Origin of the sequence: Niastella sp. OAS944, from assembly GCA_024809215.1 — a bacterium.
Classification (GTDB): Bacteria; Bacteroidota; Bacteroidia; order Chitinophagales; family Chitinophagaceae; genus Niastella.
The window spans coordinates 173,015-509,222 of record JANUBW010000005.1; the positions used below are offsets into that span (position 1 = coordinate 173,015).

Annotated in this window: 250 protein-coding genes and 1 pseudogene (1 of these 251 only partly in view); 108 read left to right on the plus strand and 143 right to left on the minus strand. The window is 43.4% G+C overall.

Going from position 1 to position 336,208, the window contains the following annotated elements; all coding sequences use genetic code 11:
* A protein-coding gene (locus tag GGD38_RS21505; RefSeq protein ID WP_375301259.1) for a hypothetical protein crosses the window boundary here: on the plus strand, window positions 1–56 show its final stretch. The gene continues 199 nt to the left of window position 1, outside the view; the window shows 56 of its 255 coding nt (coding positions 200–255); the start codon falls outside the window, past its left edge; its stop codon occupies window positions 54–56.
* A 74-nt stretch (window positions 57–130) separates the two neighbouring features.
* Here the strand turns inward: GGD38_RS21505 and GGD38_RS21510 are convergent, their stop codons facing one another.
* Window positions 131–991 carry a hypothetical protein gene (locus tag GGD38_RS21510; RefSeq protein ID WP_375301260.1) on the minus strand — a complete coding sequence of 287 codons (861 nt, stop codon included), beginning with the start codon at window positions 989–991 and terminating at the stop codon, window positions 131–133.
* A gap of 96 nt (window positions 992–1,087) precedes the next feature.
* On the opposite strand from GGD38_RS21510, the gene GGD38_RS21515 reads away from it, so the two are divergent.
* Window positions 1,088–1,477, plus strand: coding sequence for a putative quinol monooxygenase (locus tag GGD38_RS21515; RefSeq protein WP_375301261.1), 390 nt, complete (start codon window positions 1,088–1,090; stop codon window positions 1,475–1,477).
* Window positions 1,478–1,551: 74 nt separating this feature from the next.
* Window positions 1,552–2,679 carry a 23S rRNA pseudouridine(2604) synthase RluF gene (rluF, locus tag GGD38_RS21520; RefSeq protein ID WP_375301262.1) on the plus strand — a complete coding sequence of 376 codons (1,128 nt, stop codon included), beginning with the start codon at window positions 1,552–1,554 and terminating at the stop codon, window positions 2,677–2,679.
* A gap of 9 nt (window positions 2,680–2,688) precedes the next feature.
* On the opposite strand, the gene GGD38_RS21525 is transcribed toward rluF, so the two are convergent.
* Both GGD38_RS21525 and GGD38_RS21530 read right to left on the minus strand, forming a co-directional pair.
* Window positions 2,689–3,549, minus strand: a complete 861-nt coding sequence (locus GGD38_RS21525; protein WP_375301263.1) for a helix-turn-helix domain-containing protein — start codon at window positions 3,547–3,549, stop codon at window positions 2,689–2,691.
* Between the two features lie 90 nt (window positions 3,550–3,639).
* Complete coding sequence (locus GGD38_RS21530) at window positions 3,640–4,113, minus strand: DUF4822 domain-containing protein (protein WP_375301264.1); 474 nt, start codon at window positions 4,111–4,113, stop codon at window positions 3,640–3,642.
* Between the two features lie 210 nt (window positions 4,114–4,323).
* Here GGD38_RS21530 and GGD38_RS21535 point away from each other — a divergent pair, with 210 nt between their 5' ends.
* On the plus strand, window positions 4,324–6,315 hold the full coding sequence (locus GGD38_RS21535) for a T9SS type A sorting domain-containing protein (protein ID WP_375301265.1): 1,992 nt from the start codon (window positions 4,324–4,326) through the stop codon (window positions 6,313–6,315).
* Window positions 6,316–6,370: 55 nt separating this feature from the next.
* Here GGD38_RS21535 and GGD38_RS21540 read toward each other — a convergent pair whose 3' ends face one another.
* A complete protein-coding gene (locus tag GGD38_RS21540) occupies window positions 6,371–6,934 on the minus strand; it encodes a DUF5565 family protein (RefSeq protein ID WP_375301266.1) in 564 nt (187 codons plus the stop codon).
* Between the two features lie 614 nt (window positions 6,935–7,548).
* Between GGD38_RS21540 and GGD38_RS21545 the strand changes: the two genes are divergently transcribed.
* From GGD38_RS21545 to GGD38_RS21570, 6 genes are all read left to right on the plus strand, one after another.
* Window positions 7,549–9,639: a hypothetical protein gene (locus GGD38_RS21545; protein ID WP_375301267.1), complete on the plus strand. Its 2,091-nt coding sequence runs from the start codon at window positions 7,549–7,551 to the stop codon at window positions 9,637–9,639.
* A gap of 15 nt (window positions 9,640–9,654) precedes the next feature.
* Complete coding sequence (locus tag GGD38_RS21550) at window positions 9,655–10,623, plus strand: T9SS type A sorting domain-containing protein (protein WP_375301268.1); 969 nt, start codon at window positions 9,655–9,657, stop codon at window positions 10,621–10,623.
* Between the two features lie 87 nt (window positions 10,624–10,710).
* A complete protein-coding gene (locus tag GGD38_RS21555; protein WP_375301269.1) occupies window positions 10,711–15,915 on the plus strand; it encodes a PKD domain-containing protein in 5,205 nt (1,734 codons plus the stop codon).
* Window positions 15,916–16,003: 88 nt separating this feature from the next.
* On the plus strand, window positions 16,004–16,459 hold the full coding sequence (locus tag GGD38_RS21560; protein WP_375301270.1) for a hypothetical protein: 456 nt from the start codon (window positions 16,004–16,006) through the stop codon (window positions 16,457–16,459).
* An 82-nt stretch (window positions 16,460–16,541) separates the two neighbouring features.
* Window positions 16,542–21,119 (plus strand): DUF3883 domain-containing protein, encoded by a 4,578-nt coding sequence (locus GGD38_RS21565; protein ID WP_375301271.1) that lies wholly within the window; start codon window positions 16,542–16,544, stop codon window positions 21,117–21,119.
* A gap of 783 nt (window positions 21,120–21,902) precedes the next feature.
* The gene (locus GGD38_RS21570; RefSeq protein ID WP_375301272.1) at window positions 21,903–22,259 is read left to right on the plus strand and encodes a hypothetical protein; all 357 of its coding nucleotides are present in this window, start codon (window positions 21,903–21,905) and stop codon (window positions 22,257–22,259) included.
* 145 nt (window positions 22,260–22,404) lie between these two features.
* On the opposite strand, the gene GGD38_RS21575 is transcribed toward GGD38_RS21570, so the two are convergent.
* Together GGD38_RS21575 and GGD38_RS21580 are read right to left on the minus strand one after the other, a co-directional pair.
* Window positions 22,405–22,698, minus strand: a complete 294-nt coding sequence (locus tag GGD38_RS21575; protein ID WP_375301273.1) for an NIPSNAP family protein — start codon at window positions 22,696–22,698, stop codon at window positions 22,405–22,407.
* A gap of 70 nt (window positions 22,699–22,768) precedes the next feature.
* Window positions 22,769–23,890, minus strand: coding sequence for a TIGR03118 family protein (locus tag GGD38_RS21580; RefSeq protein WP_375301274.1), 1,122 nt, complete (start codon window positions 23,888–23,890; stop codon window positions 22,769–22,771).
* 168 nt (window positions 23,891–24,058) lie between these two features.
* On the opposite strand from GGD38_RS21580, the gene GGD38_RS21585 reads away from it, so the two are divergent.
* Together GGD38_RS21585 and GGD38_RS21590 are read left to right on the plus strand one after the other, a co-directional pair.
* Window positions 24,059–26,392, plus strand: coding sequence for a DUF1963 domain-containing protein (locus GGD38_RS21585; RefSeq protein WP_375301275.1), 2,334 nt, complete (start codon window positions 24,059–24,061; stop codon window positions 26,390–26,392).
* A 69-nt stretch (window positions 26,393–26,461) separates the two neighbouring features.
* Window positions 26,462–26,812, plus strand: a complete 351-nt coding sequence (locus tag GGD38_RS21590; protein ID WP_375301276.1) for a hypothetical protein — start codon at window positions 26,462–26,464, stop codon at window positions 26,810–26,812.
* A 38-nt stretch (window positions 26,813–26,850) separates the two neighbouring features.
* Here the strand turns inward: GGD38_RS21590 and GGD38_RS21595 are convergent, their stop codons facing one another.
* A complete protein-coding gene (locus GGD38_RS21595; protein WP_375301277.1) occupies window positions 26,851–29,049 on the minus strand; it encodes a B12-binding domain-containing radical SAM protein in 2,199 nt (732 codons plus the stop codon).
* Window positions 29,050–29,155: 106 nt separating this feature from the next.
* On the opposite strand from GGD38_RS21595, the gene GGD38_RS21600 reads away from it, so the two are divergent.
* Together GGD38_RS21600 and GGD38_RS21605 are read left to right on the plus strand one after the other, a co-directional pair.
* Window positions 29,156–29,914, plus strand: coding sequence for a DUF6597 domain-containing transcriptional factor (locus GGD38_RS21600; protein WP_375301278.1), 759 nt, complete (start codon window positions 29,156–29,158; stop codon window positions 29,912–29,914).
* 9 nt (window positions 29,915–29,923) lie between these two features.
* Window positions 29,924–31,087 carry an FAD-dependent oxidoreductase gene (locus GGD38_RS21605; protein WP_375301279.1) on the plus strand — a complete coding sequence of 388 codons (1,164 nt, stop codon included), beginning with the start codon at window positions 29,924–29,926 and terminating at the stop codon, window positions 31,085–31,087.
* Here the strand turns inward: GGD38_RS21605 and GGD38_RS21610 are convergent.
* Complete coding sequence (locus tag GGD38_RS21610) at window positions 31,082–31,711, minus strand: hypothetical protein (protein ID WP_375301280.1); 630 nt, start codon at window positions 31,709–31,711, stop codon at window positions 31,082–31,084. The genes GGD38_RS21605 and GGD38_RS21610 overlap by 6 nt on opposite strands.
* A gap of 50 nt (window positions 31,712–31,761) precedes the next feature.
* The gene (locus GGD38_RS21615; RefSeq protein WP_375301281.1) at window positions 31,762–33,030 is read right to left on the minus strand and encodes a glycoside hydrolase family 28 protein; all 1,269 of its coding nucleotides are present in this window, start codon (window positions 33,028–33,030) and stop codon (window positions 31,762–31,764) included.
* Between the two features lie 111 nt (window positions 33,031–33,141).
* On the opposite strand from GGD38_RS21615, the gene GGD38_RS21620 reads away from it, so the two are divergent.
* The 3 genes from GGD38_RS21620 (at window position 33,142) to GGD38_RS21630 (ending at window position 35,546) form a co-directional block, all read left to right on the plus strand.
* Window positions 33,142–33,969 carry a hypothetical protein gene (locus tag GGD38_RS21620; protein ID WP_375301282.1) on the plus strand — a complete coding sequence of 276 codons (828 nt, stop codon included), beginning with the start codon at window positions 33,142–33,144 and terminating at the stop codon, window positions 33,967–33,969.
* Between the two features lie 72 nt (window positions 33,970–34,041).
* A complete protein-coding gene (locus GGD38_RS21625) occupies window positions 34,042–34,887 on the plus strand; it encodes a hypothetical protein (protein WP_375301283.1) in 846 nt (281 codons plus the stop codon).
* 155 nt (window positions 34,888–35,042) lie between these two features.
* On the plus strand, window positions 35,043–35,546 hold the full coding sequence (locus GGD38_RS21630; protein WP_375301284.1) for an endonuclease V: 504 nt from the start codon (window positions 35,043–35,045) through the stop codon (window positions 35,544–35,546).
* An 11-nt stretch (window positions 35,547–35,557) separates the two neighbouring features.
* Here GGD38_RS21630 and GGD38_RS21635 read toward each other — a convergent pair whose 3' ends face one another.
* From GGD38_RS21635 to GGD38_RS21660, 6 genes are all read right to left on the minus strand, one after another.
* Window positions 35,558–36,484 (minus strand): DUF4249 family protein, encoded by a 927-nt coding sequence (locus tag GGD38_RS21635; protein WP_375301285.1) that lies wholly within the window; start codon window positions 36,482–36,484, stop codon window positions 35,558–35,560.
* Between the two features lie 3 nt (window positions 36,485–36,487).
* Complete coding sequence (locus GGD38_RS21640) at window positions 36,488–38,875, minus strand: TonB-dependent receptor domain-containing protein (RefSeq protein WP_375301286.1); 2,388 nt, start codon at window positions 38,873–38,875, stop codon at window positions 36,488–36,490.
* 174 nt (window positions 38,876–39,049) lie between these two features.
* The gene (locus tag GGD38_RS21645; RefSeq protein ID WP_375301287.1) at window positions 39,050–41,782 is read right to left on the minus strand and encodes a family 78 glycoside hydrolase catalytic domain; all 2,733 of its coding nucleotides are present in this window, start codon (window positions 41,780–41,782) and stop codon (window positions 39,050–39,052) included.
* A gap of 206 nt (window positions 41,783–41,988) precedes the next feature.
* On the minus strand, window positions 41,989–44,391 hold the full coding sequence (locus GGD38_RS21650) for an ABC transporter permease (protein ID WP_375301288.1): 2,403 nt from the start codon (window positions 44,389–44,391) through the stop codon (window positions 41,989–41,991).
* A 148-nt stretch (window positions 44,392–44,539) separates the two neighbouring features.
* Entirely contained in the window at window positions 44,540–45,238 is a 699-nt protein-coding gene (locus tag GGD38_RS21655) for a DUF2461 domain-containing protein (RefSeq protein ID WP_375301289.1), read from the minus strand.
* 5 nt (window positions 45,239–45,243) lie between these two features.
* Window positions 45,244–45,603 carry a winged helix-turn-helix transcriptional regulator gene (locus GGD38_RS21660; protein ID WP_375301290.1) on the minus strand — a complete coding sequence of 120 codons (360 nt, stop codon included), beginning with the start codon at window positions 45,601–45,603 and terminating at the stop codon, window positions 45,244–45,246.
* 155 nt (window positions 45,604–45,758) lie between these two features.
* Here GGD38_RS21660 and GGD38_RS21665 point away from each other — a divergent pair, with 155 nt between their 5' ends.
* From GGD38_RS21665 to GGD38_RS21700, 8 genes are all read left to right on the plus strand, one after another.
* Entirely contained in the window at window positions 45,759–46,367 is a 609-nt protein-coding gene (locus GGD38_RS21665; RefSeq protein ID WP_375301291.1) for an FMN-dependent NADH-azoreductase, read from the plus strand.
* 301 nt (window positions 46,368–46,668) lie between these two features.
* Complete coding sequence (locus GGD38_RS21670; RefSeq protein WP_375301292.1) at window positions 46,669–48,816, plus strand: T9SS type A sorting domain-containing protein; 2,148 nt, start codon at window positions 46,669–46,671, stop codon at window positions 48,814–48,816.
* Window positions 48,817–49,029: 213 nt separating this feature from the next.
* Entirely contained in the window at window positions 49,030–49,596 is a 567-nt protein-coding gene (locus GGD38_RS21675; RefSeq protein ID WP_375301293.1) for an RNA polymerase sigma factor, read from the plus strand.
* A 360-nt stretch (window positions 49,597–49,956) separates the two neighbouring features.
* Entirely contained in the window at window positions 49,957–50,805 is an 849-nt protein-coding gene (locus GGD38_RS21680; protein WP_375301294.1) for a FecR family protein, read from the plus strand.
* 76 nt (window positions 50,806–50,881) lie between these two features.
* Window positions 50,882–54,331 (plus strand): SusC/RagA family TonB-linked outer membrane protein, encoded by a 3,450-nt coding sequence (locus tag GGD38_RS21685; protein ID WP_375301295.1) that lies wholly within the window; start codon window positions 50,882–50,884, stop codon window positions 54,329–54,331.
* Window positions 54,332–54,342: 11 nt separating this feature from the next.
* Window positions 54,343–55,890: a SusD/RagB family nutrient-binding outer membrane lipoprotein gene (locus tag GGD38_RS21690; RefSeq protein WP_375301296.1), complete on the plus strand. Its 1,548-nt coding sequence runs from the start codon at window positions 54,343–54,345 to the stop codon at window positions 55,888–55,890.
* Window positions 55,891–55,952: 62 nt separating this feature from the next.
* Window positions 55,953–57,470: a DUF5689 domain-containing protein gene (locus GGD38_RS21695; RefSeq protein WP_375301297.1), complete on the plus strand. Its 1,518-nt coding sequence runs from the start codon at window positions 55,953–55,955 to the stop codon at window positions 57,468–57,470.
* A 78-nt stretch (window positions 57,471–57,548) separates the two neighbouring features.
* Complete coding sequence (locus GGD38_RS21700; protein WP_375301298.1) at window positions 57,549–57,875, plus strand: hypothetical protein; 327 nt, start codon at window positions 57,549–57,551, stop codon at window positions 57,873–57,875.
* Window positions 57,876–57,938: 63 nt separating this feature from the next.
* Here the strand turns inward: GGD38_RS21700 and GGD38_RS21705 are convergent, their stop codons facing one another.
* From GGD38_RS21705 to GGD38_RS21720, 4 genes are all read right to left on the minus strand, one after another.
* On the minus strand, window positions 57,939–58,310 hold the full coding sequence (locus GGD38_RS21705) for a cupin domain-containing protein (RefSeq protein ID WP_375301299.1): 372 nt from the start codon (window positions 58,308–58,310) through the stop codon (window positions 57,939–57,941).
* A gap of 31 nt (window positions 58,311–58,341) precedes the next feature.
* Window positions 58,342–61,197, minus strand: coding sequence for an endopygalactorunase (locus tag GGD38_RS21710; RefSeq protein ID WP_375301300.1), 2,856 nt, complete (start codon window positions 61,195–61,197; stop codon window positions 58,342–58,344).
* A gap of 225 nt (window positions 61,198–61,422) precedes the next feature.
* Window positions 61,423–62,403 (minus strand): NAD-dependent epimerase/dehydratase family protein, encoded by a 981-nt coding sequence (locus tag GGD38_RS21715; RefSeq protein ID WP_375301301.1) that lies wholly within the window; start codon window positions 62,401–62,403, stop codon window positions 61,423–61,425.
* A 1-nt stretch (window position 62,404) separates the two neighbouring features.
* Entirely contained in the window at window positions 62,405–62,638 is a 234-nt protein-coding gene (locus GGD38_RS21720; RefSeq protein ID WP_375301302.1) for a hypothetical protein, read from the minus strand.
* 162 nt (window positions 62,639–62,800) lie between these two features.
* On the opposite strand from GGD38_RS21720, the gene GGD38_RS21725 reads away from it, so the two are divergent.
* The 11 genes from GGD38_RS21725 to GGD38_RS21775 all read left to right on the plus strand — a co-directional run bounded on the left by GGD38_RS21725 (window position 62,801) and on the right by GGD38_RS21775 (window position 72,725).
* Window positions 62,801–63,751, plus strand: coding sequence for a D-2-hydroxyacid dehydrogenase (locus GGD38_RS21725; RefSeq protein ID WP_375301303.1), 951 nt, complete (start codon window positions 62,801–62,803; stop codon window positions 63,749–63,751).
* 55 nt (window positions 63,752–63,806) lie between these two features.
* Complete coding sequence (locus tag GGD38_RS21730) at window positions 63,807–64,223, plus strand: hypothetical protein (RefSeq protein WP_375301304.1); 417 nt, start codon at window positions 63,807–63,809, stop codon at window positions 64,221–64,223.
* A gap of 72 nt (window positions 64,224–64,295) precedes the next feature.
* Window positions 64,296–65,558, plus strand: coding sequence for a dihydroorotase (locus tag GGD38_RS21735; RefSeq protein WP_375301305.1), 1,263 nt, complete (start codon window positions 64,296–64,298; stop codon window positions 65,556–65,558).
* 12 nt (window positions 65,559–65,570) lie between these two features.
* Window positions 65,571–66,122, plus strand: coding sequence for a DUF4199 domain-containing protein (locus tag GGD38_RS21740; RefSeq protein WP_375301306.1), 552 nt, complete (start codon window positions 65,571–65,573; stop codon window positions 66,120–66,122).
* 3 nt (window positions 66,123–66,125) lie between these two features.
* A complete protein-coding gene (locus GGD38_RS21745; RefSeq protein ID WP_375301307.1) occupies window positions 66,126–67,082 on the plus strand; it encodes a glycosyltransferase family 2 protein in 957 nt (318 codons plus the stop codon).
* Window positions 67,072–68,211, plus strand: coding sequence for a glycosyltransferase (locus tag GGD38_RS21750; RefSeq protein WP_375301308.1), 1,140 nt, complete (start codon window positions 67,072–67,074; stop codon window positions 68,209–68,211). Before GGD38_RS21745 ends, GGD38_RS21750 begins: the two co-directional genes overlap by 11 nt.
* Window positions 68,212–68,289: 78 nt before the next feature.
* Window positions 68,290–69,318, plus strand: coding sequence for a dehydrogenase (locus tag GGD38_RS21755; protein ID WP_375301309.1), 1,029 nt, complete (start codon window positions 68,290–68,292; stop codon window positions 69,316–69,318).
* 315 nt (window positions 69,319–69,633) lie between these two features.
* Window positions 69,634–70,245, plus strand: a complete 612-nt coding sequence (locus tag GGD38_RS21760; protein WP_375301310.1) for an SIS domain-containing protein — start codon at window positions 69,634–69,636, stop codon at window positions 70,243–70,245.
* An 88-nt stretch (window positions 70,246–70,333) separates the two neighbouring features.
* On the plus strand, window positions 70,334–71,038 hold the full coding sequence (locus GGD38_RS21765; RefSeq protein WP_375301311.1) for a nucleotidyltransferase family protein: 705 nt from the start codon (window positions 70,334–70,336) through the stop codon (window positions 71,036–71,038).
* A gap of 14 nt (window positions 71,039–71,052) precedes the next feature.
* A complete protein-coding gene (locus GGD38_RS21770; protein WP_375301312.1) occupies window positions 71,053–71,610 on the plus strand; it encodes a D-glycero-alpha-D-manno-heptose-1,7-bisphosphate 7-phosphatase in 558 nt (185 codons plus the stop codon).
* 80 nt (window positions 71,611–71,690) lie between these two features.
* A complete protein-coding gene (locus tag GGD38_RS21775; protein ID WP_375301313.1) occupies window positions 71,691–72,725 on the plus strand; it encodes a hypothetical protein in 1,035 nt (344 codons plus the stop codon).
* 240 nt (window positions 72,726–72,965) lie between these two features.
* Here GGD38_RS21775 and GGD38_RS21780 read toward each other — a convergent pair whose 3' ends face one another.
* The 5 genes from GGD38_RS21780 to GGD38_RS21800 all read right to left on the minus strand — a co-directional run bounded on the left by GGD38_RS21780 (window position 72,966) and on the right by GGD38_RS21800 (window position 78,714).
* Window positions 72,966–73,595, minus strand: coding sequence for a PH domain-containing protein (locus tag GGD38_RS21780; RefSeq protein ID WP_375301314.1), 630 nt, complete (start codon window positions 73,593–73,595; stop codon window positions 72,966–72,968).
* A 151-nt stretch (window positions 73,596–73,746) separates the two neighbouring features.
* Window positions 73,747–74,268, minus strand: a complete 522-nt coding sequence (locus GGD38_RS21785) for a hypothetical protein (RefSeq protein ID WP_375301315.1) — start codon at window positions 74,266–74,268, stop codon at window positions 73,747–73,749.
* A 123-nt stretch (window positions 74,269–74,391) separates the two neighbouring features.
* Window positions 74,392–76,047: a WG repeat-containing protein gene (locus GGD38_RS21790; protein WP_375301316.1), complete on the minus strand. Its 1,656-nt coding sequence runs from the start codon at window positions 76,045–76,047 to the stop codon at window positions 74,392–74,394.
* A 114-nt stretch (window positions 76,048–76,161) separates the two neighbouring features.
* Window positions 76,162–77,955 (minus strand): translation elongation factor 4, encoded by a 1,794-nt coding sequence (lepA, locus tag GGD38_RS21795; RefSeq protein WP_375301317.1) that lies wholly within the window; start codon window positions 77,953–77,955, stop codon window positions 76,162–76,164.
* A 63-nt stretch (window positions 77,956–78,018) separates the two neighbouring features.
* Window positions 78,019–78,714 (minus strand): LuxR C-terminal-related transcriptional regulator, encoded by a 696-nt coding sequence (locus GGD38_RS21800; RefSeq protein ID WP_375301318.1) that lies wholly within the window; start codon window positions 78,712–78,714, stop codon window positions 78,019–78,021.
* Between the two features lie 239 nt (window positions 78,715–78,953).
* Between GGD38_RS21800 and GGD38_RS21805 the strand changes: the two genes are divergently transcribed.
* A complete protein-coding gene (locus GGD38_RS21805) occupies window positions 78,954–79,901 on the plus strand; it encodes a matrixin family metalloprotease (RefSeq protein WP_375301319.1) in 948 nt (315 codons plus the stop codon).
* 24 nt (window positions 79,902–79,925) lie between these two features.
* A complete protein-coding gene (locus tag GGD38_RS21810) occupies window positions 79,926–81,650 on the plus strand; it encodes a hypothetical protein (protein WP_375301320.1) in 1,725 nt (574 codons plus the stop codon).
* Between the two features lie 276 nt (window positions 81,651–81,926).
* Here GGD38_RS21810 and GGD38_RS21815 read toward each other — a convergent pair whose 3' ends face one another.
* Window positions 81,927–82,541: a hypothetical protein gene (locus GGD38_RS21815; protein ID WP_375301321.1), complete on the minus strand. Its 615-nt coding sequence runs from the start codon at window positions 82,539–82,541 to the stop codon at window positions 81,927–81,929.
* Window positions 82,542–83,451: 910 nt separating this feature from the next.
* Between GGD38_RS21815 and GGD38_RS21820 the strand changes: the two genes are divergently transcribed.
* Window positions 83,452–84,279 carry a sigma-70 family RNA polymerase sigma factor gene (locus tag GGD38_RS21820; protein WP_375301322.1) on the plus strand — a complete coding sequence of 276 codons (828 nt, stop codon included), beginning with the start codon at window positions 83,452–83,454 and terminating at the stop codon, window positions 84,277–84,279.
* 166 nt (window positions 84,280–84,445) lie between these two features.
* On the plus strand, window positions 84,446–84,910 hold the full coding sequence (locus tag GGD38_RS21825) for a carboxymuconolactone decarboxylase family protein (protein WP_375301323.1): 465 nt from the start codon (window positions 84,446–84,448) through the stop codon (window positions 84,908–84,910).
* Window positions 84,911–84,996: 86 nt separating this feature from the next.
* On the opposite strand, the gene GGD38_RS21830 is transcribed toward GGD38_RS21825, so the two are convergent.
* Window positions 84,997–86,088 (minus strand): cell division protein ZipA C-terminal FtsZ-binding domain-containing protein, encoded by a 1,092-nt coding sequence (locus GGD38_RS21830; RefSeq protein ID WP_375301324.1) that lies wholly within the window; start codon window positions 86,086–86,088, stop codon window positions 84,997–84,999.
* Window positions 86,089–86,301: 213 nt separating this feature from the next.
* Between GGD38_RS21830 and GGD38_RS21835 the strand changes: the two genes are divergently transcribed.
* On the plus strand, window positions 86,302–88,398 hold the full coding sequence (locus tag GGD38_RS21835; protein WP_375303877.1) for an NACHT domain-containing protein: 2,097 nt from the start codon (window positions 86,302–86,304) through the stop codon (window positions 88,396–88,398).
* Window positions 88,399–88,490: 92 nt separating this feature from the next.
* Here the strand turns inward: GGD38_RS21835 and GGD38_RS21840 are convergent, their stop codons facing one another.
* Entirely contained in the window at window positions 88,491–89,795 is a 1,305-nt protein-coding gene (locus tag GGD38_RS21840; RefSeq protein ID WP_375301326.1) for a hypothetical protein, read from the minus strand.
* 271 nt (window positions 89,796–90,066) lie between these two features.
* Between GGD38_RS21840 and GGD38_RS21845 the strand changes: the two genes are divergently transcribed.
* From GGD38_RS21845 to GGD38_RS21855, 3 genes are all read left to right on the plus strand, one after another.
* The gene (locus GGD38_RS21845; protein WP_375301327.1) at window positions 90,067–90,402 is read left to right on the plus strand and encodes a DUF6686 family protein; all 336 of its coding nucleotides are present in this window, start codon (window positions 90,067–90,069) and stop codon (window positions 90,400–90,402) included.
* Window positions 90,403–90,441: 39 nt separating this feature from the next.
* Window positions 90,442–92,895: a TonB-dependent receptor domain-containing protein gene (locus tag GGD38_RS21850; RefSeq protein ID WP_375301328.1), complete on the plus strand. Its 2,454-nt coding sequence runs from the start codon at window positions 90,442–90,444 to the stop codon at window positions 92,893–92,895.
* 1,459 nt (window positions 92,896–94,354) lie between these two features.
* Complete coding sequence (locus GGD38_RS21855) at window positions 94,355–94,759, plus strand: hypothetical protein (RefSeq protein ID WP_375301329.1); 405 nt, start codon at window positions 94,355–94,357, stop codon at window positions 94,757–94,759.
* Between the two features lie 44 nt (window positions 94,760–94,803).
* Here GGD38_RS21855 and GGD38_RS21860 read toward each other — a convergent pair whose 3' ends face one another.
* The 13 genes from GGD38_RS21860 to GGD38_RS21920 all read right to left on the minus strand — a co-directional run bounded on the left by GGD38_RS21860 (window position 94,804) and on the right by GGD38_RS21920 (window position 119,350).
* Entirely contained in the window at window positions 94,804–95,265 is a 462-nt protein-coding gene (locus GGD38_RS21860) for an SMI1/KNR4 family protein (protein WP_375301330.1), read from the minus strand.
* Between the two features lie 146 nt (window positions 95,266–95,411).
* Complete coding sequence (locus tag GGD38_RS21865; protein WP_375301331.1) at window positions 95,412–95,693, minus strand: hypothetical protein; 282 nt, start codon at window positions 95,691–95,693, stop codon at window positions 95,412–95,414.
* Window positions 95,694–95,781: 88 nt separating this feature from the next.
* Window positions 95,782–96,066: a hypothetical protein gene (locus tag GGD38_RS21870; RefSeq protein ID WP_375301332.1), complete on the minus strand. Its 285-nt coding sequence runs from the start codon at window positions 96,064–96,066 to the stop codon at window positions 95,782–95,784.
* Window positions 96,053–100,876 carry a deaminase domain-containing protein gene (locus GGD38_RS21875; protein ID WP_375301333.1) on the minus strand — a complete coding sequence of 1,608 codons (4,824 nt, stop codon included), beginning with the start codon at window positions 100,874–100,876 and terminating at the stop codon, window positions 96,053–96,055. The genes GGD38_RS21870 and GGD38_RS21875 overlap by 14 nt, the downstream gene beginning before the upstream one ends.
* Before the next feature lie 57 nt (window positions 100,877–100,933).
* Entirely contained in the window at window positions 100,934–102,703 is a 1,770-nt protein-coding gene (locus GGD38_RS21880; protein ID WP_375301334.1) for a hypothetical protein, read from the minus strand.
* Window positions 102,704–102,731: 28 nt separating this feature from the next.
* Complete coding sequence (locus GGD38_RS21885; RefSeq protein WP_375301335.1) at window positions 102,732–106,940, minus strand: hypothetical protein; 4,209 nt, start codon at window positions 106,938–106,940, stop codon at window positions 102,732–102,734.
* Window positions 106,941–106,962: 22 nt separating this feature from the next.
* Window positions 106,963–109,032, minus strand: coding sequence for a fibronectin type III domain-containing protein (locus tag GGD38_RS21890; protein WP_375301336.1), 2,070 nt, complete (start codon window positions 109,030–109,032; stop codon window positions 106,963–106,965).
* A 26-nt stretch (window positions 109,033–109,058) separates the two neighbouring features.
* Window positions 109,059–113,447 carry a hypothetical protein gene (locus tag GGD38_RS21895; RefSeq protein ID WP_375301337.1) on the minus strand — a complete coding sequence of 1,463 codons (4,389 nt, stop codon included), beginning with the start codon at window positions 113,445–113,447 and terminating at the stop codon, window positions 109,059–109,061.
* A gap of 264 nt (window positions 113,448–113,711) precedes the next feature.
* On the minus strand, window positions 113,712–114,062 hold the full coding sequence (locus GGD38_RS21900; protein ID WP_375301338.1) for a hypothetical protein: 351 nt from the start codon (window positions 114,060–114,062) through the stop codon (window positions 113,712–113,714).
* A gap of 170 nt (window positions 114,063–114,232) precedes the next feature.
* A complete protein-coding gene (locus GGD38_RS21905; RefSeq protein WP_375301339.1) occupies window positions 114,233–114,823 on the minus strand; it encodes a hypothetical protein in 591 nt (196 codons plus the stop codon).
* Window positions 114,817–115,440 (minus strand): hypothetical protein, encoded by a 624-nt coding sequence (locus GGD38_RS21910; protein WP_375301340.1) that lies wholly within the window; start codon window positions 115,438–115,440, stop codon window positions 114,817–114,819. The genes GGD38_RS21905 and GGD38_RS21910 overlap by 7 nt, the downstream gene beginning before the upstream one ends.
* 50 nt (window positions 115,441–115,490) lie before the next feature.
* Entirely contained in the window at window positions 115,491–116,519 is a 1,029-nt protein-coding gene (locus GGD38_RS21915) for a dipeptide epimerase (RefSeq protein WP_375301341.1), read from the minus strand.
* A 143-nt stretch (window positions 116,520–116,662) separates the two neighbouring features.
* On the minus strand, window positions 116,663–119,350 hold the full coding sequence (locus tag GGD38_RS21920; protein ID WP_375301342.1) for a 4-alpha-glucanotransferase: 2,688 nt from the start codon (window positions 119,348–119,350) through the stop codon (window positions 116,663–116,665).
* A 254-nt stretch (window positions 119,351–119,604) separates the two neighbouring features.
* Between GGD38_RS21920 and GGD38_RS21925 the strand changes: the two genes are divergently transcribed.
* Window positions 119,605–119,757 (plus strand): hypothetical protein, encoded by a 153-nt coding sequence (locus tag GGD38_RS21925; protein ID WP_375301343.1) that lies wholly within the window; start codon window positions 119,605–119,607, stop codon window positions 119,755–119,757.
* Between the two features lie 225 nt (window positions 119,758–119,982).
* Here GGD38_RS21925 and GGD38_RS21930 read toward each other — a convergent pair whose 3' ends face one another.
* Window positions 119,983–121,173 carry a L,D-transpeptidase family protein gene (locus GGD38_RS21930; protein WP_375301344.1) on the minus strand — a complete coding sequence of 397 codons (1,191 nt, stop codon included), beginning with the start codon at window positions 121,171–121,173 and terminating at the stop codon, window positions 119,983–119,985.
* 681 nt (window positions 121,174–121,854) lie between these two features.
* A complete protein-coding gene (gene hppD / locus GGD38_RS21935) occupies window positions 121,855–122,982 on the minus strand; it encodes a 4-hydroxyphenylpyruvate dioxygenase (protein WP_375301345.1) in 1,128 nt (375 codons plus the stop codon).
* A 408-nt stretch (window positions 122,983–123,390) separates the two neighbouring features.
* Between hppD and GGD38_RS21940 the strand changes: the two genes are divergently transcribed.
* The 8 genes from GGD38_RS21940 to GGD38_RS21975 all read left to right on the plus strand — a co-directional run bounded on the left by GGD38_RS21940 (window position 123,391) and on the right by GGD38_RS21975 (window position 133,617).
* The gene (locus GGD38_RS21940) at window positions 123,391–124,725 is read left to right on the plus strand and encodes a TlpA family protein disulfide reductase (RefSeq protein ID WP_375301346.1); all 1,335 of its coding nucleotides are present in this window, start codon (window positions 123,391–123,393) and stop codon (window positions 124,723–124,725) included.
* A 125-nt stretch (window positions 124,726–124,850) separates the two neighbouring features.
* Window positions 124,851–125,972, plus strand: a complete 1,122-nt coding sequence (locus tag GGD38_RS21945; protein ID WP_375301347.1) for a 5-(carboxyamino)imidazole ribonucleotide synthase — start codon at window positions 124,851–124,853, stop codon at window positions 125,970–125,972.
* Window positions 125,973–126,168: 196 nt separating this feature from the next.
* Window positions 126,169–127,224, plus strand: coding sequence for an efflux RND transporter periplasmic adaptor subunit (locus GGD38_RS21950; RefSeq protein WP_375301348.1), 1,056 nt, complete (start codon window positions 126,169–126,171; stop codon window positions 127,222–127,224).
* 9 nt (window positions 127,225–127,233) lie between these two features.
* The gene (locus GGD38_RS21955) at window positions 127,234–130,326 is read left to right on the plus strand and encodes an efflux RND transporter permease subunit (RefSeq protein ID WP_375301349.1); all 3,093 of its coding nucleotides are present in this window, start codon (window positions 127,234–127,236) and stop codon (window positions 130,324–130,326) included.
* 102 nt (window positions 130,327–130,428) lie between these two features.
* Window positions 130,429–131,757, plus strand: a complete 1,329-nt coding sequence (locus tag GGD38_RS21960; RefSeq protein ID WP_375301350.1) for a TolC family protein — start codon at window positions 130,429–130,431, stop codon at window positions 131,755–131,757.
* 121 nt (window positions 131,758–131,878) lie between these two features.
* A complete protein-coding gene (locus GGD38_RS21965) occupies window positions 131,879–132,124 on the plus strand; it encodes a four helix bundle protein (RefSeq protein WP_375301351.1) in 246 nt (81 codons plus the stop codon).
* A 45-nt stretch (window positions 132,125–132,169) separates the two neighbouring features.
* Window positions 132,170–132,715 carry a 5-(carboxyamino)imidazole ribonucleotide mutase gene (gene purE / locus GGD38_RS21970; protein WP_375301352.1) on the plus strand — a complete coding sequence of 182 codons (546 nt, stop codon included), beginning with the start codon at window positions 132,170–132,172 and terminating at the stop codon, window positions 132,713–132,715.
* A gap of 35 nt (window positions 132,716–132,750) precedes the next feature.
* Window positions 132,751–133,617: a hypothetical protein gene (locus GGD38_RS21975; protein ID WP_375301353.1), complete on the plus strand. Its 867-nt coding sequence runs from the start codon at window positions 132,751–132,753 to the stop codon at window positions 133,615–133,617.
* A 267-nt stretch (window positions 133,618–133,884) separates the two neighbouring features.
* Here GGD38_RS21975 and bshC read toward each other — a convergent pair whose 3' ends face one another.
* The 6 genes from bshC to rimO form a co-directional block, all read right to left on the minus strand.
* Window positions 133,885–135,480 carry a bacillithiol biosynthesis cysteine-adding enzyme BshC gene (gene bshC / locus GGD38_RS21980; protein WP_375301354.1) on the minus strand — a complete coding sequence of 532 codons (1,596 nt, stop codon included), beginning with the start codon at window positions 135,478–135,480 and terminating at the stop codon, window positions 133,885–133,887.
* Between the two features lie 78 nt (window positions 135,481–135,558).
* A complete protein-coding gene (locus tag GGD38_RS21985; RefSeq protein WP_375301355.1) occupies window positions 135,559–136,386 on the minus strand; it encodes an SMP-30/gluconolactonase/LRE family protein in 828 nt (275 codons plus the stop codon).
* Window positions 136,387–136,550: 164 nt separating this feature from the next.
* On the minus strand, window positions 136,551–137,798 hold the full coding sequence (locus GGD38_RS21990; protein ID WP_375301356.1) for an NAD(P)/FAD-dependent oxidoreductase: 1,248 nt from the start codon (window positions 137,796–137,798) through the stop codon (window positions 136,551–136,553).
* A gap of 167 nt (window positions 137,799–137,965) precedes the next feature.
* On the minus strand, window positions 137,966–138,979 hold the full coding sequence (locus GGD38_RS21995; protein WP_375301357.1) for a 4-hydroxyproline epimerase: 1,014 nt from the start codon (window positions 138,977–138,979) through the stop codon (window positions 137,966–137,968).
* A gap of 176 nt (window positions 138,980–139,155) precedes the next feature.
* Complete coding sequence (locus tag GGD38_RS22000; protein ID WP_375301358.1) at window positions 139,156–140,637, minus strand: aldehyde dehydrogenase (NADP(+)); 1,482 nt, start codon at window positions 140,635–140,637, stop codon at window positions 139,156–139,158.
* A 787-nt stretch (window positions 140,638–141,424) separates the two neighbouring features.
* Complete coding sequence (gene rimO, locus GGD38_RS22005) at window positions 141,425–142,735, minus strand: 30S ribosomal protein S12 methylthiotransferase RimO (protein ID WP_375301359.1); 1,311 nt, start codon at window positions 142,733–142,735, stop codon at window positions 141,425–141,427.
* A gap of 353 nt (window positions 142,736–143,088) precedes the next feature.
* Here rimO and GGD38_RS22010 point away from each other — a divergent pair, with 353 nt between their 5' ends.
* Window positions 143,089–143,571 (plus strand): hypothetical protein, encoded by a 483-nt coding sequence (locus GGD38_RS22010; protein WP_375301360.1) that lies wholly within the window; start codon window positions 143,089–143,091, stop codon window positions 143,569–143,571.
* A gap of 110 nt (window positions 143,572–143,681) precedes the next feature.
* Here GGD38_RS22010 and ftsY read toward each other — a convergent pair whose 3' ends face one another.
* From ftsY to GGD38_RS22035, 5 genes are all read right to left on the minus strand, one after another.
* Window positions 143,682–144,644: a signal recognition particle-docking protein FtsY gene (gene ftsY / locus GGD38_RS22015; protein ID WP_375301361.1), complete on the minus strand. Its 963-nt coding sequence runs from the start codon at window positions 144,642–144,644 to the stop codon at window positions 143,682–143,684.
* A gap of 260 nt (window positions 144,645–144,904) precedes the next feature.
* On the minus strand, window positions 144,905–145,078 hold the full coding sequence (locus GGD38_RS22020) for a DUF4295 domain-containing protein (RefSeq protein WP_375301362.1): 174 nt from the start codon (window positions 145,076–145,078) through the stop codon (window positions 144,905–144,907).
* A gap of 50 nt (window positions 145,079–145,128) precedes the next feature.
* Window positions 145,129–145,311 (minus strand): 50S ribosomal protein L33, encoded by a 183-nt coding sequence (rpmG, locus tag GGD38_RS22025; protein ID WP_081168648.1) that lies wholly within the window; start codon window positions 145,309–145,311, stop codon window positions 145,129–145,131.
* A gap of 23 nt (window positions 145,312–145,334) precedes the next feature.
* Entirely contained in the window at window positions 145,335–145,571 is a 237-nt protein-coding gene (gene rpmB, locus GGD38_RS22030; RefSeq protein WP_132562835.1) for a 50S ribosomal protein L28, read from the minus strand.
* Between the two features lie 210 nt (window positions 145,572–145,781).
* Entirely contained in the window at window positions 145,782–145,919 is a 138-nt protein-coding gene (locus GGD38_RS22035; protein WP_375301363.1) for a hypothetical protein, read from the minus strand.
* Between the two features lie 395 nt (window positions 145,920–146,314).
* On the opposite strand from GGD38_RS22035, the gene ppk1 reads away from it, so the two are divergent.
* The 3 genes from ppk1 (at window position 146,315) to panB (ending at window position 150,421) form a co-directional block, all read left to right on the plus strand.
* Window positions 146,315–148,435, plus strand: coding sequence for a polyphosphate kinase 1 (gene ppk1 / locus GGD38_RS22040; RefSeq protein ID WP_375301364.1), 2,121 nt, complete (start codon window positions 146,315–146,317; stop codon window positions 148,433–148,435).
* A gap of 8 nt (window positions 148,436–148,443) precedes the next feature.
* The gene (locus GGD38_RS22045; RefSeq protein WP_375301365.1) at window positions 148,444–149,349 is read left to right on the plus strand and encodes an exopolyphosphatase; all 906 of its coding nucleotides are present in this window, start codon (window positions 148,444–148,446) and stop codon (window positions 149,347–149,349) included.
* A gap of 250 nt (window positions 149,350–149,599) precedes the next feature.
* Complete coding sequence (gene panB, locus GGD38_RS22050; RefSeq protein ID WP_375301366.1) at window positions 149,600–150,421, plus strand: 3-methyl-2-oxobutanoate hydroxymethyltransferase; 822 nt, start codon at window positions 149,600–149,602, stop codon at window positions 150,419–150,421.
* Between the two features lie 78 nt (window positions 150,422–150,499).
* Here panB and GGD38_RS22055 read toward each other — a convergent pair whose 3' ends face one another.
* Complete coding sequence (locus GGD38_RS22055; RefSeq protein ID WP_375301367.1) at window positions 150,500–150,955, minus strand: hypothetical protein; 456 nt, start codon at window positions 150,953–150,955, stop codon at window positions 150,500–150,502.
* Window positions 150,956–151,722: 767 nt separating this feature from the next.
* Window positions 151,723–152,103, minus strand: a complete 381-nt coding sequence (locus GGD38_RS22060) for a hypothetical protein (protein WP_375301368.1) — start codon at window positions 152,101–152,103, stop codon at window positions 151,723–151,725.
* A 636-nt stretch (window positions 152,104–152,739) separates the two neighbouring features.
* Here GGD38_RS22060 and GGD38_RS22065 point away from each other — a divergent pair.
* From GGD38_RS22065 to GGD38_RS22075, 3 genes are all read left to right on the plus strand, one after another.
* Window positions 152,740–153,042, plus strand: a complete 303-nt coding sequence (locus GGD38_RS22065) for a DUF1330 domain-containing protein (protein ID WP_375301369.1) — start codon at window positions 152,740–152,742, stop codon at window positions 153,040–153,042.
* A gap of 249 nt (window positions 153,043–153,291) precedes the next feature.
* Window positions 153,292–153,768 (plus strand): hypothetical protein, encoded by a 477-nt coding sequence (locus GGD38_RS22070; protein ID WP_375301370.1) that lies wholly within the window; start codon window positions 153,292–153,294, stop codon window positions 153,766–153,768.
* 162 nt (window positions 153,769–153,930) lie between these two features.
* Window positions 153,931–154,389, plus strand: coding sequence for a DoxX family protein (locus GGD38_RS22075; RefSeq protein WP_375301371.1), 459 nt, complete (start codon window positions 153,931–153,933; stop codon window positions 154,387–154,389).
* 77 nt (window positions 154,390–154,466) lie between these two features.
* Here the strand turns inward: GGD38_RS22075 and GGD38_RS22080 are convergent, their stop codons facing one another.
* The 15 genes from GGD38_RS22080 to GGD38_RS22150 all read right to left on the minus strand — a co-directional run bounded on the left by GGD38_RS22080 (window position 154,467) and on the right by GGD38_RS22150 (window position 176,208).
* Window positions 154,467–154,925, minus strand: a complete 459-nt coding sequence (locus tag GGD38_RS22080; protein WP_375301372.1) for a hypothetical protein — start codon at window positions 154,923–154,925, stop codon at window positions 154,467–154,469.
* Window positions 154,926–154,929: 4 nt separating this feature from the next.
* The gene (locus GGD38_RS22085) at window positions 154,930–155,277 is read right to left on the minus strand and encodes a hypothetical protein (protein WP_375301373.1); all 348 of its coding nucleotides are present in this window, start codon (window positions 155,275–155,277) and stop codon (window positions 154,930–154,932) included.
* Window positions 155,278–155,307: 30 nt separating this feature from the next.
* Window positions 155,308–159,405, minus strand: a complete 4,098-nt coding sequence (locus tag GGD38_RS22090; protein ID WP_375301374.1) for a DUF6531 domain-containing protein — start codon at window positions 159,403–159,405, stop codon at window positions 155,308–155,310.
* A 105-nt stretch (window positions 159,406–159,510) separates the two neighbouring features.
* Window positions 159,511–160,098 (minus strand): SUKH-4 family immunity protein, encoded by a 588-nt coding sequence (locus GGD38_RS22095; RefSeq protein ID WP_375301375.1) that lies wholly within the window; start codon window positions 160,096–160,098, stop codon window positions 159,511–159,513.
* 3 nt (window positions 160,099–160,101) lie between these two features.
* The gene (locus GGD38_RS22100) at window positions 160,102–160,707 is read right to left on the minus strand and encodes an SMI1/KNR4 family protein (protein ID WP_375301376.1); all 606 of its coding nucleotides are present in this window, start codon (window positions 160,705–160,707) and stop codon (window positions 160,102–160,104) included.
* Window positions 160,708–160,716: 9 nt separating this feature from the next.
* Window positions 160,717–164,742, minus strand: coding sequence for an RHS repeat-associated core domain-containing protein (locus GGD38_RS22105; protein ID WP_375301377.1), 4,026 nt, complete (start codon window positions 164,740–164,742; stop codon window positions 160,717–160,719).
* Window positions 164,743–164,833: 91 nt separating this feature from the next.
* Window positions 164,834–165,403 carry a hypothetical protein gene (locus GGD38_RS22110; protein ID WP_375301378.1) on the minus strand — a complete coding sequence of 190 codons (570 nt, stop codon included), beginning with the start codon at window positions 165,401–165,403 and terminating at the stop codon, window positions 164,834–164,836.
* A gap of 27 nt (window positions 165,404–165,430) precedes the next feature.
* Complete coding sequence (locus tag GGD38_RS22115) at window positions 165,431–166,792, minus strand: hypothetical protein (RefSeq protein ID WP_375301379.1); 1,362 nt, start codon at window positions 166,790–166,792, stop codon at window positions 165,431–165,433.
* Between the two features lie 345 nt (window positions 166,793–167,137).
* Window positions 167,138–168,955, minus strand: coding sequence for a type VI secretion system Vgr family protein (locus GGD38_RS22120; protein WP_375301380.1), 1,818 nt, complete (start codon window positions 168,953–168,955; stop codon window positions 167,138–167,140).
* Between the two features lie 107 nt (window positions 168,956–169,062).
* Window positions 169,063–169,452, minus strand: coding sequence for a type VI secretion system tube protein TssD (tssD, locus tag GGD38_RS22125; RefSeq protein WP_375301381.1), 390 nt, complete (start codon window positions 169,450–169,452; stop codon window positions 169,063–169,065).
* A 111-nt stretch (window positions 169,453–169,563) separates the two neighbouring features.
* Window positions 169,564–169,950, minus strand: a complete 387-nt coding sequence (gene tssD, locus GGD38_RS22130; RefSeq protein WP_375301382.1) for a type VI secretion system tube protein TssD — start codon at window positions 169,948–169,950, stop codon at window positions 169,564–169,566.
* Between the two features lie 276 nt (window positions 169,951–170,226).
* Window positions 170,227–171,603, minus strand: coding sequence for a DUF5458 family protein (locus tag GGD38_RS22135; RefSeq protein WP_375301383.1), 1,377 nt, complete (start codon window positions 171,601–171,603; stop codon window positions 170,227–170,229).
* Between the two features lie 34 nt (window positions 171,604–171,637).
* Window positions 171,638–172,090 carry a hypothetical protein gene (locus GGD38_RS22140; RefSeq protein ID WP_375301384.1) on the minus strand — a complete coding sequence of 151 codons (453 nt, stop codon included), beginning with the start codon at window positions 172,088–172,090 and terminating at the stop codon, window positions 171,638–171,640.
* 306 nt (window positions 172,091–172,396) lie between these two features.
* Window positions 172,397–174,874 carry an ATP-dependent Clp protease ATP-binding subunit gene (locus GGD38_RS22145; protein ID WP_375301385.1) on the minus strand — a complete coding sequence of 826 codons (2,478 nt, stop codon included), beginning with the start codon at window positions 174,872–174,874 and terminating at the stop codon, window positions 172,397–172,399.
* A 290-nt stretch (window positions 174,875–175,164) separates the two neighbouring features.
* Window positions 175,165–176,208, minus strand: a complete 1,044-nt coding sequence (locus tag GGD38_RS22150; protein ID WP_375301386.1) for a PKD domain-containing protein — start codon at window positions 176,206–176,208, stop codon at window positions 175,165–175,167.
* A gap of 37 nt (window positions 176,209–176,245) precedes the next feature.
* Here GGD38_RS22150 and GGD38_RS22155 point away from each other — a divergent pair, with 37 nt between their 5' ends.
* Window positions 176,246–176,845 (plus strand): C40 family peptidase, encoded by a 600-nt coding sequence (locus GGD38_RS22155; RefSeq protein ID WP_375301387.1) that lies wholly within the window; start codon window positions 176,246–176,248, stop codon window positions 176,843–176,845.
* On the opposite strand, the gene tssO is transcribed toward GGD38_RS22155, so the two are convergent.
* From tssO to GGD38_RS22185, 6 genes are all read right to left on the minus strand, one after another.
* Complete coding sequence (tssO, locus tag GGD38_RS22160) at window positions 176,842–177,363, minus strand: type VI secretion system TssO (RefSeq protein WP_375301388.1); 522 nt, start codon at window positions 177,361–177,363, stop codon at window positions 176,842–176,844. The two genes, GGD38_RS22155 and tssO, sit on opposite strands and share 4 nt — an antisense overlap.
* Window positions 177,364–177,391: 28 nt before the next feature.
* Window positions 177,392–178,573 (minus strand): hypothetical protein, encoded by a 1,182-nt coding sequence (locus GGD38_RS22165; RefSeq protein WP_375301389.1) that lies wholly within the window; start codon window positions 178,571–178,573, stop codon window positions 177,392–177,394.
* A 28-nt stretch (window positions 178,574–178,601) separates the two neighbouring features.
* Complete coding sequence (locus GGD38_RS22170) at window positions 178,602–179,471, minus strand: TssN family type VI secretion system protein (RefSeq protein ID WP_375301390.1); 870 nt, start codon at window positions 179,469–179,471, stop codon at window positions 178,602–178,604.
* Between the two features lie 61 nt (window positions 179,472–179,532).
* Window positions 179,533–180,465: a hypothetical protein gene (locus GGD38_RS22175; RefSeq protein ID WP_375301391.1), complete on the minus strand. Its 933-nt coding sequence runs from the start codon at window positions 180,463–180,465 to the stop codon at window positions 179,533–179,535.
* 237 nt (window positions 180,466–180,702) lie between these two features.
* Window positions 180,703–182,568: a hypothetical protein gene (locus GGD38_RS22180; RefSeq protein ID WP_375301392.1), complete on the minus strand. Its 1,866-nt coding sequence runs from the start codon at window positions 182,566–182,568 to the stop codon at window positions 180,703–180,705.
* A gap of 69 nt (window positions 182,569–182,637) precedes the next feature.
* A complete protein-coding gene (locus GGD38_RS22185) occupies window positions 182,638–183,072 on the minus strand; it encodes a GPW/gp25 family protein (protein WP_375301393.1) in 435 nt (144 codons plus the stop codon).
* Between the two features lie 304 nt (window positions 183,073–183,376).
* On the opposite strand from GGD38_RS22185, the gene GGD38_RS22190 reads away from it, so the two are divergent.
* From GGD38_RS22190 to GGD38_RS22210, 5 genes are all read left to right on the plus strand, one after another.
* Entirely contained in the window at window positions 183,377–184,309 is a 933-nt protein-coding gene (locus GGD38_RS22190) for an alpha/beta fold hydrolase (RefSeq protein ID WP_375301394.1), read from the plus strand.
* A gap of 631 nt (window positions 184,310–184,940) precedes the next feature.
* Window positions 184,941–185,588 (plus strand): LysE family translocator, encoded by a 648-nt coding sequence (locus tag GGD38_RS22195; RefSeq protein ID WP_375301395.1) that lies wholly within the window; start codon window positions 184,941–184,943, stop codon window positions 185,586–185,588.
* A gap of 121 nt (window positions 185,589–185,709) precedes the next feature.
* Window positions 185,710–188,184, plus strand: a complete 2,475-nt coding sequence (locus GGD38_RS22200) for a DUF5686 and carboxypeptidase regulatory-like domain-containing protein (protein WP_375301396.1) — start codon at window positions 185,710–185,712, stop codon at window positions 188,182–188,184.
* A gap of 216 nt (window positions 188,185–188,400) precedes the next feature.
* Complete coding sequence (locus GGD38_RS22205) at window positions 188,401–189,354, plus strand: ion channel (protein ID WP_375301397.1); 954 nt, start codon at window positions 188,401–188,403, stop codon at window positions 189,352–189,354.
* A 156-nt stretch (window positions 189,355–189,510) separates the two neighbouring features.
* Window positions 189,511–190,167 (plus strand): YdcF family protein, encoded by a 657-nt coding sequence (locus GGD38_RS22210; protein WP_375301398.1) that lies wholly within the window; start codon window positions 189,511–189,513, stop codon window positions 190,165–190,167.
* A 227-nt stretch (window positions 190,168–190,394) separates the two neighbouring features.
* Here the strand turns inward: GGD38_RS22210 and purU are convergent, their stop codons facing one another.
* The 6 genes from purU to GGD38_RS22240 all read right to left on the minus strand — a co-directional run bounded on the left by purU (window position 190,395) and on the right by GGD38_RS22240 (window position 198,585).
* Entirely contained in the window at window positions 190,395–191,222 is an 828-nt protein-coding gene (gene purU, locus GGD38_RS22215) for a formyltetrahydrofolate deformylase (RefSeq protein ID WP_375301399.1), read from the minus strand.
* Window positions 191,223–191,350: 128 nt separating this feature from the next.
* Window positions 191,351–194,341: a TonB-dependent receptor domain-containing protein gene (locus GGD38_RS22220; RefSeq protein ID WP_375301400.1), complete on the minus strand. Its 2,991-nt coding sequence runs from the start codon at window positions 194,339–194,341 to the stop codon at window positions 191,351–191,353.
* Between the two features lie 25 nt (window positions 194,342–194,366).
* The gene (locus GGD38_RS22225; RefSeq protein ID WP_375301401.1) at window positions 194,367–195,410 is read right to left on the minus strand and encodes a FecR family protein; all 1,044 of its coding nucleotides are present in this window, start codon (window positions 195,408–195,410) and stop codon (window positions 194,367–194,369) included.
* A 69-nt stretch (window positions 195,411–195,479) separates the two neighbouring features.
* Window positions 195,480–196,040, minus strand: coding sequence for an RNA polymerase sigma-70 factor (locus tag GGD38_RS22230; RefSeq protein WP_375301402.1), 561 nt, complete (start codon window positions 196,038–196,040; stop codon window positions 195,480–195,482).
* Window positions 196,041–196,912: 872 nt separating this feature from the next.
* Entirely contained in the window at window positions 196,913–197,254 is a 342-nt protein-coding gene (locus tag GGD38_RS22235; RefSeq protein ID WP_375301403.1) for a helix-turn-helix domain-containing protein, read from the minus strand.
* Window positions 197,255–198,330: 1,076 nt separating this feature from the next.
* Window positions 198,331–198,585, minus strand: coding sequence for a hypothetical protein (locus GGD38_RS22240; protein ID WP_132562919.1), 255 nt, complete (start codon window positions 198,583–198,585; stop codon window positions 198,331–198,333).
* A gap of 640 nt (window positions 198,586–199,225) precedes the next feature.
* On the opposite strand from GGD38_RS22240, the gene GGD38_RS22245 reads away from it, so the two are divergent.
* Both GGD38_RS22245 and GGD38_RS22250 read left to right on the plus strand, forming a co-directional pair.
* On the plus strand, window positions 199,226–200,971 hold the full coding sequence (locus GGD38_RS22245; protein ID WP_375301404.1) for a GMC family oxidoreductase: 1,746 nt from the start codon (window positions 199,226–199,228) through the stop codon (window positions 200,969–200,971).
* A gap of 85 nt (window positions 200,972–201,056) precedes the next feature.
* Entirely contained in the window at window positions 201,057–201,764 is a 708-nt protein-coding gene (locus GGD38_RS22250) for a gluconate 2-dehydrogenase subunit 3 family protein (RefSeq protein WP_375301405.1), read from the plus strand.
* Between the two features lie 91 nt (window positions 201,765–201,855).
* Here the strand turns inward: GGD38_RS22250 and GGD38_RS22255 are convergent, their stop codons facing one another.
* The 4 genes from GGD38_RS22255 to GGD38_RS22270 all read right to left on the minus strand — a co-directional run bounded on the left by GGD38_RS22255 (window position 201,856) and on the right by GGD38_RS22270 (window position 209,185).
* A complete protein-coding gene (locus tag GGD38_RS22255; protein WP_375301406.1) occupies window positions 201,856–205,128 on the minus strand; it encodes a PAS domain S-box protein in 3,273 nt (1,090 codons plus the stop codon).
* A gap of 410 nt (window positions 205,129–205,538) precedes the next feature.
* The gene (locus GGD38_RS22260) at window positions 205,539–207,674 is read right to left on the minus strand and encodes an elongation factor G (RefSeq protein ID WP_375301407.1); all 2,136 of its coding nucleotides are present in this window, start codon (window positions 207,672–207,674) and stop codon (window positions 205,539–205,541) included.
* 301 nt (window positions 207,675–207,975) lie between these two features.
* Window positions 207,976–208,359, minus strand: coding sequence for a hypothetical protein (locus GGD38_RS22265; protein ID WP_375301408.1), 384 nt, complete (start codon window positions 208,357–208,359; stop codon window positions 207,976–207,978).
* 271 nt (window positions 208,360–208,630) lie between these two features.
* On the minus strand, window positions 208,631–209,185 hold the full coding sequence (locus GGD38_RS22270; RefSeq protein WP_375301409.1) for a hypothetical protein: 555 nt from the start codon (window positions 209,183–209,185) through the stop codon (window positions 208,631–208,633).
* 348 nt (window positions 209,186–209,533) lie between these two features.
* Here GGD38_RS22270 and dnaG point away from each other — a divergent pair, with 348 nt between their 5' ends.
* Window positions 209,534–211,540, plus strand: a complete 2,007-nt coding sequence (gene dnaG / locus GGD38_RS22275) for a DNA primase (protein ID WP_375301410.1) — start codon at window positions 209,534–209,536, stop codon at window positions 211,538–211,540.
* Between the two features lie 328 nt (window positions 211,541–211,868).
* Here dnaG and GGD38_RS22280 read toward each other — a convergent pair whose 3' ends face one another.
* The 7 genes from GGD38_RS22280 to rpsO all read right to left on the minus strand — a co-directional run bounded on the left by GGD38_RS22280 (window position 211,869) and on the right by rpsO (window position 220,353).
* A complete protein-coding gene (locus GGD38_RS22280; protein WP_375301411.1) occupies window positions 211,869–212,324 on the minus strand; it encodes a hypothetical protein in 456 nt (151 codons plus the stop codon).
* A 337-nt stretch (window positions 212,325–212,661) separates the two neighbouring features.
* Window positions 212,662–214,473, minus strand: a complete 1,812-nt coding sequence (locus tag GGD38_RS22285; RefSeq protein ID WP_375301412.1) for an RICIN domain-containing protein — start codon at window positions 214,471–214,473, stop codon at window positions 212,662–212,664.
* Between the two features lie 500 nt (window positions 214,474–214,973).
* On the minus strand, window positions 214,974–215,795 hold the full coding sequence (locus GGD38_RS22290; protein ID WP_375301413.1) for a M48 family metallopeptidase: 822 nt from the start codon (window positions 215,793–215,795) through the stop codon (window positions 214,974–214,976).
* 339 nt (window positions 215,796–216,134) lie between these two features.
* Complete coding sequence (gene plsY, locus GGD38_RS22295) at window positions 216,135–216,791, minus strand: glycerol-3-phosphate 1-O-acyltransferase PlsY (protein ID WP_375301414.1); 657 nt, start codon at window positions 216,789–216,791, stop codon at window positions 216,135–216,137.
* Between the two features lie 80 nt (window positions 216,792–216,871).
* Window positions 216,872–217,687, minus strand: a complete 816-nt coding sequence (gene prmA, locus GGD38_RS22300; protein ID WP_375301415.1) for a 50S ribosomal protein L11 methyltransferase — start codon at window positions 217,685–217,687, stop codon at window positions 216,872–216,874.
* Window positions 217,688–217,762: 75 nt separating this feature from the next.
* Window positions 217,763–219,910: a polyribonucleotide nucleotidyltransferase gene (gene pnp, locus GGD38_RS22305; protein ID WP_375301416.1), complete on the minus strand. Its 2,148-nt coding sequence runs from the start codon at window positions 219,908–219,910 to the stop codon at window positions 217,763–217,765.
* A 170-nt stretch (window positions 219,911–220,080) separates the two neighbouring features.
* On the minus strand, window positions 220,081–220,353 hold the full coding sequence (gene rpsO / locus GGD38_RS22310) for a 30S ribosomal protein S15 (protein ID WP_375301417.1): 273 nt from the start codon (window positions 220,351–220,353) through the stop codon (window positions 220,081–220,083).
* Window positions 220,354–220,673: 320 nt separating this feature from the next.
* Here rpsO and GGD38_RS22315 point away from each other — a divergent pair, with 320 nt between their 5' ends.
* Both GGD38_RS22315 and GGD38_RS22320 read left to right on the plus strand, forming a co-directional pair.
* The gene (locus tag GGD38_RS22315; RefSeq protein WP_375301418.1) at window positions 220,674–221,759 is read left to right on the plus strand and encodes a glycosyltransferase; all 1,086 of its coding nucleotides are present in this window, start codon (window positions 220,674–220,676) and stop codon (window positions 221,757–221,759) included.
* A 3-nt stretch (window positions 221,760–221,762) separates the two neighbouring features.
* Window positions 221,763–222,884 (plus strand): glycosyltransferase, encoded by a 1,122-nt coding sequence (locus tag GGD38_RS22320; protein WP_375301419.1) that lies wholly within the window; start codon window positions 221,763–221,765, stop codon window positions 222,882–222,884.
* On the opposite strand, the gene GGD38_RS22325 is transcribed toward GGD38_RS22320, so the two are convergent.
* Window positions 222,865–223,554 (minus strand): ATP-binding cassette domain-containing protein, encoded by a 690-nt coding sequence (locus tag GGD38_RS22325; protein ID WP_132562949.1) that lies wholly within the window; start codon window positions 223,552–223,554, stop codon window positions 222,865–222,867. The genes GGD38_RS22320 and GGD38_RS22325 overlap by 20 nt on opposite strands.
* A gap of 491 nt (window positions 223,555–224,045) precedes the next feature.
* On the opposite strand from GGD38_RS22325, the gene GGD38_RS22330 reads away from it, so the two are divergent.
* Entirely contained in the window at window positions 224,046–224,828 is a 783-nt protein-coding gene (locus GGD38_RS22330) for a hypothetical protein (RefSeq protein ID WP_375301420.1), read from the plus strand.
* 56 nt (window positions 224,829–224,884) lie between these two features.
* On the opposite strand, the gene GGD38_RS22335 is transcribed toward GGD38_RS22330, so the two are convergent.
* Window positions 224,885–226,048: an alpha-hydroxy-acid oxidizing protein gene (locus tag GGD38_RS22335; RefSeq protein ID WP_375301421.1), complete on the minus strand. Its 1,164-nt coding sequence runs from the start codon at window positions 226,046–226,048 to the stop codon at window positions 224,885–224,887.
* Between the two features lie 117 nt (window positions 226,049–226,165).
* On the opposite strand from GGD38_RS22335, the gene GGD38_RS22340 reads away from it, so the two are divergent.
* The 4 genes from GGD38_RS22340 (at window position 226,166) to GGD38_RS22355 (ending at window position 229,241) form a co-directional block, all read left to right on the plus strand.
* On the plus strand, window positions 226,166–227,062 hold the full coding sequence (locus GGD38_RS22340; protein ID WP_375301422.1) for a LysR family transcriptional regulator: 897 nt from the start codon (window positions 226,166–226,168) through the stop codon (window positions 227,060–227,062).
* 53 nt (window positions 227,063–227,115) lie between these two features.
* The gene (locus GGD38_RS22345; protein WP_375301423.1) at window positions 227,116–228,087 is read left to right on the plus strand and encodes a YeiH family protein; all 972 of its coding nucleotides are present in this window, start codon (window positions 227,116–227,118) and stop codon (window positions 228,085–228,087) included.
* 64 nt (window positions 228,088–228,151) lie between these two features.
* Window positions 228,152–228,757 (plus strand): hypothetical protein, encoded by a 606-nt coding sequence (locus tag GGD38_RS22350; RefSeq protein WP_375301424.1) that lies wholly within the window; start codon window positions 228,152–228,154, stop codon window positions 228,755–228,757.
* Window positions 228,758–228,803: 46 nt separating this feature from the next.
* A complete protein-coding gene (locus tag GGD38_RS22355; protein ID WP_375301425.1) occupies window positions 228,804–229,241 on the plus strand; it encodes a hypothetical protein in 438 nt (145 codons plus the stop codon).
* A 55-nt stretch (window positions 229,242–229,296) separates the two neighbouring features.
* Here the strand turns inward: GGD38_RS22355 and GGD38_RS22360 are convergent, their stop codons facing one another.
* From GGD38_RS22360 to GGD38_RS22420, 13 genes are all read right to left on the minus strand, one after another.
* Window positions 229,297–230,037 (minus strand): ThuA domain-containing protein, encoded by a 741-nt coding sequence (locus GGD38_RS22360; protein ID WP_375301426.1) that lies wholly within the window; start codon window positions 230,035–230,037, stop codon window positions 229,297–229,299.
* Between the two features lie 168 nt (window positions 230,038–230,205).
* Window positions 230,206–231,099: a DUF1338 domain-containing protein gene (locus GGD38_RS22365; RefSeq protein ID WP_375301427.1), complete on the minus strand. Its 894-nt coding sequence runs from the start codon at window positions 231,097–231,099 to the stop codon at window positions 230,206–230,208.
* 116 nt (window positions 231,100–231,215) lie between these two features.
* Window positions 231,216–232,274: a saccharopine dehydrogenase family protein gene (locus GGD38_RS22370; RefSeq protein WP_375301428.1), complete on the minus strand. Its 1,059-nt coding sequence runs from the start codon at window positions 232,272–232,274 to the stop codon at window positions 231,216–231,218.
* Between the two features lie 312 nt (window positions 232,275–232,586).
* Complete coding sequence (locus GGD38_RS22375; RefSeq protein ID WP_375303878.1) at window positions 232,587–234,266, minus strand: amidohydrolase family protein; 1,680 nt, start codon at window positions 234,264–234,266, stop codon at window positions 232,587–232,589.
* A 1-nt stretch (window position 234,267) separates the two neighbouring features.
* On the minus strand, window positions 234,268–235,053 hold the full coding sequence (locus GGD38_RS22380) for a uracil-DNA glycosylase family protein (protein WP_375301431.1): 786 nt from the start codon (window positions 235,051–235,053) through the stop codon (window positions 234,268–234,270).
* A gap of 268 nt (window positions 235,054–235,321) precedes the next feature.
* Window positions 235,322–236,986, minus strand: a complete 1,665-nt coding sequence (locus tag GGD38_RS22385; protein WP_375301432.1) for a glycoside hydrolase family 43 protein — start codon at window positions 236,984–236,986, stop codon at window positions 235,322–235,324.
* Window positions 236,987–237,247: 261 nt separating this feature from the next.
* On the minus strand, window positions 237,248–238,909 hold the full coding sequence (locus GGD38_RS22390; RefSeq protein ID WP_375301433.1) for an endo-1,4-beta-xylanase: 1,662 nt from the start codon (window positions 238,907–238,909) through the stop codon (window positions 237,248–237,250).
* A gap of 20 nt (window positions 238,910–238,929) precedes the next feature.
* A complete protein-coding gene (locus GGD38_RS22395) occupies window positions 238,930–240,042 on the minus strand; it encodes a glycan-binding surface protein (RefSeq protein WP_375301434.1) in 1,113 nt (370 codons plus the stop codon).
* 18 nt (window positions 240,043–240,060) lie between these two features.
* Window positions 240,061–241,632, minus strand: a complete 1,572-nt coding sequence (locus GGD38_RS22400) for a RagB/SusD family nutrient uptake outer membrane protein (protein WP_375303879.1) — start codon at window positions 241,630–241,632, stop codon at window positions 240,061–240,063.
* A 13-nt stretch (window positions 241,633–241,645) separates the two neighbouring features.
* The gene (locus tag GGD38_RS22405; RefSeq protein WP_375301437.1) at window positions 241,646–245,158 is read right to left on the minus strand and encodes a TonB-dependent receptor; all 3,513 of its coding nucleotides are present in this window, start codon (window positions 245,156–245,158) and stop codon (window positions 241,646–241,648) included.
* Window positions 245,159–245,511: 353 nt separating this feature from the next.
* Window positions 245,512–246,675: a FecR family protein gene (locus tag GGD38_RS22410; RefSeq protein ID WP_375301438.1), complete on the minus strand. Its 1,164-nt coding sequence runs from the start codon at window positions 246,673–246,675 to the stop codon at window positions 245,512–245,514.
* A gap of 272 nt (window positions 246,676–246,947) precedes the next feature.
* A complete protein-coding gene (locus tag GGD38_RS22415; protein WP_375301439.1) occupies window positions 246,948–247,550 on the minus strand; it encodes an RNA polymerase sigma factor in 603 nt (200 codons plus the stop codon).
* Between the two features lie 130 nt (window positions 247,551–247,680).
* Entirely contained in the window at window positions 247,681–248,148 is a 468-nt protein-coding gene (locus tag GGD38_RS22420; protein WP_375301440.1) for a DUF5991 domain-containing protein, read from the minus strand.
* Between the two features lie 399 nt (window positions 248,149–248,547).
* On the opposite strand from GGD38_RS22420, the gene GGD38_RS22425 reads away from it, so the two are divergent.
* Both GGD38_RS22425 and GGD38_RS22430 read left to right on the plus strand, forming a co-directional pair.
* Window positions 248,548–251,577 (plus strand): SusC/RagA family TonB-linked outer membrane protein, encoded by a 3,030-nt coding sequence (locus tag GGD38_RS22425; RefSeq protein WP_375301441.1) that lies wholly within the window; start codon window positions 248,548–248,550, stop codon window positions 251,575–251,577.
* 11 nt (window positions 251,578–251,588) lie between these two features.
* Window positions 251,589–253,058 (plus strand): RagB/SusD family nutrient uptake outer membrane protein, encoded by a 1,470-nt coding sequence (locus tag GGD38_RS22430; protein ID WP_375301442.1) that lies wholly within the window; start codon window positions 251,589–251,591, stop codon window positions 253,056–253,058.
* A gap of 80 nt (window positions 253,059–253,138) precedes the next feature.
* On the opposite strand, the gene GGD38_RS22435 is transcribed toward GGD38_RS22430, so the two are convergent.
* From GGD38_RS22435 to GGD38_RS22445, 3 genes are read right to left on the minus strand one after another with little or no spacing between them, the layout of a single operon-like run.
* The gene (locus GGD38_RS22435) at window positions 253,139–253,837 is read right to left on the minus strand and encodes a pirin family protein (protein WP_375301443.1); all 699 of its coding nucleotides are present in this window, start codon (window positions 253,835–253,837) and stop codon (window positions 253,139–253,141) included.
* Window positions 253,797–254,345 (minus strand): hypothetical protein, encoded by a 549-nt coding sequence (locus GGD38_RS22440; RefSeq protein WP_375301444.1) that lies wholly within the window; start codon window positions 254,343–254,345, stop codon window positions 253,797–253,799. The genes GGD38_RS22435 and GGD38_RS22440 overlap by 41 nt, the downstream gene beginning before the upstream one ends.
* Before the next feature lie 33 nt (window positions 254,346–254,378).
* Window positions 254,379–255,119 (minus strand): intradiol ring-cleavage dioxygenase, encoded by a 741-nt coding sequence (locus tag GGD38_RS22445; RefSeq protein WP_375301445.1) that lies wholly within the window; start codon window positions 255,117–255,119, stop codon window positions 254,379–254,381.
* A gap of 147 nt (window positions 255,120–255,266) precedes the next feature.
* On the opposite strand from GGD38_RS22445, the gene GGD38_RS22450 reads away from it, so the two are divergent.
* The 6 genes from GGD38_RS22450 to GGD38_RS22475 all read left to right on the plus strand — a co-directional run bounded on the left by GGD38_RS22450 (window position 255,267) and on the right by GGD38_RS22475 (window position 261,696).
* Entirely contained in the window at window positions 255,267–256,121 is an 855-nt protein-coding gene (locus GGD38_RS22450) for an MBL fold metallo-hydrolase (RefSeq protein ID WP_375301446.1), read from the plus strand.
* A 353-nt stretch (window positions 256,122–256,474) separates the two neighbouring features.
* Window positions 256,475–257,011: a T9SS type A sorting domain-containing protein gene (locus GGD38_RS22455; RefSeq protein WP_375301447.1), complete on the plus strand. Its 537-nt coding sequence runs from the start codon at window positions 256,475–256,477 to the stop codon at window positions 257,009–257,011.
* Between the two features lie 42 nt (window positions 257,012–257,053).
* Window positions 257,054–259,882: a beta strand repeat-containing protein gene (locus GGD38_RS22460; RefSeq protein WP_375301448.1), complete on the plus strand. Its 2,829-nt coding sequence runs from the start codon at window positions 257,054–257,056 to the stop codon at window positions 259,880–259,882.
* 6 nt (window positions 259,883–259,888) lie between these two features.
* Complete coding sequence (locus GGD38_RS22465) at window positions 259,889–260,272, plus strand: hypothetical protein (RefSeq protein ID WP_375301449.1); 384 nt, start codon at window positions 259,889–259,891, stop codon at window positions 260,270–260,272.
* A gap of 335 nt (window positions 260,273–260,607) precedes the next feature.
* A complete protein-coding gene (locus tag GGD38_RS22470) occupies window positions 260,608–260,982 on the plus strand; it encodes a hypothetical protein (protein ID WP_375301450.1) in 375 nt (124 codons plus the stop codon).
* A gap of 141 nt (window positions 260,983–261,123) precedes the next feature.
* Window positions 261,124–261,696, plus strand: coding sequence for a hypothetical protein (locus GGD38_RS22475; RefSeq protein ID WP_375301451.1), 573 nt, complete (start codon window positions 261,124–261,126; stop codon window positions 261,694–261,696).
* Window positions 261,697–261,888: 192 nt separating this feature from the next.
* Here the strand turns inward: GGD38_RS22475 and GGD38_RS22480 are convergent, their stop codons facing one another.
* From GGD38_RS22480 to GGD38_RS22490, 3 genes are all read right to left on the minus strand, one after another.
* Complete coding sequence (locus tag GGD38_RS22480) at window positions 261,889–262,383, minus strand: hypothetical protein (RefSeq protein WP_375301452.1); 495 nt, start codon at window positions 262,381–262,383, stop codon at window positions 261,889–261,891.
* A 580-nt stretch (window positions 262,384–262,963) separates the two neighbouring features.
* Window positions 262,964–263,341: a VOC family protein gene (locus GGD38_RS22485; protein WP_375301453.1), complete on the minus strand. Its 378-nt coding sequence runs from the start codon at window positions 263,339–263,341 to the stop codon at window positions 262,964–262,966.
* A gap of 532 nt (window positions 263,342–263,873) precedes the next feature.
* Window positions 263,874–264,476 carry a DinB family protein gene (locus tag GGD38_RS22490; RefSeq protein WP_375301454.1) on the minus strand — a complete coding sequence of 201 codons (603 nt, stop codon included), beginning with the start codon at window positions 264,474–264,476 and terminating at the stop codon, window positions 263,874–263,876.
* Between the two features lie 268 nt (window positions 264,477–264,744).
* On the opposite strand from GGD38_RS22490, the gene GGD38_RS22495 reads away from it, so the two are divergent.
* From GGD38_RS22495 to GGD38_RS22525, 7 genes are all read left to right on the plus strand, one after another.
* Window positions 264,745–265,320: a sigma-70 family RNA polymerase sigma factor gene (locus GGD38_RS22495; RefSeq protein ID WP_375301455.1), complete on the plus strand. Its 576-nt coding sequence runs from the start codon at window positions 264,745–264,747 to the stop codon at window positions 265,318–265,320.
* Window positions 265,321–265,353: 33 nt separating this feature from the next.
* Complete coding sequence (locus GGD38_RS22500; protein ID WP_375301456.1) at window positions 265,354–266,229, plus strand: hypothetical protein; 876 nt, start codon at window positions 265,354–265,356, stop codon at window positions 266,227–266,229.
* A 77-nt stretch (window positions 266,230–266,306) separates the two neighbouring features.
* The gene (locus tag GGD38_RS22505; RefSeq protein ID WP_375301457.1) at window positions 266,307–267,368 is read left to right on the plus strand and encodes a FecR family protein; all 1,062 of its coding nucleotides are present in this window, start codon (window positions 266,307–266,309) and stop codon (window positions 267,366–267,368) included.
* A 225-nt stretch (window positions 267,369–267,593) separates the two neighbouring features.
* Window positions 267,594–271,127 carry a TonB-dependent receptor gene (locus GGD38_RS22510; RefSeq protein WP_375301458.1) on the plus strand — a complete coding sequence of 1,178 codons (3,534 nt, stop codon included), beginning with the start codon at window positions 267,594–267,596 and terminating at the stop codon, window positions 271,125–271,127.
* Window positions 271,128–271,147: 20 nt separating this feature from the next.
* Window positions 271,148–273,028 carry a RagB/SusD family nutrient uptake outer membrane protein gene (locus tag GGD38_RS22515; RefSeq protein WP_375301459.1) on the plus strand — a complete coding sequence of 627 codons (1,881 nt, stop codon included), beginning with the start codon at window positions 271,148–271,150 and terminating at the stop codon, window positions 273,026–273,028.
* Between the two features lie 155 nt (window positions 273,029–273,183).
* Window positions 273,184–276,531: a VCBS repeat-containing protein gene (locus GGD38_RS22520; protein WP_375301460.1), complete on the plus strand. Its 3,348-nt coding sequence runs from the start codon at window positions 273,184–273,186 to the stop codon at window positions 276,529–276,531.
* On the plus strand, window positions 276,528–277,841 hold the full coding sequence (locus GGD38_RS22525) for a vanadium-dependent haloperoxidase (RefSeq protein WP_375301461.1): 1,314 nt from the start codon (window positions 276,528–276,530) through the stop codon (window positions 277,839–277,841). Before GGD38_RS22520 ends, GGD38_RS22525 begins: the two co-directional genes overlap by 4 nt.
* A gap of 91 nt (window positions 277,842–277,932) precedes the next feature.
* Here GGD38_RS22525 and GGD38_RS22530 read toward each other — a convergent pair whose 3' ends face one another.
* The 4 genes from GGD38_RS22530 to GGD38_RS22545 all read right to left on the minus strand — a co-directional run bounded on the left by GGD38_RS22530 (window position 277,933) and on the right by GGD38_RS22545 (window position 282,909).
* Window positions 277,933–278,388: a YhcH/YjgK/YiaL family protein gene (locus GGD38_RS22530; protein WP_375301462.1), complete on the minus strand. Its 456-nt coding sequence runs from the start codon at window positions 278,386–278,388 to the stop codon at window positions 277,933–277,935.
* A gap of 146 nt (window positions 278,389–278,534) precedes the next feature.
* On the minus strand, window positions 278,535–279,917 hold the full coding sequence (locus tag GGD38_RS22535) for a porin (RefSeq protein ID WP_375301463.1): 1,383 nt from the start codon (window positions 279,915–279,917) through the stop codon (window positions 278,535–278,537).
* 614 nt (window positions 279,918–280,531) lie between these two features.
* Window positions 280,532–282,595, minus strand: a complete 2,064-nt coding sequence (locus GGD38_RS22540; protein ID WP_375301464.1) for a glycoside hydrolase family 3 N-terminal domain-containing protein — start codon at window positions 282,593–282,595, stop codon at window positions 280,532–280,534.
* On the minus strand, window positions 282,589–282,909 hold the full coding sequence (locus tag GGD38_RS22545; protein ID WP_375301465.1) for a hypothetical protein: 321 nt from the start codon (window positions 282,907–282,909) through the stop codon (window positions 282,589–282,591). Before GGD38_RS22545 ends, GGD38_RS22540 begins: the two co-directional genes overlap by 7 nt.
* A gap of 347 nt (window positions 282,910–283,256) precedes the next feature.
* On the opposite strand from GGD38_RS22545, the gene leuC reads away from it, so the two are divergent.
* The 4 genes from leuC to leuB all read left to right on the plus strand — a co-directional run bounded on the left by leuC (window position 283,257) and on the right by leuB (window position 288,259).
* Window positions 283,257–284,660 (plus strand): 3-isopropylmalate dehydratase large subunit, encoded by a 1,404-nt coding sequence (leuC, locus tag GGD38_RS22550; protein ID WP_375301466.1) that lies wholly within the window; start codon window positions 283,257–283,259, stop codon window positions 284,658–284,660.
* Window positions 284,661–284,779: 119 nt separating this feature from the next.
* On the plus strand, window positions 284,780–285,376 hold the full coding sequence (gene leuD, locus GGD38_RS22555; RefSeq protein ID WP_375301467.1) for a 3-isopropylmalate dehydratase small subunit: 597 nt from the start codon (window positions 284,780–284,782) through the stop codon (window positions 285,374–285,376).
* Window positions 285,377–285,571: 195 nt separating this feature from the next.
* Entirely contained in the window at window positions 285,572–287,065 is a 1,494-nt protein-coding gene (locus tag GGD38_RS22560) for an alpha-isopropylmalate synthase regulatory domain-containing protein (protein WP_375301468.1), read from the plus strand.
* 120 nt (window positions 287,066–287,185) lie between these two features.
* On the plus strand, window positions 287,186–288,259 hold the full coding sequence (gene leuB / locus GGD38_RS22565) for a 3-isopropylmalate dehydrogenase (RefSeq protein WP_375301469.1): 1,074 nt from the start codon (window positions 287,186–287,188) through the stop codon (window positions 288,257–288,259).
* A gap of 56 nt (window positions 288,260–288,315) precedes the next feature.
* On the opposite strand, the gene GGD38_RS22570 is transcribed toward leuB, so the two are convergent.
* The 10 genes from GGD38_RS22570 to GGD38_RS22615 form a co-directional block, all read right to left on the minus strand.
* On the minus strand, window positions 288,316–289,620 hold the full coding sequence (locus GGD38_RS22570) for a S41 family peptidase (RefSeq protein ID WP_375303880.1): 1,305 nt from the start codon (window positions 289,618–289,620) through the stop codon (window positions 288,316–288,318).
* 213 nt (window positions 289,621–289,833) lie between these two features.
* Complete coding sequence (locus tag GGD38_RS22575; RefSeq protein ID WP_375301472.1) at window positions 289,834–291,252, minus strand: T9SS type A sorting domain-containing protein; 1,419 nt, start codon at window positions 291,250–291,252, stop codon at window positions 289,834–289,836.
* Between the two features lie 110 nt (window positions 291,253–291,362).
* The gene (locus GGD38_RS22580) at window positions 291,363–292,718 is read right to left on the minus strand and encodes a hypothetical protein (RefSeq protein ID WP_375303881.1); all 1,356 of its coding nucleotides are present in this window, start codon (window positions 292,716–292,718) and stop codon (window positions 291,363–291,365) included.
* Between the two features lie 448 nt (window positions 292,719–293,166).
* Complete coding sequence (porV, locus tag GGD38_RS22585; protein ID WP_375301474.1) at window positions 293,167–294,264, minus strand: type IX secretion system outer membrane channel protein PorV; 1,098 nt, start codon at window positions 294,262–294,264, stop codon at window positions 293,167–293,169.
* Window positions 294,265–294,296: 32 nt separating this feature from the next.
* Window positions 294,297–296,942: an MBG domain-containing protein gene (locus GGD38_RS22590; RefSeq protein ID WP_375301475.1), complete on the minus strand. Its 2,646-nt coding sequence runs from the start codon at window positions 296,940–296,942 to the stop codon at window positions 294,297–294,299.
* An 18-nt stretch (window positions 296,943–296,960) separates the two neighbouring features.
* A complete protein-coding gene (locus GGD38_RS22595) occupies window positions 296,961–297,716 on the minus strand; it encodes a hypothetical protein (protein WP_375301476.1) in 756 nt (251 codons plus the stop codon).
* Window positions 297,717–297,743: 27 nt separating this feature from the next.
* A complete protein-coding gene (locus GGD38_RS22600; RefSeq protein WP_375301477.1) occupies window positions 297,744–300,905 on the minus strand; it encodes a TonB-dependent receptor domain-containing protein in 3,162 nt (1,053 codons plus the stop codon).
* Window positions 300,906–300,958: 53 nt separating this feature from the next.
* Window positions 300,959–301,954 (minus strand): FecR family protein, encoded by a 996-nt coding sequence (locus GGD38_RS22605; protein ID WP_375301478.1) that lies wholly within the window; start codon window positions 301,952–301,954, stop codon window positions 300,959–300,961.
* A gap of 58 nt (window positions 301,955–302,012) precedes the next feature.
* Window positions 302,013–302,519, minus strand: coding sequence for a DinB family protein (locus tag GGD38_RS22610; RefSeq protein ID WP_375301479.1), 507 nt, complete (start codon window positions 302,517–302,519; stop codon window positions 302,013–302,015).
* A gap of 37 nt (window positions 302,520–302,556) precedes the next feature.
* Window positions 302,557–303,162 carry an RNA polymerase sigma factor gene (locus GGD38_RS22615; RefSeq protein WP_375301480.1) on the minus strand — a complete coding sequence of 202 codons (606 nt, stop codon included), beginning with the start codon at window positions 303,160–303,162 and terminating at the stop codon, window positions 302,557–302,559.
* 524 nt (window positions 303,163–303,686) lie between these two features.
* Between GGD38_RS22615 and GGD38_RS22620 the strand changes: the two genes are divergently transcribed.
* From GGD38_RS22620 to GGD38_RS22630, 3 genes are all read left to right on the plus strand, one after another.
* Entirely contained in the window at window positions 303,687–304,001 is a 315-nt protein-coding gene (locus GGD38_RS22620) for a MauE/DoxX family redox-associated membrane protein (RefSeq protein WP_375301481.1), read from the plus strand.
* Window positions 303,998–304,783 (plus strand): hypothetical protein, encoded by a 786-nt coding sequence (locus GGD38_RS22625; protein WP_375301482.1) that lies wholly within the window; start codon window positions 303,998–304,000, stop codon window positions 304,781–304,783. Before GGD38_RS22620 ends, GGD38_RS22625 begins: the two co-directional genes overlap by 4 nt.
* A gap of 205 nt (window positions 304,784–304,988) precedes the next feature.
* Window positions 304,989–305,324: a hypothetical protein gene (locus GGD38_RS22630; protein ID WP_375301483.1), complete on the plus strand. Its 336-nt coding sequence runs from the start codon at window positions 304,989–304,991 to the stop codon at window positions 305,322–305,324.
* A 110-nt stretch (window positions 305,325–305,434) separates the two neighbouring features.
* Here the strand turns inward: GGD38_RS22630 and GGD38_RS22635 are convergent, their stop codons facing one another.
* The 6 genes and pseudogenes from GGD38_RS22635 to GGD38_RS22660 all read right to left on the minus strand — a co-directional run.
* Window positions 305,435–305,713: an HD domain-containing protein gene (locus GGD38_RS22635; RefSeq protein WP_375301484.1), complete on the minus strand. Its 279-nt coding sequence runs from the start codon at window positions 305,711–305,713 to the stop codon at window positions 305,435–305,437.
* An 8-nt stretch (window positions 305,714–305,721) separates the two neighbouring features.
* Window positions 305,722–307,302, minus strand: a complete 1,581-nt coding sequence (locus tag GGD38_RS22640; RefSeq protein ID WP_375301485.1) for a SusD/RagB family nutrient-binding outer membrane lipoprotein — start codon at window positions 307,300–307,302, stop codon at window positions 305,722–305,724.
* Between the two features lie 93 nt (window positions 307,303–307,395).
* Complete coding sequence (locus GGD38_RS22645) at window positions 307,396–310,713, minus strand: SusC/RagA family TonB-linked outer membrane protein (protein WP_375301486.1); 3,318 nt, start codon at window positions 310,711–310,713, stop codon at window positions 307,396–307,398.
* Window positions 310,714–310,867: 154 nt separating this feature from the next.
* The gene (locus GGD38_RS22650; protein ID WP_375301487.1) at window positions 310,868–311,437 is read right to left on the minus strand and encodes a helix-turn-helix domain-containing protein; all 570 of its coding nucleotides are present in this window, start codon (window positions 311,435–311,437) and stop codon (window positions 310,868–310,870) included.
* 119 nt (window positions 311,438–311,556) lie between these two features.
* Complete coding sequence (locus GGD38_RS22655) at window positions 311,557–312,393, minus strand: endonuclease/exonuclease/phosphatase family protein (RefSeq protein WP_375301488.1); 837 nt, start codon at window positions 312,391–312,393, stop codon at window positions 311,557–311,559.
* A gap of 23 nt (window positions 312,394–312,416) precedes the next feature.
* Window positions 312,417–312,521, minus strand: a pseudogene (locus GGD38_RS22660) (RagB/SusD family nutrient uptake outer membrane protein); the annotation flags it as partial.
* A gap of 189 nt (window positions 312,522–312,710) precedes the next feature.
* On the opposite strand from GGD38_RS22660, the gene GGD38_RS22665 reads away from it, so the two are divergent.
* Both GGD38_RS22665 and GGD38_RS22670 read left to right on the plus strand, forming a co-directional pair.
* Complete coding sequence (locus tag GGD38_RS22665; protein ID WP_375301489.1) at window positions 312,711–313,334, plus strand: phosphatase PAP2 family protein; 624 nt, start codon at window positions 312,711–312,713, stop codon at window positions 313,332–313,334.
* Between the two features lie 111 nt (window positions 313,335–313,445).
* Complete coding sequence (locus tag GGD38_RS22670; RefSeq protein ID WP_375301490.1) at window positions 313,446–315,149, plus strand: ArnT family glycosyltransferase; 1,704 nt, start codon at window positions 313,446–313,448, stop codon at window positions 315,147–315,149.
* 6 nt (window positions 315,150–315,155) lie between these two features.
* Here GGD38_RS22670 and GGD38_RS22675 read toward each other — a convergent pair whose 3' ends face one another.
* Both GGD38_RS22675 and GGD38_RS22680 read right to left on the minus strand, forming a co-directional pair.
* A complete protein-coding gene (locus GGD38_RS22675) occupies window positions 315,156–315,881 on the minus strand; it encodes an esterase family protein (protein ID WP_375301491.1) in 726 nt (241 codons plus the stop codon).
* A 45-nt stretch (window positions 315,882–315,926) separates the two neighbouring features.
* A complete protein-coding gene (locus GGD38_RS22680; RefSeq protein WP_375301492.1) occupies window positions 315,927–316,532 on the minus strand; it encodes a GDSL-type esterase/lipase family protein in 606 nt (201 codons plus the stop codon).
* A gap of 218 nt (window positions 316,533–316,750) precedes the next feature.
* Between GGD38_RS22680 and GGD38_RS22685 the strand changes: the two genes are divergently transcribed.
* The 7 genes from GGD38_RS22685 to GGD38_RS22715 all read left to right on the plus strand — a co-directional run bounded on the left by GGD38_RS22685 (window position 316,751) and on the right by GGD38_RS22715 (window position 325,076).
* Entirely contained in the window at window positions 316,751–317,023 is a 273-nt protein-coding gene (locus GGD38_RS22685) for a hypothetical protein (protein WP_375301493.1), read from the plus strand.
* Window positions 317,024–317,079: 56 nt separating this feature from the next.
* Window positions 317,080–317,691, plus strand: coding sequence for a hypothetical protein (locus tag GGD38_RS22690; protein ID WP_375301494.1), 612 nt, complete (start codon window positions 317,080–317,082; stop codon window positions 317,689–317,691).
* Window positions 317,692–317,976: 285 nt separating this feature from the next.
* Window positions 317,977–318,588: an RNA polymerase sigma factor gene (locus GGD38_RS22695; RefSeq protein WP_375301495.1), complete on the plus strand. Its 612-nt coding sequence runs from the start codon at window positions 317,977–317,979 to the stop codon at window positions 318,586–318,588.
* Window positions 318,589–318,730: 142 nt separating this feature from the next.
* Entirely contained in the window at window positions 318,731–319,975 is a 1,245-nt protein-coding gene (locus GGD38_RS22700) for a FecR family protein (protein WP_375301496.1), read from the plus strand.
* Window positions 319,976–320,386: 411 nt separating this feature from the next.
* A complete protein-coding gene (locus GGD38_RS22705) occupies window positions 320,387–321,487 on the plus strand; it encodes a TonB-dependent receptor plug domain-containing protein (RefSeq protein WP_375301497.1) in 1,101 nt (366 codons plus the stop codon).
* Window positions 321,488–321,490: 3 nt separating this feature from the next.
* Window positions 321,491–323,635: a hypothetical protein gene (locus GGD38_RS22710; protein WP_375301498.1), complete on the plus strand. Its 2,145-nt coding sequence runs from the start codon at window positions 321,491–321,493 to the stop codon at window positions 323,633–323,635.
* Window positions 323,636–323,645: 10 nt separating this feature from the next.
* Window positions 323,646–325,076, plus strand: coding sequence for a RagB/SusD family nutrient uptake outer membrane protein (locus tag GGD38_RS22715; protein WP_375301499.1), 1,431 nt, complete (start codon window positions 323,646–323,648; stop codon window positions 325,074–325,076).
* Between the two features lie 10 nt (window positions 325,077–325,086).
* Here the strand turns inward: GGD38_RS22715 and GGD38_RS22720 are convergent, their stop codons facing one another.
* Complete coding sequence (locus GGD38_RS22720; RefSeq protein ID WP_375301500.1) at window positions 325,087–325,410, minus strand: hypothetical protein; 324 nt, start codon at window positions 325,408–325,410, stop codon at window positions 325,087–325,089.
* Between the two features lie 532 nt (window positions 325,411–325,942).
* Here GGD38_RS22720 and GGD38_RS22725 point away from each other — a divergent pair.
* Window positions 325,943–326,638 carry an alpha/beta fold hydrolase gene (locus GGD38_RS22725; RefSeq protein WP_375301501.1) on the plus strand — a complete coding sequence of 232 codons (696 nt, stop codon included), beginning with the start codon at window positions 325,943–325,945 and terminating at the stop codon, window positions 326,636–326,638.
* Between the two features lie 170 nt (window positions 326,639–326,808).
* Here the strand turns inward: GGD38_RS22725 and GGD38_RS22730 are convergent, their stop codons facing one another.
* From GGD38_RS22730 to GGD38_RS22755, 6 genes are all read right to left on the minus strand, one after another.
* Window positions 326,809–328,284 (minus strand): ATP-binding protein, encoded by a 1,476-nt coding sequence (locus GGD38_RS22730; RefSeq protein WP_375301502.1) that lies wholly within the window; start codon window positions 328,282–328,284, stop codon window positions 326,809–326,811.
* Between the two features lie 3 nt (window positions 328,285–328,287).
* A complete protein-coding gene (locus tag GGD38_RS22735) occupies window positions 328,288–328,743 on the minus strand; it encodes a response regulator (RefSeq protein WP_375301503.1) in 456 nt (151 codons plus the stop codon).
* A complete protein-coding gene (locus tag GGD38_RS22740; protein ID WP_375301504.1) occupies window positions 328,740–330,239 on the minus strand; it encodes an ATP-binding protein in 1,500 nt (499 codons plus the stop codon). Before GGD38_RS22740 ends, GGD38_RS22735 begins: the two co-directional genes overlap by 4 nt.
* An 11-nt stretch (window positions 330,240–330,250) precedes the next feature.
* Window positions 330,251–330,823, minus strand: a complete 573-nt coding sequence (locus tag GGD38_RS22745; RefSeq protein WP_375301505.1) for a chemotaxis protein CheB — start codon at window positions 330,821–330,823, stop codon at window positions 330,251–330,253.
* 14 nt (window positions 330,824–330,837) lie between these two features.
* The gene (locus GGD38_RS22750) at window positions 330,838–331,650 is read right to left on the minus strand and encodes a CheR family methyltransferase (RefSeq protein ID WP_375301506.1); all 813 of its coding nucleotides are present in this window, start codon (window positions 331,648–331,650) and stop codon (window positions 330,838–330,840) included.
* A gap of 198 nt (window positions 331,651–331,848) precedes the next feature.
* Complete coding sequence (locus GGD38_RS22755) at window positions 331,849–335,895, minus strand: response regulator (protein ID WP_375301507.1); 4,047 nt, start codon at window positions 335,893–335,895, stop codon at window positions 331,849–331,851.
* Between the last annotated feature and the right edge of the window lie 313 nt (window positions 335,896–336,208).

The window sequence follows — 336,208 nt, forward strand, 5'->3', positions numbered from 1 at the left end:
TCAGCAAGGACGGTGAAAGGGTTTACTCGCCGGTTGTTATCAAGGTGATTCAGTAAATAGTGCATTAAAGCACATATTGTCCTTACAAAGGATTGCACGGGTCCCGATTAAGTCGGGACCCGTTATTGTATTAGCTTTCCCAGTCTGTTTCTATCGGCATTCCTTCCTTTCCGGTCTTTATCACCAGCACCTGGTTGCACGGTTGTCCATCAATGTCAACTGAATAATCGAAAGCGGCGAAATAGCCGCCGTCATATTTATCATCGGGATATAAGCCCACACGAACCAGTCGCAGTTTTTGCAGCAGTTGTTTTTCATTTAACTCCATTTCCTCCAGTTCTTCGAGAAGAAATTGAATGTAGCCAAAAGTTTCGCCAACCTGATCTGCAAAATCTTTTTCAATAGCAAGATGATTCCGTTTGTCAAATTCCTCCAGGTTTGACAGGAAGTTGGCAATATCATTGGCCATTCCGGCTTCGATTTGTTTGTTCTTAAAATTTAAGTCGAGCCCTATTACATAATCGTGGTCGGGAAATGCAATTTGGGTATGATAATACCAATTGAGGTTTGCGGGGTCTATGGGACCAAAATATGGTAGCATGTATTCTTGGATCGTCTTTACCTGGTTTGGCCATTCCTGCACTCTTATCCCAATTTGCCCATCAATGATCGCAAATTCTTTGGCACCCCATGGCCTTAGGGTTACTTCCTTTAAATTAGGATGCAACAACCCGGGGAATTTCGACGCCACCTTTTCATAAACTTCGTTGATATTGTTGGTTACCAGCCTGATCTCGGGATGATCGTTTTCGGCGTATTCTGCGTTTTCAAAAAGCATAATGCTGAGGTCGTCTTTACCTACTACACAAAAGGGATTACTGGTATGTAATTCGTTGTGGCCAATAGTAAATTCAAGGCAATGAATAAAGGTTTTTAGCGCTATTTGAATATCGGCGTAGAAGAGACTTGGAACCAGTTTAGTGAAATGCATGCTTTGTTATTTAAGTTATTGAGGCCTGTTCAAACAAAAATAACCTATTCCTTTACCTTTGATCTGAATTATTCAAGGGTCATCAAAACAAACACCATGAATCGAATTATTCTTGCTCTTATTTTAACGCTTAACATATCTGCAGTTAACGCACAACAGGATATGATGGTACGCGTAGCCGAAATAGAAGTACACCCGGAGTATCTGAGTGAGTACAGGGATATTCTTAAAGTGGAGGCAGCAGCTTCCATACAAAAAGAAACCGGCGTAATTGCCATCTTTCCTATGTTTGAACAAAAACAACATCATCAGATCCGTATTGTCGAGATCTATGCAAACAGGGATGCTTACGAAGCCCACCTCAAAACTGCCCATTTTCTGCATTATAAAACTGCTACCGCTAAAATGGTGAAGGCATTAAAACTGGTTGAAATGGAAGCTTTGGATAAACAAACCATGTCTCAGATCTTCAAAAAGCTGCAGTAAGCGGGTAATTTGATCTCAATTACAGACATTTGCACCTGGAAGGCAGGTGCCAACCACTCTAAAAAGATATATTCTTGGAAAATTCGATCAGTTTAAACAAGTTTATCAGCGATACGGGTTATTGTTCACGCCGCGAAGCAGATAACCTCATTACCCAGGGACGGGTATTTTTGAACAACCGGCCGGCCGTTTTGGGCAACCGGTATAAACCCGGCGACACTGTGGAGGTGGATGGCAGCATCATTACGGCCGCTAAAAAAGAAAAACGGGTATACCTGGCGCTCAACAAACCTACAGGTATCACCACTACTACCGAATTACACATCAAAGATAATATCATCAGTTTTGTGGGGTATCCCAAGCGGATCTTTCCCATAGGCCGTCTCGATAAAGATTCCGAAGGTCTTATCCTGCTCACCAATGACGGCGATATCATCAATAAGATCCTGCGGGCCGATAACAATCACGAAAAAGAATACATCGTACGGGTTAATAAACCCATCGATAGTTCTTTCATTCACCAGATGTCGCACGGAGTGCCCATTTTAGACACTGTTACCCTGCCCTGTAAGGTACAGCCAATGGGCCGGCAAACGTTCCGTATTACGCTTACACAAGGCCTCAACCGGCAAATCAGACGCATGTGCGAGCATCTTGGCTATGCGGTGGTAAGTTTACAGCGGGTTCGCATCATGAACATAAAGCTCGACAAACTGGCCGTAGGCAAATGGCGTTACCTCAGCGATGCAGAATTATCGATCCTGATGGAAAGCATATCCGACTCAAGCAAAGAACAAAGCGCTGCCAAACCAAAACCGGCTGCGCGCAGCAATAAAGGCAATTCATATATGCCCCCACCGCATAAACGCGAGTTTGCTCCCAATGCTAAAGAGGAAAAGGCTGATAAAGGGAAAACGACAAAACCTGTGACGTCCCTTAAAGGCGACAAAGAGCAGCCTGGTAAATTCAAAAGCACAAAGCCAGCCACAAAAGAAGGCCGACCTCAAAAAGGCAAAAAAGAGGAGAAACCCTGGAAAAGGGAAAATGCAACGCAAAAGCCTACACAGGCCCGGAACGGAAAACCCAACCGTCCTGAAAAGAACAAGGGCAAAGAGAAAGAGAACCACATGAGTAAAAAGGAAAAGCGGCAGGGCGCCGAAGGTTCTTTTAAGAATTATAGAAATAAGGGAAGGCGTTCTTAATTGAATGCTTTACTTCCCCTCCCTGAAATCCCTGGGTGTAAACCCTGTTTGATCCCTGAAATAGTTTGAAAAATAGGCATGATCAACAAAGCCAAGCTCATAGGCTATTGCCTTTACCGACATATCGGTTGATTGCAGCAGCCGTTTGGCTTCGAGGGTAATTCTTTGCTGTATAAGTTCAGTGGCCGATATCTTTAAATTCTTTTTACAAAGTATATTAAGATAGTTGGCAGAGATGTGCAGTTGTTTGGCGTAAAAAGAAACCGATTTCTGCTCTCTGAAATGCTGATCAATAAGCATGTTGAACGTCGCAAGCCTGGGATTCGATTGAAAAACTTTGAAGTCGGTAAAACCGGCCTCCGCTTCTTTGCTTACGATAGCGGCAATAACACCGGCCCGCGCACAAATGATACCCGGAAGCGAGTCAGGCGCTTTTAGTTCGTTCCTGATCTCATTAAACTCATACAGCAATAGTTTAAAAGCCGCATCGGTTAAAGGGATCACCGGGTTGTTTCGATAATTGGTATAAGAAAAGCGAAAATACGAAGCAAACTGCTCAAGGAAATTGGGCTCTATCATAAGCTGATACCCCGTTGTATTTGATTGTATATCCCACTTATGCACCTGCCCGGGGAACAACACATGTATTTGCCGGTTCTCAATTTGATAATCGCGAAAATCTATATTGTGTACGCCCTGTGCACGTTCGAACAATACAATGATAAAAAAATCGTGCTGATGTGGTTTGGCAATATGCCGTGCTCCATGCAGCTCGTTAAACAATAGCTCTTCCCGCCCTGCCAATTGCCCTTTTCTGAACTCATGAATGCCCACTATTGGGAATTGACTATTCTTTTCTAATACACGCATGTATTTCCTTTGTATAGGAAATATAATAAAAAAGCATGAATTGATCAGGCGATCCTGACCAATGCATGCTTTTACCAAAGTTTGAGCTGGTTACTTAGGTTCTTTATGTGTTGTGGGTGTATGCACAATATCGAAATAAACGGTTTTGTCGTTCGCATTTGTATAAACCCGGTATGTAAATTCCTGTTGGGTGAGTGTAAGTATATCCACTACGCGGGTAAACAATACCTGGCCGGCGGCATTCTTTGCTACGATCGTACGTGTTTTACCATCGGCAGAAACAGACCAGTCGCCTTGTGATTTTGGTGAATCGTCGAGGTTGTAAATACTGAATGTGCCATCTGTTCTAAAGTAAGCGAAGCCAACAAAGTTAACTACGTTAGCATCTGTTAATGCCACATTTTCTCCTTTGTTATTTTTTGCATTGGTAGTTTCCCAGGCTGTACTGGCCAGTGTTTCACCGGGTATCATTGGGGTTTTGTCATCGTCTTTGCTGCAGCTGAAAAGCAATACGGTACTTAGTACAGTTAAAAGAGCGAGGGTCAGTTTTTTCAATGGTTTCATTTTAAAAATTTTGATGGATCAAAGATAAATTCACCCGGCCCTCTTACCCTTGTAGCGATCATGCTGATGCTTGAAAGATTTATAACTGGTTATCCCTGACGCTCATAAAAAATAGATAAATGTGAGTTAATATGAATTCCTGTTTATTGCCTGAAGATAATATATACTATTTTGGCAGCGCGTTAATAACGTTAATCCCTAAATACCTATATGATTACCAGAAATTCAATTATCCCTGCCCTGCTATTCGTGTTTTTACTAAGTGCATTTAATATCGTAAAAGCGCAACCTGCGTACAGTTGGGCAAAGTATTTCGACAACGCTGATCCGATCGGAGTAGATGTAGATGCTGCAGGAAATGTATATACAACAGGTACGTTTTCCGGCACCGCCGATTTTGATCCCGGCACAGGCGCCCGGCTCCTTACATCAAAAGGTTTCGGCGATATTTATATTACGAAGTCTGATGCTTCGGGTAACCTGCTTTGGGCAAAAAGCGTGGGAGGAAAGGCTGCAGATTTTATCAGGGGCATAAAAGTAGACGCCGCCGGTAATGTGTATTTAACCGGCACTTTTAAGGACACGGTTGATTTTGATCCTGGCGCCGGTGAACATGTAATGATAGGCTCTACTACACCGCTTAACTACTATATATACATTTTAAAGTTAGATGCTGACGGCAACTTTGTATGGGCTAAAAGCCTTACCAGTAGCAAATCAGGTTTTGCCTGTGCCATAACTGTAGACGGCGCAGGCAACGTGTATACTACCGGCAGTTTTTATGAAATTATGGATTTTGACCCCGGTCCGGGAACTTATAACCTCGATGCCGGTACCGAATACAGTCAAGATATCTTCATTTTGAAATTAGATGCTTCAGGCAACTTAGCATGGGCAAAAAACATAGGGAGCAGTGGTGGCACCAACCAGGGGATAGGCATAGCCGTAGATGCAGTTGGCAATGTGTATACTACAGGTTACTTTACCCGAACCGCCGATTTTGACCCTGGTACAGGAATACAAAACCTTTATGGAGCGTCTGATAATGATATTTTCATTTTAAAATTAAATGCTGCCGGCGATTATGTATGGGCTAAAAAAATGGGCGACAACGGTGTGCAGAGGGGAGGCAGCATTGCAGTGGATGCCAGCCAAAATGTATATACCACGGGTTATTTTGAAGGCACAGTCAATTTTGATCCGGGCTCAGGGGTACATCAACTGATGTCAAATGGTAACGCCGACGTGTATGTTTCAAAACTTGATGCTGCCGGCGACTATGTATGGGCCGTTAGCGTAGGTAGTACCGGCACCGATGAGGGGCAAAGCCTGGCATTGGATAACCTGAACAACGTGTATCTCACCGGTAGGTTTATAAATGACGTTGATTTTGATCCGGGCACAGGAACCCATAACCTTACTTCAGCTGCAGGTTCGTCTGATATCTTCCTTTTAAAATTAGATGCTTCGGGCGCCTGGCAATGGGCTGCCAATTTAGGAAGCAGCGGCGAGGATAATGGTGTAGCCATTGCTGTTACGGCTAATGATAACGTTTACACGACAGGATCTTTTGAAGGCACCGTTGATTTTGATTTTGGCTCAGGCACACAGGAGCTTACCACTGTTGCTACGGGTGCTTATATTTTGCACCTGGTTCCCTCGCCTTTACCACTCACCTTATTAAACTTTTCTGCCATAGACAAAGAAACGGAGGTGCAGTTGCAATGGCAAACCAGCCAGGAAGAAAATACCGCTTCATTTACCATTGAAAGAAGTGCAGATGGTAAGAAGTATGAGAACATTGGCTCAGTAGCGGCTGCCAGTAATAACCTCGTAAACAATTATACTTATAAGGATGCTCAGCCTGTAACAGGCACTGCTTTTTATCGCTTAAAGATGATAGATAAAGATGGACGGTTCACCAATAGCCGCATGGTTTCGGTAACAAGAAATGGCCGTGCACAACCCTTACAGGTATCGCCCAGCCCCGCAAAAGAGTTGCTGAATGTACAGGCTACCGGTACGGAAACTGTGCAGCTTCAGATCACTGATGCAACCGGCCGCATATGGCAACAACAACACATAAACCTGAACGGTAAAACGTCTGCCTCTATAAATATTCAGGCGCTGCCCGCGGGCGTTTATTACTTATTAGTGAAAGGAAAACAAATACAACAGGTACAACAGTTCGTAAAACAGTAACAACTAAATAAGAGGCCCTCCCGATACATCCGGAGGGCCTTTTGATTTATAATAATTACCATTTGAATCCAAAATCACGCCGCTTGATCTTGCACATACGGCCATCGGGATGATGGAACACCACCCCTTCTCCCTTGAAGGTTTCCAGGAATTCTTTTATCGCTTCGAAAGTCCGTGGAAATTCGGGGTAGTTGATGTCGCCATGGGGCACCAGTATATGATCGGCTACATCGTCTTTATTGCTATTCACCTTGGGGCCTATTAATTCGTATGTACCATCGGGTACGGGGTTGCCTAATGTGGCAAAACTATTGTGCCACCCTTGCATAAAATATTTATCTTCTTTTGCAGCAGTAACTTTTAACCATCCGGGCCAGTGACCTGTAATGGGATCAGGGTCCTGAGCAGGAATAAATCCATCGGGTGGTGTTTTACCTTGTTTTGCATCGTACCTTTTAAAGAGTATTCCATCTTTTACGAGGCAACAGGTACCATCCCATTTATGGGTAGCAATACCTTCCCCTTCTAACACCCATTCACAACCGGGTGTTACTTCGTTTTTTGCAGGGTTGTTCGGCAGGCTATTCTCTCTTTTGAATAGCGTTGGGATCTTCTTCATGTTTCATTGATTGTTATATGCATAAAAAAAAGCACCGACGGTACCGCCGGTGCTTCACAATGTTATATAGTTAACATCATACCATAACACACCGGGTACCCGAAGGATAGCCACAGAGGAAGTTTTGATATGATGTCATAAATTTCATGGGTGCAAAATTAGAAAGTTTTTAAAAGGATCAAAATTTATTTTTAGAAAGAAAAAGTCTCATTATCAACTTTATCATCTCTATTAACCTATTCAACTTTTTCTTCGCGCAGCGCCAGCGTAGCAAGGGGCCCTTGTCAACTTGTTAACTTGTCAACCAACTCCTCAAACCAAGGTAACTAGGTATTTTCCTTCGTGAATAACTTTTCCTTATCATGATATTGATTACCAATGCAAACTTCTCTACATTTGCGGCACCATAACCTAAATCCTTTATGAAACACATAACTACCGCCCTACAACCGACATACGCACTATTTATCTACTGTTGTAATTCCTTTAATTTATAAGTCTTCCCCTTCTTCAATCATCTTATGAAACCCAACCGTTTTAAAATACTGCTTTAACCCGGGCAGATCCTGGAAACCTACGCTTGCTAATCATTATTCGTTAATTAATATTAAACCATGAAGAAGTGTTTACTTTTTTTGTGGCTGGCACCCTTGTGTTTGCACGCGCAAATGCAAATGAACAGCTACAACCCTGGAACCTCCTTTACCTGTATTGCCGTTGACTCCAATTACAACATTTGGGCAGGAAGAAGTAACGGGGTTTATCAACTCAACAAATCGGCCAATGCCACAACGTTTACAGCGCTGGCGGGCACCTCTAACTTTAACGTACAGGCCCTGGCAGCCGACCATTGGGGTTATATTTGGGCCGGTCACAATGGTCGGGGCGGCAGCACCGCCGCCGGTGGTGGCATTGAACAAATTCCCATTAACAACCCGGCGGGATTGACGCATTATTCGCCCGATAGAAATGCCCAATGTTTTACCTATCTGGCGCGTAATGGTATTGCCACCCTCAATTGCGCCGGTTTGGCGGTAGATTCCAATGGTTCTGTATGGAGTGCACATAAGTATCACGATCTCACTTCAAGCCCGGACTATATTGTAACACCGGGTACTTTTTCTTTCAACAATATGGCCACGCTTGGTTTTGTTTCGCGTGGCACCTGGCAGGATTATATTAACGGAGCAGAACCCGGCGAGCTTCCTTATCCCGCATATACCTGTAACCCCACGGTATCACAAACGCCGCAAACCCGCAACGTATATTGCGTGGCAGCAGGTAAAAACGAAGCGTGGATCAGCGTAGGTCCTTATACCAGTAAATCAGGTATTTCTTTCCCGGCCCGTGTGCTGAAATACAACCTTGATGCCACTTACACCGGCGTTTCCGCAGATTTTGCTACACTCGGTATTCCGGCCGGCGGCATATTCAACGGCTTGTGGCTTACGGCTACCGGTGATCTGTGGGTTACCATGAGCGCAGGTAAAGGTTTTGCGGTTCGCCGTAAAGGCAACTGGACGTATGTTAACACCGCCAATCTTTCCTGTATCTTTCCTGCGGGCGCCAGCATCAACGCCAACGCTATCTGGGGCAATCGCCTGGGGCAGGTATTTATAGGTACCAATAAAGGCCTGATCGTTTACCACGGCAGCGGTTCTGTAAACAGCAAAAGTTCTTACACATTTTACACAGCGGCTACCCATGGCCTTATCAGTGATAATATCCTGGGCGGTGTTTCTGAAAAAGATTCCATTCAGTGGATCGCTACCAGCAATGGTATTATGAGCAGCACATTAGGCAGGAATTATCCGCTTATTAAAGACACAGCCGATTATCACGTATGTAACCTTCATGCGATAAACGATATTGAGGCCCAGAGCGAGCAGGATGTTACCGGCCGCAAGGATTACCACATCTATCACGTGGAAACAGAAGTTTGTACTACCACCGGCCCCAATGGCGGCAACTGTAATGCAGAATATGTGTACAAGCTGATGAAGGGCAACGTTAGCCTTACCGCCCCCACTCCTTTCGACTTTCCCTATGATGTGCTGGGAGTCGTTATGCTGAAAGCTGCCAATAAGAATACGGTGGCAGATATGGTGTACCGGCATGTGAGTGCGTTTGACCCGGCCACTATGGAAACCAACAGCAACGGCGGCATCAAATACATATCGCAGGTGCTTGATGGAACCTATCTCGCGCTGCACAATACCGCGCCCTCCAATAAAAAAGTTCCCTGGTTAAGCGATCGTGTAGACAAAGATTTTCGGGCTTTCTGGATGCTAAAACAAAAAGCGGATAACCCGGATTCCGTGGTAGCCTGTCACACCTACAATTTGTACAATAGCCAGCTATTTATCAATGACCGCGTTCTTTACGACCGCACGTTAGATAATTGGGTTTGTGGTAACCAACTGCGCGATACCCGTTACGACCAGGTATGGATCTATCCGAATGATAAGGACCTCACGTTTACAAACTATACACAGCCCGGCCACTTCCTGTCGCCCGGCAAAGTATTCCGCAGTGTGGTGGAAGAATGCGGTAAAGTAAAGATCGTAACGGTGGGTACCGGTTTAAGTTATTGCGGCAGCGTTGGCACCGGAGAAAATAATGCCATCGGCAATATCATCGTTGGTTCCATCCTGTTTAAAAATATCGATCTGCGGTTAAAGAAAACATTTGAGGCCGGTCACTAATAAAACACTATTATCATGAAACAACTATTCATTACCATACTGGCGCTGTTTACCATCGCTATTGCCGGACACGCGCAACCAGCGGAATTATTTTCCAGGACATGGAAGGTAGAAAAACAGGTGGATGTACTGCGCGGTTCAGAAGTTGCCACCATATTCCACAAGGATTCTGTAAACAATGTAGCTAACTATGCAAGTCTGAAATACAACTTCTTTAACAACGGAACTTATACGATCACGTCAGACAGCACCTCTTACCAGGGAACCTGGGCTATCAATGCAACGGGCGATTCAACGATCATCGATACGGTCCCATTTTTGTTGACCGAGCTTTCTGCCGCCCGTTTCACTACCCGCGGCTTTACGCTTACCGAGGCAGACGCTAGCGGCACCCTTGACAGCCTGTTTTCATACGTTACCTTATACCCCATGGCTGCCTTGCCCGTAAGCCTGTTGTCTTTTAACGGCCAGTATAACAACAACCAGGTAAAGCTAACCTGGTCAACAGCACAGGAGCAACAAAACAAAGTGTTCGAGGTGCAGTACAGCGCCAGTGGTTACGATTTTGAGACCATTGGCACTGTGGCTGGTAATATGAACAGCAACCAGGTAAACAGTTATCAGTTCAATACCACGCATTACCAGTTGGGTAAGAATTTTTACCGGTTGAAACAGGTTGATGTTGATGGTCGTTCAACTATTTCTTCTATTGCAACCATTTTAATAGACCAGCAAACGGTTATCAGTTTGGCGCCCAACCCGGCATCAACCAAATTGAACCTGTCGGTTGCCCAGCCGGTAAATGGCAGGTTGCAATTAACGATAACTACCATTGCCGGCCAGCAGGTATGGGCAACCACACTTACTGGAAATACAAGCATTACTGTTATAAATTTGCCTGCTTTAACAAGAGGGGTGTATGTTGCTACTATTATGAATAGCAAAGGTGAGAAGCTGTTTGTTAATAAGCTGGTGATCCAATAAAATATATGTTACCGGTTACCAGGTACCGGTTGCCAGGCTAAGCCCGGTAACTGGAAACCGGAAACCGGTAACTCTTTACTAAGGTTTATGAGAAAGTATCTAGGTACCCTGTTTATAGTCCTGATTAGTTGCTGTTCCCTAATGGCACAAACCGCCGATTTTTCTATAAACAAAAGAGAAGGCTGCGTTCCGCTTGGTGGCGTAAACTTTACCGATCTTTCAACCGGAGGTACGGTGGTGCGCCGCGACTGGAACCTGGGCAATGGGACGATCATCAACAATGGCGCCGCTACAGTAGGCACCAACTATTTAACAGCCGGTACTTATACCGTTATCCTTACCGTTACTTTTTCAAATGGTGATGTAAGGGTGAAACAGGATATTGTAACGGTACATCCAAAACCGGTGGCCGCTTTTACCGGCGATGACCTCGCAGGCTGTTCACCCCACACAGTAAACTTTACAAACCAGGCCACCACGGCAACCGGTTCCATTACCAATTATCTGTGGGACTTTGGCGCCGGCGGCAGTTCTATCCCAAACCCTTTGTTTACTTACACCAACAATGGCAATTATAATGTATCGCTGATAGTAACCAACAACTGGGGCTGTAGCAGCGATGCCGCTATTAAAACCCAATACATTCAGGTATACCAGAAGGTTACTGCCTCTTTTAACATTCCCGCTAATTCCAGTTGTGATATACCTTTTACCACCAGTTTTGTAAACACCAGTACAGGCGGCGGAACAATAACGTATTTATGGGATTTTGGCGACGGTCAAACCTCAACCGATGCCAACCCAACCCATACTTATGCCAGTACAGGCGCTTATACCGTTACGCTTACTGCAAAGAACGGCACTAATTGCACCAATACCACTGTTCGTAGTAATGGCGTGCTGGTTGGTAAACCAACCGTTTCTATTACCGCGCCCGACACCGTATGTTCAGGCGCAACCACAACCTTATATGGAAATATTACACCAGCAGCTTTTATCAGTACGGTAAAATGGTTATTCCCCGATAACAATGCCATACAATACGGACAAAACGTTTCGCATACATTTGCCACCCCCGGCGATTACGACATTATGATGATCGCATATAATGCTGCCGGGTGTAACGATACTGCCCACCACATTATTAATGTTCGGCCCAAATTGCAGGCCGACTTTTCTATGGATAAAACCGTTGGCTGTAGTATACCTTTTACAGTTCAGTTCACTAACCTAAGCAATCCACCTGATCATTTAAAATACGACTGGAATTTTGGCGATGGCATACACGATGCCACTGAAAGTCCCACGCATACCTACACCAATTTTGCAAATTATACAGTAACGCTTACTATCACCGATACCCTCACTGGTTGCACTACTTACATGCAAAAGCCCGGTATTATAAAAATTCAGCAACCGCAGGTTGACTTTACCTATACCCCGCACGATGGGTGTAAGCCATTGCCTGTAAAAGCCACGGCACGAATAACCAACCTGCTTGACCCTATTGTTAGCTATGAATGGGATTTTGGCGATGGTTATACCACAAGCACAACGGTTGACAATGCCACGCATGTTTACACGGGTGCCGGTGGTTATTTCATTACACTAAAGATCATTACCGCCCAAGGTTGTACGGTTAGTTCAACTGCCAAACCGGTAACCATAGCCGATCTCTGCGACGACGATGGTTCAGGTGGCGGCGGAGGCGGTGGAGGTGGTGGTGGCGGCTTCACCATTGGCAAAACCTGTAGTGATAAATATACCCTCACTCTCACCGATACAGTAGCCAACTCAGTTCCGCTTAGCTGGGATTTTGGCGACGGTTCGCCATTGTATACTACACCGCCGTTGAATCCTGTTGTTCATGCTTACCCCAATACAGCCACCAAATATGTAGTGGAGGTTACCCGCAGGGATCTGCTCACCGGTAACGTTTCTACAGGCCGTGTACGGGTGGTGATCATAGATGAACATCCCAATTTTGTTCCCGATGTTACCGACATCTGTAACAACAAAACCGTGAATTTCCGTACCATCGGCATCGATAGTTCGCTTATTGCCAAATACACCTGGGATTTTGGCGATAGTACCGTGCGCCAGGTTATCAATAACAGAAATTATTACAACACATACGGTCTGTATCTCAATGGCAATACCTCTCACCAATACACAGATACAGGCGTGTTTTATGTAAAGCTCATCATTGAAGATAAACTGGGATGTGTTGATTCATTTCAATATGCAGTGCCCATAACGGTGAAAGGGCCGGCCGCTGGTTTTACAGGCACACCGCTCACTACCTGCGACCCTACCCTGCTTGTAAACTTTACCGATACCAGCAAACAAAACGGCAGTACGCCCATTATAGAATGGAGCTGGAATTTTGGCGATGGTTCGCCGGTATATACCACCACACAGGATACCGCGCTTTCGCATACGTACAGCAATAACAGTTATGTACGATTTTACACCGTATCGCTAACGATAAAAGACGCCATTGGTTGTACGGCGCAGGCCAGCTATACCAATTATGTAAAAGCGTATAGACCCAAGGCATCTTTCTTTAGTTACGACACGCTGAAGTGCGGCAGTACCAGTGTATATATGTACAACTATTCAAATGCTTATAATGCCACTTATAAATGGGATTTTGGCGATGGCGCCAGCGCTACCAGCTATAATGCTTCACATACATACAGCACAACCGGTCAATATGATATTAAGCTGGTGGTGAAAGATGAGAATGGTTGTATGGATAGTATTACCACACCTGCCTATATAAAACTGGTAAAACCTAAAGCCGAATTCAGCGCAAAAGATACCAGCAACTGTGCGCCTGTGGGTGTGTTGTTTGCCGATAGTTCAACCTATGCCAATAAATATGTATGGGATTTTGGCGATGGCGGAACCGGCTCTACCGATAAAGATCCGGCACGCCATATTTACCCACTGCCCGGCTATTACCCGGTAACGTTACACATTACCGGTGTAAGCGGCTGTCTTGATTCCATAACAAAGATCATTCACATAAAAGGACCTATCGCCCAGTTGCATACCGGCGCTGCTATAGGATGTGCACCTTATACCCTACCCTTACAGGTAACCGGCAGTAACATCAGCACCTATGCATGGGATTATGGCGATGGCACACCGGTAAGTCCTTCCATAGCCGACTCTATAGTGAACCATGTGTACCCGCTGGCTGGGAAGTATCTGCCCAATATTGTTTTGATCAGTCCGGAGGGTTGTCCGTTTACATTAAAAGCAACGGATAGTATTATTGTTGATTCGGCGTTTGCAGCATTCTCTATTGACCGCCCCCTGCGTTGTTTTAATGACCGGGCTGTACAATTTACCGGCCAGTCAACCACTGCATTTGGGGCCGTATCGTACCAATGGTCGTTTGGTGATGGACAAACATCCACCCAGGAACATCCTTTACATACCTATGGTACCGATGGTGAATATGATGTAAGGCTTATTGTGAACAGCTTTTATGGCTGTGCCGATACGCTTACTTTGCCCAAAAGCGTACAGGTACATCAGCAACCTGTTGTTGCTTTTAAAGCCGATAGCCTGTATTGTTCGCCGGCCTTGCGCATATATAACAACAATAGCACAAGCGCCGATCCGGTGGCTAAATATGCCTGGTATGTGAATGATCAGCCCACCACTTCAACACCAGATCTGTCTTATGCTTTACCAGCTGGTATTCACCAGCTGGCCCTGGTGGTAACTACCGATGCCGGTTGTATCGATTCGCTGGCAGCCCGGGTTACAGTAGATTCTATAGTGGCCGGCTTTACCATAGACCGCGCTATTCGTTGTGGTGACGACCGCACCATAACATTTACCAATACATCACAAGGTCATTTTGGTGTAGCTTCTTATAACTGGGACTTTGGCGATGCCAATGGCGCTACCGATGTAGATCCTGTTCATACCTACGCTACTGCAGGTTTGTATCCCGTTAAAGTGCAGGCGATAAGTACAACAGGTTGTACGGCCGATTTTACGGCAGCTACGCCCATAAAGATCTTTACAAAACCGGTGATCCAAATAAATGGAGATGTTGAGAAATGTGCTGAACAATCAATCAACTTCCAGTCAGCCATAAGTTCAGAAGATCAGATCATTCAATATAGCTGGACGCTCGATGGCAACGCCATTAGCAGTACAGATGCCGCTACTTATTATTTTAATAATGCCGGCTTATACAAACTGGCATTTACGGTAGATACCAAATACGGCTGCCAGGTAACCGACGACACGGCCATTACCATACATGCATTGCCGGTGCCTGCCGCTTCACCAAAAGATACAACGGTTTGTATTGGCAGCCTGGTGCCCCTACAGGCGCATGATGGGGCGCAATATAGCTGGCAGCCGGTTGTTGATATGCAGCATGCAACTACTGCAACGCCTGTTGTAACTGCGTTACAGGCAATGAAATATTATGTTACCGTTACCAATACTTTTGGCTGTGTGCAAAAAGACAGTGTGCGCATTACGGTAGATGAAAAAGTATTGCTGCAACACAGCAATGATGTGTTGATCTGCCGTGGTGATGAAACCCGGCTCACCGCCAGTGGTAATACCAATCGCTGGGAATGGACGCCGTTGTCAGGTTTGAACAATGCAACCAGCGCTTCAACAAAAGCATCGCCCCAACAAACAACCAATTACCAGGTGGTAGGCTTTAGTCGAAATACTTGCAAGAACGACACCGGCTTTGTGCTGGTAACCGTGGCCGATCTTCCCATAGTTGACCTTGGCCCCGATCGTACATTAGACGCCGGACAGGTTATTACCTTAGCACCAACGGTGAGCACAGATGTTGTGAATTATAGTTGGTGGCCGGCTACCGGTTTAAACTGCACTACCTGTAAAACGCCACAGTTTGTTGCAGATAAAGATATAGCATATCGCCTGCGCGTTACCACACAATACGGTTGTACCTCGGAAGACGAAGTGCGCTTTACTGTTGCCTGTGGCAAAGGCGCCGTGTATATACCCAATGCGTTTACACCCAATGGCGATGGGAAGAACGAACGGTTCAACGTAAAAGGCTACGGTATACAACGAGTGAAAAGCTTCCGCATCTTCAACCGCTGGGGACAGGTTGTTTTCAACCGGGAAAACTTTTTACCCAATGATCGTTACACCGGTTGGGATGGCACAATTAATGGCCGCATTGCCGAGCCGGGCGCTTATGTATATATTGTTGAAGTGACCTGTAATGAAGGTAAGCCGGTGGTGGTAAAGGGAACGGTAATGTTGATACGGTAAAGGTTTTGAGTGTGACAAACAGCGCGAAATACAATAATTAATGTGTTGATACGTTCACTCTGCCAATACTAATGAATACCTCACCAAATTGGCCGATGATTCATATATAGGAGTTTTTTCCTGTTATGAAAGGCCCGATGAGCTTTCAGCACAACATGTAAGAAAATTAAAGATCAGGAGTAAAGTAAGCGACGAAGAATTTGAGTATACACTAACTCATAATTCGGTAATGTTGTTTTCGGTGACAACCAATACAAAGTGGCTTCATAAAATTGTACTGGATGCTGCCCCGGATCCCAATTCTTTGGTTGCAGATAATAAATGGTTAGGCATAACCTTTCGAATGTCAAAAACGTATGTTCAGTTTAAAGATGGCGAACCTTATTTCGCTAATGGGAAACCATTGGAGCTGGCAAACAAGGAGCAGGAAATGGAATTTTTTAAACTGCGCGGTCAGGAGAACAGAAGTATGGATTTTGTTTATCCTGAGCTTGCGTATACATTGAATGTGGCCGATAGGTTGATGCCGGAGGGTAGTCGTTGATTAGAATCAATATTAGCAGCAGATATGAGAACTTAAAGCGCAAAATATTGAAACGTTCAGATATTTTTATATTTTTCACTTTATGAGTTTTAAATCTGAAATACAAAAGCTGATAAATGATAACCTCCAAACCTACCAGCAAAGCCATGATCGCTTTATTGCAGATTATAAACATGAATTAGAGCTTACAAAAGAATATAATGGAAGACAACTGTTAGAGTTACTGCAAAATGCCGATGATGTTGGATCTGATAGAGTTCGCATTGAATGGAATAAGGTTACTCAAAAGCTTATTATTAGCAACAAAGGCAACCCCTTTCAGGTTGGTGGAATTAAATCGTTAATGTTGGCCAATCTAAGCACAAAGATTAGCGCAGGCTATATAGGTAATAAAGGATTAGGCTTCCGTTCGATTTTAAATTGGGCCAAAAAAGTTGAAATCCGCAGCAATGGGTGCCTCATTACTTTTTCACCAGAGATAGCAACAGATGTTTTCGAGAACCAATTAAAACTCTCTGAACAGGAAAAACAAGATATCCGAAAAAAATATGGTCTTACTCAACAAACAATTCCATTACCGATATTGGCAGTCCCGTCTATAGAGGAAATTGAACTAACAAATGAATGGACCACCTCAATTGAGATCAAATATTATAAGGATTTTGAAGAGGATATTCACAGTCAATTGAAGGAATTAAAGGAAGAGATTCTTTTATTCTTGAATAATATTCAAAGTATAAATATTCAAGAAAACGAAGGCTCAATTGTGCTTGGCAGCCAAAAAGAATTGACTGCCGATTATGAAATTATTCAAATAAAAGAAAAAAAGTGGAGGGTGTTTTCATTATCCAATGTTTTGCCAGATATTTATCAGGACAAAAGCAAGGAGGAAAAACAGTCCTATAATTTAAAAGTAGCATTCCAGGAGAATCTTTCAGATAATTACAAAAAATTATTCAACTTCTTTCCAACGCAAGTGTCCATCTCCTTACCTGCAATCATACACGGCACATTTGAATTAAACAGTTCAAGGAATCATTTAAATGATTCGAAAAAAAATGAATACATTTTAAAGGAACTTGTAGAGTTATTAAGACATTGTGCTATATTTCTTACAAAAGAGAAAGTCGATTGGAGGCCGTATAAATTACTTACTCCTGTTTCAAAATCTTCCGATTCCAAGCTCATTGAAGACTTTTATACCAGGCTAGAGGATATCAAAAAAACAGAATCTATTTATCCTTGTATATATAATCATTACAATGATCTTATTAATGTTGTCTATTATAGTGAAGAGTTTAACGGCTTCATGCAGCAGCATTTCGGCCAATATTTCCCTGAAATGTTAATACCGACAGGTAACCAAATTGACGACACATTTAATGGCAAAGTATATGAACATTATTCTTTCGTAGAAAGAATAAATGACCTGTCAGGCTGTATAGCAGATTTACATTTAAGGGCAGAACTCATTGTTCAAATGGCCAATAATAACAACATTAGTGAAGATCAGGGCAAATTCTCATTGTTGGTTAATGAAGCATCTGAGATTATATCTAAAGACAGTTTGGCTTTCACTCCAGCTGTAAGATCTGATGAAATGTTTAGCATACCTAAGTCTGTGAAGATTGATTTTATGAAGTTGGAACTTTACGACTTACTTATTGGGAAACTTGAATCGCGGTTTGATAAAAGCGAGCTTCGTTCCAGAGAGTTACAACGAATTATAAAAAGAATTGTAAACATTCAGCCATATGACAGCAATAATGTTATTGAAAAAATAATTACGGGCACAAAAGATGCATTAAAGGTGCGAAAGCAGCCTGAACAACTAAGTATAATCCAGGAGATGGTTTCGGCCCTTTACGCTAATTATAAGACATTAGACAACAAAAAAGAAAAGATAAATTTAGTTGCCCCTCCGCTAATTTCAAAATCAAGGGCTGTGGTAGACTCAGATGAATTATTTCTTAGCGAAACATATCCAGCAGGGGAAATTATAACTTTAATTTACGAAAATCATTTGAGTGATGATGAATACCTTGCGGAAGTCAATTACTGGAATTTAAACCCGGAAGAAGATTCGTTGATAGAGAATTTTTTTATATGGTTGGGGGTAAATAAGTTTTCCCAAACTTACTCAATTGCTTATAAAGATGATCAGAAATTGCAATCTTATGTGGATTTTCTATTTGATCGGGATGTTGATTATTCAGAAGATTTTAGAGTAAGCAGGATTTCAAAAGATTTAAGTTTAACCGGTATTTTGAATTTTGAAACGATCAGAAAGCTCAAATTGAGTCACATCATATTACTTGCATTAAAAGATAGCGTTATTCGGCTATATCTTGAGCAGAATGAGCAGACAATCGATTGGCAATATAATTATTGGCGAAAATTGTATTCCCAATTTTCCTATATACGATACCAGTTTATATCTTCTGGTCTTTTTGTAAATTATATTCTTGAGGAAGGTAGTGAGCAATTAAACAAATTGATAAATAACGATTTTCTTTTAGATTATTCATTCTTCGAAAATTTAGGTTTCAATAAGGCTGAGGTCAAAGCAATACTTATAAAACTTGGAGCAAAAGAATCATTTGATGAGCTTAAACCAGAAAGTATTTACAATATTTTACATGTCATACCTCAAAAGGACGAATCAAAGAGTGGCAGATTAACTCAAACAATCTATAAAGCAGCTTTAGATAGCCTCGTAAAACAAAACTCGAATATTTCTGTTCCCCAAAAATTATTGCTATACGCCAAAAAGGGGGATAATGGAGCATACCTTCCCAATAATGAAATATTTTATTCCGACAACCCCATGTTGCCGCAAAAAATATTAAATACGTTGCCTATATTAAATCTGCAGAAACGGGCAGGAGAAGATCATGTTGAACAATATTTAGGGGTGAAAAGTTTGCGAGGGTTTAAAGTAACACTTAACGAAAGTAAATTGCAATTAAGCGCCATCAATGACGATATAAATATAATGATCGAAGATATTAAGCCTTTTCTTTTGGCTTATCGATTCAGTTCGCCCAATGTTAAAAAGAGCATTTCAGATGTGGATACCAAAAAAAGAGAAGCAAAACTATTAAAGCAATTTAAGATTAATATCGTAGTACAATGCTATTTTAAATTTGGTGACTCTGAGGAAATTACTGTTGAAGAGAAAGAATTTATTAATATAGATGATACATTCTACTATAAAACTACAGCCGTAACAACTGCGGAAAGCCTAAAAAAGAATTCCTTATTCTGCGATGCTTTTGCCGAGATGATGTGCATAATATTTAAAGTAAATGACTTAAAAAACGATTTTAGGCAGCTTTTCAGAAATGACTTGCATGATACCATCCATGTGGCAAATCAGGATTTGGGAAAAGATAAAATAGATGAAGCATATAATTTGCTGGGAATTTCAAGAACAGAAATAAACTTTTGGAAAAACATATTCAGATTAAAGCAAAAGCATCTAGAAGATTTTGTTGATAATTTCGAGACGCTTAAGCAAAAAGTGAGGAACTCCTTGGGCATTAACCTATCTGCTAATTACTCAAAAGCCGACATGGAGAACTTCAGTAACAAAGAATCATTTGACTTGATATGTCAGCTTTGTCGAGAATTAAATTTACAGGTTAATCAGATACTTTTGAACGGGCTTTTACAATGGCACCGTGCTCAATATGTTGCGGGGATCAAAGATCTTGAATTTGTATTTAATCAGTTGTTGTGGGAAAAGTTAAGGGATAATGTAACGGAGCAAAAATATTACATCGCTATTTTAAATAAGTATAAAAACGGGCTTATTAATGAAATGAAAGAAATTATTGACGAGGGAAAATACCAATTGACGATTGAATATCAAAAAAATCTGAAGACCGAAATATTATCTCGCTTTCATATAAATCTAGATCAAGAATCTTTAGAAAAGAAAACAATCTCCAATTTATACAACAAGTTATTACAACAATACAAAATTGAGGAAATTGATCTGCCAGAAGAAATAAGAAGTTTGTTATACTTTGAAGGCAATAGTTCAGTAATTGAAGAATGTTTAAAACAACAGTTATCTTCCGACGGAAACAAAGATGATTCAACAGAAAGGGATGAATTGATTGGTGAGCTCTTTAATGCATCCATAACAAAAAATACAACAAAAGTTCCATGGCCAAGTAGCCCGTCAGGAAGTAACTGGGTTCACTCATCATTGAATGATAAAGGTAAAAAACGTGCGGGTAAAAATGCAGAAAGACTTGTATATAATACATTGAAAAGTAAATACGGAGAGGAAAACGTTAAATGGGTTTCAGGAAATTCAACAACTCCCCATAAGAGCGATCAACTTCATTACGACATTGAATATAAAAATGAAGACGGTAATTGGAAATATGTAGAGGTTAAATCATTTAAAGAAGATAGGTTTATAATTTCAGGCCCGGAAAAGGAAAAGGGATTGGCTGAGCCTGATAAATATGAAATAGCCCTTGTAATGGATAAGACGATTTATATGGTGAATGATATATTTCAATTTAAAAAAGGGGAATCATTTGACAATAACTCAAATTTTGTAGCATATCCCAAGGATTTTTTCTTTGTGTTCAATGTGGCGGGTATCCAATCTACTGATCCATTTTCACCAAACCAAGAGTAGAATGTTAGAATTACAGGTATAACCGTAGGTATTTCACGCCTGCCGCGGTCAATAGTTATCTTGCAATACAGCACTGCCGAACTAAACCGACGCATTGCTTGTATGATCCTTCATCATGCAGCACCGGGCGCACACTTTGTTGCGTTGCAATGACGCGTTTCCGGCGCGTTTCCTCGCATTGCAGATTACATAAACCTGACCGCCGAAATGGAATGTCACTTTGCAGCGCCGAAATGTGACGTTGCAGCGCTGCACGGAGTAACAAACGCGCCGTTGCCTCACATTGCAGGCGCGCTACGCGCTCCCTCTGCGCTGCAAAGAGCTCTTGCTGTTCTGCAACGCCACGTCGCAGTCACACTTCCACACGTTGCAGTACAGCAATGACGTATAGTTGCACTGTAACGAGTCATTGCAGTACAGTTTATTGCTATAACAAACGTGTTTACTCTTTCTGCGCAGCCTACAACATGAGGCATCAACACTGAACATACTTAGAACGTAGCGTTTACGCCAGGTAGCGTGCCTGCAAGCTCAGCAAACACGTTGACATGCCCTTCTGGCAAGCCTGCAGCCTCACGTAACGCGCCATCACCGTCACCCTTCAACACAACAACGTCTTCCTGCAGCACTGCAATGACCAGAAAACAACCAACAACGTTCCGCACCAATTATACCGATTGGTATATTGGCTCAGACTGTGTACAAACAACCGGTTAAACAGTTGATTTGCATTTATTTGCGTGAAATATTGCCATCACCCCTCTATTTGCTTATTTTTGACCCATGACTGAAGAACAACATGTATTCAAAAAGATAGGGCTAATGGGCGACCGCGTATTGCGGCTGGCCGCAGTAGAGCTTTGTAATGAAATTATAGATAACAGGTATAAAGCTCCTGAAATTATCGATTACCTGTGTAGCAACCGGGTATTTGGCCTTATAGCCAGAATGAAGAAACTGCAGGCGCATAAGGATGATCCTGAGGTGAAGGGAAAATCAAGACAATTGGCAAATGCTTATGAGTATTCAATAGGTAAACTTTATTATGAAGATAAAGTAAAAGCAATAGCCACTGCGAGAGAAGACCTGGCTCATTTTTATGAGAACCAGGACCAGTATTATGTGAAGAAGGAGGCGTAAGCTGTTTCCATAAAGAATGAACCCTTCAGGTCTGGTGATCTGAAGGGTTTTATATTACTAAGCTAACTAACACACACAAACAAATACCCTCGCCATAAGTAACAGCGAAATGAAGTGTAATAATTGAATATTTATTAAATACAGATTACCAGACCTGGTATATTTCCCTTGAGCCGGTCAAATACATTTCATGGTACCCCGCCATTTTTTCTTTCATTTTTTTCATCAGCTCTTCGTTGTTCTTCTGTTCTTCCCAACTTCTTTCATAAGCAGTAAGGTTATCATACTGGCTTACCATTATTACCCGGTTGTACTGACCCGTCATATCGGTCATAACACTTACAAATTCCTTGCTTTCTGTCATTACTTCTTTAAACAGTTTCGCCAGTTTAGACGCATTACCTGGTTTGCAAATAAAAATGTCGTGTACTACGATCATGATTAAAAAGTTTAATATAAAGTTAAGCCGGAAGTTAATATCCCCAACTTCCGGCTTATAACTATAAATTTTACTTTGTTATGTATCCGAATAATCCTTCTTTTTCATCATCGGGTCCGGCAGCAAAATAAAGCCTGTTAGGGTCAATGGTTGAAGTGGCAGGAGGAAACATAATAGCCCATAACCCTTCTATTTCTATTGGTTGGCCTTGGCCCCTGAGTTGTCCCAGGAATTTTCCCTTTAAACTATAGGCATTGATATGGCCATCGCCAAAATTACCAACCAATATGGCAGGTTGGTTTTGGCCGTCTTCATCACTAAAGAATGTATCTGGCGCCTGAGCCACGCCCCATGGGGCATTTAATTGCTCGCGCGAAGCAAAACGTTGTTCAAGCATGCCATCGGCATTGTATATATCAACAAAGCCCTTGCCGGGGCCTTTTTCTTCTTCCCCATCGCTGCCAACTTTGGCGTATAGTACATATAATTTGCCGCCTACATTCTGAATATTGAACGGAGCGTAACCTGCAGGAAGATTGGGATCGCTAAAAGGCAAATTCACTGATGCGAAATCTTTATCCCATACATCAATTTTACCAGTAGCAAAATTGGCCGCATACAGGCGCCAGGCTTTTGCATCGTTTTGCGCCATGGTAACGCCGGTGTATACTGAACCTGCATTGTTTTTTATCACCAATGCGTTATTGCCTGCAGCGCCGTTCCAGCCCGAAAGAATACCATCAACGCCAACGAAAAAGAAACGGCCTGCTGCGTTGTTCGATAATTTGAAGTCGGCAGCGCTTGTGTCCATGTTAGCCACCTGACCTGTTGGATTGCCGCCTGTAGCGCCACCCGGCGAAGGAATGGCCACTTCGGGACGGGCAGCAAGCATGTTACCATCGCGATCGTAAACTGCCGATACATGTCCCTCCTGCGAAGAAACCCAGGCAATACCACTTGCGCTGAATGCAATACCCCAGGCATTGAGAAGGTGGGCGTCAATATGGGCCGGCTTGTATTCATCATTATTGCCCACAAGATTTACCTGGTTGTAATCTTTTAACCCTTGGGGATTTTTTCCACCAAATGGGTGGTCCATAAATTTATTGCAACCGGCATTTAGAATAATCATGCAAAAGATGGCTGCGCCCGTCAAGCCCAATTGACGGTATTTGTGCAATGTTACTTTCATACTAAACAGATTTAGTAGTGATCAATAACGGCCGGTAATTAGGGCAGAAGAAAAAGGTGCGGTGGAATATTATAATTACTACGATTGAAAGCAGCAAAGGTTGCCGTATTGGTGAATATCTAAATAAAAAATAGTATACTTGGCGCAAGTTTACACAAACCTGTTCTTATGTACCCAACAGCAACGAAAACATTCAGCGTTCAATTTCCTTCTGTATACGAGCACGTTCAACCATTGAATGAAAGTATAATGGCGGAACACAGGCAGAACGATAAATGCCTGTCGTATATAAACATCAGCTTACAGGAACTCAATACTTTTGATGATTACGAAGGCGATGACCTCCCTACCCGTTTCCAGGCGTTTTGTTTAGATGAACGCGGCACAGTTGAAGTAATTGCCGATAAAACACTGGAGGTGGCCGGTTCTATTTCTACTATAAGAACAGCACAAGCGCCTAACGGATCTTTTTATTATTTCGGCCTGCTGCCCATCAACAGTGAATATGGTTACCTCTTTATTGGTGATTGCCATAGCAACTTAGAATATTATGAACCGCTGTTTGATGACATATGGCAAAGCCTTAAGTATTTTGACAAAGCAGAGCCTGAACCTATATCATTTCCGGCCAATGGGGAAGAATTTTGGCAAATAGAGCATCATGTGTTTACACTAAATAAGGAGTCCCAATGTTATATTTCCGATGGCGATGGCGCGCTTAACGTTAAAATAGAAGCACAGGCGCCACACCGGTTGATGGATAAAGAGAACGATATCATCACCAGCTATGATAATGGTAAAGTATACCTGCAATTTTATTTTAAAGGCATTTATAATGCCGGTATCCCTACGGGTACATTTCATTTCGAAGATGAAAGTGATAACTCGTATTTAACTTATCTATGGAAAGGTGGTTTTCAATATTCACTACGCCTTACTGCCGATGTGATCTTACAAAATGGCTGGCTCACTATCAATGGTAATTTCAACGAATTCCCATTTAAGCTGGCGGTGAAATTACCTATACATAACCTTGACTGGAAAAATTACCGCTTCCTAAGTACAGAAGAAGTAAGTTCTGCGTCGCCCGATCTTGTTCGCCATCTCTGGTTGACCGACGTAAATCCTGACATACTACAGGAAACCATTCAACCGCTAACCCAGCTGCAGGTATTGTCTATTGATTATCGCGATAAAAAACTGGCGGCTGGTCTTACAGCGCTACCTACAGCAGTACAACACCTCACCGAATTAAAAGACCTCTCACTAACAGGTGTAGTTGCATTAGAAAGCCTGCCCCAATGGCTGGGTGATCTGAAAAAGCTGGAGACCTTCAGGCTTCAGGATAGTAAAGTTGAAGATCTCAATGAATATATATTCCAACTGCCTGTTCTGAAGAAATTATATTTGGGTAGAAATGAACTGCAATCCATTCCTGCAGTGCTGCCCGAGAACCTTGAACACCTGGTTCTTTCAAATAATAAATTAACAACGTTGCCTGCGTCTGTATCGGGATTAAAGTATTTGGGTATTGAAAACAACCCGCTGCAGCAATTGCCTGCCGGTTTGGAAAACATTCCCGACCTGGACCTGGAACTGGAAAAGAAAATAGCGTTACTTAATTATACCTATAAAGGCGCCGATGGCCAGGGAACCATTGCTTATGACGATACCCGTTTCTTTGCTAAATATGATCCTGAGCTGTTGTCTTTGTTGGAAGAACAGATAAATGCAACCGAACTGAATGAGTTCAAAGAAGGATTGACCAACCGTACACTGAGATCAATAGCGCTGGAAACAACAGAAGAAGACACCTATACTGTAAAAGGAAATCACCGTTTCGGCGGCCTGCCCGATCTGCCACCCGGCGTACCCTATCCTACTTTTATAGATTGGGAAAAACAGGAAAGAGGATTGCAGTTCATTGCCCAGATCAATTGTACAGCCATTGCACATTTACAGGATTATCTTCCCCGCACCGGAATGCTTTATTTTTTTATAACTGATCAGGAAGAAATGGGGCCGAAGGTTTTGTATTACGATGGTGATAGTAACAACCTGCAATCAGCGAAAGAGCTAAAGATCGACAATGATTTCATCTACGAGCAAAATGGTATCTATACCCCCTTCCGTGCCGAAGCCGGGAAATATGCCAGTATACCTTTTACATACAATGCGCACAGTTTATATCCCGAACTGGCTGAGATGAATGAGCTGTATAAAGAAACTGAGCAATTACAAGCAGGATTAGTTGTTGGTACGGTTAAACCTGAACATGGTATAAATTCATATGTATTCAAACAGCATGGTACCCCCGAAATAGAAGCTGTAAATAAGATGATGGGAAAACCTGAAGAATGGATGGTACTGTTGCGTGTAAGTTCTGATAATAACCCCGGCTTTTGTTTTTGGGATGCAGGTGAAATTTATTTTGTGATCCATAAAAGCGATCTTGATAAGAAAAATTTTTCGAACGTGTATTGCGGACTGGAAAGCAGCTAACGCTACAACTATTTGGCCCTGTATGCAACGTTCTGTACGCCTAACGGTGTCAACATAAAAAACAGAACCATGTCAATTAAAAAGTTATTGTATGTTTTAACAATGGGTGTATGCCTGTTGGCCGCCTGCAGAAAGAACAAATCGAATAGTGTAGAAGATGAGTTAATTAATAAAGCTAAAACGGAGAATCCGAATTGCATTTGCGATCCTTATATTAAAAAATATGAGTGGAAAGGCCGGATTGTATATCTGCAGGCTGTTGCCGGCCCTGCCTGTAGTTCTATCCCATGGTTTTACAACAGCAGCGGCGAACGAATTGAATTACCCGGTGGAACTACCTTTGATGAATTCTTTGCAGAAGCAACATTTTTAGCGGATGTATGGTCGTGTAAAGAAAAGCCCGGCGCTGTTCATCAATAAATTTCGTAAATGTGCCCCGAAGTTTCGGGGCACATTTATTATAACTTAAGTAACCCAACCTTGTGTAACGTATTCACCGGTTTGTTGTCCCAAAATAATTCAAAGTCTTCCAATCCGGCAGCTTTATAGCTGTCCATTACATCCTGTAGTGTCAGCATTTTGGCATTGGTGATAGACAAAGTTTTTAACATCTCCCCTAACCATATTCCCTGTTCGCGTGATACGCTGATGCTATATTTTTCGCGTTTATCCTGGAAGGTAAGCGAGGTTACTTCCCAGCTATTGCCTTTTTTACTTTTTGTAAATTGTTCTACAATGGGTGACCGGCCCAGATATACAACCCTGGTAGTAGGTTTGGCCGTAGTGTAAATGTCATGCTCCAGCGCCTTTTGAATATAGTCGGGCGGTACTTTGGTTTTAGGCACTTTAAAATCGAACCATTTTGACAGCGGATCTTCCAACCCAATGCCATGCATATAATTGAATAGTGACTTCTTCAAACCAAATGCAAATTCTTCATGATCGGCGCCCGTTTCGTCAATGTGCACCAGGTCGTTATTGGCAAAAGCGCCTACCAGGGCCGATTCTCTTTTTACCTGGAATTTCTCTGGTTGCATACCGACAGGGCTGTGCACCGTCATGGTAAACAAATGCCAGAAGGCCGACTGTAATACACCGGCTGCAAACATTTGTCGTACCATCTCCAATGAATCAATAGTTTCCTGTTCGGTTTGGGTGGGAAAACCATACATAAGGTAGGCATGCACCATAATACCTGCCTCGGTAAAATGTTTGTTTACCTGTGCTACCTGGCTTACGGTAATACCTTTTTGTATAAGCGCTAACAGGCGGTCGCTGGCCACTTCCAGTCCACCCGAAATAGCTATACAACCAGAGCGTTTCAGCAACAGGCAAAGATCGCGGGTAAAGCTTTTTTCAAAACGCACATTGGCCCACCAGCTCACAATCAGTTTGCGCCTTATGATCTCCAGCGCCAGTGCACGCATCATAGCCGGTGGTGCAGCTTCATCAACAAAGTGAAAACCGTTCTGTCCCGTTTGTTTTATCATTTCCTCCATACGGTCAATCAGCAACGAGGCGGCTATGGGTTCATATAGTTTGATATAATCGAGCGAGATATCGCAAAAAGTACATTTACCCCAATAGCAGCCATGCGCCATGGTTAGTTTATTCCAGCGGCCATCGCTCCACATGCGGTGCATGGGGTTTACCACTTCAATTGCTGAAATGTATTTATCGAGCAAAAAATCGCTGTAATCGGGTGTGCCTACCTGTGCCTGTTTGTAATCGGTACAGCTTTGGTTGTTGATGTATTGTACCGATCCATTCTGCAGGGTAAACGTTCTTTTCAGTTCTTCGGTTGACCGGTGGCCTTCTACCAATTGCACCAGTTGTTCAAGCGGCGCCTCGCCATCATCGAGCGAAATGTAATCGTAGAACTCAAATACACGCGGGTCGCTGAGGGATCGCAATTCAGTATTGGCAAAACCGCCGCCCATAGCCACTTTTACCTGGGGAAAGTGTTGTTTTATCCACTGCCCGCAACGCAGCGAGGCATACAGGTTACCGGGGAAAGGCACGGAAATGGCAACCAACTTTGGTTGTAACCTTTCCATATGAGCTTTCAGCAGCCTGATCAGCAGTTCATCAATAAACGTGTATTCCTGTTGCAGCGCATTATACAGTTCGTCGAAGCTGTTGGCCGAACGGCCCAGTTTTTCGGCATACCGGCTAAAGCCAAAATGCTCATCTATGCACTCGCTAATGAGGTCTGAAAGGTCCTCGAGGTACATGGTAGCAAAGTGTTTGCCTTTATCCTGTGTACCCATGGAGCCAAAAGCCCAGTCGAGGTCCTGCAGCTGTGCAAACCGGCTGGCCTCAGGCAACAACTCGCGTTTACAAATGCGGTGCGCCATGGTAGGGCTTTGTCCCTGTAAAAAAAGCACCACATCATCGATGGTGTCAATGTAATCGTCTTGCAGGGCCACCATGCGGGCGGCATTGTCGCTCAATGGTTTGTTAAGCTGATTAATACGGGAGAACAGTTCCTGGAGCCCCTCCCGGCAAAACAGGGCAAGCGTTACCTCTATGCCCAGATCGCTTTGGAACGAACGGATATTTTTAGTATTCAGAAAGCCCTTCAGGTAAGCCGTAGCCGGATATGGCGTATTAAGCTGCGTAAAAGGCGGAGTAATCAAAAACACAGGAACACTCAAGATCAAATAATTTGGTGCAAAATTAAGCTAAAAACAGGGTTCCCCCATGCGTTTAGGCAAGGGATACAGGCCGTGAGAAAATATCTAATTTTACGCCACTAAATATATGCAGACAACAGGAATTAAATGGAGAACGTTGGCCCCCGCCGCCCCGCTTTCCGACTTTGTGGAGAGCTTTTGGATGATCGCCAATAATACAAACCATGACCACCAGGTAGTGCTCATTCCCGACGGCAGGTTCGATATTATTTTTTCCCTGAAAAACAAGGACGGGCTTGCAGCAGTGCTTAGGGGTTTAGACACGCAGCCCGGCCCGGCCACTATTTCCGCCAATACCGCCTTTTTTGCCATTAGTTTTAAACTGCTGGCCGTTGAATACCTGTTACATGAAAAAGTTGATTCACTGCTTAATGAAGGCGCCGTTTTACCGGCCGGCTTTTGGAATGTTAGCAAACATGATCTGACAGATCTGGAAGTATTCGCTGAAAAGGTGTCGGCACAAATGATGTCAATGATAAAACCCGGTATTGACGACAGGAAAAAGCAATTGTTCCAATTGATCTATTCATCCAATGGAACATTAACTGTAAAAGAACTTTCTGAAAAAGTATTCTGGAGCAGCCGGCAGATAAACAGGTATTTTAACGATCAGTTTGGAATTTCCTTAAAAGCGTATTGCAGTATCATGCGCTTCAGGGCATCGCTCCATCACATTAAAGCCGGTAAACTATTCCCCGAACTTAATTATACCGACCAGACCCATTTTATAAAAGAAGTAAAAAAGATGACCGGGGTTACACCCAAAGAGCTGGCTAAAAATCAAAACGACCGATTTATACTATTATCGGCCCTGCCTAAGAAATAGCTTTGTGTTATGTTAATACACAACAAGAAAATAGCTATCATCGGCGGCGGCCCCGGCGGGTTAACCTTAGCCCGCTTACTACAACTAAAAGGCATCAACGTAACCGTATACGAACGCGATAAAGATAACAATGCGCGTATACAGGGCGGGGCCCTGGATTTACATACCGGATCGGGCCTGGCAGCCCTTGACAAAGCAGGTTTACTAAACGAATTTAAATTGCATTACCGGCCCGGGGCCGAACTTATGCGGGTAGTAGATAGCCACGCCAACATACATTTTGACGATCATCTTGAAGGGAAATACGAAACTTTTGGTGATGAGCATCACCGGCCCGAGATCGATCGCGGCCCATTACGCGATCTACTTTTGAACTCATTGCAGGCCGGCACTGTAGTTTGGGACAGTCATATTTTATCAATTGAAAAAGTACAGGATAGCTGGCAAATAAACTTTCAAAACGGTAACACCGCCATTGCTGATGTCGTAATTGGCGCCGATGGCGCAAACTCGAAAATAAGGCCATTTGTTACTGACATTAAACCTGTATGGGCAGGTGTAACTATGATAGAAGGCTCAATAAAAGATGCAGAAAGAACGGCGCCTCGTATTCATGCGCTGTTGAAGGGTGGAAAGATCTTTGCTTATGGAAACGCACAAACGCTGATCGTAAGTTCAAAAGGCGATGGCAGTTTAGGCTTTACAACAAGCTGGAAAACCGACGAGCACTGGTACAAAACGAGTGGTATTGATTTTAAAGAAAATAAACAGTTACTGAAATGGTTCAAAAAAGAATTTTCAACATGGAGCCCGGTGTGGCACGAATTATTTGAAAGCGAAACCACGTTATTTATTCCGCGGCCGCAGTATTGTATGCCGTTAGATCAGCATTGGGAAGCACAACCCAACATCACACTCATTGGTGATGCCGCACACTGGATGCCGCCATTTGCCGGTGAAGGTGTGAACATGGCTATGTTAGATGCGTTGCAATTGAGTGAAAGCCTAACCAATGGAAGATTTACAAGTATAAAAGCCGCCATTGCCAATTATGAAAGACAAATGTTTGCGCGGTTTGCCGAAATAGGTGCGGGCACTATGTTCAACACCAACTGGATGCACGAGCCCAATGCGTTGAACGATATGTTGGCGATGTTTGGAAAGGTATTATAACTTTTTATCCTGTTTTGCAAAGTCAATTATTTGCTGACATGCTTTCGTGAATGTTGAGGTGTTGGGTGGGCAGCCGTGTACAATAACAATTTTATACCTGTCCCTTGTATTAGCTTCCAGCCAGAACCCATAGCCATCTGTTCCTATTTGGCTGCATGTTATTTTGTGCGACAACGACCAAAAGCCAGACGAGTTAATGTCATGTATTAAAGAATTGTATTGACTTTTGGTTATGGGAACCAGGGTTGTAATAGAAGAGAATTTTTCAACTTTACGATCATAAAGAATTAACGGGTTGCCTCTTTTAACAACCATGGAATCTTTATTAAATGTGATGATCATGCCATTGCCAAACGCATCAAAGTATGATAGTCTGAAGGTTTCTTTGGGCTGTTGTTGTATACTAAGGTTGGGTTCGTTAAATGGTTTATAATAACGCCAGGCGGTCCTATACAACAACGCATCCTCTTTAGAAGAAATATCTTTCAATTGATAAAAGTATAAGTTACTATCGCCGGCAGCAATTGTTTTGGGATAGGCATAACCGCCTTCGGGATATGTTGAGGATTCTCTGCAACAGACAATAAAGATTGAAAATATGAGGATTACATATTTGGCAGGCATTGGGCATCGTTTCGGTTATACGTAAGATGCCCAATGGGTATATTTCCATATTATTTTTTTGCCGGCTGCCAGGCTTTTCCGTTCACCTTCACATTTTTGAAGTTCAGGTTTTCTACTTTACCAACTTTGAAATCGGTGCTTTTTAATTGTACATCAACATTTGAAACCTGTATGTTATCAATGGTAGTTTGGTCATGACCGGTGAGCTCGCCAAAGGAATCAGCGGTACCTTTTATATTGGATATTTTAATATTACGTACCACAGCTTTGGGTGGCGCCTCACCTTTCAGGTCGAAATACTGGGTCCAGGGCGACACTTTAAAAATTACACCACCATCTACCAGGGTAATATCGCTCATGGTTACATCTTCATATTGTTGCGGTGTATCGGGACGAAGCTTTAGTCTTAACACCGTTGGGCCAAGCGTGGTACAACGTTTAACATCTACATGGCGAACAATGGTGGCCTCACTGCCAAAGGTTACAATACCACCGCCTGCTTCGAATATGCAATCACTGATCTGGATGTTCTCAACAGGCGGACTATCCTGATCTTGTAAGGCAAAGGGGCCTTTAGAGCCCTTTAACGCGATACAATCGTCGCCAACGGAGAAAAAGCAATAGCGAATGGCAATGTCTTTTCCACTGTCGATATCGATACCATCAGAGCTTGGTGCATGATGGTAAGGTTTGGGGCCATCCGGCGCCTGAAACCGGCAATACTCTACGATCACATTCTGGCACCGGTAAAGATGCAGGTTCCAGAAACCTGAATTTAAAAAGGTAACACCGCTTATTTGTACATCCTTTGAATTTTGAATAAAGGCCAGTCGCGGACGTTCAACGTTTAAGTTGGTCGTTTTTTTATCAGCATTCCGCCTGTTATAGAATTCTTTCCAAAAAGGTTCACCACTGCCATCGATGGTGCCTGAGCCGCTGATGCGTAAATGGTGAACACCATCACCATTGATCAATGCCGTGCGCCAAGGTTCAAAATGGCCTTCAATACGGGTGTTTAATTTGGGATAGTCGTTTATGTCGGTAGAACCTTTAAGCACGGCGCCACTCTCAAGTTCAATATTAACACCGGGTTTTAGAAAAAGGGCCCCGCTTATGAAAATACCTTTGGGAATAACAAGGGCGCCGCCGCCATTTTTTGCGCATTCATCAATGACAGCCTGAATGGCTTTTGTATTGAGGGTTTTGCCATCACCTAAAGCGCCATGATCGGCTATATTGTAACGACGTCCAAGGTTCTTTGCTTCGACATTTGATAATAACAAGAAGCCGAATACGGCAAGCAAAAGAGAATGATTCATTGTCAAATTTACAAATATTTAAATTGGTAATTTTAGCAGACTGGTTTGTTGATCTTTAAGTTGCAGGCGCTGACATTTTTTTATATTTTACCCCCGATAATTGAAAAAACAATGAACCTGTATTGTAGAAGTATTCTCCTGGCGGCTATACTTTTTTCCGTGTTTACGGGCGTAGCGCAAAAAAGATCTGCTGTCAACCATGATAGACCACAGAAGATTGTAAGATCGGAATTTGATAAACTTGTTGATACCTCTATCGTTTTACTCAAAAACAAAAAGCTTTCAGATATTTCAGACACTGAACATATCAATATCATGATGTGCCTTAATACCATGTTTTTGGCTCATGATCATTTTAGCGGTAAACCAATTTATAAGGGCGGACGATATGACAGGCTTGTAGATGTTATACGGGAAAAAGATTATACAGGTGGTATTACCAGGGTATATCAGTATTCATACAACAGGGGAATGGGATATTATTTTCCAAAACTCGATATCGAACTTTATGGCACCCCACACTTGTATGCCTGTTTTTCAGTTGAGGAAGACTTTATACCCCGACAGAATGCAGTGGAGCTTTTCAATAAATACAAGCAGGTTATTGAATGGAAAAAAGAGGTTATTGTAGATAACCCCACTCCTATCTTTGGTGATATAAATGGAGATGGTAAGGAAGATTGTATTATTTCTTATGTTATGACATCCAAAGCCGGTGGAAATGCGATCGTAGGGCACGATGCCATCATTTACGTGAATACCGGAACGTCTATGAAAATGACAGGCAGCTTTCCTTCATTTAATTTTTGCTATACGCTACATCACATCAAAAACCAGGTGATCTACGCAACAGAATATGAATGCCAGCCGCCCTATAATACGGTTTCACAGGAAAGGAAATTCAGCTATGCCGAGGGAGAGATCAAACTTATTAATTAGCATTTAAAAAAGCAACGTTATTGATCTTTTATCTGTCAGATAGTTTTTCATTTTGTGTTAAATCCTGTAGCCATGTTAAAGCGGATACCCATTTTCTTTTTATCGTTAATTATTGCATTTAATACCTACGCCCAAAGATCATCTAAATGGGGTATTGAAATACGGCCTTTCTTTTACACTGACAATTATGGAATAGAAACGTATAACTGGCCACATTTGTTTGCCGACGGATATGCACCGCTTGTAGATAAAAATAACCTGGAATTTGGTAACGGGCCCAAAGGAGGTTCATTTAGCATAGGCATCGACGGTGCCGGCGCAAGGCTTGATGTAGTAAGGCATCTGTTTCCGATTGCAGGCAGTGATAATAATCGGGTAGACTTGTCGCTGGGAGTAGGATATAAAAGTTATAAAACTAAAAAGTATTTTTCTCCGCAATACTACTACCCAAAAGATACAACCATCAGGTATCAGTATAATGACCTAAGGTTGCGGTATAACCAGCGGTATGCCGATTTGCAAACCAGGGCTATTTATAAAATAATGGGCGCCAAAAGCAATACCGGATTTTATTTTGGTTTTGCGCTTCAAATGTCTTTGGCATTGGGAGGAAACATACATGAAGAGTTTCGCAACGTGGAAGAGTGGTGGAACCCGCCCCCGGCCAGTGTTGGCTGGTCATCTACCGATCATGGGTTCAGTTATAATAATGCACCGGCAAAGAAGATCAATTATTTTTCCTGGAGCATTCCTGTTGGGGTTATTACAAAGGTTTCTGATCATATATCGCTGTTGCCAGAATTCAGTTACACGCATAATACCAATAGAAAGTATTATTACCCTGATAACTACGAGGGCAAAAGAAAATCCTTTTCACAAGGCTGTTATATATCTTTTGCGGTGAGGTATGATTTTTAAGATAGTTAGCTAATTAAATCCTTTTCTTTCAGAAAATCGAATATTTGCTTATGTAATAAAAAGGAAAGTAAAAAACAATATGGCGGAGGCATAAAGACCTTTTTTCATAATGATGGTGCATAACACAATATACGGTTTTAATGTATTTTCGCCGTATGATCGTAGCAATTGATGTACACTACAAGGAAAACACGGCCAAAGCGGTAGGCGCGCTTATACAAAACTGGGGCGATGCTGCAGCTGTTCAACATGTGATCAAATACATTGATTCTGTTGCAGAATACGAACCCGGCGCTTTTTACAAACGGGAATTGCCCTGTATACTGGAAGTGTTACATCAGATTGACCTCTCCTCTGTAACCTATATTGTTGTTGATGGGTTTGTGGTGCTCGATGATTTGGGTAAACCCGGATTAGGCGCTTATGTTTATGAGAGTATAAACCACAAGGTGCCGGTTATTGGGGTGGCGAAAAGCAATTTTCACCAGAACCTCAAAAATGTGATACCTGTTTTGCGTGGCGAAAGTAACAACCCTTTATACGTAACTGCTGTTGGCGTTGACCTGCAACAGGCTGCCGAATTTGTTAAAAATATGCATGGTGAATTCAGGCTGCCAACTGTGTTAAAGGAGATGGATAGAATTACTAAAGAAGAATGATCTCGCGTCCTTTATTTTATTACAATTGATCTTACACTTAAACTAAACCCACTAAAGCAACCGATAACATTCTCCCCTTCTATTGTATTCAAAAGTTTAACGGGTGTTGAAAAGGGGCCGCCGTTCGATCTTGCTTTATTGAAACTGTCCCAGAAATTATACACTTTTCTTTCAACGCCGGCCATAAAATAGCTTACGGAGTCTGTTAACAGAAACCCATAGGAATGGGTAAGGTGAATATACTCACCGTTCACCAGTTCATCACTACCGGTAATAAACCTGTTTGAGCCTAGTCCACCCCAGCCAAAGTTATCTTTGTCGTATCCATGGCGCCAGTAATGTAATATTGTATTTCCAATGGTGTCCGGGTCTTTATAATGGACCGTAATGCGTGCTTTCTCTAAAGTAGAGTCGCCATCATCATCCAAATAATGAAAGCCACTTGTAAGGCTGTCTACCGGCACTACGGGCAATAACTGCGTAATGGCCGAGTAGTGTTTGCCCTCTGCATCGATCTCAAGCAGGTAATGTTTTCCCGGTGTGCCTATTAACGCTCTGTTTAATTGGTTGCGCGATATCATGCTATCGAAGTAAACACCGGGCAACATGGCATTGCCAAATTGTGGCAGCTTGCCTTCAATTAACCGTTTCTTTGTAGCCGTGTTCCAGTTATATACATTATTAGCCTCCAACGTGCCTTCTGTAATAGTAACTGTGGCGCCGGTTACCGGAATATTTTCAAACCCATTATCATAATACCCCTGGCTGCGGCCAAGTATAACGTAATTATACAGCGGCAATTCGTTGTTGATGTATGCCTCCACTATAAGTTGCGGCACATTATCTTCCAGCTTTATATCAAAGTTCCGTTCACACGACATAAACATCACTATCAGTGCTGTTATAAAAGTGAAACGATATATATTGACTGTTCTCATAGTTTAAAATTTGAAATTCCACGTTACTCCAGGCAGCACCGGAAAAAGAAATACCTGTTTTCCCTGTACCTTTCGTTCGTCCTCATCAACATCTATATATATGAAGTATGGGTTTCGCCGGTTATAAACATTATACAAACTAAAAACCCAATTGCTCTTAAACCGTTTGTTGCTATTGGGTTTATGCGTATAGGTAAACGCAAGGTCCATGCGATGATAGGCAGGCATGCGATAGTCGTTGATCTTGTTGTATTGACTGATATTGGTAAAGATGGGTTGTTTTTTATCACTATCGTAACCCAGGTTATACAAGAACCGGCCGGTGGGCATGGTTAGGGCATTACCGGTGCCATATACAAAAACGGCTGCCGCTTCCCATTTTTGACTTAAACGATAATTGGCCACAACGCTTACATCGTGCGTACGATCGTACCGGTAAGGAAATGACTTGCCTTCATTCATCTGGGGGAATGTTCTTTCGGCCCTGCTCAGGGTATAACCGATCCAGCCATTGAGCCTGCCGGTTTTCTTTTGGAAGAATAGTTCCAGTCCATAAGCTTTACCGGTGCCAAAGATCATTTCACCTTCAAGGTTCTGGTTCAATAACAGCCTGGCCCCGGGTTTAAATTCCAGTTGGTTGCTCATGGTTTTGTAATAAGCCTCGGCGCTTATTTCGTATTGGCTATTGCGAAAGCTTTTGAAATAGCCGGCGGCTATTTGATCTGCTTTGCCAGGTTGTATCAACCGGCTTGCAGGCACCCACAGGTCGCTGGGAAAAGTAGCCGCACTGGTGGTTGCCAGGTGCAGATACTGTATAGTACGCGTATACGATAGTTTAACGCTGGCTGCATTGGGCAGTTTATACAGCAGGTTTACCCTGGGTTCCGGGTATTTAAAACGGGCAATACTCTGGCCTCTTTTGTAATATTCTGTTTCACCGGTTGGTGAACCATCGGCGCCATATATAACCCGCTCTGTGGGGCCAATCTGATTAAAATAACTATACCGCAATCCTGCAACCAGGTTCAGTTTAGTAGTTATGTCGATATCTGTGCTTATATAACCTGCCGCTTCGCGTGCATACTGATCATGGATCTGGGTCTGAAATTCCTGTACACCTGCGGTGGAACTTCCGGCTCCGGGTCTGAAGATGTGCCAGGTATACTGAAAACCGGTTTTCCATTTTACCCAGTTAGTTGGGGTATAGGTCCAGTCGTTTTTAATGGAGTGGTCGGTAAGGCCCGAAGAGAAAACAAATCCATTGGTGCCAAATATTACGCGGCTGTTCAAATTGAAATCATTGCGCACGAGTGATAATTCCTGTTTCCATTTTTTATCTACCTGTTGTTTCCAGGTAAGTCCCAAAATGGTATTTCCCCAAATGGCATTGAATTCGCGGGCCGGGCCGTCATTGTCATCATCGGCAAATGTGAAATTGTCTTTACCGGTATAAAAAGTGAGATAAAGCGTGTTGTTATTATTGATGATAAAGTCGGCCTTGGCGTTTATGTCGTAGAAGTAATAGCCGTTTTTACCAATACTATCGGGCGCAATTAATTTGGCTACCTGGTCAATATAGGTACGGCGCGCGCTTATAACAAATGATGATCTTTTTTTTATCAACGGCCCTTCAACCGAAAGCCGGGAAGAAATAAGCCCTACACCGCCGCCAATTTTGAGTGAGTCTTTATTGCCCTCACGGCTATTGACGGAAATGACGCTGCTTAAACGGCCGCCATATTCAGCGGGCATACCACCTTTTATTACTTCGATGTTTTTTACTGCATCGCCATTAAATACGCTAAAGAAACCGAGCAGGTGATTGGGATTGTACACCGGAATACCGTCGAGCAAAACGAGGTTCTGATCGGGCCCGCCGCCGCGAACATAGATGCCGGCGCTTGCTTCGCCCCCATTTTTTATACCAGGTAATAATGTGATCGTTTTTATGGGGTCCACTTCACCTAGGATCATTGGTAATTTCTGTATTTGGGACATTTCCAAACTGTGGACGCTCATCTGATTCCGTAAAACATTGCGATTGGCGGTAACAAAAACATTCTGTAATAAACTTTCCCGCCCTTTTAGTAGAATTTGAAAAGTAGTATCATGATTGATGGTAACCTGCTGTGTGGTAGAGTAATGTCCTACAGCGCTTGCCACAATGCGATATTTTCCTTTTGGCAAAGTTGTAAAAAAGGAGCCGGCAGAATCGGCCAGTTTTTCTTTTGTATTTATCCTAATGGTGGCATTTGCAACCGGAAGTTGCACACTATCAAGTACTTTAATTGTTACAACGTGATCCTGGGCATGTATGGTACAGATTGATAACGCAAGAAACACCAACACCAAAACCAATTTTTTAATGCTATTTTCATTTGCCACTTTCATCACCGGTAAATTAATATATATACTGTTAACTAGTTATTTTTTCCGCAGGAAAAAGCTTAACAGGTTTACGGTATTTCAAAGAAAAATGGATGGGTGGCCCATGAAAAAATCAACCCTGTCCATCCCGGTTTAACCTGGGACAGGACAGGGTTGCAAATCGTTGCATTTGTGCTATTATTTTGCTGCTGTATTAAGTGTTGCCGGTACTGTTGTAACAAACCGGTATTTACCCGATCCCACCTTTACCACTACGTATTTATCAGCGGTAGTGGTTGCCTGCATTTCTTTTTGGCTGGAAATGGTTTTGCCATTTTCGGAAATGGCGTCGGCACTGGTGCCGGGAATATGAATATCGGCAGTGGTGTTGGCTGGTATTTCCACTTCCAGCGTCAGTTCATTTCCATTGATCGTCCAGCCGCTGCTGGCGATTCCGTAATTGGTTTGCAGCGTGGCTGCGGCTTTGGTTAACCCTCCGCCAGGATGTGGTTCTATCTTAATATGCTTATAACCAGGTTTGTCCTCATAAGTATCCAATCCTGCCATTACCCGGTACATCCAGTCGCCAATGGCGCCATATGCGTAATGGTTAAAGGAGTTCATGCTGGGTGTTTGAAATGAGCTGTCGGGTTTTTGTCCATCCCAGCGTTCCCAAATGGTAGTAGCACCCATTTTAACCGGGTATAACCACGATGGGTATGTTTCCTGTAACAATAATTGATATGCGAGATCAGTATAACCAAACCGGCTCAACACATGGCACAAATACGGCGTACCCAAAAACCCTGTAGTAAGGTGGTTTCTGTAGGCTTTTACGTTTTCTACCAGCCGTGCCGCCGCCTGTTCACGTAACTGTTCGGGCAGCATATCAAAATTCAAGGCCAGCACATAGGCGGTTTGGGTGCTCGAAACCAACCGTCCATTAGGCGTAAGGTATTCTTTTACAAAGGCCTCTTTTACTTTATTAAGCAGGCTTTCGTAAGTAGCAACGTCCTCTGTTTTACCCAATAGTTTAGCGGTGTTTATCACTATCTGAACGGAATTGGCGTAAAAGCACTGGGCAATAAGGAATTTGTCGGTAACGGCGGCTTTGCCGTCATTGTCGTCGAACGGACGGTAGAAAAGCCAGTCGCCATAGTGTGGTCCGCTTTGCCACAGGTTGTTCTTACTTTGGCCCTGAATATAACCCACCCAGGCTTTCATGGTCTTGTATTCGTCTTCGAGGATCTTCTTATCACCATAGGCCAGGTAGGTGTTCCAGGGAAGAATGGTCACCACATCGGCCCAGCCGCTTGAGCCGCCCGATTTGGGGCCAAGTACATTGGGAACCACACTTGGTATAAGGCCATCTTCGCGTTGATCGGCTGTAACATCATGCATCCATTTGGCAAAGAAATTATACACGCCAAAATTGAAGGCTGCGGTACGGGAAAATGCCTGTGCATCGCCCGTCCAGCCCAGGCGTTCATCACGTTGCGGACAATCTGTTGGTACATCGAGAAAATTGCCCCGTTGCCCCCATTGTATATTATGTTGTAACTGGTTTAGCAAGGGATGCGAGCTGGTAAAAGAGCCTGTTGGTTGCATGGCAGAATACAGGGCCACCGCTGTGAAGTTCTCGGGTTTTATTTCACCGGGATAACCTTCTACCTGTATATAACGGAAACCAAAGAAAGTAAAATGCGGTTCAAAAACGTTTTCTTTTCCATCAAGTACATAGGTGGCTGTTGCTTTGGCGGCACGCAGGTTTTCGGTATAGAAGTTTCCGTGCTTGTCCAATACTTCAGCATGTTTTATTATTATGCTGTCGCCGCTATTGCCTTTTGCTTTTACTTCAACCCAGCCTACCAGGTTTTGACCGAAGTCGAGCACCGTTTTGCCACCAGGTGTTTTTAGCACTTTAATGGGTTTGAACGTTTCATGTTTTTTTATCGGCTCATTATAGGTGGCAATGAGCACATCTTTTGAATAATTCTCCGTTTTTACATTGCTCCAGCCGGCGTCATTATACCCCACATTGGCCCAGCCGGCTTTGTCCTGACGCATATCTACGGTTTCGCCATGATAGATCTCGGTATAACGGATAGCCCCGGTAGAAGATCTCCAGCTGTCGTCAGATACTACCAGTTCGCTTGTGCCATCGGTATAGGTAATAGCCAGTTGAAACAACAGGCCGGCATCACTGCCAAAAGTATTTTTGTTGCCATTCCAGGCCAGGTCGCTGCGGTACCAACCGTTACCAACGGATACGCCTATGGCATTTTGTCCGGTTGCCAGCAGGCTGGTAACATCGTACACCTGGTATTGCAGGCGTTTTTTATAGCTCGTCCAGCCTGGGGTAAGATAGTAGTCCCCTACCCGCTTGCCATTGATCTGCGCTTCGTACAAACCATGGGCCGTTATATAGGCGGTGGCCGTCTTTATTTTTTTACTTGTATTAAATGCTTTTCTGAAAAGAATGGCCGGGCGAGTCTTCAGGTCTTCGGCAAAGCCAGGGTTTATCCATTGCGCTTTCCAGTCTTCAGTTGATAATAAAGCTGTTTGAAAAGATGCAGGTGTGCTCCAGGGCGTGCTGCGGCCGTTATTGTCCCATACTCTTACCTGCCACTGGTATTTGGTGGCGGCTTGCAGGGGTTTACCGGCATACGGCACTTGTACCGATTGATCGCTGCTAACTTTTCCGCTATTCCATACGGCACTATTGCCGGCTGTTACTTTTATTGCAAATGCGGTTTGCATAATGCCGCGCTGATTGCCCGCCAGCTGCCAACTGAAACGGGGCGTTGTAACGTCGATGCCGATGGGGTTCACTAAATTTTCTGTACGTAATTGTTGTAAGGTAACCTGGGCCGCAGCTTGTTGCAGGCATAATAAGCTAAAACATCCGGCTATTAGCAATTCTTTGTTCATTGGCAGGCAATTTTGTTTTTTGAGATCAGGAAGGTAAGAAAAAGCCATAACGGGCCATCCTGTAAAGTCCTGTACTATTATATTTTTTCAATTCTCATTTATGCATACGATTGCAATGCCTGCTACCACCAGTTGTATTAATAAAAAAGCTGCTTCCGATCAAAGAAGCAGCTATAACTGTTAGCTAATTTTATAAAACAGACGCTTTATTCCGTTCTTAAATTCTTTACCGGGTTGGCCTGGGTTGCTTTAAGGCAAAGTATAGCAACGAACAGAAAGGTTGCCACCGCTACCGTTACAAATACGCTTGCATATGGCATTATATTCTGTTGCATTCTATAGGCATAATTTTGCAGCCACTGGTTGGTTGCCCAATATGCCAGCGGCCAGGCTATTATATTTGCGATCAGGATAAGGATGGCATAATCTTTAAAAAATAACAGCACAATATTCAGCGATTCTGCACCCAGTACCTTTCTTACTGCAATTTCTTTGTTCCTGCGGGCAAGGGTGAAGGCCATTACACCAAATATGCCCATAAATACAATAACAAGATTTAATATGGTAGCCAGGTGGGTGGCCTTTTTTAACTGCACTTCCGATTGATATAACGCTTTAAAACGTTCGTCCATGAAGTTGTATTCAAATGGCGCATTGGGTAATAACGATCGCCATTTTGCCTTTAATGCGCTGACAGTATTCTCCATATTGTCGCCGGCAATTTTAAAGGTCATATACCGGTATTGCGGACTATCCTTTATATGAATAAAAGCCATGGGGCCAATGCTTTGCTGGAAGGAAGAATAATTAAAATCATTTACGATGCCTGTTACTGTTAAGGTTTGTCCGCCTGGCGTACGTATTATTGTGTTTACAGCGGTTACGCCAAGTAGTTTAGCGGCGGTTTTATTCAGGATTATTTCATTACGTGCAGTGCCGTTGCGGTAATTGTCGAAAAAATTACCCTGGCTAATGTGCAGGCCAAAAGTACGGGCAAAGTTCTCATCGGCTACTGTAGAAGATACAACTGTTCTATGATCACTGCCTTCCGGTAACAGATCAATGCCGCCTGGCGGCATGCGGTCGGGCACTTCAAACGAAAGTGAAGCGCTTTGAACACCAGGCACGCTTTCCATTTCATTCCTGATTGCCTGCATACGCATAATACCGGCAGAATCCCACTGTTTGGGAAAGGTGGAAAGCACCAGCAGTTGATCTTTATTATAGCCTATGTCTTTATTGAAAAAATAAGTGACCTGCCGTGAAACGTTCAAGGCACTAATGAAAATGATAATGGCCAGGCTGAACTGAACTATCAGCAGCGTTCTACGCAGGGTAAGTCCGCCTTTTGCCGCGTTGATCTTCCCTTTTACCGAATGAATAATATTGGTTGAGCTTAAAACAAAGGCGGGATAGAAGCCCGAGATGCAGCCTACAACAATTATAAGCGACAATAACATCAGCCAGGTTTCATAACCAAGTTCTGTTATAGGGGTAATGGTCGTATTTAAGACCTGGTTGAAATATGGCCGCACCACTTCATACAAACCGAGTGATAACAAACCTGCTATGGTGGTAAGCAGCAGCGATTCGGTAAGGTGCTGTACAATTAATTGCCTTCTGGCGCTGCCAAATACTTTTCGTAAACCTATTTCTTTCAACCGGTACGATGCGGTGCCAATACTGATGTTTACAAAATTGATAATAGCCATCAGTAAAATGAACAGCGCTACCAACGACAGCGTGTTGATCATCTTTTGAACGGCGCCGTTATTGTTCTGCAGGTAGTAGTCTTTTAGCGGAGCGAATTCAGGGGTGAGCATTCCTTTGAGGTTATTGGGCAGGTTTTGCGCCAGCAGCTGGTTGGTGGCCCGCTTTACTTCTGCTATAGAAACGCCGGGCTGTAATTCTATCATGTTGACCATAAAGATCAGGTTCCAGTTTTTATCACCGGCGCCATCGGTACCAGGATAATAATGACTGCCCTCAAACGGAAGGAACACATTATAACCATCGGCGTCTAAATACCTGTTCACCGAATTGTAAGGCATTTCTTTCAATACAGCCGATACCAGGTAATCCTGCTTTCCATTACCAATGGTAGAGATGGTGATGGTTTTATTGAGCGCATTGGTTGTTCCGAATAGTTTTATGGCCATTGCTTCGGTGATAACGGCGCCGCTGCTATTGCCGAATGCATTATGCTTATCACCGGCTACAAGTGGAAAGCCATACATGGATACCAGGCTTGTATCGCAAATGGCCATATCCTCTTTGAAATTTTTATCACCGGCCGATACCACGTTTGTAACCGGGTTAAATCGAAAACAATTAGCCACCAGGTTGGGGAACTGATCTTTTAGTGATTGCGCCAGGGGGCCCATTGTTGTTTCAACCATGCCCATGCCCTTTGCCTTCCACGTACTTTTGATAACATATTGCCTGTCGATATTACGCAGGCCATGGTTAATGCTTTTCTGGTTCAGGATATAAACACCAATAAGCAGGGAAAACGTAATGCCAATTGCAATACACAAAATATTGATGATGGAAAACAGTTTGTGTTTGGCCAGATGCCGGAGCGCAATAGTGATATAATTTTTAAGCATATGTTATCAATTACAGGGGCGGAACGCCCTGTATGCTTAATAATAAACCATGCCGGTTTCAATTGGAGCTGAAAGAGAATGATTTACAACGGAATATTTATTCAGGAACGTCCGGTTATGATACAGTAACTGTTTCGATTGTATACAGTTATAATTCCAGTCCGTTTGTGTCGGTAGTAAGTACCACGCTCATATAATCAAAGAAGGGGCGCATGTTCTTAAACGTACTGCTGGCTTCGTTTAAAAAACGGTCGCTTAAAACCTCTTTGTCGGCAAAGCGCCTGATAAGCAGGAATTGTTTATAACGCAACAGGTCAATGGCTTCGTGACCGGCCTCAAAACCTTTGGGTGCCGTTTTCAGTTGTTCGCCCTGCAGGGTGCCAAATGTATTGATGAAGGTCTTGCTCTTTAATATTTTTCGCAGGGGTGCCGCATCAAAGGCAATTTCGTCGCGTATGCGTTTTATATCTGGTGCATTGGGCGCCCAGAAACCGCCGGCGAGGTAGCTGTTACCGGGTTCCAAATGAAAATAATAACCACCCCGGCGGTATTTGGTAGCGCGTTTAAAGTTGCCGCTCCAGTTTGTTTTATAAGGCGTTTTATCGTTTGAAAAACGAATGTCGCGATAAATGCGATGCAGGCTTTTTTTGCCTGAAGGCGTTTCAATTTCGTCGTGTTTATTTAACTCGCGCAATAAAGCTTCTGCAAACTGCTCTACCAGTTCCAGTTCCTTTTGATAAGTTGCCTTATTGTCATTGAACCAATCGCGGTGATTGTTCTTTTTTAATTTTTGTAAGTAATCGAAACCCGATCTGTATATCATTGGTTGTTCCTGCAGCTTTGCCATTTGTATTATACTTTGTTCATGATCTTTTTCCGGTGTTTACTGCCCCATTTGTGCAATTCATTTATGACAGGATCGAGTGAAGTGCCATATTCCGTTTTTGAATACTCAACGGTTACCGGAACGGTATCGTAAACCCTCCGCTCTATCAGGAAGTTCATTTCCAGCTCCCTTAATTCTTTCGACAGCATACGGTCGGTTATTTTGGGTATGTCTTTCGCAATTTCCCCAAACCGTTTATTGCCAAATCCTAATGAAATGAGGATGGGCAGTTTCCATTTGCCGCTCAATACCTGTAAGGCGTCCTGTACCGGCATCATCTGCCCCATACATGTTTTTGTGTCTCTGTGTTCAGGTTTAGTACTCATGATTTATCGTTTTAGATCACTATACTCCTGTATAGCGCTATATCGTAGTATAGTGCTATACAGGAGTATAGTACTTACTAAAGTATAGTAAAGGTAGGTAGCTTTGTGATGAAATCAAAAAAGTAATAAATACTCAAGCTACAAATCAAACTACAATGAAAAAGATATTGAATATAGTGTCAAGTGCAAAAGGTGATATGTCGTTCAGCAACAAGCTGTCAGGCGCTATCATTGACAAATTGTTAACAGTTTACCCCGGTAGTAAAGTGCAAACCCGCGATCTGGCAAAAGAGCCCCTGCCCCATTTAGAAGGCAATCAGATAGCCGCTTTTTTTACGCCGGCCGACCTGCGTACTGAAGATCATAAAGACGCCATAAGAAATTCAGAAGAGGCTGTTAAAGAATTAATGGCTGCGGATATCATAGTGATCGGCGTGCCACTGTACAACTTTGGTATTCCTTCCGTTTTAAAAGCATGGGTTGATCATATTGCGCGCGCCGGCGTTACTTTTAGCTATGCCGATGGGGCACCAAAAGGACTGGTGGTCAATAAAAAAGTTTACCTCGCCGTCGCTTCTGGTGGTATTTATTCTGAAGGACCTATGCAATCGCTTGATTTTGCCGAGCCGTTCTTAAGAGGTTCACTTGGTTTTTTAGGTATGAAAGATATTACCACATTCCGCGTTGAAGGCGTCAGCATGCCTCAATTCAGTGACAGCGCTTTACCAAAAGCTGTTGGGCAGGTGAATGAATTTGCGTTCTAATTAATTCCATACAATTATCAGGTCGCTTTGGTTTGCTAGGGCGACCTTTTTATTTTTAGAATTTTCTTCAAAAAAATCGTAAGAATTTACCGGCGACTTGATTAAAAGTAATAAAAACAGTTAAAAAATTAATGGCAAATGGGTAATTCAACATTAAATATATGGTGAATGGGTAAATCAATATTAAATGTATCAAATACGGGTATTCCTTTAGAAATGATTAAGGTTTAGTGTTACATTTGCATATTTTTAATTTATCCATAAAGATCCAACACCCAACCAGTAATCAATATAAAGTGTAATGAAACCAAATTTTACCCGAGTATTCCCGTTACTCCTTCTGCTCTTTTGTTTTTCGAAAAGCTCTTTTAGTCAATGTGGTGCTGTATTACCAAGCACCGGCAACAATCTTACTGTTAACACCGACAATACGGTGCTTAACACCTATTACCCTGGTACAGGCAGTCCTGTTAAAGGAAGTACTACCCTAACCGTACTCGCTCCTATAGGTAATGCCACCAATATCGCTAATGGCGACATGGTATTGATCATTCAAATGCAAGGCGCCGAATACAACAGCGCCAATGGTGATAATTATGGCGACGGCGTTGCCGGCGGTGATGCCAGTGGTTATTTAACTTCAAACCTGGTGGCAGGTACATTTGAATATAATATTGTATCTGCTTACAACTCAGGTACGGGTTTAGTTACATTGTCCTATCCGCTGGCAAATAACTATTTTACCCGGGCTTATTCTGCTTCAACCGGCGCTCAAAATTACCAGCTCATAAGAGTGCCCCGCTATTATGACATCACTATTAATAACAATCGCTCTGTAACCGGAACTGCGTGGAATGGCCAGGCCGGTGGTGTTATTGTACTGGAAGCAACCAATACATTTAGCTTCGGTAACAGCAGTTCAACAATAAATGCGAATGCATTAGGCTACAGAGGCGGTGGCGGAAAAAATTTCACCGGCGCTTCAACCAGTTTAACAAATACTGATTATCGCTGGAATTCCCCTGTTACCACCAGTGGTAACAGTACAGGTGGCGCCAAAGGCGAAGGTATTGCCGGCACGCCTATGTATGTTTACAACAGCGGCACCAATTCAACCACTACAAATATTGAAGGTTATATAGACGGTTCATTGGGCAGAGGTGCACCGGGTAATGCCGGTGGCGGTGGTACCGATGGCCAAACCAACTCGAATCAATACAACACCGGTGGCGGTGGTGGTGGTAATGGCGGCGCAGGCGGACGTGGCGGCAGCGGCTGGGATGGTGGTCCGGGTAATCCCGCTACTTATAATACCGGCGGATTTGGCGGTTCTGCATATGCCCAGGCTTCTGAACAGAGAATAGTAATGGGCGGCGGCGGCGGCGCCGGTACAGCCAACAACGCAGCTGCTGCCGGAACTGAATATTTGTGCAGTGGCGGCGCCGGCGGTGGTATTGTTATTATACGTGCCAAATCATTTGTTGGCAATGGATCAATTACAGCAAATGGCGCAGCATCGAACGATCCGTCAACCACCGATGCTGCAGGCGGCGGTGGCGCCGGTGGTAGCATAATTGTATTTGCAAATACCTCTACCATTACAACCAACGGCACCATTACTGCCACAGCTATTGGTGGTAAAGGTGGTAATAGTACAATTCACTACGCACATGGCCCCGGCGGCGGTGGCGGCGGAGGTGTTGTAATTACCAACATTTTATCAAACGCCAATATAACTGTTACCGGTGGCGTAAATGGTCTTACCCGTTCAACTTCAGCCAGCGGACCTATTGATAACGTTTATAATGCAGCACCCGGATCGGCCGGTGTGAAAAGGATCTTAACTACCGCCCCACTGTTGGTTAGTCCGGGTAATGCCGCTTCACCATGTGGTATCTTACCTGTTAAACTTACATTGTGGAACGGCGTTTATAGAAATGAGAAAACGTATCTTAACTGGGAAACAGATAAAGGTGTTAACTTCTCTCATTTCATAGTAGAACGCAGCGCCGATGGCGTTCATTATTCATCATTAGGCCAGGTGCAGGCTTCAACATCAGATGCGCTTACCTTACAATATTCATTTATTGATATTGCACCTGCTGCAGGCAATAACTATTACCGGTTAAAAATGGTTGATATCAACGGCCGTTATGAGTACAGCGGCATCATTACCATTCGTACCAATGTACAGGGGTTTGAAGTTACAGCATCTCCCAACCCATTCACCAATAATGTACTGATCACCATTGAAAGCAAAACCGATGAAATCGTAAATCTTCGGGTGTTCAATAGTGATGGCAAGCTGGTTTGGCGCAAGTCGACCAGGGTGTATGCAGGAACCAATGCCCAGTACTTTAATGAATTGCAATCGTTGCCAACAGGCATTTACTATATTAAAGTGAATAAGCTGAACTCAGAAGCAAGTTTAAAGCTGATAAAGCAATAATTGCATTTCGAAGTGATTCGAAAAAGACCGTTTCCAGTTTCGGAAACGGTCTTTTAGTTTCACATTTGCATGTTTATGCGGCCAATATATTAAATAACGAAACCATGCAATCGTTTGCGTAAGCAAAATGCCTCAAAACAGGTTAAAAAAACTTAAAAATAATTCAGACACTTTCATTTTGTTTGTTACATTTGGTTGCTAAGCTTCCGCCATATGAATTTTCAACCAATTGTTCCCGACGATGGTGAATTACTGTTGCGCCTGACAAAAGGGGACCGAATTGCATTTGATGAGATTTTTAACCGGTTTGCCGATCCCATTCACTCGTACATCCGTGTGCGGTTGAACGGGTCGCAAGAGGCCGATGATGTTTTGCAGGAAGTGTTCATTCGCCTGTGGAACAAGCGTCAAACGATCGTTATACACTCCTCTTTCCGCAATTACTTATATACCATTGTTCAGCACTGTATTAGTGATCACCTTAGAAGCGCTAAAAGAAAAAGGTATACACTTACCGAAGAAATGCCTGAGCGCACCGAAGGAAGGCCTGCGCCCGACGAGCAGTACCAATATAAACAGGCCTATCATATTTGGAAGAATGCCACCAGTAAACTGCCCGGACAAATGCGCCGTATTTACTCCATGAAGAATGAAGAACAGTTATCGGTGAAAGAGATCGCATCTGAACTACAGCTCAGCGAGCAAACGGTAAAGAACCAATTGCATACTGCCGGCCAGCGTATACTCAAAATGTTGCGGCAGGTACAAATATTTTTTTAAAAAATTCCAAATCCCAAGCTCCAAATAATAAATCACAAATCCCAAGCTCCAAGCTCCAAAAAAATTCCAAAATACAAAATTCAAATTCCAAAAGAATACAGTCGTTTCATCACCCTTTGCCCTTTGGGGGTTCTTATTGGGTTCTTGCATTTGGGAACTTCTTTTTGGTTCTCCGCTATAGCGGGGAGGCTTTGCAATTTGGGGTTTTGTATTTTTTCTTTGGACCTTGTGATTTGGAATTTGGTATTTCTTCTTTGGATCTTGGAATTTGAGATTTGGAATTTAATATCAAGATTTTTCTTATTTTCCTATAGTACCATTATCAATAAACCTCCGTCTATCAATTAAAGCAGTTTTTGCATGCCCCGTAAATCAAGGCACGATAAGAAAGATAATGAACAGTCAGATGAGCAATGGCTCAAGGCATGGGATTCACCCGAAGCTATAGGCATGCAAAAGAAGCAGATTCTGCTGAACAGCATTAACGACCGCATCGACAACCGGCGGAAACAGAGAAAGCAGTTTTTCTTTATTGGTTTAAGCGCTGCCGCGGCCATACTGGTGGCCATCTTTATTAAGGTGCCTGGTAATGAGTCGCCGGCCCGGGCGAATGCCTGGCAGGAGCTTGCTACTACCGATAGCGCAAAGAAGATCATGCTTGCAGATGGTTCCGTTGTTTGGCTGGCGCCGTGGTCGGCAATGAAAGTACACGCCGATTTTCAAAAACAGCGTAGTACCGTGTTATCAAAAGGCACGGCCTTCTTCAGCGTAGCAAAAGATGCGCAACACCCGTTTACCATCGATGTAAACAGGCAACAGATCACAGTTGTAGGCACCGCATTTACCATTCGTAAGCTCGATTCGGTAGATCTGCAGCTTACCGTAAAAGAAGGCAAAGTAGCATTGAAGAACACGGGTGGTAACCAAATTCTGACCGCAGGCCAACAGGTAAGTACAACAAAAGCCATTACCGGTATAGTACAAACCATTGACCCAGCCTCGGCCGACTGGTGGTTACAACAACAGGTAAGGTTACAGAACATTTCATTGGAGGAGTTGCTTAACCGCATTGAAACCTATTACCAGGTTAAACTTATGCATGGCGCTATCGACAAAAAAAAGAAAGTAACGCTTACCTGGAACATGTCTGTTTCATTGCAGGAAAACTTATCGGTGCTGAACACATTGACTGGCTTTAACATTCACTAAGAATCATTAACAACATCCTTTTTTTGATCTGCTGAAAAGCGGACAGCTAACGTATTGCTTATAATGTAACGAACATATGGAATACTTAAAACTAACCAGAACATTCACTGCGCTATTATTACTGCTTACGACAGGTTTTATAAACCTGCAGGCACAACAGGGCCAGGTACATTACCGGCATGGCGCCGGTGATTTGGCGGCTATAGCCGAAGACTTTGGCCGGGTATTTAAAGTACAGCTTGCTTATGCCAATGATGAACTGGCCGCAGTTAAAGTACCCACTGCTTCTTATGAAGCAGGTAATGTGGGTGACTTATTAAACAAAGTATTAGCCCCCGGCGGTTTTAATGCAACATTGACCGGCTCCAACTACGTGATCAAAAAGGCTAACATTCCTCAGAAGCTGCCTACGATCGTATTAAAAGGAACTGTACAGGAAGGAACCACACCTGTACCCGGCGCTTCGGTGATCATTAAACAACCCAATCAAAAAAATGTGATCGCCATTGCCGATGAAAATGGAAAATTCTCTAAAACCGTTGCGGCGGTTGATGGCTCAATTGAGATCACGGCTGTAGGGTTTCAACCTGCAAAAAAGAATTTCACCGTATCATCGCCAACGGGTATTATTATTTCACTGGTAAAGGATGAGCAACAAATGCAAAATGTGGTTGTAACAGCGCTTGGTATTAAACGCGCTGAAAAATCATTGGGTTATGCTACCACTACCATCAATAATGAACAACTCACCGATGCAGTATCGAGCAACTGGACAGATGCCTTATCGGGTAAAGTTGCCGGTTTGAACCTGGTGCGCTCAAACAGCGGCCCCACCGGAAGTAATAAGATCATCTTACGTGGAGAGAACAACCTTACCGGTGATAACGAAGCCCTGATCGTAGTAGATGGGGTGGTTATCAATTCGGGTAGTAACCGCAGAACCGCCATAGGCGGCGAAACAACGTATGGCACAGGTTCCGATAATATGCCGGCCGACTATGGCGGCAGCTTAAATGACCTGAACCCCGAAGATATTGAATCGGTAACCGTGTTGAAAGGACCCGGCGCCTCGGCCCTGTATGGTTTACGTGCGGCCAATGGAGCCATTATCATTACTACCAAATCGGGTGGCAATAAAGGTAAGAAGCTTGGTATTACGCTCAATTCAAATGCCTCTATTGAGCAGCCAAACCGCTGGCCCGATATGCAATTTGAATATGGAATGGGGTTAGATGGCCAGGCTGATTATGATTATGGCAGATCGCCCAACTCAACCAGTAGCTCTGCTTACGGCCCACGTTTCGACGGACAAATGTTCAATCAATTTGATACTGAAACACAAGGCCGCTCAAATACACCCACCGAGTGGAGGGGCTATAAGAATAAATTATTCAACTACTTCAATACCGGTAATACCATTACCAATTCAATAAGTGTAGATGGTGGTTCTGAAAAGACCACTGCCCGTTTTTCATTAACGAATGTTCAAAACAAATGGATCATACCCAATACCGGTTATAAACGTAATACGGTAGCGTTATCGGTTAATTCAAAAGTAAGCGACAAACTTACCATTTCTTCAAAGATCAACTATACCAATAAATGGAGCGATAACCTGCCCGGCGCCGGTTATGGCAACCAGAGTATCATGTACTGGTTCATCTTCTGGCAACCCAATGCCGACATTGACTGGTTAAAGAATTACTGGAAGAAAGACCAGGAGAACCGCGGGATCTTCTACCCATACAGCTCATTCCCCGAAAACCCTTATGCTATTGCTTATGAATTCCTGAATGCCAGTAACCGCCATGTGGTAACAGGTAACATTTCGGCCTCATATAACTTCACCAAAGAGTTGAGTTTAACCCTCCGTACGTCGCTCGATCTTAGTACAGAACAACGTTCGCAGCGCAGGCCATATGATGCCGGTTCAAAATTCCCGAAAGGAAGTTACCGTACCCAAAGTTTAGCTGGTCAGGAAAGCACTACCGACTTCCTGTTGAAGTATAGTAAAAAGGTACATAAGGATTTTGATTTCTCTGCTACCTTAGGTGGAAGTGCATTGCGTAACAACTATAATAAAGATGAAGTACGCGCCGACTCGCTTATTTACCCCGGCGTATATACGCTGGCCAATACAGCTGGTCCGCTGGTAACGGTTCCATACAGAAGCAAGTATTCGATCAACAGTTTTTATGGATTGTTTACTGCTGCTTATAAAGAGTTCCTGTTCTTAGATCTTACCGGCCGGCAGGACTGGGCCAGCCCCCTGGCCACCCCTACCCGTACCGATAATGTAGGTTTCTTTTATCCTTCGGCCAACCTGAGCTTTATAGCTTCGGAAGTGTTTCATTTGCCCGCACAAATTAATTATGGTAAGCTGCGCTTCTCTGCATCGAGTGTAGGTAGCAGTGGTGTTATCCCCTACCTTACCGGAAACAATGTGTATGTTTCTCCCGGCAGCTTATGGAGCGGCGGCCTAACAAACCCAGGCACTTTGAACAATGCCAACCTGCGCCCGCTTCGCACCACTACTTTTGAAGTAGGTTTAAATGCAAAAATGTTCAAGAACCGCGTAGGTATCGATCTTACCCTGTATTCGGGTACAACCAAAGACCAGATCATGCAACGGATACTCGATCGCTCATCGGGGTTCGCCAAGCAGGTGGTTAACTTTGGTAAAGTAAGTAACCGTGGTATTGAGATAGCGTTGAATGGAACACCTGTTATAACAAGAAGCGGCTTTAAATGGAATACCAATATCGTATTCTCTTCAAATAGAAACACCATTAAAGAATTGCCCGACAGTTCGGTGGTACTGCAAACCGGTCCTGTTGGCGGCGGACAGATCGTTGCCAAAGTTGGTGGCAGAATGGGCGACTTGTATGGCAAAGGCTATGTGCGCTCGCCCGACGGACAAATAGTATATGATGCCAATACCGGTTTTGCTTTGCTTTCACCAGAAGTGCAATACCTGGGCAATACCGCGCCCAAATGGCGCTTAGGTTTTGGTAACGATTTCAGTTATAAGAATTTCCGTCTGAATTTACTTTTCGATGTACAGTATGGCGCTGTTGCACACTCGCTGATGCACTACAAAATGGCAGAGCAGGGTAAATTAACCAAAACCTTACCTGGCCGTTACAACGGTATCATTGGTAATGGGGTTATTCAGGAGCCTGATGGTAAATACCGCCAAAATGATGTATTAGCTACCGACATAGATGAATACTACCGTTCACACTGGGGTATTGATAATGCCGAAGGAAGCACCTTCCGCACCGACTTTATCAAATTCAGAGAAGCGCGTTTGGATTATTCCCTTGGTCCGAAAACAATAAAAAAGCTGGGATTGCAAAAAGCAACGTTCGGAGTATATGGCCGCAACCTGTTCATTTGGTCGCCCTGGCCTATGTTCGATCCTGAGTTCGGTACGTTGAGCGGCACTGATATCATTCAGGGTTTCGAGATCGGTCAGTTCCCATCTACCCGTACCATCGGCTGTAACTTAGTTATTGGACTTTAATTCTTAAAAACATGAAGCTGATCATAAATAAAATAGCAGGTGCTGCCGTATTGTTTAGTTTAACAGTAGCATCCTGTACAAAAGATTTCACAGAAACAAATACCGATCCTAATACCACGCCTTATGTTCTGCCCCGCCAGTTACTGGCGCCGGCCCTGGTGAATACCGTTACCTATAACATGATGCGTAACCGCAACTTTAATAACGAGCTAATGCAGGTTACTGTTGATATGGGCGATGGTGAAGGAAAGGTGTTCCGTTATGATTATCGTAATAACTGGGCCGATTACCTGTACAATGGCTGGTTTACCGAGCTCACTAACTATAAAGACATTTACAAACTGGCCAACCAGGAAGGAAGCCTGAACAACAAATCCTACATGGGCATTTCGCTTATCTGCCAGTCGTGGGTGTATTCATTGCTTACCGATACCTATGGCGATGTGCCCTATTTTGAATCGAATAAAGCAAAACCCGATTCAGGGCAAACGGCTGGTACTGTTGAGCCGGCCTTCGATCGTCAGAAAGAAATTTATCTCGATATTTTCAAAAAGCTCGATACCGCCAATACGCTGCTTGCAGCAAACGTAGGTATAGATGGCGCCAGTGATCCTATATACGCCGGTAACGTATCGAGATGGCGCAAGTTTGGTAATTCATTGTATTTACGGTTGCTGTTACGATTGTCGGGTAAAGCAGAAGTGGCCGACCAGTGTATTGCCAAGATAAAAGAGATTGCTGAGACCAATAAAGCCAATTATCCCATTATTGCCACAAATGATGAATCGGCTATCTTAAAGTGGACGGATAAGGCTCCATACACCTCGCCTTATCTCACCGTACGCGAACAGGATTTTAGACAACCGGGCATTGCCAGCTTTTTTCTTGATAACCTGGTTGAATGGGCCGATCCGCGGATCGATATCTCCCTGGGATCAAATGGGGTTAACAGATGGCGCATAGCTCCTGCTTCCGGTGCTTTTGTAGGTGTGCCCAGTGGTTATTCGCCGGGTGATGTTACAACCAAGAAAGCCTATTTTTACTCCAATGCACAAACGGTGAATGGTGTTACGGCAGCAAACTTAATGACGGAACCAATGACCGGTATGATCTTGAATTATCCTGAAGTGCAATTCATTCTTGCCGAAGCGGCAACAAAGGGATATATCACCGGTGCCCCTGAAAGTTTTTATAACGAAGGCGCCAAAGCAAGCATTACTCAGTGGATCAGTACCTGGAATGTAACCATCACTACTTACTTAAGCAACATTGGCATGAACTGGATCAACTCGGAGACCCTTGACCAAAAGATGGAAAAGATCCATTTGCAAAAATACTATGCCCTGTTCTTAACCGATCTGCAACAATGGTTCGAGTATCGCCGTACCGGCCACCCCATATTGCCTAAAGGCGCCGGGTTACGTAATAACGGGGTAATGCCTGCGCGTATGACCTACCCTATTTATGTGCAGTCGACCAACCCTACCAATTACAAACTGGCGCTTGATGCACAGGGGCCCGATCTTATTTCAACAGAGGTTTGGTGGCAGAAGAAGTGAGATCAATAGACAATTTACAATAGGCAATTGGCAATGAAATTATAAGTAACAATTGTAGTACAATGAAAAATATAGCAACATATACATTCTATTTATTGATAACGGTCTTTTTATGGGCCTGTAAAAAAGATGAGTATCGTGGCGGTGTGGTAGGTGATTATATCGGTCTTTTCGATGTGCGTAACATTTATAAAGATCAGGATGTTGTTCTTTCAAAAGACAATATGTTCGGTGCCACAAAAATTGCCGGGGTAGTTGTATCTGACCATTCCGGTAACAACCTGCCCAAAGGATTACTGATGCTTGAAGATGCCCGCCGGCTGTCGACAGTACGCGGAATATCAGTGGCCATTGGCGATGCGGCTGCCAGTTATGTGCCGGGCGATTCGGTAGAGATCTATGTAGAAGGCAGTACACTTACAAGAGTAGATGGCATATTGCAGATCACCAATATTACCAACGATGCAGTTCAAAAAGTAGCCAGCGGCCGGCCAATACCTGTAACCTGGTTATACCTGAATAAAGCTTTAGCTAAACCCGATGATTATGAAAGTAGCTTAAGTGTCATTGTAAAAGCCAACCTGTTTCCATTGGCTCAACCCGGCGATGTGTTGAGTGGCGATAAAGTGGCCGATGATACTTATGGCAGAATAACCATACATACAGACCCCAAAGCGCAGTTTGCCAATAATGAAGCGCCGTTCTACTCAAATTACGTGGGAATATTATTAAATAGCATAAGCAATGGTGAGCGTGTGCCGCATTTCAGGCTGCGTACAGCAAGTGATGTAAGAAAGAAAAATCCCATTATCAAAGGTGCGGCTGCTATTATTACCGGTTTTATGAGCGATGTTGTTGCAGGTGCCGAAAGTGATGCCAATTATGAGTATATACAGTTTATGGCAACAAAGGACATTGATTTTACTGTAACGCCATTCTCTGTGGTAACTACCAATAATGCCGGCACCTCAACCCCCATTGGTTTCCCGGCAAACAACTGGGCTACCGGTGGTGTTCGCACTTATAAAATGAACATAACTACCGGGAAAGCTAAAAAGGGCACCTTCTTTTATGTAGGAGGAATTAAAAAATTGATCAATGGAATAAATTCAACCGACATTAGTTCTGCCAATTGGGTAAAAGCAATGTCATATGGTTCTGCCGGCGATGGGTTTGGATCGGGCACCACCAACCTGCTTGCTAATAGTGGAAATGCTTTCGGTATGGCGCTGTTCGAAGGTACAAACGTAACTGCCGCTTCAGTGCCTATTGATGTAGTATTCGTTGGTACCGGTGGCACCATTAATGGAGATAATAAAGGATACCCAATTGGGGATAATGATTATTACGATTCAAAGCACCCTTTTTACGATAACGACCAGCCTTTTTACCGCAGTGGCACCAATACATTTGCGTTTGCCTATCAAACAGCCGACCTTGGTATATTCAACAGGTTAGTTGGCGAGTACAGCAGCTCGTTAAACAGATGGACGAAAGTTCGTCAGCAACAGCTTGATACATTGACAAAGACTTCACCATTAAGTGTGCTTGAGACCAACACTACTAAGCTGAAGGATTAATCAGAATAATACTAACTTACAAATGAAAGGCCGTCAAAATTAAAAGACGGTCTTTTCTTTTATAACCAACCTTATCTAATGAAAAAAAGTCTCCTGGTAGTAGCAATATTTATATTCGTTGCGGTATTGCTTTTTTTTATCGCAAGGGAAATAGATGAATGTATTTATCTTCGATTTGCTCCTGAAGGTGACATCATTCCGCTAATTAATTATGGCATTCGCTTGCGTTTGACAGTTTATGGATTTTATACTTTGCTGCTGGTGATACTATCATTGGGCGGGCTCCTGTTGTCGAAAAGGAAAAAAGCTATTGAGTACAAGAAAGGATTTCTTTTAGTTAGTATACTCAGTGGTTTATTGTTTTTAACATCTTTAACTGCAATACTGGTCGCAGTATTTTGGTAATATTAAAATGCCGGGTAGCACTACATATCTTACATGCAGACGCTACCCGGTATTTCCTACTTCTTAATCCCCCGTTGGAATAATCTCACTCGTCTCTACCATCAACATCACGGTTTTAACCTGCGCCCGTGTTCTGTGTACAACACCTTTTGGTATGGTGAACCCTTCCCAGGGATTCAATGCAATTGTTTTATCTTCCAGGTCGATGAGCAATTGGCCTTCCAGCACAAAAAAGAACTCATCATCATTATCGTGTTTGTGCCAATGGTACTCCCCTTCTATGATGGCCACCCGTACCACACTATCGTTTACTTTGGTTAGGGTTTGGTTAAACCACTTATGTGTATTGGCCTTAACAATAGCAGGCACATCAACCAGTTCGAGGTAATCATACTTAACATCGAGCCGGGTTTCGTAAGGATAGTTATTTTCCATATGTAGTTTTCAGTAAATATACTGAATACCTTTAAGGCAAATGGTATGAGATATTACTCATATGCACCTGCGGCGAATTCCTGAGTTCTATCACTTCCCTATTGCCGCCGGGTTGAGCGGTTTTTATTTCAGACAATTGCGCACCCACTACATCATCTAAATACACGGCATAGCGGCCATCTTTCTTTTCATAATTAAAAGAACAGGCCTTAACAGTGAGGTCCATTACATGCCGGGCCCAAAGGCCATATGCTGGCTGCACTTTTAAATTGGAAGCATTGTATTGCCCTACGCCCAGTTCGGGCGGTGTGGCGGCGGTATCGGTTTCGGGGTTACCGCCTTTTACCAGTACATGCACATCGTTGAAAACAATATTCTTTATATAGCCTGTATGTTTACCATTGGGTAATGTAAAGTCGAGCCCATTGGCTGGCAAACTATAACCGGCAATTATGGGTGTGGCGCGGCGCTGTTTGCCATCGTAGGGCGACCATCTTTTTTCGCGGAAGGAACTGCCGGCATATACTTCATAAATATCAATTCCATTTATGACAATGTTCTCTACCTGGCCTATGTTCACATTCTTTACCAGCAATTCATTATGCTTTTCGCCATTATCGGTAAATGCATATTTGCCAACTTCAGCACCAAGTACGCGGCCGCGGTTTGAAATAGAAATAAAGAAAGGCGTGAACGTGCGGAACATTTTTGAGCGGGCGTGTAGCGAGCCTGTATGTCCGCAGTTAAGATGTATGTTCTTTACATGGCCGCCATCGTTGGTTGATATGGAAAACCCGGCTTTATTGGAGCCAAGCACATAAATATTATCAACGCAAATGTCCATGATGTCATCAGCCGTTTCGGACCCTATCTGAAATAAGTTGCAATTGGTATCGCCGATCACATTTCGCACTTTATAATCACGCGCCGGTCGCGTAAAGCCCAGTGCGCAATCGGAACCGGGTTTTACAATATCATCGGAACTTACTTTTGAATAGATATTGGTAACGGTAACATCATTGCAGGCCATGAAGTCATAAATGTCCCGTACGTTGGTTGTGTAGTCCTTGCTGAAATAAGTATTGTGAACGTTTATGTGATCGGTGCCGGTTGCCAATAATGCAAAATGACCGCTGCGGTCAATGTGCAGCATGTTATCTGTATTAAAGTCTTTCGAACCGTCTTTGTTTATATAGTAAGGTTCATCTTTACTGCTATCGTACCACAGATCGGCCTCGCGGTAAATACCGCCTATTTCAATATTTGTACATAGTTTAAAAGTGAACATTTTATCGGCCCGGTTATCGGGTGCGTTGTTCATTACATTATCGCCGGTAACCAGGTGGCCATTACCGGTAATGGTGCCATTGCCAATGATCTTTACATTATCTATTCGTTCACCAAAGAACATCGAGTTCCTGAAATAGTGATGGCCTACATCCTGTTTGGTTAAATAGTTTTCAGGGTCGGCATACGGCCCCACATCTGTTGGCGATAAACCCGAGCGGTATTTTTTATCGCTGAACCAGGTGGCTTCCGGTGCATCGGCGCCTTTTAATGCTTTTATGGTTGCCTCTTTATCGATGTACAGGTACACGTTGCTTTTTAATTGAATAGTGCGTACGCCATAAATGCCTTTGCTGAAAAGCAGGGTGCCGCCACCTAACTCACTTAAATACTCGATGGCCTGGTTAACAGGTTGCGTATAATCCTGCGTGCTGTCGCCGGTAATGCCAAACTGTTTAATATCAAGTTTGCCAGAATAATGTCTAATAATATTTGATACACCTTTGTGTTGTCCATCATTTACCTGTAAACGGAACGTGTATAGTTTATTTGGTTGTAATGCGGTGATTGTGGCGCTGGCGGTTTTGACGTCAATGACGGCTTTTGCCGGTTGATAGCTTTTTCCCGAATCGAGCGATTGCATCAGCGTGATCGATCTGGCGGCTATATGGCTCCAGGTAAAATGCACCTGGGTGTAACTGTTGGCATTTGTTCGGGTAAGGTCTGCAATGGTTTGTACTGCCTGTAGCGTAGCTGTTTCGCCTGCACTGGTAAGCGCTTCGGGTTTTGTGGTGGTATACGTAGCTTTAAAAGTATAGTTACCGGCGCGAGGAAGTGTTACGTCATGAATAACGATCTTCAGGTCGGCGCCATTGGCCGGTCGAAGATCGAGTTTACTAAACTGCAATACAGAGCCGCCGTTTGCCAATGGCATTATAGCCACCTCTCCTACTTTGGAATATGAATAGAGCGAACCGGTACGCCCTATAGATTGTTGGGCAAGCGTTGCCAGGGTAACATCGCCGCGGCCAATAACATTCACTGTTGTGTTTTGCATGGACGCTTTAACACCTGCGGGCAGAACTATTTTTACAGTAGCGTTTGGACTGCGTTGCCCGGCCGTATAAAACAGCGTGAGGTCTTTTTTTGTATTGACGGTTATTTGCTGTTGTTGTAATTGCAGCCGGCCGCTTAATGCCATTGCTTTAACAGTTAGCAAATAAGTTTGGGTGGCCTTACCGTTTTGCGAGGTTGCCGCCAGGCGGTCGTTTGGCTCAATAACCCCTTCCATTTTTGGGTTGCCTGCTTTATCAATGATCTTATATTGTTGAATGGAACCATCGGTAGAGGTGATCTGATCGAGGAATTGTTTTACCGTTGGGCGGGTTGAGCACAAGCCCTGGTCTTCGGGTGTATCAACGGTAAAACGAATGGTGCTTCCGGTAACTACAACAATGGTGTTTTTTGTAATGGCGGCAATATGAGTAGCGAAAGCTATAGGTTTAATACTTGTGGTATTGGGCGATGGTGATTTTGCAAATACAGGGTGTAACATGCAACATGCAGCAAGCAATAACAGGTTCTTTTTAAATGCGATCATATAAAGAAATAACTTAAATGTAGTTTCTTTATATAGGACGCTATTAAAGCTGATTGGCAATTAATGCATTATAATATGCAAAATTCCAAGCTCCAAATCTCAAGATCCAAATAATAAATTCCAAAATCCAAATCCCAAGTTCCAAATAAATCCCAATACCTCTTAACAGACCTTGAGATTTGAGATTTTGTATTTCCTTTTTTGAATCTTGTGATTTGAGATTTTTCACACCGGATAAGGCCCTTCATTGAATTTTTCGGCATGGTAACCTTTAACGCCTATTTGTGCCGCCAGCCGGCTGCGCAGGTCGTTTGAGGAACGAATCTGCTCAATAATGTATTTGAAGTCGTATTTAGGTTGCCAGCCCAGTTCATTTCGGGCGCGTTCGTTCACATATACCCTGTCGAGCGAGGGAAACATCTTCCAGCCCAATTGTTCATATAATTCAACATATTCGGGAAACAGGTGTTTCACTACATCTGTGGCATGCAGCCGCAGGTTCAACAGATCGGCTTTGGTAAAAGGTGTAGTAGCGCTAATGATGTACGTGCCAAAACCAATACGCCGTGCATGTTGCATAGCCAACAGGTGGGCGCTTACCACATCTTCTATTTCTACCCGGCGGTACAGGAATTCATTGGCTTTTATATTTGAATCGGCATATATTCCGCGCATTTTTTTGTTATCGTCTTCTTCCGGAAAGAAACGCGAAGTGCGTAATACAATACAGGGCAGTCCGAAATTGCGGTAATACAGCTGGCACAAATTCTCAGCGGCGGTTTTGGTAACACCATAAATGTTTTTAGGAACAGGCGTTACCTCTTCTGTGATCCAGGCGGCAGGGGCACCAGGTGGTGGCACCAGTGCATCGCCAAATGTGCTGGTGGTGCTGGTAAATATGAATGATTCAACACCTGCAGCTACTGTTTCCTGTAATAAATTTAATGTACCGGTAATATTGGTATCAATAAATTGGCGGGGTGTATGGGTGGCCACATGGGGTTTGTGCAAAGTGGCTGTATGTAATACCACGCTCACGCCCTGCATACATTGCTTTACAAAGTCGCGATCGGCTATTGTTCCGGTATAGTTGGTAAATGGTGAGGCCAGTATATCTATGCCAACCACCTCATATTTCATTTCCTGCAGTGTGCGCACCAGGGCTTCGCCCAAATGGCCGGCACTGCCTGTGACAAGGATTCTCATGTTATTCTTCTTTTACATACTTGTATACATTCTTCTTATATACATTTAGATCTTCGAGGGTTGAGATCTCTTCAAACCTATATTGTTGTCCGTTGGCGTTTTGCCTAACCAGCGCCACTACTTCACCTCCAACTACGGCGCTTTGCGCTTTGCGAAAAATGGCATCGAGCGATCGTGTATCGTTCAGCATCTGGTATTCTTCTATCTGGTTTACTATTATTACGTATTCTGCCATATTACGCGATTGAAAATTTGTGCTAAGATATGCAGTTACCGGTTACCAGTTTCCGGTTACCGGGAATACAATTGTATTACCTGGCAACTGGTGCCCGGTAACTGGCAACACAAACTTTATTCCTGTATTTTTGTCGCTTACACATACTTTAATTATTGGCTGATGACTAAAATAGTAGTAACCGACGGTTATACCCTTAACCCCGGCGATTTGAGTTGGAAACAAATAGAAACGTTGGGCGAACTTACCGTATACGACAGAACGAAGCCCGATGAGTTAATTGACCGATGCAAAGATGCCGCAATTGTTCTAACCAATAAAGTGCCGTTCAATGCCGCCGCTATTGACCAGTTGCCTAATTTAAAACTCATTGGGGTTACAGCCACGGGTTATAATATCATAGATGTACAGGCCGCCGCCCAAAAAGGTATTGTGGTAAGCAATGTTCCGGCATACGGAACCGATTCTGTAGCCCAGCACAGTTTTGCACTTTTGCTTGAACTCACCAATCAGGTTGGCAAACATGCCGCGTCGGTTGCCGCCGGCGGCTGGGTGAAGTCGCCCGACTTTAGCTATCAGTTATCGCCATTAACCGAGCTGGCAGGCAAAACCATGGGCATCGTTGGCTGGGGAAATATCGGCCAGCAAACTGCCCGCATTGCCCAGGCCTTTGGCATGAAGGTGCTCTACTACACTCCTTCCAAAAAAGAAAATGCATTTGCGCCCTGGGCTTCCCTGCCCGATCTGTTTGCCAAAAGCGATTTTATTTCGCTGCACTGTCCGCTAAAGCCAGAAAATACCGGCTTTGTAAATAATGAATTAATTGGGGTTATGAAACCTTCGGCCTGTATAATAAATACTTCCCGCGGACCGCTCATCAACGAGCAGCACCTGGCCGATGCCCTGAACAGCAACCGTATTGCCGGCGCGGCGCTGGATGTGTTGTCGACCGAACCACCGCCAGCTGATAATCCCTTGCTTTCGGCCAAAAATTGCATTATTACCCCACACATTGCGTGGATCAGTAAGGAAGCGCGGCAGCGGGTTATGGAGGTGACGGTTGAAAATGTTGCTGCATTTTTAAAGGGAGCGCCGGTGAATAAAGTGAGTTAAAGTTTCCGGTTACCGGTTCCCTGTTGCCGGGGAAATACAAAATACAGGTTACAGGTTGCAGGTTTCAAGTTTCAGGGAATACAAAATACAGGTTACAGGTTGCCGGTTACCAGTTGCCGGGGAAATACAAAATACAGGTTACAGGTTGCAGGTTGCAGGTTTCAGGGAATACAAAATACAGGTTACAGGTTGCCGGTTACAGGTTGCCGGGGAATACAAAATACAGGTTGCCGGTTACCGGTTGCCGGGGAATACAAATACAGGTTCCAGGTTGCAGGTTACAGGTTGCAGGGAATACAAAATACAGGTTGCAGGTTGCAGGGAATACAAATACAGGTTACAGGTTGCAGGTTGCCGGTTTCCGGTTACCAGGCTTGAATGCTCGGTATGCTGCCTGTTAGCGGAGGCTCCGAAATTTGGGCCCGGTATCCGGCAACTGGTAACCGGTAACCCCGGATTTTTTAAACGTTAAGAACTAATGAACTGAGAACTAAGAACTAAGAACTTAAAGCAGAAAACCGTATCTTCGCTCAACTTTTTGATAATGAAGATTCTAATTCAACAGGTTACAATTACAGACCCATCATCACCATTTAACGGAACAAAGCAGGATGTCCTTATTGAATCAGGTATTATCAGGGATATTCAACCTGCTATATCAGCAGAAGCAGATCAGGTAATTTCGGGCAGCCAGCTGCATTTATCGCCAGGCTGGGTAGATGTTTTTGCCCATTTTGCCGACCCCGGCTACGAGTTCAAGGAAACACTGGAAACCGGTTCCCGCGCAGCAGCCGCTGGTGGTTATACCGACGTTTTCGTGATCCCCAATACCAAACCGGTGATCGATAGCAAAACCCAGGCAGAATACATTAGTCAGAAATCGAAATCGCTGCCGGTGAACATTCACCCCATAGGCGCCATTTCGAAAGGAGCGGAAGGTAAAGACCTGGCCGAAATGTACGACATGCGCGCCAGCGGCGCCGTAGCGTTCAGCGATGGCCTGAACCCCATTCAGTCGGCCGGTTTGCTATTGAAAGCGCTGCAATACGTAAAAGCTTTTGATGGTACAGTTATACAAATACCCGACGACAAAAGCGTAGGCGCCAATGGCCTTATGCACGAAGGTATTGTTTCAACCCGCCTGGGATTGCCCGGTAAACCCATGATGGCAGAAGAGTTACAGGTGGCCAGAGATATAAAACTGGTTCGCTATGCCGATTCAAAATTGCATTTCACCGGGGTTAGCTCGCCCAAATCACTCGAATATATTCGCCGCGCAAAAGAAGCCGGTTTGGCGGTAACATGTTCTGTTACGCCTTATCACCTTTTCTTTACCGACGAAGACCTGACAGACTACGACACAAATTTGAAAGTATTTCCCCCGTTGCGTACCAAAAGCGACGTTGAATTGCTCCGCCAGGCAGTTCTTGACGGAACAATAGATTGTATTGCTACGCACCACCTGCCGCATGAGTACGATAGCAAGGTACTTGAGTTTGAGTATGCCAAATATGGTATGACCGGACTGGAAACCTCCTACAGCGCTGTCAAAACCGTGCTGCCCGGGCTTACCGAAAGCCGCTGGGTTGAACTGGTGAGCATTAATCCCCGAAAGATCTTCGGACTTGAAATACCGGTGATCAAAAAAGATGCACCTGCCTGTTTCACTTTGTTTGAACCAGGTGCTGCGGTTACCATTTCAGCCGCATCTTTCAGGTCAAAGTCGAAAAACTCTGCTTTCACCGGAAAAACACTCAATGGTTCAGTAAAAGGGATCATCAATAAAGACGCCTTAATTCTAAATTAATACCATTATTTTATGACAACTGCATCCGCCGGCAAAAGTCCCATCTTGCTGTATGGTTTGCTTTTTGGAGTTATCAGCATTGTATATACCGTAATCCTGTATTTGGGCGGTGTAAATGCCTATATGCACCCGAGCAATAAATACCTTGGCGTAGTAATTGCCGTAGGCTTTGCTTTTTTAACAGCCTGGCAATTGAGAAAACAACAGGGTGGTTATCTTGAATTTGCCGATGCATTAAAAGGGATCTTCAAAGTAATGGTCATTGGCATTTTGTTATCAACCATATTCGACTATGTGCTGTTTAATTATATAGATACGGCGTTTAGAGAAGCCCTTCGTCAGGCTTCTATTGACGCAATGATCTATGAAATGGAGAAAAGCAATATGCCGCAGTCGAAAATTGACCAAACACTGGAATGGATGGAAAAATTCAACAGTTTCGGTTTGGCTGCACAGGCCCTGGCATTCGCCGTAAGATGTATTCTTCATTTCATAATAGCCCTTATTGTTGCGGGCATCATGAAAAAGAAGCGGCCCTTTTTTGAAAATTCATTTAACCAATAAACTATGGATATATCCATTGTAGTGCCGTTGTTGAATGAAGAGGAGTCCCTGCCCGAATTGTGTGCATGGATTGAGCGGGTGGTTACGGCCAACAACTACTCCTATGAGATCATTATGATCGATGACGGCAGTACCGATGAGTCTTGGACCGTTATTGAACAATTACGATTAAAGAATGCGAACATAAAAGGCATTCGCTTTCAACGGAACTACGGTAAATCTGCTGCCCTGAACGAAGGCTTTAAAGCCGCACAGGGTAAAGTGGTTATTACTATGGATGCCGATATGCAGGATAGTCCCGATGAAATACCCGGGCTGTACCAAATGATCGTGCAGGAAGGCTTTGACCTGGTTAGCGGCTGGAAAAAAGTGCGTTACGATAATACGCTTACCAAGAATATTCCAAGCAAATTCTTCAACTGGGCTACACGCCGCATGTCGAAGATCCAATTGCATGATTTCAACTGCGGATTGAAAGCTTACCGCAATAAGGTTGTTAAATGTATTGAAGTATATGGCGAAATGCATCGCTATATACCGGTGCTGGCAAAATGGGCCGGTTTTAAAAAGATCGGCGAAAAAGTAGTGGAACACCGCAAGCGCAAATACGGTACTACCAAGTTTGGCTGGGAACGTTTTGTGAACGGCTTTCTCGATCTGGCTTCCATTACTTTCGTGGGCAAGTATAGCAAACGACCCATGCACTTCTTTGGTTTGTGGGGCTCTGCGTTCCTGATATCGGGCTTTTTAATGGTGCTGTACCTGGTTATTTCTAAGTTCATTCAACCGGAATACGCCCTTACCAACCGGCCGGTATTCTATATATCATTAACTGCCATGGTTATGGGTACCCTGCTGTTTATAGCAGGTTTCCTTGGCGAACTGATATCGCGTAACTCACCCGGGCGCAATTTTTATTTGATTGAGAAGAAAATAGGTATCGATAAGAATGGCGCATAAAAATATAGTGATCATAGGGCCCGCACATCCGTTGCGGGGTGGTTTGGCAACTTTCGATCAGCGGCTGTGCAAACAGTTCAATGATGAAGGCCATACCTGCTGCATCTATTCTTTTTCATTGCAGTATCCTTCGTTTTTATTTCCTGGCACCACACAGTATTCTTCGGAACCGGCGCCAACTGATATTGAAATATATTCTGTAATTAATTCCTGCTGGCCGCTCAACTGGTTACAAATAGGAAATGCATTACAGCGAATACGTCCCGATATTATAGTTGTACGCTACTGGCTGCCGTTTATGGGCCCGGCACTGGGCACCATTTTACGCAGGGCAAAGAAGAACAGGCATACAAAGGTGATTGCCATTACCGATAATGTTATTCCCCACGAAAAACGTCCTGGCGACGTGCCTTTCACGAAATATTTCCTCAAGAGTTGCGATGCCTTTATTACCATGAGTGATAAGGTGATGAAAGACCTGCGCCTGTTTGAGAAAGACAAACCGGCAAAAGAGGTTATACATCCCTTGTATGATAATTTTGGACCGGCTGTGCCCAAAGAAGAAGCCAGAAAAAAGCTGGGCATCGATGTAAATGAAAAGATCATCCTTTTCTTTGGGTTCATTCGCCGTTACAAAGGCCTCGATATAGCATTTGATGCCATGAAACTGCTGCAACCTTCCCCGGGTTCGGCCAGTACACCAAAACTATTGGTGGCCGGTGAATTTTATGAAGATGAAAAACCTTTCCGGGACCAAATAAAACGGCTTGGGATTGAAGATCGTCTCATATTAAGGACCGATTTTATTCCAGATAGCGAAGTAAGATATTATCTAAGTGCAGCTGATGTAGTTGTTCAACCTTATCGCAATGCTACCCAAAGCGGGGTTACGCCCCTGGCATATCATTTTGAGAAGCCAATGATCGTTACCAATGTGGGCAATTTGCCTGTAATGGTACCGCATGAAAAAGTGGGACTGGTATGTGAATCTGAAAACCCGGCTTCGCTGGCGGCCGCCATCGGCAGGTATTTTGAGCTTGGAGAACAGTATTTTATACCGCATCTTCGCAGCGAAAAGGAAAAGTACAGCTGGAATAAATTGGTAGAAACAATACTAACCATAATGTGATAATGTGCTGATGTGCTAATTTGATAATGGAAATACAAATATCAGGCATCACATCGCATATAATATACTTACTTATAAATGACTAAAAGCATCTATAGAAGTAAAGCGCCATTACGTATAGGTTTGGCTGGTGGTGGTACCGATGTTAGTCCATACAGCGACTTGTATGGCGGAGCAATTTTGAATGCTACGGTATCGCTATACGCCTATGCCAATATTGAACCTGTTGAAGAGAAAACGATCCTGCTGCAAACGATGGACAGGCAGGAAGAGCAGCAATTTGACTGGAGCAGGGAGCTGCCAATAGATGGTAAACTCGATCTGTTAAAGGGCGTATATAACCGTATTCAAAAACAATACGGCATGCCCGAAACCGGGTTTAAGCTGAGCACCTTTGTAGATGCACCTGCGGGTTCGGGCCTGGGTACCTCTTCTACGCTGGTGGTTGCCATTGTAGGCGCTTTTGCAGAGATGTTGCGGCTGCCACTGGGTGAATATGATGTTGCCCAGCTTGCTTATGAAATAGAGCGTAGCGACCTGGCTATGGCCGGTGGCAAGCAAGACCAATACGCTGCTACTTTTGGCGGCGTTAACTATATGGAGTTTCATGGCGATAATGTAGTGGTGAATCCGTTGCGAATAAAACAGCAGTATTTGTTTGAACTGGAAAACAATCTTGTTCTGTATTATACAGCTACCAGTCGCGAATCGGCTAAGATCATTGAAAAGCAAAGTGCGAATGTGGTTGGCAAAAAAGAAAAACCCATCGACGCCATGCACCAGTTAAAACGCCAGGCGCAACTGATGAAAGAAGCGTTGCTGAAAGGGCGTTTACACGAAATTGGGGAGATCCTCGATTTTGGGTTCCAACAGAAAAAACAAATGGCCGAAGGCATTTCAAATAATTTGATGGATGAAATTTATGAAGCAGCTAAAAAAGCAGGCGCCACGGGTGGTAAAATATCCGGTGCCGGTGGTGGTGGCTTTATGACCTTCTATTGCCCGGCCAATACAAAATATAAAGTAATTGAACGGCTGAATGCGTTTGGTGGTTTTGTTAAGAACTATCAGTTTGTTGACCATGGGCTTACGTCGTGGTCGATATAGATAGTAGCGGACATTTTGATAAGGGAATGGCCGTTGAATTTAGGCAGAGAAGTAAGATGTAAGAAGTAAAAGGTTGACAAGTTAACAAGTTGACGAGTTAACAAGGAAGTTGAAAAGATGATAGAGGTGATATAGTTGATAAAGGAAACACGAACAGACTTCTGCTGTAAGATAAACAGGGCTGAAAATTGTTTTGAGGCTCGATAATAGGTCTTTCACGTTTGCCGTTTCACGTTTTACGAGTTCGCGAGTCCTTAAATTTCGGAGACTATTGCCGATTCACGATTGCCGATTGCCGAAATATGCTTGTACAAAATGAAAAACAATCAAATTAGTAAAGAATATTCTATGATGAATAAGATCACCGACATTATCAAAGCCTCTATAAGTACCAAAGAACTTATCTTAAAAGATGCTGTATTGTTGGGTACTATTGAAAAACTGGCAAACATAATTACCGAAGCGCTGCGCAATGGTAATCGTGTTTATTTTGCCGGTAATGGTGGCAGTGCCGCCGATGCACAACACCTGGCGGCAGAGTTCAGCGGCCGTTTTTATACCGATCGCGATGCATTGCCTGCCGAAGCATTACACTGTAACACTTCCTACTTAACCGCCGTAGCCAACGATTACAGCTACGATGTGGTATATGCCCGTTTAATAAAAGGTATTGGTTTGAAAGGCGATGTACTGGTAGGTTTATCTACATCCGGCAACTCGGCCAATATTGTAAAAGCATTTGAGACCGCCCGCGAAAAAGGGATCGTTACGGTTGGCTTTACCGGCGACGCCGGTGGTAAAATGAAACCACTGAGCGATTACCTGGTAAACGTTCCTTCAAAAGATACACCGCGCATTCAGGAAAGCCATATTATGTTAGGGCACATTATATGTCAGTTGGTAGAAGAACAATATTTCAATAAGTAGTTGCAAGTTACAGGGTTCAGGTTACAGGGGAAAAGCGAATTGTATTTCCCTGCAACCTGAAACTTGCAACCTGTAACAGGTAATTTATATGATCAAAGAATGTATTATTCTCGCAGGTGGATTAGGGACCAGGTTACGCTCAGCCGTACCTGATCTTCCCAAGTGTATGGCACCGGTAGCAGGACGGCCATTTGTGTCGTATGTGATCGACCATTTCAAAAAACAGGGCGTTGAGAAATTCATTTTTTCGCTGGGTTATAAACACGAAGCTATTGAAGCATTTCTCGATACTGCTTATGCCGGTTGCAACAAACAATATGTAATTGAAAAGGAGCCGCTGGGTACCGGTGGCGCTATTCAATTGGCCTGCAAACAGGCTACCGAAGAAAATGTGCTCATCCTTAACGGCGACACTTTATTCTCTATACAACTGCCGGCATTGACCGCCGTTCATCAGCAAAACCAAAGTCATTGCACGCTGGCGCTAAAACCCATGCAACGTTTCGACAGGTATGGTGTAGTTGAATTGAAAGAGAACGGCGCCATTAAAAGCTTTAAGGAAAAACAGTTTTACGAAAGCGGCCTTATCAATGGCGGCATCTATGCCGTACAGGTAGCCGCCTTGTTGAACGAAGGGCTTCCTGAAAAGTTCTCTTTTGAAAAAGATTACCTGGAGAAATTATATACCGAACGCCCTATGTTTGGCGTAGTGCAGGATGAGTATTTTATTGACATCGGAATACCTGAAGATTTCGAAAAAGCAAACCGCGACCTTGCCGGCATGGCTGGCTAAAATGATGACTATTTATGTTAGATCTGAAACAGATTGATAAAAGCTGGACATTATTCCTCGATCGTGATGGTGTTATAAATCATGAGAAGTACCAGGACTATGTATACAATTACGATGAGTTTGTTTTTTACGACGGGGTGCCCGAAGCAATGAAGACACTCACCGATTTGTTCGGACTGGTAATTCTTACCACCAACCAACGAGGTGTTGGGCGCGGGTTAATGACAGAAGCCGATCTGAACGATATTCATACCAAAATGACCGCTGACATTGAAAAAGCCGGCGGCCGCATCGATCGTATTTATTACTGTACCGCCAATGATTCAAGTGATCCGTTCCGTAAGCCCAATCCGGGTATGATCTTCCAGGCGAAAAAAGATTTTCCCGCCATTGACCTGCAAAGGTCCCTGATCGTAGGGAACAACATCAGCGATATGGATTTTGGGCGTAATGGTGGTATTCATACTGTTTTTGTTAAAACAACCCACCCCGATGTGGCACTTCCCCACCCTGCTATTGACCTGGCATTTAATACTTTACCCGATTTTGCAAAAGCTTTGCAAACGAAATAAAATTTTATCAGGTCTTTCACGTTCCTGTTTCGCAACCCGGGCGGCATCGTTGTAACTTTGCCACACGGTTAAAAAATACCATGAATTACCTATATAAATATTATCTGACCTGCTGTTTGTTATTGATCGGCTTATTTGGCGTGGCGCCTGTTTTTGCGCAGCCCATTTCAGCTGCCGATAAAAAGGAATTGCAGAAGAAAGAAGACTCTTTAAAGAGATTGTCGGCCAATATGGTGTTTAGTGAACAACCCGCCGACCGTTTCAGAAGCGATAGTGTGTTTACCCGCACTTTTGTAAGGGCATTAAAAGTAAAGAATTCATTTTACCATCCATTCGATTCTTTGAATATTTCGAAGTTGTATTCGCCCGATAGCACATTCCGCATATTCACCTGGCAATTAAAGAAAGATGAATATGTGTACCTGCAAAAAGGAGCTATTCAAATGAATACGCCCGATGGATCGCTTAAACTGTTCCCCCTGTTCGATTATTCGATGTTCACCGCAAAACCGCTCGATTCGGTACGTTCTCGTAATAACTGGATCGGCGCTATTTATTATCGCATTATTCCCAAAGAGTTTAATGGACAGAAGTACTATACCTTGTTGGGATTTGACGATTACAGTGTAAGCAGCAACAGAAAGTGGTTAGAAGTAATGCATTTTAACGAACGCGGCGAACCTATGTTTGGCGGCGCCATTTCATTCAAAGAAGATTCAGTTAAAAAGCCATCACAGGCGCGCTTCAATATTGAATATAAGAAAGAGGCAAAAACCTTCTTTAATTACGATCCCGAGAAAGATATCATTGTGTTCGATCACCTGATCTCAGAAAGCAATGAACCTACAAGAAAATCGACATACATACCCGATGGCGATTTTGAAGCTTTTAAATGGAAGAACGGCCAATGGGTGCATGTGGAGCGCCTTGAGTTTGAACTGAAGTTAAAAGATGGCGACTTCCCCCGTGAATCGGCTATTTTAGATGATGCCGGTAACGCCAATGAGCAGCGGTTAGAAGAGGCCTCACGCCGCAATATGGAGAAAGAAGCAGGTATACCAGAGAAAGAGCCTGCCAGGCCAAAGAAGGCTACAGCGCCTAAGAAGAAAGGATAAACTTACTATCATAGGAAAACCCCGAGTAAAATCGGGGTTTTTCGTATATAATAAGCTGTTTGCCAGTTACCGGTTGCCGGTTTCCGGTTCTTAACTTTCGGAGCTCGCTATTATTGGGTTACAGGTTTCAGGTTACACGTTACAGGTCCTTTTTTGCGAATTCGCTACAAAACAATGCCTTTCCGAAATTCGGGAATTGTATTTCCCTGCAACCTGGAACTTGTAACCTGTAACTCATTGCTATCCCAACAACTTATTCTTCGCTTTATTAAACTCCTCTTCGGTTATTATTCCCTGTTGTTTCAGCTGATGTAATTTCTCCAGTTCAGAAGCAATGGCAACAGAGCCGGATGAAGTATATTTAACATCGCCTTGTTGTATACCCATGGCGGTGGCCATGTGCTGGGCCTGACTGGCCAGTTGCATATTTTTATATTCAGCCTGGGCCAGTGTAATGGTATCTTTGAGGCGTTTAGGACCATGAACATTGTAATAATCGGTAGCGCCTACTTCGGCCGCGGTTTGAATTTCAACATGGCCAAAATTGAGGATACGGCCCCACAGCGTTTGATCGTACGATACATTATTTATCTTTTCGAGCGGACTTTCCTTGGCGAAATGATTGAACAAACCGGCTTCATCAATAACGCGGTAATTGGTAACTACCCATATGTTTACCTTCCAGGAGAAATAAACGATCACAAAATACAGCGAACCTACAACGGCAGCTATCCAGCCCCATTCTAAAAAGCCAATAAAAACAGACGCCACCCAACCTGCCAGCCCAATCAATACCGGAACAATTAATTTAACCCAGCTGGTATGGGTAACCAATAAGATCTGTTCGCCTTTTTGTAGTGGAGTACGCATGTGTGTAATTTAAGACACGATAAATAATGAATAAATCTAAATCCTTTGTTTGGGGGTAAGAAAAATATTTTGAATACATGAGAAAAGTCGTATATTCGTAATGGATCAGGCTGCGGCTTGGACCAACCCGGTAGTTAGCGCTACCGGTTATTTATTTTATACAGGTTCCCACCCGGATTGAGTTTACCCATATTTCTGCTTTTCGAAAGGTCTTATGCATCTTAAACCGGCCTTTTATTATCCTTTCTACCATTTTTATATTAACCGGTTTTCGGAAATAAATTATTAAAGCGTCTGCCTGCTCCTGCCCTTTTCTAATCCTGTTGTTTATATTAATGTCTTTATATGGCCACTCAGGTGATTCTACCTCCCAATATTCTTCATTAATTCTTAAGTCAGGGTTTTTATTCATTTTGGCACCAGGCAATACTTTACGTCTGAAATCTATATCTCTTTCCTGAAGCTTTGGAAGAAGCTCCACTTTCTCGCCATCGTTTGCCAATACAATTCCAATGGCAACGAGTAATTCAAAGTCGCTGTCGTCGCTATCAACCAGCTTATGAATTAATACAATGCCTCCATTAGTATTTGAGTAATGAAGGATATACTGTTGATGTAAAGGTTGCTGCAGGATCAGTATTCGTTGATCCTTGCTGATATTTTTGGTTAACATAGTATTCCAATAATTTTTCAACTACTGGAATCCCCCTACGTCGCATTTAATTGATATTCGATATTACTAAATATTTTGGGAATAAAAAAGCCCTGACGATGCTGGGCTAACCCGGTGGATCAACTAATAACCACTACTCTTTTTAAGTTCGTTTTCTTTTACATAATATTCCTCCGTTGCCCAGTCTTTCTGAACAATGATCTTACCACCAGCAAAGTCACTGTAGCTTATGGACTTGTATTCAAAAGGCAGCAATGGGGTTGTAGGATTATCAATATCTAAAACACCATACTTGCCATTTTTAGCAGCAATAACACATTTATTATTGACGTATTGCATGTCGCTGTATTCAAAGGGCAATAAGGTTTTACCGCCTATATTGACCAAACCATATTTACTATGCTGTGCTACAATAATGCGATTAGCAAAGACGTCAACCTCATAGGGATCTCTACGAAAAGTGCGCACATCATCATAAATAAAATCAACACATGGTTTAGCGGTTTCCATATCTGCTATGCCTTTTTTACCCGCTTTAGTGCCCAGATAATAAACACCATTCAGGTTGTTATTATTGACAACCCTCGCCAGGGTAGTGTATTCCACTGGCAGCACAAGGCTTCCCTTGGGGGAACATAAGCCGTATTGATCATTCTTTTTTACAAGGTAATAATGATATGAGAAAACGACTTCATCATACAAAACAGGCAACAATTCTTTTCCGTCAAAACCCAACAAACCCATTTGGTCTTTCTTTTTTACGATCAACACATCAGCGTAACGGGCAAGGAAATCTATCTTGTCATACTCCATAGACAACACCACTTTACCATCGGTTCCAAACAAACCATATTTACCTGCTTTTTCAGCAATCAAAGCCAGGGGCTTGCTCACCGTATTGCTTTTTAACCTGGTCAATTGATCATATACAATGGGTATCACTTCTTTTCCCGTCATTGTAATCAGGCCTTTTTTACCGTTCAGTTCAACAAGGGCAGTGTCAGGAGGTGCAGGCCTGCCAAAGAGGCTATATGAAGGATCAGGTTCAGTAACGCTGAACCGGGTATACCAGTTGCTCAACAATTTGTTTCCATTGAGGTCCAACAAAGTGTATTGACCGTCTTTTTTTACAATTGCAGCTTTGCCGGCTCTAACACCAACGCTATCATATTCAACAGGCATGGTCAGTTTGCGCGTGGTAAAGTTCATCAAACCCTGCTTTTTATCTTTTGTAACTACCAGGTAGGTAGTACCTTTATCCACAGAAAGCTCATCGTATTCCATTGGCAGCACCTGTTGTCCCTGTTCATTGATAACACCGTAACGTCCGTCCTTTTGAACAGTGTAGTATGAAGCGTTATCAACAATCAATCGATCCATGTTATCATAAATACAGGGCACTACCAGCTTGCCTTTTACATTGATAAGACCATATTTTCCATTCAGAACTACCGCCGTTATATCAGAATTTACAAATTGGCCAATGCCATCATATATAAAAGGAGTAATCTTTTTCTTGGTGTGATATTCCAGCAGCGCGTAATACCTGGGCCCAAAAGCTTCCCCTATCCTTGCTGTTACCAGGTCCTTCTCTTTGTAGACACGCACAGTATAAAAAGTTTTTCCATCTATTACATTGGTGTTGTTAACAGGTCTATTGTCTTCCGGCGCTTTTGTTGTATTTTCTTTAGGCAGGGGCTCTGCCAGCTTACCAGGAGTTGTTTGAGCATGGGCAATCAGACTGCTTAACAGTAATAAAGTAGGTACAATTTGCTTCATATAGGTATAAAATTCTAGAAACAATATTAATAATTTGCCTGTTCGGGAGCAAGCTATGGCAACAAAAAAGCCCCAACAATGCTGTCGGGGCCAGTACATATTTTTGAAATGTTCTTAATCGTCGAGTTTCAATACAGCGAGGAATGCTTCCTGCGGTACTTCTACGTTACCGATCTGGCGCATACGCTTTTTACCTTCTTTCTGTTTCTCTAACAGTTTACGCTTACGGCTGATGTCACCACCATAACATTTGGCGGTAACGTCTTTGCGCATTGCGCTGATGGTTTCGCGGGCCAGTACTTTGGCGCCAACGGCTGCCTGTATGGCTATCTGGAACTGCTGGCGGGGTAATAACTCTTTCAGCTTTTCGCAAAGTTTACGGCCAAAATCCTGCGAGCGTGCACGGTGAATGAGGGCGCTTAATGCATCCACTTTATCGCCGTTCAGCAGTATATCCATCTTTACGATATCGCTTTCACGGTAGCCTATCGGGTGGTAATCGAACGATGCATAACCGCGGGTCTGGCTCTTTAATTTATCGTAGAAGTCGAATACGATCTCTGTCAATGGCATCTCGAACTGCAGCTCCACACGGGTGGTGGTCAAATAGCTTTGGTTCAACAAAATGCCGCGTTTACCCAGGCAAAGCGTCATGATATTACCGATATACTCGGGCTTTGTAATGATCTGCGCCTTGATGTATGGTTCTTCAATTCTGTCGGTCTTTACCGGATCGGGGAACTGGGTAGGGTTATTAACGATGATCTTTTCACCTTTGGTAGTATAGGCTATAAAGCTCACGTTCGGAACGGTAGTGATAACGGTTTGGTTAAACTCGCGTTCAAGCCTTTCCTGAATGATCTCCATGTGCAGCATACCCAGAAATCCACATCGGAAACCAAAGCCAAGGGCCTGAGAGGTTTCCAGTTCGTAAGTAAGAGAGGCATCGTTCAGCTGGAGTTTATCCATACAGTCGCGTAACTCTTCAAACTCATCGGTATTTACCGGGAAGATACCTGCGAATACCATCGGTTTCACTTCCTGGAAACCTTTGATCATTTCCTGTGTAGGATTATTCTTGAGGGTGATGGTATCACCCACTTTTACTTCTTTGGCATTTTTGATACCGGTAATAAGATAACCTACGTCGCCTGCGCCTACTTCCTTCTTCTCGGTCATCTTTAGTTTAAGGATACCAACTTCTGCAGCCTCATAATCCATGTCGGTTGACACGAATTTTACAATATCACCTTTGCGGATGACACCGTTCAGTACCCGGAAGTACACGATAATACCACGGAAACTATTGAACACGCTGTCGAAGATCAGCGCCTGCAATGGTTTTTGCGTATCGCCCTCGGGTGCAGGTATACGTTCTACAATGGCTTGCAAAATGCCTTCGATACCGATACCGGTACGGCCGCTGGCCAGCAATATTTCTTCGGGTTTGCAGCCAATAAGTTCAATGATCTGGTCTTTTACCTCTTCTATCATGGCGCCATCCATATCAATTTTATTGATAACCGGGATGATCTCCAGATCGTTCTCTATGGCGAGATAAAGATTGCTAATGGTTTGGGCCTGAATACCCTGGGTAGCGTCTACCAGCAACAGGGCGCCTTCGCAGGCGGCCAGGGCGCGGCTCACTTCATAGCTGAAGTCAACGTGACCGGGCGTATCGATCAGGTTCAGGATGTACTCCTGACCGTCGGAATGTTTATAGTTGATCTGAATGGCATGGCTCTTGATGGTGATCCCTTTTTCCCTTTCCAGGTCCATATCGTCCAGCACCTGGTCCATCATTTCGCGTTCGCTGATGGTATTGGTAGATTGTAACAGTCTGTCTGCCAGGGTACTTTTACCATGGTCGATATGGGCAATAATGCAAAAATTGCGGATATTCTTCATTAAGTCGATTGTCCTTTAAATAGCGGCAAAAGTAACTGATTTTGGTGGCATTATGGAGAGAAATCAGATCAAATCGAAAGACTGCGCAAATTTCACAATATCATAATTGCTTTCGGCATTCAGCTTTGCTTTGATGTTCCGTCGATGGGTATTTACGGTTTGTTCAGAAATGAACAGATTTGCGGCCATTTCAGCTGTACTATTGCCTAGTGCCATGAATTTCAATATTTCCTTTTCCCGTTTGCCCAGGGAGCCAAAAACCTTTTGATTGCGACGGAGAAAGTTATTTTCCTCCAGCAGCCGGTTCACTTTGCTGGTAACATGGTGCTGTGGATCAATGGGCGATGCTGCTGCTATTAAATGGGTTGGGGTTCCGGTTTCATCGCGCATAAACACTTTGTGCGTGGTGAGGTACCACTTCCAGTCGTGATCATGGGAAGGGCGAACCTGCTGAAAATTGCTCACCATTTTATCATCTTCCGAAGAATTAAGCAGAGAAAAAACCTTAGGCGCATAATCGGCCAGGTCTTCTTTATTAAAAAACAGGTCGTGATAAGCCGGTCCTAATTCTTTTATTTCCTCAAGGGTACATCCCAGGATCTTTAAACCGTTGGGCGACATATATATTACTCCCTGAGATTGCAGGTCGTGTACAATGATCACAATGGGCAAACTTTCAGCAATAGCCGATAATGCATTGATCTTATCCTGCAGGGTTGAATGTGTAAGTATGACGTTGGTTATACGGTCTGTTATCATAATGGCTTAGGGCATTCAATTTCGCCGGTGCTTCGGCGATGGGTGTTTACAAAATTACCTAAAAGTGGGTATTGCACAGAAAAAAAGCAAGCACCACTTTTGCATTGCCAGGTGGCAAGGGTTGCCACTAACGCAACTTCAATATTCCATCCCTCCTATTTAAACCTGGGATTACTGCCCGTTAGCTAATGGCATATATCCCTAACGCTATACTTTATCCCCTAAATAAAAGACACCAAATGAAACGTATTGCGTATGTCACAGTTACAATAATGGTAATTGTTATTTTTCAATATTGCTCAATTACAAAGAAGAAAAGCCTTGCCCCTGCTGTACCCAAGAGCTCAGCCTACTTTACAGTCCTGGAATATCAAAAGCCGGATAACGTTAGTAGTGATACCTTCTGGTTATCTGACCTTCCCCAGTACTATATAAACGGGAAGGATACGGTAAAGTACAAACACGACACAATCCGGCTGAAAAGACGGCTATATTACCTGGTAGAAGGCGATGTTCGTTTAACACCAGCTGAATATTTTGAATACAGATTTCCGCATATCAGTCTTGACTTACAGCCTGACTACCGTAAGCTATTTGGCCGCAAAGACCATGATACCCTGATTCGATGGCGAGCCGGCACTATTTTAACTTATGCTGTGGTTCGCAGCTCTTTCAGTACACAAGAGCATTATGAAATGGTAGTTAAAAACATGGCATTGGCAACTGCGGAGTGGACTAAACTTACAAACATAAAATTCATTCACGTCACTAAAAAGGATAACCAGGATAAGGAAATTCCTACAGACGGCTTGTCCTTTGTCGTTGTAGGGATTAAAACTTACGGCGCTTTTTTTGCAAATGCATTCTACCCCAACCAAAAGGACCCGGAGCAACGAGTGGTATTTATCGATTCCACATATTTTACAAACAATTATGACAAACTAGGAATGTGTCGTCACGAAGTTGGCCATATTTTAGGTTTTTTACACGAACAAATCCGCTCCGGCCAGCCTCTTTTATGCGGTCACGAGATCATTCAGGGAAGGTACGATTTAACAACTTATGACCCTAAATCTGTAATGCATTACCCATGCGCAAATGCAGGAAGTAGAAATTTTACCTTTTCAGATACAGATAAAGTTGGCGCTGCGGTCGCCTATGAGTTAACTCCCGTCCCAATACGATAACCCTAACCAATTAAGCATAATTAAATGAATAGACAATTCTACAGACTTTGCATTTTTATAATAGTATTAGTTGCATCGACACCACTACTGGCCCAGAACAGCGTTGCTGATACCGACGCAATAAACGACAAACCTACTGACTCCGGCGGCTCGAAAGATTCATCACGGGGACATGGCTCGCGAAAAACGAAAAAAGCCCCGCCTGTTGGTCGAATTTCATTGGCGTTTTGCAAAGAATGCCATAACAGCAACGTACTTATTTATGATTTTTCCTGTAAAAAGCTTTACTATAGCTGTGACGGCAAGGTTGCCGACCCTGTTGATGATCTAAAAAATATGAAGGTGCGGTATGGGAAAGAGTTGAAATTTATTGCCATCAATGTAAACCGTTATGTATACGACGTCATATTTTCCATCGACGATGTGAGTTTCGGAAGTGAGCCACCTGCACTTTTTACAAACCTTTTCCTTGGGCAGGGTGACTTTATGGATGGACTGGCGAAGCTTGCAAAACCCGGAGAAGCGGCTGTTGGTGAATATCCATGGAAAGCTCTTGAAACTGCACTGATCGTCTTCAAACAAAAATATGATGAACTTACAGACAGCTATATCAAGGCATATTCTGACTGTGAGACCTTTGAATGTTGTGAAAAAATACAAAAGAAGAAATTCAGCGACTATAGCAAGGAATTACTCGAACTCAAATCGGTATACCATGCAACAATGGCAGAAATAAACAAAACCATCACACAAGCTGAAACAGATTTAAACACTGTAAATACCATCCTCGAAAAGATGCGCAACGAATATAAAAAAGCCGCGGGTCTTGACGAGGAAATCAAAAAGCTAAAGGAAGATCCAAAAGTTGATAAACAAAAGCTGGCGGAAAAACAAAAGGAACGCAACTCAATCAAACTAACAGATACAACCAAAACTTTTCAACAAAAGACCCTGGCCGAAGCTGCCATTAAAACCAATACACAAGCGAAGGAAACAATAGAAAAGATATGGACAGATTTCGGCAAACCTACGGACGAGCAACTAATGCGGATGGTATTGTTCAACAACAATCTTTCAAAGGAAAATTTCACTTACACTGCACCACCCATGTATCCGCAAGGTGACAGATTGGAATTTGCACTTAAAATTGCGCCGAGAGACACCGTCAATTCCATTGTTACAAAATGGCATTCCAAGCCGCTGGACCGGGACAGCACCAGCTTTGCTGTTACGGTTACCAAAAAACATTTTGTGAGTTTCAGTTCCGGAGTTTTCATCGGATTTGGCGATAAATTCCGTGATCAGACTTATCAATGGCAAGCTCAACCAAATACAGAAAACGTGATCACAGATTCCGCCAAGTATAAATTAGTATCAACCGGTAATGCATCACCTCCTATTGGGTTTACTGCCCTTGCCCACCTCGGCAAAAAATTTGCTCCGGGTTTCAGCATGGCGCTTGCGGTTGGCGCCGGCATCTCAATTGAAGACAAGCCCCGCCCTGTTTACTTAGGGGGACTTTCTTTTATGTTCGGCAACAAACAACAATTTAATATCTCAACTGGCATTGCCTGTATGCAGGTTGAAAAGATCAAGACAGAGTTGTATCCTAACATGAACACCACAATTTATGATAGTAAGCCCACTGCTATAGAATTTAAAAAGAGACTGGAGGCCGGGGGCTTTGTCTCTGTAACATATACAATCTTCACTCCAGGGAACAGAAGGGGTGTCACTTCTGGTCAATAAAATTAACTATTACTAATCAGGACGCTGCTGTTTGCAGCGTCCTTGTCATAAGACTTCCAAGGCATTGCTTTGTGGCAAGACATGTACATTAAGCGACGAATTAGGCATTTGTCTTCACAATATGCAACGCAAGCTTAACCTGAACAATACACAGTAATTAATTGGCTGCAGAAGCCATTGACATGAAACGCCAGATAACCTGAAAAATGATTTCGTAGCAGATAGTCCACCAATCTTTAATCTTTTAGGCTCACTGTCCAATTAAAGCGTTTAAGGTCATGAAATATACCGGCTCAACACCCCTGTATAAACGATCTGATTTCGGGCTCCTACTGCGGCCATGCGAAAACAATAATTTATACCGAGAGGAAGACCGGAAATGACTTTCTTACACCGGGTGTCGGCAATGCTTTCCCATACGCTCTCGGCGGTAATTGGAGCTGGTGTCCATTGATACAGGTATGAGCGGGCGCCCACAACCCGGCGTACCTTTAAGATCATTTCACCAGGTTTGGGACCAGGTGTGATCTGAAAGTCAACAGGTGCATTTAATACCATTTCACCTGTAGGTTTTATAAGTGAGAACCCGCTGCTTACCAGCGCCAGCTCTCTTCCATTTGCCTGAGACTGAACAAACCCAGCTATTTGTTTCAATTTTTTTATAAGAAGTACCCGAAGATCGTTTTTGATGGCAACCTTTTCCCTGTCGCCCAAACCAGAATCTGATAGAGCTTTAATGTACTGAACGTTTGTTTCTTTTAATTCAATAATAAGCATTCCCGGATCGGAAAAATTTTCATTGTCCGCCATGCACTTTGCAACCCTGGAGGCCAGAACATGCAGATCTGAATCGGATGTTTCAATAAAATTCAGGGCCAGTTTCTTTTTCATAAAGCTGTTTACAATGATTATTGGTTTAAAAACAGATCTAAACTGTTTCTATTCACAATTCCCGATGTGCTTTGGCCTTGGATCCCCGTAAAAGATAAATGCTATTAAAAAGAGTGGCTTAACCGTTGGTATGAATCGCCAACAACTGCATATGTCATTGACTGGCACTCAACTAAAATATGAATTTTTATTGTAAAAAATGAAATTCTGTTAAATAATGGGTGTTTTATCAGGAATAAGGCATTTTTTTTCATAAAGCTGAATAACAGTAAAGATTGTTTGATTTCTTACAACTATTTAGAAAGGGCTGAAATAAGAACCGATTTTTTACAAAAGCGTCATATTGCTTTCATAAATATCCGTTTAGTTATAATGAACCTGGAAAGTTGTAAAAAAGCAGTAGTTTTTTACAAAAAGGCTTAATAGGTTAAACTTCTTCCCGAATAGTTACAAAAAAGCCCGATAGTTTACAAAACGACAGGATTATTTATAATAAAGACTGAATGTTTACCATAAAACCAAAAGGTTGTAAATAAAGCATGATTGTTTACAGAAATCCTGAAAAGTTTAAAAAGCTTCTTATTTGTTTCCAAAAAGCTGAAAAATTTGTAAAAAGATGAAGGCGAGTGCCTGACTTTGGTTCGTTACAAGCTGCTTTTGAGGTAAAACTGCCTGACTTTGGCCCAAAACAGGCGAACATCGGTTGAAATGTCAGCGACCTTACTCACAAAATCACGCACAATGTAATAAAGCAACCACACATTGAAGCGTTGCTGCCTGATTTTCCGCCAATTCAACTAACATTGTCCTAAAACAAGCGAACATACAACCGTTGCAAGCAACATCTCCAATTATTTCAGCCAACAACAACAGAAGTGTTGTGTTATCCGCGTTCATTACCTTTGCACCCATGGATTCCCTTCGACCAATTCTTACCTCGTACGCATATAACATCCTCGGTTCTTATGAAGATGCTAAGGATGTTGTTCAGGATGTAATGCTTGAAATGATCAATCGCGCCGGAGCCGACATACAAAATGAAAAAGCTTACCTTACCCGCTCGGTCATCAACCGCGCCATTAATGCCCGTAACAGGTTGCAGAAGATGCAAAGCGGTTACCCCGGTAACTGGCTGCCCGAACCGGTTGCTACTGAAACGGCAGACGCTGAAGTGAACCAAAAAGACATTCTCTCGTACTCCCTTATGGTACTACTCGAAAAGCTCGACGCCAAACAACGGGCCGTTTTTATATTAAAAGAAGCATTCTCCTACGAACATGAAGAAATAGCCGAAGTGCTTGATATCAGCGTTGAAAATTCAAGAAAAATACTCAGCCGGGCAAAGGCAGCCCTTCAAAATGAACGGTTTAATGAAGTGGTAAAGACCCCTGGCGACTACCTCACTAAATACATGGACGTTATTCGCTCCCGTGATGTAAAAAAGCTGGAACAACTGCTTAGTAACGATGTAATGGTTGTTTCTGACGGTGGCGGTAAAGTGGCGGCAGCCCTCAACCCGTTAGTGGGTACCGAAAGCGCTTCCCAGTTCCTGTATGGCATTTACAATAAGTTCTACTTTGACCGCGAGCCGGTACGTGGCTGGGTAAACCACCTCCCCGCCCTGTTCTATTACGATAATGATCAGCTTGTTACCTGCATGATCTTTGAGGTGCAGGATGAATTAATTCACCGGGTTTATATTGTTCGTAATCCGGATAAACTGGTGGGGATTAATTGAAATATGAAGTAGGAAGTAGGAAGTACGAAGCTCGCTATTTTTCAGCCGGGTTTTGTATTTCCTACTTCCTACCTCCTACTTCTTACTTCGTTTTTCAAGAAATAGTAAAAAAGTTGTCACACGAAAATCTTCCTGTTTGTCAATAGGGTACAAAATCTATTAAAACATGGAACGTATTTCATTTCAGGATGCATCTGGCGTTTACAACGCATTAAAGCAGGGACAAAACTACATAGACCAATGCGGGCTCGACATTAAACTGCTGGAGCTGATGCGTATGCGCGTATCGCAGATCAACAGTTGCGCATATTGCCTCGATATGCACTATAAAAAAGCCATTCATGCCGGCGAAACCCCATTGCGCATTGTCTCTGTTTCGGCCTGGCGCGAAACCGACTATTATACACCCCAGGAGCAGGCCGTGCTGGCTTTTGCCGAGCACCTCACGCATATGCCGGCTGAAGTGCACAGTGAACATCTGCACGATGAACTGAATAAATACTTCACCAAAGAAGAAATTGCCAATATTACTATGGCAGTTATCCAAATAAACTCCTGGAACCGTTTAACCCGTTCATTTGGTTCGGTGGCCGGGCGGTTTAAGCTGCCTGCGGATGCGGCTACGGTTTAGGGAATGATATCAGTTACCTACAAAAGCCTTGTAAGCTTTCGGCTTACAAGGCTTTGTGTTGCCTGGCACATTTAATTGGCCAGCTTTCAAAACATCCGAAGTGCTTTATCTGAACCTGCAATGATACCTGCAGTTTCCATTTTTTTAAGAAGGTCGGCCAGGTCATGCTTTTCCTTTTGTTCATCAAGGGGATTGCCAGCTTTGTTAAGAAGTTGTCCGCCTAAACGCTTTTGGCAATACCTGGCCGCATTAAGCATAATGTCGTAAATATTCTTAGCATCAGCGCTTCTGGGAATAGAAAATCCAAACACCAGGTTAACAGGGTTCATTTCTCCTGCTTTTATGGCTTCCGGCAGGAAATAACCAGGTTCAGTAACCGTCCAAACGCTAAAGTGTTGGTCGTGCCCGTATTCTTTATTGTTATTCCAGTGAAAAAGGTCACCATCACCCCAGGTTAATCCAATACATTGTAAAGCATCCCACATTTCAATTCCCTTATACTCATTGTTACTTTTCAGCACTATAATAGCATCATGGTTAAATTCTTTGTGAAGTGCAATCAACCTTTTTGCCTTGATAATTGCGCTGTCAATGCTTTCATGTGGTTCAATTCGCAACTTTGCCGGATACTTTTTTAATCGCTTCTCCAATTCAATAATGTATTTTTCAAGTTCTTTAGGGTCATAAGTCATATTCTTATCGCTGTATATTTCCTGCACATCAACGGCAACCTGCAATTTGCTGTAAATATCCGGCGTACCTCCTGCATCTGCAAAAGTCCAGCGTTTGTCTATTGGCGAAAAGCCATATAACGAGGATGGAAATTTTGTCCTCCACTCATAATTGAAAATTTTATTAAAATCATTTTTTTTAAAGTTGTCACCGTTCACCTGAATAAGATCAATTACCCATTCTCTTTCAGGATCTGCTTTGTACTCAACAGTATCTGGTTTCGGCGGCATATGGGGAAATGTCAGCCGGCTGGTATCTAAAATATAGGATACATCTTCAGATCTTTTGTCAAGTTGTAAGCTCTTTACTCTTTCATTGCTTTCGCTTTGGGTAGAAATAAAATACCCGCTCTTAGTTGAACTGGATTTAGGCAGAAATACACGGTAAACAATGAGCGCCACTACTATTAAAACAGCTGCTATAATATATAAGGTCATCGTTCTCATTCTTTATGGATATTCAACATTCCAAATAAACAATGTAAAAGTAACCAAATAAAAAAGGTGAAAAACACCCGTTTTTATGATATCAAATATTAGTAAACTACAATATAGATAACCATCAAAGTATCACCAAAATCATTGGTGGATACCTATTTTTTTATCATGAAACAATTTATTGTATATGTAATAACAGCGGTTATTATAGGTAATATATGGATGGACTTTGTAACAAATGAGTTTACTAATAAAATTAAAACCCGACTTCAGCTTTTCCCTTTCTACAGAGAGAATGAATCGCTGATCCTGATACTATCTACACTGAGTTTAGCTTTTATTGCCTGGTTTATAACAAAGCCCCGCAAGAAGAAGGCCCGCAACAATCAAAGAAATGAATTGCTGGAGTACTTTGAAAATTACGTTGAAAACAAGATCAAAGTCACATTGAGCGATGAATCTTATTTGCTACAGTCGTTTAGTGTGTATAAAAAGACAGCGAATAATAGATATGTCTACTATCCCCCGCCCCCCCGGCCACCTGGTAGTAAACATTTGACTGCAGATGTTGATATGATATACAAAGATTACGTAAATAACAATGAAAGATTGTTGATAACGGGAGAGGCAGGAGCAGGAAAAAGTTCCGTTTTAGTAAGAGTATGGCGGAATTTGATTAAAGATGCCCGTTTAGATGTTACTGCTGGCATACCGGTATTTATTAATGCCGCTACCTGGGAATATAACCTCTCAAACAGTAGCAAAGATTATAAAAAAACATTTATCAATTGGGCCGCTCAACAAATAAAGGATATATTAAGCGACGTTAATATTGAGGAGTCTTTTATCCGCAATGAATTACAGAATGGGAAGGTAATATTACTATTGGATGGCCTGGATGAATCGGCATATTCCCGATACTTTATAACATGTCTGAACGCCTATTTGCAGAACAGGGATGGAAATCCTAATAACTTTATTACAGATGTTATCATGTGTTGCCGATCTGAAAAATTTGATGACTACTTCGCAGGTTATCTGGAGAATGTTCATATAGCCAACTATGTAATTAAGTTTAACCCGATTGATGACCCATTAAAGTCTATCGCTCCATTAGAAGTAAACAGCAGATCTCACCCCGTCTTTTATTTAAAGCAATCCCTGGAGAAACACACGCATATTCGTGGATTATTACATTCGGCATTCCGGATCAAAATGGCACTGGCCCTTTCGAAAAACCAAAAGAGAAAAATAGACTTTGGCGCTATCAGATCGGACAATGACCTAATTGATGCATATATCAGGAATGAGGTTGATAAGGTGACAGTAAGTAAACCTTATAAAACAGTTAAATATCTTGCACAGCTAAGCCTTATCGAGGATGGCCTTCACCCAACCAATGGATTTAATATTCTTGACTGTATGTCGTTAAGTGCAGGGCAGGAAATAAGAGTTGGTTTAATCCGGTGTCTGGTAACTTTTATCTTCGGCTTATTGATCGGAGTTGGATTATATCTAAGTTTTTATCCTTTATTTAGCCTGGCAGGCCCCTATACTATTCAACCTCATTGGTGGACGTTAGGAAAACCTATTGTATTAAACGCAATGTCTTTCATTGGAACTGTAGCCTTTCTCTCTCTCTTATTAACATTTTACGAGGAAAATTATTTTCACAGGCTGCGAGACTGGATCTTCCCCAGGATGAATTTGAGTGATTACATTATCATTTTGTTTTTTTATGTAACAGTGCTTCCGTTTGTCTGGAATATTCAAAAAAATCCAATAGCTGCAATTTCAACTGCAGTAATACTGTTTTTTTACGTAATCAGTGGAAATAAAAAAGAAGGAACACTTGGCTCTTTGCGATCGGACCATCATTTATGGATCATATTTAGCCGCGCGATAGTGTATAGCCTGATCAGGGGATTTGCTATTGCTTTTTATATAAGTATGGTACTTTTCTCTTTTTGTACTATTATGGAACGCACTAATACATTTCCTTTTTTAGAACTGGGAAGATTGTATACGCTGTACCCAAGACCGGGCTACTTCCCAACAATATCAGTTCTGACAACAGGCTTACAGATTGCTGCATTAATATTCATGAACATGTATGTGTATAGCTTTTTTTATAGATGTATGTCGCTGGTTTTTACAGGCAAAATGCCTGTCAGGTTATTCGTGTTTCTTGCCAATCTTGATGAAAATACCGATTTGATCCATTTCGAAAATGGGAACTGGAAGTTCACTCATTCGTTGCTAAAGGAAAGATTACAGCAATATTTGCCGGCAGATAATTGCCAGGCAATAGACAGGTAAAGTTTTGAGATTTCGGGATGTTGACATTTGTTTTGATTTAAGACAAATCTCAAAATCCCGAAATCTCTAAATCTCTTCCTTCTTACATCTTTCTACCGTGTATCTTTCAGCTTAATTTCCAGCTTATCACCATCATTCTTAATGGTAACTATTTCTTCTATTTCTGCCGTTGCCCCCGTGGCGGCATTGGCCGATTTATAAATAGGGCTCGATGACAATACCGCTCCGCTCGGATGCACCAGCGAAGAAGTGCCCGCATAATACGAATAAGAATACTGATGCGTATACCCAAAGGAGGTGATCAAAATATATTCACCCGGCATTAAGTTCGTAAATTCAAAATGCCCTTTATCATCATACACGGTTGTTTTTTTTATACAGGCCGACACATTAGGATCAATAGGTACCTCGGGCAGCTTTTTACCTTTCCTTATTTTCTTATTCACCGCTTTCCATTCTTCAATATAGGGTGAGTTGGGAAGAATTGACACTACAGTTCCCCTGGGAGCAAATTGCGCTTTGTTTATATTAACCACCTGAAGTCTGTTATTACTACTATGATCTCTTGCCAATGCAGTTCCCATAATTACACTGTTGCCCTTCTCTAATTTCTGCAATGCTTCTTCCTTATTGAATTTGCTTGCAATTGGCTGGTAATCCAATTCCTCATTTACACAAATCTCTATAGTTCCACCGCCTACAGGCATTTCGCGCTGCCATATGCGGTAATCTTTTTTATCTATGATGTAGGTATAATAAGCGCCTGAAGACTCTTCCAATACACTCACCAGCCAGCTTTCGTGTTCCCCGGTTTTAGGTGAACGTTGCACATAGCTTTTTACATCTTTTATAATGTAGTTACTCAGTACGCTGTCGGGACTGGTGCCGGTTCCATAATAAAACTCCGGGATGGTAGCTTTATAACCCGCACTCAGCGGCAGGGTGGTAAAAAGAATTTCCGATACATTAAAGTCAACATATTTGCCGGTAGGCTTTATGGTTACCTGCTTATCCTTTTCACCAGTGGTATAATGCCATTTAGCGGTAACAGTGGCGCCGAAATTGAGATCGAGCGTATTTTTCAGTCCTTCCGACTTATAACTGCGCACGCTTAGTGTTTTTGCATCCGTTACAGATGTTCTTTTCCTATACCATTTATCTTTATCATCCTTGTAGTCGACAATAAACCTTAACGCATCACCTGATAAAATGATCTCATTTGTAAAGGTGCCTTTTTTTATCCAGTTATTATCTTTTACATAATAGATCGTGTACAATGACTTTCCGGCTTTCAAACGGTCGGTATTGATGTCTGAGCTTCCGGGAGTCACAATTTTCTGGGCCATACCGGCAAGGGGTACCAGTAAAAGAAATGCTGATCTTAACAGTGTTTTCATGACGTACTTGTTTTCTTATCAGAGGAAACGACAAAACTAGCCACTTTTTAGCCGAAAACATATCCCGGTTTTCCGGTATTTAGCTATTTATAGCGAGTCCCGGATTAAAGGACTGTGAACTAAGAACTCAGAACTGAATAACTGTTTTTCCTTTTTGCGTAACTGGATTTCCCTTTTTTGAAAACCTGCCCGTTTCTGCACGCCTACTTTTGCATTCCTTTATTGATTGTCATATTACGAATATTCAAATAACTTAAAACCATTATACCTTATGTGCAATTACCAGACGTTGTTTTACGATGATGAAAGCGGATATGTGATCCTTTGTCGTGGTTGCGATTCTATTCAATTGGCTTTTGGTAATATCCTGCTAACCTGGAACCGTACTGATTTTTACGATTTTTTCGACTTCATAAAGCGGATGTTCAGCGAAACACCCATTGACCCCGCTACCATAAATAAAAAAACACTGGCCATTCCCGTTCCCTGCGAAGGGGTGCGCATATTGTTAAGTCCGCGCGAATTGCAACAGCTGCATACCATGCTCGATTCTGCCGAAACCGAGTTGCAATCGAAACAGTTGATGAGTATGCTTAGTGGCGCATAAGCAGGTTGGTTTGGAAATATTTTTGAAAAATAAGCTCTGATGAAAAGGATATCTACAGTTCTGGCATTCTTACTAATTGCAATTATTCCCGTGTTGGCCAACGATCCGGATGATGGATTTGGCACCATTAAAGGTCGTGTTACAACGGCAGATAATAAGGCAGCTGCTGCTGTGACCGTTCTACTTAAAGGCACCAGAAAAATAACCGTTACCGAAGATGATGGTTCTTTTTCTTTTACCCGGGTAAAATCGGGCGCCTACGAAATTGAGATCTCGCAGGTGGGTTATGAAACCATTGTACAACAGGTACAGGTAGACGGCAATAAAATAACTGCCGTTTCTATTCAATTAAATATCTCTTCAAAACAACTGGCCGAAGTGGTGGTAAGCGGCCGCAAAGGCTTTAGCGTTACCAGCAGCGATTATGTGTCGAAGATGTCTTTGAAAAATATGGAAAACCCGCAGGTATATTCAAGCGTTTCTAAAACCTTACTCAACGAGCAACTGGTATTTTCGGTTGATGATGCCCTGCGTAACGCCCCCGGCGTTCAAAAAATGTGGGATGCTACCGGCCGCAGCGGCGACGGCGGCGGTTATTACAACATGCGCGGTTTTATTGTTCAAAGCACCTTGCGCAATGGTGTGGCTGGTAATGTGGCTGCGTTGACCGATGCCGCCAACCTCGAAAAACTGGAAGTGATAAAAGGCCCATCGGCCACTTTATTTGGTAATGTACTCACCTCCTATGGCGGATTAATGAACCGCGTTACCAAAAAACCATACGATCATTTTGGCGGTGAGATCAATTACTCAAACGGCAGCTATCAGTTCAACCGGGTGGGTATTGATATAAATACACCGCTTGATTCTGCAAAAAATGTACTCTTACGGGTAAACGCCGTTTACAGAACAGAAGGCAGCTTTATGGATAATGGCTTTAACAGGGGTTTTGTACTGGCGCCCAGCCTTTCCTATAAGGTAAATGATAAACTGAATTTTCAGTTCGATGCTGAATTCTATAACGGACAGAACACCGGCTTGAATGTATTGTTTTTCCCCTCCGATTCAACCATGGCCAACCTGGGCGTTGACAGAGCCGATAAATTGAACATCGATTACAAACGTTCTTATGTGAATGAAGACCTGTTCCAGACCTCAAGGAACATAAACTTCTTTGGGCAAATGAATTATACTTTCAATGACAACTGGAAGTCACAAACCATCTTCTCTGCAACCAACGGTTATAGCGACGGTCCTTCACCTTATTTCTATTTGTTATCAAACGGCAATGCGACTGAGGGTGCGGTTATTAGCCGCAATGATCAGTATACCAAAAGCAGCAAAGACCAGTTTATTGAATTACAGCAGAACTTTATCGGCAATTTCAATATCGGCCAGTTTAGGAATCGCTTTTTGGGCGGACTCGATTTTACCCATCATTATAGCGATCAGTTCTTTGGCGGCAATACTTATGATACCATCACTGCTTACAAGTATTTGAATGATTCTACAGGAGCCATTTATCGTGGCCAGTACCAAAGTTTTAACCGTACCAATATGGACCGGTTATACCAGGAAGTTGGCGATCAATTCACCTACCCCGCTAACTATATTGCCAATACGTACAGTGCATATGTAAGCGATATGTTCAATGTAACAGATAATTTGATGTTGCTGGCGGCTGTGCGGTTAGACCATTTTGATAACCGCGGACCTGCAGACGATATCACCGGAAGTTTTGTAAATCCTAAAGCGTACGGTCAAACTTTTCTGGCGCCTAAATTCGGTATCGTTTTTCAGCCGGTTAAGGATAAAATTTCGCTTTTTGCCAATTACCAGAACTCGTTCACCAATAAATACGGTGTAAATGGCGGCGAGGACGACAAAAATGATTTTGTGCCCGAGCAGGCCAACCAGGTGGAAGGCGGCGTTAAAGTCGATGTTTTTGAAGGTAAATTAAACGCATCGGTTAGTGTTTATAACATTAAAGTAACCGATGTAATACGTCCTACTTCAATACCAGGAATTTCAATACAGGATGGCACCCAAATAAGCAAAGGTTTTGATGCTGAGGTAATTGCAAACCCAATTGCCGGCCTTAGCCTGTTAGCCGGCGTTAACTATAACGATTCAAAATATGAAAAATCGGCAGATCCAAATGTAGAGGGTATGCGCCCCGGAACAGCAGGTTCGCCCTGGGTGGCCAACTGGTGGATCAGCTACCGCCTGCAATGCCCAACATTGAAAGGCCTGGGAGCCGGATTTGGCGGTAATTATGCCAGCGATAATAAGATCATCAATGCAAAAGACCTGGGAACTTTCACTTTACCGGAGTATACAGTGCTGAATGCCTCTGTATTCTACGACCAGCCGAAGTTCAGGGTGTCGGTAAAAATGGACAATCTTACCAACAAAAAATACTGGGTGGGTTACACTACCGTTAACCCGCAAAAGCTTAGGAATTTCGCTGCAAGTATTGCGTTTAAATTCTAAAAACCAATAGACAATAGGCAATAAGCAATTGGCAAGGGTTGCGGATTTTCGAGTACTCCTGTAATTCGCGAATCCCTTCTTTGCCTATTGCTTATTGCCTATCGCTTATTGTCTATTGTTACACCTAGTTCACCCCTACCCTAACCACTAAGCCTAAGTAAATTTATTTACCCGTTAAATGTGTTACTAATCAATGCGCTGAAGGAGTGTGTCGAATATTTGCAAAGGGGGTGTTTGGGAGTGTATTTTTACATCGTTATAACAATCCAATGCAAATGAAACCGAAACCAGATCCGAAACCGTAAGAAAACAAGCCCTGAAAAATAAGAACCCTGATCGTACCCTTTTTAAAGCCTGATTTGTAGTAAAGATCCGTACCCGCCTTAGTCCCTAAACCCTGACCGTAAAAGATTAAAGGCAACCCCTAAACTGACCGTACCCTAAGCCTGATTTGTAGCAAAATATCCGTACCCGACTGGAAATCCTATGAAAACCAAGTGCCTAACCTATGAAACCGATAACTGGCACCAGTAGACCCTAAATAATCTGATCTTGACCGTACCCTTTTGAAGACCTGATTTGTAGCAATCCCTAAACCCTAAGTGTCACGTACCCAAAAAATCCAATTAAGATCCTGAAGAACCACCGGCCCTATGAAAAAACGATCTTTTATCCTTTGAAACAGAACCTGGTCCATTAAACCTGTATCGAACCATTAACCGACTATCCGAAACCCAAAATCCGATCCCTGAAAACTGAGCAACAAAAAAATCCAATTTAAAATCCTGGAGCACCTGACCGGATCTATGAAAACCAAGATCTGTTATCCTTTGAAAAAGAACAAAATCCATTAAGCGAAATCCATTATTGAAAAACCGGTCCTTGAAACATTAAGTACACCAATATCCGTAAAACCTTAATCAACTGTCCGTACCGTTAGAAACTATTTGTACCATTTGAAAACGTAATGTAATCCGTACACTGCCATCCAATCCGTTGAAAGACCTGTAATCAATGATCCTTTTGGAAACCATCCAAAGAGATTGTCCTCCCCACCCGATAGCTATCGGATACGGGGAGGATTTTTTATTTTGTGAATTTATTTTTTTTGTTATTTTCGTAACGGAATCCTTACCTTCGGTTCCAGGTAAGAGATAGACTGGTAAACAACAACCTCCCGACCAGAATTATCGGTATAGCTTCTGATTGTAGATTTTATCTTTTTGAATAAGACGTGATTTGTAAATACTTGAACTTCCTGTTCAATTAAAATATTCCTGCTACAATGCGTGTGTATTGCATTGAGCAAGGTAAACGATAAACGTTACAGAATACAATAAGTCGGCACGCACAGGAAGCAGTACTGGAGTTTCGGTATGTGTGAAGTACAGCCTGAAATTATAGATTGCTTCTAGGCAACAAGCCCTGTTTTTGCGCAGGGCTTGTTTATTTTTGTGAAATGGAAAATCTTACAGGCAAATGGGGCGGAACATACATGTATACTTTATCCCCGGCTGAACAGTTAGAAGATATTCACCCCGATGACGTGGAAAAGCTAATGGGCTATACTTATATAAGAAGTCTTCATGAATGTATTGCTGATAATGGCAACTTTATAACAATAGCCTTTGGTGATGATTATCAATTCAGGGTCAAAAGGTCAATCTTTATCCCTGTAAATATCGTTCCCCAATTTAAACCTTTTGAAAAAGTAAAATTTATGAATACCAAAGGGGTGCTGGAGTTTGGGGAGATCAGGGGTGTTCATTGGCACAATAACAACAGAATATTTTACTACGATGTAATGGTCAATGAAATCATGAAAGGGAGAAGATATTATGAAGAAGACCTGGAACTGCTATAAATACAGAAAGGGTGGCTAATTTGTTAGCACCCTTTCTGTTTTACTTAATCTTTTCGAAGGCTGTTAATAAACTCTTCAAAGCTGTTTGCAATTTTTCGTACAGGCTCAGCTGATACCATGCCAATAACATCATAATATATGCAGCCGTTATCGCTTTCGCCAATGGAAACATAAAACGATCTTCCCCCGGGATCGGTGGCAAACGGTATCAAATCATTGCGACCAGCGCCTTCCTCTTCATCCCTTACTACAGGCAATATCATTTCTATAGAGGCATTTCTGTTTTCCTGTAGCGGCAAAAAATCATTCACCGTATATTGGTCGAGGTATTTGTGTTCCTCAGTTGTTGTTCCGCCATAGGTTAACAAAAACGCTTTTAAATATTCTGGAAAAATAATATCGTATTTCTTTTCGAATGCCGATATTTCATCAGATGAAGTACTAACGCCATCAAATTTAAATTTAATAGTAAGCTCTTTCATTAATAAACCTTTATTTTCTATCATTGAACCATGCTTCAAACCACCCTGTTTCTTCTTCTATCTTTTCTATTTCTTCCAGCGTAAATATCCAGTCATAAATAGCGATCACATGTTGTAGACATATTCGCAGGTAGGCTAAAGAAAAATCATAACATACTCTGGACGGTGTATTATCTGTGCCTGCCAGCAGAAAATGGTTTATTCCATTTTTTTCTCTTTTGGGTCGCCGTTTCACTCCAGTCTTTTTCATGAACATCCATTAAGAAATATTCAAAATCGTCCTCTTGTTTTCCAAAATATCGACGAAGTTCGATGTCCTGGATCTTACCATTGCTTTTTAAAGCATTTTCACTGAATGCACAATAAAGATTAGCTTTTAATGCGGCTAACATTATATTTTTAAATGTCTCTTCCTGAGAAGGGATGGTATTTGATAATATTGCTAATGCCATTTATATGAAGTAGATGTTGAAAGCTATAAAAACAGAAAGGGTGGGTTAATTAAATAGCCCCCCTTTCTGTTTTAGTTACTGTTACCAATTATTCTTTTGGATATTTTGTTTTGTCGTCAAAATAATCCGGTGGTATTGACGATGTGAATGTTTTATCAAAAGCCTCGCATTGCCTGCCATAGTTAGCGCCTAATTGAAAGATATCGAAATCAGAGGCCTTTTCATATACTACAACAGCAAAATTCACTTCATCCCTTACAAACCGTGCAAGTTCAAAATCTGTTTTATAAATGCTATTATACCAATCAATTGTTTGTTGCAGCATATACGGTTGATTGGTAATAATGTTAAACTCTTTTTTATTTTGCTCCATTGACCAATACAAGTTTTATGTTAGGAAACATTTCATTAAACTGCTCTATAATATTCCTGCACGATTTACAATAATCAAATTCAGATACGATCTTTAACTCGCCCCTTACGTCTGAATAAACTTTGCCCAATTTAGCATCAGCTTTTAATTGCTTTGCGAGCCAGTTCAGCATTTTATACTCGGAACATACGTTTCTTAAAAACTTATTCCCGTCTTTACCTACCACTTCAAGTGCGTTAAAGATCTGGGGCTCCCCTATAGCCACCGCCCCGCTGCTCCATACCGGTTTAACATCCGCATCTACTCCATTTATTTTGCCGGTCATGTAAGCATGATTTCCGGCATTCCCTTTATTTTTTGCAATTCTTGCTTTGGCTGCCTGCTTCTCTACGTTTGCTGCGTTATAACTATTATTTATTTTCATTCCCAAATCGTCGGCCTTCCTTTCAAACACTTTAAGCACACCAGGATCAGCCTGATCGGTTATTTTATATACACCTCTGACAATTGACCCATTTTGTTCGGTTACGACAATAACGTCAAAATTATCGAAATAACTTTTAGCACCATCCACTATTTCTTTTTCTGTTTGTATTATCCCTTCCACTGTACGGGCGCTAACACCCTGTCCTACAACTCCGCTTTTTCCCGCACCAAAACCAACAGGCGCCATAGCATCAACTGCTTCCTGTGAGAAATAGCGGTTACCCACAACAGCGTATTCTTCTCCGTTAATCACTTTTTTCGGATAATCACTCCAAAACGCCCATTGTGGATCTGGAGCAATTTCAGATGCATTATTCGCAATGCCGGTTTCTTTTTCAACACCTTTCATCATCTCATCCAATTTCCCTTCCAAATCATCAGCCAGGGCCATTTCCTTTTTCATCTCCTTCAATATCTTTCCCTGCTTGTACAACTTACGAGCGTACAACCCAATTTCTGTGCCTATACCACCTAAGCCATAATATAATTGAATGGTATTCCAGGTATCCAAAAATGCCTTACCCTCATCTGTTTCGTTTAATTTGTTGACGAGAAAATCATTCACTACAATATCGCCCAGGCCCATTCCCAGGTCTACGATCGCCTTTGTTACACGTAGTGCTTTTTCCAACTTGGTTGCAGCCTGCATAGCTGCTGTTATCTCACCTACCCCTACTGCTAACAGCGCAACATCTAAAGCGAACTTTCCGCCCTGTAGTAATCGCCGGTTATTTTCTTCATTAAAGATCGCATAAGCTAATAAGGCAGGTATGGGCATTTTGTTGCCCTTTATAAAATTAACTTTTTCGTTTAGTTTAAACGGACTTTTAAAACATACCCACACATAATCTGTGGCCTTAAGCCCTTGCGCCGATTTAAGATCATTGGTGAGCTGCGGCCGTGTTGATAATGTGATAGTCCCATTTTCATCAATTGTCTCTTTTGCCGTATATCCTGTAAACAATCCTTCTTTGAACGGCACAAACTTATCTGTCAGGATCGCGGTTTTAAGATCGAATCCTATGGGCCGGGGAAATTTTGCCAATACCACTTTACTCAGCCACATGATCATTTCCCTGAACTCATCACCATCCACATCGGTAAACAATTCTTGCAACCGGCTTCCTTTACTCAATATTTCCAGCCATTCTTTTCGTTCTTTATCGGGTACTGTTGTCACCAGTCTCGTAGCTATCTTATCGCCCAGGTTCCAGGTATGCAGGTTGCCATCGTTCAGGATCTTCAGTACGCTATCGCGCTTCGAATTATTAAGCGCTAAATAATCCTTGTCTTCAAACTTCCATAATGTCCATATGATGATCTTTTCGCGGATCTTGCTTTGGTTCGAAGGTTCGGCATACCATCTGCGGGTAAGCGATAATAAGGCTTCCCTCCTGTTCTTAATGGCAATAAGGAATGCAGCCAGGTCTTTTTGGAACTCGTCAACAGTACTTAAACTAAAGCCCATTTCATACAACCCACGTTCCTGATCGCTTGCACCTTCCCATGCCTCTTTCAGGTATTCATTCCATATTTCTACTTTAACGCCATCCAGGGCTTTGGCAATCCCCAAGGCAGTTGCATTATCCATCGTCCTGCTTGACATTAGGTCGTCAAAAACCTCGCGTGCAAAAGGTTGACTGATCTCATTTACTACTTCATAATTGCCCTCTTTAGGCAGCCAGCCTTCTTTATTATTGGCAGCATCCAACTTGTTCAACTCATCTATATTAACGGTGCCATCTCCGTTCCTTGGCGCTTTCTGTAACAAGGTTGCGTTATAAAACCCTATAAACTGATGGGTGCCAGGTACAGTGATCAGCATATATTTCTTTCCACCTACCTCAATGCTGTTACTTGTTTGGTTCTTGCCATTTAGGAACTGGATCTGAATGCCGTAATTGAATACGAATACGTTCGATGGCAAACTGAAATTGCTGAACGCTTCGGCCACGGTTTCGGCCAGCGTGCTCAGTAAGGCCATTTCTTTTTGGTCTGCCTCAAACTTTTCAAGCACATAAGGACAAAAGCGTTCATTATTGTCGTTCCATTTTGCTGTATTGCCCGTTGCCCAGTCTTCAATGGTAAGGTCTGTTTTGGTTGTAGCGGCTTCGTCTATTTCCTTTTCAGTATTACCGAAGAAGGCTTCATCGGCCTGTTTTTGGGCTATTTTAGCCTGTAAGCTTTCGGCATATTTATTCCAGTCTGTTTCATTACTGATCTTCGATTTAAGGTATTCGGTAAGCGCTTTTTGTTTTTGCTCACTGAGCGATCGTATACAGGCCGGCAATGCAGCTGCATAACCCTTTACATCGTTGTCGTTATATGGGCCATGTTTTGCCAGCGCATTTATGGCTTCACGCTCATTAATAAGCGAGGCTATACTGGTTTGTAATTCTTTTACATAACCCGAAACAATGGCTTTATACAGTTTATTCCTGGTAAGCCCCAGTTGCACCAAAACCCCTTTGCCAATATTATTACTCAGTTTCTCCAACAACGGTTCCACCTTCTTTAACGTTGTACGCAGTTTCTTTTCGGCTGCAGCGTCATTAGAGGGGTCTTTATCTTCCAGGTCCTGCATGGCCGCTTTTACTTCGGCCAGCGCTGCCTGCACATCTTTACGCTCCCGATCGTTATATACATAGGTATCTTCCCATACACCGTCGCTTATGCCCAGTAGTTCTTTTGCAAAATCTTTTATTTCACCCAATGAACCGGTCTCAAAGTCGGGCATTTTTTCGGTCCAGTTCTTAATGGTCTCTACATCATCCTTTACTTTGGTGCGGTCTTTTATCCAGGCATCAATACCATCGGTAAGCGCCACTACTTCGCCCTGGGTTAGCTGAAGCTTGTCATTAATTTGTACATCGGCAAATTTTACATTCAGCCTCATCCCTAATAATGGTGTGGCCACAGCGCCATACCCGCTAAAGCGGCCATTACCGCCCGATACTTCAAGCAGCTGCATATCAAAATTGCCTACCCGCACCACCATGCCTGCTATGGCACTGTTCAATGGCTGTCCGGCTATATTTGCTCCCATACCGTTATTGGCGGTGTCGTTTTTGCCGCATTCGTACACGCGTTTGGGCATGGTAGTAAATACCGCCGTTTCGCTCCAGCTGCCATTAATGCCCTTCATCACCGGCTGCACACGCGCCTCGTAGGTATTTTCAGGTTCCAGGTTAAACAAATGGAACAGGGTATCGGCAACGTATTTTTTGTTCCATTCATAGGTGTCGGTTTTGGCGTCTTTGGCTCCCTGTTTGCGGTATTGCAGGTTCCAGCCATCTAATGACTGCGTATTGCTTATATGCCACCACCATTTGCCACTACGCTCACCAAGCGACTCAGCCAGCAACTCGGGTTTCCCAATATTATTCACCACAAAAGGATCAACGCCGCCGTAGGTAAACATACAGGCAAGGCTGTACCCGTTATTTTGAAAAGCATCGCGGCCATCTTTATCATATGCCTGTACACGCCAAACATATTGCATACTATCCTGCAAACGGGGCTCGCCGGGGCCATATACCAACATGGCGTTATCGGTAGTAACACTATAAATAGGTTTACTGCTGCGAACGATGTATTCGGCATTGCTACCTGCAGGCCGCACTTCAAACAACTCGAACCGGTAACCTGTACCCGATGAACCGGTTACAAATGAAGGTGTATTTCGGATGCTCCAGGTAAAAGTTAAAAATTGCGGATCTTTTCTTTCTACCCGGCTATTGCAAAGCGGATAGTTAAGCAGGGGCGCTTCTTTTTTCTGAAAGAAGAAGATGTTACAGCCATCGTTACTAATGGCTACATCATCGCTGCGGTTATAATCGTATGCGGTAACACAAATGCGATAGGCCCCTTCGGGCAATGCTTTTGTACGTTCATAATTATCACGACTGAACCCGTTTAAAAACTGCAGATGGTCCGAAACCAGGTATTCATTCAGTTGTGTTCCTGTAATGATCTGCGGCATACCGGGCAGAATTGTTATACCCGAAGGCCGGTAAGCAGGATCGGTTTGCATGATCACCTGTCCATTCAACTCAACTTTTAACCGAAGCCGCACGGTATATGAAGGCACAGTAAGATCGTTCAGCGTTAGTATTACCCGCAGTTTATCATTACCGGGGGCTGAATAATCGGCCAGGTATACACTATATGGCGGTATCAGCTGCAACGAAGCCGTTACCGGATGTATGGTTTGAGCACCGGCGTTGTTTACGCTGAACAGCCCTGTAATAATCAGTATGCAGTAAACAATCCAATTCAGTACCCTTCTTTTTGTTATCATACGGATATCGTGACTAAGGTTCATAAGAATAATATGCTAATGTGCTAATTTGCTAATGTGCTATTAAGCCAGCAGCATGTTTTAAAAACTAAAATTGTAACCCATTGTTACCGTTAACTCTGAAAACTGAGGACGGGGAACTACTGCCTGTTGATGCAGGTAATTAACTGCTGCATTTAAACTATGCCGTCCTGTTACTTTTTTATTGTTGGTTATACCGCTGCCATTGGGCGTTGGGTTACTTTGCGCCTGTGGCGTAAACGAGGCCTGCAGTGCATTGTTCCATACACCGTTGCGGGTGGTAACATTATTTACCGTTGATCTTGTTATGTTGTAAGCCGAAGTGGCATTCAGCCTGAGCTTTTTCTTAAGCAATGTTTTTGCTGCGCTAAGGGAAGGACCGGTAAACCAGGTGCGTGCGCCCGGCATATCCTGCACATAATAATTGCCGCCGGCTGTTAGCGAAAGGTCTTTTTGCAACTGGTTAAATGTATACCCGGCATTGGCGGTGTAGAAATTGCTTTTCTGCGGTTCGGTCCCCTGTTGTGAAGGCTGTGCATCACCTGCCAGCTGGTAATTGAGGGTTAGCATTATTCCGTGCCTTATATTTTTATCACCAAACTGATAAGCCACCACGCCGTTATAGCTGGTATTTACCTGGTAAAAGTTGAGTGAATCGAGCGGATTACTAAAATAAGGATCGTATACGGGCCGCACTCTTGTAAAGGTGGTAAAGTTGGAATAAGATCCATTTACCATCCAATGCTGATTTGGTATAACGCTGATATTACCGCTGCCCACCCATCTGCGGGTAGTAGTGGTTTTTGTATTATCGAGGTTGTTATCCTGTATACCTGCATTGGCCGATATTTGCACCCGGTTATTAAAGAGCTGCACCGAAGGTGCAATGGTAATATTGCGCATATCGTTTACAAGATTGTAAGCTCCCAATGTTGTATAACCCGGCGCCACTCTTTCGAAACGCATTTGAATACTATAGAAATTACCGGTATAACCAAGACCGGCCTGCAGCGCATCGAAGTACACTGTAGACGCGGAAGGTGAAAGGAATTGTTTCACTAAATTAAACTGGCCCTGCAAACTATCTTCAGCGCTTTTAACGGCCCGTACATCGCGGTTAAGTACCGATACCGAATACTCCACATCGGTGAACAGCCGTTTAAAGAACGATTGCCGTACCGATACCGCCACTGCTGTATTTTCACGCGGAGTAAGCGTGGCATCGGCAGGCACAAAAGGAATGGAGTTTGCATCGTCTTTTGCCTTAAAAAATGAGATGCTATAACTGTTGCCTTTGTCTTCATACCCGGCCTTCCAGCCCCAGCCCTTGCGTTCAAAAGCGGCGCTGTTATAGCTTTCTTTATTGTTTACATCGAACGGAACAGCTTTTAGTAATGTACCATACATACCTGCCACACGCCATTTACCCGGACTTAATTCAACCCCGGCCCCATTGAACATATGGCCTGCCAGGGTATAATTACTAAAGGTCATGCTGGTATTGCCAAAGTAACCCCGCGCCCATTTATACGATGGTGCAAACTGGAACCGGTTGAACGGCTGGGCAAAATTGCGGCCCTGGTTACTATAGCTAAAGGAGAACGGCATATTATAACCGAAAAGGTTGATATTAAGATTACCCTGTAAGAACCAGTTGAACGGATCGCGCCGGGAATCAATTCCATGGGCCATATAGGCCACACTATTGGCGCTTACCGATCCATTGATCTTTACGCCTTTTTTCACCCCCAGCTCATCAATAGCCTGGGCATACAGTTGCCTGCTAATAAGGCAACACAGAAACAGGGTGAGGAGTTTGGCTTTTTTCATCGGTTGTTAAGGTTTAGGGTTAAGGGCATTACCTGTTTATAATAAACAGCACATCGCGACTGTCGTTTTCGGCTATCACTCTCAATACATAGGTGCCATTACTAATATTTCCCAGTACAAACTGGTCGTCGGTGATCAATGCCGGGTCATACGCACGGCGCGCTATTTCGCGGCCCGAGCCCATATCCTGTATAAGGATGATGAGTTTTTGTTTGCGGTTTAGTTTAACATGTACCGAAAACTGGCCGCTATTAGGATTGGGGTATAACGTTACCGTATCTATTACCTGCACCGGCGGCGTATACACCAATCCGGCATTGGCATCGTATGGGTTTATGTACACTGTTTTACGGAGTGTATACGCACACCCTTTGAAATAACCGGTCATGGCAACCCAGTAGCTTCCATTGCTATTGAATTTTATGCGGGGCGATGCGCCGTTCTCAATTACCTGCGCTGCCGGGTCAAAGCTCCAGTGTACTGAATCTGGTATTGGCAATGACACTTCTTTTATCACCAGCGTATCCAATGCATTTTTACCCGATGCTACAAGGAAGTTGATCTCGGGCATGGCATTGGCCGGGTTAATGACTACGGGGTACGAAGCCTGGCAGTTATTATTATCCTTTATTACCACCTGGTAAGTACCGGCAGTAAGGTTGCCCAGCACGGTATTGTTTTGGAAGGTGCTTCCATTGTTAGATGAATACTGGTAAGGAGGCGTGCCGCCACTGGCGCTTACCGTTATGCTTCCGTTTGAACCAACACAAACCGGTTGTGCAGCAGTGATGGCCGACAAAGCAGCGGCGGGTTGCGCCACCAATACGGTATCATTGCTTAAACAGCCGGCCCCGTCTGTTACATGCAGCACATATTTTCCGGCAATAACACCGGCCAACTGATCGGTTGTATTGGTAAAGTTTTCCCATTTATACTGGTAAGGTGGTTGTCCGCCGCCGGTAGTAACTTTTATTGCCCCATCATTGCCGCCAAAACAACGCACATTGGTAACATTGTTCGAATACGTTACCAGCGGTATGGTAGAAACAAGCGTAACGCTGGTTGTCCACCGGCAATCGAATTTATCTTTTACCACCACCTGGTAGGTGCCGGTATACAAGCTGGTAAATACAGGGGCAGATTGAAACGTTTTGCCGTTGTCGATGCTATACTGATAGGGCGCACGGCCATATTGAATGTTGATGCCAAATGAGCCGGTGGGTGTACCGGGACAGCCTACTTCCTGTTTATTGACAATACTTCCCAGTAAAGGCCGTGTTGGTTGTGTTAAGGTAATGTTCTTACTTAACTCACATCCACGTTTATCTTTTACAGTTATAGCGTAAGTTCCGAAAGTTAACTGATCAAATACCGGGGACGTTTGATAGGCGGCGTGCCCTATAGCATATACGTACCCGCTGCCGCTTCCGCCGGTGGCTGTAATGGTTATGCTGCCGTTGCTGCCATTATAACAACCCACCGAAGTGCCGTCATAGTCTGAAGACAGCATGGTAAAGTCCATAGGTGTTGGCGGTAAACTAATGGGGTACGCGGTATTATCTTCTATTGAACATCCTTTGGGATCTTCAACCTTTACATAATAATCGCCGTTAATGGTAAGCGGGGTATTTTCATCAAACGCTATATAATGCAACTGATCACCTACTGAATAATAGTAAGTATAATTGCCATTACCACCAGTAGCGGTAATTTTAATACGGCCACCATCTGCCTTACAGGCAGCATCGGTAGTTTGCACGTTGGTGATAAGCAGTTTGGCAGGTTCTTTTACTGTTACTTCCTGCGAATAAATTGAACAATTTAATGTTGATTTATTATCCGAAACCTTTACGCGGTACCTGCCGGGTTCCAGCGAACTAATTTGTTTATCGGTTGCGAACCAGAAAGGATTGTGTTGCCAGGCAGTACCATTCCAATATTCCCAGTAGTAAGAATAAGATCCTGAACCACCCGTTGCCAACACATCTGCTATTCCATTATTCTTGCCAAAACAGGTTACCGGTGTAACGCTCATGGTTGCCACCAGTTGACCACGCTGTGGCACTGTTACCATTTGCACATCATTATCGTTACAGTTCTCATCGGCAGGTTTTGAAGTGGTTAACTCATAGGTGCCTGCCGTTAAGCCATTAAATAACCCATCGGTATTAGTGCTTATAACAGTGCCGTTACTTCTTAAAGTAAATACATACCGGCCGCTGCCGCCATCTCCTTTTACTTCAATAACGCCATCATTACCGCCGTAACAGCTCACGCTATCGGTTTTCTTTATTGTTGCTGTAAGCACAGGCGGAGCAACAATGGTAACCGTTGTATCCCAGCCGGCACAGGTAAGCCGGTCGGCGTCCAGTATTTTAACCTGGTATTTACCGGGCAATAAATTGCCAAATAAATGATTTTGATTGGTAACGCCTGCATTCTCTGCCGCCTTAACGTTATTCTTCCATAACTCATAGGTATACCTGCCCATACCCTGCAACACGGTTACTGCAGCGCTGCCATTGGCAGGGTCATAACAGGTAGCCTGGTTGAAAATGGCCTCTCCTCTTGTTTTTGTTGGTTCTGTTAAAGTGATCGGCAGGGTCTTTTCGGGTGTACAGGCATTTTTCATGTAAATGGTATACTCATCGGCGGGTAAACCGGTGCGTTCAAATACATCGCCTGTGATAGTTGCATATTCGGTATTGAGCTCCGGATGATCTTTTGCCTTTAATTTAAACTGGTAACCACTACCCGGGTCTCCGCCTGCGGCCTGTACTTTTAAAGCACCATCACCGGCAGCAAAACACGAAAGATCGTTTGATGATAATTTAGTGATGGTGAGTTCGGGATATTCTCCAATGGTAATATTCAACGGATAATAACAATTACCGGAACTTTCGCCTGGATTTATCACCCATAAGGTATAATCGCCCTTGGGCAAATTATCGATCACGATAGGCGCATCGGAAGCTGATTTTGGCACATTGACTAACCCATCACTTTTCTTTTCAATCAAACCACAGGTGCTCGAAATAGTTTCATCGTCGTTAAATACAATAGAGCAGGTGCTGTTGTTGAAGTGTCCGTTCTTCAGTAACCAACGTACCTGTGTAAACGGTGTACTAATGGCATTGTATGGAATTACAACCTGGCCATTGTTTGGGAACGGACAGGATTTTTTTATTGTAAAATTCGATTGGGTAAGAATAGGTGGTGGCGGCAGGAAAGTGTAAATAGATGTGTTTGACCACGAGCTTTCCTTTCCCTCTGTACTCGATGCCTTTACTTTGAACATCACTCTTTTGCTGGTGGTAAGGTTATTATTAAATACTGCCGTTTGGGGTGTGAACCGGGCAAAACGGTCGGTATTGGCATTAGCAGGCGTTAAAGTGTTCCAGTTTTGGATGGTGATATAATCGGGCAGGTCGCAATCCCAGCCAGACACCCAATAATCTCCAAACCCCGGATCATACTCCCAGTGGCCGCAATCGCCCCATTCATTTTTATAGTTTTGGAAACTTTTATCGGGGTTCATTATTTCATACGTATCACCTTCGAAGCCATATTGCCACGTATATTGTAATCCTGAATTATTGGGCAGCACATCGGTAGCCAGCTCAAGTACATCATTGGCGCAAAACGTGGTTAACGAGGCATTGGGCTGCGGAACAGGCTGTTTAGGTGTTGTAATGGAATACCTGATGTACAGGTCGGCATATGCACTGGAGCTTGCGTCATTGTTTGTTAAACGGCCTAATGGCACCAGTACGCCCGGCGGGAAATCGGCGACATTAACAGTCATATTGGTGAGTAATTCGTGGCTATCACCATCTCCACAACTGTTATTCTCTGCCTCACATTCTTCGCTATTACTTCCAAAAGTACAATCACGCTGCCGTTCGTGGTGGCTGCGCATATATAGGGTGAACGAATTGGTGCCTGCCGGTAAGGTAATAGTGTTCAGCGGCTTCCAAAAGGCATCGTTGTAGTAATATTTTTGCCTGGGTAATTTTATACAACGCTCATCGGCATTGTTACACAAAGGGTGCATCAGTTTACCACAGGCATCTTGCGGATCATCTTTATAAAAGCGGAAACGGCCGCCATAGTCATCGCCCCCATCATTTTGATAATCACAATAGATCGCTTTCACAACGATCTCAACCTGAATTTGGGCCCTGGCAGTTATCATTGCAAACATGCCGGTTAACAATAGCAATAAGGTCTTTTTCATGGGTATCATGAAATAAATTGAATTAATACTGAATTGATACAGGTTTACTCATTTTGGTGGTTTTACCACTCGTCCATTCGGCTTTTATCCTGTACGCGTAACCGTTGCCTATTTTTATTCCTTCATCGGTAACAGACTTTTGTTTGCCTGTGAGCTTTTTATATAACAGGAAGGGCTGGTTATTTACTGAGCGGTAAACATAATAGATGGCAGGTTCCTGGTCGTGTTTCCATTCAATGCTGATAAGCTTTTTTTCGCGGTTAGCCAGGGCCCTTATGTCATTGATGGCGGGGCGAAAAGCGGTTTCATATTCCATGTCGCCGCTGCGGTTCTTCGCTATATTACCGGCCTCATCAAAAGCCACCAGCTCATAATAATATTTACTACCGGGTTGTACGGTAGTGTCTATCCATTCGTGAATGGTATTGGTAGAATCGGTAAACACTACATCTTTATTAAAGCTGCCAACCTGGCTATTTACCCGGTACAATACCTGTTTTACCACATCCTCACTGCTGCTGTTCTTCCATTGTAATAAAATGCCTGCAATGGTATCCTGAACCCGGCAATACGTAAACACAGGTGCAGACGGCGCTACTTTATCTGGTCTTTTCAACGTATATATCTGCGAGTACTGCGAAGGGTTGTACATTTTATCAACTGCCACTACCCGGTACAATACTTTTTCAGAAAGGGTTTGCACCTTAACCGTATCGGTAAAGCTGTTCTTTTTTAAAATGCGGCGGGTTACTTCGGTAAACTCTTCATGGATGGCATTGGCCCTGAATATGCGATAACCCCTAAGATCGGGTTCGGTATTTGCATCCCATTCAAGGTGTACAATACCAGTGCTGTCAATTTTACCTTTTACCCCAACCGGCATGGCTGGTGGCTGCATATCAATTACCTGGCCCAGCTCGGGCAATGAATACACAGTACGGTTATCGGTTGTTTTTATTTTTATACGGTAGTAGCTATCGGCCGGGGGCTTTTCATCAATAAACGTAACAGCCTGTTTATCGAGTGGCTGCGAAATGTCTTTATAAGGCCCTTCGGCTTTTGGCGCCCTGGTAACCACCACCGACTGCGTTTTACTTTTTAATAAAGACGATAAATGCCATTGCAGATAGATCTTTTTATTGTCTATAGATGCAATACTATCTATGAAGGGCGATTCAAGCGCCGGCATACCATGACCGTTCACTACCTGCGAATACGGCCCGGCATCGCCAAAAGGCGTTAAACCCTTAATGCGATAATGCCAGGTAGTTTCATTATCGGTTAAGCTATCAATAAAAAAGCTAAACGGGTGGCCGGGCTTTTCGGCCGAAGGCATAACAGGCAGATCAGTTACCGGTGTAAAGCTTTTTCCATCGGCCGACCGCTCAACTACATATGCAGTATAAATGCCTTTATCAATATTGGTAAGCCATTGCAGGCGGGCGAGGCTATCGTCCCATTGAACGGAGAATTCGCGTGGCGGCGCCAGCTTTAGTGGTTCCTGTAACGAGGTAACACAAACGCCGGGTTCAATACTTGCGCCCTTGGGTTGCTGCGCAACCGAGATCTTATATGCATAGCGTTCGCCTTTTTTTACCGACCGGTCAACAAATCTCAATCCGGCCGCATTGGCCGCTACGGGGCTCAGGTCGCAGGCAAGCAGCATAAAGCCGTATCGCATATCGGCTTCGCCCTGCTGGGTTATAAAATTTCCGATCCCTTTTTCGGGTGTCGTTAGCTGAAAGTCTTTACTGTAAATAGCTTCTTTAACCAGCGCTACACGATCGTTACTAACCGCCAGTTGTTCCATTTGCGCTTCGGGCAATGGTTTAATGGGCGCTGTTGTTAATTGCGATCCATGCTGCCCGGCCAGTTCAACCGGTTTTCCATCGCGCGCCACCACAAAGCGTTCTATAATGTAACCATATTTGTTACCTGTTTGCCATGCCACCTGGCCTGCAGGCGCCCATCGCAACGTAATGGAGTCGTAACGAGGGCTGGCAAGGGCCATTATGGCATGTTGCTTTTGCTGAGAGAAAGCAACAGGTGCACACAACAGGCAGAACACCATCAATTGGTATAAGGCTTTCATAGTTCTAAGGGATTAATGGGTTGGCTTTATTTATACAGGATATTATAATTAACTGTTGATGTAATTGTATTTGTACCTGGTAACCGGTAATTCAACTCAACCGAATATTGTTGATTTATTTCCATTTCGGGATAGGTAGTGCTCATTAACTGACCTACACCCGCTGGCATTACCAGTGCCGTTTTACCAGATAGGTATTTGGCTACTGCTTTCGACAATAGCTCCTGGTAATCGCGATAGCTCACATACGACAAGAAGTACATGATGCGGAAACGCCCCGGTACTGTTTGCGCAGTTCCGGCATTGGCGGCCTCGCCTGTTAACTGGTATGTAGCCGGATCGTTATTGAATACGCTCACCGCTAATAATGGTGGTGAACCCAACAATTTCACATCGCGCTGATCGATGGTAATGTCGTTATCCATTGGGTATTGCTGATAAATTAACGGTATGATCTTATTCTGCAACCAGTTGCTGTTTGGTACAGCCCGGCCGAATAACAGCGGTTTTGTATTATTACCATCGCCACTCAATTCAAACTTGTCGAAGGTTTCGTAGCTATCGAAGCGTTTTCCAATAACCGGCACATAATCGGTAGCAATATCCATGAGGTCCATAGTATTGGATGTTGCGTTCATTTTTTCACGGAAAGATGTATACTTACTGGTCCTGAAAGCCTGTTCCATCAGTGAAGTTTCGGTAGCTGCAAGCGCCACTCCCTTCAGTTTATTTTCGGTGACGGTGGTAACATTATCATCTTCCTCAACAGTGGTACTTTGTGCGGTTACATTATCATTGGCCGATACCGTGTTGGCCGGTGTTTTAACAACACCCAGGCGATATACCGTTTCTGACGCCAGGTTAGCGGGTATTTCAAAGTTCACCTGTGTATTGTTAATGTCGTAAGACACGGGCGTATTGATCACGCTGCCATCGCCCGCTTCAAAACGTACATTATATTTCCAGCTGCCGTTGTTATCGTTCTCTGTGAACAGGTAAGGCTGACCGCGTTTCAGTTTCACATAACCGCGATTGTATTCTTTTGTAAAGAAGTTGTATTGCTGATTTACGGGATAACTGTAAGCAATGTTTTCCGCAGGAATATACCCAGGTGCCGTGCCGGTGTGGAAGGTCACCGATTTGGTTTCATAATCAACTTTACCACCTTCAGTTAGCGGCGTCCATGTTGAGCCGGTCCATTTTTCAATGTGCAGTTTAACTGATGCTACCAGGTCGGCATCGGGCGGCAGAATGTCGCGAAAGTTCAGGGTGGCCGCATCTTTATTATCGTTCAATTCAATATCGCCTTTAATATCGCCGGTGTTTTTACCGGTAAGCTTAAATTCATCGAGCTTTATCTGATAGGTAGTTACCACATCTTCATTGTTCATCATACTGAACGATTTGCCAATGGCCAGGTTAAAGGCTACCTGTGGCGAGCTGAACACGCTGATATCTTTTGAAAGATCGCCCGGTTGCATATCGTTGATGATCTTTATATCTATTTCTTTTCCGCCTACAATTTCACACTCGGTACCCACTTCGAATTTCATAGTGGCTTTTCCTTTAACCAAACCACCGAGAATAGAATACTGAACCCCAACGGCGCCACGGAACCATGCCGGGTTAGGCAGTTTGGCCTGTAATAGCGCGGCTGCAGACAGGTATAAGATATCGAACTCTTTTTTGCGACCGAGTATTTTAACCCGTACGCCCACCCGACCCTGCAAATAAGCATAGGCCTGTCCTGATGCATACCAGCCATTGATACCAATGGGGCCACTGCTACCTTTACAACGCGCTTCACCATAATCGCGCAACAGGATATCGGTACCTGCTCCCAGGCCAAGGAACGCGTAGATAAAGCCTTTGTCTTTTCCAATACCTACTGCTACTTTAAAATGCATACCGAAGCCAATACCCCGGCCGGTGCTCATAGCATTTTCCTTTTCCATGAAATTACCCGAGCCAACATCGAGCACGCTGGTTACTTCGGGCGGAGGCGGCGGCATATCTTCTACCCTTGTACCAGCCTGGAAATAACTTTGTACAGTAGCAAGACCAGCAATGCTGAGGCCCATCATTTGTGAAGGACGACCTACATACATCCACCACTGACCGGGTTCAAAATGCATTACGGCTTCTACCGCAAGGTTATTGGGGCCGGTACCTTTTATTATGCCAAATACGTTGATATAAGTTTTTACACTGGCGTGGAATGAGCTGTTCGTGTTATCATAGCGGATATACACTTTTGCCGTAATGGGCGCCTGCGACGCTTCGCTTTCGGTTTTCTGCGACAGGTTTGAGAAGAAGTAACCAGAACCATCGAACTGCACATACCGCAAACCACCATCGGTACTGAACATGACCTCGAGCATTACATCGGCATTAAAGACCGTTGCCGTAGGATCGGTGGCAATAGTAACGCCGGCCAGGAAACCAAGTCCGGCCTCACGTGAAGGAACATAGTTTAGCAGCTCATCGGCATTCTTCATGCCGGTACTATCAGATTCGCCAATGCTATACGGGTCGGGCACAGGGGGCCGCTCCATATGGTACGAGAGGCCACCCAATAAACGGCGGATGGAGAAGCCGGTTGCTACAGGAATACGTATAGGTACAAATGCATCTACGTGCCAGTAGCGGTAATCGTCTTTTGATCCGAATATGGCGTGGGCCACCATCTTGGATGGCAGTGCCGGTATTTTAAGTGATATTTTACCTTTAAATCCATTGCCGTAAACAGGATGATCTTCATACAAAGCGATCATTCCGTCGAGTTCAAACGCGGTGGTTTTAACCAGCAGCGCAATATCATTCACTTTTACTTTCTCAAACTTCCACTTTGTATGCGTTCTTTCGTAAGTGAATTTGCCATTACTAACGGTTTCTGTCACTTCTTTCACACTACCCAGCACCATAACGCCGGTGGTGGCGGCGAAGCCTTTGTCTTCACTATTCATTAAGCCAATGCGCACCTTGGCGCCAATGGCAAACTGGCCGGTTGAAAAGCCTATTGAAATATCATCAAAGCCACACTGGAAGCTGCCGATCTTAAAACCAACACTTCCGTCGAGGCTAAGGGTGCCTTTATGAACATAAGGTTTTTGGGTGCTGATGGTAAGGTCCTGGAAGGCGATACCGGGCGCCTTTAATATGCCTTTATTAAGGTCAACTTTACCATGCAACACCGCGCTGGGAATAAATTGCCCTTTATATCGTTCAATCTTTATCTGGCTGTTAGGATATAAATGAATATCGCCTAAGAAGGTCTCAAACTTTTTCTCCTGGGTAGTTTCAAGTACAAAGGCATAATAGATATCATCCTGCCGGGTTTCAACAGCGGCGAGGTAGCGCATGGCGCTGTCGCCTAAGAACGGAATATTGATATCGCCTTTGAGCGAGCCGCCGGCTACTTTATTATGAATAAGTTGTACCTCAATATAGTCTACCGACAAAGGCCATCCGCTTGCGGAGGCATCGCCGATCTTTATAAGATTAGCAGCGCTGAACTTACCAGAAAGACCACTGTTATCGATGGTCATATCGGTGGCGCTTACTACAGGCCGTTCGCCTTTACCGTTGGCCAGCTGAGGCGGAAGAAAGATGTTAAGCTGTTTAAGATAGAACCCTTTCCAAAGGTTTGGTTCGCCATCCCATGCCGCCAGATCGCTGCTGGTAAGCATTAGTCCATCAGGATTGGCAATATCGCTCATATCAACAACGGCTTCCTTTACCTCGAAACCAAAGTCCTGAACGCCTTTAATGGCAAAAGGGGTCATATCGACCCGGGCCAGAATGTTATGCAGGTCTTTGGCATTTATTTGAAACGAGGCAACAACTTTTTGGTCTTTCTCATATAACGGTTCAAGCCAGTCTTTTTCAAATTCAAATTGTCCTTTAAGGTTCACGCTTTTAAAGCCGTTGCAATCCCATTCAATATAATTGCTGCGATCGCCGGGAATAACCAGGTCTACCTTATTGTTGATCTTTATAACGTGGTTGCTTACCAGTTCAAGACGGGTGCCGGCTGCTGCGGCAATACCGCCTGGAGTGAAGGCAACATTTACCGCTGCAAATGAAAGCGCTTCATCGGTGCCGGGCAAGGTAAGTTGTGCGTAGATATCGAAAAAAGCACCCTGTGGTGTAAAGCGTGCTTTATCAATGGCAATGATATACGATTTGCCATTGATCTCCTTCAGAATACCAACGGGTAACGAAGCCATGTCGGATTCTTTAAATTCTCCAACAAGCCTGTTCTCTCCAATAATTTTTTGTAATGTGCCTGAGATCTTTGAAACGCTGGCAGAGGTATCTGCGTAATTTGCCCCGAAAGCCTTCGTGATAGCAAAATGACAGGTTAGGGTTAAAAGCAATAGGATGCCTTTGATCAGGATACGGATCATTCTCATGGATTCGGACAGGGTTAACTGTGATTAAGGTATATGGTAGCCCGAAAGTAATAAACTGTTTTTGTTAATGCAAACAGGAGCTAACGTTCTTTTGTCACAATTATAGCAATACATATTATCACTGGTTATTAACAGTGATGTATTAAACTAACTTAAAGTATTTGTTACAGTTATATAAAACTAGAAATGAATCAGTTAGCAGGTGACTAACCCATAAGTGGTATTTTCCCTTTCCGGGAAGTTGTTTTTCCCGGAGACTCAATGTCATAGCCATTTATACAACTTCGTATGATCTTTCCTGTAAAAACCGGTTTCTTGTTTCTGCGAGAAACTAAATTCCAACCCGCCATTATTGAGGCGACGGGCAACCATGCGCATAACGCCCGATGCCTTACCCTGATAAAATTCAACAATCACCTGATCGTCTTTTATAGTATAGTAGGCAGGCCGGCAATAACTGAAATCATTAAACTGTTCTTCGGTTGGATAGCTGAGGTAGTCGAAGCTTACCAATGCCTTACCGTCTTTAAAAAAGCGGATAAAACTATAGGTGTTTTTTCCCCGAACGTATACTGCATTGGGTGAAATTACCGATGTATCCTTTAGCTCGAACAACTGGTTGGCTAATTCAAATTTTATTGTTTTCTCAGGAAGTTCAGAAGCCAGGAATAAAATGTATCTGAGGGCGATTACGAGTCAGATAATCCGGTAGAAGTTAGTAATGGTATGCGTTATGAAATAACGATGAAGAAGAGCGGTGAGTTTAATATTAAGCGATTTGAGAATTAATTTGTTTTGGTGAAGTCGGGATTTGTATAACTTAAATATTCCGGTGGTAATTTTCTTTTAACATATACATGCCTGGTGAATGCTGATCTTCCCTGCGACGTAATCAATGTGTCTCCTTTGGTTTCAATATAGAATATTAGTTTTCCCATATGTTGCAATCCATTAACGGGGCCTAATAATTCTAATTGTATGTGGCTTTTCTTCCTGTAATAAACGCCTCTATAACCAGCATAAGCGGGATCGAAATTTTTAGGTATTAATGGCTTAGTTGAATCAACGATAAATTCGTTCATAAAACCATTTGAATAAAACCTAAGAACTCCATAATGTGTGTAATGAGAGGTAAACGGAGCTTTTCTTCTTAACCAAAGACTGTCCATATGGAGATATCCTATTTCTTCGTACACTATACTGGTATCAATATTCTTTAATACCGTAGAATCAAACCTGACCCTGTTTTTGTATGCTTTGGTGTTTTTGGGAACAGCGGTTGTATTATTTCCTAAATATACTTTTCGCATGCCACAGGAAACAAGCCCTGCAACCAGGAAATATAAAACCGGGGATAATTTATTATTAACTACCATGCTACATCTTCCTTTTTCAACCAGCCCTTTATTCTTTTTCCCGAGAAAGTCATATACTCAAATGACACCCAGTTATCATTTACTGTCATAATACTAATGAAGTTGCCTTTTACCAGGTACATCTTTGTTTTAGCTGTATCGGAAGCTGTTTTATAAATAGTTGCTTTGGCGTTGCGAATAGTATTGGCCGAAATAAATGATTTAGCCGTTGAAAACCCAAAGGGTTCGCCGGTTTCGCCGGCAAGGTCCAGTAAGTTATCGCAACTTGAAAAACGCCCATAGCATTTAACGTTAATACCGGTTTTGATAATTTCAATATAGCCTTTTCCTGCTTCGGAAGTATCGCCCTCGTTAAAGAAGCGTACCTGGTATTTATTGGGGCCTATTGTTTTTGATTGGGGTGAACTTAGAAACAATAAAGAACAGGAAATACGGGGTCCGTTTGGGTTATCATAATTTGACCGTGAAATTATGCCAGAAATGATACCCTTGCTTTTATCATATGCCAGGTCAACAGTTTCTTCGTAGTTGCCGGTTTTTATGGGGAGCGTAGTTTGGGTAAAGGCGGAAAATGAGGCGAGTATTGCCAAAAGGAATAATGCCGGGAATGTTTTCATTCGACCAAAATAGTAATTTATTCTAATTTCTAATAGTGATGGCCAACTGTTCATTCAAACACCGAAGTATCCTTTACCTCCACGCCCAGCCCAAACGCATCGCTGCAGGTCACTTTTCCATTATCGAATTGTAAACCGGTAGCAATATCTTCGGCCAGTAACAATGGGCCATCCATATCTACGTAATCGAGCAAAGGTGCAAGATGCGCAATGGCGGCTGAGCCAACAGTGCTTTCATTCATGCTGCCTACCATTACTTTCATACCCAGGGAGCGGGCATTGGTGATCATGCGGCGGGCGGGCGTTATGCCGCTGCATTTGGTGAGCTTTATATTTATTCCATGAAAATGCTCATGACATTTTTGTACATCCCCTTCCACAACACAGCTTTCATCGGCTATTAATGGCAATGGCGACTCGTTGTACAACCGCTTCATGCCTTCCCAGTCGTCTTTTGCCAGCGGCTGCTCAACAAACTCAACACCCAGGTCTTTTAGCGCGGGTAGTTTCTCCAGGGCTTCCTCCACCGTCCAGGCGGCGTTTGCGTCAACCCGAAGTACCGCCTCGGTGTGTTTACGTAATGCGGTCATTATTTCAATATCCTGGTCGGTACCCAGTTTGATCTTATAAATAGGCCACGGCTTTTCCTGCATTTTGGCTACCATTTTCTCAATGGTGTCAATGCCAATGGTATAATCGGTAAGCGGCGCTTTTTGCATATCGAGGTCCCACAGTTTGTACAGCGGTTGTTGGCGAAGCTTGCCGTACATATCCCAGGCGGCAATATCCAATGCACACACGAGGAAATTGTTTTGCGGGTATAAATGATGCAGGTAATGCCAGTATCGTTCGGGATCGGTGAATGCAAACTTCTCTACAAACAGTTTTTTCTGTTTCAGATCGGCTTCCATTTTATCAACGGGAATATTGTAATACGTAATGGCCGGCGCTTCGCCATATCCTACAAAGCCACGAAATTCCAGTTGTACAACTAACGAGGGCTGATGGGTTTTTGTTCCTTTTGAAATAGTAAAAGGGTATTTGAATGGGAGGTTGAATGACTTAAATGCTACTTTCATTGGGGTTTGGTTGAGCGTGAAATGTGAAAAAGTTGAAAAGTTGATATGTTGATATAGTTGATAAAGGAATACAATTAAATCCTCTATCACCTTTTCAACCTTATCAACTTATCAACGTATTAACCTATAATAATATTCAGCTTCTATCTGCCAGAATCTTTAATATACTCTTCGAGCTCTGTATTAAACTCTTTCTCCTTCAACAACTGCTCCAGCGTAAGATGCATTCTATACCGCCAGTAATGTTTTGGTATAGCGGGTACATTAATACGTTCTTCCTCGGGGTTTTCGCGGCGTAAGATCTCGTTCATGCCCAACAGGTCCTGCAACTGGAAGGTGGCCCACATAGCCGGTGATTGCAAATGCTGTATCACAATGGCCTTATTGATCCATGCTTCGCATGTGGGTGGCGCTTCGCCCCATTGCCCCAGGATATTGTTATAGAACCGCTGCGTTTTTGTGCGGTCCTCTTCCCACCAGCCGCGAACCGTGCTCATATCGTGCGTTGCCGGCGTTACTACACTCAGGTACGGCGCCTGTGCCGGATGAAAGAATTCGGTATGAATATCTTTTGGCATCCGCTGTATTTCCAGGCTCAACACCCCCAGCTGCTTCATCACCACGGGTACGCAATGCGGCACCATGCCCAGGTCTTCTCCGCAAATAAGCATATTGGTCGACCGCTTTAGCGCCGGCAATTTACGTAACCCTTCCTGCATCCAAAAATGTTCCTGGCGCTCGTAAAAATAATTGATGTAAAGCGCCTTTAACTGTTCCTTCAAATGGCCATCTAAATGATGGAACGATGTGATGCTTTCTATACTAATTCTGAAATGAAATTCTGTTCCGTTTGAACCCGGTTGTTCAAACAACAGCACGTTTGAAATAAGATCATACAGGCCTTGCCGTAAGTGCTGGTTCTCTTCACTTCTTTCTAGTGCATCAAAATGCGCTTCCACCTGTCGCTGTGTAGCAAATTCAGGCTTTAACGTGTATTGATTTCCGGCAGCATTGAGGTATGGTTTAAACTTTTCTCCATTTGGCCCAAACAGTTCCCACAACACGGCATCATTTATATATGGCTGGCAATACCTGGCCGGGTTGAACCAAATACCACGTTGTTCAAACTCCACAATATGGATGGGCACGGCGTGTACAAAACGGCCCATAATGCCTTCTACAGCGTGCATTGGAATGCTCCAGATGCGAAAGAAACCCAGAATATGATCTATTCGAAATGCATCGAAGTAATTGCTCATTTGTACAAACCGCTGGTGCCACCATTCGTAACCATCGGCAGCCATACGGTCCCAGTTATACGTAGGAAAGCCCCAGTTTTGTCCGCGCACAGCAAAATCATCGGGTGGTGCGCCCGCCTGCATTTCCATATGGTACAATTCAGGTTCAACCCAGGCATCGCAGCCATAACGGTAAACACCAATCGGAATATCGCCTTTTAGTATGATGCCATTCTTATGTGCATACTCTGCTGCCTCCTGTAACTGGCTATGTAAATGATATTGTATGAAGTAGTGAATGGCTATTTGATCGTACTGTTTGCCCTTGGGTGAAGCCAGCTTTTGTATGGCTTCTTTATTATAAATATTATTTCCCTTCCACTGGTTGAAATCGGCCGTTTGATGGCGATCGCGCAGGCTGCAGAAAACCGCATAGGGCACCAGCCAGTGTTCATTCTGGTAAAAGAACTTCGCAAAATCGGGATCTTTTAACCATTCATCTTTCATCACCATGTACAGCTCTTTTATGGCTGCAAGCTTGGTGTGCATTACCGCTTCGTAATCCACATGGGGCAGCTCGTTCAGCAGTACCTGTTTCTTCTTCAACGGTTTTATGAGGTCGGCATATTTTTTACCGGCCAGTTTGCTAATGTTGAGGTATAACGGATGTAGCGCAAATGCTGAAATGGCGGCATACGGATACGAATCTACCCAGGTATGCGTGGCTGTAGTGTCGTTCACCGGTAGTATCTGTATCATCTTCATGCCGGTTTTTGCGGCCCAGTCAACCAGTAATTTCAGATCGGTGAATTCCCCCACCCCAAATGAGTTCTTGCTGCGTAAACTGAAAACCGGTATCACCACGCCAGCGCCCTTCCATGTGCTATTGGGAAGGTGCAAAAAACCATCGTGCAAAATGGTAAGAGTGTTTACGAGGGCATCGCCGTGCAGCCAGCGGTTCTCCCCTTCTTCGAACCGTACAAATTCTTTGCTTTTTGTATTATAGATCCCGTATTTGTATTGAATGGGAAATGATTCCTTTGGCAGGTTTAGTTTTATCGTCCACCAGTTGCCTTCACGATGTAGCAATACCGGATCGGTTTCGTCCCAATCGGCCAGGTCCCTGTTGCTGCCGAGCAAGCAAACCACTTCATTTTTTTGAAGCAGCGGCGCTTTTACCTTAAAGTAATGGGTGGCATGTTTTACTGCCTTGCTCTTGGTTTTGGTTTCATTTTCTTTGAGCAGTATTTGTTGAAAGGGATCGGTATAAAAAGTATTTCCAAATTCCCCCGGCGGGTTCCAGGTATCCAATACCCTTATTTCCTGCATGGGACTTTTTGAAATAGGGATGTGTTTATTGTCGTCCTGTTCCTGTACCTGGTTGCCATCGATGCCTTTGTAGATGTAGGTGTATTGAACGATATCGGTTTGTGGGTTATTGATTGTAACGGTGCCCGTCCACAGGTCGTGGCTAAGCCAGGTTAAAGGAAATGCCTTGTTGGGGTCATTGTTGCCTAATTCGTCGGTATTGCCAATAACATACAATGATTCGCCGGGCCGGGTATAAAATCTAATATAGAAATGAATTGTCATAATGGTTTGGTTTAATAATAAATGCCGGGGTTCTCACGTACGGTTAAAACCAGATAAAGCGTTCATTTTCAGAACGAAATTATAGCAAGCAGGTTAAAAAAAGGCAATAAAGGCCTTCATGATCGGGATATTCAAGGACATTTAGCAGGCCAAAACCGGATGGGATTCGAAGTTTGAAAGATAGTAAAAAATACACACCCATTTTCTATTAGGTATAGATCTTTCGTTATATTTTTGCGGCAAATTTTTACCATATGGCTAAAGGCGCTAATAAATCTTTGTACTGGATCCTGTTTTTAGTTTCTACTGCTGCATTTCTTTTTGCTATTGCAACCGGCTGGCCTTATTTAACCATGATCCTGCCCTTCGTGTGCACGTTCTTTGTTCTGGCTATGGACATTATTTAGTCGTAAAACGGCAGACGGCAAACGTGAAAATGCCCTAAGGTTAGATTTGCTGTTATGCACTTTGATCTCGATTTATTGCAGTTTATTATAAAAATAATGCCCCACCATTCCGGCGGGGCATTATTCATTTAAATATGTTTTGAGCTTACACTTTCAGATGCTTAAAAATTAGCGGGTGGCTGAACCAGCGGCAACCCTTTGCCGTTTCACGTCTCACGTTTCACGCTACTGCACACTTCCAACAACCTGCTTTTCTGCCTTCTCAATAAACACCGTCTGTTTTAATTTAACAGCAACTGTTTGATCGTGTTTTACGGCCGGTTTCCACTGCGGCATGTTCTCAAATGCTTCAATTATTTTGTCGTTCAGATCGTCGTTACCGCCTTTGAGTACATTGGCATAAATAACTTTTCCTTCCTTATCAATTACAAATTCAACCTGGGCAAAGGTCTTTGTCTGGTGATCGAGCAAATAAGGCACCATGTCCTTACTTAGCTGATCGATAAAGGCCTGGAATTTTTCATTTCCGCCAGGGAAAACGGGCAAACGTTCTACTACTGCAGAAATATCGTTGGGATTATACGTTTTCAGCGGACGGCGTTCTTTCTTTACCACCACTACTTCTTTTTCCTTCGGAAGAATACCTTCAACCAGGTAATCGCCCTTGTTGCCTACCATGATTATAGGCAGCTTCTTTGTTTTTTCGAAGTAAGTATAGGCGTGCCTCAGTTCTTCAGACAGTTCCTTGTATTCAGGAAAATCTTTTACATACTTTTTCAGATATTCGCCGCTGCGTGCATTATCGAACCGGATGGGGAAAATATGCACCGGAATAAAATCCTGGCCGGCACTGCGGGCATGCGCCGCAAGAATATACAGCTCTTCGATCTGTTCGTTATTTACCGGTATGCAACCTGTAGTTACACAGCTGCCGTGGATATAAATATCGCCACCAGGCATCAGTGAATCGCTTAGTATGCGATCTGAGGCGTTGGGATAATTCAGGCCCAGCGACAGGTGGTACTGACTTCTTGGGTTGAATTCATTTATGTAATAAAACCCTTCGGGTACCTGGTAATCGCCCTGCATGCGTTTGGGACCTAATGATCCCGCCAGCGCACATACGCGATAGGTTTTAAACAGGGTGAACTTATCGCCCAGTTCCTGCTTTACCCAAACTTCAATTTGGCTATCATATTTAAAGGAACGTATGTAGAGGTATTTGGCAGGCCAGGCAAGTCGTTTGTCCTGGAACTGCTTCATCAGCGTGTCTTCCTTACGTTTCAACGCATCGCTGATACGAGGCAGGGAGCGCTGGTAATCGATAAAATTAATACTGGCGGCCGCAGCGGTTTGCGCGGTAGCTGTTTTAATAAGGCACAATGCCCCCAGTAAAAGTATAAACGAGTATCTCATGTAAATTAACTGGAGTTAGAACGCAAAATAGGTTATGATTATTTATTGCACTTTCGTCAATCGGTGTTAAAATTAATACAAACAAAGCACCAAAAAGCATTTTAGCTTATTAACACTGTGGATAATGTACAAATTGCTGTATGTCATTTGCAAAGCTGTGTAATGCGTGTTGGTGTTGCTAATTGCTTATTAATTCAAATTTAGCACCGAGGGTTGTTCAGTTTCAATTCTTTCAACAATAAATAAGGATTAATGTTTATGGATTGTAAGTAAAACCCCTTGAGTTATTCAGTTATTCAGTTGTTCAGTTTTTTCGATATGCGGGAGGTTCATAGTTCACAGTTCATTGTTCACAGGCCTTTATTCTGAACTCGCGATTAATTGCAAGCAGGATTTGGAGTTGAGGAGTTAGATAGTGGGGTGTATTTCACGTTTCACGAGTTCGCGAGGCCTTAAATTTCGGACACTATTGCCGATTGCCGATTGCCGATTGCCGAAGAAGTGCGGAGTTCAGAAATATAAGAAACCGTTTCACGTTTGCCGTTTCACGTTTTACGGCTTCGCGAGGCCTTAAATTTCGAACACTATTGCTGATTGCCGACAAAACAAAAGCCCAGCCTCAGCTATTTGTTACCCTAGCTTCGGCCGGACTTTCTAATTAGCAGATTCTCTCAATAATTATTATAAGTTACCCCTCAGTTCCTGTTCCCGCTCAATGGCTTCGAACAAGGCTTTGAAGTTTCCTTTTCCGAAACTTTTAGCGCCTTTGCGCTGAATGATCTCAAAGAACAGCGTAGGCCGGTCTTCAACAGGGCGGGTAAATATTTGTAATAAATAACCTTCATCATCCCTGTCAACCAAAATACCCAGCTCTTTCAGCGGCTCCAGGTCTTCATCAATATGCCCTACCCTGTCTAGCAGGTCATCGTAATAGGTGGTTGGCACTTTCAAAAACTCAACGCCACGGTCACGTATGGTGGTTACGGTTTCAACAATATTGTTGGTGGCCAGTGCTACGTGCTGACAGCCTTCGCCATCATAATATTCGAGGTATTCTTCTACCTGCGATTTCTTTTTACCTTCTGCGGGCTCATTGATAGGGAATTTTACAAAGCCATTGCCATTGCTCATTACCTTACTCATGAGGGCCGAATATTCGGTAGAAATATCGTTATCGTCAAAGCTCAGGATGTTGCGGAAGCCAAGCACCTCTTCATAAAAACCTACCCATTTGTTCATCTGGTTCCAGCCTACATTACCCACGCAGTGGTCAACATATTCAAGACCGGTTGAGATAGGATTGTATACGGTTTTCCATTCTTTAAACCCGGGCATAAAAGCGCCGTTGTAATTCTTTCTTTCAATAAAAAGATGCACCGTTTCGCCATAGGTATGAATACCGCTAAGCACTACTTCGCCATGTTCATCTGTAAGGCGGGTAGGTTCCATATAGCTTTTGCCGCCGCGTTTTGTAGTTTCTTCCCAGGCGCTGGTAGCATCCTGTACCCGAAGGGCCAGTACTTTTACGCCATCGCCATGTTTGTAAATGTGATCGGCTATGGGGTTGCCGGCACGTAAAGGCGTAGTTAATACAAAAGTGAGTTTGTTTTGCCTTATCGCATAGCTGGCGCGGTCTTTTACCCCGGTTTCGGGACCTGCATAGGCCAGCGACTGAAAGCCGAATGCGGTTTTATAAAAATGGGCCGCCTGTTTTGCGTTGCCTACATAAAACTCCACATAATCGGTGCCTTCAAGGGGGAGAAAATCGGTTTGTGTGTTAGGCGCAGCCGCCATCAATGTCTTTGACATACTATTTTGTTTAAACGGTATTTAAGCAATAGCACAAACAGAACAATTAACAATAATTGCCTGGTTGCAGCGGTGAATAGAAATGTAAGTGGGGGAATCGTATGATACGAACTCGAAGTAAGAGGTACGAAGTACGAAGTTTAAGGCTAGGGAATGGATTTGAGGTCCGAATGAAAGACTCTTCTTACTTCCTACTTCTTATCTCCTACCTCATAAAGACTGTCCATGGCAAGGGCCTCCATCAGCAGGAAGTAGCCCATGCGTTTGTCGTTAAAAACCTTATGTGGGTAATCGGGTTTCATTTGCAGCAACAAAGATAATAAAATATTGAAAACTATTTTATTAGAAGTTATATGCACCAGGTGATGCAGCGCTTTATAAGTAACTTTATAACAAACACATTGCTAAATGTTTTACATAAGGCTAAACAGGGCCATACTGCTGGCTTTTTTGCTTTGTATCAATACTGGTTTACTGGCCGGCACCCTGGTTGTTACAGTAGATGGGTCAAATAATACAGCAGCCGATACCCTTCAGCTTACAAGCGATAATGAACTAACCGGCGACCGTTTGTTACAGCTGATGGTACCTGTAAGTGCGGGCGCAATAAAAAGCTACAGCTATAAAACAGCCACGGCACTGCTTATGAATTTAGATGGCGCCTATTTTATAATAGGCAGCAATGATTCCATAGCAATAACTTTTAACAAGGCAGCCAATAAATATGAAATAGCCGGCGGAAGGTTTCCCGGAAATTATGCCATTTACCAGGCAATTAAATCGGTTAATGCACCATTTGAAAAGTACCGCAAAGCAGATGATAATTTTGAAGAATATGTGCAGGCGGTTGATTCAGTAACAGCTGTAAGATATGCAATGCTAAACGAGGCCCGGGAAAGAAACACTATGTCGCGCGAGGCGTATACCTGGGTCTCGGCTTATGTAAAATACCTGCACCTGTTTGCATTGCTATTTTATAAGAGTTCTGCCACCTTTCAAAAACAATTCCCCCAAAGCGGCAGCCGGTATATAAAGCAATTCCAATTGAGCGATTTTCAAAAAGATGAACTGGAAAATCTGTTGCCCTACGCCCTGGCTACCGTGTCCTATGTAACTACCATTGCCCGGCTGAAAGACAGCAGCAATTACAGAACAGTGGCACTGGACCATGCACTGGATTCTTTTACCGGTAAAACCAGGGGTATGTTATTGAGTGCCCTGATGATAAATTCTTCCTTTAGAAAAAACATCAGTAACGACAGATTACAGCAATTACTTACGCAGGTGAACAGGTTACAACTTCCAAAGAACTATTTACAACCCATTACAGTAGCCTGTCTTAAACAACTACGGGAAGGAAGGCCTATTGATTCAATGGTATTGGCCGGCGCCAGGTTGTTAACGCCCGATGGGCGCACCATCACATTGAAAGAGCTGCTGCAATTGTACACCGGCAAAGAAGTGCTGATTGATTTTTGGGCCAGCTGGTGCGGCCCCTGTATACAATCGTTGCCCAAAGTGGCAAAATTGGAAAAGGATTATGCTGTATGCTATGTGTCATTAGATACAGATAAACAAAAGTGGAAAATGGCGGCTCAAAAACATAAGATTGAAAAAGCACAGTATTTATTGATCAATAATTACAACAGTGTGCTGGCTGCCTGGTTGTTCATTTCTGCTATTCCAAGGTATATTGTCCTTGATGCATCGGGCGCGGTGAAGCACGTGGAATTACGCCTTTAATGCACCCTAACCACTTATATGCCAGTAAGTTCCAGTTTATTTGGAGCGGCACTGCCCCACTTCCCGCTTCATTGCCCTGATACTACTTCACTTCCTTATCTTTGCCGCTTAACTAAATACTAAGCATGCAAAAAATTGGTATCCTTGGCGGCGGACAATTAGGTAGAATGTTATTACAGGCTGCTGCCAACTATCCCGTAGAAACCTTTGTCCTTGAAAACGACGATCAGTGCCCTTCAGCCCATTTATGCCATCATTTTGTAAAAGGTGATATTCGCAATTTTGATGATGTATATAATTTCGGGAAAGGACTGGATGCCATTACTATTGAAATTGAATCGGTGAACGATGAGGCGCTCGATAAACTTGAACAGGAAGGTGTACGGGTATACCCCCGCCCTTCGGCCCTTCGTACTATAAAAAATAAAATACTTCAGAAAGAGTTCTACAAAGAAGCAAGCATACCCACTTCTTCTTTTGTTGTTACCCAAAACCTGGCCGAATTAAGAGCTAATGCCAATTTTCTGCCGGCCGTTCACAAAGTAGGCGTTGGCGGTTATGATGGCCGCGGTGTTCAATTACTAAATACCGCTGCCGACATCGAAAAAGGTTTTGATGCGCCGGCGGTGCTGGAGAAAATGGTGACCATTCACCGCGAAATTTCACAGATCATTGCTGTAAACGATAAGGGGGAAACAGCCCTTTACCCGCCTGTTGATATGATTGTTGACCCCAGGCTTAACCTGCTCGATTACCAGCTTGCGCCGGCCGAAATGACCGACCGCGTATTATGGAAAGTAGAAGCCATTTCACTGGCGGTAGTAAAAGGACTAAAAAGCCCGGGTATTTTTGCAGTTGAACTATTCGTTGATAAACAGGGCGACGTTTTCGTGAATGAAACGGCCCCACGTGTTCATAACAGTGGCCATCATACTATAGAAGCAAATTACAGTTCGCAATTTGATATGTTATGGCGTGTTATGTTGCAATATCCGCTAGGCAACACCGATCATATTTTACCAGCTGCTATAGTAAATTTAGTAGGCGCCGAAGGGTTTACAGGCGAAGCTAAATATGAAGGTTTAGATGAGGTGTTGAAAATGGAGAATGTATTTGTTCACCTGTATGGAAAAAAACAAACCAAGCCTGGCCGCAAGATGGGACATGTAACTATCGTCTCTAAAGAAAGACAGGATTTAACGTATAAAGCGAACAGGATTAAAAACATATTAAAAGTCGTAAGTTAGCATACGTTCAGCCTGCCGTTCATACCCTTTTTGGTAATGGGCCTTTGTTAATACATTAATTTTGCGGGCGTGAAACAAGTAACACTAAACGGTAAACAAGGAAACGTATACTCCGCATTAAGACTTGATTAATACGGAATATTTTTTCTTGTTTACCGTTTCTTGTTTTACGCTAAACAAACATTTAAAAACTCAGATGAACCGTAAAAGCCGGATTGTAATTGGAATTATTCTAGCCTTCATTTTTGTATCCTGCAAAAACGAGAAAAAAGAAACCCCTGCAAATGCCGGCCGTACTGGTGGTGGCGATCGCCCCGTACAGGCTGAAGCATTTATAGTGAAGACAAAATCCCTTAGTGAGAACCTTGAAATTCCCGGAACCCTGTTGCCTTTTGAAGTAACGGAGATCCGTCCTGAAATTTCGGGCCGGGTAATAAGCTTAAACATTCCCGAAGGAAGTTTTGTACAAAAAGGAGCTTTGCTTGTAAAGATGTTCGATGCCGACCTGCAGGCCCAGTTAAAGAAGTTGCAGGTGCAACTTGAAATTGCGCAAAAAACAGCCGAACGTCAGGAAGCTTTGCTTAAGATAGAAGGTATAAGCAAACAGGAAGTTGACCTTAGCCAGTTACAGGTAAGCAACCTGAAAGCCGACATAGAGCTTATTAAGGTTGATATAGCTAAAACAGAAGTAAGGGCGCCTTTTCCCGGTCGTATTGGGTTAAAGAACATCAGCAATGGTGCTTATATTACGCCCACTACCCTGCTTACTACCATTAGCCAGGTAAACCAGCTGAAGCTTGAGTTTTCTGTACCGGAAAAATACAGCGAAGCTATGCGTAAAGGCCGTCAGGTAAGCTTTAACGTTGCAGGCACTGATAATAAGTTTACAGCTGCTGTATTGGCTACCGAATCGAACATTGAGGCCAATACCCGTACCTTAAAAGTGCGCGCGATTGTAGCGGGTAAACATAACCTGCTGGTGCCGGGCGCATTTGCCAAAGTGGCTTTACAATTGGGAAAGAACGACCACTCGCTGATCGTTCCTTCGCAGGCGATCATTCCACAGGCGCGTAACAAACGGGTGATCGTTTATAAAGGCGGTAAAGCTGATTTTACAGTGGTTACAACCGGCATTCGCGATTCCTCGTATGTGCAGGTATTAGATGGCGTGAAGGAAGGAGATACTATTTTAACTACGGCATTACTGGCGATACGCCCTGAAAGCAAAATCAAATTAACCAAAGTACAATAAGCGATTTAGATGAATATCTCGGAACTGAGTTTACGGCGACCGGTGTTGGCAACGGTACTGAACATCCTCATTGTGTTGTTCGGGGTGATCGGTTTTACCTTCCTGGGCGTTCGTGATTATCCTGCCATTGACCCGCCTAACGTAAGTGTGCGAACGCAATATCCCGGCGCCAATGCAGAGATCGTAGAATCACAAATTACTGAACCACTCGAAAAAGCCATCAATGGTATTGCGGGTGTTAGAAATATCACGTCTACAAACAGCCAGGGCGTAAGCAGTATTAACGTTGAGTTTGAACTGAGCATTGACCTGGAAGCTGCAGCCAACGATGTGCGCGATAAAGTATCACAGGCGCAGCGTTCATTACCCGATGACCTTCCGGCTCCCCCTGTGGTGGCAAAAGCTGATGCAAGCTCAGATGCCATCATTTCCATGACGGTGCAGAGCAATACTCGCAACCAGCTTGAGATAACCGAATATGCCAACAACGTACTGGTTGAACGGTTGCAAACCATTCCCGGTGTCAGCGCTATTCAAATATGGGGCGAAAAACGGTACGCCATGCGTATCTGGTTCAACCCGGCAAAACTAAGCGCTTACGGGTTAACCCCCGGCGATGTACAGGCTGCATTGAACAAAGAGAATGTGGAGCTGCCTTCGGGTAAAATTACCGGTAATAGTACCGAATTAACCATCCGTACGTTTGGCCGGTTGACCACGGAAGATGATTTCAATAATGTTATCATAAAGAACGTCAATGGCAGCGACATCAGGTTGAAGGATGTGGCCGAAGCAGTACTGGGCCCCGAGAATGAAGAAACCATTCTGAAGGAAAGCCGCATACCGATGATCGCATTGGCGCTGGTGCCGCAACCGGGTAGTAACTATGTTGCTATTTCGAACGAGTTTTACAAAAGGCTCGATCAGCTTAAAAAAGAAGTACCACAGGATATTAAACTGGGAATAGCGCTCGATCAAACAAAGTTCATTAAGAAGTCGATCTCCGAAGTGGAGGAAACGCTGATCATCTCCCTCATTCTTGTGGTACTGATCATCTATTTGTTCTTCCGTAGCTGGCTCATCGCTTTCCGTCCGTTGATAGATATCCCTGTGTCGCTGATAGGCGCCTTCTTTATCATGTACCTGAGCGGGTTTACGGTAAACGTATTGTCGCTGCTGGGTATAGTACTGGCAACCGGGTTGGTGGTGGATGATGGTATTGTGGTAACCGAAAACATCTTTAAAAAGATGGAAGAAGGTATGAACAAATACCAGGCGGCCAAAGAAGGTTCAAAGGAAATTTATTTTGCCGTAATTGCCACCTCTATTACACTGGCCATTATCTTTTTACCTATCATCTTCTTACAGGGTTTTACCGGACGTTTGTTCCGTGAGTTTGGTATTGTGGTAGCCGGCGCCGTATTGATCTCGGCCCTGGTATCGCTTACCTTAACGCCCGTACTGAACGTAAAGCTTACCCGTAATGTACATAAACATGGCTGGTTCTATCATAAAACGGAACCTTTCTTCCGTTGGATGGAAACAGGTTATTTTAATTCGCTGAAGAAATTTATGCGGGTGCGCTGGATAGCCTGGGTAATTGTGGCTGGCTGTACGGCGCTTATTATATTTATTTTCGGAAGTATAAAATCTGAGCTGGCGCCATTGGAAGACCGCAGCCAGTTTCGTTTACAGATCACCGCACCCGAAGGTACATCGTTCGATTATATGGATGCCTATATCGACCGCGTGGCACAGTTTGTAATGGATTCAGTGCCCGAAGCCAAAACGGTGCTTACTGTTACAGCGCCTGGTTTTAGCGGCTCGGGCGCTACCAATACAGGTTTTGTACGTGCTACATTAAGCGAACCTAATGAGCGTACCCGTTCGCAGCAGCAGATCGTTGATATGATAAACCGTAACCTGGGTAAGTTCTCTGATGGTAAGGCATTTGCCATACAGGAGCAAACCATTTCAGTAAACCGCAGAGGGGGTTTGCCGGTCCAATTTGTTATTCAGAATAACGACTTCAATAAACTGGCCGAAGTATTGCCCAAGTTCCTGGAACAGGCAAACAAGAACCCGGCCTTCCAGGGTGTAGACGTTGATCTGAAATTCAACAAGCCGGAAGTAAATCTTCAAATAGATCGTATAAAAGCCGCCCAATTGGGAGTAAGTGTGGCCGATGTATCGGGCACCCTGCAATTAGCGCTTAGTAATTTGCAATTGGGTTACTTCTATCGAACAGGAAAACAATATTCAGTAATTGGCCAGGTAGCGCGTAACGATCGTGACGATCCTACCGACCTGAAGAATATATATGTACGCAATAACCGGGGCGAGCTTATTTCGCTCGATAACCTGGTTAGCATGCAGGAGCAAACAACGCCGCCTACCCTGTACCACTTTAACCGGTACAAATCGGCTACCATATCGGCCGGCGTGGCCCCCGGGCATACGCTGGGTGAAGGTATAAAGGCTATGGAAGACATTGCCAAACCTTTACTCGATGGAACTTTTTCAACTTCACTGGCTGGCGCCAGCCGCGACTTTGCTGAAAGCAGCGGCAATATCATGTTCGCATTGGTACTGGCTATTGGATTGATCTTCCTGGTACTGGCAGCCCAGTTTGAAAGTTTTATTGATCCCATCATTATCATTATTACGGTGCCAATGGCCTTTGCCGGCGCGTTGTTATCACTCTGGCTGTTCGATCAAACCTTCAATATATTCTCTCAAATTGGCATGATTATGCTTGTAGGGCTTGTTACCAAGAACGGTATCCTTATTGTGGAGTTTGCCAATCAGAAACAACATGCAGGCATGTCGAAGCGCGATGCAGTTATTGAAGCTGCCAGCGCACGTTTACGGCCAATTTTGATGACCAGCCTTGCCATGGCCCTGGGTGCTTTGCCCATTGCCTTATCACTGGGTGCCGCATCAACCAGCCGTATTCCATTAGGTATTGTGATCGTAGGTGGTATTATGTTCTCCCTGATACTTACGTTGTACGTGGTACCTGCGGTTTATTCGTTCCTGAGTCGCAAAAAACATAAGAGCGAAATGGAATTAATGGATGAAAAGGAAAGCAGTAGGGCGTAAAATACAGATTGCAGGTTTCATGTTACAGGTTGGCAGGTTTTCCCCTGCAACTTGCAACCTGAAACCTGTAACGTTTTCAACAAACAAACAGTTTCTCTTTATATGAAATATGTTTCAATAACTTTTATTTTTCTTTTCGGTTCCATTCTGGCAAAAGCGCAACAGCAACTTACCCTGCAGGATGCCATTGCTGCTGCGTTGAAAAACAACTACGACATTTTGTTAAGCCGTAACGACTCTACATCCTATGCGCTGGACCGTTACTATTCATTTGCCGCCTTTTTACCAACAGTGAATGGTGTGGCTAACGTAGTATGGAATACCAATAACCAACAATTGAAGTTTGCCAGCCGCAGTAGCGGTAAGGATAGCCTGGTTACCCGCAATGGCGTTCGCACCACCAATATGAACTATTCGGTTAACCTTAGCTGGACGCTTTTTGATGGTATGCGCATGTTTGCTACCCGCGAACGATTGTATGAGCTGGAGCAATTGGGCGGTATAAGCATTAAAGCACAAATGGTGAACAGTGTGGCAGCCGTTATTAATAATTACTACAATATCGTTCGACAAAAGCTTCAGTTGAAAGCGGTGGAAGAACAAATGTCGCTCAATGAAGAACGAATGAAGCTGGCCGATAAAAAATTATCGGTGGGCCTGGGCAGCAAACCCGAGTTATTACAGGCCAAAGTGGACTACAATGCCCAAAAAGCAGCACAAATAAACCAGCTTACACTCATAGCTCAGTTGCGCGATCAGCTGAGCCAATTGATAGGTTTCAAAACCGGGTCGGTTTACGAAGTAGCCGATACCATACCAACCAATATGGGTTTACAATATGGTGAGTTGGCTACAAAATATGAGGAAACAAACCTCGACCTGCAGGTAGCAAAAAAGAATATTGAAATTGCCAACATCTCAGTTAAAGAAGCAAAAGCCGGATTTTGGCCCACGCTTTCGTTTAACTCAGCTTATAATTTCACTTCAACCAATAACAGCGTTGTAGTAAACCAGAACCAACCCTTTTTTAACCAGAACAAGGGATTGAATTACGGGTTTGGCCTGAATGTGCCCATTTTGAATGGTTTCAATACCCGCCGCTTAATTAAACAGGCGAAGCTGGATGTTTCGTATCAGCAGATTGCTTACGAAAAGCAACGGACCCTGATTGATGTAGGCCTTACCAATTCATTTAAAAATTATGAAGCGCAAAAGCAGTTGCTGATGCTTGAAGATGATAATATAGTACTGGCCGAAGAAAATGTGGCCATTGCCCGCGAAAGATGGAAACAAGGGGTTGCTACCTTTATTGAATACCGCGAAGCGCAGTTCAGTTTACAGGATGCCCGCAACCGCCTGTATGCTGCCCAGTATAATTTGAAGCTGGCCGAAACGGAATTATTGAGGTTGAAAGGTGATCTGTTAAAATAGCTTATGTTTGTGGTTTGTAGTTTGTTGTTTGTGGTTATTCCCACATGCAGCAAACTTTTCCTTTTTAGGACATAATGTGTTTAAGGTTTTGAAGTAGCCATATTAAGCTTAATTATTAATTATGGCAACTATTACAAAATTTGAAGACCTCGAAATCTGGCAGTTAGCAAGAATTTTGAGTAAAAAAGCCTATGCATTAACCTTTAAGGAACCACTAGCCTCTGATTTTCGGCTTAAGGATCAGATTCGAGGCAGCAGTGGTTCTATAATGGATAATATTGCCGAGGGGTTTGAAAGAGGGAGTCGGTTGGAATTCATAAATTCATTATCCATCTCGAAAGGAGAAGTATTTTATTACATATCTTAACGCCTCGAAAATTAAAGGTCAAAAATTCAAAAACAGAGACCAGAAATGAGTGAACCACAAACTATAAACCACAAACAACAAACTGTTCAGGTTGGAATAATCATGGGCAGCGATAGCGATCTGCCTGTTATGCAGGCGGCTGCCGATGTACTGAAGGGATTTGGAATATCGTTCGAACTAACAGTGGTTTCGGCACACCGTACACCGGTGCGCATGATGGAATATGCTACAAAGGCGCGGCAAAGAGGACTGAAAGTGATCATTGCCGGGGCTGGTGGCGCCGCACATTTGCCCGGTATGGTAGCCTCATTAACACCCCTGCCTGTAATTGGGGTGCCCATAAAATCATCCAATTCAATTGATGGTTGGGATTCTGTATTATCGATTCTACAAATGCCTAATGGCATACCAGTTGCTACAGTAGCGCTGAATGCGGCTAAAAACGCCGGCATTTTGGCAGCATCCATTATTGGTTCATTTGATGAACATATTGGAAATCAGGTAGCGGCATATAAGCAGAAACTAGAAGAAGAAGTATTATCAAAAGTCGAAAACTTGAAAAAACAGGGGTGGGAGAATAAATTTGATTAGGGAATCACAAACCATCCTTGTAATTTGCGCACGGTATGAAACTCAAATTGCTCGACTATAGAGAAATTCCGGATTTGCCCGTTGGCTCAAACCTTGAATTTTTTAACGACACCCTGTATTTGGTTGATGATGATGCAAGCGATATGGCTGCACTCAACAAAAAATGGCAACTACTCGCCAATCATCAATTATTACGGTACGATGATCCGAAAATACTTCCCGGCAGTAAATCCGATTTCGAAGCAACTACCATTGTAGAGGTGAATAGCATTCCCCGCTTACTGGTATTGGGTTTCGATATAAAAGACAATCATCACAAAGCCATTTTGGTTAACCTCGATGATTATACTACAGAAGAATTCGACATTACCGAATTTTATAATAGATTAAAAGCAACGGTTGGCGTTATCAATATTGAATCTGCCGCCATTGTACTGGGTAAACTGGTACTGTGTAACCGTGACCATAAAGCTTCTCCTGAAAATCACATCATCGTTACCGATGCCGATTTTTGGAAGAACCAGGCCAATGCCGAGATCACTACTGTTAGTTTTGATCTGCCCCAAACACCTAACCAGGTAGTAGGGTTATCGGGTCTCGCCTATTCGTATAAAAACGACTGGCTGGTTGTTACTTTGTTATCAGAAAGCAACGACAAAGAACATAAAACCACCGGTGATAGTTACCTGGCCGTTATTGAGAATGCTTCACGCAAAGTTGTTCGCAAGAAAATGAAAGTGAACGCCCTTTTTCATTTGAGCGAGATCAGTGATGACTTTGCCGGCTTTAATATGCAGTCTATTTGTATAAGAACTGAAAAAAGCAGCAGACTGAAATTATATCTGCTTGCCGATAACAAGGCTGGAAAGAACGGCGTATTCACCGTTCGGGTAAAAGAATAAGGGAGAAAATCGCAAATAACAAGATCCAAATAAAATCCCAAATTTCAAGTTCCAGGAATTCTTCCTGGAACTTGGAGTTTGGGATTTAGTATTTTTTGGGTTCTTAGTGCTTGGGATCTGGAATTTAAAAAAAGTGCCATTCCGTATTACAGAATGGCACTTTTTAACTTTTCTATACGTGTGAACTAAAACTTTTTCAAAAATAAGTGAGTTGACCCCGATTGATTTTCAAAATTGGGAAAACTGTTTACGGTTTTGGAAAAAGAACTAGCCTTCTTCTAAGATTGTAAACTCCTGTTCTAACGTTAGAGAATGTTCATATACGATATGAATAAATTCACGACCCCATAAAGCATACCAGGGCATAAAATTATCAACCCTTTCCTGCAGGCCATTCTTTGGGAACAATGCCTTTCTGATGGTTTGTATTTGCCGTTGTTCTGTTTCGTATTTCTTTTTCTCGGCGCGCAACATTTTCTTCTCCAACTCCTGTAAAGGCTTTATTGTTCGGGCCTGTAAGGCTTCCACATGTTGCAGTAATGATCTGTCGATATTCGCTGCTTTGTCTTTTAACAGATCGTATACGCGCATGGCAGCTTCCAGTTCATTCTTTAATTTCAACTCGCCATTTTTTTGACGGCTTACCAGCATTGTAAGTACATCCTGTTCGGGTTGAAAAAGATCTTTTGTTTGTAAATCCAGCTTCCGGATCTTCTCCTGCCACTTTTTTTCTATGATCAAAAACGAATTACGCACCACTAACATAGGGAACGGTACTTTGTAATGATTGAACAGGTCCTTTAGCTCAAGCCAGTAAGCTGTTTCGCCGCCACCGCCAATAAAGGCAATATTGGGTAACACCGTTTCCTGATACAGGCCGCGTAGTATCACGTTCGGACTGAACCGCTCCGGATTATTTGCCAGCTCGGCCAGTATTTCGTCTTTGGTAAAACTGAGGGTTGTATTTCTTACTTCGTACTTATCTCCTTTCAGCTCTATCAACTCACGTATATTATCTTTTAAGTAAAATAAATTGATAGGGCGTGGGTGCGCCTGCGCCTTATACTGCTTCGATAATTGCTCAATGGTCTTCTCTACTACACCGGCGGGCGTTTGTTGCAACAGGTCTTCGCGAAACACCGGCTCCATTGCCTTTTTCAGGTTGGCATTATCGGGCATAATAACTATCAAACCATATTCAGCAAATAATGCGTTAATGAGTTTGAAAGTGGCCGTTTGTATATCGGGGCTTTGCAAATAGCAATCGCGCAACAGCTGTATAAGCTCCTTTCCAAAAGGTTGTACCGACAACTCCCCTTCTATGCGATGAATGAGTTTATCGAGCCCCTTGGTGTTCATACGCCCTACGGCACCGGTTTGATTTGTTTCCCACACCAGTTTATCGCTGCTTAGGTACACATGGCCCAGTTCATCAAGATCGGCATCTTCGCTGCCCATCCAGAATACTGGAACAAAATGTTTATCAGGAAACTCTTTCTTCAGCCTGTCGGCCAGTTTTATTACGTGCGCTATTTTGTATATAAAATACAAATGCCCCGTAAAGATGGCCGGCTGGTGCGCCGTGGTTATGGTAAATGTATTGGGTTGTAATAGCTGTTGAATGTTCTGCTGAACAAGTGCAGAGGTCTCAATGCCCTTATATTGCTCCTGTAATTCTTTTACCAGCAGGTTACGGTCTGGTTGAGCCTGTTGGCGGGCCTGTATGGCGGCAGCCATCCCTTCCAGCGAAACAGGGTGCGTATAAAAAGGCTTTATTGCAGGCGACTGGTTAAGGTAATCTATAATGATCTTTGAAAAATAACCGGTCTGTTCAAATGATAAATTGGTAGAATTACAATCCATAATTAAGCAAATGGGAACATAAAAGTACTATCAATCATGCGATTGCCATAACTGATCGTCATTTTTAACGTTCCATTCTTACTTTAGTTCATAAGCCACGATCTTATTTTTCCAGAAGGTGGGTACATATACGATGCGATTTTTGGCATCGTAGCCAATATCGGCGGTATTTATCTTTTGTTCGCGGGTATCTAGCAGGTTTTGCTTGGTGCCGTCGCCATTTACATACCAAATAACGCCGCCCCAGCAGCTTACTATATAATCTTTTCCTTTTACATGCTCCAGCCCATCGGTGCCGCCTTCCATACCTTCGGCCAATTTGGTGAGCGATTTGTCTTTTTCAACTTTATACAATCCGCCGGCGTCGAGCACAAACAGGTCATTACCATCAATCAAAACGCCATTGGGGCCTTTCAGGTTTTCGAGCCAGGTAGTAACCGTGCCGTTCTCTATGCGGTGCACTTTTTTGTTTTTTGAATCAGAAACGTATAGCACCCCTTTTTTATCAACGGTAATATCGTTCAGGGCCAAAGCGCCTTCAACGGGAATGGTTTGGGTAAGCGTGCCTTTTTTAATATCAATTACGCCTACTTTGTCAACATCGGCCACATACAGGTTGTTCTTGTATAAAGCCATTCCTTTGGGCGCCTGAAAACCACTTACCCAGTCAACGGTAATTATTTTACCATCGAGGCCCACCTTGCCTACCGAGCCTTTGTTATCTTTTTCCCAGGGTTGCCCATCTATATTGGTAACGTATAATATTTTGTTATCGGCATCGTACAGCACCGATTCAGGCACCTTCAGCAGTGTATCCGTTTCCCATTTTTTAACAAGTTGGTGTTCCTGGGCGTTAGCCAGGAATGTTGCCATAGTGAAAGCCCCGGCAATAAGGTGTTTTTTCATATCAAGCTTATTTTGAGGGGCTAAAGATAGTGAAAACCCATTAGGAAGAAGTTGCAGGTTACGGGTTTCCAGTTACCAGTAATAGTCAGTTACAGGATACAGGTTTCAGGTTACAGGGCCTTGCAACCTGTATCCTGAAACTTGTAACATTTTCTTTATAGAAGTCAGAATCTTTCTGGTCGAAACGCAGTAATATCAATAGTAGTCTTCTTCTTATTAACCAGTTCTTCAACCAGTTTACCTGTTGCGGCAGCAAGTGAAAGGCCAAGCATGGCATGTCCGCCGGCGATTATGAGATTAGCGTATTGGCTGTGGCTGCCTATATACGGCAACCCATCGGGGGTAAGCGGCCTTAAGCCATACCAGATCTTTTCTTTTGGCATTACATCAACCGGCAGATCGGGGTAATAAGCTTTTGCGCCATTGAAAATAGCATGTGCTCTTTTTATTAATACAGGTGAGTTAAGTCCGCTTATCTCCATGGTGCCACCCATACGCAGGTCGGCGCCCATTGGCGTCATGGCCACTCGTTTATCTACCAAAATGGCTGGGTAACGCAGGTTGCGTGAAATATTCTCATACGTCATGCTATAGCCTTTACCTGCCTGTAGCAAAATAGAAACACCCAGCTTTTCGGTTACTACCGGTAACCACGAGCCTGTTGCCAATACCAATTGCGAACAATCGAATTTACCTTTATCGGTAATAACGGCTGTTACCGTATTCCCTTGTTTCTCAAAACCGGTAACTGTTGTATTGAGTTGCAATTTCACACCGGCTTTTTGTAAATGGGCTTTTAACGTACGCATGAAATCACCGGGGTGCATATGGCAGTCTATCGGGTACAATATTCCGCCTTTTACATCTACCTGCACATCGGGTTCCATGGCCTGTACTTCCTGTGCGTTTAGTATTTGGGTTTCTATTTTTAAACGCGCGGCTTCCTTTGCCAGTTCTATTTCATGTTTTTCAACGGAGGCCGATTTATACAACATAAAGCAACCCACTTCCTGCATGCGAAAGTGATTACCTAATTCATTCTTTATATCGCTGGTTAATTCGCGGCTTAAATGAAGGATGTCGTTTAGCGGCGGCACATTCCGTTCAACCGTTTGTGCATTGGCCTGTTTACGAAAGGTCATCAACCATTTTATAAGATCAATGCTAAAGCGGGGTTTTATATAGAAAGGGCTGGTTGAACTAAGCATCCAGCGAAGGCCCTGAGCTACTATACCCGGTGAAGCAAGCGGTACAAAATGACTGGGTGATACATAACCGGCATTACCAAAGGAAGTTCCATCTGTGATATCGCCGCGTTCAATAACCGTTATTTCATAACCTTCTTTCTGTAAATAATAAGCACAGCATAGTCCAATAACGCCACCTCCTATAATAGTAACTTGTTTACTCATGTGATTGTATGATTCGTGAATGATTAAGCATCTCGAGAATAGAAACAGGTACCGGTTGCCGGTTACCAGTTACCAGGATGCTGACTTTGTATTTCCTGGAAACCGGTACCCGGTAACCGGAAAACTGCTGTTTTATAACAATCTTTCGCAATTACTCAATTGGCCTGTTAAATTACCTGAAAGCCATATGCATACGGATCATCCTCAGAATCAATAGAGATTGTATTATAACCATACACTTTCGCCCAGCCTTCGATACTTGGGCGAATGGCCGGTTTGCCATCCATCCCGAAAGCATTCGGGATTTCTTCTTCAATACGCCCTACAAACTGCGATCCTATAATACTTTCATGTATAAACGCATCGCCCTTCTTCAGTTTCCCTTTGGCATACCATTGCGCCATGCGGGCCGATGTGCCGGTACCGCAGGGCGAACGATCAATGGCTTTATCGCCATAAAACACCGCATTGCGGGCAGTAGCATTCTTGTCAATTACACTCCCAGTCCATAAGATATGCGAGCATCCATTGATGGTGGGGTTTTCGGGATGAACGAATTGATATTGTGCGTTTATTCTTTTGCGTAACTCCCGGGCCCATGCTATCAGCTGATCGGCACCATAGTGTTCTAACCCTTTAAAGTTGGGTTGAACATCCACAATAGCATAAAAGTTACCACCATAAGCTACATCGATGGTAAGTTCACCCAAATCGGGCGATGTTACCTGCAAACCTTCAGCTGCCAGGTAAGCCGGAACATTGGTAAGCTTTACACTTTTTACTTTTTTACCTTCCTGTTTGTAACTGATCATTACCAGTCCGGCCGGAGTTTCAAGCCGTACGGTACCCGGTACTTTTGGCGTAATTAATCCTTCTTCTATTGCAATAGTAATAGTACCAATTGTACCATGACCACACATAGGTAAACAACCACTGGTTTCTATGAACAACACCGCCATATCGTTTTGCGGATCATGCGCCGGATACAAAATGCTGCCACTCATCATATCGTGACCGCGGGGTTCAAACATAAGTCCTTTGCGGATCCAGTCGTATTCTTTTAAAAAATGCTGGCGCTTTTCACTCATGTTCTTTCCTTCAAGTACAGGGCCGCCCCCGGCTACCAGCCTAACGGGATTGCCACAGGTATGCGCATCGATACAGAAAAAAGTTTTCTTCATGCCCGGCAGGTAAAATAATTAAAAAATAGTAATGGCAATAGATTTCTATGCCGCATAAAACGGCAGACGGGGTTTATGGTTTGTTGTTTGTGGTTTGTTGTCTTTGGTTGCTGCCGCAATTCGGAGTTCGCGATAATTACTCAGAATGCTGCACGTAAAGAACCACAAACCATAAACTACAAACTGCCTTTTGATAATACATCATTCACCGTTCTCCAAATTCCTAATGGGTTATTGTTCTTCAATTCTTCCGGCAGTAAGCTATCCGGCCAGTTTTGATAAGCTAAAGGGCGGGCAAATCGTTTAATACCATCGGCCCCAACCGAAGTAAATCGTGAATCGGTTGTGGCAGGGAACGGGCCGCCATGATGCATGCTTAAACATACTTCCACACCAGTGGGTACACCGTTCACTATAAAGCGGCCGCAAATATCCTTTACAGCTTCAACCAGTTCATCATTATTCAAAATATCATTATCGGTAGCCATTAACGTAGCAGTCAGTTGCCCTTCGAGGTGGCGCACCGCTTCAAGCAATTCATTTTTATCTTTGCAGCGAATAACTATTGAATAAGGGCCAAACACTTCCTGGTGTAAAACGGGGTTGCTGAGAAATGCTTCACCGCTTGCCGATGCAATGGTTGGCACGCCCTGATTTTCGGCAGGCTGTGCATCACTTATGGCAACGGTATCTACTTTTTGTTGTGATAATGCGCGGGCCCTGTTCTCGGCATAGTTCTTTGCAATGCCGGGGTGCAACATGGTGCCGGGTGTTACTGCTTTTATTTCGTTACCAAGTGTATTTATGAATTGCTGCAGATCGTCGCCTTCAATGCCAAAGATCAAACCCGGATTGGTACAGAATTGTCCAACCCCCAATGTAATAGAACCGGCATATTGTTTTGCAACCTCAACAGCCGATTGCTTTAGCTTTTCGGGGAACAGGAACACGGGGTTCACACTGCCCATTTCTGAAAATACAGGTATGGGTTCTTTACGCTGATTAGCCCAGTCGAACAAGGCTTTACCGCCTAAGTAAGAACCGGTAAAGCCAACTGCTTTTGTATAGGGGTGTGTAACCAGGGCCTTCCCTACTTCCTGTGAAGCGCCATGCACGTGGGCAAAAACACCATTGGGAAGTTTGCATATTGCAGCGGCCTTTAAAATGGCCTGGGCTACTATTTCTGATGTTTGGGCGTGGGCAGGATGTGCCTTTACAATAACAGGGCAGCCGGCAGCAAGGGCACAGGCCGTGTCGCCACCTGCTGTTGAATAAGCAAATGGAAAATTACTGGCGCCAAATACTACTACGGGGCCCAGGGGCACCAGCATTTTGCGTATATCGGGTTTGGGTGGCGTTTTTGACGTGTTTGCCGTATCGATGCGGGCTTCCAGCCATTCACCACGCTCGCAGGCATCGGCGTAACTGGTTAGCTGAAACATGGTGCGGGCGCGTTCATTACGTAAACGTGCTTCGGGCAAATTGGTTTCCCGCATAGCGGTTTGTATCAGTTCATCGCCTGCATTTTCGAGCTCTGCGGCAATGGTGCGCATGAATTGTGCCCTTTCTTTTAACGAACATTTGCGGTATTGATGAAACGCCTTCCAGGCTGTTTGTAAAACCTGATCTATTTCGTGTGAAGATGCATCTTTAAACATAGTACAATGTATTTACCGTTGTAGTGGGTTACAAAGGTATTATACATTCCTTTAACCAATATACCTGTGTGAAATAATGAAGATAATATGATAAATATGGTTAACTACTACGCTGTTACCCAGAACCTAACAGGAAAGAAAGAGCTGATCTTTCTTTCGCTGTTAAGAACTCCGGGTGTGCTGTTGCCAGCATAAATAATCAGAACCTAAACCCTTTGTAAGGGTTGCTACTAATGAACTGTACAAAGCGTTTTAACCTAACTCCAAATTTACCGGGTAAAAAACTTATTCCAACATTTTCAATAAGTATTTATTATATTTTTTTGTTAATGGTATGTCACATTTATTTAATTAATTAGGAGTGCAAACGATTATTAGCAGGTATTAAAAAAGAAAAAAGCCCCGACGGTTGCCGTCGGGGCCAGTGTGGATAATATTCAGTATAATTTTGTCGCACTACCTCATTATCCACTAAATGCCGGAAGATCTGTTCTCACAAACCATTCCAGATTTACCATTGCCCTCACATTGAGCTTTTATAGAAAAACCGCCGACTGAGATCAAGTTTGGATCAAGTATGACAAAGCATCTTGCATATCATTATTACTGCTTTATTTCATAATGATAACAATGCGAAGGTATTGCTTATTAAAAGCGATAACAATACAACTTTGTGGTAATTCGGTTACTGTTGCGGGTTTACATTACAGGTATTCAATGTAGCGAAAAGTAAAAACGCTGCCCGATATTTACGAGCAGCGTTTACACATATAGATTATCTCTTAAATTATTCTACTATTTCGCCTTCCAAATCGTAATCATAAGCCTTGGTGATCTTTACATTTACAAATTCACCAATGGGCAGTTTTTTAGTGGTGTTTATGATCACTTCATTATCTACTTCCACACTATCAAACTCGGTACGGCCCAAATAGCGGCCCGATTCTTTTTTATCAACAAGCGTTTTAAACGTTTTGCCAACCAGCTCCTGGTTCTTTTCAAAGCTTATCTCCTGCTGTACTTCCATTATTTCCTGCGCTCTTGCCTCTTTCTCTTCATGCTCAATATTGTCTTCAAGGTCATGGGCCGATGTGCCTTCTTCGTGCGAATAGGTAAAGATGCCCACACGCTCAAAACGGTGATGTTGCAGGAACGATTTTAACGACTCTACATCGTCTCTTGTTTCGCCGGGGAAACCGGCAATAAGTGTAGTACGTAATGCAATGCCAGGCACTTTTTCCCTGATGGCGGCAATGAGCTCATTCATTTCCGACTGGGTTATCTGGCGCTTCATAGCCTTCAGCATATTATCGCTGGCATGTTGCAACGGCATATCGAGATAATTACAAATATTATCCCGGTCGCGCATTACATCCAGTATATCAAGCGGGAATTTAGAAGGGTAAGCATAGTGCAGGCGGATCCATTCCAAACCCTTTACATCGGCCAGGCGGTTCAAGAGGTCGCCGAGCATCCGTTTTTTATAAATATCCAGGCCGTAATAGGTTAGCTCCTGGGCAATAAGCATCACTTCTTTCACCCCTTTTTTTACCAGGCCCTCCGCTTCTTTCACCAGGTCTTCAATTGACCGGCTTACGTGCTGGCCACGCATCAACGGAATGGCGCAAAACGAACAGGTGCGGTTACAGCCTTCAGATATTTTGAGGTAGGCATAATGGCGCGGCGTTGCCAGTAAGCGTTCACCAATCAGTTCCGCCTTGTAATCGGCCTCAAACTGTTTCAGGATCAGCGGCAGCTCCATGGTACCGAAATAGGCGTCTACTTCGGGGATCTCTGTTTCCAGATTGTTCTTATAACGTTCGCTCAGGCAGCCCGTAACATATACCTTATCCAGCTGACCGCGACGTTTGCGTTCAACCTGCGCCAGAATAGTATTTACCGACTCTTCCTTGGCTTTATCAATAAAACCGCAGGTATTTACGATAACTATATTATGGTCCGACTTTTTATTTTCATGTACCACGTCAATATCATTGGCCATTAACTGACCGCTCAATACTTCACTGTCAACCATGTTCTTGCTGCAGCCGAGGGTAATGATATTTACCTTGTCCTTTTTATGTGATCTTACTTTCATATAAGGGCGCAAAGGTACTTAATAAAAAAGAACCAAATCCCAAATTCCAAAACCCAAATAAGAACCAAATAACAAATCCCACATCTCCAAAAAATCAAAATTTCAAATTTCAATACTTAATAGATTTTACAACTGTGATTTACCGGTTGGAATTTCCTTAAAATTTAAAATTTGTGTCATATTCTTTGGTTCTTGTGATTTGAGATTTGAGATTTCAATGCGTAACCAAATGCCAAAACCACCGTTTATACCAGAAAAGTTGACTGAAAACTAAGTATTTGTACTATGTTTCTCAAAAATTAAGGAATTGGCACAGTTTTTTAAACCCCGATGATGACCAAACAAAGGTATATATGAAAAGATTTGTTGCTCTACTAGCTTTAGTAGCCCTGTTAACCGCGAACCGTGCCGATGCCCAGTCAATGGGATCGAGCTATAAAACCGCCATCGGCGCCAAATTCTGGCCTGGCGCTTTAACCATCAAACACTTTATTCGTAGCGACCGGGCATTGGAAGGCATTGCTTATTTCTGGAACCATGGGTTCCGTTTTACCGGTTTATATGAATTTCATGGAGATATTAATGGCGCTCCGGGCTTGAAATGGTATGTTGGCCCCGGTGCTCACATTGGGGTATACAATGATCATTATTGGCGTCATGACGATCACTATGAAGACGGAGCGGCATCATTTGGCATCGATGGCGTTCTGGGTCTCGATTACAAGTTCAAAGGCGCACCCATTGCCGTGAGCCTTGATATCAATCCCTATTTTGAATTGCTGCATCACCCATATGCCGATATATGGGGAGGCTTAGGGTTTAAGTTTACCTTCTAATTGATTTGATAAATTTCTTCAAGAAAATGCCCCGCTCGAGGCTTGCCGAGAGCGGGGCATTTTGTATTTAATTATCACATTAGCAAATTATCATATTAGCTAATTGGCATTTAATTTCCTAGTTTAAATAAACTGTCAACAAACTCATGTTTGTCAAATACCAGCAGGTCTTCCATCTTCTCACCCACCCCAATAAACTTAACCGGTATTTTAAACTGGTTGGCTATGGCCAGCACCACCCCGCCTTTTGCAGTACCATCGAGTTTGGTAATGGCCAGGGCCGATACATCGGTTGTGGCGGTAAAATGTTTGGCCTGCTCCAGGGCATTTTGTCCGGTTGAACCATCCAGAACCAGCAGCACTTCGTGCGGCGCTTCGGGGATCAATTTTTGAACCACCCGGCGGATCTTGCCTAACTCATCCATAAGGTGGGCCTTGTTGTGTAACCGGCCGGCCGTATCTATAATGATCACTTCGGCGCCTTTGGCCAGTCCGCTTTGAACGGTATCAAAGGCCACGGAGGCAGGGTCGCTACCCATGGCTTGTTTTACAATGGGAACACCTACCCGTTCGCTCCAGATGGTGAGCTGATCAACCGCGGCAGCGCGGAAGGTATCGGCGGCACCCAATAATACCGATTTGCCGGCCTTTTTGAAGTTATAGGCCAGTTTGCCAATGGTAGTTGTTTTACCAACGCCGTTTACGCCCACCACCAGTATTACAAATGGTTTGGCTGGGAGCTGGGTATTGAAATTATAAGAATTATTTTCTGGCGCGTCAACCAAAACGGCCTCAATTTCTTGCTGTAATAACTTATTAAGTTCGTTGGTATTGAGGTATTTATCTTTAGCTACGCGTTGTTCAATACGTTCTATGATCTGAACAGTTGTATCTATACCCACGTCGGCGCTTACCAGTGCGTCTTCGAGGTTATCGAGTACCTCTTCGTCTACTGTACTTTTGCCGGCGATGGCTTTGGTGATCTTTGACAGAAATCCCTCTTTGGTTTTCTGTAATCCCTGATCGAGCGATTCCTTTTCTTTTTTACCAAACAACTTCCCGAAAAAACTCATTTTCCTGATTTTAAGGCTAAGATAAATGTTTTGTAGTCGTTAAACGTCAATATGATAATTGACTCCTTTGTAAACAACTGTTGCAGGTTACAAGTTTCAGGTTACAGGGAAATACATATAGTTTGCTTTTCCATGCAACCTGCACCCGGCATTTTTTTAATGAATACCTGTGAACAGCAAAAAAGCCGTCCCTTGTGAGAACAGCTTCTTCAATATCGGTACTTACGTACTAACCTTATAATATCTTGCAAGAAAATCAATTATTTTCCAGCCATGAAATCTTTCACCTTGTCTTTGTGCACGATATTTTCTTTGAAAGTATATGCACCAGTTTTTTCGCTACGTACGGCGCGAATTACTTTTGTCCAGTTCTTTGCTTCAGCTGCTGCTTTAGCATCTTTGGTTTTCGCGTTCTTTGAAGCTGCTTTTGCCATTGTTGCTTATTTTAAGATCAATCCCGACGGTATCGGGACCGACCAGTAAATTATTTAATTTCTTTGTGAACCGTTACCTTTTTCAGGATTGGGTTGTATTTTTTCAACTCCAGACGCTCAGGAGTATTCTTTTTGTTCTTGTTAGAGATATACCGGCTGGTACCAGGCTGTCCGCTGTTTTTGTGCTCAGTACATTCCAATATAACCTGAACTCGGTTACCTTTCTTTGCCATTGTTTTACGCTTTAAAAAGTTAATTAGATTTTTTCACCCTTAGCACGCAGTTCTTTCACTACGGGCAATAAACCTCTTTTGTTAATAGTACGAATTCCTTCAGTTGATAACTTCAGGGTGATCCATTTATCTTCTTCGGCCAGGTAAAACTTCTTTGTTTGCAAATTCGGTAAAAACCTGCGTTTGGTTTTAATGTTGGAATGTGAAACTTTGTGCCCTGTTACGGGAACTTTACCTGTCACCTGACATACTCTAGCCATGACTCATTAAAATTTAGGACGGCAAAGGTCGGAAAATCTATGGATTTATCAAACTCTCACCAAACTTTTTTTAAGAGTTTTTCAACATCTGTGGATATATACACCTTGGAATTGTGCAAATTAGCCCAGTTTGGCAGGTTATTCACATTTTTGAGGTTCCCGGAAGTTCCCCGGAACGATAAATATACAAACAATTGCATTCTATTAATGCTAAACTGTATTTAGCAATTGCCAGGCTCCCCAAACCGCTTCTTCTACCCTTTTCTTTAGCCATATACCTCCCTTACTTAATGCCAGCTCATAGGCTGAACCATATACTTGTAAGGTACATGCCATATTTCTAGCCATAATAACCCCAGTACATCTCCAACATATCCCGTATCTAATAAAAGAGGGGATATCTAGGAGTTATATACGGAACATATACGGGATATCTACGGAATATCTCTTATTCTCCTATGAAGAATAAGAGGGATTTTCCCGGACTTAAGCCGGAACAAACCCTACGGAAGCATACTTTGAGGAAGAAGAAAGAATTAACCTAAATCTTTATAACAGATTCTGCTCTACCGATTTAATAATTACTTAATTTAATTTTAATTTAGACCGTCTCACCTTTGGCAGAAAGTATTCATACCCAACGGTATGAACATTAGGCCCAGGCATAGAAATTAAATGTATTTCTAAAACCTTTAAATCGGATTCCGGGGGGAATTCTGCCAATACAAACTATGATCACACAGATGAAGCGAAAAACTATAGCACGTGATATAAGCTGGTTATCTTTTAACGGTAGAGTGTTGCAAGAGGCTTCGGACCCCAGTGTGCCCTTGCGCGAAAGGATCAAATTTTTAGGTATTTTCTCCAATAACCTCGATGAATTTTTTCGGGTACGCGTGGCTACGCTTAAACGCATGACCGAAGTGGGCAAAAAGAACATGCACATGGAAGCTGCCCCCGCTAAGATCCTCGACGAAATTCAACAGATCGTTTTGGAACAACAGGCCGAGTTTAATCGTATTTGGGAGGGCGTGCACCGGGAGCTTGAAAAAGAAAAGATCTTTTTGATAACCGAAAAAGCGCTCAATAAAGAACAACAAAAATTTGTACAAACCTTTTTTGAGGAAGAAGTGCGAAGCAATACCATTCCGCTCATGATCGAAAGCATTCCGCAGTTCCCTTATCTGCGCGAAAAATCAATTTACCTGGGTGTGGTGCTGTCGCGCAAAGATGCTACCCTTAAGCGGAAGTATTCTATCATTGAAATTCCAGCCAAGGCAAACGGCCGTTTTATACAACTGCCCTCCCCGCCCGGCGAGCATCATATTATATTACTGGAAGACGTTATCAGGTTCAACCTCAAAAGCATTTACTCCTACTTTGGCTACGATCGCTATGCCAGTTGGGTGTTTAAAGTAACCAAAGACGCCGAAATAGATATTGATAATGACATTTCAACCAGTATCATTCAGAAAATTGAAAAAGGGGTGAAGAACCGCCGGAAGGGTAAGCCCGTTCGCTTTGTGTTTGACAAACAAATGGATGCAGGCCTGCTCGATTACCTCATACGCAAGTTAAACCTGGCGCGTAAAGACAGCCTTATTCCTGGTGGCCGTATCCATAACTTCCGCCATTTTATGGATTTCCCCGATGTATTTGAACGCAAAGGCCATCGCAAAAGGCCATTTATTCATCCCTTATTAAAAAGCGCCCAACGCGTAACCGACATAATACAGCAAACAGATGTGATGCTGAACTTTCCGTATCACTCCTTCCACTCTGTAATTGACCTGCTGCGTGAAGCAGCCATTGATCCCGATGTTACGGTTATTAAAATAACCGCTTACCGGCTGGCAAGTAATTCGAAAGTGGTGAACGCCCTTATAAATGCGGTACGCAATGGCAAACAGGTAACTGTAATGCTCGAGCTGCGCGCCCGCTTTGATGAGGAAGCTAACCTGGAATGGAAAGAAAGGCTGGAGATTGAGGGTGTAAAAGTGTTGATAAGTATACCCGACATGAAAGTGCATGCCAAGTGCTGTCTTATAAAAAAACGGGTAAACAATCATACTATCCATTATGGTTTTATAAGCACAGGCAACCTTAACGAAAAAACATCAACCATTTACGGTGATCATTGTTTGCTCACAGCAGACAGGCATATTATGGCTGATGTGAACCGCATTTTTAATTACCTGGAGAAACCTAAAGATGGAATACATTTTATTAAGGCCTGCAAAACCATTATCCCCTGCCCTACGAGTTTGCGCAAAGAGCTGATAAAACTCATTAATCGCGAAATAAAAAATGCCCGGGAAAAGAAACCCGCCGGTATTCTTTTAAAGATGAATTCGCTTTCGGACGAAGCACTTATTGAAAAATTATACGAAGCGGCACGCGTGGGTGTAGAAATAAAACTCATCATCCGGGGCATCTTCTGTATGTTCACTGAAAATGCCAAATTCGTAAAACCCGTAAAAGCGGTAAGTATAATAGACGAGTATCTTGAACATGCACGGGTGTTTATTTTTCATAATAATGGCGCTGAACGGGTATTTATTTCATCGGCCGACTGGATGGTACGCAATCTCGACCATCGTGTAGAGGCAACTTGTCCTATTTTTGACGAGAATATTAAAAAAGTGTTGAAAAATATCCTGGAAATACAACTGAGTGATAATGTAAAAGCCAGAATTTTGGACAATGAATTGAGTAACCGGTATGTGCGCGACCGGAAACACAAAAAAATACGGTCGCAACTGGAGATATATAATTACTTACATCAAAAAAGTAACCTTATACCCGGAGCACCAATTTCAGTAGTTGCAGACGCTACGGTAATTGGCGAAGCCCCGGCGGTATAAACACACACATGAAACTGGCGGCTATTGATATAGGCAGTAACGCAGCAAGATTGCTGATCTCTGATGTTATTCAGGGGAATAATAAACGCCCGCAATTTCAGAAGATCAACCTGGTGCGGGTGCCTTTGCGCTTAGGCTTCGATGTGTTTGAGAACAATGAAATATCGAAAGAAAAGGAAGAAATGATACTCAATACCATCAAGGCATATAAGCTGTTGATGGATGCTTATGATGTAAAATACTGCAAGGCCGCCGCCACCTCGGCCATGCGCGATGCCTCTAATGCCCACCGTATACTTGACCGGGTAAGAAAAGAAACCGGTATTGGCATTGAAGTAATAACCGGCGATGCCGAGGCTTCATTTATTTACGAGAACCATATTGCTGAGAACCTCGATAAAAATCACACGTATTTATATATAGATGTTGGCGGTGGCAGCACCGAACTCACCTTTTTCGCCAATGGAAGGCTTATTTTTAAACGCTCCTTTAATATTGGCACCATCAGGCTGCTGAAGAACCAGGTTGATGATTATATGTGGGGAGAAATGAAAGACTTTGTAAAGCGCGAAACAAAACCCTACCAGGATATTATAGCTATTGGTTCGGGTGGTAACATAAATAAAGTGTTCTCGCTCTCCAAACGCAAAGAAGGCAAAGCGTTGCCGCTTGAGTTATTAAAAGATTACTACAAAGAACTAAGCAGTTTTTCGGTTGAAGACAGAATTCGTATTTATAAACTGCGCGAAGACCGGGCCGATGTAATTGTACCGGCGCTGTTCATATATATAAATGTTATGCGCTGGGCCAATATTGGTGAAATTTATGTACCTAAAATTGGTTTGGCCGATGGACTTATTCAACATTTGTATGATGAATTAAAATTAGAAGGTAAACTGGTTCTTAGTTCCTGATCCTTTGTTTTTAGTTTTAAGTTTTTAGTTCTTAGTTTACAGTTAAAGAACTAAAAACTAAGAACTTAGAACTACCGGTAAAGTTACAGGATCCATAAATTCTCAAGCTCCCAATTTTTAATTTGTGATTTGTCATTTCATTTTCCTTTAACTTAGCAGCCGCTAACAACTGCGAGGAGCATTATGAATGTGTTTTATTCTAATGCAGAGCCATATTCCCTCCCGCCTTTCTTGCACTAAACTCTCAGTTATGTCGGTACACGTTAACAAAGAAGTAAAAAAAGTAACGACCCATACGTTACAAAGAATGAAGACCGTAGGAGAAAAGATCTCCATGATCACGGCCTATGATTTTTCTTTTGCCCGCTTATTCGATGATGCCGGTATTGATGTAATACTGGTTGGTGATTCTGCATCGAATGTAATGGCTGGTCATGAAACCACCTTGCCAATTACACTCGATCAAATGATCTACCATGCATCTTCGGTTATACGCGGTATTAACCGTTGTTTTGTAGTGGTTGACCTGCCGTTTGGTACTTACCAGGCCAATTCAAAAGAAGCGCTGGCATCTGCCATTCGTATTATGAAAGAAACGGGTGCGCATGCCGTTAAACTGGAAGGAGGCGAAGAAGTACTGGAGTCGGTAAAACGTATTGTGGCGGCCGGCATCCCGGTAATGGGGCACCTGGGTTTAACACCACAATCAATTTACAAATTCGGAACCTATACGGTACGGGCACGCGAAGAAGCCGAAGCCAATAAATTGCGCGCTGATGCCAAATTACTGCAGGAAGCAGGTTGCTTTGGCGTAGTGCTTGAAAAAATACCCGCCATGCTGGCTAAAGAAGTGTCTGAATCGCTGGTAATACCTACCATTGGCATTGGAGCCGGTATGTATTGCGACGGACAGGTATTGGTTATGCACGATATGCTGGGCATTAATACCGAATTTAAGCCACGCTTTTTAAGGCAATACCTCAACCTGCACGAACAGGTTACAGGCGCCATCAGGAATTACATTCATGATGTGAAAGCGAAGGATTTTCCGAACGATAAGGAGCAATATTAAGTTGACGAGTTAACAAGTTAACAAGTTGACGAGTTGACAAGTTATTAAAACCTGCCCTTTGAACAAGGGCAGGTTTTGTTATTTTACTATAATATCAGCATTCAACACCTCATACAACAATAGGTCATCCTGCTTCTTTTTTAATTGTATAAACAGGGTATTGCAATCGGTGGCTGAAGAGGTACTGGCTAATACCTCTATTTTAGGAAAGAAAAGTATTCGCATCAGGCGCTTTTCTTTTTCCAGCCGCATTTTTGCTTTTACCAGATCATCGTTCCCTTCTTTATTTGTTTTTTCAGCAAATACCACGGCGTTCTTTACCTGGTGGTTGTTTGAGCGAAGGTTCAATATTTGACAGGCACACACCTTGGCAGTAGCATTGACTGCATTAATAGAGTCAATTCTTTTAACTGACGCCATAAAACGAGCGGTGGTAAACAGCGATGGCGCATGACGGCCATCATTTGCAAATGAAATATTACTGATCACAATACAGGTGATCAAAAGGAAACAGGTTTGGGTAAAATGTTTCATTGGTACGAAATAATCAAGTTAACAATGTGATTGCGGTTTTTACAGGAACACCGGAACTTGATTAAACCAGGAAGAAACTCCAAATCTCAAATAACAAGATCCAAATAAAAGCCAAAAGACAAATTTCAAATCGCAAATCAGTTAATTGAATTGGAACTGAAGCTTGGTACTATTTGGGTTTTCAGATTTAGAGTTTGGATCTTTTTGGAGCTTGAGATTTGTTATTTGTTGCTTTTGCCTGCCGGGCGCAGGTCTCTCAAAGGATACGTGATGCAAAGAATGCAACTATATCCCGTATTTCATAACGTTTGCGGTAAACTTTTTTATCGATCGTTAAAAAACGGATACTCATCTCGGAGTTTTACGAGTACACTTGCGTATAAGTATATATTATGGCCTTGTTCACTTCATTAAAAAAAGAAGCCCTTTGTAGAAACAAGGGGCTCAAACGATTGCTTGCCATATGAAAGTGCAAATGTAGGTATATTATTATTTCCCAGTATTAACTGAGTGTTAAAAAATGTTAATTATAAGTGTTAGTACAACGTTTGTGAGCGTGGACGCAGGTTCTGTCATTTAAGTTGCAACCTTGTAAGAAATATTTGTTACTATTTTAGTCATCATTTTATATCATAAAACATTACCTGGATCATATAAAATCAATTAGCAATTGGCAATTTGCAATTGGCAAGGGCTCGCGATGATCATTGCCTATTGTCTATTGCCTATTGTCTATTGCCTATTGTCTATTGCCTATTGCCTGTTGGCTACTCTCGGTTTGCCCTGCGTTCCTGAAACTCATCTTTCATCTCCTGCTGTTGTTGCTGATAGATCTTATATTGATCTTTCGTCAACACCTCTTTCATTCTTTTATCCCTGGTGGCTTTAAGTGCTTTATACTTTTTGTACCTGGCCATTTTGCCGGCGCCTGAATTCTTTATGCCAGCCAGGCCCTCAAGCCAGTCGCTATTAATAGCATCTACCTGCTTCGACTGCTCTTCTGTAAGGTTCAGTTTTTCTTTATAAGCCTGGTATTTAGCTTTGGCTTCTTTCTTTTGTTCTTCAGTCATTTTTGACTGGGCAAGTGCATGGTTGGTAACCAGTGTGAGCAATACCAGCAATGCAGTGATGTTGATTATCTTTTTCATATTTACGATTGTTGCATTTATATACAAAGTACGTTAATCAAATAAGGTTATATCTATTAAAACAGGTAAAGCTGCTTATTTAACCAGTCAACCAGCCATCCAGCTTTTGAACGCCGGTAAAACGTCTCTATTAAATAAAAACCTGAAGAGTTGTTCGTTTATAACTGGGCGGTATAACAAAGTGTGGAATTGTAGCAACAGTGGATCAATGATAAGAAACAGAATAAAAGTTACAGGTAAGCGATGACAGAATTTGTTGCAATCAATTTTTACAAAACCTATCGTGATGGTACACGTATGCAAGTGAAAAAGAAAGAACAGTACAGATGTAATGAATATATAAGCGGCTCTTAATAAAAGATCTGAAACGTTGATACTTAATAAATGCCCCTGCGGTAACCTTTGTAAAAATAATATGCGGGGTAATGAGATCAATACTGTTATAGCGGTTGCAGTTAGTAATATGAGGCTTGTTTTGAAAGGCACCATACCCCTATAGACTACCCTTTGACCATCACGTTTATTCACGTGGCATAATATTTTATAAACCCAATTCGGCGGCTTTAACAAAATTGTAGTCACAACTAATGTAAAAATTACGCAGTTTTAGCCCCACATTTAAGGCCTGAAACGAAAATGATCTATCTAACACAGCTTATTTATATAAAAGAAGGCGAAGAAGCGGCTTTCTTTGAGTTTGAGAACGTTGTTATTCCACTTATGTGGAAATATAACGGCCAACTTCTTTTTCGATTACGGCCAACAAATAGTACATTTGTAGATAATTCAATAGAACCACCATTCGAAATCCACCTGGTAGCTTTTGAAAATGAAGAGGGACTTGCAGGGTATCAACAAGATGAAACACGTAAAAGCTACCTACATCTCAAAGAACAATCAGTGCGATCTGTTGTTCTAATAAAAGGTTCAGCGGTCTGATAAATCCAGTTTATTCTACAATTTTCGCAATTCAACCGGGTAATCCAACGGTAAATGAGTCAGGAATGTCAATTTTGGAAAAACCTGTCCAGTTATGGGACGGAAATTCTGAGATGCCTGCACTAATCCATTAAGAATCATTCGTAAGAGAAATGGTATGGCAATTGGGTATTTTTTATAATATTCAAGCTACTGAAAAAGTGCAATCCATACCGTAGCTTTTATTCTTTTTATAATAAAACGGAATCTATGATTACTAATTTACCCGGTAAACTGTTGAAAAGGAAGTTATCTGAATTGAACAGCGCTTTATTTTTTGCCGAAGGAGATTCTTTATTCAAACTTCCCAACCACCTGGTTACCGAAATGGAGATCAATGAAGATGACGAAATCAGATTTGTGATTCCCAAACCCGTACAGGATATTGAAGCATTTGACAAAGAATTTCCGGTTCGCCTGGAATTCTTTAAAAAAGGGATCGCTTATCGCCTGAAAGTACAAGGTAAAGGTGAAATTGTTGAAGACAAGATTGAAATGGAAAAGTGGTTACTGGCTTCGGCCGACAGGCAGGAAAAGGCAAAGAGAGAACAGGTGATCATGATCAAAGTAATGGTGAAGTACGTTGATTACACTGGTAACATTTCTCAGTCTTCTTTCCCCAGCAGACTTAAATCGCAGTTAACAGAATGGCTGTTCTCGAGCAAAAGCGCCAGCGTATCTGTTTAAAAATTATTAAGGTTATAGCATTTAAATAGAAGGTGGGTCATTCGTCAAAATGCTGACGGATGGCCCATTTGCTTTTTTAGCGTTTTAGACGCTTTTAAGCGGGTAAGCAGGAATACCCTACCTTTGTACTGCTCTTTCTTTATTTACTCAAAAAATTGCCGTATGAACCTCCTACAACGACTTGAGTACTGGGGTGACAGGCATCATCCCAAATGGGCAGATATCTTTCGCTGCGCCCTTGGCTTATTCCTGTTCTACAAAGGAATTGAGTTTCTTGAAAACATGGGCACGCTGATAAGCCAAATGAGCGGTATTTTACCCAATAGTTATTTTGCATTAAGTATGGTTGGCCACTATGTTGTATTTGCCCACCTTGTTGGCGGTATTATGCTGGCGGTGGGACTACTTACCCGGGCTGCCTGTATTATGCAGATCCCTATTCTGTTAGGCGCTATCATCTTTATAAACATGGCCGATGGCATGTTCAGGCCATTTGCACAAATGGCCATTACAGTAGTATGCCTTGCCGGTCTTATTTACTTCCTTATTGCAGGCAACGGCCCATGGTCTGTAGACAGATACTTTGATGAAAAAAGCGGAAGAATAAAACGCCCTGATTAAACGGGCATAGATAATAAAAAAACACCCTGCCGATTTAATAAACCGACAGGGTGATCAATTATTTCAATTGGCGGCGGTTACCTCCACCACTCTTTGTCTTTCACATAAACCTCTTCCAGCACCAGGTCATCGGGTAATTCAGAAACATGGTCCAGGTCATCATCGTATGGAGAAGGCAGATTAAAGCAAAAGCCAAAATCATTATCTACAACTAAAAAACCATGTATCAAAAGTTGTTTTTGAGTAGCTGCAACAACTTGAGCAACCGACATTCCCGGACGTAAAACGCCTTTGTATTTGCCTTCATATGCGCTCCTGCACGATACGTTTAATATGGTCCCGTTCTCATCAGCATTTATCGTAATAAGGCCATCGTCAATTTTATAGCTATGTAGTTTTAATCCGGGATGGTCGAATGTATTTAGTTCTACTTTTCTGTTCTCCTGGTAAATAGATGTCAGATATGCGTCTATCGGTTTACCAATCTCAATATCGCCTATTGATTTACCCGATATTATTTCTGCATGTATGTTCATGACCTTAAATGTCCGTTGGAGACTCTTCTTTTGAAATAAGCATAAATCCTTTTTGAGAAAAAGCGTCTTCAAAAAACATTCCCTTGTTTTCTCTTTCTAACTTTTTTCCTTTATCAATTCTTACACCTATCACATAGGGATACTGTTTAAAACTTTCATACCTCCATTCTTTTTCCTCCTGCTGGTAATTTGAATAAACCCTGATTGTACCGTTCTCAAAAGCTGCTTTATGATACCCTCCGGTATATGAGCTATCTCTTTCGTTAAAGGTTATATTCAAACTATTCAAATAATCCAATATCCCGTTTACATCACCACCGGCGGCATAGATCAGTGAGATTATTTTATTCATTAATGTCGTCTTTTTTTTAAAATATAACTATCACTTACAAGGCATATGCATAGATACAGCTTTTGACTTTGCAGTTTCCATATCCGGATAAATGGCAAAATTCACTTCCCTGCCTGCCAGTCTTGAAAGCTTGTTTCTGGCGTTTGTGAGCCCTAATCGGTCAGCATTTCGCAAACCTTCTTCCGATTCATCCAACAAGATCTTTTTTCCATCTTTTCCCAGGCCCATTGAAACAGCTTTCTCATGCAGGTCTTTATTTACTACAGCCACGTCGTAGTCACTGTGAGGCCCAAATGGCTTGCCCGTTCCATATTGCACTCCGGTAACTGCACTACCCTGCATAACAGGCACGCTACCGGGATATCCGGCCCGGGTTAAAGAGGCCTGAGTTGCCTGTGAGAACTGCCTAAACTGGCCATAGCTTTTAAAGCCCATGGGAATAGGACCTAATCCAAAAACGTCTACATAGGCATTCGTATCTTCAACATAAGCATATAACGTTTTGTTTCCGCCCAATAACCTTACAGGGTCCTGGCTAATATACAGGCCTTCTTCCGGCGCATAATATCTAAACCTGTTATAGTACAATCCTGTTTCGGCATCTTCATATTGCCCCTGGAATCTGAATGGCAAAGAACTCCTGTTGCCCTGTAAAGTTCTTAATCTTCCATAAATATCCAGCACGCCTTCCCATACTTTTTTTCCTTCCTCGTCAATCATTAAAAAGGGCGCATCCAAATGATCGGCTATAATGCTGTATGTTTTGCCGTTTTCTATTTTAGCTGCAGGCACAAAACTTTCAGCTTCGAAGATCCATGTTACTACTGTATCTTTTGAACAGGGTTCCTGTTTGTCGAATGTTATTTCGCCCCATTCATTTACAACCGGCGTTGGTTTTTCTGCCTCGTTATAAGTCCATTCATGCAGCGGAACATTACCATCCCAAACCCAACGGGTTATTTTGCCACCAAAGCATTTCGATATCCGCCGCCCCAGGGCATCATAGGTAAACGATACTTCTTTTCCATCGGGCCTTATCACTCTTTTAAGCATACCGCTGGCAAACCACTCATAGTAAGTTTTTTTCTGACTGACTTTATCCGTTTTACTTACCAGGTTGCCCTCCTCGTCGTATTTGTATAAGCACTTTTCACTTTCGAGTAAGGCCCCGGCGCTATTGTATTTGCGATCGTTTTTTTCGGTGGTCTCATAAACGTTACCAGTAGCATCGGCGGAGCGATGCACAATGCTGTTATCGGCATATTGTGCAAATATGAGATTTGAGAAGGTGTCATGTTTAAAATGGATATTGCCCAGTGATATAGCATCAAAAATATTCACAAGCCGGTCGTCGGCGTCCCAGGTGTATTTTTTCCAATGTTGAACTTTGCTGTTTGCTCTCACCTGGTGTTCGGCCGGTTTGCCGGCAGCATCGTATTGCCATGTACTTGTTAATCCACCCGGTAACAGCCTTTCAATTTCCTGACCCGCCTGGTTGTATTTCATTTGTGCCTTCCATAGAAGGTCGTTCACTTTTGCCTGCATATCGGTTACCAGTCCCTGTTTATTGCGGTGCAATTGTATGTTTGCGCCTAAATTACTGGTTATGCTATTGCGGTCGCCGGCCTTACCATAACTGCTATGGATCTGGTATCCGTCCTGAGCTTCAAGCACTATACAACCTACTTTATTGCGGGTTAACCGAACGTGGCTGTTTTCGTTGATGGCTTCCTGCAGGTTTCCATTGGGGTCGTAACTATACAACTCATAGCTGCCATCGTGATATTCTACACGGATTATGCGGCCATTTGAATCGTATTCATACTGTATAAAGCGACCGCCGGGGCGAACAACCTTAATTACTTTACCGGTAGCGTCCCGCTCATATTTACGTTGTAAACCATCGAAACCGGTTTCATGGCTAATTTCACCCCGTTTGTTGTAACTGAAAGAATAGTATTTTCCTGCTTCGTTTACAACCGCATTCAAACGCTCTTCTGTATCATACAGAAATTGCATTTCCCTGTTGTTCTGTTTTCTTTTTTTTACATTGCCCAGCGGCGTATATTCAAACTGTACAAGGCCATGCCGGTCAGCGGCCTGCACCACTTCTTTATATGCATTATATGTTAGGCGAACGGTATTGCCATCGGGTAAATGCATATTGCACAGGCGGTTCAACCTGTCATATTCAAAATGCCGCACTTTGCCTTCGGTATTGATGGCTTGTGTACAAAGTCCCAAAGCATTATACCTCCAGCCGGTTACGGTGCCATCGGGCAGTTGCAGGCCTGTCAGATTCTCATCTTCATCATAGGTCATAACTGTTTTGCGGCCTCCCGATTCAAAGATCGCGTTCAGTTGCCCTTCAGCATTGTATTCATAAGTAATTGTTTGACCATTTGGATAGTTAATAAAACGCAGGCGCCGCATTTCATCATACCCAAAGGTTTGGCTGCTGCCATTCGGTTGAACAATAAGTACAACCTGCCCATGATCGTTATAATTAAACTGCCGGATGCTTCCGTCGGCGAACATTTTTTCTTTAAGCCGGCTTTTTTCGTCGTATGCATATCCTGTTATATTCCCCAGCTCATCTATTTCGCGGTATACGTTAAAGTCTTCTGTGTATTCGGTATACCGGTGATTGCCATAGTGATCGGTTTCCTGAATACAAAGATTGTTCTCATCAAAATAATAGATAGTGCGCTCGCCCAATGAATTTGTTACGGCATTGTATCCTTTACCGTATTGGATGAAACCTTCCAGTATGCCGCCATCGCCCCAGGTATGAATGCAACGTTTTTTGTTGTCGTATTCCCAGTAAAAACTTTGACCATTACGGTCGGTCTTTTTTATCATCAGGTGATTGTCATACTCAATAGTAGTCGGCTGTTGCAGGGCATCAGTAATGGAAATAAGGTCGCCATCGGCATTATAGGCATAGTTCACCAGGCGTTGCTGTAACGACCGGTGTGTTACATCTACGGCTGTTATGCGATGTTGCTTATCTAAGTGTAAGAACAGTTGCCTTCCGGCCGAATCTGTTATAGCGCTTAAATAACCGCCGGTATAATGCAACTGAATCCGGTTTCCGCTGTAGTTCTCAATAAACGACAAACGCCATTTGTTTGGCACTGTATCGTAATTGAAATGATAGTATAACGAGTCCTCATAATCTTCCAATATAAAATGTCCGTTCTGTTTACGGCGTAACAGTATTTTCTCCTGAGGATGGTAAAAGCTTTCGCCATAGCCCATCATTGGAAATACAGCCTGTCTGCCATCGGCCAGTGTTACGGTCAAGCAGTGGTCTTCGGGCAGCAGCTGTACACAACGATCATACGACAGTTGTACACCATACCCCAACGGTCCCTTAATAGAAGAATCGCTGTCCCAGTTGCGTACCCATTTAATGGGAATGGGGCCGGGCAATTCAAAATCGGTGTATTCATAATTTACCCGGCCGGTAATAAGATCAACCGGTTCAAAACCCATTTTACATAATTTGCTGGTTAGTTTTTGGGTGCCGGGTAATTTCTTAAGCACTTTATTATTTAAAGCTTTCAGCAGTTTTCCGCCTATTTTTCCAAAGATCTTTAGAAAAGAACCAAAAACGAATGCTTTTAGTAAAGCCATCAAACTGAAGTTGGGCACAAGCGGCCCGCCTACTATTACCGGCTTTCCCCATTGCAATGGAATGCAAAAAGACGTGGGCAGGTAAAGTGAAGGAATGGGTTTGAATTTTTTGCCCGGCGAGAAGGAAAGCGGCAACCCAATATCGTTACAGGTCATAAGCATATAACCCGATCCGCTCATGGGAGCCCCATCTATTTGTACGGTCTTGCTGCCAAAAAAGTTTTGGCTGTCGTGCCCAATCATGGGCACTAACGAAAACCCAACACCGAACGGAATATGCGCAAAGGTGATGATCATACCACCGGTATCGGTATTACCGCGCGGCACATTGTTTACGTTAACGGTGGCGCCGATAAATGGGATATAGTCAAAGGGATCGATCACCAACCCAATGTATGGATGAGGAAGTGGAATAAACGGAACAGGCGTATTCACAAAGTGAATGTCGATACCTATCACGGGTTTCAGGTGTGTGTTGGCTACGTACATAGATTCGGTTATTATATCATGAACTACAAAAAACACAGAACTGGCAGTACCAGGCCTTGTCAATAATTCAACTATGGATTAATGGTAAGTTTGATTTAATGCTAATTACAGAATATCATTGGCAACCTGTTCAAGTATTATATGCCACCAATAATTTTCATTTTGTATGGCAACGGCGTCGCATTGTTGTATATAACTTTTCATAGCGTTAAACTCATTTTGCTGATCAAATGCCTCTTTTTTACCTGCCCGATCAGCCACGGGCATGGTGCCATTTTTAAACATTTCCAGCTTCTTCAACATTTCATCACGCGACAAGATCATTGGCGGCGGCTCCCAGGCTTCTTTTCGTTTTTCATATTGTTTAAAGTATTGTAAAACCAATAAGAACGAAGGCAGGTTTGAGTTAATAAAAACAGCTTTATTGGGCTGGCCTAATTCTACTGCATATACTTCCTCTGTTCCTTCTCGAATGGCAATGATATTCTTATTTTCTTCCCATTCATTACCAATTTTCCAGTAGCTGTGCTTATCAACTAAAACAGGGGTCATTTGTGTAACATCCGTTATAAAATGAATGCCCAGCGTACTCTCTTTGCGGGAGCTTTGGGGAAGCCCGTTCTCTGTTAAAAAAGTTTTTACCGTATTGGCTATGGGAATGTTGTTCAACTGTTCTGTATGGAAGGTCGGCATAGCTTACAAGAGTGATGTGAGCCAATTTAAATACCATTCAGAAAATGTTATTCTTTCTTTATCGCTGCCATCTATGGTTTCTGGTTGAATACCACTATAGTCTGCTCTGCCGTCGTACCACATATGCCCATGCTCCGGGCCGTTGACCACTAATAAATACGTGATCCCGTGCCCGTAATGGCATAAGGGTATAGTACCGCTGATCAATGAAGTATCGAAGTATTTCTCAAGCAGATCTTCACCGGGGCGCTCGTTGTCCCAATCGAAGGTATCCAGCCATTCTGCATCCCAGCTGTCGGTAAAAGGGAATGCTTTAGCGAGATCTATGGAAGGTTTACTTGAAAGTTTAAAATCCTTTGGCCCTTCTATTATATCTAATTGTTTGATGCCGTAATAGGGGCCTGCTCCGCCATTGCCTATGCGGGTAATAAATGCTTTATAATCATCGGGCAGTTTAACTTTAAACTTTTCTTCAAATTTTATTACCTCAGTTTCGGTAACCTTGTTATTGAACCGGTATTTATGCTCCCATGCGCCGAAAATTTTAAGCTCGGGGTCTTTTTCCCTCAATAAACTGATCTTACTTTCAACTTCCTGAATAAAATCCATATTTTCTTTTTATTTTTTACATCCATCAAAGGTAGTTTTCCCTTCAGGATGGTTGTTATCCCATATGTACTCTATTGTCATTTCATGTGTTTTGGCAAAGGCTTCCAGTCCCATATAACATCTGGGGCATGGTGGCAAAGGATCTAAGGTGTCTACGCCGCGTTTAACTATTTGTCCCATCGAAACAATTTTCAAATGACTGCCTTTCAGTTCCGCAGCGTGGTTCTTTTCCAGGAATTCGAGCAATTTAGCTTCACTATGGCCTTTTGCTCCATATCCATTGAACGGACCGTTTTTGGAGCCCCTGGTACTATACCAGGAATATGAATTACCATCCATAACCGCCTTCCCATTAAGCCAGGCTATCGCTTCGTGCATTCCAAAGATATCGATCTGCAGATTAGGATCATGCACATAGGCATACAAATTATCTCCTCCCTGCAAGGCTATCGGGTCCTGGGAAATATACCGGCCCGTTTCGGGTTCATAATACCTGTGCCTGTTATAATACAATCCTGTTTCTACATCTTCATACTGTCCCTGGTATCGGAATGGAATAAAGTCAGCCGGGCCATTTATTGACCTTTTTCTTCCATAGATATCCAGTACGCATTCCCAAACGCGTTTTCCCTTTTCATCATACGCCTCAACTGGTGTTCCCAGGTAGTCTGTTATAATACTATAGAATAACCCATTTACTATTTTTGCTGCCGGCGCATATTCGTCTGCATCGAATACCCAGGTAATAATATTTTCTGCCGGTTCCTGTTTGTTGAATGTTAACCCGCCCCATTCGTTTACTTCCACTACAGGTTTTTCCTCTTCCGCATAGCACCATTCGTGCAATGGTACGTTGGCGTCCCATACCCAACGAATAATTTTTCCGCCAACACATTTTGATATTCGCCTGCCAAGGGCATCATAGGTAAATGTTACTTCTTTTCCATCGGGCCTTATTACTTTTTTCAGCATGCCATTGGCATACCATTCATACTGATGTTTTTTACGAGTTGTCTTTTCTGTTTTACTTATTAAATTGCCTTCACTATCATACTTATACGTGAATCTTTTATTTTCGAGCAAGGAGCCGCCGCTATTGTACCTGCTATCCGTTCTTTCTTTTGTTTCATATAAATTGCCGGTTGTATCAGTTACGCGATGAACAATACTGTTGTCGGCATACTGGGCAAATACCAGGTTACCTAACACATCGTGGTTAAACCCCGTGTTAGTTTGTGATAAAGCATCAAAAATATTGGCAATCCTGTTGTTGGTATCCCATGTATATTTTTTCCAGCATTGCACCACTCCACCTTTTCTTACTATGTGCTCACCGGGTCTTCCAGCCTCATCATATTTTCGTTCGCTTATAACCCTGCCGGGCAATAGTCTTTCTATTTCCTGACCGGCTTCATTGTATTTGATATTTGCTGCCCACAATGCGGCCTGCATTTGGGTTACCTGCCCCACCTTATCGCGCCGCAGCTGAATATCGGCGCCTAAATTACTTTTAATTGCAATACGGTTACCCAACTTATCATATACGCTTTGCACTGTGTATGTATCCTGTTGTTCTAATTCAACGGCTCCCATTTTATTTCGGGTTAACCTAATGGAACAATGCTCATTGATCGCTTCAATAAGATTTCCGTTTTTGTCATAGCTATATTGTTCCCAGCTGCCATCATGATATTCTACCCGTATTATGCGGCCATTGGCATCATATTCATATTGGGCATAACGGCCTTGGGGTCGCAGTGTTTTAATTATTTTTCCTGTACTATCGCGATTGTACTCCCGTTGCAATCCATCGAACCCGGTTTCTTTTATAATTTCACCTCTTTTGTTATAATCAAAACTATAGTGCCTGCCCTGTTCATTTACAACAGAGCGCAAGCGTTCCTCCGTATCATAAACAAAGCGCTGTTCTGTATTATTCCTGATGCGTTTTTTTATATTGCCCGAAACCGTGTATTCGAATTGTACATTATTATGCTTGTCTGTTGCTTTGATCACTTCATCATACCCATTGTATTCGAGCTGCACGGTATTGCCATCGGGCAAATGCATAGCCGTTAAACGATTCAACCGGTCGTATTCAAAAAAGCGCACTTCTGCTACCGTATTAGAACTTCGCACACAACGGCCAAATGCATCATATTGCCAGTAAGCGGTTGTACCATCGGGCAATTGCAAACTAACCGGGTTATCGTCTTCGTCGTAGGTTATTACCGTTTTGCGGTTGCCTGTTTCAATCACGCTTTCTAATTGCCCCTTCCCATTGTATTCATAAGAAACTGTTTTTCCGTTTGGATAATTTATGAAGCGCAATCGCCGCTGGCTATCATAACCCCGGGTCATACTGCTTCCGTCGGCATTGATCATAAGGGTTAGCTGATTGTACTCATTATAATGAAACTGCATACTTGTTCCATCGGGAAGCATTTTTTCTTTAAGCCGCGATTGTTCATCATATGCATAACCCACTATATTGCCTTCTTCATCTATCTGCCGGTATATTTCAAAGTCTTCTGTATATTCGGTATACCTGTTGTTGCCATAGTGATCTGTTTCCTGTACACATAAATTATTCTCATCGAAATAATAAGTAGTGATCTCGCCTAAAGAATTGGTGACGGTGTTGTAGCCTTTCCGGTATTGAATATAACCTTCCAGTATACCCCCATCGCCCCAGGTATGAATGCAGCGTTTTTTACTGTCATATTCCCAGTAAAAGCTTTGACCATTGCGGTCAGTTTTTTTGATCATCAGGTGATAACGGTACTCAATTTCTACCACCTGCTCCATTGCATCGGCGATGCGAACCAGGTCGTCTGCACTATTATACGCATAGGTAACCATTATTTGTTCCTGCTCGCGATGTTTAACTTTTACCTCCGTTATGCGATGTTGTTTATCCATCTTACATAACAGTTGCCTTCCGGCGGAATCCGTTATGGCTGTAAGATTGCCGCCGGTATAATGCAACTGAACACGATTGCCGCCGTAGTTTTCGATAAACGACAGACGCCAGATACCGGGTTCAGTATCGTAATTAAAATGATAGTATAGCGATTCGTTATAATCTTCCAGTATAAAATGTCCGTTTTGTTTACGGCGCAGGCGTATCTTTTCCTGCGGATGATAAAAACTTTCACCATGATAAAGCAAAGGAAATACCGCCTGTCTGCCATCGGCCAGTGTTACTGATAAAGCTTCTTCTTTGGGCCAAAGCCGAACACAACGATCATATGCCAATTGAACGCCGTGCCCCAGCGGCCCTTTGATGAATGAATCGCTGTCCCAGGTACGGGTCCATTTTATTGGAATGGGCCCGGGCAATTCAAAATCGGTGTATTCGTAATTTACGCGGCCGGTGATAAGATCAACCGGTTCAAATCCCATTTTACATAATTTGCTGGTTAGCTTTTGCGTGCCGGGTATTTTCTTAAGCACTTTATTGTTTAAAGCCTTCAGCAGCTTACCACCTATTTTGCCAAATATTTTAAGGAAGGAACCAAAAACGAATGCTTTTAACAAAGCCATCAAACTGAAATTGGGCACCAGCGGGCCGCCCACTATTACCGGTTTACCCCACTGTAATGGAATGCAAAACGAGGTAGGCAGGTATAAAGAAGGTATTGGTTTGAATTTTTTACCGGGACTGAATGACAATGGCAGCCCGATATCGTTACACGTCATGAGTATATAACCGGAGCCACTCATGGGGGCGCCGTCTATTTGTACCGTCTTACTGCCAAAAAAGTTCTGGCTATCATGACCAATGACGGGAACCATGCTAAACCCAACGCCAAACGGAATGTGAACAAAGGTTATGATCATGCCAGAAGTATCTGTATTACCCCTGGGTACGTTATTTACCGATACGGTAGCGCCAATAAAAGGAATGTAATCAAACGGATCAATGACCAGCCCTATATATGGATGTGGAAGTGGAATAAAAGGAACTGGCGTATTCACAAAGTGAATATCGATACCGATCACTGGCTTCAGGTGTGTATTGGCTACGTACATAGAATAAGTTTAATAAGCTCCAGATACAAAATTCCAAATACCAAATTCCAAGATCCAAATAATAAATTCCAAGCTCCAAATACCAAATTCTTTATTTTCTACTATGCGCTGAATCTTCAACCGCATTCTGAAATAATGTACGTACGGAATAATTACCGTATTTTATTTCATCAGATGCATAAGGCAACAAATGTTTCAAGATGGAATTAACATCTACCTTTTTTGATTCACAGAACCTGATAAGATCACTGAAATAAACCATTTCATCACGGGCATCGGGTTCCAGGTTTCTGGTCATAAACAACACAAGGCTCAGCGTTACGTATTCAGTACTGTCGTTTTTTACATCTTCATCCAACTCTTCAAATGTTGGCGTTATGTAATTCTTCAGGCGCGGTGTATCATCGAGCAGTGCGGCCATAGCCTGCATGTCTTTAAAGGAATTTTCCGCCAACACCTCGCCTACCGTTCTTCTGATAAATGCCAGCTCAGGCGCTATTTTTTGACGGTATTCCGATTCTATTGCCCGCATTTCTTCTACCCAGCCGTCTTTTGTAAAATTTATCCGGCTTTCCTTTGCCCGTAGTTCGTCGGCATACTTATGGGTTATTTCTTCGTCTATGAGATCGATCTTCGACTTTACAGTGGTAATGTTTTCCATATTGGTTATAGATTATTCTGTGTACCGTTAAGCCAGCTCCTCTGCATTTGCCTGCCTGATCTTTTTCTTTGTATAGTTTTGCTTCAACTCTTCAATTGTCTTCTTCCAGTCTTCGCCATATATTTCCATCATTTTGTTGGAAACGTGGGTAGCCAATTCATCGTTCTCCCGCTGTTTGTATTGCACATAATCATACGCCATAAAAGGATATTCCGAAGCCTGTAGCTCATCATTGGTAAGGCGGTTGGTGAGTTGTAATGCCTGGCGGCAGGCCTGGATCTTTTCTTCGTGCCAGTTTTTGTAATTGGCAAATACCCAGGCTTTATGATATGCAGAAATGGCTTGTGTTGCCAAACCAAAAACAACCGCTTCATCACCTGCTTTCATAAACCATTCAAGCGCTTCTTTTCTTTCTTTCTGGATCTGGCAATCGGCGCCTTTATAGGTATAGTACTGCAGCAGCATTGGCTTTAGTAATTCATTGCCGCCGGCTATCTCCTGTTTGCATAACCGAATGCCGGTATCGAGCAGGTCATTGATCAGTTCGTGATCTTTAAAATTGAACAATATACCGGCATAGGTGATGTAGGCAGTACTTAGCAGACTTTTATCACCAGTTTTTTTACCGCACTCAATGGCTTTCTGCCCCCACTCCATCAACCCGGTTTTATTCTTTTTATTAGCGGCCTCACCCATTTCGAACATGCATTTTCTAAAGAATGCATAGGGATCGGTAGCGGCACCTGCGGTAGCTATTTGCCTGATAGCATCCTGCATGCGCAAGTCATGTTTCAACGTTACTGAATAGTCGGAAAAATACTCAAATACATTACCCCAGAAATTGCCTTCTGTATGATCGAACACCAGTAACTGGATGCCAGTTTCTTTTGGCTGATTCATCCATTGTTGTATCCATTGCTGAAATTGGCGCGGACCGCTCATTTGTTTTGGCAATACGCTGAACACAAACTGTTTTTGCGGTTGGCCAATACAATCCCTGTACGATTGTATCAAGGCGGGCAGTAACTGATCACATGCTGTATAGTCATTTTCCGACACAGCCTTTCTGAACAGTTGCAGGTCCCAGTTGCTTTTTATACCTGCAGCCGTCAGTTTCTGCTGCTTTTCTGCTTCATCGTATTCGTGAAGCCAGTTTTCGAGCAACGCATGACTGTAAGTTTTTGCACCATTGAATGGTGTATAAAAGAATACAAACAGCGTATCGAGCTTTCCGTATGGCGATGCCTCAAGACGGCAAAACCCTTCGTACATCCGGTGCTCTTCGGGTTTCAACATCCAACGGATAAGGGTATGTTGTGGCAGTACGTTCTTTTTCCAAACCTGCACCATTTCGTCGAGGCGTACTGTTATTGGGTTGTGTTCGTTCATTTGGTGGTTCGTTATTTTTACGTGAAACGGCAAACGTGAAACGTGAAAGAGCTTCTTAAATTTGAAACTCGCTTTCGTCGGCAATCGTGAATCGGCAATCGGCAATAGAGTTCGAAACTTATGGACTCGCTAGTCGTGAAACGTGAAACGGCAAACGTGAAAGGGCTTCCTAAATTCGAAGCTCGCCATTGTCGGCAATCGTGAATCGGCAATCGGCAATAAAGTTCGAAACTTATGGACTCGCTATCTAAAACCTTATTAGGTCAGTTTCCCTTTATCAACTCTATCACCTTTATCACCTTTTCAACTTACCCTCGTTAACTCGTCACCTCGTCAACTCGTCAACTAACAATTCAACTTCAACTGTCCGCCGGCGATGGTAGTCGTCATATCTCCGCTCACTTCCACTGCCTTTGAACCCAGCGCCACTTTGGTATTACCGAATATATCAACCTGCACGTTACCACCAACGGTTACTTTATTATCGGAAGATACATTTACCGCAGAGGTAGAATTTACATTCACTTCGTTGTTTCCAAACAAGGTTGCTGTTTCGGAGAATTGTCCATCAAGCACTTTTGAGTTCATCGTAATTTCATTCTCTGCTTCCATCGAGATCACTTTGGTTTTAAGTGTGATCTGGTTTTTAGCATCGATGGTAACAGTATCATTCGATTTTACGGTGATGTTCCCTTTTCCATCCAGCAGTATGCTATTGCCATCTTTATCCTCCACCAGCACACTGCCTTCTTTATCATTCATAATTATTTTGGTACCGCTGCGGGTTTGTACCGCCTTTACATCATTATCGGCATTGCCAAAAGTATTGGTAGCCTTGCCATGATATACAGATCCTATCATATAGGGTTTGGTTGGACTTCCGCCTTCAAAACCAATGATCACTTCTTCACCCACTTCGGGCATAAAGTACATTCCTTTTCCGCCGCCGGCATGCGGACTGGTTACACGGATCCACGGTGTTTTCTCGGCGCCATTCATCCAGTGAAATTTCACTCTTATGCGACCCAGTCCTTTAGGATCGAAATTATCTGTAACTATGGCGCTTTGCGATTCAGAGAACGCCATGACGGCCGGTTTTACGGGCGGTACTTTTATACCGGCCGGAACAGCTGTGAAATCGTTATTATAATTGCCATGTCCATCGAAGTAATGGCTCACGGAAAGCACCGTATACTCGCCATAATTTTCGCCTGCCAGGCTATATAGATTATTACCCTGTACATTGATGGTGCCGCCAATTTTTACCCCTGGGTGTGCACTGCTGCCGCTAAAACGTACGGTGTTACTGCTTTGCATAGCCGTACGTATGTTAATGGAATCATCTACCTGTTTTTTATTACTTACAAACTGGTTGTTCCAATACTTTGGCTGTGTAGCATACACTGTGTTGCTGGCCTGAAACACATGTTTACCCATATCATTAAGACCGGCCTTGCCTTCAATGCCCTGAGGGGTGCTGGTATATACTTCGTTATTGAGATAATCATAAGCCATCATGGTGCTATTGGACTGTTGTACCTGTAGCGCCATACTAAAGCGGCTGATATTGCTGCCAAATGTAAGTGCCGTTGCTTCGGAAGATTTGAGTGCGCCTATTTGTAACTGGTTGCCGTCATAAAACAACCATTCGCCATAGCTGGCGCAAAGAAAGTTGAGGAATTGCCAGGCTGTTTGTTTGTATTGCACGGTATACGCCAGCGTTTCGGGATACTGGGGCGCAATTTGCGCCTGCAATAAATTTTGCGGGAAATGTTTTAATACATCCTGTGCTATGTTCTTAATGGCTTTCTTTTCCCAGCTTTTGCAGTGGGGGCCATTATCGAGCACAATGGTAGGACTGGTTCCTGAAATGACAATATTACCGGTATGACCACTGAAGCGATCTGCTTCTACCTGCATCACAATACCGCGGAACTTTAATCCGCTGCCCGTAGCGGGTGTGCTGAATGAAGCCTGTAAAACTTCACCAATAAGGTTGCGGGATGATGTAAGCATACCACCTTCCATTCCTTCGAGCGATTCTGCGGGGCATACAAGCCGGAAGTAGTGGTGGTCAAAAATGTTTTGGGTTAGCTGAAAAGAGGTAATTTGTTTAATAGGAGTACCGGCAATGGTTATATTGCTACTGATTAGTTGGGCCATAAAAAATGTTATGTCGTTTATGGTTGAAAATCGTGAAACGGCAAACGTGAAACGTGAAAGTTCTTATTTGCGATCTCCGACTGTTTCCTGCCTTATGATTTAACTAGCTATTGGGGCCAGTTATTTTTGAACTGCGATTCATTTAGTTTAACTTCTTTGGCGCTGAGAATTATCTGCACCTGCATAGGACTGTCACTATTGTGATCATAGGTTTCATGATAATCGACACAGTGCGCATCGCTGAACTGCAGCGTTTTTAATTTGCTCATATTATCACGGCGATAAAAGGTAATGGTGCCGCTTTTGGTTTGGGTTGGACTAACCATCCAATCGAACAGGCCGGTACTGCCATTGCTTTCAACTACCAGGGTAACGGCGCCGCCTTGTGGTATAGCGGTTGGTTTGCCGGTTCCATCAGTGGCCTGTGAAAAGCGGAACGCACAGTGCAGGATATTCATCTCTTCGCCATCTAATGAAAGTTTTGCTATAAATGACATGGAATATTTGATTAGTATTTAATGATTAACATGGCACTTGTAAGTATAAGGATAGTCATTCCGATAGAAACCGGAATGACCCTCCCTTTTAAAATAACATGAGTTGGATTATTATACCCATTCATTTTCATGTTTGCCGGTGCCCAGCTCAATGCCTTTAGCGCTCAGCGTAAATGATTCCGTAACAGGGCTATCGTTGGCACCGTCGAAACTTTCACGATACTCAACCAGGTAAGCTTCACTAAACTTCAACTCTTTCTGCGTTGCATCAGTGTCACGTTTAATGAAAGTGATAGAGCCATCTTTACGTTCGAAGTTGTTACACATCCATTCGAAGAAAGTAGTGTCGCCGGTTGATTCAACTGTAAGTTGAATTTTTCCGCCACGGGTAATAGACGAAGGACGGCCGGTTGCGTCTGTTTCCTGTTTCAGTGCGTAAGAACATGCAAGAACATTTACTTCCTTGCCAGCCACTTTAAGTTTTGCCTTAAATGACATAATTAATGGTTTTGAATGATTAAAAAATGGTATATAGACCTAATAAAAAATAAAAAACGAATCCTGGTGGCAACACACGAAGGCATTGCCAATTACTAATAATTGATGTGGTGTTTAAACCATGGAGCTAAAACGCGGTACAAAACACTCTTCTTCAGCGTCATTAACATGAAGCTGTCAATTGCTACTACAGGTTTGGGTTATCCGTTGAAATTAATCAAGGATGTGGGGGTATCCGTTTGGGTGTGATATGGATTTTAAAGAAATGTGCAGAATTTACTTATCCTGCTCGTATTTAGAAGACCACTCATTTTTATCCAGGTCGTCTCCCTTCTGCCCTTCTAACTTGATCATAAAAGTTTTTGCGGGGAAATACGGTTTCAGATGAATGTCGAGGTATATGCGATCTTTTTGAACAGGGTCTTGTTCAAATCGTCTTATGCTAAAGTTCTCAATTAATTTGTTAGGTCCGGTAATTCCATCGAGGAATTTAACAATTTGGCCATTCAGTTCCTTACGCGTTGATGCATTGAAGTTCTCAAATGCCCTGCGGTTCAGGAAATCCATCATCACTTTTGTAACATAGTCAAACACACGCACTACTGAATAAGTTTGTAAACCCAGGTTATCGCCATTGAACAAAGTTTTGGCAGAGAACGCCATCACTTTGCCATATTCTTTTACCATTGGTATTAAACCAAGTTTTTCGAGGCTGGCAATTTCACTCTTCTTTAAATCGAAGCGAACACCATCTACTTCATTGATGCCGCCGAATTTTTTACCGGCTGTTACCTGTGACATTAAGGTTTGATAGATCTTTCCGGCCAATGCAGGTGATGGTGGAACCAGCAGATCGTCTTCCTCATCAATTTCAGTAAAACGTCCACGGCCTACCAGCCAGTTACACGCCATGATCACATTAGAACGGTATGGATCACCACTGGTAAGGTTGGCAGCTTCAAACAATTCCATAACGTCATCGGGTGTATCAAGATCTTCGAAATCGGTAACCAGCATCACTTTATTTTCATAAGCGATCTTGGCCCATTTTTCTACTACTTTATTACTGCCCAAATAACCTGGCAATACCATTATGCTATAATTATTGCGCAGGTCGAGCCTGTCGTAATTATCAGTCAGTTCGTTATGAATAGCGTCAATAAAACGGGTATTGTCAAGGTCACGTACCTGGTCGGGATCGGCATTTATGATCGATACATTTTTAACCTTCAGGCTTTCTGTGTTCTTGAAGAAAAGTGCTATTGAGCGGTATGACTTTTCGAGTTGTTCAGTTTCTTTTACTGCTGCTTTCAGGTTCTTTTTCAAAACCTGGCCTGCCTGTTCCGACCGTTGGTTACAGGTTTCTATCATATCGGCAGGATCTTCGGCATTTTGCAGAATATCGAGCCAAAGCTTTAATGTTTTCTTTAATGCAGTGCGTTCTTCTTTTTTGCTGCTCTCTTCCAGGAAGATCTTTTTGCGGGCCTTTCTTTCCGGGTTTATGTTCTGCACAGCATCAATAGCAGACTCTAACAGATCGAAACCACCGAATTTTGCAAGGCCCTGCACACTTGTTTCCAATTGTTCGGCTGGTTGCAAAACTTCTTTCACTGCCGTTTGCTGGGCAACGGGTTTAATGGATTCAGTACTCATGATAACGTTTTAATGATAATTTGATTAATGGGTGTTACCTGGCCGATTCAAGTTCCTGTATAAGTGACTGTAAAGCTTTTATAATACTTTCTTTTGTATCAGCATTGGCGAGCGCCTGCTTCAGCAGTTTATTTGTTTTTAACTGCTTTATTATTTTCTGATACTGCAGCTGCTGCATATTCACGTCGCCCAGGAATTCGCTTTGAGCAATAATACCCTTGGCGCCAAAATCGGCCAGTCCTTTAAAATGGAGTGTTTCCCTGCGCATGCCGCCGTCCTCCGTTTCAAAGGTCATCTCGACCTTGGGTTTGAAATTTTCAAACACATCGTCAATGCTGGTGAGCCCCTCTATGATCTGAGGTTTAACAGGTGTGTCGTGTGTGAGTTTTTCTGCGAGCAATACTCGATTTTGTGGAATGTCTGCAAAGGCTTCGAAGGCATCCGTTTTTACTTCCGTGCCGCCAATCCCGTAGGGCTGAATGCTCATGATAAATATTTTTGGTTTTCAGATTAAGACTTGCTCTCTGTAACGAGTAATCGAATATAATTTACGAAATAAATGGTTTGACGGATTGGATATCAGACATAATTTTCCATAAACGTTTTGGCAAAATTCATTCCATAATGATTAATGAATGAACATTAAAGACAAAATTCACCACTAACCCTTTAGTAAAAATACGGTGAATGCCATTTTTTAATCTGCAGTTAACATTGCTTCTTAAATATACATGTTAACGTTAGCATGCCAGACAGTTCATATAAACATAATGTTGCATCCGTTAAGTCAATTTTATGTTTTCCATACAAACTCACCGTTACTATCAACGTCTAATGTTAAGTTAGTTGATCCATTCACTCCTGCCTCACCACTAATGATCTTGCGCGATAACGGCCGGCGCAAATTATTCCTGATAACACCTGCTAACGGCCTGGCTCCATATTGAGGAGCGAAGCCCAATATGGCTAACTGCTTTTTAGCGCTATCGGTTAGCGTTAACGTAATACCCTGTTTTTCCAGCGAGCTGTACAGGCTACGCAATTGTATATTAAGGATCCGTTCAACCATTTCACTGGTCATGGGTGCAAACGGACAAATCTCTGTTAACCGGCCAAGGAACTCTGGTCTGAAATAGTTGGCCATGATCTCCATTAGCTTTGTTGAAGATGGCACTTCGTTCTTATTAAATGTATCAACTACAAACTGGCTGCCGATGTTCGACGTAAATATTATAAGTGCATTTGAAAAGTCGCCTTCCTTCCCTAACTTATCATGCAGCTTACCTTCGTCCATTATTTGTAAAAAAATATCGAACACCGACTGATGCGCTTTTTCAATTTCATCGAACAACACTACCGAATAGGGTTGCTGCCTGATCTTATTAATAAGTAGTCCGCCCTCTTCGTACCCCACATAACCGGGCGGGGCGCCAATTAACAAAGCGGCAGAATGCTCTTCTTTAAACTCACTCATATCGAACCTGATCATTGACGATTCATCCTGGAACAGAAAATCGGCCAATGCTTTTGCCAGTTCGGTTTTACCCGTACCCGTTGGTCCCAGAAAGAAAAACGAACCAATGGGTTGCCCTGCTTTACCCAACCCGGCCCTTGATTCAAGGATAGCCTCACTTATTGCGCGAATGGCATGGTCCTGCCCTACTACCCGTTGTTTTAGGATCTCATCCATTTTCAGCAGGCGTTCTTTTTCCTGCGCCTGCACTTTACCAATGGGGATGCCCGTTTTGTGCGCTACAATAGCAGCCACATCTGAAGGGTTCAATGCCTGGCGTTCATCGGTGGCCATTTGTGATAAGGCATCGTAGGCCGTATTCAAATAATTTATGATCTCACTGGCTTCAGTCATTTGCATTGGATCGGCCTCTGATTGTACAGCCGCCCATAATATGGGACTTATCTTACTTCTCAATTGGCTATAATGCCATTTCCAATCTTCCTCCGTATGCTTCTCCCCTTCTTTCTTCATTTCTTCAAATACCGTTTTCATTTCTGTTACCACTTGAGAACCGGTATCTCTTGCCAACCGAAGCGCAGCCATGGAATGATCTACCAGGTCTATTGCGGCATCGGGCAAACGACGGTCTTTAACATACCGCTTTGCCAGCCGGATGGCGTCTTGCAGGGTTTCATTATCTACTTCAATGGCATGGTGTTTACTGTAATGTGGCATTATCGTTTGCATCATGCGAAAAGTAGTGGCCATATCGGGCTCTTCAACCTGTATAATATCAAAGCGGCGGGCAAAGGCTTCGTCTTTTTCAATATGCTTACGATACTCTTCCAAAGTAGTAGCACCTATAACGGTTAGTTCTCCACGCGCCAGCTCGGGTTTTAGTAAATTAGCGGCGCCAGCCATGGCGCCCTGTTTATCCATCAGCACATGCATTTCATCTATAAACAAAATGGCCTTATCGAATTGCTTTACTTCCTGAATAATATTTTTCAATCGCTCTTCTACTTCGCCTTTGTAAGAAGCGCCGGCGGCCAATGCTCCATTATCAAGCTCAAATACCTGGGCCGTCTCTAAAAAGCGCGGCACCTTCTTTCCTTCTATAGCCAGGGTAAAGCCATCGACCAATGCGCTTTTACCAACCCCCGGTTCGCCAATGATCAATACATTAGGTTTTGACCGGCGGCCCAGTATTTCGGCCATGGCCCTTATTTCTTTATCGCGCCCGGTAATGGCATCTATTTTACCGGCTTTAGCCCGGGCATTTTTATGGGTACAATATTTTAGCAATGCCTGGTTATTGTTTTGCTTTGCAGCGCCATTTTTATTATTATTGCTCAGCACCTTATTCAAGGTTGAATCTGCAGCTGTTTGTTGTAACAACTCCTGCCGCTGAACAGGAAATGTTTTTAACTGCTCATAACTAAACCCAACACCTGGTGTACTTAAGGCAGCCAATACATGCACAGGTTCCAATTCATCGCTACCGGCGATTACGCGTATGGTATCGGCTTCTTCCATTACTGCTTTTACCGGTTCATCGGCCGTTAATGTATCATCGAGGCGGGTTGCTTTTGGTAAAGATTCCAGGCGCACATCTGCCCACTCTTCCATATAATATATGTCTTTATCAAGCTGTTTTAACAGCGATTGCAAACCTGCATCTTTATGTAGTAGGGCTTTTAATATGTGGGGCGGTGCAATATGGGGATGCATATGTTCCCTGGCAATAGCCTGTGCTATGTGGTTCATTCGTTTGAATGACGCCGATATAACTGTACCTAATAGTTGCTCTGTCATAGCTAATGTAAATTTAGTTGTTGCCTGTTACTCTTTTCTCATTGAAGTGAGTAAGTGAAATTCCAAATCTCAAATTCCAAGTTCCAAAGAATAAATTCCAAATCTCAAATCACAAGTTCCAAAAAATAAATTCCAAATCGCAAATCTCAAGAACCAAAAAATGAAATCACAAGTCACAAATAACAAGAACCCAAAAAACCAAATTTCAAATTCCAAAAGAAAATATCTAATAACATAGTTGAGATTTTGTATTTTTTATTTTGTTCTTGGGTTTTGGTTCTTGGAATTTTCTAAAATATACCTAAGAAGCCCTGCTTCATTTTCAAGCTTACATTCAACCCTATCAAACAATTCGTTTCACTGCTCTTTATTTGTTGTACGTTCAGTTGCTTTATTTTCTTATCTGTCTTTATTGAGCCCAGTTTGTTACAGAACTGTGTAAAAGTTATCTCTGTTCCATTAAGGCTAACCGGTACATTCAGGTTATTACAGAAGTAAGGCGCAAAATTTTCGGCGGTGAGGTAGTTGTTCACTACGCCGCGCAACTTTGTTTCCAGTTCCTGTTTGCTGATGGTTACCCCTTGTGGTTTTGGCGGTTCTGTTACTGCCGGCTGTGGATGGTTCTGTTCTTCCAACGTTGGCGTTTGCGGTTTGGCAGGCACTACAATAAAGGCTGGTTGTTGCCTGGCCGGCCTTGTATTCGACCTCGATGGCGCTATGGTTTTATCATTCACAAATACTTTGCAAACGCCCAGTTGTTTGGGATCGCCATTCAACACCAGTGAAATGGTTTTTAAACCAGGCGTTTTATACACGTAACTGGCCGTTGATGAAGTGGCGTCAATAGATGCGGTTTCACCAAAACGCCATTCCCAGCTATGAGCACCGGCAGTGGTATCCTGAAAGGTAACGGCTTTACCTACTTCGGCCACTTGCGGACAAACAAACCTTGGCATCAGCATGGGGTTTTCGAGTTTGGGCGCCCTGGTTATATAAATGGTTTTGTATTCGGTACATGTGCCATTTACCGTTAAGGCTACGGTATATTCACCCGGCTGATTATAAGCATGCACCACAGAATTAATGTTGGTTTGGCTGCTTTCGCTATCGCCAAAATCCCAATCAAAATCTTTGGAGTACAAAGCATCTGTTTCGAACCTGATGGGTTCATCGGTGCGAAAGAAATTTGCTTTTGCCTTTATATGAAAATCGAAACAATGTTCGTAGTTTTTGTATTTAAACCCGGTGATCACCAGGCCCAGCAAAGCTGTAATGATCATGGTGAGAATGACCTTTTCATCGATATAAGCCAGCTGTATTTTCTTATTTTCCATAATTTTACTTTTGCATTCACGTTAAAGTGCTGACGCTATGAAACGATTATCTTTTTTAACATATAGTTTAGGATTCTTTCTTTTAACCCTGGCCTCTTGTACGGGGTCGCGTAAAACCACCAATCAATACGAGACCATAATAGTAAAACCCGCCGATCCTTCACTCACCCTGCCCAATGCCAGCGCCGAAAGGAAACTGATAGCCAAGTACGCCGCCTTTATGAAAATTTCTTCCGACAGTATTTCCAATGTGCCGTTGTACGCCTTTATTGACAAGTGGCTGAAAACGCCCTACAAATACGGCGGTGCCGATGAAAAAGGCATCGACTGCTCGGCCTTTATTCAGCGCCTGCTGGGCGATGTGTACAGCATTCAGGTGCCCCGCACTTCGGCGCAACAGTTCTTTACAAAAAATGTGGAAGCGTTTCATGATAAAACTTATTTTTCTGAAGGCGATCTTGTTTTCTTTTGTACGGTACCCGGCACTCCTATTTCGCACGTTGGCATGTATTTAAAGAACCGGTATTTTATCAACGCTACCACCTCCAGTGGTGTTAGCATTTCAAACCTCGACGAACCTTACTGGAAAAAGCGGTTTGTTGCTGCAGGCCGGGTCAAGATCGTTAAGAAACCTTAAAACCCGGCGGCTGTACTTGCTCTTCTCAACAGGTCAATATCCCTGCGAGCCTGATCAAGATCGCGCTGTGTTTGTTCATATTTCCCTTTATAATCTTCCAGCTGTTTTGGCAGGTCGCCCATGCTTACTACTTTATTAGTGGCATCCTGGTAACGCAGGTACAGGTCAAGCACATTCTTATTCATACGGCTGAACATGCTGCTGTCTTTATACTGCAGGTCGGTAAGCTCACGCAGCTTGGCCGCTATCTGCTGGTTCAGGTACATACTGTTTACGCCAGGTTGTTTAAGGGAGTCGATCAACACTTTGGCCTGGTCCATACTGGTTACAAATCTTTCCTGCGCTACGCTCTGGTTACGATAGCGGGTAACCTGTTCGCGTAATACATCGTTTTCTTTAAAAGGAATGCGCATATCGAAATAAACAGCTCCTACTATAAGCCATACGGATATAACAAAAAAGAACAAAAACTTTAAAAATGCACGGTTCCTTTCCTTGTGGTTTAATACGGTTGGCATTTTCTATTGATTTAAATTTATTCGGTTATTAATCTGCCAAAAAGCTTCTTCTTTTCTTAACTGGCGTTGCTTCTGTTTGCGGTAACAATACCTGCTCTTTTACAAAAATGCCGCTCTCCTTCTTCTTGCCAATGTATTCAAGGCGCGAGAGACTGGCAAACAAGGCTGAAATAATGGTGGTGAACCGCAATACTTTCTCCAGCGAATCATTAATATCGAGGTGATTGTATTGATAGCTGCAAAGCGTGGTAATGGCCGATTCCAGTTCGCCCTGGTTTACACCACACCATTCGGTGCAATAGCTTATCAGTTCATCTTTGCTGGTACCGGTATAAAAATCCATGGTGTTCTTTATCAACCTGGCCATACCGGTTACCGCGGTTATCATAAATACCGGCGGCTGGTAGATGTACGATAATTTGAAATTGCTGTACTCCGTTGCGGTGAACAGGCTCAGGTTTTCGCAGATCTTATAAATTGCATCGGCCAGTTCATTCTGTTGTTTCTTTTGAAGTATCTTTTGAATGATCTGCAGCGCATATAATTCCATTTGACCAAAGAACTGTTCCAAACCGGCATGCACTTCCAACAATTCGAAATGACTGTTCACTGCCGTGCAGGGTGGAATATAATTTTCAACCAACCGAACCACCTGGTCTTCTACAGTTACCTTTCCTACCGGCACCTGAAATTGTCCCAATGAAACAGCGCTGGTTTCATGCACAGGCAATAGCGTAAGATGGTATACCGGCATGGTAAACGGCATACGGGGCGGTGTTTCTTTAGGGTCGGCTATGCCATACGGCACCCGCTCATAAGCATCTATGCTTAATACCACATAGTAATGCGTGCTGCGATCTTTCAATTCGCTGAAAGGCACCTGTAGCCCAGGTATAGCGGCCGATAATTGCTGACCGGTCAATGAAGTATCGGTATCGAACTCCATTACATAACCGCCGCGGGAAATGGCCCGGCAGCGTTGGATACGCAGGTGTACGGTTTGTTCATTATCTAACGATAAAAATAATTTGGCCGAAGTATGATGACGGTCGAACACGGGCAGCAAACCATAATTATGCTCGTTTAAAAAGCTGCTTACTGTATGCGCCTGGCGATAAGTAAATGCATTATCCTGAGCAATAAAATGCGTTTTGTTGATCTTCATCCCATCTACCCAGTTCACAGGTAAATATTCACGGTTAATCTGCATGCTTAATGTATTTTAATTAGTTCTTTGCTTAATTTTCTATGATGCGGCTACATACAATGACATCATTCTCCCTGATGCGGTTCAGGTAAATGGTTTTTTCAGAATCCATGTATGTGGTCATTATGGTGTACCATTTTGGCTTTTTATAAAACATCCAACCATAGGGTTTGCCTGTTCCGTTCGAAAAATGAATTTGCCCCTGCGGATGCCGTTCATTGTAATCGTTGATGAAATAATAGAATAGTTCGCCCAGTTCCATATCAACCGGAGCCTTGGCCCTGAAATTGGTGAAGAAAGATTCTTGTCCGTTCTTTTGAAATTCAAAACTAATAAGCAGCATGTTCTTCAATTTGCTTTCTTCAGGGTCTTCCATTGGCTCATGCACCGGGTAATACCATTGGTTTAATACCTTGGGTGGAATGGCCAATGCAGAAAGAAATGTATGCCATACAAAAAGCGGAATAATAAAGAACAACGTGGAGAACATCATAGATATCTCCAATCCTTCGCGGTTGAGCCAGCGATAGGCCAGCATAAAACAGATGGAACCAGCCAATAGTATAAGAAAGGTAAAGATGAGGTCGGGCACAAATGTTTGTTTCTCTTTGCCCCAATCCATTTTCCGATGCATCATGTAAATATGCAATACGCCATATAACAGGAACAATACCTGAAAGAAAATAAAATACCCGTTATAACTTGAAAAGAACCTGGCCGCAATAAAAAGACCAGTCACGGCAAAAATAGCTACCGATGCCAACAGGTACCAGATGGCCCGTTTGCTGAATGGTTTAAAACTGTTGCGGATCTTTTTGGCAAACACCCCAATAATAGACGAAAAGCTGATGAGGCTTATGCCCAGGTAAAGCAACAATTTATTTAGTTCCGGAGAAAGCATAAGATTTAATTTGATAATGTGCTAATATGCTAATGTGCTAATGCGAATACATTTTTTATATTTATAAAACAGCATATCCTAATATCGGACTATCATCTTCGCTTAGTTCTACCCGCGACCGGTCTACTTCAACTTCTATAATAATGTCTGCTTCTACCGGTGCGAAATAATTATTGAATACCTGCAGCAACAGATCATTATCGCCACCGGTTACATAATCAACCGGTTTTGAATGTTTCAAGGGACCAATGGTGTATTGCAGGCATGGATAATCTTCATTAAAAGTATGCCCGCATACCATATCGTTTCCCAACTCCCCCATTCCCAAATCACTTGCAGTAACCGGCGCTTCTAAATCTGTTGGCGGCACTAATGATATGGTAACTGTTTCCTGTAATAGAATTTCAAGACAATCCTGCATTAGTGCCAGGTTACCGGCAATTTCATGTGCATAGGGTAATAACAATACCAGCAACATGGCCGAGGTTTTGTTCAACCCTTGGGGAAATTCCCAAAACGAAAAGAAGTAATCGTTCAGCAGGCCATTGTTTATGCCGGCCAGCATATTTTCCTCCTGTTGCTCAATCATTACCTGCTGACGGAAAAAACTATTCTCTATGGGTTGAAAGAATTTTCTTGCAGCCAGTTCTTTTTTTCTATCTATACGGCTTTGGGCAGCCAGCTCAGTGGCAGAATTATTTGCTTTGGCGCTGGTATATGACTGGTGAAATAATCCTTCGGGCACCAGATCGTATAAACCGGAACGTGACAAGCTAAGTTGTATCAGCTGGTGCAACCGGCTATCGTCTATCTTTTCTACATCGTACACATCGGCACGGTATTCACGCATAAAACGACCATCGTGCCGCGCAACAATATCATCGGGATGCAGCTTATTCTGTAAAGCCTGGTTCACCAGCGTTTCTGCTTTTATATCGGGCAGAATGCCGGAGAGTTCTTTATAAAATATTTCTATTGCGTTATGACGGTTCATTTGTGGTTATTGATTAATATCGTAAAACGGCAAACGTGAAACGTGAAAGGGATCGCTCAATTTCGAGGCTCGTGCTCCTGTCGGCAATCGGCAATCGGCAAATATGAAAACCGCTATTCGTCAGACTGCCGCACATAGGACCTTGTTAACTTGTTAACCTGTTAACTCGTCAACTTACTCCTTTATTAACTCTGTCACCTTCATCAACTTTTCAACTCCTTGTTAACCTGTTAACTCTTAAACCTCCTGCTCTATAAACACTCTAAAAGGCGTCAACCCCGCCGATTTATCGGTTAACTTCAACACCAGGCTATCTTTCCAATACTGTAACTGATTTCTATCCTGCGCATCCATATAATCTTTGCGATTTAGCTTTATGGTTACATCAATAGTGCGGGTAAAACCCTGCGATACCTGGCGCGGGACCATTACGCCTTTCACCACTTCAATATGTTTAGCAATATTTCCCAATTGCAGGCGGCAGAACACCTTTATATCTTCCAGACTGATCAACCGGTCGCGCGAGAGCAAGGCCGATTTATAAGCAGTAATACTTTCAGAAGCGCTCAGCCTGCTTCTTCCGCCAATGGTAGTAGTGAGCAGCGTACACTGGGTTTGAAACATACCGTCGGTTTTATACGTTTGCAACGTAGTACCGGCCTTTATATCATTGCCCTGTTCGCCACTGGTGCTCCAGTAGGCTACGGTGAGGTTGCTGAAATCCTCGTCTTTTTCTTTACGAACAACTAAAAAAGGTGTATGCTCCCTGCTTAGTTCGCGGGTGATCATTTGTTGTTCAAGTTTATAAATGATCTGCTGCAGCGTTTTTAATTCGCCCGACAGAAAATCGCGGCCCAGTACGGAAAAGGCAGCGCTTTCATCACTTAACAATTGAACAATATTTTCTATGATCATGGTGGCGTCGCGTTCGTCGAACCGGCCTATACCACCCTGCCGCAGGATCATGGTTAGCTTTTCCTGGGCATTTTTTTCAATAGCCCGTATATTGTATACGTTGCCATCGGCATCTGAGATCTCATGCAGGTCAAAAAATATATCCTCAGAATGCATAGGAATAATATTCAACATATCGCGCATAGAGTGCACCGTTTCATGCATTTCGCAATTCAGCACGGGAAAACAGTTCACATGGCACACAACATCCTGTAACACGGCGCCTGATATATTTTCAGGGAATTGAATTTTTAACCAAAGCACATGCTCGGCCTGCAATGCCTGTATTTCTTTTTTATCAAACGCCTGTAACAGTTCGGCAGGCCAGCCTTCATTTTCTATAATGGGCTGGCTATCGTTTGGGCGAATGGTGATGAACCTGGGTTTATAATAGGCGTTTACAAACTCCTTTAACTTCCAGGCAGCGGTATTTTTTCTGATCAACAGTTGTTCTATTTCAAGATGCTCGCCACTGATATTATCCTGGTTATAACCTTGCAATACCTGCAATTCCCTGTCATTATGAAACCAGCGGGTTTGTGGCAGGTTCTTATAGAACAGTTCTTTGTTTACTTCATTTTTAATTTCAAAAAAGTATTGGGTATTGTGAAGTTTTATGTTCTGCCCTTTAAGGCCGATCCATAAAACCCGTTGTTCCAGTTCTTTACCGGGAAGGCAATGCGTGATCACTTCTTTCGAGATCTTTTCGCGGTAGCGAAACAGTTGGTGCCCGGTGGCCAGGTAAGTAACTGCCGAGGTATTTAATTGAAAGTTGCCGGTTGGCGCAAAGAAAATGTCTTTATAACCTGTACCGGTTGATTCATATGAAATACCGGTCCTTTGTGAACAAAAAAACTGATCGCTTTCCTGCAGCCAGGCCATATCTTCAATTGATGCGGCATGCATAACCCCATGTGCGGCCAGGGGGCCACACAATACTTCGGGCGATAACAGTTGCACCATACGTTCGAGCAGGCGGGCGCGTGAGGCGTGTACTTCGTTGGAGATCTTTTCGAGTTCCAGTGCACAGGCGGAAAACAGTACATTCACCAGCGGGTCGAAAGAAGATTCGGTTTCATCTTCAGAATATCCCCACAGGCGGGCAGCCGTTTTCATCATCCGGTTCTTTATTTGCTCCCGATTTTCCATGTAAATAATATATTTCTGATTATATGCGTATAACCATGCTACTTAATCAATGCCAGTAAGGTATGTACGCTAACTATACGATAGCGGGCTCACAAAAAAGCTGTCGCGGAAAGTAATGTCTTCGCTGGTAGCGGTGAGTCGGCCGATTATAAAAATGTCGAGACGTTTTTTAACGCGCCTTTCTGCTGAAAGGGCGTTTACTTCTTCCTGTTTAACCAATACGTCAACCTTAATACCGTCGAGCCTTTTTTCATGTTTGCGAACGGCTTTTAATAGCGATTCTTTCATCCATTCCTGCTGACGGGTGCGGGCAGTAAGATTATCAAAATCATGGTCCCAAATAGAATTGCCAAAATCAACATCACTTTGCATTTCGCCAAAGGCGGTGGTAATAATAAGGTGCAGGTGTTGAGCTACCGATTGTTTTAATGTACAACCAGGATGCTCTTTTTTTTGCATCAGCAATTCAGGTTCCAGTGGTAATGTGTAATACTTAAGCCGCATGATCTGAAAAATTAATATAACTAACGGGTAAGACGTATCAACGCAACCAGTGAAGCGTGTCAAAAGGGGAATGTCTTGATCATGCTCTCAGTGCAGCAAAACGAAAATAGTATAAAATAATAATCCGGCGAATATATTTTATTACCAATTTACGTGCCGTTTGGATGAACGGATGTTTAAATTAGAATAAATTTTTTAAATTGGTGTAGAATTTGCTCTCTCACAAATCGCAAAAATCCTAAAATCCGGATATCTCGTAAATTCCACATTACCCATTTACCATAATCAAATAACCTTTCTCTCTATGGATGCTAAATATATTGTAGTTGGTATCGATGGCACAGGCTCCCGTGAATGGATGTACCAGGATGGAAGCAATAGCAGCACTTTTAAATTTATTCGCGATGTTCATTACGGTTCAATGGAAATAGACCGCCGCTGGTTTCATGGCCCTTCCAATACCGTAACCGGCAGCGATAGTGTGCCTATTTTACAGGAAGCGCTTGATTTTATTTACCAACGCATCAATATGTTATTCCCGGCCACCCGCACCCGCTCCATAAAACCACTGGAGATGTTTGACGTGAATAGCTGTATGCAAAGCCAGGAGAACCAAAAGATGCACGCAATGGAACGCCGGGGCTATTATCAACCTCAAAACTTACGGCAACCAGTAATGGTTACCCAAAATATGTTAGCCAGCCAGCCACTTACTACCGATGATGTGCGGGTGGTATTAATTGGTCACAGTCGTGGTGGTTTGGCCGTTACTGCATTGGCAAGAATGTTAAGCCCGCTGGTGCGTGTTTATTTTATGGGCTTGTACGATTCGGTAGACCGCCAGGGTTGTTTAGATGGCATGAATGTAGAAAACGTAAAGTATGTGGCGCATGCCCGCCGGCACCCCGAAGTAAGGTCACGCAGTTATTTTAGTAATACTTCACTTAAATATATTGGTGTAGATCACGCCGAAGAACGTTTCTTTTATACCTCACACGGTGGCATTGGCGGTTCTTTTATTACTGATAAAAAAGAAGTCTCCATGTTTGGCGATTCTTCCTGCCTGCCCACCATTACTACCCGCACTGAAGAAGGCGAAACACTTGAACTGATCAACAACCCGGCACTGGTTAAAAAGCTTGGAAAGAAAATGGACCAGGTTTGTACCGACGGAAGTACTGAAGCTGATCAGTTTATAAGAACGCAGGCCAAAAAATATGGCATTCCCATAAGCTAAATAAGTGCACAAATAGCCCAAACAAGCGTACGGATATGGCAAATAGCGTACCGGTACCTCGTGCAAAGGGGCGAACGAGGTAAACAAGGTAATTGCCAACACAAATTAGGGGGTCAACGAGGTAAACAAGTGAACTGTCAACACAAACAAGGGGGCCAACGTGACAAACAAGTGAACTGCCAACACAAACAAGGGGGCGGCGAAGGCAAACAAGGGGGCAAACGTGACAAACGAGTGAACCGGCAAGACTTATAAGCGGGCCGGCAACATAAACAAGCTAACTGACAACACAAACAAGCTTGCAAGCATCGCTAACAAGCCAACTACCGAAAAAGAAGTGCTTACAAGCGATGTAAATCATCTTACAAGCCTTGCAAAACACCTTACGGGCCATATCAATTAACCTGCAAACGATGCCAATCATCTTACAAATGCGGGCAATTATCTTACAAGCCATGCAAATCATCTTACAGATGGCGCCAGTTTCCCTACAAATAATGTAAATCACCTTACAAGTCACGCCAATCACCCTACAAGCCATATTGCCCACCCTAACCGGCCTACCCGCTTTGTTAAAACCGGCACGCATGCTCCTTTATTAAGCCATTATATTTGCAGCAAACCTATTAATATGCTCCCCATACAGGACCTACTGCTTTTCGCCCTGGCGGCATTCGGATTGGTGATCAGTCCGGGCCCTAATATGATCTATTTGATCTCCCGGTCCATTACCCAGGGACGCAAAGCCGGACTTATTTCTTTAGCCGGGGTTATTTGTGGTTTCCTGTTTCATATAGTGATGGTATCGTTTAGTTTAACAGCTGTGCTGTTTGCTATACCTTATGCCTATACTATCTTAAAAACGGCCGGGGTTATTTATCTTTTATATCTTGCCTGGCAGGCTATAAAACCGGGCAGCAAAAATGTATTTGAACCACCGCGCGCGCGCGGTGCCGATCTAAAGGCCGATACCAATGGCAAATTGTTTCGTATGGGCTTTTTTACCAATGTGCTCAACCCCAAAGTGGCGGTATTTTATCTCTCTTTCTTTCCGCAATTTATAAAACCGGCGTACGGTTCAGTATTCACGCAAAGTTTAACACTGGGCGTTGTGCAGATCATGGTAAGTTTTACGATCAATTTTATAATAATAATGCTGGCAGCCCGCGCCGCCCGCTGGTTCGCTGCCAATCCTAAATGGGTGCGTGTTCAAAAATGGTTTATGGCAAGTGTACTAACGGGGTTAGCGGCAAAAATGGCATTAGATAAAGCTAAATAGTTCATAGTTCACGGTTATTTAATATTCGAAACGCTGTGAAGTGTTAAAGTCAATGTAAAGTGACTTGAATGACTTTCGGTTCATGCAGGAACAATGTATTTTAACCCACCAACTAGCCTGCATGAACCGAATTCTACTATCTATCACCCTTATACTACTTTCATTTTCTTTAGCCCGGGGGCAATCCTATAAAATTTATGGAAAAATAACCAATCCACGGTTAGAGCCATTGGCCTTTGCCACCGTGCAGGTAAAGGAATGGAAACACGGCGTTGTGTCAAAAGAAGATGGCACTTACGAATTACGGGTTGAGGCAGGTAAGTTCGACCTGGTGATAAGTATGGTAGGTTACAAAACGCAACTGATCACCATTGCTGTTCAAAAGGCCGACTATTTACAAAATATTATAATGGAACCCGATGGCTCCCGGGGGCTTTCGGAAGTGGTTGTAAAAGGTAAAGTACGCGACCGTTCTGAAGAGATCATTCGCCAGGTGATCCACAAAAAAGATTCTATTCAAAATGCGGCCGGCCCCTACTCCTGCACCGTGTATATAAAAGCCGTACAGGAAGATTCGCTAAAAGTAAAGGCAAAGAAAAAGAACAAACCACAGGCCGATACAGCAGTGAACAGGTTTACAGTGAACAGCGAGCTCGACCGTATGGCCATGGCTGAAATTGTTTTGCAACTCGATAAAGCGCCGCAGGGTATTAAAGAAGAACGGCTAGGTGTAACAAAGCGCGGTAACACAAATGGACTTTTCTATTTAACAACTACCGAGGGCGATTTCAATTTTTATAATAACCTGGTTAAAACGCCAGCCATTAGCGAAACACCTTTTCTTTCGCCCATCAGTTACAGCGGATTAATTGCCTACCGTTTTAGAATTATAAGAACGGAAAAACAAAATGGCCGTAAGGTATATGTCATCAGCGTTAAACCACGCCAGGTGAGCAACGCAACCATGGAAGGCGAAATAACCATTGCCGATAGTTTGTGGGTGTTATTACATGCCCGGCTAAAAATGCCTTCTTATCACTTACCCGAATACGATTTTTTTGAAGTAGAACAGCACTTCGATCTTATTTCCGATACCGCCTGGATGATCACCCGGCAACAGTTCACTTATTATAGCAAAAGCAATAAGGCAACAAAATCAGGTATAACCACTGCCACCTATAAGAACTTCGAACTGCACAAGCAATTCCCTAAAAAATACTTTGGGGTTGAAATAAGCTCTACCACACAGGAAGCATATGATAAAGACAGTACTTTCTGGCAAAGCAACCGTACCGAACCATTAACCGAAAAAGAAGTTCGCTTTATACATTATAAAGACAGTATTTACCGCGCTACACATACCAGGGCGTATCTCGATTCGCTCGATGCCGTAACAAACAAGCTTACCTGGAAGAAATGGTTATGGAGCGGTCAGCAATTCAATGACCATGAAAAAGAACGCCACTGGTCGCTACCCCCGTTGCCAGGTTTAATTCAGCCCTTTCAATTTGGCGGAACCCGAATAATGGCTTCGTTATTTTATTCCAAACGATTTACCAGCAGAAGAGGTGTTTGGTTGTATCCTAACCTTAGTTATGGCATTCGCAACAAGGATATTAATGGTAGTTTATCTGTAAGATATTTGTATAACCCCTTCAACCGGGGTTTTCTTAAGGTGTCTGCAGGCCGTCAGTTTGCAGCCATTTATGCTGGTGATGCATGGATAAACCAAATAAAACGAAGCAATGTTTATCTCGATAATTCACTGGGACTAGGGCATGAACTGGAGCTGGTTAACGGTTTATTTCTATATACGGATTTTGATATTGCATTCCGGCGTTCGGTAGCGGGGTATAAAACCAACAGGCATGTAGATAGTTTGTTTGGCGATGTGCTTGAGAACAATCACGCGGTTGACTTTGATGCCTACAATGCCAGTTATGGAAAGGTGCGGCTATCGTATACACCGCGACAGAAATATATTCGCGAGCCAAAGGAAAAGATCATTTTAGGTTCTGTATGGCCAACCTTTTATGTTAGCTGGCGCAAAGGCCTGCCCAATTTGTTTGCCAGTAAAGTAAATTTCGATTACCTGGAGTTTGGGTTAGAACAGGAATTAAAACTGGGCCTGGTGGGTATTTCCACCTACAGTATACGAACGGGCAGCTTTTTTAATACAAAAGACCTGAGGCTGGTTGACTATAAATGGCAACGCCAGGGCGATCCTATTTTGTTTATGAATCCGCACGAAGCATTCCAGGCGCTTGATAGTACGTTTGCGGTATTTAAAAGGTTTTACCAGGGGCATTATATGCATGAATTCAATGGGGCCCTTATTAATAAAATTCCCCTTCTCAAAAAACTTCAGTTGCGCGAGGTGGCTGGTGGCGGTTTTCTATATGCGCCTGAACGCTCACTACGTTATGCCGAAGCCTGGGCGGGCATTGAGCGGGTGTTTAAATGGCCATTCAATACTTTAAGTAAATTCAAGCTGGGTGTATATGTAGTGGGCTCCGCTGCCAATAAATTCAATAACCCGGTTCAGTTTAAAATTGGTATTACCAGTTGGGATATGAGGACGAATAAGTGGAGGTGATTCTTTTTAGAATATTTATTGCTGGTGGTAAATTTGTTGGTAATAGTCAAGCGAAGTAAGAAGTAGGATGTAAGAAGTATGAAGAGTCTTAACTTCTGAAGTCGCGTTTTTATTCCGACTGCTTAAAATTCGGGCTTTTCTTACTTCCTACCTCCTACCTCTTACCTCTTACTTCTTACCTCCTACTTCTTACATTTGCGTAAATATTGAAAACTCATGCCCACCAAAGAAATAAATCCAGTTCCCAAGTTAAACAACGATACGGGGTTCAGTACTACAGGTATTATCAATGGCAGCCGCTTTATCAATCGCGACGGCACCTTCAACCTTCATAAAAAAGGCTGGCCGTTTTGGGACCGGTTTAGTATATTTTACACTATGCTGTCGTTGCCTTTATGGCAGTTCATTGTAACCATTATTGTTTTCTTTTTTAGCATAAACCTGGTGTATACAGGAATTTACTGGTTTATTGGCCCCGATCAGTTCACGGGCTTTATTACCAATACACCTGTAGGCATATTCAAAGAACTATATTTTTTCAGTACCGAAACCTTTACCACCGTTGGTTATGGCCGGGTAAATCCCATTGGCGATGCCGCCAACCTGGTAGCGGCCGTAGAAGCCATGAGCGGCTTTCTTTCCTTTGCCCTGGCAACCGGTCTTATTTACGGACGTTTTGCCCGCCCGCGCGCTCACCTGGCCTTTAGCGATCATGCAGTAATAGCACCGTATCGCGATAAAATGGCGCTGATGTTCAGATTCGTTTGTTACAAGCAAAACCATGCATTGACCGATGTTATTGTTCAGGTAACACTGGCCATGTTGCTTAATGAGAATGGAAAGCCGCAGTATAAATATTACAACCTTACACTTGAACGCAGCAAGATCGACAGCATGCCCATGAACTGGACGGTAGTACACGCCATTGATGAAGAAAGTCCGCTGGCAGGCTTTTCAAAAGAAGACCTGCAAAGCACCGATATGGAAATATACGTACTGGTGCGTGGTTTTAATGAGGTGTATGGCAATATGGTTCAGCAAAGAACATCATATACTTACCATGAAATAGAATATAACCGCAAATTCATACCCATGTACCACGAAACCGCCAATGGCACCGTACTGGAATTGCATAAGTTAAGTAAACATGAAGAAGTTCACAGTTCATAGTTTTTAGTTCTCAGTTCTGCGGATTCGGGAGCAGTTACAGATCGCTGATTTACACTAAAAAACTGGCTTAAGAGCATAGGGTTAATTACAAATATTCCGTTATATGTTTTGTTGGCAAATTCTTTGCTTACAAGCATTAACCTAACCGTACAAATAATGATAAACCAGGAAGCGCTAAAGCTGGCTAAAAAGTTATGGAACTATCATCAGCTGCATCATACCCTCGAAAAATCGGATTGTATACTTGTATTAGGCAGTATGGATACCCGCACCGCCGAAAGGGGCGCCGATGTGTATATGCAGGGCTATGCTCCCTTCATCATTTTTTCAGGGGGATTAGGCAAACTTACCAGGGATATGTGGAAGGGCACCGAAGCCGAACTGTTTGCCACTATTGCCCTCGATAAGGGCGTACCACGCGAAGCCATCTTTATTGAAAATAAAAGCACCAATACCGGCGAAAACATTCTGTTCACGCAACAATTACTGCAGGAGAAAAAACTGAATGTAGAGAGTTTTATTGTTGTTCAAAAGCCATATATGGAACGCCGCAGCTATGCAACTTTTAAAAAGCACTGGCCCCATAAAAAGCTTATTGTCACTTCTCCCCTGCTCACTTTTGAAGAATATCCCAATGAGCTTATTTCAATGGAGAAACTCATTAACATGATGGTCGGCGATCTGCAAAGGATAAAGCTTTATCCCGAAAAAGGCTTCCAGGTGTACCAGGAGATCCCGGATGATGTGTGGGCGGCGTATGAAGAGCTGGTTGCAATGGGGTTTGATCGGCAGTTGGTGAAATGGGAGTCTTAGTTAGTTGATAAGATGATAGAGTTGATACAGTTGATAAAGGGAATACAGTTGTTCAGTTATTAAGTTCGTTAGTTGAAAATAAGGGCGAAGCGTAGCGTAGCCAAAACCATTGGCAAAAGCCAGTCATCTATGTTGTTGGCGAGCGAAGCGAAGCCTACTAAAACTTACAACTGAACAACTACGAACTGTGAACTATGAACTAAAAACTGAGAACTAAGAACTTAAAATTATTCAAACACAACAGTTTTATTCTTGTACACGAAAACCCGATCTTCAAGTACTAAATGGAGCGCTTTAGCCAGCACCGCCGTTTCAATCTCCTTCCCTGCCTTCATCATATCGGCCGAAGTATGCGAATGGGTTACCGGTATTATCTGTTGCGCAATAATAGGCCCTTCATCGAGCTCATTGGTTACAAAATGGGCTGTGGCGCCTATTAGTTTTACCCCACGCTCAAATGCCTGCTTATACGGACTGGCGCCTACAAAAGCCGGCAGGAACGAGTGGTGAATATTGATGATATGGCCGCTATATTTTGCAACAAAGCCAGGCGAAAGTATACGCATGAATTTGGCCAGCACAATATAATCCGGTGCATATTTATCAATGAGACTGGCTATTTGGTCTTCAAATGCCTGTTTATCCTTTCCTTCGTGCGATACCTGGTAAAAAGGAATATCGAACCGCTGGCTGATGTTCTGTAAGGTATCATAATTTCCAATGACACATTGAACCTGGGCGCCCAGTGTTTTAAAATGATTGCGAATAAGGATATCGGCCAGGCAATGATATTCTTTGGTTACCAGTACCACCACTTTTTTCTCAGGCTGAGGGTTTACCTTAATAAATGCATCGGGCGGAAGGATCTGTTTCAGCTTTTGCTCCAGTGCCTCCGCATTAACTTCCTGCTCAATATGCACCCTTATAAAAAAGCGGTTCTCAATTTTATCAACGTGTTCGCGCAATGAAACAATATTCAATTGCTCTTTTGCCAACACACCGGTAATACCGGCAACTAGTCCAACCTGGTCTTTACATTGAATAACAACGATCATACAAAAACTATATAAGGGGCAAGATACTTCATTTCTGCATTTGTTCTCCCTTCAGGGGTTAAGGTAATAAAAGAGAAACCCACCGCTGCTGCGATGGGTTAATCCCTATTTTCTCATGTGACCACGTGTTAAAAGCTAGCCGAAAGACTTATGTAGTAATATCCGCCATTCATTCCAAACTGGGTGGCATTACGGCTGTACACGAACCTGCCGTCGGAGGTATTGGCATAATAGGTATTTGATTTATCGCCATTACCCTCCCTAAACCATTTCAGCTTATCGGGATACACATCAAACAGGTTATTTGCGCCAATGGTTACCCGAACCTGTGGTATTAGCTGGTAACTGATGCTGGCATCGGTCACCACCTTGGCTTCATAGGTTTCATCGAGCTGCGGGTTCGTATTCCATGACGAAACTTTGCCAAAGCGGGTTGCACGGGCCATGATGCCAAACTTTTTAATTTGGTAATTAGCAGAAAGGGCAACCTTGTTTTTGGGGTTAGCCAATTCTACCCGCGATTGTTCGGCCCGGTCGAAAAAGAAATAATTACCATTGGCATCCGGAACAGCGGGGATATTATTGGTACCCTTTATCTTTTTGATCTTTGTTTCATTTACGTTGGCTGCCAGGGTAAGATCGAGATTACCCTTGCCAACCTGTGGACTAAACGACAATATCACATCGATACCCTGTGTTTTGGTATCAACAAAGTTGGAAAATGCCTGAACTACCTGCACGTCGTTCGAAATATTCGCCGCGTCGAGCACCGAATCAACTATTGAGCCTGCCGTTCTTCTAAACGGACCGGCGTACAGAATGCGGTCTTTAATGTCTATGCGATAAGCGTCTATTGTCAACGACACATTTCTGCCGGGTTTGGCGGTAATACCAAGGCTGTAGTTCACCGAAGTTTCTTCTTTCAGGTCGGGAATACCCAGTGCTTTTGCAATTTTATCGCTATTGCGAACCGTTAAGGTATTACTGGCCGTTAATGAACCGCCAACCAGCTGAAACTGCGTACTTACATTATTGAAATAATACTGGTGAATGGATGGCGCCCTGAAACCATTGCTTATGGCGCCACGAATAGATAATGCATCGATGATTTTGTAACGCAAGGCAAGCTTACCGGCCAGTGCATTTCCAAAATCGCTGTAATGTTCAAAACGGCCAGCCACATTAACCAGGAATTTTTCGGTAATATCCGATTCTATATCTACATAGGTGCTCATCACATTTCTATTTTCATCTACTTCATTGTCTGGTTGAAAACCAGGGAACACCTGTGCGCCACCCGCCTTGGTTGCGTCGTAATTTCTCCACGATTCTTCCTGTCCGGCCGTGATCTTATACATATCTAATCGAAACTCAGCACCAAGGGCTACGTTAAACGACGATAGTTTCAGTTGCGACCCAAAGTCTTTTGAGAAGTCGACATTGGTAGTGCTTTGTTGAAAACGAAGTTTACCACATTCAAATTCGGTAGGTGAATTTATTCCCATACTGGCGTTGTTTGAATTGGTAACCTCAAAGCTAAACTGGTTGCCGCCGAATACGCTGCTTACATCCCAATTCCAGGCATTGGCGGTTTTGCCTTTTATACCTGCCAGTAACGACCGGTCGGTGATATCGGAACCAATATAGGGTAGAAAACCGCGTGGGTATAAATCCAACACAACCTGCGATGGCGCCTGTTTGGGATAACGATAAAAACCAGCCGCTTTTCCTTTGCGGTAACTGTACATGCCGGTTGCATAGAATTTAGTATTGGTTGAAACCGGCAGCTCAAGATTGGCTTCACCATAGGCGTTCAATTGTTTTGAATTGCCGATATACATATTGTTCTTTCTGTCCCAGCCGCCGTTTTGAGCTATCAGTTGCTCATCCTGGGTTGCATTGGCTGTGTACACGGTGCCCAGGTAGTCACCAGCCCGGTTGGTAGGCTGGCGATGCCTTATTTCACCGGTAATATTCAGTACACCTTTACCTACTTTAAACCCCTGGTTAATTCCTAACTGCACACTGGCGCCATCGCCTTCATATTGTGCACCGGTATGGGCAAACACCTGTGTGCCGGTCTTCTTTTTCAAAACAACATTTATAACACCGGCAATAGCGTCTGAACCATATTGTGAGGCCGCGCCGTCGCGCAATACTTCAATACGCTCAATGCTGCTACCGGGAATGGAATTAAGATCGGTGCCTACAGAACCTTTTCCTACTGTTCCGTTGATATTCACCAACGCAGTATTATATCGGCGCTTTCCATTTACCAGTACCAATACCTGATCTGGCCCCAGCCCGCGTAACGAGGCGGGGTCAATATGATCGGTGCCATCGGCAACCGTTTGCCGGTTCGAAACAAAGGAAGGCGCCGTGAACTGTATTTGTTGTGTAGGTTCAATTTGTCCGGTTGCCAGCAGGTCTTTTGATGAGATCACATCAACCGGCACCGGCGATTCAACATTGGTCCTTGGCCTTAATGAACGGGAGCCTACCACTACGGTGGTGAGCTCGGCAACTGCTTCATCGAGCGAAATGCTTAGTTCGTGCTGGCTGCCCACCGTCACTTCCTTTGTTTTAAAACCAATGATCGATAAAACAAGCACATCGCCTTCATTGGCATCGATGGTAAAAGCGCCATTGGTATTGGTAGAAGTGCCGCCGGCTTTATTTTTCACTACTACACTTACGCCGCTCAGCGGCTCGCCTTTGGCATTGGTAATTTTACCGGTTATAGGCACAAATGCCAATTCAGGTGAAGCATCTGTTTCCTCTCCCGCCTTATCGGTCAGCTGCCGTTTTAAGATCACCTTATCGCCGGCTACCTCATATTCAATATTCATTTGTTTGGAAAGATCATCGAGCACAACCGATAATTTTTCTTTTGACTTGCTGATGGTGACCAGCCGGTTGCTTTGTATCAGTTTTGGACTGAATACAAACATTACTTTTGTTTGCTCTTCAATTTTCGTCAATACATACGCCAGCTTTTTTTCTTTGATATCCAGTGTTACTTCACGATCGAGCACACCCTGGGTGTGGCCGGGTGCTGCATATCCAATAACGCAAAAAAGCATGGCGGTAATGAATGTGAGCAATGGTATGTTTCTCATAATTCATGTATTTTGGTTAGTAGTTTTATTTTTCACAATCATGGCCTGTGATGATAACCTGCCCATCGGCCTGCTCATAGCTGGCCTCTATGGCTTTACATACAAGACCGATACGCTCATAAAAAGTTTCGTTGGTAAATGCACCGGTGAATGAACAATGGCTTAACAGCTCTTCATCATATACGATGGTAATGCCATACGACCGTTGAATGCTCATAAAAACATCCGATGCCGGTGCATCGGTAAATACAAGCCGATCTTTGTTTTTGTTAACAGGGGTATAAACAACCTGAGGCTGTGTGGATATTGATTTTATGATACTGGCCTGCTGCCGGTTAAACAGTACCTGCTGATTGGGGGTAATTATAGTAGCATTGGACCTGGCCAATTGTTGCTCACTTTCGTCTTTCTTGCGTTGGTATACAGTTACTTTACCGGTATGCACCAGCACTTTTATGTTATTGTCGTTTGGAAAAGCCTGTACGTCAAAGCTGGTGCCCAGCACTTTTGTAACCAGTTCGTTGGTATATACGAAGAAGGGGCGATTAGCATCTTTGGCCACCTGAAAAAAAGCCTCTCCTTCAAGATATACTTCCCGGCTTATTGAATCGAAATTTGAAAACGCGATCTTCGAAAATGGCTGTAGTATAACATAACTGCCATCATTCAGTGCAATACGTTGCGGCGCCAGGGTATTGTTTATACTTTCCAATAAATGTTTCTGCTGCCTGCTTTGTTCGTATGAAAATGCTTTGGGCTTATTACTAAACACTGCCCAGCTTGTTATTGCCAGTGCAATAACTACAGCTGCCGCGGAAATATAATACAGCCGTTTGCGCTGTTTGTTATGATCAATGGATACAAGAGGCGCATTACCAGGAATAATACCTTCTTTTTCTATATAGGTCCACATTTCCTGCTCAATTTCATCCAGTTCATCCTGCTTCAGGGCCGGCAAATCGTTGTTATACAATAGTTCATACCAATGATCTATCAGCACTTTCTCATCAGTTGTAGCTGTGCCACCTGCATATCGTAATAACAATTCCCTAAAAGCAATCCGGTCCATAAATGTAGTAGACAGGCAAGTGCAGCGAACCCCTAAACGAGTAGAAAAAAAATATTGAGATATAAAAAATCAGAATGCGATATCGAGGTAATCTTTCAGGTACAACCGTAAGGTTTTGAGCGATTGGGTAATATGGTATTCAACGGCTTTTTCTGAAATATTCATGTTGGCCGCTATTTCCCTTATTGACAGATGATCGAAACGGCTAAGCCGGAACACGTGCCTGGTTTTCTCTGGCAGCATGGCAATGGCTTTTTCTATTGCCTGTGATAATTCATGAAAGTTGATAGTAGATTCGGTACCATTATAAGCGGTGGAGTTTGCGTTCATTACATGTTGCAGGTACTTCTTATGAACCAGCGTAGATTCAACATAATTAATAATGCTGTTTTTAATAGCGGTTTGCAGGTAGCTGTGCACGTGATGGATTTGAAGGGTATGCCGTTTTTCCCAAATGCGCAGAAATATGTTTTGGACCAGTTCTTTGGCCACTTCCTTATTTGCAAGACGGTGATAAGCAGATTCGAAGATTGCTTTCCAGTAGCGGGAATAGATCTCTTTAAAAGCCTGGTCGTTATCGGCTTTTAGCAGTTGTAGCAGAATCTCATCAGTTAGTACCCGCAGGTCCATAACTGAAATTAACAAATAATGGGAATGAAACAATGATCTTTTTCGCATTTACAATTCCCATATCTAATTTGCTGATTTCGGGATTTCTGGATTTAGAGATTTTGAGATTTGTTATTATGCTGCCTTTAAAGAAATCTCAAAATCCCGCAATCTCAAAATCAAGAAATTAATTGCTTACCTATAGTGCCCTTACTAGAGAGAAAAGGCAGTACGGGCAAGCCACTGTTAAAAACCTTCTATAATAGATCAAGAAAGGCCAATTAGTAAAAAACAAACCCAATATTAAAAATGAATCCGGGAGCCGGCAATGCCTGGGTTATAATTTCCTGGTCATTGGGTGAAAACCGGGAGCGACTCGTTCTTCAGCCCTGCACTATAAGGGTGGGTGTAGTTACTGACCCTCCTGCAAAATATCGTTCCACCTACCATAATAATGCCACCGGCCGCCCAGATCATCATTCTATAGCCAATTGTAAAGAGCTTTACAGGTTGCTGAATGGCCGCTTTTGCAATCATTCATGCCTGTTATATAATTAAAGAGTACGAATCAAATACATTTCAACTCAGCAGTGTAGCGCGGTACTTATGGCCTGTTTAGCTATGTAGATGAATGGTGCTTTGAGGGCTGATGCAATTAGAGCACCCAATAATTTTGTACCGCAGCTATCACTGTCTGACTATGTATGTATCGAGAACCGTCCTTTCAAATATCTATTGCAATATACAACACTTCATTTCTTTTATTTGCACAAATTGAAAATATAATTTCACATAAACACATATTCAATACTGTTAGTGTTATACAAAGAACGCAGGGGCTCGCGCAAAGTGACGGCACTTTGTGGAACAAGGTTTTTTATGTTCAGTTTCCTTTAACCGTGCAGCCCATTCCGCCATTCGGTGGGCGATTTGCTGTATACTTTTTTAAACATTGTACTAAAACTTCCCATGCTCTTATACCCTACCAGCGATGATATTTCCTTTACACTTTTTTCAGTTTGTTCAAGTAACTCTTTCGCTTTTTCCATTCGCAACAGAATGCGATAATCGTCGATGCTTATGCCAAACAACTGCTTGAATCCAAATTGCAGTTTCGTTCTATTGAGTTGTGTTTGTTGACTGAGATCATTGATGGTTATATGATAGCGCCTGTTCTTCGTTAACAAATCCCTCGCAAGCCTGATCCTTTCAATGTCCTCTTTTTTCAATTTCATAAGAAAAGGTTTATAGCAAATAACAATAGTAGTTTACCATTAACTCGGTATTGCCACTTGCCGGGCAAAATGCATGCGCACACCAGCAGGTGACTATCACCGTGCTGAAATAAACATAGGTTACTATTAAACCAGTGAACAATAGTACACGCAATGACGCCTGCATGCTGAAAGCAGGGACCATGTTGTAATGAGGAGTTGTTGCTATCCGTTTTATTGCTGCCGTTTCATGGGGTGCCCGGGATCAAATCATCGTGACGATAAAAACCATTCCGGCACATATTCCGTACAACGTACGATCACCTTAAACCGGTTTACTAAAACCGCCGGCTTCACATCTGTAAACAGATGCTGTTGATCGATCAATTTTGATGAAACCTGCCAGTTGTACGGATTGACTATAAATGCAAAAAATGAGAAGGCACACCAAAGATGCCCGCAGGCATATGAGATAATAAATAGAGATAAAAAGAGAAGAAGTGGCGTAATGTGTTGAATCCGGTCCATTAGATAAGGTTTGTGCATCGGCTACATTGCTCGTCTCACCATTCTTACTCACTTCGCTGATTAGTGTTGCCAAAACAAAGATAAGGAGGTCTTTTTGAAACTGTATTTTCAAAATAAAATATTTAGACACCTTTAGTGACCGTATATACAGGTTAACCATTAATGATAGTTTGTCATAACGGTGCCGTTATATTACTAGTAATTATTCCTTAACCAGATATCATTTACTGGTTTCTGTTATATATCCTGAAAATAAATAGTGAAATTTTGTAAAGGTATGGAAGCGACAATTGCGACAGCGTAAAACGTGAAACGGCAAACGTGAAAGGGGGTCCGAATGTCGAGGCTATTGATCATTTGCGGCCGTTCGCTTAGGCCGGATGCTGCAAAGCTGTTTAATAATCTCAAAGTTCGCGAGTCATTTTCACGTTTCATCTGCCAGCTGGCGGACCGTTTTACGACTTCGCGAGACCATTCACCACTCACCATTCACGGCGCGACGGATCTGTGGGGAGGCAAAAAAAAGTCGCTCCAGGTGGAGCGACTTGCTGTGATTATTTTAAAACTAATTAATTCGCGATCGGACGGAAATAAAAGCCTTCTTCACTTAAAATGTGAGAATTGGGCACAAAGCTCATTAAAGATTGGCGTACCATATCTTCTGCCGCCATTTGATAACGGGTTCCTACTTCTGGATTCTTAACGGCGAATTTCCAGCTTTGGATCTTAAGAAGAGCTATCTTACTGGCATGCGCGATATGATATTCCAAAATCATGAATTTCTCGGCCAGGTAATCCGTTTCGTTTTGGATGTACGGGGTCATAGGGATATCTGATTATAGGTTTTTACAGAATAAAAGGACATTAATACAACGTTTTTAGATAGGTAAAATTGCGTGAATAAAACATAATTTATGCAATTTAGACCGCCAATTTTTTTTCAAATAAGGGTTTATCTATATGTTTTTATACCGATAGTTCAGGTAAAATTGTCGTTCTTTGAAGAATATCAATTAAAATAGCTAAAATGGTATATAAAATTCAAAAATGTATGCCAGTAAGTGTATAGGCCACAAATAAAGAAATTACCCATTTGCCTTAACAGGCTCCAAATCTACTAATTACAAATCCTTATACCTCTCACTAACCCTGGCAGCTTTCATCAACACCACCAAACATATGCGTTTTTCTGCTGTATGCCCTCAGTATTTATTGAAAGTTGTCATTTGAGTTTTGTATTTATTCTTTGGCCTTTTGCTTTGGAACTTGAGATTTGGAATTTGGAACTTTTTCCTTGGAACTTGAGATTTGGAATTTGGAATTTTTCAATCAATGCTTTCTTATCAATGTATAATGCTATTTGTACCACACATAAAAAAGATATTACAAAAAATTGCCCGGGAGTGCTAAAACCTTAGATTTATGCGCTAAACCAATCGTCAATTCTTAAACTTTCTTACTCTTATGGGGGATCTTCAGGTAAAAAAAAATCCAAAGCAGTATGATGCCATCATCATTGGCTCTGGCGCCGGAGGCGGCATGGCAGCTTATGTACTGGCAAATGCTGGTTTGAAAGTATGTTTGATTGAGGCAGGACCTATGTATGACCCAAGGACCAATGTAACCCAGTTAAAAAATCCGTGGGAATCACCCCGACGTGGCGCCAGCACCAAGTTCAGGCCATTTGGTGATTTTGATGCCTGCTACTGGGGCTGGGAAATTGATGGCGAGCCGTACACACACGCCGAAAATACCAAATGGGAATGGTGGCGCGCCCGCATGATCGGCGGTCGAACCAATCACTGGGGCCGTATTTCATTACGCTTCGGCCCTAAAGACTTTAAACGCCGCAGTATCGACGGCCTGGGTGATGACTGGCCAATTGGCTATGAAGACATAAAACCTTATTACGATAGAGTTGATAAACTCATTGGCGTGTTTGGTTCAAATGAAGGTTTGGAGAATGATCCCGATGGCATTTTCCTTCCTCCGCCCAAACCCCGCCTCCATGAGCTTATGATCAAAAAGGCAGCAACCGGCATTGGTATTCCCGTGATCCCTTCCCGCCTGTCGATCCTTACTAAAAAGATCAACGACTCACGCGGCGAATGTATCTTCTGCGGACAATGTAACCGCGCCTGCTCTTATGCTTATGCCGACTTCTCTTCCTCATCGGTATTGGTAAAGCCTGCCATTGAAACCGGTAATGTTGATGTTATCACCAACGCCATGGCGCGTGAGGTACTTACTAATAAAGAAGGATTGGCAACCGGCGTATCGTATGTTAACAAGAGCGATATGCAGGAGTACCAGGTGGTGGGCCGCACAGTGATACTGGCTGCCAGCGCCTGTGAATCGGCCCGCCTGTTACTGAACTCAAAATCGGCCCGCTATCCAAACGGTCTGGCCAACAACAGCGGCGTAGTAGGTAAATACCTGCACGATTCAACCGGTGCCGATATGGGTGGTGTTATTCCCGAACTGTTCGATCGCAAACGCTATAATGAAGATGGTGTTGGCGGCGCACACATTTATACACCATGGTGGGGCGATAATAAAAAGCTCGATTTTCCACGTGGTTATCATATTGAATACTGGGGCGGTTTTGGCCAGCCTGCTTATGGTTTTGGCGGCGGGGTACAACATATGAATGGCCGCTTTGCCGTAAAAGGACATGAAAAACAACCCGGTGGTTATGGCAAATCTTTGAAAGAAGATTACCGCTACTTCTATGGAGCCCGTGTTGGTATGGCCGGTCGCGGTGAAGCCATTGCCGTTGAAAGCAACTATTGCGAAATAGATCCTAAAGTGGTTGATAAATACGGTATCCCTGTTCTGCGTTTCAATGTAAAGCCAACTGAGCATGAAATAAACCAGGCTAAACACATGAAGGAAACCTTCAGGGAGATCATGCATGAAATGGGCGCCATTATCACTTATGGCGATAACGATGATGCAAGCAATAATTATGGTTTGCATGCTCCGGGTAATATCATTCACGAGGCCGGCACCGTTCGAATGGGTAACGATCCCAAACGTTCGGCACTGAACAAATTCAACCAGGCCCACGAGTGCAAAAACCTGTTTTGTGTAGATGGCGGAGCGTTTGTATCGCAGGCCGATAAAAACATCACCTGGACCATCCTCGCACTTTCTATGCGTGCTTCAGAATATATTATAGACGAGATGAAGAAGAGGAATATTAGTTAACTGGTTAACAAGGGAACTCAATTAGTAAAAGGTTCAATATTTAAATTCGAACTAAGAACTTAGAACTAAAAACTAAGAACTAATTATGGATAGAAGAAAATCATTAAAAACAATAGCTGTAGGTGCCCTGTCGGCTGGTATGCTGCTTGATGCCTGCAAAACTGATGATAAGAAAAAAGGCACCGACAAAGCCACCGAGCCCGCCGCCGCACTAACATTAGACCGCGCTGAAGAAGAAAAGATCCGCGAGAAAGAATTAATGTCAACCAAATTCTTTACCGAACATGAAATGGCCACTATTACCATACTGGCCGATATCATTATTCCGCGCGATGAAGTAAGCGGCAGCGCATCTGACGCCAAAGTGCCCGACTTCATTGAGTTTATAGTAAAGGACAAACCCGAAAACCAAATACCCATGCGGGGCGGTTTACGCTGGCTCGATATGCAAAGCCTGAAACGTTTCGAAAAGTCGTTCGTTGACTTAGACGAAAAGCAACGATTGAATATTGTAGATGATATCGCTTATCCCGAAATCACGTATAAAGACGAGAAAGGTAACAAAGTAACAAAAGGTAAAAAGCCCAATCCCGAACTGGTGCAGGGTGTTGCGTTCTTTAGCCTTATGCGCGATCTTACCGCCTCTGGTTTTTATACCAGCGAAATCGGCGTTAAAGACATAGCCTATGCCGGTAACACGCCAAACAAATGGAATGGTGTGCCCGACGATGTGCTTAAGCAATATGGATTAGCTTATTCTGAACGCGAGTTAAAAGAATGCGCTAAATATTGATGTAAGAAATAAGAAAAGTCCGCAAGGCGTGCTACCACACAACTTGCGGACTTTGTATTTCAACTAAGAACTAAAAACTAAGAACAGTGAACTATTTAACAGGAATGAAGAAAAAGAACGTAGCTCCCTGCCCCGGTTCACTTTCAGCCCGCATAAACCCATGATGGTTCTCCACGATCTTCTTACAAATTGCCAAACCGATTCCAGAACCGGAATATTCATTTCGCCCATGTAATCGCTGAAACAGATCAAAGATCTTTTCGGCATACTCCTGTTCAAAACCAATACCATTGTCGGCTACACTAAACTGAAAATAATCCTTACCCGGCAAAGCAGCTTTCTCGTGCAAGTCCTTTCTTTTAACATAATTAGCTTTTATCTCAATAACCGGCGTTATTTCTTCTTTTGAGTATTTTAGCGAATTACTAATAAGGTTTGATAACAGTTGCCTGAACTGAAATGGTATTATACTAAGTGTAGGCAGGTGCGACGATTCAATTATGGCTTTCTTTTCTTCAATGCGATGCCCCAGCTCCTTCTTCACGTCATCCAGCAGTGCATTCAAATCGGTATTTTCGAAATTCTTGCGTGCTGTGGTTGTGCGCGAGAACTCAAGCAGCGAGTCAATCAGGTTTTGCATGCGAATGGCAGCTTTCACCATCCGTTCAAAGTAATCTTTACTGGTATCGCTTAAATTGGATACATCGCGTTGTTGTATCAGGTTGCCAAAAGCCTGTATCTTTCGCAGGGGTTCCTGCAAATCGTGACTGGCCACATAACTAAATGATGACAGCTCACTATTGCTCCGTTCCAGCTCACGGTTCTTTTGCTCCAGTTGTTCGGCATACATTTTCAACCGGTCATCGGCTAACTTACGCTGGGTAAGGTCGCGGGTAACTTTCGAAAACCCGATGATGTCGTTTTTATCGTTATGTAAAGCAGTGATCACGGTGTAAGCCCACAAGGTTGATCCGTCTTTTCGAATGCGCCAGCCTTCGTAAGTTGATTTACCATACACGCTTGCTTCTTCTATCAACTTTTCGGGTAAATGATGTTGCTGATCGGCATGATTGTAAAATATTCTAAAGTGTTTGCCAATGGCCTCATCGGCCGTATAACCTTTTATCTTCTCCGCGCCTTTGTTCCAGTTCTCTATCAAACCTTCCTTGCTAAGTAATATAATGGCATAATCCTCCACCTCATTGGTCATGCGCAAATAACGTTCTTCACTTTGCCGCAGCTCTTCGTGCCGTTGTTGCAATTGCTGGTTTATCTCTTTCAGGGTGCGGGTAGTTTCTTCCAACGCCTGGTTCTTGCGACTTATTTCCTGTGTTCTTTCCGCTACCCTGTTCTCCAGCTGAATGCGTATGGTTTTACGTTCGTGAATATCTATGCTCGATCCTATATAGCCCAAAAAGGTGCCATCGTACGAGAAACGGGGAATACCATTGCAAACGATCCACCTGTATTCGCCATCGTTTCGTTGCATACGAAACTCTACTTCAAAATCGCGGCGGGCCTCAAATGCTTCGTGATAAGCAGTTAGCCCCATATCCAGGTCCTCGTGCCAAATACCTTCCTTCCAGCCATCCCACAATTCCTGTTCCATAGCGCGGCCGGTAAATTCAAGCCAGCGTTTATTAAAGAATGTAAAGCGTTTTTGCGGGTCGCTCATCCACACCATTACCGGCGCAGAATTCACCACCACCCTAAATCGCTCTTCGCTTTCACGCAGCGTATGCTCAATTCGTTTTACTTCATCAATATCTGTACAGGTCCCATACCATTTTATGATCTGTCCGTTTTCATTTTTTATAGGCCTTGCCCGCACCAAAAACCAACTGTAAGCGTTGATGGGCGCCTTTACCCTGAACCTGAACTCAACTTCATACGGTTCACCTGTTCTTACTACTTCAAGCCATGAGGTTAAACAGCGGTCATAGTCGTCGGGATGAACATGAGCCAGAAAACTGCTGTTGCCAAATTCGTTTTCCTCCCCTATTAAAAGGTACCATTGTTTGTTATAGTAATCTACATAGCCATCGGCAGTCGCCGTCCACACGATCTGTGGCATTGAATCGGCCAGTTGCCTAAACTGCCCCTCCCGTTGCCTTACGGCATTTTCGGCCTGTTTACGCTGGTCGATATTTACAACTGAGCCAATGAAGCCTTCAAATACGCCGTTCTTATCAAACACCGGCGAACCGGAGTCGAGTATCCAGCGGTAAATGCCATCGGCCCCTTTAATGCGGTATTCAAGGTTAAAGGGAACATGACGGGCATTGGCTTCTTCAAAGCCGGTTTTCATTTGGTCTGCATCGTCGGGGTGTACGATCGTTAGCCAGCCACGCCCCAATGTATCTTCGGGCCGTTGCCCGGTATAATCATACCATTTTTGGTTTACGTATGTACAACTTCCATCGGGGCGGGTTATCCATAGCATTACCGGAACGGTATCGGCCAGGCGGCGAAAATAGTTCTCACTGTTTTCCATCCGCTTTCGCTCCAGCTCATAATCGGTTACTTCACGTGTTGCAATTATAACGCCGTCAATAGTGTCGGCTGCGCCCTGCACCGGAAAGAAAAGAATATTAAAATACGCCTCTACCAGTTTGCCATTACGCATCACCTGCATGGGCATCCCATTCTCAACATACGATACGCCGGTGGTCATTGCCTGGTCAATGAACATCTTAAACCGGGGCGCCTGCAACTCAGGTGCTCCCTCAAATACCAGTTTGCCGGCCAGGTCATTGGTATGCCTGCCGGTCATTTTTATGTAGGCCTCATTTGCCAGCTCTATCTTATGATCTTCTTTCTTTATAACAAGCATGCCTATAGGAAGCTGAAGTAATGCATCAAGGATGCTTTTCTGATCAGTTGCCAGGTTGGATTCATTTTCAGTGGCAGTAACCAGTATGCCGCCTGCCTCACCGGTTGCTGCTATAAGGGGTATGCAGGAGAATGTAAATGCAACCGGCTCCCTGTAGCCATGCCGGTTTATCATAAACTCTACGTTATGCAATATAACCGGCGTTCCCTGTAAGGCCTGCTCAAACGCCGGCGCCAATACACTCCATTGTTCGGTTAATATGGTGTGAACCGGTTGGCCCATAGCCATTTTTGAAGAACCGGTTATCAGCGGCTGGCTGGCGTCGTTATACAACAGGGTACCGGCTGTGCCCCATGCTATAAACATGGGCACGTGCGAATGCAATATAATGCTGGCGGCAGTTTGCAGTTGTAGCGGCCAGTTTGCCGGGTTTCCGGCAGGGTTGGCGGCCCAGTCAATGGATCTTATCAGTTTTCCTGCTTCACCACCACCCGATAAAAATGCTGATTCTTTCAAGGCGTTCACCTCCATACATAAAATGATTAGTGCACAGGAAGCCAATCGTTAAGGCTCCCCTTTCATTACCGTTGAAAATAATAGTTATTCGTGAATTCAAATAAAATTTTTCTATAACCTTTACCCCAATACTTTCCCAGCAACATTGATGTAAGTTACGCAAAGAAAAATAGCCACCCGTAGGTAGCTATTCGTATATGCTAGGGCCAGTTGGTTCATGATGGTGAATGGTCAATGGTGAGTGGTGAGTGGTGAGTGGGCTCGCGACAACTCATTATATCCCAGTAAGCCTCGCCTGCTGAACATTCGTGAGGCTTCGGCAAGCAAAAACAGCCGCACCAAAGCCCTCGTCAACTCGTTAACCAGTTAACTCGTCAACTTGTATTCCCTTTATCAACATTATCAACTCTATCACCTTCTCAACTCTATACCAGCTCTTCTTTCGCCGTCTTCGAATAATCATCAATTAACCTGCGCTGTTCATCAAATGGCACGGCCACATAATCAAAAAACTTCATGGTGAACTTGGCGCGGCCCTGGGTTATTGACCTCAGCGATGAAGAGTAGCCATCCATTTCGGCCAGCGGCACTTTGGCTATCACTTTTTGAAAATGCCCCTGGGTATCTATGCCCTCTACAACGGCCCGGCGGCTTTGCAGGTCGCCCATAACGGCGCCGGTTAAATCGTCGGGACATAAAACATCAACCTGGTAAACGGGTTCCAGTATCTGTGGGTCTGCCTGCTGAAAAGCCTGTTTAAAGGCCATTAAGCCTGCGATCTTAAACGAAATATCATTACTATCCACCGGGTGCATTTTACCGTCGTAAACCGAAACCCGTACATCACGTACATACGACCCGGTAAGGGGGCCCGTTTGCATTTTTTCCATAACACCTTTTAAGATAGATGGCTGAAAGCGATTGTCTATAGCGCCGCCAACAATACAGTTATAATACACCAGTTTGCCGCCCCAGTCGAGCTCGTGCACATCGCGGCCGCGAACATTAAGCCCCTGTGGGTCGGCCATGCCTTCGTACCAGGGTTCTATGCGCAAAAACACCTCTCCAAACTGGCCGGCGCCCCCGCTCTGCTTTTTGTGGCGGTAATTGGCCTCGGCCATGCGGCGAATGGTTTCGCGGTATGGAATACGTGGCTTAATAAACTTTACATCAACCTTATGTAAATGCTCTATTTTCCATTTGGCCACCGCCAGGTGCATATCGCCCTGGCAATGTATAAGCGTTTGTTTTAGTTCCTGCGAAACTTCCACTATCAGCGTAGGATCTTCTTCCCGTAACTGGTGCAATGCCTGTGATAGTTTTTCCTCTTCGTTCTTTTTCACTGTTTCAATGGCCACTGTCATATTGGGTGGTGGAAATTCAATGGGATGCAGTTCGTAATTTTTGCCCTTTACATGCAGGGTATTGTTTACGTGGGTGTTCTTTAGTTTAAGTGTGGCGCCTATATCGCCGGCCACCAGCTCGTTGATATTGCTGCGTTTATTTCCTTCAACCAAAAACAATTGGTTCAGCTTTTCGGTAATACCCGTTGATTCATTTTCCAGCTCCATACCGCTTTGCACGGTACCTGAGTATACTTTAAAGAACGACATATCGCCTACGTGCGGTTCGCTAATGGTCTTGAACACAAAGATGCAGGCGGGGCCGTTGGCATCGCAGGGCAATGCCTGGTTATTTTGTGTGGTTTGAGGCGGCATTTCATTGGCACTGGGGCATACATTGTCAATAAAGCCCATCAACCGGCCGCTGCCCATATTGCGTTCTGCGGAAAGACAGAATACCGGAAATATATCGTGGTTGATCATGGCTTTTTTCAACCCGCTTTTCATTTCATCTTCATCCAGCTCTCCTTTATCGAAGTATTTTTCCATCAACGTTTCATCATTGCTGGCTACGGTCTCAATTAGTTCCTTATGCAATTCATCGGCACGTTCACGTTCATCGTCGGGTATAGGTAATTTTTCGGGTTTGCCGCCCGTGTCTTTGAATTTATACATGGTCATGCGAAGCACATCTATGATCTCATGAAAACCGGCGCCCAGTTGCCGCGGGTATTGCACTACGGCTACTTTACCGCCAAAATGCGCTTTTGCTTCGCGTATGGTCTTATCAAAATCGGCGTTGTCTTCATCCAGTTTATTTACCGCAAAGATCATAGGTGTTTTAAACTGTTCGGTGTATTCCCAAATGATGTCGGTGCCAACTTCAACACCCATTACGGCATTCAATAACATAACGCCGGTATCGGCTACCCGAAGGGCCGATATCACTTCACCAACAAAGTCGTCGTAACCGGGCGTATCAATAATGTTGATCTTATAACCCCGCCATTTGGTATGCATTAATTTGGAGAAGATGGAGTTACCGCGTTCCTGTTCCAGTTCGTGGTAATCACCGATGGTATTTCTTTCGGCAATGGTGCCGCGGCGGGTAATGAGGCCAGCTTCATATAGCATGCATTCCGCCAATGTGGTCTTACCGCAGCCGGCGTGGCCCAGCAAGACAACATTCTTTACGTGTGAGGTATCAAATTCAGCCATAGCAAACAATTTTTAAAATGAAGAATAGGTAGTTTTAAAAAGGTATGGATGCGGCTGATAGGGGGATCTTGTCAAATTGTAATTAGCATTTGACAAAGGAGTTGCTATTGGGTGCGTTACTTTCTGAAGTCGGAAGTAGGAAGTAAGAAGTATGAAGAGCCTGATATTCCAGGCTCCTGAATTTACTTCAAAGCCTCAAAATTCGCGAGTTTCTTACCTCTTATTTCCTACCTCTTACCTCTTATTACATCTGGTTCTTAAAAATTTAAAAGTCTGCTATTTACAAGCAGACATTCGTGGGTTAGGCTATATGATTTGCAAAATGCGAAAATTCCTCCTTTACTTCAGTCAGGGTACTTTCCAATTGCTGATAATCGTTGAATAATTTCTCGTGATCGGAGGTCGTGTCGTCTGCCAGGTTTTGTCCCGTACTGTCTGCCATTTCATTGCTAAGCCTGCGGTGGTGAAGTTTAATGGCTTGCTTGAGGTCGTGAATGTTAATGAGCTGAATGTGGAACTGATTGTCGAGGTGCTCAATTTCAAGAAGAACGTCTTTGTTGGTCTGATGGCCGGCAAGATCTTGAAGGTGGTGTTTAAGCTGACCGAATTCATCTCGGTAAGAACGCAATGTCTCCCTCCAGGCATTGCATTCTCTTGATAGCTGTGCGATATCAGTAGTTACCATGGGAGAAAATTTATAAATGAAGAAATAAAAGAGCTTCTTACATTGGAAGATAAGGTTGTATGTGCGATGGAGTAGTTAATTAAATTTAAGAAACATTTGCCGAATAAACCGGAATGCGTGGATAAAAATTCTGAACCTCTTGTTAATAACAAGAAATTATAATTCATCTCTCCTTTTCAGCTATATTTTAATAACCTATATGCAAAATACTGTATACCACTAAGTTGTTTTGGTAGGAATTAGAGCCGGCCGCATATGGCCTGTTTGTATATTAATTTTTGCAGGGAACGCCTCTTTTGCTGAGCATGGCTTCGGCCTTGGCAAGCTGTTCAATGTTGCTCAATTGTTTTTTTGCCTTCATAAAGCCCAGTTTAACCAGCAATGTTATTAGCGCTTTATACAGAAAAAGAACAAACCGGAACCGGCAAAATGGTATTGCCTTGAAAGCGGTTAAAACACTTTCCTGAAGTTTTACAATATACACATGTTTAACAGCAGTGCTTTGGGTTTGAGAAGCTACGTTTTGTGAGGTGGATAGAATTTTTGAAGAAAGAAGTTTAAAGGAATTGAATTGCTGGAACTTTACTTTAAGCAGATCGAAATTTTTGATACAGCCATCAATGCCTTTTAAAAGTAAATAATACTCAATAGCCTCATTCGCAGAAAGATTATTTTTTACGTTAGCTGAAAGATACATGGTAAGCTCGTGGCGTAACTCGCGAAACTGGTGCAGTGATTGACCTATATAATAAACTTTTATAAAAGTAAAATACTGGTAAATAAAGAATACGGCAAGTGCAATTGATATGCTTATAAACATTAACATAGGTTACAATTTTATTTTGCGCGCTTATTAAAACCAATTTCTTCACTTATCATAAAGATAACCCTGTCATTTAGCGTTTGCTCCCTATCGGCCAATCGTTTTATTTCTTCATTTTTTGCCTTTAAAACCCTTTTGAACCAAATGTACTGTAATATTAATATTGCAATTATAAGTGAAAGTACCAGGCCAACATATGGCCCAAAGTAATGGATCATTTCTGATAAGGTTGGCAATCGTGTACCCACTTTTCCCATTTTGAAACAAACCTATGTTTTTTTTCTAAAGCTTTTTCTCCCCCCTCCCATTTTTTGACCAATATCAAGTTCCTAATTATTAAATTTGTCGCCAATGATCAGTCAGCAAACCATACAGCAGATCCTAAGTCGGATAGATATAATTGAGATTGTAGGCGGTTTTATAAAGCTAAAAAAACGAGGCGCGAACTATTTGGGCCTTTGCCCTTTTCATGGTGAAAAATCACCCTCATTCACCGTTTCGCCCGCCAAAGAAATTTATAAATGTTTTGGTTGCGGCCGTAGCGGCAACACCATCAGCTTTATCATGGAGCACGAAAAGTACTCCTATGTTGAAGCCCTGCGTTGGCTGGCGGCAAAGTATAATGTTGAAATTGAAGAAACCGCGGTTAGCCCCGAAGTTAAACAACAGCAACTGGTAGCCGACAGCCTTTTCATTCTAAATGGTTTTGCCCGTCAGTATTTTACAAAGAATCTTTTTGAAAGCGAAGAAGGCCAGGCCATTGGTTTAAGCTACTTAAAAGAACGTGGTTTCAGGGAAGAGATCATGGAGCGCTTTCAGTTGGGATATTGTTTACAAACCCGCGATGCGTTTGCCCAAACAGCCCTGGCGGCGCAATACAGCGTTGAGAACCTGCAAAAAAGTGGTTTGGTTGTTGTTCGTGATGGCAAACCAATGGATAACTATCGCGGCCGTATCATTTTCCCGGTACATAACCAGTCGGGTAAAGTAATTGGTTTTGGCGCCCGTATCATAGGTAAAAGCGATAGAGCACCCAAATACATCAATACGCCCGAGAACGAGGTGTATATAAAAAGTAAGATCCTGTACGGCACCTATTTTGCCCGGCAGGCTATTGATAAATTCGATGAGTGTTTACTGGTTGAAGGGTATACCGATGTAATATCCCTGCATCAGGCCGGTATTGAGAACGTAGTGGCCTCTGGCGGTACTTCACTTACCATGGACCAGCTACGGCTTATAAAAAAATATACCAAGAACCTTACTATTATCTATGATGGCGATGCGGCCGGGGTAAAGGCTGCCTTGCGCGGGTTAGATATGGCGCTGGAAGAAGGCCTCAACGTAAAGCTTGTACTCATTCCCGATAAAGAAGACCCCGATAGCTATGTAAACAAAGTTGGCGCTACTGCCTTCAGGGAGTTCATCGATAAAAATAAAAAGGACTTCATCATCTTTCAGCTTGAAGTACAAATGAAAGATGTTGGCAACGACGCCAATAAAAAAGCAAGCGTGGTGAACCAGGTGGCAGAAACCATTGCCAAGATCAACAGGCTCGAAGATTTTACAAAACAGCAGGACTATATAAAAAAGTGTGCTGAGTTGTTGCGTATTGAGGAAGGCGGATTGGTTAACCTGGTGAACAAATTCATCAGGGAAAAAGTGGCCAAGGAAGAAAGCAAACATCAGCCACCGGCAGACCCTTCTCAGTTTTATGACGAGAATGCCATGCATGGCGAAGCTGCCGGTTATACCGACGAAAGCTTTAACCTCATCTTCAAAGACGAGCTGCAGGAAAAAGCACTGCTGAAGATCTTACTTGAGCATGGTATGGAACCCTGGGACCATCAGCAAAAAATAGCTGATTACATCTTCAATGAATCAATTGTTGAAGAAATGCTCGAAAACCAGATCATCTCCAAGGTAATGCAGCTCTATCGCGAAATGATGTCGAATAACCAGGAGCCAACCGATAAAGACTTTATCTTTTCGCAGGATAATGAAGTAAGCACACTGGTAGTATCGTTATTGAATTCGCCTTACGAATTAAGCGATCACTGGACGGCCGAAGCGCAGGCATTCTCCTCTTTGGAGCAGGGCTTTAGAAAGTATATGAATATCGAGTATGTTCATAAGCCATTGATGAAAGAGGTAAAAACCTTTAAAGACGATGTGCTGAGTACCCTGCAATTCCTGAAGTTGAAAAAGATAAAACACCTGATGGAGCAGAACCTGGGCGATTTGGAGGCTAATAACTCTTACGAAAAGTTTTTAGAACTGCTGCCTCCACACCTGCACATTAAGGAAATGGAAGTTGAACTGGCGAAGAGAACAGGTATTGTGTTTAAAAAGTTGTAACTACGATAAACTTCCAAGAACCAAGCTCCAAGATCCAAAAAATAAAACCCAAATTCCAAGTTCCAGGAACCAAATAAATTCCAATAAGGAAAATTCAAGAGTCCTAATAAGCCTTTTAGATTTATTGGGGTTTTGAGATATGTAACTTCCTTTTGGGGCTTGTGTTTTGGGATTTTGTATTTCTTATTTGGTTCTTGAGATTTGTGTTTTGGAATTTAAACAATTAACCCCGATCAGGACTTCATCCTATCGGGGTTAAAAATTACTTTTAATAGTCTGTCGTGATGAGACAGTTTAATAATGATTTGAAAGGCAAATCATAACCAGTTTAATCTATCATTGCGGGCGCAGGAGCAGCGGCTGCTCTCTTTCTGCCACCGGCGCTAACTTTTACCGTGGCAGCAGCCCTGTTGAACCGAATGGCGGTCCATACATGGTCTAAAGCCACTTCACAAGCGCCTTCAAATCCGGCGCTTTTAACACCATCCCAGCTGCATTCCCTGGTCAGGTTGGTAGCAATTTTTGAAGTGCTTTTTGGATAAGCAATCCAAAACTTACTTTCTTCCTGGAGACAAGGGAGTACATCCCTTAAAATGCCGTTTAATTGATTTTCGTTTACTGCAAACACCAAAGCAAAGTCGATCTTACGAGTTTTTAACAGTGGTGTTACATTTTTGGCAAACGATAATTTGGCAAATTGCTTCTCAATTGAGGAAGGCAAACCTTGAATTAACACGTTCTTTTCTTCCTGTAATTGAAGCTTTTCTAACAAATTTTGCGACATGCCGAAGGTTTTTGTAATAAGCTTTTCAGGTTATAAAAATAGACGGGATTGCAAAGGTATGAAATGTTGTTCACGGTATAAAATAAAATTTAACAACATTGGTGCAGAGCACTAACTTCCACACCAAATGCTGTTAAATGTTTATAGGATTGGTTTAATCTAAATCAATAAGCCTCAGGCTGCAAGCAGTGTGTATTAAGCCTTTGGCCCTAAGCAAAAAATAATTTGAACCATACCCTTGCTAAACTCTTTTGCCAGCTTGTATTTATCCAAAATGGCCATCATATAATTGCATTATAATATGTGTCTCAATGACAAATTAGCGATGGCCCATGATTTAATTCTTCCCCTCTCCTCCTCCTCCTTCCAAATGTACCTGCCTGAACCTGTTATCATCGCCTCCGGTAACATTAGTGTTCGCTGTAGTTATTGTCCAGCGTTGACGCGTTTTGCCTGTATACCTGGTTTGCAATACTGCTGCGCCATTATTAACAGAACCACCAAATACTTCCAGCACCTTACCGCTTGCTTTATTCACCAGTTGCAGTTCACCTTTATTACCTTCTTCGATCAATCGCCACAGTTGGCTGTCATTGTCCTTGGCATCTTTTATATGCACCTGTACATTATCTTTCGATCCGCCGGGTACATCCAGCGCACGTCCGCTTACCTGGCTCGTTATTTTGTACCATCCCTCTCCTGCATATTCAAATCGCCAAAGCTGACAATCCTTCCCGGTCCACGCGGTTTGCGTGATCTTTGCTAATTGATTGCCCGAGCAATCGCGCGTGTTCAAAACCTTACGACTGCTTACATTAGTAATACGATATACGCCGTTGGGAATGCCTTTGAATTTTTCTTCCGGTACGGCATCATCTGCTTGGTTATCTACTATAAGTTCAGCATACTTAAACCAGTTCCAGTGTTTGCCCGGGTCTAAATGGGCATTGCCATTAAAATGCTGATGCCCTTTGATGTTGAGTGTGCCGGCAGTAGCAGCGCCGCGGTAACAGGCCGAACCATCAATGGAGTAGCGGGCGCAAATATCACGCACCAGTGCAGCCGAACTCCGGTACATTTTATCTGAATACCATTTATTACCGCTTTCAATAAACCCTTCGTGTTCTATACCTATTGTATAGGCATTGGCGCTTTGTGCATGCAAAGCCATATCGCTTTCCTTTACCATTTGGGTTATTTGTCCGTCAGAAGCCCGTACAATATAATGCGACGAGCTATGAGCGGCCCCATTCCTGAACCACGATATGGTAGCTGCATAACTGCCCTGTGTGGTATGAATGGCAACATGGGTTATTTTGCCGCCTATGCGGCCGCTTTGATAATTATTGGTATTTGCTTTTAGATACAGGGCTTGTTTATAATCAGCTGCTGCAGCTTCTGTGGCCTCATGTGCTGCGGGCGTTTCCTGTATATGCGTTGCCGCAATGATAGTGGTGTTATAGGTTTCCGCCGGTTTATTACTGTTGAACAGGACGCTGTCTTTATCCACATTGATATCAATAACGGGTGATTCTAACTTACGTAACAAAGGCGCCGGAAAGATCTTTTCCATTTGTACCTTAACCGGCGCTCTTTTCAGCGAAGGGGTGGTAAACCCGTTTCGCAACTGATCGTATATATCATATTTGTACAGGGCCAACGCATACTTGTTGATCATGGAGCTGTCGTCGGGAAATTCAGCCAGTTTATCGAATATACTGGCAAATGCTTCAGTGCTAAACTTTACATCAATTTGTATAAAGCTTGCTTCGCGACTTAAAAACTTGGCTACCGACAGTACCTGTAACCGAACATCTTTATCATATTGATCCGGCGTTATGTTGCTGCTATTGCAAACCGTCCACAGGTTGTTTTTGAAATAGCCCCGGCCATTTTCAATAAGCGCGAATATGCCATGCCGTTGCGGCATGCCGGTACAATTATTATTGGCCGATGTGGTGGGTTGAAGGTTTATCAGGCGCGATGCCGAATAGGCTGCCGCTTCCAGCACGCCACGTGGAATATTCGGATAACGCCAGTATGCCTCTTCAAAATATGACTCCAAACCCATTATCGGTTGTTGGGCCTGCACCATCAGATGCATCAGAATTCCCACGGTAGTCAATGCAAGCAATTTCCGCTTTCTCATAATTAAACGGGTTTATTTTATACTTCGTTTTGAGTAAACTTTCTTGCATTATAGAGATGATTTATTTACACTAATAACAGTGGTGTTAGGCAATCGGCAATAAGAACCCTGCAACTGATGGTAGCAAGTATGCAAACCAGTTGGCATTGCCGATTCACGATTAACGATTCACGATGTAATGGATATATGGACCTTCTAACGGTGCTGTAAAAACGGGTAAGATGAAATCAGACGTTAACCCTCGTATACTTTTATAACAGCTTGTTTAGGGAAAGACAGGTGTTGCTTAACCGAGGGGGTAGAAAACAAGCTATGTGCCACTTTTGTAGTTTGAGATCATAAAAAGAGCTTTATGATTGATAGATTATTCACATTCACTCATTGCTCATATGGTTATTACTGATAACCATCGTATAAATCCCACAATGCAACAGAACATACTGAAATAAAAAAGCGCTCCGTTTAGGCGGAACGCTTTCGTAATATTATTGTAAGAACTACTATTTACCTACAGGTTTGTAGTATTTCATTGCTTCTGGCATAAAATCACGCAGCTTTTGAATACGGGTATCTTCAGCCGGGTGGGTACTAAGTATTTCTGGTGGTTTTGAACCGCCCGAAGCAGCTTTCATTCTTTCCCACAAAGCAATTGCTTCCTGGGGATTATAACCAGCCATGCTGGAGAAGATGAGACCAAACTGGTCGGCTTCCAACTCCTGTTTACGGCTAAATGGCAACATAGCGCCTACGTTTGAACCAATACCATAAGCACTCAACAGAATGTTTTGGGCTGCAGCACTTTTATTGGCAATGGCTACCGACAATGCCTGCTGACCCATTTGCTGAATGGCCGACTGGCTCATACGCTCATTACCGTGTTTTGCCAGGGCGTGGGCAATTTCGTGGCCCATTACTACCGCCAGGGCGGCTTCGTTCTGTGTAATGGGTAATAAGCCCGTATACACTACTATTTTACCACCAGGCATACACCAGGCATTCACTTCCTGCGAATTCACCAGGTTGTATTCCCATTTATAACCTTCCAGCTCGGCTGTTTTACCCTGACTGGAATAATATGAATTAATAGCATTTACCAGCCGCTGCCCTACCCTGCGCACCATTTCAGCGTCTTTGCTGCCACTGGTGCTAACCACTTTATTTTCGGTTAAGAACTGCTGATATTGCTGGGCGGCCATTGACTGAATATCGGCCTCGTTGTAAAGAGTTAACTGATTTCTACCTGTAATTGCATTTTGTGAACAGGAAGCTATGCCAGTTGCCAACACGGCGGCAAGTATAGCCTTATGCATGACTTGTTTCATTTCTCTAATGGGTTTACTTCTTTTTAATTAAACAATCCTTATACCAAGCTATTAGGTAAAGCAATAATATCCTGCTTTTAAAGCAGAATGTAACTCATTCTTTAACAAACTTATAAAATCAAAGCAATACCATCAAATTAAGAAAATCCACAAGGTTTACTTTCGTATGAAAAACACTGAATGTAAGGTGGGAATTTAATACCTCAAATTAACCAATTGGCAATTGGCAATAGGCAATTGCCAAAGAACTAGGATTACATATACCCTTTAAATGAAGAAAGACTGTTGCCATACAACAGTCTCTTCTATAATTTTTGCCAATTGCTTATTGTCTATTGCCTATTTTCTTCTCCTTTCTTTCCGTCTGTCGCGGTATTTGAGAATAGGCACTTTGCTTTCGCCGCCACGTAATAAACGGGTAATGTTCTTTTGGTGTGTAAGTACAACCAGTAAGGCTACGGCAATGGCAAAGGCGCGATAAAGCGGCTCTTTTTCATTGAAAATAACCAGAATGAAAACGGCAAATGCTATGCTGGCGAGAATTGAACTAAGTGATACGAAACGGGTGAGGTATAAAACCAGAAGAAAAATTCCAACACACAGGAGCGCCACTAATGGCTGAATTGCGAGGATCATTCCAAACAGGGTGGCAACCCCCTTTCCGCCCCTGAAATTCGCCCAAATGGGGAATATATGGCCTAAAACAGCAGCTAAACCCAGCCCCACCATAAAATTGGTGCGGTCCCATTCATTAGCGCCCTCCATATAATAAGGAAGTAAAATGTAAAGGCTGGTGGCGGCAACGCCTTTCAGCATGTCAACGATCATGACAAAAGTGCCCCATTTGGAGCCTAAAACACGGAAAGTATTGGTAGCACCGGCATTTCCACTGCCGTATTCACGGATATCGATTCCAAAAAACGCTTTACTAACCCATACAGCTGTTGGAATAGAGCCGATCAAATATGCTATTACAATGAGTAAAGCTTCTTTCATTGAATAGTTGGTTGAAAGTTAGATGACGAAAATATGGAAAAAAAGTTAATTAATTGATAACTATCAGGTTCTTGGCGTTATTATTTTTTAAACAGTAAACACATCCAATCGCCTCTTGTCTTACATTCAAGAACTTTTAATCCATTGTTTGCTGCGCACTTCTCAATATCGGGTCTGTCACCGATCAAAAGCCCGCTCATTATTACAACGCCATCCAATGTTAAATGTTGTTTAATTCCTTCCATATTTGCCAGCAATACATGTTTATTTATGTTCGCCAAAATAATATCGAATTCTGTAGACATTTGTAAAACATCTGCCTGTTGTATGGTAATGTTCGAACAGTGATTAAGCGCTATATTTTCTTCGGAATTGTTTATACTCCATTCATCGTTATCTATGGCGAGAATTGGGTTTGCTCCCAGCCTTTCGGCTAATATCGCCAACACACCTGTACCAGTGCCAAAATCAAGTACATGTTTATTGTTGAAGTCAAATTGCTCCATGCTTTGTATCATCAGGTGCGTGGTAGCGTGATGGCCAGTGCCAAAACTCATTTTAGGCGTGATGATTATTTCATGCTTTACATTTTGTAAAGGCGCATGAAAATGGGCGCGGATGCCGCAAAATTCATCAATGATAACGGGTTGAAAATTCTCCTCCCACTCTGCATTCCAGTTTCTTGGTGCAATCACTTCTTTGGTTATGGCCGTATCGGTACCTGCAACCAATTCATACGTATCTGCTTCAACATACAGGTCTTCAGGAATAAAAGCAGTGAGATAGTTCAGGCCTTCTTCAAAGCCTTCATAGTTAAGTTCTGTTAGCTGCGCTAAAAGGATCTCCTGTTGTTCTTTCGATACCGGCTGAAATTTTATCTGAACGTAGTTTTGCATGAAAATTAACTCGTTTAAAAAAAAGAAGGCCTGCATTTTAGTACAGACCTTCCTATATTCTCCTATCTTAAATTCTTACTGTTGCGGGCTCTGTGGCTTTTGGCCTTCAGGCTTTGGCATCAGGATCTTACGGCTCAGTTTGAACTTGCCGGTTTTGTGATCAATGCCAATCAGTTTTACTTTCACTTTCTCGCCTTCTTTCAACACACCTTCCATTGTTTCGAGGCGTTTCCATGAAATTTCGCTGATGTGTAACAAACCTTGTTTGCCAGGTAAGAATTCAACGAATGCGCCAAATTCTTTAATGCCTTTTACAGTGGCTTCGTATACTGAACCTACTTCAGGCACAGCAACGATACCTTTGATCCAGGCAACGGCTTTATCAAGACCTTCTTTAGCCGGGCTAAAGATGCTAACCTCGCCGTAATTACCAACCTCTTCAATGTTGATAGTGGCGCCGGTTTCGCGTTGAATTTCCTGAATAATTTTACCCTGGGGCCCAATAACCGCACCAATGAATTCCTTGTCGATAAACAATTTCTCCATTCTTGGTGCATGAGGTTTAACCTCGGTTCTGGCTTCACCAATGCTTTCATACATGGCCTCAACAATGTGCAGGCGGCCTTTACGGGCTTGCTCCAACGCTTCGCGCATGGTTTCCATGCTTAAGCCATCTATTTTGATATCCATTTGCACACCGCAAATACCATCGCGGGTACCGGTTACTTTAAAGTCCATATCACCCAGGTGATCTTCATCGCCCAGAATGTCGGTAAGAATGGCGTATTTACCATCGCTTGCGCGGGTGATCAATCCCATGGCCACACCACTAACGTGTTTGGGAATGGGTACACCGGCATCCATCAACGCCAGTGAACCGGCGCAAACTGTAGCCATAGAAGATGAACCATTCGACTCCAGGATATCGCTCACTACACGAACGGTGTAAGGATACTCATTGCCGGGCATCATTTTTTTCAATGAACGCATAGCCAGGTTACCGTGACCAACCTCGCGGCGGCCGGGAGCGCGCATCATCTTCACTTCCCCTGTTGAAAATGGCGGGAAGTTATAGTGTAAAATGAATTTTGTATAGTCTGACACAGCCGCACTTTCAACCAGCAGTTCATCTAAAGGCGTACCTAAAGTAACAGTGGTTAAAGATTGTGTTTCACCACGGGTGAACAATGCAGAACCGTGTGGTGAAGGCAGAATGTCTACTTCCATATTCAATGGACGAACCTGGTCGAGTGCACGGCCGTCTAAACGAATACGATCGTCGAGGATCATATTACGAACCACTTCCCATTGCAGGTCGTCGAAATATTTTTTAGCCAGCTTTTTCACATCATCTTCCGCTTCTTCGCCCAGGCTGGTGATCAATTCATCTTTCAACGTATCGATAGCATCACTTCTGTCGTGTTTTGCAGAAGCCGAGCGGCTGATCTGGTAGATCTTATCCTTTGCAAATTCGGCTACTTTTTGTTGCAGCTCTTCATTTTGCACGGGTTTGGTGTAATCCCTTTTACCGGTTACGCCTTTTTTAGCACGCAGTTCTTCCTGTGCTTTGATCTGAAGGCGAATAGCTTCGTGTGCAATTTCCAGGGCTTTCACCATATCTTCTTCAGCACATTCGTCAGCTTCACCTTCCACCATCATCAGGTTTTTGCTGGTAGCGCCAATAATGAAATCCATATCGGCTTTAGCCAGCTCTGTGCGGCTTGGGTTAACAACAAATTGTCCTTCAATACGTGAAACACGTACTTCAGAAATGATCTCCTTAATGGGAACATCTGAAACTGCCAGTGCAGCTGAAGCAGCCAGGCACGCCAGTGCATCGGGCATCACTTCTTTATCGCTTGAAATAAGTGTTATCAGTACCTGAACATCACATAAATAATCTTCAGGGAAAAGCGGGCGTAAAGCACGGTCTATCAAACGGCTTACCAATACCTCATAGTCACTTAATTTACCTTCGCGTTTGAAGAATGAACCGGGAATACGGCCTGCTGAAGCAAATTTTTCATTGTAATCAACTACCAGGGGAAAGAACGATTGTCCTTCCTTGGGTTCTTTGTTGGCAACAACGGTTGCCAGAATGATACAGTTGCCTTGGCGAACTGTTACGGCTCCGTCGGCCTGACGGGCCAGGCGGCCGGTTTCAATAGAAACCTCGCGTCCGCCCCCTATATCAAAGGTTACGCTAATTGGTTGAGAGAGCATACTAAAGATGTAGTTTAATGGTCGCTAATACAACCTGCATTAGGTGGGATATTGCGCAGGCAATAGCAGCAACCGGTTATTAAAACAACAAGTTCAGAAAAAAAGTATAGCAAAAACAACTATTCCCAACCGGAAAACAGTTGGGAATAGTTGTTTCTTATAATATACACTTATTTTCTGATACCAAGTTTTTCGATTAAAGCGCGGTAACCTTGCAGGTTATGTTTGCTCAGGTAAGTGAGCAGGCTTTTACGTTGACCAACCAAAGTCATAAGACCACGGTGAGTTGAAAAATCCTTCTTGTTTTGTTGAAGGTGTAAAGAAATCCCGTTGATGCGTTCTGTCAACAACGCAATTTGGCCCTCTACGGAACCAGTGTTTTTAGCATTGCCACCATATTGTGCAAATACGCTCGAAACTTTCTCTTTTGTTAAATAAGGCATCTCAATTTGTTTAAAAACTCCAAAAAAAATCTTCTTAATTTGCCGGCAAAGGTATGTAATAAATTATTATTGAGTGAGTAATATGGGGAAATTTTTTTTTGACAAAAGGCCTATTTTTGGCCTTTCCGGGTTACAGGTTGCAAGTTACAGGTTTCAGGGGGTTACTAATCCGGAACTCCGCCTGGTTCAGCATAATGCAATTGCACAGCGGTTTCAATAGTCGGCCCTGCAACATGAAACCCGGAACATGAAACCGTTTTTTTATAGTAAAATCATTAATTTTCAACCCAATATAAGTTACTAACCCTTTTCCCGGCCACATGAAACACCTCGTTTTCGCCGTTACCAACGACCTCAATTACGACCAGCGGATGATAAGAATTTGCACATCCCTGGCCGAAGGTGGTTATTCGGTAACCCTTATTGGGCGCCGCTGGGCCAACACTCCTGCCCTGGTTCCCCGTCCCTTCAGCCAAAAAAGGCTTTTTTGTTTTATCAAAACCGGCAAATTAAGCTACCTGGAGTATAACCTGCGGCTGTTCTTCTATTTATTATTTAAAAAGACCGATGCCGTATGCGCCATTGATCTTGATACCATTCTTCCCTTTTATTATATTTCAAAGCTAAAACGTATACCCCGGGTTTACGACGCCCATGAACTGTTTTGCGAAATGAAAGAAGTGGTTACCCGGCCGGCCATATACCGTATTTGGAAGTGGGTAGAAAAACACACCGTTCCCAACTTCAAACATGGGTATACGGTTAACGACGCGATAGCAAAGGAATTTCAGCGCTTGTACAAGGTACAGTATGAAGTGGTGCGCAACGTTCCGGTACTGCAACCACTTACCATACCCGATAAACCCGAAAAGTATATCTTATACCAGGGAGCTGTTAATGAAGGCCGCAGCTTTGAAACGCTGATACCGGCCATGAAATACGTAAATGCCCGGCTTATCATTTGCGGCGATGGCAATTTTATGCAGGCAGCCCAACAACTGGTACAGGAACATGGGCTACACGAGAAAGTTATTTTTAAGGGAAGAATACTACCCGCAGAACTTCGGGAATATACGTTACAGGCCTGGGCCGGGGTAACGCTTTTTGAAAATAATGGCATGAACAATTACCATTCCCTGGGCAACCGGTTCTTTGATTATCTGCATGCCGGCCTGCCCCAGTTGTGTGTGAAATATCCGGCTTACGAAGAAATAAACAATAAGTACAATATAGCTGTTCTTACTAATGACCTGCGGCCGGAATCGCTGGCCGAGCGGTTAAATGAACTATTGAATAACAAAAATTTATATTATCAATTGCAACAAAATTGTGTAAAGGCGCGCGAAGCCATCAACTGGCAGCAAGAGGAAAAAAAGTTATTGGAGTTATATAAAAACATATTCTAGCCAGTGGAAAAGCATTTACATATCATTTCATTCGACGTACCCTACCCTGTTGATCATGGCGGTTTTTTTGATCTTTTTTATAAACTGGTAGCGCTGTATCAGCAAGGCATCCGTATTCATTTACATTGTTTTGAGCACAAACGCAGCCAGCAGGAAGAACTGGAGCAATATTGTGCCGAAGTATATTACTATCCGCGCCAATGCGGCCATAAAGGCTTCTCGCACAAATTGCCTTATATAGTAGCCAGCCGTACCAATGCTTTGCTCGAAGAGCGGTTATTGAAGGACAGTTACCCCATTTTACTCGAAGGCGTACACTGTACATACCTGTTACAGGATGAGCGGTTCAACAACCGCAAAATGGTGCTTCGCCTGCATAATGTAGAGTATAAATATTATAAGCAGTTATTTCATAGCAGCCATTCGCTTTTCAAAAAAATGTATTACCTCAACGAGAGCCGGCTGTTGAAACATTACGAAGAGAACATTGCCAATAAAGCCCTGGTACTTGCGGTGTCGGAGCAGGATACCAATACCTATCGCAAGGAATTTGGCGCCAAACAGGTGGCTACTCTGCCGGTGTTTCTTCCCTATACCCAAATATCGGCGCCCGAAGGTGTGGGTTGTTTTTGCTTATACCACGGTAACCTGTCGGTGAACGAAAACGAAGAAGCTGCCATTTGGTTAATGAAGAAAGTATTCAACGATCTAAAGGTTCCGTTGGTGATAGCTGGTAAAGGACCTTCGCCCAAACTTCAACGTATTGCCAATAAATACGGTAATGCCTGCCTGGTGGCCGACCCAAGTGAACAGGAAATGCAGGATATGATTGGCAAGGCGCAAATAAATATATTGCCCTCCTTTAATGCAACAGGGGTTAAACTTAAATTATTGAATGCGCTTTTTAACGGGCGGCATTGCCTTGTAAATGAAGCTACGGTTCAAAGCACGGGGTTAGAAAGTGCCTGCCATATAGGTACTAATGCCACTGCCTTTAAAAGCCAGATCATGCAATTGTACCGGCAGCCATTTGCAGAAGAAGAAATTCGTTTGCGGAAAACATTACTGCTTTCCACATTCGATAACAAACGCAATGCGCAGCGTCTTATTCAATGGATATTTTAGCATTGTCAATAACCCGTCCCCGTTCGGTGCGAACCGTGCGGGCGGGATATTTATTGATAACGATGTAGTCGTGGGTAGCCATTACAATGGCGGTACCATAATCGCGGCTGATGTGGAACAACAGCTGCATGATCTCGTCTGACGTTTCGGGATCGAGGTTACCGGTGGGCTCATCGGCCAGTATGAGTTTGGGCGAATTGAGCAGGGCGCGGGCAATATCAACACGTTGTTGTTCGCCGCCGCTTAGCTCAAATGGCATTTTAAAGCCCTTTGCTTTGAGGCCAACTTTATCAAGCACATCAAGGATCTTTTCGTCCATCAGTTTTTCATCCTTCCAGCCGGTAGCGCGAAGCACAAAACGCAGGTTGTCGTTCACATTACGATCGGTCAACAGCTGAAAATCCTGGAACACAACGCCCAGGTTCCGGCGCAGGAAGGGCACTTTCTTCCAGTCCATATCGCGCAGGTTAAAGCCAACTACAGTGCCATCGCCTTCTTTCAGGCGCAGGTCGCCATACATGGTTTTTAACAGGCTGCTTTTGCCGGTGCCTGTTTTACCAACCAGGTATACAAATTCCCCTTTTTGAACTCTGAAGTTTACGTCTTGTAAAACAAGGTTATTCCCCTGATAGATATTTACGTGCTTTAGGTCAATGATGTTCTCCTGCATACTGATCCGTTAAGTTGTAACAAAAATAAGCAATTCGCCCCAGTTATGGATTTTGTGTTATACCACAATTAGGAGTTTCAATGTTAATAAACTCAGCGATTTAGGGATTTTCAAGGTCAGCAAACCCAGCGGGTTATAGCGGGTAATTTATTGGTTAGCAACGGCCCTGGCAAGCCACTAATATATTGTTAATTTCTGATGAGTGCAATTTTAAGTTGACGAGTTAACTGGTTGACGGGTTAACAAGGCAGGCGCGCGGGCTATATAACCCCTGGTTATTTATAGGAGAATCCCTCCTATTCTTCATAGGAGAAAAATAGATATCCCGTAGATATCCCCTATATATCCCGTATATAACTCCTATATATCCCCTGTTTTATTAAATAGAAGTTATCTACGGCTTAGTACTATCATATCATTTAGTTGTTTATATAATAAGTATTGTTCATGCATTACGCTAACCTTTTACATTACCATTAAAACCATAGCATATGGCAAAGCTTGAGGGTACCATTCAGTTAACCGGTTCTGTTCAAAACCTGAGTTTTTATAAAATGCGGGGGTCAGACAAGATCATTATTCGCAGAAAAGGCGGCCCTTCAAAGAAGCAGGTAAAGAACGCAAAGAACTTTGAGAACACCCGCCGGAACAACATGGAGTTTGGCGGCCGGGCGCTGGCCGCTGCCACTATAAAAAGTTATTTGCACCCTTTACTTTTTTTGGCAGATTATAACATAGTAGGACCGCTTAACGCCCTGTTGCGCACCATTCAAAAAATGGATACCACCAGCGGCTGGGGCAAACGTCATGTACTTTTAACAAAACAACCCCGGCTGCTTGAAGGGTTTACCCTGAACCGGCGCTACCTGCTGGAAACAATTGTAAGAACGCCGGTCGTGTGCAATCTGCAGGGCGAACAGGTGCATATAGACCTACCAGCCCTGGTGCCCGGCATTAACTTTATGTCGCCCGGTAATTACCCATATTTCAGGTTTATTGGCACTGCCGGACTGGTGCCTGACATTTGTTATACCGAACATGGGTACATGCTTAAGTATAAAGAGAGATCATATTTTGAATATGCCCAAAGCGATTGGCTACCCGTAAATGCCCCTGCTTCTGCAAGCACCCTTATATTAAAGGGAATGCCGGCAAACAAGCCGGCCGATTGTAGTATCATGGTGGCGCTGGGTGTAGCTTTTGGGAAATTGAAGGGTGATACTATAGTTCCTGAGAAATATGTGGGCGGGGCTAAGGTGTTGATAGTGGTATAAAAAAGAAAGTTCCCCGCCGGCTGGCGAAGAACTTCCCTTTTATAATCAAAAAGAAATTATTTGATCAAATGCTTTGGCAGATCGCCAACTTCGGCACAACACACCTGGTCCATAACCTGAAGTAATTGCGTTTTCAGCATAGAGATCACGTGGTTACCCCCTTCATCGCCCAGCGCCGCAACGCTGTACATAAAGGAACGGCCCATAAAGGTAAAATCGGCGCCGGAAGCCAACACCCTGGCCACATCGGGGCCCGAACGCAGACCGCTGTCCATCATGATCTTTATTTTGCCTTTGTACTTGTCAACGATCGGGTACATTGAATGAATGGCCGACTCACCTGCATCTAACTGGCGGCCGCCATGGTTCGAAACAATGATACCATCCATGCCCAGCCTGATACACATTTCGGTATCGGCTTCGGTAGCAATACCTTTCACCACAATTTTACCTTTCCATTTATCTCGAATGGCAGCTACTTTATCCTCATTCAGCCGGCCCTTAAATGTACGGTTCATAAACAGCCCCAACTGCTTCATGTTCAGCCCTTTTGGCATGTAAGGCTTCAGGGTGGCAAAATTAGGCGTACCGTGAATAAGGGTTTTGAGAGCCCACTCAGGCCGGCCCATGATCTGAAGAATATTTCTAAGCGTCATGCGGGGCGGCATGGCCAGTCCATTACGAATATCCCTTGGTCTGAAACCAAAAGAAGGCACATCACTCAACAACACCAGCACGGGATACTGGGCTGCTTCCAACCGTTTTAAAATATCATCGCGCACCTCATCTTCGGCAGGATGGTACAACTGGTACCAGGCCCTGCCTTCGGTTATTTTACTAATAGATTCAATATCGGCAGTAGTAACGGTGCTAAGTATAAAGGGAATATTATGTTCAAGGGCGGCTTTGGCAAGAATTTGCGGAGAGTTGGGCCAAATAAGCCCCTGCAAACCAACGGGCGCAATACCAAACGGGGCGTCATATACATGACCGAAAAGCTCGGTTTTCAGGCTCGAACCGGTGTGTTTGCTCAGGTAATAAGGCGCTAATTCCACCTCCCTGATCTCGGCCGTGTTCTTATACAGGTTTACATCTTCATTACATCCGCCGTCGAGGTATTCAAAGGCAAATTTTGGGATTTTTCTTTTGGCTTTGTCTCGTAGGTCTTCAATGGAAGGATAACTGGTATTATACTTCACCTGGGCAACTTGTTTACTCATTGACGATTTGGTTTCAAATTGCGCAAAAATAGTTCATTATTACAGGAGTGCATCCTGCTCCTTATGCCTTCTATTAATATTTTTATTCCTTATTAATGAGCAAATTATCTTTACCCCATGTTCGATTTTCGATTAAAAGTATTTTACACCGTTGCCCGCAGATTGAATTTTACCAAAGCGGCGGAAGAGTTGTTTATTACCCAACCGGCGGTAACAAAACATATCCACGAAATAGAAACCTACTACAAGACCCAGTTATTTCAACGCAATGGAACTAAAATAAAACTTACGTCTGCAGGCACGGCCCTGCTGGCGCATACAGAACAACTCTTCGCAATTTATCGCAATATAGAAGTTGACCTGGCGGCCATCAATGAAAATGTAAAAGGAACGCTGCGGATTGGCGCCAGTACCACCGTGGCGCAATATGTATTACCTAAGTACCTGGCTTCGTTTAAACAAAAATTTCCCGATATAAAAATTGCCCTCACCACTAATAATACCGAGTACATTGAGAATGCCCTTATCGCTAACAAAATTGATTTCGGCATTATAGAAGGCCAGTCGAAACGTCCACAACTTAAATATGCCACCTTTTTAAAAGATGAAATGGTGCTTTGCACCCGTGTCGGCAATCCTTTACTTAAAAAGCAATCTGTTCCCCTGGCGGCATTAAAGGAGTTACCTCTGCTGATGCGCGAGCAGGGTTCCGGCTCACAGGAAGTAATTGCTGCTGCATTGAAAAAGGCAGGTGTAAAGATGGCACTGTTACAAGTAGAAATGATACTTGAAAGTACAGAAAGCATTAAATCGTACTTAGGCAGCTCCGATAGTTTTGCTTTTCTTTCCATTCACTCAATAGTAAAAGAACTTAAAAGCAATGAGCTTACCATTATCGACATAAGAGATTTGCATATAGAACGCGCATTTTACTTTGTAAAACAGCAGGGAGATAATCAGTCCCTAACCGAACTGTTTATGAAATTCATATCCTCTAATAACTTTAAGTTATAGCACATTAATAGTATTCATTTCTCTTTCGCTCATCCGTTTGTGAACTTTGTGCCATGGAAACGGAAAATGTTACACCGAAAGAAGAACGTAGATTTTTAGACAAACGCATTACTACCCGGGAGCTGATCTTTTTACTGGCACTGATCTTTTGCATCTCGCCAGTTATCAGTGCACCCCTGGCTTTATTATTAGGTTTGATCATTGCACAATTTGTTGGCCACCCCTATTTGCATTTAAATCATAAGGTATCGCATTTGCTTTTGCAAACCTCAGTAGTGTTGTTAGGGTTTAGGGTGAATATTACTACTGCTTTACAAACCGGGAAAGAAAGCATACAGATCACTGTATTTACTATTGCAGGCACCTTGCTTATGGGCTACCTTTTAGGCAGGCTTTTTAAAATCAATAACAAAACTTCATTTCTTATTGCTGCTGGAACCGCTATTTGCGGCGGAAGCGCCATTGCCGCCATATCGCCCGTTATAAAAGCAAAAGAAAAACAGATAAGTATTGCGCTTGCTACTATTTTCATTTTAAATGCCAGTGCACTGGTGTTATTTCCGATGATAGGCGCTTACCTGCATTTAAGCCAAACGCAATTCGGACTTTGGTGCGCCATTGCCATACACGATACCAGTTCTGTTATAGGCGCAGCCGGCAAGTATGGCGCCCAGGCATTGGATATTGCAGCAACGGTAAAACTTACCCGGGCATTGTGGATTGTTCCGCTTGCGTTTATCAGCACCTTCATTTTTAAAAACAAGGGAACAAGGATAAAGGTCCCCTGGTTTATTGGGTTATTTGTAATAGCTATGTGCCTGAACACATTCTTCCCGGCTATACAGCATTACAATAATTATATCTTAAACATTTCAAGATCGGTCTTGACCGTTACACTGTTCCTGATAGGTTGTGGGCTGAGTGGTAAATCGGTGCGACATGTTGGGTTAAAACCGGTACTGCAGGGGCTTATTTTGTGGCTGATTGTTTCGGTGGGTACATTGGCAGCAATTTTATACTTATAAATTTGTTAAGGAGCTTTTAGCCATTGAGCTTTTGTGTTATATTGGCCAGGCATTACAAATACTTATGTTGAATATTGACGCTGATACATTCAGAAAGAATTTATTACTAACACAACTGTATTGCGATATACAAGAGCGTAATATAGTTGTCAATGAAGCATTGACCGATGTAGCGTCTGTATTCAGAACTATTATTCCCCAGATCGATGGGGTGGAAGTAATTGAATTCGGCATTGAAGAATTTCAAACGGGCAATGACACTGACAAAGAGATGGTAAAATCTGCGCGCTGGACAATTGATCCGGTTGTTGAAGGTGAATACATCAATACGTTTTTCCGAGATCAAATGGCATACAAAGAAAAATGTCTGAAAGGGTTAGCCCCTGACGCCAAATACAAAGGCCGTATTGTTGTTACACAGATTGACGCTACCGATGTTGACGGGGTATGCGAATTTGAATCTTATTATTTGTTCGACCTGTATGACCTGCCTCCGATCGATACATGGTTTTATTTAACGGAAATTGCTGAGACCAGGCTGCTCTTTGCCTGGATACCCGATGCCTATTGTGGGTGGGTTGATAACGTTATTTTGGTCAATCGTGTTGGCGGTGTTGGCTGGTTCGAAAAAATGTACCCAACTTATCATAAATGGCTAAACGAATATTAATAACCAAACTAACCTCATTATTACTTATTGCCGTAATTGTAATAATATGAAAAAGGCCTATTTCCTTATTGCATTCCTTATCGTGCTATTGATAGCATTGATTTACTTCTTCGGCTCTGCCGCAAGCGTTGGGCCTGGCTGGCATACTACTGTATATCCTGCTTACTACTCCTGGGTGCTGGTAATAATAATGACCCTGTTTTTTGCAGTGATCGGATATTGGTTGTATTTGAAAACGATCAGCAAATTAAACTGGATATTGTTTATTATTTACTTTCTGGCAACCACTTCAACTTATTTCTTTATCAAGTTCCCCGCCGTACTATTAAAATACCGGCAATACAACCAAGCAATGTTTGAAAATGCCCGAACAATAATTCAACTCTTACCTATAGCCACCTGGGTTCTTATAATTACGCAAATTCTACTTGTTGGCTATATAGCAGCATTAGTAATACTTCGCAAAAAACGAGTACAAATTTAACGCCCGGCAATTCCACATTAAAAGGAAACCGCCGGGCGATTAAATATCTTCTATACTACTTTTTCACCTTCCCCATTGCATATTGAATTCCTCCCCATAAATGTTGCAGATACAACGGGTCGGCATAAGATTCGTCGGTATGGCCTAATGCGGTATAAAACGCGCGGCCACCATCGTAGTTATGATACCAGGCCATATAATGGCTGGCCCCGTTGGTGCCACCAGTATAGGAACTTTCGTCAATAGTAATTAATACGTGCAGGTCGGTGGCCACATACCTGAAATTGTACCACTCATCGGTACGCTTCCAGGGACGGGGTAAATGTTTGGTAGCAATGTTCGTACTGTCGTTGATCGCCAGCACAGCCTCCTGAATTTTCGGATGTTTTACAAAATACGCACCTACCAGGTTGCCATACCAGGGCCAATCGTATTCTGTATCGGTTGCCGAATGTATGCCAACAAAACCGCCACCGGCCTTAATGTACTGTTCAAATGCTTTTTGCTGTTCGTCGCTCAGCACATTGCCGGTGGTGTTTAAAAAGATCACGGCAGCATATTTCTTTAAGTTGCTGTACACAAACTTTGTTGAGTCGGTAGTAGCATCCACCTCGAAATTATATTTCAGCCCAAGGTCCTGAATGGCTTTTACACCCACATCGATGGACTTATGATGGAAACCAGCCGTTTTTGAGAATACGAGCACTTTGTCTTTTGCCAGGGAAACTATTGTGAAGGATAATAAACAGAATACAGTTAAAACTACTTTCATATGGGCCGCTTTCGTTGTCTTCATAATATGATTATTTTTTACATATCTATCCGGTGCTGAAAGATACAGAGAAGTCGGAATTTGCGCTTGAAAAGTTGCATAACAGTAATGAAAAGGGTGAGTCGCTTTTGCAAAGCGGCTCACCCTGGCACATTCCGGGTGAGTTGCCCTTAAAGGGCAACCACCCGGTTTTTATCTATTCGTTTGAGAGCTGTACGTGCTCTCAAAGATCTTATCGGCATTACCGGCTTCAAACCCTTCGCGTCGGTGTTCTCGCCTAATCTGGTCTTTGGGCAAATGCGCATATTGCGGCAAAATGCGCCGTTCGGCAAATTCAATATATGAACCTGAAATGGAATGCACATCGCCACCGGCAAATTGAGCATCTATCATTTCTGCCACTGTTGAGCTTTGTAGTAAACCACCATCGGGACTGGTCTTTATTTTCCCGCCTGCATTGTTCAGCGTAAATCCATTACGCTCGAGAAACTCATTGAATTGGGCAATGGTATTATATCCATCCTTCAGGTTATGTACGCTAATGGTAAAATGGTTAAGGTAATACCGGTTGTAAATAACCCAGGCCGCATACTCACTTTGTTTACCCAACGTTTCAAAATCGCTCCATGTGGGTAACCGCCACAAACCGCTGTGCAGGAACTGATCTACTGCGTGGGCATCATCGAGATTGAGCCGATCAACGGGATCGGCAGTAACTTCGTTTGTATAGCTGGTTATTATCTGCTGTACTTCGGGCGACAGGTCCTTTACCCGCAGTTCGCTGATAAATATTCTTGGGTATTGAGGCGAAGGCGGTGCATACCAATATGCATCCAATTTCTTTTCAGCAAAATGATAATAGTCGCGCTTATGATAACCATAATGTAAAAAGATCTTTTCCAACGACTGGATGCCCAGGTGCGGCACACCCATTGTTCTAAATGCAATATGGTCATTTTCAATATCGGCCGCCTGCTGTATAATATTCTCCTTTATCATGGCATTGATAATGGATGATACATCGGGAACGCGTTCTTTGTAGCGGGACATAAGTCCGTCCAGTACTTTATCTAGTGTTGAAGACATAATTAAGTTCGTTGATTGAATGTAAATGGTGCCGGTTGCCAGGTACCGGTTACCGGGGAATACAAAAGCCTTGTAGGCCGCGCCCCTGGCAACCGGAAACCGGTAACAGGTAACAGCTATTGATTCTTTGCATACAAGCTACCATTCTTCGTTTTAAGAAACTTCTCAAATGGTATTTCTTCCTGTTTAATAAATCCTTTCTGCGGTAATTCTTTATTGGCAACCATTTCAACAACGGCGGCTACAGAGGCGGCGGTGGTCCATGAAATGGCGCGCCATTCTTTACCATTAATAGTAATAGGATGGTATGCCTGGTAAAATTCTTCGCGGGCCAGCTCCTGCCCTTTCCAGCCTTCTACTACCGCATAAACATATACCACATCTTCCCGCACCGGCGGTTTGGCTTCTGTTAGTATTTGTTCAGTTAGCTCACGCTTGTCTTTCAAAATCAGTTCATATAATAAAAAACGCATCAGGCGGGCATGACCGGGATAACGAATGGTTTTATAGTTAAGCGTGTCTACTTTTCCTTCCAGGGTTTCGCATAATGTACCTAAACCACCACTGGTGCTAAACGCTTCAAACTCCTGCCCTTCAATATTTATCTGTTCAATACCATCGAGCGAAGGCACCATTTTACGAATACCATTGTGTATCACTTCGGCATCGTTTATATATTCATTTATAACACCGGCCGGCGACCAGGTGAAAGAATAAGCCATTAATCCATTGGGATAACGAGGTAAGGCGCCCACACGCAACTCTACATCGCGCAATTTGGTAAACCGATGACAGAGATCGGCACCAACGATACCAATAAAACCAGGGGCCAGTCCGCATTGCGGCGCCATAACACCTTTTGAGGTTTCAGCCATTTTACGAATAGCGCTGGTAGTGGGTACATCTTCAGTAAGATCGAAATAATGAATGCCCGTCTTAAAGGCAGCTTCTGCAACCGGCAGGTTTAAATTGTATGGCAAACACGACACCACTGCGTCTTGTTTACTCAACAGGTCTTCGATAAATTTTGTATCCTGAATATTTCCGGTTACTATTTTAAACGGAAGACCTTCGGGCGCCTTTTGATCAACACCGGTAACAGTAAAAACATCATTCAGCAAAGTGGCTACCAGCGAACCCACTTTACCCAGTCCGATAACGGCAATATTTTGCATAACTTTTTATGAGTTAATTAAATAATTAAAATATAGCTTAATCAACCAGCCTAAAGGCCTTATGTCAATTAAATATAAGCAACAAATTAGAATAGAAATGTACTAACAACATGAAGACTATGGCACGTTGGCACATGCACTTCGCAGAAAAGCGAGGTAGGAGTAGAATATTTTTACATGTTCGTTCACCAGGCGAATATATTCAAAGCTGCTTAAAACGCCAAATGCAGAAAAACGCAATTAGTGAAGAATAACGACAATTCGCGGACCTGTATTTGCTTTCAGCTTTAGGCTTTAAGCTTTCAGCTGTATTTACAAATCCGCATACATCTTCTTCAACCCCGTCTTAATATATTCAGGCAAATTCATTTGTTGCGCCACCTGCTTAAAGAAGGCGCTATCGCCTGCTACGGTAAGGGTATCGAGTTTTATTGGAACTAACACATCGGCAGTAATTTCCATGGGCGCTATCTTTTTAAATGGCAGGCCATGTTTTGCCATGGGATCAAAGTTAGGCCGCACCGCTTCGCCCTCATCTTCATTATGATCGAGCACCAACACCCATTCGGGTTCGGCATTCGCTTCGGGCTGCGCTTTTAGTGGTACCAGAAAACGATTTCCCTGTTTATCTAACATACCACGTAACGGCAACGAATTATTGGCCAGTTTTCGAATATTAAGCAAACCATCTTTCATCCGTTTTGTAGCGGCTGCTAAAGTAAGGCCACTTACTACCGGGTCTTGCGTTGTTTGTTTCAGGTTAAATAATTTCGCTTTCTTGCCAATGGTCTTTTGTTCCATACCACTGCCACCAAACTTTCGCATCAGTGTAGCATCACCAAAACGCGGCGTTCCATTTACAACAACCAATGCTATACTTTTTTCCGATGCCTGTAACAGCGTTTTAAACGGATCGCTCCCCTGCCCGTTTATTACTACCACATCGGCCCGTTTACCTTTTTCGAGTGTGCCCAGTTCTTTATCCCATTTTATAATACGGGCAGCGTTGATGGTGGCCATAGCCACAAGCTCATAATCGCTGAACAACTTACCATTTGCTTCATTGTATAGCTTTGCCACCTTTAATTCGCCTAACATATTCTTGCTGCCGCTGGGGCTCCAGTCGCTCCCCAATGCAATGGTAATACCGCTTTCTTTGGCGCTTTTTATATCAGCTGTTTGTCCGTATAACAGCAGGTTGCTGAATGGCGACCATACCATGCTGGCGCCTTTTTGTTTCATAACGGTATAGTCCTGCTTTTGCAGTGCAACACAATGTATACCGGCCAGCGACGGACCAATGGCCCACTCCGTTTCGTTGAACTTTAGGTTTTCGAAATGTTTGCGGGCCGATGCATTGGTGCCTTCGCTTAAATGCAGCAACATGCAGCTGCTTTTTTGTATTTGCTTCGAGAACTTTTCGGCATCGCGGGCAACGATATCAGGAATATGTGCATCAACGTTTGGCAGACCGGCATCGCCGGATTCTTCCACATTGCGCACTATACCCCGGTAATACTTCTTAATACCTGCATTGCTGAACAACATAATTCCCTGTGAAGTAGTAACACCACCGGCCAGGCATTTACATTCAACATACCTTACAATCGCTTCTACATATCCTTTAGTTTTTCCCAGCAGGTTCATGGGATAACTAATGTTCTGTTTATAGGGATCAATACCGCTCCATTGTGCCCGGTTATCGTATTTCTTAGGCACATTCCACATGGGCAAACAGTTATAGCTTAAGTGATTGTGCAACTCAATAAACCCGGGAAAAATAGTGCCCCTGGTTTTGTACACCGGTATATCTGTTAACGCTTCCGGTATTGGCTTGCTATCGGGGATGATGGCTTCAATACGTGCAGCATTGATAAAGATAGTGCCTTTAATAATTTCATTGGGACCGGCCATGGTAACAATAGTACCATGTAAGCCATACCGTGCGCTTTCGAGCGGGTCTATTGGGGGCTTTGAAGGTTTGTTGGGCATATCAGCTGAATTTGGGGGCTTTCCATTCAAGGGTGTGTCGGTCGTCGGGTGAAGGTCTGCTAACACTGTTCATACCACGATTCTTTCTAAAGAAGGCATCGTTGCCAAACCAATCGGGTAAACCAAAAGGCAGATCGAGGTGTGGAATGGCCGCATAATCCTGCTCGGCAAACTTAGCGCCATATAAAGGCAGGTTGGTAGTTGCGCCATCATCGGGTGTAATAATATCACGCAACCCGGTTACCACGCGGTTCCAATCGGTAAGCATTTTCTTTTCGCCTGCTGCACCACCGGAGTGATAGCTGGGGTGATAAGTTTCAAACACCTTGATGTTACCTTTTGTATCCCATAACTGCACCGCTTTTTGTGCAACAGCGCCAAAGGCCACCACGGCTTGCAGCGAAGGCTTTTTCAGCATGTTGAATAACTTATTACGCCAGGCGGTAAGCTCCGGGCGGCTTATGAGTTTTATGCCATCGCTAAGATGGCTGGGGAATAATGCATACGCAAATCCATTAAGGCAAACATATGATTGGGTAAGACCAATTTTATTCAGAAAGCCCTGTACCCGCTGGCCGGCATTACCAACGAGGTTTCTGCCAGCTATACGTTCCGTTGGGCCGGGGTCAGAAGCAACACAAATGATCTTTGCACTGCCATCGAGCCGGCCACGATAAAATACCGGCCCCCAATCGTACCAAAAATGTTCTTTGATTGCATCATGATCGGGCAACGCGGCGAAGTGTTTAGCAAACGCAACACCAGGCCCTTTGTCAAATTGGAGCATTGTCTATTAAGTTTGACGGTGATAAAATGAAGCGGGTGCGGATGAAAAAATCAGTTACCGGTTACCAGTTACCTGTTGCCGGGAAATACAAATAGATTAAGGGCCGAGCCCCGGGAAACCGGAAACAGGGAACCGGGAACAGGTTCGCTAGTTCATTAAAAGATGTAGGCCGTGGATGGGAATCTTAGTTAGCTAAGCTACTAACTTGTTAGTTTTATTTCAACCGTAGTTTTACTGATTTTCGTTATGATATTAATGAAAACACCTATCAGTCATCGTTCCCCTTGCTTTCGAAAGAGCTGAATACGGCCGTGTTTGAGGTGGGCGTTCCGTTTGATGTAGCGTACATAGCATACATACAGCCTACAAAGCCACCAGCAGTTTGTGTGCTTAGGAATTTTGCATCAACACCTTCTTTTAACAGGCGCCAAACGGGGCTGCCTTTTTCGGCAAAGTAGAATGAATAGGCATCGCCGTTTGTTTGAATCCTTAACTGCAACGGAAGCTGACTGCTGGTTTGTATTTTAAATGTTTCTAACAATTGTGGTTTGCCGTCTGCACTACCCGGGCCTTTGAATAACTGTACTACCGGCTGGTTATTAACCATCGACTGACAGAGATAATAATAATGAGTTTCGTTTTGAAATACTATGAGGCCGGCCTTTTCATTTTCACTGGCTGGAGTAAACGATAACGCAGTAGCAGCATAACCGCGTAGATGCGATTGCCGGTAACCGATAAATGCAGGATTGCCTTTATCCTGCACCGTTAAAGGTTTTAGTTGCATAGTAAGCAACCCGGATACGCTATTGATGTGGTACCAGGGTTCACGCACTGTGCGTATAAACTGGTACCTGTTGCTTAGTGTAGTGGTTTTGAAATTATCTTTAAAATGAAAATCGGTGCTATAAGGCAATGGAGTTTTTGCACTAACGTTTGGAAAACTTATTTTAGCAGGCACGGGCTCATTACTGTTTAAGATGATGGGCCAGCCATCTTTCCATTCCACCTTTGTCATAAACGTTTCGCGCCCTGTATTGTAATGATTGCCGGTATAAGGCCGGCAACCAAGGAATACGGCGTACCAGTTGCCATCGCTGGCATTCACCAGGTCTGCATGGCCTGTTGATGTTACTGGGCGTTTGCGGTTGCCATCTAAAGTTCGCTGGGTAAGAATAGGATTGTCTTTATAGGGTTCATAGGGACCATCTACTTTTTTGCTGCGAAAGATCACTTCTGAATGATTAAACTCGGTACCACCCTCGGCACACATTAAAAAATAGTAACCTTCTTTTTTGAAAATATGCGGCCCCTCAATCCAAACAGGTTTCTTCGTAATATCTGTACCGCCGTTCACCAATAGTTTTTCTTCACCAGTCGTTTGCAGGGTTGCCAGGTCAACTTCGTATAGCCTTATGGTACGATGCCCATCGTATTGGGGTTTATTATCGGTGGCCTCGCTGTTATATACAATGTATGCTTTTCCGTTATCGTCAAAGAACATGGAAGGGTCAATACCTTTTACCGCTGGTAAGAACACAGGATTACTCCAGCCGTTCTTTGGATTTTTTGTTGTAATGATAAAGTTGCCGCCTTTGCCTACGTTGGTACAGGTAATGTAAAAAGTGCCTTTATAGAAGCGGATGGAAGGGGCATATAAGCCGCCATTGCCAATAGGATCGCCATCGAGATCGAGTTGTTCGGGCCGGTCCATGGCAAAACCCAGTTGTTCCCAATTCACCAGGTCGTTGCTTTTAAAGACGGGCAGGCCGGGATAATATACAAACGTAGAGTTTACCAGGTAGTAATCGTTGCCCGCCCGGCAAATAGATGGATCGGGATAGAAGCCGGCGAGGATGGGGTTGTTGACCTTTGCGGTTTGAGCCTGGAGTTGTTGACAGATAACCAGGGTTGCTAGAAGGATTCTTTTCATTGACAAGTAGTGGTAGTTCATGCTAATTTACGAAAGAAAGGGAAGACCTGTAGGTTCGCCATTTGAGCTTGCTTAATTATTAGGTTTTTGCGATCCTGACAGGTCGACTAATAGCAGACCTGTCAGGTCCAAGACAACATTCTAAAAATGCATGACCCGATGATGGACCTTACAGGTCTTGCCTATTAAACAAAAAACCTGTCAGAACAGGGCACGGCTTAGGCACTCTGCCCTAACAGGTTGGTTGCTCATCCCCCGTTTTTACTTTAACTGCAGCCCGGTAAGGAGCCCGGTGTATGCTTGTTTTTTATTATAACTTTCATCCCACAGCAAGGGGTAATCTTTTGTATGGTATGGTAACCGGTTGCGTAACCAGCTATCAGAATCGCTCACGCCCCACACGGTTATACCATAACGTTGCGCCTCTGGCACATTACGAATGTAGGATTCTGCCACATACTGATATTTAGCAGCCTGCTGCGGCAACATGGTTGGTGTTAAAACAAAATTGGCAGTCTCGGGATTGGTTTGTTCGCCCAGGTTCACACTTATATCTATCTCTGTGATCTTTACCAGCAAGCCTAATTGCGCCATTTTCAAAATGGCATTATCAATACCGGTAGTTGGCGTTTGGTAACTCATGTGCATTTGCAACCCTACCCCATGTATTGGCACGCCGGCTGATTTTAACCGTTTTATCAATGCAATAAGACTATCGAGTTTGCGGCCATTGCTTTCATGCGCATAGTCGTTCAGGAATAATTTAGCGGTTGGGTCGGCAGCATGGGCATAACGGAAGGCCTTGGCCACCATGCTATCGCCATTGGCTACTTTTTTCTTTGATGCGTCCCGGTCGCCCAGGTAATCGCCCCAAAAGAAGGCGTCGCTGGCACTGGTGCCGGAGCGTACAGCGCCGGTATCATCCAACGGTTCGTTCACCACATCCCAGGCATGTACCTTGTCTTTAAAGTGGGTAACCGAAGCTGTGATCCAGTTCTTTAAAGTGGTATCAACACGGTATTGTTGCAGGGCAAAGGTAGCACCCGAAGCGGGCGGATTGGCCAGGGTTACGCTTACACTGTCTACATAATAGGTATTGGGTATTTTACCCAAATCGAATACAACGCGTTTGCTGGTGCCATCAGCAGTAAATTTCCACTCATAAGGCGCCCAGCTTGTTGTAATTGAAAAGTTACCAGAATACTGAGAAGCTGCCCCAAGCATGGTCGACAGCCTGAACTGTCCGCCGGCAGCGGCAGCTTTAGCGTAAAAGCGAACTTTATATTCAGTGCCGGTTGTCGTGGTTATGGGATCGCTTGCTATTTGCAAACTCCATTCGTTGTTGGGACTAAGCGTAGGGGTTGCCGCTTTTAACGAAGTGCTACCCTCATACATTTCACCGGCAGCAGTGCCGGCACTTATGTATGCGGTACCATTCTTTATTTCCCAGTTAGCAAATGGCGTACCGCTGCCTGCAGCCTCAAAGGTGCCGTTTACCATAATACTGGGGTTCGGCGTTGCCACCCCTGCATTTACCAATGAGCGTAAATAATTACCATTGTTATTTTGGAACCAGCACAACGTATGCCCATATACATCTAAACCGGCAGCTTTCGCTTTGCTTACAAAATCATCGGCTTTGGCAAAGTTGTAAATGCCACCGCTTTGTACAATAGCCCCGTGTTTCATTACATAACCGGCAGTAACGTTAGAAAATTCCGATTTTATGATGTCGGCATATTTGCCACCGGCAATAAATTCTTCGTACCCAACGCCAACGCCTAACGGAAACGGTGCTGCGGACTTCAGGGTAAGGGAAAGATCGGCATCGATGGTATCGGGATCGTAATTAATATCTTTCCGGCAGCTTGCAATGCACAACGCAACCAAAGTGCCAGACCATAATATATTAAGTAGTTTCATTGTAATACGTTTTGTTGTTATCAGTTCTTTTCCCAGGCAAACCGCACATTATCGATATTCGCTTCCATTGGATTGCTCTTATTGGGAAAATGGAATTTCACGGTGATTATTTTAGAAGGCGTTGGCGTTGTTGAACCGCCGCCGTAACTATCGAGCATTTCCGTTAGCGGAATGGCAATGGTATTCCAGCCCGTGCCATTTATACTAACAGTCTTTGCATAATTGTTTTTGGGTGAAGTAGCCACTTCTTCAACAATCGCCTGAATTTGGGTACCTGTTTTGCCGTTGTTATTTATATCGAACTTAAGAATGGTTTTTTCTTTTGCAGATGTCATACCAAACGTTTTATCGGCGGTAGTGTTGGGGTATGTTGAAATGCCGCCATAACCAGCCGTGCCCGATTGGTTAGAGATCATTTTTATAAAGTTGCCCGATAAAGGATCGGGATTAGAGCTGGCAATCGCTTTTCCGGTTATATCGCCATAGCCATACCAGGAGTTGCCATTGGGACTTAAACCTGCGCCATCAAAATCGGCTATCAGGTAAGCTCTTTCTCCCACGGTAAGCGCACCGGCGCTGTATGATGTGCCGCCTGCAGTTACTACTGACAGCAATCCTGAAACTGCGCCTACAGGGATAACTATTTTCGTGGTGAACCGGCTCGAAGAATCTATTATGATCGCTTTCTTGGTACCAATATAAATGGCGTTTATGTTTACAAACATTTTACCGGTAATGGTTATGGTATCGCCGGGCGGCGCATTACCTGGTGTAAAGCTGTTGATAGCCGGTGCAGGCTGCAACACGGTAAAATCAACGGTTGACGTTATACCGGCCCTGTTGGTAATAGTAATGGGTTGCGAACCATAGCGGGCATTTGTTGGCACCGTTGTAAATAACGAACCCGATGTATTGAACACCGAACTGAACGAGGCAACTGTTGTGTCGAATTTTATCGATACAATATCATCCATATCGCTTCCGGTGATAGTAATAAATGTTTCGGGTAATGCCGAGGCCGGACTTACCGATAAATTACCGGGTGTATGAACTGTTTCATCTTTTTTACAACCTGTATATAGTGTAGTTGCCAGTGTGCAAAGCACTGTACAAACTAAAATATGTTTCTTCATATTGGCCAGATTTTCTGATTAATAATAACCAACTGGGTTTTCTGCCAGTTTGGGATCTATATCTATTTCCGATTGTGGTATAGGGAACAACAACATATTGGCGGTTACATTGATCTTATTGGTAATAACCGGACCGCTGCCGCACCAGCTATCGAACAAGCCTCTTTCGGTATTGCTTAACCTTAGTAATGCCTGATCCTGTGGCAAACGCAATATGTCGTACCAATACTGGCCTTCAAAGGCAAACTCCAATCGTCTTTCCCTTAACAGATCATCGGTTGTTATGGAGGTTACAGGCAAACTACTTAAACCGGCCCTTGTACGTACCCGCATAAATTGCGCAATGGCCACGGGATCGCTGGTAGAAGTACCATTGCCTATTTCTGCTTCAACATAAGTGAGCAATACATCGGCATAACGGATCATATACGTATTTATTCCGGTGCTCATATTATAAGCGCCGCCGGTAGCCGCATTGTCTTCATAATTACCAACCACGTATTTTTTAACATTGGCGCCGGTCTTCGATTTACAGCTGGGATAAGTATAACCACCTTTTGCAGTCAGCAACTCCGGATAATAATCATTGGCGCGCATATAGGTCACTTTTCTACGAGCGTCACCAGCGATGGAATCGCGTTGCAGATCAATGCTGGGTTTAAAACTTCCCCAGCCATCGGTGCTACCCGTTAATTCCTGGCCATAGGGTGCGCAATAAGCCTGGGTAACATTGCCGGTACCGTAAGCCCCATCGGCATTACTGGCCACCCATTGCAGCGCAAAAATGCTTTCCTTATTATTATTGTTACGGGTGTAAAACAGGTCTTCAAACTTCTCAACTAAACCGTAACCATAGGTGCTTTCATTGCTGATGAGCTCCCAGGCCTTGGCTTTTGCTTTGGCAAAATCGTCCATGGTAAGGTATACTTTTGCCAGCATTGCTTTAGCAGCGCCGCGTGATACGCGACCTTTGGCATTTGATCTCACCGGCAATTGCGTTTCCGCAGCCTGCAGGTCGCTGATGATAAACTTGTACACGTCAGCAACCAGGTGCCTTGGTATTTGATAGTTCTGCAGGTAATTGTTCGCTTCTGTAACTATGGGTACGGCGCCATAATTGCGCACCAGGTAGAAATAAGCGGCCGCCCGCATAAAATGACATTCGCCAAGGGCGGTTTTAACCGTACTATCGGGCAATACCGCTGCATTGTTGTTAACATTGTTTATAATGGCATTGGCCTGCCCCACTACAGCATATAACGCCGCCCAGCCTTTGGCGAGGTATTCATTACTCTGGGTTACGTTCATATTCTGAAACTGCGTCATGGCCGTATTGGCATCGCCGGTAGAGTTACCGCTATATACATCGCCAATACTCATGCTATAGGTACAGTTAAAATTGAACCAGGGCGCATTGTACATAGTTGCCGTGGCAGCCTGCACCTCAGCCGGGGTCTTAAAGAAAGTTTCTGTAGTATATTGTCCTTTGGGCGTTCCGTCGAAAAATGATTTCTTACAGGCAGTTCCAAATACCGATACTGCCAGCACAACTCCACAAGCCCGGGTTATATTTTTGAAATTTGGCTTCATCGTTCGTTTGTTTTTAGAATTCAACATTAATACCGCCGGTAATAGTTCTTGGCACGGGATAACGACCCAAATCAATGCCACTGAGAAATACGTTGCCGTTAACCGGGCCCACTTCAGGATCGTACCCCGAATAGTCGGTGAACGTGTATAGGTTTTGTACAGAAACGTATGCGCGGATCCTTGAAATGTATTTAAACCTTTTTTGCAGTAATGGAGAAAAATTATATCCCAGGGTTATATTCTGAATTCGCAGGTAAGTGCCATCTTCGATAAAGCGGTTTGAAATACCCCCATTCTCATTCGGATCGGCATTGGCGTAACGCGGCATGGAAGTGTTGGTGTTCTCAAACGTCCAGCGGTCTTTTACCGAGGCCATCTGATTGCCCGAACTGGCCGACATGCCTTCACCCCATACACGCGTATAGTTGAAGATATCGTTGCCGTATGTACCGGTGATAAATATGGTAGCGTCGAAATTCTTATAGCTGAGGTTATTGGTAAAACCAAAAGTGAATTTAGGATTAGGATTGCCAATGATCACACGGTCGTCACCGTCAATGGCACCGCTTTTATCCTGGTCTCTATATTGTATATCGCCTAAATAAGTTCCGTTCTTTGCATTACGATCATTGCCCGAACGAATGGCTGAAGAATACAATTGTTCAGGTGTTTGAAAAAGCCCTGCCGTTTCATACCCATAAAACAATCCAACAGCCTGGCCAACCACCGTTCTTGTAACGGGCGGGTTACCATTTACCGACAATACCTGGGTAATGTTGCTTGTTTGGCTGTTGAGCTCCTTAACAATATTCTTGTAATGTGAGAATACCAGGGTGCTTTTCCATTCAATTTTCGATTGTTTAGGTGTATGATAAATGAAAGAGATATCGTACCCTTTGTTTTGCATCTTACCAAAGTTTACATAAGGTGCGGCTATACCGGCGGTACCACTGTTGGGGATACCCGTACCGGTAAATGTGGGATATGTTGCAGCAAACAGGAATTTATCACTGATCTTATTGTATACATCTACCGTGATCTCAAACTGGCGGGCAATACCAAGGTCTATACCAAAGTTGGTTTGCGCCTGGTGTTCCCAGGTAACGTTGGGGTTGGCATAATTGCTAACGTATTGACCCAGGCCGGTACCAAAGGCCGCTGAGCTGGCAAATGCAGGGCTCAGCGCCGAACCATATACATAGTTAGGTACATTCTGATTACCTATTTCGCCATACCCGGCTCTTAGCTTCAGGTAATTGACAGTTTCGAATTGTTTAAAGAAGTCTTCGTTTGAAACCGTCCAGGATGCTGACAAACCAGGAAAATAACCAACCTGGTGACCCGGTGCAAATTTGGAAGTTCGATCGCGGCGCAGATTGGCAGTAAATGAATACCTGTTATCGTAGGTATAAATAATACGGCTGAAGTACGACTCCTGGGTGTTTTGCGCCAGGTTTTGTGATGAACTGGCAGTTGTAGGATCACCCAGGTTCAACGAGTACAACTCATTACTGGCAAACTTCGAACGCGCCGAAAGCGTTGTATTCGACATATACTTCTGCGCCTCCTGCCCTATCATTACCGAAAGGTCATGTTCTTTAAATCTTTTTTGCCAGTTCACTACATTGCGCCAGTTCCAGTAAGTGGTTTTACCGTTCTGCACTTTATACGTGTTCAATTCATTAATTGAACGGCCCCAGGTAAAAGTGGGCATAAAGGCATCGCTTAAGTTCCAGTTTAGATCGCTACCGAAATCACTCCGGAAGGAGAAGTCTTTTAAAAAGATCGCTTGTACGTAGATGTTGCTTTGTAATTTATTCTTGGTAAGCAGCGTGTGCCAGGTGGTTGCCTGTGCAACGGGGTTACCGCCGCTCATAGCGCCCAAACCGGTGATATCGCTAGGCCCGCCATAGGTGCCGTCGATATTTTTAACCGGCACATCGGGCGATTGCTGAATGGCCATAGCGATCACATTACCATAACTGTTGTTTGAGTTATTGGTGAGGGTGATCTTTTGTTCGGTACTGCCATAAGTACCATTGATGCCTAACTTTAACCAGGGTTTTATTTGGTTATCGATGTTAACACGAATGGTTTTACGCTTGAGGCCTGAACCAATGATGGTACCTTCCTGATCATAATAGTTGCCCGATACATAATAGGTAGTACCCAGTTTACCACCCGACAGTGCCAGCTGGTAGTTTTGAACGGCAGAAGACTTGAAGATCTCGCGTTGCCAGTCGGTACCCGAACCTAACAGATCAACATTGTTGTATTGAGGTTGCCGCTCCTGTCCAATGAAATCGGCAATGCTGTTCTTATAAGAAGCATATCCTTTCAGATCAAGCAGATCGAGGTATTTTGAAACGGAAGCAACACCATAATAAGCATCAAAAGTGATCTTACCATCACCCGCCTTACCTTTTTTAGTGGTGATGATGATAACCCCATTGGCGCCCTGGTTACCATAAATAGAAGTAGCCGATGCGTCTTTCAGAATGTCGACCGATAAAATGTCGCTTGGGTTTAAATAGGCCAGCGCACTCATATTCGATTCGTTATCGCCTACGAATGAAATAGCGTCTTTATTGAAGTTGCCATTGAGGGGAACTCCATCAATAACATATAGCGGCTCGGTACCACCAAAGGTAGAAATACCGCGGATCTTTACCGAAACTCCACCGCCGGGTGCACCTGAGTTTTGGGTAACGGTAACGCCGGAGGCTTTACCCTGCAACATTTGATCGATACCGGTTTGCGGCAGGTTCTTTAAGTCTTCGGCTTTTATTGAAACTATAGAACTGTTTACATCTTTACGTTTTTGGGTGCCATAACCAATTACCACTACATCATCGAGGTTGGCGATCTGCGGTTTTAGAATGAACAGGAATTTTGTTTCCTTTCCAATGGTCACCTCCTGTTTTTCGTAACCAACCGCAGAAATGATCAATACTTTATCGTCGTCGTTTATATTAAGTTCAAACAATCCCTCTTTATTGGTGGCAGTACCCCTGCTGGTGCCTTTTATTTGAATGTTGGCGCTAACGATAACGTTACCATCTTCTGCTACCACCTTACCCGTAAGTTTTCCCGGCGGTGGGGCTGTCAGCGCTTCATAGCCCGTATTTTCATCAAACAAGGCATTATCACTGGCGGCAAGGCTTTGCACCGTTGTCGTATTATTTAAAAAGATATAGCCATTCTTATCCATTTCGTAGCTGATGTGCAATGGCGTAAGCACCTGGCCCAGAAAATCGGCCAGCGGTTTATCTTTCACACTAATGGTAATACGGCGGTCGCTTTGAATGATCTCCCGGCTGTACAGGAATTTGGCGCCGGTCATTTTGCTTACATCTTTGAGTACCGATTTCAGCTCTTTGTTTGACACTGAAATGGTTACATTTTTGGCCAGCACATCCTGTGCAGTGGTTACTTTGGCAAGGCTACAAAACGAGGTCAGCAACAGCAAGATCGGGATAGCAGATACTTTCATAATGGCAGTCACTAATGAAAAAATATTTTTCATAAATTGCAATCCTTGGTTTTAATAGTAATTGAAATCAACGGCCTGTATCACACTGTGCAAATAGCAGATACAGGTATTAACCGGAGGCTTGTAATGGGCCAACATTACAGGCTTCCTTTTTTATCCCTCTACGGGGAGGGAACTACAAGCAATAGTTAGAGGTTACATAAGAAGGTAATTTTGGTTACTTAATTAGTTTTTAGTTCTTAGTTTTTAGTTCTTAGTTTTTAGTTCTTAGTTTTTAGTTCTTAGTTTTTAGTTGGCAGCAGTTAGTCTGTCAGAGTATGGATCAACCTAATATCTTTAAGCCTTCTTTGTATTCATTAGCACAATCACATTAGCTAATTATCACATTAACCTTTACATCCTTTGGAACTAATCACCACGGTTCCATCAATCACTTCATACGTTGCATTAATGATCTTACAAATGATGCGCAGCTTTTCATAAAACGGCTCATTGCCCAGCGAGGCCGAAATGGTGCAGGAAGCCAGTACTTCATCGTCGAGCAGCATGGGTACACCATACGCCGACTGTAAAGTCTTGAACACCTCAGTGGCGGGGGTATCGTCAAAATCAAAATTGTAAGTGGTTTGGTTTGCCAGCGCCGGTTTTTCGACCAGCGATTTATTCATTTGCGCATTCAAAATATCATAGATCACCTGTTGGTTGGGCGTTACCACCATTCCTTTTAAAGTAGTGGAACCGGCATCGGTACTGGTAAAGTTCTCACGTTTGAAAACAGATACTTTTCCTGTTTTCACCACCACACTGGCAGTTTCGGCTTTTGTATTTGCCTTTACATAAAAGCTGGTGCCTAATACTTTTGTTACAATGGTTTGGGTGTATACTATAAAAGGGCGCTCAGGGTTCCGGGTTATATTGAAAAAGGCATTGCCTTCAAGATAAACTTCTCTTTTGCCCGAAGAGAAATTGGCAGCATACGTAAGGCGGCTATTCTTTTCCAGTACTACTTCGCTTCCATCACTTAATACAATATGTTGCTCCGCATCTGAATTGTTATTGTACTCAAAGCTTTTATGTTCTGTTTCCTGCATAAATGCTTTATAGGCATTGTTGTTTGAGGCAGGCAATGCTTTGTTCGAGAAGTACCAGTAAATACCGGCTATCATCAACAAACAGGCGGCCATGCCCGCCACATAACGCGTACGATAAAAAAGAGGGATACCTTTCGAACCTTGCTGCTTACCGTCGTCGTTCCAGGTCTCCAGGTATCCGGGTTCTTCATTTGCGTACAATGGCGGATTTAAGGACAATATCTTTTCCTGAATACGATCTGCTTCGCTATTTATTTCCTGGCTGGTTAACCTGTTGTTGTTTTGCGTTAGGGCTTCTATAATACCCTTGGCGGTGGCCACCCATTCGAGGCGGGCAGAGTTTTGGTCAATCCATTGGCTAAAGAAAGTGGCAGCGTCTTCATCTTTGTCAATGATCCATTTCCTGAACAACTCGCTGGCCAGTAAATCGTCTATGCTATTGAATTCCTGCTCTTTCATGTGTATAGGTTAAAAAGCTATCTCTTTCTAACCTATACACATGGATTAGGAATATCTACTGTAGTATTTGAAACTTTTTTTAAAAAATCTCAAAAACCAAGCGCCAAGAACCAAAAAATAAATCTCAAATTCCAAGTTCCAAGAACCAAATAAATTCCAAGCTCCAAATCTCAAATTCCAAAAGCCTGCTAAAAAGCTTTTGGGATTTGTTTGGCTTTTGAGATTTTGTATTAATTATTTGGATCTTGTGATTTGCAATTTGGAATTTCCAGTTACAACTGGCTTAAAACCAACAACAAAATTGATATAGCAACAGTAGGCTTAAAGTATTGCCCCGTGCTGTTTCGCAGTTTATTAAGGGCGTCGTGCAAGAGGTTGTATACCGACTGACGGTTTAGTTGCATAATGTCGGCAATGTCGGCGGGGCTGGCATTGAGATAGAAGCGTAAGTAAATGATCTCCTGTTGGCGTTTAGAGAGCTGAAGAATGCATTGTTTTATTTTATAGGCAAGGGCTGTTTTTTGTTCCTGCTGAATGATCTGATCATCGGGCGTGGCGCAGGTATCGGTAAAGTCAAGAAAACCAATTCCCTCTGTGTTGTTGGTTTTAAAAAGGGCCCTTTCTAACCGGCGGCGTAAAGCCTTCATCAGGTAATGTTCTACCGAAGCAGTTTCATTTATGGCATGCCGCCGTTGCCAGATGTACAGGAACATATCCTGTATGCAATCCTTCACCTGCGATGCATCGCGGGTAAATTTACAGCCATATTGATAAAGTAAATTGTAATGTCTTTTAACGAGCGCATCAAGCGCCAGGTGGTCACCGGGCAGCATATGTATCCACAGTTCTTCACTGGTAAATTCGGAATATCTCATTATGGCAGCAGATCGTTGGTTGGGTTATCGGGAACAGTCGTTAATTTTTCCGATAACTAAAATAGGAAAAGATTTTAATTTTATGTAAACGATTACAATCCTTTTTTTATAAGCACTATTCCTTGAGAGATCAACTTGCTTTCTTTTTCAATAATTTAAAGCAGGCGCCCTGGGCATCGGGATTGTCTTCCAGCATAGGATGTAGCTGATTCCAGGTGGTTACAATATGGTTGCTGTCTTTATGCAGGCTGAACAAAACATCGCCGGGTTTAAAATCATGCGACCCGTCGAGGTATTTGTTATAAACAACATCCACGCGCGACGAATCGCCCGACAGCGTGGTGAGTAATTTTATATAAGTTGTAAGTCCGGTTATTTCCAATGTACCAAAACAGGTATCGTTCTTTTGTTCCTTAGAAACCGTTAACTCCCACTCCATGATCTTATTGATGCCGGTAGCAGTGGGCACCGGATCTTCATGAAAAGCATAATCCCCTACCCAGTCAGAGCAATGAACAAAGGTGTTTGTCTTTGAACAGGAGTACAGCAAAATGATAAGTAAGCATACAGGTACGCTAATACGTAGCACTATTTTCATAGAAACAGTTTCTAATTTAATTCCAGATTTAATCTTGTTGCCTTTCTGATCACAGCTAATAGCTGTAACTATTCACCCAATACGGTGGTAGAGGTTATTGCCCAGGGGGCTGTCAGATTATTGAAAGGATTGGAGCAATTGTGTTGTTCGGGCAGCAAGTTCATAATTTCCGGGATAACTGAGCGGTGGTTTTCGTTGTTGTGAATAAAAAAACAGACCAACGTACCGATACTTTCGATTTTTAGACACCAAGACAATTGCAATAAAGCATGATATATATCATAAAATAATCCATTTGAAAAATGCAAGCGGAAACGTTTCCGTAAATAAAATGTATAATATATATAAAACTCGCTTAAAATTACTGTCTTGCTTTAATACCTCAACAAAACTATTGCTATGCGTAATGCCAAACTAACGATTGCCTTGTTGGTAATGAGCTGGTGTACTGTTGCGTTTGCACAAAACAAACAGTTTACCGGAAAAGTTACCAATCCACAACAAAATCCCCTGGCGGGTGTCACTGTTCAGATCAAGAATAGTAAAACGGTTACAGCTACAGCCAGCGATGGCTCATTCACTATTTCAGCACCCGGCGATAAAGTGGTGCTTGTATTTTCCTCTGTTGGTTTTGAAAAAAAAGAACTGCTGGCCACGGCCGGTGTTCCTGTTGAATTACAGCTAAAAGAAGAAGCACAAGGACTTTCTGACGTTGTTGTAGTTGGGTATGGCACCCAGCGAAAAACAGAATTAACTGGCGCCGTATCATCCATACGCAGTGAAAAGCTGCGCGAAATGCCTGTTGTAAGTGTTGAACAGGCCGTATCGGGCCGGCTGGCGGGTGTACAGGTGCAACAAACATCCGGACAACCGGGCGCTGGCATCAGCGTACGTGTTCGTGGTGTTTCGTCTATAGCCGGCGGTAATGAGCCGTTATATGTTATAGATGGATTACCGCAGTTCAATGATGATGTACGCGGCGCAAACGGGTTGGCTACCATCAACCCGTCTGACATAGAATCTATTGAAGTACTGAAAGATGCTTCTGCCACCGCCATCTATGGTTCACGCGGCGCCAATGGCGTTGTAATGATAACTACGCGATCGGGCCGGGCGGGGCAATCGCGCATTGTATTTGAAAGCTCAGCCGGTGTTCAAAAAATACGTAAGAAACTGGAGCTGATGAATGCCGAGGAGTATGTTGATTTTGCAAAAAGATATTATACTAACTCCGGGATTGGTTTTCCTGCCGCACTTGCCAACTGGACGCCGGGTATTGATACCGACTGGCAGGATGAAGTTTTTCGCACAGGATTACTTAACAACAACAACCTAAGCATTTCCGGTGGAAATGAGAAAACGCGTTACTATATCTCTACCGGTTTTACTACTCAACAGGGTATTGTACGTAACAGTGGTTACAAACGGGGATCTCTTCGTTTGAATTTCGACAGTAAAGTGAGTGACCGCTTTTCCATACAGTCACGCATGACCGTTTCGCGTGCCGTACAAAATGGCTTCTCCCCTTCTGTTGGCGACAATACCCGCAATTTTGGCAAATCCGGTATCGGCTCAATAATGCGTGCAGTGCCTACCGCACCTATAAAGAATGACGATGGCACGTATGCAGATGTAACTCCCTTTACCTTTAACGGTATAGATGCGGAGAATCCGGTAGCCATGGCCGATGAAGTACTTGACCGCAACGCCACTACCCGCGTACAGGGTGGTGTTGACTTTAAGACAATTATAATAAAAGGTTTAACGAACACTACGCGGCTGTCGGGGGATTTTTATCATATTCGCCGCGACCTGTATTTTCCACGCATCTTACCACGTTTGGGTAACAATATTGGTTCAGCAGAGCTGGGCAATTACGATAAAACTTCCTTACTGGCCGAAGACTTTCTGGAATACAAATACAACCTTTCGCCTCTATCATATATAGAAGCTATTGGCGGGGTATCTCTTCAAAAAGAAAGACTTAACACCATCGATCTGGCTGCCGCCGGTTTTGGCACCGATCAGTTAAAGAATTATAATTTCAACTCGGCCAACTCGGTAAGCAAACCGCTTACTAACGTAATAGAAAACACGATAGTGAGTGCTTTTGCCCGCGTTCGGCTGAACCTGAAAGATAAATACATGTTTGCCGCAAGCATTCGGCGTGATGGCGCTTCGGTATTTGCCGAAAATAACAAGTACGGTGTATTCCCTTCCGTATCGGCGGCCTGGCGCATTTCAGAAGAAGCGTTTCTTCAAGATGTTTCCTGGCTATCGAGCCTGAAGCTGCGCGCCAGCTGGGGACAAGCGGGCAACCCGGCCATTAAACCATATCAGTCATTACTGCTAGGGCAAACCGTAAATACCGGTCAGGGTGCGGGAACAGGTTTATCAGTTGGGTTAGCGCCTACTTTCCCCAACCCCAACCTGAAATGGGAAACCACCGCCCAAACCGATGTTGGGTTTGACGCCAGTTTCCTAAACGATAAGATCCGCCTCACGTTTGATTATTATGTGAAGAAAACAACCGATCTGCTGGCACTGGTGCAATTACCGCCAACCGCAGGTGTTGGTGCCGGTATTGGTTCGGGCCCCGGACAAATCATCGACAACGTTGGTGAAGTGCAGAACAAAGGCTGGGAATTTACCCTGGGTACCAACCTGGTGAACAATAGCGACTGGACAGTAGCTATAGACGTGAACCTTTCGCAAAACAAGAACAAAGTAACCAAAACAAAAGACGGGAAAGATATACCAACCATTGCCGGCGGCAACGATGCCTCTGGCTCAAACAGTATCATTCGCCCCGGGGAACCGCTGTCGGCCTTTTACGGACCTAAATTTATTGGTTTAGATAAAGACGGATATGCCTTATATGAAAACCTGAATGGCGATAAAGATAACAATGGCCGCGACGTTATAAATGCAACAGACAACCAGATCATAGGCAGTCCCTACCCCGACCTGTACTATGGTATTAACCCAACCATCAGGTATAAACGGTTTACTTTATCATCGGTATGGGCCGGTGTTAGCGGGTCTAAGATAAATAATGCCGGTTTGTTTGACCTAACCTCGCCTACGGTTGAGAATCAGTTCAATAAACTTAAAGTAGCGAATGATTTTTATCCAAGGCCAGAAACCAAAGTGGCATTATATCATTTCCGCAGCGATCGCTATATGGAGAATGGTTCGTTCTTCAGACTGCGTAACATTCGGTTGGATTATAACATAGAGTTGAAAAGCAAAACCATCAAGAATCTGAATGTATATGTAAGCGCACAGAACCTGCTCACCTTTACCGATTATTCAGGTTACGACCCCGAAGTAAACACCTTTAATGGCAATGATAGAAGACAGGGTGTTGACTTAGGATCATATCCTTCTGCTAAGACATACAATTTTGGTTTGGGAATAACCTTTTAAAAGCATCAACTATGAAATTTAAAATATTATATATCCTTCTTGCAGTTACAATAGTAACAAGTTGCAAGAAGCTATTGGAAGAAGAGCCCAAAGCAACAGCTACGTTGGGCGAACTTGATCCTACAACACTCGATCAAACAGTAATTGGGGTGTATGAGCCGCTCACCCGCAGCCGTGGCCGGCTATGGGAATCAACTGTGGGGCTTGGGCTTGAGCTGATGAGTGAATATGCCGACGGCGGTTCAACCCAATCAAACTGGAGTAATTACAATAATGTAATGAACCAGCCCAACAGCTTTGCACAAAGCTGGACAACCCTGTACGAGGCTATTGGCCGCGCCAATAATTTAATATTTAATCTGAATAAAAATACCACGCTCAGCGATGCGGTTAAAAAGAAAGCATACGGCGAAGCTTATTTCGTACGGGGCTATTGTTATTATTTTGCCGTTCGGGTATGGGGTAAGGTACCATTGAGATTACAACCCATTGTAAACACCAATGATGTAGCGCTGGCGCTTTCACCCGTGAACGTTATTTATGATTCCGTTATTGCCGACCTTAAGTATGCCGAAACAGCACTGCCCAATACCACCACTTCACCGGGCCGGGCAACGGCAGGAGCCGCCAAAACAGCACTGGCAGATGTTTATCTTACCCTGGGCCAGTATACAAACGCCCGCGATAAGGCCAAAGAAGTGATGGATAAAAAGGCTACCTATGGTTACGACCTGGAGCCTTCCCTGGCAACCGTTTATTCGCCTACGTTAGCTACTAACAAAGAAGATGTATTTTCTTTAAAGTTCTCGCAGATCGTTGATAAGGGCGCCTTCATGGCCTCCTACTGGGCCGACTCAAGAGCCAAGGCAGCCGGTTATTCAGTAAGCGGCAATAAATTCGGCGGCATTATTTCCATTGCGCCGTTGATAAAAAACTGGGACGATAACGACCTGCGTAAAAAGTTCAGTACTTACAGCAGTTATTTGATCAATGGCGTCGTAACCGCTGCTGAAATAGAAAATGATATATATGATCTGCGTATGGGTAAATACAAAGACCCCGATGCACCTATTGACACCGGTAATGGCAACGACTTTTACCTGTACCGTTTTGCCGATGTATTATTGATCTTTGCAGAAGCAGAAAACAAAGTAAACGGCCCCACTGATGCTGCATACAATGCCATTAACCAGGTACGCCGGCGTGCTTATGGTGTGCCCATCAATACACCCAGTGCAACAGCCGATCTTCCGGCAGGTTTAAGCGGCGCCGCATTTGACGATATGGTGTTTCGTGAAAGAGGATATGAATTTATTGGCGAATGCAAACGCTGGTTCGATATGGTTAGAACCAATCGCGTTGCCCAAACCATCACTGGCGTTAATGCAGTGATCAAAATCCCTAGTCGCAAACCGGTGCCTAGTAAGTTTATATTTGGTTTGCCAGATGTTGAATTACAAAACAACCCGCTTGCTAATTAATAGGTTTATGAAGTAAGAGGTAAGAAGTAAGAGGTACGAAGTTCGCGAGCTTCATACCTCCTACTTCATACTTCATTTACTTATGCACACAAAGGTATCTCTACAATAAAAATAATCGCATCATTCGACAACGCCTCCCACTCAACCGCATCCGCTTCCCACAAGGCCAATCCATCTCTTGGGTGCAACAGGCGGTACTGCACTTCAAATGCGCCCTGAATAACAAAAGCAAACAAACCATTTCCGGTATTGCTTAACTGGTACAACGATTCTTGGCGACCGGCATATTTGCCAATGCCGTATTTAAACGGCGTATTACTCACCGGAACGGGCACCAGCTTGTTCTTACTATTAATAATATCGAACGGTATCAATTGGGGGGAACGCAGTACATCACATTTCTTATAAAACCACAACTGCAAAAAATTCACCAGCTCATTATCGTAAGGATTTCCAATATGAATAACCGTGTCTTTGGGCGCAGTATACACCTGGCATTCACCCGCTTCAATGATATTTGAATTACCCATACTGTCTTTATAGGTAATGGCACCCACCACCGGCACCAATACGATCTCAGTATCGGCCTCAATGGTAAGTGAAATGCTTTTGCCACCAGCCAGTGTATCATCATTCAAAACATACAACGGCCCAAACGGCGTTTTATGTTCACGCTGAAATTGTCCGAAGTTAAAGGTGTTATAACTTCTAAACCATTCCACTTCATTATGGCCGCGTTCATCGGCCAGGAAGATCTTTCCTTTGTTCTGTTGTACCATTATGTTCGGGTGATTTTAATGAGTAGATGCTTACAAAGGGCGGCAGGGTAAAAAGATCGGTCAACACTTCACCATTCATGGTATTGCCGGGAACGGATAGCAATAACTGATTGTTAATGGTATCGTGCCAAACCAGGTGATCGGTAAAGAAATTGATGGCAACCTGGTGTTTGGTCTTGTCCTTTATATCGGAGTTGATAATTTCGAAACGGTAATTATTAAAGGGCAGGAACAACCGGCCCAGGTTATTGACCAGGTCGGGCACTATACCCTTTAATTGTTGCAAATACCCAATGACGGCGGCGCTCACTAAAAAATGCAATCTCTCTGCCGCCGGCATATGGGTTATTATGTCGCTGAACGCAGAAAACTTCTTTTCGTGATTATAGAGCTGCGACTGCATCAGGAACTCGGTATAGCTATCTTCAAATACCAGCTTCTCCCAGGGCTTTGTCGATTGTACATCGATCAGTTTTCTATAACATAACCTGATGGTCCCTTTTTGCATAGTTGGTTTTTCAACGAGTGTTTTTATAATATTTTACGCAGCTACATTAATTGTATGGGTCAAAGTATACCCGCCCGACAAACTTCCGGTAACTGTACTCAATTCAATGCCAGCCGAATCATCACTGAAAACATTGTCAGAAGCATTATAAGTATAACCACTCATTCCTTTTGTATAACCATAGGCGGTGCCACCGCTGCCATTTACGGTTGCCACAGCAGAGCTGCTTCCTTCGGGAAAGGAGATCTGTGTTACCAGCAGGCTGGTGCCCGATGCATTGTAAATGTGAACATGAATATGCGTTGCGCGGCCGCTGTACCAGCCGGGGAAAATGGAAGTAAAAGTAACCAGTCCGGCAGAGTCGGTGGTTTGACGGCCACGTAAAAAATGCACCGAGGTGTAATTGGTCGATTGCATACCGGTACCGCCATATTCGGAATAATTGCCATCCTTATCGCAATGCCAAATATCAACTATGGCGCCTGACAAAGCAGCACAACTGTTATTCTTATTTTTGATATTGATTTTGATCGTAAATGCCACGCCTGTTCTATCGTCTCTTATATCTGACCTTACGTATGAACTGGGCGATTTTGTAGGGAACGGGCCTTCCGTTTCTGTAGGCGATACCGTACAGGAGCCGGATGAGGAACCGCCTGAATCAGTGTCGGTATCCGTTGAATCTGTTTCTTTTTTACAGCCATTGGCCAATGGAGCAATAGCGGCAAGACCGAGTGCGGCTAATCCGTGTTTCAGAAAATGCTTTCTTTCCATAGTTAATTATTTTTTTATCCAGCGTGATCAATGTTTGTCTGACCGTATTTCGCTGTAAAGTTTAATCGGTATCCGCGCCAGAATGGCGGTCCATCGGTGAAAAAGGAAATTGTATCGATGAATTAGGGCCCCTATCTTTGCACCACCATGTCGCTGTTTATTGCATCGTTGAATTCGGGATCTAATGGAAACTGTTATTATGTGGGCAACGACCAGGAGGCCATCCTGGTAGATGCCGGCATCTCGTGCCGTGAAACTGAACGGCGGATGCACCGGCTGGGGCTTTCGATGCAAAACGTAAAAGCCATTTTTGTTTCGCACGAGCATACCGATCATATCAGCGGCATTCCGGTTCTGGCAAAAAAATACCAACTCCCCGTTTACATCACCGAAGCCACCCGTTACCACGGAAATTTAAGTATACAGCAGGAACAGTTATTTTCCTTTAAGGCGTATGAACCGGTGCAGATCGGCAACCTGGCCATTCAGGCCTTCCCTAAATTTCATGATGCCGCCGAGCCGCATAGTTTTATCGTTAATGGAAACAATGTGAACATAGGCGTGTTTACCGACATTGGCGCCGCCTGTGATCATCTTATTATGCATTTTAAACATTGCCATGCCGCATTCCTGGAAGCTAATTACGATGAAGAGATGTTGGAGAAAGGCAGCTATCTCCGGCATTTAAAAAATCGCATCCGGGGCGGGCATGGACATCTTTCAAACAAACAGGCGCTGGATATTTTTACCCAACACAAACCAGCGTATATGAGCCATCTGTTCCTTTCACATCTGTCGAGAGACAATAACTCTCCGCAACTGGTACAACAACTGTTCAATGAGCACGCCGGTGCAACACAGATCATTGTAGCTTCACGTTTTGAAGAAACCGCCGTGTATCATGTACAGGCTGCACAGGGTGCCACACCGGTAAGCCTTCCACAAAAAGCATTCATAGAAGTTAAGATCAAGCCTTCGTACACCCAATTGCGTTTATGGTAACTGGTGATTTTTGCGCACTCACCCGTTTGAGGTATAGGAAATTTGAACCTACGCAACACCGTTGAAGTAGATATACCGCGCCGGCGCGGTACAAATTGCGTAATGTTACGCATATAGTTTGAGTCGCTTACAATTGATGATTATATATATACCACTAAAAGAGTATTGTACATAAACACAGCGTCTTTATTTTTGTATCATCAAATCTATAGTTAACGAAAGATGATCGCCAAAATTCATCCCCACGAAAACCCATCTGTATAATCCCTGGTAGTAAATTCTGGTAGTACCTGTTTCTGCCTGGCATGGCCAGCAGCGTTGTTTTCTATTTAAACATTCAAAACGTATCACCCATGAAAGGATCATTTACACAATTGATTCTGCTGCTATTACTATGTCCTTACTTTTCTTCCGCCCAGGAAGTTTCACCCACGGTTATAAACGCAACAGGTGGTTCGGCCACCAGTGGTTATTACCGGTTCGACTGGAGTGTGGGCGAAATGTGCCTCATTGATAGCTATTTGAAACCCAATTGTATATTATTGGAAAATGGCTTTTTGCATCCGGGAATAGAAAAGGGGCATGCGCCCAAAAGCAATGATTTTTTTGCCACCGGCGACATTATGATCTTTCCCAATCCTGTTTTCACTTTTACTGAGTTGAATTTGAACCTGCCAACACCGGGGCGTGTATGTATCCGGTTAATGAATATATTAGGCAAGCTGGTTGAAACAAGGCAGTTCGACTACAATGGTGTAAGCCGTATTGAAAAGATCGATCTGCAACGTTATCCCGCGGGAACTTATATGCTGCAAATATCGTTGGTTCCCACCGACCCATCATCGCCTGAACGAAAAGGCACCTATAAACTCATTCATATAACCCGCTAGAATATCTTCATCACCATCATTCTCAACTGAAAATACGGAACAATGAAATCAATATTTACAACATTACTGTTGTGTGTTACTTCTATTGCCATAACCCGGGCACAAGCCCCGGCGGCTATCAATTATCAGGGTATAGCCAGAAACCCCGGAGGCAATGCGCTTCCGTTCAAAAACATCAAACTACGTTTAACCATACATGAAGGCACCGCAAACGGGCTTACCGTATATAGTGAAACCCGGGCATTAAGCACCAATGGATTTGGATTGTTCACGGTAGCTATTGGCAGCGCAGGCGGCACCAATATCGTTGGCAATATGGCTACGGTAAACTGGGGCAGCGGTAGTAAATATTTGCAGGTAGAAATTGATCCCAATGGCGGAAATAGCTTTACCGATATGGGCGCCAGCCAGTTGTTATCGGTACCCTATGCATTATTTGCGGCATCGGCCCCTCCCGGCGGTAATGCCGGCGGCGACTTAACAGGTACCTTCCCCAACCCAACCATTGCCAATGGAAAGGTAACGGCCGATAAGATCGCCAACGGCACTATCACTGCAAATAAACTGGCTGCAGGAGTAATACCAACATCGTTGCCGCCAAATGGCGCGGCCGGTGGCGACCTGGGTGGCACGTATCCCAACCCAAGTGTGGTTGCATTACAAAGTAAACCGGTGGCCAATACTGCACCAGTGGCCGGTCAGGTACTTAAGTTCGACGGCACCAACTGGGCGCCAGGGGCCGACAATACCGGCGGCGGTGGAAGCTTCAGCCTGCCCTTTGCTACTACAGTGAATGAGGCAGGAACAGTATTCTCCATTACAAACGATGGTGATGGCACTTCACTGGAAGGAGTGAATAACACAACTACTTCAAACATCAGCTCTGTTCGCGGTATTGTATCAAGCACATCACCCGGTGGTTTTTCATCGGGCATTCGTGGTATCAATAACGGTACCGGCGGCCTGGGTGTTGGTGTATATGGCTCGCAAAACGGAAGTGGCTGGGGCGTATACGGTGTAACACCCAATGGTCTTGGTGTATATGGAAATGCATCGGCCAACGGCTTTGGTGTTTATGCAAACAGTAATACGGGTACCGGTTTACAGGCCACCAGCAACAATGGCCTGCCTGCCAGCTTCAACATTTTTAATAATGCCAATAACAACAATGTGATCAGCGCCAGTTCGGTTGGCAATGGTACTGTAGTTAATATAACCACTACAGGCAATGGTGCAGGCGTTCGCAGCAGTACCGGCGCCGGTTTTGGCGTGCATGGTATTTCTGCAGCACAAACATCAGCAGGTGTTGTGGGCGACAATAACGGCGGCGGTGAAGCCGTGGTAGGTAGAACCACCAGCGATATTGCCGGCGCAGTGGTTGGCAGAAACGATGGCGGCGGTTATGGCGTACGTGGTTTTATTGCTACCAATGCTTCAGGTACAGCTGTTGGCGTATTAGGGCAGGTTGGCCTTAACAACAGTACAGGCCGGGCAGGAAGATTTGAAAATTACAACAACACCAATACCACGGGCAATACACTTGAAGTAGAAACAAATGGCAATGGAAATATTCCCGATAATACCCAGGGCAACGCAGCCTCCTTCCTTGTAAACAATACAAATAGTGTAGCTGCCGCCGTAAGAGGTGAAGTAAAGACCATCTTTGGCAACTTTGGTGCAGCAGGCATTTTTGGTAAGTCGAGCGGCACCGGTGGTTTTGCCGGTTTGTTCCATGCCTCCAATACATCGGGCAATGGCCCTGCATTGGTGGCTATTACCGATGGCAATGGAAATGCCTTTACAGCCAATGCCAGTAAAGATGGTAATGGCGTTGAAACAAATATCGATGGCGCAGGTAATGCATTATATGCCTGGGTGCCCTCTTTTGCTACCGGACGCGCCGGCCGCTTCAATATATACAATGAATCAAACACCAGCGATGCCATAACGGTTACCACTGTGGGTAATGGAATTGCCGGTAATTTTAAAGTAGATAAAGTTACAGGCACTTCAGCAGCAGTGCGGGGCGAAGTGAACAGCCAGTTCGCCAATTTTGGAACCGCGGGTATATATGGTATTTCTTCAGGCACAGGCGGCTTTGCAGGTTTATTTCACGCCAGTAATCCTGCGGGCAACGGTCCGGCCCTTATAGCTATTGCCGAAGGAAATGGCAATGGCATAACAGCTAACGCATCTAACACCGGCGATGGTGTAGAAACTACTGCCGATGGTACAGGTAGCGCCATTTATGCATGGGTGCCCAACTTTGGCCAGGGCCGCGCTGCACGTTTCGTGAATTATAATACGGCGAATATCAACCCCGTGCTTACCGCTGAACAACATAGCAATGGCAGCATCGCCGTTTTTAGATCAGGTAATCCTGGTACTGTAAACGTTGCCCGTATCAATTCGGCAGGAAGAGGTTTCTTTAATGGCGGTACACAAAACAGCGGCGCCGATGTGGCCGAGGTCTTTGACGTTGAAGGAAGCATTAATAATTATGAACCTGGCGATGTACTGGTGATATCGCTCGATAAAGATAGAGCTGTTGCCAAATCGGGCGAGCCTTACTCTACCCTGGTGCTGGGCGTATACGCTACCAAACCAGGCGTGTTGCTTACAGAGGAACACATTGACAGCGACCTCAGCAATAAAGCGCCCATGGGTGTTATAGGCGTAATACCAACCAAAGTATGTACCGAAGGCGGCGCTATTCAAAAAGGCGACCTGCTTGTCACCTCATCAACACCCGGTGTGGCTATGAAAGCCAACCCCGATAAAGTAAAACCCGGCCAGGTAATTGGCAAAGCCCTCGACAATTACAATGCAGCCGGCATTAGCAAAATAAAAGTATTCGTGAACTGTAAATAAAAAACAATGAAAACAACTATCATACGCTCATACACCCTGCTGGTAATTGCCATTGGCATCAGCAGTATAGTAAACGCACAAACAGAGAACACCGGCGAACGGCTAATAACCCAGCTAAAGAATGGAACGGCGCCCGGCTTGCTGTTCAGCAATGAAAGAGTTGCGCCTGCACCTTTGCTTAATAAAAAGCTTAACACAAAAGAAGGACTAGTAACCCAGATAAGGAAGGGAACGGCTGCCGGCATGCAGTTTAAACAAGGTGGTGGTGGAAGCGCGCCGGTTGCAGCACGTATTGCAACAGCTGCGCCAACGCAACCGCTGGCAAGCGAACAAAAGCCTGCGGCAGAAAAAGCTACAGCAACATCAATAGTGTTGCCAAAGCAAGAGTGATGTGATGTGTTAGTTAACGAGTTGACAAGTTAACGAGTTGACGAGGCAAATTGCCTCTCTATTAAAAAAGAGCGTGTTTCCCAATGGAGGCATGCTCTTTTTAATGGTTTGTAACAAGAGTTGGTGAAAAAGAGCAAAAAAGGGCATTTTTTAGCAGATGAGAACGGCCTTTATGTCGCTTTTTTCGCTAATTGCCCGCAAACAGACATAACACAATTATATTTATATAATTTAATGAATTGCATATTGTTAATGAAATTATAAAACCAAAAGCTATGTTAAAGCGCCGCTTAGAGATACAGCCAACAATGTTTAGTTTTGCGGCTGGATAACGAATGAAGAAATTCCTGGTAACCATATTAGCCCTTGTATACCTCACAAGCACTTTTGGTGCTACTGTACGGCTTGATTGTTGCCTCGAAAAACTGGTTTCCGTTGCCCTGGGCACAACCACTCACGAAGACCTTTGGAGTGAGGAGAAAGAAAATTGCAAAGACGATCACAAGCAATCAAGATTAGGTCATGAACAAAAACGCAACGATGCTAAAATAAGAATTGCTAAATTTGTTCCATCATCCTTCACGCCGGGTTTCGCCGAATATTCATTTCACGCTGTATCTACATTAACAGAAGCGTACCCTGTTAACAATGCACCTCCGCAACAGGCAAAAATTCCATTGTTCATCCTTCATTGTGTACACCGTATCTAATAGTTTCACCGTACCTACCCCTTTACGGGTTGATTAATACATACCAGCATTTACTATTTGCAAAACTTCACAAGCAGCAAACCATTGGTTTGTCCTGAACGGCTATAATCAACAGTAACATCACTATTAAAAAATAAGATCATGAGAACGATGTATATGGCATTATCATTTATGGTAATTGGAATGGCAGTGAATGCACAAAGCGGCGTTTATCTTACACTTGATGATTTTGAGAACAACAGGCTTACTTATGCCACCAATGATGGGTTGGATGAAAACAAAATCCGGTTCAATGAATTTATCAAAAAGCCATTTTTAATAGTTAAACACAATGGAGAAAAGATCCATGTTTTTAAAGATGAGATCTATGCCTATAAGAACAAAGGCAATATTGTAAGGACCTGGAATTTCACCCAGTATAACTTCCTGGAAAAAGGAGCTATCTGGATCTATTATAAAGACGTGTATACGTCGTTACCCAAAGGAACGCAACGGGTACGGAAATACTACTTCTCCACCTACGGCAAAGGCGAAATACAGCCATTGACCGTGTACAATTTGAAGAATGCATTTCCGGAAAATGACCTGTTCCATATTTACCTGGATGCGCAGTTCCGTAACGATGGTGAGTTGGCTCACTACGACAATTACGCCAACAAGTTTAAAGTGAATCATCTTTTAGAGAAAGCCAATACAGGGCTATCTAAAAGGTAAGGGAAATGAAAAACCAAATATAGATTGTGCACATTAGGGTACATCACAAAGCCCTCCCGATGCACCGGGAGGGCTTTTTATTGGTATTTTAGGCTACGCTATTTACAGTTTTGGCTAACTATGAAAGCTGCATACCTGAATTTTGCTTAAAAATCTAAAAACACCATTGCCTAAGTAAGGTAACTTCAACCGTCATTCACATCTCTTGAAAAACGCCAGTATCTTCTCTGGGTTGGGCATATAACCTGAACTGCATTTTGCTTTTCCACCTTTAATAATAATGTAATAGGGCTGTGTTGCGGCTGCAAATTTATCTACTTCGTACAGCATATTCTTTTTACCTATAGTGAGCGATTCTTTGTCATTGGCAATAAGCTTGTCGTCGACATAAAGTACGATTGTTTTATACTTCTTCAAATACTCAACAACTTGTTCATTCTTTAAGTTCTTACCACTAAGCAACCGGTTTCCCCAGTTTACCCAGGTATCAAAGATCAATAGAATATCTTTTTTACCGGTTTTAATAAAACTGTCCACCTCTTCAGGCGCTACATTTATATGCGCATCAAGGCAAACGGAATCCCGGTCGTCAATTGCGTAGTACGTACAATTTTCTTTTAAGTTGGTCTGACCGAAAGTGACATTAGTGAGAGCGATCAGTAACAGGTGGCAACAGAATGGTTTCATAACGTTTGAGTTGAGGTGCGCAAAAAAATCATAGTGCTTCCAATTTTGCGGACAGTGTCCGCAAAACTTGACAGGTATTTCTTTTATAACACTTCAAACTTCAAAATTGACTAAACAAACGGGGTTGCATTTACAATATTTTGATTTTGGTTAAGTTAGGTTATGGATACGCCTTTTATTTGCATCTAACTATAAACCCTTATGCGTTTAATTATTGTGCCCTTAATATTTGCTATCTGCTGCATGCCCAAATACAAAAAGTGCAACTGTGAATCAAAGGATGAATCACAAAAAGCATTATTGACAGAGACGTTATCCGGCTGCAGAATAAAATATACAACGACACGGCAAGATGGTGTACGATCGTTCTTGATACCGCCTTTAACCGGAAATTTTCAGTGAGAATAAGTAATCGTAATAGCGATACCAACACTCTTAAAGCTATAAGTGAAATATCAGTCAATAATGATTTAGTATTAAGCTCCTTAAGCATAATACATACTAAATATTTCCCTCAGGATTTTATATTATGTACATCAAAAATTAAAAGCTCAATCATGATTTGGATTTTTTAACTCGCTCATTTAGCCTCCAAATCAACCTCAAAGATCCCAAATGTATTATGATCAGTATCTAAAAAATATCCCTGCCAGCATCTTCCTGGTACTGCAAATTTTGGCAAAGCAATTGAGCCGCCACTTTTTAATATCAAGACAGCCGTATTATCAAAACTTTCAACCTGCATGGAACTAACAAAAGCATTGGCGCCACATTCTGCCGGCGGGGCTGCTGCCGGACGTTTTAAAAGTCCACCATGCATGCCATTGGTCTCAATTCTATAGTATTCTATGGGTGCGTTTTCGTCCTTAATGAACTTCCATGTAAATACTTCTTCATAAAATTTGATCTCACGTGCCGGGTTCGATGACTGAATTTCAAAATAACCTGGTGTATTCATATGACTTTTATTATTATACATTAATATTGCTATTATTGTTTTTCCCGCAATAAACATTCCTTCCCAACATTATCCCATGAATTTATATCGTTGCAAGCTTACATTAGGTCATTGCAAGCTTGCAATGGTCATTGTCTGTCATGCAATGACCATTGCAAACCAACAATGGACCATTGCAGCGTGAAATTGCATCATTGCAGGTTGCATTTGAGCGTTGAGCCACATGCAATGATAATATATCAGCCTGCAACAAGTGAAATAACAATTAAAATGGACAAAATTTCAACCTGTGATAATGAAATTTGAAGCAACAATAACCTCGTAGCAAGCTAACAACGTTCATAATTCATTCAGCAACGATACCATTGCAACCAACAACGATCCATTGCAGGCATGCAACGATCAAATTGCAGCCACGCCCTGTTTAGCAAAACGTTTTTGTTCCATTCAACAAACAAAAACGGCCAAAGGAACCATCATTCCTTCAGCCGTTAACCTTTCAACCTATAATTACTGCGTTATCTGTTCTGTATCATTTGGGATAATTTGGATCGGCCTTTACTTCAATGATCTGTTGCGTATGCCGGTTTGAGTGCGCCGCTGTAAACAATATAAGCTGATAACTATCAAGCATACCAAGTGGCGTTGTGGCCACGTGATTGCGCAGGTCGTCGCTGGTCGACTTTATATATTCCATCAGCTTATCGCGTTGTTTTTTAAATGCCTCAAATGCTTCATCGGCATCTTTGAAGCTGCTATTCTCCGGCATTAATTTTTCCGACGTTTTTACTTTATTGGTACGGTCTTCAATTTTTTGTACCAACTGCTCGTCTGTCACTTTTATTTCGCTGCGTTTATCGGGGTTGGCCGTAGCTTTAATTGCACCGTCCATCATCTCCCAGAACATGTTTTCGCTAACAGCAATATGCTTTACACATTCTTCAATGCTCCACCTGTCGGGGGCCGGCTTAAACTTTAATTGCGCTTCAGATAACCCTTTGAGTTGGTCTTTTAGGTCTTTTTCAGTGTCCTTTAGCAGTTTGGCTGCATAATTCCGTTCTTTCTTTGAAATAGGATCAACAACCAAAAAGGACAACGTCATGATGGCTGCCGCCATTAAAAACAGTTTTTTCATTTGCAAGCTTTTTGAAGTTAATAATGCGGGGTACTGTTTTATAGAGCGGGATAATTTTGAGACCATAAAATTAAGAATATTTTTAATAAGTATTATCAGGGAAATAGGGTATTTCGTCCGCCTTACGGTTATCTTATTTTAACTAATACATATCGGCAATTAGCCAGTTGGCATAACCGAAACATTGTTGATGCTCAATTTCAGTTATATATAAATTTTCCTACCGCGCTTGCGGTGCTAATTATTTATATTTGTTAAGCCCAGCCATATGAACTACAAGGTATTTGACGATGCGATACTTTTAAAACTACTCAAAGCAGGCGACGGATCGGCTTTGGAGGAAATTTATGTGCGTTATAGTGAGATGGTATTTCTTGCTGCACTTAAAAAAGTAAAATCCAAAGCCATTGCCGAAGAACTGGTGCAAAACCTCTTTATCAGCTTATGGGTAAAGCGGGAAACAGCACAAATTCAACACCTGCCTTCCTATCTTCAATCGGCCGTTCGTTACCAGGTTATAGATTATATTCGCGCCCAACTTATTCGCGAACGATACTACCAATCGGCTAAAGAACAAATGGCCGTTCAGGAAAACCTCTCCGAATCAAGACTGCTTCTGCACGAACTGTCTATTGCCATCGATAATACCATCAAGAAATTGCCTCAAAAAACACAGGAGATCTTTCGCCTGAGCCGTTATGAAAAGCGTTCCACCAAAGAGATCGCCCAACACATGAACCTATCTGAAAAAGCCGTTGAATACCATGTTACCCAGTCCCTTAAATTTATGCGGCTGCATTTGAAAGATTTTATTATTGTAGAACTGTTACTGCTTAATCTTTAAGTACGGTTGTCAATTTAACAAACCCTTCCTGCCATGAAATATAAAAGACTAACTGTTGCTGCCTGCTTATTCATTACATTTTATATTTCCAGTTGTAAACAGAATAACCTTCCCGCCAGCATCGCTTATCCCCAGCCGGCGCCGGATACCCTGCCGCAGGTATTTTTACCAGGCATTGTATCAAAAGATACGCTTGACTTTAATTCTACGTTTTCTGCCGATGGCAAAACCTTTTACTTCTCCCGTTCGCATAACCGCAAATATGTGATCTTTGAAACTACTTATATAAATAATAAGTGGCAGGAACCTGTCATTAGCCCCTTATTCGATACGCTTTACTCCAATACCGATCCCTTTATTGCGCCCGACAGTGCACTTTATTTTATCTCAAACCGGCCTAAAGACAAAAACGACACTACCGCCGATTATGACATTTACCGGCTGGCAAAGCAGCCCAATGGATATGGCGCCCCGGAATACCTTACCGGCGTCAATAGCGACAGCACCGAATATTATGTATCGGTTTCCCGCCCGGGCAACGTATACTTTTCCTCCTATCGCGAAGGCAACCTCGATCTGTTCATGAGCCGCAAAACAGGCGCCGGCTATGAAAAACCGGTTAACCTGGGCCCTGTTATCAATACAACGTACGACGAGCACGACCCGCTGATAGCGCCCGATGAATCATTCCTCGTATTTCCCTCCAACCGGCCCGGCGGCTTTGGGGAAGCCGATCTGTATATCTCGCACCAGGTAAATGGTCAATGGCAACAACCCGTTGCGTTAAACCATGGCATTAATACAAAACGCTACGAATACTGCCCATACCTTACTCCCGATGGTAAGTATTTCTTTTTTAGCAGTGAGTATCAGGTAAAATGGATCTCCGCTGATGTCTTAAAAAGATAATTTCTGCATTCATTTAGGGTATACGTTTTCTCAACCGACTATTTATTAACTCTGCCCGCAGAGACAAACAAAACTACATGAATCGAAAGGCCTTTTATCATTTGCTGAAACGGTATGTGGAGAATGATTGCACTGAGGAAGAGCGTAAACTGGTTGAACAATGGTATGAATTGCTGGGCGATGAAGAAGGCATGGACCCTGCCCTTCCAGCCGAAGAGATTAAGGATTCGCTGGAGCGCCTATGGCCCAAAATTCAACAACATACACTGGTTGCAGAAACCGGCAAACAGGTATCGGGGCCCGCGAGGATCATTCCGGTATGGGTACGCTGGCTTAGCGCTGCTGTTATAGGCGGCGGTATTATTATAATGGCCTGGTGGCGCCTAAGCAGTAATGAACGTCTTACTGTGCCTAAACAGGAAAACATGGCCGGTTTGCACCAAATTAAAAACGACAAGCTTTTTAACGATACAGTAACCCTGCCCGATGGCTCGCTGGTGATATTGGAGCCTAAGGCAATTGTGCGGTACAACGATCGGTTCACCGGCCCTAAACGTGAAGTATATCTGGAGGGAAACGCGTTCTTTAAAGTTACCCGTAACACGCGGTCACCCTTTTATGTATATAGCAAGAATATTGTAGCCCAGGTGCTGGGCACCAGCTTTTTTGTAAAAGCCAATCCACTCACCAGTAATGTAGAAGTGGCGGTGCAAACCGGTAAAGTGGCCGTGTATGAATATGGAAACGAAACAGTGCAGGAAAGAAAAAACGACGAATCGAGCGGGGTGATACTGAAACCAAACCAGCGGGTGATCTATAACGATACAGACCATCACTTCAGAACAACGCTGGTTGACATTCCTTTGCCGGTGATTGCCGAAAAGAATGCAGAGGAAAGAATAACGGAACTGAATTTTGTGTTTGATGAAACACCCATGGCCCGCGTTTTGCGATACCTCGAACAGGCCTACCATATAGAAATGGTACTCGATAATGAAAGCCTGGCGAAATGCCTTTTCACGGGCGATATAAAAGGGCAAAACCTGTACGATCAGTTAGAGATCATTTGTGAATCGGTACAGGCTACATATGAAATAAGAGGCACAAAGATCCTGATCAAAGGCTCAGGTTGCGAATAACATTTTAAAAAACATCCAAAACGATTGTCGCATGAGAATACAACTATTCATCACGTAGTCCCGCGCACGGGATAAATTATCACAACCTTTACTATTGAATGAGCGCTGAGCATTAGTGAATTTCCGGAATATCGGGAATCGGGCATTTATTGCTTTCACGTTTCCCGTTTGCCGTTTCACGATTTACCTCAATGATCGTTCTCCATTATTAACAATAATCTATTTATGAAAAATAAGAGATTCATTGGAGTTACCGCTATTGCCTTACGGGTAGTATTTCTGCAATTATTACTTATCCTTGTCGTAAATACCCACGCCTATTTCAATACTGCAGAAGCGCAGGGTATTCTCGATAAAGTGGTTACTGTATCTGTCGATAAAGGACAGCTAAAAGATGTATTCAATCTGCTAAAAAATCAAACGGGTGCACGTTTTGTTTACAGTTCAAAGACCATTGAAGCCGGCCGCAAAGTTTCAATAAAAGCCATGCAAAAAAAGCTGAGCGAGGTGCTGGAAGAACTGCTTACCCCCTTTGGTATTTCATTTAAACTGGTAAAAGACCGGATAATTTTATACAAGCAGGGCTCATCTGCGCTGGCCGAACCTCCCGGCCTTAATGTATTGACCGTAAAGGTTGATGATGCCGCCTTACAGGAAATAAAGGGTCAGGTTACCGACGACAAAGGTAATCCACTGCCAGGTGTAAGTGTTGTGGTAAAAGGTACTGCTACCGGAACCAATACCGATATGAATGGCAACTTTACCCTCAATGTTCCTGAGGGTAGTTCCGTTCTCATTGTTTCGTCGGTGGGTTTTAAAACACAGGAAGTGAATGTTGCGGGAAAAACAACCATTACAATAGCGATGGCAGCCGGCAGTACCGGGCAGCTGGGTGAAATTGTGGTAGTTGGTTACGGCACACAAAAGAAAGTAACGGTAACCGGTGCGGTTGCCCAGGTAAAAGGTACCGAACTGGCCAAGTCGCCTTCGGTGAATTTGTCGAACGCACTGGCCGGCCGCTTACCAGGCGTTACTACCATTCAATCGAGCGGCGAACCTGGTTACGACGGTTCTACCATTCGCATCCGTGGCTCCAATACACCTAACAACAGTGGTGCGTTAATAGTTATTGACGGTGTGCCCGACAGGGCCGGTGGCCTCGAACGCTTGAACCCGGCCGATATTGAAAGCATGTCGATATTAAAAGATGCAGCCGCCGCCATTTATGGTTCGCGCGCTGCAAATGGCGTTATTCTTATTACCACAAAAAGAGGTAAAACCGGCAAACCGCAATTGTCGTATGATTTTAACCAGGGTTGGGCGCAACCAACGCGTATACCCGAAATGAGCGATGCCGTTGAATATGCAACAATAGTAAATGAGCTCACGCTATTTGATCTGCCAGCCGATCAATGGTCGGCAGCTTCGAACGCATTTAAACAGAACGGAACCTACACCCGCACCGATAATGGTGTAAAGGTAGATGCTCCTTTCTCCCCCACCGATTTCAATAAATACCGCGATGGTTCCGATGCCTGGGGCCATCCCAATACCGATTGGTTTGCCACCACGCTAAAAAACTGGTCGCCCCAGCAAAGCCACAATGTGCAGGTTTCGGGCGGCAACGATAATGTAAAATACCTGGCTTCGCTTGGTTATGATAATCAGGATGGCTATTATAAAAACTCGGCTACCGGTTACAAACAATATGATATGCGCCTGAACCTCGATGCCAAAGTGAACAAATATATCAGCACCAACCTGGGGTTAACGGCCCGCGAAGAATACCGGTTCTTCCCTACTGTTGGCGCACAGCCTATATTCCGCATGCTTATGCGCGGTAAACCTACAGAACAGGAAGTGTGGCCCAATGGCTTACCGGGGCCCGACATTGAAAATGGGCAGAACCCTATTGTGATCACAACCAATCAAACCGGTTATGATAAAGACCGGCGCGATTATTTTCAAACAAATGGCAGAATAGATGTGCAGGTGCCCTTTGTAGAAGGGTTGAAAATTGCAGGGTTTGCAGCGGTTGATAAATATTTCAAACGTACCAAACGCTGGGAAACACCCTGGTACCTCTACTTCTGGGATAAGGCAACCTATGAGCCCGATGGCGTTACGCCCAAACTAACCAAGTCGGTGCGCTCAACCTTTACCGATGCACGGCTTACAGAATCGCTCGAAGATCAACTGAACATCAACCTGTCGGGCTTTATAAATTATGACCGCACATTCGGTTCGCATACACTTAACCTGATGGCAGCAGTTACCCGCGAAACCATCGGTAACCAGAACTTCAATTCATTCCGGCGCAATTATATTTCATCGGCTATAGACCAGTTGTTTGCCGGTGGCGATCAGCAAAAAGATAATAATGGCAGCGCGTACAACCGGGCAAGGTTAAGCTATTTCGGACGCGCCAATTATAACTTTAAAGAAAAGTACCTGCTCGAGTTCCTGTGGCGTTATGATGGTTCCTACATCTTCCCCGAAAACGATCGCTTTGGTTTCTTCCCCGGCGTATTACTTGGCTGGCGCATATCTGAAGAAAAATTCTTTAAACCGGTTAGCTTTATCGACAACCTGAAAATACGTGCTTCCTGGGGACAAATGGGGAATGATAATATCATTTTTAACGATGTGCTGCAGGAATATCGGTTCCTGTCTACCTATGGTTTCAACACGTACATAGCCGGCGGCAATGTTGTAAAAACGCTTACCGAAACCGGGCTGCCCAATCCGGGTTATACCTGGGAAGTAGCAAACAATTCAAATGCAGGGTTAGAAGGTTCTGCCCTCAACAATCGCATCACTTTTGAACTGGATGTATTCAATAACATCCGTACCAAGATCCTGATGCAAAACACGGCCGTGGTGCCGGCTTCGGCTGGTGTTACCTTACCACCCGAAAACCTGGGCAAGGTGAGCAACAAAGGATTTGAATTCACAGTTGGTTATAACGATAATTTTGGCGATCTGCGTTTTAGCGTAAGCGTGAATGGCGGCTATGCCCGTAATAAGGTGATCAATTTGCCCGAAACTCCTGGCCTGAAACCATATCAGTTATCAAAGGGCAAAACTTTTGGCACCAATGGCGCCGCATTTCTCACTTATGAATATGATGGCGTGTTCGTTGATCAGAACGATATTGACAAGAACACGATCGATTATAGTGCAGCTACCGGCAAATTGTTACCGGGCGATATGAAAATAAAAGACATCGATGGTAATGGAAAGATCGATGCCGACGACCGCACCCGGCTTGAAAAGAACCGCGATCCCTGGTTTACCGGTGGGGTGAATTTCAATTTGCAGTACAAGAATTTTGATTGTACCATTCTGTTCCAGGGAGCTTCGGGCGGTTTACTGTTCTTTGGCACCGAATCGGGCACCATTGGCAACTTCCTTAAATATTCCTACGACCATCGCTGGACGGTTGACAACCCCAGCACCGTTGATCCCCGCCTGGTGAACCGGGGCAACACCTATTTTGCCGGCGGCGCATTTGGTTTAAATACTTACTGGCTGCGCAAAAGCAATTACCTGCGTTTAAAGAATATCGAGTTCGGGTATAACCTGCCATCGAAGCTCGGCCAGAAAGCAGGCATTACCAATCTTCGGTTGTATGCCAATGGTATTAACCTCATCACGTTTGATAAAATGAAGATCTGGGACCCAGAATCAACCAGTGGCAACGGCCAGTACTACCCGCAATCAAGAATACTGAATGTAGGGGCAAGAGTATCATTCTAATAATATTAAAAATACTATAGATGAAAAAGATGCTGTTTTGTGTGCTCTTATTAGCCACTGCAGGCGCCTGCAAACGTGAATTTCTAAATACAAAACCGCTGGATAAAGTTTTATCGACAGATACCTGGAAAGATGGTGCACTGGCAGAGGCTTTTATCACCGGTATTTATGCCGGTTTGGGACAAGGTGGTTTTGATGAACAAATGCTGGCCTCCCTATCGGATGAAGCCGTTTTTACGCATCCCAGCCGGGGGATCAACATCATAAATGAAGGCACGCTCAACCCATCGAATATTGGCTGGGTAAATGTGAACTACCGCTGGGGAAAAGATGGCAGCAATAACGACATGTATGCCAAGGTGCGGCAAACCAACCTGGCTATTGAGAATTTGCGCACAGCCACATTTGAGGACAAAACGCTTAACGACCGGCTGAAAGGAGAATCGCATTTTATGCGTGCTTTCTTTTTTCATCAACTGGTAAGGTATTACGGCGGTGTACCAATTATCGATAGAACTTATGGTCTTGGTGAAGATTACAGCGTAACCCGAAATACCTGGGAGGAATGCGTAAACTTTATTATTAAAGATTGCGACACCGCCATCCAGCTACTAAAAGGAAAAACAATGCAGTCTGGCAGGGCCAGCGACCTGGGGGCCATGGCGTTAAAGTCGCGCATGTTGTTATATGCAGCAAGCGATCTGCACGACATACCAACGGCTAAGTCAAGATCGGCCGTGATCAGTGGCTTTTCAAAACCGGAATTACTGGGTTATGTAAGCGGTGACCGCACAGCCAGGTGGACAGCCGCCAAAAACGCCGCAAAAGCGTTGATGGATGCTGCCGCTACCAAAGGATACAAACTGAACCTTACGGCCCCTGTTTCAACAGCCGACGGCAAAAAGAATTACGTGTCGCTGGCAATGGGCGGCGGCAGCAAAAGCGGTGACGTAGATAAAGTAGCGGCAAGTGAAATACTCTTCGGCCGTTACTTTACAACCAACAAAGATGAATATGCCGGCATGTATGTAGGATTGACAAACGGACCCAATGGCTATCATAACTGGGCCGGTAATACGCCCGTTCAACAACTGGTTGATGATTATGAAATGATGGACGGCAAAAAATTCAGCTGGGACAGTGCTAAACATAAGGCCAATCCTTATGCAGACCGTGATCCCCGGTTTTATGCCAGCATCTTATATGATGGGGCCGATTGGAAACCCCGCGACAAGATCTCGGGTAATGTGGACCCGGCCAACCAGATACAAACAGGTAAGTACGAACAGGCTGGCGGCACATTCCTACCGGGGCTCGATACCCGCTCAAGTTCCATCGAAAACTGGAACGGCAGCTGGACGGGTTATTACATGCGTAAATTCATTGATCCCGATCCCGACATTGTTGACAATACAACCCGGCAAACCATTCCCTGGCCTTTCTTTCGCTATACCGAAGCAGTGATGAATTATATAGAAGCCTGTATTGAGCTGGGCGAAGAAGCAGAAGCAACGCTTTGGCTGAACAGGATCCGCTTTAGAGCCGGCATGCCTGCCATTGCCGAAAACGGCGCAGCATTGAAAGAACGATACAGGAACGAACGCAGAGTTGAACTGGCCTATGAAGACCAGCGATACCACGATTGCCGCCGCTGGATGAACGCCCCTGCTACTTTTGGCCGTAAGCTGGTATATATTGATGTGGTAGGTAAATTGAAACCAGGCGCCACGGCACCATCGCCCTACAGACATGACGAGACAAGATACAATTACACCTACACGCCACTGGAAGTTAATTCGCAGGAGAACCGTAAGTGGGACGATAAAATGTACTTCAGGCCCATACCCAGTGATGAGATGAAAACTAATTTAAAGCTGGTGCAGAATCCGGGATATGATTGATTGAAGAAATTTCTGATTTTGAGATTTAGGGATTTTGAGATTTGTCTTGAGGCTGCATTAAAAGAAATCTCGAAATCCCTAAATCTCGAAATCCACAAATTCATACCTATAAATTTCAATTTCGGTTTGTTTTAAACAAAAAGTAACTATTGATAATGAATCGACCTATTATTATCATTTGTTTCATATTCATTTCATGTACCAACAATAAACAAATTGAATCGGTCGCTCGCCCCTTGTTTACTCTACTACCGGCCGACAGCACCCACGTATCATTCACCAATACGCTCACAGAAGGCTTAAACACAAATGTGCTGATGTATGAGTATTTCTATAATGGCAGTGGCGTGGCTACCGGAGATGTGAACGGGGATGGACTGACTGATATTTATTTCACAGCCAACATGGCCGGCAATAAACTATACCTGAACAACGGGGCCATGCATTTTGAAGAGATAACGACGGCCGCTGGTGTAACCGGCAGGACCGGTCCATGGAAAACCGGTGTAACCATGGCCGATGTGAATGGCGATGGCCTGCTTGATATTTACCTTTGTTATTCGGGAAAATTAAGTGGAGAAAAAAGAAAGAATGAGCTGTTCATCAATACAGGCAATGATGCAAAAGGCTATCCGCATTTCAGTGAGCAGGCGCAACAATTTGGGTTGGCCGATACCGGGTACACCACCCAGGCTTACTTCTTCGATATGGACCGCGATGGCGACCTGGATGCATTTATGCTAAACCACAATCCCAACTCATTACCGGTGCTCGATGAAGCCAGTACGGCAGCCATTTTACAGAAAGAAGACAAAGCTGTAGGTGTTCGTTTATTACAAAACGACAAAAACAACTTTACCGATATAACCCGCAAAGCGGGCATCAGCAGTTCTGCCCTAACGTATGGACTTGGCGCCGGCATTGCCGATCTTAACAGCGATGGCTGGCAGGACATATACATTTCAAACGATTATGCGGTACCGGATTATTTGTACATAAACAATCATAATGGAACCTTTACCGACCGGCTGCAAACAAGTTTGGGCCACAACAGCCAGTTCTCTATGGGTAACGACATTGCCGATATAAATAACGATGCACTGCCCGATATTTACACCCTCGATATGCTGCCCGAAGACAACCATCGCCAAAAGCTATTGTTTGCGCCCGATAATTATGAAAAGTTCAATCTGAATATTCGTACCGGTTTTTATTACCAGTATATGAGAAATATGCTGCAGTTGAATGTGGGCCCCCAACAGGCCTCTATTCCCCCCTCCTTTGGAGGGGTCCAGGGAGAGGTGTTATTTAGTGAGATCGGTCAGGCAGCCGGCGTATCGAACACCGACTGGAGCTGGGCGCCATTGTTAGCCGATTATGATAACGATGGCTGGAAGGACCTGATGGTGACCAATGGCTATTTGCGCGATTATACCAATCTCGATTTCATCAAGTATATGAACGACTATGTGCAAAGCAAGGGGCGGTTGAAACGGGAAGATGTGTTGGAGCTTGTACATAAAATACCATCAAGCAACGTGATCAATTACCTGTTTGCGAATAACAAAAATTGTACGTTCACCAATGTATCAACAAAATGGGGCTTTACAAAGGCATCGAACAGTAACGGCGCCGCATATGCCGATCTTGATAACGATGGCGACCTTGACCTGGTGATCAATAACATTAATGAACCTGCTTTTATTTACCGCAATGAGAACCGGCAACAAACAGGCTCGCATTATTTGCAAATAAAATTGCAGGGACTTACCGGCAATACCCAGGGTATTGGCGCAAAAGTTATTTGTTATACCAGCGCCGGCCAACAATATGCAGAACAGATGCCATCACGAGGATACCTGTCAACGGTATCTTCTCTGCTGCATTTTGGCCTGGGCCAGCAAACAACCATCGATTCCATTCGTATAATATGGTTAAACAACAAAGAGCAGATCTTACATAATGTAAAAGCCGATCAGTTACTGGTGGTTGAAGAAAAAGCGGCTACGGATAAATATAAAGGTTTGCAGTTCGCCCCTTCCCTGTTTGCCGAAACGCGATCACCCATCGATTATACATCGCCTGCCAGCGCCATAAATGATTTTAAACGACAACCATTGCTGGTTAATCCTTTATCGTTTAGCGGGCCCTGCCTGGTAAAAGGTGATGTAAATGGCGATGCGTTAGAAGACATTTATGCCGGTGGCGGCAGTGGCCAGCCAGCCAGGTTATACCTGCAACAAAAAAATGGTGGTTTTTTACAAAAGCAGGAGCCGGATTTTGAGTCTGACGCGTTTAGTGAGGATACAGATGCAGTAATAGTTGATGTAAATGGCGATGGCTTTAATGATATATATGTGGCCAGCGGCGGTTATCATAATTACACGCCCGATGACCCTTTGCTGCAGGACAGGCTTTATTTAAACGACGGAAAAGGTAATTTCAGAAAAAGCAACAACGCACTGCCCCCTATGCGGGTTAGTAAAAGTTGTGTACGGGTAAATGATATCAATAACGATGGGCACCCCGATCTGTTTGTTGGTGGCCGGCTTATACCAGGCCGTTATCCTGAAACACCGGTGAGTTATATACTCATAAATGATGGCAAGGGGCATTTTACCGATCAAATAAATAGTATTGCCCCTGCATTGCAAAAAGCCGGCATGATCACCGATGCAGCCTGGATAGATCTGAATAACGACAACAGGAAAGACCTGGTAGTTGTGGGCGAATGGATGCCCGTATCGGTATACGTTAATGTGAATGATAAACTACAAGAGCAAACGACAAATTATTTTAATTCAAACTACCGGGGCTGGTGGAATAAGATTGCCACCGGTGATTTTAATAAAGATGGTAAACCCGATCTTATTATTGGCAACCTGGGACTGAACACCCAATGCCGGGCAAGCGATAAAGAACCTGCCGAACTGTTTTACAAAGATTTTGACGACAATGGGGCCATTGATCCTGTATTTTGTTTTTACATCCAGGGCAGATCTTACCCGTATTGTACCCGCGATGAATTGCTTGACCAGGTTAGCATGATGCGTACGCGCTTTATTGATTATAAAGGTTATGCCGATGCTACGTTGAACAACGTTTTTACTGAAGAAGAATTGAAAGGCGCCGGCCATTTGCAGGCAAACTATCTGCAAACTGCTTACTTCGAAAGCGGGCCTGGCAAATACCAGTTAAAAGCATTACCCATTCAAACGCAATACATGCCGGTATATACCATTACACCGCTCGATTATAACAAGGATGGCCATGAAGATCTTTTATTGTGCGGAAATATGAATAAAGCAAAACTACGCCCGGGCAAGTATGATGCAGGTTATGGTATGTTATTGCAAAATGATGGCAAAGGCGGGTTTAACTACCTAAGTCAGCAACGATCGGGATTTTATGTAAAGGGCGATGTAAGAACTGTATTACCCATTAACGGGCTGTTGTTATTTGGTATCAATCAACAGCCAATAAAAGCATATAAGGCACAATGAAACGATTGTTATATACATTCCTTATGATTTCACTTGCAGGTTGTAAAGACCGTATTCATAAAGAGCCAGTTTTTACGTCCGTGATCATTGGCCAGGTGATTGAACAAATGACTGAGGTAATGATCCATGACATAACAAATCCGCCACTGGCAGCGCGATTTTTTTCATATGCCTGTTTGGCCGGTTATGAAGTAGTCGCTCAAAATAATGCCACATATAAAAGCATGCATGAAGCTCTTAATGAATACCCCCACTGTAAGCGTCCGGATTCAATACCATCATACAACGTTCAATTAAGCGCTGTGCTGGCCATGTTACAAACTGCGCAAAAAATGCAGCCTTCGGAAAAACTGCTGGCAGCGTTTGAAAAGCATTTTATTGATTCCTGTAAAAGATCGGGCTTTAACGAAGAGACTATAAATAATTCCCTGCGTTATGCAAAAGCGGTAAGTAAAAAAATACTGGCCTATGCAAAGGCCGACCGTTATAATAAGATAAGTAATTATATCCGTTATACGCCGGTAGCCAAAGAAGGTTGCTGGTACCCTACCCCGCCCGGTTTTTTACCGGCGGTAGAACCATACTTCAGTACTGTTAGAACGTTGGCGCTTGATTCGTGCACACAATTTAAAGCACCGCCGCCTACTATCTTTTCAACCGGAAGAAAAACGGCTTTTTATAAATTACTTTTACAGAATTATGAGGAAGGCAAAGAGATGCCAATGGAGCATCGCGTTATTGCAGCATTCTGGGATTGCAATCCTTTTGCCATCCAAGACGATGGTCATTTGATAATGAGTAGTAAAAAGATATCACCAGGCGCCCATTGGCTGGGCATTACCGGTATCGCCTGTTCAAAAGCCGGTAAAAATTTTGAAGATGCCATGCAGATCTATACAAATGTAGCCATTGGATTAATGGATGCATTTATCTGCTGCTGGGATGAAAAATTCCGCAGTAACCGTATTCGTCCGGAAACTGCCATTAGAAAATACATTGATCCGCATTGGACACCGGTATTACAAACACCGCCTTTTCCCGAATACCTGAGCGGGCATTCGGTTATATCAGCCTGTTCGGCCACCATTCTCACCCATTTCTTTGGCGAAAACTTTGCGTACACCGATAGTGTGGAAGTATCATATGGCCTGGCGCCAAGGCATTTTTCCTCTTTCAACCAGGCTGCACAGGAAGCAGCCATCAGTCGTTTTTACGGTGGCATCCACTTTATGGATGCTATTGAGAACGGGTTGATTGCTGGCAATAAAGTGGGCAAATATGTGATCCAGAAACTGACAAACAGACAATAGTCAATGTTACAGGTTGCAGGTTACAAGTTACAGGGAAAACCAATTGCGATCTCCTTGGTGCCTGAAACCTGTAACCTGAAACAATTTCTATCTATCCAACTGCCACCTTAATAACCACTTTCTTTACAGGAGCAGCATTATCTATCATAATATTCGGCATATGCAGATCGTGCGGGAAGAAAACCGCAAACATGCCGGCTTTTATAACCGAGAAAAAAGAAGGCTTTTCGCCCCACAGCATAAAATCCTTCTCATCATCGTATGCTTTTGAAGGTTTTTGCGTGGTAAGCAAATCGTGGCCAATACGCTCTGCGCCGGAAACAATGTATTGAATATCGATATATTTCTTATGCGATTCCATTTGCTCGTTATCAGTAGCAATGGTGTCGTATTCATTTACAATGGCAAACAAATTGGTGCCGTCGAGTTCATATTTTCCCTTTTCAACTTTCGAAAAATCGGTGTTGGCCAGGTACTCAAATGCTTTTTTAAACAATGGGCCCTGGTTGTAATACAATTGTGCGTTAGACAGCAGATCGATGATCATCGGGTATAATTATGTTTTATTAGAGGCGAAAGGTACTTAAAAACATGCAACCTGGCATATACAAAGCGAAGCATGAAGTAAGAAATAAGAAGTAGGAAAATGCAAAATTCAGGATCTTCTTACTTTTTACCCCCTACTTCTTACTTCTAAAAGAAGATCTGATATTGTAACGTCACCGTATTCTTGCGTGCACCTTTTACAATACCTGTAGCCACAGAGGTTTCATATGTTGGCCTGTTTTGCCAGTCAAGTGTGAACTTCGATCTATGGCCATTTATAAGGCAATTGATACCGGCATTATATATTTCCATTGACTTTCCATTTAAACGATCGTATTTGGCATGTGTAAAGGAAGCATAGGGCATAAACCGGCTTTTGCTTTTCAAAAAGTTCTCAGGGAATAAATAGCCAACCTGCGTATAAATAACTTTTCCGGTGCCAAACATAGGATGCGAATTACCAAATGTAGGACCATGGCCGGTAATGGCACTGGGTGCAGATAACGAAGTACCATTGGCCGGGTTCATAGATCCGTTAAAACGCAAATAATCTTTACCATAATCGGTATTGAAAAATCCTGCGTAGGCCGAAATGGCGTCCTGTTTGCTGCTCAGCGGCATATCCAGAAAACTTTCAACTGCAAACAATTTCAGGTCTTCGTAAATGGTATCTGTGGGGTTTGGAATTTCCATATGCCACATAGCGTCTTTCTGGTAAATACCGCCTACAGCAATGTTGAAGATCTTTTTCTTACCTAAATAAGTACCCGTCATATAGGGCGTGGTATGGTTCTCATGTTCGAAGAACTGGTAAATAAGATAACCCTGTTGTTGCAGTGTATGTCCGTACTGTGCAAAATTTGAAACGTTTGTAAGTCCGTTTTGCGCAGCGCCCGATGATGTTATAGGAAAAGGATCACTCAGAATAAACCGGTAATCAAATTTACCTATCTGACCACGGGCGTAAACGCTCAGTTTACGGCTAAACTCATCCGTTTGGTCAACGGTCGTTTGCGCAAAAACGGGAACGTCCATGGTCATAATGGTACTAACACTTGGCTGTGAGAACCGCGATAAGCCGTTGGCGATGGTCAGTCCGCCACCAACTTTCAACTGATTGCCTTTTGAAAATTTGTATTCTCCCAACGCGTCGTGGAAAAAGGCATGCAGTTTACGGTTATTGCCGGTATTGTACTGGCTGTTGAAATTGTTCATGCCAAACTGGAAATACACAAATACCTTATCGGTTATTTGTCCAAACGCCTGAAAACGCGTTCTACGCAAACCGATATCAAATGTATTATCCTTCACCCTGTTTTCAACCAGGGTGCCGGGATTGCTTTCATTAAAACGAAGCCAGGTTTGGTTCGATAAAGTGAATTGAAAATAATGACTGCCGCTTTGGTTAAGATTAAACTTCAATGCGTCTTTCTCTGGTTCCGGAGCCGGCGGGCCTTCGGCAGGTAAGCTAACCTGGGCATTAGAATACAACGACAGGCCTAAGCATGTCGCAAGAAATGCTGATCTCATGGTAAGTTTCTTTTGGGTTTGTTTGGCCGCGAATATAGTACGGGAAGATTAAAATGAAATTAGAGAGGCCTTTATATATAAGCAGATTGTTCAGTTGAAAGAAAAGGCTTTCCAATTCATCGGAAGTATTTTACATTGAAAATATTGAGCGTTATTTTCAATTTGATGACTCTTAAATTAAAAATAAAGCGCATTACTTTCAATTTGATCAGCCTTAGATTAGAAATAATCTGCCTTATTTTCACTTTGATGAGCGCTATATTAAAAGTAATATGCATTATTTTTAAATAGACGATCATCCAATTAAAAATCCTTTCCTGTGTAGATTATAGATTATGGTAAGAAGGCAATGAAACAGAAGAAAAATATGGTAAGGGGCAAACAATCGAGTCGCCCAATAAAGACCTGGGCATGGTCATTTGGCTAAGCAGATCGAAAGAGGTACGAAACAAATGTAAACATTATTTTTTTATAATCATAATTTATTGATCGGGGTCATTTATTAAAGTTGCCGGATACCTGTTGCCGGGCCTTACATTCAGAACGCCGCCAAATAGTTAGCAGTCTGAAAATTCAAGGCCTGGAAACCGGTAACCAGAAACCCGGAAACCTTTTTACTTACCAACTTTCAGCTCAGCCTTTTGCAGGTCGGCCGAGCTGCGGCCTACCATGCATTCAAAGATGCCATCTTCTACTCCAAATTGCATATCAGCATTCCAAAAAGCCAGCTTGCTGGCATCAACGGTAAAGGAAATCGTTTTCGTTTGTGCCGGTTCAAGCGTAATACGGGCAAAATCTTTCAACTCTTTTACCGGCCGGGTTACACTGCTTACTTTTTGATGTATATATAATTGTACAATTTCATCGCCTGTCATACTTCCGGTGTTGGTAACATCAACTTCAACAATGCCATAAATTTCGCCACTTGAACCAGCAGAGGCCAAACTGGTCTTTTTGGGCGCGCCAGGCATAACGATCCTTGGTTTTGAATAATTGAAGGTGGTATAACTTAACCCATGCCCAAAAGGGAACAAGGGTGTTTTATCTTCCATTACATAATTAAAGAATTGCGCGCTGGGTTTGTGATTGTAGAACACAGGGATCTGTCCAATTGAGCGGGGATATGTGATAGTGAGTTTTCCCGATGGATTTGTTTCGCCAAACAAAATATTGGCAAATGCATTACCAGCCTCTTCACCCATAAACCAACCATCAACAACCGCAGCAACATTTTGTACCACACCCGGAATTGCCAGGGGCCGGCCATGTGTTAAATAAACCACCACTGGTTTGCCTGTACCTACAATGGCTTTTACCAGCTCTTCCTGTTGACTTTGTAAACGCAAATCGGCCATATCGCCAAAGTGATTGGGCGCCCAGGCCTCGCGCGACAATTGTTCGTTCTCCCCAATTGCCAGCACAACGATCTCTGCCTGTTGCGCAATTTTAACAGCTTCGTCAATCAGTTGGGCGTTTTCTTCTTTTGAAGGGAATATGATGGTATCAATGTATTGGTAATTATTCTGGCTTATGGTATCGCCATTGATGGTAATCCGGCAGCCTTTTGCATACAGTACTTCGGCCCCCGCTGCTTTATTCTTAATGCCTTCCAATAAGGAAATGTTTTTACCGGGCAGGCCCGAATAGTCGCCCAAATAGTTTACGGCAGCCATAGGGCCAATTACCGCAATCTTTTTATACTGATCTTTCTTCAATGGTAACAAATTGCCCGGTGCGTTGCCAAAGGGCGTATTTTTTAGCAACACCATCGATTCTTCGGCGATCTTTAGTGCCAACTGGCGGCCTTCGGTGTTAGCAGCATTTTGTTTTGCTTTTTCTATATCGATGGTTATTGCCTGCTCAAACAAACCCAATTTAAATTTCAGTTCAAGTATTTTAGCAACAGCGCTATCGAGCGATCTTACACTGATCTTATTTTCTTTTACCAGTGTACCGAGGTGACGATAATTCACTCCGTATGGCAAATCGGTTGTTACACCCGCATTAAAGGCTTTAAGTGCAGCAGCTTTTTGATCGGCAGCAATAAAATGTTTATTCCATAACTGCTCTATGCCAAACCAGTCGCTTACCACTACCCCGCCATAATTCCATTCTTTTCTTAATACATCTTTCAGCAACCATTTATTGGCGTGGGAAGGCATTCCATCTATTTCATTATAAGAAGCCATAATACCGGCGGGGTTGGCATTTTTTATCACCAGGCGAAAAGGCTCCAGATGCGCCTCGCGAATAACCCGCATTGAATAGTTGGCGGGCGCCTGGTTGCTGCCACTCTCCGACTGGCCATGACCAGAGAAATGTTTTAAAGTAGCCGCCACATGGTCGGGCGCTATAGCTCCATTGGTGCTACCCTGAAAACCGCGCACAATAGCGCTGCCCAGCATACCGCTCAGATAAGGATCTTCGCCAAGGGTTTCGCCAGTGCGGCCCCACCGTGGATCACGAACAACATCGAGCACCGGCGCCAGCACCAGACTGGTGCCCCGTATGCGGGCCTGTTTTGCGGCGTGGGTGTAAAGCTTTTCAATAAGCACGGGGTCCCAACTGGACGAAAGGCCAATACCATGGGGAAACACATCAACCTGGCGCTGTACCAATCCGTGGTGGGCTTCATCAATGAATATAATAGGAATACCCAGCCTGGTTTTATTTACCATATAGTCCTGCAATCGGTTGCGGGCCGATATGGTTTGCTCAAGGGTTTCATCAAAGGCCGGGTTATCATACCCATTCCATTCTTGTACAGCGAATCGAGTTTGGCGGTATTGTTAAACAGTTTATCGTCGAGCCTGGGTCGGCCGGCATGCATGGTTTGCAACTGGGCCACTTTTTCTTCCAAGGTCATACGTGAGAGCAGATCGGCAACCCGTTTTGCTATGGGTTGTTTGGCATCTTTGTAAGCAGGTTGTTGCGCATAGGTATAGCTAAAGCAAACAACGAAAAAGGAAACGAAAAGCGAAGCAAATTTCATTTTGAACCATTGATTTTAGATAAGACAAATGTTCATACAAACTCACACTCGTTAGCAGAAATGCGACATTTACACGCGGGAAATCAATGAAATTTGGGTGGGAAGTAGCTAGAATGGGCTGAAGGTAGGAAAAAAATTAAATTCGGCTGAGCTGGTAATACCAATATGCAGGTCGAAACCTGTCTCATTTCCATGGTTTTAGCAGATATATTGAACAAAATGCAACAGAACAACCCAGAATTTGATATTTTTTCATTTTTAACGTCACTATTAGAAAAAATACACATAATTCCCTTATAATCTGACGATATTTTAAGAATTTTGCAGCTTGATTTAAAATAAATAAAATGAGCAAAACCCCCGCTGCATTATTCGACAAAGTATGGGATTCGCATGTGGTAAAGCATATTGACGATGGCCCCGATGTGTTGTTTATTGACCGGCATTTTATTCACGAGGTAACCAGCCCGGTAGCATTTTTGGGTTTGGAAAGCCGGGGACTGAAAGTGATGTTCCCCGAGAAGACCTTCGCAACTGCCGATCATAACACGCCTACCATTAACCAGCACCTGCCCGTTCAGGACCCCCTGAGCGCCAACCAGCTGAAAGCCCTGGAAAGTAACTCGGCTAAATATGGTATTTCACACTGGGGATTGGGCAATCCTAAAAATGGTATTGTGCACGTTGTGGGTCCCGAAAACGGTATTACACTGCCAGGTATGACCATCGTTTGCGGCGATTCGCATACTTCTACCCACGGTGCGTTTGGCGCTATTGCATTTGGTATTGGTACGTCTGAAGTTGAGATGGTACTTTCAAGCCAGTGTATTATGCAGCCACGCCCCAAGAAAATGCGTATAAACGTAAACGGTAAACTGGGTAAAGGCATCGTTCCAAAGGATGTTGTGCTGTACATCATTTCTAAACTCACTGCCGCCGGTGCAACCGGTTACTTTGTAGAGTTTGCCGGTGATGTATTTGAGAACATGACCATGGAAGGCCGTATGACCGTGTGCAACATGAGTATTGAAATGGGTGCACGTGGTGGTATGGTAGCTCCTGACGAAACCACGTTCAACTACATAAAAGGCCGCGAAAAAGCACCTAAAGGCGAAGCCTGGGATAAAGCAGTAGCTTACTGGAAAACGCTGAAGAGCGACGAAGGCGCTTTCTTTGATAAAGAATACAACTTCGACGCTGCCGATATTGAGCCAATGATCACCTACGGAACCAATCCGGGTATGGGTATCGGTATCACCAAAAAGATCCCTTCTGCCGAACAAATTGGCAGTGGTAAAGCCAGCTTTGATAAGTCATTAGCTTATATGGATTTCCATGAAGCTGATAATATGATCGGTAAAAAAGTTGATTATGTGTTTATTGGTAGCTGTACCAATGGCCGTATTGAAGACTTCCGCGCATTTGCATCTATTGTAAAAGGCCGTAAAAAAGCTGATCATGTAACTGCCTGGATCGTTCCTGGTTCGCACATTGTTGAAGCGCAAATTAAGGAAGAAGGTATTCTGGATATTCTGACTGAAGCAGGTTTCCAGTTACGTCAACCTGGTTGTTCAGCCTGTTTGGCCATGAACGACGACAAGATCCCAGCCGGCAAATACGCGGTAAGCACCAGCAACCGCAACTTTGAAGGCCGTCAGGGTCCTGGCGCAAGAACCATGCTGGCAAGCCCACTGGTAGCTGCAGCCGCTGCGGTTACAGGGTTTGTAACTGATCCTCGCGAACTGATCTAAGTTACAGGTTACAAGTTTCAAGTTACAGGGAAAACCAACTTCGTGGTCCCTGAAACCTGGAACCTGCAACTTGAAACAGATTCCTAATAACAATAACTTACTACTTATACAACAGTCAAATGGCCTACGATAAGTTTACAGTATTAAAGAGCACTGCGGTACCTATGCCCATCGAGAACGTAGATACCGATCAGATCATTCCGGCCCGTTTCTTAAAAGCCACTGAGCGCAAGGGATTTGGTGACAACCTGTTCCGCGACTGGCGCTTTGAGAACGACGGCACTCCTAAAAAAGACTTCGTTTTAAATAACCCCATCTACTCTGGTAAAATACTGGTGGGCGGTAAGAACTTCGGAAGCGGTAGCAGCCGTGAGCACGCAGCATGGGCCATATACGATTATGGTTTCCGTTGCGTAGTGAGCAGTTTCTTTGCCGATATCTTCAAGAACAACTCTTTGAACATTGGCATCTTACCCGTACAGGTAAGTGAAGCATTCCTCGATAAGATCTTCAAGGCAATTGAAGCCAATCCAAAAACTGAGCTGGAAGTAAACCTTCCCGAACAAAAGATCACTATCGTAGGCGACGGCGCTTCTGAGTCATTCGATATCAATGGCTATAAGAAGAACAATATGATGAATGGGTACGATGATATCGACTTTCTGCAAAGCCTGAAGTCTGACATTCAGACCCTGGCTACAAAAAGCATCTATTAATAAATAAATCACAAGAACCAAATTCCAAGATCCAAATAATAAATTCCAAATCCCAAATCACCAAGCTCCAAAACTTATATTCAAGTTGATTATTGAGTTATAGTGATTTGTTCTTTGGGTTCTTTTTTGGTTCTTGGAATTTGTGATTTGGAACTTTACGTATTTATGCCTGGTGACCAGCGACACATAGAGATCATGGATACCACGCTCCGCGATGGCGAACAAACCAGCGGAGTGTCGTTCTCCCCCACCGAAAAATTGACGATTGCCCAATTGCTTTTGACCGAAGTAAAGGTAAACCGCATTGAAATTGCTTCTGCCCGGGTAAGTGAAGGTGAGTTTGAAGCCGTAAAAGCAATTACAAAATGGGCAAAAGCCAATGGTTATTTGAACCAGGTTGAAGTGCTCACCTTTGTTGATGGCGATGTAAGCATTCAATGGATGCAACAAGCCGGCGCCAAAGTGATGAACCTGCTCACCAAGGGCTCGTTAAACCACCTCACCCACCAGTTAAAGAAAAAGCCCGAACAGCATTTTGCCGAAATAGCCGAAGTAATAAAGCTGGCCCGCAAAAAGGGTATTGAAGTGAATGTATACCTCGAAGACTGGAGCAATGGAATGCGCCACTCAAAAGAGTATGTATTCCAATACCTCGATTTCATTCAAAAGCTGCCGGTAAAACGCATTATGTTACCCGATACACTGGGAATACTCATTCCATCGGAAGTAACAGAATACATTTCGGCCATTGTGCAACGCTATCCCGATCTGCATTTCGATTTTCACGCACATAATGATTATGACCTGGGCACAGCCAACGTGCTGGAAGGCGTAAAAGCCGGCGCTCATGGCATACACCTTACTATTAATGGTATGGGCGAAAGAGCAGGCAATGCTCCCCTTGCCAGCGCCATTGCGGTACTGAACGATTTTCTGCCCGAAGTAAAAACTTCGGTTGTAGAAGCCTCGTTATATCGCGTATCAAAACTGGTAGAAACCTTCTCTGGTTTCCGCATTCCAGTTAACAAACCTGTTGTTGGCGAGAACGTGTTTACCCAAACCGCCGGTATACACGCCGATGGCGATAAAAAGAACAAGCTTTATTTCAGCGACCTGATGCCCGAGCGTTTTGGCCGTACACGGCGTTATGCCCTTGGCAAAACCAGCGGTAAGGCAAATATTGAAAACAACCTGGCGCAACTGGGTATTCAGTTGAGTGAACCCGACCTGAAAAAAGTTACCCAACGCATTATTGAATTGGGCGACAAAAAAGAAGTGGTTACCCAGGCCGACCTGCCGTACATCATTTCCGATGTTATAGACAGCAGGAATATTGAAGAAAAAGTGCGTATAGAAAATTATGTGCTTACACATTCAAAAAACCTTCGACCCTCGGTAACCGTTGAAATATCTGTAGAAGGAGAATTATATGAAGAGCATTCACAAGGCGACGGACAATACGATGCCTTTGTAAATGCCCTGAAGAAAGTATATAAACGACTGAAAAAAGACCTGCCGATGTTAACCGATTATACGGTACGTATTCCGCCGGGCGGAAAAAGTGACGCTCTTTGCGAAACGGTGATCACCTGGAGCTTAAATGGCAAAGAGTTCAAAACCCGCGGTCTCGATAGCGACCAAACGGTTTCAGCCATAAAGGCCACACAAAAAATGTTGAATCTTATTTAAATGGTTTCAAGTTACAGGTTTCAGGTTCCAGGGATTTCCCTGAAACTTGCAACCTGAAACCTGCAACAGAATTTTATAATCATAAAGCTCATTCTTTAGCAAAACCAATATTAAAAGCAAATGGCTAGCAAACATATCTTAATCGTCCCCGGCGACGGCATAGGCCAGGAAGTAACTGCAGTTGGTAAAAAAGTGTTAGACAAAATAGCTGCAAAATTCGGACACAATTTTACATACGACGAAGCATTGATCGGTCACGTGGCCATTGAAGCTACAGGCAATCCCCTGCCAGATGAAACGCTGGAGAAAATGCGCAAGTCAGACGCCGTGTTATTTGGCGCAGTTGGTCACCCTAAGTACGACAACGACCCTTCTGCCAAAGTACGTCCTGAGCAGGGTTTGCTGAAAATGCGTAAAGAACTGGGTTTGTACGCCAACTTACGTCCTATTAAATTATTCGATGAGCTGTTGGGTGCTTCAAGTATTAAACCTGAAGTATTAAAAGGAGCCGACATCCTTTTCTTCCGTGAGCTTACGGGCGATATTTATTTTGGTGAGAAAGGCAGAAAGAACGATGGCGACACGGCATATGATGTAGCCCAGTATAGCCGTTTTGAAGTTGAGCGTATTGCACGTAAAGCATTTGAAGCAGCCCGTACAAGAAGAAAGAAATTATGTTCTGTAGATAAAGCAAATGTTATTGAAACCAGCCGCCTGTGGCGCGAAGTGGTTCAAAAGCTTGCAAAGGAATATCCCGATGTAGAAGTAGAACATCAGTTTGTTGATGCTACCGCTATGTTGCTGATAAAAGACCCACGCAAGTTTGACGTAGTAGTTACTGCCAACCTGTTTGGTGATATCCTTACCGACGAAGCTTCGCAGATCGCCGGTTCTATGGGTATGCTGGCCTCTGCTTCTATTGGTGATGGCACAGGTGTTTATGAGCCTATTCACGGTTCTGCGCACGACATCACTGGTAAAGGTGTAGCTAACCCGCTGGCTTCTATTTTATCTGCCGCACTGTTGCTTGATATTTCATTTGGCATGAAAGCCGAATCAGAAGCGGTTATCAGCGCAGTTGATAAAGTATTGAAAGCAGGCTTCCGTACACGTGATATTGCAGATGCACAAACTCCTGCCGACAAAATATTAGGCACCGACGCTATTGGCGCAGAAGTGTTGAAGTTTTTGTAAACGCTAACAAATCAAATTTCATATAGGGCTGCCTGCCGGGCGGCCCTTTTTTATTATCACAACACCGTAACGCTCACTGCCGTGGTGCCATAAATTAGCATAAACGCTTTATCAACCGGCAGATCGCCAGGCTTGCCTATTGGAGCCAAAGGCAGCTTACTGGTTTCAACAACCGCATGATGAGGTGTTAGCCCGGTGGCATAATCTCCTTTGCCATTTGCATCTGCGATTTTATATACTATGGGCATAATAACCCAGGCCACCTGCCGTGGATTGCGCTGGTCTTCTATTGGGAAGGAAGCCTCATCTTTGCCCAATGTAATTTCACCTATACGAACAACATTAGTATATGGCTCCAGGTTATGGGTAAGCAATTCAGCCGCTGATGCGGTTTCTGCTGAAGTTAATATATACACGCGCGACAAGTTAAGATTCCAGGCCTGCAGATCGCTCATGCTCTTTCCGGCGGCATTACTGCTAAATGAAATGGCCTGCTGAAAAGTTTGTACAACGGTGCCCCCGTGTTTATTGCCGCGGTAGGTTATGAATTTATTACCGGCATTGAAGTTACTGGTAAGCAATGCGGCCAGTTTGGTTGCAGAAGCCACGCTGCCGCCAGGGTTATAGCGCAAATCGAGAATAAATTCGGTAACACCCTGTTGTTGTAATTTTTGTATGCTTTGCAGCATAACAGCATCGTCTTTTTCGGCACATAGATAATAGGCCAGGTAGCCGGTCTTTTTGCCGTTATTCTCAAATACATGGGTGGCATATACGCTTTTTTGGGGCACAATAGCGCTTTGTACACCTATGCGGGCCGAATCAACCAGGGCAGAGCGATCGGTATTGAATGCTGCTAACTGTAATGTAGCAGCGGCTGCCTGTAAAGCTTCTTTGGTAGCTTTTTTATTATCGACGGTTATTGGCCTGTCGTTTACTGCCGAAAAAAGCATACCTCGCTTCAAACCCCGGTTGTTAGCATTGCTGCCGGGAATAACACTGGTAATGACCCCAATTAATTTTTGCTGATCGAACGGGTGTATTGTGAACGAATAGTAAAAACCATAAGTTTCAGCTGCTGTTTTGGTAGCGCCAATGGTAGTTCGGTTACTGATCCAGGAAAAGCGGTCGTTGGGCGATAGCAGTTGTTTAAAGAATTGCTCTGTGGGCAACGAATAATCAGGATGCGGGGGCATATCGGCACTCCAGTAATAATACATGGCCATACTATCGTACACCCATTTATTGATCTTGCCAATAGAATCAGTGGGTTGCCAGCCGGCATCTTTTTTTGTACAGGCGGGGCTGGGTAACAATGCTACTGAAAGCAGTATATATATAATGAATTTACCAATGGTCATTGTAAGGTCTTGATGCTGGTTTTTAAAATGATGCGAACAGGTAGCAGTCCTGTTCGCCTTTATTTTATTTTTATTTTTTTGTTAAGCGCTAAAAATTATTTTTGTAGTGGTTTTAAACAATTACTTTGAAAAGGGTATTCCGCGAGCAGGCGGAATACCCTTTCGCTTTTGAAGTAAACGCACTTCAAAGTAAATTGAAAAAAAGAAAGACTCTTATTTCTTTATGAACGATTTGCTTTGACGCAGGCCATTCATATTGAATACTACCATGTAATTGCCAGGGATCAGTTTGCTTACATTCAGCGTTGTTTGAACCGCGCCTTGTTGTACATTTTGTGTAAACAACTGACGGCCATCGATGCTAACCAGCTGAACGGTAGCGCCGGCTTCAGCTTGCGGATGTTGCATTACCAGTTGGTTTTGTACCGGATTAGGATAAACGTTTATCTTAACCACACCCTTTACTGCCAATACATCGCTGGCAACTTTTACATTATCTTTTCCTACGAGATGAACGCGGTAAAATGCAGCTTTATCTGAACGGGTATCTGTTAACTGATAGAATGGATTTTTACCAGTAGCTTTTACCACCGTAAATGGCTCAAATGTTTTACCGCCATCAGTAGATTTCTCTACTACATATTCACGGGCATTGGCCTCATCGGGTGTGCTCCATTGCAGCGTGATCAGCTCTTCGCTGGTTTCTTCGCCATTGAGCCACAGATTGATGATGAACAGTTTTTTACCATCTATCACCAGTACATTGTCCAATCCGCCGGTAGCGTTGCGGGTATCAATGGGAGTCCAGGTTTGTGAAGGCCATTTACCATTGAACGACAGGTACAAACGGTACAGACTGCCATTCAGTGAACGCTGGGCAATATGCAGGATACCGTTTGATAAATTGTTTGGAATAATAGTACCCCAGGCTTTGTTAACACCGTTTACGCTATCGGCATAAAAAGGTGCATAGCCATTGGCAATGCTGTTATCGGTACCATCGCTTTCAATAAAAGTAGCAGCAACCGGGCGTCCCTGTGCAAACAGGTTATCATATAATAAAATGAATTGTTTGGGGGCGCCATAGCGCAAAGGTGTAGTGCGTAAAGCAGTGCCACCGGCAGTATCATTGCCAAAATTCAGCACGGTAACCGCACTGGGCGCTGTTAAACGATGAGCAACGGTTATACCATTGGCGCCGTTATTCAACACCAGGCGGAAGTAAACGCTATTGCCGGGTCTGAACAAGGTAGAAGAAGCTGCTTCATTTACAAACCAACCGGTATAAGCACCGGTTGAATCGGTAACGAATTCACCATAACGGCCGGCAATGGCCAGGGTTGCCGTAGTGCTGCGCACAAAATCGCCGCTGTCTTTTACCAGAATATAAGCGCCCTCACCAATGCTGGTGCTGGTTGGTGAAGATACAAACCGGTTGTAGTAACGATAGGTTGCATTAGGTGTTAAACCGTTTACCGTAATACGGCAAACAAAAGGCACCTTGCGATCATCAGCGGCGTTGAAATTGCCAACACCCTGAATATACTGGGGAAAATACACTTCTGATATAGACTGTCCGAAAGATACAGAAGCTATCAGGAGCAGGATGAGTATATTAACTCCGGTTTTCATAATTGTTAGTGTTAGTGTTAGGTTAATAAAAAAAAACACCGGGCTGCTTTTTTGCAAAAGCCCGGTGCTTATAAAGAATTACCTGTTTCATATAACATGGCAGGAAATTATTAATAGCTCAATTTTGCCCAACCTGCTAACCAGTTGTTAACAGTAATGTCGTTAGCATCGTATTGACCGAAAGCACCGCGGAAAGCAGGTGTTTCGAAATCAGAAGGCAACCCTGTATAGTTAGGCGCTAAAGTTAAAGCAGGAGAACCGGCTTTAGGTCTGAAATCATAAGTCCAGGGAGAAGCCAGATCAACAACATCATTAGCATCGCCACCCAGGTATTTTGCGTTGTTGTTAACCAGTGAAATAGAAGTAGGATTAACAATAGCAGAGAATGCCTGTACCAGGTTATAGCTGAAGTTTGAAGAATCAGCCTGTGAACCGGCAGAAGCCAGTTGCACACCTGTAGGGAAACCAATGAAGATGGAGTTACGAACTTCGTAGCTGCTGTGACGACGGAAATGAGCACCGTTCAACAGGCCGAGTGAAGTTGCCTGGGTGGCAGTTGAAACGCCAACAACAGTGAGGTTTGAAATGATAGCTTTAGTGCGTGGATTGTCAGTAGCACCGGTACCATTGTTATCACTTTCAATACCGTTAGGGTTGGCTGAATAGTTCTGGCTGGCATCCAGTACAGAAACTGCATACTGGATATGGCCGGTGTAACCAAAGTCGAAATCGAATGCATCATCATCGGGAGCCAGAGCAAACAGGTAGCTTGCATTTACTGTACCACCAAAGAACTCAAAAGCATCATCGTTGCCATAAGCAACTTCAATGTGGTTCAGGATAGTACCAGCACCAACACCACCTAAAGTAAGACCATTCAATTCGTTGTCAGTAGCAACAGCAGCACCAGCATACTCAATGATCACATACTCCAGTTGTCCGGCGCTGTGATTTACATCACCCAGGCCAGCGCCACCGCCACCGTAGTTGATATCTACACCAGCAGGAACGCTGGGCAAATTGATACCTTCGATGCTGGCATCGGCTCTGTTCAAAGGTGCATTACCTAATAACACGATGCCACCCCAGTCTCCTGTGGCTGGCGTAGCCTGGTTAGAAGTGAATACAATTGGATCGCTGGGTGTACCGGCAGCAAAAAGTTGTGAACCGCGAGTTACAATCAACGCTGAGGCAGAGTCGTTGGTTGATTTTTTCACAGCTTCTACACGTGTACCTTCTTCAAGGATGAGCGTAGCGTTGTTAGTTACATACGTTTTGCCATCCAGTACATATAAAGTATCATTTGCCAGAAAGCGATCTGCAGTGATGGTTAATGGTAATACTACAGTATCAACATATGGACCGGCAAATGTACTACGTGGACTAAAACCTTTGTCTATACCATTTTTCTTACAAGCAGTGGCTACTAAAGAAAGCACAGCCACGCTGAGGATAAGTCTTTTCATGATTAATTTGGTTTTTTAAACAATTACTAAAAAATGGGATGTATATGAAACAGGTGATCCTTTTAAATGATATGCGCTGGTCACAAATCACATTCATCAACAACTAACGCAAATGCCATAGTGTAAAATTATAACCCAAAACATCTCGCACAACACTTCTTCATCGATTTAGCAATTAGTTATTGGTTTGTTAATATTGCGTTTGTGCATTCATGTATGTGCATATCAATATCGTTACATGCATTTGTTACGCACGCACAAAACCTATTCGCATTTTCATATTACTGAAATGCAGCCGCAAACATCCATCAAATCAAAGCCGGGGAAGAGAGGTTAATAAGCAATTGGCAACAGGCAATTGCCAATAAACAAGCAAACATTAACTGAAGTAGAAAGTAAATACAATCAAGAAACACATAACTGTATTTACTTTCTAATTACTCATTCCTTATTTTTCATTTTTCATTTCAAATATAAGTCCTAACCGAACGGTATTGCCCAATGGATTTCTATTCACTTTATCACCTGTTGGTACCAGGTAAGAAAAATTTACCATGGCCATATTGAACCGCACGCCGGCGCCGGCAGTAACATACTGCCAGTTGCCATAGTTGTACGATTTGCTGTTGTAGCCTAATCGCAGGTATAACTGATCTTTAAAAATATATTCTGTACCAAAGGCCAGTTGCAGGGCATTGTTATCAAATGAATCGAACCAGCCGGTCACAATACTTTTATTTCGATAAGCAGGCATATCTTCCGGCGAGGTGGGAACTTCCGGCACTAATAATTTATCGGCCTGTAAAGCAAAGGTCATTTTGTTGTCATCGTTCCACACCTCGGTATATGCAGCTCCAATACCTAAACCTGCCGGCAGGAAGTCTTTATTACCTGCCTCCTCTGTATATCCTATTTTAGTACCCAAGTTCGATAAAGAGATCCCTGCAGTCCAGCCGCGTCCATTATCAGCCGAACCGTTATAATAAGCCGACAGGTCTGCCGCAAACGCATTACCCGCTTTGTAGCTGGTTCCATTAATAGCACCGGTAGCCAGTTTGGAAGAAATATAGCGCAGCGCAACACCGAGGCCAATTTTATCACTTAGTTTACGTGCATAGCCCAGGTCAAATGCCAGCTCTCGTGGACGAACGGTTTGTAATTTATTACCGCTGTAATCAACCATACTAATATCACCGGCATTAAAATACCGCAGTGAAGCCGACACACTTTGTAATTCATCCAACTGATGATAACCTGCCAATGTGGCCAGGTACATATTGTCGGCCACCTCTTTCAACCAGGGGGCATAAGTAGCGCTTATGGAAGTTGCTTTACGGGCAAATGGTAACTTAGCCTGATTATAAAAAACACTATTGGCATCGGGACTAATGGCTATACCAGCCTCCCCCATTCCCCCACTGCGCGCATCGGGCGAAATGCGCAAAAAAGGAACGGCTGTGGTAGTTATATTAATAGAACTCTTTTCCTGAGCTACAAGCGCATGTACGCAAAAAATGGCAACGCCGGTTATTAATAGCTTCCTCATCACAAAAAAGTTTTGGATAGAATGATTTATGATTATTGTACGATTATTTTTTCTTTCAGTAAAACCCCGGCAACGGCAACACGTATATGATAAATGCCGGCTACAACGGTAGCAACCGGAACAGTGAATGTATTATGGCCTGTAACCAGTGTTACGTTCACGTTTACCAGGCGGGTGCCGTTATTATCGAACAACTGAATTACACCCTTTCCACTGTTAGCAGCATGTACATTTACCCGTAACTGACCCGGGCTACTGATATAAGCCGCCATATTATCCTGTGCGGCTCCCTGTGCAGGCAGAACACTTAATGTGCCATTTAATTGGGCAATGGTGTAGTTGGCTGCTACCGACCCGGTAACTATTATAGCATACGCACCGGCAACTGAGGTGGTAGTGGCATTTGTGCTGACAACAGGTGGTGCTGTTAAAATGGTTGAATCCTCACCTTTCACAAACCCTTTGTAAGTGATGGTCAGCGGCGGGTTTGGCTGTCCTTCATTTTTGGCTACATCGTTGGCCTGTATATACAGCCGCGCTTTTTGAACAGTGAACGTTTGCGATGCACTGGCAGGCGCATACGTGGCATCACCTGCCTGCGAAGCGGTTATTATAGTAGTACCCGCTGCAAGAATGATCACAGAATCGTTCCTGACAATACCTACCGAAGGGTTGCTGCTGGTAAACGTAACGGAAAGTTTGCTTGAAGCGGTAGCATTTAATTTTATACCAGCATCTCCATATTGCCTGGCGGGCAAAGTAGTGAAGGTAATAGTTTGGCCTGCAAGCGGATCAATGGTCAAAGTTCCTTTAACGTAAATGATATTATAATTATCAGCAGCAGCACCACTAACAGTAATATCATATTTACCTGCCGGCGAACTACTGGTAGCCGTAGTATTAACTACGGGTTGTGTGGTTAATACGGCAGTATTCTCATTGTTTACAAACCCGGAATATGATACGGTAAGCGTTGGATTGGGTTGATTTGCCAGCCTGGTCTTATTATCGGCAGTAATAGTTAGGGTTGCTTTATTTACGGTGAGCGTTTGTGTTACATCGGCCGCTGCAGACCAGGCGCTGGAGCCGCCCTGGGATGCGGTAATGGTAGCTGTACCCGCTCCTGTTATATGTATTTTCCCATTTTTAATGGTAGCAACCTGCGTATTGCTACTTGCGTAGGCAACTGTTAAACCCGAACTTGCGGCCGCGCCTGCATCAAAATCAGCCGCTCCGTATGTAACGGGGTTAATTGTATTAAAAGTAATGGTTTGCGATTGCTGCGATGGCGTAATGGTTAAAATTCCTTTTACATAAGTAATGTTGTAATTAGGCGAAACGGCGCCACTCGCTATAATATCGTAAGTGCCAATAGGCGATGTTGAAGTAGCTGGCGTAGTTACGGCAGGCAATGTGGTAAGAGTTGCTTCTGTATCGCCTTTTACAAAGCCTGTGTAAAGGGCAGTTAAAACAGGAATGGCTGTTCCGTATAACACCTGTTCATCTTTTCCGGTTATAGTAAGTGCGGCCTTATTGATCGTTAGCGGTTGTTGAACAGCGGTGGCCGCATTAAAAAAATCATCGCCGCTTTGTTGGGCGGTTATATTGGCACTACCTGCGCCCGATATGTGTACATTATTGTTTACAATGGATGCGAATGCGGTATTATCGCTTGAATAACTTATCTGCAGGCCCGAGCTGGTTGTGGCGCCGGGACTAAAATCGGCGTCGCCATATGTTTTTGCAGCCATTGGATCGAATGTAATGGTTTGGTCGGTTTTTCCATTCGCTCCGTCGAGCCGGGCCAACGCGCCATCCAATACAATTACATTGGTTAAACCGCCGGTTGTATTTACAGTACTTGTACGACCGCCACCCAATACCGGCCAGCTGCCATCTGAAGAAAGCTTATAGCCAACCTCAATGCCGGTAGCGAGACTAAACTGTGAGATCCTGCGGATCCCATTGGCCATGTCATTGGGAATTATAGTTCCCCAGGCTTTGTCTACTCCATTTACGTCAGTTGCGTAGAAAGCCGCATAACTATTGGAGGCATCTACTCCATCACTTTCAATTACACTGCCGGCTACAGGACGACCAGTACCTGCGGCATTATCCCATATCATTACAAAGTTCTTTGCTACGCCGCCTGTTACCGGCGTACTGCGAATAGCTGTACAGTTAGTGGTGGTGGCGCCATAGTTCAACACCGTTATTTCGCTTGAAGTGGTGGGGCGCGATAAAACACTTATTCCACCGTTCCCATTATTCAAAAATATCCTGAATTTCACCTTGCCATTAGCGGTAAAGGTGGTTGATGAGGATGGATCTGCCATAAACCAACCGGTATATGTACCTGACGCATCGGCTGTAAGTTCCCCATAATTAGTGGCAGCGGTAGGACTGGTTATTCTAACAAAGTCCCCCGTTTGTTTTACATATATAAATGCGCCGTCTCCGGCAGTAGTACTATTGGTTGGTGTAAACCGCGCAAAGTATCTATAGGTAGCATTAGGGGTTAAACCTACAAGCTGTAACCGGCAAACATAGGGTGTTCTGCTGGTACTGTTAGCACCTGCGCCATATACATACTGCGGCAAATAAATTTCATTAATGGTTTGGCCAAATGAGAATTGTATAAATAATATAAATAAGACTAAAGTAAGACCCGGTTTCATTGTATACTTTTGTAAATTTTAATAAAGTTTGATACCGCTTGTGTTGGTGTTGCTTTTTAGATTTAAATAGTAAATGGATATATCACCTGCCAGCGAAAAAAATCCACTATAGGTTGTACCAACCTGTACGCGGCTGGCGTTGGTTGTATAAAACTTTAATATCGGCCTCCGTTGCTTTAAACTGGTGATATATGGAGAGAATTCACCTCGCTTTAGCAGGAAACTATCCATAGGAATATAAGCGGTACCGCCATCTTTACTTTGCTCAACCACCACTTTTATCTGATCATATATAGCATCGGTTGAAGGAATAGAATATACAACTGAGAGTTTGGCGCTGTCCTTATGCGGCTTCTGCTCGTTCACCGGTGGGCTTACCAGTATAATTTTTTCGCCAGAAGCTGGCTGAAAAAAAGTAACCGAATTATTATATATCTGCTGATAGTGTATTGTAGAATCAAAGAGTAACGCATTGCTATACAGATCGGTAACCTTATATCTACGCAACGGGTTATCGTACTTTACTGTCATGCTAACTTTCCCCTCGGGAGTCATCAGTGAATCGGTGAGTAATTTATCGCTATCAGTTACAGAAAGGCGCATGGAATCAACAGTAATTGTATTCAATTGCAACAAAGTAAACCGCTCCTGTTCTATAGCGTCCTCACTTTTCGAACAGCCAAAGCTGCACATAAACAACAACACAATACTGCACGAATAAATACCGTTAAACATTCCTCCCCTTTTATTTGTATTTTGTATTCCCTTTTTCATTTCTAATTTTTAAATATTTTTTCTTCATTACAATCTATAGGTAAGGCTAAGGCTAAATGAAGTTCCTTTCTTCACTTTATAGCCCACAAAATCCATGTCTTTGTTATAATCTGAACCTTTGGGATCGTAATTATCTGCTTCATCGGGATAACTGCCCGTGCCATCGCGGTTTACGTTATTGCTGTAGATAACCGTATATTGGTTCAACAGGTCAGAAATATTAAACCGGAGCTCGGCTTTTTGTTTCATGATCTTTGTACTCAATTGAACATCTACCACATCGCGTGAATTTTCATATTGAATGATCCGGGGATTGGTACCACCATTTACTATGCGACGACCAAAGCGGTTATATGCTACGTTAAAACCCCACTCACTTGCCTGGTAATTAAGGCCCATGTTTACAATATAAGGGGACAATCCCTGTATGGGTCGATTACCATTCTCAACATAAAAGGTGTCTTTGTTCGTTGTCGGACTTTTCTTTACAACGTGTTTTATACCGCCTTCGAGGATGGTGGCGTTGGCGCTGAAATACAAATGCTGCAACCAGCTACTTGCCGGCGAAATAAACGACAGCGATTTTCTCACTTCAACTTCAACACCTTTTGCAGTTGCGCTTTCGAGGTTCCAGTATTCAACGCTGTTATTGGGGCTGCCCAAAATATAAAACCGTTCAACGGGTTTATCGAAGTATTTATAGAAAACAGAAGCAGAAAGGATCTCATTGCCTGTTGGATAATATTCAATCCTAAAGTCATAATTTTTGATACGTGTAACCTGCAAGGCCTGCTGACCGGTCACCTGAATTTGCTCCACAAAATCATAATATACATAAGGGGAACGTTCTACAAAATCGGGCCGCGCCAGGGTTTTACTAAATGCAGCACGAAGATTGAGCTTGTCGGTTACACTATAGATCAGGTTTACCGAAGGCAGCCAGTCCTTTTCGTTGTATACAGAATCGCTGAATACCGGAAAACCATCAGCATTATATGTTTCGGTACTCATTTTCACCTTGTTGTTCTCATACCTGAAACCGCCCACCAACCGTAGGTGCTGCATAATTTTAAGATCGAGCATTCCGTAGGCTGAACGTAAAGTTTGTTCACCGTCATAACGGTCGCCGGTACTCTCAGAGCGGATATAGGTGGGAACATAAATCAGATCGCCGCTGGCAACCGCCTTTGGCGTAACAATCTCGTAGTACGGAAGCCCCTGTTTGGCATTTTCAAAAGCAACATTGCTTGCAAGAATTCGCAACCCGGTAGCATCGTAATCAGCTTCGCGTTTTGAATAAGCGTATCCCATTTTAAAAGTCTGCTTTGCTTTGGCAATGGTAAAGGGTACGGATAAATTGGCGCCGCCATTGGTACGTTTTTCATCAAGCGTTGACGCATATAAGCCGCCCCTAAACAGGTTGCGCTCACCAAAATCGTACGTATAGGTATGGCTGGCAGAATCTGTGTCTTCGGCCACTTCATAACGCCCGTCTGGCTGCTCGCGTTTTAAGGTAATATAATCGCCATACCAGTCGAGCCGCAGCTTTGCATTGAAGAGACTGTGATCCCCTTCTACCCTGCTTTGGATCATGCGATTGGTAAGCGTGGTTTCACCGTTACGGTTCTCAAAACCGTCATTACTGATCTGGAAACCATACCGGTCGTCGAACTGGTTGCTGTATCGGTTATTGTACAGGTTCTTAAACGCCAGTTTATGTTTTTTTGATTTATAAGCTAAATTCAATAATGCGCCTATGGTGGTGTTGTAGCGGTATCGTTTGCTCCAGTAATCGTAGTTCTGCAGGCTGCGCGCCTCGCCTTCCTCATACAACATTTCGTTGCGGTACGTCAACGCACCTACGGCGCCAATACTGTTGTCATTTTTAAACAATTTGCTCAGGCCGCCCGACAGCTGGTAATTCTGCATAGGCGTATAATGGTAGCGGTAGGTTTGCCATCGATTGGGAATTTTCGACCCAATATTGCGCAAAGCAGCTGTGTCGCCGGCTTTGTAATATTTAATATATGTCTGCTGATCAAAAATGCGGCCATCGCCAAACCATTTACGGTCTTCATCAACGATTCCCAGCGCTGCTTTTTTATCACGCTTCCGGCTTATAAAATCCTGTCCCGTACTGGCCGTATTAAAACCGGTGCCAATACCAATATTGAGAAAATCTTTAAAGGGCACATCTGTGGTATTGATCTGCACCATGCCACCCGTAAATTCGCCAGGCAGGTCGGGCGTGGCCGTTTTGTTCACCACCACATTATCAACCAGGGCGCTGGGTACAATATCAAAACTAAAATTCCTTCTGTTGGGTTCTGTACTTGGCAGTGATGCGCCGTTGATCAACACGTTATTGTATCGGTCGCTAACACCGCGAATGGTAACAAATTTATCTCCCTGCACGGTAATACCGCTTACGCGTTTCAATACCTGGCCGGTATTGTTATCTGCCGTAGCACGAATTTGTTCTGCGCTGATACCGTTTGTCATACCGGCGCTGTTCTTCTGCGCCATGAGTAATGAGCGGGTGCTTTCCTTACGGGCGCCGCTGGTTACCACTACCGCCTGCATTTGCTTTGAAGCGGCTGTAAGCACCGTGCTTAGATCGGTGGTTTCATTTTCTTTTACTACTACATCTGTAATGCGCCGCGGCTGGTAACCCACGAATGAGAATTTTACGTTGTACGTACCGGCAGGCAACGACACAATGTAATCACCATTAATAGAGGTGGTAGTTCCTTTATCGGTCTGTTCAACGTTTATTGTTACGCCCGGCATTAATTCGTTTTTATCGTTACGAATTACACCGGTGATCTTTCCCGGACGTGAATTATTAGAAACTGCAGGCGCAACAGCCGGAGCCGGGCTGATCTTTACAGCAATTGTATTCCCTAACAGGTTGAATTCAAGATTGGCTACCCGCTGCAGGTTCTCCAGCGCTTCACCTAAAGTAATATTGTCATAAACAAATGACTTTATACTTATCTTATCTAATTGTTCGCTGCTATACGAAAACGTGTAGTTGCTGCGTTTATCCAATTCTTCTACAACCTTTGCCGCGGTTGTGTTTTTTAACGAAACAGAGATCTTTTCTTTTAATGTAATTACCTGCGCTGCTGTAAGCAGGGTTGATGTAAAAAAAACAATGACAGTTAGTATTCCGGTTAATTTGTTCATATCACAATTCTTATTCTGAATGGCTTTTTACTTTATTTAAACCAGGTTTGTGTTTAGTGTTTTCCTATAACAACTTTATCGCCCACTTTCCTGAATTGCAGATCGTGCACAAAAAGGATATTGGCCAATACAGCCGGCCACGTACTATTGTGGAAGCTTGCGGTAATTCGTTTATGCTGCACGATGGCAGGATTATAGTCGATAGTTATTTGATATCTTTCCTTTATACGATCGAGGGCTTCCTGTAACGGCACTTCATTAAAAACCAGGTAACCCTTCGTCCATAAAGCAACATTGGCTGCTTCAACGGACATCACTTCCCACGATTGGGTTTGTTTGGAGTAGCGTAAAGAATGATTGGGAGAAAGTATGGTGGTTCTGTCGGTTGCCGTATCGTCAAGGGCTATCTTTCCATGTACAAGCGATACCCGCACTTCCGACTCCTGGTCATAGGCTTCAATATTAAAAGCCGTACCTAAAACGCGGGTGCGCAGGCTACCGGTTTCAACTATAAATGGAATTCTTGTACTATCGGTGCCAGGTTTTATAGAGGGCACTACTTCAAAGTAACCCTCACTTGATAATTTCAACAGCCGTTCTGTGTGGTTGAATTGTTCCTGGTCAAATTCAAGGCGGGAATTCATATTCAGGCATACCTGCGAACCATCTGGCAGCGTAATGCGGCGGATGCCGGGTTGCCGGTTCTCAATAACGGTAAGCTGTGGCTGTTGCTTATGCCGTTGTATGCCAATAGGCTTTATATAATAATAAAGTACGGCTGTTGACACTATTACCAACAACCAGCTGGCGGCAACCAGTAAACGGCGATATGGCAAATGGCGCCGCATGGCAACCGGCCTTTCGCTTACCAATTGCTGGTACATACGGTCTTTAACCGCGGCCAATTGCTCCGCCGACAAATTGGTCGATTCGTCAGTGAGGGTGAGTTGGGTCACCCATTGTTGTAACAGTGCTAGTTCTTCGGGAGTGCATTCATTGTTCCTGAACCGTTGAATCAACGCTTCAACGGACATGGGGCTTTGTTTCATACATCATAGTAATAACCCGGCCGGCAAATAGTACCATACCGGGTATATTACCATAATGTTAAGAGATAAAGGCAGGCAAATATTTCTGTTTGATCACTTCTATATGGTGAAGCTCATGGCCTATGGTGGCTTTCAGGAATTCTTCAACGGTCAATTCATATTTCCAGGCCTGACCGGTTAGCATCAATTGTTCTTTCGACAATGATCTTATAAAGCTATTAGAGGCGTTCCTGACGTTTTCAAGATCGGTGATCAGTTGACTTACAGGCTGTTCATCAAAACGGCTGTTGTCAACAAAGGTGTCCTGGTCGTAACCGGGCAATGCGGTTTTGTCGTTTCGGCTGAACCGGAGCGCGCGATAGGTCATAATGCGTTCGTGATCGGTAATATGACCAATTATTTGTTTAATGCTCCATTTACCCGGTGCATACCGGAATGATGCATTTTCTTCTGAAACTGATTTTAGCAGATCGAGGTTTTCTTTCGAAGTAAATAATTGATAGGGATCTTTATCGCCTAATAATTCAATATAATACGGGAATCCGTCGCTGATAGAATATTTCATCCGGACAATTTAGAAAAAAAATCTATTATTCCCTTGATTACCATGATAAAAATATCTGTACCGCAAATTGTTTTATTGCCCGGCGCAAGCGTTTAGAAGCTATGTGGAGCTGATTTTTTACCGTTTGCCGCGAAAGCGACAGATCGCCGGCGATTTCGGAAATGGATTGATCGTGATAATAATTGCGAATGAAGATCCTTTTCATTTTATCGGGCATATCGGTGATCTCTTTCTCAATGGCCTGATGAATATTTTCCTGCTCCTGTTCCTGCTGCATAAGGGCATAATCTGGATCGGAAATGGCCTGATGCGCCAAAAACGCCTCCAGGTTCCTGTAGTGTTTTTCACGCAAACCTTTAGAGCGGAAATAGTTGAATACTTTATGATATAAACACGCTACCAGGTATGAACGTACGGCTGCATCATCGGGTAAGGAAGGCATCGATCGCCAGATATCGGCAAACAGGTCGTGCACGAGATCATAGGCGTCTTCGGCCGAACCTGTTTTTTTACAGGCCAGCTTAAATAATAATTCCCAATGCTGATAATACCATTCATTGAACACCTGCTCATCAGCATTGAAAGAACGGGGCTGCGGTTTAATTGGTCGGTCCTGCCACATATCTATAACAGTAATGCGCAAATTATATAATGCATTTATATTGTACTGTTATGAAACTATGAACACATGTATTTAAAACATAAGACTTAGACCTACCATGATAAGCCTAAAGCATACACATATGCTTTAGTAACAATTATTGCTATAAATACTTTACGTGTAACGGTGACATAAAATATATTATCTCAGTTGCTAATATTGAACAAACAGTAAAACAGGCTTAACTCATTTTTGTACTGATGCTACGAAACAAAAACTTAACATTGGAAAATAAAATTCCTTTGTAATTTTACAATAAGATAATACACAGAGGTTAAAGCCAGCTCCCGACACTCCCTCTAACCTCCTTTCACGATCCGGTTTATGAACTTACTATTCCGATTCATTCTCACTGAATAAATCGGCGAGCTATTGTGTCCGTTCCTGATGAATGACCTCCAAACCGTAAAAAAATAAATTTTAAGAGATACTGATCTTGTAGCAACACCCTGTTGTATTACAGGGAACCATAACCTTATTCTTCAACATTAAGAACCTGCAATGCTATGAAAAAGAGTAACGCGGTCATTATGATCATATGCACGTTGATCATTACCCTGTTCGTTTACACAGCTTCATCAAAACTGCTCGATTATTATAACTTTCATTTCGGACTAACTGAGTCTCCTTTCATTGCTCCCTTTGCCGATATATTGGCCTGGACTATACCAGCCAGCGAGGGCAAGTCGGGAAACGCCCTCGCTTTTATAAAAGCTTATCGATGTTTGGTAACCCCTGCACATAAGCGTCCTGATAATCATTGTGCCACCAGTGCATTATTATTATCGATCTTTGTATTGAATTATCACATTGAAAAATGAATTACGCTAAAGTATTAGATGCCGCCCTTACCATGTTTCCCAGGAAGGTGAAAGTAACCTGTATAGATGGTGTTACTGAACAACCTATAGGAAAGTATAAAGTATTGTTACATCACTTACCAATAGTATTTGATAAACCAGTAACGCTAACAATAGACGGCAATGAATGGCGGGTAATAAAAGCCAAACCACATCATTCAGATGAGTTTTCAATATTTAAAAAACTCACGCTTCATGTATTGAACAAGGAGCAACTACAGCAAACGCCATTAGGTCATGATCTGCCCACCCGGCATGCTGTTATTCCGTCAACCACTGCGGCTCCATTCTATGAGCAATTCACTATAGATATGACACCCGACCAATGGTTGCAAATGGAGTTTTTACCAGCAGCTGAGTTAGCCAAGATACAGGAAGAACTGGCGTTGATAGACCCTATTATCTTAGCCGAAAACGGCAAAAACCCTTTATTAGGTTACGATACCCAACATATTCGACAGCAGACCGCTCATTTGGGAATAGATATTCCTTTTGACGCTTTTTGCGCTTCCATACAGGTAAACAAAAAGGGCAATGTAAGGATTGCAGAAAATAATTTTGTCGAAAACGGGTTTGCTATACAATCCGACAATTACGAATATTACGGCACGCTGGTCAACAATAGCATCACCCATTTAAGCATTACCGCCTTCGACAGCGTGGATGACGAGTTTTCACAACTTGTTTCTACCTGGGACCTGGTGCTGGTGGACTGGGTTCGATGCAGTATAACTACGATATAAAGCCCCTAACCCCTTACGTTCTCCAATGCAGCTTTTAGGCCCCTGCTAAAAGCTGCATTTTTATTTGCCCGATTTCAAAATTCAAATTAATTTACACGTTCAGGTCAACCCCTTCCAGGGTGCAACTTTGGAAGTTTAGTACACGATGCTCAGATTAGTAAGCCAACTGCCACTATTGGCTTAACCATTAAATGTTTTGAACAGCATGGCAAAAAAGAAACGCATTGCTGCAAAGAAGACTGCACAGGTAAAAAAGAAAGCAATAGCTACGAAAAAGAAAACTGCCGGTAAGAAGAAGAAAACCGCAAAAAAAGCATCCGCGTCCCCACAGCCAGTCACACAAAGACTGGTCATTCATACAAACGACATTACAAAGATCCTGGGCATAAATATCCGTACGGCCCAACGATTGCTACAAACGATCCGTGAAGAATTGGGCCGGAAAAAGAAAGATTATGTGTCAATAAAAGAGTTTGCCGATTATGTACATCTTACTGAAGATGAAGTAAAGCAAAACCTTAGCGAATTGTCGCTTAATTGACGGATAATACGGTTTTTGCCGGAAACGACGCCTTAAAGCACTTTTAACACATTACAATAGGCTGTTTGACAAATATCAAACAGCCTATTTCATTTTTGATATTTGTCATATCATTCTCCCCACTTACCGGCGCCTATTTCTTCGTGATCTTTTATACCCCAGCCATCCATGGCATTATTTTCCTTCGCAGAAACACAAATATGTCCTATGTCGTGCAGAAAGGCAGCCAGGATCACTTCTTCATCATACCCCTCCTGCTCGGCCAGCCGGGCTGCCTGTACCATGTGCTCGAGCTGTGTTACTTTTTCGCCGGCATACTCAGAGCCGCCGAATTCTTCATATAAGCGAATAACTTCGTTTGCGATGTTTGTTGCGTTTATATTGATCATACACTTATTTATTTTACCAACCACATTACTCCGTTAATGTCATCATTACCGCTGTACTGGGTTTGTAGCGCACTTGTATAGTTGGTTGTATTGGCTGTTTTTTCCGAGACCGCATACTGAAAGCGTAAGGCTATGCGGGCGCTGTTGCCGGTGCCGGGCCCTGTAGTAAAAGTGGGCACACCGGTGCGGCGCCAGGTGAAGTAAGACTCCAGGCCCGAATGGCGGAACAATGCCAGGTAACGTTGATTGAGGATCTGTGTTAAGCCCGTTGCATTGTTTCCGGCATAGGCAACAGATGTTTGAGCATAATAGTTATTAAAGTTGACCGCAATAGCATATTTATCATATACTACATTGGCACTACCAGGGCTTCCAGATTTCAAAAAGAATGCATCAAAGGCGCCGGTCTCCGGAATATTATAAAACGCCATGGAAGCTTTTATCCCTGCTTTATAATAATCTTCTGCTGTACCCAGTTGACCTGAGCTCACCCAGCCCCTGTTAATGGCTTCGGCAATATTGAAACACATTTCAGCAAACCCAATTTGTATAGAAGGCTCTGCCGTATAGGTCTCATAAAAATGTTTACGATTGATAAGTGAGTACTGTCCGCCATTTGCTTTTATGTACATAGCGCCAATATCTTCACCCGGGCTGGCTCCTAAATATGCATCAAAATCTGCGGGGCTTTTTCCGCCAGTTACCAATGCCGAAGCGGGTTCAGCAGTTACAAAAACCCGGGGGTCTTTCAACTGCGTAAGCAAACCTACATACGTTGCCGTCATATTATACCGTAAGGCATCGAACCCAAAATTATCGGGGCTCATTGGATAATCGTTGGTGGGATGTTTGTATACAAACTGCAGGTTATCGCCTGCATCCTCCATTACAGGGTATTTGCTTTTGTTTGAAAGAATGGCAGAGAATTGTTGCTTCACGTTAAGCTCGGCATCATCGATCCTTTTGCTTAAATGCAGCAACAAACGCAGACGGAAGGTGTTCACCAATTTTTGCCATTTCGTTAACTTGTTATTGTAATAAAAGTCGCCATCCAATGACGCATCGTTTGCGGCTATTAACTGGGCCAACTCGTTATTGGCACTATCAAGCCATTGTAACGATTGTTGAAAAACCTTTTTCTGTTGATCATACACCGGGGTAAGTTTTGTGCTTCCCAGCAATGCTTCAGACATAGGCACATCGCCCATTGACAAACTCATTTGGGTAAAGAAATAGGCTTTAAAGAACTTTGCCAGCGCTGCATATGGATTCAACTGTGCGGCGCCACCTTTTATAGCCTCTTCCTGCATTTTCACTACATTCTTAAGTGTGAGATAATGATCATCGCCAGCCCCAAAATCGTAGCGATTATTGCCATAATAGTCGTAGTTACAGCAATAATACTGGCACCAGCGTTCCTTCATGCCCGATGGGGCATCATACATTTTATATAAAATACCATTCAATAGTAAGGAAGCAGGTACCGAGGTTGGTTTGTTCTCGTTTTTATTCATGTCGTCAAACGACTTCTTACAACCGGTTGCAGCTAAAACAACCAGAATAATGATCGTATATTGAAAGTGTCTCATTATAAAAATTATTAAATCAACGAATATTGAGTTGCAGGTTTCAAGTTGCAGGTTACAAGGACCTTGTAACCTGCAACTTGAAACTTGAAACATTTAAAAAATAATATTCAGGTTCACGCCATACCTGCGGGTTGTTGGCGATTGCAGCCCAGTAGCACCCAGTGCATAATTGTATTGGTCAAGATCAACGTCTTTGAAACGTTTGTCCTTATAGAAATAGATCAGGTTGCGGCCGAGAAGCGAAATGCTGGCGCGGTTGATGAATGTGCGACTCAGCAGGGCAGTTGGCAAATTATAAGTAAGCGTAACCTCACGCAATTTGGCATAGGTCTTACTCATTAAATTAGCCTCATCAATACCATAATACTTGCTCACATAATCCTGCACATGGGTAGCTGTTTTGTTAGCGGTAAACTGCAGGTCCTTATAATTGATGATATTGCCATCGTTGTCGTAATTAAGCGGTATGTTGTTAGATACCACCACACCATCTCCAACATATATACCAGAGTAATTCTTATCACCGGCATGGTCATTATCGGCTTTTCTTGCAACACCTAAAGCGCCCTGTACGGTTTCGATATTACGACCACCGCGCATGGTTTTATTATGCATATAGTCGGTTGTAACGCCGCCCACACTTCCATCAAATTGAAAACCGAGTGTAAACCCTTTATAACCGATCTTGTTGTAAATGCTCCATTGGTAATCAGCATTCAGGTAACCCAGGAATTGCGACACCGGATTATTCAACGGCTTACCGGCATTATCATGAACGATCTTACCATCGGCGGTCTTTACAAACGCGCTGGTATATAATTTATCAACGCGATCATTTACTTTATAGAAGGTAGCATAGGTAGTTTGTCCCGGGGGTAACTCCTTATATCTGTCCTGGTAGGTTGACCAGTTTATCATTACATCCCAGAGCAGGCCATTTTGCAGTTTGAGCGGTGTGCCGGTCAAAGTAAGTTCATAGCCGGTCTTTTTAGTAACCAGGGCATTTATATAATAAGCGCTGTAACCGGTGGCAAGTGAGGATACGTTCTGCAAAATACGCGGACCATCTACATATTGAAAGGCTGTAGCGCTTAATCCTAACCGGTTTTGCAGGAACCTAATATCAATACCTTCCTCATAGTTAACCCGCTTAAAAGTTCTAATATTTGGATCGAACATGTTATTCGAGAATGCGGCTGCAGTTTGGTTATCGTATTGCTTGCTGGTTGAATATGCAGCCTGCAGCGAATAATCGGGTCCGCCATAAGGAGATAAATAATTATTTCCATAATCAAGCGGGTAATCGGTCAATGAGTTTCCCGATGGTGTGTTTCCAAAGGCCGAAATGGTACTGAATGGCGCCATACCAATGGTTGGTGAAGTAGCATCGCCACGAACCTGAGCATAAGAACCTCTTACCTTTAGGAAAGAGATGGCTGCAGGCAACTGAATATAATCTGATAAAACGCTTGATACAGAAACAGCAGGATAAAAACCACTGGGGTGCGCTTTTGGCAAGGCAGTTGATTTATCTACACGGCCTGTGGCAGAAATGGTTGCATATTTACCCAAGGTAGCATCAAGTGAATAATAGGCACTCAGCACCCGCATATCTGCCGAAAAACTACTTGCCTGTACAGGGTTTAAAGAATTACTGAAAGCATATACCCCGGGCACGTTCAGGTAATCGGTAGAAGTGAAGTTTGAGTTATAGAAAAAAGACCGCACATTGCCACCCACTAAACCAGAAAGGTTAAGAAACCTGCGTACATTATAATTATAAGCAAGCTGTACTTCTGTGTTGTTCTCAAACAAATTGCGATGATCTTCGCGATAGTCGCCCCGGGCGCCTTCACGGCCGTACGGATGGGCCGAGAACGGCATTTTTTCGGTACGCAATAAGCCATAAGTAGTAGCCTGCGTGCGGGCGGTTACATTCAGGTTGTCGTTGAGCTTATAATTCGCAGATACATAACCGTACAGATCGTTCTTGTAATGACCGCGCAACCACTCATACACCATAAACCAGGGATTGTGGTAGCGTTGATATTCGGCAAATACCGATTGCCTGCCTGTTTTGCCCGATTGCCAAATACCTTTGATGTCTGGCGATTGCACATCCCAGTCGGCGCCGGTCCAGATACCAACGTTATAGAGCAAACTATTTGGGCCATAATCAACATCGGGGAAGTTGGGCGTATACTGACGGTTATAGTTCAGATTAGCTTCTATCTTTAGCTTTGACGATGGATTGAATGCACCATACATATTGAAGTTGGTTATGTTCAGGTCCATATTGGGAATATAGCTTTGCTGGTATGAATGCGATAAAGAGAAGCGCAGGTTATAATTGTCGCCGGTAGCATTCAATGCTATATTATTGGTTGATTGAAAACCGGTACGTAAAAAACGGTTCAGGTTATTTTTTCCACGGGCCACCCAGGGCGTTGGTTTTATATGACCAGTAAAATCCTGATCGTGGCCGCCGGGAAATGAAGTAACATAGGTTTGCGCAGGATCATATTCGCCATCATATTGAGGGATCAGCTGTCCTTCGAAGCGAGGGCCCCACACATCATAGTCATTGTCATTCTTGCCACCGCCTTTACCATCGCCAAAAGCATACGTGGCATTCTCGCCAGGGCCATATTCATCCTGCACCCGCGGAAATGCCAGAAAACCTTTATCCATAGAATTGGACGAATTGAACTCTACCGTGAAACCTTTGCGTTTGGCGCCCTTTTTAGTGGTGATCAGTATGGCGCCATACTGCGCACGGTAACCATATAACGCAGCAGCGGCCGGTCCTTTCAACACAGTATATGACTCTATATCATCAGGACTTATATTCCACGTATCGGTACTGATAGGAATACCATCTACCACATATAAATTGATCTCATTACCACGAAGCAGCACAGTTGGTTTGCGTAATAATTCAGCTGATGCCCCAACTGATAAGCCAGCCACTTTACCTGTTAAACCTGTAATGGGGTTTTGATCGCGGGCCTTTACCAAATCTTCCCCTTTTACTTCCTGTACGGCATAGCCGAGTTTCTTCACTTCTTTTTTTATACCAAGGGCGGTAACCACCACTTCGCTCAACCCGTTTGATGATTCAGTGAGCGATACCGTTATATCATTACCGGTTATGGCAACTTCTTTTGTTTGATATCCTATACCGCTCAATACCAGTACATCGCCTTCTTTTGCCTTAATAACAAAAGCGCCGCTGGCGTTACTGGACGTTCCGGCAGCATGGCCTTTCACAAGTACCGAAACACCTGTGATGGGCTCATTGTCTTTGGCGGAAACCACTTTTCCGGTAATTGATTGCTGAGCATGAACTAAAAACGGGACAATAAACAGCCACAAAAAAAGCGTGACTTTTTTTACAAGGTATAGCCTCATAAATCAGTTTTTTGGATGAGGAGAGCAGAAATTCTTCGTCCACGAAATTATCGAGGCTCTGTAAAGCGAGTGTTAGGGGTATTTTATGAAAATATTAATTGTTTAGCATAGCTAAACTAATGTATAGTAATATTAAAGTAATATATGGAGGGAATTAAAAGAAATAGACTACCAGCATAGAGGCATCACTATTACCAATATTACGAAGGCGGTGGCGGGCGCGGCCATCGAAGAATAAGGTATCGCCGGCATCGAGCGTGAACTTTTCTTTTTCGATCTCGTATTCGATCTTTCCTTTAAGCACATGTTTACATTCAAAGGCATCGGTACGTATCATTTGTCTACGCACTGCCCCTTTCTTCAACTCAAGTAACACAAAGTCTACCGCCTGGGCCATAACGCTTTTGGTAAGTATACGCTTGTAAGAAAAGCCTTTTACCGGTTCCTTCTCAAAGGCTTTTTCTTCGCCCTTGCGTATTATTAAAACATGCCCGTTGGTGAAATGCTCATGCATATCATCAAAAAATGTTTTTACATCTTCCTGCAAGCCATGTATTAAATTGAACAGCACCGGTAAAGAAGGTACCGTGCGATTGTTTTCTATTTGAGAGATCAGCCCTTTCGTAACCCCTGCCCTGTTGGCCAGTTCTTCCAGTGTAATGTTCTTTTCTGTACGTTTACTCTTTATGTTCTGCCCAATAAGCAGTATCAGATCTTCGTGCATAGCTATACTTAAATATCGTTGAGCAAGTTAATTCAAAAGCTCATAAATGTAGAACATATAGAATTAAAAAAGGCGTGGCACACTTTAAAAGTGTACCACACCTTTTTTAATAAGTATAATTACAAATTAACTACAGCCAGAATGGGATAATGATCTGAAGGGAATTTGCCATGATAATGATCTGACAATATTCCCCATTTTTGTGCTTTGAAGGGAGCGGTAACAAAGATGTGATCGATGATCTCTGTTTTTTGCAGATTATTACCAAAGCTGTTAAATGAACCATTATTGGCATAAGGGTGTGCCACCTGTTTGAAAGTATCTTTCAGCCAGCCCGATGTTTCGAGGCTTTTATACCATTCGCTTTCATGGCTGCCATTGAGATCGCCGGTAAACACCACGGGATCGTTGCCTGCTATTTCCTTTATTTTTTTAAGTATAAGCAGGCTGCTTTCACGGCGTGCCTGTACCCCCTGGTGATCATAGTGTACGTTAAAGAAATAGAATTTCTTTTTCGACTTTTTATGCTGCAACTGTACCCATGAACAAATACGGTTTATGCGTGCATCCCAACCCGGGCCTGGTTTTTCGGGTGTGGCAGACAACCAGAAGTTACCGCTTTTAAGTACATTGAACTTAGCCGTTTTGTAAAAGATGGCAGAGTGTTCGCCTTTCGCCTGGCCATCATCGCGGCCTGCGCCAAAGAAACTATATTCAGGCAACGCAGTCTTTATATCATCGAGCTGGTTACGTAAACCTTCCTGTGTGCCCAGGATATCGAAATCATGAAATTGTATAAGTGAGGCTACCACCGGCGCTCGGTTCACCCACAGGTTACCCGTGTCGCGCGGGTTATCGAAACGTAAATTAAATGAGCCAACAATAAATGACTGGCCGTGCACAATGACCATGCAAAAAAACGCAATTGCTAAAACAGAGATTCTCTTTAATGCCATATTTCCTGATGTTATTAGTTTTATTACCAGAAAGGGTTTTGTACGAGTGCCGGGTTTACATTAATGTCGTTTTGTGGTATTGGGTAAAGATACTTCTTCCCGCTGCCAAAATTTCTGCTAACATTATTTAGCCAGGTAAGCTCACCATACGTGTCGTTCGATAAACGTTGCGGGTTTCAGGATAAACGACATTACAGTCAAGGCCAGATTAACTGTTTGTTATTTCTTCCCCACGTATATGATCATACACAGTTAATACGCTGGTAAAAATGACATCACATGCCCCAACTATTTTTAAAACTTAAAATTTACCAGCCATGTACTTATTCGACTGGCTCGAAAACATTGATAAGATCGCATTTACTTTTATCCATCGCGATATGAGCGCCAGCTGGCTCGATGGCTTTATGTTATTATTGCGCAACCAGTATACCTGGGTACCATTATATATATTTATCCTTTATTGGATCTTAAGGCGCGACAGGCCTACTGCATTAAAATTTATTTGTCTTACCATATTATGTTTTATTATCACCGATTACACCAGCGCAAGCATTCTTAAATTTCATTTTGTACGCTTACGTCCCTGCTACGATGAAGATATGACCACCGTTGTTCGCGGCATCATTGGTTGCGGTGGCAAATATTCATTCCCATCGTCACATGCTGCCAATCATTTCGGACTGGCCACTTTCTGGTTCTTCTCTATTATTCATATTACCCGCCAAAAATGGTACTGGCTTTGGTTATGGGCATTTATGATAGGGCTGGCCCAGGTTTATGTGGGCAAACACTTCCCTTTTGATATTGCAGCTGGCGCTCTACTTGGTATTATTACCGGACTGAGCATGTTTAAATTATTTGAGAACTGGAACAGGCGTGATTATAAGAAGTACTTTAAAAAGACAGTAATTTTAAATCAGGGAGCTGTAGGTATATAGCTTAAAGAAGTAAGAGATAAGAAGTATGAAGTAAGAAGAGCCCGAAAATTTGAGACTCGCGCTTTGTATTTCCTACTTCATACTTCCTACTTCTTCAACCTAATAAACTCTATGACTCTAGTTCAATCAACATATCAACAAAAGAAACTACCGCTCCCCTCCAATACCAACGCGTGGTTCATATGGCTGGTTATAGCAGGTATCATAACGAATGCCACCGGCTTATTTCTGCCCATTCTTGCCCCTGATGGCGCACTGTACGCCGCCATTTCAAAAACAATGGCCCTTAATGGCGACTATGTGAATTTGTTTGTTGAGGGCAACGACTGGCTCGACAAACCGCATTTCCCCTTTTGGATCACCGCCTTTAGTTTTAAGTTGTTTGGCATACACTCCTTTGCTTATAAACTTCCCGCCTTACTCTTTTGGCTGGGCGGCGCTTTATATACCTATGCTTTTGCCAACAAATTATATAATAAGCAAACTGCGCAATGGGCAACGCTTATTTATATCTCTATTGAGCACCTGATACTTTCCAATAACGATGTACGCGCCGAACCTTATTTAACCGGATTAATGATAGGCACTGCCTATCATTACTATCTGGCCTACCGTAATAATAAATGGAAACATTACATAGCAGGTTCATTATTGCTGGCCTTCGCTATAATGACCAAGGGTATTTTTATTGCCTGTATGGTTATGGCAGGTTTTGTTATTCATTGGATAATAAAAAAGGAATGGAAACAATTTCTTAATTATCGTTGGTGGGTAAGCATGGTGTTGGTGCTTGTATTTATTATGCCCGAACTGATCACCCTTTACGTCCAATTCGACAAACATCCGGAGAAGCTGATATTTGGGCAGCACAATGTATCAGGCATCCGGTTCTTTTTTTGGGATAGCCAGTTTGGCCGCTTCTTTAATACCGGCCCAATAAAAGGCGCAGGCGACAAACTGTTTTATGTACATACGCTTATATGGGCTTTTTTGCCGTGGTCAATTATTCTCTTTTTGCTGGCAGGGTCGTATATCAAAAATTATAAAAGAGCCATTACACCGTCGGGTAATTATATCTGTAGCGGTATTTCCATTGCGGGGTTCCTCGTGTTCTCATTAAGCCGGTTTCAGCTACCGCACTATTTAAATATCCTGTACCCATTCTTTGCTATTATTGTTGCCAACTGGCTGCTGAACCTAAAGAACAATACGCTGCTAAAAACTATTGTTTACAGTCAAAATACTTTGTTCTACCTGCTTATAGTTGCCTGTATTGGTCTTGCATTTTTTGCGGGGCTGCCGTACAAGGTCCCGGCCATTATTTTGCTGGCGGTTTTGGCGTTTGCCTTGAACCGCCTTTTCCCCGGCAATGCATTACAACATCTTATTGCCCGGTCGTTCGGAATAATTATGGTGGTAAATCTGTTCCTGAATACACTGTTCTATCCTGAGCTCTTTCAATACCAGTGCGGCAATGAAGCGGCCAGATCTTTAAACACCACCGGCCCGCAGGATGTTTATATGTTTAGAGATGGATCCTCGGAATATTCATTTCAATTCTATTACAAGGGGCAAATTCATTGGATAGATGCTCAGTATCTGAATAACATGCAAAAGGAGATCGTTGTATATGCATCCCGCGAAAAGATCGATCAACTGAAAAACATGAATTATCCGGTACACATCACATTGGAGCTTCCGAATTTTTCTATCAGCCGCCTCAACGGAAAATTTCTTAATGAAGTTACCCGCGAACAAGCTGTTGATCATATGGTGATCGCCACCATACAGCCCGGCGTACTGGCCAGGCGGTAAGAAGTGTTACAAATACAGCTGCACCATTTTACGCCAGTGATAGGGCCGGTGTGCTTCTTCGTCCCACACAAACAGGGAGTGATCAATTTTTTTATCGCTAAGCACCGCGCTTAAATGTTTGTTGTTATCATAAAAGGGATCTTCGCGGCCCACGGCCAGGCATATTGACTGTTTCCGTATTTTATCGAGTACAGAGGTGTCGGTTAAATTAGGCATGTACATACTGGGCATATTATAATAGATATTCTCATCAACATACCCATTGAACAGGTCTGGGAAAGTATTGGCAGAAAGGGTGAGATCGAAGCGGGCGCTCATAGACACCACTTTATTGAAGAACTCGGGATATTTAAAAGCAATGTTCACGGCATGGTAACCACCCAGGCTGCACCCTGCCGATATCAGCCCGGTGAAATTGGGCCTGAACATAATAAGCGGAAGCACTTCCTGAAGAATATAGCGCTCGTATTGCAGGTGACGGGCAATTTTATCGGCGGGCGGCACCTGCGCATAAAAGCTTTCAATATCTACACTGTCAACACAAAACAATTGCAGCTGTCCCTTTTCAATTTTATCCTGCAACACATGAACGATCTTCCAGTTCTCATAATCATAAAACCGGGCAGTGCGGGTGGGAAAGAAAAGCACCGAAGCGCCGCCATGACCAAAAGCAAGCAATTCCATATGCCTGTACAACGAGGGGCTAAACCACTTATAGTATTTTCTGGTCATGCTTTTCTAGACACACAAATTCAGTAAAAAGATGTATCGTACCTGTTATGAAATCTTAAAGCCCGATGCAAAATGATTGAGCAAAATTTCTTTCCATAAAAGATAACCTTTTTTGCTCAAATGCAAACCATCGGACTCAAACAATTCTTTTACCGGCTGCCCATTGGCGTTCAGCATGTGATCGAAAATATTGAGGAAGTGTTGGCGGCCATTTGTTTTTTCAATTTCTGCTTTTATAAGCTCATTGGCATAGCGTACCTGCTTTTCGAGGTTCCAGCGGGCTACGCTGGGTTTTATTGAAATATAGGTCAATGGCACATCGGGGAAGCGTTTTTGCAAACAAGCCTGAAACTGGCGGAAAAATATATACACTTCTTCCGGCGTACGGCCATCACCGAGGTCGTTCTCACCGGCATAACATACAAAATGTTTGGGCGCATAAGGCTCCATTATACGATCGAAAAACCAAACACAGGCCGCCAGGGTTGACCCGCCAAAACCAAGGTTTACAGGCTGAAGCGGTTTCAGGTCCTCATACATACCCTCCCATAACCGCATGGTTGAGCTGCCATAAAAAATAGTTTCGGGCGTATAGGGTAATGTGCCTTTTAATGATTCCAGTTTTTTAACGTCGTTCTCGTACCAGTTCATTTGTTTTATTGCTTAATAATCAGCGTCGAAATTACATTAATTACCAATTACATAGGATATAATCGTCATAAACCGCATAATAAACTGATAACGTTGCTGTAACATTCAGATAGCATAGTTGAGATAGCTTTGATAAAAACCGGTTTGCACTGCCTGCCGCCGCATTGGTATGGTGGGTGCTTTCGCAAAAGAAATACGATCTGTTGTTATCATGGAGAATGTTATTGTACGTTGCCATCATTGGCATGGTTGCCGCACCCTGGTACGTCATAATACACAAGGCAACAAATGGTGAATTCACAAGAGAGTTTTTCTTCCGGCATAATTTCAACCGTTTTGGCGAACCTATGGAAGGCCATGGCGGGCTATTTATAATGGTGCCCATGTTTGTTTTGTTAGGACTATTGCCGGTTTCTGTTTTTATTGGGGAACTATCGAAAAAATACGCAGCTACCACCGCAACACCCTGGTACGGCTTTGCATGTATGTAACAGTTGTGTTTATCGTATTCTTTAGTATCTCAGGCACCAAACTGCCCAACTAGCCCATGCCCTGCTATCCTTTTGTAGCGGTGTTGTTTGGGTATTTTCTAAACAAGGTTATAACCGGGCAAATAAAAGTAAAAGAATATCCATTATGGGTATTGGTATCTATAAATGCCTTGTTACTTACAGCAGCCTTTATTGGATTGGGGCTTGAAACAGCCACCCAACAATTTAAAGGCTGGGCATTTTTGTTTGTGGTACCCCTGCTTACATCGGCAGCCAGTTGGTATTATTTTAAAAAGGAAGGTTTGAAAAAAGCCATGCATATAATAATAGGCGGTTACTCTGTCTTTAATTTATTATTCCTGGCCATTGGCTACCCCGCCGTTTATAAACATAACCCGGTTACCAAAACGGTTCACCTGTTGCATAAAGACGAGCAGGTGTATTCATATAAGATATATAATCCGGCCTATAACTTCTATTTAAACAAACCCATTAAAAACATCGATACGCCCGGGCAACTGAATGAAGTAATAACAGCGCATCCCGATGCCCTTGTTATTTCGCGCGAAAGCCTGTTGCCCGAACTGGCCGGTTTACATTATACATTACGGGCTAAGGAACGCGATCTGTTTGAAACGGCAACCACCGTTATTTTGAGCGGCAGATAATATAAATAGATATTATATAAAAACACTAACAAACCAGCGACATATCGGAATATGTTTAACAGGCACATTTTTCATATAAGTATTATGTCTTAGATGAAAAAATAACGCAAACGATTGTTTGCATTTGATGGATTATTTGATTAATCTTGCGTCGTCCAGGCCTTATTCTCCCCCAAAGTTCGTGTAACTCTTCTGCGTGGAAACAATGCTACGTTACCGAAAGATGATATCTTTCGGGCTTTATTTTTATTCCCCTTTATCGCTCATTTATTAAATGAAATGCTAATGCATATCACGAACGACCTTCTTGCTAAATTAAACAATGAGGATCCGGCAGCGTATAAGGAGCTATTCAATGCTACCTTCAAACCCCTTACGATATTCGCCTTTCGTATGACCGAGGATGAAGATGAGGCAGAAGATATTGCTATCTCCGCTATCAGGAAGTTGTTTGGCAAGAAGCTCAATTTCAATGCTATTGAGCAATTACAGGCATATTTATATATCTCAGTAAGAAATAGTGCGCTTAATTATTTACGGCGGGTGGCAAAGAAAGATGATCCACTGAAAAAGAAGCTGCAGGACGAAATGCCTACGGTTGAAGAGCCCACTGTTAATAAGAAATATGAAATGGATTATATGCGTAAGCTGATCGATATCGCCCTCTCGAGCCTGAAGCTGGAGAAACAATGCGAATCGGTCATCAGGCTTTATATGAAGAATTTGCAACCCGACGAAATTGCTAAAGAGTTGAATATTAGCATGAACCAGGTATATACGCAACGGTCGAAAGGGCTGAAGGCCCTGAAGAAGTTCATGGAAGAGAACGGGGATAAATATGACATTCCTGTCGTACTTCTACTATTAGCTTTACTTATCAGGATATGTTTTGGGTAACAATAAAAAAAATGTTCTCCAATTTCTTAATGTTTGGTTTAGATCGGGTGTTTTATCAAATAGAAGACTACATGTTGATCTAAGGGGGCCTCTTAAAAGTTAACATTAAACCTTATTACCAAACACCTTACAAATCGAACACATGAAAGCACTATCTCGCAATATAGCCCAGTTAGCATTGGGTAAAGCCGATGATGCGCCTTTGAGTAGCGATGAACAGGAAATTTGTGAGGAGTGGACATCTGGCAAAGCATTGGACTATATGAAAGTTGACACAAGTGACCCCCGGCTTTTGGAATACGCAGCTCTTTACGACAAACTGGAAAGCAAACAGGAAGCTGTATGGGAAAGCATCGTTGCCGCCCACTCGCTTTCGGTTCCGGTTCAGGAAGAAGCGCCCGTAGTTCAAATGCAAACAGGTAACCGCCGCAAACGCACCTGGATGGTCGCCGCTATATTAACAGGTAGTATTATAGGCGGTATCGCCCTTTACCAGCTAATCAATAACAACAAGCAACCAAACGCAGCCGGCACTATACCTGCCGTAGCAGAGAAACCAATTGAACCTGGCAGACAAAGAGCGCTGCTTACTTTGGCTAACAAAACAGAGATCGACCTTGATACCGCACGGCCTGGCATTATTGCTTACCAGGACCAAATGGAGATCAGTAAAGAAAGCGACAACCAACTCGTTTATAAAATATCTGATAACCATAAGCAGGCCGTAACAACATTGGACAATAACCTGAAAACACCATATGGTGGCGAATACAAGGTAACGTTGGCCGATGGTACCAGGGTATGGTTAAACGCCGGTTCATCATTAAAATACCCGGCCGCTTTTAATGGCAATGATCGTACGGTTGAAATTAAAGGCGAAGGTTATTTTGAGGTGGCCGAAAACAAGGCAAAACCTTTCCGTGTGCTTACAACTGATGGCACTGAGGTAAAAGTACTGGGCACTAAGTTCAATGTAAAGGCCTATGATGGCGACAATGCAGTAACTGCCACATTGGTAAGCGGCGCTGTAGCCATTCAGAACGGTACTGAGCAAAAGAACATAAAGCCCAATCAACAGGCCATAGTTACCAGCGAAGGCATAGCTATTAAAACCAAAAGCAAGGAAGAAGTATTGCAACAACTTGCATGGAAGAATGGCATGATCAATTTTGAAGGCGAAACGGCACAATCGATACTGAAACAAATAGGACGCTGGTATATTGTTGATACCAGGGTTGAACCAGGTACCCCTGAAACCACATTAACGGGTAACGTAGATAAAACAGCATCATTGGCCGACGTACTGAAATTGTTGAACACCACAAACGAAAGCGTACTGTTCACATTGGATGGACATACCGTGGTGGCCAAAGCAAAAAACAATTAACCTTAAACATATAAACAATAACATAAAAAACTGAAGAACTTGTCCAGGCTGTACTTCGCAGAGAATACCATTAGGCTCCATTAAACCTCCTTTGATCAAAAGAAATCGCTGTGTAGCTGTAAAATGCTGCACAGCATTCCTCTTTATACCACACAAGCACAGGATTCCCGCCCGATAGCTGCTTTCGGGCAGCCGTAATTGTGATTTGTTAGCCTTATCGCCTGCTATTTCCAGACGTTTATCTGGCAATAGCGGGCATTATTAATTATATTGCTTCACACTGAAACTAACTACTTGTATGGTCAACTGTGTTCTATCTAACGATCGCTCCTGCCTGCTAAAAAAAGAACTGTTAAAACGTCGTCATTTTTTTAACTTCATAACCTATATAATACCGGAAATATACACCGTATGAAGAAGGTCCTTGGTTATTTGGTTATGGTGTGCTGTTTTAGTGTAGCAAAAGGTCAGGATGATGAACCCGGAACGCCCGGCATAAGCCTGGAAAGGGTTATAAAAATATTGAAACAGAAAGGTGTAACTGTGGTGATGGATAAAAAGAATTACAAACTGGCCGAGCCGGTTAGGGTACCTCTATTGCCATTTACCGATAGTACACTACCACGCATATTTGCAGTGCAACCATATCTCACATACGAATTCATGGCCAACCGGCATTCTGTAAGAAAGAAAACACCGGAGGAAATTAAAAATAGCCGCGCACAATTTGTGTTCCGCGTTGAAGGTATAGTAGTGAACGATTCTTCACGCTCATTACCTGCTGCATCAATTACATTACGGCCGGGCCGTACCGGTATTGCCACTAATAACGCCGGCGAATTTGATATACAGTGGAGCATTGGCGATACGCTCGAGATCTCTTACATCAGCTATAAACCTGTACTTATTCCCTGGCATAGCAGCCATAAGGTCCTCATCGTTCATATGCAGTTGGAAAACCCCAACATGGATGTGGCCATCGTAAGGGGTTATTCAACCAGGGAAAAAAGTAACACAGCAGGTGTGGCCCAGGTGCGGTTAAGCGGTGTACCTGTTGGTGATGTGCTGCGTATTGCCCAGGAAAATTTATCGGGCGTGTTTGCGCCACCTACCAGCGGCCTCGCCGGCACTACGCATAAATTTCAATTCAGAGGGCCTACTTCACTGGGCTCAAGTTCTGAATTAAACTACAGGCCCTCCAGCAGTCCGCTTTTTGTTGTTAACGGTATACCCTGGGCGCCATTGCTGCGGCCGGTGAACCAGTTAACTACCATGGTAGGCGAACCACAGGCGCCAGGCATTTCTGCCACGGGCTTTGATCCTTTCTTTACTATTAACCCACTGGACATTGAAAGCATCACCTTGTTGAAAGATGCAGAAGCCACTGCCATGTATGGTGCCCGTGGCGCCAATGGCGTTATATTGATCACCACTAAAAAAGGAACATCCAAAGAACCACGGTTAACGGTTTCGGCTTCTTATGGTATAGGGCGTTCGCTGCCCGGTATGTAATTGATGAATACCGAACAATACCTGCAAATGCGGCGTGAAGCATTTACAAACGATGGCATAGCTATTACTGCCGCTAAAGCACCCGACCTGGTATTGTGGGACCAGAACAGGTATACAGATATGAATAAGTTGATACTTGGGGGAACAGGCAATAACATGAATACGCACTTCTCTTTCTCCCAGGGCGATTCGTTGTTTCAGGTGATGGTAAATGGTGGTTATGGCAGCCAGACAGCCGCATTACCTTCGGATGTATACGGCAAACGATGGTCATTGTTATCAGATTTTTATTACCGCTCAAAGAACCGGAAACTAAAAACAGGGGTAACAGCCTCCTACTCCATTACAGAAAACAAATGGTTGACCGAAAACATAATGAATGCTACACTGCTGGCGCCCAATGCACCTGAATTAAAAGATGAAGCCGGTAATTTAGTTTGGGAGGGCAACGGCGTGCATTTTCGTAACCCCTTAAGTTATTTCAGGCTGAACGATAATATACAAACCGGCAACTCCTTACTGCATGCCTATGTACAGTATAAATTAATGCGGAAGTTGCGGCTGGAAACCTCTGTTGGTTATAATGAGATCAAGGTGCAGGAAAGAAGTAAAGAGCCCATGAGCGCTTTTGATCCTAAGTTAAATCCAACTGGTACCTATAGTGAAGCCAAAAATATCTTTACTACCTGGATTGTTGAGCCGTCCTTACATTATACCGATTCGCTTGGGGATAAGATACGGGTAGATGGCGTGATTGGCACCAGCTGGTCATCACAACTAAACGACCGCTGGAGCCGTGAGGATACCGGTTACATCAACGATCAGTTACTGGGTATTCCTGAAACAGCGCAAGGCTCAAAGTATTCAGCCGATAAATCAAAGTATTTATTCCTTTCCACCTTTGGCCGGGTTAAGTTCAATTTTAAAGACAAATATTTTCTAAGCTTAACGTTACGACGTGATGGTTCATCGCGTTTTGGGCCGGAGAACCGGTATGCCAATTTTGGCGCTATTGGCGCGGGTTGGATATTTTGGGAAAAAGAGAATGAAAAAGGCGCTAACAGTTATGCCAAGTTGCGCGCAAGTTACGGCACCACCGGTAATGACCAGATTGGCGATTATGCTTACCTGAATACGTGGGGCAAAGCCTTAAGACAATACCAGGCAATAACCGGTATCTTCCCCGAGGGATTGGCCAACCCTTACTATCAATGGGAAGTTACCCGCAAACTGGAAGGGGGTATTGAACTGCGCTTTAACGACTATTTCAGTGCCAATGTTATTGGTTATCGCAATCGAAGTAAGAACCAACTTATTAATTATAAATTGCCTACACAAACAGGTTATGGCAATATAGTTCAAAACTTTCCGGCAACCATCCAAAATACAGGGATTGAAGTGGACGCGGTTTTTAAAAAGAGCTGGGGTAAGTTTATGTGGTGCAGCAAACTGAACCTGGCTATACCGCAAAACAAACTGGTGCAATTCAACGACCTGGAAAATTCAGCTTATGCTAGTAAACTCATGATCGGAAAACCGCTTAATATTTTGATCGTACAGCATTACACAGGGGTTGATTCTGCAACCGGTTTGTTTACTGTAGCTGATCCAAACGAGAAAATAGCCATCAGTTATGATCCGGTATTTTTTGGCGGCATTCGAAACCTTTTTCATTACCAGCAATTTTATCTGGACACTTATCTGGAATTCCGTCAGCAAAAAGCGCCGCACTTTTCATCTTACTTTTACAATAGCAGTACAAGCACACCAGGTCAAACCGACCTTGACTTTTACAGCAATCTGCCAGCAGAACTGGACAACCGCTGGCGGCAACGGGGTGATCAGGCTACCTGGCAAAAGGTTAGTACATTGAGTTCTGGATCGATAAAAAATTCAATCCCAAACTGGGTAAACTCAGATGCATTATTGATAGACGCCTCTTATGTGCGATTGAAAAATGCACAATTGGGTTATACTTTTACGGAGAAGTTTTGTAAGAAAAAACATATAAAAGGTACAAGCATATATATAAGCGCCGATAACCTATTTACCATAACGCCTTTTAAAGGCGCTGATCCGGAATTACAGGTACCGTTTAGCTTGCCTTTGCAAAAAACGATAACCATCGGTGTACAAGTAACTTTATAAACTGTAGAGTATGTTCATTTTAAGGTATAAATACAAATGGGCTTTTATAACTCTATTTATAATTGGTCTATTCCCCGCTACAAGCTGTAATAAATTACTTGACGCCGGCTCGCCGACTAATCAAGTGACCACGCCGCAAGTATACGCAAGTGATTCGCTGGCACAAGCGGCATTGATAGGCCTTTATTATAATATAATGTACAATTTTGGGCCATTCAATGGTTACATAAGCCGTTATTGCGGTCTTGCTTCTGACGAATTAAACCGCACAACAGTATTAGATACAGATCAACCCTTTTTAATAAACTCAATACAAACCGACAATAAACCAATATGGAGTATATGGACGGTAACCTATGGCTATATTTATCAATGCAATGACCTGATTGAAGGGCTAACCGGTTCTAAAGCAGTTAACCCATCTTTGCGTGATCAGCTAATGGGAGAAGCTTATTTCTTGCGCGCCTTCAGCTACTTTTACCTGGTTAATTTATTTGGAGATGTGCCATTAGCATTAAATACTGATTATACAAAAAACGCCACTAAACCGAGAACACCGGTAGCAGAAGTATATAATCAAATAACTGGTGACCTTATAGAGGCAAAGAACCTATTAACAGATAAATATGTAACAACTACTGATTCATTGGCTCGGGTACGGGTGAATCGATTGGCAGCAAAGGCGCTGTTAGCAAGGGTTTATTTGTACAATGAACAATGGAGCAACGCGGCATCAGAAGCCACCGCTGTAATTGAGTCAGATATTTATCAACTGGAAACCAGTCTGGCGCAAACCTTCCGCTATCACAGCAAAGAAGCCATTCTACAGTTTATGACAATTATGGATACTTATAATACCGCAGAAGGTGGCATGTTTGTACCGGTGGTACCCAATGGAAGACCAGCTTTTATTTTGAGCGATACCACAATGAAAAGAATTGAAGCGGGTGATGCCCGGCGTTTATGGATAAGAACGGTAACCAGCAGTGGCAAACAATACAACTCGCCTTATAAATACAGATTAAACACCAATACTCCGCGGGAAGAATACAATATGGTGCTGCGGTTGGCAGAACAATATTGTATTCGCGCGGAAGCCCGGGCAATGTTAGATCAGTTGCCCGATGCGGTCAGTGACCTGAATAAGGTAAGGAAAAGAGCGGGGTTACCAGACCTGACGACCATTACCACCCAAAGCCAGGCGCTTGCAGCCATAGAACAGGAGCGGCGCGTGGAATTCTTTGCAGAATGGGGCCATCGCTGGTTCGATCTGAAACGGTTACCGGCCCGTACGGCTACACATCCCGGTGAAAAAAGAATTGATGAGGTGATGCCTGTTTGCCGGCCTGCTACCTGGAAGCCTACTGCGGCCCTTTGGCCAATCCCGAAAGACGAGATAATTCGCAACCCGGCATTGATCCAAAATGACGGCTATAACTAGTAACCGCTAATTACTTATTGAGGTCACTATATATGGTAGCAAAATACAAAGGCGCTGAAAAACCAAATTCAAATTCAAGCAAGCCTCCGTAATTGTAATGAGAAAACGAGTAGTTAGGAAACACCCTACGTAACCTTTCCATTTCCCTCCAAATGTCACAATAAGATCCGGCCGGGTCTGTAAGGTCGATGTCGGTAAACCATAGGTAGTCGTTTGACAAAGCGTACGATTGGCTAAACGGTTGCACGAAAGCAGCAGTGGTTTTTGCATTAATGTTTGCATTGGCAACAGTGAAAGCGCAAGCAAGTACAAAGAATGCGATGATCTTTTTCATAACTGATTCGGTTTTATGTGTAAATAATAAAAAACATATTTCTCCCATACGGCATTGCGTCAACGCAGCATGGACAATTTTGTTATTTCATCAATCCAATATAAGGGCAACAGGAAGCCTGCTACGCCGGTACCATGGCATAAGGCTAACACTTGCATAAGGCAATCTTTTGGATCACATTGTATTTAATGGCAGGGAAATACAGATGAGAGAAAGTGTAATATCGCTACAAAGGTATTGGTACATGGTACAAGTTAATGGTAGGTTAGTGCATCTTATTTTATGTAGCTGACAAACACTTTTTCACAGCTAAAGAGAACCCCCGTATTATATTAAACAACGTACTAATTGATTTGACAAAAGGTATCTTAAATTTAGTGATACCGCATGAATAGAAACACTTACATACAAAGCACTGAATAATAGTTTGCAATGAATAACGCTGGAATGCATAAACTTCTTTATCATATCTTACTGTAATGTGTTTACACTTGTAATTGATTTTTTATATTTGAAATTCATAATAACTACAATGCAACACCTCCTTTTATTACACGGCGCTCTTGGCAGTAAAGACCAATTGCAACCACTCGCAACAAGATTACAAAATACTTTTCATGTTCATAGCTTTAATTTTTCTGGTCATGGTGGCAAACCGTTCCCTGATATAGCATTTTCCATACCATTATTTGCAGAACAGATAGCGGAGTATATGAAGGAATCAAATATAGAGCAGGCTAATATCTTCGGTTACAGCATGGGGGGATACGCGGCCATGTACCTGGCTAAACATTTTCCTAACAAAATCAATAGACTTATAACGCTGGCCACTAAATTTCATTGGGACGACAAAACCGCCAATCGCGAAGTGAAGATGCTCGACGGTAAAACCATACAGGAAAAGGTGCCGGCCTTTGCCGCCCAGTTGCAACAACGCCATGCCCCCAACGACTGGCTGCTTTTGTTGGACAAAACAAAAGAACTCCTCACCCATTTGGGCAACCAAAACACCCTGCAGCCAGAAGATTATCCATCCATCACCACGCCATCATTGTTACTCTTAGGCGACCGCGATAAAATGGTTACCCTCGACGAAACGGTAGCCGTTTACAAACAGCTGCCCAATGCCCAGCTTGGCGTTCTCCCGGGCACACCCCATGCCTTTGAGCAGGCAGATCTGTCGTGTTTGGCGGAAATGATCGGGAGGTTTATAAACGAAAAAGCCTGAAAACAAAAAAAACATTCACCTATCCGGTAAATGTTTTATAAATATTTTACATCTCATTCAGTTTCCTTCCCCCGGCAACTGGAAACCGGTAACCGGCGCCCTGTAACCTGTAACTTGTAACCTGCAACTCCTTCTTAGAATCCCAAAGCAACCAAAATACCCAACCCCTCCTAAGCCAGTTCCTTACTCACTTTCGGTACATGCACCTTTAACGTACACCCATGCCCCTTGGAACTAATAACTTCCAGCTTACCATCAAACAACTCTATGCGGCTGAGGATGTTGCTTAACCCTACCCCTTTGCGGCGTTCCTTGGGATCAAAGCCCTTGCCATCATCCTGGATGTTGAGGTCAATAAAATTGTTCTTTTCTATTAGCTCTATGTTCACGTTGTGGGCCTGGGCGTGTTTGATAATATTATTGAACTGCTCCTGCACAATGCGGTACAGGGCCAGCTGCTGTTGCGAACTTACATTCCTAAGGTGTTCCTTTTCATAATTAAAGCTGATGGCAAACGGGTTCACCAGGCGAATATTCTCTATAAGGTCCTGAACAGAGTCAATAAGACCGTTCTTATCCATCACCGGCGGCACCAGCGATTTGGAGATCTTCCTGATCTCATTGATGGCCATTTGCAGGTTCTTGATGCTGCGATCGAGCAACTCATCGCGCATATCCTCCTCCTGGGTGCTGGCCTCTATATAAGCCTTGGTAACGGCCAATATCTGGTTGATGTTATCATGCAGCTCGCGGCCTATCTCATGCCTTTCGCGCTCCTGGCTTTCGATGGAGGCCCTAACCAGCATACGTTGGTGCTCTTCCCTCTCTTTGGCAATCTGCAGCGAGTATTGCACCAGTTGTTTTTCGGCCTGTATTTTCTCCGAAATATCCTGGCAGGTACCTATAAAACTAATGGTATTGCCTTTTTGCTTTACCGAACCCCGGCCCTCGATGTGCTTTTCGGTACCTTTTTTACTGATTATGCGAAACAGCGCCACATCGGCCATGCCGTTATTAATAGCCTGGTCCTGGGCTTTTAAAACAATACCCTTATCGTCGGGATGTACAAATTCAAGAAAGATGTCATACGACAAAGGCGCATTAAGCGGCAGGTCCAATATGCGGTACAACTCATCTGAACAGGCTATCAGTTCCCCCTTCTGCCCTATTTCCCAACTGCCAATTTTTGAGATCTTCTGCGCTTCGGTCAACTGGCGCTCACTCTTTCGCAGCTTCTCCTCGGCAATCATTTTTTCATTGCGCTCATTGGCCTCTTTTATAGCCCGTTTTATTTTAGGAATAACGGTGAATAACTTGTCTTTAATGGCGTAATCGGTAACGCCGTTCTTTATAAGCTCCACCGCATTTTCTTCCCCAATGGTGCCCGATACAATGATGAACGGCACATCGGGACAAACTTCCTGTTTGATATTGAATGCACTCACCCCATCAAAACCCGGCAATGAATAATCACTCAATATAATATCGAATTTACTTTCCGTTAATGCAGCCCTAAACTCATCTTTGGTTTCAACGATCGTTGGAATAAAATCAAGGGCGCCTTTCTTTAATTGATATAGCAACAACTCGAGGTCGCTTTCATCGTGTTCGAGGATCAGTAATTTAATACTTTGCTCAGTCATCATAATTTACGATTGATAGGGTTGATTCAATATTAACCAATAAAGGCCTATCGTACTTACCGCCTTTATATACAACTCAAATTCTACGGGTTTTACTATGTAACTGTTTACCCCAAGCCTGTAACTTTCCATAATGTCCTTTTCTTCTTTCGATGAGGTAAGCAGCACAACGGGTATCATACTGGTACGCTTTTCCGATTTCAGCTTTCTGATCACTTCCAACCCATCAACCTTGGGCATTTTAAGGTCAACGATAATTAAGCGGGGCAGTTCGGCTGCATTACGACCGGCCCAGGCGCCGGTACCAAATACGTATTGCAATAACTCTTCCCCATCTTTTACATGCACCAGGGAGGTGGCCAGCCCTTCTTTTGCCAGGGCGCGGATCGTAAGCTCTGCATCATCGGCATTGTCTTCACATAATAAAACTTCAACTTTTGCGGGGTTAAGGTTATCAATCATACTGGAGGATTATAGGTTTTTGGTAATGAAAAATAAAACGAAGCGCCTTCATTCAGCTTTCCTTCGGCCCATACTTTTCCGCCATGCTTTACAATTATACGTTGCACAATGGCCAGGCCCACGCCCGTTCCCTCAAACTCTTCGTTGCTATGCAACCGTTGAAAAACGCCAAATAATTTATGCGCATACTGATTATCGAAACCAGCGCCGTTATCTTTCACATAATACACAATTTCATCGTCTTTTTCTTCAGCCCCTATCTCAACCTCTGCATTATCTTTTTTTGAAGAATACTTCACTGCGTTTGAAATAAGGTTTATATACACCTGTGATAGCAGGGATGGATCGCCCTGCGTATTTATCAATGGCTTCAGGTTTATTTGCGTTGTGGGCGGTGCATTCTGTTTTATTTCGGCAATAATGGGCTCAACCAGTTTATTGAACTCAATAGGCACCCTGGTGATCTCTTTACGGCCCATTCGCGAAAATGCCAGCAGGTCGTCGATGAGGGTGCCCATTTTTTTGGCATTGTTCCTTATTACATTCAACATCCGTTTAGCATCGTCGTTGAAGGTATGCGCATGGTCGTCCTGGATCATTTGCGCATAACCGTTTATGCTGCGCAGGGGCGCCCGCAAATCGTGCGACACCGAATAGGAAAATGCTTCCAGCTCTTTGTTGGTGAGCTGCAACTGGGCAACATTCCTTTCCAGGTTCTTGTTCAGCTGGTTTATTTCAAAATCGGCCTTTTTCTGACGGGTAATATCGCGGCCATTGGCAAACCAGGAGTTGTGTTTATGCACTACGTTCCAACTGAAATACCGGGGCTCGTTGCTTTTAGTGTACATCAGCGCTTCAAAAGAAAATGTGGGCTGTTTTTCTTTCGCCAATGAGCGTACTTTCTCCTGACCTGGTTCCGATAAATAATCCAACAGGGACGAACCTTTAACTTCATTGACAGTAAAACCCAACCGGTCGTATACCGCATCATTCATTTCCTCTATCGTAAACGTTTTGCTGTTAATGATGCAAATAAGGTCGGCCGAGTTGTTGATCAGCAGCGCAAAATTTTCCAATGCCTGGTTCTTCTCCATCAGTTCCCGCTGCTGCCGGTGCAGCTGCAAAAGCACCGATACCTTGGCTTCGGTGATCTCGGGGTTTAGTGGTTTGGCCAGGTAATCAATAGCGCCTTCTTCAAACCCCTTCAGTACAAATTTCTGATCTTTCAATTCGGCGGTCACAAATATGATGGGTGTTTCGCTGGTGCGTTTATTCGATTTCAGGATCTGCGCCACTTCAAACCCATCCATACCCGGCATTTGCACATCGAGGATAATAAGGTCTATCTCCTGGTTCAGGGCAATCTTTAGCGCCTCATTGCCGCTTGTTACACTTATGAGATTGCGATCTGGCTGACCCAATATCTGCTCCAGGGCGTAAATATTATTTACTTTATCGTCAACGATCAAAATGTGGTCTTTCACCTCTTTTACCATCTTGATTATTTTTAAATAAGCGCCAATAAATACCGGCTAATTTCATCGGGTGTCATAATATGCTTTACGTAGCCCGTATTGATAGCCGCCTTTGGCATTTCAGGATAATCGGCCGTTTCGGGATTCTGCCCAATGGTTGTTCCACCCTGCATGGCTATTCGTTTAATTCCCCCGGCCCCATCGCTGTTGGCGCCGGTTAAAATAATTCCCAATAATCTTTCTTTATAAACATCTGCCGCCGATTCAAATAGTACATCTATCGAGGGACGGCTAAAGTTCACCGGGGCGTCAAAACTCAATGAAAAACTGCGGTCGTTCTCTATAAGTAAATGATAATCGGGCGGTGCAATATACACGGTGCCCTTTTGTATCAATTCCTTTTCATCGGCCTGTTTAATACGCACTGCACATTTTTGTTGCAACACTTCTTCCAGCAGCGAACGCTCATCTTTCGACCGGTGCTGCACCACAATTACCGGCAATGGAAAGCCGGCCGGTAATGGCTGCAGCAAACGTGTCATAACATATAAGCCACCGGCGGAAGCTCCAATAACGATCGCATCGTACGCTTTACTTAACTCCATGTACTGTTGCCTGACTATTTTATTTTCATAAATATTTTTTCTTTTTTATCTATTTCTTCAAAACACTTCTGTTTATCAGCAAACAATAATGATTCTTTATTACCGAGACTTAAAAACCCAAACGAGCATAAACTTTCATAAAACAAACTGATCACCTTGCTTTGAAGGCTTTGATTGAAATAGATAAGCACATTGCGGCACAGGATCAACTGAAATTCGTTGAACGATTTATCCATAGCCAGGTTATGCACAGAAAAAACAATATTCTGCCGCAATGATTTATCCCAAAGAACTGAGTTGTATTTCGCTTTATAATAATCGGAAAAGGAATTTTTGCCACCTGCTTTTAAATAATTCTCGGTATAACTCTTCATGTTGCTGATGGAAGATATCCCCTCTTTCGCTTTTTGCAACGCATCCTGATTGATATCAGTGGCATAGATCACCGTTCTTTCCAGCAACCCTTCCTCGCGTAATAAAATGGCCATGCTGTATACTTCTTCGCCGGTACTACACCCCGCTATCCATACTTTTATAAAGGGATAGGTGGCCAGCCGGTTCACTACGTTTTTGCGCAGGCTTTTGTAAAAAAGCGGGTCGCGAAACATTTCGGTAACGTTCACCGTGATCTCCTGTACAAAATGCTCAAACGCCGATTCGTCTTTCATTACCATGCGTCCCAGGTCTTTCAGACTGCCGATCTTGTTTGTTTCCATGAAATTCCGAATTCTGCGAATCACCGACGCCTCTGCATATTCGGTAAAATCGTACCCGTATACGAATCTTACCGACTCCAGGAATTGTTGATATTCACCATTTTCAATCATATATGTCTCGAATAATAAATTCCAAATCACAATATTCAAGAACCAAAAAAATTCCGAATCTCAAATCTCAAGTTCCAAAAAATGAAATCACAAAGAATAAAACACAAATCTCAAGTTCCAAATCTTAAACAACAATGGCTTTCTCTGTATTTTTTTGGAGCTTGGAGCTTGGAATTTGGAATTTGGAATTTGGAATTTTTACTGGTACAACCATACCCTCATCAGCGACAGCAACTGTTCAATGTTCACCGGTTTTGATACATAATCGCTCATACCTGCTTCAAGGCATTTTTCCCGGTCGCCCTTCATGGCTTTTGCCGTTAGCGCAATGATGGGTAATTTATTATATTTTTCCATTTTACGAATGCACATGGTTGCTTCGTAGCCATCCATCTCAGGCATCATTACATCCATCAATACAATGTCTATGTCGGCATGCTTGTTCAACATATCAAGCGCTACCTTGCCATTTTCGGCCACATAACATTTCATACCTTCCTCTTCCAGCACATTGGTAAGCGAGTAAATATTTCGCATATCATCATCTACGATCAACACCTTTCTGCTTTTCAGTACTTCTTCGGTACGGTGAAGCTTTCTTATGATCTGTTGCTTTTCCTTGGGCAGTTTTGCTTCAACCCGGTGCAGGAACAACGCCGTTTCATCGAGCAGCCGTTCCTTTGAATTGGAGGTCTTCAACACCACGGTATTGGCCAGCTTTTCCAGTTGCCGGGCTTCATCTTTATTCATATCACGCCCGGTATATACAATGATCGGGATCCTGTTCAGCTCCTCGCTCTCTTTTATTTTTTCCATCAGTTCAAAACCGCTCATATCGGGCAGGCCCAGGTCAATGATAATACAATCGAACTTCTCCTCCTGAAGCATATTGTACGCTTCCTGACCCGTAAATGCCGAAAAAGACTTTATATCGCCATTGCCAATAAGCTCCCGGATAGCCTGGTTTTGCTGTTTATTATCTTCCACTACCAGCAACTTTTTAAGCTTACGGCTCATAAAATCTTCAATGCGGTCGAACGCGCCCTTCACGGCCTCCTGCGTTAATGGTTTTCGAATAAAATCGAACGCGCCCAGTTCCAGCCCTTCCTTGCGGCGATCGTACCCGCTCATGATCTGTACCGGAATATGCCGCAGCTCGGGGTCGTTCTTCAGTAACCGTAACACTTCTGAGCCATCGAGCACCGGCAGCTTCATATCGAGAATAATGGCGTCGGGGCGGTAATAACGCGCCAGGCTAAGCCCTGTATTTCCCTGGTGCGCCATAATACCTTTATACCCTTTTTCCCGGGCAATCTCCAGCAACACTGTTGCAAACGGCTCATCATCTTCTATAATAAGAATGGTTTTATCATTGGCATGTATATGGTACCGGTCGTCTTTCGCTTCCTTATGCGGCGTAGGCACATGTGCCGGAATTTCGGGGTCGGCTTGTTTCTTCTCAGGTTTTATTACTTCTACGATCCTTTCGCCTTTTGTGGTTACCCCTTCTTCATTGAACTGCAAAGGCAGGTACAAGCTGAATGTACTGCCCTTTCCCTCTTCGCTTTGCAGGTGAATTTCACCACCCAGTGCCCCCGCCAGCTCCCGGCTTATAGACAATCCCAAACCGGTACCGCCAAATTTGCGCTTGGTTGAGCCATCGGCCTGCTGAAACGCTTCAAAAATAATACCCTGCTTATCTGCGGGAATGCCTATACCCGAATCTGATACAGAAAACATGGCCATTTGGGGAAGACTGCGCAGTTTTTCATTACGAATACTTACATCCGGCGCCTTTACATCCATTGTAACCGTTACTTTTCCATCGCGATCGGTGAATTTGAACGCATTTGAAAGCAGGTTGCGCAGGATCTGTTCCAACCGTTGCCGGTCGGTATATATGGGCGCCTGGAACCGCTCATCATGACAATCTATTTCGAAATTGATATTCTTGCTGCGCGCAACCTCGGTAAACATTTGCTTCAGGCTGTGTGTAACCTCACCAACCTGCACCGGTTCTATTTCTATATCTATTCTTCCGGCTTCCACCTTCGACAGATCGAGGATCTCGTTGATCAGGTTCAACAGGTCGCTCCCTGAATTATGAATATTGGTGGCAAACTCAATATCTTTTTGCGACAGTGATTTATTTTTATTTTCGGTAAGCAGTTGTGATAATATAAGAATACTGTTTAGCGGCGTGCGTAGCTCGTGGCTCATATTGGCCAAAAATTCCGATTTGTATTTGCTGGTAGCCTCCAGCTCCTTTGCCTTTGATTCTACTTCAAATTTGGCAAGCTCCAGCTTTTCTTTTTGCTCTTCCAGCAGGTTGGCCTTTTCTTCCAGCTCTTCATTGGTTTGCTGCAGTTCTTCCTGTTGCTCCCTTAATTCGGTCTGCGATCTTTCGAGCATACCGGTCTTTTCACTCAACTCCTCATTGGTTTGCCTTAACTCTTCCTGTTGTGATACCAGCTCTTCTCCCTGGCGCTGGGTTTCTTCGAGCAACTCTTTCAGCTTCGATCTTGACTGGGCAGAATTAAAGGCGATGCCAATACTTTCAGAAACAATTTTTAACAGCTGAATATCGAGATCGGAAATTTCGTGCACCGAACCAATTTCTATTACCCCGCTTACATGGCTATCGTACATAAAAGGATATACGAGGATGTTTTTGGGCAATACCTGGCCCAAACCTGAATTTATTTTAATATAGTCATCGGGGACATTTGCAAATATGATATGCTTTTTTTCCATGGCGGCCTGTCCAACCAATCCTTCTCCTATCTTAATATGATTGGTATTTCCTTTCCGGTACGAAAACGCATAACTGCTTACCAGCTCCAGGTTATTGTTTTCGGCCAGGTATATGGCGCCTACCTGCGCTTTAAGGTATGGCGTTAGCATACCAATGATCTGCTGGCCCAGGTCCTGGATCGTTTTTTCGCCCCGTAAAATATCGTTCAATTCACTGGCGCCCATAAGCATCCACGTACGAGTGGCATTTTCTTCCGACAGTTTACGCAGGTTGTGCTTCATGTTGGCGAGAGACTTTCCTAAAAGGTCAGCTTCGCTACGAATGGTAACATCTGAGGTATAGTCGCCGCCTGATATAGTATCGGCCACGAGGGTATATTCTCTCGATGCCGCTATCAGTTTGTTAAAGGAAGCGGCCAGTTGACCTATTTCATCTTTAGATGCAACGAGAACGTTCAGATCGGTTTCGCCCAGGGCAATACGATCGGCGGCTTTTTGCATGGCGCGAATGGGATCTACAATGGCACGAATTACAAAATACAATAACACTAAAATGAGCGCAACAACCACTACTACAATAACTATTGAAACAGTTAATGCCCTGGCAATGGCGGCCTGTTTTTCCTCCACCAGCTGGCGGATCTCAAAGATCGATTGCGATTCCTGTTTTTTTAATCCGTTCAAATACTCCGTAACGTTCAGGCGCCAGGTATCAATAGGCAGATAGGTAGCCACGTCGGGGTTTTTGAATACCGAATCGATCAGCTTTTTTGTAAGGGCAACGGCCGGTGTTGCAAGCAGGGCATTGAATGAAGCCAGTTGTGAAGGGCCGGTATTTTTATAATAGCGATCAATGTTGTTCTCAAATTTGCCCCTCAGCCGGGCGAATTCGGCATATTCTCTTTGTTTAAGTTCTTTATTTAAAAGCGCAAGATGCAGGTGCATTCGCAGCTGTCCTAAATAGCCTTTCGCATTTACCAGAAACAAATGCGATTCAATAAGGTTCCTGATCTCGGGGTCGCGTACACTACGATAAGTGATATTCGCGTCATCGAGTAACAGTACATTCATAATGGCATACCTGCGGGCCAGGGTATCAACGGAGATGGTAAGCTGATTAATACCGCTCCTTACATCGGGCAATACCGCCAGTGGGGGTATTTCACTATTTTTTTTCTGTTCAATAAGCAACTGTTTAAAGGCGGCAATAGACTTATCGGTTTCTGCCCGTTGAACAAGCATTTCAGACTTTTCACTTTGTCCGCCGCTGCCAACATATGCAATAGAATAACCACGCTCTGCCATTAAATTGTGAATAACGTCACTCACCTTTTCTATTTCCAATACGTCTTTATGGACCCGTTGAATATTCCGTTCTTTGGTAATTTTATCAACTACATCTGTTGCGAGAAAATACAGCAGTGCTGCCAGGGGAATGAGGGAAACGAGCAGTAATTTATTCCTGATTGACAAGTTGCGGATAAATTTCATAGCAATGCAATTGAACAGCACTATGCTGTTAGTGCTGTATGTATTTAATAGTTGCTACGACAGACCTGTAACCTGCTAAATTTTTAAGCCGGTAATGGTGTTTCCGGCCATGTGCCAATTTACTAATCAGGAATCTTAAAATCCGGTTGTACTAATCAGAAGCTTTAAACGCCGGAGACCTGTAACCTCTTGGACTGGTTGAAATTACGGAAATTATAGAGAGTGTAAAATATTATGTGTAAATAGGAAGTAACAGTATTAGAGTCGGCATCTGTGTTCAAAGATAGTTAAGAATTGATGCAGAATAAACCCC

Coding starts and splice junctions, on each gene's coding strand:
- GGD38_RS21510 (WP_375301260.1), bottom strand. CDS start 991: ATGCATTTCACTAAACTGGTTCCAAGTCTCTTCTACGCCGATATTCAA.
- GGD38_RS21515 (WP_375301261.1), top strand. CDS start 1,088: ATGAATCGAATTATTCTTGCTCTTATTTTAACGCTTAACATATCTGCA.
- GGD38_RS21525 (WP_375301263.1), bottom strand. CDS start 3,549: ATGCGTGTATTAGAAAAGAATAGTCAATTCCCAATAGTGGGCATTCAT.
- GGD38_RS21530 (WP_375301264.1), bottom strand. CDS start 4,113: ATGAAACCATTGAAAAAACTGACCCTCGCTCTTTTAACTGTACTAAGT.
- GGD38_RS21535 (WP_375301265.1), top strand. CDS start 4,324: ATGATTACCAGAAATTCAATTATCCCTGCCCTGCTATTCGTGTTTTTA.
- GGD38_RS21540 (WP_375301266.1), bottom strand. CDS start 6,934: ATGAAGAAGATCCCAACGCTATTCAAAAGAGAGAATAGCCTGCCGAAC.
- GGD38_RS21545 (WP_375301267.1), top strand. CDS start 7,549: ATGAAGAAGTGTTTACTTTTTTTGTGGCTGGCACCCTTGTGTTTGCAC.
- GGD38_RS21550 (WP_375301268.1), top strand. CDS start 9,655: ATGAAACAACTATTCATTACCATACTGGCGCTGTTTACCATCGCTATT.
- GGD38_RS21555 (WP_375301269.1), top strand. CDS start 10,711: ATGAGAAAGTATCTAGGTACCCTGTTTATAGTCCTGATTAGTTGCTGT.
- GGD38_RS21565 (WP_375301271.1), top strand. CDS start 16,542: ATGAGTTTTAAATCTGAAATACAAAAGCTGATAAATGATAACCTCCAA.
- GGD38_RS21570 (WP_375301272.1), top strand. CDS start 21,903: ATGACTGAAGAACAACATGTATTCAAAAAGATAGGGCTAATGGGCGAC.
- GGD38_RS21575 (WP_375301273.1), bottom strand. CDS start 22,698: ATGATCGTAGTACACGACATTTTTATTTGCAAACCAGGTAATGCGTCT.
- GGD38_RS21580 (WP_375301274.1), bottom strand. CDS start 23,890: ATGAAAGTAACATTGCACAAATACCGTCAATTGGGCTTGACGGGCGCA.
- GGD38_RS21585 (WP_375301275.1), top strand. CDS start 24,059: ATGTACCCAACAGCAACGAAAACATTCAGCGTTCAATTTCCTTCTGTA.
- GGD38_RS21590 (WP_375301276.1), top strand. CDS start 26,462: ATGTCAATTAAAAAGTTATTGTATGTTTTAACAATGGGTGTATGCCTG.
- GGD38_RS21600 (WP_375301278.1), top strand. CDS start 29,156: ATGCAGACAACAGGAATTAAATGGAGAACGTTGGCCCCCGCCGCCCCG.
- GGD38_RS21605 (WP_375301279.1), top strand. CDS start 29,924: ATGTTAATACACAACAAGAAAATAGCTATCATCGGCGGCGGCCCCGGC.
- GGD38_RS21610 (WP_375301280.1), bottom strand. CDS start 31,711: ATGCCTGCCAAATATGTAATCCTCATATTTTCAATCTTTATTGTCTGT.
- GGD38_RS21615 (WP_375301281.1), bottom strand. CDS start 33,030: ATGAATCATTCTCTTTTGCTTGCCGTATTCGGCTTCTTGTTATTATCA.
- GGD38_RS21620 (WP_375301282.1), top strand. CDS start 33,142: ATGAACCTGTATTGTAGAAGTATTCTCCTGGCGGCTATACTTTTTTCC.
- GGD38_RS21625 (WP_375301283.1), top strand. CDS start 34,042: ATGTTAAAGCGGATACCCATTTTCTTTTTATCGTTAATTATTGCATTT.
- GGD38_RS21630 (WP_375301284.1), top strand. CDS start 35,043: ATGATCGTAGCAATTGATGTACACTACAAGGAAAACACGGCCAAAGCG.
- GGD38_RS21635 (WP_375301285.1), bottom strand. CDS start 36,484: ATGAGAACAGTCAATATATATCGTTTCACTTTTATAACAGCACTGATA.
- GGD38_RS21640 (WP_375301286.1), bottom strand. CDS start 38,875: ATGAAAGTGGCAAATGAAAATAGCATTAAAAAATTGGTTTTGGTGTTG.
- GGD38_RS21645 (WP_375301287.1), bottom strand. CDS start 41,782: ATGAACAAAGAATTGCTAATAGCCGGATGTTTTAGCTTATTATGCCTG.
- GGD38_RS21650 (WP_375301288.1), bottom strand. CDS start 44,391: ATGCTTAAAAATTATATCACTATTGCGCTCCGGCATCTGGCCAAACAC.
- GGD38_RS21655 (WP_375301289.1), bottom strand. CDS start 45,238: ATGGCAAAGCTGCAGGAACAACCAATGATATACAGATCGGGTTTCGAT.
- GGD38_RS21660 (WP_375301290.1), bottom strand. CDS start 45,603: ATGAGTACTAAACCTGAACACAGAGACACAAAAACATGTATGGGGCAG.
- GGD38_RS21665 (WP_375301291.1), top strand. CDS start 45,759: ATGAAAAAGATATTGAATATAGTGTCAAGTGCAAAAGGTGATATGTCG.
- GGD38_RS21670 (WP_375301292.1), top strand. CDS start 46,669: ATGAAACCAAATTTTACCCGAGTATTCCCGTTACTCCTTCTGCTCTTT.
- GGD38_RS21675 (WP_375301293.1), top strand. CDS start 49,030: ATGAATTTTCAACCAATTGTTCCCGACGATGGTGAATTACTGTTGCGC.
- GGD38_RS21680 (WP_375301294.1), top strand. CDS start 49,957: ATGCCCCGTAAATCAAGGCACGATAAGAAAGATAATGAACAGTCAGAT.
- GGD38_RS21685 (WP_375301295.1), top strand. CDS start 50,882: ATGGAATACTTAAAACTAACCAGAACATTCACTGCGCTATTATTACTG.
- GGD38_RS21690 (WP_375301296.1), top strand. CDS start 54,343: ATGAAGCTGATCATAAATAAAATAGCAGGTGCTGCCGTATTGTTTAGT.
- GGD38_RS21695 (WP_375301297.1), top strand. CDS start 55,953: ATGAAAAATATAGCAACATATACATTCTATTTATTGATAACGGTCTTT.
- GGD38_RS21700 (WP_375301298.1), top strand. CDS start 57,549: ATGAAAAAAAGTCTCCTGGTAGTAGCAATATTTATATTCGTTGCGGTA.
- GGD38_RS21705 (WP_375301299.1), bottom strand. CDS start 58,310: ATGGAAAATAACTATCCTTACGAAACCCGGCTCGATGTTAAGTATGAT.
- GGD38_RS21710 (WP_375301300.1), bottom strand. CDS start 61,197: ATGATCGCATTTAAAAAGAACCTGTTATTGCTTGCTGCATGTTGCATG.
- GGD38_RS21715 (WP_375301301.1), bottom strand. CDS start 62,403: ATGAGAATCCTTGTCACAGGCAGTGCCGGCCATTTGGGCGAAGCCCTG.
- GGD38_RS21720 (WP_375301302.1), bottom strand. CDS start 62,638: ATGGCAGAATACGTAATAATAGTAAACCAGATAGAAGAATACCAGATG.
- GGD38_RS21725 (WP_375301303.1), top strand. CDS start 62,801: ATGACTAAAATAGTAGTAACCGACGGTTATACCCTTAACCCCGGCGAT.
- GGD38_RS21735 (WP_375301305.1), top strand. CDS start 64,296: ATGAAGATTCTAATTCAACAGGTTACAATTACAGACCCATCATCACCA.
- GGD38_RS21740 (WP_375301306.1), top strand. CDS start 65,571: ATGACAACTGCATCCGCCGGCAAAAGTCCCATCTTGCTGTATGGTTTG.
- GGD38_RS21745 (WP_375301307.1), top strand. CDS start 66,126: ATGGATATATCCATTGTAGTGCCGTTGTTGAATGAAGAGGAGTCCCTG.
- GGD38_RS21750 (WP_375301308.1), top strand. CDS start 67,072: ATGGCGCATAAAAATATAGTGATCATAGGGCCCGCACATCCGTTGCGG.
- GGD38_RS21755 (WP_375301309.1), top strand. CDS start 68,290: ATGACTAAAAGCATCTATAGAAGTAAAGCGCCATTACGTATAGGTTTG.
- GGD38_RS21760 (WP_375301310.1), top strand. CDS start 69,634: ATGAAAAACAATCAAATTAGTAAAGAATATTCTATGATGAATAAGATC.
- GGD38_RS21765 (WP_375301311.1), top strand. CDS start 70,334: ATGATCAAAGAATGTATTATTCTCGCAGGTGGATTAGGGACCAGGTTA.
- GGD38_RS21770 (WP_375301312.1), top strand. CDS start 71,053: ATGTTAGATCTGAAACAGATTGATAAAAGCTGGACATTATTCCTCGAT.
- GGD38_RS21775 (WP_375301313.1), top strand. CDS start 71,691: ATGAATTACCTATATAAATATTATCTGACCTGCTGTTTGTTATTGATC.
- GGD38_RS21780 (WP_375301314.1), bottom strand. CDS start 73,595: ATGCGTACTCCACTACAAAAAGGCGAACAGATCTTATTGGTTACCCAT.
- GGD38_RS21785 (WP_375301315.1), bottom strand. CDS start 74,268: ATGTTAACCAAAAATATCAGCAAGGATCAACGAATACTGATCCTGCAG.
- GGD38_RS21790 (WP_375301316.1), bottom strand. CDS start 76,047: ATGAAGCAAATTGTACCTACTTTATTACTGTTAAGCAGTCTGATTGCC.
- lepA (WP_375301317.1), bottom strand. CDS start 77,955: ATGAAGAATATCCGCAATTTTTGCATTATTGCCCATATCGACCATGGT.
- GGD38_RS21800 (WP_375301318.1), bottom strand. CDS start 78,714: ATGATAACAGACCGTATAACCAACGTCATACTTACACATTCAACCCTG.
- GGD38_RS21805 (WP_375301319.1), top strand. CDS start 78,954: ATGAAACGTATTGCGTATGTCACAGTTACAATAATGGTAATTGTTATT.
- GGD38_RS21810 (WP_375301320.1), top strand. CDS start 79,926: ATGAATAGACAATTCTACAGACTTTGCATTTTTATAATAGTATTAGTT.
- GGD38_RS21815 (WP_375301321.1), bottom strand. CDS start 82,541: ATGAAAAAGAAACTGGCCCTGAATTTTATTGAAACATCCGATTCAGAT.
- GGD38_RS21820 (WP_375301322.1), top strand. CDS start 83,452: ATGGATTCCCTTCGACCAATTCTTACCTCGTACGCATATAACATCCTC.
- GGD38_RS21825 (WP_375301323.1), top strand. CDS start 84,446: ATGGAACGTATTTCATTTCAGGATGCATCTGGCGTTTACAACGCATTA.
- GGD38_RS21830 (WP_375301324.1), bottom strand. CDS start 86,088: ATGAGAACGATGACCTTATATATTATAGCAGCTGTTTTAATAGTAGTG.
- GGD38_RS21835 (WP_375303877.1), top strand. CDS start 86,302: ATGGACTTTGTAACAAATGAGTTTACTAATAAAATTAAAACCCGACTT.
- GGD38_RS21840 (WP_375301326.1), bottom strand. CDS start 89,795: ATGAAAACACTGTTAAGATCAGCATTTCTTTTACTGGTACCCCTTGCC.
- GGD38_RS21845 (WP_375301327.1), top strand. CDS start 90,067: ATGTGCAATTACCAGACGTTGTTTTACGATGATGAAAGCGGATATGTG.
- GGD38_RS21850 (WP_375301328.1), top strand. CDS start 90,442: ATGAAAAGGATATCTACAGTTCTGGCATTCTTACTAATTGCAATTATT.
- GGD38_RS21855 (WP_375301329.1), top strand. CDS start 94,355: ATGGAAAATCTTACAGGCAAATGGGGCGGAACATACATGTATACTTTA.
- GGD38_RS21860 (WP_375301330.1), bottom strand. CDS start 95,265: ATGATAGAAAATAAAGGTTTATTAATGAAAGAGCTTACTATTAAATTT.
- GGD38_RS21865 (WP_375301331.1), bottom strand. CDS start 95,693: ATGGCATTAGCAATATTATCAAATACCATCCCTTCTCAGGAAGAGACA.
- GGD38_RS21870 (WP_375301332.1), bottom strand. CDS start 96,066: ATGGAGCAAAATAAAAAAGAGTTTAACATTATTACCAATCAACCGTAT.
- GGD38_RS21875 (WP_375301333.1), bottom strand. CDS start 100,876: ATGAACCTTAGTCACGATATCCGTATGATAACAAAAAGAAGGGTACTG.
- GGD38_RS21880 (WP_375301334.1), bottom strand. CDS start 102,703: ATGAAAAAAGCCAAACTCCTCACCCTGTTTCTGTGTTGCCTTATTAGC.
- GGD38_RS21885 (WP_375301335.1), bottom strand. CDS start 106,940: ATGAAAAAGACCTTATTGCTATTGTTAACCGGCATGTTTGCAATGATA.
- GGD38_RS21890 (WP_375301336.1), bottom strand. CDS start 109,032: ATGAAAGCCTTATACCAATTGATGGTGTTCTGCCTGTTGTGTGCACCT.
- GGD38_RS21895 (WP_375301337.1), bottom strand. CDS start 113,447: ATGAGAATGATCCGTATCCTGATCAAAGGCATCCTATTGCTTTTAACC.
- GGD38_RS21905 (WP_375301339.1), bottom strand. CDS start 114,823: ATGGTAGTTAATAATAAATTATCCCCGGTTTTATATTTCCTGGTTGCA.
- GGD38_RS21910 (WP_375301340.1), bottom strand. CDS start 115,440: ATGAAAACATTCCCGGCATTATTCCTTTTGGCAATACTCGCCTCATTT.
- GGD38_RS21915 (WP_375301341.1), bottom strand. CDS start 116,519: ATGAAAGTAGCATTTAAGTCATTCAACCTCCCATTCAAATACCCTTTT.
- GGD38_RS21920 (WP_375301342.1), bottom strand. CDS start 119,350: ATGACAATTCATTTCTATATTAGATTTTATACCCGGCCCGGCGAATCA.
- GGD38_RS21925 (WP_375301343.1), top strand. CDS start 119,605: ATGGCTAAAGGCGCTAATAAATCTTTGTACTGGATCCTGTTTTTAGTT.
- GGD38_RS21930 (WP_375301344.1), bottom strand. CDS start 121,173: ATGAGATACTCGTTTATACTTTTACTGGGGGCATTGTGCCTTATTAAA.
- hppD (WP_375301345.1), bottom strand. CDS start 122,982: ATGTCAAAGACATTGATGGCGGCTGCGCCTAACACACAAACCGATTTT.
- GGD38_RS21940 (WP_375301346.1), top strand. CDS start 123,391: ATGTTTTACATAAGGCTAAACAGGGCCATACTGCTGGCTTTTTTGCTT.
- GGD38_RS21945 (WP_375301347.1), top strand. CDS start 124,851: ATGCAAAAAATTGGTATCCTTGGCGGCGGACAATTAGGTAGAATGTTA.
- GGD38_RS21950 (WP_375301348.1), top strand. CDS start 126,169: ATGAACCGTAAAAGCCGGATTGTAATTGGAATTATTCTAGCCTTCATT.
- GGD38_RS21955 (WP_375301349.1), top strand. CDS start 127,234: ATGAATATCTCGGAACTGAGTTTACGGCGACCGGTGTTGGCAACGGTA.
- GGD38_RS21960 (WP_375301350.1), top strand. CDS start 130,429: ATGAAATATGTTTCAATAACTTTTATTTTTCTTTTCGGTTCCATTCTG.
- GGD38_RS21965 (WP_375301351.1), top strand. CDS start 131,879: ATGGCAACTATTACAAAATTTGAAGACCTCGAAATCTGGCAGTTAGCA.
- purE (WP_375301352.1), top strand. CDS start 132,170: ATGAGTGAACCACAAACTATAAACCACAAACAACAAACTGTTCAGGTT.
- GGD38_RS21975 (WP_375301353.1), top strand. CDS start 132,751: ATGAAACTCAAATTGCTCGACTATAGAGAAATTCCGGATTTGCCCGTT.
- bshC (WP_375301354.1), bottom strand. CDS start 135,480: ATGGATTGTAATTCTACCAATTTATCATTTGAACAGACCGGTTATTTT.
- GGD38_RS21985 (WP_375301355.1), bottom strand. CDS start 136,386: ATGAAAAAACACCTTATTGCCGGGGCTTTCACTATGGCAACATTCCTG.
- GGD38_RS21990 (WP_375301356.1), bottom strand. CDS start 137,798: ATGAGTAAACAAGTTACTATTATAGGAGGTGGCGTTATTGGACTATGC.
- GGD38_RS21995 (WP_375301357.1), bottom strand. CDS start 138,979: ATGAAGAAAACTTTTTTCTGTATCGATGCGCATACCTGTGGCAATCCC.
- GGD38_RS22000 (WP_375301358.1), bottom strand. CDS start 140,637: ATGTTTAAAGATGCATCTTCACACGAAATAGATCAGGTTTTACAAACA.
- rimO (WP_375301359.1), bottom strand. CDS start 142,735: ATGAAAGTAAGATCACATAAAAAGGACAAGGTAAATATCATTACCCTC.
- GGD38_RS22010 (WP_375301360.1), top strand. CDS start 143,089: ATGAAAAGATTTGTTGCTCTACTAGCTTTAGTAGCCCTGTTAACCGCG.
- ftsY (WP_375301361.1), bottom strand. CDS start 144,644: ATGAGTTTTTTCGGGAAGTTGTTTGGTAAAAAAGAAAAGGAATCGCTC.
- GGD38_RS22020 (WP_375301362.1), bottom strand. CDS start 145,078: ATGGCAAAAGCAGCTTCAAAGAACGCGAAAACCAAAGATGCTAAAGCA.
- rpmG (WP_081168648.1), bottom strand. CDS start 145,311: ATGGCAAAGAAAGGTAACCGAGTTCAGGTTATATTGGAATGTACTGAG.
- rpmB (WP_132562835.1), bottom strand. CDS start 145,571: ATGGCTAGAGTATGTCAGGTGACAGGTAAAGTTCCCGTAACAGGGCAC.
- GGD38_RS22035 (WP_375301363.1), bottom strand. CDS start 145,919: ATGGCTAGAAATATGGCATGTACCTTACAAGTATATGGTTCAGCCTAT.
- ppk1 (WP_375301364.1), top strand. CDS start 146,315: ATGAAGCGAAAAACTATAGCACGTGATATAAGCTGGTTATCTTTTAAC.
- GGD38_RS22045 (WP_375301365.1), top strand. CDS start 148,444: ATGAAACTGGCGGCTATTGATATAGGCAGTAACGCAGCAAGATTGCTG.
- panB (WP_375301366.1), top strand. CDS start 149,600: ATGTCGGTACACGTTAACAAAGAAGTAAAAAAAGTAACGACCCATACG.
- GGD38_RS22055 (WP_375301367.1), bottom strand. CDS start 150,955: ATGAAACATTTTACCCAAACCTGTTTCCTTTTGATCACCTGTATTGTG.
- GGD38_RS22060 (WP_375301368.1), bottom strand. CDS start 152,103: ATGAAAAAGATAATCAACATCACTGCATTGCTGGTATTGCTCACACTG.
- GGD38_RS22065 (WP_375301369.1), top strand. CDS start 152,740: ATGATCTATCTAACACAGCTTATTTATATAAAAGAAGGCGAAGAAGCG.
- GGD38_RS22070 (WP_375301370.1), top strand. CDS start 153,292: ATGATTACTAATTTACCCGGTAAACTGTTGAAAAGGAAGTTATCTGAA.
- GGD38_RS22075 (WP_375301371.1), top strand. CDS start 153,931: ATGAACCTCCTACAACGACTTGAGTACTGGGGTGACAGGCATCATCCC.
- GGD38_RS22080 (WP_375301372.1), bottom strand. CDS start 154,925: ATGAACATACATGCAGAAATAATATCGGGTAAATCAATAGGCGATATT.
- GGD38_RS22085 (WP_375301373.1), bottom strand. CDS start 155,277: ATGAATAAAATAATCTCACTGATCTATGCCGCCGGTGGTGATGTAAAC.
- GGD38_RS22090 (WP_375301374.1), bottom strand. CDS start 159,405: ATGTACGTAGCCAACACACACCTGAAACCCGTGATAGGTATCGACATT.
- GGD38_RS22095 (WP_375301375.1), bottom strand. CDS start 160,098: ATGCCGACCTTCCATACAGAACAGTTGAACAACATTCCCATAGCCAAT.
- GGD38_RS22100 (WP_375301376.1), bottom strand. CDS start 160,707: ATGGATTTTATTCAGGAAGTTGAAAGTAAGATCAGTTTATTGAGGGAA.
- GGD38_RS22105 (WP_375301377.1), bottom strand. CDS start 164,742: ATGTACGTAGCCAATACACACCTGAAGCCAGTGATCGGTATCGATATT.
- GGD38_RS22110 (WP_375301378.1), bottom strand. CDS start 165,403: ATGGAAAACATTACCACTGTAAAGTCGAAGATCGATCTCATAGACGAA.
- GGD38_RS22115 (WP_375301379.1), bottom strand. CDS start 166,792: ATGAACGAACACAACCCAATAACAGTACGCCTCGACGAAATGGTGCAG.
- GGD38_RS22120 (WP_375301380.1), bottom strand. CDS start 168,955: ATGGCCCAACTAATCAGTAGCAATATAACCATTGCCGGTACTCCTATT.
- tssD (WP_375301381.1), bottom strand. CDS start 169,452: ATGTCATTTATAGCAAAACTTTCATTAGATGGCGAAGAGATGAATATC.
- tssD (WP_375301382.1), bottom strand. CDS start 169,950: ATGTCATTTAAGGCAAAACTTAAAGTGGCTGGCAAGGAAGTAAATGTT.
- GGD38_RS22135 (WP_375301383.1), bottom strand. CDS start 171,603: ATGAGTACTGAATCCATTAAACCCGTTGCCCAGCAAACGGCAGTGAAA.
- GGD38_RS22140 (WP_375301384.1), bottom strand. CDS start 172,090: ATGAGCATTCAGCCCTACGGGATTGGCGGCACGGAAGTAAAAACGGAT.
- GGD38_RS22145 (WP_375301385.1), bottom strand. CDS start 174,874: ATGACAGAGCAACTATTAGGTACAGTTATATCGGCGTCATTCAAACGA.
- GGD38_RS22150 (WP_375301386.1), bottom strand. CDS start 176,208: ATGGAAAATAAGAAAATACAGCTGGCTTATATCGATGAAAAGGTCATT.
- GGD38_RS22155 (WP_375301387.1), top strand. CDS start 176,246: ATGAAACGATTATCTTTTTTAACATATAGTTTAGGATTCTTTCTTTTA.
- tssO (WP_375301388.1), bottom strand. CDS start 177,363: ATGCCAACCGTATTAAACCACAAGGAAAGGAACCGTGCATTTTTAAAG.
- GGD38_RS22165 (WP_375301389.1), bottom strand. CDS start 178,573: ATGCAGATTAACCGTGAATATTTACCTGTGAACTGGGTAGATGGGATG.
- GGD38_RS22170 (WP_375301390.1), bottom strand. CDS start 179,471: ATGCTTTCTCCGGAACTAAATAAATTGTTGCTTTACCTGGGCATAAGC.
- GGD38_RS22175 (WP_375301391.1), bottom strand. CDS start 180,465: ATGAACCGTCATAACGCAATAGAAATATTTTATAAAGAACTCTCCGGC.
- GGD38_RS22180 (WP_375301392.1), bottom strand. CDS start 182,568: ATGGAAAATCGGGAGCAAATAAAGAACCGGATGATGAAAACGGCTGCC.
- GGD38_RS22185 (WP_375301393.1), bottom strand. CDS start 183,072: ATGCGGCTTAAGTATTACACATTACCACTGGAACCTGAATTGCTGATG.
- GGD38_RS22190 (WP_375301394.1), top strand. CDS start 183,377: ATGGATGCTAAATATATTGTAGTTGGTATCGATGGCACAGGCTCCCGT.
- GGD38_RS22195 (WP_375301395.1), top strand. CDS start 184,941: ATGCTCCCCATACAGGACCTACTGCTTTTCGCCCTGGCGGCATTCGGA.
- GGD38_RS22200 (WP_375301396.1), top strand. CDS start 185,710: ATGAACCGAATTCTACTATCTATCACCCTTATACTACTTTCATTTTCT.
- GGD38_RS22205 (WP_375301397.1), top strand. CDS start 188,401: ATGCCCACCAAAGAAATAAATCCAGTTCCCAAGTTAAACAACGATACG.
- GGD38_RS22210 (WP_375301398.1), top strand. CDS start 189,511: ATGATAAACCAGGAAGCGCTAAAGCTGGCTAAAAAGTTATGGAACTAT.
- purU (WP_375301399.1), bottom strand. CDS start 191,222: ATGATCGTTGTTATTCAATGTAAAGACCAGGTTGGACTAGTTGCCGGT.
- GGD38_RS22220 (WP_375301400.1), bottom strand. CDS start 194,341: ATGAGAAACATACCATTGCTCACATTCATTACCGCCATGCTTTTTTGC.
- GGD38_RS22225 (WP_375301401.1), bottom strand. CDS start 195,410: ATGGACCGGATTGCTTTTAGGGAATTGTTATTACGATATGCAGGTGGC.
- GGD38_RS22230 (WP_375301402.1), bottom strand. CDS start 196,040: ATGGACCTGCGGGTACTAACTGATGAGATTCTGCTACAACTGCTAAAA.
- GGD38_RS22235 (WP_375301403.1), bottom strand. CDS start 197,254: ATGAAATTGAAAAAAGAGGACATTGAAAGGATCAGGCTTGCGAGGGAT.
- GGD38_RS22240 (WP_132562919.1), bottom strand. CDS start 198,585: ATGACCCCGTACATCCAAAACGAAACGGATTACCTGGCCGAGAAATTC.
- GGD38_RS22245 (WP_375301404.1), top strand. CDS start 199,226: ATGGGGGATCTTCAGGTAAAAAAAAATCCAAAGCAGTATGATGCCATC.
- GGD38_RS22250 (WP_375301405.1), top strand. CDS start 201,057: ATGGATAGAAGAAAATCATTAAAAACAATAGCTGTAGGTGCCCTGTCG.
- GGD38_RS22255 (WP_375301406.1), bottom strand. CDS start 205,128: ATGGAGGTGAACGCCTTGAAAGAATCAGCATTTTTATCGGGTGGTGGT.
- GGD38_RS22260 (WP_375301407.1), bottom strand. CDS start 207,674: ATGGCTGAATTTGATACCTCACACGTAAAGAATGTTGTCTTGCTGGGC.
- GGD38_RS22265 (WP_375301408.1), bottom strand. CDS start 208,359: ATGGTAACTACTGATATCGCACAGCTATCAAGAGAATGCAATGCCTGG.
- GGD38_RS22270 (WP_375301409.1), bottom strand. CDS start 209,185: ATGTTAATGTTTATAAGCATATCAATTGCACTTGCCGTATTCTTTATT.
- dnaG (WP_375301410.1), top strand. CDS start 209,534: ATGATCAGTCAGCAAACCATACAGCAGATCCTAAGTCGGATAGATATA.
- GGD38_RS22280 (WP_375301411.1), bottom strand. CDS start 212,324: ATGTCGCAAAATTTGTTAGAAAAGCTTCAATTACAGGAAGAAAAGAAC.
- GGD38_RS22285 (WP_375301412.1), bottom strand. CDS start 214,473: ATGAGAAAGCGGAAATTGCTTGCATTGACTACCGTGGGAATTCTGATG.
- GGD38_RS22290 (WP_375301413.1), bottom strand. CDS start 215,795: ATGAAACAAGTCATGCATAAGGCTATACTTGCCGCCGTGTTGGCAACT.
- plsY (WP_375301414.1), bottom strand. CDS start 216,791: ATGAAAGAAGCTTTACTCATTGTAATAGCATATTTGATCGGCTCTATT.
- prmA (WP_375301415.1), bottom strand. CDS start 217,687: ATGCAAAACTACGTTCAGATAAAATTTCAGCCGGTATCGAAAGAACAA.
- pnp (WP_375301416.1), bottom strand. CDS start 219,910: ATGCTCTCTCAACCAATTAGCGTAACCTTTGATATAGGGGGCGGACGC.
- rpsO (WP_375301417.1), bottom strand. CDS start 220,353: ATGCCTTATTTAACAAAAGAGAAAGTTTCGAGCGTATTTGCACAATAT.
- GGD38_RS22315 (WP_375301418.1), top strand. CDS start 220,674: ATGAAACACCTCGTTTTCGCCGTTACCAACGACCTCAATTACGACCAG.
- GGD38_RS22325 (WP_132562949.1), bottom strand. CDS start 223,554: ATGCAGGAGAACATCATTGACCTAAAGCACGTAAATATCTATCAGGGG.
- GGD38_RS22330 (WP_375301420.1), top strand. CDS start 224,046: ATGGCAAAGCTTGAGGGTACCATTCAGTTAACCGGTTCTGTTCAAAAC.
- GGD38_RS22335 (WP_375301421.1), bottom strand. CDS start 226,048: ATGAGTAAACAAGTTGCCCAGGTGAAGTATAATACCAGTTATCCTTCC.
- GGD38_RS22340 (WP_375301422.1), top strand. CDS start 226,166: ATGTTCGATTTTCGATTAAAAGTATTTTACACCGTTGCCCGCAGATTG.
- GGD38_RS22345 (WP_375301423.1), top strand. CDS start 227,116: ATGGAAACGGAAAATGTTACACCGAAAGAAGAACGTAGATTTTTAGAC.
- GGD38_RS22350 (WP_375301424.1), top strand. CDS start 228,152: ATGTTGAATATTGACGCTGATACATTCAGAAAGAATTTATTACTAACA.
- GGD38_RS22355 (WP_375301425.1), top strand. CDS start 228,804: ATGAAAAAGGCCTATTTCCTTATTGCATTCCTTATCGTGCTATTGATA.
- GGD38_RS22360 (WP_375301426.1), bottom strand. CDS start 230,037: ATGAAGACAACGAAAGCGGCCCATATGAAAGTAGTTTTAACTGTATTC.
- GGD38_RS22365 (WP_375301427.1), bottom strand. CDS start 231,099: ATGTCTTCAACACTAGATAAAGTACTGGACGGACTTATGTCCCGCTAC.
- GGD38_RS22370 (WP_375301428.1), bottom strand. CDS start 232,274: ATGCAAAATATTGCCGTTATCGGACTGGGTAAAGTGGGTTCGCTGGTA.
- GGD38_RS22375 (WP_375303878.1), bottom strand. CDS start 234,266: ATGCCCAACAAACCTTCAAAGCCCCCAATAGACCCGCTCGAAAGCGCA.
- GGD38_RS22380 (WP_375301431.1), bottom strand. CDS start 235,053: ATGCTCCAATTTGACAAAGGGCCTGGTGTTGCGTTTGCTAAACACTTC.
- GGD38_RS22385 (WP_375301432.1), bottom strand. CDS start 236,986: ATGAAAAGAATCCTTCTAGCAACCCTGGTTATCTGTCAACAACTCCAG.
- GGD38_RS22390 (WP_375301433.1), bottom strand. CDS start 238,909: ATGAAACTACTTAATATATTATGGTCTGGCACTTTGGTTGCGTTGTGC.
- GGD38_RS22395 (WP_375301434.1), bottom strand. CDS start 240,042: ATGAAGAAACATATTTTAGTTTGTACAGTGCTTTGCACACTGGCAACT.
- GGD38_RS22400 (WP_375303879.1), bottom strand. CDS start 241,632: ATGAAGCCAAATTTCAAAAATATAACCCGGGCTTGTGGAGTTGTGCTG.
- GGD38_RS22405 (WP_375301437.1), bottom strand. CDS start 245,158: ATGAAAAATATTTTTTCATTAGTGACTGCCATTATGAAAGTATCTGCT.
- GGD38_RS22410 (WP_375301438.1), bottom strand. CDS start 246,675: ATGAAAGAGCAGGAATTCAATAGCATAGACGATTTACTGGCCAGCGAG.
- GGD38_RS22415 (WP_375301439.1), bottom strand. CDS start 247,550: ATGAGATATTCCGAATTTACCAGTGAAGAACTGTGGATACATATGCTG.
- GGD38_RS22420 (WP_375301440.1), bottom strand. CDS start 248,148: ATGAAAATAGTGCTACGTATTAGCGTACCTGTATGCTTACTTATCATT.
- GGD38_RS22425 (WP_375301441.1), top strand. CDS start 248,548: ATGCGTAATGCCAAACTAACGATTGCCTTGTTGGTAATGAGCTGGTGT.
- GGD38_RS22430 (WP_375301442.1), top strand. CDS start 251,589: ATGAAATTTAAAATATTATATATCCTTCTTGCAGTTACAATAGTAACA.
- GGD38_RS22435 (WP_375301443.1), bottom strand. CDS start 253,837: ATGGTACAACAGAACAAAGGAAAGATCTTCCTGGCCGATGAACGCGGC.
- GGD38_RS22440 (WP_375301444.1), bottom strand. CDS start 254,345: ATGCAAAAAGGGACCATCAGGTTATGTTATAGAAAACTGATCGATGTA.
- GGD38_RS22445 (WP_375301445.1), bottom strand. CDS start 255,119: ATGGAAAGAAAGCATTTTCTGAAACACGGATTAGCCGCACTCGGTCTT.
- GGD38_RS22450 (WP_375301446.1), top strand. CDS start 255,267: ATGTCGCTGTTTATTGCATCGTTGAATTCGGGATCTAATGGAAACTGT.
- GGD38_RS22455 (WP_375301447.1), top strand. CDS start 256,475: ATGAAAGGATCATTTACACAATTGATTCTGCTGCTATTACTATGTCCT.
- GGD38_RS22460 (WP_375301448.1), top strand. CDS start 257,054: ATGAAATCAATATTTACAACATTACTGTTGTGTGTTACTTCTATTGCC.
- GGD38_RS22465 (WP_375301449.1), top strand. CDS start 259,889: ATGAAAACAACTATCATACGCTCATACACCCTGCTGGTAATTGCCATT.
- GGD38_RS22470 (WP_375301450.1), top strand. CDS start 260,608: ATGAAGAAATTCCTGGTAACCATATTAGCCCTTGTATACCTCACAAGC.
- GGD38_RS22475 (WP_375301451.1), top strand. CDS start 261,124: ATGAGAACGATGTATATGGCATTATCATTTATGGTAATTGGAATGGCA.
- GGD38_RS22480 (WP_375301452.1), bottom strand. CDS start 262,383: ATGAAACCATTCTGTTGCCACCTGTTACTGATCGCTCTCACTAATGTC.
- GGD38_RS22485 (WP_375301453.1), bottom strand. CDS start 263,341: ATGAATACACCAGGTTATTTTGAAATTCAGTCATCGAACCCGGCACGT.
- GGD38_RS22490 (WP_375301454.1), bottom strand. CDS start 264,476: ATGAAAAAACTGTTTTTAATGGCGGCAGCCATCATGACGTTGTCCTTT.
- GGD38_RS22495 (WP_375301455.1), top strand. CDS start 264,745: ATGAACTACAAGGTATTTGACGATGCGATACTTTTAAAACTACTCAAA.
- GGD38_RS22500 (WP_375301456.1), top strand. CDS start 265,354: ATGAAATATAAAAGACTAACTGTTGCTGCCTGCTTATTCATTACATTT.
- GGD38_RS22505 (WP_375301457.1), top strand. CDS start 266,307: ATGAATCGAAAGGCCTTTTATCATTTGCTGAAACGGTATGTGGAGAAT.
- GGD38_RS22510 (WP_375301458.1), top strand. CDS start 267,594: ATGAAAAATAAGAGATTCATTGGAGTTACCGCTATTGCCTTACGGGTA.
- GGD38_RS22515 (WP_375301459.1), top strand. CDS start 271,148: ATGAAAAAGATGCTGTTTTGTGTGCTCTTATTAGCCACTGCAGGCGCC.
- GGD38_RS22520 (WP_375301460.1), top strand. CDS start 273,184: ATGAATCGACCTATTATTATCATTTGTTTCATATTCATTTCATGTACC.
- GGD38_RS22525 (WP_375301461.1), top strand. CDS start 276,528: ATGAAACGATTGTTATATACATTCCTTATGATTTCACTTGCAGGTTGT.
- GGD38_RS22530 (WP_375301462.1), bottom strand. CDS start 278,388: ATGATCATCGATCTGCTGTCTAACGCACAATTGTATTACAACCAGGGC.
- GGD38_RS22535 (WP_375301463.1), bottom strand. CDS start 279,917: ATGAGATCAGCATTTCTTGCGACATGCTTAGGCCTGTCGTTGTATTCT.
- GGD38_RS22540 (WP_375301464.1), bottom strand. CDS start 282,595: ATGGTAAATAAAACCAGGCTGGGTATTCCTATTATATTCATTGATGAA.
- GGD38_RS22545 (WP_375301465.1), bottom strand. CDS start 282,909: ATGAAATTTGCTTCGCTTTTCGTTTCCTTTTTCGTTGTTTGCTTTAGC.
- leuC (WP_375301466.1), top strand. CDS start 283,257: ATGAGCAAAACCCCCGCTGCATTATTCGACAAAGTATGGGATTCGCAT.
- leuD (WP_375301467.1), top strand. CDS start 284,780: ATGGCCTACGATAAGTTTACAGTATTAAAGAGCACTGCGGTACCTATG.
- GGD38_RS22560 (WP_375301468.1), top strand. CDS start 285,572: ATGGATACCACGCTCCGCGATGGCGAACAAACCAGCGGAGTGTCGTTC.
- leuB (WP_375301469.1), top strand. CDS start 287,186: ATGGCTAGCAAACATATCTTAATCGTCCCCGGCGACGGCATAGGCCAG.
- GGD38_RS22570 (WP_375303880.1), bottom strand. CDS start 289,620: ATGACCATTGGTAAATTCATTATATATATACTGCTTTCAGTAGCATTG.
- GGD38_RS22575 (WP_375301472.1), bottom strand. CDS start 291,252: ATGAAAACCGGAGTTAATATACTCATCCTGCTCCTGATAGCTTCTGTA.
- GGD38_RS22580 (WP_375303881.1), bottom strand. CDS start 292,718: ATGAAAAGACTTATCCTCAGCGTGGCTGTGCTTTCTTTAGTAGCCACT.
- porV (WP_375301474.1), bottom strand. CDS start 294,264: ATGAGGAAGCTATTAATAACCGGCGTTGCCATTTTTTGCGTACATGCG.
- GGD38_RS22590 (WP_375301475.1), bottom strand. CDS start 296,942: ATGAAACCGGGTCTTACTTTAGTCTTATTTATATTATTTATACAATTC.
- GGD38_RS22595 (WP_375301476.1), bottom strand. CDS start 297,716: ATGAAAAAGGGAATACAAAATACAAATAAAAGGGGAGGAATGTTTAAC.
- GGD38_RS22600 (WP_375301477.1), bottom strand. CDS start 300,905: ATGAACAAATTAACCGGAATACTAACTGTCATTGTTTTTTTTACATCA.
- GGD38_RS22605 (WP_375301478.1), bottom strand. CDS start 301,954: ATGAAACAAAGCCCCATGTCCGTTGAAGCGTTGATTCAACGGTTCAGG.
- GGD38_RS22610 (WP_375301479.1), bottom strand. CDS start 302,519: ATGAAATATTCTATCAGCGACGGATTCCCGTATTATATTGAATTATTA.
- GGD38_RS22620 (WP_375301481.1), top strand. CDS start 303,687: ATGAAAAAGAGTAACGCGGTCATTATGATCATATGCACGTTGATCATT.
- GGD38_RS22625 (WP_375301482.1), top strand. CDS start 303,998: ATGAATTACGCTAAAGTATTAGATGCCGCCCTTACCATGTTTCCCAGG.
- GGD38_RS22630 (WP_375301483.1), top strand. CDS start 304,989: ATGGCAAAAAAGAAACGCATTGCTGCAAAGAAGACTGCACAGGTAAAA.
- GGD38_RS22635 (WP_375301484.1), bottom strand. CDS start 305,713: ATGATCAATATAAACGCAACAAACATCGCAAACGAAGTTATTCGCTTA.
- GGD38_RS22640 (WP_375301485.1), bottom strand. CDS start 307,302: ATGAGACACTTTCAATATACGATCATTATTCTGGTTGTTTTAGCTGCA.
- GGD38_RS22645 (WP_375301486.1), bottom strand. CDS start 310,713: ATGAGGCTATACCTTGTAAAAAAAGTCACGCTTTTTTTGTGGCTGTTT.
- GGD38_RS22650 (WP_375301487.1), bottom strand. CDS start 311,437: ATGCACGAAGATCTGATACTGCTTATTGGGCAGAACATAAAGAGTAAA.
- GGD38_RS22655 (WP_375301488.1), bottom strand. CDS start 312,393: ATGGCATTAAAGAGAATCTCTGTTTTAGCAATTGCGTTTTTTTGCATG.
- GGD38_RS22665 (WP_375301489.1), top strand. CDS start 312,711: ATGTACTTATTCGACTGGCTCGAAAACATTGATAAGATCGCATTTACT.
- GGD38_RS22670 (WP_375301490.1), top strand. CDS start 313,446: ATGACTCTAGTTCAATCAACATATCAACAAAAGAAACTACCGCTCCCC.
- GGD38_RS22675 (WP_375301491.1), bottom strand. CDS start 315,881: ATGACCAGAAAATACTATAAGTGGTTTAGCCCCTCGTTGTACAGGCAT.
- GGD38_RS22680 (WP_375301492.1), bottom strand. CDS start 316,532: ATGAACTGGTACGAGAACGACGTTAAAAAACTGGAATCATTAAAAGGC.
- GGD38_RS22685 (WP_375301493.1), top strand. CDS start 316,751: ATGTTATTGTACGTTGCCATCATTGGCATGGTTGCCGCACCCTGGTAC.
- GGD38_RS22690 (WP_375301494.1), top strand. CDS start 317,080: ATGCCCTGCTATCCTTTTGTAGCGGTGTTGTTTGGGTATTTTCTAAAC.
- GGD38_RS22695 (WP_375301495.1), top strand. CDS start 317,977: ATGCATATCACGAACGACCTTCTTGCTAAATTAAACAATGAGGATCCG.
- GGD38_RS22700 (WP_375301496.1), top strand. CDS start 318,731: ATGAAAGCACTATCTCGCAATATAGCCCAGTTAGCATTGGGTAAAGCC.
- GGD38_RS22705 (WP_375301497.1), top strand. CDS start 320,387: ATGAAGAAGGTCCTTGGTTATTTGGTTATGGTGTGCTGTTTTAGTGTA.
- GGD38_RS22710 (WP_375301498.1), top strand. CDS start 321,491: ATGAATACCGAACAATACCTGCAAATGCGGCGTGAAGCATTTACAAAC.
- GGD38_RS22715 (WP_375301499.1), top strand. CDS start 323,646: ATGTTCATTTTAAGGTATAAATACAAATGGGCTTTTATAACTCTATTT.
- GGD38_RS22720 (WP_375301500.1), bottom strand. CDS start 325,410: ATGAAAAAGATCATCGCATTCTTTGTACTTGCTTGCGCTTTCACTGTT.
- GGD38_RS22725 (WP_375301501.1), top strand. CDS start 325,943: ATGCAACACCTCCTTTTATTACACGGCGCTCTTGGCAGTAAAGACCAA.
- GGD38_RS22730 (WP_375301502.1), bottom strand. CDS start 328,284: ATGATGACTGAGCAAAGTATTAAATTACTGATCCTCGAACACGATGAA.
- GGD38_RS22735 (WP_375301503.1), bottom strand. CDS start 328,743: ATGATTGATAACCTTAACCCCGCAAAAGTTGAAGTTTTATTATGTGAA.
- GGD38_RS22740 (WP_375301504.1), bottom strand. CDS start 330,239: ATGGTAAAAGAGGTGAAAGACCACATTTTGATCGTTGACGATAAAGTA.
- GGD38_RS22745 (WP_375301505.1), bottom strand. CDS start 330,823: ATGGAGTTAAGTAAAGCGTACGATGCGATCGTTATTGGAGCTTCCGCC.
- GGD38_RS22750 (WP_375301506.1), bottom strand. CDS start 331,650: ATGATTGAAAATGGTGAATATCAACAATTCCTGGAGTCGGTAAGATTC.
- GGD38_RS22755 (WP_375301507.1), bottom strand. CDS start 335,895: ATGAAATTTATCCGCAACTTGTCAATCAGGAATAAATTACTGCTCGTT.